Annotated in this window: 417 protein-coding genes, 9 tRNA genes and 6 pseudogenes (2 of these 432 cut by a window edge); 168 read left to right on the plus strand and 264 right to left on the minus strand. The window is 67.8% G+C overall.

Annotated features, from left to right (window positions below):
• On the minus strand, positions 1 to 1195 hold the 5' portion of the coding sequence (locus tag ACZZZN_RS10705) for an ATP-dependent helicase (protein WP_463505133.1). The gene continues 1271 nt to the left of window position 1, outside the view; only the first 1195 of its 2466 coding nucleotides appear in the window; it begins with the start codon at positions 1193 to 1195; its stop codon lies beyond the left edge, outside the window.
• Between the two features lie 157 nt (positions 1196 to 1352).
• On the opposite strand from ACZZZN_RS10705, the gene ACZZZN_RS10710 reads away from it, so the two are divergent.
• The 5 genes from ACZZZN_RS10710 to ACZZZN_RS10730 are packed head-to-tail and all read left to right on the plus strand — an operon-like array spanning position 1353 to position 4236.
• Positions 1353 to 1661, plus strand: coding sequence for a hypothetical protein (locus ACZZZN_RS10710; protein ID WP_463505134.1), 309 nt, complete (start codon positions 1353 to 1355; stop codon positions 1659 to 1661).
• A gap of 2 nt (positions 1662 to 1663) precedes the next feature.
• Positions 1664 to 2974 (plus strand): hypothetical protein, encoded by a 1311-nt coding sequence (locus ACZZZN_RS10715; RefSeq protein WP_463505135.1) that lies wholly within the window; start codon positions 1664 to 1666, stop codon positions 2972 to 2974.
• A complete protein-coding gene (locus tag ACZZZN_RS10720) occupies positions 2964 to 3530 on the plus strand; it encodes a hypothetical protein (protein WP_463505136.1) in 567 nt (188 codons plus the stop codon). Before ACZZZN_RS10715 ends, ACZZZN_RS10720 begins: the two co-directional genes overlap by 11 nt.
• A gap of 11 nt (positions 3531 to 3541) precedes the next feature.
• Entirely contained in the window at positions 3542 to 3943 is a 402-nt protein-coding gene (locus ACZZZN_RS10725) for a YbaB/EbfC family nucleoid-associated protein (RefSeq protein WP_463505137.1), read from the plus strand.
• Between the two features lie 2 nt (positions 3944 to 3945).
• Complete coding sequence (locus ACZZZN_RS10730; RefSeq protein ID WP_463505138.1) at positions 3946 to 4236, plus strand: WXG100 family type VII secretion target; 291 nt, start codon at positions 3946 to 3948, stop codon at positions 4234 to 4236.
• A gap of 98 nt (positions 4237 to 4334) precedes the next feature.
• Here ACZZZN_RS10730 and ACZZZN_RS10735 read toward each other — a convergent pair whose 3' ends face one another.
• A complete protein-coding gene (locus tag ACZZZN_RS10735; protein ID WP_463505139.1) occupies positions 4335 to 7691 on the minus strand; it encodes a lamin tail domain-containing protein in 3357 nt (1118 codons plus the stop codon).
• Between the two features lie 155 nt (positions 7692 to 7846).
• Between ACZZZN_RS10735 and ACZZZN_RS10740 the strand changes: the two genes are divergently transcribed.
• Both ACZZZN_RS10740 and ACZZZN_RS10745 read left to right on the plus strand, forming a co-directional pair.
• A complete protein-coding gene (locus ACZZZN_RS10740) occupies positions 7847 to 8242 on the plus strand; it encodes a YccF domain-containing protein (protein WP_463505140.1) in 396 nt (131 codons plus the stop codon).
• 33 nt (positions 8243 to 8275) lie between these two features.
• A complete protein-coding gene (locus ACZZZN_RS10745) occupies positions 8276 to 8737 on the plus strand; it encodes a hemerythrin domain-containing protein (protein WP_463505141.1) in 462 nt (153 codons plus the stop codon).
• Between the two features lie 9 nt (positions 8738 to 8746).
• Here ACZZZN_RS10745 and ACZZZN_RS10750 read toward each other — a convergent pair whose 3' ends face one another.
• The gene (locus ACZZZN_RS10750; RefSeq protein ID WP_463505142.1) at positions 8747 to 9733 is read right to left on the minus strand and encodes a glycerophosphodiester phosphodiesterase family protein; all 987 of its coding nucleotides are present in this window, start codon (positions 9731 to 9733) and stop codon (positions 8747 to 8749) included.
• Positions 9734 to 9821: 88 nt separating this feature from the next.
• Here ACZZZN_RS10750 and ACZZZN_RS10755 point away from each other — a divergent pair, with 88 nt between their 5' ends.
• Together ACZZZN_RS10755 and ACZZZN_RS10760 are read left to right on the plus strand one after the other, a co-directional pair.
• A complete protein-coding gene (locus ACZZZN_RS10755; protein ID WP_463505143.1) occupies positions 9822 to 10751 on the plus strand; it encodes a Bax inhibitor-1/YccA family protein in 930 nt (309 codons plus the stop codon).
• Between the two features lie 180 nt (positions 10752 to 10931).
• Positions 10932 to 11204 (plus strand): GlsB/YeaQ/YmgE family stress response membrane protein, encoded by a 273-nt coding sequence (locus ACZZZN_RS10760; RefSeq protein ID WP_463505144.1) that lies wholly within the window; start codon positions 10932 to 10934, stop codon positions 11202 to 11204.
• 73 nt (positions 11205 to 11277) lie between these two features.
• Here ACZZZN_RS10760 and ACZZZN_RS10765 read toward each other — a convergent pair whose 3' ends face one another.
• From ACZZZN_RS10765 to ACZZZN_RS10825, 13 genes are all read right to left on the minus strand, one after another.
• Positions 11278 to 12567 (minus strand): RNA polymerase sigma factor, encoded by a 1290-nt coding sequence (locus ACZZZN_RS10765; RefSeq protein WP_463505145.1) that lies wholly within the window; start codon positions 12565 to 12567, stop codon positions 11278 to 11280.
• A 165-nt stretch (positions 12568 to 12732) separates the two neighbouring features.
• The gene (locus ACZZZN_RS10770) at positions 12733 to 13545 is read right to left on the minus strand and encodes a shikimate dehydrogenase family protein (RefSeq protein ID WP_463505146.1); all 813 of its coding nucleotides are present in this window, start codon (positions 13543 to 13545) and stop codon (positions 12733 to 12735) included.
• A 97-nt stretch (positions 13546 to 13642) separates the two neighbouring features.
• Positions 13643 to 14383 carry a TSUP family transporter gene (locus ACZZZN_RS10775; protein ID WP_463505147.1) on the minus strand — a complete coding sequence of 247 codons (741 nt, stop codon included), beginning with the start codon at positions 14381 to 14383 and terminating at the stop codon, positions 13643 to 13645.
• 16 nt (positions 14384 to 14399) lie between these two features.
• Complete coding sequence (locus ACZZZN_RS10780; RefSeq protein WP_463505148.1) at positions 14400 to 15611, minus strand: Gfo/Idh/MocA family protein; 1212 nt, start codon at positions 15609 to 15611, stop codon at positions 14400 to 14402.
• A 69-nt stretch (positions 15612 to 15680) separates the two neighbouring features.
• Positions 15681 to 16565, minus strand: coding sequence for a carbohydrate ABC transporter permease (locus tag ACZZZN_RS10785; protein ID WP_463505149.1), 885 nt, complete (start codon positions 16563 to 16565; stop codon positions 15681 to 15683).
• Positions 16562 to 17503: a carbohydrate ABC transporter permease gene (locus ACZZZN_RS10790; RefSeq protein WP_463505150.1), complete on the minus strand. Its 942-nt coding sequence runs from the start codon at positions 17501 to 17503 to the stop codon at positions 16562 to 16564. The genes ACZZZN_RS10785 and ACZZZN_RS10790 overlap by 4 nt, the downstream gene beginning before the upstream one ends.
• A gap of 51 nt (positions 17504 to 17554) precedes the next feature.
• A complete protein-coding gene (locus ACZZZN_RS10795; RefSeq protein WP_463505151.1) occupies positions 17555 to 18829 on the minus strand; it encodes an ABC transporter substrate-binding protein in 1275 nt (424 codons plus the stop codon).
• Between the two features lie 120 nt (positions 18830 to 18949).
• The gene (locus tag ACZZZN_RS10800) at positions 18950 to 19741 is read right to left on the minus strand and encodes an SDR family NAD(P)-dependent oxidoreductase (protein ID WP_463505152.1); all 792 of its coding nucleotides are present in this window, start codon (positions 19739 to 19741) and stop codon (positions 18950 to 18952) included.
• On the minus strand, positions 19738 to 20574 hold the full coding sequence (locus ACZZZN_RS10805) for a sugar phosphate isomerase/epimerase family protein (protein WP_463505153.1): 837 nt from the start codon (positions 20572 to 20574) through the stop codon (positions 19738 to 19740). The genes ACZZZN_RS10800 and ACZZZN_RS10805 overlap by 4 nt, the downstream gene beginning before the upstream one ends.
• A 38-nt stretch (positions 20575 to 20612) precedes the next feature.
• Complete coding sequence (locus ACZZZN_RS10810) at positions 20613 to 22055, minus strand: MFS transporter (RefSeq protein WP_463505154.1); 1443 nt, start codon at positions 22053 to 22055, stop codon at positions 20613 to 20615.
• Between the two features lie 120 nt (positions 22056 to 22175).
• A complete protein-coding gene (locus ACZZZN_RS10815; RefSeq protein WP_463505155.1) occupies positions 22176 to 22973 on the minus strand; it encodes an IclR family transcriptional regulator in 798 nt (265 codons plus the stop codon).
• A gap of 138 nt (positions 22974 to 23111) precedes the next feature.
• On the minus strand, positions 23112 to 23690 hold the full coding sequence (locus tag ACZZZN_RS10820) for a P-loop nucleotide/nucleoside kinase family protein (RefSeq protein WP_463505156.1): 579 nt from the start codon (positions 23688 to 23690) through the stop codon (positions 23112 to 23114).
• On the minus strand, positions 23687 to 24409 hold the full coding sequence (locus ACZZZN_RS10825; RefSeq protein WP_463505157.1) for a bifunctional 4-hydroxy-2-oxoglutarate aldolase/2-dehydro-3-deoxy-phosphogluconate aldolase: 723 nt from the start codon (positions 24407 to 24409) through the stop codon (positions 23687 to 23689). The genes ACZZZN_RS10820 and ACZZZN_RS10825 overlap by 4 nt, the downstream gene beginning before the upstream one ends.
• Positions 24410 to 24493: 84 nt before the next feature.
• Here ACZZZN_RS10825 and ACZZZN_RS10830 point away from each other — a divergent pair, with 84 nt between their 5' ends.
• The 6 genes from ACZZZN_RS10830 to ACZZZN_RS10855 are packed head-to-tail and all read left to right on the plus strand — an operon-like array spanning position 24494 to position 29681.
• Positions 24494 to 25486: a Gfo/Idh/MocA family protein gene (locus ACZZZN_RS10830; RefSeq protein ID WP_463505158.1), complete on the plus strand. Its 993-nt coding sequence runs from the start codon at positions 24494 to 24496 to the stop codon at positions 25484 to 25486.
• Entirely contained in the window at positions 25483 to 26475 is a 993-nt protein-coding gene (locus tag ACZZZN_RS10835; protein WP_463505159.1) for a LacI family DNA-binding transcriptional regulator, read from the plus strand. Before ACZZZN_RS10830 ends, ACZZZN_RS10835 begins: the two co-directional genes overlap by 4 nt.
• Positions 26475 to 27038: a VOC family protein gene (locus ACZZZN_RS10840; protein WP_463505160.1), complete on the plus strand. Its 564-nt coding sequence runs from the start codon at positions 26475 to 26477 to the stop codon at positions 27036 to 27038. Before ACZZZN_RS10835 ends, ACZZZN_RS10840 begins: the two co-directional genes overlap by 1 nt.
• Positions 27035 to 27955 carry a sugar phosphate isomerase/epimerase family protein gene (locus ACZZZN_RS10845; protein WP_463505161.1) on the plus strand — a complete coding sequence of 307 codons (921 nt, stop codon included), beginning with the start codon at positions 27035 to 27037 and terminating at the stop codon, positions 27953 to 27955. Before ACZZZN_RS10840 ends, ACZZZN_RS10845 begins: the two co-directional genes overlap by 4 nt.
• The gene (locus ACZZZN_RS10850; RefSeq protein ID WP_463505162.1) at positions 27952 to 28932 is read left to right on the plus strand and encodes a Gfo/Idh/MocA family protein; all 981 of its coding nucleotides are present in this window, start codon (positions 27952 to 27954) and stop codon (positions 28930 to 28932) included. Before ACZZZN_RS10845 ends, ACZZZN_RS10850 begins: the two co-directional genes overlap by 4 nt.
• Positions 28908 to 29681, plus strand: a complete 774-nt coding sequence (locus tag ACZZZN_RS10855; RefSeq protein WP_463505163.1) for an SDR family NAD(P)-dependent oxidoreductase — start codon at positions 28908 to 28910, stop codon at positions 29679 to 29681. Before ACZZZN_RS10850 ends, ACZZZN_RS10855 begins: the two co-directional genes overlap by 25 nt.
• A gap of 116 nt (positions 29682 to 29797) precedes the next feature.
• On the opposite strand, the gene ACZZZN_RS10860 is transcribed toward ACZZZN_RS10855, so the two are convergent.
• The 10 genes from ACZZZN_RS10860 to ACZZZN_RS10905 all read right to left on the minus strand — a co-directional run bounded on the left by ACZZZN_RS10860 (position 29798) and on the right by ACZZZN_RS10905 (position 39761).
• Positions 29798 to 30226 carry a YciI family protein gene (locus ACZZZN_RS10860; protein ID WP_463505164.1) on the minus strand — a complete coding sequence of 143 codons (429 nt, stop codon included), beginning with the start codon at positions 30224 to 30226 and terminating at the stop codon, positions 29798 to 29800.
• 114 nt (positions 30227 to 30340) lie between these two features.
• The gene (locus ACZZZN_RS10865) at positions 30341 to 31279 is read right to left on the minus strand and encodes an L-lactate dehydrogenase (protein ID WP_463505165.1); all 939 of its coding nucleotides are present in this window, start codon (positions 31277 to 31279) and stop codon (positions 30341 to 30343) included.
• 87 nt (positions 31280 to 31366) lie between these two features.
• Positions 31367 to 32953: a glutamine-hydrolyzing GMP synthase gene (gene guaA / locus ACZZZN_RS10870; protein WP_463505166.1), complete on the minus strand. Its 1587-nt coding sequence runs from the start codon at positions 32951 to 32953 to the stop codon at positions 31367 to 31369.
• Positions 32950 to 33462, minus strand: coding sequence for a DUF3817 domain-containing protein (locus tag ACZZZN_RS10875; RefSeq protein ID WP_463505167.1), 513 nt, complete (start codon positions 33460 to 33462; stop codon positions 32950 to 32952). The genes guaA and ACZZZN_RS10875 overlap by 4 nt, the downstream gene beginning before the upstream one ends.
• Before the next feature lie 40 nt (positions 33463 to 33502).
• Positions 33503 to 34480, minus strand: coding sequence for a class I mannose-6-phosphate isomerase (locus ACZZZN_RS10880; RefSeq protein WP_463505168.1), 978 nt, complete (start codon positions 34478 to 34480; stop codon positions 33503 to 33505).
• Positions 34477 to 35685, minus strand: coding sequence for an ADP-dependent glucokinase/phosphofructokinase (locus tag ACZZZN_RS10885; RefSeq protein WP_463505169.1), 1209 nt, complete (start codon positions 35683 to 35685; stop codon positions 34477 to 34479). The genes ACZZZN_RS10880 and ACZZZN_RS10885 overlap by 4 nt, the downstream gene beginning before the upstream one ends.
• Before the next feature lie 18 nt (positions 35686 to 35703).
• A complete protein-coding gene (locus ACZZZN_RS10890) occupies positions 35704 to 36567 on the minus strand; it encodes a ketose-bisphosphate aldolase (protein WP_194764572.1) in 864 nt (287 codons plus the stop codon).
• Between the two features lie 44 nt (positions 36568 to 36611).
• Positions 36612 to 37457, minus strand: a complete 846-nt coding sequence (locus ACZZZN_RS10895; protein WP_463505170.1) for a carbohydrate ABC transporter permease — start codon at positions 37455 to 37457, stop codon at positions 36612 to 36614.
• A gap of 2 nt (positions 37458 to 37459) precedes the next feature.
• Positions 37460 to 38383: a carbohydrate ABC transporter permease gene (locus tag ACZZZN_RS10900; protein WP_463505171.1), complete on the minus strand. Its 924-nt coding sequence runs from the start codon at positions 38381 to 38383 to the stop codon at positions 37460 to 37462.
• Between the two features lie 82 nt (positions 38384 to 38465).
• Entirely contained in the window at positions 38466 to 39761 is a 1296-nt protein-coding gene (locus ACZZZN_RS10905; RefSeq protein ID WP_463505172.1) for an ABC transporter substrate-binding protein, read from the minus strand.
• Positions 39762 to 40012: 251 nt separating this feature from the next.
• Between ACZZZN_RS10905 and ACZZZN_RS10910 the strand changes: the two genes are divergently transcribed.
• Positions 40013 to 40816: a DeoR/GlpR family DNA-binding transcription regulator gene (locus ACZZZN_RS10910; protein ID WP_463505173.1), complete on the plus strand. Its 804-nt coding sequence runs from the start codon at positions 40013 to 40015 to the stop codon at positions 40814 to 40816.
• A 61-nt stretch (positions 40817 to 40877) separates the two neighbouring features.
• Here the strand turns inward: ACZZZN_RS10910 and ACZZZN_RS10915 are convergent, their stop codons facing one another.
• From ACZZZN_RS10915 to ACZZZN_RS10945, 7 genes are all read right to left on the minus strand, one after another.
• Positions 40878 to 41147 (minus strand): HPr family phosphocarrier protein, encoded by a 270-nt coding sequence (locus tag ACZZZN_RS10915; protein ID WP_463505174.1) that lies wholly within the window; start codon positions 41145 to 41147, stop codon positions 40878 to 40880.
• A gap of 48 nt (positions 41148 to 41195) precedes the next feature.
• Complete coding sequence (locus ACZZZN_RS10920) at positions 41196 to 43238, minus strand: PTS fructose transporter subunit IIABC (RefSeq protein WP_463505175.1); 2043 nt, start codon at positions 43236 to 43238, stop codon at positions 41196 to 41198.
• 25 nt (positions 43239 to 43263) lie between these two features.
• Positions 43264 to 44202 carry a 1-phosphofructokinase family hexose kinase gene (locus ACZZZN_RS10925; RefSeq protein WP_463505176.1) on the minus strand — a complete coding sequence of 313 codons (939 nt, stop codon included), beginning with the start codon at positions 44200 to 44202 and terminating at the stop codon, positions 43264 to 43266.
• Complete coding sequence (locus tag ACZZZN_RS10930) at positions 44199 to 44996, minus strand: DeoR/GlpR family DNA-binding transcription regulator (RefSeq protein ID WP_463505177.1); 798 nt, start codon at positions 44994 to 44996, stop codon at positions 44199 to 44201. The genes ACZZZN_RS10925 and ACZZZN_RS10930 overlap by 4 nt, the downstream gene beginning before the upstream one ends.
• Positions 44997 to 45158: 162 nt before the next feature.
• On the minus strand, positions 45159 to 49805 hold the full coding sequence (locus ACZZZN_RS10935) for an ExeM/NucH family extracellular endonuclease (RefSeq protein ID WP_463505178.1): 4647 nt from the start codon (positions 49803 to 49805) through the stop codon (positions 45159 to 45161).
• Between the two features lie 237 nt (positions 49806 to 50042).
• Complete coding sequence (locus tag ACZZZN_RS10940) at positions 50043 to 50732, minus strand: SURF1 family cytochrome oxidase biogenesis protein (protein WP_463505179.1); 690 nt, start codon at positions 50730 to 50732, stop codon at positions 50043 to 50045.
• A 132-nt stretch (positions 50733 to 50864) separates the two neighbouring features.
• On the minus strand, positions 50865 to 51980 hold the full coding sequence (locus ACZZZN_RS10945; RefSeq protein WP_241794799.1) for a GuaB3 family IMP dehydrogenase-related protein: 1116 nt from the start codon (positions 51978 to 51980) through the stop codon (positions 50865 to 50867).
• Between the two features lie 76 nt (positions 51981 to 52056).
• Between ACZZZN_RS10945 and ACZZZN_RS10950 the strand changes: the two genes are divergently transcribed.
• Positions 52057 to 53139, plus strand: a complete 1083-nt coding sequence (locus tag ACZZZN_RS10950; RefSeq protein WP_463505180.1) for an FAD-dependent oxidoreductase — start codon at positions 52057 to 52059, stop codon at positions 53137 to 53139.
• Between the two features lie 6 nt (positions 53140 to 53145).
• Here ACZZZN_RS10950 and ACZZZN_RS10955 read toward each other — a convergent pair whose 3' ends face one another.
• The 9 genes from ACZZZN_RS10955 to guaB form a co-directional block, all read right to left on the minus strand.
• Positions 53146 to 54834: an ATP-binding cassette domain-containing protein gene (locus ACZZZN_RS10955; protein ID WP_463505181.1), complete on the minus strand. Its 1689-nt coding sequence runs from the start codon at positions 54832 to 54834 to the stop codon at positions 53146 to 53148.
• A gap of 67 nt (positions 54835 to 54901) precedes the next feature.
• Complete coding sequence (locus ACZZZN_RS10960; protein WP_463505182.1) at positions 54902 to 56704, minus strand: sensor histidine kinase; 1803 nt, start codon at positions 56702 to 56704, stop codon at positions 54902 to 54904.
• Complete coding sequence (locus ACZZZN_RS10965; protein ID WP_463505183.1) at positions 56701 to 57048, minus strand: response regulator; 348 nt, start codon at positions 57046 to 57048, stop codon at positions 56701 to 56703. The genes ACZZZN_RS10960 and ACZZZN_RS10965 overlap by 4 nt, the downstream gene beginning before the upstream one ends.
• Entirely contained in the window at positions 57045 to 57188 is a 144-nt protein-coding gene (locus ACZZZN_RS10970) for a hypothetical protein (protein ID WP_215173614.1), read from the minus strand. Before ACZZZN_RS10970 ends, ACZZZN_RS10965 begins: the two co-directional genes overlap by 4 nt.
• A complete protein-coding gene (locus ACZZZN_RS10975) occupies positions 57185 to 58672 on the minus strand; it encodes a glycosyltransferase family 2 protein (protein WP_463505184.1) in 1488 nt (495 codons plus the stop codon). The genes ACZZZN_RS10970 and ACZZZN_RS10975 overlap by 4 nt, the downstream gene beginning before the upstream one ends.
• On the minus strand, positions 58672 to 59385 hold the full coding sequence (locus ACZZZN_RS10980) for a PHP domain-containing protein (protein ID WP_463505185.1): 714 nt from the start codon (positions 59383 to 59385) through the stop codon (positions 58672 to 58674). Before ACZZZN_RS10980 ends, ACZZZN_RS10975 begins: the two co-directional genes overlap by 1 nt.
• Positions 59382 to 60371: an ATP-grasp domain-containing protein gene (locus ACZZZN_RS10985; RefSeq protein ID WP_463505186.1), complete on the minus strand. Its 990-nt coding sequence runs from the start codon at positions 60369 to 60371 to the stop codon at positions 59382 to 59384. Before ACZZZN_RS10985 ends, ACZZZN_RS10980 begins: the two co-directional genes overlap by 4 nt.
• Positions 60371 to 61414, minus strand: coding sequence for a PIG-L deacetylase family protein (locus ACZZZN_RS10990; protein WP_463505187.1), 1044 nt, complete (start codon positions 61412 to 61414; stop codon positions 60371 to 60373). Before ACZZZN_RS10990 ends, ACZZZN_RS10985 begins: the two co-directional genes overlap by 1 nt.
• 194 nt (positions 61415 to 61608) lie before the next feature.
• Positions 61609 to 63111 (minus strand): IMP dehydrogenase, encoded by a 1503-nt coding sequence (gene guaB, locus ACZZZN_RS10995; RefSeq protein WP_463505188.1) that lies wholly within the window; start codon positions 63109 to 63111, stop codon positions 61609 to 61611.
• Between the two features lie 302 nt (positions 63112 to 63413).
• Here guaB and ACZZZN_RS11000 point away from each other — a divergent pair, with 302 nt between their 5' ends.
• From ACZZZN_RS11000 to ACZZZN_RS11015, 4 genes are read left to right on the plus strand one after another with little or no spacing between them, the layout of a single operon-like run.
• Positions 63414 to 64766, plus strand: a complete 1353-nt coding sequence (locus ACZZZN_RS11000) for a branched-chain amino acid ABC transporter permease (protein ID WP_463505189.1) — start codon at positions 63414 to 63416, stop codon at positions 64764 to 64766.
• An 8-nt stretch (positions 64767 to 64774) separates the two neighbouring features.
• Positions 64775 to 65752: a branched-chain amino acid ABC transporter permease gene (locus tag ACZZZN_RS11005; RefSeq protein ID WP_463505190.1), complete on the plus strand. Its 978-nt coding sequence runs from the start codon at positions 64775 to 64777 to the stop codon at positions 65750 to 65752.
• A complete protein-coding gene (locus ACZZZN_RS11010; protein ID WP_463505191.1) occupies positions 65742 to 66728 on the plus strand; it encodes an ABC transporter ATP-binding protein in 987 nt (328 codons plus the stop codon). Before ACZZZN_RS11005 ends, ACZZZN_RS11010 begins: the two co-directional genes overlap by 11 nt.
• The gene (locus ACZZZN_RS11015) at positions 66725 to 67498 is read left to right on the plus strand and encodes an ABC transporter ATP-binding protein (RefSeq protein ID WP_463505192.1); all 774 of its coding nucleotides are present in this window, start codon (positions 66725 to 66727) and stop codon (positions 67496 to 67498) included. The genes ACZZZN_RS11010 and ACZZZN_RS11015 overlap by 4 nt, the downstream gene beginning before the upstream one ends.
• Before the next feature lie 179 nt (positions 67499 to 67677).
• Here the strand turns inward: ACZZZN_RS11015 and ACZZZN_RS11020 are convergent, their stop codons facing one another.
• From ACZZZN_RS11020 to groES, 3 genes are all read right to left on the minus strand, one after another.
• The gene (locus ACZZZN_RS11020) at positions 67678 to 68943 is read right to left on the minus strand and encodes an ABC transporter substrate-binding protein (RefSeq protein ID WP_463505193.1); all 1266 of its coding nucleotides are present in this window, start codon (positions 68941 to 68943) and stop codon (positions 67678 to 67680) included.
• Between the two features lie 90 nt (positions 68944 to 69033).
• The gene (gene rarD / locus ACZZZN_RS11025) at positions 69034 to 69984 is read right to left on the minus strand and encodes an EamA family transporter RarD (protein WP_463506587.1); all 951 of its coding nucleotides are present in this window, start codon (positions 69982 to 69984) and stop codon (positions 69034 to 69036) included.
• Positions 69985 to 70133: 149 nt separating this feature from the next.
• Positions 70134 to 70430, minus strand: coding sequence for a co-chaperone GroES (gene groES, locus ACZZZN_RS11030; RefSeq protein WP_017203655.1), 297 nt, complete (start codon positions 70428 to 70430; stop codon positions 70134 to 70136).
• A gap of 159 nt (positions 70431 to 70589) precedes the next feature.
• Here groES and ACZZZN_RS11035 point away from each other — a divergent pair, with 159 nt between their 5' ends.
• Positions 70590 to 71810 (plus strand): THUMP-like domain-containing protein, encoded by a 1221-nt coding sequence (locus ACZZZN_RS11035; protein WP_463505194.1) that lies wholly within the window; start codon positions 70590 to 70592, stop codon positions 71808 to 71810.
• Positions 71811 to 71812: 2 nt separating this feature from the next.
• Here ACZZZN_RS11035 and ACZZZN_RS11040 read toward each other — a convergent pair whose 3' ends face one another.
• Genes ACZZZN_RS11040 through ACZZZN_RS11075 form a run of 8 tightly spaced genes read right to left on the minus strand, consistent with a single transcriptional unit; the run spans position 71813 to position 77729 of the window.
• Positions 71813 to 73036: a hypothetical protein gene (locus ACZZZN_RS11040; protein ID WP_463505195.1), complete on the minus strand. Its 1224-nt coding sequence runs from the start codon at positions 73034 to 73036 to the stop codon at positions 71813 to 71815.
• Positions 73037 to 73040: 4 nt separating this feature from the next.
• Positions 73041 to 73559, minus strand: coding sequence for a hypothetical protein (locus ACZZZN_RS11045; RefSeq protein WP_463505196.1), 519 nt, complete (start codon positions 73557 to 73559; stop codon positions 73041 to 73043).
• A complete protein-coding gene (gene tsaD / locus ACZZZN_RS11050; RefSeq protein WP_463505197.1) occupies positions 73559 to 74629 on the minus strand; it encodes a tRNA (adenosine(37)-N6)-threonylcarbamoyltransferase complex transferase subunit TsaD in 1071 nt (356 codons plus the stop codon). Before tsaD ends, ACZZZN_RS11045 begins: the two co-directional genes overlap by 1 nt.
• Positions 74626 to 75132: a ribosomal protein S18-alanine N-acetyltransferase gene (rimI, locus tag ACZZZN_RS11055; RefSeq protein WP_463505198.1), complete on the minus strand. Its 507-nt coding sequence runs from the start codon at positions 75130 to 75132 to the stop codon at positions 74626 to 74628. Before rimI ends, tsaD begins: the two co-directional genes overlap by 4 nt.
• Complete coding sequence (gene tsaB / locus ACZZZN_RS11060; protein ID WP_463505199.1) at positions 75129 to 75752, minus strand: tRNA (adenosine(37)-N6)-threonylcarbamoyltransferase complex dimerization subunit type 1 TsaB; 624 nt, start codon at positions 75750 to 75752, stop codon at positions 75129 to 75131. The genes rimI and tsaB overlap by 4 nt, the downstream gene beginning before the upstream one ends.
• A gap of 20 nt (positions 75753 to 75772) precedes the next feature.
• Positions 75773 to 76270, minus strand: a complete 498-nt coding sequence (gene tsaE / locus ACZZZN_RS11065) for a tRNA (adenosine(37)-N6)-threonylcarbamoyltransferase complex ATPase subunit type 1 TsaE (protein ID WP_463505200.1) — start codon at positions 76268 to 76270, stop codon at positions 75773 to 75775.
• Complete coding sequence (gene alr, locus ACZZZN_RS11070) at positions 76267 to 77373, minus strand: alanine racemase (RefSeq protein WP_463505201.1); 1107 nt, start codon at positions 77371 to 77373, stop codon at positions 76267 to 76269. The genes tsaE and alr overlap by 4 nt, the downstream gene beginning before the upstream one ends.
• Complete coding sequence (locus ACZZZN_RS11075; RefSeq protein ID WP_463505202.1) at positions 77370 to 77729, minus strand: holo-ACP synthase; 360 nt, start codon at positions 77727 to 77729, stop codon at positions 77370 to 77372. Before ACZZZN_RS11075 ends, alr begins: the two co-directional genes overlap by 4 nt.
• A 231-nt stretch (positions 77730 to 77960) precedes the next feature.
• Between ACZZZN_RS11075 and ACZZZN_RS11080 the strand changes: the two genes are divergently transcribed.
• Positions 77961 to 78791, plus strand: coding sequence for a DUF559 domain-containing protein (locus ACZZZN_RS11080; RefSeq protein WP_463505203.1), 831 nt, complete (start codon positions 77961 to 77963; stop codon positions 78789 to 78791).
• Positions 78792 to 78885: 94 nt separating this feature from the next.
• On the opposite strand, the gene glmS is transcribed toward ACZZZN_RS11080, so the two are convergent.
• Both glmS and coaA read right to left on the minus strand, forming a co-directional pair.
• Positions 78886 to 80733, minus strand: a complete 1848-nt coding sequence (gene glmS, locus ACZZZN_RS11085; RefSeq protein WP_463505204.1) for a glutamine--fructose-6-phosphate transaminase (isomerizing) — start codon at positions 80731 to 80733, stop codon at positions 78886 to 78888.
• Positions 80734 to 80794: 61 nt separating this feature from the next.
• A complete protein-coding gene (gene coaA / locus ACZZZN_RS11090; protein ID WP_463505205.1) occupies positions 80795 to 81739 on the minus strand; it encodes a type I pantothenate kinase in 945 nt (314 codons plus the stop codon).
• Between the two features lie 36 nt (positions 81740 to 81775).
• Here coaA and ACZZZN_RS11095 point away from each other — a divergent pair, with 36 nt between their 5' ends.
• A complete protein-coding gene (locus ACZZZN_RS11095) occupies positions 81776 to 82714 on the plus strand; it encodes a Ppx/GppA phosphatase family protein (RefSeq protein ID WP_463505206.1) in 939 nt (312 codons plus the stop codon).
• 93 nt (positions 82715 to 82807) lie between these two features.
• Here the strand turns inward: ACZZZN_RS11095 and glmM are convergent, their stop codons facing one another.
• The 7 genes from glmM to ACZZZN_RS11130 form a co-directional block, all read right to left on the minus strand.
• The gene (gene glmM / locus ACZZZN_RS11100) at positions 82808 to 84166 is read right to left on the minus strand and encodes a phosphoglucosamine mutase (protein ID WP_463505207.1); all 1359 of its coding nucleotides are present in this window, start codon (positions 84164 to 84166) and stop codon (positions 82808 to 82810) included.
• A gap of 14 nt (positions 84167 to 84180) precedes the next feature.
• Positions 84181 to 84666: a 30S ribosomal protein S9 gene (gene rpsI, locus ACZZZN_RS11105; protein WP_312169649.1), complete on the minus strand. Its 486-nt coding sequence runs from the start codon at positions 84664 to 84666 to the stop codon at positions 84181 to 84183.
• 27 nt (positions 84667 to 84693) lie between these two features.
• Entirely contained in the window at positions 84694 to 85140 is a 447-nt protein-coding gene (gene rplM / locus ACZZZN_RS11110) for a 50S ribosomal protein L13 (protein ID WP_210097189.1), read from the minus strand.
• 175 nt (positions 85141 to 85315) lie between these two features.
• A complete protein-coding gene (locus ACZZZN_RS11115) occupies positions 85316 to 85984 on the minus strand; it encodes an endonuclease/exonuclease/phosphatase family protein (RefSeq protein WP_463505208.1) in 669 nt (222 codons plus the stop codon).
• A gap of 75 nt (positions 85985 to 86059) precedes the next feature.
• Entirely contained in the window at positions 86060 to 86908 is an 849-nt protein-coding gene (gene truA, locus ACZZZN_RS11120) for a tRNA pseudouridine(38-40) synthase TruA (protein WP_463505209.1), read from the minus strand.
• A gap of 55 nt (positions 86909 to 86963) precedes the next feature.
• Positions 86964 to 88502 carry an APC family permease gene (locus ACZZZN_RS11125; protein WP_463505210.1) on the minus strand — a complete coding sequence of 513 codons (1539 nt, stop codon included), beginning with the start codon at positions 88500 to 88502 and terminating at the stop codon, positions 86964 to 86966.
• A 99-nt stretch (positions 88503 to 88601) separates the two neighbouring features.
• On the minus strand, positions 88602 to 88967 hold the full coding sequence (locus ACZZZN_RS11130; protein ID WP_463505211.1) for a winged helix-turn-helix transcriptional regulator: 366 nt from the start codon (positions 88965 to 88967) through the stop codon (positions 88602 to 88604).
• A gap of 94 nt (positions 88968 to 89061) precedes the next feature.
• Between ACZZZN_RS11130 and ACZZZN_RS11135 the strand changes: the two genes are divergently transcribed.
• Positions 89062 to 89907 carry an SDR family oxidoreductase gene (locus tag ACZZZN_RS11135; RefSeq protein WP_463505212.1) on the plus strand — a complete coding sequence of 282 codons (846 nt, stop codon included), beginning with the start codon at positions 89062 to 89064 and terminating at the stop codon, positions 89905 to 89907.
• A gap of 55 nt (positions 89908 to 89962) precedes the next feature.
• On the opposite strand, the gene ACZZZN_RS11140 is transcribed toward ACZZZN_RS11135, so the two are convergent.
• Genes ACZZZN_RS11140 through ACZZZN_RS11150 form a run of 3 tightly spaced genes read right to left on the minus strand, consistent with a single transcriptional unit; the run spans position 89963 to position 91490 of the window.
• The gene (locus ACZZZN_RS11140; RefSeq protein ID WP_463505213.1) at positions 89963 to 90307 is read right to left on the minus strand and encodes a hypothetical protein; all 345 of its coding nucleotides are present in this window, start codon (positions 90305 to 90307) and stop codon (positions 89963 to 89965) included.
• Positions 90304 to 90927, minus strand: a complete 624-nt coding sequence (locus ACZZZN_RS11145) for an Asp23/Gls24 family envelope stress response protein (RefSeq protein WP_463505214.1) — start codon at positions 90925 to 90927, stop codon at positions 90304 to 90306. Before ACZZZN_RS11145 ends, ACZZZN_RS11140 begins: the two co-directional genes overlap by 4 nt.
• The gene (locus ACZZZN_RS11150; protein WP_463505215.1) at positions 90924 to 91490 is read right to left on the minus strand and encodes an RNA polymerase sigma factor; all 567 of its coding nucleotides are present in this window, start codon (positions 91488 to 91490) and stop codon (positions 90924 to 90926) included. The genes ACZZZN_RS11145 and ACZZZN_RS11150 overlap by 4 nt, the downstream gene beginning before the upstream one ends.
• 550 nt (positions 91491 to 92040) lie before the next feature.
• Between ACZZZN_RS11150 and ACZZZN_RS11155 the strand changes: the two genes are divergently transcribed.
• On the plus strand, positions 92041 to 92652 hold the full coding sequence (locus ACZZZN_RS11155) for a TetR/AcrR family transcriptional regulator (RefSeq protein WP_463505216.1): 612 nt from the start codon (positions 92041 to 92043) through the stop codon (positions 92650 to 92652).
• On the plus strand, positions 92653 to 94332 hold the full coding sequence (locus tag ACZZZN_RS11160; RefSeq protein ID WP_463505217.1) for an MDR family MFS transporter: 1680 nt from the start codon (positions 92653 to 92655) through the stop codon (positions 94330 to 94332). It begins immediately after the preceding gene.
• Between the two features lie 68 nt (positions 94333 to 94400).
• Here the strand turns inward: ACZZZN_RS11160 and ACZZZN_RS11165 are convergent, their stop codons facing one another.
• On the minus strand, positions 94401 to 94583 hold the full coding sequence (locus ACZZZN_RS11165; RefSeq protein ID WP_463505218.1) for a hypothetical protein: 183 nt from the start codon (positions 94581 to 94583) through the stop codon (positions 94401 to 94403).
• 164 nt (positions 94584 to 94747) lie between these two features.
• On the opposite strand from ACZZZN_RS11165, the gene ACZZZN_RS11170 reads away from it, so the two are divergent.
• Positions 94748 to 95215, plus strand: coding sequence for a hypothetical protein (locus tag ACZZZN_RS11170; protein ID WP_463505219.1), 468 nt, complete (start codon positions 94748 to 94750; stop codon positions 95213 to 95215).
• Positions 95216 to 95286: 71 nt separating this feature from the next.
• Here the strand turns inward: ACZZZN_RS11170 and ACZZZN_RS11175 are convergent.
• The 8 genes from ACZZZN_RS11175 to ACZZZN_RS11210 all read right to left on the minus strand — a co-directional run bounded on the left by ACZZZN_RS11175 (position 95287) and on the right by ACZZZN_RS11210 (position 100944).
• A tRNA-Met gene (locus ACZZZN_RS11175) sits at positions 95287 to 95360 on the minus strand.
• A 34-nt stretch (positions 95361 to 95394) separates the two neighbouring features.
• Positions 95395 to 95466 (minus strand) — tRNA-Thr (locus ACZZZN_RS11180).
• Between the two features lie 68 nt (positions 95467 to 95534).
• Complete coding sequence (locus ACZZZN_RS11185; RefSeq protein ID WP_463505220.1) at positions 95535 to 96755, minus strand: M23 family metallopeptidase; 1221 nt, start codon at positions 96753 to 96755, stop codon at positions 95535 to 95537.
• A 121-nt stretch (positions 96756 to 96876) separates the two neighbouring features.
• The gene (locus ACZZZN_RS11190; protein WP_463505221.1) at positions 96877 to 97671 is read right to left on the minus strand and encodes an inositol monophosphatase family protein; all 795 of its coding nucleotides are present in this window, start codon (positions 97669 to 97671) and stop codon (positions 96877 to 96879) included.
• Positions 97668 to 98690 carry a hypothetical protein gene (locus tag ACZZZN_RS11195; protein WP_463505222.1) on the minus strand — a complete coding sequence of 341 codons (1023 nt, stop codon included), beginning with the start codon at positions 98688 to 98690 and terminating at the stop codon, positions 97668 to 97670. Before ACZZZN_RS11195 ends, ACZZZN_RS11190 begins: the two co-directional genes overlap by 4 nt.
• 131 nt (positions 98691 to 98821) lie before the next feature.
• Positions 98822 to 99619: an enoyl-CoA hydratase/isomerase family protein gene (locus tag ACZZZN_RS11200; protein WP_463505223.1), complete on the minus strand. Its 798-nt coding sequence runs from the start codon at positions 99617 to 99619 to the stop codon at positions 98822 to 98824.
• Between the two features lie 36 nt (positions 99620 to 99655).
• A complete protein-coding gene (locus ACZZZN_RS11205) occupies positions 99656 to 100156 on the minus strand; it encodes an FBP domain-containing protein (protein WP_463505224.1) in 501 nt (166 codons plus the stop codon).
• An 80-nt stretch (positions 100157 to 100236) separates the two neighbouring features.
• Positions 100237 to 100944 carry a FadR/GntR family transcriptional regulator gene (locus ACZZZN_RS11210; RefSeq protein WP_463505225.1) on the minus strand — a complete coding sequence of 236 codons (708 nt, stop codon included), beginning with the start codon at positions 100942 to 100944 and terminating at the stop codon, positions 100237 to 100239.
• A gap of 136 nt (positions 100945 to 101080) precedes the next feature.
• On the opposite strand from ACZZZN_RS11210, the gene ACZZZN_RS11215 reads away from it, so the two are divergent.
• The 3 genes from ACZZZN_RS11215 to ACZZZN_RS11225 are packed head-to-tail and all read left to right on the plus strand — an operon-like array spanning position 101081 to position 103491.
• Positions 101081 to 102493 (plus strand): GntP family permease, encoded by a 1413-nt coding sequence (locus tag ACZZZN_RS11215; RefSeq protein WP_463505226.1) that lies wholly within the window; start codon positions 101081 to 101083, stop codon positions 102491 to 102493.
• Positions 102494 to 102503: 10 nt separating this feature from the next.
• Positions 102504 to 103019, plus strand: coding sequence for a gluconokinase (locus ACZZZN_RS11220; protein ID WP_463505227.1), 516 nt, complete (start codon positions 102504 to 102506; stop codon positions 103017 to 103019).
• 31 nt (positions 103020 to 103050) lie between these two features.
• Positions 103051 to 103491 (plus strand): hypothetical protein, encoded by a 441-nt coding sequence (locus ACZZZN_RS11225; protein ID WP_463505228.1) that lies wholly within the window; start codon positions 103051 to 103053, stop codon positions 103489 to 103491.
• Between the two features lie 9 nt (positions 103492 to 103500).
• Here the strand turns inward: ACZZZN_RS11225 and ACZZZN_RS11230 are convergent, their stop codons facing one another.
• The 3 genes from ACZZZN_RS11230 to ACZZZN_RS11240 form a co-directional block, all read right to left on the minus strand.
• Positions 103501 to 103884 (minus strand): hypothetical protein, encoded by a 384-nt coding sequence (locus ACZZZN_RS11230; RefSeq protein WP_463505229.1) that lies wholly within the window; start codon positions 103882 to 103884, stop codon positions 103501 to 103503.
• Positions 103885 to 104035: 151 nt separating this feature from the next.
• Positions 104036 to 104899, minus strand: a complete 864-nt coding sequence (locus ACZZZN_RS11235; RefSeq protein ID WP_463505230.1) for an FHA domain-containing protein — start codon at positions 104897 to 104899, stop codon at positions 104036 to 104038.
• A 14-nt stretch (positions 104900 to 104913) separates the two neighbouring features.
• Positions 104914 to 105180, minus strand: a complete 267-nt coding sequence (locus ACZZZN_RS11240; protein WP_463505231.1) for a hypothetical protein — start codon at positions 105178 to 105180, stop codon at positions 104914 to 104916.
• Positions 105181 to 105962: 782 nt separating this feature from the next.
• Between ACZZZN_RS11240 and ACZZZN_RS11245 the strand changes: the two genes are divergently transcribed.
• From ACZZZN_RS11245 to ACZZZN_RS11260, 4 genes are read left to right on the plus strand one after another with little or no spacing between them, the layout of a single operon-like run.
• Positions 105963 to 106442: a hypothetical protein gene (locus ACZZZN_RS11245; protein WP_463505232.1), complete on the plus strand. Its 480-nt coding sequence runs from the start codon at positions 105963 to 105965 to the stop codon at positions 106440 to 106442.
• 43 nt (positions 106443 to 106485) lie between these two features.
• Positions 106486 to 107559: a peptidoglycan-binding domain-containing protein gene (locus ACZZZN_RS11250; RefSeq protein WP_463505233.1), complete on the plus strand. Its 1074-nt coding sequence runs from the start codon at positions 106486 to 106488 to the stop codon at positions 107557 to 107559.
• Positions 107550 to 108176, plus strand: a complete 627-nt coding sequence (locus tag ACZZZN_RS11255; RefSeq protein WP_463505234.1) for an ABC transporter ATP-binding protein — start codon at positions 107550 to 107552, stop codon at positions 108174 to 108176. The genes ACZZZN_RS11250 and ACZZZN_RS11255 overlap by 10 nt, the downstream gene beginning before the upstream one ends.
• Positions 108173 to 109201, plus strand: a complete 1029-nt coding sequence (locus ACZZZN_RS11260; protein ID WP_463505235.1) for a hypothetical protein — start codon at positions 108173 to 108175, stop codon at positions 109199 to 109201. The genes ACZZZN_RS11255 and ACZZZN_RS11260 overlap by 4 nt, the downstream gene beginning before the upstream one ends.
• A gap of 89 nt (positions 109202 to 109290) precedes the next feature.
• On the opposite strand, the gene ACZZZN_RS11265 is transcribed toward ACZZZN_RS11260, so the two are convergent.
• Positions 109291 to 109375: transfer RNA gene (locus ACZZZN_RS11265), tRNA-Tyr, on the minus strand.
• A gap of 86 nt (positions 109376 to 109461) precedes the next feature.
• Positions 109462 to 110394: a PfkB family carbohydrate kinase gene (locus tag ACZZZN_RS11270; RefSeq protein ID WP_463505236.1), complete on the minus strand. Its 933-nt coding sequence runs from the start codon at positions 110392 to 110394 to the stop codon at positions 109462 to 109464.
• An 85-nt stretch (positions 110395 to 110479) separates the two neighbouring features.
• Here ACZZZN_RS11270 and ACZZZN_RS11275 point away from each other — a divergent pair, with 85 nt between their 5' ends.
• Positions 110480 to 111079: a hypothetical protein gene (locus ACZZZN_RS11275; protein ID WP_463505237.1), complete on the plus strand. Its 600-nt coding sequence runs from the start codon at positions 110480 to 110482 to the stop codon at positions 111077 to 111079.
• A 237-nt stretch (positions 111080 to 111316) separates the two neighbouring features.
• On the opposite strand, the gene rpoC is transcribed toward ACZZZN_RS11275, so the two are convergent.
• The 6 genes and pseudogenes from rpoC to ACZZZN_RS11305 form a co-directional block, all read right to left on the minus strand.
• Positions 111317 to 115192, minus strand: coding sequence for a DNA-directed RNA polymerase subunit beta' (gene rpoC, locus ACZZZN_RS11280; RefSeq protein ID WP_463505238.1), 3876 nt, complete (start codon positions 115190 to 115192; stop codon positions 111317 to 111319).
• Positions 115193 to 115278: 86 nt separating this feature from the next.
• Entirely contained in the window at positions 115279 to 118779 is a 3501-nt protein-coding gene (rpoB, locus tag ACZZZN_RS11285; RefSeq protein ID WP_463505239.1) for a DNA-directed RNA polymerase subunit beta, read from the minus strand.
• Positions 118780 to 118999: 220 nt separating this feature from the next.
• A complete protein-coding gene (locus tag ACZZZN_RS11290; protein ID WP_463505240.1) occupies positions 119000 to 120712 on the minus strand; it encodes an ABC transporter ATP-binding protein in 1713 nt (570 codons plus the stop codon).
• Positions 120709 to 121674, minus strand: coding sequence for an ABC transporter permease (locus ACZZZN_RS11295; protein WP_463505241.1), 966 nt, complete (start codon positions 121672 to 121674; stop codon positions 120709 to 120711). The genes ACZZZN_RS11290 and ACZZZN_RS11295 overlap by 4 nt, the downstream gene beginning before the upstream one ends.
• Positions 121675 to 121708: 34 nt before the next feature.
• Positions 121709 to 122713 (minus strand): ABC transporter permease, encoded by a 1005-nt coding sequence (locus ACZZZN_RS11300; RefSeq protein ID WP_463506588.1) that lies wholly within the window; start codon positions 122711 to 122713, stop codon positions 121709 to 121711.
• Positions 122714 to 122799: 86 nt separating this feature from the next.
• Positions 122800 to 124471, minus strand: a pseudogene (locus tag ACZZZN_RS11305) (ABC transporter substrate-binding protein).
• A gap of 166 nt (positions 124472 to 124637) precedes the next feature.
• Between ACZZZN_RS11305 and ACZZZN_RS11310 the strand changes: the two are divergent.
• A complete protein-coding gene (locus tag ACZZZN_RS11310) occupies positions 124638 to 125558 on the plus strand; it encodes a sugar kinase (RefSeq protein ID WP_463505242.1) in 921 nt (306 codons plus the stop codon).
• Positions 125559 to 125596: 38 nt separating this feature from the next.
• On the opposite strand, the gene ACZZZN_RS11315 is transcribed toward ACZZZN_RS11310, so the two are convergent.
• The 5 genes from ACZZZN_RS11315 to ACZZZN_RS11335 are packed head-to-tail and all read right to left on the minus strand — an operon-like array spanning position 125597 to position 131124.
• On the minus strand, positions 125597 to 126469 hold the full coding sequence (locus tag ACZZZN_RS11315) for a MurR/RpiR family transcriptional regulator (RefSeq protein WP_463505243.1): 873 nt from the start codon (positions 126467 to 126469) through the stop codon (positions 125597 to 125599).
• A gap of 14 nt (positions 126470 to 126483) precedes the next feature.
• Complete coding sequence (locus tag ACZZZN_RS11320) at positions 126484 to 128010, minus strand: glycoside hydrolase family 3 protein (protein WP_463505244.1); 1527 nt, start codon at positions 128008 to 128010, stop codon at positions 126484 to 126486.
• A complete protein-coding gene (locus tag ACZZZN_RS11325; RefSeq protein ID WP_463505245.1) occupies positions 128007 to 128840 on the minus strand; it encodes a carbohydrate ABC transporter permease in 834 nt (277 codons plus the stop codon). Before ACZZZN_RS11325 ends, ACZZZN_RS11320 begins: the two co-directional genes overlap by 4 nt.
• Positions 128837 to 129817 (minus strand): carbohydrate ABC transporter permease, encoded by a 981-nt coding sequence (locus ACZZZN_RS11330; RefSeq protein ID WP_463505246.1) that lies wholly within the window; start codon positions 129815 to 129817, stop codon positions 128837 to 128839. The genes ACZZZN_RS11325 and ACZZZN_RS11330 overlap by 4 nt, the downstream gene beginning before the upstream one ends.
• A gap of 14 nt (positions 129818 to 129831) precedes the next feature.
• Positions 129832 to 131124: a sugar ABC transporter substrate-binding protein gene (locus tag ACZZZN_RS11335; protein ID WP_463505247.1), complete on the minus strand. Its 1293-nt coding sequence runs from the start codon at positions 131122 to 131124 to the stop codon at positions 129832 to 129834.
• 182 nt (positions 131125 to 131306) lie between these two features.
• Between ACZZZN_RS11335 and ACZZZN_RS11340 the strand changes: the two are divergent.
• The 3 genes and pseudogenes from ACZZZN_RS11340 (at position 131307) to ACZZZN_RS11350 (ending at position 133335) form a co-directional block, all read left to right on the plus strand.
• Positions 131307 to 132166 (plus strand): annotated as a pseudogene (locus tag ACZZZN_RS11340) (spermidine synthase).
• Positions 132167 to 132272: 106 nt separating this feature from the next.
• On the plus strand, positions 132273 to 132800 hold the full coding sequence (locus ACZZZN_RS11345; RefSeq protein WP_463505248.1) for a hypothetical protein: 528 nt from the start codon (positions 132273 to 132275) through the stop codon (positions 132798 to 132800).
• A 46-nt stretch (positions 132801 to 132846) separates the two neighbouring features.
• Positions 132847 to 133335: a SprT-like domain-containing protein gene (locus ACZZZN_RS11350; RefSeq protein WP_463505249.1), complete on the plus strand. Its 489-nt coding sequence runs from the start codon at positions 132847 to 132849 to the stop codon at positions 133333 to 133335.
• A 5-nt stretch (positions 133336 to 133340) separates the two neighbouring features.
• Here ACZZZN_RS11350 and ACZZZN_RS11355 read toward each other — a convergent pair whose 3' ends face one another.
• The 11 genes from ACZZZN_RS11355 to ACZZZN_RS11405 all read right to left on the minus strand — a co-directional run bounded on the left by ACZZZN_RS11355 (position 133341) and on the right by ACZZZN_RS11405 (position 143144).
• Entirely contained in the window at positions 133341 to 133817 is a 477-nt protein-coding gene (locus ACZZZN_RS11355; RefSeq protein ID WP_463505250.1) for a DUF3054 domain-containing protein, read from the minus strand.
• A 76-nt stretch (positions 133818 to 133893) separates the two neighbouring features.
• Entirely contained in the window at positions 133894 to 134556 is a 663-nt protein-coding gene (locus ACZZZN_RS11360) for a 2-phosphosulfolactate phosphatase (protein WP_463505251.1), read from the minus strand.
• Positions 134557 to 134624: 68 nt separating this feature from the next.
• The gene (locus tag ACZZZN_RS11365; protein WP_463505252.1) at positions 134625 to 136097 is read right to left on the minus strand and encodes an ABC transporter permease; all 1473 of its coding nucleotides are present in this window, start codon (positions 136095 to 136097) and stop codon (positions 134625 to 134627) included.
• Positions 136094 to 136855, minus strand: a complete 762-nt coding sequence (locus ACZZZN_RS11370) for an ABC transporter ATP-binding protein (protein WP_463505253.1) — start codon at positions 136853 to 136855, stop codon at positions 136094 to 136096. Before ACZZZN_RS11370 ends, ACZZZN_RS11365 begins: the two co-directional genes overlap by 4 nt.
• Positions 136856 to 136949: 94 nt before the next feature.
• A complete protein-coding gene (locus tag ACZZZN_RS11375) occupies positions 136950 to 137585 on the minus strand; it encodes a response regulator (RefSeq protein ID WP_463505254.1) in 636 nt (211 codons plus the stop codon).
• Entirely contained in the window at positions 137582 to 138757 is a 1176-nt protein-coding gene (locus ACZZZN_RS11380) for an ATP-binding protein (RefSeq protein WP_463505255.1), read from the minus strand. The genes ACZZZN_RS11375 and ACZZZN_RS11380 overlap by 4 nt, the downstream gene beginning before the upstream one ends.
• A gap of 64 nt (positions 138758 to 138821) precedes the next feature.
• A complete protein-coding gene (locus ACZZZN_RS11385) occupies positions 138822 to 139613 on the minus strand; it encodes a class I SAM-dependent methyltransferase (RefSeq protein ID WP_463505256.1) in 792 nt (263 codons plus the stop codon).
• Between the two features lie 42 nt (positions 139614 to 139655).
• Positions 139656 to 140816: an AMP-binding protein gene (locus ACZZZN_RS11390; RefSeq protein ID WP_463505257.1), complete on the minus strand. Its 1161-nt coding sequence runs from the start codon at positions 140814 to 140816 to the stop codon at positions 139656 to 139658.
• A gap of 34 nt (positions 140817 to 140850) precedes the next feature.
• Positions 140851 to 141771: a 1,4-dihydroxy-2-naphthoyl-CoA synthase gene (locus tag ACZZZN_RS11395; RefSeq protein WP_463505258.1), complete on the minus strand. Its 921-nt coding sequence runs from the start codon at positions 141769 to 141771 to the stop codon at positions 140851 to 140853.
• Positions 141772 to 141850: 79 nt separating this feature from the next.
• Complete coding sequence (locus tag ACZZZN_RS11400; protein WP_463505259.1) at positions 141851 to 142810, minus strand: permease prefix domain 1-containing protein; 960 nt, start codon at positions 142808 to 142810, stop codon at positions 141851 to 141853.
• 1 nt (position 142811) lies between these two features.
• Positions 142812 to 143144: a PadR family transcriptional regulator gene (locus tag ACZZZN_RS11405; RefSeq protein ID WP_463506589.1), complete on the minus strand. Its 333-nt coding sequence runs from the start codon at positions 143142 to 143144 to the stop codon at positions 142812 to 142814.
• Positions 143145 to 143288: 144 nt separating this feature from the next.
• Between ACZZZN_RS11405 and ACZZZN_RS11410 the strand changes: the two genes are divergently transcribed.
• Entirely contained in the window at positions 143289 to 144266 is a 978-nt protein-coding gene (locus tag ACZZZN_RS11410) for an o-succinylbenzoate synthase (protein WP_463506590.1), read from the plus strand.
• Positions 144267 to 144273: 7 nt separating this feature from the next.
• On the opposite strand, the gene ACZZZN_RS11415 is transcribed toward ACZZZN_RS11410, so the two are convergent.
• Positions 144274 to 144897, minus strand: a complete 624-nt coding sequence (locus ACZZZN_RS11415) for a TetR/AcrR family transcriptional regulator (RefSeq protein WP_463505260.1) — start codon at positions 144895 to 144897, stop codon at positions 144274 to 144276.
• Between the two features lie 143 nt (positions 144898 to 145040).
• Here ACZZZN_RS11415 and ACZZZN_RS11420 point away from each other — a divergent pair, with 143 nt between their 5' ends.
• The 3 genes from ACZZZN_RS11420 to ACZZZN_RS11430 all read left to right on the plus strand — a co-directional run bounded on the left by ACZZZN_RS11420 (position 145041) and on the right by ACZZZN_RS11430 (position 150475).
• Positions 145041 to 147845, plus strand: coding sequence for an MMPL family transporter (locus ACZZZN_RS11420; protein ID WP_463505261.1), 2805 nt, complete (start codon positions 145041 to 145043; stop codon positions 147843 to 147845).
• The gene (locus tag ACZZZN_RS11425) at positions 147842 to 149806 is read left to right on the plus strand and encodes a YhgE/Pip domain-containing protein (RefSeq protein WP_463505262.1); all 1965 of its coding nucleotides are present in this window, start codon (positions 147842 to 147844) and stop codon (positions 149804 to 149806) included. Before ACZZZN_RS11420 ends, ACZZZN_RS11425 begins: the two co-directional genes overlap by 4 nt.
• 81 nt (positions 149807 to 149887) lie before the next feature.
• Entirely contained in the window at positions 149888 to 150475 is a 588-nt protein-coding gene (locus ACZZZN_RS11430) for a 2'-5' RNA ligase family protein (protein WP_463505263.1), read from the plus strand.
• 43 nt (positions 150476 to 150518) lie between these two features.
• On the opposite strand, the gene ccsB is transcribed toward ACZZZN_RS11430, so the two are convergent.
• The 5 genes from ccsB to ACZZZN_RS11455 all read right to left on the minus strand — a co-directional run bounded on the left by ccsB (position 150519) and on the right by ACZZZN_RS11455 (position 155334).
• Complete coding sequence (gene ccsB, locus ACZZZN_RS11435; RefSeq protein ID WP_463505264.1) at positions 150519 to 151502, minus strand: c-type cytochrome biogenesis protein CcsB; 984 nt, start codon at positions 151500 to 151502, stop codon at positions 150519 to 150521.
• 4 nt (positions 151503 to 151506) lie between these two features.
• Positions 151507 to 153288 (minus strand): cytochrome c biogenesis protein ResB, encoded by a 1782-nt coding sequence (gene resB, locus ACZZZN_RS11440; protein WP_463505265.1) that lies wholly within the window; start codon positions 153286 to 153288, stop codon positions 151507 to 151509.
• A gap of 28 nt (positions 153289 to 153316) precedes the next feature.
• Positions 153317 to 154096: a cytochrome c biogenesis CcdA family protein gene (locus tag ACZZZN_RS11445; protein WP_463505266.1), complete on the minus strand. Its 780-nt coding sequence runs from the start codon at positions 154094 to 154096 to the stop codon at positions 153317 to 153319.
• A 16-nt stretch (positions 154097 to 154112) separates the two neighbouring features.
• Complete coding sequence (locus ACZZZN_RS11450) at positions 154113 to 154766, minus strand: TlpA family protein disulfide reductase (protein WP_463505267.1); 654 nt, start codon at positions 154764 to 154766, stop codon at positions 154113 to 154115.
• A 163-nt stretch (positions 154767 to 154929) separates the two neighbouring features.
• Complete coding sequence (locus ACZZZN_RS11455; protein ID WP_463505268.1) at positions 154930 to 155334, minus strand: MerR family transcriptional regulator; 405 nt, start codon at positions 155332 to 155334, stop codon at positions 154930 to 154932.
• A 60-nt stretch (positions 155335 to 155394) separates the two neighbouring features.
• Between ACZZZN_RS11455 and ACZZZN_RS11460 the strand changes: the two genes are divergently transcribed.
• Positions 155395 to 156294 carry an NAD(P)/FAD-dependent oxidoreductase gene (locus ACZZZN_RS11460; protein ID WP_463505269.1) on the plus strand — a complete coding sequence of 300 codons (900 nt, stop codon included), beginning with the start codon at positions 155395 to 155397 and terminating at the stop codon, positions 156292 to 156294.
• Between the two features lie 75 nt (positions 156295 to 156369).
• Here ACZZZN_RS11460 and ACZZZN_RS11465 read toward each other — a convergent pair whose 3' ends face one another.
• A complete protein-coding gene (locus ACZZZN_RS11465; RefSeq protein WP_463505270.1) occupies positions 156370 to 156999 on the minus strand; it encodes a histidine phosphatase family protein in 630 nt (209 codons plus the stop codon).
• Between the two features lies 1 nt (position 157000).
• Positions 157001 to 157375, minus strand: coding sequence for a DUF5684 domain-containing protein (locus ACZZZN_RS11470; protein ID WP_463505271.1), 375 nt, complete (start codon positions 157373 to 157375; stop codon positions 157001 to 157003).
• Positions 157376 to 157504: 129 nt separating this feature from the next.
• Here ACZZZN_RS11470 and aspS point away from each other — a divergent pair, with 129 nt between their 5' ends.
• Positions 157505 to 159286 (plus strand): aspartate--tRNA ligase, encoded by a 1782-nt coding sequence (aspS, locus tag ACZZZN_RS11475; RefSeq protein ID WP_463505272.1) that lies wholly within the window; start codon positions 157505 to 157507, stop codon positions 159284 to 159286.
• Positions 159287 to 159540: 254 nt separating this feature from the next.
• Here aspS and ACZZZN_RS11480 read toward each other — a convergent pair whose 3' ends face one another.
• A complete protein-coding gene (locus ACZZZN_RS11480) occupies positions 159541 to 160371 on the minus strand; it encodes a sulfite exporter TauE/SafE family protein (protein WP_463505273.1) in 831 nt (276 codons plus the stop codon).
• Between the two features lie 169 nt (positions 160372 to 160540).
• Here ACZZZN_RS11480 and ACZZZN_RS11485 point away from each other — a divergent pair, with 169 nt between their 5' ends.
• From ACZZZN_RS11485 to ACZZZN_RS11505, 5 genes are all read left to right on the plus strand, one after another.
• Complete coding sequence (locus ACZZZN_RS11485) at positions 160541 to 161680, plus strand: ABC transporter substrate-binding protein (protein ID WP_463505274.1); 1140 nt, start codon at positions 160541 to 160543, stop codon at positions 161678 to 161680.
• Positions 161677 to 162627: an ABC transporter permease gene (locus tag ACZZZN_RS11490; RefSeq protein WP_463505275.1), complete on the plus strand. Its 951-nt coding sequence runs from the start codon at positions 161677 to 161679 to the stop codon at positions 162625 to 162627. Before ACZZZN_RS11485 ends, ACZZZN_RS11490 begins: the two co-directional genes overlap by 4 nt.
• Positions 162624 to 163418, plus strand: a complete 795-nt coding sequence (locus ACZZZN_RS11495) for an ABC transporter permease (RefSeq protein WP_463505276.1) — start codon at positions 162624 to 162626, stop codon at positions 163416 to 163418. Before ACZZZN_RS11490 ends, ACZZZN_RS11495 begins: the two co-directional genes overlap by 4 nt.
• A complete protein-coding gene (locus ACZZZN_RS11500) occupies positions 163415 to 164494 on the plus strand; it encodes an ABC transporter ATP-binding protein (RefSeq protein ID WP_463505277.1) in 1080 nt (359 codons plus the stop codon). The genes ACZZZN_RS11495 and ACZZZN_RS11500 overlap by 4 nt, the downstream gene beginning before the upstream one ends.
• A gap of 87 nt (positions 164495 to 164581) precedes the next feature.
• Positions 164582 to 164761: a YegP family protein gene (locus tag ACZZZN_RS11505; RefSeq protein ID WP_463505278.1), complete on the plus strand. Its 180-nt coding sequence runs from the start codon at positions 164582 to 164584 to the stop codon at positions 164759 to 164761.
• Between the two features lie 79 nt (positions 164762 to 164840).
• Here ACZZZN_RS11505 and ACZZZN_RS11510 read toward each other — a convergent pair whose 3' ends face one another.
• The 3 genes from ACZZZN_RS11510 to ACZZZN_RS11520 are packed head-to-tail and all read right to left on the minus strand — an operon-like array spanning position 164841 to position 167240.
• Complete coding sequence (locus ACZZZN_RS11510; RefSeq protein WP_463505279.1) at positions 164841 to 165596, minus strand: amino acid ABC transporter ATP-binding protein; 756 nt, start codon at positions 165594 to 165596, stop codon at positions 164841 to 164843.
• Complete coding sequence (locus ACZZZN_RS11515; RefSeq protein WP_463505280.1) at positions 165593 to 166390, minus strand: amino acid ABC transporter permease; 798 nt, start codon at positions 166388 to 166390, stop codon at positions 165593 to 165595. Before ACZZZN_RS11515 ends, ACZZZN_RS11510 begins: the two co-directional genes overlap by 4 nt.
• A 34-nt stretch (positions 166391 to 166424) precedes the next feature.
• A complete protein-coding gene (locus ACZZZN_RS11520; RefSeq protein ID WP_463505281.1) occupies positions 166425 to 167240 on the minus strand; it encodes a transporter substrate-binding domain-containing protein in 816 nt (271 codons plus the stop codon).
• 233 nt (positions 167241 to 167473) lie between these two features.
• On the opposite strand from ACZZZN_RS11520, the gene ACZZZN_RS11525 reads away from it, so the two are divergent.
• Genes ACZZZN_RS11525 through ACZZZN_RS11535 form a run of 3 tightly spaced genes read left to right on the plus strand, consistent with a single transcriptional unit; the run spans position 167474 to position 173323 of the window.
• On the plus strand, positions 167474 to 168109 hold the full coding sequence (locus ACZZZN_RS11525; protein WP_463505282.1) for a hypothetical protein: 636 nt from the start codon (positions 167474 to 167476) through the stop codon (positions 168107 to 168109).
• A complete protein-coding gene (locus ACZZZN_RS11530) occupies positions 168099 to 172028 on the plus strand; it encodes a Pls/PosA family non-ribosomal peptide synthetase (RefSeq protein ID WP_463505283.1) in 3930 nt (1309 codons plus the stop codon). Before ACZZZN_RS11525 ends, ACZZZN_RS11530 begins: the two co-directional genes overlap by 11 nt.
• The gene (locus tag ACZZZN_RS11535; protein ID WP_463505284.1) at positions 172025 to 173323 is read left to right on the plus strand and encodes a M1 family metallopeptidase; all 1299 of its coding nucleotides are present in this window, start codon (positions 172025 to 172027) and stop codon (positions 173321 to 173323) included. Before ACZZZN_RS11530 ends, ACZZZN_RS11535 begins: the two co-directional genes overlap by 4 nt.
• A 37-nt stretch (positions 173324 to 173360) precedes the next feature.
• Here the strand turns inward: ACZZZN_RS11535 and ACZZZN_RS11540 are convergent, their stop codons facing one another.
• The 7 genes from ACZZZN_RS11540 to ACZZZN_RS11570 all read right to left on the minus strand — a co-directional run bounded on the left by ACZZZN_RS11540 (position 173361) and on the right by ACZZZN_RS11570 (position 176523).
• Positions 173361 to 173984, minus strand: coding sequence for a 4'-phosphopantetheinyl transferase family protein (locus ACZZZN_RS11540; RefSeq protein ID WP_463505285.1), 624 nt, complete (start codon positions 173982 to 173984; stop codon positions 173361 to 173363).
• 50 nt (positions 173985 to 174034) lie between these two features.
• Positions 174035 to 174334 (minus strand): Dabb family protein, encoded by a 300-nt coding sequence (locus ACZZZN_RS11545; protein WP_463505286.1) that lies wholly within the window; start codon positions 174332 to 174334, stop codon positions 174035 to 174037.
• Positions 174331 to 174621: a glutaredoxin family protein gene (locus ACZZZN_RS11550; protein ID WP_463505287.1), complete on the minus strand. Its 291-nt coding sequence runs from the start codon at positions 174619 to 174621 to the stop codon at positions 174331 to 174333. The genes ACZZZN_RS11545 and ACZZZN_RS11550 overlap by 4 nt, the downstream gene beginning before the upstream one ends.
• Positions 174618 to 174920 carry a rhodanese-like domain-containing protein gene (locus ACZZZN_RS11555; RefSeq protein ID WP_463505288.1) on the minus strand — a complete coding sequence of 101 codons (303 nt, stop codon included), beginning with the start codon at positions 174918 to 174920 and terminating at the stop codon, positions 174618 to 174620. Before ACZZZN_RS11555 ends, ACZZZN_RS11550 begins: the two co-directional genes overlap by 4 nt.
• A gap of 80 nt (positions 174921 to 175000) precedes the next feature.
• On the minus strand, positions 175001 to 175099 hold the full coding sequence (locus tag ACZZZN_RS11560; RefSeq protein ID WP_003792170.1) for a 30S ribosomal protein bS22: 99 nt from the start codon (positions 175097 to 175099) through the stop codon (positions 175001 to 175003).
• A gap of 147 nt (positions 175100 to 175246) precedes the next feature.
• The gene (locus ACZZZN_RS11565; RefSeq protein ID WP_053098849.1) at positions 175247 to 175438 is read right to left on the minus strand and encodes a helix-turn-helix domain-containing protein; all 192 of its coding nucleotides are present in this window, start codon (positions 175436 to 175438) and stop codon (positions 175247 to 175249) included.
• A 152-nt stretch (positions 175439 to 175590) separates the two neighbouring features.
• A complete protein-coding gene (locus tag ACZZZN_RS11570; protein WP_463505289.1) occupies positions 175591 to 176523 on the minus strand; it encodes a TetR/AcrR family transcriptional regulator in 933 nt (310 codons plus the stop codon).
• 108 nt (positions 176524 to 176631) lie between these two features.
• On the opposite strand from ACZZZN_RS11570, the gene ACZZZN_RS11575 reads away from it, so the two are divergent.
• Positions 176632 to 177513, plus strand: a complete 882-nt coding sequence (locus tag ACZZZN_RS11575; protein WP_463505290.1) for an ATP-binding cassette domain-containing protein — start codon at positions 176632 to 176634, stop codon at positions 177511 to 177513.
• The gene (locus ACZZZN_RS11580) at positions 177510 to 178334 is read left to right on the plus strand and encodes an ABC transporter permease (RefSeq protein WP_463505291.1); all 825 of its coding nucleotides are present in this window, start codon (positions 177510 to 177512) and stop codon (positions 178332 to 178334) included. The genes ACZZZN_RS11575 and ACZZZN_RS11580 overlap by 4 nt, the downstream gene beginning before the upstream one ends.
• A 178-nt stretch (positions 178335 to 178512) precedes the next feature.
• Here ACZZZN_RS11580 and ACZZZN_RS11585 read toward each other — a convergent pair whose 3' ends face one another.
• On the minus strand, positions 178513 to 178929 hold the full coding sequence (locus ACZZZN_RS11585; RefSeq protein WP_463505292.1) for an ArsR/SmtB family transcription factor: 417 nt from the start codon (positions 178927 to 178929) through the stop codon (positions 178513 to 178515).
• A gap of 103 nt (positions 178930 to 179032) precedes the next feature.
• On the opposite strand from ACZZZN_RS11585, the pseudogene ACZZZN_RS11590 reads away from it, so the two are divergent.
• Positions 179033 to 180462: pseudogene (locus tag ACZZZN_RS11590) on the plus strand (TrkH family potassium uptake protein).
• Positions 180455 to 181126, plus strand: coding sequence for a potassium channel family protein (locus tag ACZZZN_RS11595; RefSeq protein ID WP_047520565.1), 672 nt, complete (start codon positions 180455 to 180457; stop codon positions 181124 to 181126). Before ACZZZN_RS11590 ends, ACZZZN_RS11595 begins: the two are co-directional and overlap by 8 nt.
• Before the next feature lie 18 nt (positions 181127 to 181144).
• Here ACZZZN_RS11595 and ACZZZN_RS11600 read toward each other — a convergent pair whose 3' ends face one another.
• Both ACZZZN_RS11600 and proC read right to left on the minus strand, forming a co-directional pair.
• Complete coding sequence (locus tag ACZZZN_RS11600) at positions 181145 to 181432, minus strand: DUF1905 domain-containing protein (RefSeq protein WP_463505293.1); 288 nt, start codon at positions 181430 to 181432, stop codon at positions 181145 to 181147.
• 1 nt (position 181433) lies between these two features.
• Positions 181434 to 182273, minus strand: coding sequence for a pyrroline-5-carboxylate reductase (proC, locus tag ACZZZN_RS11605; RefSeq protein ID WP_463505294.1), 840 nt, complete (start codon positions 182271 to 182273; stop codon positions 181434 to 181436).
• Between the two features lie 60 nt (positions 182274 to 182333).
• Between proC and ACZZZN_RS11610 the strand changes: the two genes are divergently transcribed.
• Entirely contained in the window at positions 182334 to 183305 is a 972-nt protein-coding gene (locus ACZZZN_RS11610; RefSeq protein WP_463505295.1) for a cation diffusion facilitator family transporter, read from the plus strand.
• A 22-nt stretch (positions 183306 to 183327) separates the two neighbouring features.
• On the opposite strand, the gene tadA is transcribed toward ACZZZN_RS11610, so the two are convergent.
• On the minus strand, positions 183328 to 183783 hold the full coding sequence (gene tadA, locus ACZZZN_RS11615) for a tRNA adenosine(34) deaminase TadA (RefSeq protein WP_463505296.1): 456 nt from the start codon (positions 183781 to 183783) through the stop codon (positions 183328 to 183330).
• An 88-nt stretch (positions 183784 to 183871) separates the two neighbouring features.
• Here tadA and upp point away from each other — a divergent pair, with 88 nt between their 5' ends.
• The gene (upp, locus tag ACZZZN_RS11620) at positions 183872 to 184504 is read left to right on the plus strand and encodes a uracil phosphoribosyltransferase (RefSeq protein WP_056515754.1); all 633 of its coding nucleotides are present in this window, start codon (positions 183872 to 183874) and stop codon (positions 184502 to 184504) included.
• Between the two features lie 73 nt (positions 184505 to 184577).
• Here upp and ACZZZN_RS11625 read toward each other — a convergent pair whose 3' ends face one another.
• Positions 184578 to 188048, minus strand: a complete 3471-nt coding sequence (locus ACZZZN_RS11625; RefSeq protein ID WP_463505297.1) for a TM0106 family RecB-like putative nuclease — start codon at positions 188046 to 188048, stop codon at positions 184578 to 184580.
• A gap of 66 nt (positions 188049 to 188114) precedes the next feature.
• A complete protein-coding gene (gene nadE, locus ACZZZN_RS11630) occupies positions 188115 to 188933 on the minus strand; it encodes an ammonia-dependent NAD(+) synthetase (protein ID WP_463505298.1) in 819 nt (272 codons plus the stop codon).
• 112 nt (positions 188934 to 189045) lie between these two features.
• Here nadE and ACZZZN_RS11635 point away from each other — a divergent pair, with 112 nt between their 5' ends.
• Positions 189046 to 189603: a phosphorylase family protein gene (locus ACZZZN_RS11635; RefSeq protein WP_463505299.1), complete on the plus strand. Its 558-nt coding sequence runs from the start codon at positions 189046 to 189048 to the stop codon at positions 189601 to 189603.
• 60 nt (positions 189604 to 189663) lie between these two features.
• Here the strand turns inward: ACZZZN_RS11635 and ACZZZN_RS11640 are convergent, their stop codons facing one another.
• The 4 genes from ACZZZN_RS11640 to ACZZZN_RS11655 form a co-directional block, all read right to left on the minus strand.
• Positions 189664 to 192660 (minus strand): AAA family ATPase, encoded by a 2997-nt coding sequence (locus tag ACZZZN_RS11640; RefSeq protein WP_463505300.1) that lies wholly within the window; start codon positions 192658 to 192660, stop codon positions 189664 to 189666.
• Between the two features lie 4 nt (positions 192661 to 192664).
• Entirely contained in the window at positions 192665 to 193819 is a 1155-nt protein-coding gene (locus tag ACZZZN_RS11645) for an exonuclease SbcCD subunit D (protein ID WP_463505301.1), read from the minus strand.
• A gap of 266 nt (positions 193820 to 194085) precedes the next feature.
• Positions 194086 to 194550 (minus strand): DIP1984 family protein, encoded by a 465-nt coding sequence (locus ACZZZN_RS11650; RefSeq protein WP_463505302.1) that lies wholly within the window; start codon positions 194548 to 194550, stop codon positions 194086 to 194088.
• Between the two features lie 55 nt (positions 194551 to 194605).
• Complete coding sequence (locus tag ACZZZN_RS11655; RefSeq protein ID WP_463505303.1) at positions 194606 to 194914, minus strand: GNAT family N-acetyltransferase; 309 nt, start codon at positions 194912 to 194914, stop codon at positions 194606 to 194608.
• Positions 194915 to 195239: 325 nt separating this feature from the next.
• On the opposite strand from ACZZZN_RS11655, the gene ACZZZN_RS11660 reads away from it, so the two are divergent.
• Genes ACZZZN_RS11660 through ACZZZN_RS11670 form a run of 3 tightly spaced genes read left to right on the plus strand, consistent with a single transcriptional unit; the run spans position 195240 to position 197170 of the window.
• On the plus strand, positions 195240 to 195944 hold the full coding sequence (locus ACZZZN_RS11660) for a winged helix-turn-helix domain-containing protein (protein ID WP_463505304.1): 705 nt from the start codon (positions 195240 to 195242) through the stop codon (positions 195942 to 195944).
• A 34-nt stretch (positions 195945 to 195978) separates the two neighbouring features.
• Positions 195979 to 196938 carry a DNA-3-methyladenine glycosylase family protein gene (locus tag ACZZZN_RS11665; protein ID WP_463505305.1) on the plus strand — a complete coding sequence of 320 codons (960 nt, stop codon included), beginning with the start codon at positions 195979 to 195981 and terminating at the stop codon, positions 196936 to 196938.
• 34 nt (positions 196939 to 196972) lie between these two features.
• Positions 196973 to 197170 carry a hypothetical protein gene (locus ACZZZN_RS11670; protein ID WP_463505306.1) on the plus strand — a complete coding sequence of 66 codons (198 nt, stop codon included), beginning with the start codon at positions 196973 to 196975 and terminating at the stop codon, positions 197168 to 197170.
• 36 nt (positions 197171 to 197206) lie between these two features.
• Here the strand turns inward: ACZZZN_RS11670 and ACZZZN_RS11675 are convergent, their stop codons facing one another.
• From ACZZZN_RS11675 to ACZZZN_RS11690, 4 genes are read right to left on the minus strand one after another with little or no spacing between them, the layout of a single operon-like run.
• Positions 197207 to 197962 (minus strand): iron ABC transporter ATP-binding protein, encoded by a 756-nt coding sequence (locus tag ACZZZN_RS11675; RefSeq protein ID WP_463505307.1) that lies wholly within the window; start codon positions 197960 to 197962, stop codon positions 197207 to 197209.
• Complete coding sequence (locus ACZZZN_RS11680; protein WP_463505308.1) at positions 197959 to 198984, minus strand: iron chelate uptake ABC transporter family permease subunit; 1026 nt, start codon at positions 198982 to 198984, stop codon at positions 197959 to 197961. Before ACZZZN_RS11680 ends, ACZZZN_RS11675 begins: the two co-directional genes overlap by 4 nt.
• Positions 198977 to 199981: an iron chelate uptake ABC transporter family permease subunit gene (locus ACZZZN_RS11685; protein ID WP_463505309.1), complete on the minus strand. Its 1005-nt coding sequence runs from the start codon at positions 199979 to 199981 to the stop codon at positions 198977 to 198979. Before ACZZZN_RS11685 ends, ACZZZN_RS11680 begins: the two co-directional genes overlap by 8 nt.
• Positions 199982 to 200037: 56 nt before the next feature.
• The gene (locus ACZZZN_RS11690) at positions 200038 to 201030 is read right to left on the minus strand and encodes a siderophore ABC transporter substrate-binding protein (RefSeq protein ID WP_463505310.1); all 993 of its coding nucleotides are present in this window, start codon (positions 201028 to 201030) and stop codon (positions 200038 to 200040) included.
• Between the two features lie 103 nt (positions 201031 to 201133).
• Between ACZZZN_RS11690 and ACZZZN_RS11695 the strand changes: the two genes are divergently transcribed.
• Both ACZZZN_RS11695 and ACZZZN_RS11700 read left to right on the plus strand, forming a co-directional pair.
• Positions 201134 to 201901 carry a siderophore-interacting protein gene (locus tag ACZZZN_RS11695; RefSeq protein WP_463505311.1) on the plus strand — a complete coding sequence of 256 codons (768 nt, stop codon included), beginning with the start codon at positions 201134 to 201136 and terminating at the stop codon, positions 201899 to 201901.
• Positions 201902 to 202041: 140 nt separating this feature from the next.
• A complete protein-coding gene (locus ACZZZN_RS11700; protein WP_463505312.1) occupies positions 202042 to 202320 on the plus strand; it encodes a hypothetical protein in 279 nt (92 codons plus the stop codon).
• Positions 202321 to 202322: 2 nt separating this feature from the next.
• On the opposite strand, the gene ACZZZN_RS11705 is transcribed toward ACZZZN_RS11700, so the two are convergent.
• Together ACZZZN_RS11705 and ACZZZN_RS11710 are read right to left on the minus strand one after the other, a co-directional pair.
• Complete coding sequence (locus ACZZZN_RS11705; protein ID WP_463505313.1) at positions 202323 to 203777, minus strand: MFS transporter; 1455 nt, start codon at positions 203775 to 203777, stop codon at positions 202323 to 202325.
• Positions 203778 to 203835: 58 nt separating this feature from the next.
• On the minus strand, positions 203836 to 205179 hold the full coding sequence (locus tag ACZZZN_RS11710; protein WP_463505314.1) for a M20/M25/M40 family metallo-hydrolase: 1344 nt from the start codon (positions 205177 to 205179) through the stop codon (positions 203836 to 203838).
• 140 nt (positions 205180 to 205319) lie between these two features.
• On the opposite strand from ACZZZN_RS11710, the gene ACZZZN_RS11715 reads away from it, so the two are divergent.
• The 4 genes from ACZZZN_RS11715 to ACZZZN_RS11730 all read left to right on the plus strand — a co-directional run bounded on the left by ACZZZN_RS11715 (position 205320) and on the right by ACZZZN_RS11730 (position 207605).
• Positions 205320 to 206330 carry an FUSC family protein gene (locus ACZZZN_RS11715; protein ID WP_463505315.1) on the plus strand — a complete coding sequence of 337 codons (1011 nt, stop codon included), beginning with the start codon at positions 205320 to 205322 and terminating at the stop codon, positions 206328 to 206330.
• A 38-nt stretch (positions 206331 to 206368) separates the two neighbouring features.
• The gene (locus tag ACZZZN_RS11720; protein ID WP_463505316.1) at positions 206369 to 206767 is read left to right on the plus strand and encodes a hypothetical protein; all 399 of its coding nucleotides are present in this window, start codon (positions 206369 to 206371) and stop codon (positions 206765 to 206767) included.
• Between the two features lie 63 nt (positions 206768 to 206830).
• Positions 206831 to 207097 (plus strand): thioredoxin family protein, encoded by a 267-nt coding sequence (locus ACZZZN_RS11725; RefSeq protein ID WP_463505317.1) that lies wholly within the window; start codon positions 206831 to 206833, stop codon positions 207095 to 207097.
• A 79-nt stretch (positions 207098 to 207176) separates the two neighbouring features.
• Entirely contained in the window at positions 207177 to 207605 is a 429-nt protein-coding gene (locus ACZZZN_RS11730) for a VOC family protein (protein ID WP_463505318.1), read from the plus strand.
• 31 nt (positions 207606 to 207636) lie between these two features.
• Here the strand turns inward: ACZZZN_RS11730 and thrC are convergent, their stop codons facing one another.
• Both thrC and ACZZZN_RS11740 read right to left on the minus strand, forming a co-directional pair.
• A complete protein-coding gene (gene thrC / locus ACZZZN_RS11735) occupies positions 207637 to 209040 on the minus strand; it encodes a threonine synthase (RefSeq protein ID WP_463505319.1) in 1404 nt (467 codons plus the stop codon).
• Positions 209041 to 209127: 87 nt separating this feature from the next.
• On the minus strand, positions 209128 to 209622 hold the full coding sequence (locus ACZZZN_RS11740; RefSeq protein WP_463505320.1) for a methylated-DNA--[protein]-cysteine S-methyltransferase: 495 nt from the start codon (positions 209620 to 209622) through the stop codon (positions 209128 to 209130).
• Positions 209623 to 209749: 127 nt separating this feature from the next.
• Here ACZZZN_RS11740 and ACZZZN_RS11745 point away from each other — a divergent pair, with 127 nt between their 5' ends.
• Genes ACZZZN_RS11745 through treZ form a run of 4 tightly spaced genes read left to right on the plus strand, consistent with a single transcriptional unit; the run spans position 209750 to position 216340 of the window.
• Positions 209750 to 210034: a hypothetical protein gene (locus ACZZZN_RS11745; RefSeq protein ID WP_463505321.1), complete on the plus strand. Its 285-nt coding sequence runs from the start codon at positions 209750 to 209752 to the stop codon at positions 210032 to 210034.
• A complete protein-coding gene (gene glgX, locus ACZZZN_RS11750) occupies positions 210031 to 212241 on the plus strand; it encodes a glycogen debranching protein GlgX (protein ID WP_463505322.1) in 2211 nt (736 codons plus the stop codon). Before ACZZZN_RS11745 ends, glgX begins: the two co-directional genes overlap by 4 nt.
• On the plus strand, positions 212238 to 214586 hold the full coding sequence (gene treY / locus ACZZZN_RS11755) for a malto-oligosyltrehalose synthase (RefSeq protein WP_463505323.1): 2349 nt from the start codon (positions 212238 to 212240) through the stop codon (positions 214584 to 214586). Before glgX ends, treY begins: the two co-directional genes overlap by 4 nt.
• Complete coding sequence (treZ, locus tag ACZZZN_RS11760; protein WP_463505324.1) at positions 214583 to 216340, plus strand: malto-oligosyltrehalose trehalohydrolase; 1758 nt, start codon at positions 214583 to 214585, stop codon at positions 216338 to 216340. The genes treY and treZ overlap by 4 nt, the downstream gene beginning before the upstream one ends.
• A 6-nt stretch (positions 216341 to 216346) precedes the next feature.
• Here the strand turns inward: treZ and ACZZZN_RS11765 are convergent, their stop codons facing one another.
• Complete coding sequence (locus ACZZZN_RS11765) at positions 216347 to 216829, minus strand: GNAT family N-acetyltransferase (RefSeq protein WP_463505325.1); 483 nt, start codon at positions 216827 to 216829, stop codon at positions 216347 to 216349.
• A gap of 129 nt (positions 216830 to 216958) precedes the next feature.
• On the opposite strand from ACZZZN_RS11765, the gene ACZZZN_RS11770 reads away from it, so the two are divergent.
• Together ACZZZN_RS11770 and ACZZZN_RS11775 are read left to right on the plus strand one after the other, a co-directional pair.
• The gene (locus ACZZZN_RS11770) at positions 216959 to 217291 is read left to right on the plus strand and encodes an ArsR/SmtB family transcription factor (protein WP_463505326.1); all 333 of its coding nucleotides are present in this window, start codon (positions 216959 to 216961) and stop codon (positions 217289 to 217291) included.
• Positions 217291 to 217956 carry a cation diffusion facilitator family transporter gene (locus ACZZZN_RS11775; protein WP_463505327.1) on the plus strand — a complete coding sequence of 222 codons (666 nt, stop codon included), beginning with the start codon at positions 217291 to 217293 and terminating at the stop codon, positions 217954 to 217956. The genes ACZZZN_RS11770 and ACZZZN_RS11775 overlap by 1 nt, the downstream gene beginning before the upstream one ends.
• 210 nt (positions 217957 to 218166) lie before the next feature.
• Here ACZZZN_RS11775 and ACZZZN_RS11780 read toward each other — a convergent pair whose 3' ends face one another.
• Both ACZZZN_RS11780 and ACZZZN_RS11785 read right to left on the minus strand, forming a co-directional pair.
• Positions 218167 to 218769 (minus strand): response regulator, encoded by a 603-nt coding sequence (locus tag ACZZZN_RS11780; RefSeq protein ID WP_463505328.1) that lies wholly within the window; start codon positions 218767 to 218769, stop codon positions 218167 to 218169.
• Complete coding sequence (locus ACZZZN_RS11785; protein WP_463505329.1) at positions 218766 to 219989, minus strand: sensor histidine kinase; 1224 nt, start codon at positions 219987 to 219989, stop codon at positions 218766 to 218768. The genes ACZZZN_RS11780 and ACZZZN_RS11785 overlap by 4 nt, the downstream gene beginning before the upstream one ends.
• A 155-nt stretch (positions 219990 to 220144) precedes the next feature.
• Here ACZZZN_RS11785 and ACZZZN_RS11790 point away from each other — a divergent pair, with 155 nt between their 5' ends.
• On the plus strand, positions 220145 to 220681 hold the full coding sequence (locus ACZZZN_RS11790; RefSeq protein WP_463505330.1) for a small multidrug efflux protein: 537 nt from the start codon (positions 220145 to 220147) through the stop codon (positions 220679 to 220681).
• Positions 220682 to 220775: 94 nt separating this feature from the next.
• Here the strand turns inward: ACZZZN_RS11790 and ACZZZN_RS11795 are convergent, their stop codons facing one another.
• The 3 genes from ACZZZN_RS11795 to ACZZZN_RS11805 all read right to left on the minus strand — a co-directional run bounded on the left by ACZZZN_RS11795 (position 220776) and on the right by ACZZZN_RS11805 (position 222926).
• Positions 220776 to 222155: an Ig-like domain-containing protein gene (locus ACZZZN_RS11795; protein WP_463505331.1), complete on the minus strand. Its 1380-nt coding sequence runs from the start codon at positions 222153 to 222155 to the stop codon at positions 220776 to 220778.
• A 136-nt stretch (positions 222156 to 222291) separates the two neighbouring features.
• Positions 222292 to 222570: a hypothetical protein gene (locus tag ACZZZN_RS11800; protein WP_463505332.1), complete on the minus strand. Its 279-nt coding sequence runs from the start codon at positions 222568 to 222570 to the stop codon at positions 222292 to 222294.
• Positions 222571 to 222587: 17 nt separating this feature from the next.
• Positions 222588 to 222926 carry a DUF7882 family protein gene (locus ACZZZN_RS11805; protein ID WP_463505333.1) on the minus strand — a complete coding sequence of 113 codons (339 nt, stop codon included), beginning with the start codon at positions 222924 to 222926 and terminating at the stop codon, positions 222588 to 222590.
• A 185-nt stretch (positions 222927 to 223111) separates the two neighbouring features.
• On the opposite strand from ACZZZN_RS11805, the gene ACZZZN_RS11810 reads away from it, so the two are divergent.
• Positions 223112 to 223444: a DUF7882 family protein gene (locus ACZZZN_RS11810; protein WP_463505334.1), complete on the plus strand. Its 333-nt coding sequence runs from the start codon at positions 223112 to 223114 to the stop codon at positions 223442 to 223444.
• A gap of 29 nt (positions 223445 to 223473) precedes the next feature.
• Here ACZZZN_RS11810 and ACZZZN_RS11815 read toward each other — a convergent pair whose 3' ends face one another.
• The 5 genes from ACZZZN_RS11815 to ACZZZN_RS11835 form a co-directional block, all read right to left on the minus strand.
• Positions 223474 to 224262: an ABC transporter ATP-binding protein gene (locus tag ACZZZN_RS11815; protein ID WP_463505335.1), complete on the minus strand. Its 789-nt coding sequence runs from the start codon at positions 224260 to 224262 to the stop codon at positions 223474 to 223476.
• The gene (locus ACZZZN_RS11820; protein ID WP_463505336.1) at positions 224262 to 225311 is read right to left on the minus strand and encodes a FecCD family ABC transporter permease; all 1050 of its coding nucleotides are present in this window, start codon (positions 225309 to 225311) and stop codon (positions 224262 to 224264) included. Before ACZZZN_RS11820 ends, ACZZZN_RS11815 begins: the two co-directional genes overlap by 1 nt.
• Before the next feature lie 4 nt (positions 225312 to 225315).
• Entirely contained in the window at positions 225316 to 226410 is a 1095-nt protein-coding gene (locus tag ACZZZN_RS11825) for a FecCD family ABC transporter permease (protein WP_463505337.1), read from the minus strand.
• A gap of 7 nt (positions 226411 to 226417) precedes the next feature.
• Complete coding sequence (locus ACZZZN_RS11830; RefSeq protein ID WP_463505338.1) at positions 226418 to 227413, minus strand: ABC transporter substrate-binding protein; 996 nt, start codon at positions 227411 to 227413, stop codon at positions 226418 to 226420.
• Between the two features lie 84 nt (positions 227414 to 227497).
• Positions 227498 to 228715, minus strand: a complete 1218-nt coding sequence (locus tag ACZZZN_RS11835) for a multidrug effflux MFS transporter (protein WP_463505339.1) — start codon at positions 228713 to 228715, stop codon at positions 227498 to 227500.
• 101 nt (positions 228716 to 228816) lie between these two features.
• Between ACZZZN_RS11835 and ACZZZN_RS11840 the strand changes: the two genes are divergently transcribed.
• Positions 228817 to 229701, plus strand: a complete 885-nt coding sequence (locus ACZZZN_RS11840) for a helix-turn-helix domain-containing protein (RefSeq protein WP_463505340.1) — start codon at positions 228817 to 228819, stop codon at positions 229699 to 229701.
• On the opposite strand, the gene ACZZZN_RS11845 is transcribed toward ACZZZN_RS11840, so the two are convergent.
• Genes ACZZZN_RS11845 through ACZZZN_RS11860 form a run of 4 tightly spaced genes read right to left on the minus strand, consistent with a single transcriptional unit; the run spans position 229676 to position 233938 of the window.
• Positions 229676 to 230707: a serine hydrolase domain-containing protein gene (locus ACZZZN_RS11845; RefSeq protein WP_463505341.1), complete on the minus strand. Its 1032-nt coding sequence runs from the start codon at positions 230705 to 230707 to the stop codon at positions 229676 to 229678. The genes ACZZZN_RS11840 and ACZZZN_RS11845 overlap by 26 nt on opposite strands.
• Positions 230708 to 230714: 7 nt before the next feature.
• Positions 230715 to 231632, minus strand: coding sequence for a carbohydrate ABC transporter permease (locus tag ACZZZN_RS11850; protein ID WP_463505342.1), 918 nt, complete (start codon positions 231630 to 231632; stop codon positions 230715 to 230717).
• Complete coding sequence (locus ACZZZN_RS11855; RefSeq protein ID WP_463505343.1) at positions 231632 to 232588, minus strand: carbohydrate ABC transporter permease; 957 nt, start codon at positions 232586 to 232588, stop codon at positions 231632 to 231634. Before ACZZZN_RS11855 ends, ACZZZN_RS11850 begins: the two co-directional genes overlap by 1 nt.
• A gap of 57 nt (positions 232589 to 232645) precedes the next feature.
• A complete protein-coding gene (locus tag ACZZZN_RS11860) occupies positions 232646 to 233938 on the minus strand; it encodes an ABC transporter substrate-binding protein (protein ID WP_463505344.1) in 1293 nt (430 codons plus the stop codon).
• A gap of 164 nt (positions 233939 to 234102) precedes the next feature.
• On the opposite strand from ACZZZN_RS11860, the gene ACZZZN_RS11865 reads away from it, so the two are divergent.
• Together ACZZZN_RS11865 and ACZZZN_RS11870 are read left to right on the plus strand one after the other, a co-directional pair.
• Entirely contained in the window at positions 234103 to 234954 is an 852-nt protein-coding gene (locus ACZZZN_RS11865; protein WP_463505345.1) for a MurR/RpiR family transcriptional regulator, read from the plus strand.
• Positions 234955 to 234958: 4 nt separating this feature from the next.
• Positions 234959 to 236137 (plus strand): exo-beta-N-acetylmuramidase NamZ family protein, encoded by a 1179-nt coding sequence (locus tag ACZZZN_RS11870; protein WP_463505346.1) that lies wholly within the window; start codon positions 234959 to 234961, stop codon positions 236135 to 236137.
• Between the two features lie 64 nt (positions 236138 to 236201).
• Here ACZZZN_RS11870 and ACZZZN_RS11875 read toward each other — a convergent pair whose 3' ends face one another.
• Positions 236202 to 237341 (minus strand): zinc-binding alcohol dehydrogenase family protein, encoded by a 1140-nt coding sequence (locus ACZZZN_RS11875; protein WP_463505347.1) that lies wholly within the window; start codon positions 237339 to 237341, stop codon positions 236202 to 236204.
• Positions 237342 to 237419: 78 nt separating this feature from the next.
• On the opposite strand from ACZZZN_RS11875, the gene ACZZZN_RS11880 reads away from it, so the two are divergent.
• From ACZZZN_RS11880 to hrpB, 4 genes are all read left to right on the plus strand, one after another.
• Entirely contained in the window at positions 237420 to 237983 is a 564-nt protein-coding gene (locus ACZZZN_RS11880) for a TetR/AcrR family transcriptional regulator (RefSeq protein ID WP_463505348.1), read from the plus strand.
• A gap of 273 nt (positions 237984 to 238256) precedes the next feature.
• Positions 238257 to 238685 carry a MarR family winged helix-turn-helix transcriptional regulator gene (locus ACZZZN_RS11885; protein WP_463505349.1) on the plus strand — a complete coding sequence of 143 codons (429 nt, stop codon included), beginning with the start codon at positions 238257 to 238259 and terminating at the stop codon, positions 238683 to 238685.
• A gap of 105 nt (positions 238686 to 238790) precedes the next feature.
• Positions 238791 to 240395, plus strand: coding sequence for an SPFH domain-containing protein (locus ACZZZN_RS11890; RefSeq protein WP_463505350.1), 1605 nt, complete (start codon positions 238791 to 238793; stop codon positions 240393 to 240395).
• A gap of 82 nt (positions 240396 to 240477) precedes the next feature.
• Positions 240478 to 243030, plus strand: a complete 2553-nt coding sequence (hrpB, locus tag ACZZZN_RS11895) for an ATP-dependent helicase HrpB (RefSeq protein ID WP_463505351.1) — start codon at positions 240478 to 240480, stop codon at positions 243028 to 243030.
• A gap of 20 nt (positions 243031 to 243050) precedes the next feature.
• On the opposite strand, the gene ACZZZN_RS11900 is transcribed toward hrpB, so the two are convergent.
• The 4 genes from ACZZZN_RS11900 to ACZZZN_RS11915 form a co-directional block, all read right to left on the minus strand.
• Positions 243051 to 243785, minus strand: coding sequence for an ABC transporter permease (locus ACZZZN_RS11900; RefSeq protein ID WP_463505352.1), 735 nt, complete (start codon positions 243783 to 243785; stop codon positions 243051 to 243053).
• Positions 243782 to 244432, minus strand: coding sequence for an ATP-binding cassette domain-containing protein (locus ACZZZN_RS11905; RefSeq protein WP_463505353.1), 651 nt, complete (start codon positions 244430 to 244432; stop codon positions 243782 to 243784). The genes ACZZZN_RS11900 and ACZZZN_RS11905 overlap by 4 nt, the downstream gene beginning before the upstream one ends.
• 162 nt (positions 244433 to 244594) lie before the next feature.
• Positions 244595 to 245347 (minus strand): AAA family ATPase, encoded by a 753-nt coding sequence (locus ACZZZN_RS11910; RefSeq protein ID WP_463505354.1) that lies wholly within the window; start codon positions 245345 to 245347, stop codon positions 244595 to 244597.
• A 41-nt stretch (positions 245348 to 245388) separates the two neighbouring features.
• Complete coding sequence (locus ACZZZN_RS11915; protein ID WP_463505355.1) at positions 245389 to 246885, minus strand: L-serine ammonia-lyase, iron-sulfur-dependent, subunit alpha; 1497 nt, start codon at positions 246883 to 246885, stop codon at positions 245389 to 245391.
• 48 nt (positions 246886 to 246933) lie between these two features.
• Between ACZZZN_RS11915 and ACZZZN_RS11920 the strand changes: the two genes are divergently transcribed.
• A complete protein-coding gene (locus ACZZZN_RS11920) occupies positions 246934 to 247566 on the plus strand; it encodes a hypothetical protein (protein ID WP_463505356.1) in 633 nt (210 codons plus the stop codon).
• Positions 247567 to 247642: 76 nt separating this feature from the next.
• The gene (locus ACZZZN_RS11925; protein WP_463505357.1) at positions 247643 to 247975 is read left to right on the plus strand and encodes a hypothetical protein; all 333 of its coding nucleotides are present in this window, start codon (positions 247643 to 247645) and stop codon (positions 247973 to 247975) included.
• Between the two features lie 69 nt (positions 247976 to 248044).
• Here ACZZZN_RS11925 and ACZZZN_RS11930 read toward each other — a convergent pair whose 3' ends face one another.
• Positions 248045 to 249775: an L-aspartate oxidase gene (locus tag ACZZZN_RS11930; protein WP_463505358.1), complete on the minus strand. Its 1731-nt coding sequence runs from the start codon at positions 249773 to 249775 to the stop codon at positions 248045 to 248047.
• A 71-nt stretch (positions 249776 to 249846) separates the two neighbouring features.
• Here ACZZZN_RS11930 and ACZZZN_RS11935 point away from each other — a divergent pair, with 71 nt between their 5' ends.
• Complete coding sequence (locus tag ACZZZN_RS11935; RefSeq protein WP_463505359.1) at positions 249847 to 250779, plus strand: LysR family transcriptional regulator; 933 nt, start codon at positions 249847 to 249849, stop codon at positions 250777 to 250779.
• 94 nt (positions 250780 to 250873) lie between these two features.
• Here ACZZZN_RS11935 and ACZZZN_RS11940 read toward each other — a convergent pair.
• Both ACZZZN_RS11940 and ACZZZN_RS11945 read right to left on the minus strand, forming a co-directional pair.
• Positions 250874 to 250946 (minus strand) — tRNA-Arg (locus tag ACZZZN_RS11940).
• Between the two features lie 66 nt (positions 250947 to 251012).
• Positions 251013 to 251591, minus strand: a complete 579-nt coding sequence (locus tag ACZZZN_RS11945; RefSeq protein ID WP_463505360.1) for an asparagine synthase — start codon at positions 251589 to 251591, stop codon at positions 251013 to 251015.
• Between the two features lie 125 nt (positions 251592 to 251716).
• Here ACZZZN_RS11945 and ACZZZN_RS11950 point away from each other — a divergent pair, with 125 nt between their 5' ends.
• Positions 251717 to 252556 (plus strand): SDR family NAD(P)-dependent oxidoreductase, encoded by an 840-nt coding sequence (locus ACZZZN_RS11950; RefSeq protein ID WP_463505361.1) that lies wholly within the window; start codon positions 251717 to 251719, stop codon positions 252554 to 252556.
• Positions 252557 to 252580: 24 nt separating this feature from the next.
• On the opposite strand, the gene ACZZZN_RS11955 is transcribed toward ACZZZN_RS11950, so the two are convergent.
• From ACZZZN_RS11955 to ACZZZN_RS12000, 10 genes are all read right to left on the minus strand, one after another.
• Complete coding sequence (locus tag ACZZZN_RS11955; RefSeq protein WP_463505362.1) at positions 252581 to 253444, minus strand: hypothetical protein; 864 nt, start codon at positions 253442 to 253444, stop codon at positions 252581 to 252583.
• 10 nt (positions 253445 to 253454) lie between these two features.
• Entirely contained in the window at positions 253455 to 253700 is a 246-nt protein-coding gene (locus ACZZZN_RS11960; RefSeq protein ID WP_463505363.1) for a hypothetical protein, read from the minus strand.
• Between the two features lie 73 nt (positions 253701 to 253773).
• Positions 253774 to 256008, minus strand: coding sequence for a heavy metal translocating P-type ATPase (locus ACZZZN_RS11965; protein ID WP_463505364.1), 2235 nt, complete (start codon positions 256006 to 256008; stop codon positions 253774 to 253776).
• 8 nt (positions 256009 to 256016) lie between these two features.
• Positions 256017 to 256226: a heavy-metal-associated domain-containing protein gene (locus ACZZZN_RS11970; protein ID WP_463505365.1), complete on the minus strand. Its 210-nt coding sequence runs from the start codon at positions 256224 to 256226 to the stop codon at positions 256017 to 256019.
• 114 nt (positions 256227 to 256340) lie between these two features.
• Positions 256341 to 257000 (minus strand): GntR family transcriptional regulator, encoded by a 660-nt coding sequence (locus tag ACZZZN_RS11975; RefSeq protein ID WP_463505366.1) that lies wholly within the window; start codon positions 256998 to 257000, stop codon positions 256341 to 256343.
• 56 nt (positions 257001 to 257056) lie between these two features.
• Positions 257057 to 257698 carry an NADPH-dependent F420 reductase gene (locus tag ACZZZN_RS11980; RefSeq protein WP_463505367.1) on the minus strand — a complete coding sequence of 214 codons (642 nt, stop codon included), beginning with the start codon at positions 257696 to 257698 and terminating at the stop codon, positions 257057 to 257059.
• A 27-nt stretch (positions 257699 to 257725) separates the two neighbouring features.
• The gene (locus tag ACZZZN_RS11985; RefSeq protein ID WP_463505368.1) at positions 257726 to 258712 is read right to left on the minus strand and encodes a GNAT family N-acetyltransferase; all 987 of its coding nucleotides are present in this window, start codon (positions 258710 to 258712) and stop codon (positions 257726 to 257728) included.
• Between the two features lie 45 nt (positions 258713 to 258757).
• The gene (gene sufU, locus ACZZZN_RS11990) at positions 258758 to 259192 is read right to left on the minus strand and encodes a Fe-S cluster assembly sulfur transfer protein SufU (protein WP_463505369.1); all 435 of its coding nucleotides are present in this window, start codon (positions 259190 to 259192) and stop codon (positions 258758 to 258760) included.
• Positions 259189 to 260511: an aminotransferase class V-fold PLP-dependent enzyme gene (locus ACZZZN_RS11995; RefSeq protein WP_463505370.1), complete on the minus strand. Its 1323-nt coding sequence runs from the start codon at positions 260509 to 260511 to the stop codon at positions 259189 to 259191. Before ACZZZN_RS11995 ends, sufU begins: the two co-directional genes overlap by 4 nt.
• 56 nt (positions 260512 to 260567) lie before the next feature.
• Complete coding sequence (locus tag ACZZZN_RS12000) at positions 260568 to 262541, minus strand: sigma-70 family RNA polymerase sigma factor (RefSeq protein WP_463505371.1); 1974 nt, start codon at positions 262539 to 262541, stop codon at positions 260568 to 260570.
• Between the two features lie 304 nt (positions 262542 to 262845).
• Between ACZZZN_RS12000 and ACZZZN_RS12005 the strand changes: the two genes are divergently transcribed.
• Positions 262846 to 264441, plus strand: coding sequence for a PucR family transcriptional regulator (locus ACZZZN_RS12005; protein ID WP_463505372.1), 1596 nt, complete (start codon positions 262846 to 262848; stop codon positions 264439 to 264441).
• A gap of 16 nt (positions 264442 to 264457) precedes the next feature.
• On the opposite strand, the gene ACZZZN_RS12010 is transcribed toward ACZZZN_RS12005, so the two are convergent.
• The 9 genes from ACZZZN_RS12010 to ACZZZN_RS12050 all read right to left on the minus strand — a co-directional run bounded on the left by ACZZZN_RS12010 (position 264458) and on the right by ACZZZN_RS12050 (position 275067).
• Positions 264458 to 265066: an RNA polymerase sigma factor gene (locus ACZZZN_RS12010; protein ID WP_463505373.1), complete on the minus strand. Its 609-nt coding sequence runs from the start codon at positions 265064 to 265066 to the stop codon at positions 264458 to 264460.
• Between the two features lie 249 nt (positions 265067 to 265315).
• Entirely contained in the window at positions 265316 to 265930 is a 615-nt protein-coding gene (locus ACZZZN_RS12015; protein WP_463505374.1) for a hypothetical protein, read from the minus strand.
• Entirely contained in the window at positions 265927 to 266868 is a 942-nt protein-coding gene (locus ACZZZN_RS12020; protein ID WP_463505375.1) for a class C sortase, read from the minus strand. The genes ACZZZN_RS12015 and ACZZZN_RS12020 overlap by 4 nt, the downstream gene beginning before the upstream one ends.
• A 139-nt stretch (positions 266869 to 267007) precedes the next feature.
• Positions 267008 to 268489, minus strand: a complete 1482-nt coding sequence (locus ACZZZN_RS12025) for a SpaH/EbpB family LPXTG-anchored major pilin (protein ID WP_463505376.1) — start codon at positions 268487 to 268489, stop codon at positions 267008 to 267010.
• A gap of 60 nt (positions 268490 to 268549) precedes the next feature.
• A complete protein-coding gene (locus ACZZZN_RS12030; protein ID WP_463505377.1) occupies positions 268550 to 271021 on the minus strand; it encodes a DUF7507 domain-containing protein in 2472 nt (823 codons plus the stop codon).
• Positions 271022 to 271337: 316 nt separating this feature from the next.
• Positions 271338 to 272138, minus strand: coding sequence for a DUF1206 domain-containing protein (locus tag ACZZZN_RS12035; protein WP_463505378.1), 801 nt, complete (start codon positions 272136 to 272138; stop codon positions 271338 to 271340).
• Positions 272139 to 272194: 56 nt separating this feature from the next.
• Positions 272195 to 272827, minus strand: coding sequence for a GyrI-like domain-containing protein (locus ACZZZN_RS12040; RefSeq protein WP_463505379.1), 633 nt, complete (start codon positions 272825 to 272827; stop codon positions 272195 to 272197).
• Positions 272828 to 272944: 117 nt separating this feature from the next.
• A complete protein-coding gene (locus tag ACZZZN_RS12045; protein ID WP_463505380.1) occupies positions 272945 to 273808 on the minus strand; it encodes an AraC family transcriptional regulator in 864 nt (287 codons plus the stop codon).
• A gap of 71 nt (positions 273809 to 273879) precedes the next feature.
• A complete protein-coding gene (locus tag ACZZZN_RS12050; RefSeq protein WP_463505381.1) occupies positions 273880 to 275067 on the minus strand; it encodes an ROK family transcriptional regulator in 1188 nt (395 codons plus the stop codon).
• Positions 275068 to 275153: 86 nt separating this feature from the next.
• Between ACZZZN_RS12050 and xylA the strand changes: the two genes are divergently transcribed.
• Both xylA and xylB read left to right on the plus strand, forming a co-directional pair.
• Complete coding sequence (gene xylA, locus ACZZZN_RS12055) at positions 275154 to 276341, plus strand: xylose isomerase (RefSeq protein WP_463505382.1); 1188 nt, start codon at positions 275154 to 275156, stop codon at positions 276339 to 276341.
• Positions 276342 to 276346: 5 nt separating this feature from the next.
• Positions 276347 to 277633 carry a xylulokinase gene (gene xylB, locus ACZZZN_RS12060; RefSeq protein ID WP_463505383.1) on the plus strand — a complete coding sequence of 429 codons (1287 nt, stop codon included), beginning with the start codon at positions 276347 to 276349 and terminating at the stop codon, positions 277631 to 277633.
• 26 nt (positions 277634 to 277659) lie between these two features.
• Here the strand turns inward: xylB and ACZZZN_RS12065 are convergent, their stop codons facing one another.
• Genes ACZZZN_RS12065 through ACZZZN_RS12075 form a run of 3 tightly spaced genes read right to left on the minus strand, consistent with a single transcriptional unit; the run spans position 277660 to position 280588 of the window.
• On the minus strand, positions 277660 to 278721 hold the full coding sequence (locus ACZZZN_RS12065) for a Gfo/Idh/MocA family protein (protein WP_463505384.1): 1062 nt from the start codon (positions 278719 to 278721) through the stop codon (positions 277660 to 277662).
• On the minus strand, positions 278718 to 279461 hold the full coding sequence (locus ACZZZN_RS12070; RefSeq protein ID WP_463505385.1) for a cupin domain-containing protein: 744 nt from the start codon (positions 279459 to 279461) through the stop codon (positions 278718 to 278720). Before ACZZZN_RS12070 ends, ACZZZN_RS12065 begins: the two co-directional genes overlap by 4 nt.
• Complete coding sequence (locus ACZZZN_RS12075; RefSeq protein ID WP_463505386.1) at positions 279458 to 280588, minus strand: Gfo/Idh/MocA family protein; 1131 nt, start codon at positions 280586 to 280588, stop codon at positions 279458 to 279460. Before ACZZZN_RS12075 ends, ACZZZN_RS12070 begins: the two co-directional genes overlap by 4 nt.
• 100 nt (positions 280589 to 280688) lie before the next feature.
• Between ACZZZN_RS12075 and ACZZZN_RS12080 the strand changes: the two genes are divergently transcribed.
• From ACZZZN_RS12080 to ACZZZN_RS12095, 4 genes are all read left to right on the plus strand, one after another.
• Positions 280689 to 281672, plus strand: coding sequence for a LacI family DNA-binding transcriptional regulator (locus ACZZZN_RS12080; protein ID WP_463505387.1), 984 nt, complete (start codon positions 280689 to 280691; stop codon positions 281670 to 281672).
• A 23-nt stretch (positions 281673 to 281695) separates the two neighbouring features.
• Complete coding sequence (locus ACZZZN_RS12085; RefSeq protein WP_463505388.1) at positions 281696 to 282631, plus strand: NAD(P)-dependent oxidoreductase; 936 nt, start codon at positions 281696 to 281698, stop codon at positions 282629 to 282631.
• Positions 282632 to 282669: 38 nt separating this feature from the next.
• Positions 282670 to 283065 carry a VOC family protein gene (locus ACZZZN_RS12090; RefSeq protein ID WP_463505389.1) on the plus strand — a complete coding sequence of 132 codons (396 nt, stop codon included), beginning with the start codon at positions 282670 to 282672 and terminating at the stop codon, positions 283063 to 283065.
• A gap of 116 nt (positions 283066 to 283181) precedes the next feature.
• Positions 283182 to 284060: a LysR family transcriptional regulator gene (locus ACZZZN_RS12095; RefSeq protein ID WP_463505390.1), complete on the plus strand. Its 879-nt coding sequence runs from the start codon at positions 283182 to 283184 to the stop codon at positions 284058 to 284060.
• Positions 284061 to 284083: 23 nt separating this feature from the next.
• On the opposite strand, the gene ACZZZN_RS12100 is transcribed toward ACZZZN_RS12095, so the two are convergent.
• The 3 genes from ACZZZN_RS12100 to ACZZZN_RS12110 form a co-directional block, all read right to left on the minus strand.
• Positions 284084 to 285418 carry an LCP family protein gene (locus ACZZZN_RS12100; RefSeq protein ID WP_463505391.1) on the minus strand — a complete coding sequence of 445 codons (1335 nt, stop codon included), beginning with the start codon at positions 285416 to 285418 and terminating at the stop codon, positions 284084 to 284086.
• 288 nt (positions 285419 to 285706) lie between these two features.
• Positions 285707 to 286681 (minus strand): NAD-dependent epimerase/dehydratase family protein, encoded by a 975-nt coding sequence (locus ACZZZN_RS12105; RefSeq protein ID WP_463505392.1) that lies wholly within the window; start codon positions 286679 to 286681, stop codon positions 285707 to 285709.
• A 57-nt stretch (positions 286682 to 286738) separates the two neighbouring features.
• Positions 286739 to 287779 (minus strand): aldo/keto reductase, encoded by a 1041-nt coding sequence (locus tag ACZZZN_RS12110; protein ID WP_463505393.1) that lies wholly within the window; start codon positions 287777 to 287779, stop codon positions 286739 to 286741.
• Between the two features lie 187 nt (positions 287780 to 287966).
• Between ACZZZN_RS12110 and ACZZZN_RS12115 the strand changes: the two genes are divergently transcribed.
• The 3 genes from ACZZZN_RS12115 to ACZZZN_RS12125 all read left to right on the plus strand — a co-directional run bounded on the left by ACZZZN_RS12115 (position 287967) and on the right by ACZZZN_RS12125 (position 293195).
• Positions 287967 to 289298 carry a DUF1254 domain-containing protein gene (locus tag ACZZZN_RS12115; RefSeq protein ID WP_463505394.1) on the plus strand — a complete coding sequence of 444 codons (1332 nt, stop codon included), beginning with the start codon at positions 287967 to 287969 and terminating at the stop codon, positions 289296 to 289298.
• Between the two features lie 183 nt (positions 289299 to 289481).
• Entirely contained in the window at positions 289482 to 292103 is a 2622-nt protein-coding gene (locus tag ACZZZN_RS12120; RefSeq protein WP_463505395.1) for an excinuclease ABC subunit UvrA, read from the plus strand.
• Between the two features lie 171 nt (positions 292104 to 292274).
• Complete coding sequence (locus ACZZZN_RS12125; protein ID WP_463505396.1) at positions 292275 to 293195, plus strand: formate/nitrite transporter family protein; 921 nt, start codon at positions 292275 to 292277, stop codon at positions 293193 to 293195.
• 79 nt (positions 293196 to 293274) lie between these two features.
• Here ACZZZN_RS12125 and ACZZZN_RS12130 read toward each other — a convergent pair whose 3' ends face one another.
• The 14 genes from ACZZZN_RS12130 to ACZZZN_RS12195 all read right to left on the minus strand — a co-directional run bounded on the left by ACZZZN_RS12130 (position 293275) and on the right by ACZZZN_RS12195 (position 309088).
• Positions 293275 to 293952: a sirohydrochlorin chelatase gene (locus tag ACZZZN_RS12130; protein ID WP_463505397.1), complete on the minus strand. Its 678-nt coding sequence runs from the start codon at positions 293950 to 293952 to the stop codon at positions 293275 to 293277.
• Complete coding sequence (locus ACZZZN_RS12135; protein WP_463505398.1) at positions 293949 to 295079, minus strand: uroporphyrinogen-III synthase; 1131 nt, start codon at positions 295077 to 295079, stop codon at positions 293949 to 293951. The genes ACZZZN_RS12130 and ACZZZN_RS12135 overlap by 4 nt, the downstream gene beginning before the upstream one ends.
• Positions 295076 to 296311, minus strand: a complete 1236-nt coding sequence (cobA, locus tag ACZZZN_RS12140) for a uroporphyrinogen-III C-methyltransferase (protein ID WP_463505399.1) — start codon at positions 296309 to 296311, stop codon at positions 295076 to 295078. Before cobA ends, ACZZZN_RS12135 begins: the two co-directional genes overlap by 4 nt.
• Complete coding sequence (gene nirD, locus ACZZZN_RS12145; protein ID WP_463505400.1) at positions 296308 to 296661, minus strand: nitrite reductase small subunit NirD; 354 nt, start codon at positions 296659 to 296661, stop codon at positions 296308 to 296310. The genes cobA and nirD overlap by 4 nt, the downstream gene beginning before the upstream one ends.
• Positions 296658 to 299186 carry a nitrite reductase large subunit NirB gene (nirB, locus tag ACZZZN_RS12150; protein WP_463506591.1) on the minus strand — a complete coding sequence of 843 codons (2529 nt, stop codon included), beginning with the start codon at positions 299184 to 299186 and terminating at the stop codon, positions 296658 to 296660. Before nirB ends, nirD begins: the two co-directional genes overlap by 4 nt.
• A 280-nt stretch (positions 299187 to 299466) precedes the next feature.
• A tRNA-Ser gene (locus tag ACZZZN_RS12155) sits at positions 299467 to 299555 on the minus strand.
• A gap of 421 nt (positions 299556 to 299976) precedes the next feature.
• Positions 299977 to 300990: a LacI family DNA-binding transcriptional regulator gene (locus tag ACZZZN_RS12160; RefSeq protein WP_463505401.1), complete on the minus strand. Its 1014-nt coding sequence runs from the start codon at positions 300988 to 300990 to the stop codon at positions 299977 to 299979.
• Between the two features lie 43 nt (positions 300991 to 301033).
• Positions 301034 to 301711: a hypothetical protein gene (locus ACZZZN_RS12165; protein ID WP_463505402.1), complete on the minus strand. Its 678-nt coding sequence runs from the start codon at positions 301709 to 301711 to the stop codon at positions 301034 to 301036.
• Between the two features lie 2 nt (positions 301712 to 301713).
• Positions 301714 to 302655 (minus strand): carbohydrate ABC transporter permease, encoded by a 942-nt coding sequence (locus tag ACZZZN_RS12170; RefSeq protein ID WP_463505403.1) that lies wholly within the window; start codon positions 302653 to 302655, stop codon positions 301714 to 301716.
• Positions 302652 to 303653 (minus strand): carbohydrate ABC transporter permease, encoded by a 1002-nt coding sequence (locus ACZZZN_RS12175; protein WP_463505404.1) that lies wholly within the window; start codon positions 303651 to 303653, stop codon positions 302652 to 302654. The genes ACZZZN_RS12170 and ACZZZN_RS12175 overlap by 4 nt, the downstream gene beginning before the upstream one ends.
• 65 nt (positions 303654 to 303718) lie before the next feature.
• The gene (locus ACZZZN_RS12180; protein ID WP_463505405.1) at positions 303719 to 305014 is read right to left on the minus strand and encodes an ABC transporter substrate-binding protein; all 1296 of its coding nucleotides are present in this window, start codon (positions 305012 to 305014) and stop codon (positions 303719 to 303721) included.
• Between the two features lie 162 nt (positions 305015 to 305176).
• On the minus strand, positions 305177 to 306103 hold the full coding sequence (locus tag ACZZZN_RS12185) for a glycoside hydrolase family protein (protein WP_463505406.1): 927 nt from the start codon (positions 306101 to 306103) through the stop codon (positions 305177 to 305179).
• Positions 306100 to 307191 (minus strand): Gfo/Idh/MocA family protein, encoded by a 1092-nt coding sequence (locus ACZZZN_RS12190; protein ID WP_463505407.1) that lies wholly within the window; start codon positions 307189 to 307191, stop codon positions 306100 to 306102. Before ACZZZN_RS12190 ends, ACZZZN_RS12185 begins: the two co-directional genes overlap by 4 nt.
• Positions 307192 to 307312: 121 nt before the next feature.
• A complete protein-coding gene (locus tag ACZZZN_RS12195; RefSeq protein ID WP_463505408.1) occupies positions 307313 to 309088 on the minus strand; it encodes an ABC transporter ATP-binding protein in 1776 nt (591 codons plus the stop codon).
• Between the two features lie 67 nt (positions 309089 to 309155).
• On the opposite strand from ACZZZN_RS12195, the gene ACZZZN_RS12200 reads away from it, so the two are divergent.
• Positions 309156 to 310121: a serine hydrolase domain-containing protein gene (locus ACZZZN_RS12200; RefSeq protein WP_463505409.1), complete on the plus strand. Its 966-nt coding sequence runs from the start codon at positions 309156 to 309158 to the stop codon at positions 310119 to 310121.
• 22 nt (positions 310122 to 310143) lie between these two features.
• Here ACZZZN_RS12200 and ACZZZN_RS12205 read toward each other — a convergent pair whose 3' ends face one another.
• Entirely contained in the window at positions 310144 to 311034 is an 891-nt protein-coding gene (locus ACZZZN_RS12205; RefSeq protein WP_463505410.1) for a nucleoside hydrolase, read from the minus strand.
• A gap of 22 nt (positions 311035 to 311056) precedes the next feature.
• Positions 311057 to 311794 carry a FadR/GntR family transcriptional regulator gene (locus tag ACZZZN_RS12210; protein WP_463505411.1) on the minus strand — a complete coding sequence of 246 codons (738 nt, stop codon included), beginning with the start codon at positions 311792 to 311794 and terminating at the stop codon, positions 311057 to 311059.
• 169 nt (positions 311795 to 311963) lie between these two features.
• On the opposite strand from ACZZZN_RS12210, the gene ACZZZN_RS12215 reads away from it, so the two are divergent.
• The 10 genes from ACZZZN_RS12215 (at position 311964) to ACZZZN_RS12260 (ending at position 323412) form a co-directional block, all read left to right on the plus strand.
• Positions 311964 to 313259 carry an ABC transporter substrate-binding protein gene (locus ACZZZN_RS12215; protein ID WP_463505412.1) on the plus strand — a complete coding sequence of 432 codons (1296 nt, stop codon included), beginning with the start codon at positions 311964 to 311966 and terminating at the stop codon, positions 313257 to 313259.
• 2 nt (positions 313260 to 313261) lie between these two features.
• On the plus strand, positions 313262 to 314899 hold the full coding sequence (locus ACZZZN_RS12220) for a hypothetical protein (RefSeq protein ID WP_463505413.1): 1638 nt from the start codon (positions 313262 to 313264) through the stop codon (positions 314897 to 314899).
• A gap of 127 nt (positions 314900 to 315026) precedes the next feature.
• Complete coding sequence (locus tag ACZZZN_RS12225; RefSeq protein ID WP_463505414.1) at positions 315027 to 316754, plus strand: dihydroxyacetone kinase family protein; 1728 nt, start codon at positions 315027 to 315029, stop codon at positions 316752 to 316754.
• 10 nt (positions 316755 to 316764) lie between these two features.
• Positions 316765 to 317235, plus strand: coding sequence for a ribose-5-phosphate isomerase (locus tag ACZZZN_RS12230; protein WP_463505415.1), 471 nt, complete (start codon positions 316765 to 316767; stop codon positions 317233 to 317235).
• The gene (locus tag ACZZZN_RS12235; protein WP_463505416.1) at positions 317235 to 318074 is read left to right on the plus strand and encodes a triose-phosphate isomerase family protein; all 840 of its coding nucleotides are present in this window, start codon (positions 317235 to 317237) and stop codon (positions 318072 to 318074) included. The genes ACZZZN_RS12230 and ACZZZN_RS12235 overlap by 1 nt, the downstream gene beginning before the upstream one ends.
• Positions 318071 to 318865 carry a TIM barrel protein gene (locus ACZZZN_RS12240; protein ID WP_463505417.1) on the plus strand — a complete coding sequence of 265 codons (795 nt, stop codon included), beginning with the start codon at positions 318071 to 318073 and terminating at the stop codon, positions 318863 to 318865. Before ACZZZN_RS12235 ends, ACZZZN_RS12240 begins: the two co-directional genes overlap by 4 nt.
• Positions 318862 to 319737 (plus strand): phosphogluconate dehydrogenase C-terminal domain-containing protein, encoded by an 876-nt coding sequence (locus ACZZZN_RS12245; protein WP_463505418.1) that lies wholly within the window; start codon positions 318862 to 318864, stop codon positions 319735 to 319737. The genes ACZZZN_RS12240 and ACZZZN_RS12245 overlap by 4 nt, the downstream gene beginning before the upstream one ends.
• A gap of 1 nt (position 319738) precedes the next feature.
• A complete protein-coding gene (locus ACZZZN_RS12250) occupies positions 319739 to 320494 on the plus strand; it encodes an SDR family NAD(P)-dependent oxidoreductase (RefSeq protein WP_463505419.1) in 756 nt (251 codons plus the stop codon).
• 78 nt (positions 320495 to 320572) lie between these two features.
• The gene (locus ACZZZN_RS12255) at positions 320573 to 321640 is read left to right on the plus strand and encodes a LacI family DNA-binding transcriptional regulator (RefSeq protein WP_463505420.1); all 1068 of its coding nucleotides are present in this window, start codon (positions 320573 to 320575) and stop codon (positions 321638 to 321640) included.
• A gap of 50 nt (positions 321641 to 321690) precedes the next feature.
• On the plus strand, positions 321691 to 323412 hold the full coding sequence (locus tag ACZZZN_RS12260; RefSeq protein WP_463505421.1) for a hypothetical protein: 1722 nt from the start codon (positions 321691 to 321693) through the stop codon (positions 323410 to 323412).
• On the opposite strand, the gene ACZZZN_RS12265 is transcribed toward ACZZZN_RS12260, so the two are convergent.
• Positions 323409 to 324266, minus strand: a complete 858-nt coding sequence (locus ACZZZN_RS12265; protein ID WP_463505422.1) for an NAD-dependent epimerase/dehydratase family protein — start codon at positions 324264 to 324266, stop codon at positions 323409 to 323411. The two genes, ACZZZN_RS12260 and ACZZZN_RS12265, sit on opposite strands and share 4 nt — an antisense overlap.
• A gap of 167 nt (positions 324267 to 324433) precedes the next feature.
• Between ACZZZN_RS12265 and ACZZZN_RS12270 the strand changes: the two genes are divergently transcribed.
• Entirely contained in the window at positions 324434 to 325363 is a 930-nt protein-coding gene (locus ACZZZN_RS12270; RefSeq protein ID WP_463505423.1) for a sugar-binding transcriptional regulator, read from the plus strand.
• A gap of 10 nt (positions 325364 to 325373) precedes the next feature.
• Here the strand turns inward: ACZZZN_RS12270 and ACZZZN_RS12275 are convergent, their stop codons facing one another.
• The 4 genes from ACZZZN_RS12275 to ACZZZN_RS12290 all read right to left on the minus strand — a co-directional run bounded on the left by ACZZZN_RS12275 (position 325374) and on the right by ACZZZN_RS12290 (position 329245).
• The gene (locus ACZZZN_RS12275) at positions 325374 to 326024 is read right to left on the minus strand and encodes an aspartate/glutamate racemase family protein (protein ID WP_463505424.1); all 651 of its coding nucleotides are present in this window, start codon (positions 326022 to 326024) and stop codon (positions 325374 to 325376) included.
• Between the two features lie 2 nt (positions 326025 to 326026).
• Positions 326027 to 326935: a carbohydrate ABC transporter permease gene (locus ACZZZN_RS12280; protein ID WP_463505425.1), complete on the minus strand. Its 909-nt coding sequence runs from the start codon at positions 326933 to 326935 to the stop codon at positions 326027 to 326029.
• A gap of 1 nt (position 326936) precedes the next feature.
• Entirely contained in the window at positions 326937 to 327821 is an 885-nt protein-coding gene (locus tag ACZZZN_RS12285) for a carbohydrate ABC transporter permease (protein WP_201468832.1), read from the minus strand.
• A gap of 86 nt (positions 327822 to 327907) precedes the next feature.
• Entirely contained in the window at positions 327908 to 329245 is a 1338-nt protein-coding gene (locus ACZZZN_RS12290) for an extracellular solute-binding protein (protein WP_463505426.1), read from the minus strand.
• Between the two features lie 168 nt (positions 329246 to 329413).
• Here ACZZZN_RS12290 and ACZZZN_RS12295 point away from each other — a divergent pair, with 168 nt between their 5' ends.
• The 3 genes from ACZZZN_RS12295 to ACZZZN_RS12305 are packed head-to-tail and all read left to right on the plus strand — an operon-like array spanning position 329414 to position 333904.
• Positions 329414 to 331387, plus strand: coding sequence for a glycoside hydrolase family 127 protein (locus tag ACZZZN_RS12295; protein WP_463505427.1), 1974 nt, complete (start codon positions 329414 to 329416; stop codon positions 331385 to 331387).
• The gene (locus ACZZZN_RS12300; RefSeq protein ID WP_463505428.1) at positions 331387 to 332649 is read left to right on the plus strand and encodes a RuBisCO large subunit C-terminal-like domain-containing protein; all 1263 of its coding nucleotides are present in this window, start codon (positions 331387 to 331389) and stop codon (positions 332647 to 332649) included. The genes ACZZZN_RS12295 and ACZZZN_RS12300 overlap by 1 nt, the downstream gene beginning before the upstream one ends.
• A complete protein-coding gene (locus ACZZZN_RS12305; RefSeq protein ID WP_463505429.1) occupies positions 332642 to 333904 on the plus strand; it encodes a four-carbon acid sugar kinase family protein in 1263 nt (420 codons plus the stop codon). The genes ACZZZN_RS12300 and ACZZZN_RS12305 overlap by 8 nt, the downstream gene beginning before the upstream one ends.
• Positions 333905 to 333957: 53 nt before the next feature.
• On the opposite strand, the gene ACZZZN_RS12310 is transcribed toward ACZZZN_RS12305, so the two are convergent.
• Positions 333958 to 336924 carry a glycoside hydrolase family 2 TIM barrel-domain containing protein gene (locus tag ACZZZN_RS12310; protein ID WP_463505430.1) on the minus strand — a complete coding sequence of 989 codons (2967 nt, stop codon included), beginning with the start codon at positions 336922 to 336924 and terminating at the stop codon, positions 333958 to 333960.
• Positions 336925 to 337082: 158 nt separating this feature from the next.
• Here ACZZZN_RS12310 and ACZZZN_RS12315 point away from each other — a divergent pair, with 158 nt between their 5' ends.
• Complete coding sequence (locus tag ACZZZN_RS12315; RefSeq protein ID WP_463505431.1) at positions 337083 to 338129, plus strand: D-2-hydroxyacid dehydrogenase; 1047 nt, start codon at positions 337083 to 337085, stop codon at positions 338127 to 338129.
• 37 nt (positions 338130 to 338166) lie between these two features.
• Here ACZZZN_RS12315 and ACZZZN_RS12320 read toward each other — a convergent pair whose 3' ends face one another.
• From ACZZZN_RS12320 to ACZZZN_RS12330, 3 genes are read right to left on the minus strand one after another with little or no spacing between them, the layout of a single operon-like run.
• Positions 338167 to 340929, minus strand: coding sequence for an alpha-L-rhamnosidase (locus tag ACZZZN_RS12320; protein WP_463505432.1), 2763 nt, complete (start codon positions 340927 to 340929; stop codon positions 338167 to 338169).
• 16 nt (positions 340930 to 340945) lie between these two features.
• Positions 340946 to 342727: a family 78 glycoside hydrolase catalytic domain gene (locus ACZZZN_RS12325; protein ID WP_463505433.1), complete on the minus strand. Its 1782-nt coding sequence runs from the start codon at positions 342725 to 342727 to the stop codon at positions 340946 to 340948.
• Entirely contained in the window at positions 342724 to 343548 is an 825-nt protein-coding gene (locus tag ACZZZN_RS12330; RefSeq protein ID WP_463505434.1) for an alpha-L-rhamnosidase N-terminal domain-containing protein, read from the minus strand. Before ACZZZN_RS12330 ends, ACZZZN_RS12325 begins: the two co-directional genes overlap by 4 nt.
• 293 nt (positions 343549 to 343841) lie before the next feature.
• On the opposite strand from ACZZZN_RS12330, the gene ACZZZN_RS12335 reads away from it, so the two are divergent.
• From ACZZZN_RS12335 to ACZZZN_RS12345, 3 genes are all read left to right on the plus strand, one after another.
• Entirely contained in the window at positions 343842 to 345152 is a 1311-nt protein-coding gene (locus ACZZZN_RS12335) for an ABC transporter substrate-binding protein (RefSeq protein ID WP_463505435.1), read from the plus strand.
• Positions 345153 to 345224: 72 nt separating this feature from the next.
• Positions 345225 to 346148, plus strand: coding sequence for a carbohydrate ABC transporter permease (locus tag ACZZZN_RS12340; RefSeq protein ID WP_463505436.1), 924 nt, complete (start codon positions 345225 to 345227; stop codon positions 346146 to 346148).
• On the plus strand, positions 346145 to 347056 hold the full coding sequence (locus ACZZZN_RS12345) for a carbohydrate ABC transporter permease (protein ID WP_463505437.1): 912 nt from the start codon (positions 346145 to 346147) through the stop codon (positions 347054 to 347056). Before ACZZZN_RS12340 ends, ACZZZN_RS12345 begins: the two co-directional genes overlap by 4 nt.
• Positions 347057 to 347062: 6 nt before the next feature.
• Here the strand turns inward: ACZZZN_RS12345 and ACZZZN_RS12350 are convergent, their stop codons facing one another.
• Positions 347063 to 347845 (minus strand): nucleotidyltransferase domain-containing protein, encoded by a 783-nt coding sequence (locus tag ACZZZN_RS12350; RefSeq protein WP_463505438.1) that lies wholly within the window; start codon positions 347843 to 347845, stop codon positions 347063 to 347065.
• Positions 347846 to 347974: 129 nt separating this feature from the next.
• Between ACZZZN_RS12350 and ACZZZN_RS12355 the strand changes: the two genes are divergently transcribed.
• The 5 genes from ACZZZN_RS12355 (at position 347975) to ACZZZN_RS12375 (ending at position 354108) form a co-directional block, all read left to right on the plus strand.
• The gene (locus ACZZZN_RS12355) at positions 347975 to 348376 is read left to right on the plus strand and encodes an L-rhamnose mutarotase (protein WP_463505439.1); all 402 of its coding nucleotides are present in this window, start codon (positions 347975 to 347977) and stop codon (positions 348374 to 348376) included.
• Positions 348373 to 349539 (plus strand): L-rhamnose isomerase, encoded by a 1167-nt coding sequence (rhaI, locus tag ACZZZN_RS12360; RefSeq protein WP_463505440.1) that lies wholly within the window; start codon positions 348373 to 348375, stop codon positions 349537 to 349539. Before ACZZZN_RS12355 ends, rhaI begins: the two co-directional genes overlap by 4 nt.
• Positions 349540 to 349626: 87 nt before the next feature.
• Positions 349627 to 350481, plus strand: coding sequence for an alpha/beta hydrolase (locus ACZZZN_RS12365; RefSeq protein ID WP_463505441.1), 855 nt, complete (start codon positions 349627 to 349629; stop codon positions 350479 to 350481).
• Positions 350478 to 352514: a bifunctional aldolase/short-chain dehydrogenase gene (locus ACZZZN_RS12370; RefSeq protein WP_463505442.1), complete on the plus strand. Its 2037-nt coding sequence runs from the start codon at positions 350478 to 350480 to the stop codon at positions 352512 to 352514. The genes ACZZZN_RS12365 and ACZZZN_RS12370 overlap by 4 nt, the downstream gene beginning before the upstream one ends.
• A gap of 196 nt (positions 352515 to 352710) precedes the next feature.
• On the plus strand, positions 352711 to 354108 hold the full coding sequence (locus ACZZZN_RS12375) for a rhamnulokinase (RefSeq protein WP_463505443.1): 1398 nt from the start codon (positions 352711 to 352713) through the stop codon (positions 354106 to 354108).
• Positions 354109 to 354316: 208 nt separating this feature from the next.
• Here the strand turns inward: ACZZZN_RS12375 and rhaS are convergent, their stop codons facing one another.
• The 4 genes and pseudogenes from rhaS to ACZZZN_RS12395 all read right to left on the minus strand — a co-directional run bounded on the left by rhaS (position 354317) and on the right by ACZZZN_RS12395 (position 359018).
• Positions 354317 to 355360 (minus strand): rhamnose ABC transporter substrate-binding protein, encoded by a 1044-nt coding sequence (gene rhaS, locus ACZZZN_RS12380; protein WP_463505444.1) that lies wholly within the window; start codon positions 355358 to 355360, stop codon positions 354317 to 354319.
• A gap of 55 nt (positions 355361 to 355415) precedes the next feature.
• Complete coding sequence (locus ACZZZN_RS12385) at positions 355416 to 356468, minus strand: ABC transporter permease (protein WP_463505445.1); 1053 nt, start codon at positions 356466 to 356468, stop codon at positions 355416 to 355418.
• Positions 356465 to 357493, minus strand: coding sequence for an ABC transporter permease (locus ACZZZN_RS12390; RefSeq protein WP_463505446.1), 1029 nt, complete (start codon positions 357491 to 357493; stop codon positions 356465 to 356467). The genes ACZZZN_RS12385 and ACZZZN_RS12390 overlap by 4 nt, the downstream gene beginning before the upstream one ends.
• Positions 357490 to 359018, minus strand: a pseudogene (locus tag ACZZZN_RS12395) (sugar ABC transporter ATP-binding protein). Before ACZZZN_RS12395 ends, ACZZZN_RS12390 begins: the two are co-directional and overlap by 4 nt.
• Before the next feature lie 149 nt (positions 359019 to 359167).
• On the opposite strand from ACZZZN_RS12395, the gene ACZZZN_RS12400 reads away from it, so the two are divergent.
• Positions 359168 to 360175, plus strand: a complete 1008-nt coding sequence (locus tag ACZZZN_RS12400; protein ID WP_463505447.1) for a LacI family DNA-binding transcriptional regulator — start codon at positions 359168 to 359170, stop codon at positions 360173 to 360175.
• Between the two features lie 201 nt (positions 360176 to 360376).
• Positions 360377 to 361465, plus strand: coding sequence for a Gfo/Idh/MocA family protein (locus tag ACZZZN_RS12405; RefSeq protein ID WP_463505448.1), 1089 nt, complete (start codon positions 360377 to 360379; stop codon positions 361463 to 361465).
• A 38-nt stretch (positions 361466 to 361503) separates the two neighbouring features.
• On the opposite strand, the gene ACZZZN_RS12410 is transcribed toward ACZZZN_RS12405, so the two are convergent.
• A complete protein-coding gene (locus ACZZZN_RS12410) occupies positions 361504 to 362487 on the minus strand; it encodes a M24 family metallopeptidase (protein WP_463505449.1) in 984 nt (327 codons plus the stop codon).
• Between the two features lie 150 nt (positions 362488 to 362637).
• Between ACZZZN_RS12410 and ACZZZN_RS12415 the strand changes: the two genes are divergently transcribed.
• The 7 genes from ACZZZN_RS12415 (at position 362638) to ACZZZN_RS12445 (ending at position 369626) form a co-directional block, all read left to right on the plus strand.
• A complete protein-coding gene (locus ACZZZN_RS12415; RefSeq protein ID WP_463505450.1) occupies positions 362638 to 363633 on the plus strand; it encodes a LacI family DNA-binding transcriptional regulator in 996 nt (331 codons plus the stop codon).
• A 191-nt stretch (positions 363634 to 363824) separates the two neighbouring features.
• A complete protein-coding gene (locus ACZZZN_RS12420; protein ID WP_463505451.1) occupies positions 363825 to 364778 on the plus strand; it encodes an ABC transporter permease in 954 nt (317 codons plus the stop codon).
• Positions 364778 to 365455, plus strand: a complete 678-nt coding sequence (locus tag ACZZZN_RS12425) for a YesL family protein (RefSeq protein WP_463505452.1) — start codon at positions 364778 to 364780, stop codon at positions 365453 to 365455. Before ACZZZN_RS12420 ends, ACZZZN_RS12425 begins: the two co-directional genes overlap by 1 nt.
• On the plus strand, positions 365452 to 366972 hold the full coding sequence (locus tag ACZZZN_RS12430; RefSeq protein ID WP_463505453.1) for an extracellular solute-binding protein: 1521 nt from the start codon (positions 365452 to 365454) through the stop codon (positions 366970 to 366972). The genes ACZZZN_RS12425 and ACZZZN_RS12430 overlap by 4 nt, the downstream gene beginning before the upstream one ends.
• A gap of 1 nt (position 366973) precedes the next feature.
• Complete coding sequence (locus ACZZZN_RS12435; RefSeq protein ID WP_463505454.1) at positions 366974 to 368233, plus strand: glycoside hydrolase family 28 protein; 1260 nt, start codon at positions 366974 to 366976, stop codon at positions 368231 to 368233.
• Positions 368230 to 368691, plus strand: coding sequence for a hypothetical protein (locus ACZZZN_RS12440; RefSeq protein WP_463505455.1), 462 nt, complete (start codon positions 368230 to 368232; stop codon positions 368689 to 368691). The genes ACZZZN_RS12435 and ACZZZN_RS12440 overlap by 4 nt, the downstream gene beginning before the upstream one ends.
• Positions 368688 to 369626, plus strand: coding sequence for a carbohydrate ABC transporter permease (locus ACZZZN_RS12445; RefSeq protein ID WP_463505456.1), 939 nt, complete (start codon positions 368688 to 368690; stop codon positions 369624 to 369626). The genes ACZZZN_RS12440 and ACZZZN_RS12445 overlap by 4 nt, the downstream gene beginning before the upstream one ends.
• Positions 369627 to 369676: 50 nt before the next feature.
• Here the strand turns inward: ACZZZN_RS12445 and ACZZZN_RS12450 are convergent, their stop codons facing one another.
• From ACZZZN_RS12450 to ACZZZN_RS12465, 4 genes are read right to left on the minus strand one after another with little or no spacing between them, the layout of a single operon-like run.
• Positions 369677 to 370984 carry a serine hydrolase domain-containing protein gene (locus ACZZZN_RS12450; protein WP_463505457.1) on the minus strand — a complete coding sequence of 436 codons (1308 nt, stop codon included), beginning with the start codon at positions 370982 to 370984 and terminating at the stop codon, positions 369677 to 369679.
• Between the two features lie 3 nt (positions 370985 to 370987).
• Positions 370988 to 371788 carry a DUF6807 family protein gene (locus ACZZZN_RS12455; RefSeq protein ID WP_463505458.1) on the minus strand — a complete coding sequence of 267 codons (801 nt, stop codon included), beginning with the start codon at positions 371786 to 371788 and terminating at the stop codon, positions 370988 to 370990.
• Positions 371785 to 372801, minus strand: coding sequence for a LacI family DNA-binding transcriptional regulator (locus ACZZZN_RS12460; RefSeq protein ID WP_463505459.1), 1017 nt, complete (start codon positions 372799 to 372801; stop codon positions 371785 to 371787). The genes ACZZZN_RS12455 and ACZZZN_RS12460 overlap by 4 nt, the downstream gene beginning before the upstream one ends.
• Positions 372802 to 372803: 2 nt before the next feature.
• Positions 372804 to 374312 carry a glycoside hydrolase family 43 protein gene (locus tag ACZZZN_RS12465; RefSeq protein ID WP_463505460.1) on the minus strand — a complete coding sequence of 503 codons (1509 nt, stop codon included), beginning with the start codon at positions 374310 to 374312 and terminating at the stop codon, positions 372804 to 372806.
• Positions 374313 to 374441: 129 nt separating this feature from the next.
• Between ACZZZN_RS12465 and ACZZZN_RS12470 the strand changes: the two genes are divergently transcribed.
• The 6 genes from ACZZZN_RS12470 to ACZZZN_RS12495 all read left to right on the plus strand — a co-directional run bounded on the left by ACZZZN_RS12470 (position 374442) and on the right by ACZZZN_RS12495 (position 380803).
• Positions 374442 to 375773 (plus strand): Gfo/Idh/MocA family protein, encoded by a 1332-nt coding sequence (locus tag ACZZZN_RS12470; protein WP_463505461.1) that lies wholly within the window; start codon positions 374442 to 374444, stop codon positions 375771 to 375773.
• A complete protein-coding gene (locus tag ACZZZN_RS12475) occupies positions 375770 to 376687 on the plus strand; it encodes an NAD-dependent epimerase/dehydratase family protein (RefSeq protein ID WP_463505462.1) in 918 nt (305 codons plus the stop codon). Before ACZZZN_RS12470 ends, ACZZZN_RS12475 begins: the two co-directional genes overlap by 4 nt.
• A 10-nt stretch (positions 376688 to 376697) precedes the next feature.
• On the plus strand, positions 376698 to 377597 hold the full coding sequence (locus ACZZZN_RS12480; protein ID WP_463505463.1) for a 5-dehydro-4-deoxyglucarate dehydratase: 900 nt from the start codon (positions 376698 to 376700) through the stop codon (positions 377595 to 377597).
• Positions 377594 to 378712 carry a mandelate racemase/muconate lactonizing enzyme family protein gene (locus ACZZZN_RS12485; protein WP_463505464.1) on the plus strand — a complete coding sequence of 373 codons (1119 nt, stop codon included), beginning with the start codon at positions 377594 to 377596 and terminating at the stop codon, positions 378710 to 378712. Before ACZZZN_RS12480 ends, ACZZZN_RS12485 begins: the two co-directional genes overlap by 4 nt.
• A complete protein-coding gene (locus ACZZZN_RS12490) occupies positions 378709 to 380151 on the plus strand; it encodes an aldehyde dehydrogenase (NADP(+)) (RefSeq protein WP_463505465.1) in 1443 nt (480 codons plus the stop codon). The genes ACZZZN_RS12485 and ACZZZN_RS12490 overlap by 4 nt, the downstream gene beginning before the upstream one ends.
• Before the next feature lie 73 nt (positions 380152 to 380224).
• Positions 380225 to 380803 carry a TetR/AcrR family transcriptional regulator gene (locus ACZZZN_RS12495; protein WP_463505466.1) on the plus strand — a complete coding sequence of 193 codons (579 nt, stop codon included), beginning with the start codon at positions 380225 to 380227 and terminating at the stop codon, positions 380801 to 380803.
• Between the two features lie 8 nt (positions 380804 to 380811).
• Here ACZZZN_RS12495 and ACZZZN_RS12500 read toward each other — a convergent pair whose 3' ends face one another.
• From ACZZZN_RS12500 to ACZZZN_RS12540, 9 genes are all read right to left on the minus strand, one after another.
• Entirely contained in the window at positions 380812 to 382077 is a 1266-nt protein-coding gene (locus ACZZZN_RS12500; protein WP_463505467.1) for an LCP family protein, read from the minus strand.
• A 51-nt stretch (positions 382078 to 382128) separates the two neighbouring features.
• A tRNA-Ser gene (locus tag ACZZZN_RS12505) sits at positions 382129 to 382213 on the minus strand.
• 42 nt (positions 382214 to 382255) lie between these two features.
• A complete protein-coding gene (locus tag ACZZZN_RS12510; RefSeq protein WP_463506592.1) occupies positions 382256 to 383083 on the minus strand; it encodes an HAD family hydrolase in 828 nt (275 codons plus the stop codon).
• A complete protein-coding gene (gene serS, locus ACZZZN_RS12515; protein WP_463505468.1) occupies positions 383071 to 384378 on the minus strand; it encodes a serine--tRNA ligase in 1308 nt (435 codons plus the stop codon). Before serS ends, ACZZZN_RS12510 begins: the two co-directional genes overlap by 13 nt.
• A gap of 30 nt (positions 384379 to 384408) precedes the next feature.
• A complete protein-coding gene (locus tag ACZZZN_RS12520) occupies positions 384409 to 385605 on the minus strand; it encodes an aminotransferase-like domain-containing protein (protein WP_463505469.1) in 1197 nt (398 codons plus the stop codon).
• Positions 385602 to 386567: an FAD-dependent oxidoreductase gene (locus tag ACZZZN_RS12525; protein ID WP_463505470.1), complete on the minus strand. Its 966-nt coding sequence runs from the start codon at positions 386565 to 386567 to the stop codon at positions 385602 to 385604. Before ACZZZN_RS12525 ends, ACZZZN_RS12520 begins: the two co-directional genes overlap by 4 nt.
• Positions 386564 to 387238, minus strand: coding sequence for a methionine ABC transporter permease (locus ACZZZN_RS12530; protein ID WP_463505471.1), 675 nt, complete (start codon positions 387236 to 387238; stop codon positions 386564 to 386566). Before ACZZZN_RS12530 ends, ACZZZN_RS12525 begins: the two co-directional genes overlap by 4 nt.
• The gene (locus ACZZZN_RS12535; protein WP_463505472.1) at positions 387232 to 388257 is read right to left on the minus strand and encodes a methionine ABC transporter ATP-binding protein; all 1026 of its coding nucleotides are present in this window, start codon (positions 388255 to 388257) and stop codon (positions 387232 to 387234) included. Before ACZZZN_RS12535 ends, ACZZZN_RS12530 begins: the two co-directional genes overlap by 7 nt.
• A gap of 45 nt (positions 388258 to 388302) precedes the next feature.
• Positions 388303 to 389259, minus strand: coding sequence for a MetQ/NlpA family ABC transporter substrate-binding protein (locus tag ACZZZN_RS12540; RefSeq protein WP_463505473.1), 957 nt, complete (start codon positions 389257 to 389259; stop codon positions 388303 to 388305).
• Positions 389260 to 389494: 235 nt separating this feature from the next.
• Here ACZZZN_RS12540 and ACZZZN_RS12545 point away from each other — a divergent pair, with 235 nt between their 5' ends.
• The gene (locus ACZZZN_RS12545) at positions 389495 to 390493 is read left to right on the plus strand and encodes a diacylglycerol/lipid kinase family protein (RefSeq protein ID WP_463505474.1); all 999 of its coding nucleotides are present in this window, start codon (positions 389495 to 389497) and stop codon (positions 390491 to 390493) included.
• A 20-nt stretch (positions 390494 to 390513) separates the two neighbouring features.
• Here ACZZZN_RS12545 and ACZZZN_RS12550 read toward each other — a convergent pair whose 3' ends face one another.
• The 3 genes from ACZZZN_RS12550 to ACZZZN_RS12560 form a co-directional block, all read right to left on the minus strand.
• Positions 390514 to 391257 carry a hypothetical protein gene (locus ACZZZN_RS12550; RefSeq protein WP_463505475.1) on the minus strand — a complete coding sequence of 248 codons (744 nt, stop codon included), beginning with the start codon at positions 391255 to 391257 and terminating at the stop codon, positions 390514 to 390516.
• 59 nt (positions 391258 to 391316) lie between these two features.
• Positions 391317 to 392777, minus strand: coding sequence for a cardiolipin synthase (cls, locus tag ACZZZN_RS12555; RefSeq protein ID WP_463505476.1), 1461 nt, complete (start codon positions 392775 to 392777; stop codon positions 391317 to 391319).
• Positions 392778 to 392878: 101 nt separating this feature from the next.
• Complete coding sequence (locus ACZZZN_RS12560) at positions 392879 to 393052, minus strand: hypothetical protein (protein ID WP_463505477.1); 174 nt, start codon at positions 393050 to 393052, stop codon at positions 392879 to 392881.
• 128 nt (positions 393053 to 393180) lie between these two features.
• Here ACZZZN_RS12560 and ACZZZN_RS12565 point away from each other — a divergent pair, with 128 nt between their 5' ends.
• Positions 393181 to 394299: a DUF4192 family protein gene (locus ACZZZN_RS12565; protein WP_463505478.1), complete on the plus strand. Its 1119-nt coding sequence runs from the start codon at positions 393181 to 393183 to the stop codon at positions 394297 to 394299.
• Positions 394300 to 394320: 21 nt separating this feature from the next.
• Here ACZZZN_RS12565 and lysS read toward each other — a convergent pair whose 3' ends face one another.
• The gene (gene lysS, locus ACZZZN_RS12570) at positions 394321 to 395850 is read right to left on the minus strand and encodes a lysine--tRNA ligase (protein WP_463505479.1); all 1530 of its coding nucleotides are present in this window, start codon (positions 395848 to 395850) and stop codon (positions 394321 to 394323) included.
• 79 nt (positions 395851 to 395929) lie between these two features.
• Here lysS and ACZZZN_RS12575 point away from each other — a divergent pair, with 79 nt between their 5' ends.
• Positions 395930 to 397765 (plus strand): DUF2207 domain-containing protein, encoded by a 1836-nt coding sequence (locus tag ACZZZN_RS12575; protein ID WP_463505480.1) that lies wholly within the window; start codon positions 395930 to 395932, stop codon positions 397763 to 397765.
• Between the two features lie 32 nt (positions 397766 to 397797).
• On the opposite strand, the gene ACZZZN_RS12580 is transcribed toward ACZZZN_RS12575, so the two are convergent.
• From ACZZZN_RS12580 to hpt, 10 genes and pseudogenes are all read right to left on the minus strand, one after another.
• Positions 397798 to 398502, minus strand: coding sequence for a DUF2520 domain-containing protein (locus tag ACZZZN_RS12580; RefSeq protein ID WP_463505481.1), 705 nt, complete (start codon positions 398500 to 398502; stop codon positions 397798 to 397800).
• Complete coding sequence (locus tag ACZZZN_RS12585; protein WP_463505482.1) at positions 398495 to 400477, minus strand: PH domain-containing protein; 1983 nt, start codon at positions 400475 to 400477, stop codon at positions 398495 to 398497. The genes ACZZZN_RS12580 and ACZZZN_RS12585 overlap by 8 nt, the downstream gene beginning before the upstream one ends.
• Positions 400474 to 401070, minus strand: a complete 597-nt coding sequence (locus tag ACZZZN_RS12590; RefSeq protein ID WP_463505483.1) for a PH domain-containing protein — start codon at positions 401068 to 401070, stop codon at positions 400474 to 400476. Before ACZZZN_RS12590 ends, ACZZZN_RS12585 begins: the two co-directional genes overlap by 4 nt.
• Entirely contained in the window at positions 401006 to 401503 is a 498-nt protein-coding gene (locus tag ACZZZN_RS12595) for a DUF3180 domain-containing protein (RefSeq protein WP_463505484.1), read from the minus strand. The genes ACZZZN_RS12590 and ACZZZN_RS12595 overlap by 65 nt, the downstream gene beginning before the upstream one ends.
• A gap of 25 nt (positions 401504 to 401528) precedes the next feature.
• A pseudogene (folK, locus tag ACZZZN_RS12600) lies at positions 401529 to 402053 on the minus strand (2-amino-4-hydroxy-6-hydroxymethyldihydropteridine diphosphokinase); the annotation flags it as partial.
• Positions 402050 to 402442 (minus strand): dihydroneopterin aldolase, encoded by a 393-nt coding sequence (gene folB, locus ACZZZN_RS12605; RefSeq protein WP_463505485.1) that lies wholly within the window; start codon positions 402440 to 402442, stop codon positions 402050 to 402052. The gene folB and the pseudogene folK, both read right to left, overlap by 4 nt.
• Positions 402443 to 402445: 3 nt before the next feature.
• Positions 402446 to 403252, minus strand: coding sequence for a dihydropteroate synthase (gene folP / locus ACZZZN_RS12610; RefSeq protein ID WP_463505486.1), 807 nt, complete (start codon positions 403250 to 403252; stop codon positions 402446 to 402448).
• Entirely contained in the window at positions 403249 to 403845 is a 597-nt protein-coding gene (gene folE, locus ACZZZN_RS12615; RefSeq protein ID WP_463505487.1) for a GTP cyclohydrolase I, read from the minus strand. The genes folP and folE overlap by 4 nt, the downstream gene beginning before the upstream one ends.
• 3 nt (positions 403846 to 403848) lie before the next feature.
• Positions 403849 to 405849, minus strand: a complete 2001-nt coding sequence (gene ftsH / locus ACZZZN_RS12620) for an ATP-dependent zinc metalloprotease FtsH (protein WP_463505488.1) — start codon at positions 405847 to 405849, stop codon at positions 403849 to 403851.
• 120 nt (positions 405850 to 405969) lie between these two features.
• Complete coding sequence (gene hpt / locus ACZZZN_RS12625; RefSeq protein ID WP_463505489.1) at positions 405970 to 406521, minus strand: hypoxanthine phosphoribosyltransferase; 552 nt, start codon at positions 406519 to 406521, stop codon at positions 405970 to 405972.
• 138 nt (positions 406522 to 406659) lie between these two features.
• On the opposite strand from hpt, the gene ACZZZN_RS12630 reads away from it, so the two are divergent.
• Positions 406660 to 407193: a DUF937 domain-containing protein gene (locus ACZZZN_RS12630; RefSeq protein ID WP_463505490.1), complete on the plus strand. Its 534-nt coding sequence runs from the start codon at positions 406660 to 406662 to the stop codon at positions 407191 to 407193.
• An 809-nt stretch (positions 407194 to 408002) separates the two neighbouring features.
• Here the strand turns inward: ACZZZN_RS12630 and tilS are convergent.
• Complete coding sequence (tilS, locus tag ACZZZN_RS12635) at positions 408003 to 408989, minus strand: tRNA lysidine(34) synthetase TilS (protein ID WP_463505491.1); 987 nt, start codon at positions 408987 to 408989, stop codon at positions 408003 to 408005.
• Between the two features lie 93 nt (positions 408990 to 409082).
• On the opposite strand from tilS, the gene ACZZZN_RS12640 reads away from it, so the two are divergent.
• On the plus strand, positions 409083 to 409727 hold the full coding sequence (locus tag ACZZZN_RS12640) for a TMEM175 family protein (protein ID WP_463505492.1): 645 nt from the start codon (positions 409083 to 409085) through the stop codon (positions 409725 to 409727).
• 43 nt (positions 409728 to 409770) lie between these two features.
• Complete coding sequence (locus ACZZZN_RS12645) at positions 409771 to 410262, plus strand: inorganic diphosphatase (protein WP_463505493.1); 492 nt, start codon at positions 409771 to 409773, stop codon at positions 410260 to 410262.
• A gap of 89 nt (positions 410263 to 410351) precedes the next feature.
• Here ACZZZN_RS12645 and ACZZZN_RS12650 read toward each other — a convergent pair whose 3' ends face one another.
• A complete protein-coding gene (locus ACZZZN_RS12650) occupies positions 410352 to 411755 on the minus strand; it encodes a peptidoglycan DD-metalloendopeptidase family protein (RefSeq protein ID WP_463506593.1) in 1404 nt (467 codons plus the stop codon).
• Between the two features lie 220 nt (positions 411756 to 411975).
• On the opposite strand from ACZZZN_RS12650, the gene ACZZZN_RS12655 reads away from it, so the two are divergent.
• From ACZZZN_RS12655 to ACZZZN_RS12695, 9 genes are all read left to right on the plus strand, one after another.
• A tRNA-Glu gene (locus ACZZZN_RS12655) sits at positions 411976 to 412048 on the plus strand.
• A 29-nt stretch (positions 412049 to 412077) separates the two neighbouring features.
• Positions 412078 to 412151 (plus strand) — tRNA-Asp (locus tag ACZZZN_RS12660).
• 70 nt (positions 412152 to 412221) lie between these two features.
• Positions 412222 to 412294, plus strand: a tRNA-Phe gene (locus ACZZZN_RS12665).
• A gap of 209 nt (positions 412295 to 412503) precedes the next feature.
• Entirely contained in the window at positions 412504 to 414087 is a 1584-nt protein-coding gene (locus ACZZZN_RS12670) for an alpha/beta hydrolase (RefSeq protein WP_463505494.1), read from the plus strand.
• A gap of 64 nt (positions 414088 to 414151) precedes the next feature.
• Positions 414152 to 414559: a RidA family protein gene (locus ACZZZN_RS12675; RefSeq protein ID WP_463505495.1), complete on the plus strand. Its 408-nt coding sequence runs from the start codon at positions 414152 to 414154 to the stop codon at positions 414557 to 414559.
• Between the two features lie 32 nt (positions 414560 to 414591).
• Positions 414592 to 415542, plus strand: a complete 951-nt coding sequence (locus tag ACZZZN_RS12680) for a CPBP family intramembrane glutamic endopeptidase (RefSeq protein ID WP_463505496.1) — start codon at positions 414592 to 414594, stop codon at positions 415540 to 415542.
• 134 nt (positions 415543 to 415676) lie between these two features.
• Positions 415677 to 416573, plus strand: coding sequence for an ABC transporter ATP-binding protein (locus ACZZZN_RS12685; protein WP_463505497.1), 897 nt, complete (start codon positions 415677 to 415679; stop codon positions 416571 to 416573).
• Positions 416570 to 417667 (plus strand): ABC transporter permease, encoded by a 1098-nt coding sequence (locus ACZZZN_RS12690; protein ID WP_463505498.1) that lies wholly within the window; start codon positions 416570 to 416572, stop codon positions 417665 to 417667. Before ACZZZN_RS12685 ends, ACZZZN_RS12690 begins: the two co-directional genes overlap by 4 nt.
• 145 nt (positions 417668 to 417812) lie before the next feature.
• Positions 417813 to 418253, plus strand: coding sequence for a hypothetical protein (locus ACZZZN_RS12695; protein ID WP_463505499.1), 441 nt, complete (start codon positions 417813 to 417815; stop codon positions 418251 to 418253).
• A gap of 147 nt (positions 418254 to 418400) precedes the next feature.
• On the opposite strand, the gene ACZZZN_RS12700 is transcribed toward ACZZZN_RS12695, so the two are convergent.
• The 6 genes from ACZZZN_RS12700 to ACZZZN_RS12725 form a co-directional block, all read right to left on the minus strand.
• Complete coding sequence (locus ACZZZN_RS12700; RefSeq protein WP_463505500.1) at positions 418401 to 420407, minus strand: beta-galactosidase; 2007 nt, start codon at positions 420405 to 420407, stop codon at positions 418401 to 418403.
• A gap of 25 nt (positions 420408 to 420432) precedes the next feature.
• Entirely contained in the window at positions 420433 to 421329 is an 897-nt protein-coding gene (locus ACZZZN_RS12705; protein ID WP_463505501.1) for an ABC transporter ATP-binding protein, read from the minus strand.
• Complete coding sequence (locus ACZZZN_RS12710) at positions 421326 to 422216, minus strand: ABC transporter ATP-binding protein (RefSeq protein WP_463505502.1); 891 nt, start codon at positions 422214 to 422216, stop codon at positions 421326 to 421328. The genes ACZZZN_RS12705 and ACZZZN_RS12710 overlap by 4 nt, the downstream gene beginning before the upstream one ends.
• Complete coding sequence (locus ACZZZN_RS12715; protein WP_463505503.1) at positions 422213 to 423235, minus strand: ABC transporter permease; 1023 nt, start codon at positions 423233 to 423235, stop codon at positions 422213 to 422215. Before ACZZZN_RS12715 ends, ACZZZN_RS12710 begins: the two co-directional genes overlap by 4 nt.
• Before the next feature lie 61 nt (positions 423236 to 423296).
• A complete protein-coding gene (locus tag ACZZZN_RS12720) occupies positions 423297 to 424286 on the minus strand; it encodes an ABC transporter permease (protein ID WP_463505504.1) in 990 nt (329 codons plus the stop codon).
• Positions 424287 to 424338: 52 nt separating this feature from the next.
• A complete protein-coding gene (locus ACZZZN_RS12725) occupies positions 424339 to 426042 on the minus strand; it encodes an ABC transporter substrate-binding protein (protein WP_463505505.1) in 1704 nt (567 codons plus the stop codon).
• Between the two features lie 163 nt (positions 426043 to 426205).
• Between ACZZZN_RS12725 and ACZZZN_RS12730 the strand changes: the two genes are divergently transcribed.
• Positions 426206 to 428461 carry an alpha-galactosidase gene (locus ACZZZN_RS12730; RefSeq protein WP_463505506.1) on the plus strand — a complete coding sequence of 752 codons (2256 nt, stop codon included), beginning with the start codon at positions 426206 to 426208 and terminating at the stop codon, positions 428459 to 428461.
• A gap of 77 nt (positions 428462 to 428538) precedes the next feature.
• On the opposite strand, the gene ACZZZN_RS12735 is transcribed toward ACZZZN_RS12730, so the two are convergent.
• Positions 428539 to 431019 carry a glycoside hydrolase family 2 protein gene (locus tag ACZZZN_RS12735; protein WP_463505507.1) on the minus strand — a complete coding sequence of 827 codons (2481 nt, stop codon included), beginning with the start codon at positions 431017 to 431019 and terminating at the stop codon, positions 428539 to 428541.
• Between the two features lie 102 nt (positions 431020 to 431121).
• On the opposite strand from ACZZZN_RS12735, the gene ACZZZN_RS12740 reads away from it, so the two are divergent.
• Positions 431122 to 432294 carry an ROK family protein gene (locus ACZZZN_RS12740; RefSeq protein ID WP_463505508.1) on the plus strand — a complete coding sequence of 391 codons (1173 nt, stop codon included), beginning with the start codon at positions 431122 to 431124 and terminating at the stop codon, positions 432292 to 432294.
• A 20-nt stretch (positions 432295 to 432314) separates the two neighbouring features.
• Here the strand turns inward: ACZZZN_RS12740 and ykgO are convergent, their stop codons facing one another.
• A complete protein-coding gene (ykgO, locus tag ACZZZN_RS12745; RefSeq protein ID WP_301133481.1) occupies positions 432315 to 432437 on the minus strand; it encodes a type B 50S ribosomal protein L36 in 123 nt (40 codons plus the stop codon).
• 72 nt (positions 432438 to 432509) lie between these two features.
• On the opposite strand from ykgO, the gene ACZZZN_RS12750 reads away from it, so the two are divergent.
• Positions 432510 to 433520, plus strand: a complete 1011-nt coding sequence (locus ACZZZN_RS12750; RefSeq protein WP_463505509.1) for a GTP-binding protein — start codon at positions 432510 to 432512, stop codon at positions 433518 to 433520.
• 47 nt (positions 433521 to 433567) lie between these two features.
• Here the strand turns inward: ACZZZN_RS12750 and ACZZZN_RS12755 are convergent, their stop codons facing one another.
• From ACZZZN_RS12755 to ACZZZN_RS12770, 4 genes and pseudogenes are all read right to left on the minus strand, one after another.
• Positions 433568 to 434191, minus strand: coding sequence for a DUF1684 domain-containing protein (locus ACZZZN_RS12755; protein ID WP_463505510.1), 624 nt, complete (start codon positions 434189 to 434191; stop codon positions 433568 to 433570).
• Between the two features lie 41 nt (positions 434192 to 434232).
• Positions 434233 to 435324 carry a Gfo/Idh/MocA family protein gene (locus ACZZZN_RS12760; RefSeq protein ID WP_463505511.1) on the minus strand — a complete coding sequence of 364 codons (1092 nt, stop codon included), beginning with the start codon at positions 435322 to 435324 and terminating at the stop codon, positions 434233 to 434235.
• Positions 435309 to 436002: pseudogene (locus ACZZZN_RS12765) on the minus strand (ThuA domain-containing protein). The gene ACZZZN_RS12760 and the pseudogene ACZZZN_RS12765 overlap by 16 nt, the downstream one beginning before the upstream one ends.
• Positions 435999 to 437231: a Gfo/Idh/MocA family protein gene (locus ACZZZN_RS12770; RefSeq protein ID WP_463505512.1), complete on the minus strand. Its 1233-nt coding sequence runs from the start codon at positions 437229 to 437231 to the stop codon at positions 435999 to 436001. The pseudogene ACZZZN_RS12765 and the gene ACZZZN_RS12770 overlap by 4 nt, the downstream one beginning before the upstream one ends.
• 87 nt (positions 437232 to 437318) lie before the next feature.
• Here ACZZZN_RS12770 and ACZZZN_RS12775 point away from each other — a divergent pair, with 87 nt between their 5' ends.
• The 7 genes from ACZZZN_RS12775 (at position 437319) to ACZZZN_RS12805 (ending at position 443766) form a co-directional block, all read left to right on the plus strand.
• Positions 437319 to 438341, plus strand: a complete 1023-nt coding sequence (locus ACZZZN_RS12775) for a LacI family DNA-binding transcriptional regulator (protein ID WP_463505513.1) — start codon at positions 437319 to 437321, stop codon at positions 438339 to 438341.
• A 38-nt stretch (positions 438342 to 438379) separates the two neighbouring features.
• On the plus strand, positions 438380 to 438685 hold the full coding sequence (locus ACZZZN_RS12780; protein ID WP_463505514.1) for a hypothetical protein: 306 nt from the start codon (positions 438380 to 438382) through the stop codon (positions 438683 to 438685).
• Between the two features lie 277 nt (positions 438686 to 438962).
• Complete coding sequence (locus tag ACZZZN_RS12785; RefSeq protein WP_463505515.1) at positions 438963 to 439883, plus strand: AEC family transporter; 921 nt, start codon at positions 438963 to 438965, stop codon at positions 439881 to 439883.
• A gap of 30 nt (positions 439884 to 439913) precedes the next feature.
• Entirely contained in the window at positions 439914 to 440387 is a 474-nt protein-coding gene (locus ACZZZN_RS12790; protein WP_463505516.1) for a hypothetical protein, read from the plus strand.
• Positions 440388 to 440503: 116 nt separating this feature from the next.
• On the plus strand, positions 440504 to 441952 hold the full coding sequence (locus ACZZZN_RS12795; protein WP_463505517.1) for a cell division initiation protein: 1449 nt from the start codon (positions 440504 to 440506) through the stop codon (positions 441950 to 441952).
• A 105-nt stretch (positions 441953 to 442057) separates the two neighbouring features.
• Positions 442058 to 442936, plus strand: a complete 879-nt coding sequence (locus tag ACZZZN_RS12800; protein WP_463505518.1) for an ABC transporter ATP-binding protein — start codon at positions 442058 to 442060, stop codon at positions 442934 to 442936.
• On the plus strand, positions 442933 to 443766 hold the full coding sequence (locus tag ACZZZN_RS12805; protein WP_463505519.1) for an ABC transporter permease: 834 nt from the start codon (positions 442933 to 442935) through the stop codon (positions 443764 to 443766). The genes ACZZZN_RS12800 and ACZZZN_RS12805 overlap by 4 nt, the downstream gene beginning before the upstream one ends.
• 79 nt (positions 443767 to 443845) lie before the next feature.
• Here ACZZZN_RS12805 and ACZZZN_RS12810 read toward each other — a convergent pair whose 3' ends face one another.
• The 6 genes from ACZZZN_RS12810 to ACZZZN_RS12835 all read right to left on the minus strand — a co-directional run bounded on the left by ACZZZN_RS12810 (position 443846) and on the right by ACZZZN_RS12835 (position 449383).
• Positions 443846 to 444967 (minus strand): fatty acid desaturase family protein, encoded by a 1122-nt coding sequence (locus ACZZZN_RS12810; protein WP_463506594.1) that lies wholly within the window; start codon positions 444965 to 444967, stop codon positions 443846 to 443848.
• A gap of 142 nt (positions 444968 to 445109) precedes the next feature.
• Positions 445110 to 445394 (minus strand): hypothetical protein, encoded by a 285-nt coding sequence (locus tag ACZZZN_RS12815; RefSeq protein ID WP_463505520.1) that lies wholly within the window; start codon positions 445392 to 445394, stop codon positions 445110 to 445112.
• A 634-nt stretch (positions 445395 to 446028) separates the two neighbouring features.
• Positions 446029 to 446829, minus strand: a complete 801-nt coding sequence (gene tatC, locus ACZZZN_RS12820; protein WP_463505521.1) for a twin-arginine translocase subunit TatC — start codon at positions 446827 to 446829, stop codon at positions 446029 to 446031.
• A gap of 4 nt (positions 446830 to 446833) precedes the next feature.
• On the minus strand, positions 446834 to 447103 hold the full coding sequence (locus ACZZZN_RS12825) for a twin-arginine translocase TatA/TatE family subunit (protein ID WP_463505522.1): 270 nt from the start codon (positions 447101 to 447103) through the stop codon (positions 446834 to 446836).
• A gap of 24 nt (positions 447104 to 447127) precedes the next feature.
• On the minus strand, positions 447128 to 448120 hold the full coding sequence (locus ACZZZN_RS12830) for an intradiol ring-cleavage dioxygenase (protein ID WP_463505523.1): 993 nt from the start codon (positions 448118 to 448120) through the stop codon (positions 447128 to 447130).
• Between the two features lie 102 nt (positions 448121 to 448222).
• On the minus strand, positions 448223 to 449383 hold the full coding sequence (locus ACZZZN_RS12835) for a low temperature requirement protein A (RefSeq protein WP_463506595.1): 1161 nt from the start codon (positions 449381 to 449383) through the stop codon (positions 448223 to 448225).
• Between the two features lie 325 nt (positions 449384 to 449708).
• Between ACZZZN_RS12835 and ACZZZN_RS12840 the strand changes: the two genes are divergently transcribed.
• The 5 genes from ACZZZN_RS12840 to ACZZZN_RS12860 form a co-directional block, all read left to right on the plus strand.
• A complete protein-coding gene (locus ACZZZN_RS12840) occupies positions 449709 to 451241 on the plus strand; it encodes a sugar transferase (RefSeq protein ID WP_463505524.1) in 1533 nt (510 codons plus the stop codon).
• 4 nt (positions 451242 to 451245) lie between these two features.
• Positions 451246 to 452007 (plus strand): WecB/TagA/CpsF family glycosyltransferase, encoded by a 762-nt coding sequence (locus tag ACZZZN_RS12845; protein WP_463505525.1) that lies wholly within the window; start codon positions 451246 to 451248, stop codon positions 452005 to 452007.
• Positions 452004 to 453491, plus strand: a complete 1488-nt coding sequence (locus ACZZZN_RS12850; protein WP_463505526.1) for an oligosaccharide flippase family protein — start codon at positions 452004 to 452006, stop codon at positions 453489 to 453491. The genes ACZZZN_RS12845 and ACZZZN_RS12850 overlap by 4 nt, the downstream gene beginning before the upstream one ends.
• Positions 453492 to 453617: 126 nt before the next feature.
• Positions 453618 to 454292: a hypothetical protein gene (locus ACZZZN_RS12855; protein WP_463505527.1), complete on the plus strand. Its 675-nt coding sequence runs from the start codon at positions 453618 to 453620 to the stop codon at positions 454290 to 454292.
• 29 nt (positions 454293 to 454321) lie between these two features.
• Positions 454322 to 454469, plus strand: partial view of a fibrinogen-like YCDxxxxGGGW domain-containing protein gene (locus tag ACZZZN_RS12860; RefSeq protein WP_463505528.1) — the beginning only. 3296 nt of this gene lie beyond the right edge of the window; only the first 148 of its 3444 coding nucleotides appear in the window; its start codon is at positions 454322 to 454324; its stop codon lies off the right edge, out of view.

The following is a 454469-nucleotide window of genomic DNA, read 5'->3' on the forward strand; positions in this document are numbered from 1 at the left end:
ACGGGAAGCCGGCGCGGCGCAGCGATTCGACCTCGTCCGCGACGAACTGCGCCTCATCGTGCTGCGAGTAGCCCGTGAAGCCGATGATCTTGTCGCCGTCGCCCTTGTCGCTCCAGAGCTTCTTGTCCTTGCGATCGAAGTTGTTGCCGATCACGGAGTTCGCTGCGGACAGGATGTTCTGCGTCGAACGATAGTTCTGCTCGAGCAGCACCACCCGAGCCCCGGGGAAGTCTCGCTCGAACTCGCTGATGTTGCGGATGTCGGCGCCGCGGAAGGCGTAGATCGACTGGTCGGAGTCACCGACGACAGTCAGCGACGCTCCACCCACCTGGGCCTCTGAGCCTGCCGAGGGGTCGGGCTCGAAGATCATCATGCCGTTCGACGCGTAGGGGTCGGGAGCATCTCCGGAGACGGGTCGCGTCAGTTCGTGGATGAGCGCATACTGCGCGTGGTTGGTGTCCTGGTACTCGTCGACGAGGATGTGGCGGAAGCGCCGACGGTAGGTGTCGGCGACCTGAGGGAACGCCCGGAACAGATAGACCGTCTGACCGATCAGATCGTCGAAGTCGAAGGCATTGGCCTTCTGCAGCTGACGCTGGTAGTCGGCGAAGAGCTCGACGAAGATGCGCTCGGCGGGATCCGACATGTTGGCCTGGCGCGCATATCCTTCGGCATCCGAGAGCTCGTTCTTGAGCTTCGAGATACGAGACTGCACGGCCCCCGGCGTCAGACCGTAGGCGTCGGCCTCATGCTCTTTGACGAGCCTCTTGATGAGGGCCCGTGAGTCGCCCGAGTCGTAGATCGTGAACGACTTCGTGAATCCGAACTGCTCGGCCTCGCGCCGGAGGATGCGCACGCACGCAGAGTGGAACGTCGAGATCCACATGCCTCTGGCGGCATCGCCGATGATCGCTTCGACGCGCTCCCTCATCTCGCCCGCCGCCTTGTTCGTGAAGGTGATGGCGAGGATCTGGCTGGGCCATGCCTCTCGTGCGCGCAGCAGCGACGCGATGCGGCGTGTGAGCACGCTCGTCTTGCCCGAACCGGCGCCGGCGACGATGAGCAACGCCGGGCCGCGGTAGGTGACGGCTTCGAGCTGCTGCGGATTGAGACCGGCGAGGAGGTCGTCCTGATCCGGTGCACCGGCGGAGCGAGGGCCGACGGTTCCGGGCACGATGAGGGGGGCTTCTGACATGGCCCTATGAGTCTAGGCTGAGGCGCCGACATCGCGGTGTGGGGTCGCCGGCGGGATCGCAGACTTGGCTCACCGCCGTCGCCGACCTATCGTTGACGAAGCACGTCGGCCCGCAGCTCTGCGGAGAGACGGTTGATTCGAGGGGGAGCTCGACCTGATGGCTGCGATCGAAGTCCACAGCGACGCATATGAGGCGGCTCGCGCCGCACTGACCGAGGCGGCGGCGAAGCTCGCCGCGTCGCGCAACAGCATCTCTTCCGCCGTGCCGAGCATGGCGTTCGGCCCGATCGGGGCCTTCATCCCTCCGGTCCTCAACTCGATCGGCGGACTGGTCGAAGGCGCAGCCGGGTTCGTCGGCACCGTCTCGCAGCGCACGGCAGACGGTGTGCAGAAGGCCGAAGAGGGCTTCACGACGGTGGACGACACCGGGCGCGCAGATCTCGACCGCATCGCGTCGGAGATCTGACGGTGAGCATCGCAGTGCTGCCCGAGGCAGACAGCGCAGCCTCCGCCCTGGGGTCCGGCAGCTGGAGCAGTCAGCTCCCTCCGGCCGGCGCCGGCGGCGACGACTGCGGCGGTGGGCTGAGCGGCTTCGCGTCGGAGATCATGCGGTTCGTCCAGCCGCTCGAGCAGCTGCTCGAGCAGGTGACGGGTGACCCCGCCGGTCTGTACCAGGCATCCCACGCGTGGGAGACATATGCCGGAGACGTGCAGTCGACCTCAGAGCTCTACCAGCGCGCGGTGACCCAGATCGGCGGGCAGGTGCAGGGCCTGACGGCCGTCGTCATCGAGGGCGCGCTGAATGTGCTCTCCGCGGCGACCCATTCGATCGCCGACTGGTCGAAGGTGATGAGCCAGGCGCTCCAGCTGTGCGTGCGAGCCGTCGAGATCATGCGCTCGCTCGTGTGCGCCGGGTTCGAACTGCTCTCGACCGTCGGCGGCGGCATCAAAGACCTCCTGTTCGGGAGCTGGCCGTGGGAGCTCGACAAGAAGGCGCAGGTCATCCAGGACTTCGCCGACAACTGCGCGCAGGTCGTGTCCGAGGCGACCTCGAACATCGACCGCGCACTGCAGGCGCTTCGCGAGATGCTGCGGCTCGCCACCGACCTCTACCGGGCGATCATCCCCTTCCACCAGAAACTCGAGGACCTTCTCGGCGCGCTCCTCGAGCAGTTCCCTCCCGGCACGCTCCTGGGGCCCTTCGGCGGACTCCCCGGGCTGATCCCGCCCGGCGAGCTGGGAGACACCTACAACCCCGGGCCCACGCCGTATCCGGGTTCGGATCACGAGATCCGCGGCGACTACGAACTGGGCTACTCCCATCAGTTCGACCTCGGCACCACAGACATGACCACAGAGCAGCTGAACGAGATGCTGAGGCAGGAGTTCGGTCACGTCTTCCTCCCCTCCCGCGAGGGCGACAACTCGCAGCTCAACATGCAGCTCACCGAAGAGGACCAGACCATCCAGACCTCCCTCTTCGGGATGGGCATCCCCGGAGTCACCGCGGGAGACATCATCGTGCAGCAGATCACTGACGACGGCTTCGTGATCGCCGCTCAGCCGGGGCATCCGGAGCATCCCGGCGAAGTCGCCTTCCGCCTGCGCAATGTCGACGGACGCGGAGTCTTCGAGGTCACCGGCGCGTACGACTCGACGATCCTCGAGACATTGGGCTTCCCCGGCAACACCAACCCGGCGTATGCGGGCATCTCCGACGTGAGCATCTGGGCCGACATGCAGTACCGACTCGAGGACATGATGAACTATGGCCGCTAGACGCTCGCTCGCCGTCTCCGCCCTCGCCGTGAGCGTGCTCGCCCTCGCAGGGTGCGGGATCGGAGCCGGGGGCTCGCAGAGCGACATCCCGCACGACGCGCCGTCGGGCGGTCAGACGTTGTCGGAGATGCGCGAGTCGCTGGAGGCCCTCCCCGGCATCGTGGTCGCCGACATCGCCGGCGGGCAGAAACCGAACATCAAGGGCAACACCGGGTACGCGATCGGGCTCGAGGTCGAACCCGGCTACGCGATCGCCGACGGTGCCGCGCTGGTCGACTTCGTGATGGCGTCGGTCTGGTCGGTGCGCGAGGGCTACATGCCCAATGCGCGAATCGACATCAGGGTGCGGGTCTCGTCGAGCGAGGGCTTCGATGTGGGGGCCGCTGCGGCACAGGCCGGCTGGGCACGCGAATCCGTATCGTCGCCGAGGGCGTACAGCACGGCGGCCATCGACCTCGCTGAGAGCAAGGACCAGGGCGTGCGCAACCTCGAGCGGCTCGGTCCATGGCCGGGCGATGTGCCCGTGGCCCCCACCGGCGTGACCGTTCAGGAATGAGGGAGGACCACATGGACGACAGCACATTCGGTATCGACGAGGGATTCGCCGCAGCGCGGAGGCAGCTCGACGACATCAACCGCCAGGCCCAGCAGAACCAGGCGCGCGCACAGGCTCTCGCGACGGATGTCGAGACCCTCGTCGAGTCCGCGCAGAGCCCTCGCGGCGAGGTCACCGTGCGCGCGAAGGTCGGCGGAAAGCTCGCGGGGTTGGAGTTCGGGGCTTCGGCCGAAGCGCTCACGCTGCAGGCCCTCGCCCAGGTGACACTCGAGACGATCGCTCAGGCGCAGCACAACGCGATGTCGGCTCTCGCCGCTCGCAGCGCCGAGCTCTTCGGCCCCGAATCCGACATCGCGACGAGTCTGAAGTCGGATGCTCGACGCGGCTACCCCTCCCCCGGCCTGGAGAACTGAGCATGGATCTCAAGGTCGACCCCGATCGACTCGCCGAGACCGCCGCGAGCGCGGCTGCCTCCGCCGCATCGATCGTGGAGTCCCTCGACTCTCTCGCGGCTACCGGGCAGGACCTGCGCAGCCGTTGGGAGGGTGAGGCTCAGAACGCGTTCACCCGGCGCTCGTCGGCACTCGACTCCCGGTGGCGCCTGCACGCAGGCACGATGCGGCTGTCGGCCGAGCGGACCGCGAGGCTCGCCGACGAGTACCGCAAGGCGGATGCCGACGGCGCGCGCGCCGTGCTCGGCCTCTGAGCGAACGCCGAAGGCGAAGCGACCGCAGAAGACCTGAGTGGATGCAGTGGAGGGGTGCGCGGCCTCCCGCGCACCCCTCCACTGCATTGACCGATCGATCAGAGCGTTCGCCGCCTCCGCCCCGCGATGAGACCGCCGGCGATCAGCATCATGATCGCGGCGACGACCGCCACGACGGGCGCCTCCGTCCCTGTCGCCGCAAGACCGCGCGGCTCCTCGATGGTGATGTCGGCCCAGCCGACCAGCGAACCGTCGGCGGCGTATGCCGCGATGCGGTGCGCACCGAGCGGCGCGTCCGCCGGGATCGTGACCGCCACGGAGCCTGTGACCGAGGCCATGCTCGTGCCGAGCGACACGGGCTCCGAGTACATCCAGACCGCGAGCTGCTCTCCTGCCTGGTCCGTGCCCGTGCTGACGGTCACGCGGTCACCACGCCCAGCCACGGAGGGATTCACCGTGACGCCGTTGCGGTTGTCATCCGTCAGTGCCGAGCCCGGCAGCGGAGCGATGGCCTCGCCGGGGTTCTCGGCGCCGGGGTTCTCCGTTCCAGGGTTTTCCCCACCAGGGTTCTCCCCGCCGGGATTCTCCGTGCCGGGGTTCTCCCCACCAGGGTTCTCCTCACCAGGATTCTCCGTTCCAGGGTCTTCCCCACCAGGATTCTCCGTTCCAGGGTTTTCCCCACCAGGGTTCTCCCCGCCGGGATTCTCCGTGCCGGGGTTCTCCCCACCAGGGTTCTCCGTTCCAGGGTTCTCCGTTCCAGGGTTTTCCCCACCAGGGTTCTCCCCACCAGGGTTCTCCCCACCAGGGTTCTCCCCACCAGGGTTCTCCCCACCAGGGTTCTCGGAATCCGCCACCGGGATCATGCCCGTGCGCAGCGCCTCCGAAGCGAACCCGTCGGCGAACCACCAGACCGGACGCTGACCGTCCACCGCGAGCGAGGCCGGAGCTGTCGCGAAGCCCTCATTGTTGATGTCGGGCATCGACGTGGGTCGCGCGAAGTGCGCGATGCCGGGCTTGTCGGTGCCGTTCAGTGCGATCTGTGCCGACTGCCCGTGGCATCCGTCGTCGCAGACCGCCCACAGAACGCCGAGCACGCTGTCGTAATCGAGCGCCATCACTCCCGCGAGTCCCGGCGCGATCTCCGAGACCAGTGTCGCTGAGCCATCCGCGGCGAGGGCGAACGCGTAGACGTGCCCGTTGTCCTCCACAGCCACGAAGAACAGGCCGTCGCCGTGACCGGCATAGTCGTTCGAGTCGTACGCCGCGCCGGTGTTGACGTCGAAGAGCTCGCCGTCGAGCGCCGTGTCCGGCACCCACTGCACGGCCTCCATGCCGAGGTTCGCCCCGACGGAGGGCAGCAGAGTGGTGAGGTCCCACTCCTGCTGCGCGACGAGGTCGCCGGTCGACTCTTCCGGGTCCACCATGAGGATCGTGTTCTGATTGACCCCCTTCGTACTGTTGTCGCGCTCCGAGGCGACGTAGACCCGGCCCTCAGCGTCCACGGTGATTCCCTCGGTGTCGGGGCCGGCAGCGCCAGGGTTCTCGGCATCCTTCTGGAACCGGACGCGCTTGCCTGCTTCCCAGCCGGAGATCTGAGTGATCGAGCCGTCGGCGTGGACCTCGAGCTTCCAGATGCGTCCCTCGCCGTTGTCGACGGCCCACAGGAATGCGCCGTCCGAGGTCTCCTGCACGTCGAGCCCCGAGCTGTCCTCGAGGAAGGTCGGCGCGCTGTCGAGCACCCGCACGTCCTGCGAGCCCGGCCACGGCGATACGACGAGCTCGCCCTCGCAGATGTTCGTCCCACCCTTGGTGCTCTCCGCGGTCACCGCGAAGGTTCCCGTCACGTCGGGGCAGCGCCCCCATGTGGTCGCCGCGTGCCCCGCGCCCCACGTCGTGGAGTCGACGAGCAGGTCGCCGTCGAACAGACGCACGGAGTCACCGTCGCCCAGGCCGAAGCCCAGATCGGCTCCCTCGATCACCAGGTATCCTCCGACGGGAATCGTGGTGGATTCAGGGATCGTGTACGCGTGCGTGTCGTCATCGTCCTTCACGACGATGCCCGAGACGTCGAGCACGGATGCTGTCGGGTTGACGAGTTCGATCCAGTCACCGGGCGATCCGCCGTCGGACTCGACCTCGTTGATGCGCACGGGGTTGCCGCATGCGTTGCGCAGGCCCTTGGTCGCGACCGCGATGTCGACGAAGTCGCCGCTCCCGTCCGCGCAGCGGGCGAGCACGCCGGCCGCATGCGCCGAGTAGACGTGCTCGTCGACGACGTTGAGGTTCGCGTCCCGCAGCGTCACAGTGTCTCCGTTGCCCAGCCCGAACACGAAGTCCGTCGGCTGATCGAAGACGCGGTATGCGCCGGGCTCGAGCACCGTTCCGGCGGGCAGCGGCGTGGTCTCGGCAGCGTGGGCGACCGGATCGCCGTCCATCACGGTCCACCCGGAGAGATCGACGGGGGTACTGCCCGTGTTCACGACCTCGACCCAGTCGGTCGCGTCGGCGTTCGACTCGATCTCGTTGATCACGACATCGGGCATCACGCACGAGTTCGTCTCGCCGGGCGTCGAGTGCGCGAGCACGAAGGCCCCCACACCATCAGGGCAACGCGCCAGAGTCGCGGCGATGACGTCTCCGTCGATCGCGGCGTGGCCGTTCCACGCGAGCGTGTCGTCGATCATCACACCCGATGCGTCGAAGAGCCGGATGCGGTCGGCGCTGCCGATGCCGATCGGATCACGGAATGCGGTCGTCACGCCGTCGACGAGTCCGATGGATGCCTCATCGACGACGAGGAACTCGCCCGCGGCGATCGCGGTCCCGGGCAGGAACTGCCACCGGTGGTCGTCGGAGTTGTCGCGGATCTCGTAGCCCGAGATGTCGAGAGGAACATCGCCCGCGTTGAAGAACTCGACCCAGTCCGCCGGCTGCGAGTCGACCTCGTTGATCACGATCGAGCCAGCGACGGGGTTGTCTGCGGCGAAGACGTTGGCCGCGCCCTTCGTGGGCTCGGACGTGTCCGCCCACTCCACGATGCCCTCGACCTCACGCGCGCCCCAGGTCTTCGTGGCGTGAGCCGCCCACGACGTCTCGTCGACGAGCACCGCGCTCGCGTCGAACAGGCGCACCTGGTCGTCTTTTCCGAGCCCGAACGCGAAGTCACTCGCCTCGTCGAGCACGAGGTAGGCGCCCGGCTCGATGACCGACCCCGCCGGGAACGTGTACGACTCGTCCTCACCGTTGTCCTTGACGACGAAGCCGCTCAGATCGACGGCGACAGCCGCGGTGTTGACGAACTCGATCCAGTCGCCGGGCACTCCCCCGCTGGACTCGACTTCGTTGATGCGGATGCCGGATTCGGCACCGGTGGCGGCGAGCGGAACAGCGAGCAGGGCGGCAGCGCTGAGTGCGCAGACCGTCGTGACCGCAGCCGCGGAGTGCAGGCGGGACATGGGGCTCCTGAGGGAATCAGACGGGTGTCACCCCACATCACCGACACCGCATGGCCCGGCGACGACTCGCAGGTGCACGGACGGTGAACGGCCGGTGGCCATTCGCCCGGCGCCGGAGAAGGCGGATGCTCAGGCGTCGGTGCGACACTCGAATCGTGCGCACCATCCTCAACATCATCTGGCTGATCTTCGCCGGCTTCGGACTCTTCCTCGGCTACATGCTCGCGGGCATCGTGCTGTGCATCCCGATCGTGACGATCCCGTGGGCCATCGCCTCGTTCCGCATCGCGCGCTACGCGATCTGGCCGTTCGGTCGCGAGATCGTCAGCAAGCCGACGTCGGGCGTCGGATCGTTCCTCGGCAATGTCCTCTGGGTGATCCTCGCGGGCTGGTGGCTGGCGATCGGCCACATCGTCTCGGGCCTTCTGCTCTGTGTCACGATCATCGGGATCCCGATGGGCATCGCCGACTTCAAGATGGTTCCGGTCTCGCTGATGCCCCTCGGCAAAGAGATCGTGTCGCGCAAGGGTGCCTTCGACCGCACCCTCTGACGTCTCACGCAGGCCAGCCCTAGACTGGCCGCGATGGATGCCGACCGCATGATCGCCTGGGACGAGGAGCTCCGACGCGCTCACATCAGGCTCCGCGCGGCTCTCGACGCGACGCGCTCAGCGCTCGACCACGACTCGGACGCCCCCGAGGCGGCGTCCGACCTCGCCCTGTTCTGCATCGGATTCTGCTCCGCCCTCGACGGGCATCACCTCAGCGAGGATCGTGCGCTCTTCCCTGCGCTGCGCGAAGAGCATCCGGAACTGGGCGATGTGATCGACAAACTCATGCAGGATCATTCGATGCTCGCCCACCTGCTCGGCGGGCTGCGAACGGCCGTCGAGAGCGGCGAGAACGCCGAGACGATCGAGCGTCACCTCGACGGCGTCGGGGCGATCATGGAGTCGCACTTCCGCTACGAGGAGCGCGAGATCCTGACGCCGCTGCGCGCGCTGCACCTCGATCGGCCCGTACCGTCGGTGCTCGGCCCGCTCTGAGAACCGGGATCAGTCGCGGAAGAAGCCGACTCCGAGGTCGGGGTGATCGACGAAGACCCCGTCGACCCCTGTGCGGGCGATCACTCCCCACTCGGCCTCGTAGTCGCCGTAGGCTCCCTTGCCGCCCGCGCCGCGGAACTCCGCCGCCAGGAACCGGTTCTCCGGGCGGCACGTCCAGGTGAAGACGGTCAGGCCACGCGCGTGGGCGTCGGCGACGATCGTGTTGCCCCTGGCGAGCAGCATCCGCTTGTCGACGCTGATGCCGTCGACGACTCCTGCCCAGCTGTCGAGGCCGTGGGGAGTGACGGCCTGCGGGTACGTCTGCGCCTTCGCCCCGTGCGCGACGAACAGATCGTAGGGCCGCCCGGAAGTCTCGATCAGATAGACGTAGGACGCCGCGACTCCACGATCCTTGAGCTGCGCGAGCACGGTCGATTCGAACGACTCGACGATCAGCGGCAGCTCTCCGGAGGCCCAGCCCGCCGCACGCAGATCGCGCTCGATCAGCGGCGCGAGGTCGAGGCCGATGCTCGCGAAGTACGTGGCGTGCTTGATCTCGAGCACGACGCCGATCTCGCGTCCGTGCTCGGCCGACGCATCTCGCACGATGTCGAGCACGTCGGTGAGTCGGAGGATCGCCTGAGTCCCGCTGAAGCTCGCGCTCGAGAGCCGCACTTCGGGGAGGCGCTCGCGACTGCGCAGCGTCGTGAGCTCGCGCCAGGTGAAGTCCTCGGTGAACCAGCCGGTGAGCGCCTGCCCGTCGACGCGCTTGGTCGTCTTGCGGTCGGCGAACTCCGGATGCTCGGCGACATCGGTCGTGCCCGAGATCTCGTTCTCGTGGCGGACGATGAGCACGCCGTCCTTCGTGGCGACGACATCGGGTTCGACCGCATCCACTCCCATCGCGAGGGCGAGTTCGTACGAGGAGCGACTGTGTTCCGGACGGTAACCGGGCGCACCGCGGTGCCCGATCACGAGAGGCGATTTCCTGGGCACGCTCTCAGCGTAGAACACCAAGGTGGCACGGCCTTCCGGGTATCGTGGAGGAAAGCGACCTACGACCCCCTTTGGAGTGAGGCCCACCATGAGCAACTTCGCCTTCAACAATCCGGCGTTCCAGCAGCAGGATCCGCGCAACGTCGCGACCTACCCGGGTGCGCCGCAGGGCGCTCAGGGTGCACAGTCCGCCTCGTTCCAGCACGGCACGATGGACGCCGCTGCGAACGCGCAGCTGGAGGGCATGTACGCCGCTCCCCCCGCCGGCGCGATCGAGACCGACCGCATGTCGGTCGAAGACACGGTCTGGAAGACCGCCGGACTCTTCGCCATCCTGCTCGTCACCGCGGCCGTCGGCTGGTTCGTGACGCTCGGCGGCGTCGCCGCACCCGCGCAGAACCCCTACGACCAGTTCCAGCCGAACATGCTGCCGTGGATCGTCGGCGCACTCGGCGGCTTCGTGCTCGCGATGGTCATCTCGTTCACCTCGCGCAAGAAGGTGCGCCCCGCGCTGATCTTCGCCTACGCCGCCTTCGAGGGTCTCTTCATCGGTGGCATCTCGGCGTTCTTCGAGGTGCTCTACCCCGGAATCGTCTTCCAGGCCACACTCGCCACGGTCTCCGTGGTCGGCGTCACGCTCGCCCTCTTCGCCAGCGGCAAGATCCGCGCCTCGAAGAAGGCCACCAAGATCTTCATGATCGCCATGATCGGCTACCTCGTCTTCTCGCTGCTCAACGTCGTCCTGACGTGGACCGGCGTGCTCGGCGAGGGCGCGGCCTTCGGCCTCCTCAGCAAGGTCGAGATCCTCGGCATCCCGCTCGGCCTGATCATCGGTGTCCTCGTGGTCATCATGGCCGCGTACTCGCTGGTGCTCGACTTCGACCAGATCCAGCAGGGCGTGCGCAATGGCGCCCCCCGCAAGTACGGCTGGCTCGGCGCCTTCGGCATCATGGTCACGGTCGTCTGGCTCTACGTCGAGATCCTGCGGATCATCGCCATCGCTCGCGGCAACAACTGACGCGAACCGCTTCGCAACGAGGCCCGTCTCCCTTCGGAGGCGGGCCTCTGTGCGTCTGGGGGCTCCCAATGGCATAGGTGGAGGGCTCAGCGCAAGGGGTTGGCTGATAATCAGCTGGGAGGCCAGAGTGGTTTCTACGAGCCCTGGCACCCCGGGGCTCACGAAACAAAGGAGCTGAACATGGGCTTTCTCGGATTCCTTCTTCTCGGCCTGATCGCAGGCGCGATCGCGAAGCTGATCCTTCCCGGCAAGCAGGGTGGCGGCTGGCTCGTCACACTGCTGCTCGGCGTCGTCGGAGCACTTCTCGGCGGCTGGATCGGATCTGCGGTCTTCGGCGTCGGAGTCGACAGCTTCTTCGAACTGAGCAGCTGGCTTCTCGCCATCGGTGGCTCGATCGTCGTGCTGCTGATCTACGGTCTGATCGTCGGTCGCGGCAGCAAGGCCCGCAGCTGACACACAGCAGAATCGGGAAACGCCCTCTCCCCGGCATCGCCGGAGAGAGGGCGTTTTCTCTGTTCGAGGGCGCTCAGCGCTCTGCGGCTCTGGCTTGCAGCAGGGCGCGCTCCCGGTCGTTGCCGGCCAGCCCGGCGGCGACCGCGAACTCACTCCGCGCCTCCTCGTGTCGCCCCAGACGCGACAGCAGCTCGGCGCGCGTCGCCGGCAGCAGGTGGTAGCCGGCCAGAGCACCGGATGCCGACAGCCGGTCGATGATCTGCAGTGCGGATGCCGGGCCCGTGGCCATCGCCACGGCCGCCGCCCGGTTCAGTTCCACGACCGGTGACGGCGCGATCCGCCCCAGAGCCTCATAGAGCAGAACGATCCGTTCCCAGTCGGTGTCGTCGACGGATGCCGCGAGCGCGTGGCACTCGGCGATGGCCGCCTGCAATCCGTACGGACCACGCCCCGTACCCCGAGCATCCGCCGCAGCGAGCGCGGCACGGCCGCGCGCGATGCGACTGCGATCCCACCGCCGGCGGTCCTGATCGGCGAGGAGCACCGGCTCCCCGCGAGAATCCACACGGGCTGGAAAGCGCGCCGCGGTGAGCTCCATGAGGGCGAGAAGGCTGTGCACGTCGCGCTCGCGTGGCATCAGCGCCACCAGCACACGCGTCAGGCGAATCGCCTCGAGACTCAACTCGGGACGCATCCAGTCGGGGCCGCTGCTGGCCGCATGCCCCTCGTTGAAGATCAGGTACAGCACACCGAGGATCGCCCCCAGGCGCGCTGTGTGCTCGTCACGGGGCGGCATCTCGAAGGGCACCTGTGCCGCCGCGAGGGTCTTCTTCGCGCGCACGATGCGCTGCTGCACGGTCGCCGTCGACACGAGGAACGCCCGCGCGATCTCCTCGCTCGACAGACCGCCCACGACCCTGAGGGTCAGGGCGACCTGCGCCTCGCGCGAAAGCACCGGATGGCACGAGATGAAGATCAGCCTGAGCACGTCGTCGTCCACGGCATCCGGGTCCCACGGCGGCGCATCCGCTGCCTCGACCTGCTCGCGCTCCAGATCATGGGCGATCAGTGCCATGCGGTCGTCCAGCCGCTCTCGGCGGCGCCAGCCGTCGATCGCCTTGCGCTTGGCCACCGCAGTGAGCCAGGCCGCCCCGTTTCGGGGCACACCCTCGACGGGCCACTGCCGCAGAGCATCCAGCAGCGCCTCTTGCGCGAGGTCCTCAGCGAGGCCGAAGTCGCCGACCATCCGGGTGAGCGTCGCGATGATCTTCGCCGACTCGATGCGCCACACGGCGGCGACGGCCCGCCGCACACCCTCGTCGGGTGCGGAGCGGGCCGTCTCGCAGCGTGGAGATTCAGTCATCTCATCTGGGCGACCTTCGATATGCCGATCCTGCTGCACAGAACTTCGCCAATCGTCCGCTTCTGCTGAATGAGGTCCGCGTCAATCATGTTGCTCCCGTGCAGATCCTGGCGCAAGTGTCCGACACTCGAAAGCGGGACCAGGCGAATCGTTTCATCAGAGCCGTCATCCGAAGTCTTCGGCCGTAGCACCTCCATACCCGAAGAAGGCAAGGTACGCCGGAACCATTTCACGCAGCATGTCGCGGCCCCTCTGGATCGTGCACCCTCTCTCACGGGCGGACGCCAGCAACGGAGTGAGACCGGGCTTATTGACCACGTCCGCAACGAACGTCGTACTCTCCACGCCGTGGAGCTCGATCGGCAGAGGATCATTTTCCTGCGCCCCGAGAGAGGTCGCGTTGACGATGAGATCGAAGCCGTGAGGGTCATTCGGCCCGAGGCCGGTCTTCACATCGGGATAGTGCGCTTCCAGACGACGAGACAGTTCCTCTGCAGAGGCACGACGGCGATTCACGAGGTTGAGTTCGCCCACCTGAGAGGCTGCCAGAGATGCGGCGATAGCGGACCCCACTCCGCCGGTGCCGATGATCAGAACTCGTGTGCCGCGGGGATCGAAGCCTTTGCGCGCGAGGGCACGGACGAAGCCGGCACCGTCGAACTGGTCCGCGAGGAGCGAGCCGTCTTCACGCTTGACGACAGCGTTGGTCGCACCAGCGATCGCTGCTGCGGGTGTCACTTCATCGACGAGCTCCATGGTGGTGACCTTGTGCGGCATGGTCACGAGCGCTCCGCGAAGGTTGGTCAAGGAGAAGATGGAGCGGAACAGTTCGGGATAGCCCTCGGCCCGCGCAGACATCGGGATGACGGCCGCATCGTACCCGTTCCGATCGAACCAGGGATTGCAGAGTGAGGACGAGGCGAAAGTGTCCGTGGGGTAGCCCAGGTGGGCTATGAGCTCGGCCCTGCCGCTGATCATCGGGTTCCCTCGCCTACGCGGTGGAGAAAATGGTGAGACATCCGTACCTTCTTTCGTGAGAAATGGTCCGACTCGTGGCGACTACGAGGTCGGCAACCTAGCGGGCTATTGTCGCGATCAGCTCCCAGGCCCCACTGACGGTCAGCCAGACGCCGCCCGCAGCTGCAACGGTCAACATCGCCCATCGCACGGCGGGCGCGGGAATGCGCCGCGCCCCCAGCGAACCCACGAGCAGCCCGAGTACGCAGCCTCCGACGGCCCACCACACGTTCGACAGGTCGGCATCGACAGGTCCGAGCAGGATGAGCGCGACGAGATTCAGTGGGAGGAAGAATGCTTGCATCGTGCCGCGAGTCACATCCGGTGGCCAGTTCCTCTGCGCAGCCAACAGAGTCACCGGTGGCCCACTGACTGCGGCGACGATCGTGAACACCCCACTGACGGCGCCCACGAGCACCACTCCCCCCGCGGTATCGATGACTTTCATGGTGCGACCTCGGACCACGAGCAGGGTGGCCACGACGATCACTGCACCGGCGATGATCATGAGCACCGGGCCATGCATGATGTCCACGATGAGGACGGTGGGAACGATGATGAGCGCAGCCGGCGCCAGCAGCAAGAGGGAGTCTCTCCAACGGACATGACGGACGGTGATCGCGAGAAGGTAGGCGTTCAGCGCCAGAGAGAGCACGAGCACGGCGCGGACTCCGACGTCATGGCCGAGCATCAGCAGCAGGAATGGCGCGCAGACGAGGGCGAATCCGGTGCCCGTGATGATCTGCACTGTGGCCCCCACCGCCACCGCCAGAAGGACGCCCGCATTGAGCCAATCCATCAGGCGACGCTCGTCATCAGATTGTCGTGGGCGAGTCGTCTGACTCATCGGTCGCGGACAGCTCGACGTCGTCGTACAGTCCGGCAGCGACGTCGGCGAATCGCACGGGTCTGTGCAATGTGGACGCGACGTAGATCGATCGGATCACCGCCATCGCGTCGAAGGCGTGCTGGATCGTGACCGCGGGTTGCGTGCCCGAGGCGATGGCATCGACGACATCGAGGTACTGCAGATGGTGGCTTGTCGGGTCGAGGCTGTATTGCCCGGCGGGCGCCGATGGAAGGTCGAAGCCGAGACGGTAGGACCGCACCCCTCGGTCGGTGAGCACTCTCTGCGCGGTATTGCCCTCGGCTGAGGTGAGACCCATCGGTCCGATGTCGAGTCCTGGCGTCTGCGCGGCATGGAAGTAGGTGAGCAGGTCATCCTCGATGATCGCGGAGCCCAGCGACCCCATCAGATGGATTCGCGTGGAAAGGCCCGGGTAGGCCGCGGTCGTCGCGTGCACCGCGGCGAGTGCGCCTGACTCGAATCGAATCGCTGCGACGACCGAGTCCTCCACTTCGATTCCGCTATGGGCCAGCAAGGCCATCTGCCCCGATACCTCCACGGGTCGCCCGAGGAATGACAGCAGAAGGTCGACGTTATGCACGCCCTGGTTCATGAGGGCACCGCCACCGTCGAGCGCCCACGTCCCCCGCCAATCAGCGGAGTCGTAGTAGCTCTGCGGCCGCCACCACGCTGTCGACGCGATGGCCGTCGTCACACGTCCGAACGCGTCGGACTTCACGGCATCCGCGACGAGCATCGTCGCGGCGTCGAATCGGTGCTGGCTGATCACGGTGGCGACGAGACCCTCATCGGCGGCTGCGGCGGCACGGTCCGCCAACACACGCGCTCGACGCAGATCCACATCGAGAGGCTTCTCCAGGATGACGTGTCGACCTGCGTCGAGAGCCATCGTCGCTTGAGAAACGTGCATTCCGCTGGGCGTCGTGATCACGACGAGGTCGACATCCGACGAAGTCAGGGCCGCTTCCAGCGTCGAGTATTCACGAGGCCGACGGAATCCGGCCTTCTCGAGTCGTGTGGCGACACGATCGGTGGCTTCTGCAAATGGATCGACGATCGCGACGACGTCGAGTTCGTCGATGCCGGATGTGATCGCCGCGTGAACGGTTCCCATCGCACCGGCTCCCACGAGCGCGACACCGAGGGTCGCATGGCTCAAGACGGTCCTCCTCATTTCGGTCTCCGGCTGGCCGGAGAGGCGGCGTCGGCACTGGAGCCGACCCCGGATTCACCCCTTGACGCCGCCGGAGGTGAGACCGGCGATGAACCACCGCTGGAAGGCGGCGAAGACGATCAGGACCGGGGCGAACGCCACGAGCACGAAGGCGGAGAAGAGACCCCAGAAGTTGCCGAAACCGGTCTGGATGTAGCGGACGATGCCGTTCTGAACGGTCTTCATGTCTTCCGTGGTCGCGAGGACGGTTCCTACGAGGAAGTCGTTCCAGACGAACACGAAGATGAAGATGGCGATCGCCGCGATTCCGGGGCGGATCAGTGGGATCACGATCCGCCACAGGATCTGCATCCGAGAGCAGCCGTCGATGGCGGCGGCCTCTTCGATCTCGACCGGGATGTTCTCGATGAAGTTGCGCAGGAACAGGATGGTCTGCCCGCAGATGATCGCCGTGTAGACGACGATCAGCATCGGGTAGGTGTTGATCAGTGCGGTCTTCACGAACATCGAGTACAGCGCGATGAAGACGACGATCGCGGGGACCATCGACAGGACCAGGATGCCTGTCATCAGGGTCTCCATGCGTCGGCTCCGGAATCGGGTCGCGACGTATGCGGCGGGGATGCAGATCGCCAGCGCGAGAACGATGGACCCGCCGGCGTAGATGAGCGAGTTGATGAAGAAGCGGACGTTGGTCGTGGTGTAGATACCGATGAACGAATCGAAGGTGATCGGGTTCGGGATCCACTGCGGGGGGAAGGCGATCGTGTCCGCGTCGGGCTTGAGGGCGGTGGACAGAATCCATGCGACCGGCGGCAGCACGATTGCCGCCGAGAGGGCGATGTAGATCCAGGCCGGCACGGCCCTGAGCCAGTTGACTCGCTGCCTCCGGCGTCTGGGAGCGCCTGCAGTCACGATGCGTTCTGTTGCGGAGGTCACAGTGCTTCCTTTCGGCGGAAACGGATGGCGACGAGTGTGAGCGCGGTGTTGACCGCGAACAGCAGGATCGCTGTCGCCGATGCACCCGACAGATCGAAGTCGAGAAACGTCTGGTTGTAGACACGCATGGACAGCGTCTCGGTGGCCCCGAGGGGCCCTCCCCGCGTGGTGACGAGGATGATGGTGACCATCTGCACGTACAGCATGAGCAGCACCACCACCACCGAGACGATGGTGTTGCGCAGGTACGGCAGCGTGATGTTGATGAATCCGTGCCAGATGCCGCCGCCGTCCATCTTGAGGCTTTCGCGAAGCTCTTCCGGGATGGTCTGCAGTGCGCCGAGGAACAGCAGCATGGCCTGCGGATACGACCACCATGCGGTGATCAGGGTCACCGCGACGAGGGCCGCGGTGGGTGACGAGAACGCGTCGGTGGGACCGAACCCGAGCGATGTGGTGATGTACGACGCCGGACCGTAGTTCGGGTTCAAGAACCACAGCCAGATGACGCCGGCGATCGCCTGCGACATGAGCCACGGGAGAAGGAACAGGCTGCGCACTGTCCGCTTGAATCGGTGCAGGTCGTTGAGCACGATGGCTGAGATCAGTCCCATGGGCAGTGCGATCACGAGCGCGCCCAGGGAGAAGGCGAGAGTGGTGCCGATCTGCGCGGGAAGGCTCGGATCGGTGAAGAGCTGCACGAAGGAGTTCAGCCCCGAGTACTCGCCGATGTTGTAGTAAGTCGTCTCATGCAGTGCGGTCCACACCGTGTAGACGAGTGGGCCGATGAAGACGAATGTGAAGACCAGCAGGACGGGGACCGTGTACAGCCACACGCGCCAGTCGGTGCGGCGGCGGCGCGTGTTGCCGGGCTCCGTGCCGTCGGCCGCTTTGCGGATGCCGGAGGGAACTCCGACGGCGCCAGCAGAGAGAGTCATGATGTTCCGATCCCCGGGGAGCCCTCTCGGGCTCCCCGGATTCGTGTCGGCTTAGTTGTTCGCGGCGTCCTGCGCCGCGGTGATGAACTCGCTGCCCGACAGTCCGTTCAGGTACAACGCCTGTCCCGCCTGCGAGAGACCGGTCGCGAGAGTGATCCAGTTGTCCTCGTAGACGTGCGGTTCGCTGTTGCTCTCGACGTACTCCGCGATCGAGTTGACCGTGTCGGCCTCAGGCGTGGAGAAGTACGCGTCGTCGTAGCTGGATGAGCGGGTGGGAACCTCTCCGCCGCCCGCCAGGCCGGCAGCGGCGTCAGCACCCGTCATGAACTCGATGAACTTCCACGCGGCATCGACCTTCTCGCTTCCGGCGCCGATGCCCATCGTCCACCCGAAGGTAGCGCCCGTCTGGTCGCCGGTCGAGGCGGTCGGGAGGTCGCTCCACTTGATGTCAGGGTTGGTCGCGCTGTAGGTGACGATGCGCTCCGTACCGAGGACGGCCATCGCGACAGTCCCGTTCGCGAGCCCATCGGTCACGCTGGAGTACGTGTCCGACACCACGCTGCTGCCGAGAGCGTTCACATCCCGGAGGTCAGCGAGGAAGTCGCCGAACTCGGTCGCCTTGTCGCCGGCGTAGTCCGCCTCCCCGTCCTCGTTCCAGATGTCCTGTCCGACCTGGCTCATGAAGCAATCGAAGAACGTCGCGATGATCGCGGAGTTGTCCGTGTCGGAGAACCCTGTGCCGAATCCGGTGTACCCGGCCGCGGCCGCCTTGCCTGCGACGTCGATGACCTCGTCATACGTGGTCGGCGCGGTCGCACCGACCTCATCGAGGATCTTCTGGTTGTAGTACAGCGCGCAGGTCCGGTACTCGTACGGGACAGCGACCTGTTGGCCATCAGGGCCGGAGAGCGTATCCGCGGGTCGCAGCCAGTCGTCCACCGCGAGGGCAGCCTCAGGCAACGGAGTGTATGCACCGGCGGCAGCCATCTGCGGCACCTGCGGAGTGAACATCTTGAACACGTCCGGCGCCTGGCCCGCGGCCGCCGACTGAGGAAGTCGGCTGATCATGTCACCCAGGGCTACGACGGACAGGTCGATCGTGATGTCGGGATTGGCTTCTTCGAATGCAGCGATGTTGTCCCGCAGTGCATTCGACCGGGGGTTGTCCTGGCTCGGATCCAGGAAGTCCCAGTACGTGAGGGTAACCGGGCCGCTGCCACCGTCGGCCTCTCCGCCACCGGAATCATCCGCTGGAGCGCAGGCGGACAGCAGCAGACTCGCCGCCGCCGCAGCTCCCAGAGCTATGCTCCACCGCTTCTTGATCATGTCCTTCTCTCCTTTGAGATCTGTTCGCCTCGTTCGGCTGCTGTGTGCCCGGGAAAGCGAGTGCCCGTGTCTGTGTGAGTGCGGCCGGAGCGCGTCGCTGCGCTCGGGCCGCCTCTGTACCTATGACTTCGAACTGGGTCGGCCGGGGATGTGGCTGAGTATGGACTTGGAGAACCCTCCGTCGACGCAGATGTCCTGGCCGGTGACGTAGCCGGCGAGCGGACTGATGAGGAACTCGATGACGTTGGCGATGTCGATCGGCTGCCCGATTCGCGACAACGGAATGATCGCTTCGCGACCCTCTGTGATTGCTGGATCACGGTAGAGATCGGTGTTCATCCCCGTTCGAGTCATCCCGGGTGAGACCACGTTGACGCGGATTCCGTCAGGCGCCCACTCCAAGGCGAGAGTCTGCGCGAGCGAGGTCAGGCCGGCCTTCGTGGGACTGTATGCCCCGGACCCCGCATGGGGCATCTGGCCCGACATCGAGGAGGTGAACACCGCCGCCCCTTCGCTGTCTCGCAGATGCGGGTAGCTGGCCTTGGCCAGAAGCCAGGCTCCGCGAAGGTTGACGGAGAACATGTGATCCCAGTCCTGCAGCGTCACATCTTTCAGAGCGCCGGGCTTGGCGATGCCGGCATTCGCCACCAGTGCGTCCAGGCCGCCGAACTCGTCGACCGCATCCTCGACCAGCTTGGTCGGCACCTCCGGATCGCTCAGATCGCCCACCAGAGAGATGGCGGTACCGCCCGCAGCGCGGACAGCTTCGACGAGTTCTTCGTGCTGCGGACCCGAAGTGTGCCCGCACACCGCGATGAAGGCTTCCTCTCCTCGAGCGAGGGCCGCTTCGGCGATCCTCACACTCGCAGCGGCGCCGATCCCGCTGCTACCGCCGCTGACCAGAGCTCTCATCGCACGACCTCCTCGGTACGGTTGCTCTCGACGCTCCACCCTGCGGAACGAAGGTCTCGCAGCGCAGTGGCGAACTCCTCGAGGGTGTTCTCATCGCGGATCACTTCGAGCACGACGTTGTCGACTCCGAGCGTCGCGTCGACGGCCGCACCCAGCGCCGGCCAATCGATCACGCCGGTGCCGATCGGGTCATGGCCCCAGGAGTCCGTGCCGGTGTCTGAGATGTGGATGAGGGGGATCAGGTCGCGGTACTCCAAGAGCGCCGCGACCGGATCTTCGCCGATGTACGCAGCATTGGCCACGTCGTACACGATCTTCAGTGAGTCGTCGTTCACCGTACGTACGACGTGTGCGAGGGTCTCGATGGTCGGAGTGAAGCAGTACGGTGTCTGCTCGAAGAGGAGTCGAGTCCCGGCTTCCTTCGCTCGAGGGATCAGAGTGTCCAGACTCTCGTACAGCCATTCGTGCACCTGCTCGAGGCTCGGAGAGATCATCGGGCGTCGCGTGCCGGGAGAGATGATGATCTCCTCGACGTTCCACTCGGCCGCCAGGTCGATGACGGAGCTGATGTGCTCGATGCTCTTGAGGCGCATGCTCGCGGCGGGGCTGGCGAGGTTGAGGTCGTATCCTCCTGCGTTGAGCGAACGGACCCGAGCGCCGAAGCCGTCGAGCTTCGCGCGAATGTCCGATCGCTGGGTGCTCGAGATCTCCGCGGGCCAGCAGTGCGGAGAGCTGACCGGGATCTCGAACGCCGTGTACCCGTTGTCGACCAGCTCTGTGATCGCCTCGAGGGCCGACGCCTTCCAGAGATAGGAGAAAGTGTTGATGATCATTCGAGTGTCCTTTCTGTCCTGTGGAGTGAACTCATCGCTCAGAAGTCGCGTACTTCGCGGTCAGCGCGGGAGCGTGTGTCTGCGGGGCGAGGCGAGCCGGATTCCGTGATCGCCGGGTCTTCGAGGATGGCCGCGATGCTGTCGGTCGCGGACACGGTCGCCTGCGGTGCGCGGCTTCCGGTCTCCGGGAGTGTGAAGTAGACGATGAGGCACAGGGCCACGACGACGATCATGTAGATCGCGACCCCCATGGGATGACCGGCCCCGACGAAGGCTGCCGCGATGAGCGGTGCTGTGCCGCCGAACACGGCGATCACGATCTGGTGGGCGAAACCGATTCCGGAGACCCGGACGGCGGCAGGGAAGAGCTCCGCCTGAATGGTCGGATAGACGGACTGCCAGATGCCGAGGACCACCCAGCCGGAGGCGGCGACGAGCACATACACACCGAAGCCGGGTGTCTGCAGGAGCAGCAGGAGCGGGAAGAAGAGGACGATCATGCCGATCGCTCCGGCGATGGGGAAGATCTTGCGGCGGCCGAGTCGGTCGGACAGGTAGCCGCAGACAGGCACGACGATCACGAGCAGGGCGAGGCCGATGACACTGCCCGCCAGAGTGGAAGACAGGTCGCGCCCCGACGTGAGGTTCGCGTAGGTCGGCAGGAAGGTCGCCCAGGTGTAGTAGGCCACTGCGGGAGCCGAGAGAGCCGCGGTCTGCAGGATGGCCTTCGGGTGGTTGCGGAGCAACTCCAGGAGCTTCTTGGGCGCAGACTTCTGCTCGACGAGCGCACTCGCTTCGAACTCCGGAGACTCGTCCGAGCGCGCCCGGAGGATGAGACCGACCACACCGAGGAGGCCACCGACGATGAACGGGATCCTCCATCCCCACGATTCGAGTGCGTCGGGAGCGAAGGCGGACGTCACAATGGCGGCAGCCCCCGTAGCGGTGAGGGTTGCCAGGCCGCTGGCCATGTTGGTGAAGGAACCGAACAGGCCGCGACGATTGGCGGGTGCGTGTTCGACCATGAACGCGATGGCGCTCTGTCCCTCGGTGCCGGCGGAGATGCCCTGGAGGATGCGCGCGACCACGAACATGATCGGAGCCAGGTAGCCGACGACGGCGAAGGGCGGAGTGAGCCCGATGATCAGAGCGCCGAGAGCCATGCCCGAGACCGCGAGCGACAGGATGCGGCGCCGACCGTACTTGTCTGCGAGCGGGGAGAGGATGATGCCGCTGAGCGGGCGAACGATGAACCCGATGGCGTACGTCAGGAAAGCGGCCATCAGCGATGCGAACGGCGAGTCGGAGGGGAAGATCTGCGAAGAGAAGACGGCCGCGAGGAGGCCATAGACGTACCAGTCGTACCACTCGACGAAGTGGCCGACGGTTCCAGCCAGCAGGTTGCGAGTGCGTCCCTTCCGGACGGGCGTCTCAGTCACGTCGTCAGTGGATGCGTTGACGGTGTGGGGGGAAGTTGTCATTCGGCTCCTCCTCGGAAGACGCGTCGGCGATTTACCAGGAGCCGACGTTGGACACAGTTGGTAGCGGTCGATCGAGGTCCGATCAACCGAAGTGCGGTGAGTTTCAGCGGTGAGCCGGGGCTACGCGGACAGTTCCTCGCTTGCCACGAGATATGCGTAGCTCGGCCAGCTCTTGGCAACCTCCGCCGCCGCGTCGAGCAGCAGTGGGGACAGCTCGGCCATCCGTGCACGTGTCATCCGAACAGACGGACCCGCGATGCTGATGGTGCCGGTCGCTTCCCTGCCCGGTCCGGCGCCATAGATGGGTGCCGCCACCGCGTTGATGCCGAGGTCCATCTCCTCGAACGTCGTGGCATATCCGCGATGCCGGACTTCGTCGAGTTCGACGAGAAGCGCAGGTCGATCCAGTGGCGACCGGGAGGTGACGCTCAGCCGGTCCTCGTGGTCGAGCACGGTGTCGATACGTTCCGATGAGAGCGTCGCCAGCCAGGCCTTGCCGGACGCGGTTGCGTGAGGAACGACGTCCTGACCCATCACCGGGTCGAGACGGAGCGACGAGTTCGAGCCCTGGGCCTTGGCGATCCACTGCAGCGAGTCGTTCGTCGCGACAGCCAGGCGGACGAGCTCTTCACTGTCAGCGGCAAGAGAGTCCAACGACCGCTGCGCCCACGTGCCTACGCCCGACGAGGAGAGTTGTCGCAGCCCGAGAGCACCGAGGCTGTGTGTCGCCACATAACTCGACGTGCGGGCATCCTGGCTGACGTACCCCACGTTCGTCAGCGCGGCGAGAAGGCGGTGCGCGATGGCCTTGTTGATACCCAGGCGCTCGGCGATCTCGCTGACGCGTCGACCTTCGGGCCGCGACGCCAGGAGCTCGAGCGCATGCATCGCGTTGGCGACGTCTTCCGCAAGTGCCATGTTGGATTCCTCATCATCGTGGGATCGGTAACAGCGTTTCAGTAACGCCGTTACCGACCTTGGCACGAAGATTTCACCTCTGTCAAGTGTGAGACGGGAATCCGGCGGAGTCCGTCGAGGCGTGACGCGCTGCTCGGCTCAGACCAGAGCGGCGATGCGCTCGAGCGCGGAGTCATCGTCGTTGTCGACGGTGACGTGCTCGCCTGTGGTCCAGCGGCAGCGCAGAACTCCGTACTTCGCCCAGTACGCGTCCCAGTCGGCGAGTTTGGCCCTGTCACGCTCATTGCCCCGCTCGGTCAAACGCTGCCGGACGATCTCGGGGGCGGTGTGGACGTGGATCACCCGAATACGCGTGCGGGGCCAGCTCGCGTCCTCGGTGATCCGACGGAGGAAGTCCGGGTCGTCCAGGTATGCGACGAACGGCGCGTCGAGGACGACCGAGTGCCCCAGTTCGAGGTTGCGACCTGCGATGTCGAAGAGGGTCTCGTACTCGGCGGGCATGATCTTGTCGAGATACGACGCGTTCGATTCTCGATCCGAGGCGTCATGCCCCAGCGCTTCCAGCGCGACCTTCACCAGGGGCCCGGCGAGGGTGTCTTTATCGAGGTACGCCGCACCAGTCAGCGAGCTGAGGTGTCTGGACAGCGTCGACTTGCCGGAGCCTGCCCCGCCCAGGGTGATGTAGGCGACGGGAAGCGTCGAATCGTCGGAGGTCATCGATTCGCTCTGGCGATCGCCTCGACGAAGCCCTTCGCCGCCTCGGTCACCTTCCCCAGGTCACCGTCGGGACGGCCGGCCTTCGTGATGGCGCTGCCCACTCCGACGGCGACGACGCCGGCGTCGAACCAATCACCCACGTTGGCGGTGGTCACGCCGCCCGCCGGGAGGATCGGAATGTGCGCGAGCGGTGCAAGCACAGCTTTGGTGTACGGGATGCCGCCGGCTTCGGTGGGAAAAAGCTTGACGATGTCTGAGCCGGCTTCGGCGGTGTTGAGGATCTCGGTGGGTGTGTACGCACCGCTAATAGTCGCGATCTGGTAGCGGTTGGCGACCCGGATCATGTCGGGATTGAGGTTGGGGCTGACCAGGAACTGAGCGCCGGCCTGGATGCTGGCCCAGGCGGCGTGCTCATCCAAGACGGTACCGGCACCGAAGGTCACGTCCTGGCCGGCGAAGCGTTCGACAAGGCGTTCGATCACGGTCAGGGCACCGGGAATCGAGAGCGTGATCTCGAGCGCGCGGATGCCGCCGGCGACGGCCGCGGAGGCGACCTCGTATGCCTCCTCAGCGGTGTCGAGGCGCACGATAAGGACGTTGCCGGAGTCGCGGATGGTTTCGAGGACTTCGAGTTTCTTGAACATGACATCGAGGATTACACCACTTTCGTCCGTTCCGCGAGCCCGCGATCGACGCTCGTTGACAGCAGCCGGTCGCATATGCGATTCTTTCTGCAATCGATCTCAGCAATCGTTCTCATTTTCGAGTCACCTGCCGAGTCACGGACGGAGAAATCAACGGTGATGAACAGTCATTCTGCTGACCCGCGGCCGACAGCCGTGGTGCTCGGCGCTTCGCACTGGCACGCGCCGCTGTACCTCGACGGACTTGCTCGACGATTTCGAGTCGCGGCGGTGCAGGATGCCGACCTGGAGGCAGCGCGCCGTCTCGCCGAGCCACTGGGCGCAATGGTCACTACGAGCGTCGATCACGCGATGCACGGCGACGACATCGATGTGGTGTTCGTGTTCAGTCCGCACCACGACATGCCCGCCATCGCCCAGTCACTCATCGATCGTCGAATCCCCTTCGTGGTCGAGAAGCCCGCAGGCACGAATCTGGGCGACCTCAGCAGGATCGAGGAACAGGCGCGCCTGGCTGGTGTTGCAGCGACCGTGTCATTGGTTCAACGTGATGCCCCGATCGATGCCTGGTTGAGTCAGGCCGGTGACATCGTGTACGAGCGGATGGCGTTCATCGCCGGGCCCGCCGACCGCTACCGGCAGAACGGCAACCCCTGGATGCTCGACCCCGCGCTTTCGGGCGGCGGCAGCCTGATGAATCTGGGGCCGCACTTCGTGGACATGGCTCTTCGCCACCTCGGGCGCCCCGACGAGGTCGTGCGACGTCTGTCGAGCACTCTGCATGCCGAAGCGGTCGATGACCACGCGACGGTCATTCTCACGACTCCGGCGGGGCGCGAGGCCATCGTGGAAGTGGGCTATGCCTTCCCCGACTCGCCGCTGAAGCGGTATTGCAGCTTCTCCGCGTCCGGGTCGAACGGTTTCGCCTCCGTCGACACAGCCGGGAACGCATCGTTCACCGACCAGCAGGGCGTCACCACGAGTGCGATTCTCGACGTCGACAGCGATCCGCTGTACGAGGTGTTCGTCGACCGCGTCGCCGACACCCTCGAGAACGGGTTCGCCGGCATGCCGACGTTGGCGGCGCTCCTGGAGACCATGGAGGTCATCTGGTCCCCTGATCATCGGACGAAGGCGGGCGCTGAGGCATGACCGACGTGAGCATCGACGACGTCGCCGAAGCGGCTGGAGTGCACCGCTCGACCGTATCGCGCGCCTTCTCCCGACCGGATGCCGTCCGCACAGCGACGCGGGAGCATGTGCTGCGCGTCGCCGCTGAGCTGGGCTATTCGATGAACCCCCTCGCCCAAGCGCTCCGGCGCGGTTCGAGCAATCTCATCCCGCTGATCGTGCCGGACATCACCAACCCGTTCTACGCCGAGCTCGCACGGGCGACCACCGCCGCGGCGGAAGCGCGCGGCTTCCAGCTGATGCTCTGCATCACCGGCGGGGATATCGGTCAGACCGCCGGTTACCTGGCGTCGATGCGCTCAATGTACTCCCCGTTCGGCGTCGTCGCCCCATCCACCCGCGTCGACCTGGACGCACTACGCGAATACGCGTTCCAGAACAGAGTCGTCGTCATCGACCGTGTGAAAGACGACTCCGGTGTGCCCACCGTCACAGTCGACAGCACGCACGGCATAGACCTCGCCTTCGACCATCTTCTGGGTCTCGGCCACACGCACATCGCCTATGTGCCGGGGATCGTCGGCACCTACACCGCTCAAGACCGGTGGGACGCGTACCACCATGCTGCCGAACGCCACGGGGTTTCGCCTGTCATTCTGGAGGCAGCGGCGGGCACAGAGCTCGCTCCGGGGATCGTCGACCACTGGCTGCGGGAGCCGGTGCGACCCACCGCGGTCATCGCATCGAATGACGCCATCGCGTTCGCGGTGATCTCGGAGCTCAGCAGCCGCGGATTCGCCGTGCCTGACGATCTATCGGTGGTCGGGTTCGACGGCCTGGACCTGGGTGCCGATTTCAGCCCTCGACTGACCAGCGTCCGGCAGCCCATCACAGAGCTCGGCCGGATCGCCATTGAACTCGGCGAAGGTCTCATCGCGAACCGCCCTCCCGATCACGTCGTCCTCAGACCGACTCTCCTCGTACGCTCATCCACCCAGAAACTCCCCTGATGAACACAGACACCACCCGTCTTCCCGGCCTGCAATACGTCGACCACGTCGCGTTCACAGTGCCTGATCTCGATGACGCGACACGCCTCTTCACCGTCCTTCTCGGCGCCGAAGTGCTCTACGAGTCCACCCGCGGACCTGACGCTGCCGTCATGCCGGAGCACTTCGGCGTCCCCGAAGACGCGCATCTGAAGCTGCGCATGCTTCGACTGCCGCCGAACCTGAACATCGAGCTCTTCCAATGGTGGAGCGAGGATCGCTCTCCGGTGTTCCCGCGCGCCAGCGACGCCGGTGGCCACCACCTGTGCTTCGTGGTGGCTGACGTCGATGACGTGGTGGCCGCCATCTCCGACCTCGCCGGCATCGAGATCCTCGGCGCCCGCAAGGAGGTCGCCGGAGACAGCCCCGCGGTGGCAGGGAACCGGTGGGTGTACGCCCGCACCTCCTGGGGACTCATCCTCGAATTCGTCGACCGATCACGGGTCGCCGACCCCCCACACCTCGTCGGTCCGCGCGACTGGCACGCCCACTCCCCCTCGACCACCCCGGAGACTCCCTCATGAAAATCGCTGGACACACCCTCGGAACCCCCGACCACACGGTTCCCGAAGCGCTCAAGCTGTTCGCGCGGTCCGGGCTCGATGCGGCAGAGGTCATCTATCAGGATGACTACATCAGCGGTCTTCCCGTGGGCGATGCCACGGCAGCCGCGGAGGCGGCGCGGGTCGCGGATGGTGAAGGCATCTCCATCATCGGCCTCACTCCTTACACCACGGCGATCAATGCGACGGATGAGCGCGACCGCGGGGCCGCGGTGGCGGAGTTGAAGTCCGCCATCGACATCGCTCATGCTGTCGGTGCGAACCGTATCCGCGTGTACTCCGGTGCCTGGCAGCCGGGTCAGTCGGACCACGCTGCCCATTGGACGCAACTCGTCCGCTCCTTCGAGGAGTTGTCCGGCCCGGCGGCGGAAGCGGGCGTGGTTCTGTGCGCGGAGAACCACTTCGGCACGATGACGCAGACGGCGCGGGACACCGCCGCGCTCGTCCGCACGGTGAACTCACCGTCTGTCCGTGTGCTCTACGACCAGGCCAACCTGACGTTCACCCACGACGAGAACGTCGATGAGGCCTTCGCCGTCCAGGGCGACCTCATCGGTCACGTCCACGTCAAGGATCTGATCTTCAAAGACCCGAACGCTCCCTTCGTCGCTTCCGAGACGGCGCGCGTGCATGCGTCAGAACGTGCCGTCATCTCGCGCGTCGTCGGCGACGGCGCCCTCGACTGGTCACGCGCCCTCCGCCACCTCCGCGACGTCGGGTACGACGATGTGCTTTCACTCGAATACGAGTACCGGTGGCACCCCCAGGATCTCGACGACCCCGAGACCGGCTTCCGTCGCGGTGCGCAGTACCTGCGCAGGCTGCTGTCAGAACTCGAGCCGACTGTCACCGGCAAGACCTCGGAGGGTCGGTCGTGACCGCGCTGCGGGTCGGCGTGGTCGGCGCGGGCAATATCGCCAGCATCGCTCAGCTCCCCACGCTGGTGCAGCGCGAGGACGTCGAGCTCCGTGCCCTGGTATCCCGGCGCGAGGATCCGAGCGCCGTGCAGCGGCGGTGGGGGTTTGCGAACGTCTACCGCACAGTCGACGCGATGATCGCATCCGAAGACCTCGATGCGGTTTTCGTCCTCACGCCCCGGTCAGAACATGTCGCCGGCGTCGAGAGCGCGCTCCGCGCGGGAATCGACGTGTTCTGCGAGAAGCCTCTCGCCACGTCCACCGCTGATTCCGTCCGCCTCGCCGAACTCGCGGACGCGCACGCCCGGATCCTGATGGTGGGGTTGAACCGACGTTTCGCGCCCGTGTACGTCGCAGCCCGGGAGGCGTTCGGCGCATCCGGGGCGTCGTTCTGCGTGGCTCAGAAGAACCGCGCCGGCACCGAATACCGGGCCACGTTCGAGAATGCGATCCACATGGTGGATCTCCTCCGTTGGTTCTGCGGCGGAGACGTCGTCGATGTCACCGCCGCGGCAGCCGGAACCAACCCATGGGAAGAAGACGGGACCGCGGCGCTCGTCCGATTCTCGACCGGGAACACCGGTGTGCTCGTCGCCGCCAGGGCAGCTGGCGCCTGGGGAGAGAAGCTCGACGCGTACGGGCAGATGCGCTCGGCCGAGGTCATCGCCCCCGATTCCGTAGCCATCACCGTCGACGGAGTCCGGACCGTTCGGTCGATGAGTCCCGAAGCATTCGGGTGGGCGACTGCGACCGAGACCTTCGGGTTCGCCGACGCCGTCCGGCACTTCCTCGATCGCGTGAAAGACCGAGAGCAGCCGCTGACGTCCGGCTGGGAAGCGGTCAAGACCCAGCAGCTGCTCGATCAGATCCTGGCATCCGCCGGCCTGCCCACCGAAGAACAGGAGGGACGCACATGGTCCAGCAAAGCAGTGCAGTAGCATCCGAGAGGCAGCCCCAGATCGCCCTCGTCACCGGCTCGAGCGGAGGTATCGGCGCCTCGGTGGTGACTGCTCTCCAGGCACGCGGAGACGTGGTGATCGGGGCAGACCGCGCGTCGCTCGACGGCCAGGACCTCGCCGCTTTCTACGAGCTCGATGTCACCGATGAGCAGCGGACTGCCGACGTGCTCCGCCAGCTGGTCACGGAGCACGGCCGCATCGACGTTCTCGTCCATGCCGCAGGTGTACTCGGTGGGACTCCCGATCCCCTCGTCACATCGACCGAGGAGTTCGAGCGCGTCATGCGAATCAACGCCACCGGCACCTTCACCATCACGCGCGAGGTCGCCAACATCATGCGCGACAGCGGCACGAAGGGCACGATCCTGCTGCTGTCCTCGGTCGCCGCAAAAGAAGCGCGAGTCGACTACCTCCCGTACAACGCGAGCAAGATCGCCGTGCTGCACATCATGTGGTCGATGGCGAAGATCCTCGGGCCAAACGGCATATCGGTCAATGCCGTCAATCCGGGCCCCGTGAACACGCCACTCTGGGCGCAGCTCGCCGATCAATCCGGCTCCGCACAGGCAGCGCGCGACGCTCGCGCTGCGCAGCTGCCGATGCAGCGTTTCGCCGAATCGGCCGAGGTCGCCAACGCGATCGCTTTCCTCACGGACCCGACCAATCGCTACATCACCGGGGTGTCTCTCGACGTGGCGGGCGGTGCGCACCTCGGAATGGGGACCTGACACCGAACCGTCGCGCTGCGATTGCGGCCGATGACACCACGACGAAGGCCCCGTCTCCCAGTCGTTCAGGGGAGCGGGGAGCCGGGGCCTTCGTCGCAGTTTCTGAGTCGGTCATCTCACTGCTGGGCGCGGCGCGCTTCTTCCTCCTCGCGCCAGCCCTTCTCCTTCTCGATCCACTCGTTGTCGGCCGGGAAGTCGGACTCGTCGGTCACACGACGCACCTCGAGGAACGAACCGGGTCCGAGCGGCGCACGGCGCGCCCACTCCGCAGCCTCTTCTCGGCTCGACACCTCGAGGATCCAGAAGCCGTTGAACAGCTCCTTGGTCTCGCCGTAGGGGCCATCGGTGATGAGCGGCGTCTCGGCGCTGAAGTCGACCACGAACCCCTCGGAGGCGTCGCTGAGCCCTTCGCCCGCTGCCAGCACGCCGGCCTTGATCATCGACTCGTTGTATGCGCCCATCGCCGCGATGACCTCTTCGAACGGCATCTCCTTGTACGCCTCGACGGCGTCATCGTTCGAGCGCATGATCAGCATGTACTTCATGGTGTTCTCCTTGGTGGGTGGGGCCGTCTCTCGACCCTCTCGATGAAGACGTCGAACGGGAACGGCTCGGATCGACATCCTCGACGAAGATTCCCGAAAATGTCTTCGACGGGGTCAGCCGAGCTCGTCGATCGCGGCCCGGATCGCGTCGGCGGACGCTCGCAGCAGCACCAACTCGTGCTCGCTCATGGGGGTCTCCGCCAGCGGCAGAGCCCCCGCCGCCCCCACCACCGACGGCACTGACAGGGCGACGCCGTGCAGGCCGTATTCGCCGTCGAGCACCGTCGCGACCGGAAGCACGGCACGCTCATCGTGCAGCACGGCCTCGGCGATACGCGCGCAACTGACACCGATCGCGAGGTTCGTCGCGCCCTTGCCGCGGATGACGGCATAGGCGGCGTCGCGCACCTCGATCGCGATGCGGTCGAGCTCGTCGGTGGTGAACGGCTCGTCGGCGGACCAGTCGAGGATCGGCACCGACCCGATCGTCGCGTTCGACCAGAGCGGGAACTCGGTGTCGCCGTGCTCGCCCACGATGTCGGCGTGCACGCTCGCCGTGCTCACGTTCGCCCGGTGCGCGAGCCGCCAGCGCAGACGCGAGGTGTCGAGCACCGTGCCGGATCCGAACACCCGGTGGGGTGGGAGTCCCGAGACGCGCTGCGCGACGACGGTCATCACATCGGCGGGGTTCGTGACGATGATGAACACCGCGTCCGGGGCGCGCTCGACGAGCTGGGGCATCAGCGTCTCGAGCAGTCGTGCGTTGATGCCTGAGAGCTCCATGCGGGTCTGCCCTGGCTGCTGCTTCGCCCCCGCGGTCACCACGATCACGTCGCTGCCCTCGACGACGGCGAGATCAGAGCCTCCGCTCACCGCCGCCGACGTGAACTGCGTGCCGTGCGCGAGGTCGAGCACCTCGGCATCCACCTTGTCTGTGGCGATGTCGTAGAGCGCGACCTCGGCAGCACTCCCCCGGATCAGCGCGGCATACGCCACGCTCACCCCCACGCTGCCCGCACCGATAACCGTGATCTTCGTCCGCGCCTTGGTCATACGCTCATCCTGCCCGAAATAGCGCGAACGGGCACGGACCGTGATGGTCCGTGCCCGTTCGACGTCACCGGAGCATGCGCAGAGCACTCACTCCCATTCGATGGTCCCCGGCGGCTTCGACGTCACGTCGAGCACGACGCGGTTTACGTCGCGGACGCCGTTCGTGATGCGGTTGGAGATCTTCGACAGCACGTCGTACGGCAGACGCGTCCAGTCGGCGGTCATGGCGTCTTCGCTCGACACCGGACGCAGCACGATCGGGTGCCCGTAGGTGCGTCCGTCGCCCTGCACGCCCACCGAGCGGACGTCGGCGAGCAACACCACGGGGCACTGCCAGATCTCCTGGTCGAGACCTGCCTTGGTGAGCTCTTCGCGAGCGATGGCGTCCGCCTCGCGCAGGATCTCGAGGCGATCCTGCGTGACCTCGCCGATGATGCGGATGCCGAGGCCGGGTCCGGGGAACGGCTGACGGCCGACGATCGCCTCGGGGATTCCGAGTTCGCGGCCGATCGCACGGACCTCGTCCTTGAACAGGGCGCGGAGCGGTTCGATGAGCTCGAAGTCGAGGTCGTCGGGGAGCCCGCCGACGTTGTGGTGCGACTTGATGTTGGCGGTGCCGGCACCACCGCCGGACTCGACCACGTCGGGGTAGAGCGTGCCCTGCACGAGGAACTTCACGGGTGCGCCGCCCGAGGCCTTGGCCTCGGCGACGAGATCGAGCTGCACCTTCTCGAACGCGCGGATGAACTCGCGCCCGATGATCTTGCGCTTCTCCTCGGGGTCGGTCACGCCCTCGAGGTGTCCGAGGAAGGTCTCCGCCGCGTCGACCGTGATCAGACGGACGCCGGTGGACTCGACGTAGTCCTTCTCGACCTGCTCGCGCTCACCCTTGCGGAGGAGCCCGTGGTCGACGAACACCGCCGTGAGCTGATCGCCGATCGCCTTGTGCACGAGGGCCGTCGAGACGGCGGAGTCGACACCGCCGGAGAGCGCGGAGATCACGCGGGCGTCTCCGACCTGCTCGCGGATGCGTTCGATCTGCTCGGCGATCACGTTGCCGCTGTTCCAGTCGGACGCGAGACCCGCGCCCTTGTGCAGGAAGTTCTCGATCACGCGCTGACCGTGGTCGGAGTGCTTGACCTCGGGGTGCCACTGCACGCCATAGAAGCCGCGCTCCTCGTTCGCGAACGCAGCGACCTTGGTGGCGTCGGTCGTGGCGAGCACGTCGAAGCCCTCGGGGGCCTTGGCGACCTGGTCGCCGTGGCTCATCCAGACGTTCTGCTCTTCCGGCTGGCCGCCGAGGAGCATGCCGCCGTCGCCGGCGATGACCGCATCCGTGGCGCCGTACTCGCGCAGGCCGGTGTTGGCGACCTCGCCGCCGAGGGTCTGCGCCATGTACTGGAAGCCGTAGCAGATGCCGAGCGTCGGGACGCCCAGGTCGAACACGGCCGGGTCGAGACGCGGAGCGCCTTCTTCGTAGACCGACGACGGGCCACCCGAGAGGATGATCGCGACCGGGTTCTTCTCGGCGATCTCGGCGGCCGTGGCGGTGTGCGGCACGATCTCGCTGTAGACACCCGCCTCACGTACGCGGCGGGCGATCAGCTGCGCATACTGCGCGCCGAAGTCGACGACGAGCGCGGGGCGCTGCTGGGTCTCGGACTGTTCGGTCACCGGACACCTTCCGTGGCAGGGGCGGAGGCCTCGGCGGCCTCGCGAGTGGAGAGATAGGTCTTGACCTCGCGTGCGACGATCGCCTCCATGAAGAAGGAGAGCAGCGGGATGACGCCACCGAGCGCGAGCAGGATGAAGCGGGGGAACGGCCAGCGCATGAGACTCCACACGCGGAAGCACGCGAAGAGGTACACCACGTAGAACCAGCCGTGCGCGACCAGGATGAACAGCGACAGGTTGAGGCCATCACCCAGAGAGGTCATCTCGCACGAGTTCGTCCACGGCGCGAACAGCGACCACCACTGGCAGTCGGGGCCGGCGAGCACTCCGGCGAACCAGAGGAATCCGCCCGAGCCTCCCGCGAAGAGTTCGAGGTGGATCGGCGTGTACTTCAGCACCATCTCGGCGAGCAGCAGGAGCAGCATGACTCCGGTGATGATCGACGCGATCTGGTAGAACTTCAGCGCACCGCGGATCGCCGGAAAGCTGGCGACTTTCGGTTCGGGCATGAGACCAGTCTAGCCGGGGAGAATCCGCGCCGATTCCGGCTCAGGGCGACGGCGGGCGGGCCACGAGAAGCTCGCCACGACCGCTCGCCACGAGCTCTCCCGCCGCGTGCGGAACGAGAAGAGTGGACCCTGCCGAGAGCTGCGCACCGTCGAGCATGACGCGGCCGTCGTTCACGATGATGACCGCGAATCCCCCGCCGATGACGACGGAGCCGTCGACCGGGATGCGTTCGAGCCGGAAATACTTGTCGGCGGCAGCAGGGAATGCGGATCCGGATGCGGGAGCCGTGCTCACGAGCGTCGAGATCTCGGCGTCCGATCGCCCCCGCCGGTTCACCGCGGCGAGCGCGAGATCGAAGCCGAGCCCGAGGTGACCGAGTGCGGCCCCGTCGATGGCGAAGTCCTGCCACTCGAGCAGGATCGACAGGTCCTCGGGCTGCTGCAGCTCGAGGAGCAGGATGCCGGCGCCGATCGCGTGCAGCTCCCCCGGCGGCACCCAGACGACGTCGCCTGCGGCCACCTCGATCTCGTGCAGGAGACCGAGCATCGCGGTGACGTCCTGTCGCGTCACGAGATCGGCGAGCATGGCGGCGTCCACGTCCTCCTTCAGTCCGACATGCACCATGCCGCCCTGCAGGATGTACCAGGCCTCGGCCTTGCCGTGCGCCCGTCCGAGATGCGTCGTGGCGAAGTCGTCGTGCGGGTGCGCGTGAACGGGCAGCCGCTGCCCGGCATCCAGCAGCTTCACCAGCAGTCGTGTGTCTGCACCCCAGCGCGCGACGTGAGCGTCGCCCAGCCAGGCGATCGGCTGCTGCTCGATCGCGGTGCGCAGCAGCCGCCCGTCGGGAAGCCTGGTGAGACCGAGCTCCGGCTCGCCGTCGACCGAGGTCGTCGAACCGATCCAGTCCTCCGGTTCTCGGGGCGCGGCGCCCTCTTCGCCGCGGAAGGCGCTGATGCGCGCCCCGCCCCGGTAGAAGCGCTCAGACGGCCGGTTGGACGGCAGCAGGATGGGGTTCACACGCTCTCCTTCGCTCGCACGACACCGGCCAGGAATCCGCCGACGAAGGTGTCTCCGAGGCCGACGGTCGTCGGGCTGACGACATCGAGGGAGAACGCCGCGACGCCGACGGCGCCGGGCAGAGCGTCCTCGACGGCAGCGACGAGCAGTTCTCCTCCCCTATGACGAGGCATCGTGGCGGTGTCTTCCACATCGGTCGCTGTCAGCCCGTCGCCGATGCGGTACCGAGTGGCGGCGACCCGGACGGCGCTCTCGAGCGAGGCACGGTGCCGACCGGCATCCGGCCCTGTCGCGATCGCCCAGTAGCGGGTGTGCACGACCAGGGCTCGCGCAGGCACGATCGCGTGGACTTCACGGAGAGCGCGAATGACGTCGCCCCTGTCGAGCAGATTCACCGGTCGTCCGAGGTACTCCTGCAGCTCGTCTTCGTTCATGCCGTAGACGTCGATCTGCGGCAGGAGGCGCGCCCGGACGGTGTCGGCGAACTCGCGCCGATAGAACCCCGCATCCTCGTAGTAGACGAGGGCATCCCCGGGGAGGCTCTGCATCGCCTGCCGCACCTCGGTGAGACGGAGCTCGAGCAGGTCGTGATCCTGCATGGTGTTGAACCCCGAGACGAGGAAGACCTCGGCGTCGGAGAGCGATGCGGGCAGATCCTTCGAGAGCAGCATCCGCCGGTTCGGTGGGTCGTTCGCGAAGATGAGTCGGTTGGGCGCAGGCGACATCACCTCGCCGTCGGTGAGCCGCACATGTGCACCGACCGGATACTGCACGATGAGGTGCGGATCGAGTGTGTCCTCGGTCGCCGAGCAGATGTACGAGATCGCCGGAGGGAGCAGCCGACGGACGTTGTCGTCGATGCTCACGAGGTGCTGCACGCTGGGGATGCCGAGGGCGTCGAGGACGAGCCCCGCGCGCACCCCAGTTCCCCCGAGCGTGATCGAGTACGCGAAGTGCGACACGAAGTCCTCGATGATGTCGGACGATGCGACGAACCGCTCCGCTCCGGTCCCCGAGGCGACGAATGCGAGCACTGCCACCAGCAGCGAGCGTTCGTCGGTGATCGGCGCCGTGGTCGTGAGCTCGTGGCGCCGCACGCCGTGCGCGTGCGCCAGCCGGTCGAACACCGATGAGTCCCACCTGAGTTCGTAGTCGACGGTGCCGCCGAGTCCGAGTACGAGCGTTCTGTCCACGTCGCCGATCATCCTCCGATTCTCCGCAGCTCAGTAGAGCGTGGCCTTGCCGTCTGCTCCGAACAGGTCGATCTTCTCCGCAGCCGTGGCCTTCATCGCCTCGAGCGCCGCCGGCTGGATCGCATTCGGCTCGCGCAGACGGCGGTCGGTGCCGAGCACCTCGCGCATGCGGTCGTGGTACGAGACCTTGATGTCGCTGGAGATGTTGATCTTGTTGACGCCGAGTTCGACCGCGCGGCGCAGCTCGGCATCCGGGTTCGATGACCCGCCGTGCAGCACGAGCGGGATGCCGACTGCCGCCTTGATCTCCTCGAGAAGGTCGTGACGCAGCTCGGGGTTCTTGTCGCTCGGGTACAGGCCGTGCGAGGTGCCGATCGCGATGGCGAGGCTGTCGACCCCGGTCTCCTCGACGAAGCGCACGGCGTCTGCGGGGTTCGTGTAGATGATCTCGGCCGCTCCGGATTCGCCGTAGCTGTCGTTCGCGCCGATCGTGCCGAGCTCGCCCTCCACCTGGATGCCGACCGCGTGTGCGGCGTCGACGACCTTGCGGGTCAGCGCCACGTTCTCGTCGAACGGCAGCAGAGAGGCGTCGATCATGACCGACGTGAAGCCCGCCTTGATGGCCGTGATGATCTGCTCGTAGCTTCCGCCGTGGTCCCAGTGGATCGCGACGGGCACACTCGAGCGGTGTGCGCGCGAGTGCATCGCGACGATCAGATCGGTGGTGATGTGCGACACCTCGTCGGGATGGATGGCGATGATGACCGGGGCCGACTTCTCTTCGCTGACATCCATGATGCCGTTGAACATCGCCCAGTCGCTGATGTTGAACGCCGGGATGGCGAAGTTGTTCTCGTTGGCGACATCGAGGATGGATTTGCCGGTGTAGAGCACGTGTTTCTCCTGTTTCGTGGTGGTGGTCGATCCGTCGGACGACGTCAGCTCTTCACGGATCCCGCCGTGAGACCGCTGATGAAGTACCGCTGGAAGATGAGGAAGAGGATGAGCACGGGGATCGACCCGAGCACGCTCATCGCCATGATCTGGTTCCACTCGTACGAGTGCTGGCCCATGAGCAGCTGGATGCCGATGGGCACGGTGCGCATGTCGATCGTGCGCGTCAGCGTGAGGGCGAACAGATATTCGTTCCACGCGATCATGAACGTGTAGATGCCGACCGAGACGATGCCGGGCACCGAGATCGGCACGAGGATCCGCCAGAGCGCGGTCATCGACCCTGCGCCGTCGACGCGGACGGCCTCGTCGAGCTCCTTCGGCAGGGTGTTGAAGTAGCCGGTCATCATGATGATCGCGTAGGGAAGCGTGAACACCATGTAGGTGAGGATCAGGCCGAGATACGAGTTGTACAGGCCGAGCGCCACCATGAGTCCGAAGTACGGGATCAGGAGCGTGATGGGCGGAACAGCCTGCACACTGACGATCACGACGTTCAGGACTCGCTTGCCGCGGAACTCGAACCGGCTGAACGCGTAGGCCGCCTGGATCGCCACCATCAGGGTGAGGATCGTGACCGACCCGGCCACGATGTAGCTGTTCAGGAAGAACCGCATGGTCTCGGGGTTCGTGAAGATCGCGATGTAGGCGTCGAACGAGAACGTGTCGGTGATCAGTCGTGGCGGCAGCTCGAAGATCTGGGTGTTCGACTTGAACGAGCTCGACAGCATCCACAGCACGGGACCGGCGGCGAACACCGCGCCGATGATGAGACCGATGGTCAGGCCGGTCTTCGCGACGCGGCGCTGGTTGACTGCGGTGAGAGTCATGATCAGTCCCTCGCTTTCTGGTGACGGACGTAGAACACGGCGAGCACCATCGACATCAACAGGACCAGCACGGCGGAGGTCGCCGCGAGCGAGAAGTCGTACTTGGCGAAGGCGAGCTTGTAGGTGAAGGTGCTGAGCACTTCCGTGACATCGATCGGTCCGCCACCCGTGGTCATCCAGATCAGGGCGAACTGCTGCGAGGTCCAGATCAGGTCGAGCAGCACGAGGCTGATGATGATGGGGCGCAGCTGAGGAATGGTCACGTTCCAGAACCGCTGCACACTGCTCGCGCCGTCGACGGTCGCTGCCTCGTGCAGTTCGGCGGGAACCCCCTGGAGACCTGCGAGCAGGCTCACCATGAAGAAGGGGTAGCCGGCCCAGATGTTGATGAAGATGATGGTGCCCAGCGCGAGCTGCGGAGAGGCGAGCCACTCGATGTCGGTGTTGAGCAGGAAGTTCACCACGCCGTTCGGAGCGAGGAGCATGCGCCACAGCACCGCGATCACCGCGACCGTGAAGAGCCACGGCAGCACGTAGAGAGCCCGGAAGAAGGAACGCGAGAACCGGCCGAGCAGCGGGCTGTTGAGCATCATCGCGAACGCGAGGCCGAGCACGAGGTGAGCGGCGACGCTCGCCACCGTGAAGAGGATGGTGTTGCCCGTCGCCTTCCAGAACCCGGGATCCGAGAGGATCTCGACGTAGTTCTGGATCCCGACGAACTCGGGCGACTTGTTCAGGATCACGTTGTCCTGGAACGAGTACCCGATCACCATCACGATCGGGATGATCATCAGCACGAACAGCAGGATGATCGTCGGGGAGAGGAATCCGTACGACTCCGTGGTCTTGCGCAGCTGTCGGCGTCGCCGCGACAGCGCGACCCCAGTGACGATCACCTCGGTGTCGTCGGACATCTTCAGGCTCATGAGAACCGGTGCTCCTTGGTTGGTCGGGTGCCGCACCGCACTCGTCGCGATGCGGCACCCCGTTCAGGTGGGAGGCGGAGGATCAGAACTCGCCGACCCACTCCTCCTGTGCCTTCTTGAGCGCGTCGTCGATCGACTGCTGCCCGTCGAAGGCCGACTGCAGCTGCTCTCCGAGCTGACGCATCAGCTCTTCGGCGACCGGGAGCCCGGTGAACTCGTTGGCGGGGTAACCGGCCTGGTAGATCTCGAACGCCTGCGCGAACAGCTCATCGTCTTCCACGAATCCGGGAACCGACGTCGAGTTGCCGGGGAAGGCATTGGCCATCGTGGAGAGCTCGGAGTTGGTCTGCTCGCTCATCAGGAACTCGACGAGCTTGAACGCTGCCTCCTTGTGCTCCGAGTTCTCGGCGACGCCGATGCCCCAGGATGCGTAAGGAATGCCCCGCTCGCCGTCGTAGCCGTCCTCAGCCGGCAGCGCCGAGATCGAGAACTGCAGGTCGGGGTTCGTCTCACGGATCAGGTTGATGTGCGCGAGCGAGTCGATCATCATGCCGACGCGGCCGTTGGTGAACTCCTCGACCTTGTCCTGCTCCTTCATCGTGAAGGAACCCGAGGCGATCGAGCCGTCATCCCACATGCCGCCGATGAAGTCGACCGCCGAGGTCACGTCGTCGTTCGTCAGGTCGGGCTGACCGTCCTTCAGCATCGAGCCGCCCGATGCCCACACCCACGACATCACGTCGTTCTGCACGCCGTTCGGCGCTTCGAGCGAGAGCGGGAGCACCCAACCCGAGACGTCGCCGCCGAGGGCCGAGACCTTCGAGGCGGCATCCGCGAACTCGGTGCGGGTGGTCGGCGGGGCGGTGACGCCCGCGTCTGCCAGCAGGGTGTCGTTCGTGAACATCGGGTAGACGAAGTTCACGACCGGGATCATGTAGGTGCTGCCGTCGACCTGGATCTGGCTCGCCAGTTCGCTGTCGTCGTAGTCGTATTCCTCCATCAGAGCGCTGAGGTCGGAGATCACGCCCTGCGAGGCGAAGTCGTTGACCCACGCGCCATCGAGACCGACGACGTCCGGCATCGTGCCGGACGCCGCTCCTGCGAACAGCTGCTCCTTGGTCGACGCGTACGGTCCGCTCACGAGCTTGACCGTGATGCCCGGGTTGGCCTCTTCGAACTCGTCGATGAGCGCCCGGAACTCACCGTCGGGGAGCTCGGGCTCCCACCACTGGGCGAACTCGATGGTGACGTCTCCGCCATCGGATCCATCGGTTCCGCTGTCGCCCGCCGCGCAACCTGCCACGGCCAGGACTGTCACGGCTGCTGTCGCTGCGCCGGCGAGCTTCAGAATGCGTCGCCCTCGCCCCACTGTGATCATCACTTCTCCTCTTCGAGATCGTGCCGCACACGCGCTTCGATGCTTGTTCGTGCGGTTTTGAGCCATGTTATGCCGACATTTGCAAGATCGTCAAGCACTTCTTTGCGCTATTCGATGGATGTACTCGTGGGCTCATTCCCCCACATCGCCGCCACGGCGGGCGCTGGAAACCAGATGTCTACCGCATGCGATGTGCAGTTTTCTGCTGACATCTGCCGACTTTCTCGCTCCTCTGTGCTAGAGATGTGTGCATGGAAGCAACCGCACCATCGCCCAAGCGCCGCCTCCCGGCGGGCCGGAAGGCGGATCTCGCCTCATACGTCGAGCAGGTGGGAGAAGTGACCGTCGGCGGCCTCGCCGAACACTTCCACGTCTCGATCGACACGATCCGTCGCGATCTCGATCAGCTCGACCGTGAGGGCGTCGTCATCCGCACGCACGGAGGAGCCGTCAGTGCGGAGGGGCAGCTCAAGGACCGCGCGCTCGACGTCCGCCTGCGGCTGCAGACCGAGGAGAAGGAGACGATCGCGCGCCTCGCCGCGGGGCTCATCGACGACGGAGCGGTCGTGATGCTCAACGCCGGAACGACCACCCTGGCCCTCGCACGGGCCCTTCGCAATCACCGCGACCTCACGATCGCGACGAACAACCTGCGGATCCCCGCCGAGATATCACCGTCGGTGTTCCGTGACCTCTACGTGTTCGGCGGAGCCGTGCGCGCCATCACCCAGGCGACCACCGGACCCGTCACCTTCACGATGACCCCGGGCGGACCCGAGGTCGACATCCGATGCGACCTGGCGCTGATCGCCGTCGGGGCGATCGACGCGGCCGGCTTCTCGACCTCCAACATGGGGGACGCCAACATGATGGCCGAGATGATCCAACGCGCCGAGCGCACCGCCATCCTCGCCGACTCGTCGAAGGTCGGCCGCCGGCTGTTCGCGCAGGTGGCGACCCTCGATCGAGCCGACTATCTGGTCACAGACTCCGCCCCCGACCCGGAGTTCGCCGCAGCGCTCGCCCAGGCCGAGGTCGAGGTCGTCAGCCCCTGACGCTGCGCTCTCCGGGGCTGACGACACGAGACGCTGTCGTCTCGCGCAGGTATGACGCCGCTCAGACGGCGTCGAGATCCGTCTCCAGCAGAGCCGCGAGCTCGTCGAGCGCCTGCTCCGCGCCCTCGGCATCGGAGCTCAGGGTGACTGTGGTTCCCTTGGACGCCCCGAGGCCCATGAGCGCGAGGATGCTGCCGGCGTTGAGTTCGGCTCCGCCTGCCACCGAGATCGTGACGGGGATGCCCTTCTCCTGCACGGCGGCCACGAACAGCTTCGCCGGACGTGCGTGCAGGCCCGAGCCGCTCGCGATGGTCGCCTGTCGTTGTGCCATTTCGATCTCTCTCTCGTTTCGTTGTCGTGAATGGATGCCGAGGGACTCTCAGGCCGCGACGGCGGCGAGCGATGCCTCGGACGGCGTCTTCGATCGTGCGAAGCGCTTGAGCCCGATCACCGCGAAGGCGCTCACGAGCGTTCCCACGGCCAGTGCGAGCAGGAAGCCCCAGATGGGGTCGATCGCGAAGAAGACGAAGATTCCGCCGTGCGGAGCCAGCGACTGCACCGACAGCGCCATGCTCAGCGCACCTGTGATCGCTCCGCCGAGCATCGACGCGGGGATCACCCGCAGCGGGTCGGCCGCAGCGAACGGGATCGCTCCCTCGCTGATGAAAGACGCTCCCAGCAGCCAGGCTGCGACACCGTTCTCGCGCTCCACCGGTGTGAACAGTCGACGGTCGAGCACAGTCGACGCGAGAGCCATCGCGAGCGGAGGAACCATGCCGGCGCACATCACCGCCGCCATGATCAGGTACGGAGTCGGGTTGTCCGTCGACGCGGATGCGAGTCCGGCCGTCGCGAAGGCGTACGCCACCTTGTTGACCGGGCCACCGAGGTCGAAGCACATCATGAGTCCGAGGATCACTCCCACCAGGACGATCCCCGAGGTGCCGGCGAGTCCGGTCAGCCAGTCGTTGAGAACGAGCATCAGCCAGGCGATCGGACGGCCGAGGAACAGCAGCATTAGACCGGATGCCGCCAGCGACGCGAGGAGCGGGATGATCACGACCGGCATGAGGCCACGCAACCACCGCGGTGCATCGATGCGGCCGATGACCCACGCGACCGTGCCGGCGAGCAGCCCTCCGACGATGCCGCCGATGAAGCCGGCGTTCATGAGCACCGCCACGGCGCCGGCGACGAATCCGGGTGCGATACCCGGCCGATCCGCGATCGCGAAGGCGATGTATCCGGAGAGGGCGGAGACCAGGAAACCCATCGAGGTGGCGCCGATCACGAACAGCACCGATCCGATGTACTGGCCGAGACCACCCGCGGGAAGATCCCAGAGAGCGTTGTCGAGGATCACTGTGAACGCCTGGTTGTCGGCGTTCACCTCGTAGCCGCCGAACAGGAAGCCGAGGGCGATCAGCAGGCCGCCACCGGCGACGAACGGGATCATGTAGCTCACACCGGTGAGCAGGATGCGCTGAATTCTGCGGCCCATCGACTGCGGGGCGGCCGTGGACGAGGCACCGGATGCCGCGGAGGCGGCGGCGCCCGGCACGCGCGCGGCAGAAGGATCGGCGGCGGCGGCGATCGCCTCCGCGATCATCCGCTTCGGCTCCTCGATGCCACGTTTGACGCCCGAACGCACGACCGGCTTGCCGGCGAAGCGCTCCTGCTCGCGCACGTCGACGTCGACAGCGAAGATCACGGCATCCGCCTGGTCGATGACGCTCTGGGGCAGCGCCTTGTACCCGCTCGATCCCTGCGGCTCGACGACGAGGTCGACGCCCTCCTCGCGACCGGCCGCGGTCAGTGCGTCGGCAGCCATGAAGGTGTGGGCGATGCCGGTGGCGCAGGCGGTGACCGCGACGATCCTGGCCCGCGAGGTTCCTTCTCCGGGAGCCACGGCGACCGGAGCCGCGGCGACCGGAGCCGCGTGATCGACCGGCTCTGCCGGCTCCGTCGGCTCATCTGCGATCGCGGCGTCGACGATGCGCACCACTTCGTCGGCCGAGCCTGCAGCACGCAGCGCAGCGGTGAAGTCGTCCTGCATGAGACTGCGAGCGAGCTTCGACAGCATCGCGAGGTGAGCCTCGGCCGCAGTGTCGGGTGCGGCGATGAGGAAGACCAGGTCGGCGGGGCCGTCCGGCGCTCCGAAGTCGACACCGGGCGTGAGCCGAGCGAACGCGAGAGTGGGAGTCGTCACCGACGCGCTCTTCGCGTGCGGGATGGCGATACCGCCAGGAAGCCCCGTCTCGTCCTTCTCCTCGCGCGCCCAGGCATCGGTGAAGAGGGCCTCTCCGCTGCCCGCGCGCCCCTGCGCGGCGACCAGATCTGCGAGAGCGCGGATGACCGCTGCCTTGTCGGTGCCGAGCGGAGCGTCGATGCTGACGAGCTCGGTGGTGATGGTGTCGGACATGATGACCTCCAGTGGTCGTCAGCGATCAGATCGATCGAACAGTGATGTCGTGGTGGCCGAGGTCGGCCGGCGCAGGAACCTGGGTCCCGGGGAGCGACGCCGCGGCGGCGCCGTAGCGGATGGCTGAGGTCAGCCGAGCTGCGGGTTCGTCCTCGGCGAGCGCCGCGAGCAGGTATCCCGCAAGCGAGCTGTCCCCGGCGCCGACGGTGCTGACCACGCGGATGCGGGGAGCTGCGGCGAACCATGCGCCTCGCGCCGTCACGAGTGCCGCCCCGGCGCCGCCGAGCGTGATGAGTGCGGCCGCGACGCGCTCGGGGACGATGGCGCGGACGGCGTCGACGATCTGCTCCGGTTCAGCCTCGTTCAGATCTGTTCCGAGCAGTTCGGCGAGTTCCTCGTCATTCGGCTTGATCAGGTCGGCCATCCCGTACGCGACGACCTCGTGCAGGGCAGGTCCTGAGGCGTCCACGGCGATACGGGGTGCGCGCGTCCCCCACCGGGCACGCACGGCACGGATGACCTCGACGTAGAAGGAGGCGTCGGCCGCATCGGGAAGCGAGCCCGCGAGCACCAGCCATTCGGCATCGGCACTCGCCTCGACGACCGCCTGCACGACGGCCTGGGAATCTGTGTGAGTCAGCGGGCTCCCGGCGAGATTGACCTTAGTGGTGACCCCCTCGGGATCCGTGATCGCAAGGTTGGTCCGCACCTGCCGTGCGACGGGAACCGGCACCGCAGGGACGCCCGCTGCGGTGAGCGCGGTGCGATAGGGGTCGTCGATCGCGAGCGGGAGAACGGCAACGGTCTCGACTCCGGAGGCGTCGAGGACGCGCGAGACGTTGATGCCCTTGCCGCCTGCTTCTTCTCGTGCGGAGAGTGCGCCCTGCACCTCACCCGGACGCAGAGCCGCGTCGAGTGCGATCGTCCGGTCGAGCGCGGGGTTGACGGTGAGAGTGACGATCATGCGATCCAGACCTCCACGTCCGCGTCCGCAAGCGCTGCCGCGAGGTCGGCGGGCGGCTCCGCATCCGTCACGAGCACATCGATGTCGCGCAACGACGCGAACGACACGAGCAGCTCTCTGTCGTGCTTGCTGGAGTCGACCACCACGATGACGCGACGTGCCGCGCGAACGATGGCGGCCTTGACCGATGCCTCGTCAGGGTCGGGCGTACTGAGCCCGAATCCGGCCGAGATTCCGTTGGCGCCGATGAACGCGACGTCGGGACGCAGCCTGCCGATCGTCGCGACCGTCTCTGCTCCGACCGCCGCGGCAGTGACCCCTCGGATCCGGCCGCCGATGACGGTGAGCGAGATGCCATCCGCTGCCGCGAGCATCGGGGCGATCGTCAGTGAGTGCGTCACCGCCTCGATGCGCGCGCGAGAACCGTGGGGCGCGGGTGCGGTGTGATCGGACAGCCCCTCGGCCACAGCGGCGGCAGTCGTGCCCGCATCGATGAACACGGATCCATGGAAGTCCGCGCCGAGCGCCGAGAGCGCGCGGGCAGCGATCGCCCGCTTCGCCGGGCCGTGCTGCTGCACGCGCTCGAGGACCGAGGCCTCATTCGTACTGTCGTCGTCCTTCGCGACCGCTCCCCCGTGGACCCGTACGAGCGAACCCGCCTCGTCGAGGGCGGCGAGATCGCGGCGAATCGTCTCCGTCGTCACGTCGAAGCGCTGCGCCAGGTCCACGACGGAGACCCGTCCGTCGTCTGCCAGAATCCGTTCGATTCCCTGCTGGCGCTCCATCGCGTACATCGCTGCTCCGTTGCTGGTGGAAAACTTTCCCACACGATACAACAGAAAACAACACAAAGACAAGGACTGTCTGTGGATTCATCTTCGAATACGGCGGCCAGGTCCTGCACGACGAAGCGGGCCGGAGGATTGCTCCCCCGGCCCGCTCGTCATCGCGTCAGATCAGAACCACCCGTTGATGAGATCCCAGAGCCAGTCGATGATGCCACCGATGATGCCGCCGATGCCGCCCGCTCGATTGACGGTGACGGTGGCCGTGGCCTCGTCACCGTCGGCCTGAGCCACCGCGACCGTGTACTTGCCCGGCTGGGCGTTCTTGGGAACAGTCACCGCTGTCGCGAAGGTGCCTTTGGCCGTGACCTGGACGGTTCCGACCTCGATCGGCGCACCCTTCTTGGGTCGCAGCTCGACGGTCACGGTCTCGCCGGGCTCGTAGCCCTCACCGGTGATCTGCAGCTTCTTGCCTGCCGCCACCTTCGACGAGCCGAGGTCGATCGACCCCGCGAACTCCACCGGCTCCTCGCCCACGATCGTGAACGGCACCTGCACGGTCGTCCCGGTCCCGGCGACGGCGACGGTGAGCAGTTGCTCCCCGAAGACGCCGGAGGGAACCGTGAAGGCGAGCGACGCGCGACCCACCTCGTCGGTCGTGTCCACGATCGTGGGGTCGACCGCCCCGGCGGCGAGCTGCGTGTCGCCGAGCGACAGCGTGACGTCTCCGGGAGCCTGCTCCCCCGCGCTAAACGCTAGCGATGAGAGAGCCAGGGTCACCTGGTCGCCGGCGCTGTAGCCGTCGGCATCCGGAGCACTGATCGAGACACCCACCGCACGCTGTGCGAGATCGGGAGACGCCGTCTTGTTCGCATCGAACCAGTCGACCATCGACTGCAGGTCGATCTTGCCCGTGTCGCGCTTGCCCGCGCCCTCCGTGAAGGTGAAGAAGTTGTCTCCACCCGCGGCGAGGAACGAGTTGGCAGCGACCGTGTAGTTCGCCTCCGGATCGATCGAGGTTCCGTCGAGCGTGATCGACGTGACCCGTGAGCCCTGTGCAGCGGCGGGGTCGTAGGTGTAGACGAGCCCCTCCGAGACGCCGAGCTTGAGGAACGGACGGGCCGAACCGGCCGGCTGCCACTGCTCCTCGAGAACCCCCTTCAGCTGCGCGCCGGTGAGCGTCAGCGTCACCAGCGTGTTGGCGAACGGCTGCACCGTCGCCGCTTCTCGGTAGGTCACGTTGCCGTTCGGATCGTTCGCGTTCGACGAGGCGTACGCGAGGTTGGCACGGATGCCGCCCGGGTTCATCAGCGCGATGTCCGCACCGGTGGACCACTTCTGCACGTCGGCCACGAAGTTGCCGATGGTCGACTCGCCACCGCGGTTCTCCGAGCCGTTCGTCTGGCGAGCGCGGTTGAAGTCGGCGGTGATGTCTCCGACCTTGACCGCACCGAGCACGTCTGCGTCGGCCTTAGCCTTCGCGACGATGTCGGCGACCGCGGGGACGGCCGGGTAGAGCGGCTGGCCCGCGGCGGTGAGGGGCTTGATCTCATTGGTGATCGAGATCAGGTCCTTCGTCTTCGGGTCGACCTGGAGGTTCATCAGCCCGAGGTTCTCGCCGTACTGTCCGGCCGAGATCACGGGACGGCCGTCGATCACATGGTTGTACGCGAGGTGCGTATGCGCCGAGACGATCGCGTTCACGTCCTCGTCGACTCCGTAGACGATCTCGCCCAGGGGCGAGTCCGGAGTGATGCTCGAGAGCTCGCTGCTCGCGGCGCCCTCGTGGACGAGGAGGATGACGACGTCAGCCTCGCCGTTCGAGGCGTCGCCGTCGCGCAGGTCGTCGGCGACGGCGTTCACCGAGTCGGCGATGCTGCGCACCTCGAGATCGGCGATGCCCTCGGGCGACACGAGCGAGTCGAGGTCTTCGGTCACGGCGCCGATGAAGCCGACGTTGACCCCGTCGAGCTCTTTGACCCACGCCGGAGCGAGGGCGGGCTCACCGGTCTCGGTGAGGAACACGTTCGACGAGATGTACTCCCAGTCCGCGCGGTCCTGCACGCGGTCGCGCAGGTCCTCCCAGCCCTGATCGAACTCGTGGTTTCCCGCCGCGCTGACATCGAGGCCGGCCGCGTTGAGCGCGTCGATCGTCGGGTTGTCGTCGTTGATGAACGAGGTGAAGGTCGAGGCTCCGATCAGATCGCCGACACCGGCGAAGATCGTGTTCGGGTTCTCCGCACGGAACTGCTGCACGGCACCGGCCACGACCGCTGCGCCTGCGGCAGCGCCGTCGGCCTCGATGCGCCCGTGGAAGTCGTTCATGGTGACGACATCGATGCTCACGGGCGGGATGTCGGACGAGACACCCACGACGATCGGGTCGTGATCGCTGGACCGGAACGGCGTGCCCGCCTCGGTGGCGCCGAACGCGTAGCCGCGGTCACTCCACTCGGGCGAGTTGATGCTCCAGACCCCTGCCCCTGTGATGGATGCCGCGAGCGACGGCGATGCGAGCACGTGGTCGAGCGAGCCGAGCTCGCCGTCGAAGGTGTACGTGTGCTGCTCCGGCGCCTTCTCGCGCGCCACGTCGCTCCACCCCGCCGACGTGAACACGTCGATCGGATCTTCCTTCGCATAGGCGTTGAAGTCGCCGATCAGCAGCATGTCGCTGCTGCCGGTGGCCTCTTCGATCTCCTCCGTGAAGCTCTTCAGCGAGTTCGCCTGGGCGACACGGTCGGCGTTGAAGAAGCCCTGGCCGTCGGCCGGCTCAGCTCCGCCGCCCTCAGGCGCGGACTTCGACTTAAAGTGGTTCGACACCACCGTGACGACGCGGCCGTCGAGGTCGAACGCCTGGGCGATCGGCTCCCGGGCATTGCCCCACACCGACTCATCCGTCACCGTGAGGCTCTCGCCCACCGTGGACACGGCATCCTTCTTGTAGATGATCGCGCTCGTGATGAAGTCGGTCGTCGTCGCGTCGTTCAGCTCATCCGGAGTGCGGACGTAGTCCCACTCCTCGCTGCCGAGCGCGTCGTTGAGACCGTCGACGAGATCGGCGAGCGCCTCATCGAGCGAGCCGCCGAGCTTGATCGAGTTCTCGATCTCCATGAGCGACACGATCTCGGCGTCCAGCCCGTTGATCGCGGCGACGATCTTCGACTTCTGGATCGCGAACTGTTCGGCGTTCGCTGCGCCTCGGGCGTTGGAGTTCTCGCTCTTGAGCGTCGTGAAGTAGTTGAAGACGTTGAACGACGCGACCTGCACGTCGCCGCCGACCTCGGGTGCCGAATCCGCACGGGGGTTGGTGACGGTGAATCCGGCCTTCTGGTCGGCCGGAGAGGTGCTGTCGATCGGCACGATGGGCTGCAGACGCCAGTCGTCGAAGCCGTACTGCAGCACATAGCCGCTGTCGCTGAAGTCGACGGTGTCGCCGTTGCGGACGACCTGCTCCTCGGTGAAGTAGGGCTGGTCGTTCGGGTGTCCGCTGTTGGTCACCTGGATCGACCATGCGTCGTCGAGCAGGATGCGATCGGCCCGGTTGGCCGCCGCGATCGCCGCCGCCTCGTCGCCGGGGCGAGCGACCTCGGTGCTCTTCACGTTCAGTTCGTCACCCGGGTTGAGCCACAGCGTGCCGAAGTTGTAGAGCTGGTGGCTCGAGGCGATTCGGTATGTGCCCGCCGGCGCGACGTACATGTTCTCGTACTGCTCGCGATCGGCGCCGACCACCGTGTCGGGCAGCGGCGTGAGCGCGGGGACGCCGGCGCCGGCCTGCACGACCGAGACGCCTGCGAGCGAACTCGGGTTGATCTGCGTCTGACCGAAGTACTCGCTGACCGATCCCGTGACCGAGACGAGGTCGCCGATCGCCAGCGTCGGCGCGAGAGCGTTGAGGTAGACGAAGACGCCGTCGGAGGATCCGGGGGTCGCGTCGGTCTCACCGCCCGAGCCCTGAGTCTGGATGACGATGCCCTTGTAGCCGCCGGTGCGGTGGTCTGCGGTCACGACGCCTTCGACCGTGACGGTCTGGCCGCTGAGCGGCGAGACGTCGGTCGTGCCCTGCACCTCGGCGATCGAGACCTTCACGGGGTCGGTGCCCGGGTCGGTGCCGGGATCCGTGCCCGGGTCGGTGCCGCCCGCGTTCTGCGGCGTGATCGAAGCAGAGAGGGTGAAGTCGGCGCTGTTGTCGTCGGTGTCGACGCCATCGGTGCGGTTGAGCGACTTCACATCGGTGTTGCCCGTGGGCGGGGTCGCTGCCTTGGTCTCGAAGGTGTTGGAGGTGCCGTATCCGAGCACATCGACGACGCCGTCGACGCCCGCGATCGACCCCGGGGTGAGTGTGACGGCGGAGGTGCCCTGCACCAGCGCGAGCGTGCCGTTCGTTCCACTCGGGTTCAGGTTGCCCACGGCATCCGCCGTCGGCAGAGCCGCCCCGTTCGCGCCGTTGCTGCCGCCCTGCACCAGGTAGTGACCGCCTGCCGGGATCGTCCCGGTCAGTGGGGCGACGCCGCTGAAGGCGGCCGAGCCGGTCGCCGAGCGATACTGCAGCGAGAAGCCGTCGAGCGAGATCGCCTGCGAGGTGGGGTTGTACAGCTCGACGAACTTGTTCGTGAAGGCAGCGCCGGCGCTGCCACCCGAGAGGTACGCCTCGTTGATGACCACCCCCGTGCCTGCGACGTCGGCGGAAGCGGGGGTCACGACCAGGGCGCTGGCGCCCAGGGCGGCGACGCAGGTGGCGGCGAGGACGCCGATGCGCCCCCGACTTCTGCGATCTGAACCGGGAACCTCATGGTTCCGGGCAGCGGGAGCGGACATCATCAGTGTTTGTCTCCTCGGGTGTGGTCTGGCGACGGCTCTCGTGAAACCGCGTCTGTGCGGGCTCTCAGCCGACGCACATGTGAGCGAGCATACGGAGGCCCTCAGACAACCTCAACGGAGTTTTCCCATTGGTAACCCAGCGCTCACCGATCGTCCCGATCGACCCCTGACGAAGGTAGAAAGCAAGACGCGGTCACGCTCGAATGTGCGGGACCTGATGCGCAGATGCGCGGGAGATCAGGCGGTCTCAGCGCCCGAGGCGGCGTCCTCGAACTCCTCGACCTCACGCTCCCAGGCGTCCTTGGCGAGCCGGTACCAGAGGTAGAAAGCGAAGCCCGCGAAGATCGCCCACTCCGCTGCGTAGAAGATGTTCAACCAGTTCACCGGCGAGCGCTCGTCGGGCGCCGGGGAAGAGATGTCGACCAGCCCCGCATCGGCCGTGGTGGATGCGAGGAAGGGACGATAGACGTCGAGCTGATCCGTGTCGTGCCAGAAGCTGAGAAGAGCCGCCGTCGACATGCGATCCATGCGGGTGGGGTCGTCCGCCGGGGGCGTGGAAGGCCCCTCGTCGGAGATGATGCGACCGGCGACGTCGACCGTGGCTCCGGCTTGCGCGTCGGTCTCGAGCATGTCGACCGCCGCATCGGCGACGGCACGGTCGTCGGTCCAGCCGATCGCGACCGCGATCGACGTGCGATCGGCGACCCGCAGCTGCCCCGTCACCCAGTACCCCTCGACATCGTCGTTGTATCGACTGGACACCACGAGGAAGTCTTCGGGCACCCAGACACCGGAGGTCTCGACCTTCTGACCGACCAGCGGCTCTGCGAGGTACTCGCCCGGCTGCACGACATCGGCCAGTGGACGCACCTCCTCGGTGACACCGGGGGTGGCGGATCGGTGTCGATCGCACGTTCCAGCTGCCACTGGCCGAGCCAGGCGAAGACTCCGGCCACCACCAGGCAGAGCACGAGCATCCCGATCCAGCGCCCCCGGAGCAATACCTCTCGGAGGGTCGGGGGGAACAGCGAAGGAGATGTCACGGTGTCGAGCAGGGCCTCAGGCCTCGTAGGGAGCGAGAACGACCTCGACGCGCTGGAACTCCTTGAGGTCGGAGTATCCGGTGGTCGCCATCGACTTGCGCAGCGCCCCGATGAGGTTGGCCGTGCCGTCCACGACAGGCGCCGGACCGTAGAGGATCTCCTCGAGCGTGCCGATGCCGCCGACCTCGACGCGACGGCCACGGGGCAGCTTCGGGTGATGCGCCTCGGGGCCCCAGTGGAACCCACGACCGGGCGCATCGGTGGCGCGCGCGAGCGCGACGCCGAGCATGACCGCGTCCGCGCCCATCGCGAGCGCCTTCACGATGTCGCCGGACGTGCCGACGCCACCGTCGGCGATCACGTGCACGTAGCGTCCGCCGGACTCGTCGAGGTAGTCACGCCGTGCGGCGGCGACGTCTGAGACGGCGGTGGCCATGGGCGCGTGGATGCCGAGTGTGGCGCGGGTGGTCGATGCCGCTCCCCCGCCGAAGCCGACGAGCACGCCGGCAGCTCCCGTGCGCATCAGGTGCAGCGCCGCGGTGTAGGTGGCTGCGCCGCCGACGATGACCGGAACGTCGAGGTCGTAGATGAACTTCTTCAGGTTCAGCGGCTCGTCGACGCTCGAGACATGCTCCGCCGACACGGTCGTACCGCGGATCACGAACAGGTCGACGCCTGCGGCGGCGACCGTGTCGTAGAACTCCTGCGTGCGCTGCGGGGTCAGGGAACCGGCGACGGTGACACCGGCTTCGCGGATCTCGGCGATGCGCTGGGTGATCAGCGCCGGCTTGATCGGCTCGGCGTAGAGCTGCTGCATCCGTGCGGTCGCCTGGCCCTCGTCGAGACCTGCGATCTCCGCCAGCAGCGGCTCGGGATCGTCGTATCGGGTCCACAGGCCCTCGAGGTCGAGAACGCCGAGTCCGCCGAGCTGCCCGAGCATGATCGCCGTCTGCGGACTCACGACCGAGTCCATCGGTGCGCCGAGCACCGGGATGCCGAAGCCGAAGGCGTCGATCGTCCATGCGGTGGACACGTCCTCCGGGTTTCGCGTGCGCCTCGACGGCACCACCGCGATGTCGTCGAACGTGTACGCGCGTCGCGCGCGCTTGCCTCGGCCGAGCTCGATCTCCATGGTCACCCCTCCAGACTACCGGGCGCACGCGGTGACACCGACGGCTGAGAGACTGGGTGGGAGCTCGGGAGGCAGTATGTCGGTTGAGGCCGTGGAGGTCGCCGTCGTCGGCGGCGGCGTGATGGGACTCGCGACCGCGTGGGAGCTGACCAGGCGGGGCCATCGCCCGGTGGTCTTCGAACGGTTCGCACGGGGACATCATCAGGGTGCCTCGCACGGCTCGACCCGCAACTTCAACAACGCGTACGACGAAGACCATTACCTCGACCTCCTCGTGCGCGCCAGAGCGGGGTGGGACGCCCTCGGAGAGGTCGACGGCGAGCCGCTGCTGCGCCTGCACGGGCTGGTCACCCACGGTGACGTCGACCTCGACGCGATCGAGCGGCGCCTGATCGAGCGCGGCATCCATGCCGAGATCCTGTCGCCGCACGAGGCGTCGTCGCGCCGGTCGGGTATGCGCTTCTCCGGACCGGTGCTGTTCTCCCGTGACGCGGGCGTCGCCCGGGCATCGGCGGCGCTCGGCGAACTCGAACGCCGCATCGTCGCCGCAGGAGGCGAGGTGCGATGGGAGACGCCCGTCGTGCGTGTCGAGGACACCGACGCGGGCGTCGACATCGTGCTGCCCGAGGCGCGGCTGCGGGCAGACACCGTCGTCGTCACGGTCGGAGCCTGGACCGAGCGGATGCTGCCGGGCATCCGCCTGCCGCGGCTGCAGGTCACCGAAGAGTTCCCCGCGCATTTCCTCCCCACCGCAGAATCTCGCTGGCCCTCGTTCAATCACTACGTCGACCCCGCCCGCTACCCGGCCACCGTCTACGGCATGCCGACCCCCGGCGAGGGGGTGAAGGTCGGCTTCCACCGAGTGGGCGAGGTGGTCGATCCCGACGACCGCCCGCACCGGGTGACGCACGCCGCCGCGCTGACCGACTACGTGCGCGAGTGGATGCCCGGCCTCGACCCGGCATCCGCGGTGCCGATCAGCTGCACCTACACGTCGACCGACGACAGCGCGTTCGTTCTCGACCGGCGCGGCCGGATCGTCATCGGCGCGGGGTTCTCGGGGCACGGTTTCAAGTTCGCGCCCGGGGTGGGAGCGATGCTCGCCGACCTCGCCCTCGACCCGTCGTCCGTCGTCGCGGAGCCTTTCCGCCTGCGCTGACCGAGGTCAGCGCGCCCGCGCCACCCGGCGTTCGTCCCACACCGGCGCGTCGGACTCGTAGACCTCCCCGTCGGACCCGAAGACGAGGAACCGATCGAAAGACCGCGCGAACCAACGGTCGTGTGTGACGGCGAGCACGGTGCCCTCGAAGCGCCGAAGCGCGTCTTCGAGCGCCTCAGCGGACTCGATGTCGAGGTTGTCGGTCGGCTCGTCGAGCAGCAGCAGCGTCGCTCCGGAAAGCTCGAGCAGCAGCACCTGGAAGCGCGCCTGCTGACCGCCTGAGAGCGATTCGAACACCTGCTGCGCCTGCCGCACGAGCCCATAGCGGTCGAGTGCCGAGCTCGCGGCATCCCTCGGCATCCCCGCCCGCCGTTCGTCTCCGCGGTGCAGGATCTCGAGCAGAGTGCGCCCGACGAACTCGGGGTGCGCGTGCGTCTGTGCGAACAGCCCCGGCACGACGCGCGCGCCGAGCGTGGCCCGACCGGCGTGGGCGACGGGCGCGAGCTGCTCCCCGGTGGAGGTGACGTGACCGAGCGTCGGGTCGGGGTCGCTGCCGCCGCGCGCGAGGAGGCGGAGGAAGTGCGACTTGCCCGAGCCGTTCGAGCCCAGGACCGCGACCCGGTCGCCGTACCAGACCTCGGCGTCGAACGGTCGCATCAGACCGGTGAGCTCGAGTCGCTGCGCCACCACCGCCCGCTTGCCCGTGCGCGCTCCGCGCAGCCGCATGTCGAAGTCCTGCGCCGGCGGTCGCTCCTCGGGCGGTCCGGCCTCCTCGAACTTGCGCAGGCGGGTCTGCGCCGCCTGGTAGCGCGAGGCGAACCCGTCGTTCGCCGAGGCTTTGACCTTGAGGTTCGCGACCAGGATGCGCAGCTTCTCATGCTGCTCGTCCCACCGCCGCCGAAGCTCGTCGAGCCTGTCCATGCGGTCGCTGCGCGCCTGGTGATAGGTCGCAAAGCAGCCGCCGTGCACCCACGCCGACGCACCTGCGCCGCCGGGCTCGAGCGTGATCAGGCGATCGACGGCCCGCGCCAGCAGCTCTCGATCGTGCGACACCAGCAGCACGGTCTTCAGCGTCTGGCGCAGCTGCTCCTCGAGCCAGCGCTTCGTCGGCACGTCGAGGTAGTTGTCGGGCTCGTCGAGCAGAAGCACTTCGTCGGGTCCGCGCAGCAGCGCCTCGAGGGCGAGCCGCTTCTGCTCGCCACCCGACAGCGTCGTGAGCTCGCGAAAGCGAGCGCGCTCGAACGCCACTCCGAGGGCGGCGACCGTGCACTGATCCCACACGGTCTCGTGCTCGTAGCCACCGGCGTCCGCGTATTCGGCGATCGCCGTCGCATACGCCATCTGCGTGTCGTGCTCGTCGCGCTCGATCAGCGCGTTCTCGGCGGCCTCGAGCGCCTCCGCGGCCTGGCGGATGCGCCGCGGAGCGACCCCGACCAGCAGCTCGTGCACGGTCTGACCGGGCTCGCCGTGGCCGATGAACTGATCCATCACACCGAGTCCGCCGTCGATCGTGACGACGCCGGCGTCGGCGGCCTGATCGCCTCGGATGATCCGGAGCAGCGTGGTCTTTCCGGCGCCGTTCGGCCCGATCAGCGCGCTCGTCGACCCGGCCCCGACCCGGAACGTCGTCTCGTCCAACAAAGGTCTGCCGTCGGGCAGGGTCAGCGAGACCCCCGCAACATCGATATACCCCACCGTGCGTGCCATCCTTCCGCCCGCTTGGCGAGCCGACCAGGCTATCAGCAACCGGGGCGGCGCCGACTCATCTCGGGCCGCCGACCACCTGTATCGCCTCGGTGCGCGGGGCCATCGGCAACAGCATCCGGAACTCGGTGCCTACCCCCTCCTTGCTCGTCACGTCCATCGTGCCGCCGTGCGCGAGCACGATCGCCCTGGTGATCGTGAGACCGAGTCCGACTCCGGGCACCGCATTGCGAGTCGCCGTCGACGCACGGAAGAAGCGGGTGAACAGCATCCCCTGCTCGTCTTCGGGGATGCCGACGCCGGTGTCTCGCACCGCGAGTTCGACGGCGCCGTCGACCGTCCGCATGCTCGCGATGACACGGCCCCCCGAGGCGGTGAACTTGATGGCGTTCGAGAGCAGGTTGTCGATCGCCTGTCCGATCCGTCCGGGGTCCAGCAGCACCCGCACGGGCGCCTCCGGAACCTCGGCCACGAGATCGATACCCTCTCGCTGCGCGTGGGGGCCCGCCGAGACTGTAGCGCGGCGCACCAGCTCGGTCACGTCGGCCTCTCGGCGTTCGAGCGGGAACCTGCCCGACTCGACCTGCGCGGTGAACAGCAGGTCGCCGACGAGGTTCAGCAGTCGCTCGGCATTGCGCTCGATGATGCCCACGAACTCCTGCTGATCGTCGGTGAGGGGCTGCGCCGGGTCGTTCTGCAGAAGATCGAGGAACCCGATGATCGCGCTCAACGGGGTGCGCAGTTCGTGGGAGATCATCCCGACGAACTCGTCCTTCATGCGTGCGACCTCGACGGCCCTGGTCTCATCGGTGATGACGAGCAGGTAGCCGTGCTTGGCTCCGTCGGAGTCCTGATACGGCGTGACCGTGACTCTGGCGGGAACGGTCGATCCGCCGACCGTCGCGATCTCGATGTGAGAGTCCACGGGCAGGCCGGCATCCGCGTCGTCGAAGAGAGCGCGCAGACCGGGATGGAGACGATCGTCGGTGTACTCGGATCCGACACTCGCGAACTCGGCGAGCACATGCGAGGGGAAGAACCTGTCGACGCACACATCGACGAGCGCCTCCTTCACCGGCATGCCGAGCAGACGCACCGCGCCCGGGTTCCAGGCGGTGATGACTCCGCAGTCGTCGGTGGCGATGACCGCCTGCCCGGTGATCGAGTTCCACAAACTCGTGAAGGATTCGGACAGCGCCCGATACTGCTGCTCGCTCGCTTTCAACTGCTCGAGGATCTTCTCGTTGGCAGCGAGCGCGGCCGTGCGCTCGACGACATGGGATTCGGCCTGCGTGGTGCGAAGACGCTGCTGACGCGACAGCTCGTTGACGATGGCCCCGACGGTGGCGAAGACCAGTGGGCTGATCACGCCGCGCAGCCAGTCAGCCGCATTGTCGGGTGGATCGATGATGTTCGGCATCACCAGTGCGATCGACGACAGCACCCCCACGATCACGACCTGTCGGCGTCCGGGGGCGGCCGCGATCCAGATCACGGGCAGCAGGACGAACGCTCCGAAGAGCGATGCCGGTCCACCGGTGCCGGCCCTGATCGCGCCCAGGGCGAGGATGTCGATCATCGGGATGAGCATCACGGCCCACCCGTCGTACACACCGCGCACCGAGAACACGGCGGCGAGCGCCGTGACCACGGCGATGGTGCCGAGACCGAAGAACGCGACTGCTGCGTCAGTCACCGGAATCCCCGGAACCGTCCACATGAGCACGGCGGCGACGGCGACCGCGATCGCCGTCGGACCCTGCTTCATCAGCGGGGTCGGGTTGTCGAAGGAGCGGCGCCAGGTGCGCTCCACCGACCGCTGCACCGTGGCCGACGAGGGCAGTGGCGGCGGTGGGGTCATCGGGGCACGTCCCGCAGGAGAGCCCGCAGATCGGCACCGACGATGGGTTTCGGGAGCGCGGCATCCGCGGCGGGATAGTCGGCTGCATCGAGGACCGAGCTCACGATGAGGAAGCAGTCCGGAAACCGGTCCTTGATGAGGCCCACACACTCCGCGCCGGTGATGCCGGGGAGGAGCAGGTCGATCACGGCGACGGTCGGGGTGATCGTCTCGAAGGCCGCGAGCGCCGACTCGGCGTCCTCCGCCGCGAACACGTCGAAACCCTCGCGATCCAGGTACCGCCGCAGAAGGTCCATCTGATCCGCGCTGTCCTCGACCACGAGGGCCAGCGGCCGACCGGTCATCGCAGGAACAGCTCTCGCACGATCACGATGACGACGACGATGCCGAGGGCGAGGAGCGCCTGAGGGACCAGGAGCTTCTCTCGACGCGCGTCGGCGACGATCTCCTCCTCCTCGGCGCTTCTCGATGGTGCGTCGGTCATGAGTCGACCCGTCCGATCTTCTCGGTCTTGATCCATGCGGCGTCTGCGTGACGCCACTCCTTGATGTACGAGTCGACGGTGATGGCGCACAGCAGCGAGCCGTACCCGCAGACGTAGAGCAGCAGCCCTGCGAAGAAGCGTCCGCCCGGCAGCTTCTCCACCGCTCGGGCCAGCCAGATGCCGAGCATCGAGATCGGTCCCCACAGATAGAAGATGACCGCCCAGGTGAATCGGGTCTCATCGGTGACGGTGATTCCGAGGTCGCTCAGGCCCGCCTCGAACAGCCAGGGGAACAGGGCGATCGCCATGAGGATCAGGGCGCCGAGCCCCGGGAACATCAAGGCCTCGCGCCAGGACTGCCGACCGATGCGTCCGTCGAGCTGCACGGCGAACAGCATCGAGAAGAGATAGATGCAGGCGGCGGCGATCCACATGAAGCGGAAGACGAACTCCGCGATCTCGCTGTGCAGGATGAGCAGCACGAGCAGTGCGGTGGCTGCGAGCACCATGAACGCGGGCAGCAGCAGGATCGTGAACCAGGCGAGACCGAAGGCGAAGCTGCCCAGATTGTGCTCGCTGCTCGGCCGGAACCACAGGTGCCGATAGATCGAGGTCAGCTGCACGTTGCCGCGTGCCCACCGCAGTCGCTGCTTCCACAGGCTGTCGATGGTGCGGGGCTCCTCGGCCAGCACGACGGCGTGAGGTTCGAAGACCATCCGGCGTCCGGCCAGCTGGCCCTCGAACGTCGTCATCGTGTCCTCGGCCAGAGTTCCGGTCGGGATTCTTCCGCCGATGGCCTCGAGGTTCGCTCTCGAGTGCAGCTGCGCGCCTCCGGCGAGGCACGCGATCGCTCCCCCGACGTTCTGGGTGCGACGGGCCGAGAGCTGTCCGATCACGTACTCGATCGCGATGAACCGGGTGAGGTAGTTGCGGTCGCGACTGCCCTCGGCGATGTAGGCGGTGACGGCTCCGACCTTCTCATCGGCGAGGTGACGGCTCATCTTGCGCAGCGAATCGCGGGCGAAGATCACGTCCGCGTCCATGATGAGCACGGCTTCGGTCCACTCGTCCTCGAGCACGACGTCGAGCCCGTGGTTGAGGGTGTGCGCCTTGCCCTCGCCGCCCTTGTCGCGACGCAGATGCACGACGCGGCCGGGGAAAGCCTGCGCCTTCGCCGCGACCACCTGAGGGGTGTCGTCGGTCGAGGCGTCATCGATCACGAAGATGCGCAGGCGGTCGGCCGGGTACTCGAGCTGCATCAGGCGTTCGATCGCCTGTCCCAGCACCAGTCCCTCGTTCCAGGCCGGGATCAAGACGGCGACGCGAGGATGATGGGGGGCGGCCTTGCCGTAATGATTGCGGAAGGCGTGGATCGGCAGAACCAGGAACTGCAGCCCCGTGTTGATCACCGGAAGGGTTCCGACGAGCACGCACACGAGCAGGATCACGACGACGACGGTCTCGAGCCAGGTCAGATCGACCATCAGCGCGCCTCCCACCGGTCGAGCATCTCACTGACGCGTGCATAGCGCCCGACGTCGGCAGCGATGTGACTGTCGGTCGACGCGACGATCTCGGCGCCGGCATCGCGCAGCGCATCGAGCAACGGGATGCCGGGGCAGCCCCACTTCTCGTTCACCTCGACCATGGTGTCGGTCTCCGCAGCCGCCTTCGCCCACGCCGCGACGCGGTCGTGCCCGAGGTCCCCCTCCGACAGGCCGATCTTGGGCAGGATCGAGAAGCAGTGCGCGAGCTGGTTGCCCGGATACCGGCGCATCGATGCGATCAGAGCCGAGACGAGCTGATCGAGCACGTCATCCGTCGCCCAACCGTCCTCGATCCGCTCCCGCACAGCACTCGGGCCGAGCGGGCCGTCCATGCCGGGGAACTGATGGTCGGCGATGAGGATGCGGTCGATCCCAGCCGGCAGCTCGGGGATGTCGAGCGAGCCCGAGGCATCGAGGATCTTCGCCTCCACGCCCGTGAGCACGGTGAGTCCGTCGGGCACGCGCAGCGCGCTCACCGCGGCGAGGTAGTCGGGAACCCAGGGCGTCGACTGCCGCACGTGATCGACGAGACGCACGGTCGTGAGCCCGGCCGCAGCGGCCGCAGCGACGTTCTCGGCCAGAGTCGAGACCGCGTCATCCGAGAACGTCGAGTGGACGTGGTGATCGCCCCGCAGCAGGGAATGCGTCACAGTTCCTCCTGATGCCCTGCGTGGGCAGACACGAGGACCTCGTCGACGTCGACGATCACATCTTCGAGGAATCGCACCGAGGCGATCTCGCGGAAGGCGACGGTCGACGGGATCTCGCGCCCGAGGAACAGATCGGCGACGAGCGAGGGGATGTCGACGCCCGCCGCGATGGTGAGCGGCAGCGCGCCGGGGAAGCGCGGATTCACCTCGAGGAGCACGGCACGACCGGCGCGGTCGCGTCGCAGCTGCACATTCGCGACCCCCACGAGACCGATGGCCTGCGCGATGGATGCCGCGGCGCTCTCGAGCTCTGCGTCGTGCACCGTGCGGCCGGCGATCGCCACACCGGAATCGACTCGCGCACGGGTGCGCGGCACGGCCGCCACCACCGAGCCCGAGGCATCGGAGATGACATCGACCGAGTACTCCTCCCCCGGAAGGAAGTCCTGCACGATGAGGCCCTCGTCCAGCGGCAGCGCCTCGAGCGCCGCACGATCGGGCACCATCCGCACCCCGCGGCTGCCGGCGCCCTGACGCGGCTTCGCGAAGACCGGGAACTCCCAGTCCACCGCCTGCGCGTCGGGGCCCGCGAGCACGGTGCGCGGAGTGAGACCCGTCGATTCGCACCGCTCGGCGAGCAGCAGTTTGTCGAGGGCGATGGAGAGGGTCTCCTGCGAGGGCGCAGCCAGCACGGCCGGCGCCAGCTCTTCGCGGCGTCCGGCGAGGGCTGCGAGCTCGACGTCGACGGTGGAGATCACGAGATCGAGACGGTCGTCTGCGACCATGCGTGCGATCGCCGGTACGAATTCGTCATCGCGGCCGGGCGGCACGAGCCGTCGATGCGTCGGTGGCACCAGATAGATCCCGCTCGCCCAGCCGTCCATGTCGGCGGCGAAGACCTCGAGGTCGGAGCGGCGGAGCAGCGAGCGGATGACGGCCACACCGGCGGGTCCTCCCGCACCGGTCACCAGAACGCGCGCGCTCATCAGCTCTCCCGTCGAGTGAGTTCATGGGCGCCGACGAACTCGGCGGTCTCCCGCACGACCTCGAGCGGCTCCACGGCGGATCCTCCCCCGAAGCGCGACCAGTACCGCGCGGTTGCCGTGACGAAGTCGGGATCGAGGTAGTCGCGGGTCGCCGTCTGGGATCCGAAGCACTCGAGCAGTCGCAGCTTCTGCTCGATGTACTGGTCGATGCGCACGAACCGGGTCGGGCGGAAGTCGATCGTCGCGGAGGGACTCTGGTAGCAGGCGACCGTGCCCACCCGGCGGGTCGCGGCGATCGTCGCCTCGCTCACCGCTCGGTGATCCTGATGACGATCGTTCGAGGAGTGCGTGTAGACGATGGTCGGCTGCACTTCCTGCACGACCTCTTCGATGAGCCGCACCGTGGCGCCACCGCCGGAGATCTCGGTGTCGATGAGGTCTTTCACGAACAGACGAGCGCCGAGGATCTCGGCCGAGGCGAGCGACTCGTGCTGCCGACTGTCGGCGTCGCCCCCGCGCGCACCGCGCGAGAGGGTCAGGATCGTGATCGAGTCGCCGGCCTGGGCGTGGGCAGCGAGAAGCCCGCCGACACCGATCTCGACGTCGTCGGGGTGCGCGCCGATGGCGAGCACGATCTCTTTCGGGCGGTTGGCCTCGCGTCGCGCGCGTCCCTCCGTCATGAGACGGGTGACGGCCTCGACCAGCTTCGCGTTGTCGAGGGGCTTGGTGAGGAACTCATCGGCCTGCGCCCGCAGCGCCGACACCGCGTACTCGACCGAGACGTGCGCGGTCATCACGATGACCGGAAGCAGCGGATCCTCGCGCCGCAGCTCCGCCAGCAGCTCGAGTCCGTCGAGGCCGGGCATCTCGATGTCGGTGACGACGACATCCGGGGTGAAGCTCTCGAGCCGCTCAACAGCGGAGCGGCCGTCGTGTTCGACCACGACCTCGCAGCCGGCGCGTCTCTCGAGCACGGTCTTCACGAGCAGGGCGACGTCGGGATCGTCATCGACGACGAGGACGCGGGGAGCATCCTGGGGCATATCTGCAGCTCTCGTTGGGGAGGTCCCCCTACCGGGCGGTGTCCGGGGTGCCACTCTCTGCGCCCTTCGCGCCGGGAGCTCGAGGGGAAGTCGAGCGGGTGTCTCTAAATACTGGCATATCAACACATGCCGAAGAGGGCCGAGGACGACGGAGGACCGGATGCTTTCGCATCCGGTCCTCCGTCTGTTCCGACTCAGCGCTTGTAGTTGGGCGCCTCGACCACGATCTGCACGTCGTGCGGGTGCGACTCCTTGAGCCCGGCCGACGTGATGCGCACGAACTTGCCACGCTGCTTGAGCTCTTCGATGGTGCGCGCGCCGACATAGAACATCGACTGACGCAGGCCGCCGACGAGCTGATAGGCGACGGCAGCCACAGGACCGCGGTACGGCACCTGTCCTTCGATACCCTCGGGGATCAGCTTGTCGTCGCTGGGGACGTCTGCCTGGAAGTAGCGGTCCTTCGAGTACGACGTCTGCTTGCCGCGGGTCTGCATTGCACCGAGCGACCCCATGCCGCGGTACTGCTTGAACTGCTTGCCCGACTGGAACACGATCTCGCCCGGCGATTCGTCGGTGCCCGCGAGCAGAGAGCCGAGCATGACCGCATCGGCTCCGGCCACGAGCGCCTTGGCGATGTCGCCCGAGTACTGGAGTCCACCGTCTGCGATGACCGGGATGCCCGCGGGCGCCGCAGCGAGCGAAGCCTCGTAGACGGCGGTCACCTGCGGCACTCCCACACCGGCGACGACGCGGGTGGTGCAGATCGATCCGGGACCGACACCGACCTTGACGGCATCGACGCCCGCGTCGACGAGCGCCTGAGCGCCCTCGCGGGTCGCGACGTTGCCGCCGATCACGTCGACGTGAGCGAAGCTCTCGTCGGCCTTGATGCGCTTGACGAGGTCGATGACTCCCTGGGACTGTCCGTTCGCGGTGTCGACGACGAGCACGTCGACACCCGCGTCGCGGAGCGCCTCAGCCCGTTCCCACGCATCGCCGAAGAAGCCGATGGCGGCACCGACGCGGAGGCGACCCTGATCGTCCTTCGTGGCGAGCGGGTACTTCTCGCTCTTGTCGAAGTCCTTGATGGTGATGAGGCCCGCGAGCTTGCCGTCGTCGTCGATCAGCGGGAGCTTCTCGACACGGTGCTTGGCGAAGAGCGCGATCACCTCTCCCGCGGCCACGCCGACGGGCGCGGTGACGAGACCCTCCGAGGTCATGACGTCCTTGACGAAGGTGGTCTGACGCTCGAAGCCCGAGACGAAGCGCATGTCGCGGTTGGTGATGATGCCGACGAGGCGACCGTCGGGGTCGACGACCGGGAGGCCCGAGATGCGGTACTTCGCGCACAGACCGTCGACCTCTTCGACGGTGGCGTCGGGGGTCGTGGTGATCGGGTCGGTGATCATGCCCGATTCGCTGCGCTTGACCCGGTCGACGTGAGCCGCCTGGTCGGCGATCGACAGGTTGCGGTGCAGGATGCCGATGCCGCCTTCGCGCGCCATCGCGATCGCCATGCGCGACTCGGTGACCGTGTCCATGGCGCTGGAGAGCAGCGGCGTGGCGACCGAGATCCGGCGAGTGATCCGCGACGAGGTATCGGCCTCGCTCGGGATGACGTCGGTGTGCCCCGGCAGGAGCAGCACATCGTCGTACGTGAGTCCGACGAAGCCGAAGGGGTCGTGCTGGTCCATGGATAGTCCTCCTGCGGGAGCGATCTGGGGTCAGGGTGTACCAATTCTAAGCGCCGGAAGGTCGCGGAAATTCCCTGAACCGACTGTTCCTTCGATCGGTCCGGCCCCCGCGCTTCCGCCGCGACTTCTCTGTGCGGCGTGCACGGCACCGCGCATCTTCGTGGTAGGAACGACTGCACCGTGAGCAGATCGTGGCCTGGTTGAAACAGAGCCGACACATTACGCTCATACCGTCGTACATCAAGGTTGATGAACCACACAGCCTTGGCGTGCGCATCGAAACAGGAGGCTCTGTGAGTCCAATGACCTCGACAATGAGGCGAGCAGCTCCCGTGGTGATCGCCCTACTCGGCTTTCTCCTCGCGGCGACCATGGTGCTCTTCGGAGCCCCCGGAGCGGCCAGTGCGGCGGTACCCGATACTCCCGGCGCGGATCAGGAGGAGACGGACTTCTACTTCGCCGGCGTGATCAAGTTCGACGACGTGGCCGTCCCTGACGTGACGATCTCCGTCGAGGGCGGTGGCTTCGAGGCCGAGACCATCACCAACGCCGAGGGCGCCTGGCGTCTGTATGTGCCCGAGAAGGACGCGTACACGCTGACCGTCGACGAGGACACCCTCCCGGACGGGGTCATCGTCGATGCCTCGCTGCTCCCCGAGGGAACGCAGCCGATCCAGGGCACCACCGCCTCGTTCGACGCCGAGTTCGGTCTCACGGGGTCGAAGATCCTCAACCTGTTCCTCGGCGAGGGTGAGCGGCAGACGACCTCCTTCGTGGATCAGCTGGTGGAGCGCATCATCAACGGCCTGAACTTCGGGCTGCTGCTCGCGCTGGCGGCGATCGGCGTCTCGCTGATCTTCGGCACCACCGGCCTCACCAACTTCGCTCACGCCGAGATGGTCACCTTCGGAGCGATCGTCGCCGTCATCTTCGGCACATTCTTCGGGCTGCCGATGTGGGTCACGATCCCGATCGTGTTGATCCTCGGAGCCGCCCTCGGCTGGGGTCTGGACGCGGGATTGTGGCGCCCCCTTCGCCATCGAGGGATCGGCATGGTGCCACTGATGATCGTCAGCATCGGACTGTCGCTGTTCCTGCGCTACCTGTTCCAGTTCTTCCTCGGAGGATCCACGACGCAGCTGCCCGGATCGGACTCTGCGAAGATCCAGATCCTCGGACCGATCAAGCTGTCCACCGTCGACATGATGTCGATGGGAATCAGCATCGTCGTCATCATCGCCGTCGCCTTCTGGCTGCTGCGCACTCGAGTCGGCAAGGCCACCAGGGCGATCTCCGACAATCCGGGGCTCGCTGCGGCATCGGGAATCAACGTCGACCGGGTCATCCGGACGGTGTGGATCCTGTCGGCATCCCTGGCGGGGCTCGCCGGCGTGCTGTGGGGCTACTTCCGCCCCGGCGTCAAGTGGGACATGGGCGTGCACATCCTTTTGCTGATGTTCGCCGCAGTGACTCTCGGCGGACTCGGCACCGCGTTCGGCGCACTCGTCGGAGCGCTCATCGTCGGCATCCTGGTCGAGGTCTCCACTCTGTGGTTGCCCTCTGACCTCAAGTACGTCGGAGCACTCGTCGTGCTCATCCTCATCCTGCTGGTCAGACCGCAGGGCATCCTCGGTCGTCGCGAGAGAATCGGTTAGGGGCAGGAATGGACTGGGGCGGAATCCTCAACAACACCGCGGGCTGGTTGTTCAGCCCGACAACGATCGCCTATGCGCTCGCTGCCACCGGCCTGGCCGTGCACTTCGGGTACTCGGGCCTTCTCAACTTCGGCATGGCCGGCTTCATGGCCATCGGCGCATACAGCTACGCCATCTCGATCCTGTCGTTCGGCCTCCCCTGGTGGATGGGCATCATCGTCGGCATGATCGGCGCCTCGATCTTCGCGGTGATCCTCGGCATCCCCACGCTGCGTCTGAGGGCGGACTATCTCGCCATCGTGACCATCGCGGCGGCCGAGATCGTGCGTCTGCTGTTCACGACCACGGCCTTCGACGAGTTCACGAACTCCGCCGACGGTCTGGGCGGATATCACGCAGGCTTCCGAGCGGCCAACCCGTTCCCTGAGGGCACCTACGGCTTCGGCCCGTGGACGTACACCGCCGATGCCCTGTGGGTGCGGGTGTTCGGACTCGGACTGCTCGCCGTCGCCGTGCTGATGGTGTGGGCGCTCATGCGCAGCCCCTGGGGCCGCGTGCTCAAGGGCATCCGCGAAGATGAGGACGCCGTGCGCTCGCTCGGCAAGAACGTCTTCAGCTATAAGATGCAGGCGCTCGTGATCGGCGGCATCTTCGGCTCACTCGGCGGACTCGTGTTCGCGCTGCCGAGTGCCGTCGTGCCTGCGACATACACGACCAGCCTCACCTTCTTCATCTGGACGATCCTGCTGCTCGGTGGAGCCGCGACCGTGTTCGGTCCGGCGCTCGGCTCGGTCATCTTCTGGGTCATCATGGCGTTCCTCGACGGCGTGCTTCCGGCACTCGCTGCGCAAGGGATCCTGCCGATCTCGTCGATCCAGGCGGGTACGCTGCGCTACGTCCTCGTCGGACTCGCGCTGATGCTTCTCGTGATCTTCCGCCCCCAGGGCATCCTGGGCAACAAGAGGGAGCTGACCTTTGTCAAGTAACTCGCCAGCCGACGCGACGCCCGAGACCGGCAGCGTCCGTCGCCCGAAGACGGGAGGACTCGCCACTGGTCCTGCCGCCCCCGGAGTGCCGAAGGTCGACCCGATCCTCGTCGCAGACAGCGTGACGCGGCGGTTCGGCGGCCTGACGGCCGTCGACATCGACCACGTGGAGATCCCGCGCGGAGCCATCACGGCCCTGATCGGCCCCAACGGTGCGGGCAAGACCACGCTCTTCAATCTGCTCTGCGGGTTCGACAAACCGAACTCGGGCACCTGGTCGTTCGACGGGACCGATCTGAGTGGCGTGCCGTCGTTCAAGGTCGCGCGCATGGGGCAGGTTCGCACCTTCCAGCTCACGAAGTCGCTGTCGCTGCTCACCGTGCTCGAGAACATGAAGCTGGGTGCGCCTCATCAGAAGGGCGAGCGTTTCCTGCAGAGCATGTTCCCCTTCTTCTGGCGTCAGCAGGAGAGCGAGATCGAGGAGAAGGCCAAGGGCCTCTTGGCGCGGTTCAAGCTCGATGCGAAGGCGGAGGATTACGCCGCGTCGCTCTCAGGAGGTCAGCGCAAGCTCCTCGAGATGGCCAGAGCGCTCATGAACGACCCGACTCTGGTGATGCTCGACGAGCCCATGGCAGGGGTCAACCCGGCGTTGACCCAGTCGCTGCTCGACCACATCCTCGACCTCAAGGGCCTGGGGATGACGGTTCTCTTCGTCGAGCACGACATGCACATGGTCCGCCACATCGCGGACTGGGTGATCGTCATGGCGGAGGGACGCGTGGTCGCCGAGGGGCCGCCCGAAGACGTCATGCAGGACAAAGCAGTGATCGACGCCTACCTGGGCGCGCATCAGGACGTCGACCTCGGTGAGGTCACCGGACGCATCGCGGTCGTCAGCGAAGAGGCGGCGCGTATGCGCGCCGAGATCGCCGAGGAGTCCGAGGCCGAGCTCGAGGCAGAAGAGGAGAGCAAATGAGCAGCGCATCCACGGCCGCCGCCTCGACGGAGGCCGCACGCACCGACCGGGTCGTCGTCGAGGTCTCGAACCTCACCGCCGGTTACCTGCCCGGCATCAACATCATCAACAAGGCGAACCTGATCGCCCACAAGGGCGAGCTGATCGGGATCATCGGCCCGAACGGCGCCGGGAAGTCGACGCTGCTGAAAGCCATCTTCGGAATGGTGGAGGTGCGCGAGGGCGACATCACCGTGAACGGTGAGAGCATCGTCGGGCTCAAATCCGACAAGCTCGTCTCGCGCGGCGTGGGCTTCGTGCCGCAGACGAACAACGTGTTCCCTTCGCTCACCATCGAGGAGAACCTCCAGATGGGGCTCTACCAGAACCCCAAGGTGTTCTCCGAGCGACTGGAGTTCGTCACCGGCATCTTCGCCGAGCTCGGCAAGCGACTGAAACAGCGAGCAGGCTCCCTCTCCGGTGGTGAGCGGCAGATGGTGGCGATGGGTCGAGCGCTCATGATGGATCCGGCGGTGCTGCTGCTGGATGAGCCTTCTGCGGGCCTCTCCCCCGTGCGCCAGGACGACGCCTTCATCCGCGTCTCCGACATCAACAAGGCGGGCGTCACGACGATCATGGTCGAGCAGAACGCTCGACGCTGTCTGCAGATCTGTGACCGCGGCTACGTGCTCGATCAGGGCCACGATGCCCACACCGGAACGGGTCGCGAACTGCTGAACGACCCCAAGGTCATCGGTCTCTACCTCGGCACGCTCGGGCAGGACGACTGAGCATCCTCTGAAGGCAGCCGAACGCCCCGGACCCTGTACAGGGTCCGGGGCGTTGTCTGTGCCACCCCATGGGCGCCTGGGCCGCACCCTGGGGCCTCCGTGCGCGGCTCTCACGCACTGCACCCGGCACGGAGAGGGCCCCGGGCGGAATCGCCCGGGGCCCTGTCTGCGTACGCGTGTCAGTCGATGCGCGTGTGCATGTTGTCGGCACCGTACTGGAAGACACCGATGGTGGCTTCGGTCGGGTCGCCGGCGTCGTCGAACGCGACTCCACCGGAGTAGCCGTCGTAGTCAGCAGTGTTGCCGTCGAGGATGATGTCGGCGCATGCCTCGAACGTGTCGCACTTCTCGCCATCGCCCGAACCGCCCGAGACCTCCTGCAGCATGCCTGCGATCTCTGCCGGGTCGCTCGAGTTCGCGGCCAGTGATGCCAGCGCGAGCAGCACCACAGCGTCGTACGACTCTGCGGCGTAGTTGAAGTCGACGAGCTCTGCACCGTCGCCCTGCTCCAGCCACTGCGTCTTCAGGCGGTCCTGGAAGTCGTCGGCGAGCACCGGTCCGGGCTGCGTGCCCTTCGATCCTTCGATCGACACCGACATGTCGGTGCCCCACTGCGAGATGTTGCCGTCGACGAAGTAGAAGTTCGAACCGTCGAAACCGCTGTTGACGAACGACGGAACGATCGTCGACGTCTCCTCGAAGCCGATCACCGCGATCGAATCGGGGTTCTGCGCCAGGATCGACGAGACCTGTGCGCTGAAGTTCGTGTCTCCGGCGTTGTAGGACTCGCTGGCCACGACCTCGCCACCGCTGGCGGTGAACGTCTCGTTGACGACGGCCTCGAGGCCGGTGCCGTAGGCGTCGTTGAGGTAGATGATGCCGAGAGAGGCGGCGCCGTCTTCAGCGATCAGGTTGCCGAGCACCTCGCCCTGGAGGAGGTCGCTCGGGGCGGTGCGCCAGTACAGTCCGTCGTCGTCCCAGGTCGTGAAGTCCGGCGAGGTGTTCGCCGGCGAGAAGGTGATGACGCCGGCGCCGACGGCCTGGTCGAGGAAGAGCTTCGTCACACCCGACGACGCCGCGCCGATGAGCGCCTGCACGTCGGAACCGAGCAGACGCGGGACCGTGGTCTCGTATGCCTTGTTGTCGGGGTCTCCCGAGTCGCCGTACTCGACCTCGACGGTGATGCCCTTGGCAGCCTCGTTGATCTCGGCGGTCGCGAGTCCGACGCCGGCCTCCTCGGGCGGGCCGAGGTAACTGAGCGCACCGGTCTGCGGCAGCACGGTACCGATGCTGAGTGTGAGATCCTCTCGTTCCGCCGGATCGGGCGCCGCGGATTCCGTCGAACCTGTGTCTCCGGAACATCCGGCGAGGATGAGTGCGGCGGCACCGAGGACGGCGACTGTGCCGTACCGCTTGCGCGCACGCGAGCCAGTGAGAATGCTCATGCTGCTCCTTATGTCAGACGACGGAACTCAGAGCGCTCCGCCGTTCTCACCAAGGTAATCGTGCGGATGCTTCGCGATTGTTGCGATGCGTTAACGGTGTGAAACAGTCCGGTCTCGGATGGATAACGGCACCCGTCGTTGTCGCCTGGTCGCGAGCAGCAGATCGACGACGAACACGGCGATCGCGATCCAGACGATCACGAAGCCGAGCCAGCGTTCGAGCGGCATGGGCTCCCCCAGCAGCGCGGCGCCGATGATGAACTGCATGACCGGGGTCACGAACTGGATCATCCCGATGACGGTCAGGTTGATGCGTCGTGTGCCGGCTGCGAACAGCAGAAGGGGCACCGCGGTCGCCACTCCGGCGAACGCGAGAAGCACGGCGTGCCAGGCGCCGTTCTGCCCCATCGTGATGCCGGCCGGAGTCGTCGCCACCACGATCAGCTGCACCACCGCGATCGGGATCAGCCAGAACGACTCGAGCGTGAGTCCGCTGACCGCGTCGACCGCCGGGCCGATCTTCTTCTTGATGAGTCCGTACACGCCGAACGACGCTGTCAACGAGAGTGCGATCCAGGGGAAGGATCTGTAGAAGACCACGATGACCACCACGGCGACGGCGGCGATGCCGATCGCCGCCCACTGGAGCCTGCGGATGCGCTCCTTGAGCACGAAGACTCCGAGCAGCACCGTCGCGATCGGATTGATGAAATAGCCGAGGCTGGTCTCGACCACATGTCCGGTGAGTGTGCCGATCAGGAAGACCTGCCAGTTGACGTAGATGAGCACGCCGGCGAGCGCCGTCCAGCCGAGCAGCTTCGGCTGGCGGACGATCACCCCCAGAGCGCCCCACCCGCGCGTGACGGTGAGCAGAAGGCAGCAGAAGACGAAGGAGAGGAGCACCCGCCAGGCGACCACCTCCCACGGGCCGGTCGGCGCGAGGAGCAGGAAGTACAGCGGGAGCACGCCCCACAGCAGATATGCACCGCCCGCATAGGCGACACCGGCCGTCTGCGTGGCTCTGGCGGTCGGCGTCGTCAAGGTCACCGCACCACACTATGCCCGCGATCGAGGGGCACCGAGCGCTCGAGGCCGCAGGGGCTGAGGATTGGCAGGATTCGGACGACGTGCGACCGAATACGGAGAAGGCCCGGATGCATGATGCATCCGGGCCTTCCGAAGACGTTGTCTCAGCGGACGACGACTGCGAGCACGTCGCGAGCCGACAGGACGAGGAACTCGTCTGCTCCGAACTTCACCTCGGTGCCGCCGTACTTGCTGTACAGCACACGGTCGCCCACGGCGACGTCGAGCGGAACGCGGTTGCCGTTGTCATCGATGCGGCCGGGGCCTACGGCCACGACCTCGCCCTCCTGGGGCTTCTCCTTGGCGGTGTCGGGGATGACCAGGCCACTCGCGGTGGTCTGCTCGGCCTCGACCTGCTTGATGACGATGCGGTCCTCGAGCGGCTTGATGGAAACCGACACGGTCTACCTCTTCTTTCTTGACGCTGACACGAAAGACTTGTTCGCACTCTCGACCTGAGAGTGCTAACACCAGTCTATGCGGTGGGCTGGCACTCATGCAATGCGAGTGCCAGCCCACCCGCGCGGAGACGGTGGAAGCCCCCCGCCTAAGCTGAGGGTGTGGAGATGTCCGAGCTTCGAGCACTGCTCACCCCCGAAGGCCTCGAGCTGCTCGACGCGCTGGGTCCGATCGATCAGGTCGCAGGCGTCGCGAGCGCCGTCTCACGACTGCGCGCCGCCGGGCACTCCCCCGATCTGGTGTCGGCCGTGGTCGGACAGGCGCACCTTCGATCGAAGGCCGAGGCGAAGTTCGGCCCGTTCGCCGCCCGCATGCTGTTCACCCGGGCGGGGCTCGAACAGGCGACCCGGCTCGGCGTCGCCGCCCGCCATGCGCAACGACTGCGTCGGGCCGGTTTCACACGGGTGGCAGATCTGGGCTGCGGGATCGGCGGTGACGCCCTCGCCTTCGCCGGCGCCGGCCTCGACGTCACAGCGGTCGACGCCGACGAGGTCACTTCTGCCCTTGCCGCGTACAATCTCGCCCCGTTCGGCGACAGCGCGACGGTGCGCCACGGGATCGCACAGGACAACGTTCCGGACGCATCGAGCGGCACCCAGGCGATCTGGATGGACCCCGCTCGGCGCACCCGAGGACACGGCGACACGAGTCGTGTCTCGTCCGACGAGTACTCCCCGCCGCTGGACTGGGCGTTCGAGGTCGCCTCGCGCATTCCGACGGGGATCAAACTGGGCCCAGGACACGACCGGGACGCCCTCCCCGCAGACGCCGAGACGCAGTGGGTGAGCGCCGACGGCAGCGTCGTCGAACTCGTCGTGTGGACCGGAGTGCTGGCACGCGACGGGGTACGGCGTTCGGCTCTGGTGATACGCGGCGACGAGTCGCACGAGATCACCGCCGCCGCAGACGCGGATGACGCACCCGTACGCGCACTCGGAGAGTTCCTGCACGAACCGGATGGCGCGGTGATCCGTGCCCGTCTGATCGGCGATGTGGCCAGAAGCCTCGATGCCGGGATGCTCGACGAGAAGATCGCGTACCTCACCTCTGATGCCGCGCTCACGAGTCCGTTCGTGCAGTCGTTCCGCGTGCGCGAGGTCCTTCCGGCGAACCCGAAGGCGATCAGCTCCGCGCTGAAGGCGCAGGGCATCGGCACGCTGGAGATCAAGAAGCGCGGCATGGACGTCGACCCCGCCGCCTTCCGCAAGAAGCTGACGCTGCGCGGCGATGCATCGGCGACCCTGATCCTGACCCGGGTGGGATCGCAGCGTCGCGCGATCCTGGCCGACCGCGTGACGTCGAGCGCTTCTGCTGGTCGGTAGGGTCAGCCCTCGCCTGCAGGCGGCACGTCGACCGGGAGCGGTTCGCCGAGTTCCTCATCGACGTCGAGCGATTCACCCGGCCGGACTGTGATGGTTCCCGTGGTGATCTCGCCATCGTCGACGTCGCCGTCAGGCCCGGCGGGAAGCTCACCGGTCACGATGAGGTACGAACGCCCCATCGACGTGAAGTCCAGAGTGACTGCCCAGGGGGTCGTCTGCCCGCCCATGTCGTCTACCGTGACGCCTTCGATCACGACCCCCTCGCCCGGGATCATGCCGTCGTTGGCGTCCGTGCAGTTCGTCGCCTCGACGGCGTCGACGATCAGGCACTGCTGGGTGGTGAACCCCTCGGTGCGCGTCGCCGACCAGACCGGGGCACCGCCTGCATATCCCATGACGGCCAGAGAGAAAGGCTCGTACCCTCGATCGAAGAGCTCCTCGGCCCGGTCCTGCTCGCCCGGATCGAACTGGTGGATCCAGTCGTCCATGTCCAGTTCCCAGCGCTGGATCAGCGCGATCATCTCTCCGGTGTGCGTGCGATCGGCTGTGGCCGAGATCTGCTCGCCGCTCCCGTCGGCGCCACTCGAGTCGACGACCGCGGCGCTGAGACCATAGCTGCGCTCCGGCTCTCCGGCGATCTGGCAGCCGCTCGACGACTCCCCCGCGACGTCCAGGACGATGCACTCCATGTCGCCGTTCTTCTTCGTGCCGAACCACACGATCGCATCGCCGTCGCGTCCGATCGCCTCGATGCTTCCCGGGTCGTAGTCACCGGCGGACTGCAGGTCGATGCTCCGCTGCTGCTCCTCGGAGCTGAGCGGGACACCCCCGCCGTCACGGCCGAACAGAGCCCAGCCGGCGCCGAGGCCCACGACGAGCAGCCCCGCGCAGGCGAGCGCGGCCACACCCCAGTGGCGGCGGATCGCAGAACGAAGAGACGCGGGTGCAGTCGTCGTGGCCGCCGTCGCGGTCGTCGCAGTCGTGGCAGGAGCAGAGTCCACGAGTCCCACGGGTTCCGGGAGCTCGGCGCGCCCGAGAGGCGGCGTCGGCTCGTCCGGAACATCCTCCACCCGAGGCTGCGGATGAGTCTGCGAATGAGCGGCCGCGACCCGCCACTTCTCGAGCTCTTCCAGCCGGGCGGCATCCACCGCCGAGAGACCACCGTCTCGGCCATACGCACGCTCCTGGAGCGCCCGCAACTCGTTCGCGTCGTCGGCGTCGAGCATCCGCTCAGCCGAGCCTCTCGAACTGCATGCCCGCCCACACCAACCAGCCGAGGCTGTACACGGTGGCGCAGAGACCGAGCACGAGTGCCCAGCGCGCGATCGCGCGGCTCTCGACCGGTCTGCGAAGCGACATGATCGAGCCGATCACGGCGACGATCGCGAGCGGAATGCCCCACCCGACGAAGAACGAGGCGACGAGCGCCACGACCGCAGCCATGAGAGCCCACGGAGCGAGCCTGGTCTCGTCGGCGATCACGGGTACGGATGCCGTGCCCGTGGGCTCCCAGTCGACCTCGCGCGGCGGACGATCGAGCTCCGGCCCGGTCACGACGACCGGTTCGACCCCGACCGGTCCGGTCGGCAGCTTCGAGTACCCCTCACGCGGCGCTCCGGGCAGACGAGCAGCCCCCGCCGGGCTCACGACCTCGGGCGTGGGCCGCTCCAGACGCGTCGGCGGCACCACCGCAGGGGGGATCGCGCCCTCGGCATCCGCAGGGTCCGTCGTGCGAGGCGCGTCGTTCATCACCTCACCTCGGTCCGTTCGTCGACCTGGATCTCGGCGACAGGGAGGGTCGAGTCGGCGCCGAAGGCGAGGGTCGACGGCCGGCGGCCCGAGGTGATCAGCTCAGCGGCCAGCGCCGCGATCATGGCCCCGTTGTCGGTGCAGAGCGATAGCGGGGGGATGCGCACGGTGACACCCGCTGCCTCGGCCCTCGAAAGCGCGACCTCGCGAAGACGTCGATTCGCGATCACCCCGCCGCCCAGCAGCAGACGCGGCACTCCTCGATCGGCGCAGGCGGCGAGCGCCTTCGTGACGAGCACATCGACCACCGCTTCGCGGAAGCTCGCCGCCACGTCCGCGACCGGAACCTCGAGACCGTCGGCCTCGCAGCGTTCGACCCATCGGGCGACGGCCGTCTTGAGCCCGGAGAACGAGAAGTCGTAGCGGTGCTTCGCGAGGTCGGATGCGCGAGACAGCCCCCGCGGGAAGCGGATCGCGGTCGGGTCGCCCGACGCAGCGGCACGGTCGATCTCAGGGCCGCCCGGGTAAGGCAGGGACAGCAATCGCGCCACCTTGTCGAAGGCCTCTCCGGCGGCGTCGTCCATGGTCTCGCCGAGCATCTCGACATCGGTCGTGAGGTCGCGCACATGCAGCAGCGATGTGTGTCCGCCGGAGACCAGAAGGGCGATGGTCGGATATTCGAGCGGCGCCGAGTCGGGAGTCAGAATGTCCGCCGCGATGTGACCCACCAGGTGGTTCACCGCATAGAGCGGCTTGTCAAGGGCGACCGCCAGTCCCTTCGCAGCGCCGACGCCCACCATGAGCGCGCCTGCGAGTCCTGGCCCACTCGTCACGGCGACGGCGTCGAGTTCATCGAGCCGCACGCCGGCCTCGGCCAGTGCGGCATCGATCGAGGGCTGCAGCGCTTCGAGGTGGGCGCGCGCCGCGACCTCCGGCACCACCCCGCCGTACCGAGCATGCTCGTCCATGCTCGAGGCGATCGTGTTCGAGAGCAGGGTGCGTCCGCGCACGATGCCGATACCGGTCTCATCGCAGCTCGTCTCGATGCCCAGCACGAGTGGCCCGGTCATGCGCTCGCCTCCTTCTCCGCGTCGGGAGCGGACTCGTGTCGATGGTCGGAACGCGGATGCTGCAGCGCGAGCCGCATCACGATCGCATCGATGTCGTCGGGCTGGTAGTACCGGGGGCGGCGCGCGATCTCTTCGAACCCCTCGGAGCGGTAGAGCCCCTCGGCGCCCGGGTTGTCGGCGCGCACCTCGAGGAAGACCTCTCGCGCTCCTCGCTCGACGGCCGCATCGAGCAGCGCCCGCAGAAGCGCGCGTCCTCGGCCGGCACCGCGATGCTCGGCGTCGAGGGCGATGGTCTGGATGTCGGCGTCGGCCGAACCCTGCAGGGCGCGCACGCCTCCGTAGCCGATGATCACGCCGTCGTGGTCGTCGACCAGGTAGCGGCCGTGCGGACTCGCGAGCTCCAGCGCCATCGCTTCGGAGCTCCAGGCATCGGTGGGAAAGGACCTGTGCTCTATCGCCATGATGGCGTCCAGGTCGTCGGGCTTCGCGTCGCGCAGAGTCATGAGCCCACCTTCTTCGGCGCTCCCGGCACGGTGACGTCGGGCTGTCTGAGGTAGAGAGGCTCAGCGCCGGCGAGCGTGCGTTCTGCTGCCACCGCTCGCGCACCCACGCGTGCCAGGTCGACGGCCGACAGCGTCTCGACGTCGATGCGGTGGACCCCGTCGAGGTGCTCGTCGGCGTCGACTCGGGCCACCAGCACCGTGTCGCGGATGACATGCGGGATGCCGTCGGCATCCGTCCCGTCGAAGACGGTGACCGCGACCTCGCGTCGCCGAGCATCCGTGACGATCGCGAACGGGCCGACGACGGCGCCGTGCTCGATCGCTGTGAGCGCGGCGGCATGGTGGCTCGGCACAGGGACGACCGGAATGCCCAAGCCCATCGCGAAAGTGCGGGCCGTCGCGATGCCGATACGGAGCCCGGTGAAGGGGCCAGGACCCATGCCCGCCACGACATGGCTGATCGACCCTGTACCGGTCTCGGCGAGTGCCCGCACGAGCAGTTCTCCGATGACCTCAGCATGTCCCAGCGGGTCGGCCGCCGAGGCATCGGAGCGGCGGGTGCCGTCATCGTCGATGAGCGAGACGGCGGTGCCCAGAGAGGTGTCGACGGCGAGGATCACCCCTCCAGGGTAGTCGGCGTTCACTCGATGGGTGCCGAGCGTCCCTCGTGGGTGATGGTGACATGCCGCGGTGCATCTGCGTCGAGTTCCGAAGGGTCGAGGTCGTCGCCGCCACCCACCGGCCGCTCCAGCTCGATGTCCCACCAGCGGTCCGCCAGGTCCTCGGCCATGCCGCGCCCCCATTCGATGACCACGACCGAGCGTGCCAGGTCGAGATCGAGATCATCGAGCTCAGCGCCTGAGCCGAGTCGGTAGGCGTCGACGTGCACCAGTGGCGCTCGGCCGACGAGCGAGGGGTGCGTGCGGGCGATCACGAAGGTCGGGCTCTGCACGGGGCCGCGCACGCCGAGTCCCTCCGCGAGTCCACGGGTGAACGTCGTCTTGCCCGCGCCCAGCGGGCCGGTCAGGATCAGCAGGTCTCCCGCCTCGAGCTGCTCGCCGATGCGGAAGCCGAGCTGCTCCATGGCATCCGAGGTCTCGATCTCATGCCTGCCGAGGAACGCGGGATCGACGCTCACACCGACCTCCGAGGCACTCGCGCGCCGATGCGGGTGACGATCTCGTAGCCGATGGTCGACGCCGCGTTGGCCCACTGCGCGGCAGAGGGCACCCCGAGGGTCGGGTCGCCGAACAGCACGACCTCGTCGCCGATCGAGACCGCGACATCACCCACATCGACGACGAACTGATCCATCGCGATGCGTCCGACATTCGTGTATCGCCGGCCTGCGATCGACACGGGCAGCCGCCCCGAGGCATGGCGTGGTACGCCGTCGGCGTACCCGAACGGGACGAGCACGAGTGTCGTGTCGTGCGGAGTCCGATGGTCGTAGCCGTAGGAGATGCCTGCGCCGGCCGGGACCCGACGCACGGCGGCGATCGCCCCGCGCAGAGTCATGGCGGGTCGCAGCCCCAACTCTGCCGACGAGCGATCGTCGAACGGCGAGAGGCCGTAGAGTCCGATGCCGATGCGGACCGCATCCAGTCTCATCTCCGGCAGGTCGATCGCCGCGGCGGTCGCGGCGATGTGCCGGAGCTCGGGATGGATGCCGAACGATGCCGCGAGCGCGACACCCTCCTCGAACCTGGCCAGCGCCTCACGGTCATCCTGCGGCGACGTGTTGGAGAGGTGGCTGAACAGCCCGACGATCCGGACCCGGCCGATGCGCTCGAGACGGGCGGCTTCAGCGAGCACTCGCCGCCAGTCGGCCGGCGCGATGCCGTTGCGCGACAGGCCTGTCTCGAACTTGAGGTGCACGCCCACCGGACGGTCGACGGCAGCGGCGGCCCCTGCGGCCTCGAGCTGATCGAACGACGAGATGCCGACCTCGATGTCGTGCTCGGCCGCCTGCTCGAACCGCTCACCGGGAGCGTGCAGCCACGCGAGGATGGGCGCAGTGATGCCCTGGCGACGCAGTTCGAGCGCCTCGGGTATCTCGGCGACGCCGAGACGCGTCGCTCCCCCTGCGAGCGCCGCGACGGCGGCGGCCGCGGCACCGTGGCCGTAGGCGTTGGCCTTGACGACCGCGATGACCTGCACACCGGTGAGGCGGCGGAAGTGGCGGACGTTGTCGCTGATGGCATCCAGGTCGATGCGCGCCTCGCGGAACGGCACGGTCACAGGGGCTCTCCTTCGGCGACGACGAATGCGGCGGCAAGGCCCGCGTCATGGGTGAGTGTCAGGTGCAATCGGCTGATGCCCCGCTCGGCCACGACCTCGGCAGTGGTCCCCGAGAGCACGAAATGCGGTCGACCGGATGCCTCCGACGCGATCTCGATCTCGATCCAATGCACCCCGTCCGAACCGCCGAGGGTCTTGATCAGCGCTTCTTTCGCGGCATACCGGGCAGCCAGAGACGGCAGCCGAAGGCCGCGCTCGCCCGGTGCGAAGAGGCGTTCCAGAAGCCGTGGGGTGCGCTCGAGCGTCCGCTCGAATCGCGGAATGTCCACGAGGTCGATTCCGGTCCCGATGATCACCAGTTCAGCCTAGTCGCGGCATCCTCCCCGTCCCCCTCCCCCATTCCTGCCCGGATGGCCGGCGTTTCCCCGGTGGGCGGCGTCCGCCGACGTCTCATGGCAGCCAAGCGGGGATCGCTCAGCCATTCGGCCAGTCCCACTGTTCCTCCCCATATGCCGAGCCAGGACAACGGATCCTCAGAACGAGGCTCGCTCGACATCCATGCGCCGCCGATGCACAAGGATCGGCGAATGCCCACACCTCTGATGCTCGTCGAACTGCAGGGCGGAGTCGCCCGCGGGTCGCGGCTCGCGCGTTTCGGATGCACACGCAAAGACCTCTCGAACGCGGTGCGTCGAGGCGAGCTGATCCGGCTGCGCGCCGGAGTGTTCGCTGCCCCGTCGTGCGCGTGGAGTGTGCGCGCCGCTGCACTGCATGGCGGTGCGCTCTCCTGTGCCGGCGCACTTCGTATGCATGGAGTCTGGGTTCTCGACGACGACGAGCATCCTCATGTCTGGCTCGGTCACGCCGGAAGAGTGCATCCGCACGCCGAATGCGAGTGCGTCGAGCACTACCGTGCCGGATCGATGCGTCTGGGACTCGCCCCTGTCGAACAGGCGCTGGTGCACTCGTTCGGATGTCACGGCGAGGAGTTCTTCTTCGCGGCATATGAGTCGGCGTGGTCGCTGGGCCTGATCGGGTCCGCTGAGCGGCGCCGCATACGCGCCGCCCTTCCTGTGCGCGCTCGTTGGCTTGTCGACATCGCACGCCATGACGCCGACAGCGGGCTTGAGTCCATCGTGCGATTACGGCTGCACCTGCTCGGCATCCGAGTAGAGACGCAGGTGCCGATCGACGGTGTCGGTCGCGTGGACTTCGTGCTGGAGAGACGCGTCATCCTCGAAGCAGATGGCAAGGGCAACCACGCAGGTCGTTCCGAACGCCATCGGGACCTGAGACGGGATGCCGCGGCATCCCGTCTGGGATTCGAAACGCTCCGCTTCGACTACGCGATGATCATCCACGAGTGGGATGTCGTGATCGCCGCGATCCTGGGCGCTCTGGCTCGCTCCGCGTCCTGAGTCGGATGGCTGACGTATCCCCGGATGGCTGCCCCAGAGCGCGCTCTTGATCAGCCACGCGGGATTCCATCAGCCGAACGGCCCGGGAAACGACCTACTCGACGGTGACGGACTTCGCGAGGTTGCGCGGCTGGTCGACGTCGAGGCCCTTGGCTGTCGCCAGCGCCATCGCGAAGATCTGCAGCGGCACCACGGCGAGCAGCGGCTCGAACATGGCCCCAGCGAGCGGGATGCGGATGACCTCGTCGGCGAAGGGCAGAACTGCGGCGTCCCCCTCTTCGGCGACCACGATCACTCGGGCGCCACGGGCCCGGATCTCCTGGATGTTCGAGACGACCTTCGAGTGCACGAGTGCCGAGTGCCGCGGCGACGGCACCAGCACGAAGACCGGCTGGCCTGGCTCGATCAACGCGATCGGTCCGTGCTTGAGCTCGCCCGCGGCGAAGCCCTCGGCATGGATGTACGAGATCTCCTTGAGCTTGAGCGCACCCTCGAGCGCGATCGGGAAGCCGACGTGGCGTCCGAGGAACAGCACCGAGCGCGTGTCGGCCATCCATCCGGCCAGCTGCGAGACGTGCTCGTGCTCGCTCGCGAGAACCTTGGCGATCTTCTCCGGCAGAGCGGAGAGCTCCGCGACGTCGGCCGAGGCGTCAGCGACAGAACCGCGGATGCGGCCCATGTGCAGCCCGAGCAGCAGCAGCGCCGTGATCTGAGCGGAGAACGCCTTGGTCGATGCCACCGCGACCTCGGGGCCGGCGTGCGTGTAGACCACGGCATCGGACTCACGCGGGATCGTGGCACCTTGGGTGTTGCAGATCGAGAGGGTGCGCGCGCCGCGCTCACGCGCGTACTTGACGGCCATGAGCGTGTCCATCGTCTCGCCTGACTGGCTGATCGAGACGACGAGAGTGTCTGCGCCGATCACCGGGTCGCGGTAGCGGAACTCGTGGGCGAGCTCGACGTCGACCGGGATGCGCGCCCACTGCTCGATCGCGTACTTGCCGACGAGCGCCGAGTACGCGGCCGTTCCGCAGGCCGTGATGATGATGCGGTTGATCCCGAGGAAGAGATCGTCGAGGCCCTCGAGCTCGGGGATGACGACCTGACCGTCATGGATGCGACCACGAAGAGTGTTGGCGACGGCCTCGGGCTGCTCGGCGACCTCCTTGGCCATGAAGCTCGACCATCCGCCCTTCTCGGCGGCGGCGGCGTCCCACGACACGTCGAACGGCTCTGCCTCGACGGGCGTGCCCGCGAAGTCCGTCACGGTGACCGCGTCGGGTGTGATCGAGACGATCTGATCCTGGCCGATCGCGAGAGCCTTGCGAGTGTGTTCGACGAACGCGGCCACATCGGATCCGAGGAAGTTCTCACCCTCGCCGAGTCCGATCACGAGCGGCGAGTTGCGGCGTGCGCCGACCACGAGCCCCGGGTGGTCCTGGTGCAGCGCGAGGAGCGTGAACGCTCCCTCGAGACGGTTGACGACGTTTCGGAAGGAGAGCTGCAGATCGCCGCCGTTGCTGCGGTACTCGCGACCGAGCAGTGCTGCGGCGACCTCGGTGTCGGTCTCGCTGCGGAAGACCACGCCGTCGGCGAGCAGTTCATCGCGCAGCGCGGAGAAGTTCTCGATGATGCCGTTGTGGATCAGCGCGAGCCGGTCGTCGTCGGCCAGGTGCGGGTGGGCGTTGACGTCGGTCGGACCGCCGTGGGTGGCCCAGCGCGTGTGTCCGATGCCCGTGTTGCCGTCCGCGAGAGCGTGGTCGGCGAGCGACTCGCGAAGCGAGACGAGCTTGCCGGCCTTCTTGCGCATGCCCAACGAGCCCTCGCCGTCGATCACGGCGACGCCCGCGGAGTCGTAGCCGCGGTACTCGAGACGGGCGAGGCCCGCGAGAAGGATGTCCTGGCTGGGCCGAGGGCCCACGTATCCGACGATTCCGCACATGCACCCCAGCGTACGGCCGGTATTTTGCGAAGAGCCCGAACGAACCGGAGCCCGCCGAACCTCAGAGCTTGCGCAGCAGCACGCTCTCGACGCTGTGGTCGATGCCCTTGTTGAGCACGAGCCTGGCGCGGTGCTTGGTCGGCATCACGTTCTCGATCAGGTTGGGCATGTTGATCTCGTTCCAATACCCGAGCGCCGTGGTGATCGCCTCGTCGTCGGTCAGGTGCGCGAAGACGTTGAAGTATGACGACGGGTTGGAGAACGCGCCCTCCCGCAGGGCGAGGAACCGGTCGACGTACCACTTCTCGATGTGCGCTGTGTCGGCGTCGACGAAGATCGAGAAGTCGAAGAGATCGCTCACCGCGACGTCGTTGGGCGCGGGCGGCGGCTGCAGCACGTTGAGCCCCTCGACGATCACGACGTCCGGCCGACGAACGACCACGTGCGCATCGGGGACGATGTCGTAGCGCATGTGCGAGTAGAAGGGGGCGCGCACCTCGGCTGCACCGCTCTTCACCTCGGTGAGGAACTCGATCAGCGCGCGGCGGTCGTAGGACTCCGGAAAGCCCTTGCGGTCCATGAGCCCCCGCCGCTCGAGTTCGGCGTTGGAGTGCAGGAAGCCGTCGGTCGTGACGAGTTCGACCCGTGGCGTGCCCGGCCAGCGGCTCATGAGCTCGCGCAGAAGGCGCGCGATCGTCGACTTCCCCACGGCGACGGAGCCGGCGACACCCACCACGAACGGGGTCGTCGTGTCGTCCTCCTGCAGGAACGAGCTCGTCGCCGCACCGAGTCGCTTGGTGGCCGTGGCATAGAGGCTGAGCAGTCGGCTCAGCGGCAGATACACCTCGCGGACCTCGGTGAGGTCGAGCCGGTCGCCGATGCCACGGAGTTCGACCACTTCGGTCTCGGTTAGCGGCTGATCGAGCCCGGCGGCGAGCCGCGCCCATTCATCACGGCCGATCTCCCGGTACGGCGACAGCGGCAGGGTGGGGTCGACGGTGGTCACGGATACATCGTAACGGCGCAGCGGTAGTGTCGATCCGTGCGCCTGGGAGTTCTCGACATCGGTTCCAACACCGTCCACATGCTCGCCGCCGACGTCCATCCCGGTGGCAGGCCGCTGGCGACGACGAGCGACCGCAGCGTGCTTCGGCTCATGCGGTACCTCACCGACGACGGGTCGATCTCCGAAGAGGGCGTCCGGGCACTCGAGGCAGCGGTGTCGCAGGCACGCCGAGTCGCGGAAGAAGAGCGCGTCGACGCGCTCCTGGCGACCGCGACCAGCGCGGTGCGCGATGCCACGAACGGCGCCGAGGTGATCGCCCGTATCGAGGAGGCGCTCGGCCAGCCCCTTCAGGTGCTCGACGGGGAGACCGAAGCGGAGCTGACCTTCCTCGCCGTGCGCCGATGGTTCGGGTGGTCGGCCGGCGAACTGCTGCTCCTCGACATCGGCGGCGGATCGTTGGAGATCGCCGCGGGAGGCGATGAGCTTCCGGATGCCGCGACATCCGTCCCTCTGGGTGCGGGGCGCATGACCGTGCAGTTCCTTCCGAACGACCCGCCCGGCGAAGACGACGTCGACCGACTGCGCGTCCACGCGAAGGAGACTCTCGCCGCGGTGCTCCCCCGGTTCGCGGCACGGCCGCGTCCGGATCACGTCGTCGGCTCTTCGAAGGCCATCCGCTCGCTCGCGCGTCTGGCGGGCTATCCGATGCCCGGATGGTCGGGCACCCAGCGGATGATCCTGCCGCGCGAGGCTCTCGGTTCGTGGATCCCTCGCCTCGCGCGCATCCCAGCGTCAGCACGCCAGGAACTGCCGGGGATCACCGCAGATCGGACGTTTCAGATCGTCGCCGCGGCGGTGTCGTTGCACACCGCGATGACCGCTCTCAGGGTCGACGAACTCGAGGTCTCGCCGTGGGCGCTGCGCGAGGGAGTGCTGCTGCGCTACATCGAACAGCTCGGCCAGCCACGGGCCTGAGGCCTCTCCGAGAATGATCGCTCCCGTCGGGGCCTGCGAGCCCGCGAAGAGACGCGAGAGCGAAGGCGCCGACGAGAGCGACGGGAGCGACGTTCAGAGTGCGAGACGCTCGCGGACCACGTCGACGAGACGGTCGGCATAGGACTGCGCCGACTCGGCGTCGGCCGCTTCCACCATGACGCGAACGAGATGTTCCGTACCGGACTTGCGCAACAGCACACGGCCGGTGTCGCCGAGTTCGGCCTCGACCGCACGCACGGCATCCTGCACGACAGGATCGGCGTCGACCGCGTCCTTGTCGACGTCGCGCACGTTGATCAGCACCTGCGGATAGACGGTCATCACCGAGGCGAGCTCGGCGATCGTCTTGTTCTGCCGAGCCATCTCGGCGACCAGATGCAGGCCGGTGAGCAGACCGTCACCCGTGGTGGCGTATTCGCTCATGATCACATGCCCGGACTGCTCGCCACCGAGCGCGTAGCCGCCCTCGTTCATGTCCTCGAGCACGTAGCGGTCGCCGACGGCCGTCTGACGCACCGTGATCCCCTGCTCGCGCATCGCGACGTGCAGACCGAGATTGCTCATCACCGTGGCGACGAGAGTGTCGTCGGTGAGGTGTCCTCGTTCTTTCATCGCGACCGCGAGGATCGCCATGATCTGATCGCCGTCGATGACCTCACCCTGAGCATCGACCGCGAGGCAGCGATCGGCGTCACCGTCGTGAGCGATGCCGATGTCGGCTCCGAGCCGGACGACGGCCTCTGCGAGGTTGTCGAGGTGCGTCGAGCCGACGCCGTCGTTGATGTTCCAGCCGTCGGGATCCGCGCCGATGACGGTCACGTCGGCTCCCGCGTCACGGAACGTCTCGGGAGAGACTCCGGATGCGGCGCCGTGGGCGCAGTCGAGAACGACCTTGATGCCGGCGAGTCGATTCGGTAGCGAGCCGAGCAGATGCACGACGTAACGGTCTTCCGCGTCGGAGAACCGGATGATCCGTCCCACACCCGCACCTGTCGGACGCAGCTTCTCCCCCGCCATCGCGGCTTCGATGCGCTGCTCGACGATGTCGGGAAGCTTTACTCCACCGCGGGCGAAGATCTTGATGCCGTTGTCCGGGGCGGCGTTGTGCGACGCGGAGATCATCACGCCGAAGTCGGCGTCGCGGTCAGCGACCAGGAAGGCGAGCGCCGGCGTCGGGATGACTCCGGCCTCGAGCACGTCGACTCCCGACGAAGCCAGGCCCGCTGAGACGGCTGCGGTGAGGAAGTGACCGGAGACGCGGGGGTCGCGGGCCACGACTGCGGTGAGGCGTTTGCCTTCGGCCTTGCGAGCCTCCGCAGTACGGCCCTGGCCCAGGACGACAGCAGTCGCCTGGGCCAGGGTGAGCGCGAGGTCGGCGGTGAGGATGCCATTGGCAAGTCCTCGCACGCCGTCCGTGCCAAAGATCGGCATCGGAGCAGTGGACCTTAACGCTTGGAGTACTGAGGCGCCTTACGGGCCTTCTTGAGTCCAGCCTTCTTGCGCTCCTTGACGCGAGCGTCACGGGAGAGGAATCCGGCCTTCTTCAGGGTCGCGCGGTTGTTCTCCTCGTCGATGCCGTTGAGCGAACGAGCGATTCCGAGACGCAGTGCGCCGGCCTGACCCGAGGGGCCACCACCGGAGATGCGCGCGATGACGTCGTAGCCACCGGCGAGGTTCAGGATCGTGAACGGGTCGTTGATCAGCTGCTGGTGCAGCTTGTTCGGGAAGTAGTCCTCGAGCGTGCGGCCGTTGACCGTGATCGTTCCCGAGCCGGGGACGAGACGCACGCGGGCGATGGCCTGCTTGCGACGGCCGACAGCGGCACCCGGGACGCTCAGCACGGGGCGGGGAGCCGCCTCCACTGCTTCGGTCTCGGGGGTCGAGGTCGAGAAGTTCTGGGGGTTTTCGGTGGTGTCCTGGATGTCAGCCACGAGTATGTCCTTTAAGTCTTACGGCGCTTACTGGGCGACCTGGTCGAGGGTGTACGTCTTGGGCTGCTGAGCGGCGTGCGGGTGCTCTGCGCCGACGTAGACCTTGAGCTTCGACAGCTGCTGACGGCCGATGCTGTTCTTGGGGAGCATGCCACGGATGGCCTTCTCGACAGCGCGGACCGGGTTCTTCTCCATGAGCTCGGCGTAGGTGACCGACTTCAGGCCGCCCGGGTAACCCGAGTGGCGGTAGGCCAGCTTCTTCTGGAGCTTCTGACCGGTGAGCGCGACCTTGTCGGCGTTCACGATGATGACGAAGTCACCCGAGTCGATGTGGTTGGCGAAGGTGGGCTTGTGCTTGCCACGCAGGAGCGTAGCGGCGTGCGAAGCCAGGCGGCCGAGAACGACGTCAGTGGCGTCGATGACGACCCAGTCACGCTGGACCTCGCCGGCCTTAGGGGTGTAAGTGCGCGTCACGATAGTGCTGCTTTCTTGTTCGAACGGAGAAGTTCGTGAATCCCACTCCGGGGTGGTTCTTCCCGACAGGGAGGAACACGCCAGTGGAGGGCTCACGTTCGTTAGTACTCGGCAGTCGAGTACCAAAGAAACAGCTTACGTCATTCGCCGCGTTTACCCAAACGCGGCGGACGCCTCAGTCGAAGCGCGTCGTCACCAGGATCGGACGATGGTCGCTGAGCCCCTGCGGCAGGGTCGTCACTCTCTGGATCTCGAAGCCGACAGAGGTCGCGAAGTCGTAGTGACCACGGAACACCCGATACCGCGTGTAGGTGTGGTCGTCGCTCATCGTCAGCGCGTATCCGTGCTCGCGCACCGTCTTGCCGAGGTTCTCTTTGAACACCGGGTAGTTGTAGTCGCCGACCATGAGCTGAGGCAGCCCCTCACCGAGAGTCGCGAGCTCGGTGAGCGCTGCACGGATCTGGTGCCGCCGCAGTGAGTTGAGCGCGGTCAAGGGCGCGGCATGGAACGAGGCGGCGATGAAGTCACGTCCGGTGTCGATGTCGCGCAGGCGCGCCCCGAGCACGCGCTCGTGCGCAGGCTTCGCGATGCGGTCGTGCAACGACTTCTTCAAGCCGATCGTGCGGACGCCCTGCAGGTGGAACTCGCTCTGCCGATAGAACAGCGCGAGGCCGAGGCGGTTGCCCTGGGTCGCCTCGGCGAGCGCGAGATCGCCGATCTGTTCGGGCAGGTCGGCGACATCGCACTCCTGGAGGCACAGGATGTCAGGATCGTGCGCGGCGGCAAGGGCTGCGAGTTCTCCCGCGGCCCTGTGCTTCTGCAGGTTGTATGAGATGACCTTCATCGCCCCTCACGCTAGTGCGTGCGGCTTGGATTCCGGTGTCAAACGCCCGTCAGCTCGGTGAACGATGCACCCGCGTCATCCGCTCGTGCCTTCTCGCCTTGCGCGAGTCTGCTGTGCACGCGTCGCCAGGAGGTCGTCGGTCGGATACCCCACCTCGGTGAGGGTCAGCCCGCGCGCTGCGAGCACCTTGAACTCGCTGGTGCGGGTGAGCGCATCGCGCAGCACGACGAGGTCGTCGACCCCGAGGCGGCCCTCCCCCACGGCGACGCACGCGCCGACCAGCGCGCGCACCATGCTGTGGCAGAAGGCATCCGCCTTCACCTCGGCGACCAGCACGCCGTCCGCATCTCGCGACCAGCGGTAGTCCAACAGGGTCCTGATGGTCGTGGCCTCTTCGCGCGGCTTGCAGTATGCGGCGAAGTCGTGGAGTCCGATGAGGGTCCGTGCCGCAGCATCCATCGCATCCCCGTCCAGCACGCCGCGATGCGCGGTGGTGTCGTGTCGACGGATCGGGTCGTACCCCGTGGACTCGTCCGCCAGGCGGTAGCGATAGCGCCGCCACACCGCCGAGAAGCGGGCGTCGAATCCCTCGGGCGCGATCGACGCGCGGGTCACGGTGGCATCGGGATAGGCGCCGAGCACGCCGCGCATGCGGCGGGCGAGAGAGGCGGCAGGGTCCTGGGGAGCGCGACCGTTTCGCGACTCGACCCTCGCCCACTGCTCGTCGTCGAGATCGACGTGGGCGACCTGCCCCTGCGCGTGCACACCGGCGTCCGTGCGTCCCGCCACGACGAACTGCACCTCGGAGCCGACGATTCGCGCCAGCGCGGCCTCGAGCGTCCCCTGCACCGTGCGCAGGGTGGGCTGTTTGGCCCACCCTCGGAAGTGGGTGCCGTCGTAGGCGATGTCGAGCCGGATGCGCACAGATAGAGCCTAGGGCGTGGCCGTGCGCGATCCGGCTCTGACCGGATGCTGGAGCTCAGATGCCGCCGTCGATCGAACGGATCAGGCCCGGCTCATCGGGCACCATCACCTGGGTGTCGCGGTTGAGGCTCTCGCCGCGGAAGAACCTCTTCGACCGCGGGAACAGGTACCAGACGAACATGAGCACGAGACCGAAGGCGAGCGCCCCGATGCCGATCACGAAAGTGCCGCCGATGCCGAAGAGAACCGTGTAGCCGTAGTCGACGTCCCACATGTCGATCGCCGACTGCACGAAGGCCCAGGTGAGCATGGCCGCGCCCAGCACCGGGAACAGCCCCTTGAAGAAGAAATCGCGCGTCGAGCGGGTGAGGTCCTTGCGGAAGTACCAGGCGCAGGCGAATCCGGTGATCGCGTAGTAGAACGCGATCGCCAGACCGAGCGACAGGATCGAGTCCTGGAGGATGTCGTCGCTGATCAGAGTCATGCCGATGTAATAGGCGATGGCCACGACCCCCATGACGATGGTCGAGAACGACGGCGTCTTGTAGGTCGGGTGCACGTCCTTGAACTTCGCCGGCAGAGCCCGGTAGACGCCCATCGCGAGGGTGCCGCGGGCGGTGGGGAGGATCGTGGTCTGCGTCGACGAGATGGCCGAGAGCACGACTGCGACCACGAGCACCCATCCGAACGGTCCGAGCAGCCCGTCCTTGATCGCCAGGAAGAAGTCGTCGGCGTTGGCCTCGTTGCCGAGTCCTGTGCCCTCCGCCCCCAGACCGGCGTACATCATCGCGGCGATCGTGACGCCGACGTAGGTGACGAGGAGGATGACGGTCGTCAGCAGCGCTGCACGGCCCGGGATCTTCTTGGGGTCCTTGGTCTCTTCGTTGAGCGCGAGGCAGGTGTCCCAGCCCCAGTAGATGAAGAGAGCGAGCAGGATCGACTCGGTGAAGCCGGGCCAGCTGGTGAACGCGAACGGGTTCAGCCACTCCATCTCGAACGGCGTCGGGTTCGGCGCGGTCCCGGCGAAGAACTGCCAGAGAGCGGCGACGACGAAGATCGCCAACGCGAGGTACTGGATGCCCAGCAGGACGTTCTGGATGCGCTCGCCGATCTCGACGCCGCGCCAGCTGACCCAGGTCATCGCGGCGATGAACAGCACCGCGACGAGGACGATCCGCCAGTCGTTGTTCTCGAGATCGAACCCGATCAGCGACCAGAAATAGACCGACGCGATCTGGGCGAGGTTGGCGAGCACGACCATGCCGGCGACTGCGACACCCCAGCCGCCCATCCAGCCGACCCACGGACCGAACGCCTTCGTGCCCCACGTGAACGTGGTGCCGCAGTCGGGGACGGCGTTGTTCAGCTCACGGTAGGCGAAGGCGATCAACAGCATCGGCACGAACGCGATGATGAACGCGATCGGCGCCTGCGCACCGACGGCCAGCACGACGTAGCCGAGCGTCGCCACCAGCGAGTACACGGGAGCCGTCGAGGCCAGCCCGATGACGGTCGAGCCCCACAGACCGAGCGTGCCTGCGGCGAGCCCCTTGCCGTCGGGGCGTTCGAGATGGATCGGCGTCGTAGCTGACATGTTCAGAACATAGGGCTACCGCGTATATCGCGTCAATCCTTTTCTTTCATCGACGGATTTCGTGGATGAATCCACTGATACACAACGGATTCCGTTGACTCAGTCGCGACCGATCATAGTGTCGGCGTGCTCGGCGACCCACTCGACGAGCGGCAGCATCCGCCCCATCAGATCGCGGCCGAGCGGAGTCAGGCTGTACTCGACGTGCGGAGGCACCGACGGGAAGGACTCACGGAACACGAGGCCGTCGTCGGCGAGGGTACGCAGGGTCGAGGCCAGCATCTTCTCGCTGATGCCGCCGACCTCGCGACGCAGCTCGCCCCAGCGACGCGTGCCGTCGGAGAGCGATGACAGGACGAGCACTCCCCACTTGCTCATCACGTGATCGAGAACGACTCGCGTGCTGCATCCGGGTTCGAAGATCTGCGGTGTCGACTCCCGGATCTGCGCATAACTAACCGTCATGTATGTACCTTACTTCAAAGTGGGTACCGGCAGAGAGGAATGCATGGCGGTCGATCCACGGTTGTGGCTCATGTCACTTACGAAAGGAACCCTCATGACCCTCCTCGTCACCGGTGCGACCGGTAGCCTCGGACGCCTCGTCATCGCCAGCCTTCTCGAGCGCGGCGCGGATCCGCAGTCGATCGTCGCCGGCGCCCGCGACGTCTCCAAGGCTGAGGATCTGGGTGTGCGCGTCGCGCATCTCGACTATTCCGACCCCTCGTCGATCTCCTCAGCCCTCGAGGACGTCGACTCCGTGCTCCTGATCTCGGGGTCCGAAGTCGGGCAGCGCGTGCCCCAGCACAAGGCCGTCATCGACGCGGCGAAGGCCGCGGGAATCTCGAAGTTCGTCTACACGAGCGCTCCGAAGGCTGACACGAGCGACCTGGTCCTGGCCCCCGAGCACAAGGCGACCGAAGCGCTCATCGCCGATTCCGGCCTGCCCGCTGTGATCCTTCGGAACAACTGGTACACCGAGAACTATGCGGCAGACCTCGCCCGGGCCGCCGAGACAGGCGTGCTCAGCTCGGGGGCCGCAGACGGACGCGTCGCCTCTGCGAGCCGCAAGGACTTCGCCGAGGCCGCTGCGGTCGTGCTCCTCGAAGACGGCCACATCGGAAAGGTCTACGAGCTCGGCGGCGACGTCGCGTGGAACTACGGAGAGCTCGCGGCCGCGATCGCCGAGGTCTCGGGCCGGGAGGTCGAGTACCGCCCTCTGACGGCGGCAGAGCAGCTGGCGGGCCTGCAGGCGGCAGGTCTCGACGAGGGAACGGCCGGGTTCGTGGTCGCTCTCGACGCCGGAATCGCAGCCGGTGCACTCGCCGACACCGACGGAACGCTCGCCCACCTCATCGGCCGCCCGACCACTCCCCTGGTCGACGGGCTCCGCGCGGTCGCCTGATCACACCCACGCCGTAGAGGCGCCGGTCCGCCATGCGGCCCGGCGCCCCTTGCGGTCATGACGTCTCGCGCGGATGCACGTAGGCGATCGTGAGCCCGACCCGCGTCGCCTCGAGATCCATCTCGACGAGCGCTGCCGAGACAGAGTCTCGTGCGAGGCGGAGCGTCTCGATCGCCGACGAGCTGTAGTCGATGCCGAGCGCCCCGTCGACTGTCGCCGCGCGCTCTGCGACCGTGACCGAGACGACGGGATCGGCGAGCGACGCGATTCCCACCGCTGCCGCGCTCGCACCGACGAGGTTGGCGATCAGAGAGCCCGGACGATAGACGCTGCGCACCCCCGGCGTCGCAAGGATCGCGTCTTCGACCCGTCGGGCGATCTCGCTGCGGTTCGTGTTCATCGTGTGCCCTTCGCCCAGGTGCCGACCTGCTGGATGTCGGTCACGGTGATGTCGATCCCGACCACGTTCAGGTCGGTGTGTCGCCTCAGCCGGTCGGCGATCTCGGCTCTCAGACGCGAGACCGCCTGCGGGATGGCTGCCCCGTAGAAAGCGCTGGCCTCGATCTCGAGGCGTATCGGGACGCCGACTTCGGTGACATCGCCTCGCAGATGGGTGCCTCCGACGAGCAAGCCGTCGACGGCGTTCTCCGCCGACCGCACGAGGCCTCTCACGGCGCCCTCGGTGATCGCGAAGTCGTCTCCGAGCACGTCAGGGGCGAACGGGATGCGCCGTCCCGCCCGAGCGTCCAGGGCGATGCCGTCGAGGATTCGATCGACCCAGCTCTCATCCACCTCCGGCATCGCAGCCGTGTCCGCGTCGATGAGCTGTCCGCCCAGGCCGCGCAGTCGTTGCAGAGCGTCGAGAGCGAGTTGGCACCCCGCCGACCCCTCGATCGACGGGTCTTCGGGCTGTCGTCCCGCCTCGAGGTAGTCCGTCAGCTCGTCGAGCGTGTGCCCGTCGAGGTCGTCGGGTTCGAGCCCGAGCCTTCGAAGCTCACCGGATCCCTGTCCGTCGGTCATCGCCAGGCCTCCATTCGGACGATCATGTACTTTCGTGCACGGGCGAGAAGTCCCCGCGCCGTGGACACCGAGATGTCGAGTTCCTGAGCGATCTCATCGTAGGAGTACCCGCCCATCTCGCGAAGCACCCAGCACTCCCGCTGGGCAGCGGGGAGTTCCTGCAGAGCGAGACCGAGCGCCTCCAGCCCTGCACGGGCCTCGATGACCCGATCGGGCGATGCGTGCAGCGGCGCCGACTGCTCGAGGTCGTCGACGTCGACGGTGGGGCGCAACGCGCGGATCCTGTCCACGGCTTTCCTGCTCACGATGCGCATCAGCCAGCTCTTCACCTTCGCCGGATCGTCGAGATCGGAGAATCGCTGCCAGGCCGTCACGAACGTCTCCTGCACGATGTCGTCGACCTCGGACGACGCATTCAGCATCCTCTGCGTATACGCACGCATCATCGGCGTGTACCTGCGGACGAGGATCGCGAAGGCCGCGACATCGCCGTCCATCGCTCGTCCCGCGACGATGCGATCATCGGCCTGCTCGAGAGCGCTGCGGTAGCGTTCCGCACTCATGCGTCCTCCCCTTCGTTGACATCCGTCGAGTCAGATTCGGAGCGGAGACGAATACGGATCGGTCCGGCAGCTTCATCGCATCCCATTTCTGCAGAGAAGTGCTCTCGAGGGAATGGGGTTGCGCTGGGAGGCGCCGTCCCCACGACGCCTCCCAGCTCCGGCCCTCAGGCCGGCCTTCGGTGCTCTGGGAAAGGCAGCACCGTCGTCGATCGCCGACGCCGCGGGCACGAGGGCCGGGGGCAGAAGGCGACTCCGGTGAGGGCCGGAACGACGGCGGCCATCGCGCAGATCACCGAGGTCTCGTACGGAAACCGCAGCCTCGAAGCGCGATCCCCTCAGCGGCGACGCCGATCCCTGTCGAAGGCGTGCTGTCACACGGCATCCTGCACCTGTCATCATCGTGACTCCTTCGGGATCAGGCTGGCGTCGATCGCACGTCGCCATGAACGCAGCGACACCCCTAAGACGGATGCGGACGGCACTTCGTCACAGATCGATGAGCATCCCTTTCACAGTGCACTCTTAGGTTCAGAGTGCAATATTGCACTCTATGAGCGAGAGTGCAGATTCATTGCGGGAGCAACGCAAGCGCGAGACGTCACGCGCGCTGACCGAGACTGCCCGACGCCTGACCGCCGAGCAGGGTTTCAACGGGTTCACGGTCGAAGAACTGTGTGCAGAAGTCGGCGTATCTCGGCGGACGTTCTTCAACTACTTCGAGAGCAAGGAGAACGCGGTCTTCGGCTTCGCCGCGATCGACCCCCGTCAGGAGGCTCTCGAAGAGGTTTTCGTGGCCGACTCCGGCAACCTGCTCGACGACTTCATCGCTCTGACGACCGCGCGGTTCGACCTCTTCAATCCACTCGACGACGCCCCCGCGCTCTTCGCCGTGATCGAGCAGGAGCCCCGACTCATCAAGGCCGCATTCGAGCAGATCGCCAAGAACGAGCGACGCGACATGGAGCTCATCCTGCGACGGACGGGCGAAGGCGATGACGCCGAGCTGCGCGCCGAGGTCCTCGTCCATTCGGTCGGCGCACTGGTACGCCTGAGCATGGACCAGCTGCTGCAGCACCACTCGACAGATTCCTTCAGCGATCTCGTCAGCCGTCGGCTCGAGGTCGCTCGCACCGTGTACGCACCATCACAGAAAGCCGACTGAATGTCCGCCACAGCCACCAAGGATGCGCCCTTCCTGCTCACGAAGCGCCGCATCTGGATCATCTTCAGCGCCCTCATCGCGGGCATGCTGCTCTCGAGCCTCGATCAGACGATCGTCTCGACCGCCATGCCGACCATCGTCGGCCAGCTCGGCGGCGTCGATCACCAGGTCTGGATCACCACCGCCTACCTGCTGGCGACGACGATCGTCATGCCCATCTACGGCAAGTTCGGTGATGTCCTCGGCCGCCGCAATCTCTTCCTCGTGGCGATCGCCCTGTTCACTCTGGCGTCGGTGGGCTGCGCGTTCGCGACCGACTTCTGGATGTTCGTCACGTTCCGGGCCCTGCAGGGTCTCGGCGGCGGCGGTCTGATGATCCTGTCGCAGGCGATCATCGCCGACATCGTGCCCGCGAACGAGCGCGGCAAGTACATGGGTCCCCTCGGCGCCGTGTTCGGCCTCTCGGCCGTGGCGGGCCCGCTGCTCGGCGGCTTCTTCGTGGATCACATGACCTGGCAGTGGGCGTTCTACATCAACATCCCGGTCGGCATCGCGGCATTCATCATCGCTCTCGTCGCCCTCAAGTTGCCGAGCAAGAAGGCCGAGAAGCCGATCGACATCTTCGGCGTGATCTTCCTCTCGATCGCGACCACCTGCCTCATCTTCTTCACCGACTTCGGCGGCGATAAGGAGTTCGGCTGGGATTCGCTCGCGACATGGGCCTGGGGTGCCGGCCTCGTCGTGGCCGCCACCGCCTTCGTGATCACCGAGGCCAAGGTGCAGGACCCGATCATCCCGCTGAGCCTGTTCCGCAATCCGATCTTCGTGAATGCGACCGCGATCGGACTCGTGCTCGGCATCGGGATGTTCGCCGCGATCGGCTTCGTCCCCACATTCCTGCAGATGTCGTCGGGCACGTCGGCCGCCGCATCCGGGCTCCTGATGATCCCGATGATGGTCGGTCTGATCGGAACCTCGATCTTCTCGGGTATCGCGATCTCGAAGACGGGAAAGTACAAGGTCTACCCGATCGTCGGCACGATCCTCACCGGCATCGCGATGGTGGCGATGACGACGCTCTCGGCCGAGACCCCGATCTGGCTGATCTGCGCGTTCCTGTTCGTCTTCGGCGCGGGACTCGGGCTGATCATGCAGGTCGTCGTCCTGGTCGTGCAGAACGCGGTCCCCGCCGGGGAGATCGGCACCGCCACCAGCACGAACAACTACTTCCGCGAAGTGGGAGCCTCACTCGGCACCGCCGTGTTCGGCACGATCTTCACTACCCGACTCACCGAGAACCTCCTCGGCGTGTTCGCGGATGCCGGAGCGTCGCCGGATGCCGCATCGCAGGCCGCATCGACGATCGACCCCGCCACGCTCAACGCGCTTCCCGACGAGGTGCGGGACGGCATCGTGACGGCATACGCGGATGCTCTCGCGCCGGTGTTCTGGTTCCTCGTGCCCTTCATCGCACTCGCGCTCGTGCTCTCGCTGTTCCTCAAGCAGATCCCGCTCTCGGATCAGGCCGGGCTCGTCGCCCGTGGTGAGGCCATCAGCGGAGAAGAGGCGGAGAGGCTCGAGGCCGAGATGCGCGGTGACGGTCGGCGGATCTCCGCCGTCGCGGACGATGAGAGCCGGGTCGCGGCCGGCCCGAACGAAGCGCCGCCGAGCGCTCGCTGACGCTGTGCCCACAGACGACGGGCCCGCCCCTCGCAGTGAGGAGCGGGCCCTTCGTCTGCGGTCCCGAGTCAGGGGAGGTCGCCGACCTCGAGCTCGTCAGGGCGATCAGCGTTGTCGCCGTCGGCCTTCTGGTCCTCCCCCGGAGTCGCGGGGTCGACTTCGGGGTCCGGGTCGTTCGTGAGGAAGTCGGCATCCACACCGGTCGCATCGATCCCGGAGCCTTCGTCCGGCGCTGCCTGGGGGTCTGACATGTTCGCTCCTGTCGTCGAGAGTGGACGACCAGTGTGACCCCGGCCAGACAGCATGCGGCATCCCCTTGACTCGCTCCGGAATCCGGTATCAGCGTCGACCGTGCCAGTATTCCGCCACGGCGCTCCGCGCTCAGTACATTGGGTCGCATGGAACGAGCGATGCGGTGACCCGCTTCGGACCGCTGCATTCCGTACCGCCCGCGCTCTTCGTCGGCGACCCGACGAGGTCGCACCTCAGCGTGGGGGCCGATGGGCTTCGTCATCTCTCCGGCAACACGACCACGGGTGTCTACAAGTGGGCCGAACTGGATGACGTCACTCTTGACCTCCCGCAGACCGGATTCCGTTACCCCGGGGCCGTCGCGGGGATCGCACTGTCTCTCATAGCGATCGCCACACATGACACCCCGGAGTTCACCTCGAGACACGGCGCCGCGTTGATGGTTCGAGATGGCGTGCAGACGACGGTGCGGATCGACATCCATCATCTCGGCTCATACTGGCGCGGAACGATTCGGGCGACGCAGCTGATGCTGAACCGACTGGTGACCGACCCTGCGAGTCGCGCTCTGCTGGCAAATCCCGATGCTCTGGTCAGAATGGCGGCTGCGTCTCAACGGTGGATTCGGTGACGCAGTGCGAACCATCCGCCCATCGCCCCGGATACGACAAAACCCCCGGGATTCCCGGGGGTTTCATTCTGTAGCAGGAGCGGGGCTTGAACCCGCGACCTCACGATTATGAGTCGTGCGCTCTGACCAGCTGAGCTACCCTGCCGCACTGTATCCGCATCGCAGATACGAACACCGTGAGCCCCGAGTCAGGATTGAACTGACGACCCCTTCCTTACCATGGAAGTGCTCTGCCACTGAGCTATCGGGGCGTGCTGCCCCTCGCGGGGCAACCACACGAGAATACCATCTCCATGGCGTCCTCATGAAATCGAGCCGGTCAGTACGAGGTACGACCCGCGTTCTCGCGCAGCCACGGCAGCGGATCGATCGTGCTGCCGTTGACGATGATCTCGAAGTGCAGGTGCGCACCGTACGAGCGGCCCGTGTTTCCGGTGTGCCCGACGATGTCGCCGACCTTCACCTTGTCGCCGGCCTTGACCTGCAGCGAGCCGTACTGCATGTGCGAGTAGTGGCTCGTGATGACCTGTCCGTCGATGACGTGATCGATGTAGACGGTCACCCCGTAGGCGTTGCCCTGCTCGGTGGCGATGCGCACGACACCATCGGCGATCGCCTGGATCGGGGCGCCCTCGCCCGGCACGAAGTCGATGCCCTCGTGCAGACGACCCCACCGCATGCCGTATCCCGAGCTCATGCCGACGCCGACCTTGAACGGCCACTGGATGGCCGCCTCGGTGTCATTGGTGAAGATCTCGTTCGAGTAGTTGATGCCCTCTTCCGATGCGACCTGGATGAGGGAGATCGTGGAGAAGCTGTCGGAACGAGCCAGCGACTCGTTCTGCACATCGGACGAGGTGACGAAAGCCTGGATCTCATCGTCGGACGACGCCTTCGATGCCGAGCCGGAAGAGGCGACCAGCGACGTCGACGCGAGGGTCTGACCGCCCTGAACGGCCGCCACCGCTTCGGCGGGCAGCGTCATGCCGACGGCGAGCAGACCGGCGAGGCTCATGACGCCGACGGTCGCGCCGATCGCGAGGAAACGGCGAGGCGTCCGACGGCCGACGGCGACGTGAGCGGTCGACGGCTCGACGGTCGGGGACTCGTCGGAAGCCTTCGGCTGGTCGGCGACGGGAGTGCTCCCCGTCGCGACCGAACGGAACACGCGGGCGGCGGCTTCGAAAGCGTCGCCCTCGGTGGACGCTTCGGAAGAAGTTCCTGCGCCTGCCTGCGGAGCCGTGGTCGCTGCCGGAGCGTCGATGATGATGTCAGCGGGGTCGACCGGCGCGGCCGGCACGACGGCATCCACCGACGAATCGGCGTTCGCTGCGGCCACTGCCGTGGCGGCCACGATGATCTCAGCAGTGCTGAGCCGCTGGCGGGCCGCACGACGCGAGCTGGGGGCTTCGGAGACAGTACTGGGGGCTTCGGAGTTGACTGCCGTTGTTCCTGCTGCGGAGGCCTCGGAGGCCGCGATGCGGGGACGGCTGGATCGGCGCGTGGGCGCAGAGGCAGCCTGGGGATTCTCGAAGGGCAAAACAGATTCTCTCGGTTAAACGTCAAGCTCGGGGGCGCTTGTGACTCTCAGCGATTCGGGCCGATGAAAGTAACGATCGGATAAACCCTAGCCTGCTCGACCTGGGAATGCCATGAATTCGTCACGTTTCATCTCCGAGAAGTTCGAGGAGGCGGGAATGGACCTGAGTTCCCCCGGCGATGAGCATGGGTCTCAGCGACGAGGTGTCGAGTCTCGTGACTCGTCCGCCCGCTTCGCTCACGAGCAGGGCTCCGGCGGCGAAATCCCAGGGCTTGAGGCCACGCTCGAAGTAGCCGTCGAGCCGCCCTGCTGCCACGTAGGCGAGGTCGAGCGCGGCGGAGCCGGCCCGACGCAGGTCGCGCGCGATCGGCATGACGGTTCGGACTGTGGCGAGGTCACCGTCGTGAGTTGCGGGGTCGTAGCCGAAGCCCGTCGCGAGCAGCGCCCCGGCGGGCGTCTCGGCAGAGACCTCCAGGCGCCGGTCGCCGATCCAGGCTCCCGATCCCCGCGCGGCGGTGAACAGCTCGCCGGACGCCGGGGCGTAGACGGCCGCGGCGAGCGCCTGCCACTGATCCGGGTGGGCGACGCCTTCGATCGCAGCGATGCTGACGGCATAGGCGGGAATCCCGTACGCGTAGTTCACGGTGCCGTCGATGGGGTCGACGACCCAGGTGACGCCGCTCGATCCCGATTCCGGAGCCGACTCCTCGCCAAGGAAGCCATCGCCGGGCCTCGAATCGCGGAGACGGGCGCGGATCAGGTCCTCGACCTCGCGGTCGGCCTCCGTCACGATGTCAGCGAGGCTCGACTTGGTGGCTGCCAGGTGCACGCCTTCTTCGCGCCTGGTCCGTGCCAGGTCGCCGGCCTCACGCGCCACTCCCGCGGCGAGCTCGGCCAGTCGTGTCGCGATGCTCACTGAGGCGGACGCGGCGGGGCCGGCGGGTAGTCGGTGTACGGCTGCGGTGCCGGAGGAACGGGAGGTGCCGCCGGAGCCGCGGAGACGGGCGGTGCGGCAGGGGCCGGAGGCGCAGGGTTTGCGGCCGGGGCCGGAGGCACAGGCGGGAACGGCGGTTGCACTGCGTTCTGGTCAGGAGGCTCCGGCGCGACCGGAAACGGGATCGTGGCGGATGCGGGCAGCGCAGCGGGGTTGTACGACTGCGGGGCGGACGGGCGGCCCGTGTAATAGGCGTTCCAGTCGGGCGAGCCGTCTGGCAGCACCGGCAGCGGGGTGACCGCATCGGCGTACGTGGGCCATGCCTGCAGAGCCGGGGCGCTCTGCACGGTGCGCGCCTGCTTCTTGGGGGCGAACAGTGCGTTGAGAAGCGGGATGAGCGTCGTCCCGACCGCAGCGAGGATGGTCAGCGCGACGACGATCCGCCAGTAGAGCTCTCCGTACTCGAACGTGTGCGGGAAGGTGAGGAAGAAGACGAGCATGCCGACGAGACCGCCGAGGAACACGACCGTCGCGATGTAGATGATGCGGGTGAAGGTGGTCACATGGCGCTGGGCCGCGGGGGTGAACAGCCGCACGTGGAGCAGCGCGAGCTGCAGGATTCCGACGACCAGCAGAAGTTGGAAGAACCGCTCTCCCGCAGTGAAGGAGTAGGTGTCCTCGGGCAGCCAGATCTTGACTGCTCCGACCAGCAGCGCGACGATCCAGCTCACCATGCTCGCGAGAGCGAGCCAGTCGGGGCGGTTCGGCGCGAGCCCGGCTTCGAGGATCGCGATCCCCGCGAAGGCGGCGAGCAGCAGGATCGTCAGGAACGCCCTGCCGATCAGCCCGTCCTGATCGCCGATGAGCACCCAGACCACGCAGACCAGCGCGGCGGCGATGAGCGCTCCGATGGCGATCCAGATCGCCCCACGGATCAGGAGGGACGTGTTCTTCTTCTCGACCAGTGCCGTGGGCTGCTGGGCGATCTCCGGCTGGGACATCGCGTTCCTCTCGTGAAGCGGCGTTGCGATTCATCCTTGCATGCGAGCACGCCGATGCGGACGTGTTCGCGACCACTGTGCACACGCCGACGCCGCGCGAGCTCGTTCGACAGCGGGCCGAGCTGTGCGGGTCAGCGCCCCGCGCGAGCCGCTGACGTCGCGAACGCGGCGATCCGCGCCTGCGCGTCGGGGGTCTCCAGCGATGCTCCGATGGAACGCGCTTCCTCGCTGAGCTGCTCGACGAAGGTCCTCTCCGGTTGCGATCTCACGAGACGTTTCGCCTGGCCGTAGGCGTCGGCCGCGCCGGCCAGCCAGAACCGGGCGATCTCTTCGGCGCGCGAACGCACGAGGCCCGCCTCGTCGGCGGCATCCGCCCCGGCGACGGCTTCGGCGACGAGCCCCCACTCGATGGCCTCGTCGGCGGTGAGCAGACGGTCCTGAAGCACCAGCTGCAGCGCGCGGCGCTGGCCCACCGCGCGCGCAAGCTGTGCAGAAACGGAGAGATCAGGGGTCAACCCGATGTTCGCGTACAGGCTGCCGAGGCGCGAACGAGCCCCCACGACGGCGTAATCACTACTGAGCAGGATGCCGAGACCACCACCGGCGGTCGTGCCGTGGGCTGCGGCGACCACCGGCACCGACGACTCGGTGAGCGAGCGGATGCCGGTGTTGATCACTTCGGCGAGCGCTGTGATCTCGGCGCCGGACCCCATGGTGGTCGCCATGTCGATGACGTCGCCGCCTGCGCAGAACGCGGGACCCGCGGCATCGATCAGAATCGCCTTGACGTCGGCCCGCGACGTCGCCTCGTGCGTCACGTCTCGCCACGTGTGTGCGAGTTCGGCGTTGAAGGCGTTGAGACGCGCCGGACGGTTGAGCGTGAGTCGCGCCATCCCGTCTTCGACACCGAACAGGATGACATCACTCATGGCTTCTCCTTCGAGCGCTGGGCGTAGTCCCTCAGGCTAGTCGGGATCAGGGGCCGCGCACACCCGGCCGACGAACGTCTCCATGCGCCTGCGGGTTCCGTCCAGGCGGAAGTCCACCTGCCCGGGGGTGCGGATCTCGTTGGGGGCGAGCGGATGCGCGAGCCGCACGTTCTCGTGGCACGACAGATCGGCGCACATGTATGTGCCGACGGAGTCGCCTCGTGCGCCAGCCTCGCCGACTCTGCGGGCGCCGAACAGCGCCACCTGGTTTCCCGGCTGCATGGTGTGGCAGATGTTGCACATGCCCGACCGCCCTCGCCCGGGATCGGAAGCACGCAGCACGACCCCCGAGATTCGGCCCTCGTGCTGCACCACCACGTACCCGCGACGCCCGGCTCCCGGGTCTCGCCACGCGAAGAAGTCGAGGTAGTCCCAGTCGGTCAGCACGAAGTCGTGCGGCATCTCCATGATCCGCAGTTCGTCGGCATCCGCGTTCACGAAGGACGCACGGACTTCCGCTTCGGTGAGAGCTCGCATCTCTCCAGTCTATGAACGGCTTGGCCCACGCGGCTCGCGCCAGCGCCAGCGGTTGCCCCGGACGCGCGGGCCGACTGCCGTCAGTGAGCAGCGCGCTGCATGGCTTCATCCGCCTCGGAGACGATGTTGCGCATCGCCGACGCGGCAGCTGCACCGTCGCCGCTGGCCACCGCGAAGGCGACGTCTCGATGCCACTGCACGGCACTCTGATTCGCGACGTGTGGCATGAGATCGTGAACGGTGCGCCCACGAAGCACCGCCTCGACCGTGCCACCCAGCGCGGCGAGCATCCCGTTGCCGGATGCATCGAGCAGAAGACGGTGGAATCTGACGTCGGCGATCAGGTAACGCTCGCGATCGGCCTCGTGGTCTTCCTGCGCCATCTCGACGACGAGAGAGACGAGCTCGACCTTCTGTTCCGACGAGGCGGCTCCGGCCGCGAGCTGCGCCGCGAGAGGCTCGATGACCGAGCGCAGCTGGCTGAGCTCACGAAGCTGTTCATCGCGGCCGGGCCCAGCCAGACGCCATGCGATCACCTCCGGCGCATAGACATTCCAGTCCGAGCGTGGGCGAACCTCGACACCGGACTTGCGCCGCACCCACACCAGCCCGAACGACTCCAGCACGCGCACGGCTTCGCGGGCGGCGGAGCGGGAGACGCCGCGCTCCAGCGCGAGCTCGACCGTCAGCATCCGCGAGCCCGGCCGATGCCGACCATCCACGATCGCGCGGCCGAGCTCGTCGACGAGAGACTCGTGCACGCTGCCTGCGAGCTTGGAAGCATTCATATCTCGAGTATGCCCGCAGGCGTAGGAACTCGTGGTACTTCACACAAGCTCGACGATGTTATGTTGCGCATGTCTTGGGTGTCGTGCTTATTATGTAGGACATAAGGCAGAACCACCGCCTGGATCAAGGAAGCTCATGGCACTCTTCACCCCCGCCGCGTCCTCGCTCGTGAACGCAGCAACCGACACCGTCGCCACCGTCGACCGCCCCGCCGGTCAGCTGATCGCTGCCGCCGTCATCGGCATCGCGGTGATCATCGTCCTCATCACCTGGGTCAAACTGCACCCGTTCCTCTCGCTCACGATCGGCGCGCTCGCGACCGGCGCGATCGCCGGCATGGACATCGGCGCCTCGGTCACGAGCTTCTCCGCCGGGTTCGGATCGACCATGGGAGGCGTCGGCATCCTGATCGCACTCGGCGCGATCTACGGCAAGCTCCTGGCAGACTCCGGCGGAGCCGACCGCATCGTCGACACCCTCGTGAGCCGGGCGAGCGCCCGCTCGCTGCCCTGGGTCATGGGACTCATCGGCGCCGTCATCGGTCTCCCGATGTTCTTCGAGGTCGGCCTCGTGCTCCTCGTGCCCGTCATCATCCTCGTGGCCCGCCGCGCCGGCCAGCCGCTCATGCGCATCGCGATCCCCACTCTCGCAGGACTCTCGGCGATGCACGGACTCGTCCCTCCGCACCCTGGACCGCTGGCTGCGATCGACGCCCTCGGGGCGAACCTCGGTCTCACGCTCGCCTTCGGCGTCATCGTGGCCATTCCCGCAGTGATCATCTCAGGGCCTCTGTTCGCCCGCTTCGCCGCACGCTGGGTCGACGTCCCCGTTCCCGAGCTCTTCGTGACGGAGGAGGACGAGGGCGAGGAGCAGAAGCGTCGCCCGTCGTTCATCGCAACCCTCATCAGCATCCTTCTTCCCGTCTTCCTGATGCTCGCCAAGGCGATCGCCGACATCACCGCCGCGGGATCGGACGCCCCGTGGAAGCTCGCTCTCGACTTCCTCGGCACCCCCGTCATCGCGCTGCTCATCGCCGTGCTCGCAGGCTTCTTCATCCTCGGTCGAGGTGCCGGCTTCGACCGCACGAAGATCAACGACATCGTGGGCTCGTCGCTCGGCCCGATCGCCGGGATCCTGCTGATCGTGGGCGCCGGCGGCGGATTCAAGCAGGTGCTCGTGGACACCGGGATCGGCGGGGTCATCGCCGAGTTCGTCGCAGGCTCGTCCGTCTCCGTACTCGTGCTCGCGTGGCTCGTCGCCGTCGTGATCCGCATCGCGACGGGATCGGCGACCGTGGCCACGATCACCGCAGCAGGAATCCTTCAGCCGCTCACCGAGACCCTCGACTCCCCCATGGTCGCGTTGCTGGTGCTCGCGATCGGATCGGGATCGGTCTTCCTCTCGCACGTCAACGACGCGGGCTTCTGGCTCATCAAGGAGTACTTCGGCCTGAGCATCCCGCAGACGCTGAAGTCATGGACCGTGCTCGAATGCCTCATCTCCGTCACCGGTCTCGCCGGTGTCCTCATCCTGAGCATCTTCGTGTGAGGCTGTGATGATGACCACCACCGCACCCGTCCTGGTCTTCATGGGCGTCGCCAGCACCGGCAAGTCCACGATCGCCGCGATGCTCGCCGGCCGCCTGGGATGGAGCTTCGAAGAGGGCGACGACCTGCATCCTGAGGCGAACGTCGCCAAGATGGCTGCGGGGCACGCCCTGAACGATGACGACCGCTGGCCCTGGCTCGACCGCATCGCGGAGTGGATCGACGAGCGCATCGCCGCCGGCGAGCCCGGGATCGTGACCTGCTCCGCTTTGAAGCGCAGCTACCGCGACGTGCTCCGCCGCGACGCCGTCACGTTCGTGCACTTCGCGGGCGAGCGCGAGCTCATCCTCGATCGGATGCTGCGCCGACAGGGGCATTTCATGCCGGCGACGCTGCTCGATTCGCAGTTCGCGACGCTCGAGCAGCTCGGCGAGGACGAGAAGCACATCGTCATCGACATCGCGCTCACACCTCAGGAGCAGGCCGCCGAGGTCGCCTCGAGGCTGCGGCTGCACTCCGACTTCTGAGACGATCACGTGGCTCATGACACTGACAGTCATGAGGATCTCCGTGAGCCATGCCGTTCCGACGCTGCTCATGACAGGGCTCTTGCTCGGTACCGGCCTCGTGGGCTGCGCCCCGTCGGGCACGCCTGCGCCCGAGGCGCCTCCTGCCGCGAGTGCGTGCGAGGAAGTCGCGGCGATGCTCACGACCGACGATGCGCGACCGCGCGCCGGCGACGAAATGGACGTGTCGATCGCCCCGGTCGATTGCCCCGTCGACGAGCAGTGGGCGGGAGAACTCATCGTCCGTACTGCGGACGGCGACACGACGACCGGCACCCGCTTCGAGATCGGCGAGACCACGGTCTCGGTCGATCTGCCACCGAGCCTCTCCGGAGCGGCGATGCTGATGCTCGTACCGGATCGCGATTGCGAGGGCGCCGGCATGACCGCCGACTGCCACCATCCCTTCGTGGAAGTAGAGATCCTGCCCTGACGCGCTCGGCTACTCCCGCAGAGCCCGTCGCGCTCGAAGGACACCGAGGCCGATCAACAGCAAGGCGGTCAGGATCGCTGCCACGATCGCGCTGTTCGCCGCGAAGAGCCACAGGTCGTACGTCGTGTCGATCGGATCATGCCAGGCCCGCTGGTACTCGAACTCGATCTTCGCGGGGTAGTCGGCGGGCTCGTACCGCGAGAGGTCCTGGGTGACCCAGCCGAACGGCCATCCGAAGGTCGAGTGGCGGAGCTCATCGTGCGAGTCGACCGTCACACTCCCGGCGATCAGGAAGAAGATCGCACCCACCGCGCCGAGCGGCAACAGGCAGGTGTAGTAGATCAGCGCACTGCGCATCCCTCGGCGGAGCGCACCCCACTCCTCATCATCCACGGCTCCCCCTCGACCTGATCCACATGCAGGATCCATCCTGCCCTCTTCCGTCTCCTCGTCGCGCCGAGACGGAGAGAGCCTCGGGCGACGGGCGCGCAAGGGCTCGCGAGCGCGGGTCAGTGAGGTGTCGGCAGCTTCAGAGGCGGATCCGTCAGCCGAGCTCGCCTGATCCGTAGGGGCGGATCGGCTGCTGCTTCTGGAACTCGTACTCCCCGCCCTGACGCCCGCCGAACGGACGGCCGTGGTCGGCGAACTCCTCGCGGTAGTAAGCGAGTCGCCAGGACCCGATCTCGATCCGCGAGCCGGTGCGAAGGATCCTCGCGTCGTCGGAGCTGTGCGGAAGATTCGGGCGTCCCCCACCGGTGGGGGCGAAGGAGTAGAGGACGTACTCGTCATCCGCGTTGTGCCGGATCTCGGCGTGCCGAGCCTCCAGTCCCTCGAGGCGCAGATCGGCGTCGGGCCCTGAACCGATCACGGTTCGCCCCGGGAGCAGGTCGAACTCTCGCGGCCTGCTCCGGTCCCAATCGCCCGAACCGACGGCGAAGATCAGCCGAGGGCGGCCCGAGCCGGGAATGTAGTGAGTCGTCGTCACCCGCCGACGAACGCCCCTGACGATGGTGGGGATGAGAGGGAACGGCGTCGGCGGAGGCGCCGGGAGACGGATGCCGCTGCCACGACCCGCATGCTGCATCTCGGACAGGAGTGTGGCCAGATGCCCGAGCCTGATGTGCGGAGACCCGGCGACCATCCGTCCGATGGGCCCGGATCTCACGTTCCCCAGCTCGACGAGAGTTCCCTTCGAGCCCTCCACACGGAGGCGGATGCCACGCCGTGCGAGGCCGTCGGCGAGGGGCACGAGAGATGCGAGGTCGTGGCGATTCATCCCTCGGGGGACCGCGCCGTCGTCCAGCGTGACGACCACCTCGTCGCCTGCAGCCTTGACCGAGAAGCCTGCTGCGGTGTCGCCATCCGGGCCGACCTGCTCGACGTGCAGATCGATGTCGAGGCGGATCATGGTCGAACGCTTCGCTAGACCGCGCGGGCGTCGTCCGACGCGCTGTCGCTCGTCGTCACCCGCAACGTGCCGTTGAACTTCCACGTCGCCCGAGGCGCATCCGGTCCGATGTCGCGGGGCACTTCGACGGTCATGTCGTCGAAGGTGTAGTTCACCGCCGCTCCGCGTCCGGTGAGATACGCCCACATCTCCCGCCCGAGATCCGTCCAGTCGGTGATCGACGCACCGTCGGGTCCGGACGGCGAGGAGAAGAGCTCAGCAGGTTCGTTCGAATCGCTCATGGGATGCTCCTTTGCTATGCCATGTCCTGTGAACATGAGTATGCGCTCGAATGGACTCGATGTCCATGGGTATCTGACCCCGGTGCAGGAACTCGTTGCGAGCTTCGAGACGCGGAAAGCCCCCCGATGATTCGGGGGCGTCACGGACGCTTTGATCGCCAAGACCGAGAATGACGCGCACCGACCTAAGGGATGCCAGCTCACATCTCGACCGACGTCCCTGGGCAGCACAGCTGGTACGTGTGGAGCGATCGTCGCGTCGCACCGAAACTAAAACGAATGCCAGAATGCCAGAATGTATAGCCCCATCCGGGAGCCAATAACTGTACCGCGCCCGGGTTGCATGTTACGTTCCTCGGAATCAGCGCGCGTCGCGTGCATTATTTGTCAACGGAGATGAATATGAGAGCAAGAAAAGCAATAGCAGGAGCGGTGCTCACATCGGCACTTGCTTTATCGTTAGTCGCTGCCGGAGCCACTTCAGCGTCGGCTCTCGGGTCCTACAGCGGCGTCTGCAACACTTCCACGAACCGCACTGTTTCCGGTTACAGTAACAGCGGAGGAGCCTCGACCGCAGAAACATCGGCTCCGAATAGTTCAGGCGGCAATTGCGGGGATTCCGGAGTTCGCGCATCGTACACCTTATATAGCGGCTCGCCCGTATACTGGACGGCTTGGAAATACGGCTCGAATGCCGCGACGACAAACCCCGGCAATATTGTCGGTGGCGCTCAGCATAAGGTCACTGCACCCTCATGGGGTGGCCTCGCGTCCTTCAGCACGTGAGCAAGCGCCTCACACTTGCTGCCGGGATCGGCCTGCTCGCGCTCACCGGGTGCGGGCAGGCCGTCGTCCCATCGTCACCTACCGAGCAGTTCTCGGAACAAGTGACCGAGACCCTGGCTGACGGGACAGTCACCTTCGACGAGTATGAAGCCTCCTACAGGTCGTATGTCGGATGCCTGAGCGATGCTGGCTACACCGTTGTCGAAGACCCATCTGACTCTAATGGAGTCTTCAACTACGCTGTGCCCGCTCAGGCAGTAAGTGATGGCGTGGAGGAAAAGTGCTACAACGAGTTATTCGGTCCAGTGGACGCTGCGTATCAAGTCGCAAACGAGGACACGTCAGCGACAGCTGAGATATTGCGAGCGTGCCTCACCGACGCCGGCATTACGCCCGGGGGGAGCGTGGACGAGATGCTCACGCAGTTGGAGGCCGAGGGGATGGACTTAATTGCATGCGCGAACCCAGGGAACTGACAGGAGAAGCCCTAGTCGGCTCCGTACAGGACTCACCTTTGGCATGCCGATTGCCTTCGCCTGGTTGCTCCCGATAGCCGGCCTCTTGTTCACCATGCAACTCGCTTCGACTGCAGAACATGGTTCGACGTCACTCGAAGTGCCCGATTTCGTTACCGCTGGGAGTCGCGAGCTTACCGGCCGCACCTCGGTCGAACTGCATATGGAGTTCGCTGAGCCGGAGAGGCTCACCTCACGTACTGCTGGACTCATCACGAGCGTCCACGTCGCGACGGGCGATTCGCTCCTTCAGGGAAAACCAGTCTTCGGAGTCGACGGAGCCGATGTCTACGCGTTTCGAGGCACTCAGCCTCTCTACCGCGATCTACGCGAAGGAGACAAGGGAGACCTCGTTGCTGCGCTCGGCGATTTTCTTGTGAGCCGCGGTGAGCTTAGTGCGACTGACAACGTCTACGGCCCCGTGTTTCGTGCAGCAGTAATCAGATTCCAGGAGAAGGCTGGCCTCGCCGAACGTGACGGCGTTTTCCGCCCGGCGTACGTCGTATACATTCCGGACTCCGCGCAGCATGTCGGTGCCGTCTCCCTGAGAGTCGGTGATCCTGTGGATGTTGGCGATGTCTTGGCGGAAGCATCTGCAACACCTTCCAGTGGCTACTTTGTCGCCCCCGATGCTCCCGAGGCTCTGAGCACTCTTGCAACCGCACCTATAGAGCTGGCAGCGGGGGACGCAACCTTCGATCTCGAGAATGGAATCGTTCTCTCTGCATCTGAAACGACTGCGATCTACGCATTCCTCCTGTCACAGATATCGGAAGGCACTCTCAGCTCGAATGCGATCACGTGGGATGACAGCTTCGCGAGCGTCGGTGAGATCTTCCTACAGTTCGGGGAACCTCAAGTTTTCGCCTCGGTTCCAAGCACTGCCCTGTACACCTCGCCGGGCGGCACCGTCTGCGTCTTCGTAGAACCGCCGGATGCCCCTCACGATGCACGTCCGGTTGGCGTCACATCAAGCACAGAGGTCGGAATTGCTCTGATCGACCCTGATTTCATCGGCCTCGTCATCTCGGGCAACCCGAGTTCGCTCCCTCGGCAGGAGCTGGAAGAGTGTTTATAGAAGTCGCGGGCGTTTCGAAGTCCTACGGTTCAGAAGCTGTACTCACCGACTTGTCCTTGACCATTCGTGGCGAACGTGTGACCGCGCTGGTCGGCCCGTCCGGCTCGGGCAAATCGACCTTTCTATCCATTCTCGGCGGCACCGCAATGCCCGACAGAGGTGACGTGACGGTCGTCATCGCCGGGGAGCGCTCTGCCCCTCATGAAGAACTCGCTGCGTGGGTCCCACAAGGTTCGAACGCGCTCGCGAATCGAACCGCCCTCGACAACGCCGCTATCGGTGCACTCGCAGGCGGGCACACGCTCGAATCAGCTCACACGCTAGCCCGAACGGCCCTCGATCTGGTGGGGCTGTCGCATATTGCTCCACGACTGGCTCGCCACCTCTCCGGCGGAGAGTTACAACGGGTCAGTTTTGCTCGAGCAATCTGTTCCGAGAGACCGCTGATACTGGCTGACGAGCCGACCGCGAACCTCGACGAGAACAACACCTTGCGAGTCGCGGAGATACTCGACGATCTCCGCCGTCGAGCTACGATCATCGTCGCAACCCACGACCCCATCCTCATGAGCGCGGTCGACGACGTCGTCGACATGCGCCACATGGTGACAGCATGAAGCCTTTGCGATGGCGCTCAGAGGCAGCGATTCGCGAGGGCGTGCTCAACGCGTTCTTCGCAGGGGGAAGGTCGGTTGCGATGCTCCTCTTCGCGGTGCTCATCGGGTCCGGAGCTGTCGCCTTCCATACCTATCAGTGGCAGCGCCTAATCAATAACATCGCTGAGGCGGAGGTGGCCGGACGAGACGTCGTCATTCTCTCTGGCCCTCCGGGCTCCCTCGTCGAGATAGATTCTGAGAGCTGCGAACAGTTGTCCCAGCTGTCCGGTGTGAAAGCGTCTGGAGTGCTGATCGCCGACAGACGCACGTGGATCGACCAGGCGGGCGCGGCGCTCCTCGTCTTCACTGCGAGTCCAACCCTCATTCATGAACTATCGGGTTCCGAGGCGGTAGTCGGTGCTTCGGTGAAGGCTGCGGACGCTGGACGGCTCACCGGACTCGCCGATGGGCCAAGGAACTACACGCGCGCTGAGGCTCGCCCCGCAGGCATCGACATCAACTCGGGCGTCGTCATCCCGAGGTCCGTACAACAGACGACTGCCCCCGCATGTGTCGTTCAACTGGAGCGGTTCGCCGACGCGCGCGGACTCTCAGTGGCGTTCACCTCCTCATTGAGCGCCGCAGGTACCCCCCTCGTGGTGCGACAGGTCGCGGAGTCCTACGACATCGTTGGCAACTACGTCGAGCGCCCCGAGCGTTTCACGCCGCTCGCGCTAGGTGCCATCGGTGCCCTCCTGGGCCTCACGGCGCTGCGCGCCCGAGGAAGCGAGCTCGCTGCTTACCGCCTGTCCGGCACATCGGTCCTCGATATGTATCGCATTGTGCTTGCGGAGCAGTCCGTCTATGCAGGAATCCAGTGGACGGCGGCGGCGGCCACTACGGGGACGCTTGCAACCTGGACCGGTTCGGACGTCGCAACTATTGCTTGGGCCGGCGCGGCTTCCCTGACCTGGATGGCTTTGTTCGCGATAGGTAGCCTTCCTTTGGTCGCGCGCGACCCTACGGCATCGGCAAAGGACCGCTGAGACTGCGGCGTATCGCCATAACTCGCCGCATGAACACGAAAAACCCCCGACCTGGCGTTGATAACACCTAGTCAGGGGCGGTTTCGAAGTGGTGGCGAGTGAGGGATTCGAACCCCCGAATGCAATGCAGTCTGATTTACAGTCAGATCCCTTTGGCCGCTTGGGTAACTCGCCAGAGCGCACCCGTCCAACTTCGACAGCCAACCGGGGGCACGAGAGTCAATCATACCTGCCGGAGCCGGGCACGAGAAATCGAGGCGTCAACTGCCGTAGACGCCGCGATCGGCCTCTGCCAGCGACTCCGGTGTGCGCAGAAGTCCGCCCTCGGCACGGCACGTCGCCGCAGCCACGTCCATCGCCCGTTCGAGCAGGGAGCGCCATGCGTCGAGCCCACTGGGGTCGTCGAGAACGAGGCCGGCAGCGACCGCGGCGAGCGTCGCGTCGCCGGCGCCGACGGTGTCAACGATCCGCCCGGGAAGTGCCGAGATCGGCGCCGTGACGACGCCTGCGTCCGACTCGAGGGTCGCTCCCTCTGACCCTGCCGTGGCGAGCACGGCACCACTGCCGGTCGCGCGAAGACGGGCCCGCAAAGCATCCAGGTCGCCGTCGTAGAGCAGCGACGCGTCGTCGGCGCCGACCTTCACGATGGCGGCGTCGGGCACGAGACGCTCGAACCCGCGCACGAACTCCTCGCGGTCCGTCAGCATCCCCGCTCGTGGGTTCGGATCGATGGCCAGGTGTGCGCCGCGGGTCGCGTCGATGAGCGCGTCTACCTCTCTCGGCACGTCGAACGGGAAGCAGCTGACCACCACGAGACCGGCCTCCGCGATCGCCGCCTTCGCATCGTCGGAGAAGTGGATGCTGCGCCGCTGCGCCGCCTCGTTGAACACGTACGTCGGTTCGCCGTCCGAGCCGCGCTGCACGATCGCACGGGAGGATCCGTGCGGCGCGGTGCTGCCGATAAGCCGCACATCGTGATCGGAGAGGTACTGCCGGATGTGTCTGCCCGGCTCGTCGTCACCGACCATCGCGACGAGTGTCGTGGGCAGGCTGAGCCGCCTCAGCCCCACCGCGACGTTGAGCGCGGCTCCACCCACGAGCTCCCTCACTCCGGCGCCATCGCGGATCTCATCGATCAGAGCGTCTCCGATGACGACGACGGACGGCTGCTTCGGCGCGCTTTCATCACTCATCCAGCCGACACTACTCGCCGTGCAGCTCGAACAACATCCGGCCCGCCTCTGCCGACATCCGGCATCGGAGCGCTACCGTGAGCGCATGAATGCCCGTCTCGCCTCAGGAGCCGCCGCTCTCACCCTCGCCCTGCTCCTCGCCGGCTGCGGCAGCGGTCCATCGGGCGCCGACGGCGATGGCGGCGACAGCGCCTCACCGCAACCGTCGTCGAGCGAGTCGGCATCGGAGACATCCGATCCGACGCCCTCCCCCACTCCGACCTCCACCCCGGTGGCGTTGCCGACGGACTGTCGGGCGATCCTCTCCGAGGATGTGCTCGCGCAGCTCGACGGCATCCCCCTCAACGATGCGAGCGTCGGCCCTTCAGGGGTCGGCGACGACGGGACTCTGACGTGCATCTGGCGCGATCCCCGTGCCGACACCACCAACCTCGTCACGACGATCTCCCTCATGAACCGGGGACCGGCGCTCGACATGCTCAACGCGCTCGTCACGACCGAGGGCTTCAACTGCTTCACCCCCGACGGCGGGACCCGATGCGAGAAGACCTGGCCGAACGAGCAGTACCCCGTGATCGACGGCCGCACCCTGTTCTGGCGCGACGACGTCCTGATCGACACGCGTTACTCGAACCTGGCCCCGGACGGCTACACCTCAAGCATCGTGGCGCACCTCTTCGACTGAACGGTTCACCTCTGTCTGTCTCCCGCTGCCAGCCCGGCGCCTCCGAACCCGAGCACAGCTTCGGATGACGAGCACAACACGCCGGACTGACGGGCCCCGCGACGGCGCGTCGCCACCCGTCTCCGAAGTTGTGCCCGCAAGACAGGCCGCCGCGCCGGCGGCATCCGGACACGAAGAAGGCCCCGGGCGAATCGCCCGGGGCCTTCTCACTCACTCAGTACGTCAGAGCTGAATCAATCAGTTGTACGTACCCGGCGTGATGTCGTCCGTCGAGAACGCGTCGAAGTCGACGTAACCGAAGTCACCGTCAGCGTACGCACCGTCGGATGCGAAGATCCGGTTCGGGTAGCGCTCGCTCTTGGCTTCTTCCGTGGCCTCGACCGTGACGTCGCGGTACTTCGAGAGACCGGTTCCGGCGGGGATGAGCTTTCCGATGATGACGTTCTCCTTGAGACCGACCAGCGGGTCGCGCTTGCCCTGCATCGCAGCCTCGGTGAGCACGCGGGTCGTCTCCTGGAAGGAGGCGGCCGACAGCCACGATTCGGTCGCGAGCGACGCCTTCGTGATACCCATCAGCTCCGAACGGCCGGACGCGGGACGCTTGCCCTCTGCCACAGCCTCGCGGTTGATCGCCTGGTAGCGCTTGAGGTCGACCATCTCACCCGGGAGCAGGGTCGTGTCGGCGTGATCGACGACGGTGACCTTGCGGAGCATCTGACGGACGATGACCTCGATGTGCTTGTCGTGGATCGGCACACCCTGCGAGCGGTACACGCCCTGGACGCCGCCGACGAGGTAACGCTGCACCTCGCGGGCACCCATGACACGCATGACCTCCTTGGGGTCGAGCGTGCCGACCAGGAGCGGCTGACCGACGTTGACGTGCTGACCGTCCTCGACCAGAAGCGTCGCACGCTTCAGGACCGGGTAGATCACTTCCTCGTCGCCGTTGTCGGGCGTCAGGATGAGCCTCTTGGCCTTGTCCGTCTCGTCGATCGTGATGCGGCCATCGGCCTCGGCGATCGGCGACGCGGCCTTCGGCGTACGAGCCTCGAAGAGCTCCTGCACACGGGGAAGACCCTGCGTGATGTCATCTGCAGACGCGGAACCACCGGTGTGGAAGGTACGCATCGTCAGCTGGGTACCGGGCTCACCGATCGACTGGGCCGCGATGATGCCGACGGCCTCGCCGATGTCGACGGTCTTACCCGTCGCGAGCGAACGGCCGTAGCACTGCGCGCAGACACCGACCGCGGAGTCACACGTGAGGACCGAGCGCACCTTGATGCTCTCGACGCCCAGCGCGACCAGCTTGTCGATGAGCACGTCGCCCACGTCTTCGCCGGCAGAGGCGAGGACCTCGCCCTTGCTGTCGACCACGTCGGAGGCCAGGGTACGAGCGAACACCGAGTTCTCGACGTTCGCGTCGCGCACCAGCTCACCCTGCGAGTTCGGAGCGGCGATCGGGAGCTCGAGGCCCTTCGACGTGCCGCAGTCCTCTTCGCGGATGATGACGTCCTGCGAGACGTCCACCAGACGACGGGTCAGGTAACCCGAGTCGGCGGTACGCAGAGCGGTGTCGGCCAGACCCTTACGGGTACCGTGCGTCGCGATGAAGTACTCCGCCACCGACAGACCCTCGCGGTACGAGGAGATGATCGGACGCGGGATGATCTCACCCTTGGGGTTGTTCACCAGACCACGCATACCGGCGATGTTCCGGATCTGCAGCCAGTTACCACGAGCACCCGACGACACCATGCGGTTGATGGTGTTGTCCTCGGGGAAGTTGGCCTTCATGGCGGCCTGGACCTCGTCGGTCGCCTCGGTCCAGATCTTGATGAGCTCCTGACGACGCTCGACGTCGGTCGTGAGGCCCTTCTCGTACTGGGACTGGACCTTCGCGGCCTGCTTCTCGTAGCCCGCGACGATCTCGGCCTTGTTCGGCGGCGTGAGGATGTCGCTCAGGGCGACGGTGACACCCGAGCGCGTGGCCCAGTAGAAACCGGCGTCCTTGATGCGGTCCAGCGACGCAGCCGTCTCGACCTTGGGGTACTCCTCGGCCAGCTTGTTGACGATCTGCGACAGCTTGTTCTTGTCAGCCTGCTCGCGGACGAACGGGTATCCCTTGGGCAGCGTGTCGTTGAAGATCGCCTGACCGAGCGACGCGTCGACCAGACCGTGACGCTCGTAGCCCTCGGGAGCTTCGCCCTCGAGGAACGTCAGACCCGGGATGCGGATGCGGACCTTGGCCTGCAGGTCGAGGGTGCCCTCGTCCTTGGCCAGGATCGCCTCCCCCACCGAACCGAATGCACGGCCCTCGCCGGCTGCGCCCGCCTTGACCGTGGTCAGGTGGTGCAGACCGATGATCATGTCCTGCGAAGGCAGGGTGACCGGGCGTCCGTCGGACGGCTTCAGGATGTTGTTCGACGCGAGCATCAGCACGCGGGCCTCGGCCTGGGCCTCGACCGACAGCGGCAGGTGGACAGCCATCTGGTCACCGTCGAAGTCGGCGTTGAACGCCGCGCAGACGAGCGGGTGCAGCTGGATGGCCTTGCCCTCGACGAGCTGAGGCTCGAAGGCCTGGATGCCGAGACGGTGCAGGGTGGGTGCACGGTTGAGCAGCACCGGACGCTCGCGGATGATCTCCTCGAGCACGTCCCAGACCTCGGGACGGGTGCGCTCGACAGCGCGCTTGGCTGCCTTGATGTTCTGCGAGTGACCGAGGTCGATCAGGCGCTTGATCACGAACGGCTTGAAGAGCTCCAGAGCCATCTGCTTGGGCAGACCGCACTGGTGCAGCTTCAGCTGCGGGCCGACGATGATGACCGAACGGCCCGAGTAGTCGACGCGCTTGCCGAGCAGGTTCTGGCGGAAACGACCCTGCTTACCCTTCAGCATGTCGCTGAGGGACTTCAGGGCGCGGTTGCCGGTACCGGTGACCGGGCGACCACGGCGACCGTTGTCGAACAGTGCGTCGACGGCCTCCTGCAGCATCCGCTTCTCGTTGTTGACGATGATCTCGGGGGCACCGAGGTCGATCAGACGACGAAGACGGTTGTTGCGGTTGATCACACGACGGTAGAGGTCGTTGAGGTCGGAGGTCGCGAAGCGGCCACCGTCGAGCTGCACCATCGGGCGCAGCTCCGGCGGGATCACCGGAACGACGTCGAGAACCATGGCGGCCGGGCTCATGCCGGTCTCCAGGAACGAGTTGACGACCTTCAGACGCTTGATCGCGCGGATCTTGCGCTGACCCTTGCCCTCGGAGATCTGCAGGTGCAGGCTCTCGGCCTCGGCGGCCAGGTCGAACGCCGCGAGGCGACGCTGGATCGACTCGGCGCCCATGTAGGCCTCGAAGTACTGACCGAAGCGGTCCTGCAGCTCGTGGAAGACGTCGTCCTCGGGGCGCAGTGCACCGACCTCGAGGGTGCGGAAGTCTTCCCACACGCGCTCGAGCTTGGCGATCGCCTCGTCGGCACCCTTGCGGATGAGCGACATCTCCTTCTCGGCGGCGTCCTTGACCTTCTTCTTCGCGTCGGCCTTGGCGCCCTCCGCCTCGAGGGAAGCGAGCTCCTCCTCCAGGCGAGCCAGGCGCTCGGCGATCTTCGCGTCGCGACGGTCTCCGAGCGTCTTCAGCTCGAGACGGATGTTGTTCTCCTGCGTGCCCAGGTCGCGGTGACGAGCATCCTCGTCGACCGAGATGACCATGTAGGCGGCGAAGTAGATGACCTTCTCGAGGTCCTTCGGCGCCATGTCGAGCAGGTAGCCGAGACGCGAGGGAACACCCTTGAAGTACCAGATGTGGGTGACGGGAGCGGCGAGCTCGATGTGACCCATGCGCTCACGACGGACCGAGGACTTGGTGACCTCGACGCCGCAGCGCTCGCAGACGATGCCCTTGAAGCGGACACGCTTGTACTTTCCGCAGGCGCACTCCCAGTCGCGGGACGGGCCGAAGATCTGCTCTCCGAAGAGACCGTCCTTCTCCGGCTTCAGGGTGCGGTAGTTGATGGTTTCAGGCTTCTTGACCTCGCCGTACGACCAGGCGCGGATGTGATCCGCGGTCGCGAGACCGATGCGAAGCTCATCGAAAGTGTTTGACTCGAGCACAAATTCTCCTGTGTAGGAATTCTTCTGAAGAAATCGGGGGCTTCGACAGGCTCAGCAACCCAGGGGTTCCTGAGCCTGTCGAAGGGTTAGATCTCGTCGATCGAGGCGGCCTCGAAGCGGCTGGAGATGTTGATGCCGAGCTCTTCCGCTGCACGGAAGGCCTCGTCGTCGGTGTCACGCAGGTTGACGAGCGTGCCGTCGGCCGAGAGGACCTCGACGTTCAGGCAGAGCGACTGCATCTCCTTCATGAGCACCTTGAAGGACTCGGGGATGCCGGGCTCCTGGATGTTCTCGCCCTTGACGATCGCCTCGTACACCTTGACGCGGCCGAGGATGTCGTCGGACTTGATCGTGAGGAGCTCCTGGAGCGCGTATGCGGCGCCGTAGGCCTCGAGGGCCCACACCTCCATCTCACCGAATCGCTGGCCACCGAACTGCGCCTTACCACCGAGCGGCTGCTGGGTGATCATCGAGTACGGACCCGTCGAACGCGCGTGGATCTTGTCGTCGACCAGGTGGTGCAGCTTCAGGATGTACATGTAGCCCACCGAGATCGGCGCCGGGAACGGCTCGCCGGAGCGGCCGTCGAACATCTGGGCCTTTCCGGTGGAGTCGATCAGACGGACGCCGTCGCGCGTCGGGATGGTCGCGTCGAGGAGACCGGCGATCTCCTCCTCGCTCGCACCGTCGAACACGGGGGTGGCGACCTTGGTGCCGGGGGCGGCTTCGAAGGCATCCTTCGGAAGCTTGGTAGCCCACTCCGGGGTTCCCTCGACCTTCCAGCCCTGCTTCGCGATCCACCCGAGGTGGGTCTCGAGCACCTGGCCGAAGTTCATTCGACCCGGGATACCCAGCGGGTTCAGCACGATGTCGACCGGAGTTCCGTCCGCGAGGAACGGCATGTCCTCGATCGGGAGGATCTTCGCGATGACACCCTTGTTGCCGTGACGACCGGCGAGCTTGTCACCCTCGGTGATCTTGCGCTTCTGGGCGATGTAGACCACGACGCGGCGGTTGACGCCCGAGCCGAGCTCGTCGTCGCCGTCTTCGGCGTTGAACTCCTTGACGGCGATGATCGTGCCCTGCTCACCGTGGGGCACCTTGAGAGAGGTGTCACGGACCTCGCGGCTCTTCTCGTTGAAGATCGCGCGGAGCAGACGCTCTTCCGCCGACAGCTCGGTCTCGCCCTTCGGCGTGACCTTGCCGACGAGGATGTCGCCGGGGCGGACCTCGGCGCCGATGCGGATGATGCCGCGCTCGTCGAGATCCTTCAGCAGCTCGGGGCTGACGTTGGGGAGGTCACGGGTGATCTCCTCCTTGCCCAGCTTCGTGTCGCGGGCGTCGACCTCGTACTCCTCGATGTGGATCGAGGAGAGGGTGTCGTCCTTCACCAGGTCCTGGCTGAGGATGATCGCGTCCTCGAAGTTGTAGCCTTCCCACGTCATGAACGCGACGAGGAGGTTCTTACCGAGTGCGAGCTCGCCGTTCTCGGTGGCGGGACCATCGGCGATGACCTCTCCGACCTCGACGCGGTCGCCCTCGTTGACGACGACCTTCTGGTTGTACGACGTGCCCTGGTTGGAGCGGTCGAACTTGCGCAGGTGGTAGTCCTGCGTTCCACCCTCGTCGAGCATGACGGTGACGCGATCCGCAGAGACCTCGGTGACGACACCGGCCTTCTCGGCGGTGAGCACGTCACCTGCGTCGATGGCGGTGTAGCCCTCCATACCGGTTCCGACGAGCGGCGAGTCGCTGCGGAGCAGCGGCACAGCCTGACGCTGCATGTTGGCACCCATGAGGGCGCGCTGTGCGTCGTCGTGCTCGAGGAACGGCACGAGCGAGGTCGCGACCGACACCATCTGGCGCGGCGAGACGTCGATGTAGCCGATGTCCTCCGGGAGGAACATGTCGACCTCGCCGCTGCCGCCCTTGGGGCGGGCCAGGACGTGGCTCTCGATGAAGCGACCGTTCTTGTCGAGCGGGGCGTTGGCCTGCGCGATGTTGAAGTCGACCTCTTCGGAAGCCGTCAGGTAGTCGATGTCCTCGGTGACGACGCCGCCCGTGACCTTGCGGTACGGGGTCTCGATGAAACCGAACGAGTTGATGCGCGCGAAGGTCGCGAGAGCACCGATCAGACCGATGTTCGGGCCTTCAGGAGTCTCGATGGGGCACATGCGGCCGTAGTGCGACGGGTGGACGTCACGGACCTCGACACCTGCGCGATCACGGCTCAGACCACCGGGGCCGAGAGCCGAGAGACGGCGCTTGTTGGTCAGACCCGCGAGCGGGTTGTTCTGATCCATGAACTGCGACAGCTGCGAGGTTCCGAAGAACTCCTTGATCGCGGCGACGACGGGGCGCACGTTGATCAGGGTCTGCGGCGTGATCGCCTCGATGTCCTGCGTGGTCATGCGCTCGCGAACGACGCGCTCCATGCGGGAGAGACCGGTGCGGACCTGGTTCTGGATGAGCTCGCCCACCGCACGGATGCGACGGTTGCCGAAGTTGTCGATGTCATCGGTCGCGATGCGGATCTCGGCCTGCTTGCCCGAGCGGATGCCGTCGAACGTGTCGACACCGGCGTGCAGACGGACGAGGTACTTGATCGTCGCGACGATGTCGTCGACGGTCAGCACCGAGTCGGTCAGCGGCGCGTCGAGACCCAGCTTGTGGTTGATCTTGTAACGACCGACCTTGGCGAGGTCATAGCGCTTCGGGTTGAAGTAGAAGTTGTCGAGGAGCGCGCGGGCTGCCTCTGCGGCCACCTGCTCGCCCGGACGCAGCTTGCGGTAGATGTCGCGAAGCGCATCTTCCTTCGTGACGATGGTGTCCTTCGCCAGGGTCTCCTCGATGGAGGGGAAGCCCGAGAACTCGGCGAGGATCTGCTCGCTGGTCAGACCGAGCGCCTTGAGGAAGACGGTGACGGACTGCTTGCGCTTGCGGTCGATGCGCACGCCGACCTGGTCGCGCTTGTCGATCTCGAACTCGAGCCATGCGCCACGGCTCGGGATGACACGCGCCGAGACGATGTCCTTGTCGGACGTCTTGTCGGGGGTCTTGTCGAAGTAGACACCGGGTGAACGAACCAGCTGCGAGACGACGACGCGCTCGGAACCGTTGATGATGAACGTTCCCTTGTCGGTCTGCAGCGGGAAGTCGCCCATGAAGACCGTCTGGGTCTTGATCTCGCCCGTGAGGTGGTTCATGAACTCGGCCTCGACGTACAGCGGAGCAGCGTACGTCTTGCCACGCTCCTTGCACTCGTCGATCGAGTACTTCTCCGGCTCGAGGTACGGGTTCGTGAACGAGAGCTGCATCGTCTCGCCGAGGTCCTCGATCGGAGAGATCTCCTCGAAGATCTCACCGAGCCCGGAGACCTGGTTGACGTCGGTCCGGCCGGCGGCGTTCGCCTCGGCGACACGGGCCTTCCAGTCGTCGTTTCCGACGAGCCAACCGAAGGACTCGGTCTGCAGAGCGAGAAGGTCGGGGACCGTCAGCGTGTCGGAGATCTTCGCGAACGAGAGGCGGGATGCTCCGCGTCCGTTCTTGGTGGTGGTGGATGTGGATGCGTTGGGAGCAGCAGCCAAGGGAATAACCTCCGTGAGCCCCGCAGGGCTTCTCGATTCCTTTGTCGTCAGGTGGAGTGTGCGCTCACATGCTCAACGAGATGCCGACCACCATATGAGGGCACGGAGAAGTGAGCGCAACTACCAACTATAGACGGGATATCGCGACATGGCAAGTTCAATCCTTGACCTTCTTCGGACGCTGCGGTAATGGCGCCCGAAGAAGGTCGGAATCGTGTCGTCAGGATGCGATGTTGAGTTCGTTCCCGGGGATCGATGCCAGCAGTCGTCGCGTGTACGGGTCGCGCGGATTCGTGAAGATCTCCTCCGACGACGCCGCCTCGACGAGCGATCCGTCCTTCATCACGCACACGTAATCGCTGATCAGGCGCACGACCGCGAGGTCGTGCGAGATGAAGAGGTAGCTCAGCCCGTACTCCCGCTGCAGGTCGCCGAGCAGCGTCAGGATCTGGTCCTGCACCAGCACGTCCAGGGCCGACACGGGCTCGTCGCACACGATCAGCTCGGGTGAGAGTGCGAGCGCCCGCGCGATAGCGACGCGCTGCCGTTGCCCACCCGACAGTTCGGACGGGTACCGACGCAGCATCGACTGCGGAAGGGCCACGTCGTCGAGCAGCTGACGGACGCGCGTGCGCCGGTCGGCACTGCTCCCCCGCTTGTAGAAGTCGAGCGGCTCCGAGATCAGGCGTTCGATCGTGAACATCGGGTTCAGGCTCGAGTACGGATCCTGGAAGATCGGCTGCACCTTCTGCCGGAAGTCCCGCGTCTCGGCGCGGGTGAGCGAGGCGACGTCCTTGCCCTCGTAGCGGATCAGTCCGCTGGTCGGCTCGATGATCTTCAGCAGCATCCGCGCCGTGGTCGTCTTGCCCGAACCGGACTCGCCCACGATCGCGACCGTCTCACCGCGAGGGATCGCGAGGGAGACGTCGTTCACCGCGACGAAATCCTCCTTCTGCCCCCGTACCGGATACACCTTGGTGAGGTTCTCGATCTCGACGATGTTGTCGGCGGACGCGGGCGCGGCGTCGGTCGCCACGGCATCCGACGAATTCGCGGTGTCCACCGGCTGAGCAGGACGCTCCTCGACCAGGAAGGCCTCGGGCCGCAGTCGTGCTGCCGCCACCGACGGCGCTGCCTTCACCAGAGACTGGGTGTACGGGTGCTGCGGCGCCTCGAGGATCTGCTTGGCAGGCCCCTGCTCGACGACCTTGCCGCGGTGCATCACGATGACGCGCTCGGCGCGCTCGGCCGCGAGCCCCAGGTCGTGCGTGATGAGCAACACGGCCGTTCCGAGCTCCCGCGTCATCGCACCGATCTGATCGAGGATCGTCTGCTGCACCGTGACGTCGAGTGCGCTGGTCGGCTCGTCGGCGATCAGCAGACGAGGCTTGCACGCCAGACCGATCGCGATCAGGGCGCGCTGGCGCATGCCGCCGGAGAACTCGTGCGGATACTGCTTCGCACGCTTCTCCGGATCCGGCAGGCCCGCGGCGGTGAGCGCCTCGACCACCTTCTCGTGCACGTTCTGCCTCGTGGCGAGTCCGTGCGCGAGCAGGGTCTCGGCGACCTGGGTGCCGACCTTCGCGACCGGGTTCAGGTTCGACATCGGGTCCTGCGGCACGAGTCCGATGTCGCGTCCGCGGATCGCGCGCAGCTCGCTCTCGGGGGCGCGGGTGATGTCCTTGCCATCGAGGCGGATGCTGCCGCCGGCCACGCGCCCGCCTCCGGCGAGCAACCCGATGATGGCCATCGCAGTCGTCGACTTGCCCGACCCGGACTCCCCCACGATCGCGACGGTCTGCCCCGGAGCGATCTCGAGATCGACGCCCTCGACCGCGTGGACGACGCCGTCCATCGTGGCGAAGTCGACGGCGAGTCCCTCGACCGACAGCAGCGGCGCGTCCGGGTTCCGATTCTCTTTCGCAGCGTTCATCGTGCTCTCGTCCTCGGGTCCATGGCCTCGCGCAGCGCCTCACCGAACAGGGTGAAGCCGAGCGCGGTGACCGCGATGCAGATGCCGGGCAGGAATGCCAGCCACGGCGCGATGGCCAGCTCAGCCTGGGCGTAGGTGAGCATGCGCCCCCACTCGGCCGTCTCGGGACGCCCGCCGCCGAGTCCGAGGAACGACAGCGCGGCCGCGTCGATGACGGCGGTCGCGAGAGTCAGCGTGCCCTGCACGATGACGGGCCCGATGGCATTGGGCAGCACGTGCGACATCGTGATGTGACCACGGCCGAGGCCCAGCGTCTGCGCCGAGAGCACGTAGTCGCTCGATCGTTGCTGCAGCATCGACGCCCGCAGCAGACGCGCGAAGATCGGCACCTGCGACGCACCGATCGCGATCATCACCGCGAACGGTGTCTGACCCAGGATCGCGGCGATCGAGACCGCCAGCAGCAGGTTGGGCACCGAGAGGATGATGTCGACGATGCGCATGATGAGCGTGTCGACCCAGCCGCCGAAGGTGCCGGCGAGCAGCCCGAGGATCATGCCTCCGACCAGTCCCAGCGCCGTCGAGATGACACCGATCAGCAGCGATGCTTGCGCACCCCAGATGAGCTTGGAGAGCACGTCGCCGCCGAAGCGGTCGAGACCCAGCGGGAACTCCGGCAGCTCGCCGGGGCCGGGGATGTGCGTCGGCGTGATGTACTTCGCGCCGGGCAGCGCCGTCTCGGGGTACGGCGCCAGCACCGGAGCGAGAACCGACACGAGCACGAACAGCAGGACGATTCCGGCACCGACCCAGGCGGTGGGATTGCGGCGGAGGCGACGGAACACGTCGTGCCAGAATCCGCCTGGCCCCTCTTTGAGGCCGGCCTGGCCGACCGCGACGGTGTCGACGAGCTCGCCGCTCGCCGCCGACGGGCCCTGTGCGGGTGGGAGCGAGATGGTCATGACGCCACCCCCTTTCGGAGAACGAGACGGGACATCACTGCACCCGCACTCTCGGGTCGATGAAGCTGTAGGACACGTCGACCGCCAGGTTGATCAGCGCATAGGCGATCGCGATGAAGATGATGAACCCCTGCAGCACCGGGAAGTCCCGTGTGAAGATCGCCCTCGCGAGGAAGGAGCCGATGCCGGGGAACGCGAAGACGGTCTCGGTCAGCACCGCCCCGGAGATCAGGAGCCCGGTCTGAAGGCCGATGGTCGTGATCACGGGCAGCATCGCGTTGCGCAGGATGAACCGGCTCCGCAGCGTCGATGATCCGACGCCCTTCGCCCGGCCGGTGCGCACATAATCCGCGTTCTGAACCTCCAGGACGCTGGCCCTGGTGATGCGGACGATGATCGCGAGCGGGATGGTGCCGAGCGCGAGCGCCGGCAGCACGAGGTGCATGAGCGCGTCCCACGAGGCGTCGAACTCGCCGGTGATGATGCCGTCCCATACATAGAAGCCGGTCGGATGCGTGGCATCTATTCGCGGGTTCTGTCGGCCGTCCGACGGCAGCCAGCCCAGCTGCACCGCGAAGACGTACTTCAGGATGAAGGCGAGGAAGAACACCGGGATCGTGATGCCGATCAGGCTCAGGACCACCGACGCATGGTCGGTGAATTTACCGTGACGGCGAGCCGCCCAGTATCCGAGAGGGATGCCGATGCCGACGGCGAAGATGAGCGCGAGGACGCTCAGCTCGATCGTCGCGGGGAACCGGCGGAAGAACTCTTCCGTGACGGGCCGGTTGGTCTGGATCGATGTGCCGAAGTCACCCTGCAGCAGGCGGCCGACCCAGATGAAGTACTGCTCGATGATCGGCTTGTTGAAGCCGTAGAGCTCGTTGACCCTGGCGATGGCGTCCGGAGTGGCCTTCTCACCGAGAAGAGCCACGGCGGGACCGCCCGGCAGGGCCCTGACCCAGGCGAACAGCAGGATGCTGAGGCCGATCAGGGTGGGAATGAGGAATAGCAGTCGTCTGCCGATGGTGCGCAGCAAGAGGTCTCCGTTGATCAGAGGCGACACCGTCCCGGGTCCTCGCGCGCGGCGCGCGAGGACCCGGGAGGCATCTCAGTCGGTCAGACCTACTCGGTCAGGACGATGTCAGTGAAGACCTCGTCGTTCACCGGGCTGGCGGGGTAGCTCTCGACACGCGGGTCGAACGCCAGGGTCGGCGCCGGGTGAGCCAGCGGCACACCCGGGATGAACTGAGCGACCATCTCGTTGATGTCCTCGTAGAGGGCCGTCTGGTCCTCCAGGCTCGAGACGCCGCGCGCCTCGTTCAGCTTCTCGAACAGCTCGGCGTTGTCGAAGCCCCACTCCGAGCTCTGCTGGCCGAAGAAGACGCCGACGAAGTTGTCGGTGTCGTTGTAGTCGCCGGTCCAGCCGAGCAGGTGGATTCCGTGGTCAGCCGTGCCGGTGGTGCGGTCCAGGTACTCGACCCACTCCTCCGAGACCGGTGTCGTCTCGACGCCGACCTCGGCGAGCTGCGACGAGAGGACCGTGAAGATCTGCTCGGGGTCGGGCATGTACGGACGCGAGACGTTGACCGGGTAGTTGAAGTCGAGCTTCAGCGGGTTGGCCTCGGTGTAGCCGGCCTCGGCGAGCAGCGACTTGGCCTTCTCGGGGTCGTAGTCGTAGGTCGTGACATCCGGGTTGTATCCGTTGACCGTGTCGGGCACGAACTCGATCGCCTTCTCCGTGCCCTCGGGCAGGACCTGGCTGATCAGCGCGTCCTTGTCGACCGCGTACGACAGCGCCTCACGCACCTTGGGGTCCTGCAACTCGGGGATCGCCTGGTTGAACGCGAGGTAGAGGATCGTGAACGGAGGGCGCGACACCATCGTGAAGCCGTCGTCCTCGAGCGCCTGGGTGTCGGCCGGGCCGACGAGGTCGTACCCGTCGATCGAGCCGGACTCGAGAGCCTGGCGGCGTGCGGTGGGGTCGTCGATCGTGCGGAAGATGATCTCGTCGATCTGACCTGCGTCGCCCCAGTATCCGTCGTATGCGGCGAGCGTGACCTGCTCGCCCGGCGCCCACTCGTCGAACTGGAAGGGACCGGTGCCGACGGGGTGACCCATCGCGTACTCGGAGAGCACGGGGGCCTCGGCGGAGCCGCTCACGTCGTCAGCTCCGAACTCCGACAGCGCAGAGGGGCTCTGCATGCCGAACGACGGCAGCGAGAGAGGCGATGAAGCCGGCGAAGGGCTTGTTCAGCTCGACCGTGACCGAGTAGTCACCGTCCGGCGTGCAGGACTTGTAGACGGCGTCGGTGGGGTTGTCGGCATAGCCCTTGAAGAGCTTGTTGTAGTAGTAGCCGAAGGCCTCGGAGGCCGCGAGGCCGGTCCAGTTGTACCAGCGGTCGAAGTTCGCGCACACGGCCTCGGCGTTGAACGGGGTGCCGTCGTGGAACGTGACGTCCTCCTTCAGCGCGAAGGTGTGGCTCATGCCGTCTTCCGACGACTCCCACGACTCGGCGAGCAGCGGCGCCGGGTCGGCCGTTCCGGGCTCCGTGCCCACGAGCCCCTCGAAGATCTGCCGCGAGACGCGGAAGCTCTCGCCGTCCTGCGCGAACGCGGGGTCGAGGCTGGCCGGGTCGGAGGACGCGGCGAACACGAACGTGCCGTCGACATCGCCCGAGCTCTCGGCGCCGTCGTCGCCGCGCTCGCTGGCGACGCACCCCGAGAGGACCAGCGCGGCGAGTGCCGCCCCGGATACGGCGAGGAGCCCTCGCCGACGCATGACTGTGTGGTGCATTGTGTGACCTTCCTGTCGAGCGCTGCTGTGCGCGATCCGGAGACGTCTTCGGGTCCGGACGGTGATTCCTCGAAACTACCCAGTGCGCGAGGCGATGCCAAACACCTGGAGGTTTCATTCGTGTTACGGATGTCCGGCCGTCCGGCGATCCGGTAATCTCCAGAGCGTGCCCGACACATCCCCCCTCGCCGTCTGCCTCGGCGAGGGACTCGTCTCGTTCCTCCCGGCCGTCGCCGGTCCGCTCGAAGACGTGCGCACCTTCCATCGCTCCCTCGCGGGGGCCGAGTGGAACACGGCGATCGCGCTGGCATCCGCGGGCGTCAGGGCGGCGGTGGTGTCACGCGTGGGCGGTGACGGATTCGGACGTTTCCTGCGCGCAGAGCTTCGCCGGCACGGTGTGGACGACTCGGCGATCCAGGTCGATCCCCACGCGCCCACGGGCCTCTACGTGAAGGAACTCGCGCCGCTGACCGACGGGTCCGTCGGCGGCAGGATGCACTACTACCGCGGAGGGTCGGCCGCCGCGGCGATGTCGCCCGCCATGATCGCCGATCCGACAGTCGCGCGCCTGCTCGACGCGGCCGCAGTCGTGCACACGACAGGGATCACCCCTGCACTGTCGGCGACAGCGCACGCCGCCCAGGACGCCGTGTACGCCCTCCCCCGTGGATCACGGATCCTCAGCTTCGATGTGAACTGGCGTCCGGCGCTGTGGCGCGGACGCGAAGACGAGGGCCGTGCCGTGATCGCCGACTTCGCGCGCCGCGCCGACGCCGTGTTCTGCACCGCCCCTGACGCGGAGGCCGTGTTCGGCACCTCGGACCCCGACGATGTTCGCGCTCTCATCGCCGAGCCTCGCCATCTCATCGTCACGAGTCCGAGAGGCGCGACGGCCTTCGACGGAATGGAACGGATCGAGAGTTCTGCGCTCGATGTGCCCGTCGTCGAGACGATAGGGGCGGGAGACGCGTTCGCGGCGGGATTCCTGGCCGGCATCCTCAGCGATCTGTCGCTCACGGGCAGCCTCGCCCGCGCGCATCGCATCGCGACACGAGCGCTCCGCAGCACGCGCGACCACATCGACTGAGCTCCCGTGCCGGCGGCCGCAGACGCCGCCCGGAGGAATCAGCGAGCGGGGCGGCGGCGCGGAGCAGCAGCCTCGTGGGTGAGCTGCAGGGGTACCGAGACAGGCTCTCCCCTGTGCTGCACGACACGGACGAACAGGATGTCGACGAGAGCGAGCTGGGCGATGCGACTCGACATCGCCGCCATGCGGAAAGGCGACTCGTGCGCATGCGTCAGCAGTGCGACGTCAGCGGCGAGCGCGAGAGTGGAATCGCCTGCACTCGTGATGGCGACGGACAGCGCGCCCGCGTCTCGACCGACCTCGAGAGCTCGCACCACCTCCGCCGTCTCGCCGCCGTGCGAGAAGCCGATGACCACGTCCTGCGACGAGCGCAACGACGCGGTGGTCACGGCGAGATGGGGATCGGCGGAGTGCGCCACCGAGCATCCGATCCGGGCGAGCTTCTGCTGAAGGTCCTGTGCGGTGAGCGACGAGGCCGCCTGGCCGAACAGGTCGATGTGGCGTGCCGCCACCAGGGCGAGTGCCACGCGATCGAGGGCGGATGCATCGAGCCCCCGGGCGGTCTTCTCGATCGCATCGATCTCCTGCGCGGCGATCTTCGCGGCGATCGCCGCGGGTTCGTCATCAGGGCTGATCGCCGTGGTGTCGAGTCCGAAGCGCGCCTGCTGCGCCTGAGCCAGCGTGACAGTGCGTGCGACGGCCACGCGGAGTTCTCGATATCCGCTGAACCCGAGCGACTGCGCGAAGCGGGCGACGGTCGACAGCGATGTGCTGCACAGCCGTGCCAGGTCGTTGATGGCGAGGTCGACCACCAGCGTGGGATCGCCGAGAATCGTCTCGGCGACCTTGGCTTCCGCCGCGCTCAGGCGCGGTACGGCTCGGCGTACCAGTGCGAGAACATCAGCATCCACGATGCCATCCTGCCTCAGTCGTCCTCGACCGCATCACCCGGTGACGAACCGCGGCCGCGGGCGTATGCTCCGCTCAGCCGATCCCTGGCGGCCTGCGCGCCGATCCGGCTCGCCGCCCCCACCTCGACGACAGGAAGTGCGAGCGGGCGCTGCGGCGGGAGTCCGACGTTCACGACGACGGCCTCTGGGTCGCGTCGGGCCGCGCTCTCGACGAGCGCGCGCTGCGCGTCGTCGGCATCGGGTCGATCGATCAGGACGACGGTCACCCCCTCGGCGGCGATCACGTCGTCGAGCGCCGCATCCTGCTGCTCCGCCGAACTGCGTGCGACATCGAGTCGCGAGACGTGTCCACCGCCCGCCAGGGTCGAGGCGACGTACGCCGCGGCACTGTCGACGGCGAGCGATGCCCGACGCCGAACATCGAGCACCGCGAGCGCCGATGCCTCGCGCTGCGCACCGCGCACGGCACGGCGCACGATCTCCTCGCCCGGGTAGGCGGCATCCGACGATTCCTCGCCACGCGCGTCCACCGACCTGGCGCGCAGTGTCTGCGACAGCGCAGCGACTCGGCGAGCCGCCTCCTCGACCCGCGCGCGCGGGAGCGACCCGTCGCGCAGCGCCTGGACGATTCCGTCGCGTGCGACGAGGAAGTCGCGCTGGTCCTGATCGGGGAAAGTCTCCCTGCCGGGGTTCGTGGGGTTGCCGATGCACAGCAGATCGGCACCGGCGGCGAGCGCACGAGCTGCTCCGGCCCCGATCCCGACGGTCTCGCGGATCGCGGCCATGTCGAGCGCGTCGGTGACGATGACGCCCTCGAAGCCCCACTCCCTGAGCATCCCGAGGATCCGTGGATTGAGGGTGGCGGGCTCCGCCCCCCACGCAGGTACCACGATGTGCGCCGTCATGATCGTGTCGACTCCGGCAGCGACCGCCGCACGGAACGGCGCGAGGTGCACTCGCTCGAACTCCTCGACGTCGAGCGAGATTTCCGGAAGCGCATGGTGCGAGTCCACGTGAGTGTCGCCGTGGCCGGGAAAGTGCTTCACGCAGGCGGCGACGCCCCCGCGCTGAAGGCCCTCGATCTCGGCGACGACGTGCCGGGACACCACGTGCTCATCGCTGCCGAACGACCGCACCCCGATCACCGGGTTGCGCGGATCGGTGTTCACGTCGGCGACAGGACCGAGCACGACGTTGCCGCCGATCGCACGGACGCGGCGCGCGAGCTCGGCGCCGGTCGCCTCGGTCGCTGCGAGGTCGTCGACCAGACCGAGCTGGGCGGCCCCCGGAAGGGTCGATCCCCCGCCGGACTCGAGACGCGTGACGCTGCCGCCCTCTTCGTCGATGCCGATGAGGGCTGCGGGGTTCGCCTCGAGGATCTGGTCGCTCAGCCCCGACAGCCCCTCGCCGACGTTCTGGCCGAAGTACACGGCACCCGCGAGTCCGTCTCGCAGCGCGTCGAGAAGCCATGCCGGAGCCTCGGTTCCGTAGAACCCCGGCCAGAGCACCCCGTGCGCGAGACGCTCGAGTTCGTCGGTCATCCCTTCACGGCTCCGGCGACCATTCCTGCCGACAGGCGCCGCTGCACGATGACGAAGAAGACCATGACGGGGATCGTGATGATCGTCGACGCGGCCATGATGCTGCCCCAGTCGTTGGAGTGCAGACCGAAGAACGACTTCAGACCGATCGACACCGTGTACTGATCGGTCGCACTGCCGAGGATCGTCATGGCGAAGATGAACTCGTTCCACGCCGTGATGAAGCTGAAGATGCTGGTCGCGACGAGACCGGGCATCACGAGCGGCAGCAGGATCGAGCGGAACATCCGCCACCAGCTGGCACCGTCGATGTAGGCGGCCTCTTCGAGCTCCACGGGAACAGCCGCGACGAAGCCGCGCAGCATCCAGATGCCGAAGGCGAGCGACAGTGCCACGTAGACGACCATGAGCCCCAGGATGCTGTTGAGCAGTCCGAGGCTCTTGACCTGCAGGAAGAGCGGGATGACGAGGGCTTCGAGCGGAACCATCTGCACGACGAGGATCATCATGAGGATCGTGGTGCGGAACTTGAACTTGAAGCGCGCGACCGCGACGGCCGCGAGCAGGCAGACCAGTGCGCTGACCAGCACGGTCACCAGGGCGACGATGGCCGAGTTGCGCAGGTACGTGCCGAAACCGCCGTCCGTGAGCACGAACGCGAAGTTGTCGAGTGTGAATTCCTGGGGCAGCAGCGACTGGCCTCCGCTGGAGGCCTTGGCGTCGAGCGCGCTGGAGACCATCCAGTACACGGGGAACAGCGTGAAGATCAGGACCGCGGCGATCGCGATGCCGGTGCCGACACGCGACATGACAGACGGGCGGGGGTTCACAGCTCGTCCTCCTTCATGAGGGACCGGATGTAGACGATCGTGATGCCGATCAGCACGAGGGTGAGCAGCACGGCGAGCGCGGCGCCGAATCCGTAGCGGTTCTGCCCGAACGACTCGACGTACGACCAGACGCCGAGGTTGAGCACCGATCGGTTGCCGCCACCGCCACCGGGCATGAGATAGACCTGCGCGAAGACTTTGAAGTCCCAGATCGTCGACAGGATGATCACCACGGAGAACACGGGCTTCAGGGTCGGGAAGATGATCTTCCAGAAGCGCATCCAGGCGTTGGCGCCGTCGAGCGCTGCCGCTTCGAGCATCTCCTTCGAGACGCCCAGGAGGCCTGCGAGCACCGTGATCGCGACGAACGGGAAGCCGTGGTGCACGACGTTGAGCAGCACGATCGCGTAGAACGACCACTGATTCGTGAACCAGTTGACCGGATCGTCCATGAGACCGAGATCCTGCAGAACGGTGTTGAAGATGCCTCGGTCGGCATCGAAGATGAAGGTCCAGACGTAGGTGCCGGTGACGGCGGGCATCGCCCAGGCCACCATGATGCAACTGGAGACGATCGTGCGCCAGACGGGGCCGAGCTTCGCGAGCAGCAGAGCGACGAGCGTGCCGACCGTCACCGTGACGAAGACGGCGACGGCGGCGAAGCCGACCGTGTTCGGCAGGACGACCGTCCACAGCGTCGGGTTGGTGAGCGCCTCGACGTAGTTGTCGACGCCGATCCAGTTGCTCTCACCGGTGTTGATCTCGCGCAGACCGTAGTCCTGCAGCGAGTAGATGACGACCTGGATGAGCGGCCAGAGCATGAGCACCGCGAGGATGACCAGGCCCGGGGCGAGGAGGAGCCAGGGACGGGCCGTGATCAGCGAGAGTCCCCGCTTGTTCTGCGGCCGGCCGCCGGCCACGGAGGCGGAGGTGGACTCCGTCTTCGTGGCCGGCAGTGGCGCTTGCACCATCGACATGGAGGGATACAGCCTTACTGGTTGAGAAGGTCGGTCATCTCAGCAGCGGCGTCCTTCGTCGCCGTGGCGACGTCCTTCTGTCCGCTGAGGATCGCCTGGATCATCGAGTTCGTCGTCTTCTTCGCCTGCACGGCACCGAAGTTCGGCGTCACCGGCACGGAGGCACCGCCCTCGACCATCTGCTGCGCGAACGGAGCGACGAGCGGGTCGGTCGAGGCGAGAGCCTCTTCCATCGCGGACTGGACGCCCGGGAAGTAGCCGGTCTCATCTGCCCACTTCTCGGCGAACTCGCCCGTGGTCATGAGCTTGACGAACTCCCACGAGAGCTCGGCGTTCTCGGTGGTGTTGAAGACCGACAGGTGCGATCCACCGAGCACGGACGGAGCGATGCCGCCGTTTTCACCGGGGATCACGGCCGCGCCGATCTTGCCTTCGAGGTCGGGGTTCGCCTCGATGAGCGCCTTGGGCGTCCACGAGCCGGAGAGCATCATGGCGACGTTGCCCTGCGTGAACGAGTCACGGAGGTCGGTCTCCTTCCAGGTCGTCGCTCCGGCGGACGAGAAGCCGTGCTCGGTCGCGAGCCCGGTGTAGAACTCGATCCCGGCCTGCGACTCGTCACTGTCGAGCTCGCTCGTCCAGGTGTCGCCGTCGAGGGTCGCGACCTCGCCGCCGGCGCCCCAGACCCAGGGGTAGACCTGGAACTCGGCGTCGCCCGCGACGGGGAACGGCAGCATGTCGGGCTTGGCCGCCTTGATGGCCTCGCCGGCGGAGACGATGTCGTCCCACGTCTTCGGAGCTTCGAGACCGAGCTCCTCGAACACGTCGGTGCGGTAGACGATCGAGCGGACGCCGGCGTACCAGGGCATGCCGTAGAGCTCGTCCTCGTAGGTGCCGGCGACCTCAAGGCCGTCGACGAGGTCGTCACGGAGCCCGTCCTCGGCATCGACGTACTCGTCAAGCGGCTCGAGTGCTCCTGAATAGGCGAACTCAGCGGTCCAGGTGGTACCCGTTTCAGCGATGTCGGGCGTGGTACCACCGGCGATCGACGTCACGAAGCGATCGTGGGCGTCGGCCCACTGGATCTCCTCGATCTTGACCGTCGCCCCGGTCTCCTCCTCGAACGCCGCGGACACCTCGTCGTAGAACGCGCTCGCGTCGGGGTTGGTGCCCTTCATGATCCAGACGGTGAGCTCCTGGCCCTCTCCGTCTGCAGACCCGCCGTTGTCGGTCGCGCCACCGGCGCAGGCCGCCAGGCCCAGGGTGGCCACGGCGCCGAGCGCCACGACCGGAAGAATGCGCTTATGCATCAGGGATCTCCTCTTTGAACGTCCTGGTGGCTTCGGGAACCCACCCGGTTAGGAAAAAGTATTCATCACTAACTAATTCCCTGCAAGTTATTCCCAGAAACGTCACTTGCCCGTAACATCGGGCTTCGGAGCCCCTATTCCGGCCGTTCCACGAGCGCCTCGGGGCCGCGTAGTCTCGAGGAATGGGACGGACACGCGCTCGCGACACCGAGCATCCGCACGCCCGGCTCGACCACGGCGGCGAGGCCCGCATCACCCCGTCCGAATTCACGAGCGGCTATGAGCTCGTGGTCGACGGCACTCCCCAGTCGCATGTCGACCTCGACGATCCTACTCATCTTCACTTCGAGTACATCGCTCGCATGGGCGCCGTGATCGATCAGCTCCCCTCCGGATCGCTCACCGCCGTGCACCTCGGTGCCGGCGCACTCACGATCCCCCGCTACATCGAGTCGACCCGCCCCGGATCCCGCCAACAGGTGATCGAGCTCGAGGCACCCCTCGCCGCATTGGTGCGTGAACACCTGCCGCTCCCCCGCGGTGCCGCGATCCGACTGCGCATCGGCGACGCCCGCGAAGGCGTCCGCCGCCTGCCCCCGCGATCGCGGGCGCCTGCGACCTGGTCGTGTCGGACGTCTTCTCGGGGGCACAGACGCCGGCTCACCTGACAAGCGTCGAGTTCTACCGCGAGGTCGCCGAGCTGCTGAGCCCCGCTGGTGTGCTGCTCGTCAACGTCGCCGACGGGCCCGGACTCGCCTTCGCCCGCCGGCAGGTCGCGACGGTCGCCGAGGTGCTGCCCGAGATCGGGGTCCTCGCAGACGCCCAGGTTCTGAAGGGACGGCGATTCGGCAATCTCGTGATCGCCGCCTCCGCATCGCCGCTGCCGTCGGAATGGCTCCCCCGGATGCTGGCGGCAGGACCGCATCCGGCCAAGATCGCCCAGGGGGCTGAGGTCGCGGCGTTCGTGCAGGGCGCGCGAGTGGTCACGGATCAGGATGCCGTCGCCTCTCCTCGTCCCGACGCCTCGCTGTTCCTGCGCTGACCCGCTCTCGAATGCGACCCGGATGCGGTCGACCCGGGGCGTGCCGACCCCACAAGCCGGCGCACTCGGGGCAGACTGGTGCAGGGGACGCTGCGGAAGGAGAGCAATGAGTTTCATCCGAGGATACGACCGGGAGAGTCTTCGCGAACTGGTCGATCTCGATGAATGCGCGGCGAGGCTCGAGGAGATCGAGGAACAGCGCAGCCTTCCCGCTCTGCTCGAGCGCGTGTGGTTGCTCAAGGTGCTCGGACGTCTCGACGAAGCTCTCTCGCTGGCCGACACGACGGTGCGCCAGGCGCGCATGGCCGGAACCCGCAGGGACGTGCTGCGCGCACGAGTACTGCACGCCACGGTGCTGCAGTATCGGGGCGCCCACGCCGCTGCGGAGCAGGAGCTCGCGACCTGCGCCTCCGAAGCCGAGGGCCAGCGGTGGCTGTCGATCGCAGCCTTCGCCTACCAGCACCACGGCAAGAACGCCTACGAGGCCGGCGACTACGAGACCGCGCGAGAGAGCTTCAAGCAGTCGTTGTTCCTACGCCGTGAAGCGGGCGCGGCCGACAGCGAACTCGAGACGGTGCTCCTCGCGATCGAGGCCGCCGAACGGCGTCGCCCCGCACCTCTCCCCGTGGGCTGACGCCCCGATGCCGAGCGATGTCGGCGGCATGGCTTAGCCTGATCGCATGGCGGAACTTGACCGGGTGCGGGTCTGGGGCGAAGCACTGATCGCGCTGTACCTCGACGACAGCTGGGCCTTCGGCTTCGATCACGCCAAGCGCCGCGCCGGGCAGTGCGATTACACGAAGAAGCGCATCACCGTGTCGAGGTATCTGGCCGCCCGATTCGACGATGACGAGATCCATCAGGTGCTGCTGCACGAGGTCGCGCACGCGCTCGCGGGGCACGAAGCAGCGCATGGCCCCACCTGGAAGAGAGTGGCGCGCGATCTCGGCTATGTGGGCGGCACCACCCATCATGGCGAGACAGCCGTGGAACTCGCACCCTGGGTGGGCACGTGCCCGTCAGGTCATGTCACGTATCGGCACAGGCGCCCCTCCCGTCCGACGTCGTGTGCGCGGTGCTCACGTGCGTTCGATGCTCGATACCAGTTCGCCTGGGCTCGGCGCGAGATCACTGCCGACGCCAGAACAGCCGCGCAGATGTCGCGCTGAGCGGCTCAGCGTCGGTGGTCTGCCGCGGAGCCGGGCTCGTCGGCTCCGGACTCCCGATCTAGTCCGGCCCCCTGGTCGAGTCCGGCCTCGTCGGTGACGGGCGGATGCCCCGCGGCCGCGCGACCGGCACGACGGCGCCGCATCAGTGCCGCTGCGGCGCGCCAGCCGATCAGCAGTACACCGAGCGTGATCGTCGCCACGATGACGAACGGAAGTTGGGCGGTGTCACCCGAGACGACGCGCAGCAGTATCCCGCCCGCGACCGTCACGACCCAGACGGCCGCACCCCACGCGAGCCCCCACGGGCGACGCGGTCGTCGGGGCAGGAGCGCCGCGACGAGATGGCCCACGACGAGCGCCACGAGGAACGGCCACGCGGTGAGGAGGAAACCCGCGGGATTCTCATCGTGCGACGCGCGACCGATCGCCGCGAAGACGAGAACGAAGACCGCGTCGAGGAGCAGAGCAGGGACGTACCGCATCTCCCGACCCTACGTCGTGGTCGTCGGATCGTGCGGCGAAAGCGCGGCCTGTCCTCGACTGCGCCGCCCACGTCGGCTACTCGAACGCGACGAACACTCCGTCGCGCAAGACGGGCACGGCGTCGACCGCATCGAGCTCGGCGGCAGCGGCCGCCGACGTCGGAGCGATGCCCGCCTCAGCCATCGTGGTCGTGGCAGCCACTCCCTCGGTGATCTCGCGTGCGGACCCGCTGGCGCTCACCATGTGACGCAGGGCTCTGCGAAGCGCCCGAAGGCCCTCGGCGGCGACGGCCGCGTCGGGCGACGTGTGGTCGATGCCGAGGTCGGTGAGCGCGTCGATCACCGCGCCCGCCCCGAGGTGATCCTCCACCGCGAACCGCACCACACCCGCCTCGTCGCGCTCACCCGCCGCGATGACGGCGACGGACGTGCGAGCCTGACGCCGGTTCTGCAGGCCGACGACGGCACGAGCGACGGCGCCGGCGTTGCGAAGACTGCCCAGAAGCACTGTGGGACCTTGCGCTGCCGCTGCCGCTGCCACGGGGGCACCGTTGCGCGACCATGCGACAGCGCCCTCGAGAGTCACCTCGGCACCGGCGGCCACGGCATCGGCCACTGACGAGGAGAATCGCAGGACATCGACCACCACGACGATGTCAGCGGGCGCGAGACGCGCGAGTCCCTCGACGCCCCACTCGAGGCGCACCTGATACGTGGACTGGTCGAACGGCGACGGCATCCGTCCAGCTTATGCCGCAGGAAGGGGTCCCGCCGGTGCATGACGCCGACGGGACCTGCCGCCTCAGGTCAGTCGGCCGCAAGCGCCTCGACGGGAGCCACGCGAGTGGCGAGACGTGTCGGCGCGGCTGCCGCGACCAGTGTCAGCACGACCGTGGCGACGACGATGATCGCGATGGGCAGCCAGGGCACGTGCGGCGCCACGAGACCTGCCGGCTCGAAGTCCGGGAGCGTCGGGGTCGAACCGAGCAGCGACTGGGCAGCGACCCATCCGTACACGAGGCCGAGCGCGAGACCCGTGATCGTCGCGGCGACCGTGATGTGCGTCGCCTCCAGCAGCACCATGCGACGCACCTGCCGGTTGGAGAGTCCGATCGAGCGCAGCAGACCGAGCTCGCGACGACGCTGCACGACGCCGATGGTGAGGAGATTGACCAGGCCCACCGCGGCGATCACCGCAGAGACGGCGACGAGCAGCATCATGATCGCGGCGAAGGCGTCGAATGGCGCGAAGAACTCATCGGGGATCGACCCCTCCGACTGACCGATGAGCATCTGTTTGACCGACTCGAGCGCCACCGCGAACATCGTGACGAGCGTGACCCCCATGACCACACCGATGGCCATGCGCGAGGACCGCTCCGGGTACCGCAGTGCATTCTCGGCAGCCAGTCGGGCCGTCGCACTGGACCCGAACATGCGACCGACCAGACGCAGCACCGGAGGCATGAACAGCACGGCGCCGAGAGCGAGGCCGGTGAACGACAGGAGTCCTCCGAAGAACGCCACGACGACCCCCAGCGGATGCACCAGCCCGAGGACCACGCCTCCGGCGAGCAGCAGCGAGCCTGAGACGAGGAGAACCCAGGCCCCGAGGTGGCGCCCGGGGCGCGACATCTCTTCATGAGTGCGTTCGACGGAGCCTCCGATCGCCTGCAGCGGCGTGACCGCGAGCACCCGCCTCGACCCGACCCATGCCGCAGCCCAGGTCGTCAGCGCGACGCCGATCGCGGGCAGCAGGAGGGAGGGCTGCGCGAGCGAGAATCCGAACGGCTGGTGCTCGATGAGCGTCGATCCGACCTGCACTCCGATCGCCGAGAGCAGAAGACCGGCGAGGACCCCGGTCGCTGCGCCGATGATCCCGACGGCGAGGCCCTGCCGCCCCACCTCGGCACGCTGAGATCGAGCAGTCGCTCCGATCAGGCGCATCAGTGCGATCCTGCGGGTGCGCCCCGCGATGATCGTCGAGAAGGTGTTCGCCGTGACGATCGCCGCGACATACATGGCCACCGCCGTGAGCAGCACCGACAGCAGGGCGACGATGACGGCGAGGGTGTCACTGTCCCCGATGAAGGGATCGGCCTGCAGCACGGCGCCGAGGTATGCCGTGACCTCGACGAGGACCACTCCGAAGGCGGCCGACAGCGCGGCGACCAGGATGCTGGCGCCCATGCCCCGCTCGCGCAGCCAGCCGAGTCGAGGGCCCGTGGATGCCGTCTGCGGCACGACCGTGTCGACGACGGGGGCGAGAACGGCGCTCATGCCGCCACCTCGGCCGCGAGCATGTACGCCGAGATCTCCTCGGCGGTCTGACGCGGGTGGTCGGCGACGAGGCGTCCGTCGCCGAGGAACAGCACCCGATCCGCGTGACTCGCGGCGATCGCATCATGCGTCACCATCGCGATCGACTGCCCGTGTTCGCGGCTCGCGGTTGCGAGCAGCTGCAGCACCTCGCGTCCCGTCGTCGAATCGAGGTTTCCGGTCGGCTCATCGGCGAAAACAAGGTCGGGTGCTGTGGCGAGCGCGCGGGCGATCGCGACCCGCTGCTGCTGGCCGCCCGACAACTGGTGCGGGCGGTGCTGGAGTCGCGCGCCGAGCCCCAGCGTCTCGACGAGACCGTCGATGCGCGCCTTCTCGATGGCGCTCGGTCGCCGCCCGTCGAGCTCGAACGGAAGCATGATGTTGCCCATCGCCGTGAGGGTGGGTACGAGGTTGAAGGCCTGGAAGATGAAGCCCACCCTGCGGCGACGCAGGATCGTCAGGTCGAGATCGCCGAGGCCGGTGATCTCGGTGTCGCCGATCCATGCCCGCCCGGCGGACGGGGTGTCGAGGCCCGCCATGATGTGCATGAGCGTGGACTTTCCCGAGCCGGAGGGGCCCATGATGGCCGTGAACTGTCCACGGCGGATGCCGACGCTGACGTCGTCGAGCGCGCGGACGGTTCCTTCGCCGGCCCCGTAGGTCTTGCTGAGGTGCTGCACGCGGGCTGCGAGCCCGAGGTCGCTGGTCGTGATCTCCATGTCCACGACGCTATTTCGGGATGCCCTCGCGCCGCGTCGCCCGCTGGGCTCATTCGCGTACATCGCAAGGATGATCCGCGCGGACACCCTCGGTTCAGGCGAGACCGTGCTCGAAGGCGAACACGACGAGCTGCACGCGGTCACGCAGCGTGAGCTTCGTGAGGATGCGGCTGATGTGCGTCTTCACCGTCGCCTCACTGAGGTACTCGCGCGCGGCGATCTCGCTGTTCGACAGCCCGCGTGCGGCGAGGGCGAAGATCTCCCGTTCGCGGTCGGTGAGGCTGGAGAACTGCTGAGGAACGGGCTTCGGCGCCTCGGCGAAGTGCTGGAAGAGCTCCCGTGTCGCCGATGCGGCGATCACACTCGACCCGGCGTGCACGGTGCGGATGGCCGCCAGCAGGAACTCCGGGTCGGCGTCCTTGAGCAGGAATCCGCTGGCCCCCTGACGGATCGCCCGAGCGGCGGCCTCATCGAGATCGAAGGTCGTCAGCATCACGATGCGGGGCGGATCGGGTTGCGCGAGGATCTCGGCGGTCGCCGCCAGGCCGTCCATCACGGGCATGCGGATGTCCATCAGCACGACATCCGGGCGAACCGATCGCACGAGCGTCACCGCCTCGCGGCCGTCGCCCGCTTCGCCCACCACATCGAGGTCGGGCTGCGATGCGACGAGCATCCGGATCCCCGCGCGGAAGAGCGCCTGATCGTCGACGAGTACGACCCTGATCATGCTGGTTCTCCGATCGGCAGCGACGCATGGACCACGAACTGCACGCCGTCCCGCTCTGCCTGCAGGCTACCGCCCACGAGCTGGGCGCGCTCTCGCATGCCGATGACCCCGTGTCCGCCACCGCCCGGCGCGCTCCCTGCTCGCACGGTGTTGCGGACGTGCACATCGACCCGATCGGGAAGCCAGGCGAGGTGCACGTCGACGGAGCCGTCGCCGTGCCTGATCGCGTTGGTCAGCGCTTCCTGGAGGATTCGATAGACGGCGAGCTGGATCGCGCCCGGCGGCTCGCCGGGAGGCGTCGGGTCGACCGTGATGCGGGGTTCGATCCCCGCCTGGCGCACCTGGGCGAAGAGTGCCTCGAGGTCGGCGAGCGTCGGCTGGGGCCCGTCTCCCTGCCGGTGCCGCAGCTGCGTGAGCAGCAGACGAACGTCACTCAGGGCGCCACGCGCCGTCTGGGCGATGGTCGTCAGTGCCTCGTCCGCCATCTCCGGCTGCGACGCGGCGGCGTACCGCGCGCCGTCGGCCTGCGCGATCACGACCGCGAGCGAATGCGCCACGATGTCGTGCATGTCACGGGCGATCCGCACACGCTCCTGCTCCTCGGCGGCCAGCGACTCGGCCTGCAGCTGAGCCGCACGAGTGCTCCGCGCGCGGAGCACGACGCGCCACAGCAGTCCGCAGACCCAGGCGAAGCCGAGCGCCAATACCGAGACCACGAGGAGCAGAGTGCCGGTGGTCAGCTGATCCCATCCGCTGGCTCCGGACGCGACGCCGGTGACGACCACCAGATAGACCGCCGACACGAACGCGCCGAGCAGCGCTGACCCGAATCCCCACCACAGCACGGCTCGGGACCCCCAGGCCGCGGTCGCATAGAGCACCAGGAGGATCGCGACGTCGATCGGAAGCGGCCCGAATCCGGAGAGCATCTGCACGACGGCGCCCGCCCATGCTGCGCCGAGCGCGAGTCCGGGAGCGAGTCTGCCGATCGCGACTCCGCCGAACATCAGGATGCCCGCGACGACGACGGAGGCGACAGCTGCACCGTCGATTCCCTCGCCGATCGACCCCGGACCGTAGAACACGACCGAGAACGGCGTGAGGATGACGAAGAGAAGCGCCGCGCCGACGATGTCGAGCACGAGCGCCGTGCGAGAGAGCGGTCGGATCACTCCCCCACGCTACGCGGGACGGCGCGCACCACGCATCCGCCTGCAGATGTATCCGAGTGCGGGATCAGGCCCGCGCGATGATCTCTCCGTGCGGCACGAGGTACCAGCCGTCGCCGTCGTCGGCCCAGCGCTTCCAGGCGTCGCTGATGGACTGCAGATCCTCGGGCGTCGCCATCTCGCTGTCGACCAGCTGTCGCGCGAGCGCGGATTCCAGGATGCGGTCAGCCCACATCCCGCCCCACCAGGCGCGATCCTCGGGCGTCGCATACGTCCAGTTGGAGGTGGTCGCCGTGATGTCCTCGAACCCCGCGGCCCGAGCCCACGCCAGCAGGCGCCGACCTGCGTCGGGCTCACCGCCGTTCGCCCGCGCAGCCCGACGGTAGAGGTCGAGCCACCGATCGAGCTCCGGCAGCACGGGGAACCAGATGAATCCGGCGTAGTCCGCGTCTCGGACGGCGACCACGCCCCCTGGCGCTGCCACACGGCGCATCTCCCGAAGCGCCTGCACGGGATCGGCGACGTGCTGCAGCACCTGGTGGGCGTGCACGACCTCGAAGCTGTCGTCGGCGAAGCTCAGGGCGTGCACGTCTTCGACCGAGAAGTCGAGGTTCTCCAGACCTGCGTTCGCGGCGCGATCCCGTGAGAGCGACAGCGCCGTCTCGTCGATCTCGGTGGCTGTGACGTGGGCGACGTGACGGGCGAAGTCGACCGTGATGCTGCCGGGGCCCGCGCCGACGTCGAGAAGCCTCGCCCCGGCGGTGAGGTGCGGGCGCAGGTACTCCGCCGAGTTCGCGATGTCACGACTGCTGTGCGATCGGAGGACAGTCTCGTGGTGCCCGTGCGTGTAGATGGCCATGCCCCAGTCTGGCACAGTGTCGGGCTCGGGCCTTCCGCCCGCTCAACGCACGTCGGCGACTGCCCGGCGGATCGCCTCGCGGTCGGGCTTGCCCGAAACGAGGACGTCGAGCGCGTCGACCAGAATCAGACGTGCAGGTCGCGCATGCTTGCCGAGTTCGCCCTCGACGATCTCCCTGGCATGCGCGAGCTGTTCGGCCTCGGTGCGACGCAGCGCCTCGCCCCGAGCGGCGACGATCACGGATGCTTCGCCCCATCGCTCGTCCGCCACGCCCACCACGACCGCGCCCGTGAGCCCCGGAACACGGCGCACCAGGCGTTCGACGCGGTCGAGGGAGATGTTGATCCCCCCGGAGACGATCACGTTGTCGGCCCGCCCGTGCACGCGAACCGCCCCGTCTTCCACGAGCCCGAGATCACCGGTGTGATACCAGCGGATGCCGTGCTCATCACGCGAGAAGTTCTTCGCCGTGAGTTCGCCGTCGCCCAGATAGCCGTCGGCGAGCATCGGACCCGCGAGGCGCAGCTCGCCGTTGACCGTGCGGACGGCGACGGTGTCCAGCGGTATGCCGTCGTAGACGCATCCACCGCTGGTCTCGGTCGAGCCGTAGGTGCGCACCAGGCGCACGCCGAGGTCTGAAGCCCGCTCGCGCAGCGGCTCCGGCAGGGCCTGCCCTCCGACGAGGATCGCGCGGTACGCCTGCAGCGCGGCCCGCACCGGTGCGTCGTCGGCGGCGTCGAGCAGCGTCGACAGCTGCGCGGGCACGAGCGAGGTGTACAGCTCGGGGATCGCGCCGGACCCGCCCGCCGAGGGGCGGAGCATCGAGAAGGTCGACTCGGCGAACGACACCGGCGAGAACCGTCCGCTCACCGCCACCGGGTGCGTGCCCGCGATCAGCGAGCGCACGATGACCTGCAGCCCGGCGACGTAGCCGGCGGGAAGGGCGAGCAGCCATCGGCCGCCACCGATCCTCGCGGCTGTCGCATCGGCGCTCGCCCGCAGCGCCTCGCCGCTCAGGGCGACGCGCTTGGGGACGCCGCTCGACCCCGAGGTCGCGATGACGACAGCGGTGCCGTCGGGCACGTGCCTGGGTGCATCGCCGAGCATGCCGAACCCGAGCGCCGGACCGCCGTCGAGAGCATGTGCGAGTGCGTCGCGGAGCTCAGCCGGATCCTCGGCATCCGTCGACCTCAGTGCGACCATGTGCGTCTCGATCCACTCGATGCTGTCAGGGAGATCAGTAGTGCCAGGGGAAGGACGACCAGTCCGCGTCGCGCTTCTCGAGGAACGAGTCGCGCCCCTCGACGGCCTCATCGGTGCCGTAGGCGAGCCGTGTGGCCTCCCCCGCGAACACCTGCTGGCCGACGAGTCCGTCGTCCACCGCGTTGAAGGCGAACTTCAGCATCCGGATCGCGGTGGGCGACTTGGTGAGCACGGTGCGCGCCATCGTGAGGGCTTCTCGCTCGAGCTCGGCGTGCGGCACCACACGGTTCACAGCACCGGCCTCGTACGCGCGCTGCGCCGAGTACTCCTCGGCGAGGAAGAAGACCTCGCGCGCGAACTTCTGCCCCGTCTGGCGCGCCATGTAGGCGGAGCCGTATCCGGCATCGAAGCTGCCGACGTCGGCGTCGGTCTGCTTGAACCGTGCTTCCTCCGCCGAAGCGATCGTGAGATCGCAGACGACGTGCAGCGAGTGCCCGCCGCCCGCCGCCCATCCGGGAACGACCGCGATGACGACCTTCGGCATGAAGCGGATGAGCCGCTGCACCTCGAGGATGTGCAGGCGTCCCACTGCGGGCTGCTCCGACGCACCCTGGGTTGCTGAGCCTGTCGAAGCATATTTGTAGCCGTCGCGGCCTCGGATGCGCTGATCGCCGCCGGAGCAGAACGCCCAGCCGCCGTCCTTCGGGCTCGGCCCGTTGCCCGTCAGCAGCACCGCCCCGATGCGCGGGTTCTGCCGCGCATCGTCGAGCGCACGGTACAGCTCGTCGACGGTGTGCGGGCGGAAGGCGTTGCGAACCTCGGGACGGTTGAACGCGATGCGCGCGACTCCGCCGTCGGTGCTCACGTGGGCGGTGATGTCGGTGTAGTCCTCGGCACCGGGCGCGAGCACCCATTCGTCCGGGTCGAACAGGTCTGAGACGAATGCGCTGGTCACAGCATCCAGCCTATTCCCGCCCGGGTTGCACACGCAGACGGCGTCGCCTCGAGGAGGCGACGCCGTCTGGATGCTGCGTTCAGCTGCGGCGAGCGCGTGCCGTCTTGATCCATCCGTCGATGATGTCCCAGAGTGGGAAGGCCACGAGCGCGAAACCGGTGATGGTGGTCAGAACGCGCATGGTCTCATCCGTCACCCCGTTGTCGGTGAAGACGAAACTGAGGAACTCCGGGTTGATCAGCTCTCCTTGCACGAGCAGCGTGAGCGACCAGACGGCGAACACGACCGCGAGCGCGGTGTTGACCACTGCGGCGCCGATCGTCCAGCGTCGCTGGGCGTAGACGACGACCGCGAGCAGCGCCTCGGCAGCGATCAGGGCGAGGAAGAAGGCGATGCCCCACGGCCACAGCCCCGGGTTCAGGAGCGCGATCGGTGCACCGCCTGTCGGGAAGAAACCGATGAAGGCATCCCAGAACACCGCGCCCACACCGAGCAGGAGGAAGACGATCGAGGCGATCGCATCCGCACGGCCCGCGCCGTTCTGCGTCGGCTCGGGCAGTTGGTCGACGTTCCACTTCACGCCGGTGTCCGTGCCGGCGCGCTCGAGGATGAAGAAGACCAGCGTCACCCAGAATCCGACGTGCACGATGGATCCGAGTGCGGCGACCACTGCCGTGCCGATGATCTCGCCGGTCGGCGCGCCGTCAATGAGCTGTCCGAGAACGACACCACCGAAGGCGCAGATCGGCACGATGATGAGCAGGAGCTTCAGCAGTCGCCACCACGCCAGGTAGTACTTCGGTCCGATCAGGTGCAGCGGGCGGTCGGCGTACCCCGCGGCGAGGATGCCGGGGTCGCCGAGTTCGGTGAGGACGGCGCGTTCGGCCGCAGACGGCGTCTCCCCCTGTTCGAGCCGTGCCTCGATCGCGTCGGCGATGGAGGCTTCGAGCTCCGCGCGGACGTCGTCCTGCACCGCGGGGTCGAGGCTGCGGATGGTGGCGCTGATGTAGCGCTCGGTGAGCGTCGCTGTCGTGGTCATGTCAGATCTCCTCAGCTGTGAGGGTGGCGATCGCCGTCGTGAGCGATCGCCATTCTTCGGTCAGAGTGTCGGCGAGCCGGATGCCGGCCTCCGAGGTGCGGTAGAACTTGCGAGGCCGGGCCTCGTCGGTGTTCCACTCGCTCGTGAGGTACTCCTGCTTCTCGAGCCTGCGAAGCAGCGGGTACAGCGTGTTCGCATCGGTGGCGAAGCCGCGGCGCTCGAGGTCTTCGAGCAGCCCGTAGCCGTACCCCGCGGTGCGCAGCAGCTGCAGGCAGGCCAGCACCACCGTGCCGCGGCGCAGTTCCTGCAGATGCGTGTCGAGGGTTTCGTTCATGTCCATCACATTACTGTGCGTCACACACCATTGTCAATCACACATTTATGTGACGGGCAGGAATCGGGTGCCGGCATGCGCGGAGATGCTGCCCCGAGCGGCACGGCGGATGCCGCAGCGCTCTCGACACAGCAGAATGAGCACATGTTCCCACCGCTCGCAGATCTGCTCGGCTCGGCCAGGGTCGTCTCGCTTCCCATGCACACGCGTTTCCGCGGCGTCGACACCCGCGAGGCACTGCTCTTCGAAGGCCCAGAGGGATGGGCGGAGTTCTCGCCGTTCGTCGAGTACGAGGATGCCGAGGCGTCGACGTGGCTCGCCGCGGCGATCGATTTCGCCTGGCGCGTGCAGCCCGAGCCGTTGCGCGACCGCATCGGAGTGAACGCCACCGTTCCGGCGATCGACGCCGCGCAGGTCGCCGAGGTACTGGCGCGATTCGCCGGATGCCGCACCGCGAAGGTCAAGGTCGCGGAGCCCGGTCAGACGCTGGCGGATGACGTCGCCCGCGTACGTGCTGTGCGCGAGGCGATGGGGCCCGAGGGGCGCATCCGTGTCGATGCCAACGGCATGTGGAACGTCGATGAGGCCGAGCATGCCGTGCATGCTCTCAACGAATTCGACCTCGAGTACGTCGAGCAGCCCTGCGCGACCGTTCCCGAACTCGCCGAGCTGCGCGCTCGTGTGAAGTACATGGGCATCCCGGTCGCCGCCGACGAGAGCATCCGCAAGTCGTCCGACCCGCTCGCGGTCGCCCGCGAGAAGGCCGCTGACCTGCTGGTGATCAAGGCGCAGCCGCTCGGCGGCATCACCCATGCGCTGCAGATCGTCACCGCCGCCGGGCTTCCGGTAGTCGTCTCCAGTGCACTCGACACCGCGATCGGCCTGTCCCAGGGTGCGGCGCTCGCCGCCGCCCTTCCGACACTCGACTACGACTGCGGGCTCGGCACCTCATCGCTGTTCCTCGACGATGTCGCCGACCTTCGCCCGGTCGACGGCTCGATCACAGCAGCGAGAGTGACCCCGGATGCGGCGGCGCTCACCCGTCTCGCCGCCGCGGACGACCGTCGCGACTGGTGGCTCGAGCGGCTCAAGCGGTGCTACGCCGTGCTCGACGCGCGCTGACCGACGCTCACTCGGCGAGCAGCAGCTGCACGAGCCGTCCGAGTTCCTCGCCGCCGGAGTGACGCAGCTGGTCGGAGTCCTGACCGGCCATCGCTCCGCGAACCGTCACCCCCTCCCAGATGATCATGAGCATGCGGGCCGCTTCGTCGGCCGGGATCTTCAACTCGAGTGAGCTCACCGAGACGATGTCCGTGATGATGACGGCGATGCTCGACACCATCTCGCGCTCCTGCACGAGGTAGGCGGCACCGAACTGCGCGTCTCGCAGTGCACGGATACGGATCTCGCTCATGAGCATCACACCGAGGCGGTCGTCGCCTCCCGCGTCCATGATCTGCTGCACCAGGTCCACGGGGTCGCACCCGGCTTCGAGTCCGCCCTCTGCGGCGATCTCATCGACTCGATCGCGTACCGCATTCACCCGCTGCTCGGCCACGCTTCCGGCGAGCATCAGGAACAGCTCGTCCTTGGATTCGAAGTTCGAATAGAACGCGCCTCGCGTGAATCCGGCGCGGTCGCAGACCGCCTCGACGGATGCTCCGTCCAGGCCCACTTCTGCGAAGACCTGGGCTGCGGCATCCAGAAGCCTGGCTCGCGTGTTCTCGCGACTACGGGTAGCGGATGTCGTCATCGATTCATCTTCCCACTGGGTTCCTGAGCCTGTCGAAGGATCTCACACCCCGCACACAGACTCCAGGGCTCGGATCACCTTACGATACATCTATGTATTGGATACACATGTGTATCTAATCCCGCATCCCCCTGAGGAGACTCGTGTCCACACTCCTGTCCTCGCTCGGCCGCTGGTCCTACCGGCATCCGTGGCGCGTCCTCGTCTCGTGGCTCCTCGCCCTCGGCATCGCCGGAGCCGGTGCGCTCGTGCTCGGCGCGGGAACGGACAACTCCTTCTCGATCCCCGGCACCGAGTCGCAGGCGGGTCTCGAGCAGCTCAACCGCTCGTTCCCCGCAGTCAGCGGGACGAGCGCGCAGATCATCGTGGTCGCCGCCGACGGAGACTCCATCACCGACGACGCGTACCGGGGTGACATCGAGGATGCGGTCGACGAGCTCGCCGACCTCGACGACTCGGTGCTCTCGGCGACCTCTCCGTACGACGAGATGGTCAGCGGCATGATCAACGACGACGAGACGGCGGGCATCATCCGCCTGCAGTTCGACGGTCAGGCCACCGACGTCTCGGAGCAGACGGAGAACGACCTCAGGTCAGTGGTGTCCGACCTCGCCGCCGATCTCCCCGACGGATCGCAGACCTCGCTCGGGGGCGAGCTGTTCGCCACCTCGATCCCCGGCGTGACGCTCACCGAAGCGGTCGGTCTGCTCATCGCGCTGCTCGTGCTGATCGTCACGTTCCGCTCGTTCGTGGTCGCGGGCCTCCCACTGCTCACCGCGGTTCTCGGTGTGGGCATCTCGATGGCCGGAATCTTCGCCGCGACCGCATTCGCCACGGTCTCCTCGACCACTCCCCTCCTCGCACTCATGCTCGGGCTCGCCGTCGGCATCGACTACGCACTGTTCATCATGGCTCGACACCAGGACCAGGTCCGCGAGGGCGTGGACCCCGAGGAGTCGACCGCTCGCGCCGTGGGCACCGCCGGGTCTGCGGTGGTGTTCGCCGGGGTGACGGTGCTGATCGCGCTCATCGGACTCGGCTTTGCGGGCATCCCGTTCCTCACGACCATGGGCATCGCGGCGTCGGCCGCCGTCGCCGTCGCCGTCGCGATCGCGGTGACGCTGACGCCCGCACTGCTCGGCTTCATGAAGGGCCGGATCGTGGGCCGCCCCCGTAAGGCGCCGAAGGCGAAGAAGGGTGCCCCCGCACCCGCTCCTCGACGCGCGTTCAGCGACCGCTGGGTCGCGGGCGTCACCCGGCGTCCGATCCTCGTGTCGCTGGCCGTGGTGCTCGGACTCGGCATCGTCGCCGTTCCCGCGCTGAGCCTGAATCTCGCGTTGCCGAACGCAGGTGTGCTGCCGAAGGACAGCGAGGCGCGGCAGAGCTACGACCTCGTGGCCGAGGAGTTCGGCGCCGGGTTCAACGGACCGCTGATCCTGACCGGCACGATCGTCACCTCGACCGATCCCCTGACTCTGATGGAAGATCTCGGCGACGAGGTCGCGAAGATCGACGGGGTCAAGGAGGTCGCCCTCGCGACCCCGAACGAGACCGCCGACACCGGCATCGTGCAGATCATCCCCGAGACGGCACCCGACGATCCGGCCACCGCCGACCTCGTGCGGGAACTGCGTGCGCACCACGACGAGTGGCTCGACGAATTCGGAATCGATCTGAAGGTCACCGGCTTCACCGCTGTCGGCATCGACATCTCCGACCAGCTGGGCAACGCCCTGCTGCCGTTCGGCGTCTTCGTGATCGGCCTCTCCCTGATCCTCCTGACCATCGTGTTCCGCTCCCTCTGGGTGCCGATCACCGCGGCTGCGGGATATCTGCTGTCGATCGTGGCCGCGTTCGGCATCGTCGGCGCCGTGTTCGAGTGGGGCTGGTTCGCCGATGCCCTGCACGTCGCGAAGGTGGGTCCCATCATCAGCTTCATGCCGATCATCCTGATGGGCGTGCTGTTCGGACTCGCGATGGACTATCAGGTGTTCCTGGTGTCGCGCATGCGCGAGGACTTCGTGCACGATCCGGAGGGCAAGAGCCCCGATCGAGCCACTCGACGGGCAGCCGCGCTGCGCGCAGTGCGAAGCGGCTTCACCGGGTCGGCCAAGGTCGTCACCGCCGCCGGGCTCATCATGTTCGCCGTGTTCGTCGCGTTCGTGCCCGAGGGCGATTCGTCACTCAAGCCCATCGCACTCGGACTCGCCGCCGGAATCGCGATCGACGCGTTCCTGGTGCGGATGACATTGATCCCTGCACTCATGGCGATCCTCGGCGAGCGCGCGTGGGAGATCCCGGCGTGGCTCGAGCGGATCCTCCCGAGCGTCGACATCGAGGGCGAGGCGGTCGAGCGCGAGCGTCACCTGGCCGAATGGCCGGGAGACGATTCGGTGGTCGCCGCCGACGATCTTCCTCTCGCCGGCGCCGACATCGAGGGACTCCACCTGCGGGTGGGCCCGGGGTCGGCCGCCGTTCTGACCGGTTCGTCTGCGGGAGCGCTCCGCGCGCTGGCGCTCACGATCGCAGGACGTGTGACTCCCGAAGGCGGGCGCCTGCGGGTCGCGGGCCACCTGCTGCCCGGTCGCGCGGCATGGGTGCGGGCGCACGTCGGCGCCGTCGTGGTCGCAGACGCCGGTACCCTCTCGGCAGACCTGTCGGAGGCACTTCGAGGCACGCCCGCTCTGGTCGTGATCGACGGCGTCGACCGGCTCTCCCGTTCCGAGCGCGACCAGCTGGCCGCGCGCCTGCGCGACGCGAACGCGACGACAGCGGTGCTGATGACCTCTCTCTCCCCCGAGGTCGCCCTCGAGGCCCTGGCGGACGCGGGTCGTGCCGCTGCCGACGTGATCGACGTCGACGCACCCGCGGTCGCGCACGACCACCCCCTCTCCACCGCGTCGCACGGCGCAGACGAAACCTCCGAATCGACCGAGGTGAAAGCATGACCCTCCCCATCGAGCGCGCCCGCTCGCGCAAACCGATCACGTGGCTGACGATCCTCGGCGTCCTGCTGCTGCCCGCAGCCGTCGGCGGCATCCTGGTCGCGGCTCTGCAGAATCCGACGGAGCGACTGGATTCGATGACGGCGGCGATCGTCAATCTCGACGAGCCCGTCGAGATCGACGGCCAGCTCACCCCGCTCGGGCGTCAGCTCGCGTCGGGACTCGTCGAGGGATCGGATGAGCTGGACTCCAATCTGACCTGGGTCATCTCGAACGAGGACGACGCGAAGGACGGTCTCGCCGACGGCTCGTACCAGGCCGTCATCACCATCCCCGAGGAGTTCTCCGCGGCAGCGACATCGGCCGGCCAGGCGATCGCCGACGGCGGTGGCGACGCCGAGCAGGCGACGATCGAAGTGACGACTCCTGACGACGGACTCGTCGCCGACGACCTCATCACGAGCCAGATCGCGACCGTCGCGGCATCGAGCCTCGGCACCATGCTGTCGGAGGCCACCACGGAGAACATCCTGGTCGGATTCACGACCATCGGCGATCAGATCGGCGAGGCGGCAGACGGGGCCTCGCAGCTCGCCACCGGCGCGCGGGATGCTGCGACAGGTGCTGCGGCGATTCCCGACGGCGCCACGCAGCTCGCCTCGGGAGCAGCAGATCTCGGAACGGGGGCGTCGTCTCTCGCCGACGGACTCGACACCCTGACCTCGAAGACGCGTGAGGCTGCTGCGGGTGCGTCGCAGATCGGTCTGGGGCTCACGAACGGCGCCACCGAACTGCAGAACAACGCCGACAGCATGACGCAGCTCGTCGGTGCGATCCAGACCGGTACGGGCGCTGCCACCGACGCAGCCTCGCAGACCGCTGCACTGGCGCAGACCCTGGGCGCAATGGCAGCCACCTGCGATCCCGCCACCTCCGGTGAACTGTGCGCCCAGCTCGCGGCCGCGGCCGGCGACGCCGTGACAGCTGCCACCTCGGCGGGCACGGCCTCGGGCTACCTGACGAACGTCGCCCCGGGCGTCGCGGGTCTGCCCGGCGCCTTCAGCACGCTGTCGACGCAACTGAACGAGGCCGGCGCGGGCGCGACGACGCTCGCCGACGGCCTCAACCAGCTCGCGACCGACGGACTCGTCGCCTCCGCATCGGGGGCTCGGTCGCTCGCATCCGGTGCCGGGCAGCTCTCCGACGGCGCCACCCAGCTCGCATCGGGCGCGACGGAGCTCGTCACGGGCCTCGACACCCTCGCCACGGGGACGAACGACCTCGCCGGCGGCCTGGCGACGGCATCCGAATCGCTCCCCTCGTTCAGCGACGCGGAGTCGACGTCTCTCGCGTCGGTCATCGCCGATCCGGTGGCCTCGAAGGGCGCCGACGCCACCACGATCTTCGGTCCGACCGCGATCCCCCTGCTCACGGCCGTCGTCCTTTGGTTCGGCGCGCTCGCCTCGTTCCTCGTGATGAGGGCCCACACTGCCCGTGCGCTGACCTCTCGACGCTCGTCGGCAGGGCTCGCGCTTCGAGCCCTGCTCCCCGCTGCAGTCATCGGCGCCGCCCAGGGGCTGCTGGTCTCTCTCATCGTGCAGTTCGTCGCGAAGTACGACGCGGGTGCATGGTGGGCCTTCGCCGGTACCGCCGTTCTCGCAGGAATCGCATTCGCCGCCGTGAATCAGGCTCTCGTGGCGGTGTTCGGCGGAGTCGGGCGATGGGTCAGCGCGCTCGTGGGTGTGCTGGCGGTCGCCACCGGGCTCATCTCGACGGTGCCGGGATGGCTCGCCGATCTCGGCGCTGCGCTGCCGACGGCTCCCGCATTCGCGGGACTGATCGCGCCCGACGGTGCCGCTGTCGCGGGTCTCGTCGTGTGGGGCGTGCTCTCGCTCGTCGCGACGACCGTGGCCGTGGTCCTCCGGCGCACGACCTCCGCCAAGACGGCTCTCGCCATGGCCTGACCGGCTCCCCGACACTCCCGCCGCGCCCCGGTATATCCGCCAGATCCGCGCGGCACGGCGGGAGGCCCGTAGTGTCGAGACATGCGTCGCCCTTTCATGGACACCCCCGACCAGCTCGCCTCACTCGAGGGACAGCAGTTCCTCGTGCTGCGCCCGACCACCACGGTCGCCGATGTCTTCCGCTCGGAGCAGGCCGCCGCCTTGGGCCGCGCGGACGTTCCGCACCCTCGATCCGGCTACGTCACGCTGCGCGGTTTCGCGGAACCCGATCGCCGTGAGCAGCTGAGCACGATGCTGCACGAGTGGGCTGCCGGACAGCATCCGGTCGATGTGGTCGCCGAGGCGGTCGATGCGTTCCCCGCGCCTCTGCAGATCGTGATGGTCCGCCTCACCCGCACCGCATCCCTCACTTCGACGTATTCGAGCCTGAGCGCCGCGCTGGCGACCACCGACTTCCAGCGACCGGACGAGCGCCCCGTCGAGGCGTCGACGTTCCACATCCCACTGATCCACGCGAAGGACCTCGCCCCGGCGGTGTGGACCGAACTCGCGCACAAGTCGCGGCGTTCACTCGGCTCACGTCCGTCGGAGCGGATCTCTCAGGTGGAGTTCGTCTGGTACGAGGACGGTACCGAGCACGCCGAGGTCATCCACTTCGGCGGTCGCTGAGAGCCGCACCGACCTGTTCGATCGGGAAGCCGAGCAGCCCGGGTCAGCTGAGACCCGAGTAGGCGTGCAACCCCTTGAAGAAGACGTTCACGATCGTGAAGTTGAAGATCACGGCCGAGAAGCCGACGATCGCCAGCCATGCCGAGCGGTTGCCGCGCCACCCGCGCGTCGCGCGGGCGTGGATGTAGCCGGCGTAGAGCACCCAGATCACGAACGTCCAGGTCTCCTTCACGTCGAAGCCCCAGAAGCGGCTCCATGCGTAGTAGGCCCAGATCGACCCTGCGATGAGGGTGAAGGTCCACAGGATGAAGCCGATGATCGTGAACCGGTATGCCATGCTCTCGAGCCGCTCGGAGCCGGGGAACGTCCTCAGGAATCCGGGGCCGGTCTTCTCGGCGCCCTCTGAGACCAGCCGCTCGCGGCGCGACTGCATGAGCTGGATGACGGAGAGCGCGAACGCCAGCGCGAAGAAGGCCGTGCCGAGTGACGCCACGAAGACGTGGATCACGAGCCACACACTCTTCAGCGGATCCATCAGCGGGGAGACATCGACGTAGAAGTTGGTCGCCGCGAGGCCCAGAAGCACCACGACGAGGCCGGTGATGAATGTGCCGAGGAAGCGAAGATCGATGCGAGTCAGCACGACCAGGAAGACCGCCACGATGAGCAGCGTGCCCGTCATCGCGAACTCGTAGAGATTGGCCCACGGCACACGCCCGGCGGCGAAGCCTCGGGTCACCGTCGCGCCGAGGTGGAACAGGAAGGCGAGGATCGTCAGCGACGTTCCGATGCGGGCCATCACGAATCGCTGCGGGGCCTCAGCGCTGCCGGATGCCGCGGCGGCACCATTCGAGCTCTTCGCGCCCTTCGATCCTGCGCCGACGAGTTCGAATTCGCGCACGCTCGCCGCATCGGTCGACAACTGCGACCGGCGAGCGAGGTCGAAGGCGTAGGCCACGAAGGCCGCCGCGTAGATCGCGATCGCCGTCCACAGCAGGACGGGCGAGATCACTTCGAGATCGAGCATGGTGTCAGTCTACTTTCGGGGTGTCGGATGCGGGTCGCCCGGTCTCGGTCTCTGCGGCCGGCTCTGGTTGCGCCGTGGGCTCCGGTGCGGTGTCGATGATGTCCGGGGTCTCGACGGCGTTCGTGACTCCGGCCGCGTCGAGCAGACGCGCATGACCCGCGACGAGATCGTCGACGGCTGCAGCAAGCGTCGGATCCTCCCCGCGGGCGAGACCGGCGTACTCGAACGCGACGATGCCGTCGCCGGCGCTCGCCTTGATCCAGACGCGTCGGCGCGGCACGAACAGCGCGAGCATCAGACCTCCCAGCGCGAGCAGAGCGAATCCGAGCACCCAGACTCCCGACTCGTCGCGGTGGATCTGCAGCGAGGCGAACCGCTTCACCGACTCGGAGAGATCGGTGGCACCCGCCGGAGACTCATCCTCGAAGGTCACGGTCCCGAGGCCGTTCGGCAGGTCGGCGGTCTGCCCCGGAGTGAGCTCGATCGACTCGAGGTCGGTCGTGCGACCTGTCACCTTCGTCATTCCGGTGGTGTCCAGCACGTACACCGATCGGGGGACTCCCTCGTTGATTCCGAGGTCGCCTGTGTAGACGTCGAGGGTGAGAGTCGGGTTGGTGAGGTCTCCGTATGCCGAGAAGAACGCCCCGGTGTCGAGCACTCCGGTCGTCGGATAGAAGAAGCCGACCAGACCCACCTGCTCAGCGAGCCCGTCGGGGACCTTGAGCACCCCGAGCGAGGTCATGTTGTTGTCCTGCGGAAGGAACGGCGTGCTGTTCGTGAACACCACGTCGCCGGCGGGATCGCGCACGGTGATCGTCGGCGCGTACCCGTTGCCGAGCAGGAACACATCGTCGTCGGCGACCGCGAGCGGCTCGTTGACCTTGACAGCGCCGGTGCGCTCTTCGCCGTTCTCCTGCACCGTGACGTTCGCCGAGAAGTCGCCTGCCTGGCCGGATCCCGGCTCACCGAACGGCTGGTAGGTGACGTCGAAGCTGTCGAGGCGCATCGAGTACGGCGCGAGCGCGTCGTCGGCCACGAAGCGACCGCGGTTCATCGAGTCGTAGTCGAGCAGCGTGTTGGCGAAGGTCTCCCCTTCGACCAGCACTCGCTGGCCCGTGTAGGCGAAACCGCCGCCTACACCGATCGTGATCAGCACGCCCACGAGGGCGAGGTGGAACAGAAGGTTGCCGGTCTCGCGCCAGTATCCGCGCTCGGCGGATGCCGAATACGTGCGACCCGAGTCGTAGCGCTCGACGCGGTAGCCGAGCGCCTTGAGCTGCTTCGCGGCGATGTCGACGGATGCCGCAGCATCCGCCTTCGCGTCGGCGGACGACCTGTCGACCGCGCGGTAGTCGGCGAGCCTCTTGAGGCGAGCGGGCGTGCGCGGGGGACGAGCACGGAGCGCCTTGGCGTGGTGCTTGATGCGGGGGATCACGCAGCCGACGAGAGAGGCGAACAGCAGCAGGTAGATCGCCGAGAACCACGGCGACAGGTAGACGTCGAACAGCTTCAGGCCGTCGAGGATCGGGAAGAGATCGGGGTTGTCGCGCTCCCACTGCGTGACGCCGTTGGGGTCGGCCATCCGCTGCGGGAAGATCGAGCCGGGGATCGCCGCGATCGCGAGCACGAGCAGCAGGATGAGCGCGGTGCGCATCGAGGTCAGCTGACGCCAGCCCCAGCGCAGCCAGCCCACGAAGCCGAGGCGGGGCTGGGTGATCGACTCTTCGCCGTCGACGTGGTCTGACGGTCGGAGCGGATCGCTCGACCTGTCGGTAGTGCTGCTCACGTCATCCTTCCGATGCGTCTTCTTCTGATCAGAACGGGAGGGGGACACTGCTGATCACCGCCGTCAGTCTCGACATGATGTCGGTCCACAGACCGGTCACCATCAGCACACCCAGGACGATCAGCAGCACGCCGCCGATGATGTTCACGACGCGGATGTGGCGACGGAGGAACCCGATCGTCTTCGTCGCCCAGCCGAATCCGAGGGCGACGAGCAGGAACGGGATGCCGAGACCGAGTGAATAGGCGAGCCCGAGGAACCCGGCGCGCACCGGGTCGCCGGCGTTGAACGAGAGCGCGATGATCGCGCCGAGCGTCGGTCCCATGCAGGGGGCCCAGCCGATGCCGAGGGCGACTCCCAGCAGCGGTGCGCCGATGATGCCCACCTTGGAGTCGACGTGGAAACGGATCTCGCGCTGCGCGAACCCGAAGGCGCCGAGGAAGATCAGGCCCATGACGATGATGAAAGCACCGAGGATGCGGGTGATCAGATCACCCCAGCGGAGGAAGAAGACCCCGAACGTGCCGCTGAGCACCGTGTACAGGATGAAGACGACGGTGAAGCCCAGGATGAAGAGCAGCACACCGAGCACGAGCCGGCTGCGGGCGGGAGCCTCGACCGTCGAGACGGCGGTGCCGTCTGCCGTGTTCACCGCGCGGCGCGGAGCGACCGCTCCCCCGAGGAACCCGAGGTAGCCCGGAACGAGCGGCAGGACGCACGGCGACAGGAACGACACGAGCCCGGCGAGCATCGCGACCGGGATCGCGAGCCAGAGGGCTCCCGATCCGATGATGGCTTCGGGGTTCACGCCGCTCCCGCGAGACTCACGAGTCCTCCGCGAGCGCGTCCTTGACGAGCGTCGAGAGGATCGAGGTGCCGTCGATCGGTCCGATGATGCGCGCGGCGACCCGGCCCTGCTTGTCGAGCACGAGAGTGGTCGGTGTCGCCTGGATCGGTACGGACGAGGAGAAAGCGAGCTTCGCCTCGGCCGTGTCGACATCGATCAGGCTCGGGTACGTCACGCCGAACTCGGCGGAGAAGGCCTTGGCGGTGTCGGCCTGGTCGCGGGTGTTGACCCCCAGGAAGGCCACCTCGTCGCCACCGTGCTCCTGCCACACGCCCTCGAGGGCTTCGGCCTCGAGCCGGCACGGAGCGCAGCCCGCGTACCAGAAGTTCACGACCGTGACCTTGCCTGCGAGCTCGGAGCTGCTGAATTCCTCGCCGTTCTCCGTGACGCCGCCGAACTCGGCGACCGGAGCCTCGCGGTCGGCGACGGGGATCTCGACGATCGCACCGTCAGCCGCGACGTATCCGGTGTTCTCACCGGAGAGGAACGAATCGCTCACCGCATCCGGCGCGCACGCGCTCAAGCCGATGGCGAACACCGCGGCGAGCGCGACACCGACCGCACGGCGAGGAAGCCGTGTGCGGGAGGAGCGGCCGCTGCGGTTCGGACGAATCGTCGAGACGCGTGGCACGGCATCGATTTTACGCGGGGTTCCTATGCATGGGCCGGATGCCCCCTCTCCCCGGTCGTCGAGCGAGGACCGCGAAGCCCTCTCCCGGTCGTTGAGCGAGGACGGCGAAGCCGCCTTCCCGGTCGTTGAGCGAGGACGGCGAAGCCGCCCGAGACGAAACGCCTCAGAGCCTCGCCAGCACGTCCTCCACGCTCGCGCGGAAGCGCGGGCATGTCGCGATGTCATGCGAGCGGCATCCCATCGCGTGCTCGGTCATCTCTCGCGATCGACGCATGTCCTCCATCCGCCGATCGAGGTCGTCCAGATGCTGCTGCAGCACCTCATGCCGACCCGCGCTGCCGTCGTCGAGAAGAACGGCGATCTGGTCGAGCGTCATTCCCGCGGCCTTGCTGCGCCGGATCACGGCGACGCGCACGACGTCGTCTTCGCCGTATCGGCGTCGCCCGGCCGAGTCGCGCACAGGGCGGAGCAGCCCCACCGACTCCCAGTGCCGGAGCACATTGGTCGGCAGATCGAAGCGCGCGGCGACCTCGCCGACGGACCACTGGCTCTCAGAGCTTGACTTCATGTTGACATGAAGTCACAGACTGAGGACGAATGCAAGCGCTCCCCCTCGGAAGGACCCCACATGTACGACGCGATCATCATCGGAGCAGGACCCGCCGGCCTGCAGGCGGCGCTGACACTCGGTCGGATGCACCGCCGCACCCTGCTGCTCGACTCCGGCGAATACCGGAACGGCACGGTGCTCCACATGCACAACGTGATCGCGAACGACGGAACCGACCCCGCCGAGTTCCGCGCCACCGCGCGCAGACAGCTCGAGGCCTACGACGATGTCGAGATCCGCACCGTCGAGGCTCGCGCCGTCACCGGTGCGGAGGGGCTCTTCACCGTTCTCCTCGCGAACGACGAACCGGTCGAGGCGCGCCAGGTGATCCTCGCGACGGGCATCGCCGACGACCTCCCTCCCATCCCCGGTCTGCAGGAGCTGTGGGGCATCACGGCCTTCAACTGCCCGTTCTGCGACGGCCACGAGCATGCCGGACGCTCGATCGGCATCCTCGGGCCCGCTGCTCGCGCCGAGCATCTCATCGCGCTGCTCGGCCCCATCGTCCGGGACATCACCGTCTTCCCCGTCGACGGAGGGTTCTCCGCCGATGAGATCGCGGCTCTCGAGACCCGCGGGGCGCGCGTCAGCACGGCTCCGGTCACCTCGGTGAGCCGTGACGGTGAGGATGTGCGCATCACCACGGAGGTGGATGAGCGCACCGTCGCCGGGGTCTTCGTCGCATCCGGAACACAGCGCCATCGCGCGCCGTTCGCCGACCAGCTCGGGTTGCAGCTGCTGCCTTCGGGCTCGATCGAGATCGACGAGTTCGGCCGCACCTCGATGACCGGCGTCTTCGCGGCCGGCGATCTCGCTCATCGCGCATCGCTGCCCGGCCCCATGGCCGCCGTACTGCTGGCCGCCACCGCCGGTCAGATGGCAGCGGTAGGAGTCATCCAGGCACTGATGACCCACTGACAGGTTCGAATCGCGCACTGTGCGGATGGTGAGCCCCATGATCCGCCAGGTGCGCGATTCGGACGCGGTCGGCGGTCACACTGCGCCGACGTCGACCGCGTTGCTGGTCGACGCAGGTTCCGCATATGCCACTTCACGCCAGACATCGCCCACCAACTCGAACGATGTGACGCTCGAGAGTGCGCAGCGCCGGGTACGCGGATCGTGCTGCAGTGGCAGGCCGGCGACGCGCAGGTGCGTGATCCAGATCGGCGCCTGATGCGACACCATCACCAGATCACCCCCGTCGACGGAACGCCATGCCTCGGCCATCATGCCCAGCATCCGCTCGGCGATCGACGTGTACGGCTCGCCCCAGCTGGGCAGTGACGGCTGACGCAGATGCCACCAGTTGACCGGGTTCATCAGCGAGCGCTTCATGCGCGTGCCCTCGAAGACGTTGGTCGGCTCGATCAGACGGATGTCGATCTCGGGCGTGAGTCCGAAGCGTTCGGCGAACGGTTCGGCTGACTCCTGCGCGCGCTCCAGCGGCGAGGAGTACAGCGCGGCGACCGGTCTGTCCTGAGCGGCGACGTGCTCGGCGGCCGCCTGAGCCATCTGCCGGCCCGCCGTGCTCAGATGGTAATCCGGCAGCCGCCCGTAGAGCACACGCTTCGGGTTGTGGACCTCACCGTGACGGACAAGATGCAGACGCGACGCCACCATGTCAGATCGCGCGGTAGCGGGAGTCGCCGAAGCCGAGGATCAGGTACCCGATGTAGGGGAAGACGAAGAGCAGGAAGAAGGAGAAGAACCCGCCCTTGCCGAACCGCTCGCCGAGCCTGACCGCCACGAAGATCCCGAAGAAGAACCCCACGATCGGGATGAGATAGAGCAGCGCGAGCCAGCCCGACATACCTGCGATCTTGACGAGGAACACCACATTCACGATGGGGATGATCGCGAGGATGCCGGGGTACCCCGCCTTCGTGAAGACCTTCCACAGGCCGACCACCACGAGGATGTAGAAGACGAGGGCGATGAGGCCCGCCGTGCCGGAGAAGATCGAGGCGAACAGATCCGAGATGCCGTTGTAGTCCATGATGACCCTTTCGCTGGTCGACCGGCTGTCGTGGCGATCCTACTGACCGATATGCCACCGGCGGAGGAGGCGACACCACCCCCGTAGAATGGGCGGGTTCATCATTTCCCAGATCAGGAGGAATCCTCCGTGCTTCGCACCCACTCGGCAGGCTCACTGCGAGCCGAGCATATCGGTCAGACCGTCACCCTCTCGGGTTGGGTCGATCGCCGTCGTGATCACGGAGGAGTCGCGTTCATCGATCTTCGGGATGCATCGGGCATCGCCCAGGTCGTCATCCGCGATGAAGAGATCGCGCACCCGCTGCGCAACGAGTTCGTGCTCAAGGTCACCGGCGAGGTCTCCCGTCGCCCCGAGGGCAACGCGAACCCGAACCTGCCGACCGGCGACATCGAGCTCATCGCGACCGATGTCGAGGTGCTGAACGAGTCCGCTCCGCTGCCGTTCCAGGTGTCGACCGCTGTCGCCGACACCGAGACGGTCGGCGAGGAGGCCCGCCTCAAGTACCGCTACCTCGACCTGCGTCGCCCCGCCACGGCATCCGCCCTGCGTCTGCGCTCGAACGTCTACAAGGCCGTCCGCGATGTGCTGCACGGCGAGGACTTCACCGAGGTCGAGACGCCGACCCTCACGCGCTCGACGCCCGAGGGCGCCCGCGACTTCGTCGTGCCCGCTCGCCTGCACCCCGGCAGCTGGTACGCACTGCCGCAGTCGCCGCAGCTCTTCAAGCAGCTGCTCATGGTCGGCGGCGTCGAGAAGTACTACCAGATCGCCCGCTGCTACCGCGATGAGGACTTCCGCGCAGACCGCCAGCCGGAGTTCACGCAGCTCGACATCGAGATGAGCTTCGTCGACCAGGAAGACGTCATCACTCTGATGGAGTCGCTCATCCAGGCGATGTGGAAGACGATCGGCGTCGAGGTGCAGACCCCGCTGCCGCGGCTGACCTATGCCGACGCCATGGCGAAGTACGGCTCGGACAAGCCCGATCTGCGCTTCGGCCTCGAGCTCGTCGAGGCGACCGAGTACTTCACGGACACCCCGTTCCGCGTGTTCCAGGCCGAGTACGTCGGTGCCGTCGTCATGCCGGGCGGCGCGAGCCAGCCCCGCAAGCAGCTCGACGCGTGGCAGGACTGGGCCAAGCAGCGCGGCGCCCGCGGCCTCGCGTACGTGCTCTTCAACGAGGACGGCTCGCTCGGCGGTCCTGCCGCCAAGAACCTCTCCGAGGCTGAGCAGGCGGGCCTCGCGGAGTTCGTCGGCGCATCTGCCGGCGACTGCGTGTTCTTCGCCGCAGGGTCGACGAAGGAGAGCCGTGCGCTTCTCGGTGCCGCCCGTGTCGAGATCGGCCGTCGTCTCGGCTACCTCAACCCCGACGAGTTCGCGTTCACGTGGGTCGTCGACGCTCCGATGTTCGAGCCGGCAGCGGATGCCGTCGCATCCGGTGACGTCGCCGTCGGTGCCGGAGCCTGGACCGCCGTGCACCACGCGTTCACCGGCCCGAAGCCGGAGTTCCAGGACACGTTCGACACCGATCCCGGTTCGGCACTCGCCTACGCGTACGACATCGTGTGCAACGGCTCGGAGCTCGGCGGCGGATCGATCCGCATCCACCGCGAAGACGTGCAGAAGCGCGTGTTCGAGGTCATGGGCATCAGCGACGAGTTCGCACAGGAGCAGTTCGGCTTCCTGCTCGACGCGTTCAAGTTCGGCGCCCCGCCGCACGGCGGAATCGCGCTCGGCATGGACCGCGTGCTGCAGCACCTCACGAAGACCGAGTCGATCCGCGACGTCATCGCGTTCCCGAAGTCGGGTAACGGCTTCGACCCGCTGACCGCGGCTCCGGCGCCGATCACGGCCGAGCAGCGCGCCGAGGCCGGCGTCGACTTCGAGCCGGAGGACGACGAGGCCTGACCTCGATGCCCGTTCGTTGAGCGGACGACGCGAGACGAGACGCGGTGAGACTTACGACGAGACTCACCGCGTTTCGTCTCGGGCGGCTCCGCCGGCCTCGCTCAACGACCGATCTGCGACTCCGCTTCCGTTCGTTGAGCGAAGACGACGACGTCGACTGAGACGAAACGCCCCGAGCCGACCTCACCACGTTTCGTCTCGGGCGGCTCCGCCGGCCTCGATCAACGACCGATCTGCGACGCCGGCCGCCCCGCTCAACGACCGATCTGCGCGAGCGCGGGCGCGATGTTCTCGTTCCACACGTCGACCCCGAGCTTCGCGATCAGCGCGACCACGACGACGAGGAACACGACGCGGATGAACGTCGTGCCCTTCGAGATGGCCATGCGCGAGCCGAGATAGCTGCCGGCCACGTTCGCGACGGCGAGGATGCCGCCGAGCAGCCACAGCACCGCGCCGTGCGGGATGAAGAGCAGCAGGGCGCCGGTGTTCGTGGCGAGGTTGACGATCTTCGCCTTGGCGCTCGCCTGCAGGAAGTCGTAACCCAGCAGCGCGACGAGCGAGATCACCAAAAACGTCCCGGTTCCCGGCCCGATCAGTCCGTCGTAGAAGCCGATCACCAGACCCGACAACCCCGCCATGATGTGATGTTTGTGTCCACTGAAGCGCAGCCGCGTCGCGGCCCCCATCTGCGGGCGGAACGCGGTGAAGAGCGCGACGGCGAGCAGGGCGACCACGATGATCGGCTTGAACGCCGCTGCCGGCAGCACGGTGGCGACGGCGGCTCCGCCGAACGATCCGACGAGCGCGATCGCGGCCATCGGCAGAGCGGTGCGGATGTCGGGTTTCGCGCGCCGATAGTAGGTGACGCTGCTCGTGGCGGTGCCGAAGACGGAGGCGAGCTTGTTGGTGGCGAGTGCCTGGATGGGCGAGATGCCGGGGATCAGCAGAAGCGCGGGCAGCTGCAGCAGCCCTCCTCCGCCCACGACGGCGTCGATCCACCCGGCCGCGAACGCCGCGACGACCACAAGGATCAGCGTGCCCCAGGTGAGCTGCTCGAGCCCGAGCACACTGCCGATGTCCATCCGTCCAGGATGTCAGACTGCGCGGCGCCTCTCCCGCCACCGCGGTCGGACCCGCCACCCCACGGACACCTGTCGTTCACCCGAGCCGCGATCATCGGCAACCCTCGACTCATAGTGTCCTCTCGCAACCCGAATCCGGCACACAGCGCCGGGCACCGAGAGGACCCTGATGACCAACTTCCACCGCCGCGCGCGCATCGGCGCGGGCATCGCCCTGTTCACCACCGCTGCGCTCGGCCTCACCGCCTGCGCGACGGGCGCGGAGACGCCCGCTGCCGGCAGCGACGAGGTCGATGCCGCAGCCGCGACCTCGGTCGAGGACTTCGGCTCATTCGCCGACCTCGAAGAGGCCGCCAAGGCCGAGGGACAGCTCAACGTCATCGCGCTTCCGCGTGACTGGGCGAACTACGGTGAGATCCTCGACCTGTTCGCCGAGAAGTACCCCGAGATCACGATCAACGAGGCATCGCCCGACGTCTCGAGTGCCGAGGAGATCCAGGCTGCGAAGACGAACGAGGGCCTCGACACCGCGCCAGACGTGTTCGACCTCGGCCTCACGGTCGCGCTGCAGAACACCGACGTGTTCGCGCCGTACCAGGTGCAGACGTGGGACGAGATCCCCGACGAGCTCAAGGAGCCGACCGGTCTCTTCGTCGGCGACTACGGCGGATACATGTCGATCGGCTACGACTCGTCGAAGTTCGACGCTCCCGAGTCGCTCGACGACCTGAAGGATGCCGCATACAAGGGCGCCGTCGCCATCAACGGCGACCCGACGCAGGCCGGCGCGGCCTTCGCCGCCGTGGGCCTCGCCACGGTGCAGTCCGACGGCACGCTCGACGACTTCCAGCCGGGCATCGACTTCTTCTCCGACCTGCAGAAGGCAGGCAACCTGCTCAAGGTCGACGTGACCACCGCGACCGTCGCGAGCGGCGAGACCCCCGTCGTCTTCGACTGGGACTACCTGAACGCCGCGCACTCCGCCGACAACGAGAACTGGAAGGTCGTCGTACTCGACGGCACCGGCTACGCGGGCTACTACAACCAGGCGATCAACAAGGACGCGCCGAACCCGGCGGCCGCTCGCCTGTGGCAGGAGTTCCTCTACAGCGACGAGGCCCAGAACCTGTGGCTCAAGGGTGGCGCGCGCCCCGCTCGCATGGAGGCCATGACCGAGGCGGGCACCATCGACGCCGACCTGGCCGCGGCCCTTCCCGATGTTCCGAGCGAGACGGTCGTCCCGACCGAGGAGCAGTCGACGAACGCCGGCACCCTGCTCGGCGAGAAGTGGGCAGCGGCGGTCCAGTGACCACTGCCACCACTGCGGGGGCGGATGCCACGGCATCCGCCCCCGTCTCCCCCGCAGCGCACAGCGCTGGGCCTGCGACCTCGTCGCGGGCCCAGCGCTCCGCGCCGTCCGTCGCCTGGCTCGGTCTCGTTCCGTTCGCCGCGTACGTGCTGCTCTTCCTCGCCGTGCCGACCATCCTCGCCATCGGCTCCGGCTTCTTCACGAAGGACGGCTCCTTCACCTGGTCGAACCTCTCGGCCCTCGGCGACCCGGTGGTGCTCACCACCTTCGCGAACTCAGCGGGACTCTCACTGCTCACCGCCGTCGTCGGCGCGGTCGCCGGCGCCCTCGTCTGCTACGCGCTGCTCGGCATGAACCCTGACGGCGGCGTCCGGTCGACGGTGGATGCCGCAGCCGGCGTGCTCGCCCAGTTCGGCGGTGTGATGCTCGCGTTCGCGTTCATCGCCACGATCGGCATCCAGGGCGTCGTGACGCTCTTCCTCAAGAACGACCTCGGCATCGACATCTTCGCGAACGGCACCTGGCTCTACGAGCTCCCGGGTCTCGTCCTGCCCTACATCTACTTCCAGATCCCACTGATGGTGATCACGTTCATGCCTGCTCTCGCAGCGCTCAAGCCGCAGTGGGCCGAGGCGAACCTCACGCTCGGCGGCACGCGCTCGAGCTTCTGGCTGCGCATCGGCATCCCGGTGCTCGCCCCCTCGTTCCTCGCGAGCCTGCTCCTGCTGTTCGCGAACGCGTTCTCGTCGTACGCCACTGCTGCAGCCCTCGCCAGCCAGGGCGCGCAGATCGTTCCGCTGCAGATCCGTGCATCACTCACGAGCGAGACCGTGCTCGGCCGCGAGAACCTGGCCGGCGCGCTCGCGCTCGGCATGATCGTGATCGTCGGAGTCGTCATGGCCCTGTACTCCCTCATCCAGCGCCGAGCCGCGAGGTGGCAGTCATGAATCGCCTCGGCCCCTCTCTCGTCACGCGATGGATCATCGGCATCGTGGTCGGTGCCTTCTTCGCGATCCCGCTGGTCTCGACCTTCCTCTACACGCTGCGGCAGACCGACGGCACCCTCGGCTTCGAGCGCTGGGCAGCCCTGTTCGACCCCGCCGAGTCGGCCGCCATCAAGCCGATCTGGATGGGTCTCGGCAACTCGCTGATCCTCGCGATGGTGACGGTGGCGATCGTGCTCCTGCTGCTCGCGCCGACGATGATCCTGGTGAACCTGCGCTTCGGCACGCTCAAGCCGATCTTCGAGTTCGCCGTGCTGCTGCCGATCTCGATCCCCGCGATCGTGCTGGTCGTGGGCCTCGCTCCGATCTACCTGCAGATCGGTCGCACCCTCGGAACCGGCACCTGGACGCTGGCCTTCGCCTACGGCATCACCGTGCTGCCCTTCGCATACCGCTCGATCCAGGCGTCCATCGACGCCGCCGACCTGCGTACCCTCGCGGAGGCCGCCCGGTCGCTCGGAGCGAGCTGGCCGACGGTGGTGCTGAAGGTGCTCGCACCGAACCTCCGGCAGGGGCTGCTCGCGGCCTCGCTGATCTCGATCGCCGTCGTGCTGGGCGAATTCACGATCGCCTCCCTGCTCAATCGCCAGGTGTTCCAGACGGCCATGGTCGTCGTGCAGAAGCAGGACCCGTACGCTCCCGCGATCTTCACGCTGCTGGCGCTGCTGTTCGTCTTCCTGCTTCTGCTCCTCATCGGCCGCGTCGCCCGCGGCACCGGAAAGGCCCGCTCATGACCCTCCCCCAGACCGCCGACAACATGCTCCTCGCCGAGGCCGGTGAGGGCACCCGCGTGCAACTTCAGGGCATCGTGAAGAGCTACTCCGGCAACACCGTGCTGCACGGTGTCGACCTCGACATCGCCCCCGGCGAGTTCGTCTCTCTGCTCGGCCCGTCAGGCTGCGGCAAGACCACGCTGCTGCGTGTGCTCGCAGGCCTCGAAGGACTCGACAGCGGCGCGGTGCTCCTCGACGGTGGCGACGTCTCGCGGGTGCCGACCAACAAGCGCGACATCGGCATGGTGTTCCAGTCGTACTCGCTGTTCCCGCACCTGCGGGTCGCGGAGAACACGGCCTTCGGGTTGCGTCGCCGTGGCGTGGGCAAGGCGGAAGCCGCGAAGCGGGCGCTCGACGCCCTCGCACTCGTCGGCCTCACCGACTTCGCCGAGCGCTTCCCGCATCAGCTCTCGGGCGGACAGCAGCAGCGCGTGGCGCTCGCGCGCGCACTCGTCACCGAGCCGAAGGTGCTGCTGCTCGACGAGCCGCTCTCCGCACTCGATGCGAAGGTGCGGGTGCAGCTGCGTGACGAGATCCGCCGCATCCAGCTGCGCCTGGGAATCACGACCGTCTTCGTGACCCACGACCAGGAAGAGGCCCTCGCGGTCTCCGACAGGATCGCCGTGATGAATGCCGGACGGATCGAGCAGATCGGCACCCCGGAGCAGCTCTACACGACTCCGTCGACCGCGGGCGTCGCCGCTTTCGTCGGGCTCTCGAGCGTCGTATCCGGAGTCGCAGAGGGAGATCACGTGATGGTGTGGGGACAGCGGCTCCCGCTGCAGTCACCCGCCGACGGCCCCGTCGACGTCTACCTGCGCCCCGAGAACGTGCACTTCGCGACGGAGGCGGATGCCGCGACCGACGCGCTCGTGCAGGAGAGCACGTTCCTCGGAAGCATGCGCCGCACCCTCGTGCGCACGGAATCGGGTGAGCTGGTGCGCCTGCAGCACTCCCCCGGCATCCACCCGGCGTTCGGCGATCGCGTGCGCATCGCTGTCGCGCCCGAGCCTGTGTCCGTGCATCCTCGCGGCTGAAACCCGCCCTATCCCTCGACCAGCACTCCGAGATACCGTAATGCGCGAGGGCGTCGCTCCCTCTTCACCGCAGAGAAAGGACGCCTCATGGCAGGCAAGTTCGAGCTGTACACCGACAGCGCTGGTGGTCACCGGTTCCGTCTGAAGGCCGGCAACGGCGAGGTGATCGCGTCGAGCGAGAGTTACACGACTCGGTCCGCCGCGAAGGGCGGCATCGAGTCGGTCAAGAACAACGCGCCAGGAGCAACGGTCGTCGAACTCGACTGACGTTCACCCTCACGCTTCACACAGAGACCCCCTCCCGCTGACTCAGCGGGAGGGGGTCTTGTCGTAGTGCGTCGTGAATTCAGAGCACGCGCGCCAAGAAGTCCTGCGTGCGCGGATGCTGCGGGTTGGCGAGCACCTCGCGCGGGTCGCCCTCTTCGACGATGTGACCGCCGTCCATGAAGATCAGGCGGGATCCGACCTCACGGGCGAAGCCCATCTCGTGAGTCACGACGAGCATCGTCATCCCCTCGTCCGCGAGAGACCGCATCACCTGCAGCACCTCGCCGACCAGCTCGGGGTCGAGCGCCGAGGTCGGCTCGTCGAACAGCATCATGTCGGGGTTCATGCACAGCGCCCGCGCGATCGCGACGCGCTGCTGCTGTCCTCCCGACAGGTGCCCGGGAAAGGCGTCGGACTTCTCGGAGAGCCCGACCCGGCCGAGCATCTCGTGCGCGATCCTCTCGGCCTCGGCCTTCGACCGCTTCTTCACACGCTGCTGCGCGATCATGAGATTGCCCATCACGTCGAGGTGCGGAAACAGGTTGAAGCTCTGGAAAACCATGCCGATACGAGTGCGCACTCGGTCGATGTCGACATCAGGGTCGGTGATGTCGATGCCCTCGATCAGCACCTTGCCACCCGTCGGCTCCTCGAGGAGGTTGACCGAGCGCAGCAGCGTCGACTTCCCCGATCCCGAAGGGCCGATGATGCAGACGACCTCGCCCTTCGTGACGGTGAGGTCGATGCCCTTGAGCACCTCATTGTCACCGAAGCTCTTCACGAGCCCCTGCAGGTCGATCGCAGGAGCGTGGACATCAATCAGGTCGGTGATCATCGCTGCTTCGCCATCCGTCGTTCCAGCCACGCGCTGAATCGCGTGAGTGGGATCGTCACGATCAGGTACAGGATCGCCGCCATGATCAGCGGCGTCGCGTTGGTGTTCTGCGTCGCCGCATCACGCGCGAAGTTCGTGAGTTCCTTCGACCAGATGAACGTGCCTGCGACGAAGAGCAGCGAGGTGTCCTTCAGCAGGAGCACGAACTCGTTGGTCAGCGGCGGGATGATGATGCGGAATCCCTGCGGCACGATGATCCAGAACGTGGTCTTCATCGGCGACATGCCCAGTGATCGCGCTGCCTCTGTCTGGCCCTTCGGAACGGCCTGGATGCCCGCGCGGATGGTCTCTGCCATGTACGCCGACGCGACCAGGATGAGTCCGATGAGGCCGAGGACCACGGGGCCCCCGAGGTCGCGTCCGGAGATTCCCAGGGCGATCGGGAGGATGAACGCGACGCCGAAGATCGTGAGGATCGCGGGGAGCCCGCGGAAGAGCTCGATCCACGCGGTGGCGATCCACCGGAAAGGCCCGATGCTCGACAGCTTCAGCAGCGCCAGGACGATGCCCAGCAGGAGCCCGGCGACGAACGCCACCGCCGTGAACCACAGCGTATTGACCAGTGCGGTCGTGATGATCCCCGGGAACATCTCGATCGCGATCTCGGGGTTGAAGAACAGCGGGCCGATCTTCGCCCAGTCGGTGCTGACCGCCGCCCAGACGACGATGGCGATCAGCACCGCGTAGACGATGTACCGGTACAGCTTGCTCTTCGTGGTGCGCCTCAACGCCATTGTCAAGGTCTCCTTGCTCTACGTCGCTCGCTGATTACTTAGAGGCGAAGTAGGTGTCGTAGATCGTCTGGTAGTCGCCGCTGCCGCGCAGGTCCTCCAGTGCACCGTCGATCGCCTCGCGCAGCGCATCCTTCTCGCCCTTCGCGTAGGCGAAGCCGTAGGACTCGCCGGTCTCGTACTCCTCGACGATCTCGTAGGCGCTGTCGGCCTTCTCGTGCTCGAGGTTCACCGGCTGGTCCTGCAGGATCGCGTCGATCTGGCCTGCCTGCATCGCGGGCCACAGCTCGCCGTCAGAGGGGTACTGCACGAGCTCCGCACCCTCGGCGTTCTCGGTCGCGTATGCCTCGCCCGTGGTGCCCTGCTGGACGCCGACGTTCTTACCCGACAGATCGTCGATCGATTCGATGCCCGAGTCGGTGCGCACCAGCAGCGACTGCAGCGAGTCGTAGTAGGGAGCGGAGAAGTCGATGTTCTCCTTGCGCTCGTCGGTGATCGTCATGGCCGATGCGCCGATGTCGCAGGTTCCCGCGGCGAGCGTGGTGCCCGACTGCAGCGCGTCGAATCCGACATCCTGCACGGAGAGCTTGAGGTCGAGCTCCTTGGCGATCGCGTCGAGGAGGTCGATGTCGAAGCCGGTGTATCCCGTGCCGTTGTCGCCACCCTCGAACTCGAACGGAGCGTAGGGGATGTCGGAGCAGACCGTCAGCGTTCCCGATTCGACGAGGTCGTACTCGTCGCCCGCCGCCGGCTCGCCGGATCCTCCGCTGCCCGCTCCGGTCGCACAGCCTGCGAGGGCGAGGGTGGCGGTCGCGGCGAGCGCGATCCCGGCGATGATGTTGCGACGCTGCATGTCAGCTCCTGAAGGACGAGGGGGTTGTTCCCAGGGACGGGTAGGAGAACATCTAAACATGCGTGCCAGGGCGCACATGTTACTGAGGCCCCTCTGCGGATTACGTTTGTGTTTCAAGTGTGACGGCGTATGACTGCGCCGGCGGAGGCCGCGGCACCGATTGTTCACCTTGCATGAGTATCCTCTGTGCCGAATGCCCGACCGGATGTTCCGGCGACAGAGGGAGAGCGATCATGGCGAAGAAGACCCCCGCACACCGCAACGCGGAAGCGGCCATCGACGCTGCCAAGGACGCGGCGAAGGACGCGAAGAAGCTGCTCAAGTCGCTTCCGAAGAAGTCCGCCAAGAAGCTCGCGCCTCTCGTCGAGGACGCGAAGGACGCGACGAAGGTCTCGAAGAAGAAGCTCGCCGACCGACCGAAGAAGGTCGCGAAGTCGGCCACCGCCGCCACCGAGCGACTCCAGGAGGCCGCGGCTCTGCTTCAGGCACCGAAGAAGTCCGCCACGAAGAAGGCCGCGCAGAAGAAGTCCTCAACGACGTCCACGCCCGATACGAAGGCCGACGCGAAGAAGTCCGCGCAGAAGACGTCTGCCACGACGTCGCAGCCCGCCACGCAGCCCGCCGGAACGAAGGCCGTCCCGAAGAAGGCCACCCCGAAGAAGGCCACACGCACGCCCGCGGTCTCGCCCGCTCCTCTCGCCGAGGCATCCGAGGCCGGCGCGCCCGCCACCGGGTCGACGGCCCCGGCACCCTCCTCCGACCTGAGTTCGTTGACGGTCATCGAGCTGCGGGCCCGCGCCCGTGCGGAGGGTCGCACCGGATACTCGCGCCTGACGAAGGCCGCTCTGCTCGACCTCCTTGCGCGCTGACGTGCAGGAGGCGCTCGACCGGGGTGCCGACGCGCCTCCTCCCCGCACGCTGATCGACATCCTCCGCGACACGACCCAGCGATATCCCGACGCCTCGGCGATCGAGGATGCCGACGGCGCTCTCAGCTACGCCGAGCTGCTCGCGCACGTCTGGCGTACAGCCGCTCTGCTTCGTGACAGAGGTGTGCGCCACGGCGACCGCGTCGGCATCCGAATGACATCCGGGCGCCGCGAGCTGTACATCGCGATCCTCGGAACCATGGCGGCCGGCGCAGCGTACGTCCCCGTCGACGCCGACGATCCTCAGGAGCGCGCGGACCTCGTCTTCCACGAGGCGCGCATCGCCGGCACGATCACCGATGCCGGATACCTGCCCACAGGTGCCGCTGATGCGGCCGGCCTCTTCGGCAGCGAGGCACCGCATCCGAGCACCTCCGCGATCCCGGTCGTCGCACCTCCGACGACCGAGGACGACGCGTGGATCATCTTCACGTCCGGCTCGACCGGGGTGCCCAAGGGCGTCGCCGTCTCGCACCGCTCGGCCGCGGCCTTCGTCGACGCCGAGGCGCGTCTGTTCCTGCAGGACGCACCGTTGGGCCCCGGCGATCGCGTGCTCGCAGGACTCTCCGTCGCCTTCGACGCGTCGTGCGAGGAGATGTGGCTGGCGTGGGGGCACGGCGCGTGCCTGGTGCCCGCACCTCGAGCGCTCGTGCGGTCGGGAGAAGACCTCGGCCCCTGGCTGCTCGGCCACGGGCTCACCGTCGTGTCGACGGTGCCCACCCTCGCCGCGCTCTGGCCGCAGGATGCGATCGAGAACGTGCGTCTGCTGATCTTCGGCGGCGAGGCCTGCCCACCCGAGCTGGTCGCCCGACTGGCCTCCGACGGACGCGAGGTGTGGAACACCTATGGCCCGACCGAGGCCACGGTCGTCGCCTGCGCGTCGTTGATGGACGGCACCGGTCCCGTGCGCATCGGTCTTCCGCTAGACGGGTGGTCGCTCGCCGTGGTCGCCCCTGACGGGCAGCGCGTCGCCGAGGGCGAGACCGGCGAGCTGATCATCGGCGGCGTCGGACTCGCCCGATACCTCGACCCCGCGAAGGACTCCGAGAAGTACGCGCCGATGCCCACCCTCGGCTGGGACCGGGCATACCGCTCCGGCGACGTCGTGCGCGTCGAGTCCGAGGGGCTGATCTTCCAGGGGCGCGCCGATGATCAGGTCAAGATCGGCGGACGCCGTATCGAGCTCGGCGAGGTCGAAGCGGCGTTGCAGGCGCTGACCTCGGTCTCGGCGGCGACCGTGGTGGTGCAGAAGACCGAGACGGGCATGCCCATACTCGTCGGCTATGTCGTCCCCGACGAGGGCTTCGACCGGCAGATCGCGCGCGGCGAGCTCTCGGAGACTCTTCCCGCGCCCCTGATCCCGTTGCTCGCGACCGTCGACGACCTGCCCGTCCGCACGTCCGGGAAGGTCGACAAGGCGGCGCTCCCCTGGCCGCTCGATTCCGGCGACGCGAACGATTCATCCCTGTCGGGCACGGCAGCCTGGCTCGCAGAGCAGTGGTTCGCCGTACTCGGCGTGCGCCCGGGCGACGAGGACGCCGACTTCTTCCAGCTCGGCGGCGGGTCGCTTGCGGCCGCCCAGCTGGTCTCTCGCCTGCGCACCCGCGCACCCGAGTTCACGATGACCGATGTCTACGACCTGCCGCGCCTGCGACAGATGTCGGATGCCGTCGACGACGAGGCCGATGACGAAGACGCCGAGGAACGGGTCTTCAGCCAGCCGGTCCCGACCCCTCGACGGATGCAGTGGGTGCAGACGATCGCGGGCCTTCCCCTGTTCGTGTTCACCGGCATCCGATGGCTGCTGTTCCTGCTCACCGCGAGCTGGATCCTGCGACTGACTCCGGGCTTCGAGTTCCTGCCCGACGTTCCGGTGTGGACGATCATCGTCGGCCTGCTGATCTTCGTCACCCCTCTCGGCAAGATGACGATCGCCGCGGTCGCCGCGCGCCTGCTGCTCGCCGGACTCCGCCCGGGCGACTATCCGCGCGGCGGCGGCGTGCACCTGCGCCTCTGGCTGGCCGAGCAGATCGCCCAGCAGGTCGACCCGGTGGGGCTCGCCGGAGCACCCTGGGTGGTCTACTACGCACGGGCGCTCGGTGCCCGCATCCACAAAGACGTCGATCTGCACACGGTCCCGCCGATCACGGGGATGCTCGACATCGGCTCCGGCGCATCGATCGAGCCGGAGGTCGACCTCACCGGCTACTGGATCGACGGCGACACCGTGCGCATCGGCGGCATCCGCATCGGGGCCGATGCGACGATCGGCGCGCGCAGCACCCTCGCGCCCGGGACGAAGATCGGCCGTGGTGCCGAGATCGCGCCCGGCTCGGCCGTGTTCGGGCGGGTCCGATCCGGGCAGCGCTGGGCCGGGTCGCCGGCGGCGCGCGTCGGCGGAGTCTCCCGGCCGTTCGCCGACGGACGCCCGCCGAGCCGCACCCGGTGGCTGTGGGCGTATGCCGCGTCGTCGGCGTCCCTCGGCGTCCTCCCCATCGTCTCGCTCGCCGCCGGGGCCTGGGTGCTCGCACTGGGCATGCGCGGGGCCGACTCCCTGATCGCCGCTGTTCCGAGCATCCTGGCGCTGCTGGTCCCGGCCGTGCTGCTCTCCGGATTCGTCTTCGCCGGTCTCGTGCTGATTCTCGTGCGGGTTCTCGGAGCGGGTCTCGCCGAGGGCGTCTACCCCGTGCGCTCGCGGATCGCGTGGCAGGCGTGGACGACCGAGCTCCTGCTCGACTCGGCCCGCACCTTCCTCTTCCCGCTGTATTCGAGCATCGCGACCCCGCTCTGGCTGCGCGCTCTCGGCGCCGACGTCGGCCGCGACGTCGAGGCGTCGACCGTGCTGCTCATCCCCAAGCTCACGACCATCGCCGACGGAGCGTTTCTCGCAGACGACACCATGGTCGCGACGTACGAACTGCAGGGCGGATGGATGCGACTGGGCACCGCGCGCATCGGCAAGCGCGCTTTTCTCGGCAACTCCGGCATGGCCGCGGGCGGGCACAATGTGCCGCGCGACGGACTGGTCGCCGTGTTGTCGGTCGCTCCCCCGAAGGCGAAGGCGGGCTCGTCGTGGCTGGGCTCACCCGCGGCGCGGCTTCGCCGAGTCGTCAACGACTCCGATCTCGAGCGCACGTACCGGCCACGCGCAGGACTCCGCCTCGCGCGAGCCCTGTGGGAGCTGTGCCGCATCATCCCGGTGTTCGTGACCTGCACGATCGGACTCGCGGTGATGCTCACGCTCGCGGCTGTGGTCGAGGCCTGGGGGCTCGGATGGGCAGTCATCGTCTCGAGCGCCGTGATGCTCGCGGCGGGTGCGTTCGCCGCCCTGATCACCACCGCCGCCAAGTGGCTGATCGTGGGTCCGATCCGGGCGGGCGAACACCCCCTCTGGTCGAGCTTCGTCTGGCGCACGGAGGTGTCTGACACGTTCACCGAGATGGTCGCCGCGCCCTGGTTCGCCAACTCCGCATCCGGCACTCCCGCACTCGCCATCTGGTTGCGCACACTGGGCGCGAAGATCGGTCGAGGCGTCTGGACCGACAGCTACTGGCTGCCCGAGCCCGACCTGGTCACGCTCGGAGACGGCGCCACGGTGAACCGCGGATGTGTGGTTCAGACGCATCTGTTCCATGATCGAGTGATGAGCATCGACGCAGTGACCCTCGAGAACGGTGCGACCCTCGGTCCGCACAGCGTGATCCTGCCCGCAGCGACCATCGGGGCGGATGCCACGGTCGGGCCCGCGTCGCTCGTGATGCGCGGTGAGTTCGTGCCCGTCGGCAGCCGGTGGAGCGGCAACCCCATCGGCCCGTGGCGCGCGGTCAAGGTGCGCTCGTACCAGGCCTCGAACTCATGACCGTCGACCCCTACACCCCGCACAGCGGCGATCGACGCTACGGGGTGCTGCACTACGACCTCGTCATCGACTACCGGGTGACCACGAACCGCCTCGCGGGCACCGCGACGATCACTCTGCGGATGCAGGAGTCGGCCAAGCACATCTCCCTCGACCTCGTCGGCCTCAAGGCCACGAAGGTGCGGGTGAGCGGTGATCGGTCAGCATCGTTCCGGCAGGACGAGCGGCGCCTCAAGGTGCTCTTCGGCGGCGAACGGCAGAGCGGACAGGAACTCACCGTCACGGTCGACTATTCGGGCGCCCCCTCGCCCCGCCGCACCCGGTGGGGACTCCTCGGATGGGAAGAACTCGAAGACGGCGTGCTGGTCGCGTCGCAGCCGACGGGCGCCCCGACCTGGTTCCCCTGCAACGATGTCCCGTCCGACAAGGCGACCTACCGTCTGGAGTTCACCGCCGATCCCGAATACACGGTCGTCAGCGGCGGCGCCGCCACGCGGTCGACGCAGCGCGGTCGCACGCGCTGGACCTTCGATCAGCCGGTGCCGACAGCGACATATCTGATGACGGTGCAGATCGGCCAGTACGACGACGACAGGGTCGACCTCGACGGGACTCCCGGTCGTCTCTTCCACCCCCGGGCGCTCGCGTCACGCGTGCGCGCGGACTTCGCCGCGCTGCCCGAGATGATGACGACGTTCGTGGCGGCGTTCGGCCCCTACCCCTACGAGTCCTACAAGGTCGTGATCACTCCCGACGTCCTCGAGATCCCGCTCGAGGCGCAGGGCATGGCGATCTTCGGAGCCAATCACGTCGACGGGATCGGCGGCAGCGACCGCCTGATCGCCCATGAGCTCGCGCACCAGTGGTTCGGCAACAGCGTGGGCGTCGCGAGCTGGCAGGACATCTGGCTGAACGAGGGATTCGCCTGCTACGCGGAGTGGCTGTGGTCCGAGGCGTCCGGCGGGCCGACGGCGCAGGCGAAGGCCCAGGCTCATCACGCTCACCTGCGCACGCTCCCTCACGACCTCGTGCTCTCAGACCCGGGCCCGAACGACATGTTCGACGATCGCGTCTACAAGCGCGGTGCCCTCGCGCTCCACGCATTGCGGCTGACGATCGGCGACGCGGTCTTCTTCACGCTCGTGCGCGAATGGACCCGCCGCTTCGCGGGGCTCGCCGTGACGAGCGATGACTTCCTCGGCGTGGTCGACGAGGCGGCCGGCGGCCCGGCACGGGCGCTCGTGCGCGCCTGGATCGACGAGCGCCCGCTGCCCGCGCTCCCCCGCACTATCTGAAGGCGACGGCGTCAGATCGGGATTCCTGCGGTGCCGCTCAGCCGATCGCGATGCTCAGCACGTGACCTGGCGGACCGACGAGAGTGACGACGTCGATCGCGGAAGCCCGTTCGGGGAGAACTGCTGACCACACGGGCGAATCGGAATCCGGCGAGGGCGGATGCAGCACCACGGCATCCGGGTCGACCGCGAAGCCTCGCCCATCCGCCTTGAGAGCCGCCTCGATGCGGGTCCATCCTGCGAGATCCGGCGCGAGCCCGTTCGCGAAGAGCGCTGCCACCTCGGCGACCCGGGCGGACGAGGCCACTGGTTCGACGTCGACGCCGACCGTTCCCGGCCCCAGCCGCACCGCGACCACGACGAGGTCGTCGGAGTGGCTCACACTCATCGAGACCCCGGCGGTCGTCGGTCGGCCGTGCGGAGCCCCGCACCGGTCACACCGGCTGTCGAGGATGACCTCGTCGACGCCGGTGAGCCGACGGACCCGGTCGCGGATCAGAGCCCTGCCCGCGAGGAAAGCCTGAGCACGGGGCCCGTCGAGCTGGTGATATCGGTCGACCTGCGGCTGGCCCATCGCCGCGAGATCGAGCTCGGTGAACCCGTCTGGTTCGGAAGGATGCGCCCACGCGACGGTCGCATCGCGCCAGGTGATCTCACCCACGCCGTCTCCCGGCCCTCATCCCATCAGGGTTCCGGACGAGGATCAGCGGCTCAGACCTCGAAGTCGACGGCCACACGCGATGCGACGACGGACCGCACATAGGCGACGACCTCTTCGTGGGCCGGATGCACCTGGTACTCCTCGAGCGCGGCGACGGAGTCGAAGTCCGCGACGAGCGTGACATCCCAGTTCGTGTCGGGGTATGCGCTGTTCGCGCCTGCCGAAATGGAGCGCAGCTGCGGCACGACTCCGTCGAGGGCGTTCAGCCTGCGGGCGACCTCCGCTGCCTGCTCCGCGCGCTCATCGGCGTCTTCCGCGGCGAGCTTCCAGGTGACGACGTGACGGATCATCGCGAATCCTTCCTCAGCGCGTCCTCCTGGACGGCCTCTTCGAGCGCTTCACGCAGCCGGTCGGCCGACAGGCGCCAATGGGCATGCAGCTCTCCGTCGATGAGGACGACGGGGATCTTCTCCCACCACAGCTCGTAGAGCGCGGGGTCGTCATTGATCGACGCCTCGACGACTTCGATGCGCTCCGCTGCTGCATCCGGGAGCTCGGCCACCACCGCATCGATGATGTCGGATGCGACATCGCAGAGATGGCAGTCGGGCTTGCCGATGAGCGTCAGCGTGGTCACGCCGACGGCACCTCGACAGCGCGGCCCTGAGCGATCCACTCGCCGGTGCCGCCCTCGACGTTGGTCGCGTCGTAGCCGCGGCCCTCGAGCGCCTCGACGACCCGCGCCGATCGTCCGCCTGCCTGGCAGATGACGTCGAAGGACTCGGCGGGCAGCTCGTCGAGCCGGTTGCCGATCACGGACATCGGGATGTTGACCGCACCCGGAACGTGCCCTGCAGCGAACTCGTCCACCTCGCGGACGTCGATGAGCGGGGTGTTCGAGCGCTCTGCGAGCTCGGTGACGGTGATCGACTTCATGGCATGCTCCTGCGACGAGTGGGAAACCGGGGTAGAGACACAAAGCGCCCGTCCGGAGACAGGCGCTCGTGTCTGGTCGCTTACTTCTTGTTGCGACGCTGGTGGCGAGTCTTACGAAGCAGCTTGCGGTGCTTCTTCTTCGCCATGCGCTTGCGGCGCTTCTTGATGACAGAACCCACGGAAACCTCACTAAGTCAGTGGCTGGGCGTCGCACGGTGACGGACACCCGGGTACGGGCACGGAAAATGCCTCGGATCAGTCTAGCAAATCGAACGGGCCTCGCTGTCACCATGTCTGCGACGGGGCGAAGCACTCGCTCGGATCGGCTAGCCGACGTCGGCTATGGGCCTCTGCAGCGCCTCCGCGACAGCGGACTCCGGCACGCGGAAGCTGCGGCCGAAGCGGATGGCGGGCAACTCGCCGGCATGCACCATGCGATACACCGTCATCTTCGACACGCGCATGAGTTCGGCGACCTCAGCCACCGTAAGGAACCGGACATCTGGAACCTCGGGCATCCCACGTACCCCTTTCTCGATTTGAGCACACTCTATGGGGAATCTGGGACGCCTGTAAACCCATGTGGCCCGTGTGATCAGTGAGGCTTCCACGGTTGAGAGCCGTGACACCGCAACGCCCTCGATGCGCGCGCACTCGGGACGCCCCGCAGTCAGTCCGATTTCCTCGCTCTCGCCGACCGCTCGCGCGCCTCGCGCAGAGCCTGCCGTTCGAGTCGACGCGCCGCTCGCAGCACCTTCTCCGCGTCGCGGACGGCCTTCCGGGCCTCTTTGAGGCGCCGATCGCCGGCCGCCTCCGCCGGGTCGAGCGCGATCCATTCGGTAGACGCCTCGTGGACGGCTCCGCGCTCGAGGGACTCGATGTACGTGGCGACGCCGTCGAAGACACGCTCGAGGGCGAACCGGAAGGGATCCTCGGGCGACGTGAACACGCCGTCGTCGATCGCACGTCGAAGCGCAGGAAACTCGTCCTCCGTGATCACGCGATCGTAGAGTTCCGACTCCCGCACCGCGACCTCGTCGGGACTGAGTCCGCTCCCTCGGGACTGCTCGGTGTACCCGGCCTGCACGATGCCGCACCACCGCGCGTCTCCGGTGACGGCGAGCGCCACCGCCATCCGCTCCTCGGCCGAGAGCGGGGTCGCTTCGAGAGCCTCGAGGCTCGCATCCAGCCACGCGGAGCTGTTCGGAGTGATCGGAGAGCCGTTGATCGGCAGCGAGAGCATCCACGGGTGTCGCTGGTAGAGCAGGACCTGCTCCCGGTACAGCGCGAGAAGGCGCTCACGCCAGTCCGTGATCTCGCGGACGGAGTCCGGGGGCACCCCGGTGGCCTGCTCCTGCATCAACAGCAGCAGGTCGTCCTTGGCGCTCACATACCGATACAGAGACATCGGGGTGAATCCGAGCGACGATGCCACGGCCGCCATCGACACCGCACCGATCCCGTCGGCATCGGCCAGCTCCACAGCAGCGTCCACGATCCGCTCGACGCTCATCTCGCGCTTCGGTCCGCGCTGCGGATTCGCCGCGACTCCCCACGCGAGAGCAATACCTCGAGGCAGTTCCGGGGGTTCGTTCTCGGTCATCCGGTCAGTCTACTTCTGTGTAGTACATAAACAGTGTGTTACCGTCATACACAGTTGCGTACGTCGCACACAGTTTTCAGACCTGGATGGAATCGAGAGGAATGCACGATGGATCACGCGATCGAAGTCCGCGGACTGCGAAAGAGTTTCGGCGACGAGCTCATCGTCCACGATCTGGATCTCTCCGTGTCGCGCGGCGAGATCTTCGCGTTGCTCGGACCGAACGGAGCAGGCAAGACGACCACGATCAACATCCTCACGACGTTGATCCCTGCGGATGCCGGCAGTGCGCGAATCGCCGGATTCGACACTCGGACACAGCCGACGGAGATCCGGCGTCGGATCAGCCTCACAGGTCAGGCCGCTGCCGTCGACGACGCGCTCACCGGCAGCGAGAACGTGGTGATGTTCGCTCGACTCGCAGGCCTCGGCCGTGCTGCCTCAGCACGGAGAGCAGCCGAACTCCTTGCACGGTTCGACCTGACCGAAGCCGCGGGTCGAGCCGTGCGGACCTTCTCCGGGGGCATGCGCCGGCGGCTCGACCTCGCGCTGAGTTTCGTCGTCACCCCCGAGGTGCTGTTCCTCGACGAACCCACCACCGGTCTCGACACGCGAAGCAGACGCCAACTCTGGGATCTGATCCGCACACTCGCCTCCGCCGGCACGACTGTCTTCCTCACCACTCAGTACCTCGAGGAGGCTGACCAGCTCGCCGATCGCATCGCCGTCCTGCACGACGGACGGATCGCGGCACTCGGAACCCCCGCCGAACTCAAGGCGAAGGTGGGAGGAGACACCGTCGAACTGCGTGACGGTCAGGGAGAGCTGGTGCGCGAGATCCCCACCGACGGCAGCGTGGCGAGCCTCCGGAGAGCGCTCGATCTGCTCGATCAGGACGGCGACGAGGGCGTCGTGTCGCTTCGACGTCCTACCCTCGACGACGTCTTCCTCGCCGTCACCGCGTCGCAGACCTCGAAGGAGCACGCATGAACAGCATCCTGTCCGCCCCGTCCGCTGCGGCACCGGCTCCGCGCCCCTCGCCCCGCCCGCGCCTGCGCGGCCTGACGGCGGAGAGCATCTTCGTCGGTCGGAGCCTTCGCCATTCGATGCGCGACGGCGAATCGCTGCTGATGGCGATCTTCCTGCCCGTCATGCTCATGCTCATGTTCACGTGGGTCTTCGGGGGCGCGATAGACCCGTCGGGCGCCTACGTCGACTACGTCGTGCCCGGGATCATCCTCACGTGTGCCGGATTCGGCGCCTCATCGACCGCGGTCTACGTCGCGAACGACATGCGCACCGGCATCATCGACCGGTTCCGCACGATGCCGCTGCGCGCGAGCGCAGTGCTCACCGGCCATGTCGTCGCGAGCCTTGTGCGCAACCTCGTCGCGACGACCATCGTCATCGGCGTGGGAATCCTGGTCGGCTTCCGCCCGGACGCCTCGTTCGCGGAGTGGCTGGCACTGGCCGGGCTGATCGCCCTCTACATCCTGGCGATCACCTACCTCTTCGCGGCGATCGGGCTCGCCGCAGGAAGCCCCGAGGGCGCGAACGGGTACGGGTTCATCCTCTTGTTCCTCCCCTACCTGTCGAGCGCGTTCGTTCCCGTGGCCAGCATGCCCGCGTGGTTGCAGCCGGTCGCAGCGAATCAACCGATCACTCCGATCGTCGAGAGCATCAGAGGTCTTCTCACCGACGCGCCAGTCGGCATCGACGCGGCGTGGGCCATCGGCTGGTGCCTCGCGATCCTCGCCGGCTCACTGTGCTGGGGAGCGTGGCTCTTCGGAAGGAAGGCCGCAAGAAGATGACCGAAGCGCGCAGGATCCCAGCGGAGTCATAGGCGGCACGCCGGGTCCGCTCAGAATCGTCTGGGACGCTGGGCGCAGGACCCACGATGGCACCATCTGGGTCCCCGCGGGCTGGGGCCCGCAGCCTCGCCCCCGACGACATGCCCCCCTGTCGCCGGGGGCGATGTGCGTGCGGCGATCAGGCGCCGAGGCGCTTGAGAGCGGTCGCCACGACGTGCTTCGCCGAAGCCGCCGCACGTCCGACGACCTCCGCGGCATGGGCGGCGCCGTCGGGCAGAGGCATGCCGGGATAGTCGATGTCCGGCGCGTCATCGCCGTACGCGTCCATGAGGAACGGCACGAGCCAATCGTCGACGGCACCGAGCGGCTCGACGGCGAGGCTGTAGAACCGGCGCTGCCCGTCTTCTCGCACGCTCACGAGCTCGGCCTCGCGCAGCACCTTCAGATGCTTCGACACGGTGGGCTGGCTGATGCCGAGATCGGCGACGATGTGGCTGACACTCGTTCCAGCGTCGCCTTCTGACGTGCGGCGCAGCAGGAGCTGGAGGATGTCGCGCCTCGTGCCGTCTGCAATCACGTCGAAGATGTCGGTCATGAGATCAGGGTAGTCGTCCCCGGCACGGAGTACCATGACGAAGGCTCGGCGGGAATGTCCGAGCGACCGCGCTCACGCGGAGGTCTAGGTGAAGGGGGATGCGATGTCGGGCCTCGTTTCGGCGTCGTCGCCTGGACAGCGACTGAAGAGCGCCGCGTCGTGGGGGAAGCATCTCATCACCTCGTCGCCGTCCCGCTTCGCGATCGTGATCTTCGCGCTGCTGATCCTCGTGTTCACCGTGCTGCTGTCGCTGCCGATCGCGTCTGCCACCGGGACCGTGACTCCCCTGGCCGATGCGCTCTTCACCGCCGTCTCCACCATCTGCGTCACAGGTCTCGCGACCGTCGACATGGCCAACCACTGGTCGCCCTTCGGGCATGTGCTGATCTTCGTCGGCGTGAACATCGGCGCCCTCGGCGTGCTGACCCTCGCCTCCCTCATGGGAATGCTCATCTCGAAGCGGCTCGGACTCCGGGCCAAGCTCATGGCCGCCGGTGACACGAACCCCATGCGGGCGCACGGCGGCGTGGTCAATGAGAGCCAGACCGTGCGGCTGGGAGAGGTCGGCCAGCTGCTCACGACCGTCGCCCTCTCGGCGCTCATCATCGAAGGCGCCCTCGCGATCCTCCTCTACCCGGCGCTCGTGATGGCCGGCGTCGAGCCGATCGCCGCGCTGTGGGAAGCGCCCTACTTCGCCGCGATGGCGTTCACCAACACCGGATTCGCGCCCAACGACGGCGGGGTGGCCGTCTTCGCCGACGACTACCTCGTGCTGTCGCTGCTGATGGTCGGAGTCTTCCTCGGCAGCATCGGCTTCCCGGTGATCTACACCCTCGCGAAGCACGTGTGGCACGTGAAGAAGTGGTCGCTGCACACCAAGCTGACGCTCGTCACGACCGTGCTGCTGTTCGTGCTCGGCGCCGCGGTGTTCCTGATCCTCGAGTACAACAATCCGAAGACGTTCGGATCGATGGATGCCGCCGACACCACCTTCCAGGCGTTCTTCCTGTCCGCCATGACGAGATCCGGCGGCTTCAACGTCATCGAGATGGACGACCTCAACGGGTCGTCGCTTCTCGCCGCGAGCATGCTGATGTTCGTCGGCGGCGGCTCGGCATCGACAGCCGGCGGTATCAAGGTCACGACGCTCGCCGTACTCGCCATCGCCGTGTGGTCAGAGGCGAAGGGCCGCCAGTCGGTCGAGGCCTTCGGCCGACGCATCCCCAGTGACGTGCAGCGCGTCGCGCTCAGCGTCGTCGCTTGGGGGCGACGATCGTCGCTCTCTCGACGATCATCATCTCCCAGATCACGAAGGCCGACATCAGCTACGTCCTCTTCGACGTGATCTCGGCATTCGGCACGGTCGGTCTCTCGACCGGCCTCACCGCGGAACTCCCCGATTCCGCGTCGTACGTGCTCGCGACCACCATCTTCATGGGGCGCGTTGGTACAGTGACTCTCGCCGCGGCCGTCGCCGCGACATCGCGAACGCAGTACTACTCACTGCCCGTGGAAAGGCCGATCGTTGGTTGAAGTCCTCCGGGGCGACGCTCCCGTCCTCGTCATCGGTCTCGGCCGGTTCGGTGCCGCCTGCGCAGGCGAACTCGATCGCCTCGACCGCGAGGTGCTCGCGATCGACGACAACCTCGAGCTCGTGCAGAAGTGGTCGGATCGCGTCACTCACACGGTGCAGGCCGATGCCAAGAACATCGACGCGCTTCGCCAGATCGGTGCGCAGGACTTTCAGGTCGCCGTCGTCGCCGTCGGGTCATCGATCGAAGCATCGGTGCTGATCACGGCGAACCTCGTCGACCTCAAGGTGCCGCAGATCTGGGCCAAGGCCGTCTCGCAGTCGCACGGCAAGATCCTCGCCCGCGTCGGCGCCAACCACGTGATCTACCCCGAGCGCGAGGCAGGCGAACGCGTCGCCCACCTGGTCTCGGGACGCATGCTCGACTTCATCCGCTTCGACGACGACTTCGTGCTCGCGAAGATGTACCCGCCGAAGTTCATCCGTGGTGTCGGCCTGAACGAGTCGGGCGTGCGCAGCAAGTACAAGGTCACGGTCGTCGGCGTGAAGAGTCCCGGAAAGCCGTTCCGCTACGCCGAGGCGAACACGATCGTCACCAACCACGACCTCATCATCGTCTCGGGCACCAACAGCGACATCGAGCGGTTCGCCGCCCTCGACCGCTGAGCGGAATCCGCTCGCACATCAGGCATCGATGTCGAGCGTCAGGTCGACGATGTCGTCGATCGTGATGCTCTCGCGATTCTGAAGGACCTTCTTGATGGGGACGATGTAACCGCCGTCCTTCGGCCAGAGCGCGGTGGTGACGGTGGTGCGACCGATGGTGACGGATGCGGGAATCATGCCCCACCCGTAGGTGACCATGCTCGCGACCTCGGCGATCATCTCGCTCTCGGCGGGCGGCACGGTGACGAAATGGAACGGCGCAGGACCGCGCCAGAACCAGATCGCTCCCGAGAACCGCAGCCGCATGTCACTCCCCCGCAGCGAGCTCCTTGGCGCGCACGATCGCGGCTTCCGCCCCGGCCGTGAACGCGTCCTCGAACCGGGCTTCCTGCAGCACGGCGATCGCGCGCTCGGTGGTGCCCTTCGGACTGGTCACGCGGCGACGAAGCTCTGCCGGGTGCTCACCCGACGCATCGAGCAGAGCCGTCGCGCCGATGAAGGTGCGCTCGGCCATGAGCCGCGCCTCGGGCTCGTCGAAGCCCATGCGCACAGCCGCTTTCGCGAACTCCTCGATCAGCAGGAAGACGTAGGCGGGGCCCGATCCCGAGATCGTGGAGAGGGCGTCGATCTGCGACTCGGGAACCTCGACCACCGCCCCGACGGTCTCGAAGAGTCGGCGGACGAGTGCGAGGTCTTCGCCGGATGCCGCCGCCCCGGCAGCGAGACCCGTGACCCCCTTGCCGACGGTGGACGGAGTGTTCGGCATCGACCGGATGACCCTGACGTCGGCGCCGAGGTTGTCGGCGAAGGTCTGGAGCGTCACGCCCGCAGCAAGGCTGACGACGATCACGTCGTCAGCGAGATGCGGTGCGATCTCGCGCAGCAGATCGGGCACCATCGCGGGCTTCACGCCCACCAGCACGATGCGCGCCGTCGCGGCCGCCTGCGCGTTTCCGTCGGGCTGCTCCGAGAGAGCGATGCTCGTCACACCCGCGAGGTCAGCGAGGGCCGCTGCCTTCTCGGGAGTGCGGTTCGTCGCGGTGATTCCACCGTCGACGCGGATGCCGGATGCGACCACCCGGCTGAGGATCGCGCCGCCCATCGAGCCGGCACCGAGAAAAGCGAGAGCGGGGAGAGAATCGGCCATATCGTCATCCTACGGCGGGCGCACCCGGCGACAGCGGGCATGCCGATCTAGACTCGTCGCATGAGTGCATCGGGCGGCAGCAAGGCGATCATCGCGGCATTCCTGGCGAACCTGGGTATCGCTCTCGCGAAGTTCGTCGCCTGGGCCCTCTCCGGGTCGGCGTCGATGCTCGCGGAGGCCATCCACTCGGTCGCCGATTCCGGCAATCAGCTGCTGCTCATGCTGGGCGGCCGGAAGGCGAGGCGCGAGGCCGACCGCGCCCATCCGTTCGGATACGGTCGCGAGCGCTACGTCTACGCATTCGTGGTCTCGATCATCCTCTTCTCCGTCGGTGGCCTGTTCGCGATCTATGAAGCGATCGACAAGCTCACCCATCCTCACGAACTCGATCAGACCTGGTGGTGGCTCCCACTCGTCGTGCTCGTGGTCGCGATCGGACTCGAATCCTTCTCGCTGCGCACCGCGGTCAAGGAGAGCAACCTCGTCCGCGACAAGGGCCAGTCGTGGGTGTCGTTCGTCCGGCGTGCGAAGGCACCTGAGCTGCCCGTCGTGCTCCTCGAAGATGTCGGGGCGCTGACCGGACTCACCTTCGCGCTGCTCGGCGTCGGCCTCACCGTCATCACCGGAAACCCGGTCTTCGACGCACTCGGCACTCTGATGATCGGCATCCTGCTCGTGCTGATCGCGATCGTGCTCGGCATTGAGACCAAGAGCCTGCTCGTCGGCGAAGGTGCCACTCCGGCCGACCACGACCGGATCGTCGACGCCATCAACGCCGGCGACGAGATCGAGAAGATCATCCACATGAAGACTCTCTACCTCGGACCCGATGAGCTGATGGTCGCGGCGAAGATCGCTCTCAACGCCGACAAGCCGCTGCGCGAGGCGGCGGTCGACATCGATGCGATCGAAGCCCGCATCCGCGAGGCCGTTCCGACTGCCCGGGTCATCTACATCGAGCCCGACGTCTACCGACCGTCGCTCGACCCCGAGCCCTCGACCGACGTGTTCGTGCTCAAGTCATCCGACTAGGCGGGGTCGCTCTTCGTCGGCCTCAGCGTCGTTGCTCGAAGAAGTCGCGCAACAGAGCGGTGGCGGCGTCCGCATCGACCCCACCGATGACCTCTGCCCGATGAGGAAGGCGCCGGTCGCGGAGCACGTCGTACATGGATCCTGCGGCGCCCGCCTTCTCGTCCCAGGCGCCGAACACCACGCGCCCGATGCGAGCCTGCAGGATCGTCCCCGCGCACATGATGCAGGGCTCGAGCGTCACCACGAGAGTGTGCCCGTCAAGGTTCCATGAGCCGACGGATGCCGCCGCGGCGCGCAGCGCCTCGACCTCGGCGTGACCGGTCGGATCATGCGTCGCTTCGCGGTTGTTGCGGCCCTCGGCGACGATTCGTCCCTCAGCGTCGAGCACCACGGCGCCGACCGGGATCTCGGATGCCGCCGCGGCTTCGGCCGCGAGCTCGAGCGCACGGGCCATCGCGATCTGGTCGGCGGTGGTCATGCGTCGAGCCTACCGACGGCCGCCCTCGTCGGGCGCCCTCGTCGCATCCGATGTCGTGCGCGGGCTCCCGGCGCATTAGCCTGTATCCATGCGTGTTCACGTCGCCGACCACCCTCTCGTCACTCACAAGCTGTCGGTCCTGCGCGACCACCGCACACCTTCTCCGGTCTTCCGTCAGCTGACCGAGGAGCTGGTGACTCTGCTCGCGTACGAGGCGACGCGCAACGTGAAGGTGAGCCCGATCGAGATCACCACGCCGGTGACGACGACCATGGGCGTGAAGATCTCGGAACCGCGCCCGATCGTGGTGCCCATCCTGCGCGCGGGTCTCGGCATGCTCGAGGGGCTCGTCAAGCTGCTGCCGACCGCCGAGGTCGGGTTCCTCGGCATGGTGCGTGACGAGACGACGTTCGAGCCGACGACCTACGCCGAGCGTCTTCCCGACGATCTGAGTGACCGCCAGTGCTTCGCGATCGACCCGATGCTGGCCACCGGCGGCTCGCTGGCCGCGGCGATCCAGTTCCTCTTCGACCGCGGGGCCAAGGACGTCACGGCGATCTGCCTGCTGGGCACTCCCGAGGGCGTCGCCGCGATCGAGGCGCTCGTCGGCGACCGCGACGTCACGCTCGTTCTCGGTGCACTTGATGAGCGCCTGAATGAGAAGGGCTACATCGTGCCCGGCCTCGGCGATGCCGGCGACCGCCTGTACGGAACCGTCTGACTCCGCTCGACGCGAATCCTCGTGGCATCCGTCCTCACGATGCCGCGAAGGAACGTGCCGCGTCACGGCTGCGTCAGTCTGCCGCGCCGACGAGACGGGCGAAGGCGCTCATCCGAGCGACTCCCTCCGGAGTGCGCGGGAGATCGTCGAGCAGTGCCGGGGAGTGGATCAGGTACGCCGCGACCTGAGCCCGCGAGATCGCCACGTTGAGTCGGTTCTGCAGCAGGAGGAACTCGGGACCGCGAGGGGCATCGCGACCGCTCGATGCGGCGAGCGACGTGATCGAGACCACCGCCTCCTTGCCCTGGAAATTGTCGACCGTACCGACCGGCACATCGGGATAGCCTGCCGTCGCGAGCGCGTCGAGAACCAGCTGACGCTGCGCGTTGTACGGCGCGACCACGATGATGTCCTTCTGAGCGAGGGGCCTGGTCGTGGCATCGTCGTCATTGTCCGTGAACGTGCGGCCGAGGAGATCTCTCACCAGCGCCACGACCTGTGCCGCCTCTTCGGGTGACTGCGTGGCGTTTCCGCGATGCCTCAGCGGGACGATGTGCAGCCCGGGGTCGATCCCCTCGAGCGATCTCCGCTCCGTGCCCGGCGCCGAGGCGAGCTGCCCCGCGTAGGCGAGCTTCGACACGGGAGCCGCCACGAACGGATGCATGCGCCACGACCTCGCCAGGAAGTAGCCGTAGTCGGGCCCGACGACGGCATCGCCGTCCATGACCCATCCGAGCGCCGACGTGTCGACCGGCTCGGGGTGTGCGCCCTGGCTGACCTGAGGAAGTTGCTGCGGGTCTCCGAGGAGCAGCAGCCGCTGTGCCCCCGCGGCGACCGCGATCGTCGACGCGAGGGAGAACTGACCCGCTTCATCGACCACGAGCAGATCGAGGCCGCCTCGGGCGACGCGGGACGTGTTGCTGAAATCCCAGGCCGTGCCTCCGACGACCGCGCCGTGCTGCGCGTGCTCGCCGAGGAACGACGCCATGCCGTTCTTCGGGATCACCGTGTAGGACGGGTCAGCCGAGGGATCCTTCGGCGCCTTCGCGACCTGCGCGGCAGGAACACCGTCGGCCACGACCCGCTCGAGCAGGTTCTCGATGATCGCGTGCGACTGCGCGACCACTCCGACGGTGAAGCCGTGGTCTCTGACGAGGCGCGCGATCACCTGTGAGCCGGTATACGTCTTGCCCGTGCCCGGAGGGCCCTGCACGGCGAGATAGCTGCGGTCGAGATCGAGGACGCCGCGAACGATCGCGTCGATCGTGTCGACACCACTCGCCGGCAGCGCATCTCCCGAGATCGTGCGCGGCGGAATCCGACGCAGGATGTCGGTCGCCGCGTCGCGCGGGAACGCCGGTGCCGCAGCGTGCACGGTATCGGCCCACTCGTCGATCGCGCCCTGCAACGCGACCACGCGCGGCGGAGCAGCCGGAGTCAGAGCGAGCGGCAGCTCATCCCAGGTCTGCCCCTGGATCGCCGTCTCGGCGATCAGGTAGCCGTCATCGAGCACCTCGGTGACCGTGACCGTGTGCGGGACGTGCACGGCGCGAGACGGGACCTCGGTGTCGAAGGGCGCGGGTACGGGATAGAGCGCGAACGGCTGGGCCCCGGCACCGAGGGTGGTGCCCGGCGACACCTCGCCGCGGATCTCGATGTCGCGCGACATCACCCGACGCCCCTCTGCGATGCTCCAGTCCCGCTGCACGATCGACGTGCTGCGGTCGATCCGCACCACGTCTCGAGTACCGTCCCACATCGTGACGGGCTCACGGAGCCGCTGGAAATGCGAGACCCAGAAGCTCTTCGCCTCGCGCGGGAAGTAGTCGATCGCGGCGGCCGCGATGCGATGCACCTGCCCGTCTTCGCCCGCCGCGACCGCGCGCTCGGCGTCGGCGAGCAGGGCCACCGACCGCGGAGAGGGCTCGTAGATCACCTCGTCGGCCTCATCGGGCGGCGCGGGGTTCACCCCCTCCTTCTTCGCGATCTCGATCAGCCAGTTGCGCAGGCGTCTGGTCGACACGCAGTCATACCGGTTGTAGTCGGCAAGGTCGGCGTAGACCGCCTCGGCCTCCGTCTGCTCCCCCGCGGCGGCGAACTCACGCGCCGCGACGTACTGCACGATCGAGTCGTCGCCCTTCTGAACGTCGCTCGTGCGCACTTCTTCGCCCATGTACAGAGGCTCGAGCTTCTTGATCGAATACGACCTGGATCCCACCCGCACGGTGCGCAGCACCAGTGGATAGAGGTCGACGAACACCCCCTCGCGCAGCAGCCGGTCGACCTCCCCCTCGCGCACGCCGTGTCGCGCCGCCATGGCAACCAGGTGCGAGGTCTCGTAGGGGGCGTAGTGGTAGATGTGCATGCCCGGATGCGCTGTCCGTCGCACCTTCACGAAGTCGAGGAATCGTTCGAAAGCCTCACGCTCCGCGGCGAAGTCATGGGCCCACAAGGCCGAGTACTGGTCTGCGTTGTCGACCCATCCGAAGAGGTAGTCGATGCCCCAATGAGCCTCGCCGTTCGCCGCGGGTTCGGTGTAGAGCGGGTCGCCCTCGAAGTCGAAGAAGATGTCGCCGTGGCTCGGCACCGGCAGCGTGTGGATCGCCGCCGCGTAGTGCACGTCATAGGTCGGAACGCCCTCTGCATCCGCCCTCAACTGCAGCTGCGCCTGCGCGCGCAGCGTCTCGAATGTGTCGGTGTTCATGCCGTCGGGAACATCGTTCGCCGCAGCCAGCGCGTCGATCGTCTCGATACCGGCCATACGCAGCCGCGCGCGCTGGACCGGCCGCATCCGCGCGACCATCAGCAGGTCGCGATGCGCGATCACCTGCTCTTCGCAGGTTGCACAGCGCCCGCACGCGACGATCTCGAGATCGCCCCGGTCGTCGCCCCACGCTAGCGCCGCGTCGGCGGACGGGTCGTCGATCATGCGGTCGGCGATCAGCGCGCGCAGCCGCGCCCGCCGCACCTGGAACAGGGGAAGCAGATCGTCTACGGCGTGCGTGCTGGTCGACCCGTCGCCGAGCAGGAGGTCGACCTCGTCGGACCGAGGGATTCCGAGCCGGTCGAGCTGGTCGACGTATGCCGCAAGCTGCATGAGCGCGGTGACCCTGGCCTTGCGGGCGAGCTTGGAATCCTGCACCCGCCAACGCCCGTCGTCGTCGCGCTTGAGGAAGTCGGCGAATCCGACGAACTCGGGGGTCGCGAACGCAGCTTGGAAAACGACGACGGCGTCGGACCCGAGCGCCCCAACCGTCTCGTCGACAGCTGCAGCGAGAGCCTCGGCGTCGACCGACGAGACCTTCTCGATGCGGTGCACCCGATCGTCGCCGAGCTCGTCGATGTACCGCGCGAGGACGTTCTGCTCGTGGACGTCGCCGAGCAGCGCAGCGCGCGCCAGTGTCGCGTCTTCAGGCTCTTCGACGGCCGGCACGCGGCCGAGCTTGGCGTCGATCGCCCGGCACCACGCGAACTCGCATTCGGCGGCCGCCTTGAGGTCGCTCGCGCTCCAGATGACGCGCTGCGCCTGAGTGTCGATCCGCACGATGCTCCCGTTCTCTCGGATGCTTCGACACTAGCCGCGGCATCCGACACGGGCCCGAAGCCGCGGTCAGCGCCACCAGGTATCGTCGGGGGTCACCGGGAGATTGCGCTTGTGCTGTGTGGCGAGATAGCGGGATTCGATGCGACCCGCGACGTCGGGGTCGACCTCACGCCCTTCGAGGAAGTCGTCGATCTGCTCGTAGGTGAGTCCGAGTTCGTCCTCATCCGCGCGGCCGGGCTGGCCGTCGAGGAGGTCGGCGGTCGGCACCTTATAGGCCAGACGATCGGGCGCTCCGAGCAGCAGGAGCAAGGAGCGCCCCTGTCGCTTGCTGAGACCTGACAGGGGCAGGATGTCGGCCGCTCCGTCGCCGAACTTCGTGTAGAAGCCGGTCACGGCCTCGGCCGCGTGGTCGGTGCCGATGACGAGCAGTCCGTCGTGACCCGCCAGTGCATACTGCGTCACCATGCGCACGCGCGCCTTGATGTTGCCACGGTTGAAGTCGCTGACGTCGCTCGTGACGGCGAATTCGATGTCCTCTTCGACACCGTCGACACCGTTCTGGATGTTGACCTCGACTGAGGCGTCCGGCGCGATGAACTCGAGCGCGGCCTCGGCATCCGCGGCATCCTTCTGCACCCGATAGGGCAGCCGCACCGCGAGGAACTTCGCCTCTCCGCCTTCGGCGCGCACGCGCTCGACCGCGAGCTGCGCCAGACGACCGGCGAGGGTCGAGTCCTGGCCGCCGGAGATGCCGAGGACGAAGCCCTTCGTGCCGGTGGCGCGCAGGTAGTCGACGAGAAAGCCCACGCGGTTCTCCACCTCGACTGCGGGGTCGATCTCGGGCTTCACACCGAGTGCTTCAGAGATCTGCTGCTGCAGTGTCATTTCTTCCTCCGGTCTACCCGACGTCAGTATCCTCCCCCAGTGTTACATCGAGATGACGTCGACCGCACGCGCGCGACTTCGCCACACCCGTTCCACCTGGCAGGATGGCTGGGTGAAACTTCTCGTCGCAGCCATGGCCTCCGAACTCGCAGCGTTCCCGGAGGAGCTCGAGGGATTCGACCAGCTCGTCACCGGCGAAGGCAAGATGCAGGCGGTGTTCGCCCTGACCCGCGCGCTCGATGCCCAGGAGTATTCCGAGGTCGTGGTCGTCGGGACCGCGGGCGGCATCGACCCCGCACTCGAAGCGACGGTGCACGAGATCGGCAGCGCGCTGCAGCATGACGTGTTCGATCTCGACGGGGTCGCCGGGCAGCACGTCTCGCTGCCCGCACGCGTCTCCACGGGCCGCGAGGGCGTGCTGATCGCCACCGGTGACAGCTTCGTCGGCGATGCCGGGATCACCGCCGTCATCCGACCGTCCGGCGCAGGGCTGGTCGACATGGAGACCTACGCCTACATCTGGGTGGCCGAGCAGTTCGGGGTTCCGATCCGTGCGTTCCGCGCGATCTCGGACCGGGCAGAAGACGGCGCGCTCGTCGACTTCCGCGAGGCGATCGCACGCTGCAGCGTGCAGCTGCGAGAAGTGATCCGCCGAGAGTACGGCGTCTGAGACCGGTCGAAGTCCGACCCCGCGATGTCGGCGACGGACGGGGAGGATACGGTCGGAGGATCAGCGCGCTTCGATGACGCTCGGCCCCTCCGACGTCGCACGCACTCGCAGCTGAGCCGGGATCTGCTCCTGCATCGCCTCGACGTGACTGATCACACCCACGGTGCGGCCTCCCTGTCTGAGCTCGTCGAGTGTGCGCATCGCGACGTCGAGGGTGTCGCCGTCGAGCGAACCGAACCCCTCATCGATGAAGAGGGTGTCGAGCCGGATGCCGCCGGCGCGCGCTGTGACGACCTCGGCGAGTCCCAGCGCCAGGGCGAGAGAGCTCAGAAAGGTCTCTCCGCCTGATAGCGACTGCGCGGGACGCGTCTGCCCGGTGAACGCGTCGAACACGACGATGCCCAGGCCCGACGCTGCTCCGCGAGCGGCGAGCGCGTCGGAGTGGCGCAGTTGGTAACGCCCTGTCGACATGTCTCCGAGTCGACGGTTCGCCGCATCGACGATCTCTTCGAGCTCGGCTGCCAGCACGAATGTCTCGAGTGTCATCTTGCGGGTGTTCGCCCCGCGTCCTGCGATCGTGTCGGCGAGGCCGCGGAGCACTTCGTAGTCGGCGGCTTCGGCTGCGGTGCGGGCATGCTCTGCGGCCGCGGCCTCGATGATCGCGCTGAGCTGCTCGGCGACACCCGTCGCACGCCCTGCTTCATCGACCGCCGCGGACCAGCGCTGCCGCGCTGTGAGCGACGTCAGCTCAGCGGGGCCGAGATCGATCGTCTCCTCCGGAAGTGTGCGGAGCTCCAGCGGGAGGAGGATCGCACGCTCCGTCTCCTTCTCGACCGTGTGCGCCGTGATGCGGCTCTCGAGCGCCGTCTGCGCGGGGGTGGAGCGCAGCGCGGACTCGACCGCAGCGACTCCGTCGAACTCGGATGCCTCGAGAGCCGCATCCCGCTCGACCCGCGCAGCTGTCGCCGCCGCAGCTCTGCGCTCTCGTTCCGCGGCCGCCTCGACCAGGGCCACAGCGTCGCGGACCTCGGCGAGTGTCGCCGCGAGCCTGTCGGCCACGGAGTCGTACGGTCCCCGCGCGTCGGCGATCGCCCTTCGCGCCTCCTCGATCCGCTGGGACACGAGCGCGTGCGCTTCTCGCGCCGCGGCCAGCGCTGCAGAATCACGCTCGCGGTCGCCATCGAGACGACGGATGCGTTCGACCAGAGCGTCGCGCTGGTGTTCGAGTACGTCCTGTCGTGCTGACGCCTCCGTGCTCTCCGTATGAGCGGTCATGGCTGCGGTGAGCTCCGCGACCGCCTCGTCGACTTCTCTCCCGTCTGCGCGGGTCATCGCGGCGGCGAGTTCGGCGCGAAGCGTGGACACTGACTCCGCGGCGTCGCGCTCACGTCGCGCGAGGTCATCGCGCGCGGACTCGGCCTCGTCCACGTCATCCGCCGAAACCGGATCGGCGTGCACAGCAGGAGCCGGATGCTCGTGCGATCCGCACACCGGGCACGCATCGCCGTCGTTCAGGGAGCCGGCCAGCTCGCCCGCGAACCCGTCGAGACGCCGCTGCCTGAGCTGGGCGAGGGCGGTCTGGGCGGCGGCCAGCGCGAGGCTCGCCTCGGTGAGAGCGCGGTCGGCATCGGTGCGGGCGGCTTCCAGACGGACAGCCTCGAGCGCTGCGGCATGCCGCACTGCGGCAGCGTCTCGTGCTGCGGCGAGGTCGGCCTCACGGTCGGCGAGCTGTCTGGCGGCGTCGCGCGCGATCGTGAGGGTCTCCAGCTGGGCGGGGAGCTCGACGCGATCGGCCTCTGCCGCCTCGACGCGCGCTGCGGCCACCAGGACTGCCTCAGAGGCTGCGGCGAGCTCGGCATCGAGTGCGGAGGCCGTCCGTTCCAGCTCCGCTGCGCGCTGCCACGCGCCCGTCTGCCTGGTGCGCTCGGCGACCCAATCCACAAGGTCGTCCACGCCGATCTCACGCGCCTCCCAGGCCGCGCGTGCTCGCGTCTCGGCGTCGGCAGCAGCGTCGAGGGCCGACGCCGCGGTCGCCGCTGCGGCGATCGGAGCTCGCAGCAGCTCCGCGGCCCTGGCATCGTGCAGTTCCCTGCGCGCGTCTGCGATCTGTGGCCCTTCGGCATCGAGACGATCGAGCGCCACTCTCGCCCGATCCCGCTCGATCTGAGCCCGCTGCTCGTCGCGCAGGGTCGCGAGGGCGGCATCTGCGGCTTCCGACTGCTTCTCCGTGTCGAGGCGCTCGGCGGCACGACGCTCGGCCCGGTAGTCGGCACGAGCCTTCGCACGCCGCAGACTCTCGAGGCGCTCGTCGGTGGTCACCGCGAGAGGCTCTTCGTATGTCGAACCCGTCTCGTCTGCCTGCGCCTCGCTGTCGCGCCGGAGGTCGGCGCCGTCGACCAGCCGCTGCGCTTCGTCGAGGCGCGCGGTCACCGTGGCCAGCCGCGCACCGAGGGCATGCTCAGCGGCCTTGCGTCGCTCGTCGAAGCGCGCTTGCACGTCTTCGAACCGCTGGGTGCCGAACAGCCGTCGCAGCAGTGCCTGCCGGTCTTTGCTGCCGGCCAGCAGGAACTCCGAGAATCGGTTCTGCGCGAGCAGGATCACCTGAAGGAACTGCTCGCGGCTGAGTTGCAGGATGTCATCGAGCTCGAGGGCCGCGTCGCGCTCTCTCGCGGCCAACCCCACCCATTCACCACCGACGAGTGTGTCGAGCTGCACGGCGGCGGGCTGCATCGTCATGCCTCCCCCGCGCTTCTTCGGCCGCTCGTATTCGGGAGAACGCGTGACCCGGTACCGACCTGCCGAGGTGCTGAACTCCACCAGGACCTCGGTCACATCGTCGGGTTCGCAGTGATCGCTGCGGACCCGCTTCTCTCCGCCCTCGTACCGGGGAACACCACCGTAGAGCGCGAAGCACACAGCATCGAGGATGCTCGACTTACCGGCACCGGTACGCCCGGCGATCAGGAAGATGCCGTCGTCTGCGAACGCATCGAAATCCACATCCTGACGCTCGCGGAACGGGCCGAACCCTTCGACCTCCAGACGATGCAGCTGCATCGGACTAGATCAGGGCTTCCGCGCGCACGCGGTCATCGAGGATCTCGTGGATCAGTTCGTCTTCGCGCTCACTCGCGCCGTGCCCCGAGCGGACGTGTTCGAGGAAGGCCTCGATACGCTGCGCGTCGGTGACGGCGCCGCGCAGCCGGTCGACGTAGGAGCGTTCGGTCTTCTCCACCGTCTCGGACGGCTGATGCTGCACCATGGCGCAGTGCGGGTAACGCTCGCGCAGCCGCCGCATCGGCTCGGTCTGCGCCAGCGCATCAGTGTAGATCGCACAGACCCAGTCGTCGGCGTGCGCTACGACGTTCTCTGCGGACAGGATCTCGTCGAGGGGTCCGGTGATCGTCACGAGTCTGCGCGGCACGGGCAGATCCAGCCATTCGACCGATGTCAGACCCGTCGCATCGAGGTCGACCAGCCACGAGCCCCGCGGCTTGTCCTGTTCGCCGAAGCTGTAGTGCAGAGGGGCCCCCGAGTACCGCACCCGTTCACTGATCTGCTGGCGACCGTGAATGTGTCCGAGCGCGACGTAATCAGGGCCGTCGAACACCGCGAGAGGCACGACGTCGAGTCCTCCCTGACGCACCTCGCGCTCCAGCCCGGCCGTGGGGTCGACCCCCGCCGCGAAGCAGTGCGCGATCGCCACGGAACGACCGGGGTTCTGCTGAAGTGCCCCGCGGACGATGTCCATGGCGTGCGCGAGCGTCTGTGCCTGCGTGCGCAGCTCGGCATCGCCCCAATGCTGCCTCACGATGGCCGGCTCGAGATACGGGATGCCGAAGAACTGCACAGGCCCGTCTTCGTCGGTCACGGTGACCGGCTCACCGATCGCGAGCGGATCGGTGAGCACGTGGATGCCGTCGCGCAGCAGGCGCGCCTGGAATCCCAGACGGGCGGCAGAGTCGTGGTTGCCGCTGGTGACGATCACGCGAGCGCCGGTCTCGTGCAGGGCGACCAGCGCATCGCCGAGAAGCGTGTAGGCGGCACCGGCAGGCGTCGCGGAGTCGAACACGTCACCGGCCACCACGACGACGTCGACCGAGTTCTCCCGCACCTGCTCGGTGAGCGCCCCGAGCACCTCGGCCAGCGCGTCCATGGTCGAGTTGCCATGGAAGGTGCGGCCGATGTGCCAGTCGGAGGTGTGCAGGATTCGCATGTTCACACGCTACGAACCACCACCGACATTCGGTCCGAGGCGTGCCGCTGAACGGTGAGGAGATACCGAGGAAAGGAGCGGAAGGTCCCCTGACCCACCCTCGTCGCGCCGATCGACACGTGGTGATGCACCGTGCTCATGCGCGGTCACCTGTGTGGGGTGCGGGGCTGCGCGATGCGAATCTGGGCTGCCCTCCGCCCGACAGGGCCGGAATTGCCCCTCCGGCTGGGGGTGTGTCCGCCTCGACGCGACTACCGACTTCCGCTCTATTCCTCCAGTTCGTGGGTCCAGTTCGCCTGCTGGATCCGGTTGTCGAGCTCACGCAGCTCCTTCGCCGCCGCATCCGCCTGTGCCCGCAGATCGGCGACGGGCAGCGCGGCCAGTTGCCGGAGCTCCGATCGCATCTGGCGGAACACGGTCGATGCGCCGGATGCCGCCGCGGCGGCATCCACCAGCAGCGAGTGCCGGAGCCGAAGCACATCCCGCGCGGCGAGCGCGTCGGTCATGGTGCCGTCGACGCCCAGCTCGAGTCGGGAGTTGGTCGCGTTGATCCGGCGGATCAGCTCGCGCAGCCGTGCGAGATCGGCATCCGCTTCCACGAGCAGAGCAGCGGCATCCTCCGCCGGCTCCTCACCCTCCTGGTACCGCGCGTTCGCCGTGATGCGGACACGCAGCTGCTCGATCCGGCGCTGCAGATCGGCACGGGCGGTGAGGGCCTCGGCGAGTTTCATGCAGTCATCCTCGCAGAGCGACACCGTGTAACACAGCGTCACACGGTCTGAAGGGTCACCGTGAGCGCAACAGGGCGGCGTGATCGGGGTGAGCGGCGAACCAGTCAGCGACATACCAGCACACCGCGTCGACCTTGCGATCTCCGCGCGCTTCGATGTCGGCGACGGCGCCCTCGACGACCGCTCCCGCGTAACCGTGGCCACGGAAAGTCGGGACTGTGAAGGCCCGTGTCAGGGCGATCGTGTTCCCGTCGTCGCGATAGTCGAGCACACTGACGAGCTGCCCGTCGCGAACCAGCGTGTACCGCGAGGCGTCTCTCTCGTCGGTGAGGATGAACCCGGATGCCAAGGATGAAGTGCTCACCTGCCTCACGTTACGCCCAGATCCTTTACGAATGACCGTTTTGACACGCCCGGACTTCTTGCGACATAATCCCCCCATGACTACCAACGCAAGCCCTTTGTCCGCCCAGGAGGCGAACAGGACTGCCGGGATGATGATGCCCGGTCGCGTTGGCATGTGTTGCCGAATGTGTCGCTGAACGAACAGCCACCCCGTCTGACCTGACCCTCGCGATCTGCGAGATCGGTCTCCGAGCACCCACCCCTGCTCGCTCTCCCGGCTCGCCCGGTCATTCATGCAACGCATCCGAGCCTCTACTGGCTCACATCCTGAGGACTTCATCATCATGTCGAACACCACTCTTCTCGAGCGTCCCTCCCTCGCCACGACCGTCCGCACTGTTCCGGCGCAGACCGATGGGGGCCCGCTCGCCGCAGATCTCCCCGCGGTGCGCTCTCCGCGAGGTTTCGCTCTCTACGTCGGTCTCGATGAGATCAAGGCCGCAGAGGCCGGCGTGAGTCTTCCCCTGCTCGTCGACGCGCTTCGTCGCACTCTCGCCGAGCTCGCTCCCGGCGCCGAGACCCACGCGACGGTCGCCCTCGCACCTCATGGCTCGGGCGGACGCGATCTCGACGTCGTGCGCCTCGCACTGCAGGAGCCCGGAGCCATCGCCCGCACCAAGGCGGCGGCAGAGGAGGAGACGGTCGACGAAGAAGGCGGCGTCGTCGTCGACATCTCCCGCAAGCGCGTGCTGATCGACGGCGAGTCAGCGGCCTTCACCTACAAGGAGTTCGAACTGCTGCAGTACCTCGTGCTTCGCGAAGGGCGCACGATCGAACGCAGCGAATTGGTGTCGGCCCTGTGGCAGGCGCAGGACGACGAGACCCCGGGCGAGCGCACCATCGACGTGCACGTGCGGCGACTGCGCGCCAAGCTCGGCCGCTACGAGGACATCGTGCGCACCGTGCGTGGTATCGGCTATCGCTTCGACCGCCACGCCGACGTCGTCATCCGCTACGGCCACGGCACACCGTCGCCCGACCGCTTCTGAGGCCGGTGTCAGAACCGCGGCGTACCGTGGGGGCATGTCCCTGACCGCTGATGCCGCAGCCGCCGGAGCGTCTGCATCCGCCGTCACGCGCGAGACCGTCTACCGCCCTGCGCACCCGCTCGATCTGCGTCGCACGGTCGGCATGCTCCGCCGCGGGCCTGGTGACCCGACGATGGTCTTCGACGGATCCGTGATCTGGCGGACCGTGCGCACCCCTCACGGCCCTGCGACCATCGCCCTCCGCTCTGTCGGTGCCGACGTGCATGCGACGGCCTGGGGCGCCGGGGCCGATGAGGCCCTCGACACCGTGCCCATGCTCTGCGGAGCTCACGACGATCAGGAGGGATTCGTCCCTGCGCACCACCCCCTCATCGCAGAGGTCGCGCGGCGCACCCCGGGCATCCGTCTGGCGAAGACCGGCGAGGTCTTCGATGCGCTCGCGTGCGCGATCCTCGAGCAGAAGGTCACCGGTCTCGAGGCGTTTCGTGCGTGGCGCGTGCTCGTCACGAAGCATGGGCAGCGCGCCCCCGGTCCCACACCCCGACCGATGCACGCCGCGCCGACGTCAGCCCAGTGGCGGGCGATCCCCTCGTGGGAATGGCACCGAGCCGGTGTTCAGCCTCCGCAGTCCAAGACGATCGTCCGCACGGCGGCACGAGGTGACAGCGTCTCGCGCGCACTGCTCGCTGCCGAGACCGGCGACGACCGCGACCGCGTGCTCACGAGCCTGCCGGGCATCGGAGTCTGGACGTCTGCCGAGACGCGGATCCGGGCGCTCGGAGACCCCGACGCGGTCAGCGTCGGCGACTACCACCTGGCCCACGAGGTCGGCCATGCCCTCACCGGCCACAGGACCGACGACGACGGGATGCTCGAGCTTCTCGCCCCGTGGATGGGGCACCGACAGCGCGTGATCAGACTCATCTTCGCGAGCGGGATCAGCGAGGCGAGGCGTGGCCCGCGCCTGTCACCTGAGGACCATCGGAATCGCTGACCCTCCGGCGCCCCCGGCACTCTAGGCTGAACGCATGTCCCGCAACGCGCTCCGCTTCTCCGTGACCGCAGGGCTGCTCGTCCTCGGCGTCGTGATCGGCCTGATCTTCCAGAACGTCTGGCTCGGCATCCTGCTGGCCGCCATCGTGTGGCTCGGCTGGTTCATCGGATACGAATCTCGACGTGGGCGGAATGCGGGCGTCAACGACGAAGACCACGGCGTCGAACTCTAACGCGGCTCCGACACCGACCGCCCCACCACAGGATCGTCAGTAGTACACCGCGAGGGGTCCGGACGGGCCGTCGACGACCTGCACCGCGGTGTCGAACACGCGGGTCAGCACCTCGTCGGTCATGATCTCGCGAGGCGACCCGAACTCCACCACCTCGCCGTCCTTCATGGCGCAGATGTGATCGGCGTAGTGCCCCGCGAAGTTGATGTCATGCAGCACGATGACGATCGTTCGCCCGAGCTCGTCGGATGCACGCCGCAGGTGCTGCATCATCTGCACCGCGTGCTTCATATCGAGGTTGTTGAGCGGCTCGTCGAGCAGCACGAACTCGGTGTCCTGCGCCAGCACCATCGCGACGTAGGCGCGCTGACGCTGCCCACCCGAGAGCTCGTCGAGATAGCGGCTCTCGAGTTCGCCGAGATCGAGGAAGTCGATGGCGCGGCTCACGATCTCCTCATCCGCCCGGGTCAACCGCCCCCGCGAATGCGGGAAGCGACCGAACCCGACGAGCTGGCGAACGGTGAGCCGAGTGACGAAATGGTTCTCCTGACGCAGCACCGAGACGATCTTCGCCAGGTCCTTCGACTTCGTGGTCGCGACGTCGTATCCGGCGATCTCGATCGCTCCCGCGTCCATCCCGCCGAGCCGGCCGATCATGGTCAGCAGAGTCGATTTGCCCGCGCCGTTCGGACCGATCAGGGCTGTGATGCCGCCCGCCGGGATCTCGAGGTCGACGGGGCCGATCGCGACCTCGCTGCTGTAATCACGGCGGACGCCGTGGAGTGCGATCACAGTCGGCCCTTTCTGAGGATGACGATGAGGAACACGATGCCACCCACGAGCTCGATGAGGATCGACACCATGCCCTGGGCGTAGAAGACGTTCTTCATCACGAAGTACGCACCCGCCAGGATCGTGAAGGCGGTGAGCACCGCGACCGGGAAGATCAGTCGGTGGTCGTGGGTTTCCGCGAACTGATAGGCCAGAGTCGCGACGAGGAACCCGAGGAAGGTCATCGGACCGACGAGCGCGGTCGACGTCGCCATCAGCACAGCGACCAGGAACAGCACGATGTAGAGCTCGCGCTTGTGGTCGAGTCCGAGCGAGCGAGCAGCATCCGATCCCAGCGCCATCACGTTGAGGCGTCGGGAACGCACCCACAGCAGGGCCGAAGCGGCAAGACACAGCGGGATCGCCAGCGGAAGATACGACGCATCGGCATTCGACACGTTGCCGAACAGTCGCGCCGCCAGCACGTCGAACTCGCTGGGGGTGAGCAGACGCTGCATGAAGGTCGAGATCGCGCCGAGTCCCCCGCCGATGATGATCCCGACGAGGAGCATGAGGTGCAGATTGCCGTACCGGCCCGAGAGCAGCCAGCCGTAGAGCGCCATCGCAAGAGCGACCATGATCACGACCTGGAGCCCGAACTGCCAGACGCCCTGGATGGCGACGAGACCTGCGACGCCGAAGAGATAGACGGTGGTGGTCTGCACGACGCGATACAGCGACTCGAAGCCCATGATCGACGGCGTGATGATGCGGTTGTTCGTGACGGTCTGGAAGCTCACCGTCGCGATGGCCTGTGCGATCGCGACCACCACCATGACCGTCACGTTCGTCGCTCGATGCTGCGCGATGCGCCAGAATCCGGCAGAGCCGACCGCCATCGGGTTGTCCCAGGCGAGAAGGCCGAAGGCGAAGATCACCGAGAGCGCGAGGAGGATGCCGAGCACGACGATGTAGCGATGCCGCGCATGCGGTGTGGTGAATGACCCGGACGCGCGGGTGCCGGATTCCAGCGCGCTAGCCACGACGGCGCTGTCTCAGGAGCAGGAGGATGAACACGACTGCGCCGACGACCCCCAGGATCAGCGACACCGGCACCTCGAAGGGCATGATGATCGTGCGCCCGATGATGTCGCAGACCGTGACGATGGCGATGCCGAGAAGGCAGACCCATGGCAGATTGCTGCGCAGATCGTCGCCGCGCACCATCGAGACGATATTAGGGACGATCAGTCCGAGGAACGGCAGGTTGCCGACGACCACGGTGACGACGCCGGTCGTGACGGCGATGAGGGCAGTGCCGAGCAGGATGACCCGGTCGTAGTTCACACCCACGTTCGTCGCGATCTCCTCGCCGAGTCCGGCGATGGTGAGGCGGTCCGCCACGAAGAAGATCACGACCCCCACCAGGGCGACGATCCAGAGCATCTCGTACTGCCCTCGCAGCACCGATGTGAAGCTGCCCGCGAACCAGACGCCGATCGCCTGCAGAGAGTCGGTGGCGAGCGCGAAGTACGTCGACACCGCGCCCACCACGGCGCCCAGCATGATGCCGACGATCGGCACGATCAGCGACGAGGTGAGCGAGACGCGGCGGAGGAAGGCGAAGAACACCATGGTGCCGATGAATGCGGCGACGATCGCACCGACCATGCGCAGCGGTATCGAGGGTTGCGGCACGAGCACCATCACGGTCAGCAGGCCCAGCCCCGCCCACTCCGTCGTGCCGGTGGTGGTCGGCTCGACGAAGCGGTTCTGGGTGAGCAGCTGCATCACGAGGCCAGCCATGGCCATCGCAGCACCCGCGAGCACGAGCGCGATCGTGCGAGGGATGCGGGTGATCTGGAACATCTCGGCGCCGTCGGCGGCACCCGCGATGTCATAGACCCCGGTGAAGAGCGAGACGACGAGGAGTGCGATGACGATGACGACGCCGATCAGCAGCTTCACGTCGAAGAGCCGCCCGGCGGATCGGAGCGGCCGGGCGGAGCGGAGCGAATCGGTGGAGACGAGACGGTTCATGACGGAGCACCGAGTGACGGCATCCGACCGAGAATCGGATGCCGCCACGCCGGGGGTCACTTCTGTGCGGCCTCGAGGGCGTCGGCGAAGTCGTTGAGGAAGGTCGTGTAGGTCTGGATGCCCTCGTTGAGGTACGTGTCGGTGGGCATGTAGACGATCTGCTCGTCGGCGACCGCGGTGACGCCGGCCAGGGCCTCGGAGTTCACGAGGATCTCGGACGCCTGCACGTAGTCGGGCGTCTCGGCGGCGAAGACCGCGTCGCGGTCGAGCACGAGCAGCCAATCAGGGTTCGACGCGGCGATGGCCTCGACCGAGATGTCGTCGCCCTGGTGGTCGTCACTGGCGTCGTCGACCTCGAGAGCAGGAGTGAGGCCGAGGATGTCGTAGATCGGGCCGAGGGATCGTCCGACGGTCGGAGCGAGGTAGCCGATCTCGCCACCCGAGGTGTTGACCGCCATCACGGTGGCCGAATCGTCGTACGCCGCCTTGGCGCGCTCGACCGCCTCGTCGAAGTCGTCGACGAGCGCCTGCGCCTCGTCCTGCTTGCCGAAGATCTCGCCGAGCACGGTGGTCTGCCGCTTCAGCTCCGCGTCGAAGGGCTCGCCGTCGCGCGGCTCGAGGTCGATGATCGTGGCGTCGGGCACCAGATCGGCGATCGCCTCGTTGTGCTGGGTGAAGCGCTGTCCGCTGATGATCAGATCCGGCTCGACGGCGACGATCGCCTCGAGGTTCGGCTCGCTGTGGAGTCCGATGTCGACGATGGACTCGTCATCGAGGTACGAGACGGTGTCGGGCATGAGGGCGACCGCGCCGGCTGCGAGCTCGACTCCCCAGTCGGACAGAGTCTGGAAGGTGCGGTTGTCGAGGGCCACGACGGATGCCGGAGGCGTCGCGATCTCATGTTCGCCGGTGTTGTCCTCGATCGTGACCGATGTCGCAGCGGCTTCCGTCTCTTCCGGTTCGGCCTCGGCTGCGGTGGAGCACCCTGCGAGGGCGAGAAGGCCGACGATGCCGACGCTCGTAGCGGTGAGGATTCTGGGCACGGACATGGAGAGACTCCTGTTCTGCGGTGTGGAAACGCGCACGAGTGGCGCAGGACAATCGACTTAGGCATACCTAACTTCGATCTGAAAGATAGGTTAGCCTTACTTTATGAGCGATACGAAATCCGGCTTCTCGATCGAGCGTCGCGGGCTCGACCTGCGGTTCCGCACGGTGACACTGAGCGCCAGGCAATGGCTCGCCCCCGACTTCGTCCGCGTGCGCCTCACCGGCGGCGATCTCGAGGGGTTCGACTCGCCCGGATCCGACGATCACGTGCGCCTCTTCTTCCCGTCCGGACCGGTCGACACCGTCGAGGAGATGCGCGCGGCGCCGAGTCGCGAATACACACCCCTCGCCTGGGGCGCGGACTGGCTCGACGTCGAGTTCGCAGTGCACGGCGACGCCGGCATCGCCGCACCCTGGGCAGCCACCGCTCCCCTCGGATCATCGATCGGCGTCGGCGGACCCCGCGGATCGATGGTGCTGACGGGCGCGCCCGGCTCCTGGCTTCTGGTCGGCGACGAGACCGCGATCCCCGCGATCCGGCGCTTCGCGACGCTCATCCCCACGGATGTCGCCGCGCGAATCGTGATCGAGACGGTCTCTGCCGGGCGCGAGATCGACATCGAAGCGCCTTTCGACATCGAGTGGTTGCATCGGGATGCTGCTCCCTCGGGATCGGCGCTCATCGCGTTCCTCGAAGGACTGACGACAGAGGACTCGATCGGCGACGACCCGTTCGTGTTCATCGCGGCCGAGCAGTCGATCGTCAAGCCAGGGCGCGCGCTGCTGGAGCGCTGGGGCATCGAGGCGGCGCGTGCCGTGGTGAAGGGCTATTGGAAGCGCGGCGAGGCTGAGTACCACGCGCCGCATTGACGGAGAGCTCGACGCCGCGGGCCTGTTCTGCACACCAGTGGCACACCGCGAGTTCTCCCCGCTCGTCGGGATGACGGTATACAGCGAGACCGATCCTGATGCGCGGTCTGGAACGATGCGAGGATGACACGGTGCACCTCATGAACGACGCTCAGATCTGGACGATGATCGGTTCGTTCACTGCGCTCATGCTCGGAATGCTGACTGTCGTATCGACCCTGTTCATCCGCGTCGTCCGCGCCGAGATCGGCGGACTCCGCGGGGAGGTAGGCGGGCTCCGCGGTGAGATGAACGCCCAGATCGGCGGACTTCGCACCGAGATGAACGCCCGCTTCGACACCGTGAACACCCGCATCGACGGGCTCGACCGCGACATGCAGGCCGTGATCAAGCGCTCCTTCGGACTCGACCGCGACTGACGTCAGACGATCGGCGCGGCGACCGCCTCGGCATCCGCCCGGTCGGTGAACGCCTCTTTCGGCACGAACACGAGGATCGCGGCAGCCACGAGTGCCGTGACACCGCAGACCACCCAGACGGTGATGTACCCGGCGAAGGATCCGGCTGTGCCCTCTACCGCGCCGCTCACGCCGTTCAGCAGCGCGATGCCGAAGATGCACGAGGCGATCGCCCCACCCACGGTCTTGACCGAGTTCGTCAAGCCCGTCGCGACCCCCGTCTGGGTGGCGGGAGCCGCCGACGCGGCTGCAGCAGGAAGCGCAGCGACGAGCGCGCCGGATCCGAGTCCGACGACGACCATGTTCGTGACGACCTGCAGGTACGAGTCGTGGAAGGGGAGGAACAGCAGGAATCCGACGCCGACGAGCAGCGATGCTCCCATCAGCGTGACGCGCGGAGTGAGGAGTCGGGCGATCACCGGGAACAGCAGGGCACCGGCGATCATCGCGATCAGATACAGGCCGATGATCAAGGAGGTCGCGAAGCCCGTGGTTCCGAGTCCGTAGCCGTACACGCCCGGGTCGGTGCGCGCGAAGGTCGACAGCGGCGCCTGGGCACCGAGGACGCTGACTCCGAACAGGCCGGCTGTCAGGAACACCGGGCCGAGCGCCGGCGAGCGGAACATGCGCACGTCGATGAGCGGATCGTCGCAGCGGAGCTCCCACAGGACGAACGGGATGACGAGCAGGAGGCCGAGCGCGACGACAGCCCACGACCACGGGTTGACTAGCCCGCCCTCGAGACGCAGCAGGCTGAGCCCGCCGGTGAAGCAGATGAGCGCCATCGAGATGAGCACGACGCCGACCGTGTCGAACACGCCACCGGTCGGATCTGGCGACTCCTTCACCCCGAACAGGATCACGAAGAAGCAGACGACGATGAGGATGGCGGGGATCAGGAGCACGACCGTCAGCGGCAGCACGTCGATCAGCGCGCCGCCGACGAGTGCACCGATGATCGCGCCACCCTCGAGTGCCGCGACGAGGAGCCCTGCGGCCTTCGCCGTGATCGAGGACCGACCCTCCATCCGACGCGAGCGCGACCAGATCAGCGCGATCTCCAGCGGCAGCCAGACGACGTAGAACCCCATCAGCGTCCAGCCGATGAGGAAGACCGGGAAGGAGTCGGTGAAGGGCAGGACGAGCGCCGCCGCGGCGGTCAGAGCGGTCGAGATCAACAGCATCCGCTTGTGGCCGACCATGTCGCCGAGCTTCGCGAAGGCCGGCACGACGAGCGCCGAGAGCATGAGCTGTGTGCCCTCGAGCCAGTTGACATCGGCGTCATGGATGCCGAGGTGCCGCGCGATGTCGGTGAGCATGGGCGTGTAGTAGCCCTGCAGGACACCGCTGGTGAATTCGACGAAGGCCAGGAACCCGACGACCGTCGCCAGGGTGCCCAGAGTCCGACTGCGCGTCATCGCGACTCCTCGATGAAAAGGCTGATCCGGGCGTCCAGGCGCCCGGGGAAGGGTGAGATCACCCTAGTCGCTCGAGGAGGGAGCGATGGAACAGCTCGCCCCGCTCGAGGGCGGCGATCTCGACGTTCTCATCCACGCCGTGAATCGACGCGCGCTGTGCGTTCGACATGTCGAGCGGGGCGAAGCGATAGACGGCGGGCGCGAAGCGGTGGAAATGGCGCGAATCCGTCGCCGCCATCATCACGTACGGCACGGCTGGAACGCCCGGGTGCGACACCGAGAGCGCGTCGGCCAGCAGGGCGAACTGGGCGTTGTCGGTCGCAGACTCGGGCGACGGCTCGCTCGCCTCCTCGACCTTCACCACCACCAGCGGATCCCGGATGCGCCGACGCACCCGCAGTACGGTCTGCTGCGTGGTCTCGCCCAGTGCGATCCGCAGGTTCACGGTCGCTGAGGCCTGCGACGGCAGGACGTTAGCTGCCGTTCCGCCTGACTGCATCGTGGGCGCCACGGTCGTGCGCACGAGGGCGGCCGGCTCACCGCCGAGAGCTGCGAAGACCCGACCGGTGAGGAACGGCGCGGATCCGAGCAGACGGAGGAGATGCCGAGCCGGCCCCGGCGTCTGGGCGCCGAGCTGTGTCAGCATCCGCCCGATGGCCTTCGAGGGCCGCGGTCGGAACGTGCGGGGGCCGAGCCGGTCGACGGCCCGCGCCACTCGACGCACGGCGGTGAGCGCCGGGGGCGCCGAGGCATGACCGCCCTCGCCGCGCGCCGACAGGGTGAGCGTCATCACGCCTTTCTCCCCCACACCGATCATGGCCGCACGCCCGGGCACGAACGGCAGCGGAGCGTCGACGACCGCGCCTCCCTCGTCGACGACCAGCCACGGGACGATGCCGCGCTCGCGGAGCACCCGTGCGATCTCCTCCGCCGCGCGGCCGTAGGTCTCCTCGTTCCCGCCGAACGAGAGGTAGACGTCGCGTGCGGGAACGAACCCGTCGGCGAGCAGGTTCTCGACCGCTTCGAGCACGACGATCAGCGGACCCTTGTCATCGAGAGCTCCACGTCCGTAGACGATGCCGTCGGCGATGACACCGGCGAACGGCGGATGCGTCCATGCGTCGCTCTCATCGACAGGCACCACGTCGTAGTGCGCCATCAGCACGACCGGATCTTCGGACGTGAGCCCGCTGCCGATCCAGTGGAGGAGCAGTCCGAAGTCGGTGTGCCGCTCGAGCGTCAGCTTCTCGTGGACCAGCGGATAGAGGTCGGCGATCAACCTGACGAAATCCTCGAACGGCCCGGCCCCACGCTCCTCGAGCTCGGCCGACACCGTCGGCAACTGGATCATCTGCGCGAGGCGCTCGGCGATTCCGGGGCGAGGTTCGGTCACGTCGGCCATCGTATCGCCGCGCCTTCCTGTCTCCGCCTGCACTCCGGTCGCACTTCCTGCCGCCCGGAGCCCGCTCGCACGGCACCGACTGCGACCGGAGCGTGTCCCCCGCGTCCCGCGGAACGCACTGGACGCGAGACAATCAAGGGGTGAGTCTGTTCACCCTGGCCCCCAAGCGCGGTCCGCGCTGGCACCTGGCGACGCAGGCGGCTCTCGGAATCGCCGTCCCGATCGCCGTCATGACCCTTCTCGGCGAACCGTCGCTCGGGTACATCGCGGCATCCGGCGCCTTCACCGTGCTGTTCGCCGGCACCGCGCCTGCCATCGACCGGGCGAGGATGCTGCCCTTCGTCGCGCTGGGCCTCATCATCAGCGCAGCCCTCGGCGTCGTCCTCTCGGCGAACGCCTGGCTCGTGAGCATCGGCGTCGTCGTCGTGGCGATCGTCAGCGCAGCCCTGGCGTTCGGATTCCGTCTGGGTCCTCCCGGCCCCCTGTTCTTCGTGCTGGTCTTCGGGCTGTCGGCCCACGTCGTCGCGAGTTCGCCGATCGCACCGCTCGTCTACATCGCTGCGCTCGCGGCGGGTTGTCTGTTCTCGTATCTGGTCGCGATGGCTCCCCTGCTCCTCCCCCGTGCGCGCACGATCACGGCGCGACCGCTGCGAGAGCTGCTGCCCGGCCCGACCTTCACAGCCGATTCACGCATGCTCCTCCTGCGGGTCGCCATCGTCGCCGTGATCGGAGTGCTGCTGGGCCTGGTGATCGATCCGACGCGGACGTACTGGATCGTCGGTTCCGCCGTCGCCGTGATCGGTGTCGCGGCCGCGCGTCGTGCCGCCGTGCAGCGCGGACTGCACCGGATGCTCGGCACCGTCGTCGGCGCCGGCGTGTACGCGCTGCTCGCGCTGCTGCATCCGTCCGGCCTGTGGTTGGCGCTGCTGCTGGGCGCCCTGCAGTTCACGATCGAGCTCGTCGTGGTGCGTCACTACGCCCTGGCACTCGTGTTCATCACTCCGCTGGTGCTTCTGCTGACCGGCGCAGCGACCGGCGAGATCGGATCGATGGATGTCGCGTTCGAACGCATCGTGGACACCGTCGTCGGGGCAGCCCTCGGCGCCGCATCCGGCCTGCTCCACCCGCGCGCCGACGCCAAGAACGACTGACACTCGACGCCGACCTGCGCGCAGGCCATACTCGCACCATGAGCCGCGCGCCCGAGATCGACGAGTATCACCGCACCCTCGCTCCGCAGGATCGCGAGATCTGCGACCTACTCGCCACGGCGATCGAACAGGGACTCCCCGAAGCTTCGGGCAAGGTGTGGCACGCGCATCCGGTGTGGTTCCTCGACGGCAATCCGATCGTCGGCTACCACCGACTGAAGGATGCCGTACGTCTGATGTTCTGGAGCGGCCAGTCGTTCGCGGGCGCTGGCCTCACCGCGTCAGGGACGTTCCAGGCAGCCGAAGCGAGATACCTCGATGCCGCCGACGTCGACACCGCAGCCCTCACCGGCTGGCTCGCCGAGTCACGCCTGATCCAGTGGGACTACGAGCACATCCGTACGAACCGCGGGTTGGTGAAGCGGACCGAGTTCTGACCCGGCGCCGGGAACACCCAGAGCACGCCGCCGGTTGCACCGGGAGGACTGGAAGGGATCCCGATGGAACTGACGCTCGTCACATCCGCGTTCTGCGGAGCCTGCTCGCGCACCCGCTCGGTCGTGACCGATGCCGCACGATTCCTGCCGGATGCCACGGTCACCGAGATCGATGTGGCCCGCGAGCCCGACGCCGCCGAAGCGCTCGACATCCGCTTCACACCGACCGTCATCATCCGCGACGCCGAGGGCACCGAGGTGTTCCGCGCCGAAGGTGTGCCGACCGTTCCCCAGGTGCTCACGGCCGCGGTCAGGGCGCTGCCCGGCTGATCCTGCGCGCTCGCTCTTGCGAATGTCCGACCCCCGGCGAAGAATGACCTGCAGCGGGTCGGTGCCGACTCCGCATCACATGACTGGGGGCAGCACCGTGGCGAATCTCAACCCGTATCTCTCGTTCCGCACCGAAGCGCGGCAGGCGATGGAGTTCTATCAGAGCGTGCTCGGCGGTGATCTCGAGATCAACGTGTTCGGCGAGTTCCCCGACATGGTCCAGAACCCCGACCAGAAAGACCTCGTGATGCACGCTCAGCTCACGACCTCCGACGGGCTCGTGCTCATGGGGTCCGATACACCCGACGGCATGCCCTTCGAACCGCCGCAGGGTTTCTCGGTCTCGCTGAGCGGCAACACACAGGAGAAGACACAGGCTGTCTGGGACGCCCTGTCCGACGGCGCCGCCATCACGATGCCACTCGACACCCCTCCGTGGGGTGGCACGTTCGGGATGCTCGTCGACCGCTTCGGAGTGCCGTGGATGCTGCACGGCGACCCGGAATGAACCGGGCCGACGTTCGCTGTCAGGCCTCGGCTCAGCGCAGAGCGTTCGCCTCGATGAAGGCGCGGAGCTCATGCTCGTCGTCTGCCATCTCGGTCGTCCGCTGCGGAGCGTCGAGCATCTCGCGCAGCTCTGGCGAGTAGTCGAGCTCGACATCGATCGCCTCGCGGATCGTGTCAGCGAACTTCTGCGGCTTCGCAGTCTCGAGCACGAGCATCGGCACACCGGGCTCCGTGTACTCCCGCGCGACCTTCACTCCGTCGGCGGTGTGCGGGTCGATGATGTCGCCCGTGGACTCGTAGACCGACGCGATGGTCGCGAGACGGTCGTCGTGGGTGGATGTTCCACTCACGATCCCGAACTCTTCGACGAAGCGCGCGAGGTCTGCGGTGAAGTCGAAGTGCCCCTGCGTGTCGAGGTCCTGCCAGGCGCTCACGACCCGAGCCGCGTCGCGGCCGACGAGCTCGAAGATGAAGCGCTCGAGGTTCGACGCCTTGGAGATGTCCATCGACGGGCTGGAGGTCGCGAGCGTCTGAGCGGCACTGCGTGGGCGATACACGCCGGTGCGGAAGAACTCGTCGAGGACGTTGTTCTCGTTCGCAGCGAGCACGAGTCGGCGGATCGGGAGGCCCATCTGCTTCGCGAAGAAGCCCGAGAGGATGTTGCCGAAGTTGCCGGACGGAACAGTGAACGACACCTCGGTCCACCCACCGGCATCCGTCGCCCGCAGCCACGCCCAGAAGTAGTAGACGACCTGTGCGGTGATGCGGGCCAGGTTGATCGAGTTGACGGCACCGATGTTCTGAGCGCGCTTGAAGGCGAGATCACCGGCGAGCACCTTGACGAGGTTCTGGCAGTCGTCGAAGACGCCGTCGACGACGATGTTGTGGATGTTCTCATCGTCGAGCGAGAACATCTGAGCGCGCTGGAACGCACTCATGCGTCCCTTGGGCGACAGCATGAAGACCGAGATGCGGTCCTTGCCACGGAGGGCATGCTCGGCCGCGGACCCGGTGTCACCGGACGTCGCGCCGAGGATGTTCAGCACCGAGCCCTTGCGCTCGAGCGCGTACTCGACGACCTGGCCGAGGAACTGCATGGCCATGTCCTTGAACGCGAGGGTCGGCCCCTCGGACAGACCCACGAGCGTGAGATCATCGCCGATCGAGCGCAGCGGCACGACCTCTTCGGGGAACGGTTCGTAGGCGGCGGCGGTCATGCGCGCGAGATCGACCCGAGGGATGTCGGTGGCGAACAGCCCCAGCACCTCGGTCGCCAGCTGCGGATACGTCAGTGCACGCCAGCGCTCGAGCGTCTCACCGTCGACGGTGGGCATGGTCTCGGGAACTGCCAGCCCGCCGTCGGGGGCGAGCCCTTCGAGCAGGGTCTCGCAGTACGGCAGCGGCTGCATGCCGCCTCGGGTGGAGATGTACTGCACGGGTGCTCCTCGGATCGGAATCGGCACGGGACCTCCATTGTCGCAGGTGGCCGAGAGGTGAGTGCGCGAACGCGCAGATCCCCGCGATCAGAACAAGGATGTGGGCAGCGCCCCCTCGTGTTCGAGCAGCCATCGCTTGGTCGCCAGCCCCTGTCCCGGTGCGCCGCCGGAGTATCCCCCCAGCCCGTCGCCCGCGACGACGCGATGGCAGGGCACGATGATCGGCACCGGATTGGCGCCCATGATCGCGCCGATCCCTCGCGCGGGCACCTCGGTGCCGCTGCGCCGAGCGAGCCGGCCGTAGGTCAGCGTCTCTCCGTGACCGACCGTCTCGTAGAGCGCCATCAGCACCGACCGGGTGGTGTCGGTCTGCCTGCCGAGATCCACGGGCAGGTCGAACTCCCGCAGCGCGCCGGCGAAGTACGCCGTCAGCTGGGCGAGCGCTTCTGCGAGCAGCGCGTCGGGCTCGGCATCCGTCTCGGCCGGTGCCCCCGAGCGCCAGGTGACCCTCCGGATCGCCGCCCCGTCGCTCACGACGCCGATCTCGCCGACGGGAGAGAGCAGGGTTCCGAACGAGGGCATGGCGAGAGGGTACCGCGACTCGGGGCAGCGACCTGGACCTAGCGCCTTTGAGATGTGGAGGCAATGGTATTCCGCTTCCGGTTCTCACCTCTTAGCGTGTACATCATCAACAGAATCAGGAGCCATCATGACTGCGAAGACCCATACCGCGCATGACCACCAGCCCGTAGAAGGCCAGGCTCCCGCGAAAGCGACCACGCCTGTCGAGCCCCTGTACGAACGCGTCGACCTCGACCGCTACGTCGTGCTCCACGACGGCCCCATCGGCTACGTGGAACACGTGCATCCGGTGTTCGTCTGCTATGTCGGACACCCCTATCACCAGGCTGACGAGATCGCGCAGGTGCATGATTTCCATGACGCCGTGAAGACCGTCCTGCACCGCGCCGTCGCGACTCGGCGCGCTCTGTGAGCCACGACGTCTGGCCCGGTTCGCCGTACCCCCTCGGGGCGACCTTCGACGGACAGGGCACGAACTTCGCGCTGTTCAGCGAAGGTGCCGAGAAGGTCGAGCTGTGCCTCTTCGATGACGACGGCAACGAAGAGCGCGTACCTCTCGAAGAGGTCGACGCGTTCGTGTGGCACGGCTACCTGCCTTCGGTGCAGCCGGGCCAGCTCTACGGATACCGCGTGCACGGCCCCTACGAGCCCGCCCAGGGTCAGAGGTTCAACCCGAACAAGCTGCTCCTCGACCCGTACGCCAAGTCAGTGGCGGGGCGCATCGACTGGGGACAGCCGCTCTTCGGCTACGACTTCGGCGACCCCGACTCCCGCAACGACGACGACTCCTCCGCCACGATGGTCAAGGGCGTCGTCATCAACCCGTTCTTCGAGTGGGCCGGCGACCGCCTGCCGAAGACGCCGTACGCGCAGACCGTCATCTACGAGGCGCACGTCAAGGGCCTCACCGAACTGCACCCCGACGTTCCCGAAGAGCTGCGCGGCACGTATGCGGCGATCGCGCACCCGTCGGTCATCGAGCACCTCGTGCATCTGGGGGTCACCGCGATCGAGCTGATGCCGGTGCACCAGTTCGTGTACGACTCCACTCTGCTGGAGAAGGGCCTGACGAACTACTGGGGCTACAACACCCTCGCGTTCTTCGCGCCCCACAACGACTACTCGTCGAGCGGACAGCACGGTCAGCAGGTGCAGGAGTTCAAGGCGATGGTGCGCGCTCTGCACGCCGCGGGCATCGAGGTCATCCTCGACGTGGTCTACAACCACACCGCCGAGGGCAACCACATGGGCCCGATGTTGTCGATGCGAGGCATCGACAACGAGGCCTACTACCGCCTCGAAGAGGACCGTCGGTATTACACCGACTACACGGGCACCGGGAACAGCCTCAACGCCGGCAACCCGCACGCGCTGCAGCTGATCATGGACTCGCTGCGCTACTGGGTCACCGAGATGCACGTCGACGGCTTCCGCTTCGACCTCGCGTCGACCCTCGCGCGCGAGTTCTACGACGTCGATCGCCTCGCGGCGTTCTTCGAGCTCGTGCAGCAGGATCCGATCGTCTCTCAGGTGAAGCTCATCGCCGAGCCGTGGGACGTCGGGCCCGGCGGATACCAGGTGGGCAACTTCCCGCCACAGTGGACCGAGTGGAACGGCAAATACCGCGACACCGTGCGCGACTTCTGGAGAGGAGAGCCCCAGGCTCTGGGCGAGTTCGCGTCACGCCTCACCGGCTCCGCCGACCTCTACGAGCACTCCGGCAGGCGCCCGGTGGCATCCATCAACTTCGTCACCGCGCACGACGGCTTCACACTGCGTGACCTGGTCTCGTACAACGAGAAGCACAACGACGCGAACGGCGAGGACAACAACGACGGAGAGTCCCACAACCGCTCACAGAACAACGGTGTGGAGGGGCCGACCGACGACGAGGACGTGAACCGCATCCGCGCCAGACAGCAGCGCAACTTCCTGGCGACGTTGCTGCTGTCGCAGGGTGTGCCGATGATCGCTCACGGAGATGAGCTCGGGCGCACGCAGGCCGGCAACAACAACGGGTACGCCCAGGACAACGAATTGACCTGGGTCGACTGGAATGCCGCGGATCGCCCCCTCGTCGAGTTCACCGCTGCGGTGGCACGGCTTCGTCGCGACCATCCGACGTTCCGACGCAGCCGCTTCTTCGACGGCCGGCCGGTGCGGTCGGAGGACGGCGAGCGCGTACCCGATGTCGTCTGGCTGCGTCCGGATGGCCGTCGCATGGAACCGGAGGACTGGGATTCCGGCTTCGGCCTCGCGATCGGAGTCTTCCTGAACGGTCAGGGGATCCGCGAGAAGGACCGTCGCGGTCGCCCGGTCACCGACCAGAACTTTCTCGTCTACTTCAACAGCGGGACGGATGCCGTCGAGGTCGCTCTGCCCGACGAGCGGCACGGCCATGCGTGGGAGGTCATGATCGACACAGCGGGCGAGCGGGCCGACGGCGCGACGCTGGATCCGGGCGCAGCGGTCTCACTCGAGGCTCACTCGCTCATCGTGCTGCGCGACGTCGACCGCACCGTGGTGTCGACGGACAATTCGGTCGAGGCGTCGCTGCGCATTCAGACCGAGCAGTCCGAGGCGCCGGCGCCGGCCCCCACCGCGGAGCTGCCTCGATGACCCGACGTCCGCTCTCCACATATCGACTCCAGATCAGGGCGGGCTTCACGCTCGACGACGCCGCGGCGGTCACGGCGTACCTCGCCGACCTCGGCGTCTCCTGGGCCTACCTGTCGCCACTGCTCGCGGCCGTGCCGGGTTCTGACCACGGATACGACGTCGTCGACCATTCCCGGGTCGACGACGCCCGCGGCGGCCCCGAGGGGCTGGAGCGCTTTTCCGCCGCCGCGCGCGCGTCGGACCTCGGCATCCTGGTCGACATCGTCCCGAACCATGTCGGAGTGGCGCTCCCCCGCGCCAACCCCTGGTGGTGGGACATGCTGCGGCTCGGTCGGGCATCGAAGCACGCGATGGCCTTCGACGTCGGCAAGAGGGTGTCAGAGGGTCGGGTGCGACTCCCGATCCTGGGGTCTTCGCCCGCCGAGGTTCTCGCCGCGGGGGAGATCGTCATCGACACGACCCCCGCGGACGATGCTCCCGACGGAACCCTGAGCTACTTCGATCACGTGCTGCCGCTGGCTCCCGGAACCGGAGCTCTGGCAGAGGATCTTCCTGCTCTGCTCGACGCCCAGCACTACGAGCTGCGGTTCTGGGAAGACCAGAACACCGATCTCGACTATCGCCGCTTCTTCGCCGTCTCGGAGCTCGCGGGCATCCGCGTCGAGCTTGCGGACGTGTTCGACGAGTCGCACCGGGAGATCGCGCGGTGGATCACCGACGGACTCGCCGACGGACTGCGGGTGGACCACCCGGACGGGCTTGCGCACCCCGGCGACTATCTGGAACGTCTCGCCGACGCGACCGGCGCCGCCTACACCCTGGTCGAGAAGATCCTGGAGCCCGGCGAGGAGCTGCCCTCCTGGTGGCGCACCGACGGCACGACCGGCTACGACGCGCTGGTCGAGATCGATCGGGTCCTGATCGACCAGTCGGGCGTCGACGAACTCGACGCCCTCGACGCCCGGTTGCGCGCCGAGACCGGTCTGCCGGTCGCGCAGCCGTGGCACGATCTGATCCTCACCACGAAGCGGAAGGTCGCCGACGAGATCCTGCAGTCCGAGATCCGCCGACTGGTGCGCGCGCTGCCGTTCGGCATCGTCGGAGCGGAGGATGCTCTGACCGAGATCATCGCGAGCTTCCCGGTGTACCGCGCGTATCTGCCGGCGGGGCGCGAGCATCTGCAGCACGCGATCGATGACGCCTCCCGTCGACGGCCCGATCTCGCCGAGTCGATCGCCGAGCTCGCGCCGCTGCTGTTCGATACGACGCTCGAGGTGGCTGAGCGGTTCCCGCAGGTCACCGGAGCGGTGATGGCGAAGGGCGTGGAGGACACCGCGTTCTACCGCTTCACCCGGCTGGGCACCCTGACTGAAGTCGGTGGCGACCCCTCGATCGGTTCGCTCTCGGTCGACTCGTTCCACGATGCGCAGCGGTCACGACTCGCCTCATGGCCGCACTCGATGACCACGCTGTCGACGCACGACACGAAGCGCTCCGAAGACGTCCGCGCCCGGCTGTCGGTGCTCGCTGAGGTGCCTGAGCGCTGGTCCGAGACGCTGACGGAACTCCGCGCCGTCGCCTCGACCGGACACGGCCCCCTCGACGCGCTCCTGTGGCAGGCGGTCGTGGGAGCGTGGCCCGTCTCGACGGAGCGGCTGACCGCCTACGGTCTCAAGGCCGCTCGCGAAGCCGCAGAGGCCACTGAATGGCAGCATCCCGACGCCGAGTTCGAGAAGGGCGTCACGGCGATCGCCGAGGCCGCCAACGGCTCGGCGCGAGACATCGTCGAGCGGTTCGTCACCGAGATCGTCGCCCCCGGCCGCGTCAACTCGCTGTCCGCGAAGCTGCTCCAGCTCGCTGGCCCCGGTGTTCCCGACGTCTACCAGGGCACTGAGCTGTGGGACCACTCGCTCGTCGACCCCGACAACCGTCGACCCGTCGATTTCTCCGCACGATCCGACATGCTGCGCCGACTCGACGAGAATGCCGCCCACGGCATCCTTCCTCCGATCGACGACTCCGGTCTCGCGAAGCTGCTCGTCACCTCGCGGACGCTGCGCATGCGGCGCGACCACGCCGACCGGTTCCAGGGCTATCGGCCGGCGATCGTCGCCGGCCAAGCATCCGACCATGCGATCGCGATGGACCGCGGCGGCGCGCTCGCTGTGGCCACTCGACTGCCTGTCGGTCTGGCGCGTCGAGGCGGCTGGGGAGACACCGTGCTGATGCGGCCCGACCTCACCGCCGTCGATGTTCTGACGGGGCGGCGCTTCGACGGAGGCCCGATTCCGCTGGCAGACCTGCTCGACACCTATCCGGTCGCGCTCCTGGTGGAGGATCGATGATCTCGGTGTGGGCTCCCCGCGCGAACACCGTGCGGCTGCGGCGTCTGACTCCCGCGTGCGTGCTGATCTCAGAGCACGACATGACGCCGACTTCGGCGGAACCGGGATGGTGGAGCGCAGACGTCGCGATGGCAGAGGGAGAGCGCTACGGCTTCCTCCTCGACGGCAGGGACGAGCTTCGACCCGATCCACGCTCGCGCCGCCAGCCCCGAGGGGTGCACGGGCCGTCGGCTCTGTTCGACGCCTCCCGCTTCGAGTGGACCGATCAGCAGTGGACGGGGCGGCAGCTCGCCGGAGCCGTGATCTACGAACTGCACGTCGGCACCTTCACCCCCGACGGCACCCTCGACGCGCTGATCGGGCGACTCGACCACCTGGTCGACCTCGGCATCACGCACGTCGAGCTGCTGCCGGTGAACGCGTTCAGCGGCACCTGGAACTGGGGCTACGACGGCGTGCTCTGGTACGCGGTGCATGAGGCCTACGGCGGACCGGCCGCGTACCAGCGCTTCGTCGATGCAGCGCACCAGCGAGGCCTCGCAGTGATCCAGGACGTCGTCTACAACCATCTCGGTCCGAGCGGCAACTATCTGCCCGAGTTCGGGCCGTATCTGCGCGACGGCGAGCACACCTCCTGGGGCGAGTCGGTGAACCTCGACGAGCCGGCGGTGCGCGAGTACATCATCGAGAACGCTCTGATGTGGCTGCGCGACCTGCACGTCGACGGTCTGCGCCTGGATGCCGTGCACGCCCTTCACGATCGAGAGGCGCCGCACATCCTCCATGAGCTGTCCGAGCGCGTCGACGCACTTTCGGCTCAGCTGGACAGGCCTCTCAGCCTGATCGCCGAGTCGGATCTCAACGACCCCACCCTGATCCTTCCCCGCGAGGCCGGAGGCTATGGTCTCACCGCGCAGTGGTCGGACGACTGGCACCATGCGGCGCACGTCGCATTGACCGGCGAGACGGAAGGGTATTACGCCGATTTCGCCGCTCCTGAGGCCTTCGGCAAAGTCACCGAGCACGGGTTCTTCCATGACGGCACCTTCTCGTCCTTCCGCGGGCGGGCGCACGGTCATCCGCTGCCCGCCGATGTGCCGGCATGGCGCCTGGTCACGTTCACGCAGGATCACGATCAGATCGGCAACAGAGCCGCCGGCGACCGCCTCACGGCATCTCTCACCCCGGGGCGCCTGGCGGTCGCTGCGGTGCTCACGCTCACCGCACCGGGTACTCCGATGCTGTTCATGGGCGAGGAGTGGGGCGCCTCGACGCCGTGGCAGTTCTTCACCTCGCATCCCGAGCCCGAGCTTGCTCGAGCCACCGCGGAGGGCCGCATCAACGAGTTCGCGCAGATGGGATGGGACCCCGCCCAGGTTCCGGATCCGCAGGACCCTGGCACCTTCGATCGCTCGCATCTCGATTGGCACGAGCGCCACACTCCGGCGCATGCTGAGCTGCTCGACCTGTACCGCCGACTCATCGCCCTGCGGCGACGGAATCCCGACCTCACTGATCCCGATCAGACGCGCACGAGAGTATCGCTCCTCACCCCCGAGGCTGCGCCTGCGGCCAGGGCGTTCCGGATCGACCGAGGGCAGACGTCGGTACTCGTGAATCTGACGGAGAGCGAGGTCGCGTTCGACGTCGACGTCAGCGCCGAGGTGCTGCTCGAGACGTCCCGATCGCGACACCATCACAGCGGCATCACCGTCGCCCCGGAATCCGCGGTCATCGTCGGACGGACGACCTGAGGCGGTTCATCTCTCGGGAAGAAGATCCCTTGCGAAGCACAGCGAGAGTTCGCTGCCGACATAGTGACCGTACAGCGGGATGGGCGAGTAGCCCTCGCGCTGGTAGAAGCGCACCGCGTCGGGCTGGGCGGTGCCCGTCTCGAGTACCAGTCGTCGGATGCCGAGGCGCTGCGCCTCCGCTTCGAGCGTCCTCAGCACGGCGACCGCCGCACCGGTGCCACGACTCCCGGGGGCGGCGTACATGCGCTTGATCTCGGCGACATCCGGTCCGAGCACCGTGGCATCGAGCGGTCGCAGCCCTCCGCACACCACTGCCTCGCCGACCTCGTTCCTCGCGATCAGGAAGACCGGAACGTCGTCAGCGGTCGGGGCCACCCCGGGCTCATGGTCATCGCTCCCGTACCTGGCGTCGAGCTCCGCCCGCTGCGCTGTGCGCAGACGCTGGGCGTCGCGATGCATCCACTCGACCCGTTCGACCGTGACAACCATGTTCCTTCAGCTCCTCCTCCGTGACTCGATCACGGTACCGACCGCAGGTTTCCGCGGTGTTGCGACGACATCTTCAGAACGCATTCATTCACGCATATCTGAATTCAGCATTTTCTGTACTATGAACCCGTGACCCTCTCCGCCTCTCTCACCCATACCGCTGCGGTGGCACGACTGGGCCACGCCCTCTCGGACTCGACGCGCGCAGCGATCCTGCTGAGCCTTCGTGACTCCTCGGCGTATCCCTCCGACCTCGCCGATGCACTCGGCGTCAGCCGACAGACGCTCTCGAACCATCTGGCCTGCCTTCGCGGCTGCGGACTCGTCGCAGCAACACAGGACGGCCGGCGCACGCGCTACGAACTCGCGGATCGACACCTCGCGCCCGCGCTCGACGAGATGATGCGGGTCGCACTCATCGTCGATCCGACGTGCTGCGATGGCGAAGGGTGCACCTGCTGATGGCGCCGCCCACGCTCTCTTCCTCACGGCGCACGGTTCTCCACCGCCGTATCCGCATCATCGTGGGCATCACGATCGTCTACAACGTCATCGAGGCGGTGGTCGCTCTCGCCGCGGGCACCGTCGCATCGTCGGCGGCCCTCATCGGTTTCGGACTCGACTCGACGATCGAGGTGCTGTCGGCGGCGGCCGTCGCCTGGCAGTTCTCGCGGAAAGATCCGGAGCGGTGGGAGAAACCGACTCTCCGTGTGGTCGCGCTCGCCTTCTTCGCCCTGGCGTTCTATGTGACGGCCTCGTCTGCGCTGGCGCTCTTCACCGGCGAGCGTCCCGAGCACAGCACCGTCGGACTCGTGCTGACGACCGTGAGCGTGATCGTGATGCCGTTCCTGTCGCTCGCGGAGCGCCGAGCAGGGCAGGAGATCGGGTCGGCCACCGCTGTCGCGGACTCGAAGCAGACCCTGATCTGCACCTATCTCTCTGTCGCCGTCCTCGCCGGCCTCGCACTCAACTCGCTGTGGGGCTGGTGGTGGGCGGATGCCGTCGCCGGCCTGGTCATCGCAGCCTTCGCGATCCACGAGGGAATCGAGGCGTGGAAGGGCGATGCGTGTGCGACCTCGATCGGCATGCTCCTCGAAGACGACCACGACCACGACCACGACCACTGAACGACATTCGTGCATGTTTTTCGTGAGGGTGCGTCATCATTTCGCGACCGCGAGGTCTTGAAGGTGAGACGAATGGCGAGCACGGGGGTTCATAGCTCGTTCCACGTCTGGACCGCGCCACTCCCCATTCAGCGCGGTTCGCGGGTGGGGCCCTCTCCCACGGCTCCACCCGCACTTCCGCTCACCGGGTGATCGCGAACCGTGAGCGATTCAGATCCAGCCGCGTTCCTCCGCGAGCAGCACCGCCTGCTGTCGCGTTCCGACCGCGAGTTTCGCGAGAACCGCGGAGATGTGGTTTCGCACGGTCCCCGGCGCGAGCGACAGCGCCCGCGCGATCTGTCCTGTCGTCTCGCCGCGTCGGCCTGCTCGGAGCACATCGAGTTCGCGATCGGTGAGCGGTGCCCGTTCGTCGCTGAGAGCATCCGCCGCGATCTCAGGATCGACGTATCGCGCACCCCCTGCGACCCGTCGGATGACATCTGCGACCTGGTCCGCGCCCCGTGATTTCGGCAGGAATCCCGCGACACCCGAGGCCAGCGCGCGGCGCAGCACGCCGGGGCGAGCATGCCGGGTGACGACCACGCATCGAGTGGAGATGGAACGGTTGAGGCGCTCCGCGACCTCGACTCCGTCGAGCCCCGGCATCTCGAGGTCGAGCAGGCAGACGTCGGGCTTCACCCGGAGGGCTTCAGCCACTGCCTCTTCGCCGTCTGCGCATTCCGCCACGACCTCGATGTCGTCTTCCAGCCGGAGCAGAGCGGCGAGCGCGGATCGGATCATCGCCTCGTCGTCGGCGAGCAGCACGCGGATCATCGCGGAGACTCCCCGTACTCAGAGGCGGTATCGCCTGCCGGCACCGTCACGATCACCCCGAACTCGCCCTCGGTCTCACTGATGTCGAGGGTTCCGCCGGCCTCGGCGATCCGGCGCCGCACGCCGTCGAGTCCCGAGCCGGTGTGATCCCCCGACTCGTTGTGACCGACGTCGTTGGCGATCTCGAAGCGCCATCCCTCTGAGACTCTCGTGATGGCCAGGCGCGCGCGCCGCCCCGCTCCGTGGCGCAGCACGTTGGTCGTCGTCTCGCGGATCACCGGACCGAGCGCCGCGGACGGCGCCTGATCGGCATCCGCGGCGATGGATGCATCGACCTCGAGACCCGCGGCTCGCAGCAGGTCGCGAGCGTTCGCCACTTCATCGCCGAGCGGGACAGTGCGGAACCTCGTCGCCAGGTCGCGCGTGCCCTGCCTGGCATCGTCGACACTGGTGCGCGCGAGGCGCAGCTGCTCGAGCGCGGCTTCGGGGTCTCGCTCCATGAGCCTCTCCGCGAGCTCGAGCTGCAGCGCGATCACCTGCAGGTGATGGCCCTGCAGATCGTGCACGTCTGTCGCGACCCGCAGGCGCTCCTGTGTTGCGGCGAGTCTGGCTTCAGAGGCTCGAGCACGGTCGAGCGTGACCAGCACATCCCACCACCACAGCGAGCTGACCGTCATCGAGGGGATCAGCACCGCGTAGAGGGACGGACCCCAGACTTCCGGGCCTCCGACGGCCGCACCCCGTGCTCCGTCGACGAAGGCGAGCACGAGCATGAGCGCGGTCAGGAAGAGGACCACTCGATAGCGCACTCCGCGCGGCCAGTTGAGCAGCACCGTCGACTGCACTATCGGCATGGCGGCCAGAAGCAGGCTGTCTGCGAGCACTCCCGCCGCAGCGCCGTAAGCGACCGCGATGAGCAGAGGGGCGGCGATTCGCGCCCAGGGGATGCCCGCCTCGGCATCGATTCGACGACGGTAGTCGGCCAAGAGCCACACCGTCGACGACAGCCAGAGGAGTCCTCCGATGCCCACGACCGCGGGCACGAAGGCATCGACGGTCTCGGTGAACACGCGAAGCGTCCAGATGAGCACCAGGAAGAGTTCGAGGAACACCACGGCCGTGAAGGTGTACCACCACGTGGCGGTGATGCCGTGTGCGAGCTGGCGCGCCCCCGGCGGAGGGTCGCCGACCGAGGCAAGAGGGCGCGAGGAACTGCTCATGCACCCCACGATACGGGCGTGACACATGTCACGGATGCGTCGTGCGAACGACCCGGACACGAGTGACGACCCGACACTTCTGTCGGACGCCGGGTCGCGGTGAACTGGATGCATCGCGTCGGACACTCCGTCGCATCGACCCGCAGGAGCACATCATGAACCTCGTCGAGAGCTTCCAGGACATCGTCGCGCAGGTCCCCGACCTCGTGCAGCCCCTCATCGTCGCCCTGGCGGGCGCGATCCCGTTCATCGAGGGCGAGGGGGCGGTGGCCATCGGCATCATCGGTGGCATCAATCCGGTCATCGCCGCGATCGCCGCGATCGTCGGCAACTTCGTGTGCGTCGCCATCCTCGTCATCGCCAGCTCGGGTGCGCGCACAGCGATCGTCAACCGCTCCCGCACGCGTCAGGCGGCAGTCGCAGGCGGAGGCACGGTGGTCGAGGACGAGACTCAGGTCGCGCCTCGCAACACCGCTCGTCGCGAGAAGTTCCAGCGCGCGTTCGAACGCTATGGCGTTCCGGGCGTGAGCCTGCTCGGCCCCCTGCTTCTTCCCACGCACTTCACCGCCACGATGCTCGCAGCGTCGGGGGTCGGCAAGGCACGGATCCTCATCTGGCAGGCGGTCGCGATCATCGGATGGACGACCATCGTCGCGGTGATCGTCGGCAGCGCGGTGTACGCCATCCGTTGATCCCTCGAAGGGTGCGCGGCGCTGCGAGCCAGCGCATGAGAGGGCGGTTGCCGTCGACCACAGGTGTCGACGGCAACCGCCCTTATTCATGTGGTCAGCGCGACGCGCCGGTCCGGCGCCTCGCCGCGATGCCGGTCACGACGACTCCTCCGACGATGAGCACCCCGGCGATCGCCAGGAGCACCTGCCCGGTGCCACCGCCGGTGACCGCCAGCCCTCCAGCCGTGGGCGGTGCCGCAGTCGTCTTCGGCGTCGCAGACGGTACCGGTGACGCCGTCGGAACGGGAGTCGGATCGGGCGTCGCGAGGGGAGTCGGGGTCGGTACCGGAGCTGGCGTCGGAGTCGCTACCGGCGTCGGAGTCGGTACCGGCGTCGGAGTCGGAGTCGGAGTCGGAGTCGGAGTCGGAGTCGGAGTCGGGGTCGGCGTCTGCACGCCACCCCCGTCACCCCCGCCGGTCTCGTCCACGGTGTGAACGGCAGTCATCTCGGTGGTGTTGACGACCGCGTGGTTGCCGAACACCTCACCCGGGAGCACCTGGCCGTCGGCCTTCGTGTAGTAGACCAGCTCGTACGCGAAACCGCTCGTCGGCAAGCCGCTCGCCGTCAGTCGGAACGAGAGGCCGTCGTCGGCGAACACCATCGCATACCGTTCGGGATCGACGGGGGTCCACGTGCCCGTCAGAACCCCCTCCTGCACGGTGCGCTGGCTCAGGCGCATCTCACCCGTGTAGTGGTGAGCGGCGAGATCACCGTCGAGCGTGTCGACGATGGTGAAGCCGCCGTCATCGACGTGGCCGCTCGGAACGCCGACCGTCCATCTGAGTCGGCCCTCTGTCGCTGTCTCGCCGCCGTACTTGTACGGCTCCGCATCCTCGGTCACACGCTCCGGCCCGATCCCTCCGGTGCCGGGCAGATCGACGACTTCGATAGTGTCGCCCAGATCGAAGATCACCGTCTCGCTCGTGGTCGCGGTCGATGCCTGCGCCTGCATCCAGAAGGTGCCGCCGACCGCGTCCAGCCCCTCGACCTCCGCCGTGAGTGTGCACACGATGTCGGGTCCCTGGCCTGATGCGACGACGCAGCTCGCCAACACGGCACCGGTCGCGGGATCGGCGAGTGTGAACTCGCCCGCAGCCTGGCGTCTGAACTCCGTCGGCAGCGTCATGCCGAAGGTCTCTCCCGCGTGCGCCCCGTCGGGCACCGACCACTCCCCCGCGATACGAACGGTGTCCCACTGCCCCACCGCACCGCTCCCGCTCTCAGTACTGAGCGTGAGATCGCTGATCGCACCGGGGTAGGTCACGGTCGGAGCAGCCGCAGCAGGCAGCCCCGCCCCCCACGCCCCTGCGAGCGCGAGCACGACGCCGAAGAGGGCGGCGAAGAGCCGCTGACCTCGTGATCCTCCCCGATCACGACCTGAACTGCCGTCAGTTGCGCGCGTCGGAGCGCGCAGAACACCATTTTCTCCGGTCATCGTCTTCCCCAGTCCGATTCACGTCGCTCCCATGTGCGACCCTTCTACGAGAACAGAGAATCGGTCGCCGATGACGTGTTCACCGGAATACAGCACCGATATTCCGAAACTGCAGGTGACGGCTCAGGGGGGTCGCTCAGTCGGTGCTGCGCACCGAGAGCATGCGCCAGCCCTCGGGAACCTTCGCCTCGAGCGCGGTCATGTCGCCGGCCTCGATCTCCTGCACCCCGTCGACGCGCCAGAAGGTACCGGTGGACTCCATCTTCGCTTCGCCCTTGAGCATGCGTACGGGAGCCGATGCGAGCACGAAACCGGGCTGCTGATGGGCGATGAGCTGGTCGTGCACGTCTTCGAGGGTCGTGCCGATGACGTCGACGGTGCTGCTCTCGACGGGACCGATGAGGGCGATGAGCATTCCCCCAGCCTACGAGGTCAGGCGTTCGCGATCTCGGGTTTGCGGTCGGCGGTTCCGCCCTCGACCGGCTCCGGCGTGATGTACAGGCCCGAGGGCGAGTTGGCCGTGAAGGCGAGCGCATCGACCCATGCGCGGTTGATGGCCGGCTGGCGGCTCCCGAAGTACTTGAACACGAGCGCGCTGCCCGAGTGGATCCAGACCGTCGTGCGTCCGCCGCCGACGCTCGAGTCTTCCTTCCAGGAGAAGGAGAAGGGCTCGCCACGACGCAACTTGGCTGTGATCACGAGCTGCACGTGCGTGAGGGCACGGTCCTCGATCTCGACCTTCTGGCCACCTTCGTAGATGAATCGACCCATCAGAGACTCCTCTGCTTCCACCCCACGAAACCCGTGCCAGAGGGGCGATCCGGGGGAATCGCCGCGTAGGGGTGACTCCAGGTTCTCACGTGGGGATGTACGGATGCTGTTCGCAGACCCGAGCCGTCCTCAGCGCGCAAGAATTCTGCGCCCATCGTCACGTTTCCGATGGCTACCCTTGATATATGGGAATGCTGTTCTATGGCGCCGCCGAGGATCCGATTCGCATCGAGGACCGCGCTCTGGCCCATCTCAAGGTGGCGATCGCCACGAAGCTGCGTCGCCAGGAGAGTTTCACCCTGTCGTGGCGACACCCCGACGGCGAATCGCAGGGACGCTCGACCATCTGGCTGCACCCGTCGATGCCGCTGCGGTTCGTCTTCGACGAGGCAGAGGCCCCGCAATTGAACATGAGATGGATCCAGGAGCTGATGATGGACGCCAGCTCATCGGGAGGCATCAGTCTCGTCGATGAGGTGGAGGATGGTCCAGGCATCGCGGATGCCGGTCTCGCCTGACGGCCTCTGATCGCAGCGCCGCGCAGCGCTCACGCAGCGTGCCGCCATCGCGGAACCACGAGCGGGCTGCCGGATTCGGGATCGGCGATCACGCGCGCATCCACACCGAAAACGGTCGAAACGAGTTCTTCCGTGATGACCTCGGCGGGCGTACCGGTCGCGACGACCTCGCCCTCCTTCATCGCGATGATGTGGTCGGCATAGCGCGCGGCCTGGTTGAGGTCGTGCAGCACCGCGACGAGAGTGTTGCCCTGACGCCGGTTCAGCGATCGGCAGAGTTCGAGAAGCTCGATCTGATGGCTGACGTCGAGGTAGGTCGTGGGTTCGTCGAGCAGCAGGATAGGCGTCTGCTGCGCGAGCGCGACCGCCATCCACACGCGCTGCCGCTGCCCTCCGGAGAGCTCGTCGACGAGACGACCCGAGAGATGGCGGATGCCGGTGGCGTCCATCGCCTCCCCGACGGCCGACTCGTCTTCGGGCGACCACGGCGCGAACAGCCGCTGGTGCGGGTAGCGTCCGCGTGTCACCAGATCGACGACGCGGATCCCGTCGGGCGCGACAGGTCCCTGCGGGAGCAGCCCGATCTCGCGCGCGAGCTGCTTGGTCGGCAGATCGTGCAGGCTGCGGCCGTCGAGGAGCACGTGGCCGCGCGTGGGAGGGAGGAGCCGGGTGAGGCTCTTCAACAGCGTCGACTTGCCGCAGGCGTTCGGCCCGACGATCACGGTGAACGCACCGTCCGGGATCTGCACAGTCACGTCTTCGCAGACGAGGGTGTCGGCGTAGCCGAGAGCCGCGCCGTCGACGGTCAATCGAGTCATCACTTCTTTCCTTCTCGGAGGAGCAGCCAGAGGAAGTAGAGTCCGCCGATCGACACCGTGACGATGCCGACGGGCAGAGGCGAGTCGGGGTGGATACGCTGCGCCACCACATCGGCGAGCAGCAGGAGCAGAGATCCGACGGCGGCCGTCGGCCCCAGAGCGAGGCCGTCAGAACGGACGATGCGGCGAGCGATCTGCGGCGCGGCGAGCGCGATGAACGAGATCGGCCCCACGGTGGCGGTGGCGAGCGCGGTGAGCCCGACGCCGATCACGATCGCCGAGACCTGCACCAGCCGCACGTTCTGTCCCAGCGCGGTCGCGAACGGCATCCCGATCTGCATGATGCGCATGGGACGACTCAGCGCCGCTGCCGCGACGATGAACAGCGCCGATCCGGCGAAGGCCGTCGCGAAGGTCGGCCAGGAGACACCCGACAGATTGCCGGCACCCCAGAGCCCCGCCATGATCGCGTCCTCGACTGTCGCCGTGAGGAGGATCCAGACGTTCACGGACGCGAGCATGGCGCTCACTGCGATGCCGACGATGATCAGGCGCACTCCGCGCACCGCGCCGCGCTTCGACGACAGGAAGAACACGATGAAGGCGGTCGCCACGCCACCGGTGAGCGCCCCGACCATGGTCGCCGCCGATCCCCCACCGAGGAGCAGCATCACCACGAGGGCACCGGTGTACGACCCGGTCTGGAAACCGATCACATCGGGAGACCCGAGTGGATTGCCGGTCAGGTTCTGGAAGATCGCACCGCTCAGCGCGAGGCAGGTACCCAACAGCACCGCCATCAGGATGCGGGGAGCGCGCCATTCGAGCACGACCATGGCGGTGTAGTCGTCTCCCCCGCCTGCGAGGGTGGCGAGCGCCTCGAACGGGGTGATCTGCGCGGATCCCGTGCACAGCGCGTAGACGGCGAGCAGCACGATGGCCGCCCAGATCGAGAGGCAGATCACGAGTGAGCGCGCATCGACCAGGAGAAGAGGGCGCGAGCGCGGTCCGAGGCGGAGAACGCGGCGTCCGAAGTCCAGGGAGGTCACGGGGTCACACCTCCGAGACTCGGAATCGGCGCACCATGTAGATCAGCACGGGGGCCCCGATGAACGCGGTGACGATGCCCACCGGCACCTCACCGGCGGTGATGATGCGGCCGAGCACGTCGGCGAAGCCCATGATCGCGGGCGCGATCAGCACGGAGTAGGCCATGATCCACCCCTGGTGCGGACCGACGATCATGCGGGCGAGGTGCGGCGCGAGCAGGCCCAGGAAGCCGATGGGACCTGCTGCAGCGGTCGCGCCGCCCGCGAGCAGTGCGATCGCGACGAGGGCGACGAGTCGGATGCGCTGAGGATGCGCCCCCATCGCCACCGCCGACGCCTCCCCCAGCGAGAGCACGTCGAGCGATCGGGAGCTGAGGAGAGCGATGACGAGGCCCGCCGCGATGATGGGCACGATGGCGAGAGTGGCGTCGAGGGGCTGGGAAGCGGTCGTTCCCGCCGACCAGCCGCGGAGCCGCTGCAGCATCTCGGAGTTCGACAGCAGCACCGCCGACGTGAAGCCCGACAGCACCGCGCCGAGTGCGACGCCCGAGAGCGTCATGCGCACGGGGTTGCCCCGCGCCGGGCCTGTGTTGCCGATCACGAACACGAGCACCGAGGTGATCATCGCGCCCGCGAACGACCACCACATGTACTGCGAGATGTCGGTCACGCCGAAGAACGCGAGGCCGACCACCACGGCGAGGGAAGCACCGGCGTTGACGCCCAGGATGCCGGGATCGGTCATCGGATTCCGAGTGACCGCCTGCATCAGGGCTCCGGCGACTCCCAGTGCCGCCCCGGCGACGAGCACGAGAACGGTGCGCGGTACGCGCGAGAACCAGATCGTCTGCGAGATCGCGTCGTCGGGGTCGGGATGGACGAGGAAGTGCAGCACGTCGGCTGGCGCGACGAAGCGAGAGCCGACCAGCATGCTGGCGGCGAGCGCCGCGGCGCACAGGACGGCAAGAGCGATCAGCCCGATCCACCGACGCCGATGGTGCTGTCGGGTCGCGGGCGGTCGGGTCGCGGGGGGACGCGGGTCCGCCCCGGACACGAGAGTGTTCGAGGCGGACCCGGATGCCACGTGCTGCGCGTGCATCGGGGCGTCAGGCGACCTTGGTCGACGAGGAGACGAGCTCGGTCAGGTCGTTCAGCCAGGCCGCGTACGTCGAGGCCGTCATCGCGCCCTTCGAGCTCCACGCGCCGAGCTGCTCGGCCTGCACTGCGGGCAGAGCGTCCCAGAGCTCGGCACTGAACGAGAAGTCGTCGTTGTACCCCTCGACGAGCAGGATGTCGGCGCCGAAGGTCGATGCATCCTCCCAGGCGACCTGTCCCCACGGGTTGCCGGTCGCCGGGGCGTCGGCGCCGACGATCGTCGCGCCGAGCTCTTCGAGCATCTCGGCCTGAGCGAATCCGACGCCCGTGTAGAGCATCTCCTTCGTGGGGCTGGTGAGCATGATGTCGAGGTCGCTGCCGGCGATGGCAGCGCCGAACGATTCCTTCGCCTCAGTGAGGTCGGCGTCGGACTGGGCGATGGCGTCGGAGGTCACATCCGCCCCGAAGAATGCCGCGATCTCTCGGGTGTCGGCGATGCGTCCGTCGATCGTCTCGCTGCTCGGCAGCGGCACGAACGGCGCGACACGGGTGATCTGCGCGTTCACCTCCTCGTCGAACCACGACCACCCGTCGGCGGTGCCCTGTCCGATGATCGCGTCGGGTCGCAGCTCGGCGAGCTTCTCGACGTCGATCTCGCCGTCCTTGCCGACGACCGGGATGTCGGAGACGTCTGCATCCCCCATCACGAACGGGTTGTCGCACTCGTACCCGAACAGCGCGACGGGCTCGACGCCGTACGCGTGCAGCGAGCTGTACGCGTAGCAGTCCATGACGATGTCCTGCGGCTGAGCATCGAAGTCGATCTCGAGGCCCTCGAGCGAGGGGTGCGTGAGCGTCACGCCCGCGTCGCCGTCGGCGTTCTCGTCTGCGGCTCCTTCCGACGAGGCGCAGGAGGCGAGAAGCAGGGCGGACGCGGCGACGAGGGCGGCGAGTGAGGACCGGCGGAGCACGGAAGAGACCAATCTGTCGGTGGGTGGGATCGTCACGACCGTAGCAAGCTCCAAGTTAGGATAGGTAATCCTAACCACCATGCCGGGCGTGTCGATGGACGTCGACACCCCCGCACTTCGTCATACCTGAGGACGGGGTATCTCTCTCCTCTTGAGGAGAAGGCATGCGGCCGCCGCGAGGAGCACAGCCACGACGGTGGTGATGCCCAGGGGCAGGATGCTGAGCGATCCGGCGATACCGACGAACGGCGCCGCGATGCCGCCGAACCCGAACCGCACCATGCCGAGCAGGGACGATGCGGTGCCCGCCATCTGGGGGTAGTCGGACAGGGCGAGGGTGGTCGCCGGGGGTGCGGTGATCGCGACGCCGCTCGACAGTGCGAACAGCGCGACGATGACGATCCACAACGGCATCGGCTCGAGGCCCGCGAGGAGGAGTCCCACGGCTCCCAGCCCTGTGACGACGACGCCGATCGCGAGAGTGCCGGGGATGCTCCACCGCTCCGCAGCGCGCCCGGCCAGATAGCCGAACACCATGTGGCCTGCGGAGTTGAGCCCGAAGGCCGCCGCGTACCACTGCGGGGTGAGCCCGTAGATGTCCTGGAGCACGAAGGTCGAGCCTGCGAGATACGCGAACAGCGCCGCGTAGAGGAATCCCTGGTTCAGCACCGCACCGAGGAACACGCGATCGCCGAGCAGGGTGCGGTAGGCGTGCAGGGTCTGCCCGAACCCGCCACGGGTGCGCTGCTCGACGGGAAGGGTCTCCCCGAACACGAGGAGGGTGATCACGAGGATCAGCACGCCGATGACCGCGAGGAAGACGAACAGCCCCCGCCAATCGGTGAAGGTGTTCAGCAGGCCCCCGAGCAGAGGGCCGACGATCGCAGCGAACCCTCCGATGACCGTGAGCCGACCGTAGAAGCGGATGAGGGCCTTGCCCTCGAAGACGTCGCGGCCGGCAGCGGTGGCGATGACGATGCCGACACCGCCGGCGAGCCCCTGCACGAGGCGGGCGAGGATCAGCAGCTCGATCGACGGGCTCAGCGCACACAGCACCGAGGTGAGGATGTACGCCACGATCCCGATCAGAAGGATGCCTCGGCGCCCGAACCGGTCGGACAGCGGCCCGGCGATCAGCTGACCGGCCGCGAGCCCGATCAGGCAGGCCGTCACGGTGAGCTGCGCCACCGAGGTGACCGCGCCGAGCTCCTCTGTGAGTGCCGGCAGCGCCGGCAGGTAGAGGTCCATCGAGATCGGTCCGAATACCGTCAGCAGCAGAAGCACGGACGGCAGCAGACGACGCGTGGTGCCGGTGGGTGGTGACGAGACGAACGACATGATCCCAGTGTCTGCGCAACGCTCTCCGGCAGGGAGTCCCGGTCGAAGGGCGTACCGACAGGGCACCCCACAACACCTGTCCACGCGCATAGCCTGGGCTCATGGAGAACCGAGAAGAGGTGCGCGAGTTCCTCATGACGCGTCGCGCACGGGTATCGCCGCAGGCCGCCGGAATCCCGGCCGGATCGAACCGGCGAGTCGAAGGACTCCGGCGCAGCGAGGTCGCGGCGCTCGCCGGGGTGAGCGTCGAGTACTACTCCAAACTCGAGCGAGGGGCGATCGCCGGCGCATCCGGCTCTGTGCTCGACGCGATCTCTCGAGCACTCCAGCTCTCGGATGCAGAGCACGCGCACCTGCTCGACCTCGCCCGCCATGCCGACGGTGTGCCATCGTCCGGACGCCAGCGGCGCCGGAACATCAGGTCCGGACCGCCTCGCGCCAGCCTCGAGTGGGCGCTCGCCTCCATCACGGATGCCGTCGCCGTGGTGCGGGACCAGCGGCAGAACCTCATCGCCTTCAACACTCTCGGTCGCGCGTTCTACTCGCCGCTGATCGGCGACGGCGGCCGGATGCCGAACTTCGCCCGGTTCCAGTTCCTCGACCCCGCAGCCCACGACTTCTATCCGGACTGGGACACCTTCGCCGACATGTGCGTCGCCGTGATCCGCGCCGAAGCGGGCCGCGATCCCCACGACAAGGGCATCCAGGACCTCGTCGGCGAGCTCTCGACGCTCAGCGACGAGTTCCGCACGCGATGGGCCGCGCACAACGTGCGCACCCATGGATCGGGCACCAAGCGATTCCGCCACCCGGTCGTCGGCGACCTGACTCTCGTGTACGAAGAACTCGCGATCACGGCCGACCCCGGGCAGGTCCTCCTGATCTACTCCGCCGAACCCGGCTCGCCCTCCGCAGAGCGCATGCGGCTGCTGGCCTCGTGGAGCGCCGATGCCGACACGATCACGGATTCGTCTTCGCGAACCTAGACCGTGCCGCCGGCGAGGAGGACCGCGATCCTGCGAGCGGGCGGAGGAACTCTCGCCTGGTGGCGGTGATGTCGGCCTCTTCGCGAGTCGGGTGGACCCGGTTGGTGAGGAGCACGCCGACGCCGCCGGATGAAGTGACGGCGAAGCATGTGCCGGTGAAGCCCGTGTGGCCGACCGCATCGAGATCACCCATCCAGTCCGCGTCGCGGACCCGGAGCCCGACGGCCTGGCCGTACCCGGCGTCGGCGGTGATCGCCGGCGTCGTCATCTGGCGGATGGCATCGGTCGACAACACGCGTCCGCCCGGTCCCGTTCCGTCATCGCGGATCATGCGGGCGAGGGCGGCGACGTCGTGAACCGTGCCGAACAGGCCCGCGTGACCCGCCGGGTCTTCGAGTGCGTGTGCGAGCTCGTCGTGAACCGACGCGCGCACCAGACCCCGGTGCGGCTGCAGCTCGGTCGCGACCGCCACTTCCCGAGGCGGCGCCCAGGTCAGTGTCGTTGCGCCGAGAGCGGCGGCGACGTCGGCGATGTTCTCGGACAGCGGTCGACGTGAGGCGCGGGCGATGATCTCGCCGACGACGATGAACCCGACGTCGGAGTAGCGGTGCGCGGTCCCGGGCCTGCTGCGAAGCGGGCTCCGCAGCACTGTCGTCATCAGCTCATCCCCGACGACTCCCGTCCGCCACGCTCCCGCTTCGGCGGGGAGCCCTGACGTATGCGTGAGGAGATGTCGGAGGGTGATGTCCTCTGCGCCTTCGCCGGTCCCGGCGCGGAGCACGCTTCCGATGGGCGCATCCAGGTCGAGCACTCCCGCGTCGACGAGACACAGTGCGGCGACCGCCGTGTAGATCTTGGTGAGTGAGGCGAGGTCGAAGAGGTGCGCCGAGTCGAGCGGGGTGGGGTCATCGAATGCCGGGGCGCCGCTCAGGGTCAGCTCGTCGGCATCCGCGCCGGGGATGCTCAGCAGAGAGGCCCACGCAGAGCCTGGAGCCCCGTTCACCACGTCGTACTCACTTGCTCATGCCGGAGGTGAGGCCGTTGATGATCTGCTTGGTCGCCAGCAGGAACAGCACGATCAGCGGGATCGTGGCGATCGTGAGGCCGGCGAACAGCTGCGGCCAGTCGGTCGAGTACTCCCCGAAGAACCGGGTGAGGCCGACGGGCAGCGTGTACGAGTCGCGGTCGCGCAGCAGGATCAACGGGTAGAAGAAGTCGTTCCATACCGGCACGAAGCGGAAGACGATCACCGTCGCGAGCGCGGGCCGAACGAGCGGCAGCAGGATCTGGAGGAACGTGCGGAAGGGACCTGCACCGTCGATGCGGGCGGCCTCCTCCAGCTCGATCGGGAGGGCGCGGAAGAACACTGTGAGCACGAACGTCGTGAACGGGATGCCGAGTGCGCCGTAGACGAGGATCAGGCTGAAGATGTTGCTGGTCATCCGGAGCGAGTCCAGCAGATAGAACAGCGGGAGGATCGCGAGGTGCACCGGCAGCATGAGTCCGGAGAGGAAGACCGCCTCGATGCCGCGGAAGAACTTCGCTCTGGCCCGGGCGAAGGCGTACGCAGCGAGAACCGACACGACCGTCGTGACGATGACCGACCCCACGGTGACGGTGATCGAGTTGATGAAGTACGTGTCGAACGAGGCCGTGATCCATGCGCTCTGGAAGCTGGTGAACGTCGGCGGCACGGGCAGTCCGAGGGGCTCGGTGGCGATCTGCTGCTGTGTCCGCAGCGAGTTGTTCACCATCAGCAGCAGCGGACCGATCGCGACGAGGGCATAGCCCCACAGGAAGACGTTGGCGAGCAGGCGTCCGATGAAGGAGGTGTCGGAGGTGCGCCGGCTGCGGCGCCGCGGTGCGGTCGGCCGACCGGAGACGATCGCCTCGGTGGTCGGCTCGGTTCGGGTTTCGGTGGCGGTGCTCATCAGAACAGCTTTCGTTCGGCGCGACGCATCGTGGAGGTGATGACGACCGAGATCACCATGATGAAGATGAACAGGACGGTCGCGAGCGCGGAGGAGACTCCGATCGAGTTCGGGTTCCCCGACTCGAAGGCGGTGCGGTAGAAGAGCAGCATCATCACATCCGTCGATCCGGCCGGCGCTCCGTTGGACCCCGCCAGGGCGAACGGGATCGCCATGGCCTCCATGCTGCCGATGAAGGTGAGGACGGTGATGATGCCGATCGTCGGGGTGAGCATCGGAAGCGTGATGTATCGGAAGCGCTTGCCCGCGGTCGCGCCGTCCAGGGACGCGGCCTCTTCGATTTCCTCGGGGATACCACCGAGCGCTGCACCGTAGAGGAGGATCGGGAAGCCGATCCACTGCCATGCACTGACCAGCACGATCACCCAGATGGCGAGCTGCGGATCTCCGAGCCACGGAAGCGCGAGGCTCTCGAGCCCGACCCCGCGGAGGATCGCGTTGACCGGTCCGAACAGCGGCGAGAGCATGAGCGACCACAGGTAGCCGATGACCATCGGGCTCACGAGGTACGGGAGCGCGAAGATCGTCTGGAAGAAGCGCTTCGTGCGCTTGCGGCGGTGGAGGAGCGTCGCGATGCCGAGACCGAGCGAGTTCTGGAAGACGAGGGCTCCGGCGAAGAGGAGCAGGTTGTGCCCGAAAGCGTTCCAGAGTTCGGAGGCGTACGGCTCCTTCGTGAGCAGCGTGATGTAGTTGGCGACACCGGCGAAGCCACCCTGCTTGGTTCCCTGCCAGTCGAAGAACGAGTAGCTGAGCGCCGCGAGCATCGGATAAAGGATGAGCACGGCGAAGAGCACCGCGGCGGGGAGGACGAACAGCGTCGCAGTCGGGGTCGACAGCGCGATTCCCGTGCGCGAGCGCCGCGCCCTCTCCTGACGGACGGGGAAGGTCAGTGCCATGATGCTTCTTTCGTTGCGTGATGGGGGCGCTGGGACAGCGCCCCCATCACGGTCGGATCAGGATGCGGGGGTGAACCAGGTGGAGACGCCGGTCTGCAGGTCGCTGCCGAGCTGCTCCGGGGTCTTGTCTCCGAGGAACATCGCCTGGATGTCCGGACCGAGCACTGCGGTTCCGGTCGGGTCGCCGTATCGGAAGTCGACGAGCAGCAGGTACGGCGCCGGGTTGGCGGTGTACTGCTCGTTCATCTCCTGCATCAGCGGGTCCGAGTACTTCACACCGGGCAGAGCGGAGAACTGGTCGACCTCGTCGGCGACGAGCTGGCCGAACTCGGCCGTGGTCATCCAGTTCAACAGCTCCGTCGCGGCCTCCTGCTGGTCGCTCGAGGCGTTGATGCCGAAGCTGCCGTCGGCGTAACCGGGGGTCACCGCGTGATCGAGCGCGCTTCCCGGAGCCGGCGGCACCTCGTACACGCCCCACTCGGTGTCCGGCGCCGAGTTCTGGAACGTCGGCAGGTCGAACGATCCGCCGGGCCACTGCGCCGCCTGGCCCGAGGTGAACTGCAGCACCGCGTCGGCGACCGCGATCGCGTTGACGTTCTTGTCGAGATACTTCTGCATGTCCGAGACGATGCCGAGCGACGAGATATAGGCGGGGTCGGTGAAGTCGGCCTCTCCGTTGAGCACCTTCTCTTCGAAGTCGGCGCCACCGTAGTTGGCCGACCCCACGATGTCGTGGAACATCGGGAGCACCCAGTCCTCGCGAGCGCCGAGCGCCATCGGTGTGACGCCCTCACCGAGCAGGGTCTCCTGCAGGTCGATGAACTCATCCCAGTCGGTGGGCTCCTCGAGGCCCATCTCGTCGAACATCGTCTTGTTGTAGAACATCTGCATCGTCTGGTAGGCGAAGGGAACACCGTAGGTCGCGCCGTCATCCTTCCCCTGCGCGGCGCGGAGCACGGTCGGGTCGAACTGATCGAGGCCGTCGACGATGTCATCGATCGGGACGATCTGCTCTGACTGGATTGCCGGCTGGATGCCTCCGTAAGCGCGGAGCATGGCGATGTCGGGACCGTCGCTGCCCTCGAGGCCGGTGGCGAGGATCTGGTTGTACTCGGTGGGCTGGAAGCCTTCGAACTCGATCGTCACCCCCGGGTGCGACTCCTCGTACTTGTCGAAGACGGCCTCCCACTTCGGCGAGGACGATGCCTGCCAGGACCAGATGGTGAGGGTGACATCCTCGACGCCATCAGCCCCGTCCCCGCTGGAGGCTGCAGGTGCGCAGCCCGCCAGGGCAACGCCGGTGACGAGAAGACCTGCGGTGAGGGCAAGTCGGTTGGTGCGGTGTCGCATGGGGTTCCTCTCGGGTTGGAAGAGCCGTCTGACAGAACGGGCGCTTGTGCTGTGAAGCCTGCCGCCCACTTTGGGCAATTTCTTTCAAAAACTCAAGACCTTTCTGAAAATTCCTTCCAATCAGAGGTGACGTCTGCCATCCTGTTCGCGTGTCCACTAGTGCGATGACCGCGATCCATCAACGACTGTCGGCGCTCACGCCCACCGAACGCCGCGTCGCGGAACACGTGCTCGCCGACCCCAAGAGCGTGGTCGAGTCGTCCATCACGCAGCTCGCCTCGGCGTGCGACACCTCGATCGCGAGCATCGCACGATTCACCCAGAGCATCGGCTTCTCGGGGTACCCGGAACTTCGGCTCGCGCTCGCGACGGAACTCGATCGCAGCGCGTCCGATCGCGAGCGGTTCAAGGTGTCGGAGAGCGATGTGAGCCGCTACGACGATGCGCTCACGACCGTGCGCAAGATCGCGTTCGCCGAAGCATCCGCGATCGAGCGCACGGCGCGTCAGATCGACATCGACGAGCTCGAGCGCTGCGTGGGCGCCGTGCGAACAGCGCGCCGCATCGACATCTACGGCGCTGCGGCGAGCGGTCTGGCGGCGCAGGACCTCGAACAGAAGCTGCATCGCGCAGGACTCGTGGCACAGGCGCGCACCGACCTGCACCTCGCGCTCACCGGCGCCGCACTGCTCGACGAGCGTGACGTCGCGATCGCGATCTCGCACTCGGGGCGAACGCTCGAGATCGTGCAGTCCGCCGAGGTCGCCGCACGAACCGGGGCGACGACCATCGCCATCACCAACAACCCTCGGTCGCCTCTCGCGCGCGCCTGCGGACTCGTGCTGGTCACCGCCGTCTCCGAATCGACGTTCCGCTCCGGAGCCATGGCCAGCCGCATCGCGCAGCTCGCGGTCCTCGATTTCCTGTTCACACGCATCGCGCAGGCCGACTACGACACCATCTCCGACAACCTGCAGCGCACCTACAACGCCGTCACCGATCACAGAATCGACTGAAACCATGCTCCTCGGCATCGACCGCCTCATCCGACGCGACATCCGTCCCGAGCTGCTCGCACGGTTGAGCGGCAGCCGCATCGGCATGGTCACGAACGATCTGGCCCTGACGTCGGACCTGCGCCGCGGACGGCAGCCGCTCGGGGAGACAGGATGGACGTTCACGCGGCTCTTCGGTCCGGAGCACGGGCTGAGCGGTCGAGCCAGAGAGGGCGAACCGGTCGACGATCTCGTCGACCCGGTCACGGGTGTCGAGGTGCGCAGCCTCTACGGCGACTCGGTGCGTCCCGCCGCCGCCGACCTCGCCGATCTCGATGTGATGCTCATCGATCTGCCCGACGTGGGCGCCCGTTTCTACACCTACATCTGGACCATGAGCCATGTTCTCGAGGCGTGTGCGGATGCCGGCGTGGCCGTCGTCGTGCTCGATCGTCCGAATCCGATCGGCGGTCGCCTCGACCGCGCCGAGGGTCCGATGCTCGACGAGAGAGCGCAGTCGCTCGTGGGGCGATGGAGCATGCCGATCCGTCACGGCCTCACCATCGGCGAGTTGGCGCGCCACTGGGTGCGCACGCGCAGGATCGACCTCGATCTGCAGGTGATCGAGGTGGAGGGGTGGACGCGCGTCGCACAGGTCGGAGGCGACGGGACCTGGATGCCGCCATCGCCGAATCTCCCCAGCCCCACGACGGCACTGCTGTACCCGGGAACCTGCCTCGCCGAAGGCGTCAACGTCTCGGAGGGGCGCAGCACGGCCGTGCCGTTCCGCGTGATCGCCGCCCCCTTCATCGATGGCGAGCTCTACGCCGCTGCGATCTCCGCGGCCGAGCTTCCCGGCATCGCCGCCGTGCCGTATGGGTTCACACCTCTGGTGCGCGACCACGCCGGGGACGCCTGCGAGGGGGTGATACTGCACGTCACCGATGCGGAGGCGCTCCGCCCCGTGCACACCGGCGTCCGACTGCTCTCACTGATCGAAGAGATCCATCCCGGAGCGCTCGAGGAACGCTCCCTGGTGCCGATGCCCGGCGAATCGGAGTGGTCGCCGATCGAGAAGCTCTTCGGCGTCGACGGCGCATTCGACCAGATCGTGGGCGGCGAGTGGAACGACCCCGAGCGTCTCGCAGTGCCGGATTGGGCGGATGCAGTAGCGGAGGACCTGCTCTACCGTTCCCTGGCGTGAGCGGTGTCGACTGCCGGCGACTGCCGACCGACGACCCGGAACCAGAGCGCGAGGGGTCACCGGGTCAGGAGCCTGTCGGAGTGGGCTCAAGGGTGACGACGAGTTTCTGCGCGGATACGCCGACGCGGAGCGTGTCGATCGCTCCCTGAACAGCAGGAAGCCCCTCGCCCACGATGCGTGCCCTCGGATAGGCACGGTGACGACCCGAGGCGAGAGCTGCGCCGAGGTAGCCTCCCCAGACGGCGGGTCCGACGGGAGAGGTCGCGATGGCGCTCCCCCAGATGAACGACGCTCGGATACCTCGGGCGCGACTACGCAGTTGCAGAAGCGCCGTGCGCGTTCCCAGGCGCAGGAACAGGCGCATCCGGGTCAGGGAGAAGCCACGTCGACGGGGCTGTTCATAGAAGGACACCGGAGGACTCGCCATCGCGATCCGCGTGGCACCGGTCGCGCGCGCGATACGCAGGCAGGGCTCTGCCGACCCGACAGCGACCGCGAGGATGCCTGCGACGACGGCTCCGTTCACCGCCTCGACGATCCGGTCGACCGCCTTCGGGTCGTGGTAGTCGAATGCGGCCTCTGCACCGAGTCGGCGCATCCGCTCATGATTGCTGGCGGATGCCGTCGTGATGACCCGGTAGCCGGCCGCTCGAGCCAGTTGGATCGCGTTGCCGCCGACCGCGGTCGCACCGCCCCAGACCACGACCACCTCATCGCGTGCTTCGGCGTTCCCGAGGCCGGAGTAGCTCAGACCGAGCTGCCCGCTCTCGAAGAGACCGGCAGCCGCTGTGGACACCGCGAGTGGCAACACGGCGCCCTCTTCGAAGGCCAAGTTGTCCGGTAAAGCGGCGGCGAGACCTGCATCGACGGCCACGTAGGCCTGGAACCCGCTCTCGGAGATCGCATCTCGCCCCTTCTCCAGGCCTATGGCGTAGGCGAGGACACGATCACCGATCGCGAAGTTCGTCACGTCGGCACCGACCCCGACGACGACACCCGCGATGTCCTCTCCGAGGATCACCGGGTAGTGCAACCACCCGTACATGACGGAACCGTTGGACTGGATGATCGCGTCGAGAGGATTCACCGCGACCGCACGCACCTCGACGAGCAGCTGCCCGTGCCCCGGCCTGGGCATCGGTGCGTCTCGGACCACGAAGTCGGCGTACGGGGAATCGATCCATGCCGCAGTGTTGTCTTTCATAGCCGTCCGCTCTTCGCTCTCGATGACATCTCGTGTCATCACAGTACACCTGACGACATGCCATGCCATCATGGTCAGATGCCTCGATGGTCACCGGATGCTGCACTGCGGCTCGAAGCTGCCGCGATACTCCTCTTCGAAGAACACGGATTCGGGCCGACCACGGTCCCGCAGATCGCCGAAGCAGCCGGCCTCACCACTCGGACGTTCTTCCGGCACTTCGCGGACAAACGCGATGTGCTCTTCCTTCGCGATCGCGAGTTTCCTCACGCAGTCAGCGACTTCATGGCGTCGATCCCACCTGAAAGCTCGGCGCCGGCCACGGTGCGGGCAGGACTCACCGCAGCGGGTCGCGGCATCCAGGACTGGCGGCAACCGATCGCGCGTCGACGCAGGATCGTCGACGGCGAGCCTGCGCTGCACGAACGCGATCTTCTCCAGCGCCATCATCTCGCCCTCGCGATCGAGGAGTCCCTGAATCAGCGCGGCACCGACCCTCGGCGATCACACACTCTGGCAGCTGTCGCCGTGACGTGCTTCAGCCTGGCGATGGAGCGATGGCTCGGAGGGCCGGCCGATCTCCTGTTCGAGGAGTGCGTGGAGTCCGCATGGAACGACATACGCGACTGCGTCGACGGGTGATGTGGCGAACATCGGTGACCTTCGCGCGGCAACATCCCGCGAGACCGCGCCCAGGTGCTGGGGGAACCTCAGCGCAGGACGGGCACGACCCTCCCAAACATTTCCGTGACCAAACCGTTGCATTCGTTATCTCGCCGTTATAGAGTGATCGCACGGTGAATGTTTGCTGTGGCATACACCGCATGTGATTGCAGGACACTCTTGGTGCAAGGGACAAGGGCCGGTCGGGAGCCTCTCCGACCGGCCCTTTACTGTTGCCAGTACGCTGTTCCCATGACCGATCGCAAGCTCGCCCTCGAGGCATGGGAGAGCCTGTTCCGCGCACAGCACGAACTGTTCACGCAGATGAACACCGACTTCGATCACACCGACCTCGGGCAGGCGGAGTACGACGTGCTGCTCACGGTCACCCGCTCCCCCGGCATGTCTGCTCGGCTTCGCGATGTCACCGCCAACATGCTCATCAGCCAGCCGAGCGTGTCTCGACTCGTCGACCGGATGGTGTCGCGCGGCCTGGTCGAGAAGGGCCCTGACCCCGAAGACGGGCGCGGAGCACTCATCACCGCCACAGACACCGGGGCCCGGGAGTTCCGCGCCGTCGCCACGGTGCACGGCCGATCCATCGCCGAGCGGATGTCGGTGCTCGACGATGCCGAGTTGAAGACGCTCCGCGACCTGGCCGAGAAGCTCCGCGGGCGCTGACCCATCCCGACGCCCTCCGCCGATTTCTGGCAGGGTGGAGCGGAGTTCCTGCATCTCGCGCAGGAACGTCAGACCACCCCCTCGGGGGGACCAGGGAGGTCATTCATGGAGATCGCCGGAATCGTCGGCATCCTCGTCATCGTCGGTATCGCCGTCGTCGCCGCTGTCATCATCCTGTTGATCCTGCTGCTGTTCGCACGCAGCTGGATCAAGGTGGCTCGCGCCGATGAGGCGCTCGTCATCTCGGGACGCAAGCAGAAGGTGGCACGCGCTGTCATCGCCGCGGACGGCTCGACCACGGACGAGATGTCGGAGTCGCCCGTCACTGTCATCGTGAACGGCAAGTCGCTGGTGAACCCGATCACGCAGCGTCACGAGATCATCTCGCTGCGCTCGCGTCAGGTCTCGCTCAACGCCGAGGCGCAGTCGCTCGACAGCGTCACGCTCAACGTCGACGGCGTCGCCATCGTGAAGATCGGCTCTGACCCCATCCTCGTCCGCCGCGCCGCCGAGCGTTTCGCCTCGCAGGACGCCGCGATCGAGCAGTTCACCACCGAGCAGCTCGAAGGTGCCCTTCGCGGCATCGTCGCCACGCTGTCGGTCGTCGAGCTGATGCGCGAGCGCAAGAAGTTCTCCGACCAGATCGCCGCCGACGTCTCTCAGGAGCTCGCCGAACAGGGCCTGATCCTCGACTCGTTCCAGATCAAGGGCATCACCGACGCGGTCGGTTACATCCAGTCGCTCGGCGCCCCCGAGATCCAGGCGAAGCGTCAGTCCGCAGAGATCTCGCAGACCAACGCCGACCGCGCGATCAACCAGAAGAACATCTCGAACCAGGAAGCCAACCTGATCGAGCAGACCGCGCTCGACACGAACACGGCGAACTCGAACGCCGGCATCGGCCGTGCGCGCGCCGAGGCCGAGCAGGCCGAGAACCTCGCCCGCGAGCAGGCTCAGCAGGCCGTTCTGCAGCAGCAGGCCGAGAACCGTCAGGCCCAGCTCGACGCCGACGTCAAGCGCGTCGCCGACGCCCAGCGGTACGAGGCCGAGACTCGCGCCCAGGCCGAGCTCTACACGCGTGAGCGTGCGGCAGAGGCCGGCGCGATCGAGCAGGTCAAGCAGGCCGAGGCCCGCACCCGCATCGCCGAACAGCAGGCCCAGGCCGACAAGGCCAAGGCCGACGGTGAAGCCGCAGCCGCGATCGCTCGCGCGACGGGTGAGGCCGACGCGCTGCGCGCGCAGGCCGAGGCCGAGTCCGAGGCTCGCCGCCTGCGTGCGAACGCCGAGGCCGACGCCATCCGCGCCGAAGGTGAGGCGCGAGCCGCGGCCGTCGAGGCCGAGGCGAAGGCCATCGCCTCCAACCAGGACGCATTCCTCTCGCAGCGCGTGCTCGATGTGCTGCCGTCGATCATGGCGGAGTTCTCGAAGGGCTACGCAGCGATCGGCAGCGTCTCGATCGTCGGCGGCTCGAGCGAAGACGGCGCGTCGAACCTCGTCGGCGCCGACAGCGCCAAGGCACTGAAGTCGGTGTTCGACAGCGTCAGTTCGGCGACCGGGCTCGACCTCGCGTCGATCATCCAGGGACAGGCCGTGGGCCGTGGCATCGGAGAGGGTGTGGCGCAGGCATCCGCCCCGGCGCCGACCCGCCAGCCGAAACCCACGACTCCCCCGCCGGCCGCATCGGCACCGGCGGCTCCTGCCTCGGAGTAGTCAGCACACGGAACACAGCGGATGCCGCGACCGATCGGTCGCGGCATCTTCTGCATCCTGCTCGTTCCGGCAGACTGGAGCGGTGCCGACCACCGCCTTCGACCTCGCCGCCATCGGCGAAGGACTCTCCTTCGCCGCGGCGGTCGATGAGCTCTCCTCGGCTCTCGACGCGCACCGATCAGTCGTCGTCAGCGCACCCCCGGGCACCGGCAAGACCACGCTCGTGCCGCCACTCGTCGCATCGAAGGCGACGGGCCGCGTGATCGTCACCCAGCCCCGCCGCGTCGCCGCACGCGCAGCCGCCCGGCGACTCGCCCACCTCGACCGCACCCCACTCGGCACCCGCGTGGGCTTCACCGTCCGCGGCGAGCGCTCCGCAGGACCCGAGACGCTGGTCGAGTTCGTCACCGCCGGCGTGCTGCTGCGGCGGATGCTCGACGATCCGGGGCTCGACGGCGTGAGCGCCGTGATCATCGACGAGGTGCATGAGCGAGCGCTCGAGACCGATCTGCTGATCGGCCTTCTCTCTGAGGTGCGTGAGCTGCGGGACGACCTGACTGTCATCGCCATGTCGGCCACCCTCGATGCCCCGCGCATCTCCGCCGTCCTCGGCACCGACGATCAGCCCGCGCCGATCGTCGACCACGATGTCCCCGCCTTCCCGCTCACCGAGCACTGGGCTCCGAGTCCCGTGCCGCGACTCGATGAGCGCGGGGTCACCTGGGGATTCCTCGATCACGTCGCCGAGACCACGGCCTCCGCTGCCAGGGAGCTCACCCGAGAGGATCCTCTGGCCGATGTGCTCGTCTTCGTACCGGGCGTCCGGGAGGTCTCCGAGATCGCCCGCCGCCTCCGCACCGCGGGCGACGCGTTCGACGTGCGCGAGCTGCACGGACAGATCCCCGCGGCAGAGCAGGATGCCGTGATCCGCGGCCGCGCAGCGGATGCCCCGCCGCGCATCATCGTCACGACATCGCTCGCCGAGTCGTCGCTCACGGTGCCCGGCGTGCGCCTGGTCGTCGACAGCTGCCTCGCTCGACACCCGCAGCGAGACGCCGCCCGCGGCATGACGGGCCTGGTGACCACCGCCGCCTCCCGCTCGTCGTGCGTGCAGCGCGCAGGGCGCGGCACCCGCCAGGGCCCCGGCATCGTGGTCCGCTGCGTCGACGAGCGCACCTATGCAGCCGCTCCTGCGCGCCCGGCGCCCGAGATCGCGGTGACCGACCTCGCGGATGCTGCGCTGCTGCTCGCCTGCTGGGGCGCCCCTGGCGGTGCCGGCCTGCGGATGATCGACCCGCTGCCCGCCCAGAACCTGGCCGAGGCCCTCGCCGTGCTCCAGGGTCTCGGCGCGATCGATGACGCGGGTCGCGCCACCGCGGAAGGCCGCATCCTGGCGCGCATCCCGACCGATCCCCGACTCGCCCGTGCTCTCCGCGACGGGAGCGCGGCGGTCGGAGCACGACTCGCTGCCGAGGTCGTGGCGCTGCTGGGCGGCGACCTGCGCGTCGCCGAGGCCGACGTCGCGCAGGCGATCATCGCGCTGCGAGGCGGTCGGGCGCCGGATGCTCGTCGATGGCGCAGCGACGCCGATCGCCTCGAGCGCATGGTGCGCCCGACGCCCGGGGTTCGCTCGGATCTCGACGGGGTCGGCCTCGTGATCGCGCTCGCCTTCCCCGAGCGGATCGCTTACCGCGTCGAGCGCACCGCCGAGGGCGCGACGTTCCTGCTGGCATCCGGCACCCGTGCGGGCGTGCGCGGTCCGCTCGCGGCGGTCGAGTGGCTCGCCGTCGCGGACGTCGCGCGTGCCTCGGCCCGTGCGGCAGCCGGATCCGGCGCGATCATCCGATCCGCTGCCGCGCTCACCGAAGCGCAGATCGAGAGCGCCGCGAGTCACCTCATGACCGACCGTGTCGACGCGGAGTTCACCGGAGGCCGTGTCCAGGCTCGTCGCGAGCGCCGCATCGGTGCGATCCTGCGCTCCTCGGCACCGGTGCGCGCATCGGCGCAAGAGGGGCGGGATGCCGTGCGCCGGGCGATGCGGCGAGACGGACTCGGCATGTTGTCGTGGTCCGAGGGCGCAGACGCCCTGCGGCGCCGTCTGGCTCTGCTGCGACGCGAGATCGGCGAACCCTGGCCCGATGTGTCGGATGCCGGACTGATCGCGACCCTGGATGCCTGGCTGGCGCCGGAGCTCGACGCCCTCGCGGGTGGCGCACCCGTGAGCCGACTGGATCTGGCGTCGGCTCTTCGCCGGCTGCTCCCCTGGCCCGAGGCCGCACGGCTCGAGGAGTTCGTTCCTGACCGGCTCGAGGTACCCACCGGGTCTCGCATTCGCATCGACTACCCGCCGCACGACGACGCGACCGCGCGCCCTGTCGTCGCCGTGAAGCTGCAGGAGTGCTTCGGCTGGGCGGAGACCCCGCGGCTGGTCGACGGACGGGTGCCCGTGCTGTTCCATCTGCTGTCCCCCGCAGGGCGCCCGCTCGCCGTCACCGACGACCTCGCCTCGTTCTGGTCCGGGCCTTACGCGCAGGTGCGAGCCGAGATGCGCGGCCGTTACCCGAAGCATCCGTGGCCCGAGGATCCCTGGGCCGCCGCGCCGACCAGGCACACCAAGAACCGCTCCGCGCGCTGAGCGACGGATTCCGTCGAGGCTCAGGGCGTGCGGCGCCGCAGAGTCAACGACGCGAGCACCAGCGCGCCGACCCCGAACGCCACGACCACCAGCAGCGGCCCGTAGACGTCCCACCCGTCGTCGCCGGCCGTCACGGCGTTGATCGTGTCGATCGCATAGCTGAGCGGCAACCAGTCCGAGATCGCGTGCAACACGTCGGGCATCTGGTCGCGCGGCATGAAGAGCCCGCCGAGGATGATCTGCGGGAAGACCAGCAGGGGCATGAACTGCACGGCCTGGAACTCGGTCTGGGCGAACGCGCTGGCGAGCAGCCCGAGCGCCGTGCCGAGAAGCGCGTCGACCACCGCGACGAGTCCGAGCTGCCAGAGTTCGCCCTCGACATCGAGACCGCACACTCCGACCGCGAACGACACCGTGATGACGGCCTGCAGCAGCGCCATGAGACCGAAGGCCAGGGCATACCCGAGGATGAAGTCGGCCTTTCCGAGGGGCGTCGTCATGAGCCGCTCGAGCGTGCCGGATCGCCGTTCTCGCAGCGTCGTGATCGACGTGATCAGGAACATCACGATGAAGGGGAACAGCGCGAGGATCGCACCGCCGAACTGATCGAACACTCCGTCCTGGTCGCTGAACAACCAGGCGAAGAGGCCCACGAGCAGACTCGGGGCGATGAGCATCAGAGCGATGGAGCGAGGGTCATGGCGCAGCTGGCCGAGAACCCGTCCGGATGTCGCAAGCATCCGCCGGCCGTTCATCCGTCCGCCTCCCGTCTCTCGCGCCGCGTGCGTGGTGCAGTGGATCCGTCGTACAGGCGAGTGTCGCGCTCGATCAGCGCGAGGAAAGCCGCATCGGGATCGGCTGTACCGGTGTCGGCGAGGAGAGCCGCCGGCTCGGTGTCGGCGATGATCCGTCCGTCTCGCATCAGCACCAGCCGGTCGCATCGCAGGGCCTCGTCCATCACGTGGCTCGAGACGATCATCGTGACGCCGCGTTCAGCGAGGCCGCGGAACAGGTCCCACAACTCGACCCGCAGCACAGGGTCGAGTCCGACGGTCGGCTCATCGAGCACGATGAGCTCTGGCGCACCGAGAAGAGCCATCGCGAGGGAGACGCGGGTCGTCTGCCCGCCGCTGAGCGAGCCGACGAGCTGCCGCTCCTGGCCGCCCAGCCAGACCTCGTCGATGACCCTGTCCACGTCGCCCTTCGGGGCCTTCAACACGGCCGCCAGGTACGAGAGGTTCTGGCGCACCGTGAGGTCACTGTAGACGGCGGCACCCTGAGTGCCGTACGCGACGCGATGGCGCAGGTTCCGGGATCCCCCGGCTCGTCGAGCACTGACACGGCTCCCGATACGATGCGCTGTACTCCGACGATCGCGCGCAACAGGGTGGTCTTGCCGCATCCCGAGGGTCCGAGCAGTCCGGTGATCTCGCCGCGGGGAATCGTCAGGTCGATGCCGTCGAACACCTGCGTGGTGCCCCTGCGCACATGGAGCCCCGAGATCTCGACCGCCGGACCGTTCGTCATGCTTGATTATCCGCCCGGACAGCCGCGCCGGCGACCCCTAGTCGAGCAGGTGCCGCAGGTAACGCGGCGGGTCTTGCAGGAACGAGCGCCAGTGGTTCACGATCTCGAGATCGCCCCATTCGGCGGGGCGGATCCCCCAGTCACCCACTTCGAGAATGCGAGCCCCCGGCAGCGCGGCGAGCACCGGCGAGTGCGTGGCGCAGAGCACCTGGCCCCCCTCGTCGACGATGCGCTGCAGCACCGCGATGAGGGTGAGCGTCGACTGGAACGACAGCGCCGCCTCGGGCTCGTCGAGACAGTAGAACCCCGGCTCATCGAATCTGCTCTCGAGGAGGGCGAGGAACGATTCACCGTGACTCATCTCGTGGAACGGCACGTCGCCCCGCGGCGAGGGATTCTCTTCGAGGTACGTGTAGAAGGAGTGCATCGTCTCGGCCCGCAGGAAGAATCCCCAACGGTTCGCACCGACACCGCGCTGCAGTTGCAGCCATTCCGACAGTGGAGACTCCGTCGGACGGGTGCTGTGCCTGGCGAACTTCGAACCGCCCTCGGGCGACAGACCGTAGGCGACCGCGATGCCCTCGACGATCGTCGACTTGCCGCTGCCGTTCTCGCCGACGAGAAAGGTCACCCCGGGCGCGAGATCGATCCCCTCTCTGAGCACCTGAGCGACCGCGGGGATGCTCGTGGGCCACACGTGTCCGGGCTCGGGCGCGTCGTCGTCTGCCCGCACGGCGACGACCGGCTGCTCGCGCCGCCGGCGACTGCCGGGGGTCCAGATCGATTCCATCTCCGCGAGACTACCGGCCACCGCCGACATGGCGAGGGGCGTCAGCACTCGATAACGTTGACCGCGAGGCCGCCCTCGCTGGTCTCCTTGTACTTCGTCGACATGTCGATGCCGGTCTGGCGCATCGTCTCGACGACCGCGTCCAGAGACACGTAGTGACTGCCGTCGCCGCGCAGGGCGAGGCGTGCCGCCGTCACCGCGGTGGAGGCTGCGATCGCGTTGCGTTCGATGCACGGGATCTGCACGAGGCCGCCGATGGGGTCGCAGGTGAGTCCGAGGTGATGCTCCATGGCGATCTCCGCGGCGTTCTCGATCTGCCGGTTCGTGCCGCCCATCACCGCGGTCAGGCCGCCTGCGGCCATGGCGCACGCCGAGCCGACCTCGGCCTGGCATCCACCCTCGGCGCCCGAGATCGACGCGTTCGCCTTGAACAGCGAGCCGAGAGCAGTGGCAGTGAGCAGGAAGCGTCGGATGCCGCGGCGGCGGTTCGCCTCGGCGACCGCGTCGGGGTCGTCGATCGCTCCGACGGCGAGGAGCGACGCCTCCGCGCCGAAGCCGAGCAACGCGCTGCCCACGAGCTCTCCATACGGCGTCACCGCGTTGCCGACGCCGAGACCCGAGTCGGCGAGGAACCGCCACCAGTACATGGCGACGGCGGGGAGGATGCCGGCGGCGCCGTTCGTCGGAGCGGTGACGACCCGACCGCCCGCCGCGTTCTCCTCGTTGACGGCGAGAGCGAAGGCACCCAGCCACTCCCCGGGAAGCTCGCGATGCCCGTCGGCCTCGGTCTCTTCGAGCTGCCCGCGGATCGCACTCGCGCGACGCTTGACCTTGAGCATGCCGGGCAGCACCCCGTCGGAGTGCAGGCCGTTGTCGACGCAGGCGGCCATCGCATCCCAGATCGCGTCGAGTCCTGCGGCGACGTCTTCTTCTGAGCGCTGCGCGGTCTCGTTCAGGCGAGCGATCTCAGCGATCGAGAGTCCGTGCTCGTCGCACAGCGCGAGCAGTGATGCGGCATCCGCATACGAGTACGGCAGCGGGGCAGCGGAGATCTTCGCCTCCTCGCCGTCCCGACGGATGAACCCGCCGCCGACGGAGTAGTACGTCTGCTCGGCGACGACGCCCTCGGCGGCGTCCCATGCCGTGATCGTCATGGCGTTCGGATGACCGGGCAGCCGTGTCCTCGGTTCGAACACGATGTCCGTCTTCGAGAATGGGATCTCGTGCACCCCGTCGATCCGCACCGTCGCGCCGTCGCGGAGGTCGGTCCACGCCGCCCGCACATCGGCCGGATCGCAGGTCTCCGGCGCGAGCCCACGGAGTCCGGCGACGACGGCATCCGGCGTGCCATGTCCGATGCCGGTGGCGCCGAGAGAGCCGTACAGCGTGCATCCGACTCGGGCGACGCGGTCGAGCGCTCCGGACGAGCGCAGGCGATGCGCGAACTCAAGCGCGGCGCGCATCGGTCCGACCGTGTGGGAGCTCGAGGGGCCCACTCCGATGGAGAAGAGATCGAAGGCCGAGACGTACGCTGTCACCTCCCCAGCCTACGTCGTCGGGCTGCGGCGACAGGCTACTGTTGGCGCGTGAACGATGACGCCGCCATCCTGCTCTTCCTCGCCGCCGGGAGCGTCGTACTGATCGGAATCGTCGTTTTCGGCATCCTGAGCTCCCGACGCACACGCACCGCGCAGACGCCGAGCTTCACCGTGCGTCAGGCGTGGATCGGCGAGCAGCCGTTCCTCGAGAGCAGCGATCTCGCCCTGGACGACAAACGGCAGGAAGAGCTGTTCCGCCAGACGTATCCGCTGGGTGGAACGCTCACGGTCGCGGTCGCGGGGGCCGACGGCGAGGCGGTCGAGCGCGAGGTCGAGGTCGTGCGCATCGGGCGCAGCCTCCGTTCCGGATGGCCGAACGCGAAGTTGGGACTGTCGGCCTACTTCCGCGAGTGGGATAACAGCGAGTTCCCGACCGCATTCGCGGTGAGGGGCTCCGGCGGCGTGGCCGAGATCGCCATGGATGCCGATGGCGTCATCGCCAGAGATGCCTCCGGCGCCGACATCTGGAGTGCTGCATGGTCGTCGCTGCTCTTCTCGAACGGCCCCGACATCGTCGTGGACGGCGGCTCCGCCGGGACCGTGCGATTCGAGTACGTCGATGGCTCGGAGCTCGAAGAACTCCTGATCAAATACGGCACTCTGAAGCAGATGCACTTCTGATCCTGCGTCAAGGCCCTTCCTCCCCTGGGGTGTCGCGTCGGATGCTGAAAGGGCACTCGATGCGAAAGGGACGATCATGACGAACAGCACACCTGCCCAGGACCCGAGCTCGGGCCTCGACCCCGAGGCGCAGACGCCCACCCCGACACCCACCTCCGGCGACGCCGGCGAGTTCAAGGACACGGGGAACACGGCCGAGAAGAACACCGCCGAGAAGCCCGAGCAGGCGGAGTCACCCGAGGACGCCGACCCGTCTGAGGTTCCGAGCAACGACGAGCTCGAGGAGCCGAGCACCGAGAAGGATCCGTCGGAAGAGCCGAAGGCCCCCGCACGCAACGACCCCGAGCCCGACCATGAGGCGGTCGGGATCGGGGTCATCGACGGTCCGGAGACCGACGAGGACGACTGAGCGACTCCTACCTCGCTCGGCCGCCCGTCCGCTCCCGTCGCGATGCACCCTGCGACAGGAGCGGAAGCGTCACTCGACGAGCTTGCCCTCGGTGTCGACCTCGCGCATGAGCTCCGCGATCTCGGCCGGGATCTCCGGGATCGGCTCGTGCGTCACTCCCCCGGTGGGCGACCAGACGAGGTTGACCTGCAGCGTGGGATCCGTGTCGGGATAGTCGCTGCGGTTGTGGCACCCTCGCGTCTCGCGGCGCTCGAGTGCGGCCTCGATCGTGGCACGGGCGGCGAGCGCCGACGCCTTCAGATCGAACGCATGGGCGAGGTCCTGGAACCCGGCGATGTCGGGGTGGATACCGATGTCCTCCATCCTTCCCTCGATCATGTCGAGGTCGGCGAGGCCGGCACGAAGCCCCTCCTCCGACCGCACGACACCGGCATGCTGGGTCATCGTGTTGCGGATCGCCCGTTGCAGCGCTCGGACGTTCTCCCGGCCGTCCGCCGCGAGAAGGTCGTCGATCTCGGCGCGGGCCTCGGCCACGGCATCCGCCGACCGACGCTGCGCGTCGAGACCCGCCGCATGCGCCATCGCCGCCTGACCGACGATGCGGCCGTAGACGAGCAGTTCGATGAGCGAGTTGCCGCCGAGACGGTTGGCCCCGTGCAGCCCGCTCGATGCCTCGCCGATCGCATAGAGACCGTCGACGTCGGTCTGGTGGTCGTCCGGGCGCACCCACACGCCACCCATCGAATAGTGCGCGGTGGGCGCGATCTCGATCGGCTCGGTGGTGATGTCGAGCATCTGCAGCTCCATCATCGTCTGGTAGACGCGGGGCAGCCGAGTCATGATCGTCTCGCGCGGCAGGTGCGACACGTCGAGCCAGACGCCGCCGTTCTCGGTGCCACGCCCCTCGGCGATCTCGGTGTACGCGGCGAGTGCGACGCGGTCGCGTGTCGAGAGCTCCATGCGCTCGGGGTCGTACTTCGACATGAACCGCTCGCCGAGGGCGTTGCGCAGGATGCCGCCTTCGCCGCGCGCGGCCTCCGAGATGAGAGTGCCGGCGGCGTTCTCGGGCTCGATGATGCCCGACGGGTGGAACTGCACGAGCTCGGGGTCGCGCAGTCGGGCCCCTGCCTCGACCGCGAGGCGGAACGAGTCGCCGGTGTTCTCGTCACGACGCGACGAGGTGCGTCGCCAGATGCGGTTGTGGCCGCCGGCGGCCAGGATCACGGCATCCGCGTGGATCAGGTAGCGCGTGCCGTCTGACTGGTCGAAGCCGTAGGCGCCGAACACGACGTTGTCGCGCACGAGCAGCCGTGTGATGTAGACGTGGTCGAGGATCGGGACCTCGAGCTGCTCGGCCTTGGCGACGAGCGTGCGCTGGATCTCGAGCCCCGTGTAGTCGCCCGCGAACGCGGTGCGGCGGAACGTGTGCGCGCCGAAGAATCGCTGCGAGATGCGTCCATCGTCTTCGCGCGCGAAGTCCATACCCCAGCGCTCGAGGTCGCGGATGCCGCGCTCGGCCCCCTGCGTCACGATCTCGACCGTGTGGGGGTTGGCGAGCAGATAGCTCTCTTTGATGGTGTCGGCCGCGTGCTGCTGCCAGCTGTCGCCCTCGTCCATGGTGCCGAGCGCGGCGTTGATGCCGCCGGCGGCGAGAGAAGTGTGGGCATCCTGTCGGGGGCGTTTGCCGACGGCGAGGACGTCGATGCCGTGTTCGGCGACCTCGATCGCCGCACGCAGCCCGGAACCGCCTGTGCCGATCACGAGGACCGTGGTGGAGATCTGTCGTTCGCGAGTACTCATGCATTTCACGCTAGTTAGGGCGACCTAATAACTCCAATGCATAGTTCTACTGGAATCGATAGACTGCAGGCATGAACCTCGAGCAGCTCCGCGGGTTCGTCGAGGTCGCCCGCCTCGGCCATTTCACCCGCGCCTCCGAGTACCTGCACCTCGCGCAGCCGTCGCTGAGCCGGCAGATATCGACCCTCGAGCGCGAGCTCGGCGCGGAGCTGTTCCACCGCGCGCGCGGCCACATCGCTCTCACGGCCGCCGGCGAGGCTCTGCTTCCGCGGGCGCAGCGGATGCTCGCCGAAGCCGAGGCGATCCGCGACGAGATGGGCGAGCTCGCCGGGCTCCGCCGAGGCCGCGTCCGTCTCGGCGCTCCCCCGACCCTGTGCATCAGCCTCGTCGCCGAGGCCATCAGCGCGTTCCATGCGGCCCACCCCGGCGTCGACCTGCACCTCGACGAGAGCGGCTCCCGCCTGCTGGTCGATCAGCTCGCCGTGGGCGCGGTCGACATCGCCCTGATCACGGAATCGACGGGACCACCTCCCTCAGGATTCAGCCTCACGCGCATGCCGCTGCTCACCGAGGAGCTGGTGGTCGTGTCGGCGGCGTCCCAGCCTCCAGTCGCGGTCACCCCGGCGATCGGGCTCGATCATCTCGCCACGCTGCCGCTGATCGCGCTCGATGAGACCTATGAGCTGCGGGCGACCACCGACGCGGCCTTCCGCTCTGCAGGGATCACGCCGAACCACGTGCTGGTCGGAGCGGAGATGGATGCCGTGCTCCGCTTCGTCGAGCGCGGGGTGGGTGTCGCCGTCGTCCCGGCGATGGTGCTCTTCGATCAGCCCGCTCTGCGTTCGGTGCGACTCACGCATCCGATGATGAGGCGCACCGTGAGCCTCGCGCATCGCGCCGACGTGACCCCGGCGGTGGCAGTGGCCGCGATGCGCGATGTGATCCTCACCACCGCCGCGGACTACGCGCGACGCGACCCGGCGATCACGAGCCTGCTCGACTGATCGCCGGCGGATCCCCCCAGCGCTGGGCGCAGGAAGAGAATGTCCGGAGAAACAGAAAACCCCGCCGCTCTCGCGACGGGGTTTTCCGGTGATGTGCGCCCGAAGGGACTCGAACCCCTAACCTTCTGATCCGTAGTCAGATGCTCTATCCATTGAGCTACGGGCGCTCCTGGACCGCTCAGCGGGCCGTGGAACAGCCTATAACAGTCTCAGCGTGAATGCGAATCGATGCCTCAGTCGTCCTGCTCCTGCTCGACCTTCGAATTCCGCTTGGCCTTGGCGCGCTGCTGCGACGACAGCGCCTGCAGATCGACGAGCCTCAGTGCCTGCATCCTGGCCTCACGCATGCGGTCGTAATCGGGGTCCTGATCGGGGCGCATCCCCTCGACCCGCAGCCTGCGATCGAGGTTGTGTCGCACATCCGCCCAGGCACCCGCGCGGGCCTCCTCGACGATGGTGCGGAGAGCCGCGTCGTCGCCCATCAGCTCGCGCAACTTCGTGGCGACACCGTGGGACTGCTTGGCACGGCGGCGGAGATTGCGCACGTCGCGATCCCGGTAGTCGTGGGTGCCCGACGGGTCGGAGTGCCGCCCGCGCGCCCTTTTGCGCAGCGCGACGAGGTTCTGTTCGACCTCTTCGGACTCCTCGGCCATCGCCCGGAGAGCCTCGCGGGCGTCGGCGATGTACTTGTCCGTGTCGAAGATCCCGTTCTCGGCGATCGTGCCGATCAGGATGTGATTCTTGACGGCGAGGCGCGCGGCGGCGGTCGCGATCGCGACGCCTTCCGCGATGGCATCCGCAGTTCGTCCCACCGCAACCTCCTTGCTTCGAGCGTACCCGTTCCGCTGCCGGTTCCTGTGGGTCAGAATGTTCGCTATCGACTCTGACCGCGCCGATCGGGCGCGGTGGCACTCGGACCGCAGAGGGAGGAGACGGCGTGGCGAGACTCGCACTGGCCCGGAACACGACAGTCGTCACCGGAGCCGCCAACGGGATGGGGGCGGAGATCGCACGCCTCCTCGCCCGACGCGGGGTGCACCTCGCACTGATCGACCATGACGCGGCCGCTCTGTCCACCGTCGCCGCAGAGCTGCAGGGCACCACCGTGACGACTCACGTGGTCGACCTGCGCGACGACGCCGCGGTCTTCGCCACGGCCGACGAGATCATCCGGCAGCACCCTCGCATCAATGCGCTGATCACCTGCGCCGGTTCATCGATGCTCGGGACACTCGACCAGTTGACCCTCGAGGAGATGCGCTGGCTGACCGACGTGAACCTCTGGGGCACTGTGTCGATCACCAAGGCGCTGCTGCCCGCGCTGCGCGCAGCACCCGCCGCGCACATCACCCATCTCGCGAGCGTCTACGCGCTCGCAGCGCCGGCGGGGCGCATCCCCTATGCGCTGAGCAAGTTCGCCGTACGTGGGTTCTCCGAGGCATTGCGTCATGAGCTCGAGGATTCATCGGTGACGGTCGGCGCCGTATACCCGGCCGGCGTGCGCACCGGGATCATCCTGCACGGGCGTCATGCCGCGGCACTCGACCCGGCGGTGGCCGCACGTGCGGCCACCGCGCAGGCGGCGATGTACCGCACAGAGCCCTCGGATGCCGCCGCCGTCATCGTGGACGCGACCGAGAGGCGCCGGGCCCGCACCATGGTCGGGCGCGAGGCTCGTCTCGTCGATGCTCTGGCGCGACTCTGGCCGACGGGCTACTGGAGGGTGATGCGACGCCCGCTGCGACAGGCAGTGGACACGACGACACCCGTCGCCTGATCGCCGATCACCCGACGGCGCCGATCACCCGACGGTGCCGACCCAGATGGCCGAGGCCCACCGTTGCTGTTCGGCATCGCAGCCGACCGAACCGGGAAAGCCCCGCACCACGGCCATGCAATTCGCGAGGAACTCGGGGTCGCCGCCGAACATCGACTCGTAGCCGCCGGAAGAGGTCAGGGCGCCCCACACCCGGAACTGGTAGATGTGCGCGAGTTCGTGCGCCATCGCCCATTCGAGTCGGCCATCGCTCCATTCGACGACGTCGGCCCGGTACTTGATGTATCCGTTGCTGTTGGCGCACGCAGGGGCAGTGCCACCGGCGCAGGATGCGGATTCGTACAGCCCCACCCCCTGCCCGCCGACACGATCGAGAGCGGCTCGCACGCGGGCATAGCCGTCTGGTCCGCTCGACGACCACGCGGGTCCGGACGGATTCGCGTACTGCGCAGCCTGCCAGGTGGCGACATCATCGCCGACCCTGTCGGCCAGCGCGTGAACGGTCGCGGTCGCGGCCGCGACGGTCGCCGGGTCGCTCCGCTCGGCGAGCACGGTCTGCTGGGCAGAGAGCACGGCAGCACGATGCGTCGCGGTGTCGACCTTGCCGTCTGCTCCCGTGACTGCGGCGTCGAATGCCGCGATCTCGGCGAGGAACGCGGGGCGCACCTCGAGCACCGACGCGCGTTGGGCTGCCTGTTTCTCGGCGATGGAGATCGAGCCCTCGAGATGATCGGTGCGCATGAGCGCCGTGCGGGTCGACTGCGAGAGCGCCTCGAACTCGGCGATCACCTCCGCACGCTCGGAATCCAGCGCGGCGGCGCGACTGGCGGCTCCTCCGGCGAGGAGTACCGCGGCGACGACCGCGACCGACACGACTCTTCTGATCACACGGCGCCCCTCATCGCAGGAACCCCGTGTCGTCGGAGAGCTGAGAATCCTGCTCGGCGATATGGGACCGGAGGTCCGTCAGCTTCTCCGCCAAGACGAGGTTCGCGTCGCGGGCCGCGTCGAGCTTCTCCCTGACCTCCGTGACGGCCGCGCGAGCATCGTCGAGAGCGTCGACCCGCTGCTGGTCTGCGACCACGACGAGCACGGCCCCGCCGACCACGAGCAGCCCCCCGACGACCACAGCGGTACCCCGCATATCGCTCCCCAGCTGAAGACGTACGTCCGGAACGATTCCGTAGGGTCAATATATCTGTGGCGGCGAGGGTCTGCTACCTCACGATGGCGGGCGCGGCCGAACGGAATCGACGCAGTCGAAGGCTGTTGAGCACCACGAAGATGCTGGAGAACGCCATCGCAGCCCCTGCGAACATGGGGTTCAGCAGCCCGAGCGCCGCGAGAGGGATCGCCGCCACGTTGTAGGCGAGCGCCCAGAACAGGTTGCCCCGGATCACGCCCAGGGTGCGGCGCGCGAGTCGGATGGCATCGACAGCACCCCACAGGTCGCCGCGCACGAGCGTGAGATCGGATGCCTCGATGGCGGCGTCCGTGCCCGTGCCCATCGCGATGCCGAGGTCGGCCTGCGCGAGTGCCGCGGCATCGTTGACGCCGTCGCCGACCATGGCGACGACCCGGCCGCGCCGCTGCAGCGCCACGATCTCGTCGACCTTGCCCTCGGGCAGCACTCCCGCGCGCACCTGCGAGATGCCGACGCCTTCCGCGACCCGTGCCGCGGCGCGGATGTTGTCGCCCGTCAACAGCACGGGGTCGAGGCCGAGTGCGCGCAGAGCGCCGATCGCATCGGCGCTGGTGGGCTTGACCTGATCGGCGACCACGAGAATTCCCCGCACCCGTCCGTCCCATGCGACGGCGACGGCCGTGCGTGCATCGCCCTCAGCCTTCGCGAACGTCGCTGTGAGCGCGTCGTCGAGACGCAGCGCCCACTCCTCGAGGAACGAGGGGCGCCCGACCAGCACTGCGCGACCGTCGACGACGCCGGCGACCCCGCGTCCGCCGGATGCACGGAAGTCGGTGACCGGCGAGAGGTCGCCGGCGCGTTCGAGCGCGCCGCGCACGATCGCCTGCGCGATGGGATGCTCCGACGCTTCCTCGAGAGCCGCCGCCGTTCGCAGCACGTCGTCGGCATCCTCCCCCTCCGCGGCGACGACCTCGAGCAACGTCATGCGTCCGGTCGTCACGGTGCCTGTCTTGTCGAGCACGATCGTGTCGACGCGACGGGTCGACTCGAGCACCTCGGGTCCCTTGATGAGCACGCCGAGCTGAGCACCCCGCCCCGTGCCGACCAGCAGCGCCATGGGGGTCGCCAGTCCGAGCGCGCACGGGCAGGCGATGATGAGCACGGCCACTGCCGCGGTGAATGCTGCCGCCGAGCCTCCTCCGACCAGCATCCAGGCGGCCAAGGTCAGTGCCGCGATCGCGAACACGATGGGCACGAACACCGTCGCGAGCCGATCTGCCAGACGCTGCGCCTCGGCCTTGCCCGACTGCGCCTCCTCGACGAGACGGGCCATGCGAGCGAGCTGCGTGTCGGCGCCGACTCGCGTCGCCGACACGACGAGACGTCCGCCGACGTTGACGGTGGCTCCCGTGACGGAGTCGCCGGGGCGCACCTCGACGGGCACGGACTCCCCGGTGAGCATGGAGGCATCCACGGCCGACGATCCTTCGCGGACGATCCCGTCGGTGGCGATCTTCTCCCCCGGCCGAACGACGAAGTCGTCGCCGACCAGAAGCCGGTCGAGTGGCACACGCTCCTCCACGCCGTCGCGCAGGATCGCCACATCCTTGGCGCCGAGTTCGCCGAGCGCCCGGAGCGCGGCACCGGCGCGCCTCTTGGAGCGCTGCTCGAGGAAGCGCCCGAGCAGCAGGAACATCGTGACACCGGCCGCGACCTCGAGGTAGATGCTGCCGAGGCCGTCACCGCGTTCGATCGTGAAGCGGAACGGGTGCGTCATCCCCCACATACCCGCCGTGCCGAAGAACAGGGCGTAGAGCGACCACAGGTAAGCGGCCGTCACCCCGACGGAGATCAGCGTGTCCATGGTGACGGCTCGATGTCGCGCGTTCAGCACCGCTGCTCGGTGGAACGGCCACGCAGCCCACGTGACCACGGGCGTGGCGAGAACGAGCGACACCCACTGCCAGCCCGCGAACTGCAGTGGCGTGATCATCGAGAGCGCGATCACGGGAACCGCGAGCGACACCGCGACGAGCAGCCGCAGACGCAGCAGGCGATACGCCGGGTCGGTGCCGCTGTCGACCTGCGCACGGGGAACGCTCGCGGCGTACCCGGTGCGCACGACCTCGGCGATCAGGTCGTCGACGGCGACGTCAGGGCCGGCCTCGACGTGCGCCTTCTCGGTCGCGTAGTTGACCGAGGCGGCGACGCCCTCCATGCGGTTGAGTCGCTTCTCGATCCTCGACGCGCACGACGCACAGGTCATGCCGCTGATGTCGAGGTCGTATGAGACTGCGGTGTCGGGCATCATGCGCCTCAGGCGCGTGCGGCGGTGTAGCCGGCCTCATCGACGGCCGCCAGAACCTCAGCATCGTCGACGGGAGCGTCGGAGGTGATCACCAGCGAGCCGGATGCCGCGCTGACAGCGATGTCGGTCACCTCGGGGAGCTTCGCGACCTCGCGACGCACGGAGCCTTCGCAGTGCCCGCAGGTCATTCCGGTGACGGCGTAGGTGGTGACGGTCATGTCCAGTCCTCTCGATCGGTGTGTCATACCCCAGGGGGGTATCCATCTCTTGACAAGAGCATACCCCTTCAGGGTATTCCGCAGGCGGATCCTCCGGGAATCGGCGCTGTGGCGTCAGCGGGAGGACTCGCGCGCCGCCAGACGGCTCTCCGCCGCCGCCTGGCCGCTGGCGAGGTGCCGAGGGATCAGGATGCGCAGGGCATCCTCGTCACGAGCTGTCACCGCTTCGAGGATCACCCGATGCTCGTCTGCCATCGCGGGCAGATCGTCGTGTTGCCCGAAGAGCCACCGCAACCGGGTGACGAACACCCCGGTCAGCTCGCCCAGCATCTCGTTCCCGGCGAGTCCTGCCGCGATCTCGTGGAACTCCGCGGCCGCGATGCGCGCTGCCTCGACGTCATCCTCGGCAGCTGCGACGACCTCTCGCTCGTACGCCGCCCGGAGCCTCGCGATCCCCTCCTCGGTGTGCCGTTGCGCGGCGAAAACGAAGATCAACGTCTCGATCGCCTCGCGCACCTCGCCGAAGTCCTGGATGTCACGTCGCGTGAATTCGCGCACGACGGCCCAACTGCGGGGCCTCGCGACCACGACCCCTTCGCCGACGAGAGCGCGGATCGCCTCGCGTACCGGAAGTCTCGAGACGTCGAGTTCGGCGGCGATGTCGCGTTCCACGAGGCGAGAACCGGGCAGCCGACGGCCCAGGATGATGTCATCGCGCAGAACGCGTGCCACCCGCACCGACTCGAGTTCGCCGGCAGCCCCCAGATCCGCCATACCGGGATTCTGTCACTAGCGGATGGGCGGGACAAGTTTGGTATCCCGTTCCGGGATCAGGGCAGACGGTTCGCGATCGCGAGGTTGGCCTCGAGTTCCTGCGCGTTCTGACGCACCACGTATGCAGGGCGGTCGCGTTCGACCCGCCACGATTCGCTCAGCGCACCGACGTTGACGGTGTCGAAGCCGGCCTGGTCGTAGAAGCGAGTGACGAAGGCGACCGCTTCGGCGTCGTCGCCCGCGGTCGCAAGGGCGCGGCGGTTCGGGGTTCCTGTCGGCGCGCCGTCGACCGTGATGTCGGCCGCGTAGATGTGGTTGAAGGCCTTGGCGACACGCGAGGTGGGCAGATGCTTCTGCAACAGCTCCGATGTGGTCGTCTCTCCGTTGTCGAGCGCCTCGATGTGGCCGTCGCGTTCGAAGTAGTAGTTGTTCGTGTCGAGCACGATCTTGCCGGCGAGCGGCTCGACCGGCAGCTCGCCGATCCTGCCGAGCGGCACGGTGACCACCACGACATCGCCCGCCTGGGCTGCCTCCGCCGCCGTCGCGGCCTTCGCCTGAGAGCCCAGCTCTGCGACGAGATCTGCGAGCGTCTCGGGACCGCGGGAGTTCGCGATCACGACGTCGTATCCGTTCGCCACCGCGACGCGCGCGACCTGGCTGCCGATGTGTCCTGCACCGATGATTCCGAGAGTGGTCATATCGAGGCCAACGTCGTCCGGGCGCGACTATTCCCGCTGGCCGCTCCGGGTGTCACCCGCGGGAACATCGAGGAGGAACCGCTCCTCGACCCGCTGATACCCGAGACTCTCATAGAGCCGGATCGCGCCGTCGTTGAAGCCGAACACGTGCAGTCCGATCGAATCGGCTCCGAGTCTGCGCGCTTCGTTCTCGGCCGCGAGCATGATGCCACGTCCGTATCCGCGGCGTTGATGGTCGGCCCACACCTCGATGTCGAGGACGAACGCGTGCGGGCGTCCGTCACGCACACGCATTCCGATCCAGAGCACTCCCACCTCGGCGTCGTCGACCTGGGCGGTGAACAGCTCCTGCCCGGCGGAGTGGAGTCCGTCCGGCAGCTCGACCCCCATCTGCCGATTCGATTCGGCTCGGGCATCGACGTCGGAGTACCGGCCGGAGGCGACGAGGTCAGCGGCGAAGGCCGCTTCGGATGCCGCTGCGAAGGTCACGAACCGGTCTTCCGTCATCGGATGCAGGAGCACCGGGGAGCCCGAATCGCGACTCGCCGATTCGCGAGTCGGCAGCGGTTCGACCAGCATCCGGATGGATGCGCAGCGGAAACCCCGGCCGTCGATGAACGCGTGGCCTGCAGCATCCGGCGCGTACAGCGAGAGGCTCACCCGCTCGACCCCGTTGCTCCTCGCCATCGACGTCACGGCGTCGAACAGGTCGTCCGAGACACGCTGATCGGGGATGCCGTCGAGAGCGAGGTCGATGAGATGCAGAATGCCGCCGGTCGCGAGCATCCAGAGAGTGCCGACATCGCGACCGCCGTCGACGATGCGGAGAATGCTCGACGTCTCGGTATCCCGCCCCTCGGGAAGCAGCTGGTCGAGGAACGCGTCGGCATCGGCGACCGCATCGTCTGCGCGGAGGATTCCCGATTCCTGTCGCAGCGCGATCAGGCGCCCCCTGGTCCTCAGACGCCACTCGTCGAAGCGGTCGTCATCGAGCGGGATCAGCTGCATCGGCATGCTTCCATCCTGCACCCGGACAGGGGTGTCGCCGAGCGTGGCGCCTCAGGACTTGTGCAGCGCGTCTTCGACAGCGACCCAGGCGAGCATGGCGCACTTGACGCGTGCGACGTAGCGCGAGACACCACCGAGCGCCGCGACGTCGCCGAGCAGCTCTTCGTCGGGCTCGATCTTGCCGCGAGACCGCATCGCCTCGCGGAACGCCGCGATGCGGACCTCGAGTTCGTCGACCGTGAGCCCTTCGGCGAGCTCGGCGAGAAGCGACGCTGATGCCTGCGAGATGGCGCAGCCGTGCCCCTCCCAGGCGAGCGCTTCGATCGCTCCGTCGGCGGTGCGATGCACCTGCACCGTCACCTCGTCGCCGCAGGTGGGGTTCACCTGATGCGACTGGGCGGCGATCTCACCGCGTAGCCCGTAGCCGTGCGGTGTGCGCGAGTGGTCGAGGATGAGCTCCTGATACAGGCCCTGCAGGTCGCTCATGCGCCCCTCCGGAAGAAGTCGATGGCTCCGGCGACGCCGTCGATCACGGCATCCACCTCGGACCGGGTCGTGTAGAGATACGTGCTCGCCCGTGTCGACGAGGTGACGCCGAGCCGCCGGTGCAGCGGCTGCGCGCAGTGATGCCCCACCCGCACGGCGATGCCGAGATCATCGAGGTACTGGCCGACATCGTGGGAGTGGATGCCCTCCACATCGAAGCTGGCGAGGCCGACCCGCGGCAGCGCGATGCCCGCACCGAGCACGCGGACTCCGTCGATCGCGGTCAGCCCGTCGACGAGGCGTCGTCCGAGTTCGGCTTCATGAGCGGCGATGCGAGTCATGCCGATGCCCGACAGGTAGTCGATGGCCGCGGCGAGCGCGACGGCCTGCGATACGCGCTGCGTTCCTGCTTCGAACCGCTGGGGAGGCGGAAGATACTCGGCCTCGGTCGTGGTGACGGTCGTGATCATGGATCCGCCGGTGAGGAAGGGCGGCATCGCCTCGAGCAGCTCACGACGGCCGTAGAGCGCACCGATCCCCGTCGGCCCGAGCATCTTGTGACCGGAGATCACCGCGAAGTCCACGTCGAGCGCCCGCACGTCGAGCGGCAGATGCGGCGCAGACTGGCACGCGTCGAGCACGAAGAGCGCTCCGACCGCCCGGGCGGCGGCGACGAGCTGCTCGACGGGATTGATCACGCCGAGCACGTTCGACACATGGGTGACCGCCACGAGCTTCGTGTTCTCGCCGATGAGTTCGGCGGCGGCATCGAGCCGCAGCGCTCCGTCGTCGTCGAGCGGGATCACCCGCAGGGTCGCACCGGTGCGGGCAGCGAGTTCCTGCCACGGGATGAGATTCGCGTGGTGCTCCATCTCGGTCGTGACGATCTCGTCGCCCTCGCGCAGACGGAATCTCTCGGCCGCCGCTCCCCCGCGGCCCAATGACGCGTTCGACATCGAGTAGGCGAGCAGGTTGAGGGCTTCGGTGGCGTTCGACGTCCACACGATCTCGCCCTCATCGGCACCGACGAAGCGCGCCACGGTCGCCCGGGCGTCTTCGAAGACCTCCGTCGCCTCCGCCGCGAGCGTGTGAGCGCCGCGATGCACCGCGGCGTTGAGGGTGACCGCGAACTCCCGCTCGGCATCGAGCACGGCGAGGGGGCGCTGCGAGGTCGCTCCCGAGTCGAGATAGGCGAGCGGGTGCCCGTGCACCTCGGCTCGGAGGATCGGGAAGTCTGCGCGCAGTTTCTCCACCTCGGCCTCGGTCAGCGGAGAGCCGCTCGACGCGGCCACGACATCGGCTTCGGGCGGAGTACTCATCCTTCTAGCTTCTCATCTGGCACGTCCGGCCGGGTCGCACCGGGCGGACGCGTCGGTCATTGACGCACGAGGATCTGCTCGACGGCCTCCGGTCCGAGATCGCCGGATGCCGGGTCGACGTAGCGCAGCGTGATGCGGTGCAGGCCCGGTCGCAGGTCGAGCAGCGTCTCGGCACGCGACCCGGTCTCGAGGCGCACTGCGGGACGCTGTTCACCGTCGACGGACATCAGCACCGATGCCCCGGCGATTCCGTGGACCGTGATCTCCACATCGTCGTCCCTGCCGTCGGCATCGAGGTCGGTGCGGTCCACCTCACGAGCCCCTCCTGCTCCGAGCACCGAGGGAAGGTCGAAGACGATCGGGCCGAGCTGAGCGCTCCGAATCTCCCGCGCCGAGATCGGCGACCGATGCCGAGCCGTGATCGTCATGCCCTGATGCAGCGACGAGGGATCGAGCGCGACGGCGAACGTCCCGTCCTCGGCGACCAGGGTGGTGCCGAGGACGCGGTCGCTCTCGTCGAGGATCGAGATCTCACCACCGGGGGTGCCGGTGCCGGTGACGTCCGGCGGCACGGTCGCCGGCTGCGGGATCGTCCAGGAGATGGTCGGAGGCAGGTCGGTCGGCTCGTCCGTCGGCGGCGGGGTCGGCGCCACCGTCGGAGGTGGGGTCGGCTCGATCGTCGGAAGCGGAGTCGGCGCCACGCGGGGTGGGGTCGGCTCGACCGTCGGAAGCGGGGTCGGTGCTGCGCGGGGTGGGGCTGGTCTCTCACCCGGCGGTACCGTCGGCAGCGTCGGCAGCGTCGGCAGCGTCGGCAGCGCCGGTGCAGCAGGACCGGACGGAGCTGTCGCGCGGGGGGCCTGCGTCGCGATGGGCATGGCGTCGAAGGGCCCGGCCGCGTCGCTGGGACCCGTCACCGACCGCTCGACGGCGTCGTCGACCTCGAGCGTGGGCTCGGCCACCGGCATCGGAATCTGCGGCAGCGGAGAGGGAGCCGGTCCCGGCGTGGTCGCGTCGTCGTCGCTCGGAGAGCCGAGCGGTGGCGGAGGGTCGGACTGCGCCGATGTCGGCGCGATACCGGCGGAATCAGGGTCCTGCGCAGGGGCGAGCTGGGCCGCGAAGGCGACAGCTCCCGCCCCGACCACGACGACCACACCGGCGGCGACGAGCCACGGAGCTGCCGCATTCGCCGCCCCGCTCGATGACCCGATCGACGCGGATGCCGGGGCGGGCGACCCCGCTGAGTAGAGCGCAGCCGCCGGGCCGCCGAGAATCAGCGGCAGGAGCACGGCCCGCAGCTTCGACGACGCCTCGGTGATCTCGACGCTCGCGATGGTGCACTGCCGACACGACTCGAGGTGCGCCTCGAAGCGCTCCCGGTCTGCCCGAGCGATGCGTCGACGCCGCCCCTGGGCGACGATCCGCTCGCACGTCCAGCGGCACTCGGGGTCGCGCTCGGGGGCGGCGATATGGGCCTGGAGCCAGGCCGTCTTGAACCCCTCGCGGGCGCGTGCAGCGAGCACCGACACGGCGTTCGGGCTGAGCCCCATGAGCGGGGCGATCTCGCGGGGCTTCATGCCCTCGACCTCGAGGTACCAGAGCAACGTGCGCCAGCGTTCGGGCAGATCTTTGAAAGCGGTCGTCAACAGCGACTTGTCTGAGAGCGTGTCGAGGGAATCGTCGGTGTCGTCGATCGGAAGCTCGTCGATGTATTCGAGGGCGATGTCCTTCTGCCGACCACCCCACGTCGCGGCAGAGCTGCGCACCGCGGCGAACAGATAGGGACGGAAGGCGTCGGTGGGGCCGCCGCCGTTCTTGATCGCGCTGAGGGTCTTGGCGAAGGCCTCGCTGACCAGGTCTTCCGGGTCGATCGAGCTCGTGATCGCGCGTGCGGCGCGCAGTGCGGCCGGCGAGTGCCGATCCCAGAGCACGCCGTAGGCGTTGCGATCGCCGGCTCGGGTCGCCTCGACCAGGTCATTGTCACTGAGCTCGGTGTCCTGGTGCCAGGGCGCCCGGATGAGCGCCGCGCTCACGGACGGACCTTCTCGGGACCGTCGACGCTGTGGATGTCGCGCATCGCGCACTCTCCTGGGTGTGGGGATTCGGCACAGGGACCGGGGTGGTGAACATGTGCCCGATTGCGGGGTGATGGGGCTGCGGTCTACAGGGGTGCCGTGTCGAGGTGGGGAGGCCTGGAGCACATCTGGTCGGGAGCCGGAAATGACCGTATGCTCCGACCACTGACCCCCGAGTTGGTCCTTCCAGTCTTGTGAGGCACCGGTATAACCGATATGTAGATTCCTATGACAGTTGTCGACTCTAGGTGGAGAAAGGTCCATGACTTACGTAGTCCGTGAGCAGGATTCTGGTATTCCAACACTGCGCAATGCGTTGGATGTGGCCGAAGGCACGCTCGCCTTGAGTAGTCCCGATTCGAGGTCCTCGGAGAGGGGCTTCACGGCAGTCGACTTCTTCGATCCCGCCGTCGATGCGTCCGAGTATCGAGGTCACATCGTGCTGTGTGCAGGCATCTCCGATGCCGACACCGACGCGGTCGTGGCGACGGTCGCCTCGGGGGGCGCTGCAGCGCTGGTCCTGCGTCGCTCCTCCCCCGAATCTCCGCCGCCCCGGCGCCGGCCATCCGAGCCGGGGATGCCCGTGCTGACCCACCGCGGCGGCGACTGGGCACAGCTCGCCACCCTGTTGCGCTCGCTGCTCGGCACCCACGCCGTCGAGCACGTGGCGGGGGTGCGCCTCGGCGATCTGTTCGGATTGGCGAACGCTCTCGCCACGCTCTCGGAAGGTGCCGTCAGCATCATCAGCGCATCCGGACAGGTGGTCGGCTACTCCACACATCCTGATCAGCCCATCGACGAGATCCGTCGACGAACCACCCTCATGCTGCAGGAAGACGTCCCGATCACTCGAGATCGCCAGTATCAGGCTCTCCTGCGCGCCTCCACTCCACGTCACTTCCCCCCGACCGACGGTCAGTTCGGGCGCGTGGGCATCGCGGTGCGGGCATCCGGTGAACTGCTCGGATCGATCTGGGTCGTGCAGGTCGATCAGACACTCACGTCGCAGACCGAGTCCTTGCTCGCCGAGATGGCTCCCCTCGCTGCCCAGCACCTGCTGCGGTCGCGCGAGGACACAGCCGATCGCGACCAGCGGAGATCCAGCCTGCTGCGCACCGTGCTCGATGACCGACGCCACGCGCGCAGCGCTGCATCGCAACTCCTCATCCGCCCCGATGCCGGGTGCACGATCGTCTGCTTCCGCGTCGACACCTTCGACGGCGTCGACGCGATGCGCGGACTGCACCGGCTTCTGCACCTGGCCATCAGCCTGTCGGGCACCGCGGACCCCGGATCGCACAGTGCGATCATCGAGGCTCAGGTCGTGACTTTGATCCCCCGCGCAGATCTCGCGCGGGTGCGCGACTTCGCGTCGTCGGTGACCCGCACCGACGACGCGCTGATCGCGGGGATAGGAAGTCGGGCCACCACCGTGCCGGGAATAGCACGGTCGTATCGGGACGCGGCGACCGCCGTCGGCGTGCTCATGGGGTCGACCCCCACGGGCACCGCCATCCGAGAGTCGAGGATCGCCGCCTTCGACGAGATGCGTGATCGCCTCGCGGTCCTCGAGGTCACCGACCTCATCGAAGGTCTCGACGTGGCGGTCGGTGACGCAGCGAGCATCCTGGCCGCTCATGATGTCGCACACGGCACCGATCTCGCGCGCACCGTGCACGTCTACCTCGAGGAGTTCGGCAGCGTCCGCGCCACCGCCGACGCTCTGCACGTGCACCAGAACACGGTGCGCTACCGGCTCGACGTCGTGCGCGATGAACTGGGGATCGCCTTGGACTCTCCTGACACGCGGCTGTGGCTCTGGCTGCGGCTCGCGTCGTCGACCGGTCGCTCCGGCTGAGACCCCGCTGCTTCGCTCACCCGGTGAACAGGGTGTCTGCATCGGGCTGAGTGTCGAGCCATGCTTTGCGAAAGCTGTCACGCGCGCGGAACGCGAGCACGGATACGGCGTTCGGAGTCATCCCCATCAGCGGTGCGAGCTCACGCGGCTTCATCCCTTCGACGTTCAGATACCAGAGCAGCGCGCGATGGCGGGGCGTCAGAGTGAGGAGTGTCTCCACGATCACCGCCCGCTCCGACGCCCGCTCGATGGGGTCGGCCTCGCCCCGACCGAAATCGTGCTCGGACAGGTCGTCGATCGGCAGCACCTCGTCCCAGTGCGCCCACCTGGCTGCAGTGTTGCGCACGGTCGCGAGGAGATACGGGCGGAACGCATCATTCGGGCCGCCCCCGGAGCGCGTGAGCCGCAGGATCGTGGCGAAGGCTTCGCTGACGAGGTCATCGGGGTCGGCCAGCGGTGCGATCAGGCGCGCCGCGCATCGGGCGGCCTCGGCATGGCGGAACCAGAGGAGCGCGAAGTGCCGGTTGTCTCCCTCCCGCACCGCACGGATGATCTGATCGTCGGTGGGCCGCTCGACGTCGCTCTCGAGAGGCGCGTCGGCGAGCAGGGGTGCGTCTTTCGTCATCGTGCTCCGAAATGTCAGGCGTCGCCACCGCAGCACGATCGTGCGAGAGGCGCGGATGCGGATGAGAGGCGAAGCGTGGGGATGCCTCGCCCCTCCGACCCTCACGAGGTCATCTCCGCGGAGCGGGCACCGGCGGGGATCCGGTGCTGAGACCTGTGGCCGTGCTTACAGGACCCTCACGGGGTCGAATCGTGACGCTCGGCGCCTGTATCGCTGAACAGATCGCCGAGATCGCCGAGATCACCCGGCTCACGGCTGCGCGTCGACCTGCGCGAGAGCGAGGAACCGCATGCGATTCTCGCCGTAGAAGCAGGTCTGCACCATGAACTCCCCCGACATGCCGACCAGCGCCTCGACATCGGACCACTTCGGCGTGTGTCGTTCTTCGACCACCTCGTACACGATGTCGGAGCCTTCGACCGTCACCCGTTGACCGAGCTCCCAACCGAGGATGATGTCGCCACCGCAGTTGTTGTGCGCGGCGAACAGAGGAATCACGCCCTCGACCCGATAGCTGATCATCTCGGTGAATGTCCCGTCGCAGTCATCGAGCTGCGGGAGACCGCCTTCTCCCCCGAGCCTGAGCTGCGGAAGGTCATCGGGCGCGAACACCTGATGAAGCTGCTTCTGCACGGAGACCTTGATGTCACCGGTGATCCGATCGACGGCATCCGGCGCGACGGTCGAGGCGACGAGGAAGCCCGAGCCGAGGGTCACGAGAGCGATACTGGCGATCAGCAGACCGGAGCGACTGCGCCGTCGGGTCTTTGCGTCGACAGGGGCCTCCGCGGTCACCGCGGCCGACCGAGCGGACTCGTCGGCCCCGGCGTCATCACCGCGTACGGAGAGCACCTCGATGCTCACGGCGCGTTGGTCTCGTCGGGCACCGGCGTGCGCTGCCGCCCCCTGCGCGGCATGACCACGACGGCCGTGAGTGCCGGGACGCCGATGACGAGGAGCGCCCACCACGGGAACCCTGCGGGGTCGGTGGTGTCTTCGATAGTGGTCACCGTCGCATCGTCGGTCGGTGCGTCGATGCGTTCGGCGCGGACGAGAAGTCGATGCGTGTTGACCCCTGTCGGCGTGCACGTGACCAGCGTGAGGTAGTCCTTGCCCGGCACCTGGCGCAGCGCTTCCGTGTCGTCGGGAAGCACGGTCTCTGTGCTGTCGACCTCGTAGTAGAGGTTTTCGCCGAGAGTCGTGACGATGATGAGGTCGCCCTCGACCAGTTCATCGATGTCGTCGAACAGTGTGGCCTGCACGAAGCCGTTGTGGCCTGTCAGCACCGAGTGCGTGCCGGGGCCTCCCACCGGCAGCGAGGATCCGTAGAGGTGGCCGATGCCGCGCGAGAGCACCTCTTCGCTCGTACCGTGGAAGATCGGAAGATCGGTGTGGATCGACGGGATGCGCACGCGCGACATCGCCTCGGTGCCCTCGGTGGCGAGCGTGTCGAAGTAGGCGTCGGTCCCGTCGCCGATCGCGGTCTGCTGGCCGTCGGCGCCGAGAGCGTACGGATCGCGCAACGGCCCGGTGGGCAGGTTCTGGTTGTAGTCCTCCGCCATGTCGAGCATCTCTGTGAGCTCGTCACCGGGGATCTGCTCGACCGATGACACGTAGCCGTCGACGTCGGTGTCGTGAGTCCACGCCGAGAACCACGACGCGGCGGTCGGGTAGATGAGAACGCCGATCCCTATCGTCGCGATGAAGACGATGATCGTCTGGCTCCACCCCCACGAGGCGCGCCGGGCACGGGTGCTCGCCCTGGCGGGAGCATCCGGTGCGGGTGTGTCGGTGAGGGTCATGGTGGGCTCTCTGTGTCTGCGGCTCGGTGCCTGATTCTGGCTGCGGATGAGTCGATGTTGCTGTGCCGGCCGAGCGCCGGCACGAATGGACCGTGCGGGGGAAGGAGCTCGACACCTCCCCCGCACGGCCGGTCTTCGCTTACGCCTCTGCGTTCACCTTGCGGCGGTTGCGGACGGCGAGCAGGACGGCTCCTCCGAGGAGCATCGCGCCACCGGCGAGGAACAGGGTCGTTCCGGCGCCACCGGTCAGCGGGAGCTTGAAGCCGGCGTTGGACGGGACGTTGACGACCTCGAGGTCGACGCCGACGGCCGTGGTGGCAGCCGTGATGGTGAACTCGATCGGAGCCGCGAGCAGCTCGTAGCCGTCAGGAGCGACGATCTCGGCGAGCCAGTACGTCTGGTATCCGTCGTCGCCTGCAGCGACGGTGGCGTTGTCAGCCCAGTCGGAGTAGCGCAGACCCGAGAGGGTCACGGTGCCGTCGGCGGCGACGGCGAACTCGGTCGCACCGTCGAGGGCGATCGCGTTGGTTCCGTCGATCGCGTCCTGCTGCGTCGGGTAGACGGAGAACACCGCGCCGGTCAGCGGTGCGCCGGCCTTGTCGGTCTTCTCGACCGTCAGGTCGCCCCACTTGGTGATGACCTCAGGGGTCACGACGGGTCCGCCGGGCTCGCCGGGCAGAACCGTGTACGAACCGGCGTTCGGGTAGAGCACCGCGGTGTTCGCGATCTCACCGACGGTGTTGACCGTGGTGGTCAGGACGACCTGGACCTCGGTGGCGGAGTGCGCGGCGAGGACCGCGAGACCCGAGGCGGTGAACTCCACCGTGACGGCGCGCGTGCCGGCGTCGTACACGACCGTGTAGTCGGCCGCGGCGAGCGGGGTGCCGTCGACGAGCGTCACCGCAGCCGCGACATAGTCGAGCTTGGCGTCGAGCGTGTCGACGATCTTGTATCCGTCGATGACGGCGACGTTCGGGATGCCACCCGTGATCGTGAACTCGATCTCGTCGCCGAGCTTCACGTCCTCAGAGTCCTCGACGGTCTTCGTGACCTCGGTGAGGGCGTTCTTCGGGTACACGTGCACGTCGTAGAGCCAGTTGTCGTCATTGGCCGGGTCGGTGAGCGGCACGGTGACGAGGAAGGGCGCGACGCCTGTGGACCCTGCCAGCGGCGAGGTCTCGACGACGAAGTACAGGCCGAGGTCGAGGTTCGTCAGGGCGATCTCACCGTTGGCGTCGGTGAGCGTCTCGCCACCCACCGCGCTCGCGGTGTATCCCTCAGCGGTGAGGTCGGCGACGCTGCCGGGCGCGGCGTCCGCAAGGTCGCTCGCGTCGATCCACCCCTGGTTGGTGGTGAGGTCGACGGTGTCGACCTTGTAGACCGTGAAGCCGACGCCGGCGAGCGGGTCGAGTGCCACGTTCTGCTCGGTGCCGTCGTTCGGGAGTCCGGTGGGCGTCTCAGGAGCCTCGAACTTGTGGATCGTGAGCGAGCCCACGGCATCCGGATCGACGAGGTTGGGGGTCGCTGCGCTCGCGGGCGCTGCGAGGGTCAGCGCGGCGACGCCTGCGACGAGCAGACCTGCCGCGACGCGGGAACCGCGCCTGTCAAAGGAAGTGTTCACTGTTTCTCTCTCGGTAGCCGGGTTTCCCCGGCGGGTTAGGTGTGGAGGTCGGTGTGCAGATCACATCTGCGAGTCATGCGCATCGGCGCGGGCGTGACGACGGCGGACCAGCAAGGCCCACCCACCCGCGACGAGGACGGTGAGGGAACCGGCGATGATGTAGGGCAGTGCGCCCGTGCCGCCGGTCGTCGGAAGGAGCATCGCGGGCACATCGCGCACCGTGATGATCTGCCCCGCTGCCGTCACGGCCTCGCCGCCTGCGGCGAGCACGCTGACCGTGCGGTCGGAGTTGATGGTGAACTGCACGGGCTCGGCGAGCAGGGTGAAGCCGTCTGGCGCCGTCAGCTCGCTGAGCCAGTAGGTGCCGGCCGGGATGCTGTCGATCTGGAACAGCCCGGTCTCGACGTCGCCGATCGTGAACGGGAGAGCATCTCCCGGAACGCCGTCGACGTCTTCGAGCACCGCGAAGGACGAGCCGTCCATGCGCACCCAGTCGTCGGCCCCGGCTTCACCGATCTTCTCGATCTGCAGCGGGATCCGGAACGGCTCGATGGGCGTCTCGGTCTTGTCCTCGTTCGATGTCACGGGGCCGCCGTAGGGATCAGTGCCCGTCGAGAAGGCCGTGTTGATCACGATCTTCGCGTCGACATCAGCCTGGGTGATGACGTACGGGGCATCAGCGACGCAGGAGGACACCTGGGTCGGGGCGATCGACGTCGGCGTGCAGGTGACGGTGATGCCCTGCTGCGTCAGGCGGTCGTCGACCACGGTGATGTCGGCGATCGTGACGTTGCCGCCGTTGGTGACGTCGAAGGCGTACATGATGTGGTCGCCGAGTCCGGTCACGCCGTCTGCGTCGACATCGACGACCGAGGCCGTCTTGTCGAGCACGATCTTCGGGGTCCAGACAGCGGGGATGATCTCGTCGTCGGTGTCGGTGACGTTCGGCCCGGTGGCCGGGGTTCCGGTGGCGCGTGCGACGTTCGTGAGCGGCATGTCGTCGATGTCGCCCTGCTGAACGACGTAGGTGGCCGTGCAGGTCAGCTTCTCACCGCTCGCGAGCGTGACCGGTGCGGGCTTGTCGCACGTGAGGGCGCTCATGTCGCCGACTCCCGAGAAGGTGTCCTCGGTGATCGTCACATTCGTGAGGTTGGTGTTGACCACTGTGTTGGTCGCCGCCTTCGGCGTCGTGTTCGTGGCCACGAACGTGTAGGTCGCGATGTCACCGACCGCGTCGTAGTTCGCGATGTCCGAGGTCTTCACCAGGTCGATCGAGGGCTGGATGACCTCGAGCGTCGCGTTGGCCGGCGGGTTGAGGTTCGTCGTGATGTTGGCCGGACCGTTGATGTAGGTGCCGTTCACCGTCGACGTGACGTCGACCGTGATCGTGCACGAGGTCTGGCCCAGCGCGAGGTCGCCACCGGTCACAGCGACCGTCGTGCCGCCTGCCGGCGCCGTGACCGCGTAGGCTGCTCCGGCGGAATTGACGCAGGTGCCGCCGACGTTGGGCATGGCAGCGATCCTGAGGTTCGACGGAAGCGCGTCGGTGATGAACCAGTCGTTCTTGGCCATCAGATCACTCGTGTTCGTGACCGTCAGCGTCATCGTCGACGTCGCACCGTTGAGGATCAGCGTCGGGCTGAAGGCCTTGTCGAGCTGCGGGGTGACGTCGACGATCTGCGGAAGGTCGAAGGCGACGTCGTTGCCCGCACCGGTGGCGGTCGCGTTGTACAGCTCGAGACCGAGGTTCGCGGTCGCGCCGACCGGCACCATGTAGGCGGCGGACTGCAGCTTCGCCACCTGCGTCTGCCACGGCGTCGGCGACGCGGGGTTGCACGGGTTGAGCCCTGAGCTGAGGACGATGGGACTGCCGTTGACGAGCAGGCTGAACCGCTCGCTCGGCGCGGCCGAGGGGCAGTTGACCGCAGCGAACCATGCGGACACGGCGTAGTAGTGTCCGGCGATCGCGGGGATCGTGTTGACCGTGCGGAACTGCGTGCCGGCCGCGATCGTGGCGGTCGTCGAGTTCGTGTACGAAGTGAGCACCTGGTTGGTCGCGGCCTGGGTGGTGGTCTGCCCCTGCGCCACGCCGAGAGCCCGTGCCATTCCCTGGAGAACGGGCCAGGTTGACGAGAGATTGTTGAGGCACCCGAGGTCGGTGACGGGAGCGGCCGGCGTCGTACCGCTCATGACCCATCCGTTGCACTGATTGCCCGCGGGTGTGTACTGCGTCGACGCCGTGTACGTCGAGTTCGCGGCCGCCGCGCCTCCTGTGTAGTTCAGGATGCTGATCGGCAGGAGCGATGCGTTCTGGTTCGAGAAGTTCTCGGTGTACACCGGCGTGCCCGGCTGCGTGACGCCCGGGGTGCCGGGAACCGTCGCCGCTGCCGTCGTTCCGCTGTTCGGTGCGAGAGTGGCTCCGGCGATGAGCACGCCGGCCACCGCCAGAATGCCGCACAGCCGGCTGAGCGCGCGGCGGCGTGGTGTAGCGACGGCCCGTGCAGCCGTCTGAGTGTGTGAGCGCAGGCTCATGAGCATCCCTATCCCGGCAGGCCCTCCGCCCGCCGCGGCAACGCGACGAGGAGAGGCGCGCGCTGCCCAGTTCTCTGAAAATTCCCCGGTGGTGAGCCGCAGAGGCGGCCCATCACATACCCAGACCACCGCGCGGGCGTTTTATGACGGTCGGGTCGGGAAACTCTTCGGATCGGATGCGTTGGGGTCCCCCGGCTGGCACCGTGCTCAGCGCCGAGGGCTCCGCCGCCTTCGTGATTGCGGCGCGCTCATGATCGCGCTCGGCGCACTCCTGACGATCTGAAGCGAGAAGCCGGCGAGCGCCTGACCTCGAGAATCACATGCGGGCGAAACGCGCCCGGACGATCGAGAAGAAACCGTAGACCGTGAGGCCCACGCCCACGAGCCACAGCATCGGCTCACCGAACGGCAGGTCGGTGATGCTGCGCAGCGCCGCATCGAGGCCGGCCGCCCTGTCGGGATTCTGCGTCCAGGCCGCCACGACGAAGAGCAGGCCGGTCACCGCGATCGCGATGCCTTTGGCGATGTAGCCGACGACGCCGAGCGCCACGATCCAGACGTGCGAAGGCCCCTCGGGCACATCCATCGTCTTCTCGAACCCACGGGTGATCCCGATCACGAAGAAGCCGACGCCGACCCCTGCCACGCTGAGCCCGAGGATGATGAGCAGCACCGTTCCACCGGGAATGGCGAGCACCAGGGCGCTGAGCGTCTGCATCGTCTTCTCGGACTCGATGCGCCCTCCGAAGGCGAACACCAACGCCAACCCGGCGATCACGAGATATGCGGCAGCGATGCCCAGCATCTTGAGGCGCTTGCCCCAACGGCGAGCGTCGTCGCTGCTCGCAGACAGCAGTCCGCTGGCGACCTCCCAGACCGCCAGCGCGATCAGCGCCGCAGCGACCGCTCCCAACAGCAGACCGCCGATGGGCGTCGCCCGGATCACCTCCATGACGCCATCCTGGTCGGCGTCGCCACCTCCGCCGGTGGCGATGGAGACCGCGATCACGCCGATGATGATGTGCACGATCCCGACGACCACGAACCCCGCTCGGGCCGTGCGCCGGAAGCCGTCGGAGCGCTGCGCTGTGCGCGCGACGTCTTTCGGGGTGCCCATCAGAGCAGACTATCTCCGGTCCCGGCCCGCTCCGAGCGGGTCGGGAGCGAGTCGGGTCAAGCGATCCGCTCGACGGGTTGCCTCAGGATCGTGCGCAGCTTCGAGGGGGCCACCCGACGGACGTCGCTGAGGTAGACCTCATGATGCAGGCCGGTCATGCGCAGTCCGTTGTCGGGGATGAACCGGTGGTGCATCTCGTCGAGCACCGGCGCCTCGTCGTCGTACGAGCCGACGTGCAGGGTCTGCACGCAGGTGCCCTCGTCGAGAGTCTCGAGACGGACCGCGCGCAGCGACGGATTCTCCTGCCTCTTCTTCGCCGCCTTCCGCTCGACCGCGTCGACAGCGTCGGCGAACATGTCGGGCGTGACATGGTCGGGAACCAGGATCATCAGCGTCCACAACCATGCCGACTTGTCTCGCCGCGACGTGAACGCCTCCATGTCCGGCGCGTGCCACAGCCCTTCCAACGGCATCACGACGGTATCGATCCCGAGGTTCTTCCTGCTCTCGAACTTGAGCGTGTAGGCGACGGGGAAGAGCGCCGTGACGGCATCCGAATACGCCGGTACCGTGTTCGGATCGCCCGCGCCGTCGATCATCAGATACTGCATCGACGGGACCTCGAGGATGCGGAACTCGCCCTTCTTCGCCCGATACGCATCGAGAGTCTTCTTCGGATCGATCGGCATCGCCGTTCCTCTCGCTGTCGGGCACGACCTCGGGCCGTGGCCACAGTGTCGCACGGACCGAGGACATCGGGTGGGCGAGGGGATGTGCAGCGCATCCCCTCGCCCATCCGATGACGGTCAGGCGGGTTCGACGGCGAGCCAGAGCTCGCACGAGGCGTGCGTGCCGGTGAACTCGAGATAGCGCACGATCGAGGGGCCGGGGCGCAGCCGCCACGGATTCGACGGGAACCACTCGGTCGCCGTGGCAGACCACAGGCTCTGCAGCGTCTCGGGGAACGGACCGGATGCGGCGAACACCGCCCATGCACCCGCATCGACCCGCATCGAGTCGAGATCATCCGGCACGGCCGTCTCCGGGCGCACGGAGACACCGTGCAGATACGTCAGCTCCGTTCCCTCCTGCGCATCCGGCTCGATGTCTCCTGTGACGGCGAGGATGCCGCGCGGCTCGGCATCGCCCATCCGCTTGAGCCTTGTGTGCTCCTCCTGTGGGATCGCCGCGATGTGCTGCTGGATGTGCGGATTGACGCCTTCGTGAATCAGCGGCACCTGCGCTGCGTGGCCGACGAGCACGAGCTCGGGGGCGGTGGTGATGGTGACGTCCATCGGGGTGCTCCCTTCGACGCTCAGGCGGAACCGGAGCGTGGGTTGTGTGCGGAGAGGGCCCCCGTCTCGGCGTGCGTCGACAGGGCCGATCCCGTGAACGGCACGGAACGCACGCCCGAATGCCTCTGCCGAGCTGTAGCCGTGGCGCACCGCGACGTCGAGCACGTTCGGTGCGCCGGCGGCGAGTTGCGCACCGGCGAGAGTCATGCGGCGACGACGGACGTAGTCCGACAGCGACATGCCCGCGAGCGACGAGAACATCCGCCGCAGGTGGTATTCGGTGGTGCCGTGATCGCGCGCGAAGGCGGCGACGTCGAGATCATCCGCCGGCGCGACCTCCACGAGGTCGACCAGCGCGTTGAGCATTCCGATCATGAGGTCCTCCTTTCCTCACCATCGTGCAACTCGCGGACTCGCCGCCACCCGACTTTCCGGATCGGATGCGGTCAGGCCTGCGCTGCCACGGGCTCCACTGCGCCCGGATCTGCGAGCACCTCGGCGAAGGCCAGCTCGGCCGCCCCGATGAGAAGTCTGTCTGCGCCGAGGGCGGCGGGACGGATCTCCAGCCCCTCCGCGCTCTCCGCCATCGCCAGCGCGCGGACATCGCCGTCGATCTGCTCGGCACGCAGCTCGGCGACGGTGGCGAGGAAGCCTCCGAGCACGATGAGAGCGGGGTTCAGCACGTTCACGGCGTTGGCCAGGGCGCTCGCGAGCACGTGGGCCTGCCGGGTGATCTCGTCGGCGACAGCCGGCGAGTCGGTCGTCGACAGCTCGCTCTCGAGCGTCTCGTCATCAGCGCTCTCCAGGCCCACGGCACGGAGAAGCAGCGTGCGGCTGACCTCCGCCTCGAGCACGCCGTCGGCGGTGCGGCGGTCGTCATCGGCCGATATTCGGGGACGGTTCTGCCCGAACTCCCCGGCGTATCCTCCGGCACCGGCGACGGGCGCGCCGTGGATGATGAGTCCGCCACCGATTCCGGAGGCTCCACCGTTGAGGTAGACGATGTCGTCGATCCCCCGCCCTGACCCGTAGCGGTGTTCCGCGATCGCACCGAGCGTGGCGTCGTTGTCGATCACGGTCCGGGTTCCGGTCGCCGCCTGCACCAGCCGGGCGAGCGGAACGTCGATCCATCCGAGGTGCGGAGCGTTGCGCACGACCCCGTCGGACGCGCGGACGAGACCCGGGACCGCGATGCCGATGGCCTCGACTCTCGCTGTGGCGAGGGGTCCGTCTCGCCACTCCGCGATCGTGGCCGCGATCAGCTCGGCGACGGACGCGGGTGTGGGCAGGCTCGCGTTCGGCAGGCGCTCACGCACGAGGATGCCGCGGTCAAGGCCGACGGCGGCGATCTCCACCGCGTCGACCTCGGGGTTCACAGCGATCGCGACGAACTGCGCGGATGCCGTCACGACGGGCGAAGGGCGCCCGACACGACCGGGGAGATCGGGCACACGCTCGTCGACGAGCCCTCGCCTCACCAGCTCGGCGACCAGGTCGGCGATGGTCGAGCGGTTCAATCCCGTCTGCTCGGTGAGGGCAGCCCTGGATTGCGCGCCGTTCTCGTGCACGAGCCGGAGGACGCGGGCGAGGTTGTGCGGGCGGGTGCCCAGCGCGGGACTCGGCTGTGACGGCATCCCCTCACTGTAGGGGGTGGACGCACTCCGCGTCATGAGATATGTTGTGAATCACAACTTATCCGATGACCTGCACAGGAGCAGCCATGCCCACCCCCACCCGCGACGACAAGTTCTCCTTCGGCCTCTGGACCGTCGGCTACAACGGAGCCGACCCGTTCGGCGGTCCGACCCGCCCCCACCTCGACGTGGTGCACGCCGTCGAGAAGCTCGCCGAACTCGGCGCCTACGGCCTCACGTTCCACGACGACGACCTGTTCGCCTTCGGCTCGACCGACGCCGAGCGCCAGACCCAGATCGACCGCCTCAAGGGCGCTCTCGCCGACACCGGCCTCGTCGTGCCCATGGTGACCACCAACCTGTTCAGCGCCCCGATCTTCAAGGACGGCGGCTTCACCTCCAACGACCGCGACGTGCGACGCTATGCGCTGCGCAAGGTCTTCCGCCAGCTCGACCTCGGTGCAGAACTCGGCGCCAAGACGTTCGTCATGTGGGGTGGCCGCGAGGGCGCCGAGTACGACTCGGCGAAAGACGTCCGCCAGGCGCTCGAGCGCTACCGCGAGGCCGTCAACCTGCTCGGCGACTACGTCACCGACAAGGGCTACGACATCCGCTTCGCGATCGAGCCGAAGCCGAACGAGCCGCGAGGCGACATCCTGCTGCCGACCCTCGGCCACGCGATCGCCTTCATCGACTCGCTCGAGCGTCCCGAACTCGTCGGCGTGAACCCCGAGGTCGGCCACGAGCAGATGGCAGGACTCAACTTCACCGCCGGCATCGCGCAGGCGCTGTTCCACGGCAAGCTCTTCCACATCGACCTCAACGGTCAGCGCGGCATCAAGTACGACCAGGACCTCGTCTTCGGTCACGGCGACCTGCACAACGCCTTCTCGCTCGTCGACCTGCTCGAGAACGGCGGCCCTGGCGGAGTGCCGGCCTACGACGGCCCCCGCCACTTCGACTACAAGCCCAGCCGCACCGAAGACGAGAACGGCGTCTGGGACTCGGCGGCAGCGAACATGCGCACATACCTGCTGCTGAAGGAGCGCGCAGCCGCGTTCCGCGCCGACCCCGAGGTGCAGGAGGCGCTCGCCGCTGCGCGTGTCGACGAGCTGTCGACGCCGACCCTCAACCCTGGTGAGTCCTACGACGACTTCCTCGCCGACCGCTCGGCATACGAGGACTTCGACGCGGATTCGTACTTCGGCGGCAAGGGCTTCGGCTTCGTCCGTCTGCAGCAGCTCGCGACCGAGCACCTGCTCGGCGCTCGCTGATCGTCATGCCACTGGTTCTCGGGGTCGACTCGTCGACCCAGTCCTGCAAGGTCGTGGTCGTCGACTCGTCGACAGGTGCCGTCGTGCGCACCGGTCGCGCGCCGCATCCGGGAGGAACATCGGTCGACCCCGAGGCCTGGTGGCAGGCGCTCGACGCCGCGATCGCGGAGGCGGGGTCTCTCGATGACATCGCCGCGTGGTCGATCGGCGGTCAGCAGCACGGGCTGGTCGCGCTCGACGCGGCCGGCAACGTCATCCGCGATGCGCTGCTGTGGAACGACACCCGCTCCGCAGGAGCGGCGAAAGACCTGATCGGCGAGTTCGGCGCCTCCGCACTCGCGACGCGCACCGGGCTCGTGCCGGTCGCGTCGTTCACGATCACGAAGCTGCGGTGGCTGCGCGACCACGAGCCCGAGAACGCGGCGCGCGTGGCTGCGGTCGCTCTGCCACACGATTGGCTGACCTGGAGGTTGCGCGGCTTCGGCCCCGACAACCCGGTGCTCGACGAGCTGGTGACCGATCGCTCGGATGCCTCGGGGACCGGATACTGGAGTCCTTCGACCGGAGAGTACGACCGCGAACTGCTGGTCGCAGCCCTCGGGCACGATGCGTGCCTTCCCCGCGTGCTCGCTCACGACGAGTTCGTCACGGACGCCGAAGGCCGTCTTGTCGGCGCGGGGGCGGGCGACAACGCCGCTGCCGCACTGGGTCTGGGCGCTGTGCCCGGCGACGTCGTGGTGTCGATCGGCACCTCGGGCACCGTGTTCGCCGTCAGCGCGACGCCGATCAGCGATGCGAGCGGCACGGTGGCGGGCTTCGCAGACGCCTCGGGCAACTTCCTGCCGCTCGTCGCGACGTTGAATGCGGCGCGCGTGGTCGATGTCACGGCTGTGCTGCTCGGGGTCTCTCACGACGAGTTCAGCGACCTCGCTCTGAGCGCGGCATCCGGAGCATCCGGTCTCACGCTCGTCCCGTATTTCGAGGGTGAGCGCACACCGAACCTGCCGGATGCCACGGCATCTCTCACGGGTATGACGCTCGCCTCCACGACGCGAGCGAACCTCGCGCGTGCTGCGGTCGAAGGGATGCTGCGTGGACTCGGCGCAGGCCTCGACGCGATGCGCGACCTCGGCATCCCGCTCGAGCGCGCCCTGCTCATCGGCGGCGGCGCGCAGTCGGAAGCGGTGCGCCGCATCGCACCCGACGTCCTCGGCCTTCCGATCGAGGTGCCCGAGCCCGGCGAGTACGTCGCACTCGGCGCCGCCCGGCAGGCGGCCCAGCTGGTCGGCTGAGCTCTTCGAGCACAGGCGGGATGCCGTCAGCCGGCGAGCACCCTGGCATCCCGCTGCGCGATGATGCTGAGCTCCGCCGCGGCGAAGGCATGTTCCTGCGTCATCGCGTGTTCGGTGCGGTCGAGGCAGTCGCGGATGAGCTGACCGAAGAACGGGTACCCGGTCTTGCCCGTCGCGTCGAAGCGGAACTGACCGTCCTGATTCACGAGCAGCACCTGCCCTCCACCGTTGTCGGTCGTGATGTCGGTGTACTTGCGCAGCTCGATGTATCCGTCGGTGCCGAGCAGCACAGTGCGCCCGTCGCCGAAGACGTCGAGTCCCGCCGGGGTGAACCAGTCCACGCGCACGTACCCGGTGGTGCCGTTGTCGAGAACCACGTGCGCGTCACCGAAGTCCTGCAGTCCCGGGGTCTCGGGATGCGCGTAGTTGGCGACCGTCGAACTGACGATCTCACCGTTCCTCGCGCCCGTGTAATAGAGCATCTGCTCGAAGTTGTGGCTGCCGATGTCGCAGATGATGCCGCCGTACTGCTCGGGATCGTAGAACCAGTCCGGGCGATCGGTGCCGATGCGATGAGGGCCGAATGAGGCCACCTGCAGCACCGTGCCGATCGCACCCTGCTCGATCAGCTGCCCCGCCAGGATCGCCGCCTCGGAGTGCACCCGCTCGCCGTAGTAGACGGCGAACATGCGGCCGGTGCGCTCGACGGCGTCTCGCGCAGCGGAGAGGTCGTCGATCGTCGTGATCGCCGGTTTGTCGGCGAAGAAGTCCTTGCCCGCATCCAGCACGCGCACTCCGAGAGGCGCCCGCTGATTCGCGATCGACGCGCTGGCGACGAGCTGCACCTCCGGATCGTCGAGCACTTCCTGCTCGCTCGACGCCGCCCGCGCCTGCGGGAACCGCTCGACGAAGTCCGCGACCTTCTCGGGGTCGGAGTCGTAGACGAGCGAGAGTGTGGCGCCGGCTTCGATGAGCTGCTCGACCATGCCCTGGATGTGCCCGTGCGCCAGTCCCACGGCCGCGAACACGAATTCCCCGGGGCCGACGACCGGCTCGGGCAGCGGTCCGAAAGTGTAAGTGCGGGTCATCGGTCGTTCTCCTCGTCGGTCACGTCGCCATCGGTCACGTCGTAGGTGCGCAGGCGTCCGCACATGCCGAATCCGCGGTCCCCCACCGAGGGTACGGCCTGGTGCACGCGGGCGTCGGCGAGGTGCGCCACAGAACCGGATGCGACGGCCTCGGTGAGCGCGAGCGACTGCTCGGCCTGTGCCAACGGACGCTCTCGCACGAGGTCGCCCCAGTCCCGTGCACGTTCGTGCACGAGGGCACCCGCGGCGATATGGAAGGCGTCGAGAGCCGTGCGGTCACCGCCGACGACCGCATCCCGCAGGGACTCGAATCCGGTCACGGCCAGGTCGCGCCGTGCGGTCGCACGCTCTGCTCGTCCGGCTTCGCCTCCGAGCGACGCCGCAGCAGCGTAGGCATCGGCGTCGGCCACGATGTCAGCCGGGAACGTCATCACGGCATCGCCCGCCTCGGGCAGCCCGGCGTTGCTCATCAGCACGACGACCCGCAGATCGCCGTGGTTGACCGCGCGGTGGATCGTGCCTGGGGTGAACCAGACGACCGATCCCGCCGACAGGGCGGTCTCTCGGAACCCGTCTGCGTCGATCGTCTGCAGTGCGCCGTGCCCCGAGACCACAACGTACGCCTCGGTCGAGACGAGGTGCATGTGCGGGCTCCCGCCGCAGATGCCGTCCGGCGCGGCATCCGTGTAGATGTCGAGGTGCGACAACGACGTGCCGCCGGGGAACGAGGATGCGGTCATGATGCCGCCTCCACGAGCGACGCGGTCTTCTCGTAGAAGTGCGGCGCGTTCGCGACGAGCTGTCCTGCGCGGTAATAAGGGTCGGATGCCGCGATCGGCAGAGACACGAACTGTCGCTCGAACCCCGCTTTGTAGATGGCGGTCACCACCTCGACGGCGTTCCGACCGTCCTGACCTCCCGCGATCGGCGGCCGACCGTCTCGGATCGCGCCGAGAAGGTCGCCGATCTGCCCCGCGTGTCCGAGATGCGCGAGCGGGGTGCGCTCGGCGACGAGCGCCTCGATACGCGCCACCACGTCGGGCGCTCCCCCCTCTTCGGGGAATCCGTCGGCACGGGCACGCTCGGCCGCGACCGAGAACGGCTGCGACACTCGGGCATTCGCCCCCTGGATCACGATCGCCTGCTCCTGCCCGTGGTGCACGACGGAGCTGGTCAGCTGGGCGAGGCCCCGGTCGTAGCGGAAGATCGCGACCGAGAGGTCCTCGACCTCGGCGTTGTCGTGCTGCGCGTTGGCGAGCATCGCGGTGATCTCACTCGGGCTGCCCAGCAGCCACAGCAACAGGTCTATGTGGTGGATGGCGTGGTTGAGCGTGCATCCGCCACCCTCCTTCTCCCACGTGCCGCGCCACCAGAGGTCGTAGTAGGGCAGCCCCCGCCACCATGCCGAGTCGACGCGGACGTGCGAGATCGAGCCGAGCAGCCCGGAGTCGACGACCTCTTTGAGAGTCGCGAGGTCGTCGCGGAAGCGGTTCTGGGCCACGACCGACAGCACCGCGCCCGAGCGCTCCTGCGCCGCGAGCATCGCATCGCATTCTTCAAGCGAAGGCGCCATGGGCTTCTCGACCAGCACGTGGATGCCGGCGTCGAGAGCCGCGACCGCGAGAGAGGCATGCGTCGACGGCGGCGTCGCGATGCTCACGAGGTCGACCAGCCCCGAAGCGATCATCTCGAGCGGATCGTCGAACGTCGCCACAGCTGCGAGATCGAATGCCTGAGCCTTCTGCGCGGCCTTGCCGGGGATCACGTCGGCGAGCGCCGCGATCTCGCAGTCATCCGGGAACGTGAGGTATCCCTCGATGTGCGCGTCGGCGATCCCACCGGTGCCGATGATTCCGATCCTGAGCATCCACTGCCTCCTCGATGAGGTGTTACTACGTATTACTAAGACGTAGTAGATACTATCGAGACCGTCACCGGTCACGTCAAGCCCTGAAAGGACGGATGCCATGGAGAAACGCCCGACCAGCCACGACGTCGCGCATCTCGCCGGGGTGTCGCAGTCGACCGTGTCGTTCGTCTTCACCGGCCGTGCCGGTATCTCCGAGGCCACGCGCGAGAAGGTGCTGCGCGCAGCATCCGAACTCAACTACCGACCGAACCTCGCCGCCAGATCGATGCGCACGCAGCGCACCGGACGACTCGCCGTGGTCGTGCCGATCGCGACGATGAATCCGCTCACGCTGCTGTCGGGGTCGATCGCCGCGGCCCGCGACGAGGGGTACGTCGTCGAGGTCGTGAGCCTGCCCGAGGAGCAGACCGCGCGCGACGAGAGACTGGCCGAGGTCGTCGAGTCCGGGCAGTACGAGGGAATTCTCGCGTTCACGCCGCTCCCCTTCACCGACACGACCGGCGGTGGGCCCATCGTGCTCTCGGTCGGCGAGTTCGACGACGCCATGCACATGACCGGCGAGTTCACCGACTCACGTCCGATCGCCGAGATGATCGAGCGGCTCGCCGCACAGGGACACCGACGCTTCATCCACCTCGCCGGCGCCGAGGACTTCCCTTCGGCACGAGCTCGTCGCGCGGCCTATCTCGATGCGATCGAGCGACTCGGTCTCGAGTCACTCGGAGTCACCGACGGCGACTGGAGCGGGAAGGCCGGAGAGGATGCGATCGCCGCGCTGCCCGACGATGCGCCGCCACTCGCGGTGATCGCTGCGAACGACGTCATCGCCACCGGCGCGATCCGGGCGGCCACCCGACGAGGGTGGAAGCTGCCCGACCATGTCGCCGTGACCGGATGGGACGATCACCACCAGAGCGCCTTCCTCGTGCCCTCGCTGACGAGCGTGGCGCAGGACCGCGAACGCCTCGGCGCGTATTCGATGCACCGACTCATCGCAGCGGTGCGGGGTGGAGAGCCTCCCGAGAAGCCCGCCGGTCTGCTCACCATCGTGTGGCGCGAATCGACCGAGTCCCCTCGATGACTACCGTGGAAGTGGAGGCCCCCATGAAGATCCTGATCCCGAACACCATCGACCTGCCCGTCACCGCCGACGTCGAGGCGGTCGTGTACGACATCGACGCGGCAATCCCGGAAGAGCACCGAGACGCCGAGGTTCTGGTCGTCTGGCACAACTCGTCGGCCTGGCTGCAGGAGGCCGCGCGCGTGCTCCCCCGGCTGCGGCTCGTGCAGGCTCTCGCCTCCGGTGCCGATGTGGTGCTGAACGCCGGGTTCGGCGACGAAGTGCGCGTGTGCTCCGGCCGCTCGCTGCACGACGGTCCGGTCGCCGAGCACGCCCTCGCGCTGATCCTCGGCGCGGTGCGGCGCCTCGATCGACTCCACGATGCGCAGCGGGAGCACCGCTGGGACGAGGACTTCAATGACGTGCAGAGCGCTTCCGGCACGCAGGGGCGGTACACGCTCGCCGGCGCGCGGGTGACGATCTGGGGCTTCGGCTCGATCGCCGGCACGCTCGCTCCCCTCCTCACGGCGCTGGGCGCCGAGGTGCAGGGCATCGCCCGCAGCGCAGGCACCCGGTCGGGATACCCGGTGCACGCGGATGCCGACGCCACGGAGATCCTCGCCGAGACCGACCTGCTCGTCTCGATCCTCCCCGCCACCGCCGAGACCACCGGTCTGTTCGATGCTGAGGTCTTCGGTGCGCTCAAGCCGGGCGCGGCCTTCGTGAACGTCGGCCGTGGTGCCACGGTCGATGAGACCGCCTTGATCGCAGCGCTGGAGTCGGGCCGACTGCGCGCCGCTGCCGTCGATGTCACGAAGTCCGAGCCGCTTCCGGCATCCGATCCGCTCTGGGACGCGCCGAACCTGCTCATCACGCCGCACGTCGCGGGCAACCGGCCGGTCGGTGCCGCGAAGCTCGTCGACCAGAACGTCACCCGGCTGATCGCCGGCGACGATCTCATCAACCAGGTGCGCCCGTAGGTCTGGACACTGCGCGACGAGCGGCGCATGCTGATCCCATGACCGCCTTTCAGACCACACATGCATTCAGCGGCTTCAGCGTCGACGACGTCGACGCCGCCCGCTCGTTCTACGGCGACACCCTCGGGTTGGACGTCACCACCAACGCCATGGGCTTTCTCGACATCCACCTGCCTGACGGTGGCTCGATCCTCGTCTACGCCAAGCCGAATCACGAGCCCGCCAGCTTCACGATCCTGAACTTCCCCGTCGACGACGTCGAGGGCGCCGTCGACGACCTGAACGGACGTGGCGTCGTGACGAAGATCTACGACGACTCGGAGTTCGCGACGGATGCCAAGGGCATCCTGCGCGGTGGCCCGGATCGCGGCCCCGACATCGCCTGGTTCCGCGACCCTGCCGGCAACGTGCTCGCCGTGCTGGCCGCCGGCTGACTCGCGCGGTGCACGCGAGACCCATCGTTGCGCTCGGGACCCACGCGCACGCAGTGGGTCTCGTGCGCGGGCGCCGGTCTCGCGACCCATGCCCCCTCGCCCCGTAGGCTGAAATGGTGACGGGCACCGGTATCACCCTCTCCCAGCTCGAAGCGATCGTGGCGGTCGTCGACCACGGCTCGTTCACCGCCGCAGCCGACGTGCTCGGAATCTCGCAGCCGTCGCTCTCCCGACGCATCCACGCGCTCGAATCGACACTGGGAACCCAGCTGTTCGCGGCGTCGGGTCGGGCGATGGAACTCACGGATGCGGGACTCAACACCCTCGCTGCCGGGCGCCGAGCTCTCGGCGAGGTCGCGACGATCCGCGCGATGTCAGCCTCGACGCGGGCACTCACCACGGGAACCCTGCGCATCGCGAGCCTCCCCTCACTCGTGGCGGCCGCCTCGCCAGCCCTGATCGGCCGATTCCATCGGCAGCACCCCGGGGTGCGCATCGACGTGTTCGGTCTCGAGGAGCCCGTCGACATCGTCGACGCGCTGCGCACCGGACGCGCAGATGTCGCGATCACGACGATCGAGCGGATCCCGAGCGACCTCCAGGCCCTCCCTCTGCCTTCGCAGGTGATGGTCGCGGTACTCCCTCACGGCACGGACTCGACGGACACCTTGCGTCGTGAGCATCTCGTAGATCGCACGCTGGTCACGCTGCCCCGGGGCACGTCGATCCGCGCACTGACCGATTCGGTCTATCGCGAGCTGCGCACATCACCCTCCCGCGTGATCACCACGACCCAACGCGACTCGCTCGTGCCGCTCGCGGTGGCATCCGGGGCGATGACGATCGTGCCCGAGGTGCTCGCGTCGTCAGCCGAGCGCATCGGCGGGGTCATCGTCGAGCTTCCGACCACGACGGAGCGTGCGGTAGGGCTCGTGCACGTTCCCGCCCCCATTCAGAACCCTGCGCTCGCGGAGTTCCTCGAGCTGGCCCGCTGACCCATCGGGTATCGCGCCGCAAGTCATGCGGCGCACAGATCGACGTCCGCACCGCGAGAGGCCGCTTCCACCGGCTGTGAGGGCAACGGCGCCTCCGCGCTCTCTCTCGGCAGCCCTTCGAAGTCGGCTCCGAGAAGCAACTGGATGCCGTCGTTCTCCCCCGCCTCGACGGTCAGCGGTACGCCCAGCTCCTGGGCGAGATTCGCCGCGGTCTCCTGCGCCTCGGGGCTCGCCCCGGCGATCAGTCGACTGACGTCGAGCGGTCCGTCGGCATTACCTCGTAGCGCGACGCTGTATCCGAGGCCGGCCGCCTCGTCGCCGACCCGCCCGGCGAGTCCATCCACACCGCTCCCGTTCAGGACGGCGACGGAAGCGGAGCGTTCAGGTGCGACCGAGGCGTCACCGCCCGCGAGGACGATGGGAACGTCGTCGAGAACAGCGCGGAAGACGATTCCCGCGTCCGAGCTCGCCACGACGCGGTTGGCGTCGCCCGGCGCCGGTTCCCACGGCATCGTCAGAAAGGTGATGTTCGCGAGGGGAACCTGAGCTGCGCGCGTCGCGAGGGAGACCAATGCGGGGATGCCCGCGAGCTCCGGGTCGACCGTCATCGACGACGTCGCCGCATCGAGGAACGAATAGAGCTTGATCGGATTCGTGAGCACATCGGTGCGAGTCACCTCCTGCACGATGGCGGACATCACCATCTGCTGGTGGCCGAGCCGCGAGATGTCGCTCCCGTCCGCCAGCGCGTGACGGGTTCGGGCGAGGGCGAGAGCCTGCGCCCCGTTCACGAGTTGCTCGCCTGCGGGGAGGTCGAGCTGCGCGTGACCGTCCGCCAATGGCTCGGGCAGACAGACGTCGACACCGCCGAGAGCATCGACCATCCGCTCGAACCCCTCGAAGTCGAGCTCCATGAAGTGGTCCACTCGCACGCCCGTCAGAGTCTCGACGGCTGCGACCGAGCATGCGGGCCCGTTGTTGAGCGCCGAGTTCAGCATCCCGCGACCGGCCGAGCGGGCGCCGTCGCCGAGGTCGTCGCACACCGGAAGATCGACGAGAGTGTCTCGAGGCAGCTGGATCGCGTCGATCCGAGATCGATCCGCGGCGAAGTGCGCCAGGACCATGGCGTCGCTGCGCTGCGTGCCGTCGCCGACACCGAACGTCTCGCTCGACAGGTCGCGACTGTCAGAACCCAGGAAGAGCACGTTCAGATCGCCCTCGTCCTCGGTGTCGGGCGCATCGTCGTCGACCGGCGCAGAGCTCGGCCGGATCGGAGCGGTCGCGACATTCGAATCCAATCGAACGACCGCCACCGCCGCGACCGCGATCACGACGACCGCGAGCAGTCCGGCGATCACGCCGACCCGCCTTCTCCGAATGCGTCGACGACGCATCCCCCGATCCGCCTCCGCAGCTCGGGGATCGGTCTCGGTCTCTGTCTCGTCGTTCGGGCTCACCACCCCTTCAGCGCATCACACGCACTGCGGCGAGCGCCAATAGCCTCGACGGCGCGACCCATGCGCTGAGAGTATGCAGCTCCCACCTCGAGACCCGCGCGAGTGCATGAGACCCGTGGCGAAGAGGCGGGGCTCACGCAGGAGAACGGGGCCCGCGGTAATCCGCGTGCCGGCGCCGGCGGTCCGCCGTCAGGCGAGAAGGCGGTCGAACAGGGCGTTCATCGCGGGATCGACGCGCTGCAACTCAGAGTGCGAGTCGTGCCAGTCGATGATCTCTCGCGCCGCGGTGTGCAACGGCACGACCGGGGCGAAGTCGGGCACGATGCTGCGGATCTTCGTGTTGTCGAAGACCACGGAGTGCGCCATATCTCCTCTGAGCTGCCCGGCACGCTCGGGGGCCGCTTCCTCGATCGCCGCGCTCGTCGCGTAGCGGATCTTCGGTTCGGCGCCGGCCGCGCGTCCGAGGATCGAGTAGATCTCGTTCCACGTGTAGACGAAGTCGCTGGTGATCTGGAAGGTGTCCCCGTAGGCGAGCGGGTTGCCGAGCAGCCCGGCGAAACCGACCGCGAAATCGCTCGAGTGGGTGAGGGTCCACAGCGACGTGCCATCGCCGTGCACGATGATCTCCTCACCGCGGCGGATGCGATCGATCGCCGTCCACCCGCCGAACGCGGGAATCGTCCACCTGTCGTAGGTGTGCGATGGGCGCAACACCGTGACCGGGAAACCGCGGTCGCGGTACGCAGCCGTGAGCAGATCTTCGCAGGCGATCTTGTCGCGCGAGTATTGCCAGTACGGATTGCGCAGCGGCGTGGACTCGGTGATCGGCAGACGCGACACCGGCTTCTGATAGGCGGATGCCGAGCTGATGAAGACGTACTGCCCCGTGCGACCCTCGAAGCGGTCGATGTCGCGCTGCACCTGGTCAGGAGTGAACGCGATCATGTCTGCGACCACGTCGAACTCGCGGCCGGCGAGAGCCGCGTCGACCGCCTCGGCATCCGAGATGTCCGCCGTCAGCACCTCGACACCGTCGGCGGGCCCACGACGTGACTGCCCACGGTTCAGCAGCGTCACCTCCATGCCCCGTGAGGCTGCGAGCGCACTCGCCGCCGAGGAGATGATTCCGGTTCCACCGATGAACAACACCGTCGTCGCAGTCATGCCTTCGACTCTATCGACGGGCCGGTGCCAGCGGCCGGGGATGCCTGGCTCTACGCCTCAGACGACGGTGGCGCCGGGCGTGGCCGCGAACTCCTCGAGAGCGGCGATGACGTCGACGGAGAGCACGACCTGGCTCGCCGCGACGGCATCGTCGATCTGGCCGGTGCGAGAGGCACCGATGATCGCCGTGGTCACCACCGGGTCGCGCAGCACCCAGGCGATCGCGAGCTGCGGGATCGACAGGCCCGCGTCTTTCGCGACGCGATCGATGCCGCGGATGCGCTCGAGGTAGTTGTCGGTCAGAGCTGATCCGTTGAGGAAGTGGCTGTTGGCCGCGCGCGAATCGGCGGGGACGTCACCGTCGATGTACTTGCCGGTGAGCAGGCCCTGGGCGAGCGGCGAGAACACCGCGCTGCCGACCTTCAGCTCGCGCAGCGTCGGGAACAGCTCGGCCTCGGGCGTGCGGTCGAACAGCGAGTAGCGGGGCTGGTGCAGCAGCAGCTTCACCCCCTGTTCGGCAAGCAGCTCATACGCCCGACGCGCGAGCTCGGCGGGGTAGTTGGAGATGCCGACGTACAGCGCCTTGCCGCTGCGCACGATGTCGGCGAGCGCCGTCACGGTCTCCTCGAGCGGGGTCTCGGGGTCGGGGCGGTGCGAGTAGAACACGTCGACGTAGTCGGTGTTCATGCGCGTGAGGCTCTGCTCGAGCGAGCGCGTCAGGTACTTGCGCGAGCCGCCGTCGCCGAAGGGTCCGGGCCACATGTCGTATCCGGCCTTGGTCGTCACGAACAGCTCGTCACGGTAGCGGGCGAGTCCGCTGTCGAGCACGGCACCGAAGGTCGACTCGGCCGATCCGTAGGGCGGGCCGTAGTTGTTGGCGAGGTCGATGTGCACGACCCCGCGGTCGAAGGCGTGCAGCACGATCTCACGCTGGCTGTCGAAGGAGCGGTCCCGCCCGAAGTTCTGCCAGAGGCCCAGCGAGACCTTGGGCAGCTGCACGCCGCTGGCGCCGGCGCGCTGGAAAGGCACATCGGTGTACCGGGTGGAGGCGGCTTCGAAGGGAGTCGTCAGGCGGGGGTCATCGGCAGCGATGGGCATGAGGGATGCTCCTATAGGCGAGGCGGGGGAAGGGCTTCAGGATAGCGCTTGCCCGCATGGTGTGCGGCGATCTCCGCCGCTCCGCCATCACTCATCCGAAGAGGGTGAGCGTGCCCCACCAGGCAAGGGATCCGAGGCTACCGTGGGGCGGCAGGCATCACCGGCTGCACGAGGAACAGGAGCCACCATGACACCCGACCTGACATCGCTCGCCAGCGAGGCATATGTCTTCGGCTTTCCTCTGGTGTTCAACCTCGACCAGGTGCAGAGGTACGTGAACGAGGGCGTCGGAGCGAACCCGGCGGCTCCCTTCAATACATTCAGCCATGCGCGCACGATGGCGGGGCCCGCAGACACGTTCGTGACGATCAACAACGACACCCTCTACTCGATGGCTCAGATCGACCTCAGCGTCGGCCCCGTGCTCCTGCAGGTGCCGGATACGGCGGGGCGCTACTACGTCCTGCAGTTCGTCGATGCATGGACCAACAACTTCGCCTATGTCGGACACCGCGCCACGGGCACGCAGGCCGCGGCATTTCTGCTCGTCCCTCCCGGCTGGTCGGGCGACGCGCGGGACGACGTCACCACGATCGAGTTCCCCACCCGCATCGCGTCGATCGTCGGCCGCTGGGCATGCGCTGGGGACCACGACCTCGCATCCGTCGCTGCCTTGCAGGATGGGACCACGTTGACGGCGCTGGCCCCGGACGCACGGCCGACCGGCATCCCGCAGCCTGCAGCCTCCGACTCCGATGCCCTCGTCTTCTTCGACAAGGTGCGCCTGTGGAGCCACGAATTCCCCCCTCCGGAGCGCGACCGGTCGCTCCAAGAGAGTTTTACGCCTCTGGGACTCAACGACTCCGATCGGTCGATACCCGACGTCGACGAGGAGATCGCGTCTGCACTCGCCGCGGGCTACGAGCATGGCCGAGCGCTCATCGAGAAGGTGCTCCACTCGGGCGGCGCGAGCCCCGAGGTGAACGGTTGGAAACTCACCTTCCACGCGTTCGACTACAACCTCGACTACTTCCGGACCGGCGCGCTGGACGATCCACGGTTCACGATCACCGACCCGAAGATGCGGATCATAGAACGAGCGGCCGCAGCTGCAGGAGGCCTGTGGGGGAACCACGCCTACGAGGCGGCGTACATCATGACCTACATCGACGATCACGGTGAGCAGCTCACCGGATCGCGCACGTACACCCTGCACCTCGACCCCACACCTCCTGTCGGCGCTTTCTGGTCGCTGACGATGTACGACGTGCCGAACTTCTTCATGGTGGAGAATCCGATCCGCAGGTACTCGATCGGAGACCGCACCCAGGGCATCGTGTACGAGCCGGACGGTTCGCTGACGATCACGATCAGTCACAGCGAGCCCGCCGACCCCACTGCCCGGGCGAACTGGCTGCCGTCACCCGCCGGCGACTTCCGCCCCGTGCTGCGCATGTACGAGCCGGGCGAGGCAGTGCTCGACCGCAGCTACGAAGTGCCCTCGATCGTCCGCAGCTGACGCACCCGCAGGACACTGAAGACGCGCCGCGCTCGACGGGGCTCGCAGCGCCGGTCGCGGCACATCGGGGTCCCGACCGACCGCTGTCAACCACTCCGACGAAGTCTGACGGGCGAGGTAACGTGGCGCGGAGTCGGCGAACGTCGCATCCATCCGCGCTACGCGGGATACGAGAAGAGGTCCATGATGGGCGGGACCCCACCGTCGAAGCTGTCCGACACGTCGAACGCCATCGTCGTGACCGGAGCACGTGTGCACAACCTTCGTGACGTCGACGTCGCGATACCCCGAGACTCCCTCGTCGCCTTCACCGGCGTCTCGGGTTCGGGAAAGAGCTCTCTCGCCTTCGGCACGCTGTACGCCGAAGCGCAGCGTCGCTACTTCGAGTCGGTGGCGCCCTATGCGCGGCGCCTGATGAGCCAGGTCGACATCCCCGACGTCGACACCATCTCGGGGCTGCCTCCGGCGGTCGCCCTCCCCCAGCAGCGCACCGCCGGCAGTGCTCGATCGACCGTCGGCAGCGCCACGTCGATCGGCAACGTCGTGCGCATGCTGTTCTCGCGCGTCGGCACCTACCCGTCTGGAGCAGAGCCGCTGTTCGCCGAAGACTTCTCGGCGAACACCGTGCAGGGCGCCTGCCCGCGGTGCCACGGGATCGGCCAGGTCTACGACGTGCCTCTGCACCTCATGGTGCCCGATGAGTCGTTGACGATCCGCGACCGTGCTCTCGACGCCTGGCCGAGGGCGTGGCACGGCAAGCAGCTCATCGACAGCCTGATCTCCCTCGGCTACGACATCGACATCCCGTGGCGCGACGTGCCGGAAGAGCAGCGTCAGTGGGTGCTGTACACCGAGGAGTCGCCTCAGGTTCCGGTGTTCACCGACCGCGGCCCGGCGCAGGTGCGCAAGGCTGTCGCGGCCGGCATCGAGCCGTCGTACATGAGCACGTTCGTCGGAGTGAGACAGTACGTGCTCAACACCTTCGCCAACTCGAAGAGCGCGAAGATGCGCGAGAAGGCAGCGAGCTTCATGGTCAGCGTCCGCTGCCCGCTGTGCGACGGGCGCCGGCTGAAGCCGGAGGCTCTCGCCGTGACGTTCGCCGGTCTCGACATCACCGAGATGGCCGGGCTGCCGCTCGCCGATCTCGCTGCTCTCCTCGAGACGGTGCTCGACCGATCCGACAGCGGGTCGGCCGCGGATGCATCCGATCACCCGGCGCTCTCGCCCGAGAAGCAGCTCGCGGCGCACCGGCTGGTCGATGAGCTGCGAGATCGCGTCTCCCCCATCATCGAGCTCGGTCTCGGCTACCTCTCGCTGGATCGATCGACCCCCACGCTCTCGTCCGGGGAGTTGCAGCGGATGCGGCTCGCCACCCAGGTGCTCTCGCAGCTGTTCGGGGTCATGTTCGTGCTCGACGAACCGTCTGCCGGACTCCATCCCGCCGACGGCGAAGCGCTCGTGCGCATCCTTCGCTCGCTCAGAGATTCAGGGAACACGGTCTTCTTCGTCGAGCACTCCCTCGATGTGATCCGGCATGCGGACTGGATCGTCGACATCGGCCCGGGTGCAGGAGCCACCGGAGGCGAGATCGTCTACTCCGGCCCGATCGACGGCCTCCGAGAGGCGGAGCACTCGCAGACCCGGCGCTACCTGTTCCCCGATCACGCGCGCGCCGAACAGCCGACGACACCGGTGTCCGCTTCTCGTGAGGCCGACGGCCAGCTCGTGCTCTCCGACGTCTCACGGAACAACCTCCGCAGCGTCTCGGTGTCGATCCCCCTCGGCTGCCTCACCGCCGTCACCGGCGTCTCCGGCTCGGGCAAGACGTCTCTCGTCACCCAGGCACTGCCCGATCTGCTGCACAAGAGCCTGTCCAGCGAGGTCGATGGCTCGACGATCGACACATCGAGCGACACACAGAGCACCACGGCAGCGGATCCGCTGTTCTCCTCGCCGACGGCCGAGACCACAGGGCGTGCTTCCGGTCCGGCCAGCCGGGTGCGGCGCGTCGTGCAGGTCAGTCAGAAGCCGATCGGCCGCACGTCACGATCGAATGTGGCGACGTATACGGGACTCTTCGACCGTGTCCGCGCTCTGTTCGCCGCCACGCCCGAAGCACGCCGGCGGCGATATGCCGCGAGCCGATTCTCGTTCAACCTGGCGAGCGGGCGCTGCCCCACCTGCAAGGGCGAGGGCACGGTCGAGGTGGAGCTGCTCTTCCTCCCCACCGTCCACGCCCCCTGCAGCACGTGCGGCGGCACCCGCTACAACCCGGAGACCCTCGAGATCGAACTGCACGGACACACGATCGCCGATGTCCTCGCCCTGAGCGTGAACGATGCGCGTGTTCTCTTCGACGACGATGCCGACGTCGCGCGGCACCTCGACGCCCTTCTCGACGTGGGGCTCGGATACCTGCCGCTGGGTCAATCGGCGACGGAGCTCTCGGGCGGCGAGGCGCAGCGCGTGAAGCTCGCTTCCGAACTCCGGCGTGCCCAGCACGGCGACACCCTCTATCTGCTCGACGAGCCCACGTCCGGACTGCATCCGTCGGACACCGATCGCTTGCTCGTGCATCTTCAGCATCTGGTGGATGCGGGCAACACCGTCGTGATGGTCGAGCACGACATGCGCGTGGTCGCGCAGGCCGACTGGGTGATCGATATGGGCCCCGGCGCCGGAGACCTCGGCGGGACGGTCGTGGCCGAGGGGACTCCGCGGGCCATCGCCTCGGCGAGCGGCGGCACGACGGCTGCGTACCTTGCAGCGGCCATTGCAGCGCAGGAACTCAGAATCAGAGCCTGACCGAAAAATCCGCTGCCGCACGGGTCGCCGAAGGCTGCGCATCTCACACCGCCGGATCGATGAAGTGAGGCGTTCGCTCCACAGACGTAACGTCGCGCGTGGTCGCCGGAAACGCCGCTCGTCCATGCTCGATTCAGCTGAGCATCCGTGCTCCCGTCCTGTGGAGGTCATGTGTCATACGTCAAGCCCGCCGAGCTCGCCACCCGCATGGTCGACGCCGGCGCATACAAACTGCAGCTGTCCACGCGCGACACCCTCATCCGCGCCTTCATGGGCGCAGCCCTGCTGACGATCGCCGCGGCCTTCGCCGTCACGGTCTCGACACAGACCGGTCAGCCGCTCCTGGGCGCAGTGCTCTTCCCGGTCGGGTTCGTGATGCTCTACCTGCTCGGGTACGACCTGCTCACCGGAGTCTTCACTCTCGGACCGCTCGCGGTGCTCGACCGTCGCCCGGGAGCGACCTTCGGGTCGCTGATGCGCAACTGGGGTCTGGTCTTCCTCGGCAACTTCGGCGGCGCCTTCCTGGTGGCGATCCTGATGGCGATCTACTTCACCTACGGATTCTCGACCGCACCGAGTGCCGTCGGCGAGGCGATCAGCGAGATCGGACACGGTCGCACGGTCGGGTACGCAGACCACGGCGCCGCCGGGATGCTGACCCTGTTCATCCGCGGCGTGCTCTGCAACTGGATGGTGTCGACGGGCGTCGTGCTGGCCATGGTCTCAGACAGCACGATCGGCAAGATCGTCGCGATGTGGCTGCCGATCATGCTGTTCTTCTACATGGGCTTCGAGCACTCCATCGTCAACATGTTCCTGTTCCCGTCCGGTCTGCTGATGGGTGCCGACTTCACCGTGTGGGACTACATCGTCTGGAACGAGCTGCCCACCGTCGTCGGCAACCTCGTCGGGGGTCTCGCGTTCGTCGGGCTGCCGATCTACTTCACGCACGGACGCCCGAAGGCTCGGAAGACCCGCGACGCACGCGCTGCTCTGCGACGGGCGCGCTCCGTCGTGGCCGAAGCCCCCGCCGACACCGCCTCGGTGGCCCGCCAGGAGGCCGGCTCGGAGCTCGAGCGCTCGCGAGTCTGACACCGAGGGCAAGAGGGCGGATGCTGCGGCATCCGCCCTCTTCCCCTGTGCGAGCCGCTCCTGGCGCTTCGTATGCGCGTCAGGCGGAGCGGAATCGATCGATGATGACGTCCGCGATCCGCGCGTCGACACCGAGAGGCGCGGACACCAGGTCTGCGCCGGACTTCTCCACGAGTCCGGCGAAGTATCCGGGAGCCAGGACGTGGCTCGCCGCGATCACCCGTGTCGCCCCGTCCCGCCGTGCTGCGGCGACGGCGTCGCCGATCTTCGGTTCGATCGCCGAGGCGTATCCGATCGTGATGGGGGTGGGGATGAGACGAGCGAGGTGCTCCGACGCGGCAGCCACATCGGCGACGGCCGCCGGATTGCTCGAACCGGCGGCAGCGAGCACGACGTGGTCGCCCGGGAGCCACACGTCGTCGACGGCCGCACGCAGACGGGTGGCCAGCACCTCGGCGATTAGCGGGTGGGTGCCCAGCGGCTCCCCCTGCAGGACGTTGTCATGCGGTCTCACGGCGTCAGCGATGTCGACGGCCGTGTGGAAGCCCACCGACAGCAGCAGCGGCACCACGACGACGTCGTCGAGCACCCATTCCTGCTCGATCACATCGAGCACTGTGGGCTCCTGCACGTCGACGAACGCCTGCACGACCCTCGAGTCCGGTAGCCGCTGCCGCACGAGGTCGACGAGCGCCTCGATCGTGCGCCGGCCCGCCGGGGAGTCCGTGCCGTGAGAGCAGGCGACGAGTGTGGTCATTCGGTGTCCTCCATGGTGAGCCGATACCCGCGCTTCACGACCGTCTGGATGGCGGTCGCTCCACCGAGCGCCTCGCGGAGCCGTGCGACCGCCACCTCGACGGCGTGCGCGTTCTCGCCGCCCCTCGGCAACACGAGACCGAGCTGTTCCCTGGAGACCACCCGGCCCGCGGCATCGAAGAGTTCGCTGAGGATGCTGGAGCCGGCACGGGAGAGCGGCACGAAGCGACCATCGAGCAGCACGCCGCGGCTGCGCATCTCCATGGTGCCCGCAGCCGTTCGCCTCTGTGGGGCTGCTCCGGAGGCGAAGTGGTCGACGACGCAGCGAACCAGCGAACCGAGCCGTCCACGGGCTGCGAGCATGGTGTTCAGCTCGGCGCTGCGCAGCGGTGCCGCGGTGATCGGGCCGACAGCTGCGAGCAGCAGACGTCCGGCCTCCGCGCGTCGGCGGATCGCGTCGAGCGTGTCCGCGCGGATCGCGGCCCTGACCCACTCGGCCGCACCCGGCGCGGAGGTGAAGAGCACGGCGTCGACCTCACCGGAGCCGGCCTGCACCACGGAGCGGTGCACGATCTGCGGGTCGGGCGGCGGCCCCCAGCGGTAGACGGTGATGCTCACGATGTCGGCGCCGAGGTCGGCGAGCAGCGTGTCGAGTCCGTCGGCACCCGCACCGTGGTGCTGGATCGCGATGCGACGCCCGGCGACGCCTTCAGCCGTGAGGTACTCCGCCACCTCCGCCGAGGTCTCGGACTCCGCGACCCAGTCGGCGGTGAACCCCGCCTGCTGGATCGCGCCGTGCGCCTTCGGTCCCCGAGCGACGAACTGCGCACCTGTGAGCGCGGTCGACAGCTCTTCGGCCAGATCGTTCTCGTGCGCTGCGTCGATCCAGCCGCGGAACCCGACACCCGTCGTCACGATCACGATGTCCGGCGGATCCGCGATCAGATCGCGGGTGCGGGCGAGCAGATCCTCGTTGTCTTCGTTCGGGATGATGCTCAGCGCCGGCGCACGATAGACCTGCCCCCCTCGGCGTTCCAGCGCGGTGACGAGGTCGCCCGCGCGCCGGTCTGCGGCCACGACGATGGTGCATCCGGCCAGAGCCGGCGAGAGGGGGGCACGGGTCGTCACGCCAGAGCAGCCCCGATGGCCGACGGCGAAGGCAGCAGCAGGCGCTCGCTCGCGACCTCTCCGATCACGATCACGGCGGGATTGCGGAGTCCCACAGCGGCGGCATCCTCGACTGCACGCCCGAGGGTCGTACGCGTCGTGCGCTGGTGCGGCGTGTGCCCGCTCTCCACGAATGCGACAGGACGGTCCTTCGGAACGCCGTGCGCGATCGCGGATTCCACCAGACGTCCGAGAGCTGCGACGCCCATCAGGACGACCGTCGTCACCGTCGCATCAGCCATGGCCTCCAAGGTACCCGGCCCGAGCCCGCCCTGCCCGTTCACGACGTGGAAGGCGGCCGCCGTGCCGCGATGCGTGACCGGGATGCCGGCCGACTGCGGCACCGCGATTGCGCTCGTGATTCCCGGGGTGACGTCGACGGGGATTCCTGCAGCGAGGCACGCGAGCATCTCCTCGCCCCCGCGGCCGAACACGAACGGGTCGCCGCCCTTGAGACGCACCACCCGCAGACCGGCAGCGGCGCGCTCGACGAGGATCCGGTTGATCTCCTCCTGCGGGACCGGGTGTCGTCCCGGTTGCTTGCCCACGTCGATCACCTCGACATCGGGATCGAGCCCCTGCACGATCTCGGCTGCGGGCCCCAGTCGATCGGTGACGAGCACATCGGCCTCCGCGATCAATCTCCGCGCGCGCACGGTCATCAGATCCGCAGGACCAGGACCGCCGCCGACCAGGTCGACTCGGCCGCTGCGCGCGCCCCGTCGGCGCCGGAGCGGCAGCCCGCCATCATCGCCCAGAGCGATGATCGCATCGCGCACGGCCATGGAGCGGCGAGGATCCGCACCGACGGTGCTGGTGACCGCGACCGTCACGTCACCGACTCCCGCCTGTGCGGTCAGCCTTGCCGATCCGCGTGAGCCGTCCGAGGCGTTGATGCAGAGGACCCGCTGCAGCTCGCACTGCTCGACGACCGCGCGATCCACATGCGAGTCGCCCGTCGCGGTGTGCACCAACCACGCGCCCGCGAGGTCCGATGCTCGGAACTCCCGACCCTGCCAGGCGACTCCGTGGCTCTCGACGAGCCGCACAGTGTCCTCATGCAGCGCCGGCGCGACGATCCGCACACTCGCACCCTCCGCGAGGAAGCGACGGAGCCGCTTCGCGGCCACCTCACCTCCTCCCACGAGCAGCACGTCACGTCCCGTCAGATTGACACCCAGCATCACGGTCATCGGATCTCCTCGATGTCGAGCTCGACGTGACCGTCGACGACGATCACGCTCCACACCCGCAGCGAAGCGGGTTCCCTGCCCTGTGTCTCGAGGCACTCGCCCGTGCGCAGATCGAACACCTGCTTGTGCATCGGCGACGCAAGGGTCGGTACCTCACCCCGGCTGCCGACGATGCCGCGCGACATGACGTGTGCACCGCTGTACGGGTCGAGGTTCGACACGGCGTGCACCGACGCGTCCGCCAGCAGGAAGAGTGCGACCTGGACCGTCCCGAAGAGCGCCGCCCTGCCGCGCTCGACCTCCAGATCACCGACGGCGCACACTCGGACCCGACTGCCGGTGGTGGTCATCGCCGCACCTCCAGCGTCGTGCCCGCGATCAGCACCGAACCGTCGCTGCGCTCCTCGGCCGTGGCCGGGCGCACCTGGCCTCGTTCCGGCACATAGGCGAGTGATGGGTCGGGGGTATCCGCGGCGTTCACGAACGACTCGAATCGCCGGAGCTTGACCGGGTCCCGCAGGGTCGCGGCCCATTCGTCCTCGTACCGATCGACGTGCACGGCCATCGCCGTGTCGAGGTCATCGCAGATGCCGAGTTCGTCGTCGAAGATCACCGACCGCAGTCCGTCCAGCCCGCCGTCGAGCTCCGCGCACCACCCGGCAGTGCGCTGCAGACGATCCGCCGTGCGAATGTAATACATGAAGAAGCGGTCGATCGCGCGGATCAGACCTTCGTCGTCGAGACCAGACGCGAGAAGCTCAGCGTGCCTCGGCGAGAACCCGCCGTTGCCACCGACGTACATGTTCCAGCCCGTCTCGGTCGCGATCACACCGACGTCCTTCGACCGAGCCTCCGCGCATTCTCGTGCGCACCCCGAGACGCCCACCTTGAGCTTGTGCGGCGCGCGCAGCCCGCGGTAGCGCAACTCCAGCCGCACCGCCATCCCCACCGCATCCAGCACACCGTAGCGACACCACGTCGAGCCGACGCATGACTTCACCGTTCGCAGCGCCTTGCCGTACGCCTGTCCCGATTCGAAGCCGGCGTCGACCAGTCGCTGCCAGATCTGCGGCAGCTGCTCGAGACGGGCACCGAACATGTCGATGCGCTGCCCGCCCGTGATCTTCGTGTAGAGGCCGTACGACTCGGCGATGTTGCCGATCGCGATGAGCCCCGCCGGCGTGACCTCGCCACCCGGCATCCTCGGCACCACCGAATAGGTGCCGTCCTTCTGCATGTTGGCCATCACGTGATCGTTGGTGTCCTGCAGCGACGCGTTCTCACCGTCGAGGACATGCGCTCCGACCAGCACCGCGAGGATGCTGGCGAGGGCCGGCTTGCAGATGTCGCAGCCACGCCCGGTGCCGAAGCGCCCGATGATCGCGCTGAAAGTCGAGAGCTCCGACACTCGCACCGCGTCGAAGAGCTGCCGGCGTGACATCGCGAAGTGCTCGCACAACGCATCGGACGTCGTCTGCCCGAGCTTCGTCATCTCCTGCCCGACGATCTTCTTCACTGCGAAGATGCACGATCCGCAGGTGGCGCCCGCCTTGGTACATGCCTTCACGGCGGCGGCATCCGTGCAGCCCTCCGCGTGGACGGCGTCGCGGATACGCCCGGCGGTCACATTCGAACAGGAACAGATCACCGCGTCGTCTGGGAGTTCGTTGTCGGGGAGAGCGGCACCGCCTTCGGGCAGCAGATAGGCGGCAGGGTCAGCGCCCAGCGGCGCGCCCACCAACGGACGCAGGGAGCCGTAGGCCGAGGCGTCGCCGACGAGGATGCCACCGAGCAGCGTCTTCGCGTCATCGGAGAGGACGAGCTTCTTGTAGACGCCGCTCACCGGGTCGGTGTACACCACGTCGAGGGCATTCGGGGTGACGGCCATCGCATCGCCGAAACTCGCGACGTCGACACCCGAGAGCTTGAGCTTGGCCGATTCGTCGTACCCGGGGAACGTCGCGTCGCCCCCGAGCAGCCGGGTGGCGGCCACCTCCGCCATCGCGTACCCCGGGGCGACGAGCCCGACCGAGCGCCCGTCGTAGTTGGCGACCTCACCGATCGCGAGGATGTGCTCATCGGCGGTGCGGCACCGGGAATCGATCAGCACACCGCCGGACGGATGCACGTCGAGCTGAGCGAGCCTCGCGAGCGAGTCCTGCGGACGCACGCCGACCGTGAAGATCACGATGTCGGTGTCGTGCATGGTGCCGTCCTGGAACTGCAGCGTCGCGACCGCCCCGGATGCATCGGGGTCCAGGCGGGTGGTCCGCGTCCCGGTTCGGACAGCGATCCCCTTCGATTCGATGAGGCGCCGGAGGACGGTTCCGCCCGCCAGATCTAGCTGTGCGGACATGAGCCGGTCGGAGGACTGCACGACGGTGCATCCGACGTCGAGCCCCTGCAGCGCCCCCGCTGCTTCGAGTCCGAGCAGACCACCGCCGATCACCGTGCCGCGAAGCGGCCGCCCGAGCTGCAGCTCACGGCGTGTGACGAACTCGCGGATGGCCTCGAGGTCGTCGATCGTCCGATAGACGAAGCATCCGGGGAGTTTCGCCCCGTCGATCGCCGGCCGCAGCGCGTATGAACCCGTCGCGAGCACGAGCGTGCCGTACGCATGGATCGCGCCTGACCGCGTGCGCACCGACCGCGCGCTGCGATCGATGCTCATGACCCGGTCGTCTCGGATGAAACGCACTCGCTCGTCGGCAAGGACGCCGGCATCGAGCTCGAGGTCATCGGCGCTGGCACCCCCGAAGTATGAGGACAGCCCGACGCGGTCGTAGGGCGCTCGCGCTTCCTCACCGATCAGGGTGACGGAGCGGGATTCGCCCTCGGACCGCAGCAGACTCTCGACGAAACGATGCGCGACCATACCTGCACCGACCACCACGACATCTGCCGATGTGTTGCTTCCAGCGATCACGAGCCCTCCTCTGTCCGTGATCCGACCGTAGGCAACCGGTGTTTCACGGAGAGACGAGTCGCTGTTACGCCGAGCGAACGTTCTGCTCACTTTCCGATAACGCCGATGTGAGACCGTCGCGCCGCTGAGGGATCCACGCGCGGTCCTGAGAGCATGACGCACGACGGATCGCGGGAAGGAGGAAGGCTGGATGAGCTTATGAAAATAGGCTCTGACCGGGAAAATACTGCGGAGACGAGGGGATTTGAACCCCTGGTCCCCGTGAGGGGACTCCACCTTAGCAGGGTGGTGCACTCGGCCGGACTATGCGACGTCTCCAGGCATCCGCTCCGTGAAGACCGGATGCACCTTGCAATCATAACGGGTTCAGCGGGCAGTCACGAATCGCCGTACCGATCGTTGAACGACGACCGGGAAGCTCGCGACGTTTCGTCTCAGTCGACTCCGTCGTCTTCGCTCAACGACCGGGGGTTTCCCTTCCGGTCGTTGAGCGAGGACCGCGAAGCGGCCCGAGACGAAACGCGGTCCATTCCAAAGAACGCCTCGCGACGTTTCGTCTCAGTCGACTCCGTCGTCTTCGCTCAACGACCGGGGGGTTTCCCTTCCGGTCGTTGAGCGAGGACCGCGAAGCGGCCCGAGACGAAACGCGGCCCATTCCACAAAACGCCTCGCGACGTTTCGTCTCAGTCGACTGCGTCGTCTTCGCTCAACGACCGGGGTTCGACTGCGTCGTCCTCGCTCAACGACCGGGGACGCCCGCGCTCGACTCCCGCACGACGAGCTCGGGCTGGAACCGTACACGGCGGTCATGCTCCACTCCATCGAGTTCCTTGAGCAGCAGGTCGACACCGGTCCAGCCGAGCAGCCGAGCGGGCTGGCGCACCGAACTCAGCGGCACGACGGTCGCCGAGGCGAAGTCGATGTCGTCATAGCCGACCATCGCGATGTCCTCGGGCACGCGGATCGCGGATCCGAAGCTGAAGGCCTGCAGAAGTCCGACGGCGAGGAGGTCGTTGGCGGCGAAGACCGCATCCGGGCGCGATTCCGCCGGACGCGCCGCGATCACCTCGCCGGCCGCCCTCCCCTGGAGCACGGTGAGCGCGGACTGCTCGAAGATCTCGAGCGTGACATCAGGGTGAGCAGCCACGGCCTTCTGCACCCCGCGAAGACGGTCGGCGACCTGCTGCACCGACTGCGGGCCGCCGACGAACGCCAGTCGGCGCCGCCCGGACGCAAGCAGGTGCTCGGCCGCGAGCCGCCCGCCCTCGACGTCGTCGACCGACACGGACGGCAGCAGACCCTCCTCCACCTCGCGGTCGACGAGGATCACCGGCATTCCGCCGGAGGCGAAGCGATGCACGGCAGAGAGATCTTCTGACGCGGGGGTGAGCAGCACGCCGTTGACACGCTGCTCCTGGAAGAGCTCGAGGTGCGCCAGCTGCCGTTCGTCGCGCTCGTCGCTGTTGCCGAGCAGCACGGTCATGCCGGCATCCGCTGCTCTGTCCTCCGCGCCTCGCACCACCTCGGCGAAGAAGGGGTTGCCGATGTCGGGTACGACGAGTCCGATGCTTCGGCTACGACCGGCGCGCAGCTGTCTGGCCGCGTCGTTGCGCACGAAGCCGAGTTCCTGGATCACGCGCTGCACGCGCTCGATCGTTCGCGCGGAGACTCGCTCCGGCTGGTTGAGCACGTTCGAGACGGTACCGACCGAGACGCCGGCCGCAGCCGCGACGTCCTTCACCCCTACTGCCATGGCGTGCCTCCGTCCGTCCGCGCGTCTGCCAACGACTACCTTCTCATCCCTCGCGGTTCTCCCGGCGCCGACGACGCCCGGGCACGGCCACGACGGCGAGTGCCGCGCAGCCGATCCCCGCGATGAACAGGGGCGCGAGCGCCCAGGTGACGACACCGGTGAAGATCGCTGCAGCCGCGATGTAGGCGGCGCCCGCGGCATCCGCCCTGATCGCTCCAGGAACGGAGCGAACCGCCGCGACCCATCCGTTCTCGGGGGCCCACGCCCCCGCTGCGAGGAGCAGGGCGACGGCGAGAGCGAGAAGTCCCGCCCAGCCGACGACCGCGATGGCCTCGCCACCGGGCAGGGCACCGGACCCGGCGAGCACCACGTCGATCGTGAGCACGGTCGCGATCAGGGCGGCCGGCACACCGACGGCGAGCGACGGCAGGATGCCGGCGCGCACGTCGCCCCAGAACAGCGCTGTGCGCGAGTCCTCGGCCGCGACGAAGCGTCGCAGGTGACGGATGCCGGCGGCCAACGCGATCGGCAGCGTGACGACGCCGAGCGCGATGATCGTCATGAGCAGCCCGACGGTGAGCACTTCTCCGAACAGACCGAACTTCGCCGCAGCGCCGGGGTTCACCCCCGGCTCGACGCCGGCGACCGTGGGGCCGGCGCCTGAGCGTGCCTCACGCGTCGCTGCCCGCTGGGCCCGACGGTCTCCGCTGATGACCGACATGACTAACCCTTGAGTCCCTGCGTGGCCACGCCGTCGACGAGGAACCGCTGGAAGACGACGAAGAACAGCAGCACGGGCAGCAGTGCGACGAACGAGGCCGTGACCGTCGCGCCGTAGTCGGACGAGGAGGTCTGGTCGTTGTAGAGACGCAGTGCGATCGGCAGTGGGTAGTTCTCGGGGCTGGTCAGGTAGAGCAGCGGTCCGAGGAAGTCGTTCCACGCCCAGATGAACGAGAAGATCGCGCAGGTGATCAGCGCCGGCTTGATGAGCGGCAGGATGATCGACCAGAAGATCCGCAGGTGACCCGCGCCGTCGATGCGCGCGGCCTCGTCCATGTCGCGGGGCATCTGACGGATGAACTGCACGAGCAGGAAGACGAAGAACGCCTCCGTGGCGAGGAACTTCGGCAGAATCAGCGGAATGAACGTGTCGACCCAGCCGAGCTGATTGAAGATGATGTACTGCGGGATGATCACGACATGGAACGGCAGCAGCAGCGTGCCGATCATCGCCGCGAACAGCACCCCGAGACCCTTGAACTGCACCCGGGCGAACGCGTAGGCCGCGAGTGCCGAGGAGAGCACCGTGCCGACGACTGCGGAGACCGCGAGGATCAGCGAGTTCAGGAAGAAGCGCCACATCGGCACTCCGGCGATGCCCTCCATGACCTTGCCGTAGTTGTCGATGGTCGGCGCCTGCGGGAACAGGCCCGGGTTCTGACCGAACTCGGAGTTCGGCTTGAACGTCGACAGGAACAGCCACAGCAGCGGGTAGAGCACCACCGCGGTGAGCACGATCAGTCCGATGAACCAGATGACGGTCTGCCAGGTCTTGCGCTTGATCCTGCGACGAGGGGCAGGCGGGCCGCCGGGCATCGTCTGCTGTGCGGCGAACACCGGAGTCGACGCGGCGCCGGACGTGGTGGCCTGGTTGGAGGTACTCATTTGTCGTCTCCCGAGTAGTGCACCCACGACCTCTGGGTGCGGAAGAGGATGAAGGCGATGATAGCGACGACGACCAACAGAACCCACGCGATCGCAGCCGCGTAGCCCATCTGTCCGTCGGAGAATCCACGCTTGTACAGGTACACGGTGATGAAGTTCGTCATACCGGCGGGGCCGCCCGTGCCGTTGGAGATGATGTACGCCGAGGCGAACACCTGGAAGGCGCCGATCAGACCGAGCAGCAGGTTGAAGAACATCACCGGCGAGAGCATCGGGATCGTCACCGCGCGGAACCGGCGGTACGCGTTCGCGCCGTCCATCTCGGCCGCCTCATACAGCTCTTTCGGGATCTGCTTGAGACCGGCGAGGAAGATGACCATCGTCGCGCCGAACTGCCACACGGCGAGCAGGATCATCATCGGGAGCACGAGGCTCGGGTTTCCGATCCACCCACCGAGGTTGACCCCGAAGATCTGCAGACCGCTGTCGACCGGGCCGTCGGAGGAGAACATCGCCCGCCACACGATCGCGACCGACACCGACCCGCCGATGAGCGACGGAGCGTAGAACGCCGAGCGGAAGAACCCGGCCCCCTTGTCGCGGTAGTTCAGCAGCATCGCCACGGCCAGCGCCGCTGCCAGGGTGATCGGGGTACCGATGAACACGTAGACCAGGGTGATCTGCGCCGACTGGATGAAGTTCGGGTCGTTCGTGAACAGGCGGATGTAGTTGTCCAGGCCGATCCACTTCGGCGGCTGGAAGATGTTGTACTTCGTGAAGGAGAGGTACAGGGAGTACACCATCGGCACACCGGTCAGACCGAAGAAACCGATCAGCCAGGGCGTCAGAAACGCATAGCCGGTCGCCGTCTCGCGGCGCAGGCGGGCCTTCTGACCCGGCCTGTCGAGCTCGTTCTCTGGGCGGCGGCCGCTGCGCAGCGCCTTCCCGCGCCCGGACTTCTTGCCCGTGACGATCGTCCTCGTAGCCGTCGTGCTCATGACAGCTCCTTCCGAAGTGGGTGGGGTGCGGTGGGCCGGACGACTGGTCCGGCCCACCGACGGGATCACTGGTTGAGGACGACGTCCATCTCGGAGAAGAACTGCTCCACGGCCTCATCGACCGTCGTCGTACCGAAGTTCAGCTCGGTGCCGAGCACCCGGAACTTCTCCTCGAGCGTTCCGTAGCCGACGATCGGCACAGGAGGCGCGTCGCCGAGACGGTCGGCGATGGACTCCTCGTAGTCCTTGACGAGCTGGCTCATCGGGTCGAGGTCGGCGGCGTCGAGTGCGGTCTCGGAAGCGGGCAGACCGCGGTTCGTGCCGAAGATCTCACCGGACTCGGGCGAGTTGACCAGGAAGTTGACGAGCGTCGCAGCAGCCTCGGGGTGCTCGGTCTTGGCCGAGATCGTGTGCAGCATCGACGGCTTCAGGTAGAGGTCCTTGGTGCCCTCCTCCGTGACGGGAGGTGCGACCAGACCCAGCTCGGTGTAGCTCTCGCCGAGGTTGGCGAGGTAGCCGGCACCGAAGTTGTCCCAGGTGAGCTCGCTGGCGTTCTTGGCCGCGTCGAACGCGGTGAGCGGGTTGAGCTCTTCGACGGTCTGCTGCGGCACGACGGCACCGTCACGGATGTCGGATCCGGCCTCCCAGAACTCCTTCAGGCGCTCCTCGTCGAAGCCGGGAGTGCCGTCTTCATCGAAGAGGTTCTTGCCCTCGCTGCGCAGCTGGATCTCGAAGTTCTGGATGCGGCCGGTCCAGTCGGACCCGCCCCAGAAGGCTCCGCCGCTCGCGTCGGTGACTTCACCGATCCACTCGTCGTAGTCCTCCCAGTCGCCGCCGGCGAACTCCTCGACACCGGCGGTCTCGAGAAGCTGTGGGTTGGTGAACATGCCCCAGGCGTTGGTCGAGGTCGCGATGCCATAGGTGGTGTCGTCGACGACGCCGATGCCGAGGATGTTCTCGGGCAGCGGGTCGGTCTCGATGACGGAGCCGAGGTAAGGCTCGAGGTCGAGAAGCAGGCCGTTCTCCGAGTACTGACGCAGGTACGAGTAGTCGAACTGCATCACATCGGGCAGTCCGCCACCGGCGGCCTCTGTCTGACGCTTCTCCCAGAACTCCGGGAAGCCGAGGAACGTCGCGTTCACCGTGATGTTCGGGTATTCCTCGTTGAAGGCGTCGATCGCCTGGTTGTAGAGGTCGGCGCGAACGTCGTTGCCCCAGAATGCGAGGTCGAGAGTGACCTTCTCATCGGGGTCGTAGGTGGCCCCGGCTTCGGGCGAACCGCCGCCGGCGCAGCCGGCGAGTACCAGCGCTGCGCTGGTGGCGACGGCCGCTGCGGCCGCCACACGCTTCTTGCTGAACATCGTTGTCCTCTCTGGTGAACGTCCTCGTTCGGCATTGCCGCGGAACGTCAGTGTCCATGTGCTGCGGGTATGTTCTCCCTGGTGCGGGGAAAACGCTTACCTTGCACGGTAATCCAAATTGAAACGTTTCGCAACTGGCAAAATCGATCGCAGTTACATCGTTTACCGCAGGGCTTCCGATCCTCTCACGACCAGCTCGCCGGCCTCGACGTCGAGACGTAACCGATATACCGTCGCTCGCCTCTGCTCACCCGTCTCGGCGTGCACAGGCGCTGCCTCCGCCGAACCGAAGAAGTAGAACCACAGGTCCTCGCCGTGGTGCACATGCGCCCCGTGATTGCCGTGCCCTCCCCCGGGGACATCGGCGAGGACGACCGCATCGTCAGCACCCTGTCGGGTCCACCGGATGCCGTCATCAGAGCGATAGACCCCCATCCCCCGCCATTCGTCCACGATCATCCACCAGAAGCCGCCGAGCTCGAACACCGTCGGACCCTCGTGCGGCCTCCCGCCGATGGCGACCCCGTCGAGACTCCACTCCTGCAGGTCGGGCGACGAGGCGACCATCGTCACCGAGTCCGCGGCCTCGTCCTTGTACCAGAGACGCCAGAGCCCGTCGGGGGTGCGAGCGACCGCGGCGTCGATCACGCGATCACTGCTCAGCGCGAGAGGGCCACGACGTTGCCAGCGCCGGAGGTCGTCGGACACATACTCCACGATCTCGCGCACGAACCCGGGCCAGCGGTCGGGGATGCCGTCGATCTCGGTGAGATACATGCGCCAGCGCGCGCCGTCCCACACGACCTCGGGAGCCCAGTGCGTGCGATCCACCTCGGCTGGTGGAGGGCCGGGCTCCAGGGCCAGATCGGATGCCGTCGGCTCGAGCGTCCCGTCGTAGGTCCACCCGACCCCGTCGTGCGAGGTGGCGACGCCGATCCGGCTGCCGTGGATCCACGAGACCCCGGGCCCGGCGTCGTCGAGGCTCGCCCGACGTTGCGTGTAGAACATCCACCACAGCCCGTCCGCGTCGATCACGACGCGCGGGTCGGTGGCGCCGTCGTAGACGGGGTCTCGGTAGACCTCGATCATCGGCGCAGATCCACCACAGGACTCGCGAAGCCTGCGCGATGCGTGGGATGCGACGCCAGGGCCTCCGGCGTCACGACGGCACCGCCGGCTGCGGCCGAGGCGTAGATCGCCGCCACGATCTCGAGAGATCGCGCGGGAGCATCCGCGGTGGGCGGAAGCGGCTCCCCGTCGAGCAAGGCATCGAACACGTCGCGCAGCAGCGGGGCGTGGTCGCTGCGCTCCTCGGCATCCGGGAACCCCCAGCCTTCTGCCTCGGACTCGAAACCGGGAGCCGGGGTGATCCGCCAGTTCTCATGACCGTGGCCGTAGAGGTGGTCGACAGTGATCGTCGCCTTCTGCGTGTCGATGCGGATCGAGCTCGCCTCGCGGGGCGATACCGCGCTCGTGACCAACTGCGCCACGACACCCTGCTCGAACACGACGGTCGCGGTCGAGACGTCCTCCGTCTCGGTCTCGCGGTCCAATCGCCACAGCTCTCCCCGCACCGACGACCAGTCGCCCAGCAGGTGCGCGAGGAGGTCGATCTGGTGGATGCCGTGCCCGAGGGTCGTTCCTCCGCCTTCGGTCTCCCACTTGCCGCGCCACGGCACGGCGAAGTAGTCGGCGTCGCGGAACCAGAGGGTCTGACACACCGCGACGAGCGGGCGCCCGAGCGCACCGCTCTGCAGCAGCCGACGCACGTGCGCCGCGGCCGTGCCGGTGCGTTGCTGGAACACGACGGCGAGCTGTCTGCCCGCAGCTCCCGCCCCCGCCCGCATGTCGTCGAGCTCGTCGAGCGACGGTGCCGGCGGCTTCTCGACGATCACGTGGGCGCCCGCGGCGAAGGCGGCGAGCGCCTGCTCGCGGTGCGGCCCCGGCGGAGTGCAGACGAGCAGCACATCTGGGCTCTCTGCGGCGAGCATCTCATCGAGGTCTCCGTAGGCGGCCGCGATGTCGTACGTGTCCGCGAACTCCTGAGCCTTCTCCCGGCTGAGGTCGGCGACGGCGACGAGCTCGGCGCGCGGGTGCGCGGCGACGGCGCGCGCATGCGAATTCGCCACGGAACCGGTGCCCACCAGGGCAGCACGAAGGATCTTGTCGGATGTCATCGGTCCTCCTCAGGACGGTGATCGGCTCGGCCACGATTGGGGCGCTGAGCTTGTCGAAGCGCAGTGACCGGCCCTTCGACAAGCTCAGGGACCCAAGACCGACCCCATGTTCGCGCCGGGGTCACCTCAGGCCGTTCTGCACCAGGTGAAGCCGAGCGTATCGCCCGTCGGCAGCGAGCAGCTGATCGTGGGATCCCTGCTCGACGATGCGTCCGTGCTCGAGCACGACGATGCGGTCGGCCTGTCGGATCGTCGACAGTCGATGCGCGACGACCAGAGTGGTGCGACCGCGCATGAGCCGTTCGAGTGCCTCTTTGACCAGCCCCTCGGATTCCGGGTCGAGGGCGCTGGTCGCCTCGTCGAGCAGGAGGATGCGCGGGTCGCGCACGAGTGCACGGGCGATCGCCAGACGCTGCCGCTGCCCGCCGGAGAGCCTCGCTCCACGCTCGCCGACCACCGTGTCCCACCCGTGCGGCTGCTCGCTGACGAACTCCCAGGCGTTCGCGTCGCGCAACGCCTGCTCGACGCGGTCCGGCGTGACGTCAGGCATGCCGTAGGCGATGTTGTCGAAGACAGATCCTTCGAACAGCACCGACTCCTGCGGCACGACCGAGATCGAGCGGCGCACCGTGCGCAGGTCGAGCTCCTGCATGTCGGCACCGTCGAGCAGGATGCGCCCCCTCGTGGGTCGGACGAATCCGAGCACCAGGTTCAGGAGCGTCGACTTGCCCGACCCCGACGACCCGACGAACGCCACCGTCTCGCCGGGCGCGATGCGCAGATCGATCTCGAGAAGGGCATCCTCCTCGGCATCCGCGTACCGATGCGTCGCGGAGTCGAGCACGATCTCGCCGGTGACCGCCGAGACCACGCGCTTGCCCGAGTTCTGCTCGACGTCCGGCTCCTGCAGCACCTCGGCGATCGAACGCACCGACTCGAGGCCGCGGGCGCCCACGGGGATGAGCATGAGCAACTGGGTGAGCCCGCCGGTCAGCAGCGTGAAGTAGCTCGAGAGCATCACGACCTCGCCGGGCGTGATGGGGAGGAACCCGGTGAGCGCGCACACCGCGGCCAGCATGAGGCAGGCGACGCCGAGCAGCTGCATCGCCACCCACGAGATCGAGGCCACGCGGCCGTTCAGCAGATCGAGGTCGAGGCCTGCGCGACGCACGCCGTCGGCCCCGCCGGCGACGCGTGTGATCGCGGTCTCCTCGAGCCCGTGGGCGCGGGTCACCGGGATCAGCGACGCCATCTCGCCGACCCGGGCCGACAGCGTCTCGATCTCGCGTCGGAAGACCTCGTTGCGACGCTGCGAGCGGTTGCGCATTCCGTAGCGGATGCCGATGGCGATGGGTACCGCGAGCGCATATACGGGGAGGAACTGCGGCACCGTGACGGCCGTCATGGCGAGGGCACCGATCATGACCATGGTCGATGACAGCAGCGGATGCGTGACCTGCTGCAGCATCAGCTCGACGTTCTCGACGTCACGCACGACCTTGGTCTGCACGATCGATGAGCTCATGCGCGTGTGGTAACCGATCGAGAGACTCTGCAGCCGTGCGGTGAGGGCATTGCGCAGGTCGGCACCGAGGTCGCGCACCACGGTCATGAAGTTGCGCGTGTAGATGATGTGGTTCGGATAGTTCTGCAGCAGCAGCACGGCGGCGAGCACGAACCACCACAGCACCTCGCTCACATCTCCCTTGCTCGCGACCACGTCGATGATCGCGGCGGTGATGACCGGCAGGAACCAGAGGGGGATCTCCTTGATCGCGAACGCCGTGATCGCGAAGGTGAGCCGCCACGGCCGGCGCGCCACGAGGCGCAGCACAGAACGGGTCGGATGCTGACCGTCGATGAGCGCGGCCGGATGGGAAAGCGCTTTCTGTGCCATGGTTCTATCGTAGAGTCCGAACCGTCGTCGGGGAACCGCGACGACCTGAATCCGTCGGGAGCACGAGATGACCTTCCATGCAGCGTTCGACTGGGCGCGCCGCCATGTGCAGGCGGAGCGCCTGCCCACGGCCGTGCTCGGCATGGCCACGGCTGACGGCATCGTCGACCTCGAGGGGTTCGGAGTCGCGACCGACGCGGTCTATCCCCTGTTCTCGATCACGAAGGTGCTCACCGGCATCACCGCGACCAGGGCGATCGAGCGCGGCCTGCTCACCCCGAACACGCCCCTCACCGAGGCCCTCCCCGATTTCGGCGCCGCCCGCGACGACTCGGTGCGACTGTGGCACCTCGCGTCGCACACCTCGGGGATCGCGGAGCCACCGCTCGACACCGCGGTGCCACTCCGTCAGGAGCTGCTCACCCGGGGGCGCGACTTCGCGGCCGGCAGTGCATCGCGCTACTCGACCCTCGCGTTCGAGGGCATCGCGGCGATGATCGAGCATGCGACGGGCACTCCCTGGGATGCCGGCACTCTCGAGTGGGCCCATGACCTCGGCGCCATCGGCCTCACCCTCGACACGGCACAGTCGGTCGGGGTTCCGGATGCCGCGGCAGGAGGCCTCGACCTCGACCGGTTCCACGCCACGCGCGCGCCGGGCGCCGGCCTTCTCGGGCGCGCCGAGGATCTGCTGCACCTGGGCGCCGAGCTGCTGCGCATCGGGCGCGGCGACAGCAGCGGCGTCCTGTCGCCCGCAGGGCTCGCGATGATGCGGCGCCCGCTGACGGGAGACATCCCCCGGCTCGACCCGTATCCCGACGAGCGGGGCCAGGACTGGGGCTTCACGTTCAACCTGCGCACCCGCGCACCCGGACTCATCGACCGCGACGTGTACGGCCACGGCGGGTGGGCGGGCACCGAATTCTGGGTGCATCCCGCAGCCGGCGTCGCGTGGGTCCTGCTGACGAACAGGGCTGTGCGACCGGGCGTGGATGCCGATGAGCTCGACAACGCGATCGTGACAGGCGTCTGACCTGTCGTGATCGCGGGGCCGCTCAGGCGGAGTGGCGCGCGATCTTGGCGAACATGTCTTCGAGCAGGAATCGCACGTCGACGCTCTCGACCACCAGGATCTCGCGCTCAGGATCCGCGGGCTCGTAGTGTCCGTCGCCGGTGAAGCGCACACCGCTCTGTCGCCGCATCGCCGCGCAGAACGGGTCGATCATGAGAGCGATCGCCGGTGAGTCGCCGAGCGACCGCGACTCGACGGCGACCCGGTGGAACTGCGAGTTGAAATCGACGACCTGCTGGGCGAGATAGCGGCCGAGGTCGCCGTGCGGTTCGACCTTCGCCTCCAGCTCGGCGTACCCGACGTTGACCTGTCGGTAGACATTCGAGGGCACCTGCCACAGGCGGATGCCCGAGTCGAACACGACGTTCGCCGAGGCGATGTCGTTGCGCAGATTGAACTCCGGCCACGATCCGACCGAGACGAGATCGCCGTACGGCGGTCCGCCGATCCAGATCACCGTCGTGTCGGTGTCGGCGATGTCGGGCGCGAGCAGGAGCGCCGAGGCCATGTCGGTGAGAGGCCCGAGAAACGCGATGATCAGCGGCCCTGCGTCGCTGCGGCGTGCTTCCTCGATGATCAGGCGGGCACCGGGGCTGTCGATCGGAGTCTGCTCGTCGACCAGCGCCGCCGGCGCCCCGTCGGCCGTCGGCACCTCGTGATCGAGGTCGAGCAGGCCGAGCACCAGGTCGAGTTCGGCTCGCGACTCCGCGAGGGACTCCGTGGTGCGATGCGTGCCGAAGTGGGCCGGGATCACACCGCGCACGTCGAGCGTGTGCGAGAGGAGCGCGTGCACGATGGCGAACTGGTCGTCCGCCTCGTTCTTCACGTCGGAGTTGATGATGACGCGGCGGGTGCGTCGATCGTCGTTGATCATGTCGTCCTTCGGTGGAATGCGGTCAGAGTGCGCGCTCGGAGAGCAGGCGGGTGGTCGCGGTGGCCATATGCACGGCCATGGCGGATGCCGCCGCATCGCCGTCTCCGCCCCTGACACCGGCCAGCACCGCCTCGTGCTCGGCGGTCGCGACCTCGGCGTGCGCGCGATCGTGCACCGCACGATCGGCGTACACCTGGAGCAGCGAGCGGATCACGTGCAGGTGGTCGGTGAGCGTGTGGTTGCCTGCTGCTTCGGCGAGCGCATGGTGGAAGTCGAGATCGGCGCGCGCGAAGGAGGCGAGGTCGTCGTACGACTCGCGCATGCGGGCGACGTCCTTCTCGAGTCGGGCGATCACCGAGGCGTCGGCGCGCGCGGCGGCGAGGCGGACCACGAAGATCTCGAGACCTTCGCGCAGTTCGAGGAGCTCGGTGGTGTTCCGCTCGCCGATCAGCAGCCCCCAGCGGAGCGTCTGAGGCAGCAGTTCGCTCGCGGCGCCCCGCAGGTAGGTGCCCGACCCCGGTCGCACATCGACGATCCCGAGGATCTCCAGGGCCGCGAGTGCTTCACGCACGGCCGACCTGCCCACCCCGAGCGTCGTGGCGAGCTGTCGCTCGGGCGGAAGGCGCGTGCCGGCGGCGATGGAACCGCCGGTGAAGAGGTCGAGCATTCGCCGGGCGACCTCGGACACCGGGGTGCCGGTGGGGAGGACTCCGAGAGCGGCCGTGATCTCTGAGGACCGGTCGTCAGGAAAGGCGGGCATGTACGACAACATACGGCAGTCCCGTCGATCCGGGCATTGCATTTGGTCAACCGGTTTGGCAAAATGATGGCACGGCGACCTGCGGGTCGCCTCTCTTCATCCATTCTGAGAAAACGTTTCCTGATATCGCGCTCGACGACGAGAGGCCCCCACGATGAGATTCCGACACATGCGCACGACCGCGGTCACGGGGATGGCCCTGGTGGCCGCCCTCGCCATCACCGGATGCGCGGCGAGCGGGCCGGCAGCCGATGCCCCTGCGACCCTCGACCCTGACGAGGAGGTCTCGATCAGCTTCACGTTCTGGGGCAACGACGTGCGTGCCGCGCTCTACGATCAGGCCATCGCGGCGTTCGAGGACCAGCATCCGAACATCGACGTGAAGATCCTCTTCCTCTCCCCCAACGACTACTGGGAGAAGCGGCAGATCGAAGCGGCCGGTGGCGGGCTCCCCGACGTCGTCACGATGGATCTCGCCTACCTCCGGCAGTACTCGGAGAGCGGATCCCTGCTCGACCTCGAGCCGTATCTCGGCTCGATCATCCAGACCGACCCGATCGACAGTCAGGTGCTGTCGGCCGGCGTCGTCGATGACATCACCACGGCGTTGCCCCTCTCGACCAACTCGTGGGGCATGTTCCTCAACACCACCCTGCTCGAGAAGTTCGGCGTCGACGCCTTCGACGGCGGCAGCTGGGACGACTACTACGACTGGATGGCCGAGGTCAGCACAGCAGCCGGCGCACAGGGCGCCGACGTCTGGGGCGGGGTCGATCCGACGACGCGGATCGAGAACTTCGAGCTCCAGCTCCGCGCCGAGGGCGGCAACCTCTTCGAGGAGGACGGCACCCCCGGCTTCGACGAGGAGCGTCTCGCGGAGTTCTGGGACTCGACCGCCGCGCTGCGCGAAGACGGCGGTGTGGCCCCACAGCAGCGGGTCGCCGAGGTGCAGCCGCTGACCGCGTTCGACTCGGCGATCACTGCCAGCGATGCGACCTGGGACAACACCGGCGCGGGCTTCCTCGGCAACCTCGGCGAGGGCTTCGACATCGAACTGATGGCTCCCCCTCTCTCGGAGGACGGTGGCAAGGACCTCTATCTCAAGGCATCGCAGATGTACTCGATCGCCGCGAACTCCGAGCATCCGGCCGCTGCGGCGACCCTGATCGACTTCCTGGTCAACTCTCCGGAGTCCGGCGAGATCTTCGGCACGAACCGCGGCCTCCCGGCATCCGCCACCGCACGCGACGCCGCTGACCTCGACGAGCTGAGCCAGACCATCGCCGACTACGAGTCGTCAGTCACCGATCGCCTCGGCGAGGCGCCGCCGGTGCCGATCGTCGGCTACGGCTCGCTGCACGAGAAGTTCCGTGAGCTCGGCGAGGAGCTCGGCTTCGGCACGATCTCGGTCGACGAGGCCGCCGCGCAGTTCTTCGCGGAGATGGATGTGGTCGTCGACCAGTGATGATGACGCCTCCCACCCCCGCGCTCGGCATCCAGGGGCCCGTGGTGGCCTTCGCGGACCCCTGGGCCGGCGCGGCCTCCGACCTGATCATGCGCACCGGCACCGGCATCCCGATTCCGTCGCAGGACCCTCCGCTGACGCCCGCCCGATTCACCGAGCTGCTGCGCGAACTCGGGGCGGCGTTCTATGTGCACCACCAGGTGCCCGTTCACACCGATGTCGCCGCGATGCTGAGCGATCTGTCGGCAGCGGGCATCGACCTCGTGCTCGGCAACGAGTACGGCAACATCAACGGCCCGTTCGCAGCGGGCACCAATCGCCATGACATCGATCCGGAGATCGTGCGCGAGGCCGCGGCGGCGGGGCGACTGGTCGGCATGCTCTACGACGAGCCGGAGCACCTGCAGATCCACGCCGACCAGTACCGACGCGATGCGCACCTGCCGCACTTCGGGCAGACCGACGGGCTGGCGGCCGAGCAGGCGATCGCTGTGATCGATGCCGCCGTCCGTGGCATCGTCGACGGGATCGACCGGACGACGGACGCCGCGGGCGCGGCACGCGTCCCCGTGCTTTCGGAGCAGGTCTTCCCCGTGATGTTCCACACCCTCGCGCGCGCCGGCATGACGCCGGCGCCGAAGGTCATGAAGGAGTCGTTCCAGCCGCTCCAGCTCGGCACGGCTCTCGGAGCGGCACTGCAGTACGACCGCCAGCTGTGGGTGTGCGCGGATCTCTGGGGACCCGACATCGGCCCCTGGCAGACGAGGGCTCCCGGGTTCCCCGGACACTCCCCCGCCGAGTTCGCCTCTGCTCTGCGTCTGGCCCACCACTTCGCCCCGACCCGCCTGTTCGTCGAGAACATCGACACCCTCGTGCGTCATTGCGGCGGCGGACACGTGGAGTCGACCGAGCACGGCGAGGTCTGGCGGGAGTTCGCCCTCGACTGGGCACCGAAGAACCCACCCGCGTGGTCGTATCGCGACGCACGGCCCGACATCGCGCTCGTGCACGCCGACGACAGCGACTTCGGCAGGGGCGCGCGACCGTTCGGCAATCGACAGGCCGCAGCACCCGACACGGCGCGGAGCATCTTCGCCGCGTGGCATGCGCTCAGCCATGGGCAACTGCCGGATGCAGGAAGCTGCATGCACATCCCGGGCTTCGACTTTCCCCGGCACGAGCTGAACACCGTGCCGCGCCCGGACTTCCCCCTCGCACAGGGCACCACGACACCGTCGCACACGCACGGGCTGTTCCAGGCGGTGCGCGGGGTCATCGCCTACGACGAGCACGTCGCCCCCGACATGCTCGCGGATGCGGGGCTGATCGTCGTCGCCGGCAGCCGCCTGCCGCACACGACGTTGGCCGGGCTTCGCGCACTCGCCGACAAGGGCGCGACAGTGCTCATCGCGTCCTGGCTGTGCGGCCCGCACACGCGAAGCACACGAGTCGGCGTCGGCCGCTGGGTCGTGTACGACACCGTCGACGACCCCGATGCGCAGGAGGCGATCGCCGCGCACTCCGGTGCCCCCGACCTCTGGACGCAGCGCTTCGGTGAGCAGGAGCTGCGGATCCGACCGGCGGATGACGCGGGCGAGAACCTCGAGTTCGAGATCGGCGCGGCGTCTCGTTCTCGTTGACCCGGGCTCCAGCGAACTATCACTTGCAATTGGTCAACCGGTTTGCCAGACTGAGGCGACCGCGATCACCGTCGATGCCAGGAGTCACCGTGGACCAGATCACATCCGCCACCGAGAGCGTCGCCTCATGACCCGCCTGTGGAACGACCCCGCCGCGTTCGCCGACGAGATGATCGACGGCTTCGTCGCCGCCCATGCACGCTCGGTGCGCCGGGTGCAGGGAGGGGTCGTGCGCAGCACGGTGGTCCCCCGCGGGCAGGTCGCCGTGGTCGTGGGCGGCGGCTCCGGCCACTACCCGGCCTTCGGCGGCCTCGTCGGGCAGGGACTCGCGCACGGCGCGGCGATGGGCAACCTCTTCGCCTCACCGTCGACGCAGCAGATCCACACCGTGGCGAAAGAGGCCGAGCAGGGCGGCGGGGTGTTCTTCAGCTACGGCAACTACGCGGGAGACGTGCTGAACTTCGACGCCGCACAGGACAGGCTCCGACTCGAGGGCATCCCCACCCGCACAGTCGCCGTCACGGATGACATCTTCAGCGCCCCGCCCGCCGAGAGGCACCGCAGGCGCGGCATCGCCGGCGACCTGACCGTGTTCCGTTCCGCGTGCGCCGCCGCCGAGGCCGGCTACGACCTCGACGGAGTGGCCCGCGTCGCGGAGCTCGCGAACGAGCGCACCCGTTCGTTCGGCGTCGCGTTCACCGGCTGCACGCTCCCCGGAGCGCCTGCGCCCCTCTTCACGGTTCCCGCCGGTCGCATGGCGATCGGGCTCGGCATCCACGGGGAACCGGGAATCGACGAGGTCGACATCCCCACGGCGGACGAGCTCGCCGAGCTTCTCGTCGAGAGGCTGCTCGCAGAGGTGCCAGACGGAGTGACGGTCGAGGGCGCCCGTGTCGTGCCGATCCTCAACGGTCTCGGCTCGCTCAAGTACGAGGAGATGTTCGTCGTCTATCGCCGCATCGCCCAGTTGCTCGGCGAGTCAGGGCTCACCCTCGTCGACCCCCACGTCGGCGAGTACTGCACCAGCTTCGACATGGCGGGCACGTCGCTCACCCTGTTCTGGCTCGACGACGAGCTCGAGCGCCTCTGGGAGACGCCGGTCGATGCTCCCGCCTACCGTCGCGGATCCGTGGCGACGGCCGATCAGGCGGTGGTCACGACCCTCGACGACGGCGGCGACGACGTGATCGCGAAGGGCGACGAGGTCTCCCAGATCGTCGCGCGCGAGGTGCATGAGGCCCTGCGGGTCATCGTGGCGACCGTCGACGAGCACGTCGAGGAGTTCGGCCGGATCGACTCGATCGCCGGCGACGGCGACCACGGCATCGGCATGCAGCGCGGTTCCCACGCGGCTCTCGACGCGGGCACCATCGCAGCAGACGCCGGTGCCGGTGCCCGCACGACCCTGATCAGAGCCGCAGACGCCTGGGCCGACCGGGCGGGCGGCACCTCCGGCGCGCTCTGGGGCGTCATCCTGCGATCCGTCGCCGAGCACCTCGGTGACGCAGGTCGACCGGATGCCGCCGCCGTGAGCGCGGGGGTCGCGGATGCCGTCCGTGCCGTGCAGGCGTACGGCAAGGCCCAGGTGGGCGACAAGACCATGGTCGATGCTCTCGTCCCGTTCACGGACACCCTCTCCTCCGCCATCGCCGGCGAGGCGGGCCTCGTCGACGCCTGGGCGCAGGCTGCGGATGCCGCGACCGGCGCCGCCACGTCATCCGCCGACCTGCTGCCGAAGATGGGCCGCGCGCGGACCCACGGCGAGCACGCCCTCGGCACCCCCGATCCCGGCGCGGTCTCGTTCGCGCTCATCGTCACGGCACTCGGCGACTCCCTCGCCCGGGTCTCCCACTGAAAGGCACACCATGACCGACCAGCTCCGCCTCGTGATCGGCTGCGACGACGCCGGCTTCGACTACAAAGAGATCCTGAAGCGCGACCTCGAGGCCGATCCGCGCGTCGCCTCGGTGACCGACGTCGGCGTCGATGCCGACGGGCACACGCCATATCCGCGCGTCGCCATCGCTGCGGGCGAACTCGTCGCCCGAGGCGAGGCCGATCGCGCCCTGCTCATCTGCGGCACGGGGCTCGGCGTCGCGATCGCCGCGAACAAGGTCGCCGGCATTCGCGCCGTGACGGCCCATGATTCCTTCTCGGTCGAGCGCGCCGTGCTCTCCAACAACGCACAGGTGCTCACGATGGGCCAGCGCGTGGTCGGCATCGAGCTCGCTCGTCGCCTCGTACGCGAGTGGCTCGGCTATCGCTTCGACACGACGAGCGCCAGCGCCGAGAAGGTCGCGGTGATCGACGAGTACGAGAGCACCGGATCCTGCTGATGCGGCAGGTGACGGTCGGGGTGAGCCTGAAGACGTACTTCGGGCATGAGCGGGCGCGGGCGTGGTTCGACGACGTCTCGGCGCGGGTGCGCGACCACAGCGCGGTCGCGCAGGGTGCGGTCGCACTGTTCGTCACTCCGACCTATCTGCAGGTGCTCCCCGCGATCGCGGCGTTCGAGGGGACTCCGGTTCGCATAGGCGGGCAGGATGCATCGGCCGAAGAGCCCGGCGCTTTCACCGGCGAGGTGACCGCGGCCGAGCTCGCCGAGGTGGGTGCGGGCATCGCCGAGATCGGACATGCCGAGAGGCGACGGCTCTTCGGTGAGACCGACGACGTCGTCGCCGCGAAGACCCGCGCTGCACTGCGGTCGGGTCTCACCCCGTTGCTGTGCATCGGCGAGGCCGAGCAGCAGGATGCCGAGAGCGCGGCGGCGGTCGCCGCCGACCAGTTGCGCTCGGCGCTCGACGGGGCAGACGCCGGCGCGGTCATCGTGGCCTACGAGCCGGTGTGGGCCATCGGCGCTCCGGAACCCGCCGGACACGACCACATCCGTGTCGTCGCGGCCGCCCTGCGCGCGGCGCTCGAGGCAGATCCCGACCGCACGGGATCCGTCGTGATCTACGGAGGGGCAGCGGGCCCTGGACTCCTCACAGCGCTGGGCGACGCAGTCGACGGTGTGTTCCTCGGACGCTTCGCGCACGACCCGGAAGCCCTCATGACCGTGCTCGACGAGGCCGCGGCGCTCGCTGCCCTTCGACAGGCTCAGGGACCCAGCGAGGACCAGGCTCAGGGACCCAGCGAGGACCAGGCTCAGCGACCCAGCGGGGGTTCTTCGTGATCGGCCTCGGCACCTATGCCTACTTCTGGCAGCATTCCGACCGCTCCCCCGATCCGCTGACTCTGGTCGGCGCGTTCGAGGACACGCGGGCCCAGGGAGTCGAGCTCTTCCAGATCTGCGACTACGCACCGCTTCACCGCATGAGCGATGCGGAGCTCCGGGATGCCGCGGCGGCGGCCCGCGACCTCGGCCTCACGATCGAACTGGGCACCAAGGGCATCGGCCCCGAGAACCTCACACGGCATCTCCGCCTCGCCGAGGTCTTCGATGCCGCGCTCGTGCGCAGCATGCTGCACGGCCCCGAATCACGTCCCTCACTCGCCGAGGCCGACATATGGCTGCGCGAGAGCATCCGCTCTTTCGAATCTGCGGGGGTCACCCTCGCCCTCGAGACCTACGAGCAGGTGGCGACGACAGATCTCGTCAGCCTCGTCGAGGCCGTCGGAAGCGCCAGCCTGGGCATCTGCCTCGACCCGGCGAACGTCGTCGCGCGGCTCGAGTTGCCCCGCACCTGCGTCGAGCAGACCGCCCCCTTCGTTCGCAACGTGCACGTCAAGGACTTCGCCTTCGCGCGCCAGGACGGCTGGGTCGGGTTCACCTACTCCGGCGCAGCCATGGGTACCGGCCTGCACGACTACTCGCATCTCGAGCGCACCGTACGTCCGCGCGAGCGGGACATCAATGAGATCGTCGAGCACTGGCTGCCGTGGCAGGGCGATGCAGAGACCACCATCCGAACCGAGCGGGACTGGACCCGCGCCACCCTGGACCACCTGAGGAGCACACAATGAGCGATACTTCGACAAGCTCAGCAACCCACTACAAGATCGCGGTCATCGGCGCCGGAGGCAAGATGGGCATGCGCGTGTCCGACAATCTCGTGAAGACCGACCACACCGTCTGGTACGTCGAGAACTCCCCCGCCGGCCGTCAGCGCACGACCGATGCCGGACGCGAACTCACCGACGCCGGGGCAGCCGTCGCCGATGCCGACATCGTGGTGCTCGCCGTGCCCGACCTGGCGCTCGGCCCGGTGACCGCAGACCTGGTGCCGCAGTTGCGCGCCGGCGCGATCGTGCTGACCCTCGACCCCGCCGCCGCCTACGCCGGGCTGCTCACCACCCGCGATGACGTGATCCAGGCGGTGGCGCACCCGTGCCACCCGTCGATCTTCCTGCAGCGCGAGACGCCCGAGCAGTGGGCCGACACCTTCGGCGGCATCGCCGCGCCGCAAGACGCGATCGCGGCGGTCGAGAGCGACGACCCCACCGCCCGGGCGATCGTCGAAGAGACCGTGCGCGCGATCTACGCACCCGTGATCGACGTGCACTGGGTCACCGTCAAGCAGCTCGCCCAGCTCGAGCCGACGCTCGTCGAGACGGTCGCCTGCATGATCGGCGCGTTGCTCAACGAGGCGCTGCAGGAGGCCGTCACGACCATGGGCGTACCCGAGGCCGCCGCCCGCAGCATCCTGTACGGGCACACCCAGGTGGCGCTCGCCAACGGGCTGCGCGGAGACAATCCGTTCTCCGATGCGTGCCTGATCGCCATGGACTACGGCCGCGAGAGCATCATCAAGGACGACTGGAAGAAGATCTTCCGCGACGACGAACTCGACAAGAACCTCGCACGCATGCTGCACCTCGACCGGATCGAGCGCTGAGATGGGTCGCCTGACCGGCAAGACGGCTCTCATCACCGGCGCGGGCGCCGGCATCGGACGCAGCGTCGCCGAGCGCTTCGCCCGGGAAGGCGCCAGAGTGCTCATCGCCGATCGCGATGCCGCTGCCGCCGCCTCCGTCGCAGGAGCGATCGGCGGACAGGCGCGTGCCGTGGTCGTCGACATCTCGGATGAGCCGTCGGTGGCCGCCGCGTTCGCAGAATCGGTCGCAGACGGTTGGTCGCCCGATGTCGTCGTCGCGAACGCCGGCGTGCAGCTGTTCGGCCAGGACGCCAAGGCCGCAGACCTCGATCTCGACGTCTGGCGCCGCACGATCGACATCAATCTGACGGGCACCTTCCTCACCGTGAAGCACGCGGTCCGGGCGATGCTGACCTCGGGCGGAGGATCGATCATCCTGACCGGCAGCCCGACCGGCGTGAACGGCGAGGGCCAGGACTTCACGGCCTACTCGGCGTCGAAGGCCGGCATCCACGGGCTCGCCCGCACCGTCGCCGCAGCGTACGCCCGCGACGGCATCAGGGTGAACACCGTGGTGCCCGCCTACACGGAGACCGGACTCGTGTCGACGATCTCGGACGATCCCGAGTCTCGCGCGGCGATCGTCAGCCGCATCCCGGTCGGCCGCGCCGGCACTCCCGCCGACGTCGAGGGCATCATGGTGTTCCTGGCGTCGAGCGACGCGGACTTCGCGACCGGAGCCCTCTTCGCCGTGGACGGCGGGATGACCACCCTGTGAGCCGCGGTGCGGGGATCACTCGATGATCCCCGCACTCCCCTACGATTGCGTCACAGCGCATACCGTGAGGGGGTGCCCATGAGCGATTCCCGAGCGAATCCCACCATCAACGCGGTGGCCCGTGAAGCCGGGGTGTCGGTGGGCACCGTGTCGAATGCGATCAACACGCCTGAGCGCCTGGCGCCGGAGACCCTGCTGCGCGTGCAGGAGGTCATCGACCGCCTCGGCTACATCCGTAGCTCCGCGGGGCGGACGCTGATCCGCAACCGCTCCGATGCACTGGGTCTCATCACACCCGACCTCGTGAACATCCTGTTCGTCGAGATCTCGCGGGGCGCACAGCTCACCGCCGCAGCCAACGGCCGCTACCTGATGATGGCGAACAGCCTGTTCAACGCGCACGAGCTCGCCGCGGGCACCGTGCAGCACGACCTCCAGGACGAGTTCCTCGAGCACTTCGCCGAAGCGAGGACCGGCGGGATCATGGTCGCGTCGATGCGAGACCCCACCACGGGGATCGCGCGGATCCGAAACCACGTGCGACCGATCGTGGTCGTGAACTACGACGTGCCCGATGCCGACTGGTGCACGGTTCTGATGGACAACGAGCAGGTCGGCAGAGCGGCGATCGATCACATCGCGGATCTCGGCATCCGACGAGCCTTCTTCCTGTCCATCCCCGATCTCGTGCAACCCGTCGTCGAGCGTCGCCGAGGGCTCCGTGAGGCCGCCGCCGACAGAGGGGTGGACATCACCGAGATCGAGTCCGCCGGACTCATGGCCGCTGACGGACGTCGCGCGGCGGAGAGCATCCTCCCTCTGCTCGGCGGCGAGCGGTGCGCGATCCTGGCCATCAACGACAAGGTCGCTCTGGGCGCCCTGCATCTGCTGCGCGAGCACGGCGCGCTGAGGGTGCCCGAGGACGTCGCGGTGGTCGGCATGGACGGGGATCACCGCGACGACGGGGCGGACTGGATGACGCTGACGTCGATCGAGCTTCCCGGATTCGCGATGGGAGCCGAAGGGGTGCGGCTGCTGGCTGCCGAGGCAGAGCCGGACCACGTGCATGAGCGCGTCGCGCTGCCCGTACGCATCAGCCCGGGCGAGAGCACTCTCGGCTCGGCCGCGCCGCGCACCGAGGTGTGAGCAGCCCGGCGATCTTCACCCGATATTGGTCAACCGGTTAGGGTGGAGTGGTGGACTCGACGACGACTTCCTGGTGGCGCACCGACGAGACGCTCTGGACATCCGGCGGCTGGAGCCTGGCGTTGCGCGGCGACGAGCTGGCCGAGATCCGACATGACGGACGGATGCTGCTGCGGGGCGTCCGCGCGGCGGTGCGCGATCACGGCTGGCTGACGGTTCCGGTCGGCGTGGAGGCCGTGGAGTCAGGCGATGACACCCTGATCCTGACCCTCCGTCACGAAGGCCTCGGCGCGAAGATCTCGTCCCGACTCTCGGTGACGGCGACCCCGCGCCGACTCGAGATCGAGTGGGATGGCGTGAACGACGCCGATCTCGACACCTGCCGCGTGGGTCTCGTGATCCTGCATCCTGCGGCGAGCGCGGGCCGCGGCGTCGAGGTCGCGCACACCGACGGCAGTGGCAAGGCGACGCGCTTTCCCACCGCGATCAGTCCGCACCAGCCGATCAGGGACATCCGCGAGCTGCGCCTCGACGCGGGCCCCACGATCCGCTTCGAGGGCGACATCTTCGAGATGGAGGATCAGCGCAACTGGACGGATGCGTCCTTCAAGACCTACAGCCGGCCGCTCGACCTGCCGTACCCGTATCGTCTGCACGCCGGCGAGCGCGTGCATCAGACGGTCACGATCGAGGCGCCGGGAAGCCCACCGGATGCGCTCGCTGCGGAGGCCGCGGCGGCCGTGATCGAACTGTCGGAGTGCGGCCCCTTCCCGCAGATCGGCGTCGAGGCGTCCACGGCACCCGCCCCCGTCGGCCAGTCCGGCCTCGGAGACTTCCGGGTCGTCGAGCTCGACCTCACGACCCCGCCCTGGGCGGCGGCGCTCTCGCGCGCCGCCGACGACGGCATCCCGCTCGATGTGCGGGTGGTCACCGACGGCTCGTCCGGCCCTCTGCACGATGCCGTACGAGCGCTGTGCGGCCACCAGGTCGCCCGTGTCACCGCATTCGATGCGGCGCTGCACGTGAGCGACGGCCCGACGGTCGACGCGCTGCGCAGGGCGCTCACGGATGCCGGTCTCGAGGTGCCGGTCGTCGCCGGGGCGCGATCCCATTTCACCGAGCTCAACCGCGAACAGCAGCGCATCCCGCGCGATGTGGACGGCATCGCGGTCACGACCACTCCCCTCTTCCACACCCGCGACACCGAGCAGCTCGTCGAGGCCCTGGCGATGCAGCGACTCATCGCGCGGCAGAGCGTCGACATCGCGAGCGGACTGCCGGTGCACATCGGCCCTGTGTCGCTCAGGCCGCGCTTCAACAACGTCGCGACGAGTCCCGAGCCGAAGCCCGCACGCTCCGACCTCGACGAGGGGTACGGCGCGCAGTTCACAGGATCAGACGATGACCGCCAGAGTGCGGCGGAGCTGGCCGCCTGGCTCGTCGCGAGCGCGGCGGCGCTCGCCGTGCCCGGCGTCGCGACGATCTCGTGGTTCGAGACCACCGGGCCCCGCGGGCTCACCGGGACCCCGGCCGAGAAAGCCCTGACGACGCTGCTCGCGCTCGGGGGAGGAACCCTGCTCACCGGCGACAGTCCCGACGGACTGATCTGGGCGCTCGGGTCGCGAACGGATGCCGGTGACGAGATCCTCGCCGCCAACCTCGACCGGACTCCACGACGCTTCTCGGTGCGCACGAGCGACGGCGCCGCGCTCGACGTGGATCTGGGCGGCGGCGAGTGGACTCGCCTGTCAGGCGCCCGCAGCCCCGACTAGCGCCGAGTGGTGTCAGCCGAGCGCGACCGCCAGTCGTACTCGGGGGCGAACCCCAGCCGCTCCTGGATCTTGCGCACCGAGAACAGCGATTCGTGCGAACCGAGGTCGTCGGCCACCGGCACGCCCGGGAACCAGAGCTCGGCAGCTTCACGCGAGGGGGCTTCGATGCCGGAGAGCGGATGCGCGACGTGGTAGATCTCTAACCCCGGCTGTGCGTGCTGCAGCGCCAGGGAGACGGCCTGGGCTCCGTCTCGGGCATCGACCCAGGATCCGAGCAGGTCGCGGCGATACCCGGGCTCGGCCGCACGCGCGAACGTCCCATACTCGTCTGCTGCGACGACGTTGGTGAAGCGCAGGGCGGTAATCGAGGTGCCCTCCGCCCAGTGGACGAGCTGCGCGGCCATGGCCTCCTCGACGATCTTGCCGAGTGCGTAGGTGTTGAACGCCTGCGCGTGGGTCTCGTCGAGGGGCAGGAAGGGAGGCGGAACCTCGTAGGGGAAGCCGGTGGCGGTGATGCTCGATGCGGTGACGACCGTGCGGATGCCCGCCCGCTGGGCGGCGAGAAGCACGTGGTACGACGCCATCACGTTGTTCTCGAACGTCGTGACATCGGGAACGAGACCGTTGACGGGGATGGCGGCCAGATGCACCAGCGCATCGAGCCCCGCATGGCGCGCGGTCACCCCGAGGAACGCATCCAGCACCTGCCCGTAGTCGGCGAGGTCCACCCGTGTGAAGCCGGAACCCGCCGGCCCTGCAAGGTCGAAGCCGACGACCTGATGCCCCTCGTCGCGCAGTCGCGCCACGGTCGCCCTGCCGAGCTTGCCTTCGCTGCCGGTGACACCGATGATCATGTGCAGGCTCCTCCGAATGTGGTGCGGGTCCATACGGCGTAGCGACTGGCGTACGACGCCGCCATTGAATATTCTTTCGTTAGCGAATCATCATGAGATCGCGAGAGAGGACGGCTCTGTTGCCTTCGAACACCTACAGCCGACCGCCCGACGGACAGGTGCGACTGATGACGAAAGTCGCCCGCATGTACCACGAGCGCGGCATCCGCCAGGCCGACATCGCCGACGCCCTCAACATCTCGCAGGCCAAGGTCTCGCGTCTTCTCAAGCGCGCCACGGCCATGGGCATCGTCCGCACGATCGTGACGGTCGCGCCTGGCGTGTACGCCGAGACCGAGGAGCTGCTCGAACAGCGATTCGGTCTGGCCGAGGCGGTCGTGGTCGATGTCGACCCCGATGCGGATCGCGACGAGACCCTGGCAGCTCTCGGCGCGGGAGCCGCTGCCTACCTCGAGGCGACGCTGTCGGGCACCGACCGCATCGGCGTCTCGTCGTGGAGTCAGACGCTGCTCGCCGTGGTCGACCGCATGCGGCCGTTCGCCGCCCGCGGCGCCACCGAGGTCGTGCAGTTGCTCGGCGGCTCCGGGGCACCGGAGGTGCAGGGCCACAGCCACCATCTGCTCGGCGATCTCGCGCGCACCCTCGGCGCCGAGGCCGTGCACGTGCAGGCGCCGGGCATCGTGGCCAATGCCGCGATCAGGGACTCGCTGCTCGACGACCCCTCGATGCAGGAGATCAGCCGACGCTGGCGCGAGCTCACCATGACCATCATGGGCATCGGAAACATCGAGCCGAGCGATGTGCTCGCCTCCAGCGGCAACGCCTTCGCCGCGAACGAGCGTGCAGAGCTGCTGGCAGACGGCGCCGTCGGCGACATCTGCCACCGCACCTACCGACTCGACGGCAGCCCCGTGCAGGAGAGCTTCGACGAGCGCGTGATCGCGATCCCCGTCGACGATCTGCGCCGCATCCCCCGCCGCCTCGGCATCGCCGGAGGTGCGCACAAGGTCGACGCGATCCGCGGCGCACTGGCCGGCGGATGGGTCAATGCGCTCGTCACCGACCTCGGCACGGCGCGTTCGCTGCTCGAGTCCTGAGCGCTGGCGGTCAGCGCGCGGCGAGCGCATCGCGGAGTCGGGTGATCCCCGGTTCCAGGCTCGTCAGCACAGGCACGTCGACGCTCGCCCCGGCCGCCGCGCTCGCCATCGACGCCTGTGCGAGCACGACCACGTCGGCCCGCGCGGCCAGCCGTTCGATGGCCGCCGCGACGAGGGAGTCATGAGTCGCCCGGTCACCGGAGGCCACGGCGGCGAAGGCGCCGTCGACGACCTCGCTGATGATCTCGGGGGCGGCACCCGCGAGCTCCGCCCGCTCGGCGATCAGCGCCGTCGTCGGCGCCAGCGTGGTCGGCAGCGTCGCGATGACGGCGATCCGTGCCCCCGCGGCGACGGCCTGATCGGCCATCGCCTCGTCGATGCGCAGCACCGGGATGCCGACCTTCGCGCCGAGACCCGCGGCGAATCCCGAGATCGACGAGCAGGTCAGCATGACCGCATCCGCCCCCGCCGACTGCGCGGCGCGGACGAGATCTTCGAGGCGATCCTCGACCGACGCGGCACGGTCGGCATCGCCGAGATCGGCCACGATCTTGTCGTCGAGATAGTTCACGGTCGAGGCGTCGGGGAGCAGACGCCTCGCGAGCTCGGCGACCGGCGGGATCACGACGGCCCCGGTGTGCAGGAAGGCGATGCGGGTCATGACTATCCCTTCACGGAGCCGGCGGCCATGCCGGCCATGATCTTCTTGTTGAGGAACACGAACACGATCAACAGTGCCACGATGTTGATGCTGATGGCCGCGAACAGCGGGCCGTACTGCGTCGACCCGTACTCGTCGTTCATGCTCAGCAGGCCCACCTGGATCGTGGCGAGCTCGGGCTTCGACGTGAACGTCAGCGCGATCAGCAGGTCGTTCCAGACGCTGAAGAACTGCACGAGCGAGATCGTGAGAATGGCGTTCTTCATGAGCGGGAGACCGATGACGAAGAACTGCTTGAGCGGGCTGCAGCCGTCCATCGTCGCCGCCTCGAAGACTTCACGGGGCACTGACCGGAAGTACGTGGCCATGAGGAAGGTCGTCAGCGGGAGTCCCATCACCGTGTAGGTGATGATGAGCGGCCACAGCGAGTTGGTCAGACCGAGCTTGAAGTAGACCGTGAACAGCGGGACGAGGATCATCTGTCCCGGCACCATGATGCCGGCGAGGATGAGCAGCAGCGTCGTGTGCCGCCCCTTCCAGATCATGACCTCGAGCGCGAAGCCCGCGGCCACGCCGAGCAGCACGATCAGGGCCACTGACGGCAGGGTGACGAGGAGGCTGTTGCGGTAGTTCGTCGCGACGTTGCCGCGGGTGAAGGCCTGGATGTAGTTGTCGAGGTTGAAGGCCTCGGGCAGCGCCCACGTCGGGTTCGAGAGGAACTCCGCCTGGGTCTTGAACGAGCCGAGGATCATCCACACCTGCGGGTACAGGACGATGATCAGCAGCAGGGTGACCACGAACCACACCGGGATGCGGCGGATCACGCGCAGGAGCTGACGCCCCGCCTGCGGCTGCGAAGGCGCCTTGCGGGAGAGCGGCCGTGCGCTCACCAGGGTCTGCGTCTCGGTCATCTCACGCCTCCGCGTTCTTCTTGCTCGACGACCGGAACACCGCGAGCGTGAACACCAGGCAGAGGATGGTGAGCACGAGGGCGATGGTGCTGCCGTAGCCGTATTCGGCGTATTCGAACGCCGTGCGGTACATGTACAGGGTCAGTGGCGCCGTCGAGGTGCCGGGGCCGCCGCCGTTCAGGGCGAGCAGGCTGTCGAACACCTTGAGCGTGGAGTTGAAGCTGAAGATGATCGAGGAGATCAGGATCGGGAGCGAGAGCGGGACGACGATGTGCCGCACCAGCTTGAGGCCGTTGGCACCGTCGATGCGTGCCGACTCGATGACCTCGTCGGGGATGTCGAGCAGGCCGGTGTAGAGGAGCACGGCATAGAAGCCCATCGAGCTCCACCATGTCATCGCCAGCGCGACGCTCATGGTGCCCACCGTCGAGGCCAGGAACTCGACACTGCCGAGTCCGAAGAAGTTGAGGAGATCGTTGACGGGCCCCTGGTTGTCGCCGACGGCGACGAAGCTCTTGAAGAGCAGGGCGACGGCGACGGTCGGCAGCACCATCGGGAAGAACACCGCGGTGCGCAGGAACGCGGATCCCTTGCGCAGCACGAACACGTACAGCAGCGCGAGCAGGTAGCCGAAGACGATCTGGCCCGCGGTGGCGAGCACCGCGAAGATGATGCTCACCCAGAGCGACTGGATGCCGGCCGGGTCCTGGAAGAACTTCGCGAAGTTGTCGACTCCGACGAACTCGAAGCCGCGTAGGGTGTTGCCCTCGAAGAACGAGAGGCCGAGCGACCAGGCGACCGGGACCAGCTTGAGCGCCACGTAGAGGATCAGGGCGGGGGCGAGCAGGATGATGATCGTCTTGCGATCACCGAAGACTCGATTCATGGGCGTGCTTTCGTGACGTGTGTCGGCCCGGGCCCGCACGGAGCGGGCCCGGGCCGGAGATCAGTGTCCGATGCGGACGAGGGACGTCATCGGTTCTGGTCGATGCTCTGCTGCAGCTGAGACATGTAGTCCTCCGCCGACAGCTGGCCCGAGACGAGGAGCGACATGTTGGACTGGGCGAGGCTGGTGGACTTGCCGTCCATCAGGGCCTCGAACCAGAGCACGGTCTCCTCGACCTCGGCGACCTTCTCCTGGATCGCCTGCGTGGTGACGGGGAGGTCGGCGACCTCTTCGTTCACCTTGAACCCGGAGATGACACCGGCATCCGACAGCGCCTGCGCACCGTAGTTCTCGGCGATGCACGACAGCCAGTCGCCGACCTTGGGACCGAAGGTCTTGGGGTTCATGGCGAAGGCGGTGCCGGCGTTGGCGGGCCACTGATCGATGGTGCCCTTGCCGCCGTCGACCGCGGGGAACGGCATGAAGCCGACGTTGTCGAGACCGATCTGGTTCTCGTCCTCGTTGTTGATGTTGCTGAGGAGCCAGGTGCCGTCGTACTTCATCGCGGCCTTGCCGGTGAGGAAGTCGTTTGTGGCAGCAGCAGGATCCTTCGAGATGAAGCCGTCACCGAAGTAGCCGGCCGCCGCGAGATCGGCGACGGCCTGCGCGGCCTCGACGTAGTCGGGGTCGGTGAGCTTGGCCTCGTCGTCGCGGATCGCGGTCATCGCGTCGGGACCGGCGAGCCGGTAGGCGTACATGCCGATGAGGCGGGTCACGGGCCAGGCCGCGGCGCCGGCCTCGGCCATCGGCGTGTAGCCGGCGGCGAGGAGCGTGTCGTTGGCGTCGAGGAGTTCGTCCCAGGTCTGGGGCTCGTCGATATCGAGCTCGGCGAAGATCTCCTTGTTGTAGAAGATGCCCTCGAGGTTGTACTGATACGGCAGCGAGACCATCTGCCCGTAGACGTTCTCGATGGTCGAGGAGGCCGCGGGCAGGATCTGGTCCCAGACTCCCAGGTCGTCGAGTGCCTTCTTGTAGTCGAGCACGAGGTCGGCGGCGCCGAGGTCTCCGTCGGGGCGCACCATGGCGGTACCTGCGATGAAGTGCGCAGGCAGCGAGTCCTGGCTGGCGAGCAACGTGACCTTCTGCACGACATCGGCCTGGGCGACCGTCTGGTGCTCGAGCGGCAGCGCGTCGTTCTCGGCCTGGCAGGCGCCCTCGGCGAGCGCGTCGAGCTCGGTGGCGAGTGTGGTGTTCTCGTTGGCGCTGAGGACGGTGAAGCTTTCGGGATCGGTGCCCGTCGCACCGCCGGCCGCGCCGCCGTCGCCGCCCTCGGCGGCACCCGTCGAGCACGCCGCGAGCGAGGCGATGGTGAGCAGGGCGAGTCCCGACGCGAGAAGCGCACGGGGAGTGCGGCGAGAGTTCATTGAGGCGTCCTCCTTGACGTCGATGGTGCTGTGTGTCGGTGTGAGTGAAACGTTACGGATTTTGTCGATGCGTGTCAACACTCAGTACTGAAAGAATATTCACTTGGGCTCGAAAACGTGCCATACTGCCATTCGAACGACCGCTCGATTCGACACAGGGACCGCTCAATGACGACCTCTTCCCCCCACGCTCCGCTCCGCCCGCTGCACGCCGCAGAGGCGCGCTGGTCGAGCGGCTTCTGGGGATCCGTGCAGCACCGCACCTTCTCCTCGACCGTGCCCGGCATCTGGCAGTCGCTCAGCGACGGCGACGTGAGTCCCGGCCTGCGCAACTTCCGCATCGCGGCGGGCCTCGAAGACGGCGCACACGACGGCCCGCCCTTCATGGACGGCGACTTCTACAAGTGGCTCGAGGCCGCGATCGCTCAGCTCGAGGTCGCACCCGATGCCGCGCTCGCCGCGCAGATCGAGGAGCTCGCCGAGCTCATCGCCTCGGTGCAGCGCGAGGACGGCTATCTGCACACGCCGGTGCTCATCCAGAGCCGTCACGCCGAACAGGCCGTCGCCCTCGCCGACCGCTTCCACTTCGAGACCTACAACCTCGGCCACCTCATCACGATGGGCGTGCGGCACTTCGAAGTCACCGGCAGCACCACGCTGCTCGAGGTCGCCCGGCGCGCAGCATCCTTCCTCGAAGACCTGGCCGTCGACAAGCCGGTCGAGCTCGCCCGCAGCGCGATCTGCCCGTCGCACTACATGGCTGTCATCGAGCTGTACCGCGCGACTCAGGACCCGCAGTACCTCGAACTCGCAGAGGCGTTCCTCCGCGTGCGCGACGACTTCGACGGCGGCGACGACAACCAGGACCGCCTGCCCGTTCGCGAGCAGAAGGTCGCCGCGGGGCACGCGGTACGCGCCAACTACCTCTACGCGGGGCTCGCCGACCTGGTGGCCGAGAACGGCGACCAGGAACTGCTCGCCGTGCTCGAGGGCGTGTGGAACGACGTCGTCGACACCAAGCTCTACATCACCGGCGGATGCGGGGCCCTCTACGACGGGGCATCGCCCGATGCCTCGCCGTGGCAGCAGGACATCAGTCGCGTGCACCAGGCATACGGACGCGCGTTCCAGCTGCCCAACACCACCGCCCACAACGAGTCGTGCGCGAACATCGGCATGATCCTGTGGAGCGAGCGGATGCTGTCGCTCACCGGCGAGGCCCGCTACGCCGACGTGATCGAGCAGATCGCCTACAACAGCCTGCTCGCGAGCATCAGCCTCGACGGGGCGGAGTACTTCTACACCAACCCTCTGCGCCAGGTGCGCGACCTGCCGTTCCCGCTCCGCCGCCCCGGCGACACCGCGATCCACCCCGTGCCGAGCCCACCGCCCTCCGACGAGCGGCTTCGCGAGCGCTACCTCAGCTGCTTCTGCTGCCCTCCGAACATCGCACGCACGCTCGCCCGCTTCCACGAGCGCGCGGCCTCGCTCTCCCCCGACGGGCTCTTCGTGCACCAGTACGGCGGCAGCTCGATCGATCTCGCCGGCGGCCTGCTGAGTCTGAGGGAAGACAGCGACTACCCGTGGAACGAGCAGATCACGTTCACGGTCACCGCTGCCGCCGAGGGGGGACTGCCGGTGCATCTGCGCATCCCCGGCTGGTCGACAGGCGCGACGCTCACCGTGAACGGCGAAGCCGTCACCGCATCGGAGCCCGGCACCTACACGCGCCTCGAGCGCACGTGGGCCGAGGGTGACGTCATCGTGCTCACCCTGCCCATGCCCGTGCGGGTGCTTCGCGGTCACCGGCTGGCCGAGGAGATCACGAATCAGGTCGCCGTGCGACGCGGACCCGTCGTCTACGCCCTCGAGAGCACCGATCTGCCAGACGGAGTGGTGCTCGAGCAGGCCGCCGTGCGCCGCGGCGCGTCGTTCGAGACGACGACCGGCGAGATCGCCGGCTCCTCCGTGACCGTGCTCACCACACAGCTCGCGGTCATCCCGGATGCCGACGAAGACGCCCTCTACGCCGACCTCGACGACGCGGCGCTGCAGACGGTGCCGGTCACACTCATCCCCTACTTCGCGTGGGGGAACCGGGGCCCCTCCGAGATGTCCGTCTGGCTGCCGGTGGTGTGGTGATGACGACACAGGCGGAACACGTGATCGCGACGTACGTCATCGAGACGTCGCTGCCACTGGCACACGCGGCCGAGGTGCTCGCCGGCGAACAGTCGACCGGCACGTTCGTGCGCGTCGAGCGCGAATCCGACGAGGTGCGTGCGCGCTTCGCCGCCCAGGTCGAGAGCCTCACCGAGATCCCGCTCACCGGCGCGTCGCCGCTGCCGGGCGCCGTGGGTGACCCCGCCCTGCGTCGCCGCGCCGTGCTGCGCCTGCGCTTTCCCCTCGACAACTTCGGACCGTCGCTGCCGAATCTCCTGGCCGCCGTCGCCGGCAACCTCTTCGAGATCAAGGAGCTCGCAGCGATCAAGCTGATCGACCTCGATCTGCCGCCGGCCTTCGCCGCGCGCTACCCCGGCCCCAAGTTCGGCGTCGAGGGCACACGACGGCTCATGTCGCGCCCGGAGGGGGCGATGATCGGCACGATCGTGAAGCCCAGCATCGGGCTCTCGCCCGAGCAGCTCGGCGAACTCGTCGGGGAGCTCGCCGCGGCGGGCGTCGACTTCATCAAGGACGACGAGCTGCAGGGCAACGGGCCGGCGGCACCGCTCGAGGCCCGCGTCAAGGCGGTGATGCCGGTGCTGCTGCGGCACGCCGACCGCACCGGTGTCATGCCGATGTACGCGTTCAACATCACCGACGACATCGGGCGACTCGAGGCCAACCACGACCTCGTGGTATCGGCCGGGGGCACCTGCGTCATGGCCTGCGTGAACCTGGTGGGCTTCGCCGGACTCGAGTTCCTGCACCGCCACGCCGAGGTGCCGATCCATGGTCACCGCACCATGCTCGGGGGCATCATGCGGTCGGAGCAGGTCGGGATAGGGTTCCGAGCATGGCAGAAGATCGCACGGCTCTCCGGCGCCGACCACCTGCACACCAACGGCATCAGCAACAAGTTCTACGAGACGGACGCTGAGGTGCTCGACTCGATCGCCGCGGTGCGGCAGCCGCTTCTGGGCATCACGCCGACCGTGCCCGTGCTCTCCAGCGGTCAGTGGGGCGGGCTGGCGCACGCGACATACGCCGCCGTCGGCACGAGCGACGTGCTGGTGCTCGCCGGCGGCGGCATCCACGGGCATCCCGACGGGGCCGCGGCCGGCGTCTCGAGCATGCGCGAAGCCTGGGCATCGGCCGAACGCGGCGAGACGCTCGACGACGCGCTCCGCGCCTCGGCCGAACTGCGGCGGGCGGTCGAGCGCTTCGGACCGGCCCGTGTCTGAGGCACCGGAGATCACGACCGCGAGACGGATGCGCGTCGGCTACTACGGCGACGACTTCACAGGCAGCGTCGACGTGCTGCTGCAGTTCGCGCGGCACGGGTGGTCGGGAAGGCTCTTCGTCGGGGTTCCGGATGCCGATCGGCTGCGCGAAGCGGCATCCGCCCACGACGTCGTGGGGATCGCGGGCATCGCACGCTCGTTGCCCACCGCACGCATCGAGGCCGAGGTGCGGCCGGCACTGGAGGCGCTGCACGCCCTCGCACCGCAGATCATCCAGTACAAGGCGTGCTCGACGGCCGACTCCTCCCCGACGATCGGGAGCATCGGGCGCGTCATCGAGGTCGGACGCGAGGTCATCGGCGACGCCGTCGTACCGATGCTGTTCGCGCAGCCGGACTTCGGGCGCTACACGGTGTTCGGCACGCATTTCGCGGCGGAGGACGGAGTCGTCCACCGGCTCGATCGCCAGCCGACGATGTCGACGCACCCGTCGACGCCCATGCACGAGGCGGATCTGGCTCGGCACTTCTCGGCACAGACCGCGCTGCCGGTCGGCGGCATCCACCACACCGAGTATGTGGACCTGGCCGGCGCCCTGGCCCGATCTCCGCATGCGGCGGTCGTGCTGGATGCCGTCGACAACGACGACGCGGTGGTCGTCGGCCGGGCCGTGCTGACCGCGCCCGCCCCGGTGTTCGCGATAGGCTCCGGCGGTCTCAGTTGGGGCATCGGCGCAGCCGAACCCCGAGACACCGTCGCGCTTCCCTCCTCTACCCCGGCCCTGGGCCCGGTGCTCGCCGTCTCGGGGAGCCGCTCGGCGCAGACGAGACGCCAGATCGAGCACGCGCGGGAGGCGGGGTGGATGGTCACCCCGCTGTCGTTCGCAGGCGGCTCCACGCAGATCACCGCCGTGCGCGACGCTCTCGCCGCGGGCCGCAGCGTCGCCCTCACCTCGGACGACGCCCCTGTCGCGCCCGACACCCTCGAGCGCATCGCCACGGTCGCCGCCGAGGCGATCCGGGGCGTCGCCGACCTCACGCGCCGGGTCATCGTGGCCGGCGGCGACACCAGTGGCCGCGTCACCCGCCTGCTCGACGTGACGTCGCTCGAGATCGCGGCGAACCCGGTCGGCAACGTGGTGCTGCTGCGAGCCGCCTCCGACGCCCCCGACATCGACGGCCTCGAGCTGCTGCTCAAGGGCGGCCAGGTCGGAGCGGACTCGCTGTTCGACGACATCCGCGCGCTCGGCGCCTGAGGCATCTCCGCCCTCCCGGTGTCGCCTGAGGCGATCCGGGAGGGCGGGGCGCATCACCCGACCGAGAGGCGCAGTCTCCAGGTCGTGGATTCCCGGGGAATCCGGTACCGCTCGGGCGTCGCCGGCCCCACGGATGCGGACCCGAGCCCCAGCTGTCGGTGGTCGAGGTTGAGCCAGACGTGCCCACTGTCGGCCAGTTCGTAGGGACGAGACGCCGCCTGCAGGTCTTTCGACGTCCACCGACGCGCGGTGAAGTCGAACACGCTGCGTCCGTCGACGCGCAACACCGGCAGATCCGGCCCTGACAGCAGCAGCAGACTCGTGTCGATGTGATTGCCGTTCTCCTGCGGCACCGGATAGTGCACCTGCAGGTCGTCGATGCCCGAGCGGTAACGCCCCAGGGGCGCCGCCTCGAAGGAGTCGACATAGGTCTCACCGGGGCCGCGACCCTGCCACTCGACGTCTGCATAGCCGCCGGGCAGCGCGAGCAGCAGCCCCAGCCGAGGCACCCAGATGTCCCGGTGCATGTAGGGGGTGTCGGCCCAGGGCCCGACGAAGTCGGCCGAGACCGACAGCTCGAGACCATCGCCCTGCTCCTGCCACAGCATCGTCCAGGCGACGCCGTGCGGGTGGGTCGATGGCGCCGTGCGACCGGTGACCTCGAGCCAGCCGTCGCCCGCGCGCACGCCGTCGGTGCGATGCTCCAGGCGGTCCATCCCGGTCTGATGCCACACCTTGGCGATGTTGTTCGTCTCACCCTGTCCGCGGTCGTTCTCGGTCGGTGCACGATGCAGGTCGATCCAGGGACCGTCGGCCTCGACCCCGCCGAGCGAGAGCAGCCGACCGCTCGCGCCGTCGAACTCGGCCGTGCCGAGACGCAGCGGGCCGGGTTCCGGTCGCGATCCTCCAGTCGGAGCGACGATCGCGGGCGCGGTCTGCGGCGCCTCGTCACGCTGCCCCCACGCCACGACATGGCCGGCATCCGCCCACGACGTGGTGTCGCGCAGCACCGCGCTCACGGTCACGAGTCCCTCACCGGGGGGCACGGGGAACGTCGCGGAGTCGCCCGCCTCGATCGGTGGCGCATCGATCTCACCGTCGGCGACGGGCTGCGCTCCCTGCTCGATCCGCCAGATCAGCCGCAGGTCCGCCGTGGATGCCGAGTGGCGATCGTTGTGCACGACGATCACGTCGGCATCGACCTCGATGCGCAGCGGCGCATACGCCTTCGACAGCTCGACCAGACCCGACGTCGGAGTGCGATCGGAGGTGACCAGGCCGTGCAGCGAGAAGCGCCCGCCGTTCGGCTCGTACTCCACGTCCTCCCCGTGCATGATGTAGCGGATGCCGTCGGGGGTCGTCGTCGCGAAGCCGTGGTCGATCCACTCCCAGACGAACCCTCCGCAGATGCGGTCGTGCTCGCGCATGATGCGCCAGTAGTCCGACAGCGAGCCCGGACCGTTGCCCATCGCGTGGGCGTACTCGACCAGCAGGAACGGCAGGCCGCGACGGCGCTCATCGACCGGATCGACCGGCGCATCGGCATCCGCATCCTTCTCACCGAACACCATGCCGTGCATGCTCAGTCGGCCGCCCCTGGGCTCCTCGCGTCGACCGATCTGGTCGAGCAGCTCGAGCGAGGGATACATGAGCGAGTAGAAGTCGGAGTCCTGGTAGGTGGGGTCGCGCTCGTACAGCACCGGGCGCGACGGGTCGCGATCATCGAGCCAGCGACGCATGGCCGCGAAGCCCTCGCCCGTCATGCTCTCGTTCGCGAGCGACCAGATCACGATGCTCGGGTGGTTCTTGTCGCGCTCGGCGCTGCGCTGCATGCGATCGAGGATCGTCTCCTGCCACTCCGGCATCGCAGGCGGGTTGTGCTCCCACCCCTCGTAGATGAAGCCGTGCGTCTCGAGGTCGTTCTCGAGCACGACCCACAGGCCCAGCTCGTCGCACAGCCGCAGGAAGTCGGGATGCGGCGGGTAATGGCTCGTGCGCACGGCGTCGATGTTCGCGCGCTTCATCAGGACGATGTCCTCGCGCATCGTGTCGAGGTCGAGCGTGCGTCCGTGGTGCGGATCGTGCTCGTGACGGTTGACACCGCGGAAGGTGACGGCGCGTCCGTTGACGGTGAAGATTCCGTCGACGATCTCGACGTGGCGGAAGCCGACCGCGAGCTCGACCGTCTCACCCGCAGAGCGCAGTGTGCCGCGGTAGAGCGTCGGTGTTTCCGCGCTCCACGGCTCGACCGGCACCTGCACATTCGATCCCGCCGGCATCGAGATGCCGAGCTCGGGGATCTCGACCACGGCGTCGACGCTCGCCTCGACGCGCAGGGTGCCGAGTCCGGTGCGGTGGTCGTAGTCGGCGTGCACGAAGTGGTCGTCGATCGCATCGAGGGGTCGGGCGATCAGATCGACGTCACGGAAGATGCCCGGAAGCCACCACATGTCTTGGTCTTCGAGATACGTGCCCGCCGACCACCGGTGCACGCGCACGGCGAGCACATTGCGACCGGGGCGCACGGTGACGTCGAACTCGAACGGCAGGCGGCTGCCCATCGACCATCCCAGCTCCACGCCGTTGAGCCAGACCTTGGCGCACGAGTCGACGCCCTGGAACCGCAGCACGGCGTTCTCGAAGCCGTCGGGGGCGTCGAAGACGAGGCGATAGTCGCCGGTCGGGTTCGCTTCGGAGACGTGCGGGGCATCGAGCGGGATCGGGTACGCCGTGTTCGTGTACAGCGGCCCCTCGGCCGTGCCGAGCATGCGCCGCCGCTCACCGCCTGCGAGGGGTGTGAACTCCTCGAGCACCCAGTGCGACGGCACCGCCATGGGGTCCCATCCGGCGTCGTCGAACTCGGCGGCGAGGAACGCGTCGCCGGTTCCGGCAGTCGTGTCGCTGAGACGGAAACTCCAGGTGCCGTTGAGGCTGAGGCGCGGTGCGTCCGTGATCGCGTCAGCGCGGGGACGCCGGCGCCCGGCGCCCGGTTCGGTGCTCTCCCAGTAGCGGTCGGTCATCGCTGCCCTCCGCCTTCGAGATCGTCGATGGGTGAGGGTGCGGGCATGTGGGAGGACACCAGTGCATATCCATTCGTCTATGAATTCAATAACAACTATAGCGTGGGGGGCAGCACCGGGCGCCACCCGGCACCTTCACCCCGACGATCGGAGAATCCGTGGCCGCCCTCCGCGTGTTCGTCCCCACACCGCTTCCCGACGAACTCTGCGCTCTGATCGCAGAGCGCGAACCGAGGCTCGACCTCATCCGCGAGCCGGAGCTGCTCCCCCCTCAGCTCTATCAGGGCGACCACCTCGGCGATCCCGCGTTCCGGCGTTCGAGCGCACAGCAGCAGCGGTTCGAGCGACTGCTCGACGAGGCCGAGGCGCTCTACGGCGTCCCCGACCAGTCCCCCGCTCAGCTGCGGCGCACCGCTGCGGCGAATCCCGCGCTGCGGTGGGTGCACACCACTCCGGCCGGCGGCGGCGCGCAGGTCAGGGAGGCCGCGCTCACCCCCGAGCAGTTGACCCGCATCGTGTTCACGACCTCGGGCGGCGTGCATGGCGGGCCGCTGGCCGAGTTCGCAGTGCTGGGAGTGCTCGCCGGAGCGCAGGATCTCACCCGGCTGCTGGCAGACAAGAACGATCGCGAGTGGGGTGCGCGCCGCCCGGTGCCGCAGATCGATGGGAGCCACGTGGTCGTCGTCGGGCTCGGTGGCATCGGTCGCACCGTCGCGCGCAAGCTGCACGCACTCGGCGCGCGCGTCACCGGCATCCATCGCCGACATGTCGACGCCCCCGGCGTGACCGTGATCCGCCCGCCGGCGGAGCTCGCGGACGCCCTCTCGACAGCGGATGCCGTGGTTCTCGCCCTGCCGGGAACAGACGCGACCCGCGACATGCTCTCGGGTGCGGTGCTGACGCAGGCGAAGCCGGGACTCACTGTCGTGAACGTCGGGCGGGGCTCGACCGTCGATGAGCCCGCGCTCATCGACGCTCTCGCGAGCGGCCTGGTGGGCTTCGCCGCCCTCGACGTGTTCGCCGTCGAGCCGCTGCCCGACACGAGCCCGCTGTGGGCGATGCCGAACGTGCTCATCAGCCCGCACAGCGCCGGAACCGACACCGACGAGGAACGCCGCCTCGCCGAGCTGTTCGTGGCGAACGCGACGCGGCTCATCGACGGCGAACCGTTGATGAACCGCGTCGACACGGTCGAGTTCTACTGAGCAGAGTTCTCCTGAGCAGAGTTCTCCTGAGCGGAGGTCAGGAGCGCGCCGTGTTCAGCGCCTCCAGGCGTCGCTCCACCGCCGCGCGGGGCTCGGGACCGAGAAGGCGCGCGAACAGATCGCCGAGAGTCAGCCGGCTACTCCACTCGGTGTTGTCCCGGAAGTCCTCCGCGATCGCGGGACGGAGCTCGGTCAGCACCTCCACGATCGCCCGGTATGCCTCGCCGTCGTCGATGATCTCGGCCAGGCTCGAGTCCGGTCCGACCTCGGCCGGTTCGCGGCGCGGTTCAGGCGCGTCCGACGTCCACCGGTGCGACCCCGAGCCGACGGTGTGCCGTCGACCGTCCGGCAGCACGACATCGGCCTCGGTGTTCGCCGGCACCGTCGCCTCGACGATGATCGAACCGCCGGACCGATGCCACCGCACCCGGGCCTCGCCGTACGGGGTCGAGTGGGATGCCTCGGCGTCGTCGAACCCCTCGAGCGGGTGCGGCTCGATGGCGATCCGTGCATAGCCGGGCGCGGCCGGTGCGAGTCCTGCCACGGTGCGATGCAGCCAGTCGGCGATGGCGCCGAGCGCATAGTGATTGAACGAGGTCATCTGCCCCGGGTTGATCGTGCCGTCGGGCAGCATCGAGTCCCAGCGCTCCCAGATCGTCGTCGCCCCCATGGTCACCGGGTACAGCCACGAGGGGTTCTCGGTCTGGGTGAGCAATCTCGTCGCCGTGTCGAGGTGGCCGGTGCGGGTGAGCGCATCCTGGATGATCGGCGTCCCCACGAACCCGGTGCCGATGCGATAGCCGCCGAGCCGGGTGAGCTCGGCCAGCCGATCACCGAGCGCCTGCCGGCGCTCTCCGTCGACCATGTCGAACACGATGGCCAGCGAGTAGGCGGTCTGGGCGTCCGAGACCATCCGTCCCGACGTCGTCACGTACTCGGCGACGAATGCCCGACGCACCTCCTCTGCGACCTCCGCGTACTCGCGCGCCTCCTTCTCGCGCCCGAGCAGGGCAGCGGCCCGTGCGGTGAGATCGGCGGAGCGGAACACGTACGCCGAGGCCACGATGTCGGCCGAGGTCTTCGCCTTGGCCGGATGCTGCGGAGGCGCGTCCGGGTCGAGCCAGTCGCCGAACTGGAACATGCCCTCCCACAGACGCCGATCCCCCGAGTAGCCGACGATCACGTCGGTCCAGGCCTTCATGCTGTCGAACTGGCGCTCGAGCGTGTCGAGATCGGCGAAGCGCTCGTACAGGACGGTCGGGACGACTGCCGCGGCATCTCCCCACGCCGCGGCAGGGCGCGCGGGACCGAGCACATTGGGCACCACGAACGGCACGACACCGTCGACCTGATCGATCTCGAGGTCGCGGAGCCAGGAGTCGAGGAACCCCCGCACGTCGTAGAGGAAGCTCGCCGTCGGCGCGAACACCTGGATGTCGCCGGTCCACCCCAGACGCTCGTCGCGCTGCGGGCAGTCGGTGGGGACGGAGAGGAAGTTGCCGCGCAGCCCCCAGACGACGTTCTGGTGCAGCTGCCTCACGAGCTCGTGCGAGGTGTCGAACCACCCGGTGCGCTCCATGTCGCTGTGGATCACGACGGCGGTGACGTCGGCGGGGTCCAGCGCGCCGGGCCAGCCATCGACCTCTGCATATCGGAAGCCGTGGAACGTGAACTCGGGCTCCCAGACCTCCACGCCACCGCCCGCGAGCGTGTAGCGATCGGTGGCCGCCGCCGCACGCAGCGGCCGGGTGCCCAGTTCGCCGTGTTCGAGAACCTCGGCGTGGCGGAGGGTGACGACCGTGCCGGTCGGCCCCTGCACGCGGATGCGCATGCGCCCCACCAGGTTCTGGCCGAAGTCGAGCACGGTGCGACCGGACGGAGTCGTGATGACCTCGACGACCGGCACTTCTTCGATGCGACGCACGAACGGCGACACGCGGGCACCGGGCACGGGAACGTCTTCGACGACCGCCACCGGCGACCAGTCCGACGCGTCACGGCGAGCGTCGTGCTCTTCGCCCGCATAGAGTCCGCTCGCCGTGATCTCGTTCGGCGCGCTCTGCCACGACTCGTCGGTGCGCACCGTCTGCGTGCGGCCGTCCGCATACTCGATCAGGAGCTGCGCCGCGAAGCGTGGCTGCTCCGCGTACACCGATGCCGCGTTCTCGCGGAAGCCGTAGTGCTCGGTCGCCCAGGCGCCTGCGAGACGCACGGTGATCGCGTTCTCCCCTTCCCGCACCAGCGCGGTGACGTCGGTGCTCTCGTGCACCGTGCGGGCGTGGAACGGCGTCCAACCGGGCTTGAGCACCTGATCGTCGACGTCCGTGGCGTTGAGGGCCGCCTGATAGACCCCGACAGCCGTGGCGTAGAGGGTCGCGCGACGCACATCGCCATCCACGTCGAACGACGAGCGAAGGGTCGCGGGCTCGGCGTACGCCGTCGGCGCCGCGACGGCGATCGTGCGCGCCGTCCATTCGCCGTCGGCGAGGAACCCGGCGGTGATCCGCCGCGGCTCGCTCCACGGGGAAACCACGCCGTCGGCGCCGGTGACGCGCACCCGCAGCGCCGCCTCGTCGCGAGGAGCCAGGGGCCGGAAGGGCCACCGCAGCCGCACCGAGTCCCGACCGATCACTCGGTGCGTCTGTACGTCGCCGTCGAGCGCGAGCTCGAGTTCGGCTTCGCCCTGGGTCCACCCGGGGGACTCGGCCTCGCTCACCCATCCGATCGCCGGGGTCGCTGTGGCGACCGTGTCGCTGCCGTGCGGCGCGTCGACGGTGACGCGCGCGACTGTCAGATTCATGTTTCTCCTGCACCTCTCATCGTCGGGCGACGGCGGGTGCCGTCACCGTGATCTCATGCGTTCCCGCGCCCACCCGCGCAGCGGCCTCGCCGCCGTCGACGGTGACTTCGGAGCCGGCGGTGACCGGCAGGTCGAGGTCGGCTGTCGTGCCGAACGGCACCTCGAGTGAAATGCGCAGCACGTCGCCGTCGAGTCGCCACTCGATCGCGAGACGCCCGTAGGGGGTGTCGACCGACGCCGCCGCCTCGTCCATGCCGACCGCAGGGTGCGGCGCGATGTGGGACACGCGGTAGCCGGGCTCCGCCGGCGCGATGCCCGCCACGTTCCGGTACACCCAGTCGATGACGGCTCCGTACGCGTAGTGGTTGAAGGAGAGCATGCTTCCGCCCTCCTCCTTCGAGCCGGCATCCATGGCTCCCGAGTGGATGCGCCCGTCCGGCAGGATCGCGTCCCAGCGCTCCCACACGGTGGTCGCACCGCGATCGACCTGGTAGAGCCAGCTCGGTGCGTCACGGCGGAGGAGCATCAGGTAGGCCTCGTCGAGATGGCCGTTGTTCGACAGGGCGAACAGCACGAGCGGAGTCCCGAGGAACCCGGTCGAGATGCGACCGGCCTCCGCGCGCACGTTCGCGGCGAGTCCGTCGGCGATCGCGACGCGCTCGGCATCCGGAGCGATCCGGAACTCGAGGGCGAGCGCGGCACCGGTCTGGGTGGCGACCGCCTCGGTCCCCCAGCGCCGCCATGTCTCGGCCGCGACCCGATCGGCCAGGGCGTCGTACTCCGTCGCCCGCGCCTCGTCGCCGACCAGTGCCTCGGCCCGTGCGAGCAGGCGGGCCGAATGCACGTAGAACGCGTTCGCGACGTAGTCGCTCGACACCTTCGCCTGCCAGGGCTGCGCGCCGGGAGCATCGGGGTCGAGCCAATCGCCGTACTGGAACGGCTCGGTGGGCAGCACGACGTCGTCGCCGGCCCTGGTGCGCAGGTGCTCGACCCAACGGCGCATGCTCCGCAACTGCTGACGGAGCACCTCGTCGCTGCCGCTGGCCTCATAGACCGCCCACGGCACGATGGTGGCGGCATCCGCCCACCCGGCCCTGCCCATGTTGTCGACGTACGCCGAGCCCATGCGCATGTCCTCGAAGCGGATGATGTCGGGAACCACCGACGCGACGCCGCCCTCGTCGGTCTGATCGATCTCGAGGTCGCGCAGCCAGCTGCGCCAGAACGCCTCCGCATCCATCAACGTGCTCGCTGTCGCAGCGAACGCCTGCGCATCGCCCGTCCAGCCGAGACGCTCGTCGCGCTGCGGGCAATCGGTGGGCACCGACACGAAGTTGTCGCGCTGCGACCAGAAGACGTTGGAGTGGAAGCGATCCAGAGCCGCAGATGCCGAGCGGAAGCTCGACCGCTGCGGCAGGTCGCTGGAGATCGCGATCGCCGTCGCCGAGATCACCTCGACATCGCCGCTGATCTGGGCGTACTGGAAGCCGTGGAAGGTGAACTGCGGTTCGAGCACGTGCTCGCCGTCGCGGTCGAGGATGTAGCGATCGGTCGCCGCGGCGCTCCGGAGCGCCGCGGTGTGGAGCTCGCCCGACGGCTCGAGGATCTCGGCGTGGCGGATCGTGATCTGCTGTCCGGCCTCGCCGCGGACGACCAGTCGCACCCAGCCCGTGACGTTCTGCCCTGCGTCGAACTGCGCTCCCCCGCGGTGCACCGTGCGAGCCATGTCGAGCTCGGCGACGACGCGCACCGGCGGAGCCGAGCGCGGCTCGAACCGAGCGAGATCCGGTTCGATCACCTCGGCCGAGACCCAGCCCGAGTCGTCGAACCCGGGGCATGCAGCCCTGCGGGCGTGTGATTCAGGTCGATCGTGGTGCCGTCGTAGATGCTCGCCGATCGCACGGCGCCGAAGCCGCCGCGCCACGAGGCGTCTGTCGCGACGAGCACGCCGTGCTCGGTGTCGATCTGCGCGACGGCTCCCGACCGGTCGCCGTAGATCCGGGTGCGCTGCGCGAACCCCATCCGCCCGCGATACCAGCCGTCTCCGATCTCGAGCACGATGACGTTGGTCCCCTCGCGCAGCAGCCCGGTGACGTCGACCGTGTCGAGCAGCACACGCTCCTGATACGAGGTCCAGCCGGGGGTCAGACGTGCGTCGCCGGCGCGGTGTCCGTTGATCCACGCGTCGACGAGTCCCAGCGCGCTCAGCCGCAGGCGCGCCCGCTCGGGCAGCCCGTCGACGACGAACTCGGTGCGGAGCAGCGCTGCGGGCCCTTCGACCTCGCTGGGGATGCCGACCACCCGGGCTCGGAGGTCACCGGCGTCGAGTGCCGCCTCCACCACGAGCGGTGCGCTCCACCCGGTCCATCCGTGCGCCGTGGCGATGCGGACGGCGAAGCTGCGCCGCTCACCCGATCCGAGGTCGCCGGCAGGGACAGCCACGGAGTCCCGCGAATGGACCACCTCGCCCTGCTCCGGCTCACCGCCGACGGCACCCGAGGCGAGCTGGTACGCGAGCTGATCCGCGCCTTCATGGCCGCTCGTCCACTTCCAGGTGAGCCGCAGTCCGTCGCCCGGCACCCCGAGAAGATCCTCACCATGCTGCGAGCGAAGGCTCACCACCCGACTGGATTCGTCTGTCAGCGAGGGATCAGGGGCTGCCGCCATGGCGAGGGTTCCTTCCGGGTGGGTGCGTCATCGCATCGTGCGGCAGAGTTCGCCGCGCACGATCACCATGTTGAATGCATTCAATGATCGTGTCAAGGATCGTGCCGACTTCCGCTCGAATCATTGACGCGGGCTTTCGATCGTCGTATCTTACCGAGAGTTGAATGGATTCAACGCCATTCGGCCGCACCGGCCCTCGACGATGAGGACGCGTCCGGAGTCCAGCTTTTACAGAGAGGTAAAGGATGAACATCACCCGCACCCGGAGAGTTCTCGTCGCCGCAGCAGGCGTCGCCGCTCTCGCACTCCCCCTCGCCGCTTGCAGTTCCGGTGGCGGCGGCGGAGACGGCACGACCGAGATCACCTTCCTCGTGCCCAACTCGGGCACGAACGTCGAATCGGCCGAGGCCATGATCGCCGCCTTCGAAGACGAGAACCCCGACATCACCGTCAAGGTCGAATCCCAACCCGCCGGCACCGAGGGCGACAACCTGATGAAGACGAAACTCGCCACCGGCGAGATGGCCGATGTGTTCTGGTACAACTCCGGTTCGCTCTTCCAGGCGCTGAACCCCGACCAGAACCTCGTCGCCCTCGACGACCAGGACTGGGTGGGCGACATGCAGGACAACATGGCCGCGGTGGTCTCGACCGAGAACGGCGTGTACGGCGCCCCCTTCGGCGCCACGCAGGCCGGCGCCGTCGTCTACAACAAGAAGATCTACGCCGATCTGGGGCTCACCGTCCCCACGACCTGGTCCGAGTTCGCCGCGAACAACGAGGCCATCAAGGCCGCGGGCATCGCGCCCGTCATCCAGACCTACGGCGACACCTGGACCAGCCAGCTGTTCATCCTCGGCGACTTCGGCAACGTGCTCGCGCAGGATGCCGACTGGGCCGAGGGCTACACCGCCGGCGAGCGCAAGTACGTCGACGAGCCCGCGCTGGCGGGATTCGCGAACCAGCAGGAGGGCTTCGAGAAGGGCTGGTGGAACGAGGACTTCGCCTCGGCGCTGTACGACGACGGTGCGCGGATGGTCGCGACCGGCGAGGGCGCGCACTACCCGATCCTGACCGGCATCGTGTCGACCTTCCAGCAGAACTTCCCCGACGATCTCGACGACATCGGCGTCTTCGCGCTGCCAGCCGCGGATGCCGACGACACCAAGCTCACGGTGTGGCTGCCGAACGGCGTGTACATCCCGAAGACCACCGAGGGCGATCAGCTCGCGGCGGCGAAGTCGTTCATCGCCTTCATCAACTCGCCCGCCGGCTGCGACGTGCAGAACACGGCCATGGTCCCCTCGGGACCGTACGCGATCAGCACGTGCGAGCTGCCGGCCGACGTGCCCGGCCTGCTCACCGACATGCAGGTGTACTTCGACGAGGAGCGGACGAACCCCGCGCTGGAGTTCCTCTCCCCCATCAAGGGCCCGAACCTCGAGAACATCACGGTCGAGGTCGGCAGCGGCATCCGCGGCGCGGACGACGCGGCCGCCCTCTACGACGAGGACGTCAAGAAGCAGGCTCAGCAGCTCGGCCTCGACGGCTGGTGATCACGCGCTGATTCCGGGATGCGGGTGCGCCGAGCATCCGCATCCCGGGATCCCCGACTCGACGGAGAGACCATGACCGCACTCGCCACGCCACCCACCACCGCCGCGTCCGCCGCGAAGAACTCGCGCGGACGCCGAGGACTCAGCAGCTCGTATCCGACCTGGTTCTACATCCCGTCGGCCGTGCTGTACATCGTCCTCTTCGCGATACCGACGTTCGCCTCGTTCTACTTCAGCCTCACCCGCTGGTCGCTGTTCGACATCGAGTTCATCGGATTCGACAACTACGCGCAGTTCTTCACCGAGCCGATGCTCGTGCAGGGCTTCGTCAACACGTTCGTCTACGGCTTCGTCACCTCTGCGCTCAAGGTCGTCCTCGGCCTGGCGCTCGCGCTGCTGCTGACCGGATCGATCCTCGGGCGCGGATACCTGCGCTCGACGATCTTCTTCCCCGTGCTCGTCTCGACCGTCGGCATCGGCATCACGTTCAAGGTGCTGATGGACCCGTTCGACGGACTCATCAACCAGACGCTCGAGACCGTCGGAATCACCGGCCCCGGATGGCTCACCGATCCCGCATGGGCGCTGCTGTCGGTCGCGCTCGTCGACGTCTGGAAGGGCGTGGGTATCGCCACCCTGATCTTCATCGCCGGCCTCGTCGCCATCCCGCAGGAGTACTTCGAGGCGGCGAAGGTCGACGGAGCGAGCGCATGGCAGCGGTTCAGGAACATCACGCTCCCGCTGGTGCAGCCCGCCACCGCGACCGTGATCCTGCTCTCGCTGATCGGCGGTCTTCGTTCGTTCGAGCTGATCTGGGCCATGACCAAGGGCGGCCCCGGCTTCACCAGCGACGTGATCGCCTCGGTGATCTACAAGCAGTACCAGGCCGGCTTCTACGGGCTCTCGACCGCCGGCAACGTCGTGCTCTTCCTCGTGGTGACCGCGATCGTCGTGCCCATCCAATACATCCTGAACAAGAGGCAGGTGGAGCAATGACGCTCACTCGCACCATCACGACCGCCGGATCGTCGAAGGCGAAGATCCGGCGGGCGGACCGCCGCCCTCTCACCCCCAGGCTGTTCGTCACGCGCTATCTGATCGGGATCGTCGCGATCCTCGCCTCGATCATCGTGTTCATCGTGCCGTTCGCGTTCATCTTCCTGACCGCGGTGAAGAATCCCCAGGAGGCGGCGCTCTTCGAGTTCTCGCTCCCGGCGCAGGGCTGGTTCCTCTGGGAGAACATCGTCACCGTGCTGCAGACCAGGGACTGGATGCTGGTGACGGCGTTCATCAACTCCACCGTCCTCACGGTCGCGAGCGTCGCGATCATGGTGGTGTTCGCGGCGATGGTCGGGTACATCCTGCAGCGACGAAAGTCCCGCTGGAACCACGTGATCAACGTGTTCGTGTTGGCGGGGCTGATCGTGCCGCCCGCGGTGGTGCCGACCATCTGGGTGCTCCAGGGCATCGGGCTGTTCAAGACCATGCCCGGCATGATCCTCATCGAGGCCACGTTCGGCTTGAGTTTCTGCATCCTGCTGTTCCGGGCGTTCATCTCGACCATCCCGCGAGAGCTCGACGAAGCGGCGGTCATCGACGGAGCAGGGCCCATCCGCCTCTTCTTCCAGGTCGTGATGCCGCTGCTGAAGCCGGTCGCCGTGACCGTCGTCGTCGTGCAGTCCGTCGCCGTGTTCAACGACTTCACCGGACCGCTGTACTTCCTGCCCGGCGACGCGAACGCGACCGTGCAGCTCACGCTGTACAACTTCCAGAGCCAGTCGCTGAATCAGTGGAACCTGCTGTTCATGAACATCCTGCTCATCACCATCCCCCCGCTGGTGATGTACATCTTCTTCAACCGGCAGATCGTCGCAGGAATGACCAGTGGGGCGGTGAAGGGCTGAGTGGCATCAGAAGAACTCCGCGGGGATCGTCCCTCGGAGCCAGGCCAGCTCGTTGTCACGGATGAAGATCGAGAGCGACTCGTCCCGCGTCTGTCCCGCGCCGAGCCACTGATCCAGTCGGGCGATCAGCGCATCGCCCGACTCGGTGCCGGGTGTCTCGAGCGCCCGGTCCCACGCCTCGACGAAGCCCACAGGTGTCGGCACCTCGCGCACCAGGGCATGGATGTACTTGGGTCCGGGCATCAGCGTTCGCGCGGCCGCGAGGGCTGCCCGCGCCGCCGCCAGCGTGAGATGCGTGGTCGCGTGCTGCAGCAGGAACGGGTCTTCCCGCTCTTCGGCCTGGCGGAGGAAGTAGCCACCGTACAGGTGGGCCTGCGCGACATGCGAGCGGATGCGCTCGGCCCAGACATCGTCACCGAGCACGCTGATCGCGTCGACGAGCCCCGCCAGTTCGTCGCTGCGGCTGAACGCCACGCGCGCGTCGACGAAAGACGCCCTGGTCGGGTCGTCGCCGCGATCGGCGGCCGTGCGCAGGTAGTCGAGATCGGCGAGCTTGACGTCGATGTACGACCCCGGGTAGTCGATGCCGACGCGATCGATCCATGCCCAGCGATCCTCGGCGGCCGCACGGGCGAAAGCCTCCTCGGTCACCACGAGATACACGTCGACATCCGACCCCTCGCGTTCGGTCCCGTGGGCGACGGAGCCGACGAGCACGACCCCCACGACATCCGCGTCCTGCGAGACCTGCTCGACGTAGGCGCTCAACGCCCGTTCCTGATGCTCCACACCCGCTCCTTCGCGTCGGTGACGACATTTGTGGATGAAACGATACAAGCCCGCGCGGCGCGCTTGCGCGAACGCGACCGCGTCCATACACTTGAAACGATTCATAAACCAACCCAGGAGTCGTCGACGATGACAACACCCACCCGAGTGAGCTTCCGCCTGCAGGTGCGACCCGAGCTTCTCGACGAGTACCTCGACCGCCATTCACCGGTCTGGCCGGAGATGCTGGCCGAGATCGCTGCCGCCGGTCGCCGCAACTACTCGATCTTTCTCGCCGAGGGGGGCACGCTGTTCGGCTACTACGAGGTCGACGATGACGACGCGGCGCAGGCGTACCTCGCCGCATCTCCGGTCGCCGCCCGCTGGGAGGCCGAGATGGGCCGCTTCTTCGTCGGCCTCGACGGGCGTCCCGACCAGGCGGCCGCCACACTCACCGAGGTGTTCAACCTCGAAGACCAGCTCGCCGACGCCGGCGACTCCGCAGCATCCGACACAGACAACCGCAACGACACCGAAGGCAGCGCCTCATGAGCATCCTCTCGTCCGACAACCTCGCAGCTCTCGAGCAGCAGGGCATCGAGCTCCCCAGCTGGGCGTTCGGCAACTCCGGCACCCGCTTCAAGGTGTTCGGCACCCCCGGCACCCCGCGCGACCCGTGGGAGAAGATCGCCGACGCCGCACAGGTCAACAAATACACCGCACTCGCTCCGTCGGTCGCGCTGCACATCCCATGGGACCTCGTCGACTCGTACTCCGACCTGCGCAAGCATGCCGAAGACCTCGGCGTCACCCTGGGCACGATCAACTCGAACACGTTCCAGGACGACGACTACAAGTTCGGCGCCCTCACCCACGAAGACGCGGCGATCCGCCAGAAGGCGATCGACCACCACCTCGCCTGCATCGACGTGATGGATGCCACGGGCAGCCGCGACCTGAAGATCTGGCTCGCAGAGGGCTCGAACTACCCCGGCCAGGCCGACCTGCGTGGCCGCCAGGACCGCCTGCAGGAGTCGCTGCAGCAGATCTACGCGCGCCTCGGCGACGACCAGCGCCTCGTGCTCGAGTACAAGTTCTTCGAGCCGGCTTTCTACCACACCGATGTTCCCGACTGGGGCACGTCGTACGCCCAGGTGTCGTCCCTCGGCGACAAGGCGATGGTGTGCCTCGACACCGGTCACCACGCCCCCGGCACCAACATCGAGTTCATCGTCATGCAGCTGCTGCGCCTCGGCAAGCTCGGCTCGTTCGACTTCAACTCGCGCTTCTACGCCGACGACGACCTCATCGTCGGCGCGGCAGACCCGTTCCAGCTGTTCCGGATCCTGTTCGAGGTCGTGCGCGGCGGAGGCCTCAACAACCCCGACGTGGCGTTCATGCTCGACCAGTGCCACAACGTCGAGGACAAGATCCCCGGGCAGATCCGCTCGGTGCTCAACGTGCAGGAGATGACGGCCCGCGCCCTGATCGTCGACCGCGAAGCCCTGACCGCCGCGCAGAAGTCGGGCGACGTGCTCGCCGCGAACGCCGTGTTCATGGACGCCTTCTACACCGACGTGCGCCCGGCGCTCGCCGAGTGGCGCGAAAGCCGCGGCCTGCCGGCCGACCCGATGACGGCCTACGCCGAGTCGGGCTACCAGCAGAAGATCGCCGCCGAGCGCGTCGGCGGCGTGCAGGCCGGTTGGGGCGCCTGAGCGCTCCCCGGTCGACATCATGAGACCCGTCGGGATGCGGGAGCCGATCCCCGCATCCCGACGCCCCACGACAGAAGGACGGATGCTGTGAGCGACCAGATGCTCGACGGACCGCACGGCCCGCTACGGGTGCGCGTGTACGAGCCGGAGAGGCCTGCGGGCCCCGGCCTCGTCTGGGCGCATGGCGGAGGATTCGCCGCCGGCGAGATCGACATGCCCGAAGCCGACTGGGTCGCGCAGCGCTTCGCCGAACGCGGGATCGTCGTCGTGTCGGTCGACTACGCCCTGGCGCCCTTCCCTCGCACCTGGGCGGTCGCCGCCGGCGCGCCCGAGCGCGACGGCGTGCACTACCCGGTCGCCTCCGACGAGGTCGAGCACGCGTTCCGCTGGGCGGTCACGTCGGGTCTCGCCGACGGCCCCTGGTCGATCGGCGGAGCCAGCGCCGGCGGCAACCTCGCCACCGGTGCGGCGCTCCGTCTCAGCCACGGCTCGGGTCCCGTCCCGGCGCTCGCGGTGCTCGCCTACCCGACGCTGCACGCGGTGCAGGGTGGGCCGGATGCCGCACTTCGTTCCGCTCTCGACGCGGATCCGGAGGCCGACACCTTCGGGCCCGACCCCGTGCGCGTCATGTACGAGAACTACCTCGGCGGCACCGTCGATGCGGCCGAGGTCTACGCGGTGCCAGGCACGGCATCCGTCGATGAGCTGCAGAACTTCCCCGCCACGATCATGATCAACGACGAGATCGACGAGCTGCGCGTCTCGGGTGAGGCGTTCGGTGCCTCACTGCGTGACGCGGGCATCGACCTCGACATCTCCACCGAGCCGGGCACCCGCCACGGTCACCTCAACAAGCCTGATCTCGCAGCGGCGACAGCATCGATCGACCGCTTCGCCCGCCGCATCCTCGCCACGTCTCCCGAGAACAAGGAACAGCCATGACCAACCCCACCGCCGCCGCCCTCATCGAGCGGTCGAACCGCCTGGGCGCCGACCCCAAGAACACCAACTACGCCGGCGGCAACACGTCGGCGAAGGGCACCGAGACCGACCCCGTCACGGGTCAGCCGGTCGAGCTGATGTGGGTCAAGGGCTCCGGCGGCGACCTGGGCACCTTGAAGGAGCAGGGTCTCGCCGTGCTGCGTCTCGACCGCATACGCGCTCTCGTCGACGTCTACCCGGGCCTTGACCGCGAAGACGAGATGGTCGCCGCGTTCGACTACTGCCTGCACGGCAAGGGCGGCGCGGCTCCGTCGATCGACACCGCGATGCACGGACTCGTCGACGCCGCACACGTCGACCACCTGCACCCCGACTCGGGCATCGCGATCGCGACCGCGGCCGACGGCGAAGCGCTGACCGCGAAGATCTTCGGCGACAAGGTCGTGTGGGTGCCCTGGCGCCGTCCCGGCTTCCAGCTCGGACTCGACATCGCCGCGATCAAGGCACAGAACCCGCAGGCGATCGGCACGATCCTCGGCGGCCACGGCATCACGGCCTGGGGCGACACGTCGGAGGATGCCGAGGCCAACTCGCTGTGGATCATCGACACCGCCGCCTCCTACATCGAGGCGAACGGCAAGGCCGACCCGTTCGGTGGCGTCCGCTCCGGCTTCGAGGCACTTCCCGAGACCGAACGGCGCGAGCGCGCGGCCGCCCTCGCCGGCACCATCCGTGGCATCGCCTCGACCGACAAGCCGATGGTGGGCCACTTCACCGACTCCGACGTCGTGCTCGACTTCCTGGCCTCCGACCGCGCGCCCGAGCTCGCGGCTCTCGGCACCAGCTGCCCCGACCACTTCCTGCGCACCAAGGTCAAGCCGCTGATCCTCGACCTGCCCGTCACGGCCTCCGCCGACGAGCAGATCGCCCGCTTGCACGAGCTGCACACCGAGTACCGCGCCGACTACCAGGCCTACTACGACGCGCACGCGACGAGCGAGTCGCCCGCGATCCGCGGCGCCGACCCGCTCATCGTGCTCGTGCCCGGCATCGGCATGTTCTCGTACGGCGCGAACAAGCAGACCGCCCGCGTCGCCGGCGAGTTCTACGTCAACGCGATCAACGTGATGCGCGGCGCCGAGGCGCTGTCGACGTACTCCCCCATCTCCGACGCCGAGAAGTTCAACATCGAGTACTGGGCGCTGGAGGAGGCCAAGCTGCAGCGCATGCCGAAGCCGAAGTCGCACCAGGGCCGCATCGCCTTCGTGACGGGAGCCGCCAGCGGCATCGGCAAGGCCATCGCCACCCGTCTCGCGGCCGAGGGCGCCTGCGTCGTCATCGCCGACCTCGATCTCGAGAAGGCCCAGGCCGCTGCGGCCGAGCTCGGAAACACCGACGTCGCGATCGGCGTCGCGGCGAATGTCGCCGACGCGGATGCCATCCAGGCCGCGCTGAACGACGCCGTGCTCGCGTTCGGCGGCGTCGACCTCGTCGTCAACAACGCCGGCCTCTCGCTGTCGAAGCCGCTGCTCGAGACCACCGAGAAGGACTGGGACCTGCAGCACGACGTCATGGCCAAGGGGTCGTTCCTCGTGTCGAAGGCCGCAGCCCGCGTGCTGATCGACCAGAAGCTCGGCGGCGACATCATCTACATCTCGTCGAAGAACTCAGTCTTCGCCGGCCCGAACAACATCGCCTACTCGGCGACGAAGGCCGACCAGGCACACCAGGTGCGACTGCTCGCGGTCGAGCTCGGCGAGTTCGGCATCCGAGTCAACGGCATCAACCCCGACGGCGTCGTGCGCGGCTCGGGCATCTTCGCCTCGGGCTGGGGCGCGAACCGCGCGGCCACCTACGGCGTCGCCGAAGAGGACCTCGGTCAGTTCTACGCCAACCGCACGATCCTCAAGCGCGAGGTCGTTCCCGAGAACGTGGCGGATGCCGTGTACGTGTTGACGGGCCCCGAGCTCAGCCGCACCACGGGTCTGCACATCCCCGTCGACTCCGGCGTCGCCGCGGCGTTCCTGCGATGACGGTGACGCGAGAGCGTTCCGTCTCATCGCTGCGCTCCTCGCTCAACGACCGGGACATCCACCACCGGTCGTTGAGCGAACGGAGCGAGACGAAACGCGGTGACTGGCGTCGAACGCATCGACACCGCGTTTCGTCTCGCTCGGCTTCGCCGTGCTCGCTCAACGACCGGGACACGGCGAGCCCCCGGAGCAGCTCGTGACCGTGCGGTCCGTCGCCGCCGTCGACCTCGGGGCGACCAGCGGGCGCGTCATGATCGGCCGGATCGGCGACGGCCGGCTCGATCTCGAACTCGTCTCGCGGTTCCCGAACGGGCCCGTCGAGCGCGAAGACGGCCTGCACTGGGACTTCGGCGCGCTCTACGAGCATGTCGTCGCAGGTCTCGCCGAGGCCGTGCGCCGCGAGCCGGGCATCGAGAGCATCGGCATCGACTCGTGGGCCGTCGATTACGGCCTGCTGAAAGACGGCGAGCTGCTCGCCGAGCCGTTCCACTACCGGGATGATCGCTCGACGCGCGGGGTCTCCGAGGTGCATGCGATCGCTCCGTTCGCCGAGCTGTACGGGCGCAACGGGCTCCAGTTCCTCCCGTTCAACACGCTCTACCAGTACCGCGTCGACGCCCACCTCAGCGATGCCGACACCGCACTGCTGATCCCCGACCTCATCGCTTTCCTGCTCACCGGAACGGCTGTCGCCGAGCGCACCAACGCGTCGACCACCGGCCTGCTCGGCGTCGAATCCGGCGAGTGGGATGCGGAGCTGGCCGAACGCCTCGGCATCCCGTCTGGCATCCTGCCGACTCTCGTCGATCCCGGTGAGACGATCGGTGTGCTTCGCTCCGATCTGGCCGCGCGCATCGGCAAGGAACTGCCCGTCATCGCGGTCGGCTCGCACGACACGGCATCCGCTGTCGTCGCCGCTCCCCTGTCGACGCCGCACTCGGCCTACATCTCGTGCGGCACCTGGGGCCTGGTCGGCGTCGAGCTGACCGACCCGGTGCTGACGGATGCTGCGCGCGAGGCGAACTTCACGCACGAACTCGGCGTCGACCGGCGCTTCCGCTTCCTGCACAACGTGACGGGGCTCTGGCTGCTGAGCGAGACCGTGCGCGCCTGGGAGGACGAAGACGGATCGTCGATCGACCTGCCGGAGCTGCTCGCTGCGGCATCCGCGGTCACCGACGACGTGCCGGTCTTCGACGCGAACGACTCGTCGCTCAGCGCACCGGGAGACATGCCCGCGCGCATCGCGGCGGTGCTCGGCTCGGAGGCCCCGTCGACGCGACCCGCCTTCGCCCGGTCGATCGTCGAGTCGATCGCGACGGCGTTCGCCGATGCGGTGCAGACGGCATCCGATCTGTCGGGACGCGAGCTCGACAGCATCCACCTCGTCGGCGGCGGCTCGCTGAACCGCCTGCTGTGCCAGGCGACGGCCGATCGCACCGGTCTTCCGGTGTTGGCCGGCCCCGTCGAAGCGACCGCTCTCGGCAACGTGCTCGTGCAGGCGCGGGCACTCGGTGCCGCATCGGGGTCTCTCGAAGAGCTGCGCGCGCTCGTCGCCGCGACCCACGAGCCCGAGCGCTTCGACCCGCGCTGACCCGAAGTCCCCCACGGTCTGCCCAGATGGCTGCCCGGATCACGGATGGATGCCGAGAACACCCTTTCTCGGCATCCATCCGTGTTTTCGGCAGCCATCTGCACCGGACCGGCAGCCATCCGCACCGGAGCGGCAGCCAGCGCAGCCCGCGGACACACGAAAGGGGCGCCGGAGCCGAAGCCCCGACGCCCCTCACGGACGGCCCGACTCAGAAGTCGAACTCTCCGATGTTGTCTGCGTTGAACTCGAACGGGTCGCCGAGCAGCACCACGCCGTCAGCGCCGACCTCGTACTCGCCGAGCTCGCCCGCCTCGAACGTGTCGCCCTCTTCGCCGGTGATGTCGCCCTCGATCAGCGCCTTCGATGCGAACGCTGCCAGGTAGCCGAGGTCGGCCGGGTTCCACAGCGCGAACGCGGTGACGGTGCCGTCTTCGACGTACTCGCGCATCTGGTTCGGCGTGCCGAGCCCGGTGATCGCGACCTTGCCCTTGTAGTCCGAGGTCGAGACGTAGCGTGCCGCAGCAGCGATGCCGACCGTCGTGGGCGAGATGATGCCCTTCAGGTTCGGGTGGCTCTGCAGCAGAGCTGCGGTCTTGTCGAACGACGTCTGGTCGTCGTCGTCGCCGTAGACGGTCTCGACGATCGTGATGTCGGGGTACTCGGTGGCCACGTACTCCTTCATCAGGTCGATCCAGGCGTTCTGGTTGGTCGCGTTGGCGGATGCCGACAGGATCGCGACCTCGCCCGCTCCGCCGATCTGGTCGGCGATCAGGTCGACCTGCACCTTGGCGATGCCCTCGGAGTCGGCCTGGTTGATGAACAGGTCGCGGCATTCGGGGTTGGTGTCGGAGTCGAAGGTGACGACCTTGACGCCGGCGTCACGCGCCTCGTTCAGGGCGTCGCAGATCGCCTTCGGGTCGTTGGCCGAGACGACGAGCGCGCCGACAGCCTGCTGCGTCGCGGTGTTGATGTAGCTGACCTGGGCGTCGGGCGTCGCCTCCGCCGGGCCTACCTCGGCGAACGTGCCGCCGAACTCGTCGACGGCGGTCTTGCCGCCCTCGCTCGAGGTGTCGAAGTACGGGTTGCCGAGGTTCTTGGGCAGGAACGTGATGGCGAGGTTGTCGGATCCGCCCTCACCCTCAGAGCCCGAGCCGCCGGAGCCGCCGCTGGTGTCAGCGCAGCCGGTCAGCACGAGCGCGGCGGCCACGGCGACAGCCGCGAACCCCGCGATCTTCTTACGTGCAAACGTCATTGTTCTTCCTTTCGTGATGATCACCACTGGCGGGTGCCGGCGATGTGAGGCTGCCTCATGGTGCGGGAGAGGCTGCTACGCGGAGGGGCGGACCGGCCTTCGCACGCACGCGCTGCGCCCAGGTGAGGACGCTGGCTGCGACGACCGAGAAGATCAGCAGACCGCCGGTGATGATGTTGATGACGTCGGAGGTGACGCCGGCGAGGCGCAGGCTGCTGCCCAGCACCCCGATGAGCAGCACCGCGGCGACGACACCGTGCAGATGCCCCCGGCCGCCGAAGACCGAGACCCCGCCGAGCACGACGGCCGCGATCACCTGCAGCTCGAGCCCCGTGGCGTTGTCGCCCCGGGCGCTGCCGAACCGCAGTGTGTAGAAGATGCCGGCGAAGGCTGCCACCACGCCCGAGAGCACGAACAGGATGAACTTCGTGCGCTCGACGTTCACGCCCGAGAAACGCGCGGCATCCTTCGAGAGTCCGATCGCGAAGATGCCCCGACCGAACGGCGTGAAGTGCAGCAGCACCGCGAACAGCACCAGCAGGATCAGGAACGGGATCACGATGTACGGGATCGTCGTTCCCGCGATCTTGGCCTTCGCGAGAGCCGTCCAGGTCTCGGGGAAGTCGGTCACGGCGGTGGTTCCGAGCAGCCCGACGGCGAGACCGCGGAAGAGGGCGAGGGTGCCGATCGTGACCGCGAGCGACGGCAGCCCGACTGTGGTCACGAGAAATCCGTTGAACGCACCGCCCACGACGCCGACCAGGAGGGCGGCGAGGGCGGCGACCTCGAACGGCGCACCGGACTCGGTGAGCACGCCGGTCACGACACTGGCGAGCCCGACCATGGATCCGACCGAGAGATCGATCTCTCCGGTGATCATCACCAGGGCCATCGGCAGGGCGATCAACAGGATCGGTGCGACGTCGAGCAGCAGATAGTTCGCGGTGATCGGCTGCGCGAACCCACGGATCGATGCCGCGGCGACGACCGTCACGAGCACCAGGAGGGCGATGATCGCGAACTCACGGTTGATGAAGATGCGCCGCCAGAGCGGACGGTCGTAATCGCGGATGACGCGCGTCGACGTGGTCGTCGTTGTCATGGTCATGATTCGTCCCTCGCCTCGATGAGCTGGCGTCTCTGTCTGACCGCGAGCACCCGGTCGAGCACGATGGCCCCGATGATGAGCACGCCGACGACGGCGCGCTGCCAGAAGTCCGGGATGCCGAGAATCGGCAGCGCGCGGTTGATGGTCATGAGGAGCATCGCGCCGATCGCCGCACCCCAGACGGTGCCGACACCACCCGTGATCGCGATGCCGCCGATGACGGCGGCGCCGACCGCATCCAGCTCCCAGCCGCTGCCGGCCTGCGAGCTGATCGACCCGTACCGCGCGGCGTAGAAGACGCCGGCGAGCCCTGCGAGCGCACCCGAGAGGACGAATGCCGAGAGCACCCGACGGGTGACCTTGAGTCCGTAGAGCTCTGCAGCCGAGGGGTCGGATCCGATCGCGTAGTACTCGCGGCCGCCGCGGGTGTTGCGCAGATACCAGGCGGCGAGGGCGAGCACGATCACCGCGATGATCGAGAGCACCGGGATGAAGAGGATCTGCTGTGTGCCGAGCGCGAGGAAGTCCTTGGGCATGTCGGAGGCGTTGATGCGATCGCTGCCGGTCCACAGCACGTTGATGCCGCGGTAGGCATACAGCGTGCCGAGCGTGATCACCATCGCCGGCACCTTCGCGAACGCGACCAGCGCGCCGTTGACGAGGCCGAGGAAGGCGCCGAGCAGCACGGCCGCGATGACGACGAGCACGATCGGGATGCCGGGCACATCGACGAACAGGCGCCCGGTCAGATACGCCGTCAGCCCCATCACCGATCCGACTGAGAGGTCGACGTTGCGGGTGATGATGACGATCGCCTGGCCGACGGCGACGAGCATGAGGATCGACGGTGTCAGCAGCAGGTCGCGCCAGCCGTCGGAGCTGAACAGGAAGTTCGGGTTCTTGGCGGTGGCGGCGATCACTACGAGCAGGAGCGCCGCCAGGATGCCGAACTCGCGCGCCCGGCCGACCCCACCGAACGACTTCTTGGCCGCTGCGGGTGCGAATGCTGTGGTGGTGGCGCTCATGCGTGCAGCTCCGATGAGTGGGTGGCGGCGAACATGACGTTCTCGCTGGTGGCGTCGTCGCGGGAGATCTCCGCGGTGATGCGGCCTTCGCGCATGACGAGCACTCGGTCGGCCATGCCGAGGACCTCGGGCAGCTCGGACGAGATCATCAGGATCCCCATCCCCTCACCCGCCAGCTGCGACAGCAGCCGGTGCACCTCGGACTTCGTGCCGACGTCGATGCCGCGGGTCGGCTCGTCGATGATCAGCACGCGCGGGTCGGTGGCCAGCCATTTGGCCAGCACGACCTTCTGCTGGTTCCCGCCCGAGAGCGTGGATGCCACGGTGTCGAGCGCGTGCGTCTTGACCTCGAGGCGCGATGCCCATTCCTTCGCCGCTCGGTTCTCGATGCCGCTGGTGATCAGGCCCCACTTCGCGAGGCGTCGACGGATCGCGAGGGTGATGTTCCCCCGACGCCGGCGTCGATGACGAGGCCCTGCTTGCGCCGGTCCTCGGGCACCAGTGCGAGTCCGCTGCGCATCGCCGCGGACGGGTTGCGACGGGCGACGCCCGTGCCGAGCATCCGCACCTCTCCCGCGTCGTACGGGTCGACGCCGAAGACGGCTCTGGCGACCTCGCTGCGACCGGCACCGACGAGGCCGGCCAACGCGACGATCTCGCCCGCGCGCACGGTGAACGAGATGTCGTGGAAGACGCCGGGGCGGGTGAGTCCTGTGACCTCGAGCAGCGGTTCGCCGATCGCGGCCACCTGCTTGGGGAACAGCTCGGTGACATCGCGGCCGACCATCTGCCGCACGAGGTCATCGACCGTCGTCTCGGCGATGGCGGTGGTGTCGATGTATGCCCCGTCGCGCATGACCGTGACCGTGTCGCACAGATCGAAGACCTCGTCGAAGCGGTGCGAGATGAAGAGGATCGCGCGGCCCTCGTCGCGCAGGCTCCGGGCGACCGCGAACAGCCGGTCGACCTCGACGCCGCTGAGTGCGGCGGTCGGCTCGTCCATGATCAGCACGCTCGCGTCGAGCGAGATCGCTTTGGCGATCTCGATGATCTGCTGGTCGGCGATCGACAGACCTTCGGTGATGCGGTCGGGGTCGAGCGTCACGCCCAGGCGCCGGAAGATCTGGTCGACCTCGGTGCGCATCGCCTTGCGATCGATGCGGCCGAGGAAGCCGGTGGGCTGGCGACCCATGAAGATGTTCTCCGTGACCGAGAGATCGGGGAACAGCGTCGGCTCCTGGTAGATGACCGCGATGCCGGCGGCCTTCGACTGGGCCGTGCTGGTGAAGTCGACGTCTTCGCCGTGCAGGCGGAAGTCGCCGGAATCGCGGCGGTAGAGACCGGCCATGATCTTCACGAGGGTCGACTTGCCCGCACCGTTCTCGCCGATGAGGGCGTGGATGGAACCGGGGCGGAGCGTCAGACTGCCGGAGCGGAGTGCGACGACGGGGCCGAACGACTTCACGACCCGGTGCAGCTCGAGCGCGGTGGGGGGAGCGCTGCGGGCGGAGGCTGCGTCTACCACTGGCTTTCCTCTCCGTTGAGGGGGATGATGATCGGAATGAACTTACCTGAATCGATTCAAGCTCGTTTCAGGCTAGTGTATGTGATGCCGGTCCCAGGTCAACCCCTGATGCCGAAGCGTGATCCGCCCGAGGACGAGAGGACAGCAGAATGCCGGTCAGCATCCGCGATGTCGCCGTCCTCGCCGGCGTCTCCGTCGGCACCGTCTCGAACGTCCTGAACCGCCCCGACGAGGTCTCCAGCGACTCGGTCGAACGCGTGACGAAGGCCATCGACGAGCTCGGATACGTACGCAATGACGCTGCCCGCAAGCTCAGAGCCGGCGTGAGCACGACCGTCGGGTTCGTGGTGCTCGACGGACAGAACCCGTTCTACAACGACGTGGTGCGCGGCGCGGAGGATGAGGCGTCGAGCCACGGCATCGCGATCCTCTACGGCAACACCGACGACGACCCTTCGCGCGAGAAGGTCTACCTCGACCTGTTTCGCGAGCAGCAGGTTCGCGGCCTGCTCATCGCTCCCTACGGCGATGTGATGACACAGTTGCGCAGATTCCGCGCCAGCGGCATCGCCACCGTGCTCGTCGACCGGTTCAGCGCCGACAGCGGCTTCTCCTCGGTCTCGGTCGACAGCGTCGCCGGCGGTCGGCTCGCGGTCGAGCACCTGATCGAGGGAGGGCGGCGGCGCATCGCGTTCGTGGGCGGCCCGTTCGACATCCGCCAGGTCACCGATCGTCTCGCCGGAGCCCGCGCCGCCGCCGAGAACGCATCCGTCCATGTCGATCTCGAGGTCGTGCCCACCGGCGCCATGACCGTCGAAGAGGGCGTCGCTGCGGGAACCCGCCTGCTCACCCGGCCTCGCCGCGAGTGGCCGGATGCTCTGTTCGCCGCCAACGATCTGCTGGCGCTCGGCCTGCTGCAGTCGCTCGTATCGGGCGGACGCGTGCTCGTGCCCGACGAGATCGCGCTGATCGGGTTCGACGACAACCCGTTCGCCGCGGCCGCCGCCGTGCCGCTGTCATCGATCCGCCAGCCCAGCCGCATGATCGGCCGCACCGCGCTGCGCATCGTGCTCGAAGAGGCGGCCGACCCCGAGAACATCCCCCGGCAGACCGTGTTCCCTCCCGAGCTGATCGTGCGGCGCTCGACCGGAGGCTGATCGTCGTCCGCGCTCACCGGTCTGCCCAGATGGCTGCCCGGATCACGGATGGATGCCGAGAACACCCTTTCTCGGCCTCCATCCGCGTTTTCGGCAGCCATCTGCACCGGACCGGGAGGACGTCGGCTCATCACCGACGTCCATCCTTCCGTCGGTAAGCGCTTTCCTCTACGATGGAAAGACAACCGGAAGGCGGACACGATGATCCATGACGTACTGCTCGTCGGCGCTCGCGGATTCGGCGCCTCGCATCTGCGCACCCTCGAGCGGCTGTCCGACCGCGCACGACTCATCGCCGTCGCCGACCCCGCAGGGGCGCCTGCAGAGGGATTCGGATCGGATGCTCCCGCATACCCGAGCCTGGATGCCGCCCTCGCCGCCGGCCTGCGCCCCGACGTCGTGATCATCGCGACCCCCACCGGCACGCACCACTCCCTCGCGCTCGCGGCGCTCGCCGCCGGTGCCGACGTCTACCTCGAGAAGCCTCCCGTCGCGACGATGTCGCAGTTCCTCGAACTGCTCGCCGCCGAGCAGACCGCGGGGCGCAGCGTGCAGATCGGCTTCCAGAGCTTCGGATCGCACGCCCTCGACGATCTCGCCGCCCTCGGCACGCCGACCTCGGTCGCGACCTGGGCGACCTGGTCGCGGGACACCGCGTACTGGTCGCGTTCGGCATGGGCGGGCAAGCGCCTGCTCGACGGCATCCCCATCGTCGACGGCGTCGTCACCAACCCGCTCGCACACGCCGTGGCCACAGCACTGCGCATCGCGGGAGCGCGCCGTCGCGAAGACGTCGAGCGCATCGAGCTCGAGCTGTTCCGCGCCAACGAGATCGAGGCCGACGACACCTCGAGCGTTCGGGTCACCCTGCGAGACGGACGCCGTGTCACTGCCGCCCTGACGCTCGCGAGCCCCGAGCAGACGGCCCCGCTGATCGAGGTGCGAACGAGCGACGCCGACGTGCTGTTCGCATACACATCCGACGACCTGACCTACCCGGACGGACGGGTCGTGCACACGGGCCGCACCGATCTCGTCGAACAGCTGCTCGACCACCGCGAGCACGCCATCCCGCTGTCGGCCCCGCTGGTCGAGGCCGGAGCATTCATGACGGTGCTCGAGGCCGTGCGCCGCGCCCCGCGTCCGAAACTCGTACCCGCATCCGAGATCACCGTCCTGGTCGACCGGGAGGCACCGCTGGCCACGATCGCGGGCATCACAGAGACCGTCGAACGGGCCGCCCGCTCGGGCGCGCTGTTCAGCGAAGTCGGGGCGGCTTTCGCGGTCTGACCCGGACCCGTATCCCGGTACCGTCCTTCGCCCGGGGCTCAGTACCCGCGCGCGAGGGGGCGCCGCAGACCCTCGTACTCGACGGAGGGCCAGCGGTCATCGACCGTGAGCACCTCCCAGCCGCCTGCGGTGCGCAGCATAGTGTCCTCGACCTTGAGCCCGGGCGCGGACGGGTTCCAGGCGAACGCCTGGTTCTCGACCAGCAGATCGCGGGTGGATGCGGTGGCCCGGGGATCCCGTCCCGCATAGCCTGCCGGACCGCCCTGGTGATGCCGCTGCCACTCCCGGGAGTCGAAGCCGAAGCGCTCGTAGGCGGCGCATCCGGCGGCGAACGCCTCGTCGAGTCGGACTCCGGGCGCCGAGGCGTCGAGGAACGCGCGCTCCACGGCGAGAATCGGCTCGTCGTCGACGCCGTCGCCGATCCAGCGTGTGGCGTTCGCGATCAGGCCGTCCCTGCGCCCGCACACCACGATCATGGCCCGCTCGCCCAGCCGCGCGTGAGTGGGCAGCGGATGCCGATACGACACCCGCGCCGCGCCCGTCACCAGCACGACCAGCGGATCGATGCCACGCGACACGAGTCCGCTCGCGACGACGGATGCCGCGTCCCACTCGCTGCTCTCCGGACCGATGCGACTCGGCCCGATGCCGCTCGCCAGGGCATCCGTCAGGGTGCGGGCGACGTCGCTCCCGAGCGCGCGGTAGCGAGAGGTCTCGGCCGGCAGCATCCGAGCCCGTGCCGCGCGCAGCTCCGCGGCCACCGCCGCCTCACCGACAGCCGATGCCGACCCCGGGTCCTCCGCCGCTGCGACCGCCGGCGGAGTCCACCACGGCACCCGCACGAGGCGATCGACGTCCGACGGCAGCAGCTCCTCGGCGATGAGTCGATCCGCCTCGTTGTCCGCCACGAAGAGCGTGTCGCCGTCGGAATCCGCCCGCACCGCCAGCACCGGCGGGCCCGCGAGCGACACATGCGTGCGCACCCCCTCGAGGTACCACGACACCGCCTCGTGAGAAGTCATCAGGATCGGCGCCCCGGCACCCCGGCGCACTCCGGCAACTCTGTCCTGCTTCTCGATACGATCCTTATGCGACCCGACCATGCGAACTCCTAGCAAACGTTTTCTCACATATGACCACATCCGCCGTCATTCGCGGAAGAGGGGATCCTGATGACACGCTCCACCCGTGCAGGCATCACCGACGTCGCGAAGCTCGCCGGGGTCTCTCTCTCGACGGTCTCGCGCGCGATGAACGGCAACCCGACTGTCGACCCTGTTCTCGTCGAACGAGTGCGTGCCGCGGCAGCCGAGCTCGGCTACACGGCCAACCCCCTCGCTCGCAGCCTCGTGCTCGGGCAGACGCAGACGGTGTCGGTCATGATCCCCGATCTCGCGAACCCCACGTTCCAGGCCATCCTGCACGGACTCAGCCGGGCGGCCGCGGCCGACGGATACCACGTGCTCATCTCGGACACCGCCGAGCAGGTCGGCGATGAGGTCGCGCTCGCCACGACCACTCGGCGTCGCACCGACGGAGTGATCCTCTGCGCCCCGCGCCTGCCGCAGAGCGATCTTTCGGCACTGCTGCCGACGGTCGCGCCCGCCGTCGTGATCAACCGCCCGCCGCAGGCCGATGTGCCGACCGTGGCCGCCGACTACGGGGCCGCCATGACCGAACTGATCGCGCACCTGCGCGACCTCGGGCATCGGCGCATCGCCTTCCTCTCGGGAGTCGTGGCCAGTGCATCGGGCGCGGCCCGCGCGCGGGCGATCGCCGATGCGCAACGGAACGGCGATCTCGAGTTCGTCGAGATCCCCGCCGGCGTCGACTTCGACAGCGGCGCCGCGGCAGCCGACGCCGTCGTCGAGAGCGGCGCGACCGCTGTGCTGGCGTTCAACGACCTGGTCGCGATGGGTCTGCTGTCCGCGGTGACGACGCGGGGTCTGCGGGTGCCCGAGGATCTCTCGATCGCAGGCTTCGACGACATCCCGTTCGCGGCGTACACCACGCCCCCGCTCACGACGGCGACCGTGCCGGCCGCCGAGATCGGACGCCTGGCCTGGGGGGCGATGCACGCCCTGCTGACCGGCGGCGACCCCGTCGCGTCGGCGACATTCACGCCGAAGGTCGTCGTTCGCGCGAGCACCGGCCCCGTCAGGGCCTGAGCCCCGGGACCGTTCCACGGGGCCCGCGGCTCGGCGAAGCGCCGCCGCGAACACGGCAGCACGATCGCACAGAACTGCCTGTTGTCCACTCCCGCCACCCATGCTAATCTCGGGAAACCGGTTACTCGGGGAAACGCTTTCTCTCGTTCTCCCCCACCCGACCTCGATGACGAGAACAGGAAGGCGCACCGATGGTGAGCGTTGACGCGACGGCAGGGCACGCACCAGCCACGTACCGGAAACGCCCGTGGTGGCAGAGCATCTGGCGCCAGCGGGCGCTCTATCTCATGGCCATCCCCGGCATCGCGTACTTCATCGTCTTCAAGTACGTGCCGATGGGCGGCCTCGTCATCGCCTTCCAGGACTACTCGCCGTTCCGTGGCATCGCGGGCAGCCCCTGGGTCGGTTTCGAGCACTTCATCCGGTTCTTCAGCGAGAGCACCTTCGTGATGCTGCTGGTCAACACGGTGACCGTTTCGCTGCTCCTGCTCATCTTCGCGTTCCCGGTGCCGATCATCCTCGCGCTGCTGCTGAACGAACTGCGCTCGAAGCTGTTCCAGCGCAGCATCCAGACGGTCATCTATCTGCCGCACTTCATGTCGTGGGTCATCGTCGTCTCGCTCTTCTACGTGCTGCTCACCACCGACGGCGGCAGCATCAACAGGCTGCTGGAATCCTGGGGCATGCAGTCGGTGCCGTTCCTGACCGATCCCGACTGGCTGCGACCGCTGTACACGATCCAGGAGATCTGGAAGACCGCCGGCTGGGGCACGATCATCTACCTCGCCGCGATGACCGGCGTCGACATGGAGCTCTACGAGGCTGCCGAGCTCGACGGCGCCGGACGCTGGCTGCAGACCTGGCACATCACGCTCCCGGCGATCCGCCCGACGATCATCGTGATGTTCATCCTCGCGATCGGCGACTTCCTCGAGCTCGGATTCGAGCACATGTTCCTGATGCTGAACTCGCTCAACCGCGAGGTCGGTGAGATCTTCGACACCTACGTGTACACCGCCGGCATCCAGAACGGCCAGCTCAGCTACGCGACCGCCGTCGGCCTGTTCAAGGGCCTCGTGGGGCTCATCCTCGTCATCGGCGCCAACAAGCTCGCGAAGAAGCTCGGCGAGGAAGGGGTGTACTGATGTTCTCGTACGAGGCGTTCATGCGCCTGAACCTGTTCCTCCGGGCCGTCTATCGGGTGGCGTACCTGAACCTCCTCTGGGTCGCCGCGACCGCGCTCGGACTCGTCGTGTTCGGCGTCGGACCCGCCTCGTACGCGGTCGCCGCGTACATCGACGGCTGGTTCCGCCGGGGCGAGACCCCTCCTGTCACGGCCGCGTTCATCGGGCACATGCGTGCGCACTACTGGCCGACCACAGCGATGGGCGGCATCCTCCTCGCCGCCAGTGCGATCGTCGTGACCAACATCTTCACCGGCGCCAGCTGGCTGCTGCAGTTCGTCAACGTCGTGGCGCTCGTCGTGATCGGCATCATCGCCGCGTACGTGTTCCCGGTGATGGCGGCCACCGACATCCGCGGCATCCACCGTCAGATCGCCGCCGCGCTGCTGATCGGTCTCGGCTCGCTGCACTGGACGATCGTCGCCACCGCCGCCGTCGTCGCGGTCGTGTGGCTGCTCGCCTCCTTCGCCCTGCCGATCCTCGTGCTCTTCGGCATCGGCATCCCCGCCGCCGCGATCGGCGCCGTCACCCGCACCGTCTTCGGCCGGCTCGCCGCCGAAGAGACACCGACCTCACCCCCCACGCCGCGCGAGACCTCGCCGGCCCGTCTGCACCTTGCGAGAGGAAGATCACAATGAGGAATCACTCCAGGCTCGGAATCGTCGTCGCTTCCGTCACCGTCGCAGCACTCGCGCTCACCGCGTGCGGCTCGTCGGGCGAAGCGACGGGAGGCGGCGGAGGCGATGCCGAGCCCGCCGAGAGCGTCACCTGGATGACGATGCTCCACACGCCCACGACGCCGGAGTCGGACGGTCCGATCCAGACCGCGCTCGAGGAGTACACCGGCACGGAGCTCAACTTCCAGTGGGTGCCCGATGCGTCGAAGGACGAGAAGATCAACGCGGCGCTCGCCTCTGACACGCTCGCCGACATCACCTCGATCACGAACACCACCAACACCTCGGTGCGCCAGGCGCTCAAGTCCGGTCAGTTCTGGGACGTCGAGGAGTATCTGGAGGAGTTCCCCAACCTGTCGCAGATCGACGAGCAGACCATCGCCTCGGCCCGCGTCGACGGCCACCTGTACGGCGTGCCGTTCCAGAAGCCGAAGGCCCGCTACGGAGTGCTGATCCGCCAGGACTGGCTCGACAACCTCGGCCTCGAGACGCCGCACACCATCGAGGAGCTCAGCGAGGTCGCGGTGGCGTTCGCGACGCAGGATCCCGACGGCAACGGCCAGAACGACACCACCGGCTTCATCGACCGGCTCGAGAGCTTCAAGCTCGGCTTCAAGTCGCTGGCAGGTCACTTCGGCGCAGGGAACAACTGGGCGGTCACGGATGATGACGAGGTCGTCCCGTCCTTCCAGACCGACGAGTTCAAGCAGGCGATGGAGTGGTACCGGGGCCTGTACGAACAGGGCGCGGTGAACGGCGAGTTCGTGACGATGCAGAAGCAGAATCAGCAGGACGCGATCGCACAGGGCAAGGGCGGAATCGTCGTGACGGGTCTGTTCGAGGCGAAGAACTACATGAACCTCGCCCTGAGCGCCGACCCGAACACTCCCATGGCATGGGCCCTCGTCAACGACATGACCTTCGAAGACGTGCCGCGTCGCACCCTCTCGGACACGGGCGGCGGCTTCGGCGGATGGTTGGCGCTGTCGACCACGCAGGTCAAGGACGAGACGGAGCTGAGGTCGATCCTCGCGTTCATCGACAAGCTGCTCGACGAAGAGGCGTTCGCACTGATGACGAACGGCATCGAGGGCGAGCACTACTCGGTCGACGGCGACGGCGTCGTCTCGATCACCGATCAGGCCAAGTGGGAGCAGGACGTGCAGCCCTACAACTCGTCGCGTCCGTCTGACATCGTCACGACGTTCAAGAGCTCCGCACCCTATGTCGACGAGGGCAACGAGAAGATCGCCGAGAACGCCGAGTTCGCCATCGTCGATCCGACGCAGCCCCTGTCTTCGGCGGCGTTCGATCAGAGCTGGTCGACGATCCAGCAGGCCGCGAACGACGCGTACAACAAGTACATGGTCGGCCAGATCGACATGGACGGCTACGAGGCCGCGATCGACAAGCTCGGCAGCCAGGGACTCGACACCATGATCGAGGAGTTCACCGCCTCGTACGCCGAGAGCAAGTGACATGAACGGAACGCAGGTGCAGAGCAGCGAGAGCAGTGTCGTGCGCACCACGCGCGCGCTTCAGGAGGCCATCGATCGGGCAGCCGCCGCGGGTGGCGGCCGTGTGAGCGTCACTCCCGGTGTGCACGAGACCGGTGCCCTGCGCCTGCGTTCCCGGGTGGAGCTCCACCTCGAGGCGGGGGCCGTGCTGCGATTCGTGGCCGACCCCGCCCTCTACCCGCCGGTCGCCGCACGCTGGGAGGGTGCGGCGACGACCATCCACTCCCCGTGCATCTACGCCAAGGATGCCGTCGACGTCGCGATCACCGGCCGCGGCGAGATCGACGGCGGCGGCGCCTGGTGGTGGGCCGCGTTCCGTGCCGGGGCTCTGGCGCACCCGCGTCCCACCCTGATCGGCCTGCACGGATGCTCACGGGTCGAGATCGCGGGTGTGACGCTGCGGGACTCCCCCGCCTGGACCGTGCATCCGCTGCTCAGCGACGACGTGCGGATCACGGGCATCCGCATCATCAACCCGCCCGACTCCCCCAACACCGACGGCATCGACCCCGAGTCGTGCCGGAACGTGCGCATCAGCGACTGCCACATCGACGTGGGCGACGACTGCATCGCGATCAAGGCCGGCAGTGAGGGATCACCCGATCGCGTGCCGTGCGAGAACATCGCGATCACGAACTGCACGATGATCCACGGCCACGGCGGCGTCGTGATCGGCAGCGAGATGTCGGGCGGCGTGCGCGGCGTCGTCATCTCGAACTGCGTCTTCCAGGGCACCGACCGGGGCATCCGCATCAAGTCGCGGCGCGGTCGCGGCGGCACCGTCGCCGACGTGCGCGTGTCGAACATCGTGATGGACCGGGTCATGTGCCCGCTGGTCATCAACCCCTTCTACTTCTGCGGCCCCGACGGCAAGCTGCCGATCGTGTCGGATCGCACGCCCCAGCCGGTCGACGCGGGAACCCCGCGGTTCCGCGGCATCCATCTGTCGCACATCACTGCGACGAACGTGCAGTCGTGCGCCGCTTTCATCTGCGGCCTGCCGGAGGCGCCGCTCGACGATGTCTCCCTCGACCACGTGAGCATCTCGTTCGCGCCGGATGCCGAGCCCGCCGTCCCGGCGATGGCTGACGGGGTTCCGGCCATGGCCTCGGCGGGTATCCACGCGCAGTTCGCCACCGGACTGCGTATCTCGGGTCTGCGCCTCGACGGAGTGGTCGGCCCGGACCTGCTCGTCGACGACACCGTGGAGCTCGCACGATGACGGCCACGGCGGTCCGGGAGGCCGAGACCATGACCCCTCCGTTCCGGCGCCGAGCCGAGCTCATCGTCGCCGGCATCGGCATGGCCGCATCCGCCGTGCTGCAGGGCGGCTTCGCGCTGGTGATCACTCGAAGCGACGACGCGACCCTCCGATCGACGATCGTGCCCGCCCTCCGCGCCGCGGGCCTCGACCTGGCCGATGCCGACGCCCACGTCGTGCTCAACACGATGGCCGCGTGGTTCGGGTTCTCGTTCATCGTGGTGGCGCTGTGCACCGCGATCGGCTTCTTCTTCGCCCGGCTGCGTCCCCGCCGCCGTGCGACCGGCCTGTGCTTCCTCGCCGCGGGACTCGCCTGCCTGTTCGGCACGCAGTTCGTGCTGTATCCGGTCGCCTTCCTCTTCCTCGTCTCCGCCGCACTGTTCGCTGTGCGCCCCGCAACCCCTCGGAGTTCGTCATGACCAGCACCCTGCCCCGCGTCGACGACGCCACCGTTCCGATCCGCGTACGCGAGGCTGCGCGCAAGCGCCGATCGGTCACGCCCGGCCGCCGCGTCTTCATGGTCGTCAACGCCGTGATCCTCACGGCGTTCGCCCTGGCCTGTCTGCTGCCCTTCGTGAACGTGCTGGCGAGTTCGCTGGCGACGCCGGGTGAGCTCGCGACGCGACCGTTCATCCTGTGGCCCGAGACCTTCAGCCTCGACGCATATCGGTACATCCTCTCGACCCCGACGATCTTCCGCGCTCTCGGGGTCTCCGCCATCGTCACGATCGGCGGCACGCTCATCAGCCTCATCCTGACGGCGTTCATGGCGTACGCCCTGTCGAAGAAGCATCTGAAGGGCCGCCGGGTGATCAACTTCCTGGTGCTGTTCACGATGCTGTTCTCGGGCGGCATGATCCCGACGTTCATCGTCGTGAAGAACCTCGGCCTGATCGACTCGCTGTGGTCGCTGATCATCCCGGTGGCGATCAACGCGTTCAACTTCGTGATCATGCGCAGCTTCTTCCAGGGCATCCCGGAGAGTCTCGAAGAGGCGGCACGCATCGACGGATGCAGCGAGCTCGGCGTGTTCTGGCGCATCGTGCTGCCGCTCTCGCTGGCCTCGATCGCGACCATCGGACTCTTCTACGCCGTCTACTACTGGAACACCTACCAGAGCGCGATCCTCTACATCAACAGCTCCGAGCTGTGGCCGATGCAGGTGCTGCTCCGCCAGATCGTGATCGTGGCCAGCGGCATGAACGCCGACGGCGCGGCAGTCGAGGTCGTGCCGCCCGCTCAGTCGGTGCGGATGGCCGTCATCTTCGTCGCCACCCTGCCGATGCTGCTCGTCTACCCCTTCGTACAGCGCTACTTCGTCAAGGGCGCTCTGATCGGCTCGGTCAAGGGCTGACCTCGACTTCGCGTGAGGCTCGATCCCGGACGGGATCGAGCCTCTTGTGATCACGGAGCCAGATAGCTGCCGCGCCAGGTCCATTCGGGTCCGATCTCGGGCCCGAACCCCTGCGACATGACGGTGAGGATGCCATCGTCGGTGGCGACCAGTCGCAGACGGACCGATGCGATGTCGGCGGCGGCCGCGCTCACCCGCACGTCGAGCACGCCGGGCGATGACCAGCCGGCTGTCACGACCGCATCGCCGAGCGGCAGCGTGGTCACGCTCGGGTGCGCGGTGTCGAACCGCAGAGTCGACCCGGCGACCTCGATCACTCCACCGCCGCCGTCGAGCTCGACGGCGAGTCGCTGCGGGGCTCCCTCGCCGGACACCAGAGTGCAGATGCCCCGCACCGCATGCGCCGACGCCGGATCGTGCGAGGGCGTCGGCGCGCGCAGCTGCACTCCGGCGCCGACGCCGGCGCCGACGTCGAGTCCGAGCGCCGGCAGGAGCAGGTCGACGAGGCGCTGATCGCCGCTCGCCAGGGTCGTCGTGTCGGCGGTGACCACCGCGGCGATCCGGCGCGACGGGTCTCCGTAGACCAGCTGACCGCCCAGGCCGAACATCAGCCAGCATCCGTCATCGGGCAGCCACACCTGGCGCCCGTACCCGTGGCGCAGTGCCGCACCCCAGGTCTGCGTCGCCGGGGTGCTGCGGCGTTCGAGCAGTCTCGTCCGAACGGATGCCGGCAGCACCTCGACCGTGCCGTTCACGGCCTCCGCGATCCGCAGCATGTCTCCCGGCGCGGCGATCAGCCCCGAACCGCCGTGGCTGATCCCCTCGGGTCCGGTGAGGAACCTCATGGTGCTCCCCACCCCGAGCGGATCCAGCAGCCGGGGCCGCAGGTAGTCGAGCATCGGCATTCCCGACAGCCGTTCGACCAGCGCGCTGAGCACGTAGCTCGCACTGGTGTCGTAGGTGAACAGCGTGCCGGGGCGATGGGTCGGCGGCACCCGGAAGTACGACTCGAGCCATCCGTCGCCATCGGCGACGTAGGTGGTGCGACTGTGCGGTCCCGTCATCGCGAGCATGTCGTCGATGCGGGTGGCGCCGAGCCATGGGTGCACCGGACCCATCTCCGGAAAATGGTCGACGATCGGGTCGTCGAGGCTCAGACGCCCCTCTTCGGCGAGCAGGAGGATCGCGACGGCCGTGATCGACTTCGACACCGAGTACATCCGATGCGGCACGTCGTGTCCCCACGGAGGCACCCCGGCCCGCACGACCTCGTCGCCGTCGATGCTGACCGCGAACGAGTGGATCGCGATGTCGGCCGCGTGCGCACGTTCGAGCAGGTGCTGCAGATCGTCGGTCATCGCTCAGGCGCTCAGCCGACGTGCGACGGCTGCCGGATCGACAGGGGGGCGATCGAGGATCGCGACGCGCAGGTCGAGGTGCAGCTCCTCGCCGGCGTCGAGAAGTCGGCGCCCGGTGGCGGCCACCCCGGGCCCGAAGCCGACGTAGCCGTCGGCGCGGACGAACCAGGGCATGTCGTGGTTCGAGGTGGTCGCGACGAGCGAGACGCCCGGCCCGTCGACGGCGAGCCACGGTGAAAGCGAGCCGTGTGCGGTCTCCGCCCCTTCGCCGCCCGCGCAGCGCACCCGACCGGTGAGGAACGACGCCCGCCAGAAGATACCGCCGTAGAACGCACCGTCGCGGCCGTTGGTGTGTGGGCTGCCGATGCTGACAGCGCCGTGGGCGGCGGTCAGCACCGTGCTCCAGAGCACGTCGACCCCGTCGACGCCTGGGCGAGCGACGATGGTTCGCCGCTCGTCGAGCAGCGGGGTCTCGTCGGGGCCGACCCAGACCAGCTCTTCCGTGACGCGTCCCTGGCCGACCTCGCGTGATCGCTCCACCTGTCGGCCGTGATTCGCCAGCATCCGCGACCCCTCGTCGCGCACGAAGGTGCGGCCGCCCCAGAACGTCGTGCCGTCGACATCGGGGATCGCCACACTCGCGCCGAGATGATGCCGGTGGTCGTCGGGTCCGACGGCGGTCGCGGCGACACCGCTCGCCGTGGTGGCGGTGAGGTACGGGCGAGGGGACAGCAGCGGGTCGACGTCGACGCCGTCGTGATAGCGGACGCCGCCGAGATCCGACTCGAGCAGGTCGACGCTCATGAGATCGCCTTCGTGCTGGCGCGGGTCGCCAGCTCCGGCGAGAACATGATGGGCTCGCGGATCGGATCATCTGTCATCTCGGCGCGCAGCACCTCCCAGATGCGCGCGCCGATCTCCGACAGCCTCGACGTCATCGTGGTGAGAGACGGAGAGGAGAAGCGTGAGAACGGGATGTCGTCGAATCCGGCGACCGAGATCTCCCCCGGCACCGAGACCCCCTCTTCGGAGAGACGACCGAGAAGCCCGAGCGCCACGACGTCGTTGTATGCGATCACGGCCGTCGCGCCGGTCGCCCGCAGTGCCGGCCAGACGTCGTAGCCGTCTTCGAACGAGTGGCCGCACGGCACATCGATGATCTCGACGTCGGATTCCGCGCCGCGCAGCTCGTCGAGACCGCGCTCGCGCTCCCAGTTCGCACGGGCGTAGGCGGGGCCGGCGAGGAACGCGATGCGGCGGTGACCGAGCCGCATCAGATGACGCGCGAGCAGGATGATCCCCTCGTGGTAGTCGATGAGCACCGATCCGGCGTTCTTGCCGGTGGTGCGGTTGAACACCGCGACCGGTGCCACGCGCGGCAGCAGCTGCAGCAGGCTCTCCCTCGGCATCCGAGGGGCGAACAGCGCCACGGCGTCGGTGCGGTCGCGAAGGTCTCTGGCGAGCTCGGCCTCGGCGTCCGCGTCTTCGAACGCGTCCGTGACGATCACGTGATAGCCGTCCTGCGACGCCGCACGATTGAAGCCGTGCAGGACCTGGTGGAACATGGGGTTGCCGAGGTCGGGCAGCAGCACACCGACCGTGCGGCTGGAACCGAGTGACAGCGACCGGGCGGTCTGGCTGGGCGTGTATCCGAGCTCGTCGATCACCGCGCGCACCCGCTGCGCGATCTCTTCGTTGACGGTGCTCACGCCGTTGGCCACGCGCGACACGGTCGCCTTGGAGACCCCAGCCACCCGGGCGATGTCGTTGATCGTCGTCTCGCGCGTGGGGGCGCTGCGTGCTCGTCTGGTGGCCATGCTCAGCTTTCCTGCGCGTCGATCGTGAAGTCCGCGAAGCGTCCGATCGCCTCGGGGGCGCCGTACGGGGCCGCGGCGAACAGCGACAGCGACGCGCCGACCCAGTGTCCCTCGACCGCGGTGAACTGCGGATCGACCGGGGTCGCGCCGAGCGTGAACCGCACGCGGGCGGCGGCGTCGACGGTCACGCCCACCCGGATGCGAGCGTCGTCGAGCGGGATCGTCGCGATCACGCGCTCCGCCTGGTCATCGCGGCTGCGCACCGCGACGACGGCCTCGACACCGGCATCCGTGCGTCGCATTCCCGCCCAGGCATAGTCTCTGCCGAGCACGGCGATCCCGGCGCGCTCGTGGGCGCCCGAGGTCTGCAGCGCGACCTCGACAGCGGCGACGCACGGCTGTCCTGAGAGGTTCTGAGAGAGCACCCGCGGCAGAGTGCGCACGTTGCCGCCGTCAGGGCTGCTCCGAAGACCCAGGCCCGGCCCCTCGCCGACCACCGTCTGCGGCTCGACTCTCGCCTCCCACTGCCAGTGACCGCTCGGGCGCCCGTCGGCGAAATCGTCGGAACGAGCGAGCGTACTCGGGCCCGGCGTCGTGCCGAAAGGAGTCGGATGCCGCAGCACCGGCTGCGCGGCACCGCCGCTCACCGCCTCGCCCATCACCGGCCACCCGTCGGAACCCCACGCCATCGGCTGCAGGTGCAGCACCCGGCCGTAGACACCGCGGTCTTGGAAGTGCAGGAACCAGTCGCCACCCCTGCCGTCGTCGACCCACGCCCCCTGATGAGGGCCGTTCACCGGCGTCTCACCCTGCGCGAGGGTGACGCGATGCTCGTACGGCCCGAACGGCGTCGGCGCGCGGAACACGGTCTGCCAGCCGGTGGCGACACCGCCGGCCGGGGCGAAGATCCAGTACTCCCCCTCGCGCGTGTAGAACTTGGGGCCCTCGAGCGTCGAGAAGCCGTCGAGCAGATCGCCGTCGATGACGTCGACGGCCGAACCGATCGGATTCCTCAGCTCGGCATCCACCTCGATCACGGTGACGATGTTCTTGCGCCCGGCCCGTGAGCGCGCCCAGCCGTGCACGAGATACGTGCGACCGTCGTCGTCCCACAGCGGGCACGGGTCGATGATGCCGAGCCCGGGGAGCAGCAGATGCGGCTCGGACCAGGGACCTGCCGGGTCGGCCGCGGTGACCACGAACACGCCCTGGTCGGGGTCGGGGTAGACGACGTGGAAGAGCCCGTCGTGGTGGCGGATCGAGGGCGCCCACACGCCGCCGCCGTGCCGCGGCTGCGCGAACCACGCCTGCGGCACCGAGCCCTCGAGCGCGTAGCCGATGCGCTCCCACGTGACCAGGTCGTCAGACGCGAAGATCGGCAGCCCCGGGGCGCGATGAAAGCTCGATGCCACGAGGTAGAAGCGATCTCCGACGCGGATGGCGTCGGGGTCGGGAACATCGGCATCGATGATCGGGTTGCGGTACGAGCTCACATCGTCGATGAGTTTCATCCGTCTCAAGGTAGTCGGGAAACCGGTTCCTGTCCACGCCCGACCTGACCCTGTCCGCGAAGACGACCTTCCGGAGGGCCGCAGTTCCTGTTACTCTGAGAAAACGTTTCCTGAGATTCGGAGAGTTTGATGTCCCGTCTGCGTTATGCCCTCGCCGGTGCCGGAGTCCGCGCACAGATGTATGTCGATGCGATCACCGGCACACACCGTGACCGCGCCGAACTGGTCGCCATCGTCGAGCCCAACCCGGTGCGCGCGGCCTTCCATTCCGCACGCGCGGTCGACGCCGGTGCCGCAGCTCCGCGCCTCGCGACCCCTGATGAACTCGAGCAGGTGATCCGCGACGAGCGCGTCGACCGGGTCGTCATCTGCTCGCGCGACGATCTGCACGCCGAGCTCATCGTGCGATCTCTCGAGGCGGGCGCCGACGTCGTCGTCGAGAAGCCCCTCACGATCGACGCGGCGAGCGCCGCGCGCATCGAAGAGGCGGTCGAGCGCACCGGCCGCCAGGTCGTGCTGACCTTCAACTACCGCTACTCCCCCCGCAACAGCGCGCTGCGCCAGATCATCCAGGACGGCACGATCGGGCAGGTCACCTCGATCGACTTCCAGTGGATGCTCGACACCAACCACGGTGCCGACTACTTCCGCCGCTGGCACCGGGACAAGAAGAACTCGGGCGGCCTGCTCGTACACAAGTCGAGCCATCACTTCGACCTCGTCAACTGGTGGATCCGCTCGCAGCCGACCCGCGTCTACGCATCGGGCGGCCTGCGCTTCTACGGCGCCGACAATGCGGCCAGCCGCGGCCTCGGTGAGCGACCGGCACGAGGAACCCACGACGGGGGCGACCTCTTCGAGCTCGACCTCCGCACCGACGAGCGTCTGACCGCGCTCTACCTCGAGGCCGAGCAGCACGACGGATATGTGCGCGATCTCGACGTGTTCAGCGAGGGCATCACCATCGAAGACAACCTCGCACTCGTCGTCGACTACGCCTCGGGTGCCACGCTGTCGTACTCGCTGAACGCGCACTCCCCGTGGGAGGGCTACCGCGTGGCGGTCAACGGCACGCTCGGCCGAGTCGAGCTCGAGGTCGTCGAGCGCGGTGCGGTGCTCGCCGGCGAAGGCCTGCACCCGCACATCGACCCCAGCCTCTCGGGTGGTGACGGCGCGACCGAGCTGCGGCCCGAAGGCGAGCGCATCCTCGTACAGCGGCACTGGGAAGCGGCCTATGAGGTGCCCATCGTCAGCGGCGACGGCGGTCACGGTGGCGGCGATGCTCTGCTGCTGTCCGATGTCTTCGAAGGTCCGGGTGACGACCCGCTCGCGCGGCCGGCGGACTGGACCGACGGCATCCGCTCGATCGCTGTCGGCATCGCGGGCAACCGCTCGCTCGACACGGGACTCCCGGTGAAGGTCGCAGAGCTCGGCATCGCCCTCCTGGAGTCGGGCAGATGAGGATCGCCGTCACCGGCGGGTCCGGTCGCCTCGGCCGGTCTCTGGTGACCGGTCTCGCAGAGGCCGGACACGAACTCGTGTCGATCGACCGCGCGCCGAGCGAGCATCTCGAACGCCCAGGGATCACGCAGTTCTCTCTCGATCTCACGGATGCGGATGCCACGGCTTCGGCGCTCTCGGGCACGGGCGCCGATGCGCTCATCCATCTCGCAGCGATCGCCGTCCCCTTCTCAGCGCCCGAAGACGTCATCCTGCGCACCAATGCGTCCCTTGCCCAGTCCGTGCTCGGAGGTGCGGTGCGCGCCGGAATCCACCGGATCGTCGCGGCGTCGAGCCCGACCGTCATCGGCTACGGGGCTCCTCGCGGATGGGCGCCCGACCGTCTTCCCCTCGACGAGGAATCAGCCACGGAGCCGTGGAACGCCTACGCGCTGTCGAAGCTCCTGATCGAGCAGACGGTCGCCATGCTGCGGCGGCAGACCGGTGATGACGTGCGCTTCGCCTCGTTCCGTCCCTGCTACGTGATCGCCCCGGAGGAGTGGGCGGGCGCGCCGACCCAGCAGGGCCACACCGTGCTCGAACGCCTCGACGACCCGGCTCTGTCGGCACCCGCTCTGTTCAACTACGTCGATGCGCGTGACGTCGCGAGCTTCGCAGACACGCTGCTGGCCGCGCTCGACGACATCCCCAACGGCGAGGTGTTCTTCGTCGGCGCCGATGACGCCCTCGCCCGCCGCCCCTTGAGCGAGCTGCTGCCGCAGTTCCATCCCGGCACCGAGCGTGCGGCGTCGGTGCTCACCGGCACTGCGCCCGCCTTCTCCTCCGCCAAAGCCGCTCGACTGCTCGGCTGGCACCCCGCCCGCACCTGGCGCGATGAACTCGTCACCGCGCAGGCCCCCGCATCCGTCTCCTGAAAGGCTCGACATGGACTTCGATGGAATCCTGTTCTTCCCCGTCACCCCGTTCACCAGCGAGGGGACGATCGACCACGAGATGCTCGCGGCGCACGTCGCCACCGGCGTCGAGGCCGGCGCGGGCGGTGTCTTCCCCGCCTGTGGGACCGGCGAGTTCCACGCACTGTCGGCGAGCGAGGCCGCTGCGGTGACCCGTACCGCGGTCACCGCTGTCGCCGGCCGCGTGCCGGTGATCGCCGGAGCCGGCGGACCCCTGGGCCACGCGATCGAGGTCGCTCGATCCGCGGCGGATGCCGGCGCCGACGGCCTGCTCGTGCTGCCTCCATACCTCGTCGGCGGCACCCAGTCGGGCCTCGCGGCCTACGTCGAGCAGATCGCCGAGGCCGCAGACCTGCCGGTGATCGTCTACCACCGCGGCAGCGCGCAGTACTCGGTCGACACTGTTCGTCGACTCGTCGCGAACCCCCGGGTCGTCGGCTTCAAAGACGGCACGGGCGACATCGGCACGACGCAGCTGATCGTCCGGGCGGTCGCCGAGGAGGGGCGCACCGACTTCGCGTTCTTCAACGGTCTGCTCACTGCCGAGCTCACGCAGGCCGCGTACCGGGGCATCGGGGTGCCGCTATACTCCTCGGCGGCCTTCGCCATGGCACCGGACATCGCCAACGCCTACTACCGCGCCTACGCCGACGGCGATGAAGAGCGGCGCCTCGCCCTGCTCGACGGCTTCTACCGCCCCCTCGTCGAGCTGCGCGACGAGACGCCCGGCTTCGGGGTCTCGCTGATCAAGGCCGGGCTGCGCCTCGCAGGACTCGCGGTCGGTTCGGTGCGCGCACCGCTCGTCGACCCGACCCCCGCCCAGGAGGCGCGTCTCGCCGAGATCCTCGCCGCGGGCCGCGCACTGCTGTGACGACCATCCGCAGTCTGACGACGCGTCTGCAGCGAGTGCCGCTGACGCGGCCGTGGGCTGCCGACGTGACCTCCGTCGGCATCATCGCGACCCATGTCGTCCGCTCCGACGGCGGCGAGGGATGGGGCTTCTCCTGGAGCCCGCAGATCGGCGCGCCCGCGGTCCATGCGCTGCTCGAACACGACATCGCCCCGGCATCCGTCGGCCGCTCCGCCGTTCCCGGTGAGTGCTGGCAGGGCCTGTGGGAGCACCTGCACGAGGCGGGCGGTGGGGGCATCACGACGATCGCACTCGCCGGGCTCGACCTCGCACTCTGGGACGCCGAGGCGCGATCGGCAGGCACGTCGGTGTCACAGCTGCTCGGACGCCGCCGACAGCGGCTGCGCGCCTACGGGTCGGGCGTCAACCTGCACTACTCGCTCGACGAGCTGCTCGCCCAGGTGCAGCGCTGGATCGACGCGGGTTTCGAGGGAGTGAAGATCAAGGTCGGGAAGCCCGACCTCGCCGAGGACCTCGACCGGGTCGCCGCCGTGCGCGCACTGCTCGGGCCGGATCGGGCGCTGATGATCGACGCGAATCAGCGGTGGGACCTCGATCGTGCGACCGCGTCGATCGACGCCCTCTCGCGTTTCGACCTCGCGTGGATCGAAGAACCGCTGCGCGCCGACGACCTCGCCGGCCACACCGAGCTCGCCCGGCGGATCGACGTGCCCATCGCGGTCGGCGAGAACCTGCACACCGTGCACCGATTCGGGGATTTCCTCCGCGCGGGAGCCGCGCAGATCGTGCAGCCCAACATCGTGCGGGTCGGCGGCATCACGCCGTTCCTGCGCATCGCCGAGCTCGCCGCAGCGCACGGCGCAGCCCTGCACCCGCATCTTCTTCCCGAGCTCTCCGGTCAACTCGCGCTCGCACTTCCGGATTCCCGGCACGAGGTTCTCGTCGAAGACGTCGAGGATGCCGGTTTCGGCGCGCTCGGCGCGCTGGCCGACCCGACGCCCGTCACGATCGCCGACGGGTATCTGACCGAGAACGAGCATCAGGGGCTCGGCATCCGCTTCGCTCCTGTTCTCACCGATGACCCGGCGCTCACCGCAGGAAAGGAACCCTCGTGACCACCTCCCCCGCAGACCTCGACGCGATCGTCCACGCCGCTGCCTCGGCTGCCCCGATCTGGCGACGCTCCACCGCCTCCACCCGAGCGGGCTGGCTGCGCGCCGCCGCAGACGTGCTCGATGCGAACGTCGCCGAGCTCGTCGCGATCGCCGACGAGGAGACACGCCTCGGCGTCCCCCGGCTCACCGGCGAGGTCGCACGCACCAGCGGACAGCTGCGGCTGTTCGCCGCGGTCGTCGAGGAGGGCTCGTACCTCGAGCTCACGGTCGACGACGCCGACGCCTCGGCGACGCCACCGCGGCCGGAGCTTCGTCGCCTGCTCACCGCTCTCGGGCCCGTGGCCGTCTTCTCGGCATCGAACTTCCCGTTCGCGTTCTCCGTGGCGGGAGGCGACACGGCGTCGGCGCTCGCGGCCGGCAACCCGGTCGTCGTGAAGGCGCACTCGGGGCATCCGCGCCTCTCGGTCCGCACGGCCGAGCTCGTCGCCACAGCCCTCGAGGGGGCCGGCGCCCCCGCGGGATCCCTCTCCCTCGTCGAGGGACGCGAGGCGGGCAATGCGCTCGTGCAGCATCCGCTCATCCGCGCCGCCGGCTTCACCGGATCCGTCTCAGGCGGTCGTGCACTGTTCGACCTCGCCTCGGGGCGACCCGACCCCATCCCCTTCTACGGCGAGCTCGGCAGCATCAATCCCGTGGTCATCACCGGGCCCGCGGTGTCGGCCCGCGGCGAGGCGCTCGCACAGAGCCTCGTCGGATCCTTCACGCTGGGTGTCGGGCAGTTCTGCACCAAGCCGGGCGTGGTTTTCGTCCCGGCAGGATCGGGATTCGAAGACCTCGTCGCCGCACACGTGCCGAGCGCCTCAGGGGGTCCGCTGCTCACCGAGCGCATCACGGATGCCTTTCCCGCAGGACTCGCGCACCTCGAGGGCGACCCGTCCGTCGAGGTCGTGGCCGAGGGCGTCGAGGTCGACGGCGTGCGGCCGGTCGCGCTGCTCACCGACGCACGCGCGGTCGCCGACCGGCCCGAGGTGCTCCTCGAGGAGTGCTTCGGCCCCGTCACCCTGCTCGTGCGCTACGACTCCGACGACGACCTGCACGCGGCTCTCGCCGTCGTGCCGGGCAGCCTCACCGCCACGCTGCACGCCGAGCCCGACGAAGACCCCGTCGAGACGCTCGAGCTGCTGCAGGAGCGTGCGGGGCGCGTGCTCTTCGCCGGCTGGCCCACCGGTGTCGCGGTGACCTGGTCGCAGCAGCACGGAGGCCCCTGGCCCGCGACGACCTCGCTGCACACATCGGTCGGCGCATCCGCGATCCGCCGGTTCCTGCGTCCGCTGGCGTTCCAGGATGCCCCGCAGTCGCTGCTGCCCGAGGCGCTGCGCGACGAGTCGCTCGCGCAGCTGCCGCACCGGCGCAACGGCACGCTGGTGCTCCCCGCCTGACCGTGCTCCTCCCCCGACCACAGGGGGGGGAGTCGTGACAACATCGAACGCCGTTCAGGATTAGGGTCGATGCATGGCGCGACGAGGTTCATATGCGAAGGGCATCGCCAGACGCGAGGAGATCCTCGAGAGCGCACTCGACGTGATCGCGACCCGGGGCTATCAGAACGCCTCGCTCAAGCAGATCGCTGAGGTCGTCGGGGTCACCCCCGCCGCTCTGCTGCACTACTTCGGGTCCAAGGAGGAACTGCTCACCGAGGTGCTGCGCAAGCGCGACGAGCACGAGGGCAGAGACCCGCAGCAGCTCGATCCCGGCGAGGCCAAGACCGTGTTCCTCGAGGTCGTGCGCCGCAACACCCGGACTCCCGGCGTCGTCGAGCTGTTCTCACGCCTCGCGGTGGATGCGGTGGACCCGGCCCATCCCGCGCACGACTTCTTCCTGGAGCGCAGCGAACGGCTCCGCGAGACGATCGCTGTGAGCTTCGAGACCGACATCGATCGTCGCGCGGTGCTCGACCCCGAGACCACGGCCCGCGTGGTGCAGGCCGTCGCGGACGGCCTGCAGCTGCAGTGGATGATCGATCGCTCGGTCGACATGCCGGGCATCGTCGAGTCGCTGCTCGACGTCCTCTACCCGCCCGAGAGCGCCTGAGCTCGGGATCAGCCGTCGACCTGGCCGTTGGAGCAGGTCTGCTGCGCGGCCGAGTTGCCCTTGATCGAGTCCGGCAGCGCGACGACGCCCGGGGTGGTCGCAGCAGGATCCGGGACCTCTTCGGTGGGGGTGCCTTCGGCCGGAGTCTCCACGGGTGCGCCGGTGTTCGGGTCCTGCAGGATCACACCGTCGTTCGCCGTGTTCTCGTGCGTGACCTGCAGCTGCATGTTCGCGTTGATCGCGTCCCACATCGTGGTAGCCGACTCCTTGTCGGGCACGACCCGGTTGGGGTTGTCGGGGTCGGTGAACGTCGGGTACTGCAGGAAGACGATGTCCTCGAACGGCACGGACTTCACCGCGAGCGCGATCTGCACGATCTTCATCGGGTCGGCGAGCGACGTGCTCGCCTCGACGTTGTCGAGACCGGTCGTCGCGAGCTTGAGCATCATCGGCACGTTGCCGAGCGTCTCGCCGCTGATGAGCTTGCGGGCGAGACTCGACATGTACTGCTGCTGATTGCCGATACGGCCGAGGTCACTGCCGTCGCCGACGCCGTGCCGGGTGCGCAGGAACTGCAGGGCGGTGAGACCCTCGATGACGTGGTTGCCGGCCGCGAGGTCGAGACTCGTGTGGCGGTCCTTGATCGGCGAGGCGAGGCAGACCTCGACGCCGCCGATCGCGTTCGTGATCTCGATCACGCCACCGAAGGTGACGGATGCCGCGAACTGCACCTCCTGATCGGTGAGCTCGGTGATGGTCTTCGCGACGCAGTTGAGGCCGCCGTCGGTGTAGGCCACGTTCAGCTGCTGCTTGCTCATGGCCGAGTGGACGTTGCCCTCGAGGTCTTCGCACTCCGGGATCGGGATCATCATGTCGCGAGGGAAGCTCACGACGGTGATGCGGCGGGGCTCCTCCGAGACGTGCAGGAGCAGGTTCACGTCGTTCAGCGTGGCTTCGGACTCCCCGTCGCTGCAGCGATCGCCGAAGTACTGTGCGTACTCCTCTTCGCAGGCGTCGACGCCGGTGAGCAGCAGATTGAATCCGCCCTCGTACGCGCCGATGTCCGGCGGCAGATCCTCCTGGCCGTCGAGGTCGACGGCGTTCGCCGACACCGTGCTCGAGAGGTCGTAGACGATGTACGCGGCCACGCCGAAACCGCTGACGAGCACGACGGCGAGTCCGATCGCGATGAACTTCAGAAGCTGGCTGACAGCACCGGGGGTCTTCTGCTGCCCGTGGCGGGCGACGGTGCGGCGGCGGGTGTTCTGACTCACTCGGGGCCTTTCGGTTCGGCGTACCGGTGCGGGGACACCGTGCTCAGGAAGCGGAGGGTGTGGGATTCGAACCCACGAGACATCTCTGCCCACTGGTTTTCAAGACCAGCTCCATCGGCCGCTCGGACAACCCTCCCGACAGACGAATCTGCCGACAAGCCGTGAGTCTAGCCGAGTTCTATTCTCCCGCGCTGACCTGGGCGGCTGCTGGAAGCGTGTCCAGCGCCGTCGCGAGGCCGCCCGCGTCGACATCTTCGGTCACCTCACCCGCTGCGGCCTTCACCTCGTCGGGGGCCTGACCCATCGCCACCGCGCGCCCGTCGAGCCCGAGCGCCCACCCGAACATGCCGATGTCGTTGCGGCCGTCGCCGGCCACGAGCACCCGACCTCGCTCGAACCCGAGCTCGGTGCGCACCCGTTCGAGCGCCGTGCCCTTGTCGACGCCTTGAGGGGCGATGTCGAGCCAGGCCGTCCAGCCGATCGCGTACGACACCTCGTTGAGGCCCGCATCCGCGACGAGACGGTGGAAGTCGTCTTCATCGTGTCCCGGCGACACCACCACGACGCGGGAGACCGGTTCAGCGGCGAGCTCGTCGAAGTCGACCTGACGGCCGCCGTCGAGGGTCCAGTCGTCCAGGTGCTCGGTGTACAGGCGCTTGCCGTCGCCCAGCTCGACCATGTACCTGGCCTCGGGCAGCCGCTCGCGCAGAAGGGCGAGCACGGGCGTGGGATCGAAGGTCTCGACGTGCCACCGTTCCCAGTCGTCACCGACCCGTCGCATGGTGACCGCGCCGTTCGAGCACACCACGAACTCGGCCGTCAGCTCGAGCTGCTCGACGTAGCGCCGTGTCGCCATCCAGCTGCGGCCCGTGGCGATGGTCACCTCGTGGCCGGCATCCCGCAGCCGTGCGACGGCCTCGGGCACGCCGGGGCTCATCGTCTCGTCCTGCAGCAGGATCGTGCCGTCGACGTCGAGGCCGACGAGCCAGGCGCTCACGCTTTCGATCCCTGAGCACGCCGAACGGCAGGCTCCAGCACCTCGAGGCCGCCGAGGTACGGTCGCAGAACCTCGGGCACGCGCACCGAGCCGTCTGCCTGCTGGTGCGTCTCGAGCAACGCGACGATCCAGCGCGTGGTGGCGAGGGTGCCGTTCAGGGTCGCGACGGGCTGCGTCTTCGCCGCCTGCCCCTCCTGGGCTTCGGGACGGTGGCGGATGTCGAGGCGACGGGCCTGGTAGGTCGTGCAGTTCGAGGTCGACGTCAACTCGCGGAACGCACCCTGCGTGGGCACCCAGGCCTCGATGTCGTACTTGCGTGCGGCGCTGGATCCGAGGTCGCCGGCGGCGACGTCGATCACGCGATAGGCGAGCCCCAGCGAGGTCAGCATCTCCTCCTGCAGCGCGACCAAGCGCAGGTGCTCGGCCTCGGCATCCTCAGGCGTGGTGTAGACGAACATCTCCAGCTTGTTGAACTGGTGCACCCGGATGATGCCGCGGGTGTCCTTGCCGTGGGATCCCGCCTCGCGGCGGTAGCAGGTCGACCAGCCGGCGTAACGCAGCGCTCCCTCGCCGAGATCGAGGATCTCGTCCTTGTGGTATCCGGCGAGAGCCACCTCGCTGGTGCCGACCAGGTAGAGATCGTCATCCTTGTCGAGGTGGTAGACCTCGTCGGCGTGCTCGCCGAGGAATCCGGTGCCCTGCATGATCTCCGGCCGCACGAGGGTCGGCGTGATCAGCGGGACGAAGCCGTTCTGCAGAGCCTTGTCGAGCGCGAGGTTCATGAGGGCGATCTCGAGGCGCGCACCGATGCCGCGCAGGAAGTAGAAGCGAGCGCCCGACACCTTCGCGCCACGTTCCATGTCGATCGCGTCGAGGATCTCACCGATCTCGAGGTGGTCGCGGGGCTCGAACTCGAACGCGGGCACGTCGCCGACACGGCGCAGCTCGACGAAGTCCGCCTCACCGCCGGCAGGCACACCGTCGACGACGACGTTCTCGATTCGTGCGAGCGCGGCGGATGCGGTGCCGGCGGCCTCGTTCGCGACCTGCTGAGCCTGCTTCACGCGCTCGGCGAGATCCTTGACCTGCGCGACGAGCGCGGCCTTCTCCTCCTTGGGCGCCTTCGCGACCTGCTTGCCGAAGGCGTTCTGCTCTGCCCTCAGTTCCTCGAATGCGGCGAGAGCCGCCCGACGCGATCGGTCGGCCTCGAGTGCGATGTCGACGGTGCCCTGGTCGTTGCCACGGGCGGCCTGAGAGCGGCGGACGATCTCCGGATTGTCGCGGAGGAGTGCGAGGTCGATCATCCGTCAAGTCTATGGTGCGCGCCGGGCGCGTCAGCCGCGGCCGACGAGCGAGCGCCACGCGTGGCTGAGCCTCGCGACACCCTCGCGCAGGTCTTCCGCGCTCACCTCGGAGAACGACAGCCGAGCGAGACCGGCGAACCCCTCGCCCTCGGCTGCGAACCATTCGCCGCGCTGGTAGGTGACGCCCCGGTCCTGCGCAGCATCGAACAGCGCCGCGAAATCGACGTCACCCCTGAAGCGCGCCCAGGCGAAGAAGCCGCCAGCGGGGTCTGCGACCTCCACGGCATCGCCGAACTCGTCGCGCAGGGCACCGGTGAGCGCGCCGGCCTTGAGCGCGTATGCCTCTCCCGCAGCGACGATCGACGGATCGAGCCGTTCGTCCTGCAGCATCCGCTCGACGACCGCCTGCGCGATGCCGCTCGTCTGACCGTCGAGCCGGTTGCGCAAGCGGGTGTATGCCTCCGACGCGTCTGCGGGGAGCACGATCCACCCGAGGCGGAGCCCCGGCCCGAGCGTCTTGGAGAACGTGTTGACCGCGAGCACGTGATCCGAGCGTCGGAAGGCCGAGCGATCGGGGACGACGGTGCCGGGGAATGCGATCGCGCGGTACGGGTCGTCGGCGATGATCGTGAAGCCGTACTTCTCGGCGAGCGCCACGAGAGCGACCTCGCGTTCGGGGCTCAGCGTCACGCCGGAGGGGTTCTGGAACGTCGGCACCGTGAACAGGGCCTTCGGGCGCAGCCCCTCGCTCAGTCTGCGTTCGAGATCGTCGGTGTCGATGCCGTCGGATGCCACGGAGACGGGCACCACGGAGACGCCGATCAGGTCGAGCACCCGGAGGAAGAGCGGGTACACCGGGTCGTCGACCACGATGACGTCGCCCGGGTCGAGTGTCGCCAGAACGGCCAGCGCGAGACCGTGAGCCCCGCCGTTCGTGATGAGGATGCGATCGGCCGACACGCCTTCCCTCGCCGCGATCACCGCTCGGAGCGATGACAGTCCGACCGCCGGCGTGTACTTCAGCAGAGCCGGGAAGTCAGCCCCCTGCGTGACGACTCGGAAGGCATCCTGATACACGTCGATCGGCAGCAGGTCCGTCGCGGGGTTGCCTCCGCCGAGGTCGATGGATCCGGGGGCGAGACGGATGAGGGTCGCATCGCCGAAGCCCTGGCGCGCCGGGAGTCCGGCCAGCAGAGCGCTCGGGGTGGTGGCGGTGGCAGTCGTCATGATTCGTCCGATCGGTCAGGGCGCAAGGGCAGGAGTCGGGGGTCTGAGTCGCCGTGCAGATCTCGGGCGACGAGTTCGGCGAGCAGCGCCGCGAGGGTCACGCCGCTGTGGGTGAGGGCCACATAGACATCCTCGCTCACCGGGCCGACGACGGGCAGGCCGTCGGGGGCGTGGGGTCTCGACGCGTGCTCCATCCGGATCACCGCGTCATCGGGCACGATCCAGTCGAGTCGCCGAGCGAGTTCGGTGCGCAGCGCGGGCCAGACGCTCTCGACCGAAGCGGGGATGCCGCAGCGATCGAGCGCCTCTTCGATCACGAGGCTCTGGGCGGCGACCCGGCCGGCACCGTCCGGTCGCACCTGCAGTCCTCCGACCGAGCGCACCCGGTCGATCGGATGATCGTCCACGTCGATGCGAACGAGGAATCCCGACGGCCCGGTCGACGACGCGAGCCGCGCGGGGCGAAGGCCATCCGAGGCGACGAGCTGTGCGGTGGCGGTGCCCGCGGCGACCACGATCGCGTCGACCGGTCCGTACCTCCGGCGCACCTCGTCGAGGCTGTCGACACGCATCGGCGGTTCGATGAGCCCGCCGGCACCGGCGAGATCGTGCAGATGAGCGGCGAGAAAGGCGTCCACGTCGACCCATCCCTCTTCGCGATGGATGCCCTGATCGTTCTCGGATCCGGTCTGCACGAACCACGGCCTCGGATGCGCCTCCGACAGTGCGACGTGACGGCGTATCGCCTCTTCGCTGATCCGCCGGTACGATTCCGGGGTCTTGCCGTGGGCGTTCGCCCAGGCGAAGCTCGCCCGCGACACCGCCGTGCTGCCGATCGGCTCCGCGGAGAGAAGCACGACCTCGCTCCCCCGCTCTGCGACCCGGGCGGCGATCGCAGCGCCGATGACGCCCGCACCGATCACGACGATGCGACGAGCACTGTTCTCTGGCCGACCTGTCATCCGTCGATGAAGTGCCGCGCGATGCGGTTGCCGATGAACTGCACGAGCTGTACGAGTGCGATCAGCACGATGATGATCAGGATCATCACGGCGTAGTCGAACCTCTGGTATCCGTACGTGAGCGCGAGGTTTCCGAGGCCGCCGCCGCCGACCGCGCCGGCCACCGCAGTCGCATCGATGAGCGCCACGAATATGAAGGTGAGCGACAGCAGGAGCGGTCCGAACGCCTCGCGGACCACGAAGCCGAACAGGATGTGCAGGGGTGAGGCGCCCACGGCCTTCGCCGCCTCGATCACCCCCGGATCGACGGCGACGAGATTCGTCTCCGCGACCCGCGCGATGCCGACGGATGCGGCGATCGTGAGGGGAAGGATGGCCGCCGCGGGGCCGATGCTGGTGCCGATCAATGCTCGGGTGAGCGGTGTCAGCGCGATCAGCAGGATGATGAACGGAATCGGCCGCAGAGTGTTCACGACGATGTTGAGCACCGTGTGCACGACGCGGCTGTGCAGCAGCTGCCCCGGTCGCGTCGCGTACAGGAAGATGCCGAGGATCAGTCCGATGATCGACGCGAGGAAGAACGCGACCGTCACCATGAACAGGGTCTCACCCAGCGCGCGTGCGACCTTGGGGATCACGACATCGAGCTCGAGGACGTCGAGAGTCACCATTCCACCACCGCCGTCTTCTGGGCGAGCGCGTCGAGGAAGCGCTGGATGGCGGCGTCCTCTCCGTGCAGCGCGAGACTGATCTGCCCGTACGGCAGGTCCTTCACTCGAGCCACGCCTCCCTGGATGATCGAGAAGTCGACCTCGTGCGCCCGGGCGAGGGCCGACAGGAGCGGCCCGTCGGCCGCTTCGCCGTCCATCGACACCGAGATGCGTCGCCCCGTGAACCGTGCGGCGAGCGCGTCGCGCTCGGCGTCGGTCAGCCGGGTGCGGGTATACGAGCCCACGAGACCCGCTGTCACCGGATGCTGCGGTCTCGCGAGGATCTGGTGGATGTCACCGGATTCCACGACCTCGCCGTCGCTGAGGATCGACACGCGGTCGGCCAGACGACTGACCACATCCATCTCGTGCGTCACGACGACCATCGTGATCCCGAACTCGGCGTTGACGGACTTCAGCAGGTCGACGATCTCGGTCGTCGTCTGGGGGTCGAGGGCGCTCGTCGCCTCATCGGCGAGGAGGACCGATGGCTTCGCGGCGATCGCGCGTGCGATGCCGACGCGCTGCTTCTGCCCGCCGGAGAGGCGGCGGGGACGCGCGAACGCCTTGCCGCCGAGCCCGACGAAGTCGAGCAGCTCCCCCACGCGCCGCGAGATCGCGGCATCCTCCCAACCCGCCAGTTTGAGCGGCGTCGCGATGTTGCTGAAGACAGTGCGCGAATTCCACAGGTTGAACTGCTGGAACACCATCCCGACGCCGTGCCTGAGGGTGCGCAGCTCGGCCGGTGCGAGACCGTGCACGTCGACGCCGTCGACGAGCACGCGCCCCTCGGTCGGGGTCTCGAGCCCGTTGATCATCCGCAGCAGGGTCGACTTGCCCGCTCCCGAGCGGCCGATGAGGCCGTACACCTCACCGGCGCGCACCGAGAAATGCACGTCCCGCAGCACGCGGATCGGCTCTCCTTTGCCCGCGACGGGGTAGTCCTTGGACACTCCGACGAGCTGGATACGATCTGTCATTCGAACCTCAGACTGATCGCGCGGACACTGCCGCGCGACGCACGATCACTGGGCGGTGAGCTCGTCGAGAGCGGCGCGCAGGTCGTCGACGGGCAGCTCGACGATCGTCGCCTCGCCGCGCTTCTCCTCTTCGAGCGCACTCACGACGCGGTCATCGCGGTAGGTCTTCTCCAGCAGCTCCCACGCGGGGTCGTCTGCGCGATCCGCGGTCGTCGCGACCACGATCACGTACGGGCTCGAGGTCGTGGCGGACGAGTCCTCGAGAACGAGCGCATCGTCGCTCGTGATGCCCAGCGCCGGGTCGAAGTCATCCGTCGCGATGACGACCGCCTGGATCGTCGGGTCGCTGTACCCGGTCTGCACGGACTCGTGCGCCAGTCGCACCAGCTCGATGCCGAGTGGGTTCGAGGTGATGTCCTCCTCGGTCGGGAAGACCCCCGCGTTCTCGTCGATCTCGATGACACCGGCCGTCTGCAGGATGAACAGGGCCCGCGAGAAGTTGGCGGGGTCGTCAGGCACCGCGACGCGGGCTCCCTGCGGAAGGTCGTCGGCGGACTCGAGGTCCTCGGCGAAGAGTCCCCACGACGAGATGACGGTCGAGAAGACGGGCGTGATGTCCGCCTCGTTCTCCTTGTTGAACTGGCTCAGCCACGCCACGTGCTGGAACGAGTTGCCGTCGACCTCTCCCTCCAGCAGCGCGGTGTTGGGCAGATACGGGTCGTCGAAGTTCACGAAAGTGAGGTCGAGCCCGTTCTCCCGACCGACCTCGACGATGGCATCCTGAAAATCGCTCTGGGCGGTGTCTGCGATCGTCAACGGGATCAGCTCGTCACCCGTGCCCGCCGCGGTCGCTGTCGCGTTCTGCACGACGATCGGGATCGTGATCGCTGCCGCGACCGCCACGACCGCCACCGACGCACCGATGATCCACAGCTTCCGTCGCGACTTCTGCTTCGACAGATGCGCGTCGATCTCGTTCTGGGTCTGGCTCTGCTCTGACATGTCGTTGGCTCCTGCGGGGCGAGGCGGGCGGGGTCTTCGGCACTGCTTTCATCGACCCGGCCGGCCTGATTCGGGACAGGCGTGGACTTCTGCGGGGATGCGGTCTCACGGTATCCGCGCTCGCGTCTCAGGCACCACGCCGACGGTAATGCGCCGACACAGAAGGCGGCCGACGCTCGGCGGACCCGCAGCGCGATCCGAGAGCGCGCCCTCATGACGCGGCTAGAGTAGCGCCATGACCCAGAGCGCCCCCGTCCGACGGCAGGCGGCACTCATCTACAACCCCATCAAGGTCGACGAGAAGCACTTGCGCGAGCGGGTCCGCTCCCTCTCGAGCGATGCGGGATGGGAACGCCCCGCCTTCTACCCGACCACGATCGCCGATGCAGGGCAGGGAATCACCGCGCTGGCCCTGGCGCGCGGTGTCTCGGTGGTGCTCGTCGCAGGTGGCGACGGCACCGTGCGTGCGGTGTCCGAGGCCATCGCCGGCAGCGGCGTGCCTCTGGCCATCCTGCCGAGCGGAACGGGCAATCTGCTCGCGCGCAACCTCGGGCTGCCCCTCGGGCACCCTGATGAGATGATCCGCGCAGCACTGGGCGACTTCCGCCATCCGATCGACATCGGCTGGGCGCGTCTCACCAGAGAGAACGGTGAGAGTGAGGAGCACGCATACGTGGTGCTCGCGGGCATGGGGCTCGACGCCGACATGATCGCCAACACTCGCCCCGACCTCAAGAAGTCGGTGGGGTGGATCGCCTATGTCGACGGAGCCGCACGGTCGCTCGTCACGGCCGAGCCATTCCGTGCGGTCTTCCAGATCGACGACGGCAGGCTGCACACCACCAAGGTGCACAGCGTCCTGTTCGCGAACTGCGGCACCCTGCCCGCAGGCATCGCGCTGATACCCGATGCGTCGATCACCGACGGGACGCTCGACGTCGCCGTCATCCAGCCGGCCGGAGTCCTCGGATGGTTGGGCGTATGGCGCAAGATCTGGTGGGACAACTCCGTGCTTCGGCGCTCGCGTGCGGGACGCCGAGTGCTTGAGCGCCGGGGACGCGACGCGTCGGTTCACTACTTCCGCGGCGTGATCGCCGAGGCGGCGGCTCCTCGGCCAATTCCGATCGAGCTCGACGGTGATGAGTTCGGACTCGCCGTGCGCGTCACCTGTCGGGTGGACCCCGACGCTCTGCTGCTGGCGCTGCCCGTCGGGCACCCGGTCTCGGCACTCTGATCAGCCGCGCACCTGTCTGATCAGCCGCGCACCTGGACAGTTCCGTCGAGACCGCCGCCGACGAGCGTCAACGTGAAGTCGTCGTCCTCGACCTGATCGTCGCCGAACGAGAGGAGAGTCGCTCGCGGTGCCATGTCCATCGTGCACGCCTTGTCGTCATCGGTGACGAACGTCACCGATCCGGTCGCTCCGGAGCCGGAGAGCTCCTCCACGACCGGCGGGCACCCCGACGATCCCCAGGTGAGCAGCACCAGAGAGCCGTCGTCGATCCACCCCGCCGACGGCGTGTACTCGGTCGATGATCCGGGCGCTCCCGTGAATGAGGCGCTGCCGTCGAGATCGACGTCATCCATCACATCGCCGTAGGTGACCTGCAGGGAGATCTCCTTCGTGGGATCCACACCCTCGGGCAGGGCACCGACGCTGGCGCGCTGCGCCATGTCGGCCGTGCACACGGCATCCGCGTCGGTCTCGACGAGCTCGACCGACACCGTCTGGCCGTTCGCCGACACCGTGTCGACCTGCGGAACGCAAGTGGAAGACCCCCAGGTCACGACCGCGAACATCCGACCGTTGTCGAGGATCGTCGCCTCGATGTCGTCATAGTCGTCTTCCCCTCCGGCACCGGCCGAACTCGACGGCACGGGTGTCGAACTGGGCGCGGTGGCACCCGGCCCCGCCGTGCATCCGGAGAGCATCAGAACTGCGGCAGCAGACAGCGCGGCGGCCGACAGAGCAGCGGCGGCGCGAATGGGGAGGGCCATGCCCCACAGATTATCGCCCGGAAAGCCTCGCTGACACCCCGAGAAGTGCCAGAGTCGCGCTACTGCAGTGCCGAGGTGAGTCGCGCGAGATTGTCGAGGACCGTCGAGCGCAGCGGCTGCTGCATCCACTCCGCAAGGGTCAGTTCACGGCTGAGCGAGCGATAGTGATCTTCGACCTCGCGCATCTCGGCGACGAACTCCTCTCCGCGCACCAGCATCGACACCTCGAGGTTCAGACCGAACGAACGCATGTCCATGTTGCTCGAGCCGATCACCGCGACCTGATCGTCGATCGTGAGGCTCTTGGTGTGCAGGATGTAGGGCTTGCGATACATCCAGATGCGCACGCCGGCCTTCAGCAGCACCTCGTAGTAACTGCGCTGGGCGTGATAGACCATCGCCTGGTCGCCCTCTTCGGAGACGAAGAGCTCGACCTCGACGCCGCGATCGACGGCGGCGGTCACCGCCAGAAGCAGCGCCTCGTCGGGGACGAAGTACGGGCTGACGATCATGATCCGTTCTTTGGCCGCATAGAGCAGCCCCAGGAAGAGGCGGAGGTTGTTCTCCACCTCGAACCCCGGACCCGACGGGACGACCTGGCAGTCCAGGTCTCCGGAGCCGGTCTCGGCATGCGAGATGTCGATCTCCTGCAGCACCTCGTCGGTCTCGCTGTACCAATCGCTGAGGAAGATCGCATTGACGCTCAACACCACAGGACCGTCGATGCGCACCATGAGGTCGACCCAGTGGAGTCCGCGCTTGATGTTCTTCGGCAGGTTGTAGGTGGAGTCCGTGACGTTCTGCGATCCGAGGAACGCGACCTTGCCGTCGACCACGAGGAGCTTGCGGTGATTGCGCAGATCGGGTCGCTGCATGCGCCCCTTGAGCGGCTGCACGGGCAGCATGAGATGCCAGTGCGCGCCCATCGCGTTCAGCCTCTTGACCGTGGCCCGGTATCGGGGTTTCCACCTGTTCGCCCAGTGGTCGAGCAGCACGCGCACGTGCACACCACGCGCTGCGACCTCCTCCATGGCGCGGAAGAAGTTGTCGGTCGACGCGTCGGACTGCAGGATGTAGAACTCGATATGGACGTAGTCCTCGGCCTTGCGGATCTCGTCGGCCATCGCGTCGAGGGATCCCTGGTAGTCGGCGATCAGGTGGGCGCCGTTGTCGCCGGAGATCGGAAGAGCGCCGAGGCGATGGTTCATCTCGACCAGCGGCGGGAACCAGCTGGGGGCGTTCGGGCGCAGAGTGCCGAAGTGCAGATGCTCGCTCGTCTCGGCGATGTACTCGTTGATCTGATCCTGTTTGCGGCGCCGAGCCCTGGGCAGGCGCGGGTTTCCGATCAGCAGGAAGAGGAAGACTCCGACGAACGGGATGAAGAAGACGGCGAGCAACCACGCCATGGCTGCGGTGGGGCGACGATTGCGAGGGATCACGATGATCGCCGTGATGCGGATCGCCAGGTCGAGAAGGAGGATGAACCCTGCGATCCACGCTGCCCAGGTGTCGGGTGTCATACCTCGTCCTCCCGACGGGTCGGCACTTCGACGGGATGCGCCTCAGTGGGCACCGGTGGCGGTGCGTTTGGCTACACAGTAGCGGATGGGACGGACACCGCTCAGGAGCGCGGCGGAAGACCGCGCGCTGCGCGCTCTTCGGCTTCGATCCGGGCATGCACCTTGCGCTCGGTGCGATCGAAGCGGAGGATCCCTCGGATCACGAAGAAGAACACCACGCTCACGCCGACGGTCGGAAGGAGCGACCACGCGACGGCGACCCAGAAGTTCTCCATGGCTCCATGGTACGCGACCCCGAAGAGCCTCGACCCACTGCTCCTGCACACGACGGCGCCTCAGGTCAGCCGGCGTGCGGGCCTGTGGAGCCCTCCCACCGGGTGGCTGCGCAGACGACACTCGCCGGATGACCACAGTGCTCCGGGCCTCCGGCTCCTCCGAATTCCTCCGTATCGTCCCGGCCCTCGCCGGCTTCACACCCCGGCGGAGCCTCGTGCTCCTTCCCTTCCGCGGCACCCGCACCTACGGCGCGATGCGTCTCGATCTCCCCGACGGCGATGTCTCGCTCGAGGAGTACGCCGATGCTGCCGTCGGCCTGGTCGCGAGGGTCGAGAACACGGATGCTGTCGCCGTCGTCGTCTACACCGACGATGAGGCCTACTCCACCCGCGACGGTCTGGTGCTCCCGTACACGGTGGAGATCGACGAGGTTCTCGGGTGCGCCGCGGACAGCGGTCTGCGCATCGTCGACGCGCTCTGCGTGACGCCCTCCGGCTGGTCGAGCTATCTCGACGACGAACCTGCGCTCTGCTCCTTCGAGGCGGAGACGCCGGAGGTCGCGGGCCTCGGCGATGTGTCCGGCGATCAGCTGTCGGGCACCGACCTGCCGCCCACCGATCTCGCCGAGCGAGAGCGAGTCGCGCGAGCCCTGCGCGACCTCGATGAGCTGCTCGTCCAGGAGAGGATCGGCGGCATCACCGGGCGGCAGAACCCTCAGGCGATCGCGGCGCTCGCACTCCTCGAAGACATCCCCGCCTTCTTCGAATCGGTGCTCACGGGTCCCGACGAGCTCCCACCGTTCGCCCATGCCGCCCTGCTGTGGTGCCTCGACCGCCCGATCTTCCGCGATGTCGCGCTCACCCAGTGGGCCACGGATCTGCGCGGCGGCGTGCGCACGCTCGATGCGCAGCTCGCCTTCTCGGGCGGGCGCACCACGGTGCCCGATGACCTCGGCGACGTCTTTCTCGGCCGGGGACCCGCACCGGATGCGGCTCGGCTGCGCCGCGCTCTCGAGACCGTGCGCGCAGCCGCAGCGCGGGCGCCGAGACTGTCTCGCCCGGCTCCTCTCACGGTCGCCGCATGGATCTCCTGGGCGCTGGGTCGCGCGAGCCACGCAGGGCACTACCTCGACCTCGCCCGCGCCATAGAGCCCGAGTACGGACTCGCGTCGCTGCTCGACACGATGATCGGTGCCGCGGTGCTGCCCGAGTGGGCGTTCAGACGAGGTTCGGGGTCAGCCGCATGAGCCGCGCGGCGATCCCGCGCCCTACTTCACGAGGGGGAACAGGATGGTCTCGCGGATGCCGAGTCCGGTGATCGCCATGAGCAGGCGGTCGATCCCCATCCCCATGCCTCCGGACGGCGGCATGCCGTGCTCGAGTGCCCGCAGGAACTCCTCGTCGACCGGCATCGCCTCGACATCGCCGCGCGCTGCGAGCTTCGCCTGCTCGACGAAGCGCTCGCGCTGGATGACGGGATCGACGAGCTCGGAGTATCCGGTCGCGAGCTCGAAGCCTCGGATGTACAGGTCCCACTTCTCGACGACGCCCGCGATCGAGCGGTGCTCGCGTACGAGAGGAGAGGTGTCGACGGGGAAGTCCATCACGAACGTCGGGCGCACGAGGTCGCCCTTCACGAAGTGCTCCCACAGTTCCTCGACGAGCTTGCCGTGCGTCGCCTGAGGCGGCAGATCGACGTCATTGGCCTCGGCGAAGGCGATGAGGTCCTCCACCGAATCCTGAGGCGTGACCGTGCGACCGGATGCGGCGGAGAGCGACTCGTACATCGAGATGCGGTCCCACTCTCCGCCCAGGTCGTATTCGGTGCCGTCGGCCCAGGTCACGGTCGTCGAACCGGACACCGCGATCGCCGCCTGCTGCACGAGTTCCTGAGTGAGCGCGGCCATCTGGTCGTAGTCGCCGTATGCCTGGTAGGCCTCGAGCATCGCGAACTCGGGGCTGTGGGTCGAGTCCGCGCCCTCGTTGCGGAAGTTGCGGTTGATCTCGTACACGCGCTCGATACCGCCGACGACGGCGCGCTTCAGATACAGCTCCGGCGCGATGCGGAGGAAGAGCTCGGTGTCGAAGGCATTCGAGTGCGTGATGAAGGGGCGAGCGGAGGCGCCGCCGTGCTGCACCTGCAGCATCGGCGTCTCGACCTCGAGGTAGTCGTGGCTGCCGAACGTCGCGCGCAGGCTGGCGTTGACGGCGGCACGCGCCCGAACGGTGGTGCGCGCCTGCTCGCGGACGATCAGATCGAGGTAACGGCTGCGGACGCGGCCCTCTTCGCTGAGCTCGGAGTAGGCGTTCGGGAGCGGCAGGATCGCCTTCGACGCGATCGCCCAGGCGTCGGCCATGATCGAGAGCTCACCGCGGCGGCTGGAGATCACCTCACCGTGCACGAAGACGTGGTCGCCCAGGTCGACGTACTCCTTCCACTCGGCGAGCGACTCCTCGCCGACGTTGGCGAGCGAGATCATCGCCTGGATGCGCGAGCCGTCGCCCGCCTGCAACGTGGCGAAGCAGAGCTTGCCCGTGTTGCGGCTGAACACCACTCGGCCGGCGACGCCGACGACCACGCCGGTCTCGGCACCGGCCTCGAGGTCGTCGTAGTCCGCGCGCAGCGCAGGGATCGTGTGGGTCACGGGCACGCCGACGGGGAAGGCCCCGCCGCCGGCATCCGTCCGCTTGGCGATCAGTCGCTCCCGCTTCGCGAGACGCACGGCCTTCTGCTCGTGGACGTCTTCTTCGGTGGCGGCGGGGGTGGTCGGCTCGGGCGCGGCAGACGCGTCAGTCATTCGTGGCTCCTTGAAAGTCCTGTCCAGTTTACCGAGGTCTTCTCCGCTCCCTGCGGCCGACTCTGGGTAGCCTCGAAGAATGGCAGCCTTCCGACTCGTCCATGCTCTCTCAGCCGTCGCTCTCTGCGCCGCGGCGGTGATCGTCCCCGCCTCGGCGAGCGCCGACTCATCACCGTCCACCGTCGCGCCGGCTCGCGCCGACACTGTCGTCCTCGCCGACGAGAACGACTTCTCGTATGCCTCGTGGGATGCACAGTACGAGGTCGGCCTCGACTCCGAGGGGCGGGCGCAGATGCACGTCACCGAGTCGCTGACCGCGCGGTTCCCCGATGTCGACCAGAACAAGGGCATCGTACGAGGGCTCCCGACGAGCTACGAGAACGCCTGGCTCGACGTGCGCGTGATCTCCGTGACCGACGAGACCGGCGCAGACGTGCCGTATGAGACCGACGAGGACGACGGTCTCCTCTACGTGCTGACGGGCGACGACGACTATGTGCAGGGCCTCGCGACATATGTGATCGAGTACGAGATGCGCGACGTCATCCTGGCTGCGGACACCGGAGTCGACGAGTTCTACTGGGACCTCCTCCCCCTCGACAGCACGCAGCCGATCGAGAGCTTCCGCGCCGACATCGTCTTCGACGACACGATGACCGACCATCTCACCGGCGACGCCCGGTGCTACACCGGCTACTCGGGCTCGACCGACGAGTGTCCTCTGACGAACGACGGGTCGACCTTCACCGTCGAGTCGAGCGAACTCGCCGCGGGACAGGGAGTGACCGTCGCGGTCGGATTCGAGCAGGGCACCGTCACGCAGCCGACGTCCCGGCAACCGAATCCCGTCACCGACACGGTGCCCGCCGTCGCGGCACTCGGCGCACTCGGAATCTCGGTCGCGGGCTGGTTCGCCGTCTCGGCGTTCAAAAGATCGCGACGGACATCGACCGGCATCGTCATCGCGCAGTACGACGTGCCCGACCGCATGCCCCCGCTTCTCGCGGCCGCGATCGTGCCCGGCGCGAAAGACGCGATTCCGGCAGAGATCGTCCATCTCGCCGTACGCGGCACGCTGCGCATCGAAGAGGGCTCCGACGTCGAACAGCCGCGTCTGCGCCGTATCCCCGGCAGCCGCATCCCCGACCAGCTCGACGTCGACGCACTCGACGCGCTCTTCGCCGACGCAGCCTCCGATGAGATCGCCGAGCTGCCCTCCGAGAGCGAGACCTTCGCCGCACGCATGAAGGCCCTCGTCCAGAGCGGCACGGATGCCGCGGCATCCCGCGGTCTGACGACGAAAGCTCGCAGCCGCGTGGCCATGCTGCTGCAGTGGCTCGCGATCGCCTTGGTGCTGGCGGGCTTCGGACTCGGCCTGTGGGGCATCATCGCCGGCCGGGTGACTGCGCTGCCCGCCTTCGTGGCGATCTGCGTCGGGACGTTCCTGGTGCTGCTCTCCTCGCTCTACGCCTTCTCGCGGCATACCGTGCTCACGCCCGAGGGCGCCCGCGAGCACGAGTATCTGATGGGAGTGAAGGAGTTCATCCGCGTCGCAGAAGCCGACCGGCTGCAGATGCTGCAGTCGTACTCGGGCGCCGAGCGGCGGCAGGACGGCAGCGCGAACGTCATCGTCGTGTACGAACGGCTCCTGCCCTACGCCATGCTCTTCGGCATGGAGGACGAGTGGGGTCCTGTGCTCGAGCGCGCGTACGCCTCCGAGCGGCGCGGCGCCTCGTGGATCGGCGACCCGTCGACACCCTTCGTGCACGCGCAGCTCGCGGCGTTCGCGGTGTCGTCGAACGCGGCGGCGTCGTACTCCGCCCCCAGTTCAGGCAGCTCGTCGAGTGGCGGCGGATCCTTCGGCGGTGGATTCTCGGGCGGCGGCGGCGGAGGGGGGTTCTCGGGCGGTCGCTGAGAACGCCCGTCCGCGGTCGCGGGCTCTCGCGTCTAGAGAAGCGGCTCCTGAGGCGAGGCGTCTCGAAGCGCACCCTCGACGGCCGACTGCACGAGCGCCGAGAGATATCCGCCCGCGTTCTCCACGCCGATCGCGCTCAGCCGGGCTGTCGATTGCGCGATGATCGAGCGGGAGAACTCGGTGACCGTGTGGATCGCGTCCGCATAGGCCGCCCGGTCGCCCTCGGCGATCACGACCGGCTCGCACCCGATCTCCACCGCCAGTGCTTGGGCGATCGGCAGCACGGCCGCAGGTGCGGTGACCGCCGCGTATCCCGCACGCAGCTGACGCAGATCGACCGACGTGCCGGTGAACGTGATCGCCGGATGCACCGCGAGCGGAATCGCCCCTCGTTCGGCCGCGGGACGAAGCACCTCGATGCCGTGCCCCGGGTCGGTGTGCAGCACGAGCTGTCCGAGCTGCCAGCCGCCGACCTCAGCGATACCCGCGACCAGCGAAGGCAGATCATCGTGCGGCACCGCGAGCACGACCAGCTCGCTGCGACGCACCACCTCGAGCGGATCCAGGACCGGCACATCGGGCAGCACCGCGGACGCGCGATCGTCATCCGAGCCGCTCGTGATGCCCGTGATCGCATGGCCCGCACCCGCGAGGGCGGCCCCGATCACGGGGCCGACGCGACCCGCCCCGATGATCCCCACTCCGAGACGACCGTCGCGACGCGCCGGCTCACTCATCGCGTGGAGCCGGGGGCATGACGGGCGGAGCCTGCGGAGCCGCGGGGGGAGCTGCAGGACTCACCGGAGGAGCCGGCGGAACAACCGGGGCGGCGGGAGGAGCGGCACGCTCGGCCGGAGGGGCCGGCGGGGCCGGCGGGGCCGGCGGAGCCGGCGAGACGAACGGCGGAGCAGCAGGGGCAGGCGGAGCCGGGTACGCGAACGCGGGCCCCGCCGGTGCTGCCGGGAGGGTCTCGTCGGCGAACGCGACGTCGTCGCCGTCCGCGGCCGCGTGCTCGCCCCAGCGGTGGCTGTGGTCTCGCTCTGCGGCCGCCGCCGCGGCGGCGGTCACTCCGTCGATCAGGAACAGCGCGTCGTCACGCTCGAACCCCGAGAGATATCCCGTGATGAGTCCCTGCACCGAGTGCACCTGGGCCCCCGACACACGCTGAGCGCGATCGATGGGTCCCTGCGAGAGCGACACGCCCTGCAGCCTGGCCAGCGGGAAGATCGCCAGCTTGCGCCACATCACACCGCGACGCAGCAGGAGCCCCATGTCGGTGAGCACGTAGCCGTGACGCTTCCACGAGAGAGGCCGGCGCCACCACGCGCGGCGGGCCATGACGCGGTACGGATCGCCCTCGATGGGACCGAGGATGCCGTGCTCCCACACCATCTGCATCTCGGCGGGCTGCAGATCGGGGAGGATCAGCGACAGCACGCGCTCCACGTCGGCGCGCTTGCCCACCGGCAGCACGACGTTGAACTGCTGGGCCGTGCCCGATGACTGCTGCGCGGCGCTCTTGCCGCTCATGCGGTTGATCCTGATGGTCCACCACCCGAACGGCCGCCACAGCAGCGACTGGGTCACCTCGACCGCGAAGATGCGGCCAGGAGGCAACGTCTCGGTCACCGTCGTCAGAAGGCCGTAGGTGATGCGGACGCCATCGGGGGTCGGGGCGATCGAGTACCGCAACGACTTCGAGATCTGCGCCCAGGTGATACCGACGATCGCGATGATCATCGGGATGCCGATGCCCAGCGTGATCCCGAGGCCGAGGAACCCGTCCATCGGATCGCCGTCGATCATCGAACCGATCACGACGCCGCCGATCGCGACACCGAAGATCACGGCGAAGAAGACGAACCACAGCACGCTGGAGATCAACTGCGATCCCACCAGCCGACCGGTGGGGATCTTGACGACGCTCTCGGGTTCGACATCGGCGAGATCCACGCCGCCGATCAGCCCGTTGACGCCCTCGTTCATCGATCCCACGAGCTGTCCGCGGGCGGTGACGGGCGCACCGGGCGCCGCACCGACACCGGGCGCTGCGGCGGCACCGGTGTTGCCCTTGCGGGCGGCTCGAGCTCCCGACGCGAGGCGCAGGATGTCGGATCGCACGGACTCGGCGCGGCCGGTGGCGAGGTACTCGAGATCGACGTTGGAGTCGGTTCCCGCGCCCACGACCTCGAGCTTCGCGAGACCGATGATGCGGGCGGGGAACGGCCGGGTCAGGTTCACTCCCTGCACGCGGTCGAGCGGAGCCCGACGGTGCGATCGGAAGACGATCCCCTTGCGCACCTCGACGTGGTCGCCGGTGATGCGGAACTGATGGAAGCGCCACAGGAACCAGAAGATCCCGATGAGCACCAGTACGAGAGCGAGCACGCCGAGCAGCGCGATGAGGATCAGGTTGTTCTCGAGCACCCAGTCGACCGGGTCTCCGCCCGAATAGTCGCCGTAATGCGCCTCGGGTGAGAACAGATCGACGGCCCACGCGATCAGGCGGTCGCGCATGTTGGCCACCACGATGCCCGCGATGATGATCAGCGCCAGCCCGCCCTTGAAGAGCGGGGTCAGCGGATGCATCCGATGCCACTCCCCGTCGGCGAGAGTCGTCGGGGCTTCGGGATCCGTCGGCGCCGGGGAGGCCGGGGTCGGCGAGGCCGGGGTCGGCGAGGCCGGGGTCGGCGGCAGCTGCGGCTCGCTCACAGGCCGGTCCGGCGGGTCTCGGCGACCTCGATGAGCGTGTCGCGCAGTGCCTCAGAGGCTGCCTGGGTGAGCCCGGGGATCTGCACGCCGGTGGTCGCCGCGGCCGTGACCATCTTCAGCTGGCTGACGCCGAAGGCACGGTCGAGGGGGCCCTGCGTGATGTCGACGAGCTGCATGCGGCCATAGGGCACGGCGATCATGCGCTGCCAGAGGATGCCCTTTCGGAACACGATGTCGTCGGAGCGCAGCATGTAGCCGATCGCCTTGGCCTGACGGGGCAGGATGATCAGGGTGATCAGGGTGATCAGCACGATCACCCCCGCCGGGATCCATGCCCAGGTCTGGCCGAGAGCCAGCGCGAGCACGGCGGCCACGGCGACCACGAAGGCGAGGAAGATCACGTTCTGCACGATCTGAGACACCACGTACCGCGGTGAGATCTGGTGCCAGGTGCCGTCGAGCTCGAGCCTGGCGGGGTTGCGCGCCGTGCGCAGCTGCGGGTAGGTCCCCTGGTCGAGGGCCCCGAGGTCAGTGACCTCCGCCGAGTTCAGCGGGGCCGGGGTCTCCGGCTCGGTCTGTGGGTTCTGAGTCATCAGGATCCTTCGGCAGGGTGCAGAACTGTTCGGCGATGAGCGCGGCGACCGCGAGCACGACCGCGCTTCCGATCAGTGCCAGCATCGCCACAGTCGACCCTACCGGGGGATCGATCGGCCGGGAGAGGAGGAAAGCGAGAAGCCCGGCGCCGAACCCTGCCATGATCGCTCCGACCAGGCTCGACGCTCGAGCGAGGGTCACGGCGCGCGTCGCCCGGAACGGGTCGATGCGCAGGCCGTTGCGGACACTCGATCGCACGGGCCAGGCGACGGCGAGCGATGCGGCGGCGATCAACAGGAGCAGCAGCGGCAGCAGGAGCGACGGCGTGAAGGTGGTCCGCCCCATCACCGTCAGCAGGTGGTCGAGCAGGAACCCACCGCCGGCAGCGAGCAGGGCGAGGACGGCGAGGAGCGCGACCGAGGTGCGCTTCATCGCTCTCCCCGCCGTGCGGGCTCTCGGCGCGCAGTCGGGCGACGAGGTCGGCGACCCGGCCGTATCCGGCAAGATCCGCCTCGGCGTCGAGGGAGAGCCATGGTTCGAGGACGAACAGACGCTCCGCCGCCCGCGGATGAGGCAGCTGCAGGCGTTCGTCGTCGGAGGTCTCCGCTCCGTACGCGATGAGGTCGAGGTCGAGGGTGCGGTCGCCCCACCGCTCGTGCCGCTCGCGGCCGTACTCGTCTTCGATCGCGTGCAGCATCCCCAGAAGGATCGACGGCGCGAGTCGGGTGCGCACGAGCGCCGCGGCGTTCACATAACCGGGCGCGTCGGGATCGGGACCGTCGAGTCGCAGCGCCACCGTCTCGATGAGCGGCGACAGTCGCACCTCGCTCACGAGGGGCAGCCGCGAGATGCGCTCGGCTGCCGCGCGGATCGTCTCCTCGCGATCGCCGAGGTTGGCTCCGAAGGCCACCACCGCTGTCGTCTCCGGGCGTCCTTTGCGCGGAACGGGCTCCCCGAGCGGCTTCGTGAGGTTGCGGCTCATCGCGAGAACCCCACGGCGGCATGCAGCTGCGCACGATGCACAGTGACTGCGACATCAGCGAACGTCAGCGAGATGGGCGCATGCGGCTTGTGCACGGTGACCGTGACCGAGTGCACCCGGTCGTCTGTGAGCGCGACGTCGGCGATGCGCTCGGCAAGTGTCTCGATGAGGTTCACGGGGTCGCCGGCCACCACCGCGGCGACCTTCTCGGCAAGCTCGCCGTAGTGAACGGTGTCGACCACGTCGTCGGATGCCGCGGCCTCACGCAGCGGCATCCGCAGCGTCAGGTCGATCGTGAACTCCTGACCGTTCTCGCGCTCGTGGTCGTAGACGCCGTGGCGCCCGAACACCGTGAGTCCGGTCAGGACGATCTCGTCGAGGAAATCCATGCGTCAACGATCCCACGCGTGTGTGATCGCCAGAGCATCCCGTGTGGCGGCCACGTCGTGCACGCGCACGGCCCACGCCCCGGCTCGTGCGGCCAAGGCGCTCGTCACGGCCGTCGCGAGGTCGCGGCGCTCTTCGGATGCCGCCTCCTCGGGCGCCGCATGCTGGAGGATCTCGGCCAGGAATCGCTTGCGAGATGTGCCGACCAGCACGCGCGGCCCCAGGGCGACGATCTCGTCGAGTCCGCGCAGGAGCTCCCAGTTCTGTGCCCCCGCTTTCGCGAATCCGATACCGGGATCGACGATGAGACGAGACGGGGCTATCCCCGCCGCGGCGGCCTCGCCCATGCGCTCCTTCAGCTCGCCTGCGACCTCGCGGGCGATGCGGCGATAGTCCGCCTGCGCGTACATGTCATCGGAGAAACCGCGCCAGTGGCCGATCGCGTAGTCGGCTCCGGTCTCGGAGACGGCCGCGAGCATGTCGGGGTCGGCGAGTCCGCCCGACACGTCGTTGACGATGCGCGCCCCTGCCCGCACGGCAGCGGCGGCTGTCGAGGCGTTGAAGGTGTCGATGCTGACCGGAGCGCCCGCGGCGACGAGCTGCTCGATCACGGGCAGCACGCGCTGCTGTTCGACCTCGGGACCGACGCGCTCCGCTCCCGGTCGTGTGGATTCGCCACCGATGTCGAGCACCGTGGCACCGTCGTCTCGAAGCCGCAGGCCGTGTGCGACAGCCCGATCGACGTCGAGATAGCGACCGCCATCGCTGAACGAGTCGGGAGTGACGTTGACGATGCCCCAGATGCCGGTCATCCGTGCGACGCCCCCGAGCTGATCAGCGCGATGAGCTCGGCACGAGAGACGGCATCGGTGTACTCGCCCCGCGCGGCGATCGTCAGCGTCGACGCCTCGGGCTGGCGGCCGCCGCGCATCGTGACGCAGCCGTGGCTGGCATCGAGCACCACGAGCACCCCGAGGGTGTCGAGGTTCTCGGCGATCGTGTCGGCGATCTGCTCACCGAGACGCTCCTGCACCTGCGGCCGGGTCGCGAGGATCTCGACGACGCGCACGAGCGCCCCGAGCCCGACGACCTGCTCGCCGGGGAGGTAGGCGATGTGCGCACGACCCGCGAAAGGCAGGAGGTGATGCTCGCACACCGACCGGAACCGGATGTCTCGCAGCAGCACGGCTCCCGAGGCCAGCGTGTCGGGCGCAGGGCCCCGCGTCACACTGATCGTGTGCGCGAGGGGCGCAGCGGGATCCTCCCCCACACCGGCGAAGAACTCGGAGTACAGCTCGGCCATGCGCGACGGGGTCTGCTTCAGCCCCGGGCGGTCCGGATCCTCACCGATCGCCTCGAGCAGCTCACGTGTGATCCGCTCGACGCGTGCGCGGTCGACGGACACGGGTCAGGCCGTCGCGGGTCGCGTCTGGCCGGCACCGGCCGATCCCGGCTGCGTGCGCGGAGCCGACGCCGGCGCTTCGGCGGATGCGACCAGCGAGACGTCCTTCTTCGGAACCTCGATCGGCGGCAGTTCCGAGACCGGACGCGCCTCGCTCGAGAGCCACAGCGGGCGCTCGGGCAGCTTCTTCACCTCGGTGAAGATCTCGGCGATCTGGTTGTGGTCGAGGGTCTCCTCCTCGAGCAGCGCGAGCGCGAGCTTGTCGAGGATGTCGCGGTTCTCGCTGATGACCTCGTACGCCTCGTTGTGCGCCTGCTCGATGAGCGCACGCACTTCGGCATCCACTCGCTCCGCGACCTTCTCCGAGTACTCGCGGCCGCGTCCCATGTCACGACCGGCGAAGGGCTCTCCGCCCTCGCTGCCGAGCTTCACGGGGCCCACCTGCGTGGTCATGCCGTACTCGATCACCATCCTGCGGGCGATCGAGGTCGCCTTCTCGATGTCGTTCGAGGCACCGGTGGTCGGGTCGTGGAACACGATCTCCTCCGCGACGCGGCCTCCCATCGCGTAGGTGAGCTGGTCCTGCAGCTCGTTGCGCGTGACGGAGTACTTGTCGTCGAGCGGCAGCACCATCGTGTAGCCGAGAGCCTTGCCGCGCGGCAGGATCGTGATCTTCGTCACGGGGTCGGTGTAGTTCATCGCCGCCGCAGCGAGGGCGTGCCCGCCCTCGTGGTACGCGGTGATGAGCTTCTCCTTGTCCTTCATCACACGCGTGCGGCGCTGGGGGCCGGCGATCACGCGGTCGATGGCCTCGTCGAGCGCACGGTTGTCGACCAGCTGCGCGTTCGAGCGAGCGGTCAGCAGCGCTGCCTCGTTGAGCACGTTCGCGAGATCGGCACCGGTGAAACCGGGGGTCTTGCGGGCGACGACCTCGAGGTCGACGCTCTTCGACAGCGGCTTGCCCTTGCTGTGCACCTCGAGGATCTTCTGACGGCCGCGCAGGTCGGGGGCGTCGACACCGATCTGGCGATCGAAGCGGCCTGGACGCAGGAGCGCCGGGTCGAGGATGTCGGGACGGTTGGTCGCCGCGATCACGATGACGTTCGCGTTCGGGTCGAAGCCGTCCATCTCGACGAGCATCTGGTTGAGCGTCTGCTCTCGCTCGTCGTTTCCGCCGCCCATGCCGGCACCACGGTGGCGGCCGACGGCGTCGATCTCGTCGATGAAGATGATCGCGGGCGAGTTCTCCTTGGCCTGGTTGAACAGGTCGCGTACGCGGGAGGCACCGACACCGACGAACATCTCGACGAAGTCGGAACCCGAGATCGAGTAGAACGGTGCGCCCGCCTCACCGGCGACGGCGCGGGCGAGCAGCGTCTTGCCTGTTCCGGGAGGGCCGTACAGCAGCACGCCCTTCGGGATCCGCGCGCCGATCGCCTGGAACTTGGCCGGGTCCTGGAGGAACTCCTTGATCTCGTGGAGCTCTTCGATCGCCTCGTCGGCACCCGCCACATCGGCGAAGGTGACGGTCGGCGTCTCCTTGTTGACGAGCTTCGCCTTGGACTTGCCGAACTGCATGACCTTGCCGCCGCCACCCTGCATCGACGAGAGCAGCCACCAGAAGAGCAGTCCGAGCAGGACCAGCGGAAGGAGAAGGGAGAGGATGCCGTCGAACCAGGTCGCACGGGGCACGGCGTCGTTGAAGCCGTCCTTCGGGTCTGCGGCGTTGATCGCCTTGACGACCTCTTCGGCACGCGCCTGGACGTAGTAGAACTGCACGTCCTCAGAACCCTCGAACGCCTTCGACAGCGTCATGTCGACGCGCTGGTCGCCGTCGGTGGTGACGACCTCGGTGACCGTCTCGCCGGCGAGCAGCTCGAGGCCCTCCTGCGTCGTGATCTGCTTCGGCGCGCCGAGGTTGGAGATCAGCAGGAAGCCGCCGAACAGCAGCAGACCGATCAGAGCGACGTAGATCAGCGGGTTCCGCGTGAGCTTCTTGACATCCATGGTCGGATCAGCGTATCGCGCAGGCGCTAGGTGGCTGCTGTGCGTTCACCCACGGCGTACCCTTCGACGGGCTCAGAGACCCACACGGTGTCCCGCTGGCTTGCTGAGCCTGTCGAAGCGTCAGCTGTAGACGTGCGGCGCGAGCACCGCGACGTCACGCAGGTTGCGGTAGCGCTCGTCGTAGTCGAGGCCGTAGCCGACCACGAAGTCGGTGGGGATGTCGAAGCCGACATACTTGCAGTCGATGACGACCTTGGCGGCCTCCGGCTTGCGCAGCAGCGCGAGGACCTCGATCGACTCGGCGCCGCGCGACTCGAAGTTCTCGAGCAGCCAGCTGAGCGTGAGGCCCGAGTCGATGATGTCCTCGACGATCAGCACGTGCTTGCCGTTCAGGTCGGTGTCGAGGTCTTTGCGGATCTGCACGACGCCGCTCGACTTGGTGCTCGCGCCGTAGCTCGACACGGCCATCCAGTCCATCGGAGCATGGAACGGCAGCGCGCGGGCGAAGTCCGCCATCACCATGACCGCGCCCTTCAGCACGCCGACGAGGATGATCTCCTTGCCCGCGTAGTCGACCGCGACCTGAGCCGCGAGCTCGTCGAGCTTCGCGATGATCTCCTCCTCGGTGACGAGGATCTGGGCAAGGTCGTCCTGGATTTCCGCGGCGCGCATGGATCGATTTTAGGCGACGCGCACCGATGCTCCCGCACAGGATCCGCAGATCGGCAACCAGAATTCCGGATGCGCCGACGGCATCCGCACTACTCTGAGCCGTGAGACGGGCGGATGCCCCCGACGGAAGGAATCTCCATGGCTCTTGACGACATCCTCAAGCAGGTCCCGATCGACGACATCGCCGCGAAGCTCGGAGTCTCCCCCGACGTCGCCAAAGAGGCGGTCGAACAGGGCGGCGCCGTGCTGCTCGGCGGGCTCGCGAAGAACGCCTCGACCTCGGAGGGGTCGTCCGCGATCGAGAACGCACTGAAGCGCCATGAGGGCGCGACCGGGGCGTCGAAGGTCGACGACATCGATCAGGCCGACGGCGGCAAGATCGTCTCGCACATCCTGGGCGCCGACGAGAAGAAGGTGACCGAGAAGCTCACCGAATCGCCGAAGACGGCCGGCATCGACTTCGGAAAGCTCCTGCCGATCCTGGCCCCGATCGTCATGGGTCTCATCGCGAACGCGAACAAGGACAAGAGCACGAAGACAGAGACCGCAGAGGCGCAGTCCGGTGGAGGCGGCATCGGCGACGTGATCGGCGGACTGCTCGGCGGCGGCAAGTCATCGGGAGGCGGCGGCATCGGCGACCTGCTGGGCGGCCTCCTCGGCGGCAAGAAGTAAGACGCGCGACCCGCACCACCCCGGTCGTCGAGCGACGACGGAGACGAAACGTCGTGAGCCACCTTGGCGCGTTTCGTCTCGCTCGGCTCCGCCGTGCTCGCTCAACGACCGGGGGCTCAGCGCACGGCGACCACGAAGCACCCGCACCATCCCGGTCGTTGAGCGACGACGACGAAGTCGACGGAGACGAAACGTGGTGAGCCGACCTAACGCGTTTCGTCTCGCTCGGCTCCGCCGTGCTCGCTCAACGACCGAGGGTCAGCGTGCGGCGACCACGAAGCACCCAAACCACCGCGGTCGTTGAGCGACGACGACGAAGTCGACGGAGACGACACGTCGTGAGCCGACCTAACGCGTTTCGTCTCGCTCGGCTCCGCCGTGCTCGCTCAACGACCGGGGGTTAGCGCACGGCGACCACGAAGCACCCGCACCATCCCGGTCGTTGAGCGACGACGACGAAGTCGACGGAGACGAAACGTGGTGAGCCGACCTAACGCGTTTCGTCTCGCTCGGCTCCGCCGTGCTCGCTCAACGACCGAGGGGTCAACGCGCGGCGACCACGAAGCACCCACACCACCCCGGTCGTTGAGCGACGACGACGACGTCGACGGAAACGTCGTGAGCCGACACAACGCGTTTCGTCTCGCTCGGCTCCGCCGTGCTCGCTCAACGACCGAGGGGTCAGCGCGCGGCGAAGGCGATGCGCCCGCACCATCCCGGTCGTTGAGCGACGGAGACGAAACGTCGTGAGCCGACCTAACGCGTTTCGTCTCGCTCGGCTCCGCCGTGCTCGCTCAACGACCGGGTGGTCAGCGCGCGGCGAAGACGATGCGCCCGCCGAGCCTCGACGCCGAGCATCCGGGCAGATCGATGGGGCCCTGGCCCGACCAGTCGGTCGCGAGCCGCGCGACCTCGAGCGTCTGCAGGCGGGTGAGGCTGACGCCGAACTCGCTGTCGACCACGAGACGGATGATCCTGTTGCGCAGGGCGGCCGGGTTCGCAGCGAGTGCCGCGACGCTCACCGAGATCCCCGCTTCGGCATGCTCGACGATGTCTTCGATGGTCTCGTGGATCATCTCGTCGAACGCCTCGGCATCCTCCCTGAGCTGCTCCGCAGTACGGGCGAGGGCCTCGGCGATTCCGGGACCGAGCTCGGATTCGAGCACCGGAAGAACCCGCTCCCGCACTCGCACCCGAGCGAACCGCTCGTCGGAGTTGTGGGGGTCGTCCCAGGCATCGAGAGCGGATGCCGTGCAGAACGCCCGCGTCGTCTCGCGACGCACGGCGAGCAGCGGCCGCACCCAGCGCAAGCCGTCATCGTCTGCTCTCACCGGGGCCATGCCCTGCAGGCTGGCGGCGCCGGATCCGCGGGCGAGGCCGAGCAGCACCGTCTCGGCCTGATCGTCGAGTGTGTGTCCGAGGAGCACGGCAGATGCTCCGACATCTGCGGCGGCATCCTTCAGCACCCGATACCGGGCCTCGCGTGCCGCAGCCTCCGGACCGCCTTGTTCTCCGACCTCGACCCGCACGATGAGCGCATCCAGCCCGAGAGCCGCCGCTGTGCGCGCAGCGCGTGCAGCGACGGCATCAGAGTCGTCCTGCAGCCCGTGGTCGACGGTCAGGCTCGCCACCCGCAGGCCGAGCTTGGGCCCCTCGAACGCGGTCGCCGCGGCGAGGGCGAGCGAGTCGGCACCTCCGGAGAGAGCGACGACGACGGTCGATCCCTGTGGCAGATCGGCGAGCGCGGTGCGCACGGCGAGGCGGATCTCGGCGATGACAGGTGAGAGTGACGGCACGGCTCCACGGTAGTTCAGGTCCGCGGCGGATCACGCGGATGGATCGCCGCGCAGTGCTCGCGCTGGAGGTGCGCCAGGTCCTAATCTGGCGCCGTGACGGATCGCACAGTGAGATTCAGGACCGAACGGTTCAAGGCGTTCGTCGATGCGGTGGTGGCGATCGCGATGACCCTGCTGATCCTTCCGCTCATGGAGTCGGTGTCCGATGCCGCCTCCGGCAAGCTCAGCACGGCCGAGTTCTTCGTCGACCACTCGGGTCAGCTGCTGAGCTTCGGGCTGAGCTTCACTCTCATCGCGACCTTCTGGATGGGCCACCACCGGCAGTACCGGGATGTGGAGTGGGTCACGTCTCCGCTGATCTGGATCAACGTCGCCTGGATGGCCACGATCGTCTGGCTGCCTGTGCCGACCGCCATGATCGGGCAGATGGAGACGGACTCCCTGCAGCCCGTGGTCTACATCGGGACTCTGATCCTCACGCAGATCACGACTCTCGCCGGCTGGCTGTATCTGCTCCGCCATCCCGACTTCACCACCACCCCCGTCGACGTCCTGCGGGCAGGGGTGCTCGGAGATCTCGCCGCGATCATCCTGTTCCTGATCGCTCTCGCGCTCGCGGTGTTCCTCCCGTCAGTCGGTTACGCGGGGCTCCTCGTGCTGCTGCTGAGCGGCGTCGTCTCGCACCTGCTGAACCGTGCATCGCGGCGGGGGCCGAGTGCCTCCACCGGCCGCGGGTAGGCTAGTGCGCGGCATCCACCCGTCATTTCCAAGGAGCACACGCATGGGCGCACACGACGCCGTCATCGAGATCCCGCGCGGCAGCCGCGTGAAGTACGAGGTCGACCACGAGACCGGACGAGTTCACCTCGACCGCGTGCTCTACACGACCTTCGGATACCCGGCCGACTACGGCTACTTCGACAACACCCTCGGCGAGGACGGCGACCCGCTCGACGTGCTCGTGCTGCTCGACCACGCCATCTACCCGGGCGTCGTCGTCGAGGTCCGCCCCGTCGCGGTCCTCAAGATGAGCGACGAGGCCGGCGGCGACGACAAGCTCGTCGCGGTGCTCTCGAAGGACCCTCGCTGGGCGCACATCCAGGACATCGGCGACATCGCCGAGTACACGAAGAAGGAGATCGCGCACTTCTTCGAGCACTACAAGGACCTCGAGCCCAACAAGTGGGTCAAGGTCGACGAGTGGGGCGACGCCGCCGAGGCGCAGCGCATCCTCGATGAGGCGATCGTCCGCGCGAGCGAGCAGGGCCACTGACACCGCATCCGCCGGGCCGCTGAGCCCGACGCACGAGACCCCCGGTTCCGCTCAGCGGCCGGGGGTCTCGTGCATGCGGGGAGGAATTATCAGACCGAGATGCCGCGTCCCGCCAAGAAGTCGATCGGGTTCGTGTAGCGGCCGTCGATGTAGACCTCGAAGTGCAGGTGGCAGCCGACGGATGCTCCGGTGTTGCCCGCCCAGGCGATCACATCGCCCGCGTTGACCCATTGTCCGCCGCGCACATTGAACCCACCGGGCTTGATGTGCGCATAGCCCGTGGCGACGCCGCCGCCGTGCTGGATGCGGATGTAGTTGCCGTAGTTGCCGTTGGGGCCCGCGTAGTCGACGGTGCCCGACTGTGCAGCGAAGATCATGGCGCCGCAGCCGTTGGCGAGATCGACGCCGTAGTGGAACGCCGAGCACGCCGGGCAGGGACGAGGACGCGAGCCGTAGCCGGCGCTGCGGTAGCCGCCCTGCGGCCGAACCCATCCGCCGGTGCCCGGCTGGCCGCCGGTGCCTCCACCGCCACCGCCGCCGCCTCCTCCGCCACCGCCGCCTCCCGCTGCTGCGGCAGCGGCGGCCGCTGCCGCAGCAGCCGCGGCGGCTTCGGCCTCACGGCGCTTGCGCTCCTCTTCGGCGACGCGCACACCCTCCTGGTAGCCGGCGACAGTGGTCGCGGTCTGGTCCTTGAGCGCGGCGAGCTGCGCCTGCATCGTGGCGAGGTTGGCGGACTGCTCGTCGAGAGCGTCCTGCGCGGCGTCGGCAGCGGCCTGCGCCTCGATCATCTTCTGCTCCGCCACCTGCTGCAGGCGGTCGCGCTCGGAACGGGCGACGACGGCCTGGTCGGTGAGCGACTGCGACGCGTCGCGCGCAGCGGTGGCCTTGTCGCGCACCGTCTGGTTGTACTGATAGACCTTGTCCATCGTGCCGAGGCGCGAGAGCAGTTCGTCGGCGTTCTCGGCCGACCCCGCGAAGAAGAGTTCGAGGGCGGTGTCATCGCCGCCGTTGCGATAGAGCTGGGCGGCGAGCTGCGCGGCCTTGCGCGTCGCGTCGTCGGCGATCACGGCCTGAGCATCGGCCTGGGCCTGCAGCTCGTCGGCGATCGCGATGGCTTCGAAATAGGCCTGCTGGGCGGCGTAGAACTCGTCACCGGCAGCGACCGCTGCGGCTTGGGTCTCTGCGACCTTCTGCTGCAACGAGGCGATGAGCCCTTCGATGCGCGTGATCTCCGCGGCCTTCGACGACTCGTTGCGCATGGCGTTCTGCACGTCATCCCAGCTGGGATATGACGCCGCGTACGCGGCGGTGACGCCGTTGGTCACGCCGAAGGCGCTGAGCGCGACGACTCCCAGCGCGCCGAAGCCGAGGCCGAGAGCGCCACGACGGCTCATCGAGCCCTTCTGCCAGAAGGCGCGGCTCTCGGCGGGCGTGGGCGCGCAGCCGCAGTCCTCGGATGCCGCTGCGGCAGCAGCATCCACAGGTGAATGCATGTCGTTCACGCGGCCCCTTCCGCCGGATTCACAAATGCCACAGTAACAACAACTTTCACATCCGCAACAGAGCGCGGGCGGGGTCGATCGACACGGGCGTAGGACTCCATCGTCCTCCCGAACACGCCCGGGCGGAAGCAGACTCGCCCTCGATTCGCATTTTGCTCAGATCTACCCTTATGCTTGAGCGTCGGCAAGGAAGTCCTCCGGGACAGACTTCGGCCCCATCGTTTAGCGGCCTAGGACGCCGCCCTTTCACGGCGGTAGCACGGGTTCGAATCCCGTTGGGGTCACTCCTTCCGGTACAATTGAAAACAAGTATGGCCCTGTAGCGCAGTTGGTTAGCGTGCCGCCCTGTCACGGCGGAGGTCGCGGGTTCAAGTCCCGTCAGGGTCGCTCTAAGCGACGGGCCTTTCTCTTCGAGAAAGGCCTTTCGTCTAGATGCGGCAGGTCAAGCCGGTCGCATGGCTCTGTAGCTCAGTTGGTAGAGCGCACGACTGAAAATCGTGAGGTCACGGGATCGACGCCCGTCGGAGCCACAAGGACCATCATTACAGTGGTCCCAGAAACCCTCGCCTAGCTTCTACATGGCGGGGGTTTTGCCTTTGCCCCAGACTGATCTGTGTGGCGGGCCAAGCGACATGAATCGCACGCTCGCGTTGACCCTGTTGCCGGAACATGGTGTTCCCTGCTCAGCATGAAGCGATCGAACAGCAGCCCATCACCACAATCCGGAGTGAGGCGGCCTTTGCGCGGAGGCTGGCGCGCCGTCTCCGGAGTCGCGCTCGTCGCAGCCCTCGCCGCCGTGCTCGCGGCGTGCACCGCACCTGGCGGTGTTCCGGCGGACGATCCCCGGAGCACGCCGATCGTCGCGCTCGAGAAGTTCCAGACCCAGGAACTCGCGTGGGAGGACTGCGCCGACTACGCGATCACCACGCAAGACGAAAAGTACTTCCCCCTCGCTCCGGAGGCGGAATGCGCGCGGATGCAGGTGCCGTTGGACTACGCGGACCCCACGGGCGACACCGCGTCCGTCGCCGTGGTGCGGGTACCGGCACGGGGCGAGTCGCAGGGCTCGCTGTTCTTCAACCCCGGCGGCCCCGGCGGCGCCGGACTTCTCGGCACGATCGGTGCATCCTCACTCATGACCGAGAGTGCGATCACCGAGAGCTTCGACCTGGTGGGGTTCGACCCGCGCGGTGTCGGAGCGACGGAGCCCGCCGTCGACTGCAAGCTGACCGACGGATCCTCCGACGGTGCGGATCTGCTCGAGAGGGTCGGCGCGCCCATCCCGACGCTCACCGAAGGCGACACGAAGGAACTCGCCGAGCGTTGCGCACAGGGCTCCGGCGGCATGGAAGCTCTGGCGAATGTGGGCACCCGCACGACGGCGAAGGACATGGATGTGCTGCGCGCGGTCCTTGGAGAGGACAAGCTGAACTTCCTCGGCCAGAGTTACGGCACGCGGCTGGGCGCCATCTACGCCGAGGAGTTCCCGGAGAACGTGCGGGCCATGATCCTCGATGGCGCCTTCGACCCGAACCTCGGATCGCAGGAGCGGCTGCTCGCGTCGTTCCGAGGTTTTCAGTCATCGTTCGACGACATGGCCGCGTTCTGCGCCACCCAGCTGGATTGCCCCCTCGGAACAGATCCGAACGGTTGGACCTCCGCTCTTCAGAGCATCCTCCAGCCCCTCGCCGACGACCCCGTGCCGGCGGGCGACACCGAGCTGAACTTCGATGCCGGACTCGGGGGCGTGCTGGCCAGTTTCTACAGCCCTGACCTCTGGCCTCTGGCGATCGAGGGCCTGCGTGAGGTGCAACAGGGTCGCGGCGACCAGCTGCTGCAGCTGGCGACCGGGATCGCCGGCGTCGCCGACGAGGGGCAGAGCTCGAACCAGACCGACGCGTCCATCGCGATCAACTGCGCCGATGAAGACCTTCTCGGTGCGGACGAACTCGCTCAGCTGCTCAAGGACACCTACGCGCAGGTGCCGATCATGGACCCGGGCACGACGACCGAGGCGCCCACGCGCGACAAGTGCGCGGACTTCCCGGTCACGGGCGAGCTGGGCATCCCCTACGCGCAGGACCTCGAGGATCTTCCGTCGACGCTGGTCATCTCGTTGACAGGCGACGCGGCGACGCCGTACGAGGGCGCCGTCGAACTCGCGGAGACGCTCGGAGGCACGCTCCTCACGGTGGAGGGCGAGGGACACACCGTACTCGGGAAGGGCATCAGCGGCTGCGCCGACGCGATCGCCGCGACTTACCTCCTCGACCTCGAACTGCCGGAGAACGCGCCGGAACTGCGGTGCGCGGTGAGTCCGTGACCCTTGACCCTGTTGCCAGGACACGGTCTTCAATGAAGCACCATCATTCGACGAAAGGAATCTGATGACCGTGCACCTCAGCCACCCCGCAGGTCTCCTCGAACAGGAGGAGTACTCGCCGGTCGCCAGCGCGACCGGAACCCGGCTGCTGCTGCTCGCCGGGCAGGCATCCGTCACTCCGTCAGGAGAGGTGACCTCGGCCGACCTGGCGGGCCAGGTCCACACTGCCCTGCAGAACGTCGCCGTCGGCGTCACCGGCGCCGGCGGCTCGGTCGCCGACATCGCTCGGCTCACGATCTACGTCGTGGGCTGGGCGCAGGAGATGGCGGAGCCGCTCTTCGACGGTCTGGCGCGCGCGCAGGCATCCGACGGTTTCGCCACCCCGCTGCCGCCCCTCACCGTGATCGGCGTGCAGGCGCTGTGGACGCCGGAGCTGCTGGTCGAGATCGAGGCGACGGCGGTCCTGCCGTGAACGACGCTTCCGATCGGGAGAGAGGTGCCCTGGTGAACCCTCTCGCCGGGGATCATCATGAGCCATCGCCCCTGACCGATCCGCGCGGGGCCGGCGAGGTGCACCCCGGTCCCGCGATGCCGCCCCTGGACGGCAGTCGCCCGTTCGGCGTTCATTACCGGATGGCGTGGTGGAAGTCACTCATCGTCATCGTGGCGCTGCCGCTCACACTGGTGATCACGCAGCTCGGCCTCTACCTGCTGGCGGGTCTGGCGGAGGGACGCGACCCGTTCGCTCAGGAGCTCACTCCCCTGAAGCTCCTGGGCGCCAACCTCAGCACGGGCCTCACCGCGCTCCTGGCGCTGGTGTTGGTCGGGCGATTCGCCAAGGTTCCGTGGCGGATCGTGTTCAGCGCGCCGCGCCGTTTCGATGGTCGTCGTCTGCTGATCTACTTCCTGGGTTCAGCGGTGATCGTCGGCGTCGCTTTCTCGGCCGTCGGGCTCATCTCCCCGGAGAGCGTGGGATGGACGACCCTGAGCGTCACCGGCACGACCGTGGGCATCCTCGTCGTCATCCTCCTGTCGACGCCGATCCAGACGGCCGGCGAGGAGGTCATCCTGCGCGGAGCGATCCTGCCGGCCGCAGGATCCTGGTTCCGTGCCGTGAAACCGGCGTTCATCACGGGACTGATCGTCTCCAGTCTGATGTTCGCGTACCTGCACGGATCGACCGATCCTCTGCTGTTCGCGTACTATCTGGTGTTCTCGGTCGCGACGGCAGTGATGGGCTTGATCACGAGGGGCCTCGAGGCGGCAATCGCCTTCCACACCGCCAACAATCTGGCAGTGACCACGATCAATGCCCTGTTCGCGGGAGGCGGCGCGATCGCTGTGGAGCGCTCGGAAGGTGCCGCCGGCGGTCTCACGCTGCTCATACCTGCCGCCGCGAGCCTCGCCGCGCTGGCGATGGTCGCGTTGCGGGAGCGCAGGCGGCGCGGCGCCTGAACCCAGGACGTGGCGCAGGCGGAGCCCGGCGAGAGACCCTGTCCGGCGCCCCGACCGGTCCGTCGCTCAGGGGACGCCCTCGATCCCCCGCACGGGGGATGCCCTGGGTCCGCGGCCGCCGATAGCGTCGAGTCATGGCCACGAGAACCCTGCAATTGACCGGCATCACCAAGAGGTACGGCACTCGTCGAGTACTCGACGACGTCACATTCTCTGTTCCGAGCGGCCACCTCACCGGCTTCGTCGGAGGTAACGGCGCGGGCAAGACCACGACGATGCGAATCACCCTCGGGCTGCTCACGTCGGACGGCGGATCGGTGACGCTGGGGGGCACCGAACTCACCCCCGAGACCCGCCGAGGGTTCGGCTACATGCCCGAGGAGCGCGGCCTGTACCCGAAGATGAAGGTCGTCGAGCAGGTGGTGTACTTCGCTCGTCTGCACGGCTTCTCGAAATCGGATGCCACGGCGCGAGCCACCGCGCTTCTCACAGAGCTGGGCCTCGAAGAGCGCCTGAACGACAACGTCGAGGCGCTCTCTCTCGGAAATCAGCAGCGCGCGCAGATCGCCGCGTCCCTCGTGCACGACCCCGAGGTGCTCATCCTGGACGAGCCGTTCTCCGGTCTCGACCCGCTCGCGGTCGAGACCGTGGCCAGCGTGCTGCAGGAACGCGCATCGCGTGGCGTCTCGGTGCTGTTCTCGTCCCACCAGCTCGACGTCGTCGAGCGCCTGTGCGACGACCTCGTCATCATCGCCGGCGGCACCATTCGCGCCGCCGGCCCCCGTGAGGCGCTGCGCGAGCAGTATTCCGAACCGCGGTGGGAGATGGAGAGCAGCGGCGATGTCGGATGGCTGCGCACCGAGCCGGGTGTCGAGGTCGTGGATTTCGAGCGCGGGAACGCCGTGTTCGACGTGGACCACCCGAGTACCGCGCAACGCGTCTTGCGTCGAGCTCTCGACGGCGGAGACGTGACGCGCTTCTCCCCGCACCACACGTCGCTCTCGCAGATCTTCAAGGAGGTCATCCAGTGAACACTTCGACCAGCACATCACTCTCCCCGGGCAAGGGAGCCTGGCTCGTCGCCGAACGCGAGATCAGCACGCGCGTGCGCAGCAAGTCGTTCCTCATCTCCATCGGCATCCTCATGGTGATCGCTGTCGCGGGCATCGTCTGGATGGGCTTCTCCGGTGGGTCCTCCGGCACGACATCGATCGCGGCGACCAGCGAGGCGTCTGCCGTGCTCCCCGACACCGAGCAGTTCGAGGTCACCGAAGTCGCCGATCGTGCAGAAGCCGAAGCTCTCGTCGCCGATGGCACGGTCGAAGCCGCGGTGCTCGTCGACAGCGACTCCCCCACGGGAATTCTGATCGTCGCCGACGAGTCCGCACCAGACGCCCTGGTCGCGATGATGTCGGTCGCACCTGCCGTCGAGCTCCTGAATCCTGACGCACCGGACTTCGGAACGCGGTACATCCTCGGCCTGATCTTCGGGCTCGTGTTCATGATGACGGCGATCACGTTCGGTTCACCGATCGCGACGAGCGTCGTCGAAGAGAAGCAGACCCGGATCATCGAGATCCTGCTGTCCGCGATCCCCGCCCGCGCGCTCCTGGCCGGCAAAGTCATCGGGAACACCCTGCTCGCGATCGGGCAGGTCCTGCTGCTGACCGCAGTGGCGGTGGTCGCGCTGATCGCGACCGGTCAGACCGACCTCCTGCAGGGAATCGGCGGATCCATGCTCTGGTTCGCCGTGTTCTTCCCGTTCGGCTTCCTGCTGATCGCCTCGATGTTCGCTGCCGCAGGCGCGCTCGTCTCACGCCAGGAGGATGCCGGCGCCACTTACACCCCCGTCATGTTCCTCACGATGATCCCCTTCTATCTCGTGATCTTCCTCGGCGAGCAGCCGATGGTGATGACGATCCTGTCGTACGTGCCCTTCTCCTCCCCGGTCGCGATGCCGATCAGGCTCTTCTTCGGCGAAGCAGCATGGTGGGAGCCGTTCGCATCGCTCGCGCTGATGCTGGTCGCCGTCGTGATCGTGATCATGATCGGGGCGAAGATCTACGAGAACTCCCTGCTGAAGATGGGCGCTCGTGTGAAGTTGCGCGACGCTCTGCGCGGCTGAGGGGAGGGGCCGGTCGCCACGAGGGCCGCGGGATCCAGGGTGCTCGCGGCCCTGGTGTGAGGACGTCCCGAGGTCATCCCTCAGACGGATGCCGATACCTCGCACGCACGATGATTCGGCCACGTCCTCGGGCGAGGGTGGATGCATGAACGCACGAACCGCCCTCGCCGCCCCCGCACTGATCGTTGGCGGGCTGATCTCCCTGACCGGATGCTCCGCCTACGACAGCATCGTCCACAAGCAGTCCACGTCGACCTTCGCCGACGCGGAGGCATTCGGCGAGGGCACCGCCGTCGCCGTCGACTGGATTCCCGCGGACGCCACCGAGATCACCGTGCGCACGTCGACGATCGAGAATGCGGCGGATGCCGTCGTCCTGCTCGCCAGCGGATCCACGCTGCCCGGTGACTGCACCGAGGTCGAGCGTCGGTCGGCACCCGCCTGGGTGCTCGACGACGCCCCCGACCCTTACAAGGCGAAGACGGTCTTCGCCTGCGGCGACTGGAGCGTCATGACCACCGGCGACGGCTGGTTCGGCTGGACTCCGAACTCGCAGGAGGAACGGGCTGCTGCATTCGCCGGCTGATCTACCTCAGACGCGCGGCCAGTCGCTCGACAGGTAGGTCCCGGCGATGCGGGGAGCCGTGCGATCGGCGGCGGGGAGCCGTGCGCTCTGCAGCGGGGAGCTCCGCCATCACTTGCAGAAGCTGTCGCTCGCGAGCTGCGACGCCGGTCAGCTGCCCGCACGCTCCCGGATGACGACGACTCCACCGGCAGTGACCGAGACGGTTCCCGAATACTCGTGCCCGGTCAGAAGGTCGACACCCGAGGCCTCGGCCCACCCGTCCTCGGCGGCGTGGTTGATGAGGAAGAGATAGCCGGTGTCTTCCCCCACCCGCCGCACCGCTTCGATCCCGGGTGACACCAGGGCGGTCGGAGTGATCTCGGTCTCGTCGAGCAGCCGATCGACAAGCGCGCCCAGGCTCTCGGCGTCGAGATCGACCGACAGGTAGTACGCCGTCCCGGCCCCGGCCCGCCGCTTCGTCAGCGCCGGGCCGCCGGCCAGCGCGCCCTCGGCATGACGGGCCAGCACCTCGGTGCCACGGCCGGGCTCCGGCTCGCGCAGCCGCTCCGCCCAGCGGCGCACCGTCCACCCGTTGTCGAGGCGCAGGCTCTGGTCTGCATCCAGCGGCGAGAACTCCTCGCTGGTCACGCCCAGCAGCTCTCGGAACGCTCCGGGATACCCGCCGAGTCGCACGGTGTTGACCTCGTCGACGATGCCCGAGAACCAGGTGACGAGCACCGTGCCACCGGCCTCGACGAAGTCATGCACCGCACGGGCGTTCTCATCGGAGATGAGGAAGAGCCCTGGCACGACCACCAGCCGGTACGCATCGAGAGAAGCCCAGGGCGCCACCACGTCGGCCGTGACCGCGCGGGCGAAGAGGGCGTTGTGCACGGCTCGCGCGGTGTCGGCGTAGCGCAGGTCGTTGCTCGGCTTGAGCCCCGACTTCAGCGCCCATCCGGCCTCGTTGTCATGCAGGAGCGCGACGTCGGACGGTTCGACCGTGCTGCCACGCACCTCGGCGAGCGCAGCCAGCCCCGCCCCCAGGTCGACCACATCGCGGAAGACGCGGCTCTGCGGTCCCGAGTGCGGGAGCATCGCCGAGTGGAACTGCTCGGTGCCCGATCGTGAGGCGCGCCACTGGAAGTACATGACACTGTCCGACCCGCGGGCCACGTGCGCGAGGGCGTGACGTGCGAGCTCTCCCGGTGCCTTGGGTTGATTGATGCGATGCCAGCTCGATGCTCCGGTGGCGTGCTCCATGAGCATCCACGGCTCTCCTCCGCTGAGCCCGCGCATGCGATCGCCGCTGAAAGCGAGGTCCTGATGCCGCAGCGGGTCGGGGCCGAAGGTGTAGTGATCGTTGGCGACGATGTCCATCTCGTCGGCCCAGCGCGTGTAGTCGACCACGTCGGGCCCGAGACCCACCATGAAGTTGGTCGTCACCGGCACGCCGGGGGCGAGCCGCCGCAGCACGGCCTTCTCGGCGCGGTAGTGGTCGAGCAGCTCGTCGGACGAGAACCGCTCGTAGTCGAGGAGCTGCCCGGGGTTGTGCGCCGTCTCACCCCACGGCGTCGTGACCTCTTCGAACGACGAGTAGGTGTTGCCCCAGAACGCCATGCCCCACGCCGCGTTGAGCGCGTCGACCGTGCGGTACTTCGCCTCGACCCACTCGCGGAATCGGGCGTTCGAGACCGGGCAGTGGCAGCGCGCGTTACCGCCGCCGAGCTCGTTGCTGACGTGCCACAGGCGCACAGCCGGGTGCCCTGCGACATGTTCGGCGAGACGCTCGACGATCCGCAGCGCGTATCCGCGAAAGACCGGAGACGACGGGCACCAGCCGAGGCGGCCGCCAGGCGCGAGCGGATGCCGGTTCCTGTCCTGCGGAAGGATCTCGGGATGCAGCCGGTGCAGCCACATGGGCACGGCGGCCGTGGGTGTGGCGAGATCGACCGCGATGCCGTTCTCGTGCAGGAGGTCGAGCATGCGGTCGAGCCACGAGAAGTCGAAGACCCCCTCTCGGGGCTCGTGCACGGCCCAGGAGAAGACGCCGAGGGTGACGAGGTTGACCCCGGCCTCGCGCATCAGCGCCATGTCTTCGAGAACCACCTCCCACGGCCACTGCTCGGGGCTGTAGTCGCCCCCGAACGACAGGGCCTCGGTCGGCCACTGCACGGACCTGGGCTGCGATGCGACGCGCTCAGGCACGGGCCGGCTCCCGATCCGCCGTCTCCCACGACTGCGTGTAGTGGTTGAAGCACACGCTGTTGTCGAGCGACGAACGGTCGGTGACCACCTCGCCCGAGACCACTTTGCCGATCTTCTCAGGGTCGGGGGCTGCGACGGCGAGCAGGCGCGTGTACGCGTGCTGCGGGTTCAGGATGACGTCATCCGCCGGCCCCCGTTCCACGATGCGCCCGCGATACAGCACGAGGATCTCGTCGGAGAAGTGCCGCGCGGTCGCGAGGTCGTGGGTGATGTAGAGCAGGGCGAGGTCGTCTTCGCGCTGCAGCCGCCCCAGCAGGTTGAGCACACCAAGCCTGATCGACACGTCGAGCATCGAGACGGGTTCGTCGGCGATCAGCACCTCGGCGCCCGGGGCCAGGGCCCTCGCGATCGCGACACGCTGCCGCTGTCCACCCGACAGCTCATGCGGCCTGCGCGCGGCGACCTCAGCCGCAGGATGCAGGTTGACGCGCTCGAGCATCGAGACGACCTTGTCGTGCACGACGCGGGCGTTGCGATCGGGGTGGTGGATCCGGATCGGCCGGGCGATGTGGTGCTCGATCGTGTGGAACGGGTTGAGCGACGCGAAGGGATCCTGGAACACCATCTGCACGTGCTGACGGTAGAGCGAACGGGGCACGGGGGTGCCGTCATCCCGAGTGACGTCGATGCGTCCCGACGTCGGCTTCTCGAGCCGCGACAGGATCCGCGCAATCGTGGACTTGCCCGACCCCGACTCCCCCACGAGGGCGACGGTGCGCCCGGGGACCAGCTCGAACGAGACCCGGTCGACCGCACGGAATGCGCTGCGCCCGAATCCCTTCTTGATCGTGAAGTCCTTCGTCAGCTCGGACACGCGGATCGTGGTCATCGGTAGTCCCCCTGTCCTTCGTCGTCTCCGGTGCGGATGAACCCTCCGCGTGACCCGCTGAGGCTCGGGAACGACGAGAGCAGCTGCCTCGTGTACTCGTGCTCGGGCTCACGGTAGATGCGCTCGGCGGTTCCGAGCTCGACGATCTCGCCGCGCAGCATGATCGCGATGCGATCGCTGATCTCGAGGAGCAGCGGCAGGTCGTGGGTGATGAAGATGACGGCGAAGTCGAGTTCATCCCGCAGCCGCACGATCTCGCGCAGGATGTCGCGCTGCACCACGACGTCGAGGGCCGTGGTCGGCTCGTCCATGATCATGACCTGCGGTTCGAGCAGCATCGCCATCGCGATCATCACTCGCTGCCGCATTCCGCCCGACAGCTCGTGCGGATACGACTGCAGACGCGCGCGGTCCACGCCGACACGTTCGAGCACATCGCCCGCACGTTCGACGCGCTGCCGCTTGGAGAGCTCCGGACGATGCGTCAGCAGCACATCGCACAGCTGCGCCTTGATCGACGTGACGGGGTTGAGAGCGTTCATCGCGCCCTGGAAGACCATCGACAGCTTGGTCCAGCGGAAGGCTCGCAGTTCGTCGTCCTCGAGTGCCATCAGGTCGAGGTCGGAGCCGTCGCGATCGTGGAACGTGATGGTTCCCGAGGCGATCCGCGCCGGCGGCTTGTGCAGTCGGTTGATCGCGTACGCGAGCGTCGTCTTTCCGCATCCGGATTCGCCTGCGAGCCCGAGGATCTCACCGGGGGCGAGCGTCAGGCTCGCATGCTTGACGGCCGTGACCGGGGTCTCGACCTCGTAGACGACCGAGAGATCGTCGATGCTGATGACCGCCTCGCGCTGGGAGCGGCGAGGGGGCGCTTCGGTGAGGGTCATGCCAGGGCCTTTCTCTCGCGGTTCTCGCGGGCGGCGAGCGCGCGCTCTTCACGGGCCGCGATCTTCGCGCGGCGGCGATGCAGCCGCACGTTCTTGAGCTTGGGGTTGATGATCTCGTCGATCGAGAAGTTGACGAGCGACAGTCCCATGCCGAACAGGGCGATGATGAGCCCCGGCGGCACGAACCACCACCAGGCACCGAGCGACAGGGCGAAGCCGTTCTGCGCGTAGAACAGCATGGTTCCGAGCGTCGACGAGTTCGAGGCGCCGAGTCCGAGGAACGACAGCCCCGCCTCTCCGAGGATCGCCGCGATCACCGCGAACACGAACTGCGAGGCGAGCACGGGAAGCAGGTTCGGGAGGATCTCGACCGCGATCACACGGCCGGCCCTCTCGCCCGCGACCCGGGATGCCGCGACATAGTCGCGATTGCGGATCGACAGCGTCTGGGCTCGCAGCACGCGGCTGGATGCCGCCCACCCCGTGATCGCCAGCACCACCGCGATGGTCCAGAGACCGCGCTGCTCCTGAGGCACGAAGCCCGAGATCACGATCACGAGCGGCAGGCCGGGGATGACGAGGAACACGTTCGAGAACAGCGAGAAGGCCTCATCGGCGAAGCCGCCGATGTATGCGCCGAGGATTCCGAAGAACGCGGACAGGATCGTGGCCAGCACACCGACGATCAGACCGATCTGCAGCGAGCCCGCCGTCGCGTAGGCGAGCTGCGCGAACACGTCCTGCCCCGTCTGCGTGGTTCCGAGGATGTGCTCGGCGCTCGGCGGCTGCAGCCCCGTGTCGCGGATGGTCGTCGGATCCTGCACGAAGAGCGGCCCGAGAACACCGAAGAGTGTGATGCCGCCGATGAGGATCAGTCCGAAGGCGAGCCACGGCGTCATCGTCGGGAGCATCATGCGCCAGGCGGAGCGCGGCGGCTTGCCCCGCTCGGCCCGCGCGGTCGCGAGGGTCATCGTCGAGTCGGCGACGGTGGGCTCGGTGCGAGGTGAGAGGTTCGTCATGCGCCGGATCCTTCCGAGAGGTGGAGCGCGGATGCGGGGTGCGCGGTGACCGCCCGGCGCATCATGCGTTCACCCGCGTACGGGGATCGATGAGGCCGTAGAACAGATCGACGATCAGGTTGGCGCCGAGCACGGCGAGGGTGATGAACAGGAACAGGCCCTGCATCAGCGCATAGTCGTTGTTGGTGACGGCCGAGAGCAGCTTCGAGCCGATGCCCGGGTAGGAGAACACCTGCTCGGTGACGATCGACCCCGATACGACGAAGCCCAGCGAGATGGCGAACCCGGCGATCGAGGGCAGCACCGCGTTGCGGGCGGCATAGCTGCGCAGGATGCGTCCGGGCGTGAGCCCCTTCGCCTGGGCGGTGACGATGTAGTCCTCCGACAGCGTCGACACCATCATGTTGCGCATGCCGAGCAGCCACCCGCCGACCGACGCGATGACGATCGTGAGCGCCGGGAGGAAGCCGTACTGGATGGCGGATGCGATGAACTCCCAGCTGAACCCGGGGTCGAGCACCACGTCGTATCCGCCCTGCGACGGGAACATCTTGAGCGTGGAGGCGAAGAAATACACCAGGATCAGCGCCAGCCAGAAGTACGGCACGGCGGCGAGCAGGGTCGTGGCCGGCACCAGAGAGTCGAGCCAGGTGCCCGGCTTCCACCCGACGATCGCGCCGAGGGTGACGCCGATCACCGCGGCCAGCACGGTGGCCACACCGACGAGCACGATCGTCCACGGCAGTGAGGTGCTGATGACCTCGGTCACCGGGGTGGGGAAGTAGCTCACCGAGACGCCGAGGTCGCCCCGGAAGACGTTGATGAGGTAGTTCCAGTACTGCAGGAGCAGCGGCTGATCGGAGTCGCCGCCGAGAAGGAGCTCGTAGGCGTCGCGAGTCGCGGGGGTGACGATTCCGCCCCTCTGCTGCAGCTTCGCGAGCAGGATGTCGACCGGGTTGCCGGGCAGCAGCCTGGGGATGAGGAAGTTCAGGGTCAGCGCAGCCCAGAGGGCGACGAGATAGAACCCGAGCTTTCGAACGACGTAGTTCACGGCGTGCGTCCTCCGTCCCGACCGACGGGCTCCTTCGCGGCGACGATCACGATCACTCCCCCGTCGGCTTCAGCGCCTTGAAGATCTGCGCGTTGTCCGGCGACGCCCAGATCGCGGGGAACGCGTAGAGGTCGTCGAGAGTCGGCCAGCCGGTGAACTTGTCGGCGTGGAACTCGCTCGTCGTGCCACCCGTGAGCACCGGGATGTACGGCATCGACGTGACGATCTCGGCCTGGATGATGTCGAACTGCGCCTGACGCGCGGCGGTGTCCTCAGGATCGGTCGCCTTGAGCACCGCGAGCGCGGCATCGACGTCGGGGTCGCTGAAGCGGGCGACGTTCTGCGGGGCGACCTCGCCCACCGGGGCGGTGAACTCGGTGTTGAAGTACTTGTCGTAGAGGTAGTACGGGTCGGATGCCGCACCCTGCCCGAGCGAATCGATGGCCAGCTGGTAGGTGCCCTTGCCCTTCTTGTCGGTCCACTCGTTCCACGAGGACTGCGATACCTTCAGCTCGATGCCCGCGGCCTTGAGCTGCTGGGCCATCGTGTCGATCGCCGTGATGTAGTCGGTCCACCCGGTCACGACCTCGACGGTCAGTGCGAGCGTCTCGCCGTCTCGGGCGTAGATGCCGTCGGCGCCCTTGGCCCAGCCCGCAGCCTCGAGGATCTCGGCGGCGCCCTCAGGGTCCGGCGCGCTCGGCGCGAGCGGCTCGGCGACGGATGCCGAGATCAGGTCGCTCTGCGTCGTGGTGAGCGCGAGCGTCGGGGAGATCTCGCTGGCGGTGTTCTGGAAGGCGAGCGAGTTGATCTGGTCGCGGTTCAGCGCGAGGTAGATCGCCTGCCGCACAGCCGGGTCGGTCTGCGGTCCTGCGCAACCGAGCTCGGCGCTCGAGCAGGTGAGCAGCGCCACCTGGTTCTGCGGGATCGTGATCGCGTCGTAGCCCGGGTAGGTCGTCGACACGTTCTGGATGTCGGGCACCGGCCCCGTCTGCCAGTCGATCGTGCCGGCCTTCAGCGCGTCGGCACCGGCGGTGTTGCCGGACAGCGAGAGGTAGCGCACGGCCTTCACCGCAGGCTCGCCGTCCCAGTAGTCGGGGTTCGACTCGAGCGTGAACGCCTGCGGCTTGAAGTTGCCCAGCGTGTACGGGCCGGTTCCGACGGGCTCTGCCATCACGTCGGTGGTCGGGTCGATCCCCGACCAGATGTGCTCGGGCACGATCGGCGTGCGGCCGAGCAGCGTCGGCCCGCTCACGAACGCCGGGTAGTCCCACGTGAAGACGACCTGCGTGTCGTCGACGGCTTCGACCGTGCCGTCGAACCCGCCGTTGTTCAGCGACGGGGTGTCGAGCATCATCTGGAACGTGTACGCGACGTCCTTCGCGGTGAACGGCTCGCCGTCCGACCAGGTGACCCCGTCGCGCACCGTCACGGTCAGCTGGGTGCCGTCGTCGTTCCACGCGTACTCGGTGCCGAGAAGCGGGACGTACGGATCGTTGTTCACGTTCGTGACGAAGAAGAGCGATTCGTAGATCGTGCCGATTCCGCCGATCTGCGACGGCGAGTACGGGTTGAAGTTGATCTGGTAGTCGCCGGACTGGCCCGTGTAGGCGACGAGGGTGTCGGCGCTCGACGACGAGGACGATCCTCCCCCGGCGGGCGCGCATCCCGACAGCAGGACTGCGGCGGTTGCGACGGCCGCGGCACCCGCGATCCAGAGTCGCGCGGACGGTCGTGCTTCGTTCTTTCTGCGGAACATCGTTGGTCCTTTCTCAGGCGCGTCCGCTGAGAGCTGTCGGCGCCGACTGTGTGGTGGTGGACGGGGAATCGCACCTTCCGGCCCCATTGTTACTTAGCTAAACTATGTCCGTCAAGCGTTTTCCGAGAAGCACTCCGAGCGCACCCAGCCGCGAAAGGGCACCATGACCGACCTCGCACTTCCTCCCGCGCACAGCACCGACGCTGCGCGCCGCGACAGCACCGACCCTGCGCGCACGTCCGCCGAAGCGCGGTTCACCCACCTCCGTCGTGACGGCGTCTCGTTGCTGATCGAGCACTCGGCGGGCCCCGCACCGGAGGGGGCGACCACGAGCCTCCCCCAGGTGCTGTTCTGGGGCGCTGACCTCGGAACGGTGTCAGCCGACGAGCTCGACGATCTCGCCGCAGCCGTCAGCCGTCAGCACTCGTCGGGAGATCTCGACGCCGCCTGGCAGGCCTCGATCCTGCCGGTGGACCGCGACGGATGGGCGGGCCGCCCAGGACTCGCCGTCTCACGGGGCGGACTCCCCGTGCACCCCCGATGGGATCGGGTCGACTGCTCCGCGTCCGAGGACGGACATGCGCTCGCGATCGTCGCCGACGACACCCGCAACGGTATGCACCTCTCGTCGACCATCGAGATCCAGGTCGGCGGAGTAATCACGGTCGAGCACGCGCTGACCTCGACCCTGCGCGACGACGACGCCACCGGCGGGCTCTCGGTCGGCTGGCTCGAAGCGACGCTGCCCACGCCCAAGGCCGTCGACCACCTGACCACGTTCTCGGGGCGATGGACCCGTGAGAAGGCCCCGCAGACGACCTCGATCCCCCGCGGGTCGACCGCGCGGCAGACGCGGCGCGGCCGCGGCGGACACGACTCACCGATGCTCTACCTCGTCTCGATCGATCCGCCGCGCGACCGCGACGGCGAGCTCTGGGGCGTACATCTGGGCTGGAGCGCCGACGTCACGTACCGCAACGATCGGCTGCCCGACTCGGTCGACGTCCTGGGCGCGGGCGAACTGCTGCGCACCGGCGAGGTCACCCTGCGGGGCGGTGAGACCTACACGACCCCGACCGCGTACTTCGCCTGGTCGGATGCGGGACTCGATGGGCTGTCCGCGCGCTTCCACCGGTTCCAGCGCGCACGCCCGCAGCATCCGATCCGCCCGCGGCCACTGGTTCTGAACACCTGGGAGGCCGTGTACTTCGACCACGATCCGGCATTCCTGCGCACTCTCGCCGACCGCGCGGCGCACGTGGGCGTCGAGCGGTTCGTGCTCGACGACGGGTGGTTCCTCGGACGGCGCCACGACCGGAGCGGCCTCGGCGACTGGATCGTCGACCGCACGGTCTGGCCCGACGGGCTCGGCCCGCTGGCCGATCACGTGCACGCGCTCGGCATGGAGTTCGGTCTCTGGTTCGAGCCGGAGATGATCAACCTCGACTCCGACCTCGCCCGCGAGCATCCCGACTGGCTGCTGCACCCGGCCGATCACCTCCCGACCCCGGCGCGACTCTCGTGGCGGTCGCAGTACGTGCTCGACATCGCGCGGACCGAGGTCTACGACCACATCTTCGGCCGCATCGACTCGTTGGTGTCGGAGCTCGGCATCGACTTCATCAAGTGGGACCACAACCGCGACCTGGTCGAGGCCGAGCACGACGGGGCCCCCGGCACGCACGCCCAGACACTCGCCACGTACCGGATGATGGCGGAGCTCAAGTCCCGGCATCCGGGGCTCGAGATCGAGTCCTGCTCGTCGGGTGGAGCACGCAGCGACCTCGGCGTGCTGAACGTCGCCGATCGGGTGTGGGCGAGCGACTCGAACGATCCGGTCGAACGGCAGGACATCCAACGGTGGACTCAGCTGCTGCTCGCGCCCGAACTGGTCGGTGGGCACGTCGGTCCGACGACCGCGCACTCGTCGGGCCGCACGACCTCTCTCGCCTTCCGTCTCGCGACGAGCCTCATGGGATCCGCCGGCTTCGAGTGGAACATCGCCGATTGCACCCCCGAGGAGGTCGAGATCCTGCGCCGATGGGCGGCGCTCTACAAAGAACTCCGCACCACGATCCACACCGGGACCGCCGTGCATGCCGACGTCCGCGACCCCGCGCTTCGAGTCGTCGGTGCGGTGAGCGTCGACCGAGCCGAGGCCGTGTTCACGATCGCGAGCGTCGCGACCCTTGAAGACTCGCTGCCCGAGCGCATCCGACTGCACGGACTCGACCCCGATGCGCGGTACCGCCTCAGGGTGCGTGACGAGATCGGGGCGGCACCGCACGGCTTCGCGACCCCCGAGTGGCTGAAGTCCGGGGGCGTGACGCTGTCGGGACAGGTGCTGGGCACCGTGGGCCTGCAGATCCCGCCCTTCTGGCCCGCGCAGGCGGTCGTGCTGCACCTCGTGCGAGTGTGACGAGCTCTCGCTGACACACGGGAATCGCCCGGCCGGTCGCTCTGCGCGATCGGCCGGGCGAGACCCTCCGGGGTGGACTACAGCGCGAGCGAGCGCCCGCGCAGCAGCGCGTTGCCGTGCTGCAGCACGGCGGGATCCTGCAGCATCGCCGGATCCCCCGAGCCCGTGACGCGGAACACGGCGGTCTCGCCGGCGAGCAGGGTGACGAGTCCGCGATCGACCGTCGCGTCGGCGGCGAACCGATCGACGAGCAGCGTGATGTCCCGCACATACGCGCGGGCGGTCACGTGCACGAGCGTCACGTCAGGTGCGTCTTCGGCCGCGCGGACCTCGACCTCGAGAGCATCCGGGTCGAGCTGCTGCGCGACCAGCTCGACCGGGTTGTGCACGGCGGTGGCGAAGCCGTCGAGGCGGGCGACCACGATCTCGGCGGCCGGGTCGGCGAAATCAGTGAGCTCGGACGGGAGAACGACGGTCGCCTCGCCGCGGGCCGGGACCGACTGCGACAGCACCGACTCGGCGAGAACTCGCCCGTCGAACGTGGTGCGCTGCAGCACGACCTCGCCCCGCCAGGGCTCGGCGGTGTCGTTGAGCACGACGAGCGAGAGACCCGACTCACGCGGCTGGAACGTGGCGAGACGGGGCTCGTACACATCGCGGAGCGCGAACCAGAGCGGCTTGCGGCGTTCGGCGAAGTCGACCGCCGCCCACGACACGACGGGCCAGCTGTCGTTGAGCTGCCAGACGATCACGCCGGTGTTGCGCGGCGAGAGCGAGCGGAAGTGCTCGATGCCGAACCGCACGGAAGCCGCCTGGTTGAGCTGCGTGGCCCAGTGCCACTCCTCGATCGACCGCGGCTCGGGCAGATGACCCGTCATTCCGCGCTCGAGCTTGAGGTTGCCGTCTGCCGCCTTCTGGTGCACGAGCATCTGTCGCCCGTAGGGGTCGAGCGGGTCGTCGTGCACCGCATCGACGAGGGTCGTCCACGCGGGCGGCCCCTGGAACCCGAACTCCGACGCGAAGCGCGGGCGGTGACGCCGGTACTCGGAGTAGTCGAGGGTGTTCCACACATCCCAGATGTGCATGGTGCCGTGCGACTCGTCGTTGGGATGCAGCTCCTCGTCGAAGGAGTACGGGCTGGCCGGCGAGTAGAACCTCGTCGGGTCGAGCTCAGCGACGAGCGCGGGCAGCAGGGAGAGGTAGTACCCGAGGCCCCAGGTGCGACCGTCCAGCGGCTCCTTCCAGCCCCAGTCCTCATGCCCCCAGATGTTCTCGTTGTTGCCGTTCCAGATCACCAGCGAGGGGTGCGGGCTGAGTCTCGTGATCGCCTGCCTGGCCTCGGCTTCGACCTCGTCGGCGAGCCACTCCTCCTCTGCATACGCGGCGCAGGCGAACAGGAAGTCCTGCCACACGAGAATGCCGGCCTCGTCGCACACCGCATAGAAGTCGTCGGACTCATAGATACCACCGCCCCACACGCGTAGGAGGTTCATGTTCGCCTCGACCGCATCCCCGACCCGACGCCAATACCGATCCGCGTCGATCTCGGTGACGAAAGCATGGTCGGGGATCCAGTTCGCGCCGCGCACCTGGATGGGCTCGTCGTTCACGAACAGCCCGAAGGGCCTGCCCTCGGCATCCGGTGTCGTGTCGACCCGCACGGTGCGGAATCCGACGCGCGACGACCAGTGGTCCACGTCTGCACCGGCCCGTTCGAGGGCGATGTCGACCGGGTAGAGCGGCTGGTCGCCGCGACCGGCGGGCCACCAGACACGCACATCGGGGACCGCGACCCGCAGCACCATCCCGGCCACGCCCTGCGCGACCTGCTCGGAGACCGTCACCCCGCCGACCGTGGCCGTCACCAGCACCGGCTCTCCCGTCGAGACCTCAGACCACTCCAGGTCGATGTGCGCGTCGAGCACTCCGTCGACGCCGCCCTCGCGTCGCGCGAGGTCGACGAGTGGCCTGACGGCGGCGATGCGCACACCCGACCAGCTGTCCAGGCCGATGGGTCGCCAGATACCGCTGGTGGCCACGTCGATCCCCCAGTCCCAGCCGAAGTTGAACGCGGCCTTGCGCAGGGCGTTGTACGGGTGATGGTTCACGTGCGGGCGCGGACCGTGCTCGGCGCTGCGCGACTCGGCCTCGTCGACCGGAGCGCGGAACGTGATCGCGAGGGTGTTGGCGCCGTCGCGCAGATGCTCTCCGAGGTCGAAACGGTAGCCTCGATGCTGGTTCTGGGTCTCGGCGACCCTTCGCCCGTTCACCTCGATCGCGGCGACGGTGTCGAGGCCGTCTGCGACGAGGTCGTGGCGGTCCGATCCGTCGTCGTGCCACTCGAACTCGGTCTCGTAGCGCCAGACCGAGCTGCCGATCCACTGCTGCGCAGATTCGTTGTCGCCGTCGAACGGCGCGTCGATGAGACCGGCCCGGTGCAGATCGGTGTGCACGCAGCCGGGCACGGTCGCGGGGACCGCCGCGTGTGCGATCTCCTGCGGGATCGAGCCGGAGACGGGGGTCAGGGTCCAGTTGTCGTGGAGAAGTCGAAGTGCCATGAGCATCCTTGCGTCGAGCTACTTTATTACCTAAGTTTACAAAGTGAGGCCAGTATAGCCCGGAGGTAAGATCCGGGTGTCGATGAACCGAAAGCAGGACAGGTGACCGAGCATGACACGGGCGCGGAGCTGCGTACCTGGCCCCACCTGACTGGCGTCGAGCGCGGAGCGCTGCGCGAGCTGCTGATCCACGGCCCGCTGCCTCGGGCAGAGCTGGCGCGGCGCCTTCAGGTGTCACGGGCGAGCATGACCCGCGCCACGCGCCTCCTCGTCGAGAACTCGCTGATCGCGGAAGACGAGATCACCCTGCGCGGGGCCATGGGTCGCCCCAGCGAGATGCTCGTCGTCAGTGAGGAAGAGCACCATCTGCTCGGCGTCAAGCTCACCGGCGATGCGGTGTTCGCCGTCGTGACCACCCTCGGCGCTCGGCTCGTGGCCTCGATCGAGGAGCCTCTGGTCTCGAACTCGGTGGAGGACACGATCGACCAGATCGTCAGGATCCACGCGCGCTTCTCCGAGACGTTCACCGACATCCACGCCGCCGGCGTCTGCCTGGCCGGCGACCTCGCGACCGTCGACGGACAGCAGATCGTGGTCGCCTCGTACTTCCTGCGCTGGCACGACGTGCCCCTCGCCGCGCTGCTCAGCGAACGCCTGGGCATCCCCGTCACCGCAGACAACGACGTGCGCGCCCTGACCGCGGCCGAGCACTGGTTCGGCGCCGGGGCGGGGTGCGATTCGCTGGCACTCGTCACCGTCGGCGCGGGAATCGGCTTCGGACTCGTGGTCGACGGGCGAGTCGTGACCGGGCACAACGGTCGCGCCGGACAGCTCGACCACCTGCTGGTCGACACCACGGGGCCCGAGTGCGGGGTCGGGCATCACGGCTGCGCGAGCGCGTACCTGCCGAGTGCGTGCATCGTTCAGTCCATCCGCGACGCCGATGCCGACGCCGCCGCCGATCTCGACTACGACGGTGCCGTCGAGCGGGCGCGGGCGGGCGACCCGATCGCCCTTCGCGCCTTCGGCGATGCAGCACGCGCGCTCGGCATCATCATCGGGACGATCCTCAACGGACTCGACCCCGAGAAGATCGTGCTGACCGGCGACGGCCTCGCCGTGATGGACCTGCAGGGCGAGACCGTCATGCAGACGATCGAGACGACACGGATGCCGAGCGCGCTGCCCGTGCCGCTCGACGTGCAGCCGTTCGAATTCACCGAGTGGGCTCGCGCCGGCGCCGTTCTCGCCATTCGCAGCCTGCTGCGCTTCTGAGCACCGAGACCGGGTGCGACTCAGCCCTGTCGACCTTTGAACCTCGGGTTGAGCTTGTTGATCACGAACACCCGGCCGCGCCGTCTGACGACCTGCGCCCCGGGCTGCGCCTTGAGCGACTTGAGTGATGCTCGAACTTTCATTGCACTCTCCTTATTGAGAACCGTTATCATCTTCAAGATAGGCCCCGAAGCGCCTGAACGGAAATGAGAAACGTGAGCACCACCCAGATCACCGTCGTCGCCGGACTCCGCCCCGACTCCCGAGCGGCGATCGCGCGCCGCGTCGCGCGGCGACAGCGCTGCTCCCACGTCCCCGCCGAGATGCTCTCCGACATCCGATCGGATGACACGCTCGCGACCCTCCGCGCCACGGGCGCAGCCGCCGCACTCGACCGAATGGTGATCGAGCTGCCGGCAGAGGCGTCGGTGGAGACCACGATCGGAGTCTTCGACGACGAGGAGGACATCGCCCTCGCCGAACTGGTGTGCGTCGTCGAGGCGGCATCCTTCTTCGACGATCTCCTGGTCGACGACTACGTGTCGGTCGCGAACAGTCACCCGCCGCTGTTCGTGGCGCGCTCACTGCGCATGACTCAGCACATCGAGCACGCGAGCACGATCGTGATCACCGACTGGGACGACGTCGCGACGAGGGATCTGTCGGTGCTGCTCGCGACCCTCAGCCACCTCGCTCCGGCCGCCAGGCTGCGCCTGGATCGAACGTCGGATGCTGCCCCGCCCTCCGCATTCTCGCAGATCGACAATCAGCCCGGTTGGGTGCATCTGCTCAACGACGAACATCGACCGCACATGAGCGACATCCGGGTCAGCGCCTTCCGCTACGAGCAGTTGCGGCCCTTCCACCCCGGCCGTCTGCACCAGCTGCTGCAGGACCAGTTCCCCGGCGGTGACTTCGGAGCCATCCTGCGCTCCGCCGGTTTCTGCCGGCTCGCCACCCGCCCCGGCATCGTCGGAAGCTGGGACCACGTCGGTCAGATGATCTCGCTCGAACCTCTGGCGCGCGACGAGGGCTTCGACGGTGAGGTGCTCGCTCTCGGACAGGACATCGGATTCATCGGCGTCGATCTGGATGCCGCGGCACTCTCCGCGGCCCTCGACAGGGCCGCGGTCTCGGACTCCGAGTTCATGGCAGCGGCCGCCGGCTGGCCCGAGCTCGATGACCCCTTTCCGCGCTGGCCCTCGAGCATCCGTGCTGGAGACTGAGCACCGCACGCGGCGCCGTCAGGCGTGACGCGCGCCTGACGGCGCGATCACTTCGCGAAGAGTTCGCCGACCGGCACGGCCACGTCGAGAACGTTGCCCGGCTGCGCGAGCGGGCACGCCCACGCGGGGTCATAGGCGCACGAGGGGTTGTACGCGAAGTTGAAGTCGAGCACGATCGTTCCGCGCTCGGCATCGGATCCGAGGTCGGCGCCCTTGATCGTGTCGATCAGATAGCGCCCTCCCCCGTACGTTCCCCCCGACGCGCCGGCGAGGGCATCGCGCACCGGGATGAACAGACCGCCGCCGTAGGTCGTCAGCCGCCAGACGTCGAGCGAGCCGGTGTCCGGCACCTCGACCCGCCCGATCCGATCGAACGGCACGACACCGTCAGTGCCCGTCGCGAACTCGAACCCACCCGGTTCGGCGGGGAGGATCGGGAGTTCGAAGCGCCAGGACGGATCGTACGAGGCGATCGGCAGCCCTTCGAAGAGCAGCCGATCATCGGGCAGCAGGGGCGTCGCCGGGTGGTGCAGCATCAGCTCGTCGCGTTCGATCCGCCAGAGTTCGTGCGCCTCTTCCGGGGAGTCGCCGTGCCGCACGGCCGAGTAGAGGGCGAAGACGCGACGGCGCCAGTCGGCGACCTCGAGGGTCGTGCGGGCTGTGGAGGTCATGCGGCCAGGCTACGCCGACCGCCGCAGCCGAGCGGCGCGACTCACGCGCCGCGCCACTCGTCTGCCGGGGTCAACGGCACGAGAGCCGGCCGCTCGACCGTGGTCGACAGCCTCTCCCGCACACCCGAGTGCGCGGAGACCGAGAGAGTCGACATGATCTCGAGCACATGCAGCGCCATCGCGCCGCCTGCTCGCCCCGGGCCTCTCGCGAAGTCGATCAGGCCGACACCGCGACCGGATCCCACGAACCCCGCCGACGGCGGAAGCACCTGCCACTCTCCGCCACGTGGATGCAGCCGCACCTCGCCGGCGAAGCCGTTGGGGTCGGGCACCTGGAGCGATCCGTCCACCCCGTGCACCTCGATCGGCGAGGCCGTCGAGCGCACCCCGTCGAAGCTCATCGTGACCGTCGAGATCGCCCCCGACGCATGGTGCAGGATGCCGGTGAGGTGGGTGTCGACCTCGACGGGAATGCTCTCGCCCGCTCTCGGGCCCGAGCCGATCACGCGTTCGTCCCTCGACCGCGATGCCGCCCCCGAGACGGCGACGACCGAGCCGAGCAGCTGCACGAGTGCCGTCACGTAGTAGGGGCCCATGTCGAGCAGCGGCCCGCCGCCCTGGCGGTAGTAGAAGTCGGGATGCGGATGCCACGATTCGTGACCCGCCGAGACCCACATCGCCGACGCGGACGTCGGTCGGCCGATCAGCCCCTCATCGATCGCGGCGCGTGCGGTCTGCAGGCCGGCCCCGAGCACGGTGTCGGGTGCCGCGCCGAGTCGCACACCCGCGGCGGTCGCCGCATCCATCACCCCAGCCGCCTCCTCGAAGGTGGCGGCGAGAGGCTTCTCGCCGTAGACGGCCTTGCCGTGCGCGATCGCGGCGAGCGCGACCTCGGCGTGCGCGGCGGGCACGGTGAGGTTGAGCACGACATCCACGTCCGGCGCGGCGACGAGCTCTGCGGTGGTGAGTGCGCGGCATCCCTCGATGCGATCCGCTGCCGACCGGGCCCGATCGAGGTCGAGATCTGCGACCGCCACGATGCGCACGACCGGCGCCGAGAGCAGGGTCGCCAGGTACTGCTCCGAGATCACGCCGAGGCCGACGATGCCGACGCCGATCACCGCGCCGCCCACAGCATTCCCCGCTCGATGACGGTGCGTACGTCGCTGTGCTGCAGCACGTCGAGGCTGTGCCCTGGTGTCGAGACGAACACCCGGCCCTGCCCCCAGTCGCGGGTCCAGATCGCCGGCGACACGATCGGACGATGCCAGGGGTGGTCAGGGCTGCACGGGATGCGTGGTGGTCGCGAGCACGTCGATCAGGTCGTCGTGCAGCACCCAGTACTGCTCCGTGGTGAGCGTGAAGTCCTCGATGCCTCGCGTGATCTCGTGGGTGCGCCCGAGCTCGGTGAGCGCGACCGTGTGCTCCAGGTAGTTGTCCGTCTGATCTCCGACGACCTCGTCCGGATGCTTGGACGGGTGCGTCGCGAACTGTCCGCCCACGAGCTGCAGGTAGTCGGAACTCGCGCGGAACGAGTCGGCGATCCCGCCGTGCCACCCCGCGAGTCCCGTGCCGGCGGCGACAGCGTCGCGCAGTCCGCGCACGGCCTCGTTCGAGCACTGCGACATCGTGACGGACTGCACGACGAGGTCGACCTCCGCCATGCGCGCCGCGTCGGCGTACACCTCGGGGTCGCCCTCCACGGCGACGTCGAATCCGTTGTCGCGCAGGAAGGGCAGGAACAGTTCTGTCGCTTCGACGGGGTGATGCCCGTCCCAGCCGCCGCGGACGACGAGAGCAGTGCGTGTCATCGAAGATCTCCTTCGCCGGAATGGATTCCGGTATCGGTGCCGTCATCGGTATCGACCGGGGTGAGGATGCTGTCGTGCTCCACACTGGTCTCGACGGCAGCGAGCACCCGCTGCACCTGGGCGGCCTCGGCGAATCCCGGAGATCCCGTCGGTTCGCCCGCCACGGCCCGCACGAAGTCGACCGCCTGGTGCGTGAAGAGATGTTCGTAGCCGAGGCCATGCCCTGCGGGCCACCAGGCACCGGCGTACGGATGCTGCGCTTCGGTGACCTGCACACGCCGGAACCCCTGGGCCACGTCGGCCGCCGCGTCGTACACCTCGAGCTCGTTCATGCGCTCGAAGTCGAAGGCGATCGATCCGCGATCGCCGTTGATCTCGATGCGGTTCGCATTGCGTCGCCCCGTGGCCATGCGCGTCGCCTCGAACACTCCCAAGGCTCCACCGTCGAATCGAGCGGTGAATGCCGCAGCATCGTCGACCGTGACGGGCAGCCGGTCCGACGCATCGTCGGCACTGCCCCCGAGCCCCTCGACGCTCGAGCGCCGGGGACGCGAATCGACGAAGGTCCGCAGCGCGGCCGACACCGCCGAGATCCGCTGTCCGGCGAGCCACTGCGCGGTGTCGATGCTGTGCGCTCCGATGTCGCCCAGCGCCCCGGATCCCGCCCGGTCACGATCGAGTCGCCAGGTGTGCGGAGAATCGGGATCACTCAGCCAGTCCTGCAGGTACTGCGCACGCACGTGGCGGATCTCGCCGATGCGCCCTTCGGCGATCAGCTGCCGCGCGAGGGCGAGAGCAGGTGTGCGGCGATAGCTGAAGCCGCACATGGCCACGACGCCGTCGCGCTCGGATGCCTCGAGAGCCGCCACCGTCATGCGCTGGGCCTCGGCCACCGTGTTGGCGAGGGGCTTCTCGCACAGCACGTGCTTGCCTGCGGCGAGCGCCGCGAGCGCGATCTCCTCGTGGGTGTCTCCCGGGGTGCAGATGTCGATCACGTCGATGTCGTCGCGGTCGACGGCCTCGCGCCAGTCGAGCGAGTGATCCGACCAGCCCCACCGTGCGGCGGCGTCGGCAGTCGCGTCGGAGCGGCGCCCGACCAGCAGCGCGAGCTGCGGCGCGAGCGGCAGCTCGAAGAATCGTGGGGCGGTGTTCCAGGCCTGCGAGTGCATCCGCCCCATGAAGCCGGTGCCGATCATCGCGACCCGCAGCGGTGGTGTCGTCGTCGTCATCTCACCCTCCTGACCTCGACGATGCCATTCGACGTCGTCGACGTCGAGAAGTTTGCGCAAAACCTCGCATCGCGCAAGGGTGGGTCCATGCCCGATCACCCAGACGTCGCCAGGCCGAGACGGGCGACGCTCGCCGCCGTGGCCGACGCCGCCGGTGTGAGCGTCGCGACGGCATCACGCGCGCTGACCGGGCGCGGCGATCTCGCGGCGGCCACCCGTCGGCGAGTGCACGCCGCCGCGCAGGAGGTCGGCTATGTGCGCGAGCCGTCGGCCGGCGGCCGCCCGACTCGATCTGCGCGCCTCCTGGACCTCGTGCTCGGGGCCTACGGCGACGACTACTCAGACGAGGTGACAGCGGGCGCCCGCAGCGCCGCGGCCGACGCCGGCTACGACCTGGTTCTCACGGAGGAGCGCGACCACCCAGACGACGACTGGCCGCTGCGCATCCGCCGCCGTGGGTCGGCCGGGGTCGTGCTCGGGCTGATCTCGCCCACGGCGTCGCAGCTCGGCACCCTGGCGGATGCCTCGATCCCGGTTGTCCTGATGGATCCGCGGAGCGACGATCCGCGAGGGCTCACGAGCGTGCGAACCACCGATCACGAGGGCGGGCGCGCTGCGGCCGCCCACCTCGTCGAGCGCGGCGCGACGTCGTTCGCCGTGCTGCTCGGGCGTCCTCGCTACCGCTACGGCCGCACGAGACATGCCGGATTCCGTGAGGGGATGAGTGAGGCGGCCCCGGGCGCAGGCATCACCGTCGTCCAGTCCGCGTGGCGAACGGCTGCAGCCCGCGATGCGATGATCCCGCTGCTCCGAGCAGTCGGGCCGGGTGAACGCCTGGGCGTCTTCGCGTGCTCCGACGAGCTGGCAGCCGGCGTGTATGCGGCCGCGGCCGCGACCGGGCGAGGCATCCCCGATGACGTGCTCGTGGTGGGTTTCGACGATCTTCGCGGCGCGAGGTGGCTCAGCCCCGGTCTCACCACGGTGCGTCAGCCGATCCGAGAGATGGCTGGCGCCGCAGTCACTGCTCTCGCCGGCGCAGCCAGGGGCGACGAGCTGTCCGCGACGCCGATCGTGCTCCCCACACGTCTGATCGTGCGCGGATCGACCTGATCAGGTCGCCGCCTGCGGCGCATTGATACGGTCGAATCATGTTCGTCGTGGGAGTGATCGCCGCCGTCGCCGGAATCGTCCTGTTCCACACAGCCCTCGGCAGGACGATCTCGGCGAACCCGACGGCACATCTGCCCTTCGAGCGCAGACCGCCGATCAGTCCTCGCGGAACCGTGCCGATGAGAGCCCTCGGGGCAGGTCTGATCGTCCTCGGGGCGGTGCTGGTCGGGACCTCCGGCTGGCAGTGGATCGCCATGGTCGTGCTGGCCGGACCGGTCGCAGCTCTGGCCGTCATCGGACTGCACAACCGTCGCGTACGCCGAGACTCAGACGCAGAGGTGTGATGCGTCCGGGGCGATGACCGGAGGAGTTGGTTCCGGCCCCCCATGCCCGAACAGGGGGACCGGAGCAGTCGTATTTGAGAAGGCACGCAGGCGCGCCCACTCCCATCTTCGTGCTCGAGACCGAGAGAACCCGAGGACGACGTCTGGTTCGACCGACGGAGAGCGGCGCGTGGCGGCTCGACGTGTCTTCAGCGTACGGGGAACGATCCGCGGACGCCGATGACGCCTCGACCGTTGACTCGCCGCCCGCCGGTTGGTAAGGGGATAACCTCGAAGGGTGCTCGAGACTCTCACCGGATTCGCCGTCGTGGGTGTGGCGATCATCCTGGGATACGTCATCGGGCGCATCGATCTGCTGGGTCCGCACGCACGTCATGTGCTCGGACGCCTGATCTTCTTCGTCCTGTCGCCGTTCCTGCTGTTCACCGTGCTCGCTCACGCCGACGCCAAGATGCTGTTCTCGTCGCTGCTGCCGGTTTCCGCGATCGCCGCGATCGCCGTCATCGCGATCCATGTCCTGATCGCCCGGTTCTGGTGGAAGCGCTCGACCGGCGAGACCCTGATCGGCGCGCTGTCGGCCGGCCAGGTCAACTCGAACAACATCGGCATCCCTCTCTCCCTGTATCTGCTGGGCAGCGCGGCGTATCCGGCACCTGTGGTGCTGCTGCAGCTGCTGGTGTTCACGCCGATCTCGCTCATGATCCTCGACGCCATCACGAGTGACGGCGCCTCGCTGCGCAGGACACTCGTGCGCACAGCGACGAATCCGATCATCATCGGGTCCGTGCTCGGCACGCTCGTCTCGGTGTTCCGCATCCCGGTGCCCGAGATCGTGATGGAGCCCGCGCAGCTCATCGCCGACGCCGCCGTGCCCGTGCTGCTGATCAGCTACGGCATCTCGCTGCACGGCCAGCGGGTTCTGGGAGCTTCCGGTCGACGCCGCGACGTCCTTGTCGCGAGCGGTCTGAAACTCATCGCGATGCCGCTCATCGCCTGGGTCGTGGCCGAGTTCGTGTTCGGGCTCTCCCCCGCCGAGGTGCTGATCGTCGTGGTCCTCGCCGCGCTCCCGACGGCACAGAACGTCTTCAATTACTCACAGCGCTACGACGTCGGCGAGACGATCTCGCGCGACACCGTCTTCCTCACCACGGTCGGATGCCTGCCCGTACTCGTGCTCGTCATGGTGCTCCTTGGCTGACCGCCCGCTCTCGACGCCTAGGTTGTAACGGTGGACAACCCGCTCATCTTCGTCGTGCTGATCGCCGCGATCATCGTGCTCGCGATCTTCCTCCCTCGGTGGGTCCGGCGTTCGACCGCCTCGGCGGGAGGCCGCGCAGAGGGTCGGCTGGTCGAGTCTCGCCGCGCAGACGCCCTCCGCGACCTCGGAACGACCGTCGTCGTGCACGCACCCGAGCCCGTCGTCCGCGAGCTGGTCGACGCGATAGTCCTGCAACGTCCACGAGAATTCACTCCGCTGACCGACGGCGGCTATGGCATCCGCTTCGTCGAACCCGATGATGCGATCGTCCGGCTCGTCGCCGACGGCACGACCACGAGGATGCAGATCGAGCGCGCACGCGAGTATCTCGGTATGCCACAGGGCGGGTCGTTCTGGAACGACCTGCGTTCACTCCTCACCGCCCGCGCTGCCGCGGAGGGGATCGCCGTCACGAGCGAACTCGGCCGAGCGGAATCCGCCTGACGCAACTAGGCTGTCCAGTGCCGACGACCACTGACTCACGCCCGTAGTCGGACCACGACGGCACCACTTCTCCTCACAGTTTCCGTGTCTGTGACCTGCGCCGGAAAGGCTGACCCATGAGCGAAACCCCCTCCAACGACCGCACGCCCGACTTCTTCGACAAGCTGATCGAAGAGAGCCCTCGTGAGCAGTCCGGCTTCACGGCATCGTTCCGCGGCTACGACAAGGCCGAGGTCGACTCCGCGCTGAGCACGCTGCGCAACCAGCTGCAGCAGGCCAAGGCCGATCTCGCCGAGGCCGAGGCGCGGCATGAAGACGCCGTCGAGGCGATCCGCGATGAGGAGCGCTCGGCCCGCGACGAGCTCGAGGCCGAGATCACCACCGTCAAGGCGAAGGCCGCCGAGACCGAGCAGCAGGTGCTGACTCTCACCAACGAGCTGGTCGACACCCCGCGTGCCGACGGGCAGGATGCGCCCTCGCGCGAGCAGTTCGAGACGATCCTCCGCGTCGCCGAGGATCAGGCGAACGTGCTCATCCAGAACGCCGCGGTGCAGGCCGACCGCCTGATGGAGGCCGCCCGCGAAGAGGTGACCACACAGCGCGCCGAGGCCGACGCCGACGTGACCCGCATCATCTCGCAGGCTCAGCACGACGCCGACCAGATCCGACTGAAGATCGACACCGAGTACACCGCGCACGAGGCGACCATCGAGCGCGAGGCGGCGCACGCCGCCGAGAAGGTGCACCAGGCGACGCAGGAGGCCACCGCCATCCGCACCGAGGCCGAGAAGGGTGCCGCTGCGCTCCGCTCGCTCGTCACGCGAGAGACGACTCAGCTGCGCACGGATGCCGAGCGCGAGGTTCGCGAGATGAACGCGCGGGTGCTCGAGTTCGAAGAGACCCTCACCCGTCGGCAGGACGATGCGCAGCAGGAGTTCCTCGTGCTGCACAATCAGGCGGTCGCCCATGCCGAGCGCGTCACCGCCGACGCCAACGAGCAGGTCAGGACCTCACTCGAGCACGCCCAGCGCATCTCGGGCAAGGCCGACGACTCCGAGCGCCTCATGCGCTCGCAGGCGCAGACGATCGAGGCGGATGCTCAGGTGCGAGCCCGTGACACGCTCGACCGTGCGCGCGTGAAGTCGCAGAAGATCGTCGACTCCGTCACCTCGCACACCTCGCAGGTGCTGCGCGATGCCGAGGACCAGGCTCGCCAGCTGCGCTGGCAGCAGCAGCAGCTCGCCAGCTTCATGGCCGAGGTGCGCGAGCTCATCCGTCCCGATGGTGTCTTCAGCGACGCGGCGCCCACGTCGGCCTCCGCCGCCGGCACGTCGGTCGCGGCGTCGGACGCCAGTGTCTTCGACGAGGCCGCGGACGACGAACTCGAGACCGTGCACGCCGAGGTCGTCGACGAGTCCGACGACGATTTCGACGCCGACACGCAGGTCGAGGAGTTCCGCGGCGACGAGGCACTCGACGACGAGCTGCTCGACGACGAGGCCGCCACGATCGACGGCAAGATCACGATCGAGGTCGTCGAGGCAGACGAGAACACCTCGCGCTGAGCATCCGTCCCTGACGCGAAAGAGGTCCTCATCCGCCGGTCGGTGGATGAGGGCCTCTTCGCTCGATGGCTACCGCCCGCGCCTCACGACGGGCACGCTGGAGACATGACAGACAGCGTGATCGAGGTCCGCGACCTCCGCAAGGACTACGGCGGGTTCACCGCGGTCGACGGCATCAGCTTCGACATCCACCGGGGTGAGACGTTCGCTCTGCTCGGCCCCAACGGAGCGGGCAAGTCGACGACCATCGAGATCCTCGAGGGATACCGGCATCGCACCGCCGGCGACGTGCGCGTGCTCGGTGTCGATCCTCAGCGCGGCGGGCTGGACTGGAAGGCCCGACTCGGCATCGTGCTGCAGTCGACCGGTGAGGCGGGCACCTTCACGGTCCGCGAGCTGCTCACAGAGTTCGCCGGCTACTACCCGAATCCGAGGGACATCGACGAGGTGATCGCCGCGGTGGGGCTGGAGCAGAAGCAGCGTTCGCGAGCGGGCAGGCTGTCGGGCGGCCAGCAGCGCCGCCTCGACGTGGCTCTCGGCATCATCGGCCGGCCCGAGCTGCTGTTCCTCGACGAGCCGACGACGGGCTTCGACCCCGAGGCTCGGCGTCAGTTCTGGGAACTGATCCGCTCACTCAAAGCCGAGGGCACCAGCATCCTGCTCACCACCCACTACCTCGACGAGGCCGCACAACTCGGCGACCGCGCGGCGGTGATCGTGGGCGGACGCATCGCCGCCATCGGCGAGATCGGAGAGATCGGCGGCCCCGAGGCGCGAACCCCCGTGGTGCGCTGGATCGATGCCGCCGGCGTGCTGCACGAGCAGCGCACCACCACCCCCGCTGCCGTGGTCGCCGACCTCCATCGCGACGCGGGCGAACCGCTGGGGCTGGAGATCGTGCGACCCACCCTCGAGGACATCTACCTCGGGCTGATCCGGGCGCATGACGCCGCCGCACTCACCGACGTCACGGAGCCCGCATGAGCACCACGACCGCACCCACCCGATTCGGGCTGTCCCGCACGATCCGCCTCGGCGTGCGCCGCATCGGCTTCGAGCTGCGGCAGTACTTCCGTGCCGGCGATCAGGTCTTCTTCACGTTCCTGTTCCCCACCGTCATGTACCTGATCTTCGCGACCATCTTCACCGGCGACATCGGCGGCGGACCCGACACGATCAGCATGGCCACCTATTACCTGCCGGGGCTCATCGCCGGAGGCATCCTCCTGTCGGGTGTCCAGGGGCTCTCCATCGAGATCGCCGTCGAGAAGAGCGACGGCACGCTGAAACGGCTCGGCAGCACGCCGATCTCGCCCGTGACCTACTTCATCGGCAAGATCGGCGAGGTGTTCGTCACGGCCGTCCTGCAGATCGCACTGCTCCTCATCGTCGCGGTGGTCCTGTACCGCGTCGAGTTGCCCACCGATGCCGAGGCGTGGATCCGCTTCGCCTGGGTGTTCGTGCTCGGCCTTCTCACCTGCGCCCTGCTCGGCGTCGCGCTCTCGGCTGTACCGCGCTCGGGCAAGACGGCCTCTGCGGTCGTCATCCCGGTGGTCCTGCTGCTGCAGTTCATCTCGGGCGTCTACATCGCCTTCACGTCGCTGCCCGAGTGGCTGCAGAACGTGGCCTCGATCTTCCCCCTCAAGTGGATCGCCCAGGGCATGCGCGCAGCCATCCTCCCCGACTCCTTCAAGGCGGTCGAGCCGGGCGAAGAGTGGGCGCTCGGCATGGTGGCGATCATGCTGGGCGTCTGGCTCGTCGCCGGTGTGATCCTCAGCCGCGCGACCTTCCGCTGGATCCGCCGCGACGGATGACCGCGAGGGCGGGTCGCGGATCAGCCCCGGGCACGCAGAAGGCCCCATCCCGAGGGATGGGGCCTTCGTCACGTCGTGCTCAGGCGCGGCCGAACTGCGACACTGCCGGGCAGTCGAACGGATCAGCACCGGCGGCGAGGCCGACACGGTTCAGGTACTCGATGACGATCGCGTACGAGCGGCCGAGGCTGGTCTCGGTGTACGGCACATCGTTCGCCAGGCAGTAGTCGCGCACGATCCCACGAGCCTTCGACAGGTGCGGGCGGGGCATGTTCGGGAACAGGTGGTGCTCGACCTGGTAGTTGAGACCGCCCATGAGCCACGTCGCCCACCATCCGCCACGGATGTTGCGCGAGGTGCGTACCTGCTTCGAGAAGAAGTCGAGGCGGGCATTCGGGTCGATGATCGGCATGCCCTTGTGGTTCGGGGCGAATGACGCGCCCATGTAGACGCCGAAGACCGCGAGCTGCACGCCCATGAAGGCGAATGCCATGCCGAGAGGCAGCATCAGGAACACGGGGATCAGGACGATCGCGAATCGAAGAGCGATGAGCCCCAGTTCGATCCAGCGGCCCTTGGCCTTCTTGCTGGTCACGAGGTGCTTGACGCCGAGGTAGTGGAGGTTGAGGCCCTCGAGCGTCAGCAGCGGGAAGAAGAACCATCCCTGCTTGCGCGTGATGAGGCGCACGAGGCCGCGCGACTGCGCAGCATCCGTCTCGAGGAACGAGATCGTGTCGACCTCGATGTCGGGGTCTTTGCCCACCTGGTTCGGGTTGCCGTGGTGCTTGGTGTGCTTCGAATCCCACCAGGAATAGCTGATGCCGACGACTCCGGCCGCGAGGATGCGCGCGAGGCGGAAGTTGGCGGGGCCCGACGAGAGGATCTGTCGGTGCGCTGCCTCATGGGCCAGGAAGGCCACCTGCGTGAGGATGATGCCGAGCGCTGCGGCCATGAGCAGCTGGAACCAGCTGTCGCCGAGCAGGATGAACCCGGTGATGACGCCACCGAGAGCGACCGCGAGGGCGGCTCCCACCATGACGTAGAACCATCCGGCACGCTGAAGCAGGCCGGTCTCCTTCACAACTTGCGAGACCTGCTTGTAGGCCTTCGCCATGGGAGGGAACTCGGCGTTGCCGGAATACGTCTGGCGAATCGGTCCGAGTGTGGCTGCGGTCTTTTCGACCTGTGCAATGGAGATGATGCTCTCCTGTCGATTGGAGCCCGTGAGCTGTCGAAAGCCCAAGGCAGATCGCCCAACGCTTAACTCAGGCTAGCCCGCACCGCATGCACCGCGCGGAATACTTCGGGATGCCCTGACAACTCACAGGTCTCGGCCCTCGAACTCAGGCGCGAGCTCTGCGAGGACGCCTGCGCAGCAAGCGCGGCAGAGCGAAGGGAAGGCTCCGCGAAGACTTCTTCGAGGCCTGTGCGCCCTCGAGCGCCTCCTGCGCCTCGTCGAGCGAGACGAAGGCGCCGAGTTCGGTGCCTCGCTGGTCACGGACGAGGTGGGTGGTGCCGTCGAACTCGACGAAGCCGGCGAACTCGCCGGCACGGGTCGCGACGTGCACATCGGTGTCTGCCTGTTTCCAGGTCAGCGGATCGGAAGTGGGAAAGGTGGTCGTGCTCATGGTGATACTCATTGCTGTGCGGCGGGCACGCGCTGTCGCGACCCGCAAGATGATGAGATCGAGGGCGGATGCCGCGCGCATCGATGCGCTTGGTCCGTGATGGCCCTGATCAGTGGCTTCGTGGTGGCCTAGAGGGGGGCCAGAACACACGCTGCACCGTCAGCTTAGCAGATCGGCATCCACAGCACGAGGAGCAGTTTCTGCGGGCACCCAGACACGACGGGGATGACCTGACGACCCGGCAACCGCCCAGGTGCCGACGGGAGGAGTGCCGACCGCGTCGGGCCGCCCGCCGGCGGGAGCATCGGCGGCGGGAGCATCGGCGGCGGGAGCATCGGCGGCGGATGCCTCCACGGGGAACCGCGACTTCCGCGGTCTCGGAGGCAGCCCATGCCTCGCGGATGATGCGCCGGGGGTCGTACTGCCGAGGGTCCAGGGCCGTCCAGTCCTGCCGGATCGTCGCGACACCGGTCTCCTGCTCGGCGCGACGGGCGGCATCGCCTGCGAGCACGGTGAGCCGCCGGATCAGCCCGCCGAGCCTCCCCGCGTACTCCGGAAGGCGACGGGGACCGATGATCACCGCGGCGAGCAACGAGACCAGGAACAGCTTCTCGATCGTGAGTCCGAACACGGTTCATCCCTCCGTCGAGAGCCGGCGATCCGCCGCCCGATCGTGGAGCCAGGCGATGAGCAGTGCCACGAGGAACAGTGCGGTCATGGGCACGGCGATCAGGAACATCGACAGCACATCGGCCGCCGGGGTCACGATCGCACTGAAGAGGACGATCGCCACGACGACGATGCGCCAGCTGCGAGCGATCGCACGCGCAGGCAGGATGCCGAGCAGATTGAGCACCACGAGGAACACCGGCAGCACGAAGGCGACACCGGTGGCGAGCACGATCTTCAGGATGAAGTCGACGTAGTAGGAGGCCTGCAGCAGCGTGCTGTCCTCGGTCGATGCGAAGCCCGCCAGCAGCTCGACCATGTGCGGGAAGAGAAGGAGACCCGCCGTGCAGCCGGCGGCGAAGAGCGGGACGGACGCCGCGAGGAACCCGAACGTGTACTTCTTCTCGCGACGGTCGAGTCCGGGGGCGAGGAACGCCAGCAGTTCGTACATCCAGATCGGACTCGACAGCGCGATGCCGGAGAAGAGGGCGATCTTGAGCTTGAGATCGAACGCCCCCGTGATGCTGTCGTAGTTCAGGCTCGCGTCGCGGGACTCGGCGAGCGCGGTGATCGGGGCCCGAACGATCTCCATGACCTGGTCGGAGAGGAGGTAGCCGGTCATCACCCCGATGAGGAGCGCCGCCACCGCCCGCAGGGAGCGCGTGCGCGCCTCCCGCAGGTGCGATGACAGTGGCATCCCGGCGGAGGCGCCGGCCGGCGTGGCCGAGGCGGAGGCCCCGACCACGTCGGGAGCGAGCGCGGTCATGACCCTACTCCGCGGTGCGCGCGATGGGTCGGGCGAGGCCGTCCGAGCCGACGGCGTCCACGTGGTCACGAGCGTCCCGTGTGGTCACCGGCCGCGGCTCGACGTGCGGCTCGACCGCAGGGTCGCCCGCAGCAGGCTCGGAGACCTCGGACTTGAGGATGCGCATGGACTGTCCGACGCTCTTGGCGAGGGCGGGGAGCTTGGCGGCGCCGAAGATGAGGACGACGATCGCGAGGATGATCAGGGCGTGCCACCCTGTGAGGTTCTGAAGCATGTCTTCTCTCCTTTCGTGAGAGCGTCAGTTGGACGGCGGCTGACCGCCACCGGGGCCGCCGTCGCCACCCGAGGGTGCGGATCCTGCGGTCGGAGTGGTCGTCGTATCGACGCCGACCACGAGAGTGGTCGAGTAGCCGCCGGCCACATCTCCCGTGATGGTGGGAAGCTGCAGCGCGCCGGAGTCGTCGCCGAAGACGTTGTCTCCCGAGAGGCTGGTCTGAGACAGGTTCTGCGAGGAGCCGTCGTAGCGGGAATCCGCATAGACCGCGGTGCAGGCGTCTTCGGGGAGCGCCATCTGCGAGGTGGCGATCGCATTGGCGGAGTCCGTGATCGAGTCGACGTCCGGGTACACCTCGAAGTGGATGTGCGGCCAGCGCCCCGAGTAGCATCCGGGGAAGATCGATGCGAACGAGACCTTGCCGTCGGCATCCGCCACCTGCACGCCGCGCAGGTACGTGACGTCCTCCAGCCCTGAGGAGTACATCGAGTACCCCCCCTGCGCGGTGCAGTGCCAGGCGTAGACGGCGACTCCCGCGAAGGGCACTGCGCCGTTGGCGAGGTCGAGCACCTGGAACTCGAAGGTGAGCGGGATTCCTTCGGCCGTGGCCGAGCCGTCGATGGAGGTCGTGATGTCCTGACGCACGATTCCGGACTCCTCCAGAACGTCGGGGCCGTTGGATCCGTCTCCGGGGTAGGGACCGGCGGTCTCGTCGGGGATCTCGCCCGCTGCTGTCGCGGTGTCGGTCGACGTGTCCGTCGACGTGTCGCTCTCGGTCGTCGCCGAGGGCGCGCTGCTGCTCGTGCTCGACGTGCCGGTCGCTGCGGGGGCGCAGGCGGCCAGGACGACGGCGCCGACCCCGAGACCTGCGAGACCGAGCACTCCGCGGCGGGTCACGAGGGTGCGGATGTCGAAGGCGGCGCCCTGATCGACGACCTCCTCATCGACCCGGTCGAGCAGCCGCCCTTCGTAGGTGGGGCCCTCAGGGGTCTGGAAGGGTTCAGGGATGCGGCTCATGATCGTGCTCCTCTCGATGGGGTTCCGATGTCGATGTCATCGTCGATGTACCCATGGTCACGGAGGAGCCGATCAGCGAGCTATGCCTCGCCTATGCGATGGCTATGACCTTCTGTCCACAGGCGGATGCAGCACGAGCACGACGACGATCGCCACGAGCACCAGCGCCGTGATGGCCACCGGGATCGGCAGGATCGGGTCGAGGAGAACGACGACGGCGCCGATCGGGACCACCGTGTTCACGACACGGTCGGCGTTCTCGCGGATGGCGACCCACCAGATCCCCAGCAGGAAGATCGCGATCGGGATCGTCACCGTGAACGAGGCGACGACGTTCGAGAGATGGCTCTCGCCGGTGAGCACATCGAGCTCGACCTCGATACCCGCCGAGAACGCGGCCGCCGCGGCGAACACCACATAGTGGGTGTACCCGTAGCGGAGCGAGCGTCCGAACGTCGTGATCGCCCGGTGGTGCGGCGGCCAGAAGTAGATCCACCACAGCGATGCCGTCACTGCGAGGGTGAGGACGGAGATGGAGATGAGGGGAACGAACGATTCGAGCTCGTGACTCGCGTCGATGATCGCGTTCGCGGATGCGAGCAGACTCTCACCGAGCACGATCAGCGTGAAGAGACCGTACCGCTCGGTGATGTGATGCGGATGCCACGGCGTCTGATGCCGGTACTCCGCGAAGACCGGCACGCTGACCTCGATCACCGCGCACACCACGAAGGCGACGATCTGAATCGGCCCGGCAGGGACCAGCAGGAACAGCACCCACAGCACCTGCACGGCGGCGATGCCGAGAGCGTAGCGGCGCGCGGCGGAGCGAAGCTCGCCTGCGCCACGGGATGCTCGCAGCCACTGCGCGACCATCGCGATGCGCATCACGATGTAGCCGAGGACGGGCACGGTGAAGTCACCGTGCTCGAACGCCGCGGGAATGCCCGCCGCGAAGACGAGCACACCGCCCATCTGAACGATCGTCGTGACCCGGTAGAGCCAGTCGTCGGTGTCGAAGGAGGTCGCGAACCAGGTGAAGTTCATCCACGCCCACCACACCGCGAAGAAGACCATCGCGTACGAGGTGATGCCGTGCACGAAGTCTCCGTGACTGAGCGCGTGATGCAGCTGCGCCGAGGCGATGCTCACAGCGACGACGAAGACCAGATCGAAGAAGAGCTCGAGCGTGCTGGCCGCGCGATGCGGCTGCGCGGGATCGCGCGGCAGCATGCGGCTCAGGTGGAATCGAGGCGAGGGCATGATGGTCACGCGGTCAGGATATCCATGGCCACAACACTCGTATTCATGAGTATCGGAATTCCAGTTCGTCCAGTCATGCGAATTACCTTCCGCTGAACGTTCGGTTCCGCTAGAGTGAACGAAGTCTGCAGTACCTGCTGCCAGCAACACCGTGTGGGACGGTGTTCGCACACCGTGATGTGGGATCACGGATGCATGCAGGACCCGAGGGGTCGGGATGCGGACGACACTGGGGACGTGGGGTCCCTGGTCTGGGGAAAACACTGGGGAAACACATGGCGCACTGGGGAATTTTGCGTACCTGTAAGGCTCAAGGGGCCTCGGCATGACTTCCGTCGAGGATGCTCTGAGCATCACTCGCACGGGGTCGGTCTTCACGCCGATCGCCGCTCCGCGAGCCACCAAGTCGGTCACGCGCACGGCGGTCACGCCGCGTGTGTCCGCGACGCTGGAGCGACGCCGTCAATGGGAGCGGCGTTATCGGATGCGACTGCGGGTCACGGATGCCGGGGTCATCCTTTTCGCGGTCGCGATCACAGCAGCAGTCCAGTTGGTGACCGGTGTCGCAGGGGAAGAGGCCCTGCGCACCGGCATCCCACTGGCCGCGCTCTGGTATCTGATGCTCGGCGCTCTGCATACGCGTGATGCAGCGCTGTTCCGCGCCAGTGCGACGGAGTACCGAGGCGTGGCGCATGCCAGCGGATTGGCGTTCGGGATCATCGCCATGTTCGGTGTCGTGCTCGGGTGGCAGTCGATGCAGCTCGTGCTGATCGTCGGGCTGCCTCTCGGCGTCCTCACGCTGCTCGTCACCCGCTGGGTGTGGCGGCACTGGCTGACGGCGCAGCGTGCGCGGGGGCGGTTCGCATCGCGCACGCTCGTCGTCGGCAACAGGGATGACGTCGAATACGTCGTCCGCACACTGCATCCGATCGGGGCGTCGGGCTATCAGGTCGTCGGCGCCACGCTGCTCGACGGCAACGCCCGCGACGTCGACATCGACGGCGTGCGGTTCCCGGTTCTCGGCAACGTCAACACCGTCGCCACCGTCGCCACCGAGCTCGGGGCCGACACGATCATCGTGGCGAGCCGCCCCGAGGGCAACCCCGACTTCGTCAAGCAGCTGAGCTGGCAGCTCGAGGGCACCGCCGCCGAGCTGGTGCTGTCGAGTCGTCTCACCGATGTCGCCGGTCCGCGCATCTCCTTCGCCTCGGTCGAGGGACTCCCCCTCATCCAGGTGCAGATCCCGAGCTACGAGGGCGGCAGGCACGTGCTCAAGCGTGCGCTCGACATCATGGTCGCGGCTGTGGCGCTGATCCCGATCGCGCTGATCACTCCGCTTCTCGCGCTTCTCGTCAAGCTCGATTCTCCGGGCCCGCTCTTCTTCTTCCAGGAGCGCGTGGGTCAAGACGGGCGCACCTTCAAGATCGTGAAGTTCCGCTCGATGAAGACCGATGCCGAGCAGCAGCTCGTCGCGCTCAAAGAGCAGAACGAGGGGGCAGGGCTTCTCTTCAAGATGAAGGACGACCCTCGGGTGACACGCGTCGGTCGAATCCTGCGCAAGCTCTCGCTCGATGAGCTCCCGCAGTTCTGGAACGTGCTCGTCGGCGACATGAGCGTCGTCGGCCCGCGTCCCCCGCTGCCCACCGAGGTCACCGCCTACGACGGCACGGTCTACCGCCGCCTGTACATCAAGCCCGGCATCACCGGTCTGTGGCAGGTGTCGGGTCGCAGCGACCTCTCCTGGGACGAGAGCGTGCGGCTCGACCTGCGCTACGTCGAGAACTGGTCAGTGATGAACGACCTGCAGATCATGTGGCGCACCGCCAAGGTCATGGTGCAGCCCAGCGGGGCATACTGAGCGGATGAGTGAGAGGAATCCGATCGACGAGACCACGTCCGTCGACATCACGGGCGTGCGCGTCGAGTCGTTCACCGAGACCGAGCTGATCGACCGCGTGCTCGCGATGTCTGCGGGTGACACCGCGCAGGTCGCCGTGGGAGTGAACGCGCACGTCTGCAACCTCGCTCGCACCGATGCACGATTCCGACGCCTGCTCGACTCGAGCATCGCGTACGCCGACGGCCAGTCGGTGGTCTGGGCGGCGAAGCTGCTCGGCGGCCACCTGCCCGAACGCCTCGCGACGACCGATGTGGCCGAGCCGCTGCTCCGCGCGGCCGCCGCCGAAGGGATTCCGGTCTACTTCTTCGGTGCCGCCGAGGGCGTGGCCGAGCGGGCTGCGGGGATCATGCGCGAACGCATCCCGGGGCTCCGCTTGCGCAGCCACCATGGTTACGTCTCGCCGGATGCGATGCCGGCGGTGCTCGACGACATCGCGTCGCATGGCACCCGCATCCTCTTCGTCGGCATGGGGGATCCCGCCCAGCAGTTCTGGGTCGATGCCCACCGCGAGAATCTGCCTCCGGCAGTGCTCACCTGCGGCGGCCTCTTCGACTGGCTGAGCGGGTCGAATCGCCGTGCCCCGGAGTGGATGATCCGCGCCGGACTCGAATGGCTCTGGCGCCTGATGATCGAACCTCGACGACTCGCGAAGCGCTATCTGCTCGGCAACCCGTCCTTCATGGCCGCCGTCGCCGCGCAGAGGCTTCGCAGGTCGCCCGCATGAGCAGCGCTCCCACCGCACGAGCCGAACTCGCTCGCGGAGGCGCACTGAGCTTCGTCGGCTCGGCGGTCAGCGCCGTGATGGGGCTCGTGCTGATCATCGTGCTCGGTCGGCTGCTCGGCGACGCGGGCTCGGGTGTCGTTCTGCAGGCGGTCGGCGCCTTCACGATCGCGCTGGGCGTGGCACGCTTCGGCATGGACTCGGCCGCGATCTGGATCCTGCCGCGCCAGCTCGAGGACGACCGCGACATGCTGCGGCCCACAGGAGCCTTCCTCGTGCTGGTGTCGGCGATCGCGGGGCTGGCGTGCGCCTGCATCCTGTTCGTCGCGGCGCTGATCATCGAGGCGCAGAGCCCCGGTGATGCCGTCGCGCAGGCGATCCGCTCGATCGCATGGTTCCTCCCCGTCGCCTCCGTCATGCTCACGGCACTCTCGGCGACGAGAGCGCTCGGCAAGGTGAACGCCTACGTGCTCGTCGGCAACGTGCTGCTGCCGACCCTGCGCCCGATCGCCACCGCGATCGCGGTGGGCGTGGGCGCAGGTGCCGTCGGCGCCGCCGTCGCCTGGGCGCTGCCTCTGGCCCCTGCTGCCATCGCAGCGGTCATCGTGGTGCTGTGGCAGTTGCGCAAGCTCGGCCGCGCGACCCAGCCGGGTTTCCTGCGCTCCGGCGTGCCGGCACGCACCATCCGGTATGCGCTCCCCCGCGTCGTGTCGTCCGGCCTCGAGCAGCTCCTGATCTGGCTCGCGGTGATCATCGTGGGCGCTCTCGCGGGTCCTGCCGCCGCCGGGGTGTACGGCGCTGCCAGCCGCTTCGTCGCAGCCGGGATGATCATCGACACCGCCCTGCGCGTCGTGGTCTCGCCGATGTTCAGCAAGATGCTCCACCGCGAAGACACCGCGGGCCTCGAGAGCGTGTACCGCACCGCGACCGTGTGGCTGGTGCTCTTCAGCACGCCTGTCTACGTGCTGCTCGCCGTCTTCGCACCCGTCGCGCTCTCGCTGCTCGGCGGCTCCTTCGCCGACGGAGAGCCTGTGCTCATCGTCATGGCGATCGGGTCGATCGTGACGTTCCTCGCCGGCAACATCCATTCCGTGCTGCTCATGAGCGGCCGAAGCGGACTCGCCGCCATGAACAAGGCCATCGCGGTCGCCCTGAACGTGGCTCTCATCTACCTGCTCGTGCCGATCTGGGGCATCACCGGCGCGGCTGTCGCGTGGGCCGTGGCCTGTGCGATCGACGCCGCTCTCGCCTCGGTGCAGGTGCGATTCGTCCTGGGGCTCCGCGTCTCGCCTCTGCCCGGGCTGTATCCGCTGGTGGTCGCACTGCTCACGTTCGGTGTGCCCGCGATCGCCCTGCGGCTGACCCTCGGAGCGACCTGGCTCAGCCTCTTCGTCGCCGCCGCCGCAGGCGCACTGCTCTTCCTCATCTGGTGCCGTCTCGACCGGCGCCGGCTGCATCTCGACGAGCTGCGGAGGCCCTCTGCATAGCCGCTGAGAAAGTACTGGTGAGAAGTTCACGCTGTGTGATATTCTGCGCCTGGGGAAGCTTCTCGCCTCTTTGTGCGAAGAAGCCCGCTCGGTGGGACGAGCAACTACTAATTGGGGATATAGGGGATGTCTGGGGACGTTTTAGCGACGCCTGTCGCGCGCAAGCGCAGGGCTGTATGGATTTCACTCGCCGTCGCGGCTGTCATCGCGACCGGCGCGATCGCCACCTACGCGGTGACGACCTCCGGCGGCGGGGGCACTGCTCCTGACGCCGGATCAGGCGGGGGCTCCGAGTCGAGCGACACCGCGACACCGACGCCCGCTCCGACTCCGACCGTCACGGCGACGCCCGCACCCGCGGCACCGCCGACGGTCGACGGCGAGCTCGACGACGACGCGGCCCTGGTCACGGTGGAGACGGCTCTCGCCGCACCGATCAGCACCATGGGCACGTCGGAAGACCTCGCCGTGCTGTTGAAGGACGTCGCGGTCGACGCGTATGCGGCCGAGATCGAGGCGCAGTGGCAGGAGCTCGTCTCCCAGGGCTGGACCATCACGGGTGAGCCCGCGCTGGTCTCCAGCGACGTCACCGCTGTCAACGCTGATGTCGAGCCGGCGACCGCCGAGATCACCGCATGCATCGACTCGTCGGCAGTGGCGATCCTCGACGCGAACGGCGACCGCATCGGCGACGAGTCGGCCACCGTGCCGCGCGCGCTGCACCTCTTCTCCCTGGTCCAGGGCGACGACGACATCTGGCGCATCGCCGGCCACACCTTTCCGAATGACCCGACATGCTGACCTCTGCCGCCCATGAAAGGCGCCCCGAAATGATCATCAAGCCGACCCGCCGCAAGGGCCGCCTTCTCGTGGCCGCGGCGACAGCCGCACTCTCCATCGCGGCGATGTTCGTGCCGGTGACGGCCGCCAGTGCCGCTGAGGCACCGCTGCCGACAGCAGACGGCCTCACCGAGATCA

It is taken from the genome of Microbacterium sp. AC145, assembly GCF_979258505.1.

Excerpts from the sequence above, each read along its gene's own strand:
- ACZZZN_RS10710 (WP_463505134.1), top strand. The coding sequence starts at position 1,353 with ATGGCTGCGATCGAAGTCCACAGCGACGCATATGAGGCGGCTCGCGCC.
- ACZZZN_RS10720 (WP_463505136.1), top strand. The coding sequence starts at position 2,964 with ATGGCCGCTAGACGCTCGCTCGCCGTCTCCGCCCTCGCCGTGAGCGTG.
- ACZZZN_RS10725 (WP_463505137.1), top strand. The coding sequence starts at position 3,542 with ATGGACGACAGCACATTCGGTATCGACGAGGGATTCGCCGCAGCGCGG.
- ACZZZN_RS10730 (WP_463505138.1), top strand. The coding sequence starts at position 3,946 with ATGGATCTCAAGGTCGACCCCGATCGACTCGCCGAGACCGCCGCGAGC.
- ACZZZN_RS10735 (WP_463505139.1), bottom strand. The coding sequence starts at position 7,691 with ATGTCCCGCCTGCACTCCGCGGCTGCGGTCACGACGGTCTGCGCACTC.
- ACZZZN_RS10745 (WP_463505141.1), top strand. The coding sequence starts at position 8,276 with ATGGATGCCGACCGCATGATCGCCTGGGACGAGGAGCTCCGACGCGCT.
- ACZZZN_RS10755 (WP_463505143.1), top strand. The coding sequence starts at position 9,822 with ATGAGCAACTTCGCCTTCAACAATCCGGCGTTCCAGCAGCAGGATCCG.
- ACZZZN_RS10760 (WP_463505144.1), top strand. The coding sequence starts at position 10,932 with ATGGGCTTTCTCGGATTCCTTCTTCTCGGCCTGATCGCAGGCGCGATC.
- ACZZZN_RS10765 (WP_463505145.1), bottom strand. The coding sequence starts at position 12,567 with ATGACTGAATCTCCACGCTGCGAGACGGCCCGCTCCGCACCCGACGAG.
- ACZZZN_RS10770 (WP_463505146.1), bottom strand. The coding sequence starts at position 13,545 with ATGATCAGCGGCAGGGCCGAGCTCATAGCCCACCTGGGCTACCCCACG.
- ACZZZN_RS10775 (WP_463505147.1), bottom strand. The coding sequence starts at position 14,383 with ATGGATTGGCTCAATGCGGGCGTCCTTCTGGCGGTGGCGGTGGGGGCC.
- ACZZZN_RS10790 (WP_463505150.1), bottom strand. The coding sequence starts at position 17,503 with ATGACTCTCTCTGCTGGCGCCGTCGGAGTTCCCTCCGGCATCCGCAAA.
- ACZZZN_RS10795 (WP_463505151.1), bottom strand. The coding sequence starts at position 18,829 with ATGATCAAGAAGCGGTGGAGCATAGCTCTGGGAGCTGCGGCGGCGGCG.
- ACZZZN_RS10800 (WP_463505152.1), bottom strand. The coding sequence starts at position 19,741 with ATGAGAGCTCTGGTCAGCGGCGGTAGCAGCGGGATCGGCGCCGCTGCG.
- ACZZZN_RS10805 (WP_463505153.1), bottom strand. The coding sequence starts at position 20,574 with ATGATCATCAACACTTTCTCCTATCTCTGGAAGGCGTCGGCCCTCGAG.
- ACZZZN_RS10810 (WP_463505154.1), bottom strand. The coding sequence starts at position 22,055 with ATGACAACTTCCCCCCACACCGTCAACGCATCCACTGACGACGTGACT.
- ACZZZN_RS10815 (WP_463505155.1), bottom strand. The coding sequence starts at position 22,973 with ATGGCACTTGCGGAAGACGTCGCCAACGCGATGCATGCGCTCGAGCTC.
- ACZZZN_RS10820 (WP_463505156.1), bottom strand. The coding sequence starts at position 23,690 with ATGACCTCCGACGATTCGACGCTTCCCGTCGCCTACATCACCCTGGGC.
- ACZZZN_RS10825 (WP_463505157.1), bottom strand. The coding sequence starts at position 24,409 with ATGCGACCGGCTGCTGTCAACGAGCGTCGATCGCGGGCTCGCGGAACG.
- ACZZZN_RS10830 (WP_463505158.1), top strand. The coding sequence starts at position 24,494 with ATGAACAGTCATTCTGCTGACCCGCGGCCGACAGCCGTGGTGCTCGGC.
- ACZZZN_RS10835 (WP_463505159.1), top strand. The coding sequence starts at position 25,483 with ATGACCGACGTGAGCATCGACGACGTCGCCGAAGCGGCTGGAGTGCAC.
- ACZZZN_RS10840 (WP_463505160.1), top strand. The coding sequence starts at position 26,475 with ATGAACACAGACACCACCCGTCTTCCCGGCCTGCAATACGTCGACCAC.
- ACZZZN_RS10845 (WP_463505161.1), top strand. The coding sequence starts at position 27,035 with ATGAAAATCGCTGGACACACCCTCGGAACCCCCGACCACACGGTTCCC.
- ACZZZN_RS10855 (WP_463505163.1), top strand. The coding sequence starts at position 28,908 with ATGGTCCAGCAAAGCAGTGCAGTAGCATCCGAGAGGCAGCCCCAGATC.
- ACZZZN_RS10860 (WP_463505164.1), bottom strand. The coding sequence starts at position 30,226 with ATGAAGTACATGCTGATCATGCGCTCGAACGATGACGCCGTCGAGGCG.
- ACZZZN_RS10865 (WP_463505165.1), bottom strand. The coding sequence starts at position 31,279 with ATGACCAAGGCGCGGACGAAGATCACGGTTATCGGTGCGGGCAGCGTG.
- ACZZZN_RS10875 (WP_463505167.1), bottom strand. The coding sequence starts at position 33,462 with ATGCCCGAACCGAAAGTCGCCAGCTTTCCGGCGATCCGCGGTGCGCTG.
- ACZZZN_RS10885 (WP_463505169.1), bottom strand. The coding sequence starts at position 35,685 with ATGATCGGCGACGTGGACAGAACGCTCGTACTCGGACTCGGCGGCACC.
- ACZZZN_RS10895 (WP_463505170.1), bottom strand. The coding sequence starts at position 37,457 with ATGACTCTCACCGCAGTCAACCAGCGCCGCGTCGCGAAGACCGGCCTG.
- ACZZZN_RS10900 (WP_463505171.1), bottom strand. The coding sequence starts at position 38,383 with ATGAGCCTGAAGATGTCCGACGACACCGAGGTGATCGTCACTGGGGTC.
- ACZZZN_RS10905 (WP_463505172.1), bottom strand. The coding sequence starts at position 39,761 with ATGATCACAGTGGGGCGAGGGCGACGCATTCTGAAGCTCGCCGGCGCA.
- ACZZZN_RS10910 (WP_463505173.1), top strand. The coding sequence starts at position 40,013 with ATGGAAGCAACCGCACCATCGCCCAAGCGCCGCCTCCCGGCGGGCCGG.
- ACZZZN_RS10915 (WP_463505174.1), bottom strand. The coding sequence starts at position 41,147 with ATGGCACAACGACAGGCGACCATCGCGAGCGGCTCGGGCCTGCACGCA.
- ACZZZN_RS10920 (WP_463505175.1), bottom strand. The coding sequence starts at position 43,238 with ATGTCCGACACCATCACCACCGAGCTCGTCAGCATCGACGCTCCGCTC.
- ACZZZN_RS10925 (WP_463505176.1), bottom strand. The coding sequence starts at position 44,202 with ATGATCGTCACTCTCACCGTCAACCCCGCGCTCGACCGGACGATCGCA.
- ACZZZN_RS10930 (WP_463505177.1), bottom strand. The coding sequence starts at position 44,996 with ATGTACGCGATGGAGCGCCAGCAGGGAATCGAACGGATTCTGGCAGAC.
- ACZZZN_RS10935 (WP_463505178.1), bottom strand. The coding sequence starts at position 49,805 with ATGATGTCCGCTCCCGCTGCCCGGAACCATGAGGTTCCCGGTTCAGAT.
- ACZZZN_RS10945 (WP_241794799.1), bottom strand. The coding sequence starts at position 51,980 with ATGGAGATCGAGCTCGGCCGAGGCAAGCGCGCGCGACGCGCGTACACG.
- ACZZZN_RS10950 (WP_463505180.1), top strand. The coding sequence starts at position 52,057 with ATGTCGGTTGAGGCCGTGGAGGTCGCCGTCGTCGGCGGCGGCGTGATG.
- ACZZZN_RS10960 (WP_463505182.1), bottom strand. The coding sequence starts at position 56,704 with ATGACCCCACCGCCGCCACTGCCCTCGTCGGCCACGGTGCAGCGGTCG.
- ACZZZN_RS10965 (WP_463505183.1), bottom strand. The coding sequence starts at position 57,048 with ATGACCGGTCGGCCGCTGGCCCTCGTGGTCGAGGACAGCGCGGATCAG.
- ACZZZN_RS10970 (WP_215173614.1), bottom strand. The coding sequence starts at position 57,188 with ATGACCGACGCACCATCGAGAAGCGCCGAGGAGGAGGAGATCGTCGCC.
- ACZZZN_RS10975 (WP_463505184.1), bottom strand. The coding sequence starts at position 58,672 with ATGGTCGATCTGACCTGGCTCGAGACCGTCGTCGTCGTGATCCTGCTC.
- ACZZZN_RS10985 (WP_463505186.1), bottom strand. The coding sequence starts at position 60,371 with ATGAGCGCGCGCGTTCTGGTGACCGGTGCGGGAGGACCCGCCGGTGTG.
- ACZZZN_RS10990 (WP_463505187.1), bottom strand. The coding sequence starts at position 61,414 with ATGCCCCAGGATGCTCCCCGCGTCCTCGTCGTCGATGACGATCCCGAC.
- guaB (WP_463505188.1), bottom strand. The coding sequence starts at position 63,111 with ATGGACCAGCACGACCCCTTCGGCTTCGTCGGACTCACGTACGACGAT.
- ACZZZN_RS11000 (WP_463505189.1), top strand. The coding sequence starts at position 63,414 with ATGACCTCGACAATGAGGCGAGCAGCTCCCGTGGTGATCGCCCTACTC.
- ACZZZN_RS11005 (WP_463505190.1), top strand. The coding sequence starts at position 64,775 with ATGGACTGGGGCGGAATCCTCAACAACACCGCGGGCTGGTTGTTCAGC.
- ACZZZN_RS11015 (WP_463505192.1), top strand. The coding sequence starts at position 66,725 with ATGAGCAGCGCATCCACGGCCGCCGCCTCGACGGAGGCCGCACGCACC.
- ACZZZN_RS11020 (WP_463505193.1), bottom strand. The coding sequence starts at position 68,943 with ATGAGCATTCTCACTGGCTCGCGTGCGCGCAAGCGGTACGGCACAGTC.
- ACZZZN_RS11040 (WP_463505195.1), bottom strand. The coding sequence starts at position 73,036 with ATGCTCGACGCCGACGACGCGAACGAGTTGCGGGCGCTCCAGGAGCGT.
- ACZZZN_RS11045 (WP_463505196.1), bottom strand. The coding sequence starts at position 73,559 with ATGAACGACGCGCCTCGCACGACGGACCCTGCGGATGCCGAGGGCGCG.
- tsaD (WP_463505197.1), bottom strand. The coding sequence starts at position 74,629 with ATGACCGGGCCACTCGTGCTGGGCATCGAGACGAGCTGCGATGAGACC.
- rimI (WP_463505198.1), bottom strand. The coding sequence starts at position 75,132 with ATGACTCTGCGCGACGCGAAGCCCGACGACCTGGACGCCATCATGGCG.
- ACZZZN_RS11080 (WP_463505203.1), top strand. The coding sequence starts at position 77,961 with ATGCCCACACCTCTGATGCTCGTCGAACTGCAGGGCGGAGTCGCCCGC.
- glmS (WP_463505204.1), bottom strand. The coding sequence starts at position 80,733 with ATGTGCGGAATCGTCGGATACGTGGGCCCTCGGCCCAGCCAGGACATC.
- glmM (WP_463505207.1), bottom strand. The coding sequence starts at position 84,166 with ATGCCGATCTTTGGCACGGACGGCGTGCGAGGACTTGCCAATGGCATC.
- ACZZZN_RS11115 (WP_463505208.1), bottom strand. The coding sequence starts at position 85,984 with ATGAAGGTCATCTCATACAACCTGCAGAAGCACAGGGCCGCGGGAGAA.
- ACZZZN_RS11125 (WP_463505210.1), bottom strand. The coding sequence starts at position 88,502 with ATGTCAGCTACGACGCCGATCCATCTCGAACGCCCCGACGGCAAGGGG.
- ACZZZN_RS11130 (WP_463505211.1), bottom strand. The coding sequence starts at position 88,967 with ATGACGGTTAGTTATGCGCAGATCCGGGAGTCGACACCGCAGATCTTC.
- ACZZZN_RS11135 (WP_463505212.1), top strand. The coding sequence starts at position 89,062 with ATGACCCTCCTCGTCACCGGTGCGACCGGTAGCCTCGGACGCCTCGTC.
- ACZZZN_RS11140 (WP_463505213.1), bottom strand. The coding sequence starts at position 90,307 with ATGAACACGAACCGCAGCGAGATCGCCCGACGGGTCGAAGACGCGATC.
- ACZZZN_RS11145 (WP_463505214.1), bottom strand. The coding sequence starts at position 90,927 with ATGACCGACGGACAGGGATCCGGTGAGCTTCGAAGGCTCGGGCTCGAA.
- ACZZZN_RS11150 (WP_463505215.1), bottom strand. The coding sequence starts at position 91,490 with ATGAGTGCGGAACGCTACCGCAGCGCTCTCGAGCAGGCCGATGATCGC.
- ACZZZN_RS11155 (WP_463505216.1), top strand. The coding sequence starts at position 92,041 with ATGAGCGAGAGTGCAGATTCATTGCGGGAGCAACGCAAGCGCGAGACG.
- ACZZZN_RS11160 (WP_463505217.1), top strand. The coding sequence starts at position 92,653 with ATGTCCGCCACAGCCACCAAGGATGCGCCCTTCCTGCTCACGAAGCGC.
- ACZZZN_RS11165 (WP_463505218.1), bottom strand. The coding sequence starts at position 94,583 with ATGTCAGACCCCCAGGCAGCGCCGGACGAAGGCTCCGGGATCGATGCG.
- ACZZZN_RS11195 (WP_463505222.1), bottom strand. The coding sequence starts at position 98,690 with ATGTCCCAGCCGGAGATCGCCCAGCAGCCCACGGCACTGGTCGAGAAG.
- ACZZZN_RS11200 (WP_463505223.1), bottom strand. The coding sequence starts at position 99,619 with ATGAGTGATGTCATCCTGTTCGGTGTCGAAGACGGGATGGCGCGACTC.
- ACZZZN_RS11205 (WP_463505224.1), bottom strand. The coding sequence starts at position 100,156 with ATGCGAGCTCTCACCGAAGCGGAAGTCCGTGCGTCCTTCGTGAACGCG.
- ACZZZN_RS11210 (WP_463505225.1), bottom strand. The coding sequence starts at position 100,944 with ATGAATGCTTCCAAGCTCGCAGGCAGCGTGCACGAGTCTCTCGTCGAC.
- ACZZZN_RS11215 (WP_463505226.1), top strand. The coding sequence starts at position 101,081 with ATGGCACTCTTCACCCCCGCCGCGTCCTCGCTCGTGAACGCAGCAACC.
- ACZZZN_RS11220 (WP_463505227.1), top strand. The coding sequence starts at position 102,504 with ATGACCACCACCGCACCCGTCCTGGTCTTCATGGGCGTCGCCAGCACC.
- ACZZZN_RS11225 (WP_463505228.1), top strand. The coding sequence starts at position 103,051 with ATGAGGATCTCCGTGAGCCATGCCGTTCCGACGCTGCTCATGACAGGG.
- ACZZZN_RS11235 (WP_463505230.1), bottom strand. The coding sequence starts at position 104,899 with ATGATCCGCCTCGACATCGATCTGCACGTCGAGCAGGTCGGCCCGGAT.
- ACZZZN_RS11240 (WP_463505231.1), bottom strand. The coding sequence starts at position 105,180 with ATGAGCGATTCGAACGAACCTGCTGAGCTCTTCTCCTCGCCGTCCGGA.
- ACZZZN_RS11250 (WP_463505233.1), top strand. The coding sequence starts at position 106,486 with ATGCCGATTGCCTTCGCCTGGTTGCTCCCGATAGCCGGCCTCTTGTTC.
- ACZZZN_RS11260 (WP_463505235.1), top strand. The coding sequence starts at position 108,173 with ATGAAGCCTTTGCGATGGCGCTCAGAGGCAGCGATTCGCGAGGGCGTG.
- ACZZZN_RS11270 (WP_463505236.1), bottom strand. The coding sequence starts at position 110,394 with ATGAGTGATGAAAGCGCGCCGAAGCAGCCGTCCGTCGTCGTCATCGGA.
- ACZZZN_RS11275 (WP_463505237.1), top strand. The coding sequence starts at position 110,480 with ATGAATGCCCGTCTCGCCTCAGGAGCCGCCGCTCTCACCCTCGCCCTG.
- ACZZZN_RS11290 (WP_463505240.1), bottom strand. The coding sequence starts at position 120,712 with ATGAACGCTGCGAAAGAGAATCGGAACCCGGACGCGCCGCTGCTGTCG.
- ACZZZN_RS11295 (WP_463505241.1), bottom strand. The coding sequence starts at position 121,674 with ATGACCATCTCGCTCCCACCCGCACAGGGCCCGTCGGCGGCGAGCGGC.
- ACZZZN_RS11320 (WP_463505244.1), bottom strand. The coding sequence starts at position 128,010 with ATGACCGACGAACTCGAGCGTCTCGCGCACGGGGTGCTCTGGCCGGGG.
- ACZZZN_RS11330 (WP_463505246.1), bottom strand. The coding sequence starts at position 129,817 with ATGTCGATGGTGCAAGCGCCACTGCCGGCCACGAAGACGGAGTCCACC.
- ACZZZN_RS11335 (WP_463505247.1), bottom strand. The coding sequence starts at position 131,124 with ATGCATAAGCGCATTCTTCCGGTCGTGGCGCTCGGCGCCGTGGCCACC.
- ACZZZN_RS11345 (WP_463505248.1), top strand. The coding sequence starts at position 132,273 with ATGAGTTTCATCCGAGGATACGACCGGGAGAGTCTTCGCGAACTGGTC.
- ACZZZN_RS11350 (WP_463505249.1), top strand. The coding sequence starts at position 132,847 with ATGGCGGAACTTGACCGGGTGCGGGTCTGGGGCGAAGCACTGATCGCG.
- ACZZZN_RS11355 (WP_463505250.1), bottom strand. The coding sequence starts at position 133,817 with ATGCGGTACGTCCCTGCTCTGCTCCTCGACGCGGTCTTCGTTCTCGTC.
- ACZZZN_RS11360 (WP_463505251.1), bottom strand. The coding sequence starts at position 134,556 with ATGCCGTCGCCGTTCGACCAGTCCACGTATCAGGTGCGCCTCGAGTGG.
- ACZZZN_RS11365 (WP_463505252.1), bottom strand. The coding sequence starts at position 136,097 with ATGAGCGCCGTTCTCGCCCCCGTCGTCGACACGGTCGTGCCGCAGACG.
- ACZZZN_RS11370 (WP_463505253.1), bottom strand. The coding sequence starts at position 136,855 with ATGGAGATCACGACCAGCGACCTCGGGCTCGCAGCCCGCGTGCAGCAC.
- ACZZZN_RS11375 (WP_463505254.1), bottom strand. The coding sequence starts at position 137,585 with ATGATCAGGGTCGTACTCGTCGACGATCAGGCGCTCTTCCGCGCGGGG.
- ACZZZN_RS11385 (WP_463505256.1), bottom strand. The coding sequence starts at position 139,613 with ATGGCCATCTACACGCACGGGCACCACGAGACTGTCCTCCGATCGCAC.
- ACZZZN_RS11390 (WP_463505257.1), bottom strand. The coding sequence starts at position 140,816 with ATGGTCGCACTGAGGTCGACGGATGCCGAGGATCCGGCTGAGCTCCGC.
- ACZZZN_RS11400 (WP_463505259.1), bottom strand. The coding sequence starts at position 142,810 with ATGACCACGACAGCGACGCTCACCGAGCGCTACATCAGCGCCACCATC.
- ACZZZN_RS11405 (WP_463506589.1), bottom strand. The coding sequence starts at position 143,144 with ATGAACGAAACCCTCGACACGCATCTGCAGGAACTGCGCCGCGGCACG.
- ACZZZN_RS11410 (WP_463506590.1), top strand. The coding sequence starts at position 143,289 with ATGTTCCCACCGCTCGCAGATCTGCTCGGCTCGGCCAGGGTCGTCTCG.
- ACZZZN_RS11415 (WP_463505260.1), bottom strand. The coding sequence starts at position 144,897 with ATGACGACATCCGCTACCCGTAGTCGCGAGAACACGCGAGCCAGGCTT.
- ACZZZN_RS11425 (WP_463505262.1), top strand. The coding sequence starts at position 147,842 with ATGACCCTCCCCATCGAGCGCGCCCGCTCGCGCAAACCGATCACGTGG.
- ACZZZN_RS11430 (WP_463505263.1), top strand. The coding sequence starts at position 149,888 with ATGCGTCGCCCTTTCATGGACACCCCCGACCAGCTCGCCTCACTCGAG.
- ccsB (WP_463505264.1), bottom strand. The coding sequence starts at position 151,502 with ATGCTCGATCTCGAAGTGATCTCGCCCGTCCTGCTGTGGACGGCGATC.
- ACZZZN_RS11455 (WP_463505268.1), bottom strand. The coding sequence starts at position 155,334 with ATGAAGTCAAGCTCTGAGAGCCAGTGGTCCGTCGGCGAGGTCGCCGCG.
- ACZZZN_RS11460 (WP_463505269.1), top strand. The coding sequence starts at position 155,395 with ATGTACGACGCGATCATCATCGGAGCAGGACCCGCCGGCCTGCAGGCG.
- ACZZZN_RS11465 (WP_463505270.1), bottom strand. The coding sequence starts at position 156,999 with ATGGTGGCGTCGCGTCTGCATCTTGTCCGTCACGGTGAGGTCCACAAC.
- ACZZZN_RS11470 (WP_463505271.1), bottom strand. The coding sequence starts at position 157,375 with ATGGACTACAACGGCATCTCGGATCTGTTCGCCTCGATCTTCTCCGGC.
- ACZZZN_RS11480 (WP_463505273.1), bottom strand. The coding sequence starts at position 160,371 with ATGGACATCGGCAGTGTGCTCGGGCTCGAGCAGCTCACCTGGGGCACG.
- ACZZZN_RS11485 (WP_463505274.1), top strand. The coding sequence starts at position 160,541 with ATGACCAACTTCCACCGCCGCGCGCGCATCGGCGCGGGCATCGCCCTG.
- ACZZZN_RS11495 (WP_463505276.1), top strand. The coding sequence starts at position 162,624 with ATGAATCGCCTCGGCCCCTCTCTCGTCACGCGATGGATCATCGGCATC.
- ACZZZN_RS11500 (WP_463505277.1), top strand. The coding sequence starts at position 163,415 with ATGACCCTCCCCCAGACCGCCGACAACATGCTCCTCGCCGAGGCCGGT.
- ACZZZN_RS11505 (WP_463505278.1), top strand. The coding sequence starts at position 164,582 with ATGGCAGGCAAGTTCGAGCTGTACACCGACAGCGCTGGTGGTCACCGG.
- ACZZZN_RS11510 (WP_463505279.1), bottom strand. The coding sequence starts at position 165,596 with ATGATCACCGACCTGATTGATGTCCACGCTCCTGCGATCGACCTGCAG.
- ACZZZN_RS11515 (WP_463505280.1), bottom strand. The coding sequence starts at position 166,390 with ATGGCGTTGAGGCGCACCACGAAGAGCAAGCTGTACCGGTACATCGTC.
- ACZZZN_RS11520 (WP_463505281.1), bottom strand. The coding sequence starts at position 167,240 with ATGCAGCGTCGCAACATCATCGCCGGGATCGCGCTCGCCGCGACCGCC.
- ACZZZN_RS11525 (WP_463505282.1), top strand. The coding sequence starts at position 167,474 with ATGGCGAAGAAGACCCCCGCACACCGCAACGCGGAAGCGGCCATCGAC.
- ACZZZN_RS11535 (WP_463505284.1), top strand. The coding sequence starts at position 172,025 with ATGACCGTCGACCCCTACACCCCGCACAGCGGCGATCGACGCTACGGG.
- ACZZZN_RS11545 (WP_463505286.1), bottom strand. The coding sequence starts at position 174,334 with ATGATCCGTCACGTCGTCACCTGGAAGCTCGCCGCGGAAGACGCCGAT.
- ACZZZN_RS11555 (WP_463505288.1), bottom strand. The coding sequence starts at position 174,920 with ATGAAGTCGATCACCGTCACCGAGCTCGCAGAGCGCTCGAACACCCCG.
- ACZZZN_RS11565 (WP_053098849.1), bottom strand. The coding sequence starts at position 175,438 with ATGCCCGAGGTTCCAGATGTCCGGTTCCTTACGGTGGCTGAGGTCGCC.
- ACZZZN_RS11570 (WP_463505289.1), bottom strand. The coding sequence starts at position 176,523 with ATGACCGAGAACGAACCCCCGGAACTGCCTCGAGGTATTGCTCTCGCG.
- ACZZZN_RS11575 (WP_463505290.1), top strand. The coding sequence starts at position 176,632 with ATGGATCACGCGATCGAAGTCCGCGGACTGCGAAAGAGTTTCGGCGAC.
- ACZZZN_RS11580 (WP_463505291.1), top strand. The coding sequence starts at position 177,510 with ATGAACAGCATCCTGTCCGCCCCGTCCGCTGCGGCACCGGCTCCGCGC.
- ACZZZN_RS11585 (WP_463505292.1), bottom strand. The coding sequence starts at position 178,929 with ATGACCGACATCTTCGACGTGATTGCAGACGGCACGAGGCGCGACATC.
- ACZZZN_RS11600 (WP_463505293.1), bottom strand. The coding sequence starts at position 181,432 with ATGCGGCTGCGGTTCTCGGGAGCGATCTGGTTCTGGCGCGGTCCTGCG.
- proC (WP_463505294.1), bottom strand. The coding sequence starts at position 182,273 with ATGGCCGATTCTCTCCCCGCTCTCGCTTTTCTCGGTGCCGGCTCGATG.
- ACZZZN_RS11610 (WP_463505295.1), top strand. The coding sequence starts at position 182,334 with ATGAGTGCATCGGGCGGCAGCAAGGCGATCATCGCGGCATTCCTGGCG.
- tadA (WP_463505296.1), bottom strand. The coding sequence starts at position 183,783 with ATGACCACCGCCGACCAGATCGCGATGGCCCGTGCGCTCGAGCTCGCG.
- upp (WP_056515754.1), top strand. The coding sequence starts at position 183,872 with ATGCGTGTTCACGTCGCCGACCACCCTCTCGTCACTCACAAGCTGTCG.
- nadE (WP_463505298.1), bottom strand. The coding sequence starts at position 188,933 with ATGACACTGCAGCAGCAGATCTCTGAAGCACTCGGTGTGAAGCCCGAG.
- ACZZZN_RS11640 (WP_463505300.1), bottom strand. The coding sequence starts at position 192,660 with ATGCAGCTGCATCGTCTGGAGGTCGAAGGGTTCGGCCCGTTCCGCGAG.
- ACZZZN_RS11645 (WP_463505301.1), bottom strand. The coding sequence starts at position 193,819 with ATGCGAATCCTGCACACCTCCGACTGGCACATCGGCCGCACCTTCCAT.
- ACZZZN_RS11650 (WP_463505302.1), bottom strand. The coding sequence starts at position 194,550 with ATGAAACTCGCCGAGGCCCTCACCGCCCGTGCCGATCTGCAGCGCCGG.
- ACZZZN_RS11660 (WP_463505304.1), top strand. The coding sequence starts at position 195,240 with ATGTCGAACACCACTCTTCTCGAGCGTCCCTCCCTCGCCACGACCGTC.
- ACZZZN_RS11665 (WP_463505305.1), top strand. The coding sequence starts at position 195,979 with ATGTCCCTGACCGCTGATGCCGCAGCCGCCGGAGCGTCTGCATCCGCC.
- ACZZZN_RS11670 (WP_463505306.1), top strand. The coding sequence starts at position 196,973 with ATGTCCCGCAACGCGCTCCGCTTCTCCGTGACCGCAGGGCTGCTCGTC.
- ACZZZN_RS11685 (WP_463505309.1), bottom strand. The coding sequence starts at position 199,981 with ATGAACCGTCTCGTCTCCACCGATTCGCTCCGCTCCGCCCGGCCGCTC.
- ACZZZN_RS11690 (WP_463505310.1), bottom strand. The coding sequence starts at position 201,030 with ATGTCCGTGCCCAGAATCCTCACCGCTACGAGCGTCGGCATCGTCGGC.
- ACZZZN_RS11695 (WP_463505311.1), top strand. The coding sequence starts at position 201,134 with ATGAGCGATACGAAATCCGGCTTCTCGATCGAGCGTCGCGGGCTCGAC.
- ACZZZN_RS11700 (WP_463505312.1), top strand. The coding sequence starts at position 202,042 with ATGAACGACGCTCAGATCTGGACGATGATCGGTTCGTTCACTGCGCTC.
- ACZZZN_RS11705 (WP_463505313.1), bottom strand. The coding sequence starts at position 203,777 with ATGACGCGCAGTCGGACTCTGGGCACCCTGGCGACGGTCGTCGGGTTC.
- ACZZZN_RS11710 (WP_463505314.1), bottom strand. The coding sequence starts at position 205,179 with ATGGCCGACGTGACCGAACCTCGCCCCGGAATCGCCGAGCGCCTCGCG.
- ACZZZN_RS11720 (WP_463505316.1), top strand. The coding sequence starts at position 206,369 with ATGAGCCGCGCGCCCGAGATCGACGAGTATCACCGCACCCTCGCTCCG.
- ACZZZN_RS11725 (WP_463505317.1), top strand. The coding sequence starts at position 206,831 with ATGGAACTGACGCTCGTCACATCCGCGTTCTGCGGAGCCTGCTCGCGC.
- ACZZZN_RS11730 (WP_463505318.1), top strand. The coding sequence starts at position 207,177 with ATGACTGGGGGCAGCACCGTGGCGAATCTCAACCCGTATCTCTCGTTC.
- ACZZZN_RS11740 (WP_463505320.1), bottom strand. The coding sequence starts at position 209,622 with ATGCCCTCGTTCGGAACCCTGCTCTCTCCCGTCGGCGAGATCGGCGTC.
- ACZZZN_RS11745 (WP_463505321.1), top strand. The coding sequence starts at position 209,750 with ATGACTGCGAAGACCCATACCGCGCATGACCACCAGCCCGTAGAAGGC.
- treY (WP_463505323.1), top strand. The coding sequence starts at position 212,238 with ATGACCCGACGTCCGCTCTCCACATATCGACTCCAGATCAGGGCGGGC.
- treZ (WP_463505324.1), top strand. The coding sequence starts at position 214,583 with ATGATCTCGGTGTGGGCTCCCCGCGCGAACACCGTGCGGCTGCGGCGT.
- ACZZZN_RS11765 (WP_463505325.1), bottom strand. The coding sequence starts at position 216,829 with ATGGTTGTCACGGTCGAACGGGTCGAGTGGATGCATCGCGACGCCCAG.
- ACZZZN_RS11775 (WP_463505327.1), top strand. The coding sequence starts at position 217,291 with ATGGCGCCGCCCACGCTCTCTTCCTCACGGCGCACGGTTCTCCACCGC.
- ACZZZN_RS11780 (WP_463505328.1), bottom strand. The coding sequence starts at position 218,769 with ATGATCCGCGTGCTGCTCGCCGACGACGAGGCGATGATCCGATCCGCG.
- ACZZZN_RS11785 (WP_463505329.1), bottom strand. The coding sequence starts at position 219,989 with ATGAGCAGTTCCTCGCGCCCTCTTGCCTCGGTCGGCGACCCTCCGCCG.
- ACZZZN_RS11790 (WP_463505330.1), top strand. The coding sequence starts at position 220,145 with ATGAACCTCGTCGAGAGCTTCCAGGACATCGTCGCGCAGGTCCCCGAC.
- ACZZZN_RS11795 (WP_463505331.1), bottom strand. The coding sequence starts at position 222,155 with ATGACCGGAGAAAATGGTGTTCTGCGCGCTCCGACGCGCGCAACTGAC.
- ACZZZN_RS11800 (WP_463505332.1), bottom strand. The coding sequence starts at position 222,570 with ATGCTCATCGCCCTCATCGGTCCCGTCGAGAGCAGCACCGTCGACGTC.
- ACZZZN_RS11805 (WP_463505333.1), bottom strand. The coding sequence starts at position 222,926 with ATGGGTCGATTCATCTACGAAGGTGGCCAGAAGGTCGAGATCGAGGAC.
- ACZZZN_RS11810 (WP_463505334.1), top strand. The coding sequence starts at position 223,112 with ATGGGAATGCTGTTCTATGGCGCCGCCGAGGATCCGATTCGCATCGAG.
- ACZZZN_RS11815 (WP_463505335.1), bottom strand. The coding sequence starts at position 224,262 with ATGACTCGATTGACCGTCGACGGCGCGGCTCTCGGCTACGCCGACACC.
- ACZZZN_RS11825 (WP_463505337.1), bottom strand. The coding sequence starts at position 226,410 with ATGCACGCGCAGCACGTGGCATCCGGGTCCGCCTCGAACACTCTCGTG.
- ACZZZN_RS11835 (WP_463505339.1), bottom strand. The coding sequence starts at position 228,715 with ATGTCGTTCGTCTCGTCACCACCCACCGGCACCACGCGTCGTCTGCTG.
- ACZZZN_RS11840 (WP_463505340.1), top strand. The coding sequence starts at position 228,817 with ATGGAGAACCGAGAAGAGGTGCGCGAGTTCCTCATGACGCGTCGCGCA.
- ACZZZN_RS11850 (WP_463505342.1), bottom strand. The coding sequence starts at position 231,632 with ATGAGCACCGCCACCGAAACCCGAACCGAGCCGACCACCGAGGCGATC.
- ACZZZN_RS11855 (WP_463505343.1), bottom strand. The coding sequence starts at position 232,588 with ATGGCACTGACCTTCCCCGTCCGTCAGGAGAGGGCGCGGCGCTCGCGC.
- ACZZZN_RS11860 (WP_463505344.1), bottom strand. The coding sequence starts at position 233,938 with ATGCGACACCGCACCAACCGACTTGCCCTCACCGCAGGTCTTCTCGTC.
- ACZZZN_RS11865 (WP_463505345.1), top strand. The coding sequence starts at position 234,103 with ATGACCGCGATCCATCAACGACTGTCGGCGCTCACGCCCACCGAACGC.
- ACZZZN_RS11870 (WP_463505346.1), top strand. The coding sequence starts at position 234,959 with ATGCTCCTCGGCATCGACCGCCTCATCCGACGCGACATCCGTCCCGAG.
- ACZZZN_RS11875 (WP_463505347.1), bottom strand. The coding sequence starts at position 237,341 with ATGAAAGACAACACTGCGGCATGGATCGATTCCCCGTACGCCGACTTC.
- ACZZZN_RS11880 (WP_463505348.1), top strand. The coding sequence starts at position 237,420 with ATGCCTCGATGGTCACCGGATGCTGCACTGCGGCTCGAAGCTGCCGCG.
- ACZZZN_RS11885 (WP_463505349.1), top strand. The coding sequence starts at position 238,257 with ATGACCGATCGCAAGCTCGCCCTCGAGGCATGGGAGAGCCTGTTCCGC.
- ACZZZN_RS11890 (WP_463505350.1), top strand. The coding sequence starts at position 238,791 with ATGGAGATCGCCGGAATCGTCGGCATCCTCGTCATCGTCGGTATCGCC.
- ACZZZN_RS11900 (WP_463505352.1), bottom strand. The coding sequence starts at position 243,785 with ATGAACGGCCGGCGGATGCTTGCGACATCCGGACGGGTTCTCGGCCAG.
- ACZZZN_RS11905 (WP_463505353.1), bottom strand. The coding sequence starts at position 244,432 with ATGCGGCAAGACCACCCTGTTGCGCGCGATCGTCGGAGTACAGCGCAT.
- ACZZZN_RS11910 (WP_463505354.1), bottom strand. The coding sequence starts at position 245,347 with ATGGAATCGATCTGGACCCCCGGCAGTCGCCGGCGGCGCGAGCAGCCG.
- ACZZZN_RS11925 (WP_463505357.1), top strand. The coding sequence starts at position 247,643 with ATGACGAACAGCACACCTGCCCAGGACCCGAGCTCGGGCCTCGACCCC.
- ACZZZN_RS11930 (WP_463505358.1), bottom strand. The coding sequence starts at position 249,775 with ATGAGTACTCGCGAACGACAGATCTCCACCACGGTCCTCGTGATCGGC.
- ACZZZN_RS11935 (WP_463505359.1), top strand. The coding sequence starts at position 249,847 with ATGAACCTCGAGCAGCTCCGCGGGTTCGTCGAGGTCGCCCGCCTCGGC.
- ACZZZN_RS11960 (WP_463505363.1), bottom strand. The coding sequence starts at position 253,700 with ATGCGGGGTACCGCTGTGGTCGTCGGGGGGCTGCTCGTGGTCGGCGGG.
- ACZZZN_RS11965 (WP_463505364.1), bottom strand. The coding sequence starts at position 256,008 with ATGCCCGACACCGCAGTCTCATACGACCTCGACATCAGCGGCATGACC.
- ACZZZN_RS11970 (WP_463505365.1), bottom strand. The coding sequence starts at position 256,226 with ATGACCGTCACCACCTACGCCGTCACCGGAATGACCTGCGGGCACTGC.
- ACZZZN_RS11975 (WP_463505366.1), bottom strand. The coding sequence starts at position 257,000 with ATGGCGGATCTGGGGGCTGCCGGCGAACTCGAGTCGGTGCGGGTGGCA.
- ACZZZN_RS11980 (WP_463505367.1), bottom strand. The coding sequence starts at position 257,698 with ATGACCACTCTCGGAATCATCGGTGCAGGACACATCGGCAGCCAGGTC.
- ACZZZN_RS11985 (WP_463505368.1), bottom strand. The coding sequence starts at position 258,712 with ATGCCGATGCAGCTGATCCCGCTCGATGACGACCGCTTCGACGAGTGG.
- sufU (WP_463505369.1), bottom strand. The coding sequence starts at position 259,192 with ATGAGCGACCTGCAGGGCCTGTATCAGGAGCTCATCCTCGACCACTCG.
- ACZZZN_RS11995 (WP_463505370.1), bottom strand. The coding sequence starts at position 260,511 with ATGAGTACTCCGCCCGAAGCCGATGTCGTGGCCGCGTCGAGCGGCTCT.
- ACZZZN_RS12005 (WP_463505372.1), top strand. The coding sequence starts at position 262,846 with ATGACTTACGTAGTCCGTGAGCAGGATTCTGGTATTCCAACACTGCGC.
- ACZZZN_RS12010 (WP_463505373.1), bottom strand. The coding sequence starts at position 265,066 with ATGACGAAAGACGCACCCCTGCTCGCCGACGCGCCTCTCGAGAGCGAC.
- ACZZZN_RS12020 (WP_463505375.1), bottom strand. The coding sequence starts at position 266,868 with ATGACCCTCACCGACACACCCGCACCGGATGCTCCCGCCAGGGCGAGC.
- ACZZZN_RS12030 (WP_463505377.1), bottom strand. The coding sequence starts at position 271,021 with ATGAGCCTGCGCTCACACACTCAGACGGCTGCACGGGCCGTCGCTACA.
- ACZZZN_RS12035 (WP_463505378.1), bottom strand. The coding sequence starts at position 272,138 with ATGGGCACCCCGAAAGACGTCGCGCGCACAGCGCAGCGCTCCGACGGC.
- ACZZZN_RS12040 (WP_463505379.1), bottom strand. The coding sequence starts at position 272,827 with ATGCCGATCGATCCGAAGAAGACTCTCGATGCGTATCGGGCGAAGAAG.
- ACZZZN_RS12045 (WP_463505380.1), bottom strand. The coding sequence starts at position 273,808 with ATGATCGGAATGCTCAACGCGCTGGTCGACCTCGTGGAGGTCGCGCCG.
- ACZZZN_RS12050 (WP_463505381.1), bottom strand. The coding sequence starts at position 275,067 with ATGCCGTCACAGCCGAGTCCCGCGCTGGGCACCCGCCCGCACAACCTC.
- xylA (WP_463505382.1), top strand. The coding sequence starts at position 275,154 with ATGCCCACCCCCACCCGCGACGACAAGTTCTCCTTCGGCCTCTGGACC.
- xylB (WP_463505383.1), top strand. The coding sequence starts at position 276,347 with ATGCCACTGGTTCTCGGGGTCGACTCGTCGACCCAGTCCTGCAAGGTC.
- ACZZZN_RS12065 (WP_463505384.1), bottom strand. The coding sequence starts at position 278,721 with ATGACCCGCACTTACACTTTCGGACCGCTGCCCGAGCCGGTCGTCGGC.
- ACZZZN_RS12070 (WP_463505385.1), bottom strand. The coding sequence starts at position 279,461 with ATGACCGCATCCTCGTTCCCCGGCGGCACGTCGTTGTCGCACCTCGAC.
- ACZZZN_RS12075 (WP_463505386.1), bottom strand. The coding sequence starts at position 280,588 with ATGCTCAGGATCGGAATCATCGGCACCGGTGGGATCGCCGACGCGCAC.
- ACZZZN_RS12080 (WP_463505387.1), top strand. The coding sequence starts at position 280,689 with ATGGAGAAACGCCCGACCAGCCACGACGTCGCGCATCTCGCCGGGGTG.
- ACZZZN_RS12085 (WP_463505388.1), top strand. The coding sequence starts at position 281,696 with ATGAAGATCCTGATCCCGAACACCATCGACCTGCCCGTCACCGCCGAC.
- ACZZZN_RS12090 (WP_463505389.1), top strand. The coding sequence starts at position 282,670 with ATGACCGCCTTTCAGACCACACATGCATTCAGCGGCTTCAGCGTCGAC.
- ACZZZN_RS12105 (WP_463505392.1), bottom strand. The coding sequence starts at position 286,681 with ATGACTGCGACGACGGTGTTGTTCATCGGTGGAACCGGAATCATCTCC.
- ACZZZN_RS12110 (WP_463505393.1), bottom strand. The coding sequence starts at position 287,779 with ATGCCCATCGCTGCCGATGACCCCCGCCTGACGACTCCCTTCGAAGCC.
- ACZZZN_RS12115 (WP_463505394.1), top strand. The coding sequence starts at position 287,967 with ATGACACCCGACCTGACATCGCTCGCCAGCGAGGCATATGTCTTCGGC.
- ACZZZN_RS12120 (WP_463505395.1), top strand. The coding sequence starts at position 289,482 with ATGATGGGCGGGACCCCACCGTCGAAGCTGTCCGACACGTCGAACGCC.
- ACZZZN_RS12130 (WP_463505397.1), bottom strand. The coding sequence starts at position 293,952 with ATGACCACACTCGTCGCCTGCTCTCACGGCACGGACTCCCCGGCGGGC.
- cobA (WP_463505399.1), bottom strand. The coding sequence starts at position 296,311 with ATGACCGTGATGCTGGGTGTCAATCTGACGGGACGTGACGTGCTGCTC.
- nirD (WP_463505400.1), bottom strand. The coding sequence starts at position 296,661 with ATGACCACCACCGGCAGTCGGGTCCGAGTGTGCGCCGTCGGTGATCTG.
- nirB (WP_463506591.1), bottom strand. The coding sequence starts at position 299,186 with ATGGTCGCGCATCGTTTCGTCGAGAGTCTGCTGCGGTCCGAGGGCGAA.
- ACZZZN_RS12160 (WP_463505401.1), bottom strand. The coding sequence starts at position 300,990 with ATGGCAGTAGGGGTGAAGGACGTCGCGGCTGCGGCCGGCGTCTCGGTC.
- ACZZZN_RS12165 (WP_463505402.1), bottom strand. The coding sequence starts at position 301,711 with ATGTCGGTCATCAGCGGAGACCGTCGGGCCCAGCGGGCAGCGACGCGT.
- ACZZZN_RS12170 (WP_463505403.1), bottom strand. The coding sequence starts at position 302,655 with ATGAGTACCTCCAACCAGGCCACCACGTCCGGCGCCGCGTCGACTCCG.
- ACZZZN_RS12175 (WP_463505404.1), bottom strand. The coding sequence starts at position 303,653 with ATGAGCACGACGGCTACGAGGACGATCGTCACGGGCAAGAAGTCCGGG.
- ACZZZN_RS12180 (WP_463505405.1), bottom strand. The coding sequence starts at position 305,014 with ATGTTCAGCAAGAAGCGTGTGGCGGCCGCAGCGGCCGTCGCCACCAGC.
- ACZZZN_RS12185 (WP_463505406.1), bottom strand. The coding sequence starts at position 306,103 with ATGATCGAGGTCTACCGAGACCCCGTCTACGACGGCGCCACCGACCCG.
- ACZZZN_RS12190 (WP_463505407.1), bottom strand. The coding sequence starts at position 307,191 with ATGACATCCGACAAGATCCTTCGTGCTGCCCTGGTGGGCACCGGTTCC.
- ACZZZN_RS12195 (WP_463505408.1), bottom strand. The coding sequence starts at position 309,088 with ATGGCACAGAAAGCGCTTTCCCATCCGGCCGCGCTCATCGACGGTCAG.
- ACZZZN_RS12200 (WP_463505409.1), top strand. The coding sequence starts at position 309,156 with ATGACCTTCCATGCAGCGTTCGACTGGGCGCGCCGCCATGTGCAGGCG.
- ACZZZN_RS12205 (WP_463505410.1), bottom strand. The coding sequence starts at position 311,034 with ATGATCAACGACGATCGACGCACCCGCCGCGTCATCATCAACTCCGAC.
- ACZZZN_RS12210 (WP_463505411.1), bottom strand. The coding sequence starts at position 311,794 with ATGCCCGCCTTTCCTGACGACCGGTCCTCAGAGATCACGGCCGCTCTC.
- ACZZZN_RS12215 (WP_463505412.1), top strand. The coding sequence starts at position 311,964 with ATGCGCACGACCGCGGTCACGGGGATGGCCCTGGTGGCCGCCCTCGCC.
- ACZZZN_RS12220 (WP_463505413.1), top strand. The coding sequence starts at position 313,262 with ATGACGCCTCCCACCCCCGCGCTCGGCATCCAGGGGCCCGTGGTGGCC.
- ACZZZN_RS12225 (WP_463505414.1), top strand. The coding sequence starts at position 315,027 with ATGACCCGCCTGTGGAACGACCCCGCCGCGTTCGCCGACGAGATGATC.
- ACZZZN_RS12230 (WP_463505415.1), top strand. The coding sequence starts at position 316,765 with ATGACCGACCAGCTCCGCCTCGTGATCGGCTGCGACGACGCCGGCTTC.
- ACZZZN_RS12235 (WP_463505416.1), top strand. The coding sequence starts at position 317,235 with ATGCGGCAGGTGACGGTCGGGGTGAGCCTGAAGACGTACTTCGGGCAT.
- ACZZZN_RS12245 (WP_463505418.1), top strand. The coding sequence starts at position 318,862 with ATGAGCGATACTTCGACAAGCTCAGCAACCCACTACAAGATCGCGGTC.
- ACZZZN_RS12250 (WP_463505419.1), top strand. The coding sequence starts at position 319,739 with ATGGGTCGCCTGACCGGCAAGACGGCTCTCATCACCGGCGCGGGCGCC.
- ACZZZN_RS12255 (WP_463505420.1), top strand. The coding sequence starts at position 320,573 with ATGAGCGATTCCCGAGCGAATCCCACCATCAACGCGGTGGCCCGTGAA.
- ACZZZN_RS12265 (WP_463505422.1), bottom strand. The coding sequence starts at position 324,266 with ATGATCATCGGTGTCACCGGCAGCGAAGGCAAGCTCGGCAGGGCGACC.
- ACZZZN_RS12270 (WP_463505423.1), top strand. The coding sequence starts at position 324,434 with ATGACGAAAGTCGCCCGCATGTACCACGAGCGCGGCATCCGCCAGGCC.
- ACZZZN_RS12275 (WP_463505424.1), bottom strand. The coding sequence starts at position 326,024 with ATGACCCGCATCGCCTTCCTGCACACCGGGGCCGTCGTGATCCCGCCG.
- ACZZZN_RS12280 (WP_463505425.1), bottom strand. The coding sequence starts at position 326,935 with ATGACCGAGACGCAGACCCTGGTGAGCGCACGGCCGCTCTCCCGCAAG.
- ACZZZN_RS12285 (WP_201468832.1), bottom strand. The coding sequence starts at position 327,821 with ATGAATCGAGTCTTCGGTGATCGCAAGACGATCATCATCCTGCTCGCC.
- ACZZZN_RS12290 (WP_463505426.1), bottom strand. The coding sequence starts at position 329,245 with ATGAACTCTCGCCGCACTCCCCGTGCGCTTCTCGCGTCGGGACTCGCC.
- ACZZZN_RS12295 (WP_463505427.1), top strand. The coding sequence starts at position 329,414 with ATGACGACCTCTTCCCCCCACGCTCCGCTCCGCCCGCTGCACGCCGCA.
- ACZZZN_RS12300 (WP_463505428.1), top strand. The coding sequence starts at position 331,387 with ATGACGACACAGGCGGAACACGTGATCGCGACGTACGTCATCGAGACG.
- ACZZZN_RS12310 (WP_463505430.1), bottom strand. The coding sequence starts at position 336,924 with ATGACCGACCGCTACTGGGAGAGCACCGAACCGGGCGCCGGGCGCCGG.
- ACZZZN_RS12320 (WP_463505432.1), bottom strand. The coding sequence starts at position 340,929 with ATGAATCTGACAGTCGCGCGCGTCACCGTCGACGCGCCGCACGGCAGC.
- ACZZZN_RS12335 (WP_463505435.1), top strand. The coding sequence starts at position 343,842 with ATGAACATCACCCGCACCCGGAGAGTTCTCGTCGCCGCAGCAGGCGTC.
- ACZZZN_RS12340 (WP_463505436.1), top strand. The coding sequence starts at position 345,225 with ATGACCGCACTCGCCACGCCACCCACCACCGCCGCGTCCGCCGCGAAG.
- ACZZZN_RS12345 (WP_463505437.1), top strand. The coding sequence starts at position 346,145 with ATGACGCTCACTCGCACCATCACGACCGCCGGATCGTCGAAGGCGAAG.
- ACZZZN_RS12355 (WP_463505439.1), top strand. The coding sequence starts at position 347,975 with ATGACAACACCCACCCGAGTGAGCTTCCGCCTGCAGGTGCGACCCGAG.
- rhaI (WP_463505440.1), top strand. The coding sequence starts at position 348,373 with ATGAGCATCCTCTCGTCCGACAACCTCGCAGCTCTCGAGCAGCAGGGC.
- ACZZZN_RS12370 (WP_463505442.1), top strand. The coding sequence starts at position 350,478 with ATGACCAACCCCACCGCCGCCGCCCTCATCGAGCGGTCGAACCGCCTG.
- rhaS (WP_463505444.1), bottom strand. The coding sequence starts at position 355,360 with ATGACGTTTGCACGTAAGAAGATCGCGGGGTTCGCGGCTGTCGCCGTG.
- ACZZZN_RS12385 (WP_463505445.1), bottom strand. The coding sequence starts at position 356,468 with ATGACCATGACAACGACGACCACGTCGACGCGCGTCATCCGCGATTAC.
- ACZZZN_RS12390 (WP_463505446.1), bottom strand. The coding sequence starts at position 357,493 with ATGAGCGCCACCACCACAGCATTCGCACCCGCAGCGGCCAAGAAGTCG.
- ACZZZN_RS12400 (WP_463505447.1), top strand. The coding sequence starts at position 359,168 with ATGCCGGTCAGCATCCGCGATGTCGCCGTCCTCGCCGGCGTCTCCGTC.
- ACZZZN_RS12405 (WP_463505448.1), top strand. The coding sequence starts at position 360,377 with ATGATCCATGACGTACTGCTCGTCGGCGCTCGCGGATTCGGCGCCTCG.
- ACZZZN_RS12410 (WP_463505449.1), bottom strand. The coding sequence starts at position 362,487 with ATGACTTCTCACGAGGCGGTGTCGTGGTACCTCGAGGGGGTGCGCACG.
- ACZZZN_RS12415 (WP_463505450.1), top strand. The coding sequence starts at position 362,638 with ATGACACGCTCCACCCGTGCAGGCATCACCGACGTCGCGAAGCTCGCC.
- ACZZZN_RS12420 (WP_463505451.1), top strand. The coding sequence starts at position 363,825 with ATGGTGAGCGTTGACGCGACGGCAGGGCACGCACCAGCCACGTACCGG.
- ACZZZN_RS12425 (WP_463505452.1), top strand. The coding sequence starts at position 364,778 with ATGTTCTCGTACGAGGCGTTCATGCGCCTGAACCTGTTCCTCCGGGCC.
- ACZZZN_RS12430 (WP_463505453.1), top strand. The coding sequence starts at position 365,452 with ATGAGGAATCACTCCAGGCTCGGAATCGTCGTCGCTTCCGTCACCGTC.
- ACZZZN_RS12435 (WP_463505454.1), top strand. The coding sequence starts at position 366,974 with ATGAACGGAACGCAGGTGCAGAGCAGCGAGAGCAGTGTCGTGCGCACC.
- ACZZZN_RS12440 (WP_463505455.1), top strand. The coding sequence starts at position 368,230 with ATGACGGCCACGGCGGTCCGGGAGGCCGAGACCATGACCCCTCCGTTC.
- ACZZZN_RS12445 (WP_463505456.1), top strand. The coding sequence starts at position 368,688 with ATGACCAGCACCCTGCCCCGCGTCGACGACGCCACCGTTCCGATCCGC.
- ACZZZN_RS12450 (WP_463505457.1), bottom strand. The coding sequence starts at position 370,984 with ATGACCGACGATCTGCAGCACCTGCTCGAACGTGCGCACGCGGCCGAC.
- ACZZZN_RS12455 (WP_463505458.1), bottom strand. The coding sequence starts at position 371,788 with ATGAGCGTCGACCTGCTCGAGTCGGATCTCGGCGGCGTCCGCTATCAC.
- ACZZZN_RS12460 (WP_463505459.1), bottom strand. The coding sequence starts at position 372,801 with ATGGCCACCAGACGAGCACGCAGCGCCCCCACGCGCGAGACGACGATC.
- ACZZZN_RS12465 (WP_463505460.1), bottom strand. The coding sequence starts at position 374,312 with ATGAAACTCATCGACGATGTGAGCTCGTACCGCAACCCGATCATCGAT.
- ACZZZN_RS12470 (WP_463505461.1), top strand. The coding sequence starts at position 374,442 with ATGTCCCGTCTGCGTTATGCCCTCGCCGGTGCCGGAGTCCGCGCACAG.
- ACZZZN_RS12475 (WP_463505462.1), top strand. The coding sequence starts at position 375,770 with ATGAGGATCGCCGTCACCGGCGGGTCCGGTCGCCTCGGCCGGTCTCTG.
- ACZZZN_RS12480 (WP_463505463.1), top strand. The coding sequence starts at position 376,698 with ATGGACTTCGATGGAATCCTGTTCTTCCCCGTCACCCCGTTCACCAGC.
- ACZZZN_RS12495 (WP_463505466.1), top strand. The coding sequence starts at position 380,225 with ATGGCGCGACGAGGTTCATATGCGAAGGGCATCGCCAGACGCGAGGAG.
- serS (WP_463505468.1), bottom strand. The coding sequence starts at position 384,378 with ATGATCGACCTCGCACTCCTCCGCGACAATCCGGAGATCGTCCGCCGC.
- ACZZZN_RS12520 (WP_463505469.1), bottom strand. The coding sequence starts at position 385,605 with ATGACGACTGCCACCGCCACCACCCCGAGCGCTCTGCTGGCCGGACTC.
- ACZZZN_RS12525 (WP_463505470.1), bottom strand. The coding sequence starts at position 386,567 with ATGACAGGTCGGCCAGAGAACAGTGCTCGTCGCATCGTCGTGATCGGT.
- ACZZZN_RS12530 (WP_463505471.1), bottom strand. The coding sequence starts at position 387,238 with ATGGTGACTCTCGACGTCCTCGAGCTCGATGTCGTGATCCCCAAGGTC.
- ACZZZN_RS12535 (WP_463505472.1), bottom strand. The coding sequence starts at position 388,257 with ATGACAGATCGTATCCAGCTCGTCGGAGTGTCCAAGGACTACCCCGTC.
- ACZZZN_RS12540 (WP_463505473.1), bottom strand. The coding sequence starts at position 389,259 with ATGTCAGAGCAGAGCCAGACCCAGAACGAGATCGACGCGCATCTGTCG.
- ACZZZN_RS12545 (WP_463505474.1), top strand. The coding sequence starts at position 389,495 with ATGACCCAGAGCGCCCCCGTCCGACGGCAGGCGGCACTCATCTACAAC.
- ACZZZN_RS12550 (WP_463505475.1), bottom strand. The coding sequence starts at position 391,257 with ATGGCCCTCCCCATTCGCGCCGCCGCTGCTCTGTCGGCCGCCGCGCTG.
- cls (WP_463505476.1), bottom strand. The coding sequence starts at position 392,777 with ATGACACCCGACACCTGGGCAGCGTGGATCGCAGGGTTCATCCTCCTT.
- ACZZZN_RS12560 (WP_463505477.1), bottom strand. The coding sequence starts at position 393,052 with ATGGAGAACTTCTGGGTCGCCGTCGCGTGGTCGCTCCTTCCGACCGTC.
- ACZZZN_RS12565 (WP_463505478.1), top strand. The coding sequence starts at position 393,181 with ATGACCACAGTGCTCCGGGCCTCCGGCTCCTCCGAATTCCTCCGTATC.
- lysS (WP_463505479.1), bottom strand. The coding sequence starts at position 395,850 with ATGACTGACGCGTCTGCCGCGCCCGAGCCGACCACCCCCGCCGCCACC.
- ACZZZN_RS12575 (WP_463505480.1), top strand. The coding sequence starts at position 395,930 with ATGGCAGCCTTCCGACTCGTCCATGCTCTCTCAGCCGTCGCTCTCTGC.
- ACZZZN_RS12580 (WP_463505481.1), bottom strand. The coding sequence starts at position 398,502 with ATGAGTGAGCCGGCGCGTCGCGACGGTCGTCTCGGAGTGGGGATCATC.
- ACZZZN_RS12590 (WP_463505483.1), bottom strand. The coding sequence starts at position 401,070 with ATGACTCAGAACCCACAGACCGAGCCGGAGACCCCGGCCCCGCTGAAC.
- ACZZZN_RS12595 (WP_463505484.1), bottom strand. The coding sequence starts at position 401,503 with ATGAAGCGCACCTCGGTCGCGCTCCTCGCCGTCCTCGCCCTGCTCGCT.
- folB (WP_463505485.1), bottom strand. The coding sequence starts at position 402,442 with ATGGATTTCCTCGACGAGATCGTCCTGACCGGACTCACGGTGTTCGGG.
- folP (WP_463505486.1), bottom strand. The coding sequence starts at position 403,252 with ATGACCGGCATCTGGGGCATCGTCAACGTCACTCCCGACTCGTTCAGC.
- ftsH (WP_463505488.1), bottom strand. The coding sequence starts at position 405,849 with ATGGATGTCAAGAAGCTCACGCGGAACCCGCTGATCTACGTCGCTCTG.
- hpt (WP_463505489.1), bottom strand. The coding sequence starts at position 406,521 with ATGCGCGCCGCGGAAATCCAGGACGACCTTGCCCAGATCCTCGTCACC.
- ACZZZN_RS12630 (WP_463505490.1), top strand. The coding sequence starts at position 406,660 with ATGGCTCTTGACGACATCCTCAAGCAGGTCCCGATCGACGACATCGCC.
- ACZZZN_RS12645 (WP_463505493.1), top strand. The coding sequence starts at position 409,771 with ATGGGCGCACACGACGCCGTCATCGAGATCCCGCGCGGCAGCCGCGTG.
- ACZZZN_RS12650 (WP_463506593.1), bottom strand. The coding sequence starts at position 411,755 with ATGCATTCACCTGTGGATGCTGCTGCCGCAGCGGCATCCGAGGACTGC.
- ACZZZN_RS12675 (WP_463505495.1), top strand. The coding sequence starts at position 414,152 with ATGACCGTGCACCTCAGCCACCCCGCAGGTCTCCTCGAACAGGAGGAG.
- ACZZZN_RS12685 (WP_463505497.1), top strand. The coding sequence starts at position 415,677 with ATGGCCACGAGAACCCTGCAATTGACCGGCATCACCAAGAGGTACGGC.
- ACZZZN_RS12695 (WP_463505499.1), top strand. The coding sequence starts at position 417,813 with ATGAACGCACGAACCGCCCTCGCCGCCCCCGCACTGATCGTTGGCGGG.
- ACZZZN_RS12705 (WP_463505501.1), bottom strand. The coding sequence starts at position 421,329 with ATGACCACGATCCGCGTGTCCGAGCTGACGAAGGACTTCACGATCAAG.
- ACZZZN_RS12710 (WP_463505502.1), bottom strand. The coding sequence starts at position 422,216 with ATGACCCTCACCGAAGCGCCCCCTCGCCGCTCCCAGCGCGAGGCGGTC.
- ACZZZN_RS12715 (WP_463505503.1), bottom strand. The coding sequence starts at position 423,235 with ATGACGAACCTCTCACCTCGCACCGAGCCCACCGTCGCCGACTCGACG.
- ACZZZN_RS12725 (WP_463505505.1), bottom strand. The coding sequence starts at position 426,042 with ATGTTCCGCAGAAAGAACGAAGCACGACCGTCCGCGCGACTCTGGATC.
- ACZZZN_RS12730 (WP_463505506.1), top strand. The coding sequence starts at position 426,206 with ATGACCGACCTCGCACTTCCTCCCGCGCACAGCACCGACGCTGCGCGC.
- ACZZZN_RS12735 (WP_463505507.1), bottom strand. The coding sequence starts at position 431,019 with ATGGCACTTCGACTTCTCCACGACAACTGGACCCTGACCCCCGTCTCC.
- ykgO (WP_301133481.1), bottom strand. The coding sequence starts at position 432,437 with ATGAAAGTTCGAGCATCACTCAAGTCGCTCAAGGCGCAGCCCGGGGCG.
- ACZZZN_RS12755 (WP_463505510.1), bottom strand. The coding sequence starts at position 434,191 with ATGACCTCCACAGCCCGCACGACCCTCGAGGTCGCCGACTGGCGCCGT.
- ACZZZN_RS12770 (WP_463505512.1), bottom strand. The coding sequence starts at position 437,231 with ATGACGACGACGACACCACCGCTGCGGGTCGCGATGATCGGCACCGGC.
- ACZZZN_RS12775 (WP_463505513.1), top strand. The coding sequence starts at position 437,319 with ATGCCCGATCACCCAGACGTCGCCAGGCCGAGACGGGCGACGCTCGCC.
- ACZZZN_RS12780 (WP_463505514.1), top strand. The coding sequence starts at position 438,380 with ATGTTCGTCGTGGGAGTGATCGCCGCCGTCGCCGGAATCGTCCTGTTC.
- ACZZZN_RS12795 (WP_463505517.1), top strand. The coding sequence starts at position 440,504 with ATGAGCGAAACCCCCTCCAACGACCGCACGCCCGACTTCTTCGACAAG.
- ACZZZN_RS12800 (WP_463505518.1), top strand. The coding sequence starts at position 442,058 with ATGACAGACAGCGTGATCGAGGTCCGCGACCTCCGCAAGGACTACGGC.
- ACZZZN_RS12805 (WP_463505519.1), top strand. The coding sequence starts at position 442,933 with ATGAGCACCACGACCGCACCCACCCGATTCGGGCTGTCCCGCACGATC.
- ACZZZN_RS12815 (WP_463505520.1), bottom strand. The coding sequence starts at position 445,394 with ATGAGCACGACCACCTTTCCCACTTCCGATCCGCTGACCTGGAAACAG.
- tatC (WP_463505521.1), bottom strand. The coding sequence starts at position 446,829 with ATGACCGCGCTCGCTCCCGACGTGGTCGGGGCCTCCGCCTCGGCCACG.
- ACZZZN_RS12825 (WP_463505522.1), bottom strand. The coding sequence starts at position 447,103 with ATGCTTCAGAACCTCACAGGGTGGCACGCCCTGATCATCCTCGCGATC.
- ACZZZN_RS12830 (WP_463505523.1), bottom strand. The coding sequence starts at position 448,120 with ATGAGCCGCATCCCTGAACCCTTCCAGACCCCTGAGGGCCCCACCTAC.
- ACZZZN_RS12835 (WP_463506595.1), bottom strand. The coding sequence starts at position 449,383 with ATGCCCTCGCCTCGATTCCACCTGAGCCGCATGCTGCCGCGCGATCCC.
- ACZZZN_RS12840 (WP_463505524.1), top strand. The coding sequence starts at position 449,709 with ATGACTTCCGTCGAGGATGCTCTGAGCATCACTCGCACGGGGTCGGTC.
- ACZZZN_RS12845 (WP_463505525.1), top strand. The coding sequence starts at position 451,246 with ATGAGTGAGAGGAATCCGATCGACGAGACCACGTCCGTCGACATCACG.
- ACZZZN_RS12850 (WP_463505526.1), top strand. The coding sequence starts at position 452,004 with ATGAGCAGCGCTCCCACCGCACGAGCCGAACTCGCTCGCGGAGGCGCA.
- ACZZZN_RS12855 (WP_463505527.1), top strand. The coding sequence starts at position 453,618 with ATGTCTGGGGACGTTTTAGCGACGCCTGTCGCGCGCAAGCGCAGGGCT.